Consider the following 461,373-nt stretch of genomic DNA (forward strand, 5'->3'; position numbering starts at 1 on the left):
ATAACACAAGCTTGATCATTCTGTTGAGTACTTTTATCAAAAGAAGACGCTCGCACCGTGATGACTTTTTTATCATCCAACACGGTAACCGTGGCGATCGCATTGCCCGCATAGATTGGACGCTTAAATTGGTCTGCACTCAATACAGCGCAAATATCAGAAACCTGACCAACATCCAATAATGCCGCCACTCTTGGCATAAAGTCTTTTGACTCAGAATTAGATGGAGCGACAATATGCGAATAACTTGCCGATAAATGTTGGATTAAATCGCCCATTGGCTCGGCCAATGCGTACTCATAGGAATCAGCGTCCGCGCAAAGTACTTTGCTTACGCCAGACAAATTTGCCGCGGCATCAGCGACCGATTCAACGTTTTTGCCAGCCACCAACACATGAATGTCATTGCCAATGGCTTGAGCCGCCGTCAATGCAGATAAAGTAGAAGACGACAGTAGGTTTGAATTATGTTCTGCAATTAATAAAGTTGCCACTAGATCACCTTCGCTTCGTCTTTCAATTTACTGATCAAATCATCCACCGACGCCACTTTAATCCCCGCACTGCGAGTTGCCGGTGCTTCGACTTTATCTAATCGACTATGGGCTTTTGGCGTCACGTCTAGATCTGCCATAGACAACGCCTCTAGAGGCTTTCGCTTGGCTTTCATGATATCTGGCAATTTGGCGTAACGAGGCTCATTTAGACGCAAATCCGTCGTAACAATGGCTGGTAATGTAAGAGCAACAGTCCGAAGGCCGCCATCGATTTCACGAGTAACGAGGGCTTTATCACCGTCGACAACCAACTTAGAAGCAAAGGTTCCCTGTGGGCGTCTAGTCAACGCCGCCAACATTTGCCCCATTTGATTATTGTCTGAATCAATAGATTGCTTACCCAAAATGACTAAACCAGGTTGTTCTTTTTCAACCACAGCCGCAAAGGCCTTAGCTACATTAAGTGGTTCAACGTCGCCATCAGATTCAACCAAAATGGCACGGTCAGCACCTAACGCCATGGCGTTACGAAGCTGCTCTTGGCTTTGTGTTGTTCCAACACTCATCACGATAACTTCTGACGCAACACCGGCTTCTTTAAGGCGAACCGCTTCTTCAACAGCGATTTCACAAAATGGGTTCATCGCCATTTTGACATTGGTTAAATCTACATTGGTTTGATCAGCTTTTACTCGAACCTTGACGTTGTAATCAATGACTCGTTTAACACCCACTAAATTTTTCATTTTTCCCTGCCTTACTTTTTAACTATGGCTTAACATTTTGGCTCTGATGTCATCTGGGATGGATTTGGCTTTAAGAACACCTTCAGCATTATGGCAAGCCCAAACACGTTTTTCGGTGCATTCAACCGCTAAGTCACCACCGTTAAAAAGCTGATGGCGAATCCCAAAGCTGGCACGGTCGACATCCGTAATTTCACTTTTGATAATCACTTTATCGCCGTACTTTGAAGGTTTAAAAAACTGCGAGCGAGTATCGACCATTGGGAAGCCAACCCCCTTTAGTTCATCTCGTATATGTCGAAGCGAATAACCCATGGCTTCAAACATAGCTCCCGTCGACGCATCAAAGAATGCAAAATAACGCGGGTAAAACACAATATCGGCGGGGTCGCAATCGCCCCACTCGATTTGTAATTGGCGCTCATTCTTGAACATGAAAGCACCTTTTATAAGCTGATAACCAAATCAGAAACTGGCTCCTGATATAAGATCTCGATTTGATCTTCCCGATTTGCTTGAATAGCACGTTGATTCAAAGAACCTTTATCGGTAATTTCATGGGCATTAATATCTGGTGGCGTTGCCTGCAGCAAAATACGTTGCACAACAGTTGAACTGCCCGTGCTATTTTTTGAAAACTCGACAAGTTTTTGTTTAAAGGCTTCCTTAACCGCAGAATGAGCAACAACTTCTTCGTTAGTTTCAACCAAATCATGAGGCAATATTGCCTGACAATGTGCCCAATCTGGGAAAATCAACGCGGTGATATAACCACGGTTTGTGCCACACAACACCACATCTTGTACGAATGGCGCAAATGCACTGATAAATTTGGCTCGCAGTGTTCCAGCACTCACCCAAGTTCCGCTGTCCAATTTGAAATCTTCGGAAACACGACCATCAAAACGGAAACCACGCTGCGGCGCATTTTCATCAAGATATGCAAACGCATCGCCCAGACAGTAATAGCCTTCTTCATCAAAGGCTTTTGCCGTCAATTCAGGCTGACGCCAATAACCCGGCATCACAGTTTCTGCTTTAACTCGTGCTTCTAGCTTGCCTTCATTCGGAACCAACTTAATAGACACGCCCGGCGCAGGCACACCAATCACCCCAGAAGTAGATTCTTCTACCGAAGCGAACGTTGCCGATCGCGCGGTTTCAGTACAACCAAGCCCAGTTAGCATGGGGATTTTCTTGCCAGTATATTGAATCGCCAAGGCATCCAAATCATCCCAAATATGTTGCGCCAAGCCAGCCGCGGCAAAGAAAGTAAACTGCAAACGGGCAAAAAACTTCTCGGCCAAATCCTTATCGGCTTTCAAACTTTTCACCAACAATTCAAAGCCTTTGGGTACATTGAAATACACCGTTGGCGAAATCTCAGCCAAGTTTTTTAGGGTTTTATCGAAAAGCTTTTCCGTCGGTTTGCCATCATCAAGATACAAACTACCGCCGTTATACAAAGCAATACCGATATTATGATTGCCGCCAAAGGTATGATTCCAAGGAAGCCAATCCACCATAATTGGCGGCTGATCTTGTAAGAACTGCATAACTTGATGAATCATCACTTGGTTGGCACAAATCATCCGTTGAGTATTAATAACGCCTTTAGGCATACCTGTTGTACCAGACGTAAAAAGTACCTTGGCAATGGTATCGCCATTCACTTCGGCGTTTTTTGCATCGACAGCATCGGATTCTGGAAAGTCCCAAAAGGAATCAAACGAAAGCGTTGGATTGTTAATTTTTTGTGGTGTGATGTCGCCCTTAATCACAGCAACAGGCGTATTCTGATCTTTGCAAACCGCTTGAATTGCATTTTCGTAAGGAGCAAGTTTGTCCACCACAATTAAGCCTGGCGTCAAAACATCAAAGATGTGTTGCAGCTTTGAATAGTCAGTAGCAACCAAAGAGTAAGCCGGAGACACTGGCGCATGGGCAATCCCTACATACATGCCAGCCAAAGACAGCATTAAATGCTCTAGGCTATTGCCACAAAGAAAAACGATAGGACGTTCTACGGACACAGGCTGAGTCAATAACCAAGAGGCAATTTTACGCACTCTGATGACGGCCTGCGCGTAGGTGACTTTCTGCCACTCGCCTTGATCATCACGCTCTGCAACGAACAACTGATCCGGTGTTTTGTCGGCCCAGTATTCTAATCGATCAGTCCAGCAGCGAGCATATTCATTCAACGCTTTCTGGCTGTTGATGATTTGGACACCATCGTTGCGTTTTTCCACATCAATAGGATGTGCAACGACCTTAATTGGATGAAATTCACCGTTCATTTTTTGCTCCCACTCTCATCTTTTGCCCTTTACAAGGCACTTTGATTATTTTTATGGCTAGAGTTTTAGGGAAGTGGCTTATATTTGACCACTGCCGAATTGTTATTGTTTTCTCGACTTCAGACCTATCGGCCTAGTTCAACATTCATATTCGCTGAGCCCTTGCCCAGCATTTTCCACGACCTTCAATGCAGCAATCGCCGATGGCAATCGATAAGCGGCGTAAAACTTGGTCATGGCCGTAAGATTCTGCCAATACGACTCATCGGTACACGCTTGTGTTCGCTGATAAGCCAACACATTAAATAACTGCCAAGTGCAACATAGGATGCCCATCGCCTCTAAAAATGGCACCGACACACCATGCAGAGACACCGAATTCGCATCAAGTTTCAACAAATGCGTGGTTAATAAAGACGTTACCGTATCAACGGTTTTTATTGTTTCTTTCGCCGCTGCTTTGAATGCTTCGTCGGATTCAAAAGGACGAACCAGCTGGGTTATTTCTGCTAATAACTCAGTCAGCGCTTTGCCCTGATCGCCACGCACTTTTCGAAGTAATAAATCACGCGCTTGGATGCCAGTTGTACCTTCATAAATCGTGGTAATTCGAGCATCACGCATAATTTGAGCAACGCCAGTTTCTTCGACAAAACCCATGCCGCCAAATACCTGAATGACTTGACCAGCCATGACATTGGCACGCTCGGTCGCAAAAGCTTTAAAAATCGGTGTCAGTAAGGCGACTCTGTCTTTTTTCGATTGATTGTTTTTCGAGGAGTCATCAGCCGCTTCAGTTGCATCAATTTGCGCCGCAATCTGATACCCCAAGGCGCGTAGCGCAAAGGTTTCTGAACGCATGTCTAACAACATACGTTTCACATCAGCATGTTCAACAATGGCTACTTTTCCGCCTTGGCTATTCGTACCTTGAGTTCGTTCTTGGGCATATTCCAATGCCCGTTGGTAACCTAACTCGCCTAACGCCACGCCTTGCAAACCACAACTTAAGCGAGCTTCGTTCATCAAGACGAACATTGCCATTAAGCCTTGGTTCCGTTCCCCCACCAATTCACCAACACAGTCGTCTTGATCGCCATAACTAATAGAACAAGTTGGACTGCCGTGAAGTCCCATCTTGTGTTCAATGCCAGTGCAATGCACATCGTTGAATTCGCCCAACTCACCGTCGATAGACACTCGATATTTAGGCACGATAAATAACGAAATACCGCGACTGCCTGCTGGCGCACCTGGTGTTCTGGCCAAAACTAAATGGGCAATATTGCCGGTAAGATCATGATCACCATAGGTAATGTAGATCTTCTGGCCTTTGATTTTATAAGTGCCATCTTGTTGAGGAATGGCCTTGGTATTCAATGCGCCTAAATCAGAACCAGCATTCGGTTCTGTTAGCGCCATCGCCACAGTCCACTCGCCGCTAACAATCTTTGGCAAATAACGCTGTTGGATCGATTCACTGGCGAAGTTCAATAAAATCTCAGAACCGCCTTGCGCCAAGGCTTGGAACATCACAAAGGCCAAGTTTGCCGACAACCACATTTCATTGACAGGTTGAGCGATGTACTTTGGAAGACCTTGACCGCCGAACTTCTCTGGCAACGCCAAGCCAATCCAACCCGATTCAGCAAATTGCTGATAGGCGTCTTGCCAACCATCGGGTGTGATCACTTTCCCGTCTTGAAAGCGGCAGCCCTGAACATCGCCCACCGCATTCAATGGAGCAAGAACGCCAGTGGCAAACTTGGACGCTTCTTCCATCACCGCATTGGCGAGCTCTGGATCAAAACCATCCAATGATTCGAGAGCATCTAGACCTTGTTGCTGATAGGCTTGTGCCACCAGCAACTGCATGTCTTTATATGGCGCTTGATATGTCATCATCGGCTCCGTATTACTTCGCTGCCATACGAATGGCGCCGTCAAGACGAATCACTTCGCCATTAAGCATTTCATTTTCAATAATGTGCTGAGCCAATGCAGCGAATTCATCCGGTTCGCCAAGACGCGGTGGAAATGGCACAGAATCACCCAAAGACTTTTGCACTTCTTCTGGAAGCACATCCATCATTGGTGTTTTAAATAGACCCGGCGCAATAGTCATTACGCGAATGCCAAAGCGTGCTAGTTCACGGGCAATTGGCAAGGTCATGGCACAAACACCACCTTTAGAAGCGGCATAACCTGCTTGGCCAATCTGACCATCAAACGCCGCGACAGACGCCGTGTTAATAATCACGCCGCGCTCTAAATTGGCTTCTTGTTCGTTGTGCTGCATTTTGTCAGCCACCAAACGAATCATGTTAAAAGTACCAATTAAGTTAACCGATACCGCACGTTGAAATGACGCTAAACGATGTGGGCCTTCACGGCCAACAATACGTTCTGCACCTGGAATGCCAGCGCAGTTAACCAAACCGCTAATAGGACCAAACGCTTCTACGGCTTTATCTATCGCACTTTGTACGGATTCTTCGCTAACAATATCTGTCACACAGCCTTGTACGCGCTCACCTAAGTCAGATTTAACGCGTGCTAAACCGTCTTCATTAACATCAGCCAGAGTGACTTTTGCCCCTAGACCATGTAAACGACGCGCAACCGCTTCACCAATACCCGAAGCCGAACCTGTCACCACAAAATGTTTGTCTTGAATTTGCATCTAAATACTCCTGATCCTACTGTTATTTTTATTACCAAGGGCAGATTTAGTCAGTCTTTTCCTTGTTCTTTGATAAAAAGAATCTTGGCATTTGATTCACGCCGACGCGTTGAGCTTGCGAAACAGGCACAAGTGCTTTTTATTTTAAGCACTGAATACCAAGACTCATGGTATGCACTACCATAGGCAAAGCTCTTAGCTTTTTTTACGATTCAAAAAAGCATCAATACGTGCTTTAACTTCGTCGCTGGTTTGCGTAATACCGCAAATCAATGACTCGGTGTACAAACCTTCTTGCGATGACATATTGCTAATACGGCTCAGTCCTGTGGTCATGGCCCAGTTGGAGTATTTGGAGTTTTTGCCAATGCCTTCGGCGATTTCAAAGGCTTTCGCCAAGGCTTCACCGTTGCCAACCACATAATGAGCCAAACCAATGCGTAGGCCTTCTTCTGCCCTTACATCACGACCAGTCAGCATCATTTCTGTCATGCGGCTGGCACCAATCACATTGGCCACGTTTACAGACGCACCACCGCCAACGAAGATGCCATGCTTGCCTTCAGGTAAACGATAAAAGGTATTTTCTTCGGTAACACGAACATGAGCGCAAATACCCAATTCCAAGCCGCCACCAATAACCGCACCATGCATTGCTGCGACGACTGGAATACCGGATTCACGGATATGACCAAAAACGCGGTGCCACATTTGAGAGTGTTTTACGACTTGGAAAGGTTCACGTGCTTTGTGTTCTTGTAGATCAAGGCCAGAACAGAACTCTGGGCCATTTCCAGAAAGCACAATGACATTGACGTCATCGGATAAATTCAAAAAAGCGTGTTCAATTTCCAGACACAAATTATCGTTGATGGCATTTTTTTTCTCTGGGCGATTAAGCTGCAAATGCGCCACGCCATTTTCAACAGAGAAATTGATAAATTGATACGTTGTCATGAGGTTGCCTCTATTCTTATGTTTATGCGGCTTAGCCACGCAGAACAATCAGCGGCGACTAAATAGCTTTAAAAAATAATAGTTTTATAACTAAACAAATGTCAAACTAAACTATATTAAAAAGATAAAAAAATACCCTGCGCAACAACACAGGGTATGAACTACTTATCTATCAGATACTTTAATCACCACCGCCATGCCGGTATCGCCAGCAGCACAGCCGGTGAATAAGCCATAACCGCCACCATTGATAACTAACTCTTCAATGAGCTCAATAATGGCACGCATACCCGTTGGCCCTTGAGGATGACCCCAAATTAGCGAACAACCGTAGTTGTTCATGGTCATCACATCAATGTCCATGGCTTTCGCAAAGGCGACATCGTTAACCGCAAATGGGTTATGTGTTTTGATGGCTTTCACTTGTTTGATATCAATACCCGCTACAGCAAGCGCACGTTTAGCGGCTTCTATCGGTGCTGCAGGCATAAAAGCCAAATCGTCACGTGCTTGCCCAAAACCTAATATTTCTATTTTGATCTCAGGGCGAACGGTCAGTGAAGCCACTTCTTCTGAACGACAAAGAATCGCAGAGGCATTCCCATCGGCTGGGTGAGTTTGATTGCCAAATGTAATCACACCGCCTTCATGAATCGGTTTGAGCTTTTGCAAACCTTCAAGCGTTGTTGGGAAAACGCCCTCATCACCTGTAATCACGGTATCTTCTTTTTTGAAGTTGGCCGTTGGCACAGACAAAGGCAGCGTCATGTAACGCTTTTGAAAAGCTTGATCATCTATTAATGCGTCTTGGTACTGCTCGTAACGACGATAGGTCACACGATCTAGTTCTTCACGGGTGATATCAAAACGCTTAGCAACATTTTCGCCCGTTTGCATCATCGAATGACCACCAACACAATCGTTCATCATGTTGTAGGTGACTTGATCTTCTGAAGACCCAGCAGGGCCTTTTGCATTTGGATAATAAATATGCGGGCCGTTTGAGCATCGATCAGCTGTCATCAAGAGAGAGACATTCGCCATACCGCACACAATTTCCGACGCCGCCGCAAACAAACCACGCGCACTGGTCGCACAGACCTGATTAACCGCATGACCCGCTGTGTTCACAGCACCAATGTCATACAAAGGCCAAGGCGCACCGTTAAAAGATTGATACTGGTTAATGGTCATGCCCAGTACACCAGAATCGAATACCAACGGATCGATATTACGTTTCGCCAACTCCGCTTTTGCCACATGTGAAGCAAACTTCATCGAATGCAAATGCTGCAGCGAACCTTGCCACTTGGTAAACGGTGTACTCCAGTAAGCGCCATAAGGAATTTCTACATTCTTGATTGACATAAGGTGTCCTCGCTTATTTATTCTTGTTGTTTTTTTACTGACCAGCCGCTGCCATAATGTCGCCTAAACCGCCCCATTGCTCAGCAAAGATAGCTTCTGGCATGGTTTTAAGGTCGTCAGCAATAACAGGACGAAACGCCATGACACTCAAGACGTCTTTCTCTAAATCTAAGCCCGGTGCGATTTCTGTTAGCACCATACCTTCGGCTCGCAGCTCAATGACACAACGTTCGGTGATAAAAACCACGGGCTTCTTATTCTCACGAGCGACAGCACCACTAAAAGTAATATGATCGACCGCCTCAACAAACTTCTGCACCTTGCCTTCTTGTAAAACCGTCATCTTGCCGTTTTCAAAACCAAGTTTAGCGCCGTTTACTAACGTGCCACAGAACACGACTTTTTTAGCACTCTGGGAAATATTGATAAAACCACCCGGCCCAACCACTTTAGGGCCAAACTTACTGACGTTTAAATTGCCTTCTTTGTCGGCTTGCGCCAGTCCCAAGAAAGCGATATCCAAACCGCCACCGTCATAAAAATCAAACTGAGCTTCATGCTCAATAATCGCATCAGCATTCCACGCGGCGCCAAAATCACCGCCAGAGGCAGGAATACCGCCGTACGTGCCAAGCTCTGTTGTTAGGGTGAATAAATGGGAGACTTTTTCTTCTGCGGCAATTGCGGCGACACCATCCGGCATCCCGATACCAAGGTTCACCATGGCATTGGCTTGTAGCTCCATCGCAGCACGACGAGCAATCACTTTGCGATCACTGAACGGCATTGGCGGCAAAGCATTTAACGGCACACGAGAATTGCCCGCTAAACCTGGGTTGTAAGTCGTGGTAATGGTTTGTTTGTGATCTTCGGCCGGCGCGACAGTAATGTAGTCCACCAATACGCCTGGCACTTTGACTTCTTTTGGGTGAATAGAATGACGCTCGGCAATGTATTTCACTTGCGCAATCACAATACCGCCGCTGTTTTTTGCCGCTTGAGCCATAGGCAAAATTTCCGCCAGCATGGCTTCTTCTTCAACAGAAAGGTTGCCGTCTTCATCAGCCGTTGTGGCACGAATCACCACGACATTCAGTGGGAATTTTTTATAAAGCAACCATTCTTCATCTTCAATATCGATGCGTTTAACCAGATCTTCGGTGGTTAACGATGTGACTTTACCGCCACTTACCAAAGGATCGACATAGGTTCCCATACCGATTTTGGTAATCACACCTGGTTTATTTCCCGCAATTTGACGCCACATGGTGGTCAATACACCTTGCGGCAATAAATAAGCTTCGATGGCATTATCGGTAATCATCTGAGCCATTTTCGGCGCTTGCCCTGTATGACCAGAAATCAAACGCTTCACAAGGTTAGGATGTGCCATGTGTGACATACCCGCATCTTTACCATCGCCACAACCACAATCATGGATCAAGGTTAATTGCTGTGGATGTCCTGTTTCAATAAATCGTTGCTCAACTGCCTTAGCCACCGCTTCAGCAAAGAAAGACATACCAACGGTCGACCACGCGACACTGGCGCCATCAGGAATCAAATTGGCCGCTTGCGCTAGGGAAATAACCTTACTCATTTTTTCACCCTCACATCACTTTTATAGTTGTTTATTCGATTGGGAATTGACTATGTTGTACATCACAACTATTTTTTTACAAACATTTTTAAGTGTCGTTACTTTTTTTGAATACCTTGTTTAAAAAATCTATATGGAATTTTGTTGAAAGACACAACAATTTATGTGAAAACCAACTATGATTTAAATGACAGTAGTAAAAAGTGTTCATTCCGCATAGAAATAAACATGGACGCGAACAAAGAACGAGGAAAGAAAGGCGTTTTAGGTCTTTTAAAATACAAAAACACGCTCCTATAACAATAAAACCAAGGTGAATTGAATGAAAAAAATACACAAATCAGGCTTAGCCTTAATCGCAGCCTCAATGATGTCTATCAATGCGTTTGCAGCAGAGGCGGAATATCACCTCAAGCTACATCACTTTCTGCCACCAATGTCGATGGCTCACACACAATTCTTGGAACCTTGGGCTAAAAAAGTTGAAGCCGAATCGAATGGTCGTATCAAAATAGATGTTTTCCCAGCGATGCAACTGGGCGGCAAACCTCCACAATTATTTGACCAAGTCAGAAAAGGCATTGTCGATATGTCTTGGACCGTTGCTGGCTATACGCCGGGGCGATTCCCTAAAATGACGTCGTTTGAACTTCCTTTCATTCCAAGCACCGCCAAAGCCACCAGCATGGCATTGCAGGAATACGCAGAAACAGAAATGCAAGATGAGCTAAAAGACGTTCACTTAATTGCGGCTCATACTCATGCGCCCGGCTCCTTTCATTCAAGAGAAAAAGCCATAAAAACACTAGAAGACATAGAAGGTCTAAAAGTACGAGCGCCAAACAAAGTCATGTCCGATGCGTTTAAAACAGTCGGAACCAACACGATATTTTTACCGGTGACTGAAATGCCTAGTGCCTTATCAAAAGGCGTCATCGATGTTGCGGTATTGCCTTTCGAAGTGGTTTTACCGATGAAAATTTATGAATTGGCAAAACATCACACCGAATTCAAAGGCGCTGGGCTTTATACCAACACCTTTATTTTTTCGATGAACAAAGACCTTTATAACAACATGCCCGCCGACTTGCAGAAAGTAATCGACAATAACTCTGGTATCGCCTTAGCGGGTCATATTGGCGATCTATTCGACAACTATGAAGTGTTTGCCCGTAAATATGCGGTCGACGCAGGCAACAGTTTTGATTATATCGAAGGTGAAGAACATCAACGCTGGGAAGACGCCATGGCACCGGTCACAACGCAGTGGCTCAAAGACATGAATAAAGAAGGTTATGACGCCCAACGTCTGCTTGATAAAACAAAATCTCTAATCAAGAAATACCAAGATTCATAAAACATCATATTAATGGTCGAGATTCAGCGTTCTCTTTACGAGAACGCTTTTCAACAGAGACATTGCAGCCGATACAAAAAACAACAAATCTTTTGGCACTCACCAACAGCAAAAGGCACTGGCTAGAAAGCCGTTTAATATCACTAAAAAAGCGTCTTTTTAAACAAAAAACTGTTTTAGTTTTCAATATATTATGGCGTCTTACCTTTTTTGAATACCTTTAGTAAAAATTCGATAAGGCCAATTGTTGAAAAGCACAACAATTTATGTCACAAAGGAGATAATTCTTAAGCAGCAATGGAAAAGGAATGCCAAAATAAGAATACAAACACTTAATAACAAAAAAAATTAAGGTGATAAAAATGAAAAAATTAAAACTAAAAAGCTTAGCGTTAATCGCGGGCTCTATCCTATCCTTTAATGCCATGTCTGTAGAACCTGAATACACATTCAAGCTGCATCACATGCTTCCTCCTGTTTCGAATGCGCACACCAACTTCCTACAGCCTTGGGCCGATAAAGTTGAAGCCGAGTCTAATGGCCGTATTCACATTGATATTTACCCAGCGATGCAGCTTGGCGGAAAACCACCGCAGCTTTTTGACCAAACCCGCAAAGGTATTGTCGATATCACTTGGACTGTAGGTGGTTATACGCCAGGACGTTTCCCAAAAGCGACTGTATTTGAATTGCCTTTCATGCCATTAAACGCCCGTATAACTAGTATGGCGCTACAAGAATATGCAGAAAAAGAAATGCAAGACGAACTAAAAGACGTTCATCTGCTTGCCATGCATACTCACTTCCCCGGCTCGCTTCATTCTCGTGACAAAGACATCAAGTCAATTGAAGACTTACAAGGTTTGAAGGTGCGCGCGCCAAACAAAATGATGGCGGATGCCTTTGGTATTTTGGGTGCAAACACTGTCTTTATGCCAGTTCCAAGTATGCCAAGCGCGCTTTCAAAAGGGGTAATTGATGTTGCGACGCTTCCTTTTGAAGTAGTAAAACCGCTAAAAATTGACGAGTTAGCACCTCACCATACCGAGTTCAAAGGTGATCGCGGTCTGTACACTCAGTTCTTTATCTTCTCGATGAACAATGATGCTTATAACAAGCTGCCAGCAGACCTTAAAAAGGTGATGGACAATAACTCTGGCGTGAATCTAGCGGGCTTCATCGGTGATGCGTTTGATGCTTATGAAATCGGTGCTCGTGGTGATGCCGTAAAACGTGGTAACAGCTTTAGCACAATCGAAGGTGCCGAGTACGACCGCTGGAAAGAAAAGCTAGCGCCAATTACAGCTCAATGGCTTAAAGAAATGAATGATGAGGGTTATGACGGACAACGTCTATTAGACGAAGCCAAAGACCTTATCAAAAAGTATGAAAACTTTTAAGCCACACTGCACCTAGGGTGATTTAACATGATACGTTTTACTACCGACTTACAGCGCTCTGTCCTAGGGCGCATCTCGGACATATTTGCATTAACAGGTGGGTTTATCATGTTAGTGGTAGCGGCGGTAACCGTCGCTAGCATTATAGGTCGAACCACCATTGGCCAGTCTATTGAAGGTGATTACGAAATCACTGAAATGGGCTTAGCAATGGCGATATTTCTCTTTTTACCTGCCTGCTATATTCGCAAAGGCCACGTCATTGTGGATTTATTTACCGCGAATTGTAAACCGAGCACCTTGTATATCTTAAAGCTGATCGGTGACATCGTTTTCACCGTCATTTCTTTTACGTTTGCTTATCGAATGACTTTAAGCGGATTTGAAGCAAAGGAATATTTAGAGCAAAGCATGCTACTTGAACTTCCCACTTGGTGGACTTTTATTGTTGGCGTCATTGCAATGACGCTTTGCGGCTTATGCGGCCTGTATCGCTTGTTCGCCACGCTTCGTGGAGGTAATAATGACTAATATTGAATTGGCCTTTTTAATGATGGCTGTGCTGATGGTCTTCATGAGCATCCGCATTCCGATTGCGTTGTCCATGTTGGTCTGTGGTGCATTTGGTTACGCCATGATCGGCGGTTTCCCTGCTCTATTAGAATATTTAGGCACTGCGCCGGTTTCAAAGTTCTCCAGTTATGATTTGTCGGTTGTGCCTCTTTTCCTACTAATGGGAGAGCTGGCAACACGCTCTGGTATTACGGCAGAACTCTTTAGAACTTGTAATACTTGGATTGGTCGTCAACGGGGCGGCATCGCCATGGCCGCTATTGCGGGATGTGCGGCGTTTGGTGCCATTTGCGGATCGTCTTTAGCAACCGCTTCGACCATGGGTAAAGTCGCTCTCCCTGAGATGAAGCGCCTTAATTATTCTGGCAGCCTAGCCGCTGGTGCTTTGGCCGCTGGCGGAACACTGGGGATTTTGATTCCACCGTCCATGGTGTTGATCATCTTCGCCGTATTAACCGAGCAAAACATTTCTAAAATGTTTATAGCGGCGTTTATTCCGGGGTTCTTAGCGGCTGGTGGTTATATTCTCGCCATTGCTATTTATGTGCGTATATACCCTGAAGCAGGTCCACGCGGCGAAAAAACCACTTTGGCCCAAAAAATCAAATCCACCAAAGATGTTTGGCACATTACAGGGATTTTCTTAATCGTATTAGGTGGTATTTATTTAGGCATTTTCACACCGACTGAGGCCGCGTCTGTCGGGGTTATTTTGACTGCTATCTTAGCCTTTACTCATGGCAAAATGCGCTTTGATGGTTTGTTAGTTTGTTTGATGAAAACCGCTGTGTCTTCTGCGATGATCTTTTTTATCGTGTTAGGTGCAGATTTGTTCAGTGTCTTTATCGCCCTGTCTAGGTTGCCAGATTTAGGGGTTGAGCTGATCCAAAACTCTGGTTTATCTGCTTATACCATTTTGGTTCTGATGCTATTAACTTATTTGGTTATGGGTTGTTTTTTGGATAGTTTGGCGATGATTTTGCTGACGATTCCAATCTACTTCCCAATGGTAATGGCAATGGATTTTGGCATTCCGCAAGCAGACCTAGGTATTTGGTTTGGTATTCTTGCTCTGATTGTGGTGGAAGTTGGCTTAATCACACCTCCCGTCGGTATGAACGTCTTTATCATTAAATCGTTCGATGACAGCCTCAAGCTTAAAGAATGTTTCAAAGGCGTGATTCCATTCCTGATCTCTGACTTTGTTAGGGTGGCTTTATTGATACTTTTCCCAAGTATCACACTCGGATTGGTTCACCTAATAGGTTAATCAGAATAAACTCGTATGATGACAATAGAGAAAGCACTGGCTTCACGGCCTTTGCTCTCTCGATATAAAGCTAAACTGTTTACCATTACACCAAAACAGCGTTTTATATTACAATACCCGTTTATAGGATAAAAAACTGGAACATCCATGGCTGACGATACAAAAAAAACAGACCAACCAATAGACTTTGGAATACTCAATAGCTTAATTGGTTATCGCCTACGTCGCGCTCAAATGAACTTTTTTAGTAAATTTTCGGAAGTGTGTTCAGATTTAGGAATTAGCCCCGGCTTATTTGCCATTATTGCGATTGTGGAGCGAAACCCAGGGCTGACTCAAACAGCCGTCGCCCAAGCCCTTGGTAACGATAGATCGGCAATGGTTGCCGCGGTCGATAAACTGGAACAGATGGACATTCTTGAACGCCGACCGGCTAAAAATGATCGTCGATCCTATGCATTGTTTATGACAAAAACTGGTGAAAAATTCTTCTTAACGTTAACGGAACGAGTTATGGAGCACGAACAAATCATGGCTGCTCGTTTAGAAGGTGAAAATGAATTAGATTGGCTTTTGAAAACACTAGACACCTTATCCCAAGGATAATTGTCTTCTAGTGATAATCTAAAAGCTAACGGTTACAAGTAAAAAATAGCCCGATTGTCATGCGATAATCGGGCTATTTTTTTATACTTCATTCGCTGTATTAGGGGATTTTTGCAAAGATAATAGCAAGCTCTTCTTCTAACTCAACATGCCATTCAGTCACGTTAATGGCAGATAAGCACGCTTCTATTACTGCACTGTCCTCGGATGTTTTTAGTATCTCTTCAAAGGCAGACAATCGATTGGATAGTTTCAATAATCCCATTGTTAGTGCCGCGCCTTTCAGTGTATGAAGATGCTCACGTATTTTAACCTTATCTTTCTCGTCGGTGCCTTCTTTTATCTTTTCTAATAAATCGTTTGCCTCAAGAGTAAATCCCTCGACAACACTTTTATAAAGATCAACACTGCCACCGAACCGACTTAAGATAGATTCTATGTCTTCGTATTCATCAGACTCTGCCGCTGGTTCAATCAGCTCTGTTGCCGCGACTTCTTCTCGAATCGCAATCACAGAATCACTGTCATTGGCAGACTCAAGAACCGTGTATTTAAGGATACAGGCAACCATTTGATCGATGTCTAATGGTTTCCCAATGTGATCATTCATACCGGCGTTAAAACAAGCCTGACGATCTGTTTCCGATACATTGGCGGTCATGGCAATAATGGGAAGTTTGGCGAATCTAGCATCTTTACGAATTTGCTTGGTTGCTTCCAAACCATCCACGTCAGGCATTTGCATATCCATCAATATTACATCGAACATTTCTTCTTTCCGATTTAATACCATTGCGACGCCTTCTAACCCGCTTTCAGCCACAGTGACGTTCGCGCCTTCCACTGTCAATAATTCGGTTGCCACTTGTCGATTAAAGGCATTGTCTTCCACTAGCAGCAATGAGACTCCCGCTAAGCGCCCTTCTTCACGACCATTACTGAGTTCTATTGCTATGGGTGTTTTAACATCAGACAGGGATTGATAAACCGCTTCGGATAATTTGCTCAAGGTAACCGGCTTCAATAAATAACCAGAGACAGACTCAAGTTCGCTATCTAATTGAGTGCTCATCGTACTGGTTAATAAGATTATTTTCGGCTGATTGTTAGATGAAGTAATAACTGCGTTAATGCCCGCGATACTTTTTTGCCCGTTGAAATCGACTGTTTTAGAATCTAATAAAACAATATCATAAGCATTATCTTGATCGGCAGCTTCTTGAACTAATTGGATAGCATGTTCAAGTGACTCTGCCTTTTCACTCATCCATCCAAGACTGAATGCCATGCGGGCAAAAATAACTTGCGTCGCAACATTCGTATCGACAATTAGAATACGTAGGGATTCTCTCGATACTTGATGCGGTATTTTTTCAATGTGAATATCGGCAACAGGCAAGTCAATCGTAAAATAAAAGCGGCTTCCCTCACCTAACACGCTGTCTACATGCAACGATCCACCCATCAGCTCCACAAAACGGCGACAAATAACCAGCCCTAACCCTGAGCCACCGAAACGTCGAGCGGTAGAGGATTCAGCTTGTGAAAACACATCAAAAATAGAGTCTATTTGATCTTGAGCGATACCAATCCCCGTATCTTGCACGGAAACCATAAGGCGAGAGACGTCAGCATTGTCGTCAAGCCGTTTGATTTCGAGTATCACACTGCCTTCTAAAGTGAACTTCACGGCATTGCTCACCAAGTTGATCAATATTTGCAACAGGCGCAATTTATCGCCAATAAGATAAGCAGGAATGTCTTTATCAATATCAAAAATCAGCTCGACATCTTTTCCTAGAGAACTGCCAGACAGCACAGTAGACAATTCACACAATAATTCCTCGACCTCAAAGGGCGCCTTCTCTAACTCTAACTTTCCAGCATCAACTTTGGAAAAATCTAAAATATCATTAATCAAACTTAACAGTGATTTCGCGGATATTTGCGCTTTTGAAATGTAATCATCTTGTTGAATCGTCAGATCTGTACGTTTGGCCAAATGAAGCATGCCTAAGATGGCATTCATCGGCGTTCGGATTTCATGGCTCATGTTGGCAAGGAAACTCGATTTCGAAGCACTCGCAGCGATAGCTTCATCTTTGGCTTTTCGTAGCCAATCCTCTAGCTCACGCTCTTGAGTAATATCACGATTAATACCCGTCATTTTTGTCATTTTGCCTGTCGGGCTTTTTTGTAAAGACGCTCTGGCAAAAATGTAACGAATACTGTCATCAGGTAGAATAATTCGGAACACTAAATTGTATTCATTAATCCCTTCTACCGCCTCTTTTAACGCAGTTTCAGCCATAGCTCTATCATCAGGATGAACCCGGTTATACCAATCTAGGTATTTAATACCGTCTTTTTTAACAGATGCAGGCAGGTGATATATATCAAACATTTGATCACTCCACTCAAGAGAGTCGTCTTCTATATCCCAAGTCCAAATTCCCAGTTCGGCGACTTCTGCTGCTAATAACAACTGATCTCTGGTATACATCAGCTCATGATGGCTTTTCTTTTGTTCGGAAATATCCATTGCGATGCCAAGAAAACCAATGATCTCATGATTACTATTTTTCATTGGTGTGATCACCAAGGAGACAGGACGCGTGTTGCCTTGCTTATCAACATAAGTCCATTCTTGGCTATCGTAGTTATCACTAAGCACATTAAACGCTATTATTTTCGATGGATTTTCTATGTTTTTGCCAGTTTTCTCATATATTTCGAGACGTTTCTGTTCTAACTCGGATTCAAGATGAAAATGCGCAGGTTTAATTTTGCCAACCACTTCTTCTGCAGAATACCCCAACATTCTTTCAGAACCGTTGTTAAATAGCGTAATAACGCCATTCATATCAGTCGCAATAATAGAAACCTCTGATGATGCATTTAACACTTCACTCAAGAGTAAATTAAGCTCTCTAAGTTCGGCCGTTCGCTCCTTAACTTGACTCTCTAAATTCGCATTCAGCTCTCGAATTTTAGCCTCTGCTTTCTTACGCTCAGAAATATCATGCACACTCTGAGAGACACCGATAATGCCATTATCGTTATTAAATATTGGGGAGAATGTCAGAGAAACTGGAACTTCCGTCCCTGCTTTAGTCATTCGCCGAGTCTCTATAGAAATCGATTCTTTCTTCTCTTTGACGCTAGAAAATATCGCTTTATCTTCATTTTTAAGCGAACTTGGTACCAGTAAATCTAGAACTTTGCGTCCTATAACTTCTTCTTTGGCATAGCCAAAAATAGACTCAGCACTTTTATTCCAACTCAGAATCACACCATCTAGATTCTTGCTAATAATCCCATCAGCAGAGCTTTCTACGAGCGCCGTGATTCTAGACTGATAAGCCATCACTTCACGCTGACGAGCCATATTGATTCGAACACCTCCAACAACAACAGCGCTTAGCAAGCTAATCAAACAACCAACCACTAAAAATACAAAGGGGTCAGGAAGGTGTAAGTCGGCAATAAACGCAGGAGAAACATGCAATCGACTTTGCCAATGACGACCATAAACTAGTGAGGTCTCAACCTGCTCATAGCTGGCATTTTCTATTTCACCACTATTGTAAAAAAGAATTTGATCGTCTAAATCCGTAATATCAAAAAGCTCATAATAAAATTTATTCGGATCATAATTTAAACCCGCTAACACCTCTTCCATTAATAAAGGTGCATAACTCCAGCCAAAGCCTTTTTCTATGCGCTCTTGTTGAGTTGAAGGAGTGCTACCGCCACGATAAATCGGCATCAGAATTAAAAAAGATTGCTGGGGTTTTCCTGTTGCTTGTACCAAGGTAATTGGACCGGTTAGACGAACTTCCCCTTTATATAAAGAGGAGGCCGCGGCCTCGCGGCGATTTTTCTCTGAAGCAATATCCAACCCGACAGCCTGACGATTACGCTCTACCGGTTCAATATATTGAATAACATAATGCTCGTTGAAGTTAGGATTAAGCATTTTAATGGAGAAACTCGGCCAACCATCCTGGCGAGCCATGGAAGTAAACGTATCGACATCTGACTGAGGAACTCGACGAATAAAACCAAAACCACGAGCGCCTGCGAACTCATTATCAACATCTCTCGACCGACTATATTGTTCAAAAATATCCCGTGTTATCGTATTTTCACCCGCCGTTAACACTGCGCCGCGTGCACCACGAAGGCCATACTGATAAAGCTCTATCCTGCTAGCAACTTCTTGTTTCAGCATAACCGAAGTGTCATAAGCCGCCTGATTAATTCTCTCTTCGTTAGAATTTTGAACGTTATAAGCAATAACACACGTTATCAGCGTTCCTGTCAGCAACGTAATCATCACCCAGCGGTTATAGATATGTTCAGATGAGGTCCAATTCACATTTGCCTCCAGGCAAGATTATTCTTTATAAATGCCTTACTCGTGCTATTTAGCCGATCAAATTCATTATGAAGTGTAGATGAATTAATAACTTATAACTTAATAATGTGCGATAAAAACCAGCCGGGGTTACAATTTCTTACGCACTTTACATAAGGCAAATTTTTCTTTTTAACAGCAACCCCATTGCCTTAAATCAACATATTAATCATAAAAATCACATCAACAGCCTTTTATGAGCTATACACACGTTTTTAAGTTATAACTAACATATCCATCTCTAACAAAACGACAGGATCACGTTTTATGAAAGTTGCTGTTTTTTCCTGCAAACCTTATGACAAAAGAACCCTCGCCACCTTCGCGGATGCCACCGACTTATCCATGACTTACTTTGAAAGCCGCCTAAGCATGGAAACCATCAGCTTAGTAAAAGGTTTTGATGCGATCTCTTGTTTCGTCAACGATGATGTTAACGCTGAAGTGATTCAGCATTTAAAACAACAAGGCGTCAACACCATCGCCTTGCGCTGCGCAGGATTCAATAACGTCGATCTCGATGCCGCAAAAAAACAAGGCATCAAGGTATTTCACGTGCCAGATTACAGCCCAACCTCCGTGGCCGAACACGCTGTCGCACTGATCATGACGTTAAACCGCAAAACACACCGTGCTTATCACCGAGTTAAAGAAGGCAACTTTGCGTTAGAAGGGTTAATGGGATTTAACTTAGAGGGAAAAACCGTCGGCTGCATTGGTACAGGACGAATTGGCGCGGCGTTTTGTCGCATCATGAAAGGCTTCGGCTGCAAGGTTTTATGTTATGACTTATATCCGTCACAAGAACTTATCGATCAAGGCTGCCAATACATTCCACTCGATGAGATCTACCAAAGAAGCGACATCATCAGCCTACATTGTCCTTTGAATCCCTCGACTCATCACCTCATCAACAAAGACAGCCTAGCAAAAATGAAAGACGGCGTGATGATCATCAACACCAGCCGTGGCGCATTAGTTCACGCACAAGAAGCCATTGACGCACTTTACAGCGGTAAAATCGGCAATTTAGGTCTAGATGTCTACGAGCAAGAAAACAAAATCTTCTTCGAAGACATGTCATCACACATCATCCAAGACAGCGTTTTCCAGCTTATGCTCACCTTCCCTAACGTCGTCGTGACGGGTCACCAAGGCTACTTCACCATAGAAGCGCTTAACCACATCGCTGAAACCACCGTCGACAACTTACTGCACCATCAAAGTGACAGCAGTGGTGCAAGGCAATTGGCTTGAATACTCTCACTTAGACTAGATGCGCTTGTTTAGTATGGTAGATATCATCAGCTAAACAAGCGAAAGGATAGTATTTTTGTGGTGCGACCTTTAATATTAAGGGTCAGCATAAAAGTCCGTTGAGAGACCACAAAAACAATGTCAAAAACCGACGAAAAAAGACTGCTATTAAAAATAGCCACACTCTATTACCAAGATGGTTTAAAGCAAGCAGACATCGCCAAAACACTGCGACTCTCACAATCTCAAGTGTCTCGAGCAATTACTCGATGCCTCAAAGAAGGCATAGTAAAAATCAGTGTTATCCAACCGCCTTCTGTATTTATCGGACTAGAGTCTCAAATCCAACAGCGCTTTAATGTATCCAACGTGATCGTGGTTGACATCGAAGACAACCCGAGTGATGCACAAATCAAACGCGTGATAGGTTCTTCTGCTGCTCACTATTTGGATACCTCGTTAAGAGATGGCGACCTTATTGGCATATCTTCTTGGAGTGACACCATCCGTTCGATGGTTGACCATTTGCACTCAACAAAAGCCAACGCAAAAGGCGTCATTCAAGTATTAGGCGGTGTCGGTCACAACGGTAATATTCAGGCAACTATTTTGACGCAAAATATGGCTGATATTTTGTCCTGTGACGCATTCATGTTGCCAGCACAAAGCATTGAGCGATCCTTAGAAGAAAAAAACAAACTACTTAGCACGACAGAAGTGTCGGATGTGGTTGAAATGTTCAATAAAGTAAACCTTGCCATTGTCGGCATTGGTATGTTGGAACCATCAAACTTACTGCGCAATTCAGGCAACTATTACGATACGAAAGTGTTGAAAGAACTGGCTAGCAAAGGTGCCGTAGGCGACATTTGTCTACATTACTACGATAAAGATGGTAAGCCAGTTATCAAGTTAGAAGACGATCCCGTGATTGGGATGACATTAGAACAACTCGAAGCCTGTGAACTTGTGGTGGCACTGGCGGGAGGCTTGGACAAAGTCGAAGCCATAAAAGGGGCGTTATCGGGGAATTACATTGACGTGTTAATCACAGACAGAGTCACCGCCGAAGCGATTTTGAAAGATTAATCTAAGCGACATTTCTTAACAGCCAATGCCCACCCCTGATAACGATTTAAAAAGGAATAAAACAAAACCCCAGCAAAAAGCTGGGGATATCAGCTTACTTTCCTTCAGGTCTATCCACTAGACTTAGGGTCAAGTCGCCTAATTTGTGCACTTCAAAATTATTGGCTTTGTATTCGTCGTAATCAAATGCTTCCATCTCATCCACGGCAATTTTGTGATATTCATAAAAATCTGGCCACCATTCATGATCATCACCAAATTTTGTGCTCAAGAAGGCATCAACGGCTGCCTTACCCATTTCTGGCGCGACATACCAAGCTCCCAGAGACAACACGTTAACATCGTTACCAATTACACAACGACGAGCAGCAGGAACACTTTCTACTACGCCACAACGAACACCTGGACACTTAGCCGCGGCCAAATGAACGCCCATACCAGTACCACAGAAAATAATCGCACGTTCGAACTCTTTTTCAGTGATCTTCGAGCCTGCGCGTAAACCAATGCGATGAAACATTTCCACGTCTGGATCATCAGGGTCTTTCACACCAATATCTGTAACTTCCCAGCCTTTGCTTTCCAAGTACTTAACGATAACTTCTTTAAGCGGAAAACCAGCCCAATCAGCGGCGACTAAAATCTTTTTGTCTTTTATTAATTTCATTTTTATTCTCCAAAGGACACTCTAAAGTAATAACAAATTTAGGCGATTGCTTCTTGTTTTATTATTTTCATTTAATAAACCTCTGTGTTTTTATTTTTAAATTTTTAGAATCATTTTACTAATGTCTTAACCGATAAGTTAAGATGTCAATTTTTGAGAGCTAATAGCTGCTTTGTATTGCAATTTATTCTGCATTTGATCAATGATGACAGCGATAATAATCACAAGCCCTTTTATGACCATCTGCCAAAATTCACTGACGCCCATCATGACCAAACCATCAGCCAATATACCAATAACAAAAGCCCCTATTAGCGTTCCCATTATGGTTCCGCGGCCACCCGCCAGAGACGTACCACCCAATACAACGGCCGCGATAGCGTTCATTTCAAACGCCGTCCCTGTCGCAGGATGACTAGCAACCAACTGAGAAGTCACCACAATACCAGCAACAGCAGCACACAAACCGGCGATGGTATATACCCAAATTTTAACATTATTCACTTTGATGCCCGACAGTTCAGCAGCACGTTCATTATCACCAATCGCATACACATGACGGCCAAAAGGCAATTTTTTAGCAATATATGCGATGATGGCAGCCATAATAAACATCAACCAAATTGCGATTGGCAGACCAAGAAGATACCCAGCACCAATAGCATCAAATCCTGTATTACCCAATTCAGGATTACCCTGAAGCCCAGGGAAGGTTTCACCACCAGAAAGCAACATCGCCGCCCCGCGGATAATATACATAGTCCCTAAAGTACAAATAAATGGCGCGACTTTATATCGAGTAATAATCAGTCCATTCAATGCGCCTATTAGCCCACCAATAACAATCACAATGGGTACGACAACCCAAACGCTAGGAAAAATAGCAATACCTAATGGCTCGATAATTAAACCATTAGAAATAAGATAACCAGCAACCATTCCGCAAAAACCTAATGTTGCACCAATCGATAAATCGATCCCAGCCGTTATAATGACAAAAGTAATACCTAAGGCGAGAAAAGCATTAATCGAAATATGCTTAATCATAATAATTAAGCTAGTAGGTGCTAAAAAACCATCTACGGTTAAAGAGAAAAAACCTAATATGATAAACAACGCAATAAAAGTTCTCATCTTTAAAAGAAGTAACGCAATATTACTGGTGTCGTAAAAACTACTTTTATTATTATTCATTTTTAAAATCCTTGGGCACTGGCAAAAACCAAACTTGATTCGTCTGCTTCATCTCTCAATACATTTGCGGTTATTTTCCCGTTGGACATAACCAGTATGCGATCAGAAATCGCCATAATTTCTTTTAGATCCGAAGTGGAAAATAGAATACCGATGCCTTGCTCTGACAGCTTCACCATCATTTCAAACACATCACCCTTTGCGCCCACGTCAATGCCCCGCGTTGGTTCATCTAGTAAAAGCACAGTGGGTTCTGTTAGCAAAGAGCGGCCAATAACAACCTTTTGTTGATTGCCACCACTCAAAGCTTGTATCTCAACCATAGGAGATGACACCTTGATAGAAAGTTCACTAATGGCATGGCTAACTGATTTTCTTTCTTCTAGCTCATTAATCGCAAAACGTTTTAATCGCTTCCACAAACTGGACATAGACAAGTTATTTGAAACCGAACTAATAGGAAAAATACCAGACTGTTTTCGATCTTCAGGAACCAAACCAATCCCCATTTTTATTCGCTCTGAGGTCGATGTTTTTGCATTGATATTTTGATTGTTCAAAGAAAAAATGCCGGAGTAATCTGCTTTACCAACTAGGCACTCAAACAATTCAGTTCTTCCGGCTCCCATCAAGCCATAAATACCAACAATCTCCCCAGCTCTTAATGAAAATGAAACCTCATCAACCAAACGAGATTCAGCGTCATTAATCTGAGTAATGCCTTTTGCTTCTAGCACCACATCACCAAAAGTTCGACCGGGCTTTAAGAAGTTGCTCACAGGATCGCTACCCAACATTTCCCGTACAATCCACGCCACATCAATCTCGTTAACCAAAGCGGAAGACTGAAATTTACCGTCTCTCAAAATAGTGATGTATTGACCTATTTCCATCAGCTCTTCTAAGCGATGAGAAATATAGACAATCGACACGCCCTGACTGGTCAGATCATTAATGACATCAAATAAAATCTTCACTTCTTTTTTACTTAACGCAGAAGTAGGTTCATCTAATATCAAAATATCAACATTGGTAATCAGAGATTTGGCAATTTCGACTAACTGCTTTTGACCCACTTTTAAATTGCCCACCAATTCATTCGGATCAATGTCTTGTTTTAATCGTGCCATGACCTCTTTGGATATCTGATTTTGACTCTTGGTATCTATCGGCGACAGACCTGTTTGTTTTTCGCGCCCCAAGAAAAGATTTTCAGCAACAGAAAGGTTCTCAGACAAATTTAATTCTTGATGAACCATGCCAATACCATGCTGTGCAGCAAACCTAGGGCTAGTAATATTGATGGCCTCTCCTTTCAAATAGAGTTGCCCCTCTGAAGGCTGCTGAACACCAGAAATAATTTTCATCAAGGTCGACTTGCCAGCGCCATTTTCACCAATAATGACATTTACGGCGCCTTTATAGACCTTATAAGTCACCTGATCTAACGCTTTGGTACCAGGAAATATCATGGAAATATTTTCTGCTTTTAGGATGACATTCTCATCAGCGATTTCATCAAGTACCGACATTACAAAGCCCCCTCTTTAATCTCTAAAGGAACAGCATAAGTAATCTTATTGTTGTTAATCGTCACAGCAGCAAGCACATTGACTGTTTTTCCAGCCCAACTTGCATCAGGTTGAATAATTTGGCTGATAGACTTTTTATTTAAGGCTTTCGATAATTGAGCAAATTGAATTTGGTTTTTAAATTTATCAAAAGAGATAATAGAAGCAGAATCCCGAATGGAATTGCCTTTAATAATAGAGCCTATTTGTAGCTCAATGTCGTAATCACCACTTTTTATGATCAGAGATTTTTTAATAACTGACTCATCTAAACTGCTAACAACCCCCTGAAATCTTACAAAAGACACTAAACTGGTATCTTTTTTAATGCTTGATAACTCGACGGCATTATCTCGTGCATCTTTCTTAACTAAAGGCCAAAGCTTTTCAGATATTGCCTCCGGCGTCATGTTTTTGAGCAACCCAGCCTCGGCAGCAGACATGGGAATAATAGGTTTACCATTTTCATCTAAATCAACAACGTGACAACCCGCTAAACTAATAGTCATAGCGCTCAAAAATAATATTTTAAATACAGCATTTTTAAACATTTTCTACATCCTTTGGCACTTATAATTTCCAAACGAAGAGGAAATAAAGCCAAAACTTGGCTTTATTTCCGAGTGGTCATTACTTCAATGCAAAAGTATCTAATTGATTAGCATTAGACTCGTCGATTAGCACACAATCCATAAGCTGCTTCTCTTCTAAGCCTGTAGAACCTGTTTTAATGTATTTATCTGCTTGAACAACCGCCATTTGAGCTTGTTCCCAAGCTGGCTGCAATACAGTGGCTTTTATGTTCGCCCCCGCCAGAATAGAGTCACGAACGTAGTCGCTTCCATCAAAGCCAACAACAATAACATCACTGCGGCCAGCGGCTTTTAAAGCAGCTTCGGCACCCAATGCCATAGTATCGTTCCCTGAAATTACCCCTTTAATATCAGGATGTGCTTGTAGAATAGACTCCATACGAGTGAACGCTTCTGTTTGACTCCAGTTTGCCGTTTGCTGAGCCACCATTTTAAGGCCAGTGTAGTCATCAATCACATCATGATAACCCTGAGAGCGAACTCGGGCATTGGTGTCAGACTCACGACCCAATAATTCAACATAGGAGCCTTCCGCGCCCATTAGCTCAACAAATTTCTCAGCACCTAACTGCGCACCTTGATAATTGTTCGAAACAATCTGCGAAACAGCAACGCCCGTTTTATTGATTTCTCGGTCAATAAGAAACGCTGGCACACCAGCCGCTTTGGCTTTTTCAAGCGCGCCAATGGTGACGTCAGCTCCAGCATTATCAAGGATAATAGCTTTTGCTTTTCTTGCTATCGCCGTCGAAATTAACTGATCTTGCTTATTAGCGTCATCATCATGGGACACAACAAGCGTCGTATAACCTAACGCTTCCGCTTTGGCTTTAGCGCCCATCGCTTCAGATTTAAAGAACGGATTATCATGAGAAGGCGTGATGATAGCGATCAACCCACTTGCTGAGGCAACCCCAGAGAAGGCAACAGATAAACCAAACAAAGCAGAGATAAGGATTTTCTTATTCATATTATTACCCTTTTTGAATATTTATTCAAACTTAGTTATTTATGCAATTACAGTGTAATAAACACCTCAGTAGATGTCTACATCACCAATGAAATAAATTAAAATGAAGCATTCTTTGTTTAAAAAAAGACAAAGAGGAAAATAAAAAATTAATAAAATCAAATAGATATAACGGATCAGCCATTACATCAATGATTCATATTTAATGCTTTTCATCTAACAAAGTATTAAACCGACAATCTAGATTTCTTAACCGCCAATGCCCAACCCTGATAGCGATTTTGCCAGTAGTCATATTTGTCTTTTCTAGGCGTAAATAAATGACTGTGACTTTCTAATTGGGTGAGTTCTTCCTCGTTCTTCCACCAACCAATGGCCAACCCGGCAAGATATCCTGCTCCTACAGCAGAGACTTCCGCCACTTCCCCCCGACGAATAGTAACGCCTAACAAGTCCGCTTGAGCTTGCATCAACCAATCGTTGAGCGTCGGACCACCATCTACAGACAAATATTCAATCTTTTCTGGCAGCTCTTCCGCTATCAGATTAAACACATCCGCCACTTGAAAAAGCACTGATTCAAACGCAGCGCGAGCAATATCCGCTCGCTCAGTCGCACTTTTCAAGCCACAAAACACACCTGTCGCCTCCAAATCCCAATAAGGAGCGCCAAGCCCTGACAAAGCCGGCACAAAAAATACCGAATGATCGACATCAGCTTGCGCGGCCAACTGACACATCGTCTCCATATCTTCAACACCCAACATACGTCGAGCCCAATCGATTGCCGATCCCGTATGGGTAATATTGCCTTCTAAACCATAAAACAATGCCGAATCATCCCAAGCAATGGTCGTACTGATTTCATTCCGTATCTTAGGCAATGTCGGCATCGCCGCCATTACTGAACTGCCAGTCCCATAAGTTGCCTTAACCACTCCGGTTTGATAGCCGCCATGACCGTATAAAGCAGCGTGAGAATCGCCAATTTGCGACGCAATCGGAATACCTTGCAAAAGCACACCAAATTCATGGGTCAAACCCACCACATGGGAAGAAGGCACAACGACAGGCAAAGCCGCCGCTGCAATGCCTAAACGTTCTAAAATAGTCTCGTCCCAAACTTGCTTCTCAATATTATAAAGCTGTGTTCGAGAAGCATTAGACGCATCCGTCACAAACACATTATTGGCAGTCATATTCCAAACCATCCAAGAATTCATTGTGCCTATGCAAATTTCTCCTCTCTCAGCTCGGCCATGACCATCTGGGATCTGCTGAAGAGCCATAGACACTTTCGTAGCAGGAAACATAGGATCGAGGATCAAGCCAGTTGCCTGCTGAACATATTGACTAAAAACGTCGTCCTTTCGCAGTACTTCGCAAAGCGATTCAGAACGACGACATTGCCAGCTCATAACTTGAGTTAAAGGCTTCCCGCTACTTGTTTCCCAAAGCACAACAGATTCTCGCTGATTACTGATCGCCACCGCCTCAATAACCACCTCATCAGCAACAGAATTGACCGCCAAGGCGATAGAGGCTTTCATCTTTTCAATGATCTCAAAAGGATCTTGCTCAACCAGACCCGCTGACGGATGACTAATCGACAAAGCAACAGAACCTTTACCAATAACCTCTCCGCGCTTATTCAAAAGCAGCGACTTCACATTTGTCGTACCTTCATCTATCGCTAAAATTACATTACGCATTCGATGTCTCGCTTTGCACTATTTTTCACTAACCAATTGTTGGCAAACAGCAACAATACCCATGCTATCGATAGAAAGCATTTTACGAGTATAGGGACGATCTCCTGCGGCCGCATAAGCACCATCGCCGACACCAAGACGTACCAACTTAGCCACAATGCCCTGCTCTGCCATGGTTTCTGCAATCACACTGCCCAGCCCACCATTAATATTATGTTCTTCCACACTAATAATGTGTTTCGTCTCGCCAAGCATCTGACCCAAAGTACTTTTATTAAGAGGCCGAATAGATGACACATTAACCACTGAAACGTCTATTCCTTGCTCTTTCAATGCGTCCGATGCCGCGACAGCTTCGTGAACCACAGACCCTAGCGCACAGATAACCACGTCTTTACCGCTACGAAGTAAAGATGGCTCCCCTGCAATAAACCGATAATGTTCATCATGCAATTCTGGCAAAGCTTTGCCGTCCATACGAATATACACAGGGCCTTTTTCAGCAATGGCGTATTCAATGATTTGTTTGCATTCAATAGGACAACCCGGTGCAAAAATCTTAATATTGCCAAACCCACGCATGACGCTAATGTCATCAATAGAATGATGTGTACTGGCCAATGGCCCATAGCTTGCGCCAGAGTTAAGACCAAATAACTTCACATTGGTATTGTTGTAACAAACATCGACTTTGACTTGTTCATTAGACCGTGAAATTAAAAAAGGCGCGGCGTTACAAGTCACAGCGACCTTCCCCGCGAGCGCTAAACCTGCCGCGGTACCAACCATCGCTTGCTCTGCAATCCCCACATTCACCAGACGATCAGGAAACGCCTCCACAAAAGGTTTTATTTTGGCAGTGGAAGTTGAATCAGCAACAACAGGTACAAGATCTACGCCTTTGTTTACCGCTTCTATAAAGCACTGCACCATGATATTGGCAAAATGTTCACTGTTAGACATCGCTTAGCTCCTTCAATGCAAGTTCTACTTCTTCACCTTTTGGCACTCTATGATGCCATTCAGGACGGCCAGCAATAAAAGAAACTCCAGCGCCTTTCGTAGTATTGGCAATCACCACATTGGGTTTACCTTCAGCTTTAAGGCCTTCCAATGTCTCCACCACGGAAGCAACATTATTGCCATCACATTGAGTGACAGTAAAACCAAACGCCTGCCATTTTTTATCTAGCGGGTCGGTTTTCATAATAGATTCGGTTGAGCCTGCCAACTGCAGTTTATTTTTATCATTAATTACAATAAGGTTATCCAGCTTATAATGGGCAGCTACTAACGCGGCCTCCCAGTTACTGCCTTCGGCTAACTCACCATCTCCCGTTAATACATACACCTTTCTTGGGCTAGCATCACGTTTCGCCGCCAAAGCCAATCCAACAGCAACAGGCAAACCATGACCTAAAGCCCCCGTATTTAACTCCTCTCCTGGCGTTTTCTGACGCACAGGATGACCAGGCAAATGAGAGTCGTTATGTTGATACGTCGGCAGCCATGCTTCAGGAAAATAACCCGCCTCAGCCAAACAACAGTAATAACCACCGACAGCATGACCTTTGGATTGGATATAAATATCTCGCGTATCATCTGCCAACCGATCAGGAGCGCAATTCAATATACGAAAATACAACGCAGTGATAATTTCCACCTGCGAAAGATCCGCACCAGTATGACCACCTGCTGGACTATCAGCATTGAGCCTTATTATTTTTCTTCTAATCGCTCGAGACTTATTTTCAAGCTCTTCAATGCCAAGCTGGAAAGGATTCATACATCCTCCTAATGAATATTTTTTGGATTTATTTTCAGTTATGAATATTTATTCAATTTAGGTAAAAAAACTAGCCCGAATTAGCCTATACTTTTCCGCCTATTAGTAGGCAATCATCACAAAACGAATATTTATTCACAACCGGATCTTTATCCTGACCTTTTAATTTAGTCTTGTCAATACAGCTCACCTTAAAGCTAAAATCCTTTCTTGCTGATCAACAAACCGTCACACTCATCAGGTATAATTCTTATCCCTTTAAAAAATGCAAAAAGGAATGGCAGCGTATGAACCTCGATAAAACCACTCAAGAAAGACTGATCAGCATCGTCCGTATAGCAGGCCAAGAGATTGTCATGCCTAGCTTTCGCCAGTTAAGCGCCGCCGATGTAGAAACCAAAAGCAGCTTAACGGACCTTGTCACCATTGCCGACAAAGCCAGTGAGGCGTTTATTACCGATGAAATTCAGCAAGCGTTTCCTGATTGGGAGATCGTAGGTGAAGAAGCCGTAGCCGAAGATCCATCGACTACCGATAAAATTGGTACAGCAGACACCTGCGTCATCATCGATCCAATCGATGGTACTTGGAATTACGCTCATGGCTTATCAGATTTCGGCATCATACTCGCCGTAGTAGTGAAAGGCGTAACACGTTTTGGCTTGCTGTATGACCCAGTAAACGACGACTGGATTTACGCCAACCTAGGCGAAGGCGCGTTTTTCCAACGCACTGCAATGAATGAAAAAGGCAAGAATCAAACTCCAGTTCAAGCGCTACTTGCCTTGCACATCACTGCAGAACCAAATCTAGATAAACTCGCTGGCATCATGTCGGTTAACTCTTATACCGACGAGAAAAAACAAGACTTTGCTCTCAAAGCCTCTCGCTTTGTACGCATCAACAACTTGCCCTCTTGCCCAGCATATCGACAAATCGCCCAAGGTCACTTCAACTTCAGTCTGACTTACAAAATGCTGCCTTGGGATCACGCCGCTGGCGTACTAATTCACACCGAAGCTGGCGGTATCTGCCGAACACTCGACGGCCAAGAATACAGCCCAACCATGCTAGACGGCGAAATGCTCGCCGCCCAGTCAGAACAACAATGGCAAGAGCTGGCGGAGCATTTTAGGAAATAGGCCGAACAAAAAACCGCACTTTTACTCAACGTAATCTGTGGCATAATGCCAAAACATATAGAGCAAAGAGACGACAAGGTCATGACCGAAGAAAATCTACCATCAGAACGTTGGAAACAACGATTTCAAAATTATAAAAAAGCCTTGCTGCAACTAAACGAAGCCGTAGAAGCCTACGACGAAAAATCGCCAAACATCATAAAAGAAGGCGTGCTACAGAGATTCGAATTCACTCACGAACTGGCTTGGAAAGTTTTAAAAGACTACCTTGAATACGAAGGTCATCAAAACATCACAGAATCAAGAACCGCAACAAGACTGGCGTTTAACATTGGCCTAATTGAAGATGGTCAAACATGGATGGACATGATCGAAAGTCGTAACAAAACGGTACATGCCTACGATGCGAGTATTCTTGAAACAGAATTTTCAAAGGTACGAGAAAGTTATAACGCCTGCTTCATCCAACTCAAAGAAAAACTCTCCACCCTATGATCCTTTCCCAATTCGGTATTCCAACTAGCTTACTACAAAAAATGTCTGAGACTTTTTCAAAGTATCCCGACATTGAAAAAGTAACTCTGTTTGGCTCCCGCGCCACAGGGAATTTTCGAAACGGCTCAGATATAGACCTTTCTATTTCAACACCAAAAGCAGACATCATTGCCACACTTCGCATTGAACTCGACGATTTAAACAGCCCGTATTTGATAGACTTGGTGGATGAAAACAACCTCACCAACCAAGCCTTGTTGAAACAGATTCGAGAATCAGGGGTGGTTATCTACACCTCCTAACTTTCTACGTTTACCTAAAACGCTTATCAAAAGTTGAGTGCTTCATAATCTCATAAGCGCCTGTGCGTATACTTCCTTTCGCAACAACTAAGCGGTAACTACGATTTAATCTCAGACGATACATCCCTCTTCGGCAACGCAAAGCCTTCCATTTTCGCAGCCTGGTTTCATTGGCGATTAGGCGATGTATTTCTTTCCACGCTTTCTTCTGAATATGCTTAGGTATCACGTCATACTCTTTTACTTGAATAGTCATAAATTCCTCCTCAAACCATAACTGAAGGAATAAGCTGATATCGCTGCTTAAAACCAGATACGTTAAAAGGAACCTGACTAAGTGCTTGCTCGACACCCGCAGTCAAAATCGAATCACTGACGATATAACCGCCGCCCGCATCGGAATTTTGGTAAAAACGCCCTTCGGGATTGATCATAAGATAGGTGTGTGTCATGGCATCATTGTCTTCTTCAACAATGATGCTAGATAGCGCAGCATGTCGCTGAACATAAGCTTGATATTCAACCTGAGTGATCGTCAACTGATGATCATGCACAGGTAAAACGCGTAACAGCTTCCATTTATTTGGCTTAATTTCACCCATCAAATCCAGCAAACTATCATTGCAATTTACAGCATTCACCACTGTATTCAGCTTTAAAATCCCAGTGGGATTCAACGAACGATAACGGGCGCTCATCTGCACCAATTGTTCAGCATCAATCCAACGTTGCTTGCGATCAACACGACCAATGCCCTGAGCTAAAGTATGATCCGCCGTATCGTAACTAATCCCCAACACATCTAACGAGGGTGCCAGTTCATCCAAAATATCGTTAGTAAGATAATGCCCATTGGTAATCAAAGACGTTCGAAAACCTAACCGATTCGCAAACTTAACAGCATCAAGAAAACGCTGACCGAGCAACATAGGCTCGCCGCCAGCAAAATTAAGGCGCACGTTCTGATAACCCATTTCAGCTTGTAATGGATTAGGACGTAGGAAATAGTCTGCAAGATTTTGTAGAAGGGACTCCACTTGGCCTGACAAACGATGAAGCTCGTTTTTTGCTTCTAAGTCATCCCAAGTGGCATAACAGTAGCTGCACTGATAGTTACAGCTTTCTGTCATGTGGAAATTGATTACAAGGTCTGTGTTTGCGGTATGTGTTACTGAAATAAGTGCTGTCATGTTGAACCTCCGTTTGTTGTCAACGGAAACCAGATTCAACTTGTGCACTGCACAACATAGATTTTTTTAAATCTATTTCTCTTTTCTACAAAGCAAATTAAAGCTTGAGCATAAAGTCTAAAAGATCATCCACCTCTTCCGCTTCATGGATTTTCTTATCTATCTCAGCCTTCAGCTCGGCCACACCAGAAGCATTCGCATCCAATTGATAAATCAAGGCTTTCGCCTCTAGCCATTCACCATCTAAGTATTTCATTAGAATACTATCCATAGGTTCCAGCACAGCCGCTTGAGCCAACAAAACACGAAGCAACGAGCCGTTATTGCCAAGAGTTGCCTGAGGCAAGGTTTTAAACGGATTCGGCAAACGCGCCGCCCTGAGGTCAAAATCCCCTTCAAGGCAGGAAACAAAAGCCGTTGCCTCGCTACTTGAAAGCGCAATCCCCGCCAGCGAATGCTGACGAGTAAACATGGCTTTCACTATCTCGGCACATTGCTGGCGCTTCTTAGGCTCACTGAAAATCGCCTTCACTTCTTTTGAATCAGCAAAAACAGCGCTCAACAACATGGCATTGAACAAGGTATCAAGCTCTGTTTGAGGGATAAACTTGCTCTTCTTATGAACAATTAACTCTTCTTTAAAAGTCAAAAGGTCGTTGCGCAAAAAAGAATTTGCCTTGGTTCGTAACGAGGGAACCTCCCTCAGCAGTTCCGAACCAAATAACAGTTTCAGCGCTTCTGGAATGCTGTAGTAGTTAGGTTCCACAATAAGCTGCCTTCAAAATAGAACTGGATTTCTTATATTTGAGTTGCGATTCGGTTAGGTTTGAATGAGCAATTCTTTCGGCCAATTGATACCAAGAACTTGTATAGCTGCTACAGCCATGATTGTGCTCTAAGAATTGCATAGTAGCTCCAATACAGTAGCCAGCTTTAATACCTTCGTTTAAAGAAGTGCGTTGACCTGCTAAGAGCTCGGCTTTACCACGCTTATCGTAGATTTCAATGACCTCTCGACAAGCGCTAACAAGAAGTGAACCACTATTATTAATAGGAATATCACCGCGAGCAAACGCCTGACTGCTTAACACCAAAGACAAACAAACCAATACAACACGAGTATTTATATTCATTTTAAAACCAGTCATTCAAAAATCCTTTTATTGTTTATTATCAGTATTCATGGAATCAGCGCGTGTATTACCAGTGCTGTCTGTAAAAAAATCGGTTTTGTCTTCTGTAGAATCAGCGGATGCCGGCTCAGTCTCTTGAACTTTTTCTGAATCATGCTTTTTAGCGTCTTTCGGTATCCATCCTAATTTAGGCAACGGAGTCAAAGCATAAAGAGCCACGAGGTACACAACAAAAAAGACCAAATAGATATCATCTTTTTGAAAGTCACTAACGCCAAGCTGTTCTTTTTTTGAAATTAAAACGAGAATCAAGCAACTCACCGTGAGATAAAACGCAGCGGCACCAGCCGAGATAACGACATACCTTGTTACAATCTCACTAAAAGATTCACCTACTGACCCACTTCGAACAAAAAACCGACGCAAGACAACGATGAAGAGAAAAAAGCCCAACAGCTCAAGATTATCCAACTCATTCAAACTTAGGTTTCCATCGAACGGCAGATAAAACAGAAAGTACAAGCTCACAAACCAGAGAATTACAGTAACAAAGATTATAAAAAGTGACATAAAAAAAGAAACAGTATGCCCAACCATAAGATCTATTACGTTGAGTATTTTCTTAGTTATTAACCACATAAAAATTTCGTCCTTAAAATGTATTATTCGTTATTTTTGATTAAAATTTAGCAAAACACACCTGCCTGCTCCTCCCCCTGCTAAGGGGGAGCTGGGAGGGGGTTAACTCTTCTCTATCTTTTTACTTTTTCTTCCCAACCTTCTTTGCGGCCTTGGCGAGCGCTTCGCTTTCGGCACGGGCGGTGGCGATGCGTTTGAGCAGTTGGTCGGCGGGTTCGTCGGTTGGATCTTGTGGTACGATTTCGCCGCGGAAAGCTTTGGCTAAGATGGATTGGGTGAGTTTATCGACACGCTGTTGGGCTTTTTGCACTTGTTTTTCGATGGTGTCGGCAAAGGCAAAGTATTGATCCACAAGGCGGACGATTTCGGTTTGTTCTTCTATTAAAGGAAGATTAATCGGTATCTCTCTTACCTTATTTAAATTCAAGTTAGGCTGATTTCCACCTGCAGCAGCTTTCCGTGTTTCTTCATAATTTTCTAGCAGCCTGAGCTTTACAAAAGAGGTCAACGCTACCTCTTTTTTTACAGTTATTGCCGCGCAAGCTTGATTACACGTTGCATCAAAAGTCAATTCGGTTACTTGACCTCTAGTTTTGCCTTCACCATACATAGCTAAAAGCAAAGTGCCCTTTCCAAATAGCTTCAACTTGCAATTATCGACAGCAAATTGGGAGACATATTGTTCGGCCTTATAGCAAAACAAACTGCCAGTAGCACTACTCGTTAGCCAAGGCACACTTGGGCTATCCCAATAACTAGACTCAGTTCGCTTTGGTGTTTTACCTGTTGAAACAGATGCTACATCGCCAACACAAGACTCTTGCCATGAAGATATATGATTCCCCCTCCACTCCTCGGTCAATTTCCCACTGACTGCGGCGGCGAGGACGGATTGGCGGAAGCGTTTGAGGATGGCGGGGATGCCGTCGAGGCGGGCTTTAATGGTGTCCACCTGCGCCAAAACTTGATCCAGTTTTTCGACAATGCGTTTTTGCTCGGCTAGAGGAGCTAAACTAAGTTGGAGTGTCTTAAGCTTTGTGCCATTTACATTTGGCTGACCTATACCTTCTTGCTTTTCTATAATCTGTTTCCAGTATTTTGGAGAATGAAGAAACCAAGCAACGTATTTTGGTAATATATATGACGCAACTCTTAAACGGATCAAATAAGAAGCATATACGGAGTTTTCAATTGCATTTTCAATAAGAAAAGATTTACCAACCGTTGCACCAGTTCGAGCAACAACGATATCTTCATTCGCTAAAAGGGCTTTTTCAAACCTTGAATCATAATGACAGAAAGGAACTGTTTCCCAGTCAACCTTGTTATTCTGAATATCAGTTATACGAAGCATTCTCAGATCTCCTTGGTGTGGATCTGACTTTGCTGTAACGCCGTAACTTACATCTGATGTAATTCTATCAATTGTCGTCTCAACCCACCCTTTCGGCAATTCGCTCACGCTTGGCCTCCAAATAGCTCACTTTGGCCTTTTTTATTGCCTTGCTCTGGATTCCCTTCGACGGCTTTTTCTTCCAGTCCAAAAGCTTGTTCTAGCAGTTGCTTTTGCGCTTCGGCTTCGTCGTCGGCACCGAGGGCTTGCATGAGTTGGTAAAGTTCGCTCATGGCTTCGGTCAGTTCGGCCATGGCTTCGCCGGCTAAGATGTCTGGCTCGGGGAGGTTTTCGGAGTTGCTGGCTTCTAGGTCTTTTAGCCAAGCGATGTCTAGGCTGTCGCCTTTTTGCTCGCGAATATAGTCGCGGCTGAATTTGCGCCAGCGGGCGTTGTCTTGAACTTCTTCAACCGATAAACCATCAATTTCGCCCAGCTGTTGGTAGATTCCTTCTGTGCGTGGAGATTGGCCGTTGGCGTCTTCCCCATAGGCGGCGATAAAGCCATCAAAATGGGCGTTGGTTAACATGCGGCGTTTGCCAAAGGTTTGCATATTGGTTCGCATGTCATAGACCCAGGTTTCTTGGGTGCAATCCACGTCTTGATGAGGGTTGTCTGGGGTGCCTTTTTGGAAAAACAGCACGTTGGTTTTCACGCCTGCGGCGTAGAAGATGCCCGTCGGCAAACGCAAAATCGTGTGTAAGTTGCACTTGTTCATTAGGTCGCGGCGAATGTCTGTGCCCTTGCCACCTTCGAATAACACGTTATCGGGAATCACCACGGCGGCGCGGCCACCGGGTTCCAGCGTTTCGACAATGTGTTGCATAAAACACAATTGTTTGTTGCTGGTTGAGTACACAAAAGTACGAGTAATGTTGGTGCTAGAAGCACTGCCAAACGGCGGATTAGACAAGACCAAATTGGCTTTTTGCAATTGTTCGCCATCGGCGCTTAGAGTATTGCCAAGGTGTATCGCGCCGTGTTCGTCGTCGCCTTCTATGTCGTGCAATAGGCAGTTCATCAAGGCCAAACGGCGGGTTTCTGGTACGAGCTCCACGCCAATAAAAGCACGCTTGCTTTGGTATTCGGCATCGTCGTCGCTTAGATCGTTTAAGTCGTTGGTGTGGGCTTTGATGTATTTGTCGGCTTCGATCAAGAAACCGGCGGTGCCGGCGGCTGGATCTTGGATGATCTCGCGCGGTTGCGGCTTCATCAGCTCAACAATGGCGCTAATCAAGGGACGCGGCGTGAAATATTGCCCAGCGCCGGATTTGGTTTCGTTGGCGTTTTTCTGTAACAAGCCTTCGTACATGTCGCCAAAGTCGTCACGGCCTTTGCCGGTGCCGTCGGTATCGTACCAGTCCAGTTTGTCCATGTTGTTGATCAGTTCGGTCAATTGCGCTGGCTGAGTAATGGTGGTCGAGGCATTCAAAAAAATGGCTTGCACGATGGGATGATGCGCGCCATCCAGTTTGTTCAATAGGTCTTTGTAAAAGCTATGTTGCTCTAAACCGATTTTGCTTTTCAGGTCTTGCCAACGAAATCCTTCTGGCAGTAATTCGGTTTCTTGCCCTGTTTGCTCGCACATTTTCAGGAACAATAAAGACGCCAATTCGTTGACGTAGTTTTGGTAGGACACGCCACCGTCGCGTAGGTTGTCACACAGCTTCCAGAGTTTGGCGACCAGTTCGTTGTTGTTCATATAATGTCTCTTACCGATAGGAAAACCTGCCTAGGCAGGTTTTATAGGGTGTATTCGATTTGTATGCCATTGGGTCTATTCAATTAGCCCCATAAATGCGCTGTATGATACCGATCTAGGCAAGCTCATCCCAGATATACTCGCTAAATTTATGCAGTATTTCGTCTAGCTCACCATTTAGCGCTTCTTCTAATTTGCGTTTGCCGCCATCGCGTTTGTAATTGCCGATTTTGTAAACATCGTCGTCCAATACGACCTTGTCTTTTATCGAGCTGGCGAGGCGATCCAGCCATTTGATTTGCACTGGGTTCCAGTCATTCTCGTTCTTGATCTTCTCTAGGGCGTGATCGACACGTACACCAAACGGCAAGAGTGCGTTGCCGATGGCGGCGCGACGAATGTGACCCACTAATTTGGCGGCAATGTCTTGAGTCGTTTTGCGTTTCCACGCGGCTTGCAAGGCGGATTCGTCAAAGTAGTTCGCATCAAACCATTCTTGCAGTTCTACCAAGCCTTTGCGGGTTAAATCCCGTGGCCGATTCACCACGGCGTCTAACGCTGGCAGCTTGTTAACATTGCTGGCCACCATGTGGTCGAAGGCGTCTAGGAAATCGTCGGCATTGTTGTGCTGACCATACAAAATGTCTGTGCCGATCACTTCATCTGGCACATCGGAAAAAATAGGACGATCACGCAAGGCGTTTAGGCTGCGCTTTAGGTTTTCAATTTGTTCGACAAAGTTAGGCAGTTGCGCAAAATACTGGGCGGAAATTTTCGGACCGTCGGTTAAAGCCGTTTTGGCAAAGCCAGAAAAATCGCATCGGGCGACGTTTTTCAGGCGTTCGTCTAGGCGACTGACTTGCTGATCGATATCGCGATCACGATTGCGTTGGTAGTCGGCTTGGGTAATCACTCGTTGTAATTTGGATACCAGCTGTTCATGACTGTTTTGAGCAAAAGATTTTCCGTTGGACTCTGTAAGGTCGTAGGTCTTGTCGTCGCTGATTTCGGTGACGAGTGTTTGCAAGGTCACATCAGGGCGCACTACCACGGCTTTCATGGTGTCGTAGGGTTCTAGGCTGCTGTACAGATCGACAGCGTCGAAAATACGGAAGTTGCTCTTGCCGACTTCTGGGCAGAGCCGCGTGGCGCGGCCTTTCATTTGTTCGTAAAGGATGCGACTACGGACTTTGCGCAAGAACACCAAGTTACAAATACTGCGTACGTCTATGCCTGTGGTCAGTAGGTCTACTGTCACCACGATATTGGGACGATTTTCTTTATCAAACTTGGTGATCAGCTCCTGTACCTTGTCGGCATTTTTGTCGGCGTTACCGGTGATTTTCAAAATGGCATCGTACTGAAGCGAGCCAAGTTTGGCGATAAAAGCGGTTCTGAGTGCTTCTACCACCATGTCGGCGTGGTCGTTGTTGACACAAAATATTAGGGTTTTCTGCTGACTGGTTGGATCTAGGTATTTGGTCAGTTCTTCACAGATCACTTGGTTAAACGCCGGCAAAATGATCTGGCGGTTGAAATGATCGACGTCGAAGTTTTGCTCGTCTTCTAAGGTATCTAACTTTAATTCGCCAGAAACCTCTAAACGTTTCACCAGCTCCCCTTCGGCGATCACCACGCCTTGGGTATTGAGTTTGGTGTTTATCTTGATGGGTGGATCATAGTCATTGAGGTAGCCGTCTATCACCGCGGTGCGGTAGGAATAGTTGTAAATCGGGCGGCCAAATATTTCTGTGGTATGCAGGGCTGGCGTCGCCGTTAATGCCAGTTTGAAAGCGTCGAATTGGTCGATCACACGACGATAAGACGAAATAAATTCTTGCTGGTCGCGAAAGGCTTCTTCGCCTTCGGTTTGTTCTTTGTCGAGAATATAACCGCGGTGCGCTTCGTCTATGATGATGGCGTCGTACAATCCCACAGGGATGATTTCGTCACTTTGCAAGACGCGTTTAACAAGAGATTGCACAGTCGCAACGTGAATTTTGGTGCTGTCTTCAGGGAAGCGATCCGTCATGCCTTTGATATTAAAAATGCTGGTAAAGGTTTGCCCTTGAATGCGCATTTCATCAAAAGAATTGAGCGCTTGTTTGCCCAATGAACGACGATCCACCAAGAACAAAACGCGCTTGAAGCGCTGGGATTGGATCATGCGATACATGATGGCAATGGCGGTGCGGGTTTTTCCTGTGCCGGTCGCCATGGCAAGTAAAGCGCTGCGTTGGCCTGCCGTGACAGCACGTTCAACCGCACGTACGGCGTCTTCTTGATAGTAACGTAAGCCCAGCTCGCTCATGTCTGGATGCGTAGCAAACCAGTTGTTCAATTGGCCAATGTTTTGATCCAGCTTGCTAAGCAATTCTTCTGGCCTTAGCCATTGAGGCAAGGCGTCTGGCTGGTTGCTGTCGAGTCGTGTGTCTCGATACCAAATGCCGCTTTTACTTTTTACCGCGGCGCTGTAACCACGACCATTGGCAGAAAAGCAAAAAGGAATGTTAAAACCGTTCGCATTGTATTGGTTGGTTTTTAGCTCGCTGACCTGCGCCAACATCGCATCATCGTTAACGGCGCGTTGGGCTAATTCTTTTCGATACGCCAGTAAATCAAAGGTTTTGCTGTAACGAAACGCTTCGTTTAGTTTGCTGGCGACGTCGATGTTGTAACGCTTGGCTTCCACTACGCCAACTGGGGTTAATCCTGCAAACAAAACATAATCGGCAAAGCCTTTACCTGTGTTAGAAAGCTCCGTTCCATCGGTTCCCGTTGGCCATTCGGCAATCGCCATATTGCGACCAATTTCGGGACGCGTGCCATTGCTGTATTTGAGGTTTTGGGTATCGGCATCCCAACCAGCAAGGCGCAGCTGTTCGTCTATTAAATAGCGCGTCTCTGCTTCATCTAAGTTGAGCTTGTTTTGACTCACCTGAGTCTTGGCTTGGCTGTGGAAAGCGTTACGGTCTTGCTCGGTTAAGCTGGCTAATTCATCTTCTTTGGCTTTTAGCTGAGCTTCTAAGGCGGCAATGCGTGCTTCACTTTGCGCAAGGGTTTCGGTTTGCTTACTTTGGAAAACAGAGAGTCTACCTTGTAACTCAATTAGCTTGGCTTGCTGTGCTTCGATTTCCGCTTGGCTTTTGTGTTCGTTTTGCAGAGCCGCTTTTTCGGCTTGTTCAAGCGCTTGCTTTAACAAGGTCATTTCTTGCTGAAAAGCCTGTTGAATGGCTTGCTGATCTTGCTTACTGGGTAATTGAAATAATGGCGAGGGGAAATCTTTGTCTTGGCTAATCAGTCGGTAATACCAAACCGCCAAGCGAAACGCCAAACGCAGGCACATTTCTGCGTCGTTTAAGTCGTTATGGTATTTGTGAACCGCTTGGTTACCAATGCCGCGAAGCTTATGAAACACATCAAGAATGGTGTCATCTATTTTTGTTTTGCGTTGAATTTCTTCGAGCAGTTTAAACTGGGTTTCTTGCGGTTCAATATTCAGTAGCTTACCAAGATGATTCGCCACGTATTCGCCAAAAATTCGCAGCTTCACCAAAGTGGTATTTGGATCGTCTGGATAGTTTTTCTCGGCCGCTTGGGCAATGGAGAAAAGGAAATCATTGTGGCCTTTTAGAAAAGCAAAGTTAGATTGAGTTATTGTCATTGCGTTCTAAAGTCCCTTCTTCGCTTAATGTCATCATCTTGGATTGTCAGTTTACCCTGACAATCCAAGATGCGGAATCCTTTCATTGTTATTGGGTAAATTATTACCAAGGATGCTTAGCAAAATAGCTGTCTAGATAATCAATCAAGGCGCGAACATTGGGCGATAAATGCTTTCGAGACGAATAAAGCGCATAGATAATCAGGTCTTTGGGTTTCCATTCCGGTAAGACATGGCACAAGCTGCCATCGTTAATGTAGCGATTGGCTAAATAAGTGGGTTGCAGACAAACGCCCATTCCGTTCAAGGTGGCATGCAAAAGCGCTGTGGCTTCGTTAACACTTAAACGACAGTCTACGCTGATCGATTCAAACTGATCACCTTTAGAAAGATGCCAAATATGACGTTCAAAGTTTTTATAACCCAAGCAATCGTGGTTTATTAAGTCTTGCGGATGTTTGATCTCGCCTATGATTTGACGGGCTTTCTCAAGATAAACCGGAGACGCCACCAGCACAGATTCACAAACGGCAATGGGTTTACCTATTAAGGAAGGATCTGGGTTCGAGGCGATACGCAGGGCAAGATCGATACTTTTTTCGGTTAAATCTGCGGTGCTGTCTTCTAAATCAATATCAATATGAACTTTAGGATGCTTCGCCATGAAACCCTGAATCGCTGGCATGAGTTGAGAAAAACCAAACGACATGCTGGAGGTGATTCGCACCAAGCCAGACAATTCATCACTGCTATTTACCAAGGAAGTGATGTTATCGGCTTGCTCCAACCAAAGCTCGACGTCTTTTAAACAGGCTTCGCCAGCGCTGGTCAGCGATATTTTTCGTGTTGTGCGATGCAGTAAACGAATCTTTAACCAGTCTTCCATTGCTTCTATGTAACGCGTGACCATTGGGCGCGACATATTCAAACGATCTGCGGTGCGAGAGAAGCTTCGCGACTCAGCAACATCAATAAACACTTTGGCAGCAGTGACTCTATCCATATTGAACCTAGCTATTTGAACGATTTAAGAAACAATCATGCTCGTTTTTGTGTGTTTTTCCGAGCAAAATAATTCTTTATTCTTAGCAACATATAAAATCCAATTATCCAGAAAGGTAACCATCTATGACAAGAGTTCATTATTTCTACGACCCTATTTGTGGCTGGTGTTATGCCGCGGCGTCTCTCACTGCTGTATTAGCAGAAATGCCAGAGTTTGAAGTTGTTTATCATCCGGGCGGTATGATCCCTAAACGCGCGATTGATCCGTCTTTTAGGCAGCATATTTTACAAGCAGATAAGCAAATAGCCCAAATGACAAAAGTACATTTTGGCGACAACTATATTGCCCGTGTAAAAGGGCCTGAAGACTATGTGGTGGATTCTCTTGTAACCACCCAAGCCATTATTGTTGGGGAGGAAATGGGCCTCGATAATCATACGATGCTAGCCGCTTTACAAAACGCCCATTATCAAGAGGGCAAACACCTACATGAACTGGATGTGCTCGCAGAATTAGCGGTTTCATTAGGGTTAGACAAAACCATCTGGAACGAAAAAATGGCCAAGTCCGAAACCACCTTGAATCATAAACTCGCAGAAAGTCATCAGCTCATGGGGCAAATGCAAGTTAGCGGATACCCTACGTTTATTATCGAAAAAGACAATCGTTTAATGCGTCTGCCACACAGTAATTATTATGGCAAAGCAGAAGAATGGAAAAGCTATTTGGCCGGCTTGGTTTAAGCACTCGCATTAAAAATTCCCAGTAATAATGAATAAAGACCTTTGCGCAAAGGCACGAATGAAGCTGAGTCTACTTTAAACCAAGTATTGGTGACATGACTCCTATTACTCATTGCACTGTTCAGCTCTTTTAAAAAGCATGCTTTTCGAGTGCAATGAGTAAACAAGCAATCATAGCGATCTAAGCTTGGATCTATAAGACACTCCGAATATACCAACAAACAAATGTACGTTGGGGTTTTATTTGATAGCTTTAAGAAAGCATTTGGCTTGCAAGCGGCCGTATAATTTGAGAATCGCCAAAGTAGTTTTATAACGACTAATGACGACAAGGTTATTTAGTATGCAGACGAATTTGTTCCGCCACTTCCCGCAGCACAGGTAAGTATTCTTCTATCAAAGTTTGGTGACTTACTCGGGATGCATTAGTACTGAGATTAATCGCCCCAAGCAAGGATCCATCAAAAGTGAACGCTGGAACAGCCAACGAACGTAGGCCAAGATCTAGCTCCTGATCTACCACACAGAAATTCTGTTCAGCGACTTGTGCAAGCATCTGCTCAAAAACTGATTTATCGACAATGCTATGTTGAGTATAGGCTTCAAGAGACACATTTTTGAGCCAGCCTTTTTGTTTTTCAAGTGGCAACTTCGCAACCAACATACGACCCATAGAAGTATAAGCAGCAGGCAACCGTGTCCCTGCACTTAGGGTTATCGACATCAAACGATGAGCAGCAGGCGAACGAACTACATACATGATGTCTTGTTGATCCAGCACAGCGAGAGACGAAGATTCACCTAATCGCGCGGTAATATCATGCAGATAATGCTCAACCACATTAAGATGATCGTTACTGGCATTGTAGGCGTAACTGAGCGCTAAGACTTTTGGCGTTAACATGAACTGCCGCCCTTCCCGCTTAATGTATCCGAGCGCATGCAAAGTCAGCAAAAAACGTCGGGCTTTGGCTCTGTCCATGCCTGTTTGCTCGGCCACTTCAGACAGCGTCATTTCCTTATGCTTCGGATCAAATGCCATGATGACATCCAGTCCTGATGCCAATGCACCGACATAATCTCTATGATCTGGTGACAGCTTTTCCTCATTCATACCCAGTTTACTCATTGCCATTAATAACCCCGCCATTATTTATGATTCGTTACAGGCTCGCTAGAGGGAAGAGACTTTTCAGCGCATTTTTTATCTAAATCCAGTTAAAAAAAGACAAATACAAAATTTTGGCTTGACCATTAATCTTAGATTGATTTATCTTGTTCGCATTGCAAACTTAAATTCGTATAACGAACAGGATACATTATGACGAAGTTTATGACACTAAAAGACGCTGTCGCTACCTATGTAAAAGATGGTGACACTATTGCACTTGAAGGTTTTACCCACTTAATCCCCTTCGCCGCAGGGCACGAAATCATCCGTCAGAAACGACGCAATCTGTCCCTAATTCGTATGACACCCGATCTGATTTATGACCAATTAGTCGGCGCGGGCTGTGTTCGAAAATTAACTTTTTCTTGGGGCGGAAACCCTGGCGTTGGCTCGCTTCATCGTGTTCGTGATGCTATAGAAAATGATTACCCTTGCGCGCTAGAAACGGTTGAACACAGTCATGCAGCTATGGCGAATGCATATGAAGCTGGCGCTGCAGGTTTACCATTAGCGGTTTTTCGAGGCTATGTGGGCAGTGAGTTACCTCTCGTCAACAAAGAGATTGCCTCCATAATTTGCCCTTTTACTGGCGAACAGTTGGCAGCTATTCCAGCCATTAAACCTGACGTGGGCATTATTCATGCGCAAAAAGCAGACCGCGCAGGCAATGTGCTTATCGAAGGAATTATTGGTGTTCAAAAAGAAGTTGTTCTGTCAGCCAAACGCAGCATTGTCACGGTAGAAGAAATTGTCGATAACTTGGAAGTCACGCCAAACGCTTGCGTCTTACCAGCATGGACAATTGACGCTATTGCAGTTGCACCAGAAGGCGCGAAACCTTCTTATACGCTTGGCTATTACGACAGAGACAACAACTATTACAAACAATGGGACAACATCAGTCGCGACAGAGACAGCTTCAACCAATGGTTGGAATCCCATGTGTTTGGCCAAGGAGATGTTTAATATGACAACCCATAACGATACGACTCAATATACTTCTGCTGAAATGATGACCATCACTGCAGCACGCGCCTTAACCAATAACATGACCTGCTTTGTGGGAATTGGTTTGCCTAGCGAAGCCGCTAACGTAGCGCGCTTGACTCATGCTCCTGATGTTACCTTGATCTACGAATCTGGCACCTTGCAAACCAAACCCGATGTGCTGCCGTTGTCTATTGGTGATGGCGAACTGTGTGAATCGGCTCTCACCACCGTATCTGTACCAGAAATGTTCCGTTATTGGCTACAAGGTGGCCACATCGATGTGGGCTTTTTAGGGACAGCGCAGATCGACCGTTTTGCCAATTTGAATACCACGGTTATTGCGGCTAATCATCCTGAAGGCGGCAAAAATGGCGCTCACAGTTATGCAAATCCAAGAGTCCGTTTACCGGGTGGTGGTGGTGCTCCGGAAATTTCTACCAACGCCAAAGAAGTCTTTATTACCGTTAAACATTCAAAACGTACCTTTGTAAAAGACGTGGATTTTATCACTACGATTGGTTTTGGCCGTGATGGCAAAGGCCGCGATAATTTACCAAATATCGGTCGTGGCCCAGGCGTGGTTATTACGGATTTATGTATTTTAAAACCAGACCCAGCGACCAAAGAACTGATCGTTACTAGCTTGCATCCTGGCACAACAAAAGAAGACATCATTGAAGCCACAGGTTGGGAAATTAAATTCGCCGAGGCGCTTGAGACCACACCAGTACCAAGCGAAAAAGAACTGCACGTATTACGCGAATTAAAAGCACGAACTGAAAAAGCACACAGTGCTCAGGAGGCAATATGAGCTCTGTTTACATCTGTCACCCGAAACGCTCAGCCGTTGGCCGTTATGCAGGTTCCCTTGCGGCCGTGCGCCCAGACGACATGGACGTGATCGAATTGAATGAAGCCTTTGCGGTGCAAGGGTTAGCCTGTATACAAGAATTGGGACTTTCACCGGAAGATGAACGCATTAACCCAAATGGCGGCGCGATTGCCCTTGGACATCCATTAGGTATGTCAGGCGCTCGTCTATTACAATCCGCCGCTATGCAGTTAAAACGTACTGGTGGACGCTATGCTATTTGCACCATGTGTATTGGCGTCGGACAAGGCATTGCTATGCTAATTGAGCGGAGCTAATGGGAACTCTCGCTTCGTTGCTGCAAGTCGACAAGCTAGAAGTTATCAATCAGATTAGTCATGTTCCATCGGTGGAATCACCAGATCAACTCACCAGTCTGCTTAAAAACTTTATCTCTTAGTGATCTGCTCTCAGTGATCTATGCTTCGACTTAAGGGCGTTAGGATAACGCTCTTAAGTCGAACTTATATAAAACAAATCAAAGCTGCCAAGCAAAGGTTAACGTTCCGTAGCGGGTTTGTTCAGCAAATTTTTTATCTTGATCACTGCCGTTAATAGTAAAAGGGGAATTAACCGCAAAGGATAAAGCCGATTCGCCCCATGAGTACGTCAAGCCTGAGGTAAAGACATTGCTGTTATGGTTGTAATCAATAGATCGACTGTCACGGAAAGTATTGCCGTCCGTAAAAATTTGATTAAAAGTATGGCTTGCTTTTACTCCAGCATAAACAAACCAACCCTCCTCTACAGCTGTTGGGTTAGACATTCTGTTTTCCGTCAGCAAAACTGTCGCGTAAGAATTTTCTAAATTCCGTCCATAACGAAACATGAAACCAGTGCTGACAGAGCTTTTCAATGTCCCAACACTCATGTCTACGCCACTTAAAAAGTCCATATTATCTGATTCAGATGCCCAAGATCGCCAAATACGGCTTCGGGATAATTCGAAAACAATTTCTGTCTTTAACTGTGTATCCCAACCCATTGGCTCTTGAGCATCAATAATACGATGTACTGCTTTTTGTGTTTGCTCACCTAAAGCCAAAGGCCCAACAATGCCTAATGTCGTACTGACTCGGTCAGCATGATCGCCACTATTGGCGATAAAAGTATTGTTAAAACTTAATAAGCCAGAATAGGGAAAATCATTTTCAGGCGGATTTGGAATTTCAATATCATCAGCTGTATTTATCGTCTGACCAAAGCCATAAATATTAGCAGAGCTTTTTAATGAGCCTGACGGCATACTCCACATTAATGGCTTCACCCAAAAATCGGGGCTGTGATCAGATGTTTCGCTGTCACGAACGTCATACCATGAAACATAAAGCCCATTGGTATAGCCATTGTCTTCATTGACAAAAAAATCATTATCTAACGTTGCCGACACCCAATTCGCATCCGCAAAAACTGGCGTACCCACTAATAAAGACAGACTTAAAAAGTAATGTTTCATTGAAAGCGTGCTTTTCTTTTTAAACACACCTGCATTTATATGACGATTTACCGTTTGCAAACTTGCCATTTTTCACCTACATGAACGCTTGGAATTGAGCAAATTATAAAGAGGTCTTATGGTAAAAACTGGTGCAAAAAGCATTTATAACAATTAAACCCTTAAAGGAAACTTATGGGTTGAGTTAGCTCTAATTTGACCGTTTTGTGCAAATAAAACGAAGCCTAGCGTCAATAAATAGTCAGTTCGTAAAACTAAAAAAACCACTATCAGTCGTTCACTAATAGTGGCTTTGGTTAATGCTAAAGTATAAAAATGGCAGACAATCTTAGATCAGAAAGATATCTTAAAAAATCAAAAATCCTAGTGAAATAATCACTCCAGAACCGATCAATGCCATCAAGCAATAACCCATCACATCTTTTGCGCCAAGCCCTGCAATTGCCAGCGCTGGCAATGCCCAGAATGGCTGAATCATGTTAGTCCACGCATCACCCCAAGCAATTGCCATGGCGGTTTTCGCAGCATCAACACCCAGCGCAGCACCTGCTGGCATCATGATTGGTGCTTGTACCGCCCACTGGCCACCACCAGAAGGAACAAAGAAGTTAACAATACCAGCACTTAAAAAGGTGAATAAAGGGAAAGTGGTTTCATTAGAAATAGAAACAAACGCCTGTGAAATCACGCCAGCCAACGACGCACCTGAATCACCCGTTGCTGTCATCATACCCATGATCCCAGCATAGAATGGGAACTGTAGCAGAATACCAGAACAGTTACGTGCTCCTTGAGAAACCGAGTTCAACAAACTTTTTGGCGTTCCATGAAGCAAAACAGCTGAAAACAAGAAGGTAAAATTGACTATATTCAAGTTAAGAGCAAAACCGTTATTCACAAAATAGTAAATCACATAAGCAAAGCCCATCACACCAAGAAGCAAAGACAAAACCCGACTATTTTCAAGACGTTCTGCCGGACTCATATCCGCTTTATTTGGGGTCTCGACGACTTGCTCTTTTAATAATTCAGCGTTAATCGTAACCGTGTCTTGTGGTGCTGGATGCATCAAACGATTCAATAACGGAATAGTGACAAACATAACCGCTAAAATGGTTAAGTTCATGGTTGAGAAAATTGTCTCAGAGGTTGGAATAGGACCGGTCACCGCACCATTTGTCACCTTTGAAATATTCGCACCACCTGCAATAGACAAGGGAATAGAACCTGACAAACCGCCATGCCAGAACAAAAAGCCGCTGTAAGCAGAAGCAATCAATAACCGGTAATCGACACCTTTTACACGAGCAGCAATTTCTTTGGCAAAAATAGCACCGACCACTAAGCCAAACCCCCAGTTAACCCAACACCCCATCGCGCTGATCACAGTCACCAAGATAATCGCTTGTCCTGGTGTTTTCGCAACCCCTGCCAACATAGCTAATTTACGCTTAAACGCTGGCGCACTTGCCATGGCATGGCCAGTCACAACCACCATCGCCATCTGCATCGAAAAACTAAGTAAGTTCCAAAACCCACCAGCCCAAGCGTTTACCACTTGCATTGGTCCCTGCCCAGTACTCGGCATCACCAACAAAAACACGGCGAAAGTTAAAACGATGGCAAAAATAAAAGGGTCAGGAAGGTAACGCTGCAGCAAAGTAACGAAGAATTGGCTTACTTTTTGTAAACCCGTTTGTTTTTGTTCGAGAGTATTCATCAGTTTTATCCTGTTTTTTTATATTTTTTATTGGACGAAAAAGGCAAAAAACAGAAAGAGAGACTCACTAGGAGCCACCTTTCTGTATCACTTATTACGTTTATTAATTAGATTTTTTGTACCAATTTTATTAACGAGAAACCAATATAGCAACGCCCATTCCGCCACCAATGCACAAGGTCGCCAGTCCTTTTTTAAGGTCTTGGCGCTGCATTTCGTGGAGCAAGGTAACCAAGATTCGGCAACCAGAAGCACCAATCGGATGACCCAAGGCCACCGCGCCACCGTTCACGTTCACTTTACTAGCATCCAAACCAAGCTCTTTGTTGACACACAAAGCCTGTACAGCAAAGGCTTCGTTGGCTTCGATTAGATCCAAATCAGACACTTTCCAATTGGCTTTTTTGAGTACCTTTTGCGTCGCGGCAATAGGACCTGTTCCCATGATTTCAGGATCAACCCCCGCGCTGTTCGCGGCTTCAATAACCGCTAGAATCGGCAAGCCTAAGCGTTTCGCTTCCACATCGGATGTGACGATTACCATGGCAGCGCCATCGTTCAAAGTAGACGCATTACCTGCGGTGACAGTGCCCTCTTTGGCAAACGCTGCACGCAGCTTGCCAAGAGATTCCGCGGTCGTATCAGGACGAATTTGTTCATCCGCGTCGACAATAACGGGGTCGCCTTTACGCTGAGGAATTGAGATCGGCAGAATCTCTTCAACAAATCGACCAGCAGCCTGTGCTTGCGCCGCTTTTTGTTGAGAATTTGCTGCAAAGGCGTCTTGCTCTTGGCGACTAATATCCCAACGATTGGCGATATTTTCAGCCGTTTGTCCCATGTGATAATCGTTAAACGCATCCCATAAACCATCGGTCACCATGGAATCCAATAGTTCCCAGTTGCCCATTTTTTTACCGGAGCGACTATTTGGCAATACATGCGCCGCTTGGCTCATACTTTCTTGTCCACCTGCAACGACCATGCTTGCATCACCATTCAATACAGCTTGAGCTGCAAGTTGCACCGCTTTTAAGCCAGAACCACAGACTTTATTAATCGTCATAGCCGAGACATGCTTTGGTAAGCCAGCATGAATAGCGGTTTGACGTGCAGGGTTTTGACCGCAGCCAGCAGCCAGTACTTGGCCTAAAATCACTTCTTCAATGTGATCTTTCAAAATAGGTTGTTTGGCTAACATGCCAGACAAGAGTTGAGTGCCTAATTGCACCGCACTCAACGAAGATAAAGCGCCATTAAAAGCACCGATAGGTGTTCTTGCTGCAGCAACGATGACGGCTTTCATAAAAAGCTCCTGTAGTTGTTATTTGCGATTCGTCTGATGCTCTATTACTTATAGAGCCACAAACGTCATTTCCGGCACATGATCCGGCACAATAAGTTTACCTTGGGTTTTTTCAATAATTTCTTCCACTGAAACACCCGGAGCTCTTTCTTTCAAGACAAAAGCGCCATTCTCAATTTCGAGCCAAGCCAAGTCTGTCAGGACTTTTTTGATACAGCCTTTGCCAGTCAGAGGCAAAGAACAATTAGACAGCAGCTTTGATTCACCATTTTTAGAAGCATGCGTCATGGTGACAATAATATTCTCTGCGCCGGCGACCAAATCCATCGCGCCGCCCATGCCTTTAATCAACTTATTAGGAATCATCCACGAAGCGATATTGCCGCTCACATCCACTTCGAAGGCACCCAACACGGTCAAATCCACATGACCGCCACGGATCATGGCAAAAGATTCAGCGGAGGAAAATATCGACGCGCCCTTCACTGTGGTCACCGTTTGTTTACCGGCGTTGATCATGTCCGCATCAATGGTTTCTTCGGTAGGAAACTCGCCCATACCAAGCAAACCATTTTCTGATTGCAGCATGACATCCATATTTTTCGGCACGTAATTGGCGACTAAGGTAGGAATACCGATACCAAGGTTAACGTAAAAACCGTCTTGTAATTCTTGGGCGACACGTTGCGCCATTTGCTCTCTAGTAAGTGACATAAGAAACCTCTTTTTTTATTCTGTTATTTTATTCTGCTGTCTTAACGGTTCTTTTTTCGATGCGCTTTTCGAATGTACCGAGTACGACTCGATCCACATAAATACCGGGCGTATGGATGTGGGCAGGATCTAACTCACCAATCTCGACGATTTCTTCTACTTCTACGACGGTGATTTTGCCAGCGGTTGCGGCCAAAGGATTGAAGTTCTGTGCGGTGTGGCGATAAATGACATTGCCGTAACGGTCGGCTTTCCAACCTTTAACAATGGCGAAGTCGCCGACGATGGCTTCTTCCAACAGGTATTCACGGCCATTAAATTCTTTGGTTTCTTTGCCTTCTGCGACTGGCGTACCGACACCAGTGGCGGTGTAAAAAGCTGGAATACCCGCGCCACCAGCGCGCATTTTTTCCGCCAGCGTACCTTGTGGAGTAAGTTCTACTTCCAGTTCGCCATTCAATAATTGCTTTTCAAACAGGGCATTTTCGCCCACATACGACGACACCATTTTGCGAACTTGCTTGTCTTCGAGCAGAATGCCCAAGCCAAAACCATCCACACCGCAGTTATTCGACACTACGGTCAAACCTTTTGTGCCTTTGCGTTTGATTTCAGCAATCAGGTTTTCTGGAATACCGCACAGGCCAAAACCGCCTGCAAGTACCGTCATATCATCTTCTAGCCCGATCATGGCTTCTTCATAAGAAGCGACGACTTTGTCAAAACCGGCCATATTAATTCTCCTGTCTTATTATTTTTAGATAACTTTTAACTTCCAACCAGTTTGACCCAAGGCGATAAATTAATTAAATTTGTTTTTTCTATTTATTAATAAGTTTTTCAAAACAATAATCACAAAGAAGTATTCTTAAATGAACGTAAAACAAGTAAAAGCCTTCCTAGCTGTCGCTCAGTCCATGAGCTTTGCCAGTGCTGCCACGCAATTGCACTTGTCACAGCCTGCGTTGAGCCTGTCGATTAAAAGCCTAGAAGATAATTTAGGGGGGAAATTACTGACTCGCACGACACGCCATATTGCCTTAACACCGGAAGGTGAAGCCTTAATGCCAATCGCCAGACGGTTATTAGCGCAATGGGAAAACGCCGAAGACGAAATGAAGCAACGTTTTGCCTTACAAATGGGCAAAATCACTATCGCTTCCATGCCATCTTTTGCTGCTTCGTTGCTACCAAAAGCCATTCGTAATTACCATGCTTCGTACCCAAATATTCAGGTCGCCATCGACGATGTGTTATCCGATGTGGTAGTGGAAATGGTGCGTAACAACCAAGTGGAGCTGGGAATTTCCTTCGAGCCAAGCAACCTTGTTGATTTGTCTTTCCATCCACTTTATGAAGACAGGTTCATTGCGATCTTGCCAAAAGATCACCCACTGGAAGAACAAGACACGATTTGTTGGCGGGCGCTTTTAGAATACGATTTCATTACTTTACAACGCCCTTCCAGCGTTCGTACCATGATTGAAAGTGCACTCAATGAGGCAGGGATCGAACTTAACGTTGCTTTTGATGCTCACCAACTTGCCACTGTAGGACGCATGGTCAGCGAAGGCATGGGCGTTGCCGTTGTTCCAGCGCTTTGCCAGCAACAAGCCATAGAACAAGGCGCCATTTGCAGACCAGTAATTAATCCCGAAATTCGTCGACGAGTTGGCGTCATCTGCCAGCCTAGGTCCAACCTATCCATCGCCGCTGCCGCTATGCTGGATGTGTTGATGGATACTTATGCTTGATCGCAACTAGCTTGAGACACAATAACCTTGGATAAACTATTAGACTGCCTCACCATTACCAGCAAAATCATGCACCATAATGCGTTTTTGCTCGAACAATCAACACAACACAACGATCATTTTCAATTCGGTAAACAATACGATCTTGGAAACTAAGACGAACAGAATAATAGCCCTTTAAATCTCCCACCAGTGCCTTTCCGGTCTCCGGTGAGACCGCAATTTTATGCCGCAAAATATCTTTGAGTTTGCTCTTTAACTTTGGTGAGAGCTTGGCAACATCTTTTTGTGCCTGCTTAGTGAACTCAATCTGATAGCGTTCACCACTCACAAAGGCTCTCCAAACACCTCTTCAAAGCTCACTACCTCACCCGCATTTGCTTCAAGAACAGATTGATTAAACGTCTGCTTAAAATCAGGTTGCGACAAAAGATACAGTGTTTCCTGCAAACCTTCATAATCCTCAGCTGACATAATGACGGCATTGCCTGATTTATGCTGCACTTCAATAATGTCATGTTGCTGATTCGTTTGCTTAATAAGCTCAAAAAACGTTTTTCTTGCTTCTGTTGCCGTTATTGTAATCATCATTCACCCTCCAAAAACGTACCGAATAATGTACCACTTATTCTTGTTGGAGTAAATAACAAACCGTAGGGCTGCATGAGGGAGGCACGACCGTAATCTGCCAAAACAGCATTTACGATCCCAACAAAATTTCCTGTTTGACTGTGAAACTCATCTTTTGTTGGTCACCCACCCAGAAGTTTTTCCTAAGCCGCCTGTTCGGCGGTGAACATGGACGAAATGGTGTCACGATTATGCGTGGCTTTCTAAGCCGCTGGAAACCCAAGACACGATTTCTTGGCGAGCACTTTTAGAATACGATTTCATCACTTTACAACGCCCTTCCAGCGTTCGTACCATGATTGAAAGTGCACTCAATGAGGCAGGGATCGAACTTAACCTTGCTTTTGATGCTCACCAACTTGCCACTGTAGGACGCATGGTCAGCGAAGGCATGGGCGTGGCTGTTGTCCCAGCGCTGTGTCGACAACAAGCCATAGAACAAGGCGCCATTTGCAGACCAGTAATTAATCCCGAAATTCGTCGACGAGTTGGCGTCATCTGCCAGCCTAGGTCCAACCTATCCATCGCCGCTGCCGCTATGCTGGATGTGCTGATCAACACATATGCTTAGCTACCGCTTCCAGCATCAATTGTCTTAACCAGATAATGCCCAAATCGGCATTTTGGTATTTATGCCACTGCATACTTTCACGCAATGTGGGCAAGGCAACTGGTGTTGGAAATGATTTTAAGGCCATTCCTTGCGCAATGGACTTATCAATTAAGCGCTTCTGCAAAGTAGCGATTAAGTTAGTGCCAACGATCAAGTTAGGAATGCATGAGAAACTAAACGTCCGCACATCGACCCGTCGTGAAATACCTTGTGATTCGTAAGAATGAGTTTCAAAAGACGGATTAGAGTTCGGCGGCTGCATACAAACATGACCTGACGACACAAAGGTTTTCATCGTCATTTCTCCTTTTGCTAAATCGCTTTGATCCCAAACAACACAAGCAAATTCATCAGTGATCAAGGGTTCACTGAGATGAAAATCCGAACAAAAAATATCGGGCATGATAAGTAAATCCGCTTCGCCACGATCCAGCTCTTTCTTTGGATCACTCACCTGAGGTAAGAAATTCAATTTCACTGTGCAACCTTGCGCTTGTGCCATGTCAATCACATGAGGAATCAAGGTGTGCAGCATGTAATCTGACACACAGATACGAAATTCTCGATCAGATGTGGTTGGATCAAAGCCCGGTTTGAGCATGATGGAAGCGTCTATTTTTACCAAGATGTCACGAATTGGCTGTTCCAATTGCTCAGCAAGAGGGCTCAGCATCATTTTTCGCCCCGTTTGGATTAACAACTCATCATTAAAATAGCGACGTAATCGAGATAAAGAGCTACTCATGGCGGATTGACTGAGATGTAATTCTTCGGCCGCTAGACTCACATTCTGGTTACGAATCAGAGCATCCAACGCCACTAATAAATTCAGATCAAGTTTTCGAAAATGCATTATTTTTATTCTCTTTTTTCGTTTGAACAAGTTAGTCGTGTGTGAAACACCACACTCTTTTTTTTAATCTGCCTTGTTATTATCACAATGGTCAAATCGATACCATAGATAGTTAATAGAGATATTATTCATTTAAAGAATATAATTTTTTTCTCTACCATGATTTTTATCAAGTGTGATGACTTGCTTAACCATAGGTTTTATGTGCAGCCAAGCAAGCCAATTGAACCACAATAAAAATAATAATCTGGAGTTAATATGATGAATCTACTTTTCCCCCAGTGGCAAAAAAAACGCCAGCCGTTCTATGAAACACGTCAACAATCCAGGCCAATTTTTCGATTTCACTAACGCTGATTAATGCACCAGCAAGCTAAACGAAACCGCGCCACAAAACGCTACTGTCACAGTGAACATAAAGCATCAAGCTGAGCGCTATTGAGCTTAGGCAATGTGGGTACCTCGTTTAAAAAAAGCAAAAAATATAAAAATAAAAAAAGAGAAACGTATGAAAAAAACAGCTATCGCACTATGTATTTTATCGCCTATTACTTACGTAAACGCAGGTGTTATCGACTTTCTACAAGACAGTGATCATAAGTTTAAATTACAAAATACCTATGACGACACCAGAAGTGGTCGTTACGATAAAACAGGCAATTCGGACCTATTAAATTGGGCGCAGTCCGCTACTTATGACTTTGATTCAGTGTATGTGGATGATCATTATGGCTTTAATTTAAGCTTATTAGCGGTTGAACCGATTGAGACTGGTGACTCATTCTTCGCTAAGCAATATTTTAAGGTAAATGACAAAAGAAGTGCTGAAGGGTTTAATAAAGTCACCCAGGCTTTCCTAAAGCAAAAATTTACCACGGACAACAATACCAATATCAACTTGTATGAAGGTCTTCGAGTTTTGAAGAACTTCGGCGCAGTGACGCGTGATGGAGACATTACCGATAGCGCTTACTATGGCATAACGGCTGACATAGATTCCGCAAAATGGAATGTTAAAGCTGGTTATCTAACTGCTCATACACCACCGAATGATACAGATGTTGATGACCTAGTAACAAAAGACAAAAAAGAAATAGATTTCATCTATACAATAGCGGCTGAATACAAAAACGATGGTCAATCTTTTCAATACTATATTGGGGAAGGCCAAGACTATGTAAGAAGTCAGTTCTTTGGCTACAGCAAGCAACTAACGGCTAAAAAAGTCTCCGCCAAAGTCTTTCATGCTGAAGCGCTATCTAAATACAAAGCGCAATCTGATCGTAATCGCTTCTTTGATGACAACGCCTATATTGCAGAAATAAAGACTGATTTCTTTTTACCTTCCGGTGTTTTTTCTGTTGGCTACGCTTATGTCTCAGCAGACAGAAAGAACAGCTTAGGTCGATTTGAAAACAATCTTTCAGGCAATTCAAAAGGCAACGATGACACCATTACCAACGGCGTCAGTAAAGACTTTTACAACGACCAAGAAAGCGTTATAGCTCTGAATTATTTTCATCGATACAGCCAAGAAGTGAAGTTCGCCTTGCTTGCCCGCTATGGTTTTGGCTTTGAATATAAAGGACAAGATTTATACGAATATGAATTTGGCGGCGCGGTTTTCTATACACCTAACTCTGTTCCGGGGCTTGAACTTAGCCTAGTTGGCGGACCTAACTCCTCTTTTCGTCGAGACAGAGACAACACGCCTTTCTTAGACAGTAACGGCAAAACGAATAACTTTGATGGTTCAACTGTCATAGCCAAAGCAAGCTACGAATTCTAATCCCCTTTATATTGCATGATTAAAATGAGAATAATAATGGCTAAAAAAACAATAAAATCAGTGGAGCGTTTGCTGACTATAAGCAGCGCAATTGCCCTAATAGCAGGTTGCAGCACAAATCCTCAAAGCAATATCGCCGAGGAAGCTAACACCAAACAAGCGAACTTAGTGAGCAAAATAAAACCTGAGCTCACTATTGATGGCTTAACCTTTAAAGACCTAAATCAAAATGGTCGCCTCGACCCATATGAAGATTGGCGTTTACCGACGCCGCTTCGGGTCGACAATCTAGTCAACCAAATGACGTTACAAGAAAAAGCTGGCTTAATGCTGATTGACACTCTTAACAGCGGCTGTGAAGGCTTGCCACAAGACACGGCAGAGCATTACATCAAAAGCCAGAACATGCGTCGTTTTATTTTCCGTAACGTGGTCACTAACGACACTCGATGCGGACCTGATCGAGGTATTTTTGCAGGGTCTTCACTCACGCCTGCCGAATCCACTCACTATATGAACCACATCCAAGAAATGGCGGAGGACAGCCGTTTGGGCATTCCCGTTTTACAGAAATCCAATGCGCGAAACCATTTCGATAAAGACCCCAAAGTAGGAATTAACGAAGCGGCGGGGGCCTTTACCCAATTTCCGAAAGAGCCAGGTTTAGCTGCAGCCGTTTTGGGCGAAGAAGCCCTTCACCCAGGAAAAGGTATGGAGGTGATTAAAACCTTTTCAGAGGTCACCGGAAGCGAGTGGCGCTCCATTGGATTACGCGGCATGTATGGTTACATGGCGGACCTTGGCACTGAACCTCGCTGGCACCGTTTCCACGAAACCTTTACTGAAAATGCCGACCTAGATGCGAGCATCATGACGGGACTGGTAAAAGGCTTACAAGGTGGGCCAGTCAACCCAAATACCAATATTGCGTTAACGCTTAAGCATTTTCCCGGCGGCGGACCACAGGAAATGGGACTCGATCCGCACTATTCTTTTGGTAAAAACCAAGTCTACCCTGCGGGTCAATTTGAAGAACATCTAAAGCCTTTCCAAGCTGCGATTGATGCTGGTGTCTCTTCGATTATGCCTTACTATGGCGTCCCTATTGACGTTGTCCATAATGGCGTGAAGTACGAACAATTAGGCTCATCGTTCTCCAAACAAATCGTGACCGACTTATTGCGTGGCGAACTGGGCTTTAAAGGTTACGTGAATACTGACACCGGAATCGTCGATGCCAGAGCATGGGGACTGGAAGATAAAACGGTTCCAGAGCGAGTCGCACAATCTATCCAAGCTGGAGCGGATACTATTTCAGGCTTCCACGATGCAAAAACCATTACCGACTTGGTCGATCAAAAGCTACTGACAGAAGCACGTATCAATGAGTCCGCAAAACGTCTATTAGCGCCGATGTTTGACTTAGGGTTGTTTGAGAACCCTTATGTGAATGACGGTGCTGCTGAACGCATCATTGGCAATGAGAATCATCAGAAAAAAGCCATGGACATTATGCAAAAGTCCATTGTCTTGCTACAAAATAAGACCCAAGCGGACAAAACAAAAGTGCTACCGCTTAAACAAGGTGCTCACCTTTATGTCATGGGAATGTCACCAAAAGACATTGCACCCTACGGCTATCACATCGTAAATGGCGAACCAACGGACAAGAGTGGCAAGGCTTTACCAAGACCAAGTGCAACAGGCAGTGACTATGCATTAATACGAGTTGAAGTAAAAAACGCCAGCCCGCTGTTGCGTAGTTATCGCACAAGAGATGCCGCTACAGGCAATAACCCAAAACATATCAACCCATTGACGAATAAAACATGGGGGGCAGAAGATCCATGCAACATGTTCCCACAGGTCAACCGCTTGTGTGTTGATGATATGTTTGGACTAGGATTAATATTTGGCGGCGCCGTTCCATGGGAAGTAAACAACCTTTCTTTTACTAGCATGGCGGCTTCAGAGTCGTGGAAAATATCGCCTTCTCTAGAGGAAATTCAAGCAGTCATGAAAGAAGTGGGAGCTGAAAACACCATTCTTAACATCTACTTCCGTAATCCTTATGTACTTGATGAGGAAAGTGGCTTGAAAAACGCTGGTGCTATTTTGGCTGGTTTTGGGGTCAACAATAAAGCGCTCATGGACGTCATTTCTGGACGCTTTGCACCACAAGGAAAAATGCCTTTTGCCATTCCCAACAACCTAAAAGCTGTCATTGAAAATGCGCCAGACGCACCAGGATACGCAAAAGAAGACACCTTATTTGATTACAACTTTGGCTTAACTTACTAATCAACAAATAAACCTAATCAAGGTGTTTCACTAACAGGTTAGGCATAAAATGGCGCTTTTACTAAAGCGCCATTTTTCTTTCTTTCAACTATTCGAACACTCATTTTTCCTGATTTAAAAACACAAAAGTCAAGTTGATATCATCAACAGTTCATGTGGTTATTATCAACTTAAAGTGAAGCGTTATTTTCTCTATGATTGATTCGACTGCCATGTATTAAAGGCACAATAATAAAAAGAGGTAACCAATGAAACCATCCAAAACAAGACGCATTGTCGATTTGTCCGTCACGTTAGATAACAACCCATACACAGATCCACCACCACTTTCACCTAAAATAGACTACACAGATCACCAAGCAGGCTGGCCTGAAATGGCAGGCATGTTTCCCGGCTTGAACAAAGAAGACATGCCAGGAAACGAAGCTTGGGCTGTTGAAAAAATGGTCATGAGCGCGCATAACGGAACACACATGGATGCTCCTTGGCATTACGCGTCTACCACTGACGGCGGTAAACCAGCCTACGGTATTGATGAATTGCCATTAGATTGGTGCTTGCAGCCGGGCGTGAAACTGGACTTCCGCGATTTACCCGATGGGCACATCATTACGGCCGCAGAAGTAGAAGCCGAGTTAAAACGCATTAACCACGAACTTGAGCCTTTGGATATTGTCTTGGTTAATACTCGTGCTGGTAGCATTTATGGAGAACCCGGCTATTTAGAAGCTGGCGTTGGCATGGGACGAGAAGCCACCATGTATTTGTTGGAACGTGGGGTTCGAGTGGTTGGAACCGATGCGTGGAGTTGGGATGCACCATTCAAGTACACTCGAGAAAAATTCGCTGAATCAGGTGATGCTTCTATTATATGGGAAGGCCATAAAGCTGGCCGTGATATTGGTTACGGACAAATGGAAAAACTGTCCAACTTGGAAAGCCTACCAGCCGATGGTTTTATGGTGTCTTGCTTCCCGTATAAGATCAAAAATGGTTCCGCTGGCTTTATTCGTGCCGTTGCTATTTTTGATTAATTGAACTCTTTTTTTCTTAAAAGAAATGGCGATTTATGCAGATAAATCGCCATTTCTTTAGCTTGTCGTTACTTTGATTTTTTTGTTACTTTGGCTTCACTAGATTAGCCACCACTTTTTGTTCGATCACACCAAACGGCCCTTCACTGCCATCATCAAACATCGCTTCCATTCGAACCTTATCGCCAAATTTCATAAACTGAGTTTTGATTTCACCAAGATCGATTTTTTCAATGACTCGACGCTCAGCAATGCAAGCGGAGCCCGCATCTCGAGATCTATTGGAAACCGTTCCGGAACCCAAAATACAGCCAGCGGTTAATTTTCGGCTTCGAGCAGCATGCGTAATTAACTGAGGAAACGAAAAGTTCATTTCACTGCCATGAGGCTCGCCAAAACGCTGGCCATTCCATGTGACATGCAAAGACATATTAACTCGACCATTTTTCCATGCCTCACCCAATTCGTCTGGTGTCACGGCCACAGGTGCAAAACTGGAAGACGGCTTGGCCTGCAAAAAACCAAAGCCTGAATTCATTTCACGAGGGCCAAGAGCACGTAAACTCCAATCGTTAATCTGCACAATAAGACGAATGGCTTTGGCAGCTTCTTCAACAGAAGCCGACATAGGCACTTCCGTCATCACAACGCCAAACTCACCTTCAAAATCGATGCCATCAGATTCTTTTGGCATAGGAATATCGACGGTAGGACCTTGAAAATCATCACTGGCACCTTGATACATGACAGGAATGGTTTCTGCATCGACAATGGGATCAGTATTAAACGCTTCTTCCATCAACTTGCCGTGATTTAAAAAAGCAGACGCATCCAGCCACTGAGGACTTCTTGGCAATGGCGCACAACAAAGACTAGGGTCAAAATCAAACGTTCCTTGTAGTTTGCCAGCATTAAGCTGCTCGTATAAAGCCTGTAATTCAGGCTCATATTTATGCCAATTCTGTACCACTGATAATAAATTAGGCGCAATCGCGCTAGCATCCACTGCTTTGCTCAAATCTTTTGATACCACCACTAAATGACCATCTAATGTGCCATTAGGTAAGGTTGCGAACTTCATAAGATTACTCCTTAAACGAATACGTCTGTCTTTATCTTGAGTGTCTATAACGAAAGAAAGCAGCGCTCAGAAAAATCTTCATCACACTGCCCAAGGGGGAAGTTGATTAAAAACGGGCTTAAATCGGCTGGCTTAATGCCATCAATGATTGCCCCATAATTTTCGAGTGTTCTGCTTTGTCACCATCATTGATTTCGATGTCACACAAACGCGCTGAATTCTCAACGACCATTCGGCAGCGCTCCCAGCGACGCTCATGAAAGCGTTCAAATGCTACATCGAGAGAATCGTTTGCGGCTAATTCATCTGCCAACACGATGCCACTTTCAATACCAATACCGGCACCAGATGCAAGATGTGGCGTTGTCGCTGCGACAGTATCACCTATCAACACTAAACGACCTTTGTTCCAAGGCGTTTTAACTAACAAATTAGCAAGCGGACGATAATCAATATTCGCTTCCTCTTTTAAAGCATGCGGGATCAATGCTTTTACAATTGGATTAGGGAAGTTTTCCATCAAGCCTGCAAACACTTGAGGCCAAGTAGCTTTATCAATATGCTCTTTGGTTGGACGATCTTCAGTGATAAACATATACATATGGGTTTCAGATACAGGATTCACACCCAGTTTCAGATGGCTTCCCATCCACATAGTCACTCGATTAATCTCCTCTGGGCGAGGCATAATGGCACGCCAAACTCCCTGGCCTATGTATTCAGGCTCAGGCACTTCGGGGAAAAACTCTTTACGCAATTTAGAGTGAACGCCGTCGGCACCAACCACCAAATCATAGTCTTTCGTTGTGCCATCGGTGAAAGTGACAGTCGCGCAGGTTTCAGATTGTTTAATCTCAGTATAAGTACAACCCAAACGAACATTCACCCCTGAATCAATCGTTGCATTCGACATAATTCGCGCCAATGTTGGACGAAAAATACCGCCACTACCGCCAACCTTTGAACCCACAGGGCTTGGCGTGGGTAATTCCATAATTAAAGGGCCATGAGCCAAGTGAATTTCTACGCCATCAGTCACACAACCTTGCTCAACCACTTGCTCGTACAAACCAAGGCTTTCTAATGCCCGCATAGACGCGCCATTAATGGTGATGCCGGCACCTAGCTCACACCATTCAGGGTCAATCTCAACCAGATCCACATCAATGCCATTGCGGCGCATTTTAATGGCGGCCGCCATACCAGAGAAACCACCACCCACGACCAATACTTTATTTACAGCAGCCATTTAACTACTCCTTCTTATTTTTGTTATTGCTAATAATTAGCGAATATCCGTTAGTAAAATCGATACATTTCCCGCTTGATCAACAGAAACGGGAACCGGTTTTAATCTTTTACCAAGGCAAGGGCCTTGGACACACAAACCTGTCTTTGCCTCAAATAACGCACCATGAGCATGGCAACTAATAAAGGTTTGCTGAGAATTCATGTAAGCATCTTTTCGCCACGCCATTGCCGCACCATCCACATGAGGGCACGCATTGCGCCAGCCAAACAATTGCCCTTCTTGCTTGACGATAAATAACAAATCACTTCCCGATTCATCGTCTAAAAATCCTTTCGACGCCCCCTCTTCGATATCATCAATGTGACAAAGGTCTATGTTTTCATTCAGAGTTTTATTCGGTTCGGCCATCTTGTGTTATCCATCTTTAAATCAATAGAATCGATTAACCTACTCATGACACAGACTCGGCCTGAGCAGTCAAAGAACGAGTTCGGAAGACACAGATAAAACAAAATAGGGAAATCAGGCCAAAGACCAACGCCGCAATCCCAATACCGTGGTAACCAAATAATTTCACTATCGTGCCACCGAGAATCGGACCAACCGCAGCACCAATCATCAGCATCGCTGGCGTTGCAGCCATGGCACGGCCAGATGTATCTAAGCGAGCCAATAAACCAAACACAAAGGTATGGGTGAAAATCATCAAGGAAACAAAGCAGGACGCTGACACCGCATAGAAGATAAAACCACTGCTGTTCATCATGATGTTTGACAAGATAATTTGCAGAACAGGACCTGCAAACAAGACAAACTTAGTTGAAAAACGTTTTTGAAAAATACCCGCCAACGCCGCCGCAACAATATTAATCAGAGCAAGCGCCACCAAAACCAAGGTAATAGAATCGGTATCAAAACCTCGTTCATTACCGACTCGTTCCATAAAGCTAAAGGTCATGGCCTGAGTCACGGCCATTAAACTGATGCCTACGATACCGAACCAAACACTGGAAGGAATGGCTTTTTTGGCTTTCACGCTCTCATCCGCATCCAATACGACGGAAGGAAAAGCCAACGTACACACCACAGCGGCAATGGTCATAATGCTGCCAAAAATAAGAAACAAGGCTTCACCACCTGCCGCTTTGGTAATGTTTGGTGTTGCTCCCATAAACACAAACCCCAATATGCCTAAGGTAAAACCAGCAATCGCAAATAAGCGATGAGGGTTTTCACCACGAGCAAAAGTGCCATGAGCCATGCTCAGCGCGGCACTCGCACTTAAACCCGCGACAAGATGTAACAGCGCCAATTGAAAATATTCCGCGGTTTGAGACGCTGCAAAAAAACACACTCCAGAGATTAGAAAACCAACACTCGCCACTAACCGACGATTGACCTTTTTAAAGCGAGGGGCAATTAGCACACTGGCACACACTGCACCGAACAAAAACAAGGTCACTAAACCGCCAGCCTGCTGAGTATCAAAGTGATAAGACGCCACCAAAATACCAATCCATAAAGGCAAGGCAACCAGATCCAACATCCCAGCACAGTGGGAAACCATCAAAGCAATATTGCCCTTAACACCAAAACGTTGACTCATTTTACACCTCCAACGAAAGAGGCTGGTTCTCGTCGATCCGCTAGGAAGCAATTCCCTTTTACTAAAGAAATTATCAACATATTTTGTACCATCCACTTTGTTTATTTTTATATCGTGGGGGCAGCTTAAGCCGCTTTATTGGCAACATTTAAGGGCGCTAATTATCTTCTGCAAGCACCCTAAAATGTGCTGCTCTTATGTTATTCAAGAACGATTGGCTGTCACGACTCGAGACAGCCCAAGGCTCTATTCATAATCACCGTTTTCAGTCGTATCTTTGCCCGGAGACCATTTATTTCTGTGACGCATCAGGAAGGCTTGTGACGCATCGGCTCCCATTGGAGAAACGCGAGGCTCCCAATTTTTGTCGTGCAAATCCATGTCTGCATCCATTTCGATATGACAAGCAAAAGGACTATTGAAATACCAAAACCAGTTCGATCCTAAGACATGACGACCCGGTCCCCAAAAGGCTTGATAGCCTTTTTCGATAAAACGAGAACCGTTTTGCATTACCTCAGTTGGTCCACCAAAATGGAACGTGAAATGTTCGACACCTTGCATAAATGGTGGCGCACCAATTAGGAAATGAGTGTGATGATCTAGCGTTCCCGCTGGTTGTAGGAAAGGACCCACACCGTCAAATCGATCAGTACAACGAAAGCCCAAACGCTCCACATAAAACGCCTCGGCTTTCACTGGATCTGGCACAAAATACACAATGTGAGACAAGGTACGTGGACGAATCTGCTCCGCATCAACGTTTACTGCTCGGTGGTTAACAGGTCGCTGGAAAGGCGATCCCGGCACGTTGGAAATTTCCCCCGCAAGATTGATCGCTTTGCGTGTTGTTACTTGGAAACCAATCACAAAACCTGAGTCATCCGTGGATTCGATTGAACCATCCGCTAAGGTTTTAACTTCGCGGTCTTTGCTTAACTCTTCAGTAATCGCTTGAATTGTCGCGGCATCGGCAACGCCCATGACCGTTTTTCGCATCATGCAACCATTACCAATACTGGCTGGAAGACTGCTATCTGAAGCATGAGCCAAAACTACAGCTGTGCCATCTAACGCTTCAAAACGTCCGCCAGTTTCCGTCACATCCACTGGAAATAAACCGTAGTCAGTTAAAAACGTTGAACAAGCAGCAATGTCTTCAACACCAAAAACGATGGTTTCTAAACCTATTATTTTCATTATTATTCTCCTTAAAAAGGCTTAGGCCGTATGACCATGAAGTGTTTCCGCCACCCAATCGGCGATGTATGCACCAGCGTTGGCGGAATTATCAAAACTAGAATGCTGAACACCACCTTCACGATCAGTGAAAATTTTCAGCTCTCGGTTTGGGCTGTTAACCAATTGCTCATAAGTACGGTGTGCCCATTTCAATGGAATTTGTGAGTCTTTTTCCCCATGAGTTACAAGGAATGGCACCTTGATACGATCCAACACACCATCAAGGTGAACCTTCTCAGCGATCTCCATAAACTCATCCATGTCTTTTGCTCCCCAAACCCAGCGCACATGCTCCCAATAATGAGGAACAGGGAAGCTGCCTTCTTTTTCTAGACGACGTTTTTGTACATCTCGCCAGTCATGGTTCGCACCCCAAACCACACCACAAGCAAATCTTGGTTCGAATGCCACCGCACGAGGACAGTAATAACCCCCTAGCGACACGCCTTCCATACCAATTCGTTTCGCATCAATTTCTTCACGAGTTTCTAACCAATCCACAACTCGACTAGCCCAATGTTCGCTGTCATAACGAGCCGTCAAACCTTGTAAACGAATCGCCTCACCCGTGCCTGGTTGATCGACGATCAAAGACGACACACCACGTTGCGCCAACCAACGAGGCAATCCAACGCGGTATTTCATTTCTTTTGTGGAATCCAAACCATTCACTTGTACAAGTACTGGTGCTTTGCCTTGTACGCCTTCAGCTCGAACATACAAAGCAGAAAGGTGTTTGCCTTCATATGGAATCTCAACGCGCTCGCAATTTTCATTAGCCAATTTCAACCCAAGGTTAAACACCTCTTGAAAACGTTGATATAGCGCCTCACGGCCTTCTGAACCATGGCCTTGAAGACGTTCTGCTGTTGAGTAATAAGTTGCGGCGCGACCGTATTTATCCCCTGCAGAAATAAGACGACCACGTGCTTCGTCTTCTTTTGCTAGCTCACATAATTTGTCAGCCATGCGTTCCCAGCTCTCACGGAAAGCCTTAGAGCCAGCTGCATCTTTCGCTTTAGCCGCTTCTTGCAGCGGTGCACACATTTCTTCAATTTCACCAATCCGCGCGCCCATTTCTAACGCAAGATTAATAGAAAGATCCCATGGATAATTGCTAGGGAAATAACGAAACATAAGTTCTCCAAATTGTTCTATAAAAGCCAATTGGCTGAGGTTTATTGTTTAAATATTCTTTGTAAAAACTGATATCTAAGGACAAAAATTCACGAGGTCGTCATCAACGCTCGACGGCAATAAAAATAAAAGTCGCGCCCTTTACCTAAGTCAGGCAATCACAAATACTGGGGGAGAAGCCGTCTCGAGAAACCACAACGATCTGAATGGGGTTTGGGGAAGTCATGTCGATAGATGGCAATACATCGACATATTGATACTGGATGGAATGAAATACAGGCATTGGCTCTTCCTCATTTAGTTTATTTTTATCCTTGAGAACAGAAACAATGTAAATGAGTGCAACCTTTCAGAAAAACCCTTTAAACTAAATCAACCATTCGATACCATCGAATGATCAACTAAGACCTATTCACAAAGTTGCGAGCAAAACTCATGTTAATAAAGCCGCTCCTTAAAGGTCTCGAATAATAAAAATGACCAAATTTGAGGGATCTCTCGATGCGTTTTAAGAAACTGGACCTGAATTTATTAGTCGCGCTGGATACTCTTTTAATCGAGCAAAGCATCACTAAGGGAGCAGAAAAGCTCAATATGAGCCCATCTGCTCTCAGTAATTCTCTGTCACGATTACGAGAATATTTTCAGGATGATTTGTTAACGCAGATTGGACGTAAGATGGTCATTACACCATTGGGAGAAAACTTAAAGGTTCAAGTTCGCAATGCTTTGAACAATATTGAAAGCACAATCTTGGTTCAACCCAGCTTTAATGCCCAAACCACAGACCGTATTTTCAGCTTCTTTTGTTCGGACTACACACAAACCGTGCTTGTCCCTCACGCCTTAGAAATTGTCGGCAAAGAAAAAAGCAGCGCGCGTTTTCAGTTTTTAGCACAAGTCGATAATCCTCATGCTCAGCTTGAACAAGGCAAAGCCGACTTACTTATTATTCCCTCTGATTTTATGTCCACAGAACACCCGAGCGAAGTCCTTTATGAGGAAGAGTTTGTGTGTGTCGTTTGGGCTCATAGCCAGATTGCACAAGGTGAATTAACCACAGAAAAGTACGCAGAAGCAGGCCACGTTCTAATGCGCCCAGCGGGCATAAAAAAGGACTTCTTTGAGACGACTTTTGCGCAAAAATATGGCATCAAACGTCGCCTGATCGCGACAACTTTTAGCTTTACGTCTCTTCCTGCTTTGGTTATTGGATCAGAAAACATCGCCACCATTCACGCAAGACTGGCTAAAAAAATGGCCAAAGTCTGGCCACTAAAAATTCTGCCGCTGCCTTTTGCTATTCCACCAATGCAACAATGCATGCAATGGCACCAATACCGCAACAACGATGAAGGCTTAATTTGGCTAAGAAACACACTAAAACAAGCTGCGGTTGACATGGATGATGAATGATTTTTTATAAATAAATCCTCTTCATCAACTCAACTAAATAGAGCAACACCTCGCCTTTTAACTCAGAAACATTAGCCGTCTGAGATCGGCGATAGCATATGTACGAGTTGGCGTGATTTGCCAACCCAGATCCAACCTATCCATAACCGCTGCAGCTATGCTGGATGTATTGATGGATACTTATGCTTGATAATCGTAATAGAGCACAAAATGAGGAAAACTGAGAATCTGTTGCATTTGCGTCGTTTTCAACATGCTTTTCTGTCGTTCAAGGGACTATTCTTTTTATAGCTGGTGACAAAATAACCAGTCGTGCACACAACAAAAACAACAGCAAAAAAGGATGTCCATATGCATAATCACGCAAACCGAGGTGTTATTTATCAAGGTTGGTGATTTGGTGTCTGTACCTTTTAACATTGCCTGCGGTCGTTGCCGTAACTGTAAAGAAGGCAAAACCGGTATTTGTCTAAACGATGACACGCGCTGGTGGACAAATTGGTATTCCTGGTCTGTACGTCACAGAAGATCCAGGTGCCACTGACGATGCGGCAGAACAAGGCAGTTTGAGCATGCGTTTTGGTCTAGGTTGGGCGAAATCTCATTCGCTTCATACTGGCCAATGTCCAGTGATGAAATACCATCGAGCACCACAAGGCTATGCAGACTTTGATGGCGGCGCAGCGAAGAAATTCGTTATCGATCCACACAAAATGGTAAGTTGATAAAACTGAATTACTAAACTAAAAAAGGCCTTGTCCCGCTAACACATAAAAATGACGTTAACAGGGCAAGGTCTTTTTACTCATCTTACTTTTTTGATGGAAAATATTGTTTCTTAAAAGCAGATAATACTTTCGGAAGATGATCGGGTAAATCTTCGGCAATAAGCCCTGCTCCAATCTCATTGCCGACTTCACCATGCAGCCAAACCGCAGCCGCTGCGGCATAAAAAGGCTCAACACCTTGAGCAAGCAATCCAACGATAAAGCCTGCCAATACATCTCCTGATCCACCGGTTGCCAGATCCGCTGGCGCGTTTGAATTGACAATCGCCCGACCATCAGGAGACGCAATCACGGTATCTGCGCCTTTTAACACTACGACGGCGCCGCTTAATTTGGCAGCAAGTCGAGCACGCGTTAATTTGTCGTCAGGGTGGCTTTCACTGATGTCTGGACTGTTATTAATTTCAGGGCTTTTATTAATCTTAGGAAATAAACGCGCAAACTCGCCTTCGTGGGGCGTCATCACACAAGGTCCATGAATAGCGCCAAAAAGTACTTGCGGATCATTGACGAAGGCACTGAGAGCGTCGGCATCCAATACAGTCGCACGATTGCTAGCAAGTGCCGTCATAACAATTTTGCGTGTACGAATGCTTTCGAAGCCAGCCAAACCAGCCCCCGGCCCAACTGCAATGGCATTATGACGTGGGTCTAATAACAACTCTTCAAAGTCTTCTGTTTCTTGGCTCTGTTCTAACTTCGCCACCATCACACTAGTCATCGCAGTGGCATAGACAGCCCAAGCTTTAATCGGCACAGCTAAGGTGACCAAACCCGCGCCGATTCGCATAGCACCACGAGCCGTTAAACGACTCGCTCCTGTGATGTTTTCACCACCAAACACCAACGCATGGCCGCGATGAAACTTGTGTCCATCCAACTGTGGCCAAGGATAATCTCGGTACCAAAGCTCTGGACTGTTTTCCCATGTTTGAAGATTCAACTCGTCCAGCACAGTCACAGGAATGCCAATATCAGCAACGACAAGTTCACCGCATAAACTTCGTCCGGGAAACAATAAATGCCCTGGCTTTTTACGAAAAAAAGTCACGGTTAACTCTGCAGGGGCAACCTTGCCAAGCGCAGCGCCCGTTGTGCCATCAACACCACTAGGAACATCCACCGCACAAATTGGTATTTTACGCTCAATCATGGAATCAACCATGTTGCGAGCTTTGCCTTCTAAAGGGCAAGTCAAACCCGCTCCAAACATGGCGTCGATGACCAAATCGGTTTGCTCTAATAAATCGACCGAATACGCTTCAACTTCTCCTTGCCAAGCATGAAAAAAATGCGTAGCTTCAGGCGATAGTTTTTCAACAGAACCCCAAAAGGCCAAGCGCACAGGCCAACCAGCAGCTTTTAAAAGCTTGGCGACCACAAAACCATCACCGCCATTATTCCCAGGTCCACAAAGCACTAGTACCGAACATTTTGACCAACGATTAAGTACAGCATCGGCTACCGCTTTTCCAGCCGCCGCCATCAAATCTATCGCAGGCACACCTGCCACTACAGCGGCTTTGTCTGCTCTACCCATTTCATTTGCGGTTAAAAGACATCTGTCGCTTTTATTAGGCTTATGATTCATTTGCTTTCCTTATGAACCTGAAGAGAAAAGATTCTTTAAGCTATAACATCAAACGATAGCCAATACCCGCTTCTGTTATGAGATACCGAGGCGTCGTTGGATCATCGCCAATCTTTTGCCTAATATGGCTGACAATAATACGTAGATAATGCGTATCTTGTACATGACTTAACCCCCATATTTGCTCTAGTAGCTGCTTTTGGGTAATAACACATTGTCTATGCTGAGCAAGCTTTGCTAATACGGCATATTCTTTCGGCGTAAATTCAATAATTCGGCCTTCACAACAAACTAAACGACGAGCCAAATCTATTTGCAAGTAACCATCATCAAGCAATACTGGGGTGGCATCCGGCAATCTATCCCGCAGTTGTGCCCGTATTCTGGCCAGTAGCTCTTCAACACTGAAAGGTTTAGTAACATAATCTTGGGCGCCTAAATCCAATGCTTTTATTTTATCTGGATCGCCGCTGCGTACAGATAAAACAATCACAGGCACTTTAGAAAAACTGCGCAATTCCGCCAACAATTCAAGTCCGTCGCCATCGGGCAAACCCAAATCTAACACGACTAAATCAGGCTGTTGCCTTACTGTCGCGGCTAATCCAGAAGCAACTGAATCCGCCTCAGATACATCATAACCGACACTTTTTAAGGCAATCCGCAGCATCTTGCGAATTTGATTTTCATCATCAATAACTAAAATTTGCGCTGGCAATCGCCTATTCTCCTGTTTTTATTTCAGGTAAGGGTAATTCAATAATAAACCGTGAGCCACTGCCCACACGAGCCGCATCAGCTTTGACCGTACCACCATGGGCTCCTATCATGCCACGGCAAATAGCCAGTCCCATACCAGTATTATGGCGTTTACTATCACCATCCGCGACAACGTAAAACATATCAAACACTTTTTCACGAAAGTCTTTAGCAATACCGGGACCACTGTCTTCAATTTCAATACGACACACCTGCCCCTGTTGACTAACCAATACCTGTACTGGCTCTTCCAGTTTGGTATATTTAGCGGCATTTTCTAGAATATTAAAAATACCTTGCTCCAATAACGCTGCGTGAGCATAAAGCAATGGCGCATTAGGCTGTGACTGATAATCCACTTGAACGTCTGGAAAAAAGCGTTTCAATCTCTGTTTAGCACTGCCTATAATATCGTCAATAGACACCCAATCACGCTCCAACTTCAACGTACCGTGCCCCAATCGCGTCATATCCAATAGATTCTGAATGTAGCGATCTAGCCGTCTGCTTTCCTGAACAATGGTGTCTAAAAGCTCGCTTCGATCTTCACTGGATAGCTGGCTACCCAGCACTTGTAGACTTTCTGCAGAGCCCATCATCGCCGATAAAGGGGAACGTAAGTCATGCGATACAGAAGACAATAAAGCAGAGCGTAACTGCTCCATTTCAGCTTTTAACTTAGAGCTTTCTAATTCACGGTTAAGGTGAATGCGCTGCCAAACATTGATGGCTTGCTGACTAAGAATATCTAATAGATCGGTATCATCTTGCCTTAACACCTGTTGCTCGGAGGAAAACTTCAGTATTAACACGGCGATGGTTTGCTGATTGCACAACAAGGGGAATGCCGCCCAATTACTGGCGTTTAATGTATCACTAAAACGACCTGCTCTTTGCTGATGGCGGTGACACCAATCTATCATCGCTTGGTCCAATGTCTGTAATGTCTCTGTTAAAGGAGGGCTGATGGTTTTTTCATGCTGATCGAAAGACACCACATGAGCCGTACAATGCAACGCCTGACTCACTTGCATTGCCAGTATCTCCCACAGGGCACCAGTTTGATTTACAACAGTCAATTGCTGAGCAAAATCTCGCTGCAGTTCACTGTAACGATTCGCCTCTTTTAACAGTAAAAATTGCTGTCGAATTCGTGATGCCGCCGGACCACAGACTATACCTATGACCAACATGAATAAGAGCGTGGCGATATCATCATTTTTATTAACAAAAAAAGTATAGTACGGCTCGGTTAATAGAAAATTGAAACTGAGAAATGACAGCAAAGCGGTAAAAATAGCAGGCCGAGCCCCAAATTTGAGACCACATAACACGACAAACAACACATAAACCAATACCAAATTACCGCTTTGCAGCCATGGCGTTAGACCTTGAGCAAAAAGACTAGCAACAAGTGTAAACAGGAGACCATAAACATACCCTCTTTTTTGCCCAAAAGTTGTCGATGTGTATAAAGAGACTTTCGTCGCTTGCTCTCGTTCACCGACACGCCAAACGGAAACTTCCAAAGGCAGACCACTGTTTATCAGCTGCTGATATAAGGGCTGTCGCCAAGGCTGAAACCAACGTTTATTCCCCGCACCAACCAGCACTGTATTAATACGATGCTCAGTTAAATAAGGCAAAACCGTTTCTTTAGTCGAAGGACCACGAAGAATATCCGTCTGCGCCCCCAGCTCTCTAGCCAATGCAAAAGCCGATTGCAGTCGCTTCTGCTCTGCCTGATATTGAGCTTGCCCAGTATCGACCCAGACCACTAACCAGGGTGTTTGACGCTTTTCTGCCATACGTCGACCAGCACGAATCAGATACTCATGATCGCGCCGATTTGAAATCAATACCAAAACCTTATCTTTAATCAGATAGTCGCTACTTCGGTCTTTCGCCTCCTGCTCGATTTTTAGTTGCGTATCAACATGGCTCATCACCAGCTTCATTGCCATTTCGCGAAGCGCAGTTAGGGTTTCCAATTGGAAGAATTGCTGTACGGCCTGCTCAGCATAATCAGACAAATAGACTTTCCCCTGCGACAGTCGATCTAAAAGATGATTGGGAGCCAAATCCACAAAGACCAACTCTTGGGCATGATCTATAAACTGATCCGGCACCGTTTCTTTTACTCTTATCCCACTGACTTGCAGCACTAAATCATTAAGGCTTGCGATATGCTGGATATTAAGCGTGGTATAGACATCAATACCTGCTGCTAAAAGCTCCGCAATATCCTGATATCGCCTTTTATGTCGGCTGCCTGGTACATTAGTATGGGCAAGTTCATCGACCAATATGAGCTGCGGTTTTTCTGCCAGCGCAGCGTCTAGATCAAATTCTGTTAAACACTGACCATGATACTCCAGCTCACGACGAGGCAGTATACTCAGGCCTTGCAGCAAGGCTTCAGTTTCTGTTCGTCCATGAGTTTCAATCAGCCCCACCATTACAGAAACACCTTGCTGTACACGTTCCTTAGCCGCATTAAGCATGCCACAGGTTTTGCCTACACCGGGAGCCGCCCCTAAAAAAATTTTTAGTTGACCACCTTCTTTCTTCTGCAAACCTTTCAAAAGAGCATCGGCCTTTTGGCTGCGTGAATCAATCGCCATGGTTTTTCCCTCTCAAATGCGGTGATAAACCCATTTATCATTAGATAAAAAAAAACAGTGCCTGCTATCTAATCGAAAACAGGCACCTTTTGTTATTTATTAATACAGAAAATTATTGACGTGGATACTGCGTATCCAACGCCAGATTCAACAACAATACATTTACTCTGGGTTGTCCAAATATCCCCCATTGAGGCGCTTCTATATGCTGCAGCACCAATTGCTCAAGCTGTGACGGTGTGATGCCTCTTGCTATAGCGACTGTTTTCACCTGCAGTAAAGCCGCGGCTGGAGATATATGCGGGTCTACCCCAGAACCAGAACTGGCCAACAAATCAACCGGAAGCTGTGATGAACTCACCTTAAACTCCTGAGTTAGAGCTGCGCTGGTTTGAGCTACTCGATCTCGTAATTCTGGGTTAGATGGTGCCAGATTGCTACCACCCGTTGCCATTGGGTCATTATCTGCGCTGCTAGGACGACCATGGAAGTAATAAGCGGCACTAAATGGCTGAGACACTAATGCTGAGCCTATTTGCTTACCGTTTTGCGTTACCAAACTCCCAGTTGCTTGCTGAGGGAAAAGCATACCAGCAAAACTGGTCACCGCCGTGGCATAAAAACCGCCACACAGGATTAACATAATAATTGCCAGTCCCAAGGCAGGTCGCCATATAGGTGGTTGCGAAGCCTTACTACCATAGATACTTTTCATTGTATTCATGCTTAAAATACTCCGTTCAATAATACGTCAATCAACTTAATCGCCACAAAAGGCAGAGCGATCCCCCCCAAACCAAAAATCAGCATATTATTACGCAATAACTTCTCGGCACTGATGGCTTTTATTTTTACGCCTTTTAAAGCCAATGGAATAAGTGCAGGAATAATAAGCGCATTAAAAATCAACGCGGATAATACGGCTATTTTTGGGTCCGGCAGCTGCATCACATTCAACGCGGCGATGCTTGGCATGGCAGTCGCAAATACCGCAGGCACAATAACAAAGTATTTCGCCACATCATTAGCCAACGAAAAGGTCGTCAAAGCCCCTCGTGTAATCAGCATTTGCTTACCAACAGCCACCACGGATAGTAGCTTAGTCGGATCCGAATCTAGGTCCACCATGTTGCCAGCTTCTTTCGCCGCTTGTGTACCAGAGTTCATCGCTAAGCCGACATCAGCCTGAGCTAAGGCAGGAGCGTCATTGGTTCCATCACCTACCATCGCCACCAATCGTCCTTGAGCCTGCTCTTTGCGAATCAAGTCCAGTTTGTCTTCTGGCTTAGCTTCTGCAACAAAGTCATCAACACCTGCTACCGCAGCAATAGCCCCTGCCGTTATAGGGTTATCACCTGTTACCATTACAGTACGAACTCCTAACGCTCTTAGCTCAGCAAAACGCTCTGCGACACCGGGTTTAATCACATCGGAAAGTTGAATAACACCCAAAATACCTTTTTGGCTAGCGACAACCAAAGGTGTCGCACCCTGCTGAGCCACCTTAGTCACTAACGAATCCAAACCTGAAGGCACGCTTAACCCACGATCTTGTGCCCACCCTTTAACCGCATCGGATGCCCCTTTGACCCAAATATCGCCATTTGGCTTTGCTATCGCTGACAAGCGAGTTTGCGCACTGAACGGAGTAAACTCTTCATCACCAGCTAACTGCGGGATGTCCTGTTCCAATTCACTGGCTAAACGCACCACAGATTTCCCTTCAGGTGTTGGGTCTTGCAATGAACTCCATAAGGCTCCTGCAATTAATTCGTTTTCTGTCACCCCAGATACGGTTAAAAAAGCCGTTGCTTGACGATCACCAAACGTAATAGTGCCTGTTTTATCTAACAACAAGGTATCAATATCACCTGCCACCTCGACGGCCTTACCCGACTTTGCAATGACATTGGCCGCTAACGCTCTGTTCATCCCAGCAATACCAATCGCAGGTAATAGGCCCGCAATTGTGGTTGGAATCAAACAAACGACTAACGCTATGAGCATCAGCCAATCAAGCTCGATACCAACAAAGCTTGCCATTGCCGGTAACGTAGCGACGGCAATTAAAAACACTAAAGTTAAGGCTGCTAAAAGCACAGTTAAAGCGAGTTCGTTCGGTGTTTTTTGTCGGTTTGTGCCTTCTACTAGACTGATCATTTTATCTAAAAAACTATTACCGGCTTCCGCCGTAACCTGCACGGTAATAGTCCCACTTAGTACCTTAGTACCCGCAATAACACCTGAATGATCTGTACCAGCTTCGCGTAATACTGGGGCTGACTCGCCGGTCAACGCCGACTCATTAATGGTTGCCACTCCGATAACAATTTCACCATCAGCAGGAATTAACTCCCCAGCATTGACCAACACTTTGTCACCGGCTTTAAGCTGACTGGCCGAAATTGTCTGTTCATTGAGACCATCCAGTTTCAGAGCCTTTAAATCACGACGAGTGGCTTTTAAACTGCTTGCCTGATCTCGGCCACGCGCCTCCGCAATAGCCTCTGCAAAGTTTGCAAACCAAAGGGTAAAAAACAAAATCAAACTACTGGCCAGAGCAAAACCAAAGCTCTCCCCAGCCGATATCTGCTGCCCGGTCATCACAATGGCTAACAAAGTAGCTACCCAAACCACTAGCATAACTGGATTCTTTATCGCTAATTTAGGATGTAATTTGGCAAATGCTTGCCAACTAGCTTGTGTAAAGGTCGACGTATTATTCATTTTATTCACCTGCTTATTGACCTAAAACGGCCGCTGTTTGCTGCGACAATTCAAGAGCTTCGCCAATAGGACCAAGCACCATAGATGGAAGAAAAGAAAGAAAGTTAACAATGAGAATGACGGTTACCAAAGTCACTGCAAAAGTAGGATTAAAGAGTGGCAAGGTTCCTGCACTGGTTGGAACTAAACGCTTCTTCGCCAAAGAACCTGCAATTAATAACGGAATCACCAAAGGCAAATATCTACCTAAAATCAATACCACCACACAGGATATATTCCACCATGTCGTATCATCACCAAGCCCTTCAAAACCAGAACCGTTATTAGCAAAAGCCGACGTGTATTCGTAGAAAACCTGCGCAATACCATGTAGTCCAGGATTAGAGTTACCAGTCAACACAGGGAAGGCAACCGTAATTGCAGTGAATGTCAAAATCACCGCACTTGGTAAGACTAGCAAAACACCAAGCCAGCTTATTTCACGTTTCTCTAGCTTGCGGCCAAAAATCTCCGGTGTACGGCCAATCATCAGCCCAGCTATAAACACCGCCAGCCAGACATACACCAGAAAATTCACAAAGCCACAGCCGATTCCGCCCCAGATACCATTAATTAGCATGCCTGAACGAGTCACTAAGCCTGCGATTGGATTCAACGAATCGTGCATGGCATTAACTGAGCCATTAGAAGTTTGTGTGGTAAAAGTGGCCCAAAGTGCGGACAAATCTGTGCCAATGCGAACCTCTTTTCCCTCCATATTTCCCGCTTGTTGCGCTAAACCTGTAAATGCCACATTAGGTTGTTGCTCACTGTAAACTGCGGCAGCAATAAATACTAAGCTGAGCCCGCCCATGACCGACAATGACAAGAAAGTAAAACCACGGCGTCGTAATAACCCACCCGCCATAAACACCACTGCCATTGGTATTAGTACGATAGCAATTGTTTGAATGGCATTACTGACAGGTGTTGGGTTTTCTAACGGATTACTGCTGTTTGGCCCAAACCAACCGCCACCATTAGTACCAAGCTGCTTAATAGCAACCATTGATGCCACAGGCCCAAGAGGAATGGTTTGCTCAGTCAAATTTTGCCCCTGTTCTAATACAGGTACTGTTGGACTCGCTTGATAACTTGATGGCACGCCTTGGCTTGCTAACAATACGGCAACCACCGCGGCCAAAGGCAACATCAAGCGCAAAACGACTCTTACCGTATCCTGATAATAATTGCCTAAATCTCGTTCCTCACCTTCTTTCGCCTCCTTTACGTCACGGCCCCCCATCATGCCTCGTAAAATAGCCACACACACAGCCAGCGCCATAGCAGGCGTGACAAATTGCAATGTCACAATTAAAAAACCTTGACTTAAATAGCTAAGCTGGGCCTGCCCTGAATAGTGCTGCTGATTCGTATTCGTCAAAAAGGACACAGCTGTATGTAAAGCAAGATCCCAACTCAATGGCCCAATATTATTTGGATTGAGGGGGAGTAAATGCTGAAACTGCAACAAAAAATACGCCACTATGCCAAGCACGAGATTACTCAAAAGAAAAGCAGCACCATAGCTTTTCCAGTCCATTCCTTGCGTTGCTCGAATACCTAACAATTTGAATATGCCGTTCTCAAACGGCAGAAATACCTTATCACTCCAATGTGGCCCAGCAGAAAATATCCCAGTCATGTAATGACCAAGAGGCCACGCCAGCAATAAAGCCAATGAACAAATCAGTATTATTTCCATAAGTGATACCTCAGAACTTTTCAGGTGCCAACATGGCGACAATAAGTACAGCGCTTAAAACGCCAATAAGTAACAACAGTAACCAACCCATCTCCGCTATCCTCAATTAAAAACCAGACCATTAAAGTAAAAGCCTATGGCGTAAAATATCCAGATACATAAAAGTGGAAAGCATAATTTTTTCGTAAAATTTGCTTTAGAAGACTTGGCGTCACGTGGCTAAATAAAGTGCAATGACTTAATTAATGAAGAGGAAACATATCGAGTAAGGTTTGGCATCACGAAGCTTGCTAACGGGCTCGCCGTGTTTCTATCCAACTCGCCATGCGAATAAACAGTAAAAGTTCCGATGTATCTTTTGGGTAAGAGAGTTGTTTGACGAAATAGCCTCTGATCCAAGTGCAACTGAGCATCACTCCCAAAAGCATCAGCGAAGCCCATTAGGATTAAAATCTTTAACATATTTCAACAGCGACTGAAGTTAAGCTTTACTATATTGTATTGGCTGCCACAGGTATGATGACGCTTTCTAATGCATTTTAAATTATTCTACTTATTACCGGACACTTTTATGAACGACGAGATCAACTACGAAAACAACCCGCTCCATGGCTTGGGTTTACAAGAGCTACTCACCCAACTAGTTGATTACTATGGTTTTGAGATTCTCTACGCTTACCTGAACATCAACTGTTTCAAAACTAACCCGAGCATTGAATCCAGTGTGAAATTTCTCAAGAAAACTGACTGGGCAAGGGAAAAGGTGGAAATTTTCTATCTCTATAAATTTAAAAACCTGCCACGAGTGTCATCTGAGCAGTTTGATCTGCCACCTCGAAAACGCATTATTCCAGAAGGCCAAACGCCCCGAGAACCAGCAGAATTGAGTTTCGAAGATGCCGAACGCGTAAGAGAGAAGCAGGCACTAAAAGCGGCTGAGCATGGCAAGTCAAGAAGCTATCGGAATCGTAAATAAATATGGAAAACCAGCACTTTATAACAAAGTACTGGCTTAGTTTGAAAGCAATGAGTCGTTAAACAACTTACCTTTGCGGCATATCCGCCACACTGTAACCTAAACTCACCACAGCATCTTCAGGTATAGCAGGCATGGTGTTGTTCCAATCGAGCCATTGCTGTCTCATACTAACGAGTTTTTCGGGGTGTCGTTTCGCTAAATTAGCTCGCTCACGAGCATCATCCGTTATATTAAATAAATACTCATGCTCATCAACTTTTAAGTATTTCCAATCGTCTAGTCGTAGAGCTCGCTGCCCACGATGTTTCATACGCCAATATAAGGGTCGCTCAAAACGCTCTACCTCACCTTTCAGCACTGGCATAAGTGACACTCCATCAACAGGATAATTCGGATCAAATTGACCGTTACCTGCTTCAAGTAAAGTACGAGACCAATCCATCGTCATACAATGCTGCATGCTAACGCTGCCTTTTTTCACAACCCCAGGCCAACGTACCACCCAAGGTACGCGAATCCCGCCTTCAGTTAGGTCCATCTTGCCTCCTACCAAAGGCCAATTATCAGAAAAACGTTCACCGCCATTATCACTGGTAAACACAATTAACGTGTCATCCGCTATACCATGTTTCTCTAGGGTTTCCATGATACGTCCGATACCTTCATCCATGTGGTGGATCATTTTTCTGTAGGTATGGATGTTGCCACCTTCAAGGTGAAATAAAGTAGAAAGGTTATCCGCCAAATGCGCATCGTCTCGGGTTTCCCAAGGCCAGTGAGGTGCTGTGTAGTGAATACTTAAAAAGAATGGCTGCTCAGGACTTTCTTCTACTCTGCGATTAATGAAATCTAGAGAGTGCTCTGAGATGAGGTCTGTCAAATAGCCTATCTCTTTATGCTCTTCTTCATTAATCCACAAGTCATGATCTCCATGACCACTTTTATGAGAGAAATAATCAACGCCACCCGCCATAATACCAAAAAATTCATCATAGCCTGAAGATCGCGGTCCAAAATGGGGAGGATAACCAAGATGCCATTTCCCCATTAACCCAGTATAGTAACCCGCTTTTTTAAGCTGAGATGGCAAGGTAGGGATATGTGGGGGCAAACCTAACGTAGAACTACCTATACTCTTACTATTAATAGGTTCTTCCAAAGCACCACGCAGGCGATACTGATAAGCCATCGTCATCAAAGCAAAACGAGTGGGTGAACAAACAGGAGAGTTCGCATACCCCTCCAGAAATATCATGCCCTCTTCTGCCAGCTTATCTATATTCGGTGATACCTGACCAAACTGAGCCTCACGCCCTCCGTAGCAACCTAAATCTGCGTAACCAAGATCATCAGCGACAATGTATATAATATTAGTCATTATTTTGCTCCCTTAAAACGCTGCAATATTTTTAAATCATGTCTTAAATGCCAACCCCATAAAAAGATGGCTAATAAAATGCCGATCTGGTCCCATAAAAGACCAGGAGCAAATAATAGAATTGCCGCACTCAATCGCGCCGCTACCTCATAAAAGCGCAATTTGTGAGCATGAAATCCCGTCAAAGCTGTCGCCATCAGTAAAATTCCAACCGCTAACTTTACCAATAGCCATAACCAAGGAATTAACTCGAAATTAACGCCAGAGTCAGTGACAGTGAGCAATAAAGGGTTAAAAGCAAAGGTGAATGGAATGACAAAAATCATGATGCCGACTTTAGACGCCTGAACGGAAGTTCCAATTGGCCCCCCTTTCGCAATGCTAGCTGCCGCGAAAGCGGCAATAGCAACAGGAGGAGTAATAGCCGACCCTACAGCGATAAAAAATACAAACATATGCGCTGTAAGTGGTGCCAGACCAAGCTGCTCCATGGCTGGAATGGCGATCGTTGCAACTGTGACATAAGCAGGTAAGGTTGGCATTCCCATGCCAAGAACAATGCAGCAAAGCGCTGCAAGCAGTAATGAAACCAGCAAAGAATTAGACACAATACTAGACAGCAGCACACTAAACTTGACTGGAACACCTGTGGCAGAAAGAGCAGAAATTACAATACTCACCGCTGCAATGGCCATCAGCAAACCAGCAAAAGTTCTGCCACCAACAGAAAGGCTTTGTATCAATTTTACGGGCTTAGCTCTGATATCCGGATTTATAAAACTTAGCGGAAACAAACAAGCTAATGCAGCTATAGAAGCGCCTGATGGTGATAGTCCATACAACAACAAAGCCACAATAATAATGAGAGGGATAAAAATCAGTAAAAGATTTAAGTAGTCTTGCTTATTTGCCTTATCAACGCCTTCAAACTCATCATCGGCTTTAATATCTAGACGACGAGATTCAAAGACAATCATAGCGAATAAACTGGCGTAATAGGCAATGGATGGCACTAACACAGCAATAATAACGGTCATGTAGTTGACACCAACAAAGTCCGCCATAACCAAAGCTGCAGCCCCCATTATTGGTGGCATGATTTGCCCACCGGTAGAAGCAGAAGCTTCAACGGCTCCAGCGAAATTGGCAGAAAAACCGCGACGCTTGATCATGGGAATAGTGATCACCCCGGTTCCTACCACGTTACCTACTGCGCTACCAGAAACCGTCCCAAACAAGGCAGAAGACAACACCGCCGCATGAGCTGGACCACCCGCTGTTTTTCTCATCCAATGAAAAGCAATACGGATCATCGAGTCGCCCGCACCAACACCTTCTAATAATGCGCCAAGAATGATGAAGGGAAATACTGTTGTAATAACGATTGCAAAAGTACTGCCTAAAATACCGGTATCTAGGCTATACAGAAGGTTTTGTGCCAATGTTTCATTAACATCGTGACTAACGGTTTGTAGAGGCCCTGGCCAATATTGCCCGGTTGCCATGTATAAAATCCCGATAACGCCAAGTAAAGCGACCGGAACACCCCAAATGCGCCAACAAAAAAACAATGCGCCGGCTGATGCTAAGACCGCAATCCACATTTCGCTAGAACCGAATAAGAACATGCCATCATCTAACGCACTACTAATCTGGTAAAACGACCAGCAACACCACAACATGCCGAACATGAATGCCGTACTGATAGCCGCTACCAATATATTGGTTTTTCCAAGCAGATAGCTTTCCATCATCGAAAAAGCAATGGTGACAATACACAAGGCAAAAAAAGTGGCTCTAAAAAACACCAGAGGAAATGGCCCTATACGAAAATCACCAATAGCAGGCATCACATTCGCAAGGCCATATAAGCATATTATCAAACTCAATATGACAATGACTGCCGAAACAAGTCTCAGTAAAAGACGAGAAGAAAAAAGCATAAGAAGCTCCCTTAAACAAAGAGCAAGCTCTTTGTTTAATGAAAAATTGTATAAAAAGATTATCGAAGAACTATTACGACTGAGGAGGCAATAACTCTTCTGGAATAGCAATCCCTGCTTCTCGATAATAACGCACAGCCCCAGGATGAAGAGGTGCATTAACGCCGACAAAATAATCAGTCGTTAGTAGATCATTAAAAAGGGAATTTGATTTTGCCAAAGCCAAGCGCTGCTCGACAAACTGCTTTGTCAATGTATAGGCGATATCATCAGAGAGATCTTTTTTGACGGCCATCATCATAATGGTTTGCCAAGTTAATACTGATTCCGTGTTAACCTGACCAGGATAAGTATTCGCTGGAATTTCAGCTGGCTGCATCCCCAAACCTTTTGGTGGCATCATCTTTTCGCCAGGTATTCCAAGAAGGCGAATATCATTTGAAAGGCTCAGCTCCGCTAAGGACTGAGAACCTAAGCTAAACGTACCGACAAATACATCAAACTGCCCATCCTGATAGCTTTGGGCTGCTGCTCCCCAAGGCGCTTTGATCGCTTCACAATCTCCTTCGGCAAGTCCACCAGCCGCTGCTAAACTAATAATTTGCGAGTTAGCCGCACCAGCTGGTGGTCCGATATAAACTCGCTTACCTCTCGCATCAGCCCAGCTATGAATGCCTGAGTCAGCTCGAGTAATGGCATGATAATAGCTACCCGGTAACGTAAATAAGCCCCGTACATTTTCAGATAAAGACATCGCTTTATCCGCCATCCTTGCATAAGGGCCGACACCCTTTTGCATAGCAGTGAAGGCTAATGGAGGAATAACGGCCGAGTCTAAACTCCCCTGCCCAATTTTCAAAAGCGATTTAGTTAATGTCTGATTCAGAGATAATTGAATATCAACACCCTGTTTAGACCAGTAAGGTGCCATGGCTTGAGGAAACATACCAAGAAGACTGTTAGGCGTAGCCGATTCCATACCAATTTGCTCAGCTTGAGCAACTGAAGCCATGAAGGAGCTAGCGAATATGACACTAACAGCACACAATCCATTTTTAAGAAGTTTTCTAGGGTTATACATTTTATTGTTCTCCGGCTCGATATTATTTTTTTTGTCTAGCTATGAAAACAATCTACCCCCAATTTTAGTATCCGTAAAATGTCATTTTGAGATATTGATCAATCATTAATGAATACTAAAAAAATGAGTTATTCATTAATGATTGATTGGATATCTTATTTAGCATTACAAGATTAAAAGCTTCTGTTTTATCATTTGGAGAAATGGACGTCTGATATTCATCCAAAATACTTGCTAACTAAGGGCGTCGCCCTTCACTCGTAATGGAATCATCATGCTTCAAGCCATCTTGTCGGTCTTATTTCCTTTTTCTACTTGGATACGACAGCAAACGTCTGCAACAGTAAAAAAAGATCTCATAGCCGGCATAACTGGGGCGGTGTTAGTCCTACCTCAAGGCGTTGCATACGCTTATATTGCAGGATTACCTCCTGAAGTTGGACTCTATACAGCCATTGTTTCAGCATCCGTTGCAGCTCTCTTTGGTAGCTCGTTTCATATGATTTCAGGACCTACTGCAGCTTTATCTATTGTTGTCGCCTCTGTAGTGCAGCAAATAGGCTACTCATCCGTCGCAGAGCAAATGACAATCGTGGTGACTCTTTCGTTTTTAACAGGTCTGATACAGTTTTCTTTAGGCGCTCTTCGACTTGGAGCTTTGGTCAATTTTATTTCTCATACCGTAATTATTGGCTTTACAACTGGCGCAGCTATTCTAATTGCCACCAGCCAAATAAAACATTTTTTAGGTATCAAGCTGTCGTCAAACCTATCATTCGTCGATGAGATAAGTGCGCTAATCGAACACTGTAGCGAACTGAATATCTACGCATTAGTAATTGGAATCGTCACTTTAATAACCTCACTGGTCATCAAGCTTATTAATAAAAAACTCCCAAATTTATTAATAGGTATGGTTCTTGGCAGCATCATCAGCCTATTGCTGGATGGCCAGGTTCATGGGGTTGCAATGGTACAAAGTATGCCAGGAACACTGCCACAGCTATCCTTACCGGATCTCTCACCCTCAAGTTTGCATAGCTTGTTTTCAGGTGCTTTCGCTGTGGCATTACTTGGTTTAATTGAAGCCGTATCCATTGCTCGTGCCATTTCTATTCGATCAAAACAAATTATTGATGGCAACCAAGAGTTTATTGGACAAGGCATATCAAATTTAGCAGGCGGTTTTTTCTCTTGCTACCCTAGCTCTGGCTCCTTCACACGCTCTGGCGCCAATTATGATGCCGGAGCAGTTAGTCCTTTATCCGCTGTATATGCGGCCATTATTGTTGCTATCGTAATTGCTTTAATCCCTAAAGCTACCGCCTATCTACCCCTTCCTGCTATGGCAGGAAGCGTACTGTTAATTGCTTGGAATTTAATTAATAGAAAGGAAATTATAGAGACGATTAAACTCAGTCACGCAGAAGCCATCATTCTATCTGGCACTTTTCTTTCAACGCTGTTTATACAATTAGAGCTTGCTATCTATGTTGGCATTATTTTATCTATTGGCTTTTACCTTCGCCGTACATCAAGGCCAAAAATTATTGAAGTTGCCCCCATACAAGATGCCGAAAATAGAATTATTCGAAATATTCACCGGTATTCGCTGGAAGTCTGTCCACAAATAAAAATAATCCGTATAGATGGATCACTGTATTTTGGCTCTGTGGATTATGTACAGAAAGAAATACATAAACTTATTAAAGACAATACAAAGCATCTCATCATAGTTGCCAAAGGCATCAATTTTATGGATGCTTCAGGTGTCCATTTACTCGAGTCCGAAATAACACGAATTGAAAAGTTAGGTGGCTGTGTCAGGATTTGCTCCCTAAAAGGCACCGTCTTAGATGAGATTAGGTCCATGCCAGTATTCAAATCTTTTCTATCAGCTTATCTAACCAATAATACAAAAGACGCCATCACAGGGATTCTAGAACATATCAATAAAGAAAAGTGTCGTCATTGTAGTGCGCGTATTTTCAATGAATGTGCTAGCTTTCCAGCTGATCAAATAAAATAACAATTTTAAAAAAGTCTTTATAGGTCCCAACTAATGGAATCAAAACATCTTATTTATTTATCTGTCATTCTAGAAAAGGGCTCTATTACCGCTGCCTCAGAGCATTTAAACATTGCTCAACCGACTCTAACGAGAGCCATGGCAACCCTTGAAATGCAGGCTGGAGCTCAGTTATTTACAAGAAGTCGTTTTGGTGTTTCGAGTACTCCTATTGGCGAATCTTTGGCGAGAGAAGGTCGGGCTATTACCCGCAGGCTTAGCTCAGCAAAAGAACAAGTCTCTCGATATAAGTTAGGCATCAAACACAATTTACGTATCGCAACTGGCTCATTACTTGCGATGGAGATATTGCCTGTCATTATTGAAAGAATGTTGGCTGAACAACCAGATATTGCAATGACCGTTACTTGTCTTAACCCTTCAATCGCCTTAGAAGGTCTAATGGATGATCAATTCGATATTATTATTGCTCCGCAGCCTTCAGATAAAATCACTGAAAACCTCCATCGCGAACTCATCATCGAAGATAGAATTGGTATTTTTTGTGGAGAAAGTCACCCACTCGCAAACAAGAAAAACCTTCAGATTGAGGATTTTGCCGAACTTGATTGGCTTAGTTTAGGCATTGCCTCGTATTTCGAGAAACAAACAACTGAAATGTTTACATCCTATGGTATCCACAGCACAAGAACAAAAGTTGTCTTTAGAAATGATGCCATTATGATCATGAAAATGCTGTCTACTGGTCGACATCTCGCGGCTTTACCTCACTTCCCTGTCTCTGTGATTAAAGACGCCTACTCGGTGAAAGAAATCAATTTAGAAGATGTTATGCCTATCGAAAGAAATATATATATCATGTGTTCAGATTCCTTAAAAGAACAATTTGCCTATCAGTCTTTCAACAGAATCACCCATCAGGTTTTCTCAGAACTAACACTAAATCAAAAAAGCTCCCCTATTTAAGAGTCCGGACCCTAGCGCCCCTCGGATTTTATGACTTCTCTCATAAGAGGAATGATCCTATTTTAAAAAGTCATTTGTCGTCTTTGAAATTAAATATCAAAAACTTACCCCGCAATTAAAATGCAGAATAATTCAAAGCATTACAAGTATTCACTCTGTTTTACTCTTACTTCATAACGTCGATAGACTGAAAATCTTTGATGATACGGTCTTGAATCGCCTCTGTTCGTCCGGCAACAATCATGCCTTTACGAATGGTCAGCTTATAAGGACTTCCATCTAGTATTATTCTGGCAAGTATTTTTCCATTGCCGCCATCAGCTCTCGGTGTTGCAAGATAGCAAGACACTCTTTCTCATTAAGATGATCTAGCAAGCTTTGAATGTTGTCGCTGTTGATAATCTGCCATTCGGCACATATCCATGCGCGGCAAAATTCTTTGTTTGGTTCATCTTCTGGCATTTGAGCTAAATGCCAGTAAAACAAAGCCGAATCAGATGACAAACGTTTTAAAGAAGACAAAGCACCATCAAAATCTAGCTCGCTTTGTGCTTCATCATAGCGACTTTGCATGTTAATAATTGGGTGCGGACGCTTTTCTTCTGGTGCGCGCATAAGACCCAAATAATGAATCACATTGCCACGTTTAGCACCGCCACTGATCCAAGATAATGGAATAGACAAAATTAGACCAAAGCTAATCGGCAAAGACCAATAGAACAATTCGATACTTAAGAATAAAGCACCACCAGCAAGCCCAATACCCAACAAAGTATGGCTGCAGTGCGCTCGAGCTGCCACTTTCCATGACGTTGCACCGTCATCGCGAGACTGAGGTTTCCAACCACTGTCGCGGCCTTTAAAGACGTCATAAACAACTTGGAATTGAGACAACATCAGAATAGGTGCATACAAAGCCGATAACACTGTCTCTACCAAGGTACTTAAGGTCAGTAATATCGGACCGCCAAATTGCATACAACGACGAAAGTTCAACATTGCGGACAACCAACCATACACTTTAGGTGCTAGCACCAAGGCCATGGACAAGACGAACAAAGAACGCGCTTTTTCGAAATCAAACACCGGCCATGTTGGAAACAAGGATGGATTAGCAAAATACTCAGGACGAACAAAGTACGCCTGAACCGCCAAGGCAAAACCCACCACGATCAACATCAACCAGAAAACAGCACTCAGGTATGACATGATGCCAGACATCAAATGTAAGCGAGTCGCAAAGTGAAAACCTCTAGCAAACACAAAGGCTTTGTGCTGCAAGTTACCCTGACACCAACGACGATCACGTACAATCACATCCACCAGCGACGGTGGTGCTTCTTCATACGACGCTTTCAAATCCGTATCAAAACGTACACCCCAGCCGGCACGGCGCAATAATGCTGCTTCCATAAAGTCATGGCTCATCACATGGCCACCAAAAGGCGCCTTACCTTCTAAAACAGGCAAGCCACAAGCCTCGGCAAATGCCTTGGTGCGAATAATGGCGTTATGTCCCCAAAAGTTAGAAGAATAACCATGCCACGCCGCCAAACCAGAAGCATAAATAGGACCAAAACAATGGTTGGCAAACTGCTGAATGCGGCTATATAAAGTATTGGCGCGAATAATAGTTGGCAAGGTTTGAATCAAACCCAAACCAGGTTCTGCCGCCATACGACGAGTCAGAGAAATTAAGCACTCGGCGCCCATTAGACTGTCGGCATCCAACACAATCATGCATTCATAATCGCCGCCATAACCCGTCACCCATTCAGCAATATTACCGGCTTTACGCTCAGCATTGTTGTAACGACGACGGTAATAAATAGGACAAGCCGCCGCATCGTCATTTAGCAAAGGACGAAACGCTTGCTCCTCGGCAATCCATGCATCGGCTCGGTTGGTATCACTTAGAATGAAGAACGCAAATTTGCCCGGAGCTTGTTTCATCAGGTCTTCATGCATGGCTTGGATATTGGCGCGAATACGCAAAGGATCTTCATTGTAGACAGGCAACAAAATAGCCGTAACGCCTTCTACATCTTGTTCTTTGCGAGTATAAGAAAAAGGCCACAGCTGGAAAAGCAAGCCCAGTGTTGCTTGAGAGAATGCAAAGGAAATCCAAGTAAAGTTAATACAAAACAACACCAAGAATGCCCACTGCAAACCTGCAATCGCATTGGTATTTAGCACACTGTACATTTCAGTGGCGCCGTACCAAGACAGTCCAGCCGTCGTCACTAAAACAAACAAGCGCGAAAGAAGTGTCGTAATGACAAAACTTTGCAGCCTTTTCTTACGAGCTTGGGGCACTTCATCAACGGCATGACGAGGCATATCCAAAGGGGAAGTTTGCGGTAATGCTAATTTTGTAGAGCGATCCTTTAATAACATGTTTATTCCTTAATCCAACGATACAGCCAAGTCGGTGCAACGGCGGTATCTCCTTGTTTAAGTTGAACTCTTAACTCAGCCAAATCCGTATCTTGTGGATCAAAAGAAACGTAAACACGGACACCATTTTTATGGGGGTTTTTGACGGCTATCGCTTCGAGTATTTTTCCTTTACTAATGCTGGCATCAATTGTCAGATCATCGATGTTCACATCTGGCATTTTATTGAAATCGATCACCACTTCGGGGTTGGTCTTAAACAACTTCACACCTTTAGCGCTACGAACAACACGAGGATAATCCAAAGAAACAGGCGTATCGTTAGACCAGGTCATCAAATATTGATAGGTATACGATTCACCTTTTTTAAAGCCATCTTTAGGCTGCCAATACGCAACAATATTGTCGTTGGTCTCAGAATTCGATGGAATCTCTACTAGCTCAACATGCCCGGCTCCCCAATCATTCATAGGTTTAATCCAAGCAGAAGGACGAGTGTGATAGCTGGCCTCTAAATCCTGATAGTCTTCAAACTTACGATGACGTTGGATTAAGCCAAAGCCTTTTGGTGAGGTATCGCTAAAGGCACTTACTTGTAGAGAATTAGGATTATTCAAAGGGCGCCAAAGCATCTCGTTTTTACCGGTTAAAATTTGCAAACCATCAGAGTCATGAACAGCAGGACGGTAATCCGGCACATCGGAAGCATCAAGCGAGCTGTTATACATGAACATTGACGTGAGAGGAGCAATGCCCACATGTTTCAAATCTACTCGCGGAAACAAGGTTGCCTTTACATCTATGCGAGTTGGTTTTCCTGGATAAATGCCGAATCGATAAGCCCCAGTGACACTTTTGCTGTCTAATAAAGCATGAACCACAATGGCATCTTGGCTTGAAGATGGACGTTCAATCCAAAACTGTTTGAACATTGGGAACTCTTCACCTTTTGGTTGAGCAACATCGACTGCAAGGCCGCGGGCTGATAATCCATAAGACTGCCCCTTGGATACCGCTCGGAAATAACTCGCGCCTTGAAAGACAACAAACTCGTCATTCATATCAGCTTTATTAATTGGATAATGCAAACGTAAACCTGCATATTTACCAACCTGAGAAATCAACTTACTAATCTCTGCATTGGGCGTGGTAAAAGAGTCTGACGATACGCTCAAGGGGAAAGCTCGACCATTTTCAACCACGTCGATGGAAACCAAGTCTTTAAATATAAAACCCGGAGCAAATAGCTGGACGGAAAATTTGGTTGGCGTGTTCCCCCAAACTGCTTGGTTTTGCTGAAAGTTAATTTGTCGATATGTCGAATAATTCATATCCGTCAAGGCTTGTGGCGCTTTCTCAGCAGGCTTCATTGGAGATTGAGCCATCTCTTTCGCCAAATCGATAACCGTTTGATTTGAAAAAGCATACCCTTTTGACTCTTGCTCTAATTGAACGCTTTCAGCGACAGGAGCAGAATCTGCCTTAACATCAGATTCTTCCGCTTGTGCATGCCCTATTAAAGTGACTAATAGCGACGTTAATAAAGGCAGTTTTATGAGCCAAAATGAATTGGCGCGCATATGAGGTAAAAAAGTAAATAATTTCAAAAGAAGCTCTCTCGTTGCTTAATTGGATTTAACCAATCCTCAACATAAGGATGACGTCATAAATTTGACACTTATGATATAAGTAAACTCGCGATAGATTAAGGCAGTAAAGTCGGAGGAATTCATAAGAATTAAGGAGAGATTGTGTTTAAGGAAGTTGAATATTACCCATTATCATTAAGCCTATCGTCTCAACACTCTACAGACTGTAAATATACACTTACCTGACTGATATTGAACAACATTTTAAAGAAGCTTTCGAATTAAATAGAGACAAGGTCATGTTCACAAAACTCAAGAATTACTGGGAAAACAGACAAATTAAAGCAATGGGATTTACCGCCGAACAATGGGAATCTGCCATTGTCGATTGGCCCGTTATGAACCGTTACCAAGGCGCTGAACGTGACACACTTCGTGAGATGAGTTTTCATTTCCTTGCGCGTAAAGGCATCACTCCTGGCGCTGAATTTCAATTCACTGAAGCTATGTGCCTCAAACTCGCCACCATGGCGTGTGTGCCTATTCTGCACCTCGATTTAGACTGGTACGACCACTGCAAAACCATCATCTTGTACGAAGGCGATTTTATCACCAACCATCCTTATCAAAGCGAAGATGGCGTCGTACACGCTGAAGGTCGAGGGTTAAGCGGCGAAGCGTGGCAGAGAGGCCCCTTGATTCTATCGTGGGAATCCATTCTAGAAACGGGCGATCATGCCCGTCATGGCAAAGCCAGTAATGTGGTCATTCATGAGTTTGCACATAAACTAGACATGCTTCGTGATGGCGCAAATGGCGCACCGCCGATGCACCCTGATATGAAATCCGGAGAATGGCACGACATATTCACAGAAGCCTTCCAGCATTTACAAAATGACTGGCAACATCACAAGCACTTACCTCTGGATGAATATGCCCTAACCAATCCAGCTGAGTTCTTCGCGGTGTGCAGTGAAACCTTTTTTGAAGATCCTAAAATGATGAAAAAAGAAATGCCTGATGTTTACCGACTATTGTGTCAGTTTTATCGCCAAGATCCCGCTGGTTAAAAGCTCGCAAATCCAAGATAAATGAATAATCATACAGGCCGCGATAGAATCGTTGAAAATAGTATTTAAGGTAAAGGGATAAATTCATCTTCGTCGCCAACAACTTTTGGAAAAGTCCCAGCCTGCCAGTCTCGTTTAGCCTGCTCAACGCGTTCTTTACGACTGGAAATAAAATTCCACTCAATAAAACACTTACTTATTTTTTCACCACCGATCAGGGATATTCTCAAATCCGCTGTAGCATTAATAACCACGTTATCAGCAGCAGATAGAATAACCATGGCAAATTCAGGTATCACAGTGTCTTTTATCTTCAGGCTGCCTTTCACTACATAAATGGCACGCTCTTCAGTATTCGGTAAGGTTAAACTCTGCCCTGCTTGCATGTGCGCTTCTACATACAAGGTTTCAGCATAGTTTTTACTGGTGAAGTTACTCCATAAGCTGCGCCTATAAAGACTCTAATTGGTATACTCTCAACCGTTCCAGAAGGAATATTAGCCGTAGGGTAATGATAAAAAGCAGGCTCGATTTCTTCGTCTTCTTCAGGTAAGGCCAACCACAACTGCAACCGATTACACCATAGAGTGACTCTTGTTTAATCCCTCTTTTTATGCCTTCACGAAAATGACAGCAATGTCAACACCTTTTAAGACAGCCCAAACAAGCCAAACGACCCGAAAACACCAAGAAACCTTAAAACACTACCAAAAAACGGATAACAAAGGATAAGAAATGGATAAAGTAAGGATAAACAGACACAAAAAAAGGGCTTACGAATTAACGTAAGCCCTTGATTCTATTAACAAATTAGGCGGTAGGACTAAGCAGATTCGAACTGCTGACCTCATCCATGTCAAAGTCCATATATTGCACGCCTAACAATATGATTTAAAAGAAAATAATCACGTGAAATAAATGTTTTTCCTATCAATCCTAGCCTATACAAATCAATAACTTACAAGTTTTAAGGAACAGGTATTTTACTATTTTTAAAGGATTGTCGCATCAAAATCGTGGTGTTTTTTGTCACGGTTTGTTGATTTTTAATTTTCATCAATCCCAAACGTATTTGTGTCGTATTTGCTAATAGTCTAGGCCGATACAAAATTAACGGGATGAACATTGGCTAAATTTATATGTTGTTTGGCCTGCCAAAGATCGTAGGCATCTTGCATGGCCAACCAGCTTTCAGGTGTTCTGCCAAGGGCTTTAGATAGACGCAATGCCATTTCAGGCGAGACAGCACTCTGCCCTTTCAGGACACGACTTAACGTGGACGAGGCGACATCCAATTGCTTAGCCAAAAAGCGGCAACTCAAGCCCGCTGGCTCAAGATAAACGTCGTAAATAAATTCGCCTGGATGCGGTGGGTTGTGCATATTCATTAGTGATAATCCTCATAGTTGAGAATGTAAGCATTACCATCAACAAACTCGAAAGTAATACGCCAATTCCCGTTCACGGTAATAGACCAAATCCCATCTCGATTGCCTTTTAAAGGATGCAAATTAAAACCGGGTAAATTGATATCATCAATCTCTTGGGCGGTATCGATCGCAGCAAGTTGCATACGTATTTTACGCTGATGCTTTGCTTGAATACCGGAAACGCTTCCTGTTTCGAAGTATTTCTTAAGGCCTTTGTGTTTGAATGTTTTGATCATAAAAGAAGTGTAGCGTGGTGCGCATCAACAATCAATGCAAAGCCCACACTCGGTGGGCTTTTTGTTTTTGTTACTTATGCTTTGGCATTGGCCAGTCGTCTAGGAAGGTGCGGTTGGCGTATTCTTTGATGTGGTCGACGTTGTCGTTTACCCAGTCGGGTGTGCGTAGTTGGGCGATTTGCTGTTGGTACATGCGGATGGCTTGTACCATGTCGTTTAGGTCGCTGGCGGGGACGACGACGGGGTTGCTGGAGAGTTTCATGGAAGTGACGATGTTGTTGATCAGTTGATACTTTTCTGTTTCCAGTACGGCGGTGTCGGCTGAGGTGGCGGGAAGGTGTTTTTGCTCGTGGAGTTGTTTTTCGCAGTCGATGAAGTAGCGGCGGGCTTGTTTGCCCTTCTCGTTGCGTTCGACCATAGCCAGTTCTTTTGCCATGTCTAGGGTGATGAAATACTCTTTTGTCGCGCCACGATTCCCGTTACCCCATTTTGGGTCGCGGGAAATTATTGTGTAATCTACATCCATTTCAAAGCCATATTGCTTAATGCGAGCATTTAGCCAAGTGGCAAAGTGTCTGCCAATTCCAAGGAAAGAGTGAAGTTCACGAGCGTTTACGGTATCGAGGGTTTGCTCGTTGATAGAGCGAGTGTGAAGCGGAATTAGTTGCATAGCCATGTTTGGCCTCCTACGGTCAAAAAATTGACCACACTCTGAGGTGGTATTCTCAAAGGGTGGTGAGTCTAAATCAGGATACCACTGCCGCCCGTAGGAACGACCCAGCCGAAGCTGGCCCAACAAAGACCCACCATAACAGGCGGACTCCGGCCACAAAAAAACACGCGGTGCGTGTTTTGGGCCGCTACGGTAACAAACGGGGTGGTATTCCCGACACTGGATTTTGCCAGTGCAAGGACAATGTTAGATCAAGATGCGGGTGGGGTCAATGGAGAAAGCAAATAACAATAGGGCTAAAAAGCGTTTTTATGATTTTTAGGCTTTGTTATGGGCTCGAAAATTGATTCAAATTTCCACAATTTCTTTGTATTTATTAGCACCCTTTTCTATCGAATTGGACTGATACCAATCATTTCTTACTCTTCTTAGTCTTCTTAGTCATCTCATTTTTTTGTTTTTTATATGGATTTTTAGCTATATTAGTTAAATACTTATCTAAATCCCATCCATAATAAAGAACTTCAGTCTCTTTAACTGGTGTATTCAGAACCCAATCCTCTGGCATAGTGTAGTCACCGCCGAACATCGGTGAATCCTTCCATTCTTCTGATTCTTTAATTCTTTCAAACATCTCTTCTGGGGTCCACTTAAACTCGTTGGGAACCCAGTATTCACATAAAAATTTCGCATTATCAATAACATTACTTACATTTTCGCTACCCTCACCAATATCTGTTGTAGATGCTAACGCACCAACATCTTGGCATAACGAAACAAACGATGACGTATCCTTTAATCCATATGTATGGCTCGCAGCCATAAGACCTACTAAACCCTGTTCTTCTATATCACCCTTAGTCTTTTCCCATAAAAATGCACCTGTCCCCGTATCCTGATCCTTATCAGGCTGTGTTCTCGGTTTATTATGTTCCAATTCATCTTGTATTCTATACAAACGTGTATAGCATTCGCTTACGATTCCACTGTGTATTTCTTTGAGCTCTCCTTCCGATAACACTCCTGACAATCCCTTAGTAGCTTCATCTTTCGCTTTTTCTGAAATTGCTATTTTCAACTCATCTAAACTATATCCTTTTTTTATAATATCTTCCTTCAATGCATCCCGATTCTCTTTTGACAAACATTGAATAGGAGCTTTATTTTTAGATATTTTAACCCCCTCTCTGCCTGTATCAATCTTTTTCAATGAGCTAATATGCCGATTATCCACAAACTCAAAACCTTGCTTCCCATTACTTTTCTTCTGAGCAACAGAATTAGCAATCGCCCTACTTTTATTCTCTTTTGGTTTTTCTATTTGTTCATACATATCTCAAACCTTTGTAATTGGATTTTAATTATTGTTATAGGCTTTCTTCATTGCCTATAACATGCTGGGAAAGTCTTTAGAGGACTTTATTTAGACTATCTCTTTATCAACACTGGTCTTTTAACGCCCTTTTACGCTGTTAAAAGACCAGTCTTCACCAATCAGGCGCTGTTTTGTTCAATATAGTGCTGGTCAGTTCTATACCATTAACTTTTATAGTAGTGACGGGGCTTTGGGGCGGCTTGGTGTAACTGATGACTTTATATGTGTTTCTTAGGAAGAGTTGTAGTGTGGGTATAGAAAGCCCATCTGATTGGGTGGGCTTTGGCTGTACTACTTGAAACGTTACCGCTTAAACATCGGTGATGGTGTCGTATGGCCTTTTTGAGTTTGTCTATGCTGTCGTTGACCTAGTCTGCTTGCCTGAATGAAAGGGCTGAATTTGAAAAGTCCACATATTGCTAAAGTGGCATCACATTAACTCAAACAACCTCACTCCCGACAACAGTACACCTATACCCTGCTTTGCTGTCGCCTCGTGCGGTGACTTTGTCGATGGACCAGTTGCCTTTCATTTCCGGTGGGAAGGTGTCGTTTAGGGTAAGGATGCCTTCTGCGACGAGTTTGGGGTTGCCCGTATCTAGTCAATAAGTGCGTCTAGGGTGACACTGGAGCCTTGGCGTTGGCTTTTGATGAGGTCGTCTTGGCAGGCTTGTTGGGCGGTGGTTGGGTTGTCGTAGCTTTGGCGTAGTTTTTGGGGTCGATGAAGTTTAAGGGTTATTTTTCATCTGACCCCAAATTTTTTTTACCTTAACAATACCATCTAAAAACCATTGCGGAGCGTCAGATTCGTTTGCTTCAGAAAGCAACCTATGCCTGTATTCTCTTTCCAAAACTCTTCTATGGCGGAGAGCAAAGTCATAATCAAAGTCCTCTCTATTATGGCTTCTTTCATTCAAATAGTGACGATCCATTTCTAATCGCCGCATTATTTCCATCTCTCTAATTTTCATTTTATGGAGGTTAGCGTCATACCCTTGAAATATTTTATAAAGTCTACCTTTTTTTACTGGTTTACTAAGTGAATCTCGTCCAATAAATAATGAAAAACCTTCTTGACTAGATTCTTTGGTCAACTTCCAGATTTCATTATTGCTAAAATAAAAATCAAACCTTTCAAATTCCAAGCTACCAAAAAAACTGTACTTTTCGTCAAAGAGAGCATTTATAGCTTCAAGTATTACGGTTTTACCAAGTCCATTTTCTCCAATAACTATTGTTATTCCACTTTCAATGTTAAAAGGAATTTCATGATCAAAAACTCCAAACAAAGAACGTACCGTGACTTTTACTAATTTCAATTTAACACTCCATTTGAAAGATAGTTCTATCTTTGAATTTGCAGTTTACTAGTCCGCATCCACGTTTATTTATTTACCCAAAGCACGTAACTTCGATGTAATTAACTCTTATCCCTTGATACTAAAAGACTTTCATACTAACTACCAGTACAAAGCGCACAATTTTTAATCCCCCCAAACCTCAAACCACCTCACTCGCCACAACCGAACACCGATACCCCGCTTTGCTGTCGCCTCGTGCGGTGACTTTCTCGATGTATCAGCTGTAACTAGAGCTCCCGTACCTTCCCACCAAGTGCTGTGTTGGTAACATTTATGTAAGGCATCAACTCAGACTGCACCCACACCTTTGCTCCAGTACCAGTTAGTTTAAGGTTTATTTTTTGGCCACGACTAACATAAATCGTACCTTCAGTATTCGAACTAGTGACTTTACCTCCTGAAAAAGGAGCGTCATCAGGCCCTATTAATATTTTTACTTTTGCACCAGTACCAGAAACAAGCAATGTTGGAGCATTATTCATTTTTTCAGGTAAAGTTTCTGTATGAGTCTGGATCGATTCACTTGCTGGTATGAAGGACTGAGCTGGAGAGTTGACTATATTTACAGATGAATTTCCATTGTTCACTATGTTCGTAGTAACAATATTTGAATTAACGACGTTATTTGAACCACTTATTATATTTGACGTGGTGTTTATATTACTGGGGGAATTCACTGGAAATAACCAAGCGCCTAATCCAATAGCTGTACTAGCAAGTCCAAACAAAATTGTTGTGTTTTTGATCACTCTATTCTCCATGAGCTATTTCGCTTCTGTTATTCCTTGATACTAAACACTTTCCCACATTCTTCCAACAAAAATCCATCAAACCACTTCACTAGCCACAACCGAACACCGATACCCTACTTTGCTGTCGCCTCGTGCGGTGACTTTGTCGATGAACCAGTTGCCTTTCATTTCGGGTGGAAGGTGTAGCTTCTATTGACATTAACATGATCTTGATAGAGCTTGTTATATACGACTATCCAGCGATATTGAAATCATGAATTTATTATAGATAAGGATATATAAAAAATGCTAACTATTAAAAATGAGACTCCAAATTACAAAATCAAAGAAAAGGAGTTATGGAATGCATTCATTACAGAAATAGCAATAGTATTGTTCACAGCAACAATACCATTTATTTTATTGAAACATTTCAATTCTTTAGATGAAATGACCAATTTAATTTCAAATATTACAAACAACAAACTAATATTTGACTATGCAGTAATTATAAGCCTTATCATAATGACATTTTCAATATATTACTACTTCTCAAATAGAAAAACTATTGGTAAAAAACTCCATACAAAGAAAAGAAAAAATCCTTTTTATATAGCCCTCTTCGAAACTGCATACCTAACATTATCAATTGGTAGAGCATTATCTGGAGGAACCATTTATTTTATTATACATACAATAATCACATCGAATTTTATAGAAGCAATAACACTATTTATATTATTAATAATTAGCTTATTTTTAATAACCTCAACAGCTACTATTTCAATAGCTTTCAACCATCTAAGATATTCTATTTTTCGTATGGATTAGTAAAACCTCAAACAACCTCACTAGCCACAACACTACACCGATACCCTGCTTTGCTGTCGCCTCGGGCGGTGACTTTGTCGATGGACCAGTTGCCTTTCATTTCGGGTGGGAAGGTGTCGTTTAGGGTGAGGATGCCTTCTGCGACGAGTTTGGGGTTGCCTGGTAAGTCGAGTGTGACGCTGGAGCCTTGGCGTTGGCTTTTGATGAGGTCGTCTTGGCAGGCTTGTTGGGCGGTGGTTGGGTTGTCGTAGCTTTGGCGTAGTTTTTTGTACGGTGCGGTGCCGACTTGTACGGTTTGTTCTTCCCCTGTGTTGTTGTTTGTCCAGTTGGCTTTGACGCCGGTGATGGCGCTTCGGCTGGGTCGGTCGAGTTGGCAGTTGATGAATTGGCCTTCGCTCGGTTTGTTCTGGCTCGGTACGCCGACGACGACGGGCGGGATGGCTTGCCCTGTGATGGTGTTTACTTGGCCGCGTTTGGCGAGGACGTACAGGTCGTTGACGGGTTTGGCAATGGCGTCCCGTTCCCGTGCGATGCGGGTTAAAAAGGCGCTGTCGGTTTCATCGGTTTGGTCCATGTGCTCAAGGACGACGCTTTCAAATTCTTTGGCCACGCGTGGGCTGAATCCGTGGGGCGTGACGACTTGGCGGAACAGATCGGCAAGGCTGACGTTTTCGAAGGTGCGTGTGCGGCGCTCTTTAAAGCCGGTCTTGTCTTCTACCTGAAACGGCGCGGCGGTGGCCACGATGGTGACGCTGGGCGGAAACAGCTTCGGCACGATGCGGGTGATTTTGAACTGGTCTTTGTCGATCAGGTTGTCGCCGTAGCCTTCTTGCCACGTGAGCACCGCGCCCTCTTTCGGCAAGCCTGTTTGCCCTGTGGTGTCGATGTGCAAAGTGAGTTGGTCGCTTTGTGTACCTGCGGCGTCGATGCGCTCCCACGAGGTAAGGCGGTTATTAAGCACTCTATCTAGCTGATGGCTCTTTTCCCCTGCTCCGCTCACGCGGACACGTGGTAGATAGTTGGTTTGGTTGTTTAGTCCCATATGTTGGTTACCGTCTCGGCTGCTTTGTCTGGCAAGGTGGGGATCTCGATCATCACGCCAGCGGGAAGCACTGGCCCGTAGGCTTCTAAGCCGGGGTTTTGTTCGAACAAGGCTTCTTCCGCTTGGTCGTCGTTGCGTTTTAGGGCGATCCACAGAATGTTGGAAATGGTGTCGCCGTCGCGGCTACGGATGGTTGTCATTGGCGTACTCTTCTAGCTCTAGGGTGAAGGCGAGGACGAAGGCGGTGCCGTCGTCGATGATCTTGTCTTGCTTCTCTTGCAAGCGTTTGATCGTCCATTGGCCTAAGTTATTGCCGTAGCCATCGGCCAGCACCAAAGGCGCTCGCTGGTTTTGTAAGGCGCGTAAGGCGTTGAGATTCGCCATACCATCGCCTTGAAACCACGTGCCTGTGACCGTGATATTTTCCAACTGTTGGCCCGTGTTTTGGCTCATGGGCTTTTGACCGTAACGCGCCACCGCGACCCAACCGCCGTCACTAGTGCGCTGCAAACCCTCGTATGGCGTGCCTTCGCTCAGCGAAAACACAAAACCACCGAGCGACATCATCTGACGCATGATTACTCCTTAGATAAAAATGGAAGGACAGAAACGAAAAAGCCCATCAGGGATGGGCTTGGGGGTGTTTGGTTTGTGGGCTAAGAGGCTAAGTGTTTTTCATCAGATTTCAGCGTTTGGTTAAGTGGCTAAAATTAGTGAGGTACGAACTAAGATAAGCGTTTTTAGTCCGCACTTGATTACTTTGTTATGCTTATTCTTTAATAGACAAATCAGCATCATTTTTTATTGTTTCTATATATCCATTGATCAACTTATACACGACGTTGTATAGCCCTAAAACGTATTCAGGTTCTATTTTTAATTGTTTACCATTCAAAACTCCGCCATGATGAGTAAACAAATTCCTTTGTTCTAGAAGCTTCTCTGTGTGATCAGGCTTTAAGATCGGCATACGTAAATTAAAAAAAACGAACGATAGCCGACCGATCTGAACTGGGTCATGGAGTGTTACTTTTTTAAGGCGTTCCCTTAAAATATCTTCAGTACTATCAGCTTTCAACCTTAGATAATTTCGATCTTTTTCGGTGAGCTTATCTATATTAGTTATAGCCATTTTCATATAGCTTGATTTACTACAGCACACATCAAAAAAGTCATGAATAAAACTCTCATATGAAGAAACAACACCCACTAATAAAATGCCCCAAAAAAAATTATTATCTTGTTTTTTCCCGATATAAATTGCTTGGCGCAAAGAGCTCATATTTGAATTAAATGCATTTAGCTTATCTTCTAAATCCCAAAATACATCTAACCATTCAGCTGCGTCATCCATTTTTTGATTCAGCAGTTCTATTTCTTGCATGTCCTCTTCAAGCTCTTTATCAAAAGCTTCCCAATCAAAATCATCTTCTTCCATGTATCACCTATTGTTAGATTGAACACTTAAAAACATAACGCTTTGCTCACCGACAATTGGGGACAGATGAAAAACTAATCTATTTTTCATCTGTCCCCAAACCTATATTTATTTGCGTAACACTCGGTCAATTTCGATCAGTTTTTTACTATTGTTCTTAAGGCTATCATAAAGTTCATTTAAGAGCTCCTTCGCCTGTTCCGCAATTTCTTCTCTATCAGCGGATTTGTTTGATTTCGCTAAGCTATTGATTCTATTGGTAAGCATCCGCTTTTTTCCCATAAAACTGTAATCACTTACTTCCCAGTAAATTTCCCAGTAAGAATAATTAGGGTACTTTTCGGCCACCTCGGAAATTTTTACGCCTTGCGATACTAGACCATTCATCTCTTCAAGTTCTTTTTTGTCAATTGCCATACATCCTCCTTAATAAATAATTCGTCACTTAGGGTCACGAGTTGTTGAACCTTAAAAACGCTGAAAGCAATTAAACTTATCTTTTTATCCCATGAAAAACAACAACTAAAGTCCACTTTCGCAGGCTTTAGTTGCTTGTCGCTTAGAAGTCTACAAAGTTACGTTGGGCGTAGTCTTTGACGCGGGTGATGTTGTCGTTTACCCAGTCTGGTGTTTGCAGTCGTGCTATTTGTTGTTGGTACATGCGGACGGCTTGGATTAGGTCGATGAGTTCTTTTGATGGAACGACGACGGGGTCGCTTTGTATCTGCATGGATTTGACGATGTTGTTGAGCAGTTGGTACTTGTCCTTTTCCGCTAGCGCTAGGTTGTCTGTGGTAGCGGGAAGTTGTTTTTGCTCGTTGTGCTGTTTTTCCATTTGGTTGAAGGCGTTGATGTAGGCTTCTTTGAATTGGGCCGCTTTGGTGCCAGTGAAGCCCATGGCCAAGAAGACGAAGCCGTCGCGGGTGATGCGATACATAGGGCGAGTCTTGTCTTGTTCATCTTTGTATTCGGCCAACGCAAAATTGCGTTCGCTAAATTCTGCACTGCAACCAAGGTTTTCTACTCGACGTAATACGTCTGCATGACGTTTGCCAAAGCATTTGGCGAGGTCGGTCGAAGTCGTGGTGATTTGATTATTGATGATTTGTACAACGGGTGCGTCAATGCTTGAGATAATGTTCGTAGCCATGTTTGGCCTCCTGTGTATGAAGTTGACCACCTCGTGAGGTTCGAATCTCAGTAAGGTGGTGGATCTAAATCAGGTTCGAACTACCGCCACAGGAACGGCCAACCCGAAGGTTGCCCAACAAAGACCCACCATAACAGGCAAATCTCGGCCACAAAAAAACACGCTCTGCGTGTTTTAGGCCGCTGTGTAAAACGGGGTTCGAATCCCGGCACTGGATTTTGCCAGTGCAAGTGAAATACTAGATCAAGATTGGGGGCGGGTCAATGGGGTAAATCTCAAACGCCTAAATCAGGTGCGCCGTAGACGTCACCTGGATTTTTTTGTTACACCTTTATTTGCTACATTCTCAATTTTTGTTGTTATAGATGGAACTATTCGTTCACTCATACCACTTACAAAACCAATAAAGTAAAGAGTGATGCTCAAGTTTGTCATTGTTGATAATGTTGGAAGTATGAATCCTGAAGTTACAGCCATAGTAACAAAAAAGGAAGATAGCATCCCAGCAACAATCCGATATGCACTTTCTAGTTGGTGTACCGACTTTCCAGCATGGCAATCGAAATGTTCTTTACCTGTACGCATTATGATTGATAAAAGTGCTCCTAAAGCTCCGAACACCATAACAGTTGCGTACAAATGAAAACTTGAACCCCACACATTGGAAATTAAGTTACGAAAAGGCCACGCCACAATAGAGGTAGCCAGTACTACTGATGTTATAACTCCAGCAGTTGAAAGATACCATGTTCTAGATAGCTCTCTTCCTCGCTGAGTCAAATAAATTTCTGATTGCTCCAATATTTGGTTTGCAGAGTCGTACTCTGCTGCTAAGCCCCTCGCTAACGCCTCACCTAATAGTCTTTTGAAATCTAGTTGTATTTTATCTGCAAAATGCCCATTTGGCTTACACTCGAGTAATGCGACACCGTTGAGGATTTTTGCATGTTTATCAGAATCTTTTGGTCCATTTTTGTCGTATTCATCGGAAGTTATCCAGTCTATATCTAACTGGCTATCTATAAAAACAATGAAGTTTTTAGTGTCAATAATGAGATAACTTATTTCTAATTCACCCCATCTTTTTTTGTCGTAGTCAGTAGTCATGTGTTAAACAATCGCGAATGGATAAAAATCACGGCGACGCCCTGCATTCAGGACAGGTTTCTGCGGTGCATTTTGTCTGTAGGTTTCATCCCTTGCATGCTCAAATGCAGCATTGATGTCAAGCACTCCATAGCTTCGGCCACTAGGTCGAGAGAAAACTCCAGGAGTTTTCAATAACGCTTGAGTAAATACCCCTCCTTGGCCATTATCGCCAGCTGCCTGGTTTATTTCACAGGAGTAGGTAACTATTCTTCCTTCTGCAGTTGACATTATGGCATTGTCAAAAATAGCTCTGTAATCGATGTGACTCTCATTAAAGTTTTCCATTGCAAATTTATTCATTGCAGTAGAATATTCTTTCTTTACTTCAACAATTTTCCTACATACGTCAACTACAACTAAATGTCTTTTGTTTCTAGGGTTTACTTCACTTATTGCAATCGTATCATCTTCATTTAGATACATTACAGTATCATCTATGTTACCACCGACCCTATGTTCACCGTGACCTGAACAAGTAATAAATACATAATCTTTGTCTTCGGCTTGATCGATATGTGCCTTAACGAGATATGGGGAAGGATCAATCAAAATTGTAATTTCACTTTCCTTCCAGGCACCACCCTTGTTGGAAAGCAAGTGATTTTTAATATCTCTTACATCTACATTTACCCCAGGTAACTCTGGTTTGACACTAGGAGCACCAATTAAAATCGCTTTTCTTGTAATTGTCATATTTCCCTCATTATATCGGTTTGTGGAAGTGATCTTCCAAAATATTTAGCATAAAACCATACTAAAAATAAATTTAGACTATTTAGGCCTTGTTAAGCGATTTATACAAATCGAAGCTCACTGTGAATATTATCCAGCTCAACTATCTCGCACTCTCTTGATTCTTCAGCCACAATACCTCTATGCATCTTGAGATTGGTATATGAATACCATGTATCTGGTCTTTTTCTTCCTGAAGGGCGATCTCTATCAGTGATAAATAGAATTTTATCTTCTCCTGTTTGTCTTGGGGAAATGTCAATTAACTTGCCATCCTCTTTAATTACCGAATGAAATTCAGCTTCTATAAATTCGGCTTTTTTATCTTCCCAGATCATCCATCCATACACAACTTCACAGGCTGTTTTCTTAGCCTCATCTTCGCAATTGTTAAAACAGTATGTTGCCTTATATGTAGGGGACCTGTGTGTGTAATTTAAATATTTTGGCTGCCTGACGCCAAAACCAAGCTCTTTTATAAGTGCCTTAACATTTGCATTTATCTTTTTTGGAGTTTTAGGTTTAACTGCGATTCCCATATGCTTCCTTACATTTAACATTTTTAATTTGGGGTCAGATGAAAAGCTAACTTGTATTATTCATACATTAATCCTAAATCTCTTCCTCCTCCAACACCAGAAAAACCTTACAATTCAATGACAATTCTAAAACCTAAATCCGTCAAGCTCCCATCGGCCCTTGTTGCCACCTCCATGTTGCCCATCAAGCCTTGTGCCTATGGTTTCAAGGAGGAACGATTCGTTCCTCCTTGAAAATTTATTGCTGCACACACGGCTTAGAAGCATTTATGGGGGTCTGCATTTCACCGCCCCCCATTTACCGTGGTACAAGAGACTTAAGGGAGCCCTGTTTCAGGGCCCCCCTACCGCTGTAAAAGCGACTTAGCCATTAACTCGTTCGTTTGTCGGTCAAGCTCCCATCGGCTCTTGTGGCGACGTCCATGTTGCCGATCATGCCCTGTGCAAATTCGGCTTTGAGCCTTTCTATCACTTGGTCACTGACTTGCTGGTCGTAACTTGGGTTGCCTGTTGGTGTTAGGTGAATGGTTGGCGCGAAGGTCATGCTTTTGTTGTTGTTTTGTAGCTGTTGGCTTTGCTTTGCGATGGCGTCTGGTGCGGGTTGGTCGGTTTTGTCGTCCTCAAACCATCCGCCGATTTTGCCACCGATCCACTCCCCTAATGAACCGCCGCCCATGCCGCCTGCGATGGAGCCGACGATTCCCCCAATGGCGGTGCCGATAATGGGCACGACGGAACCAATGGCGGCACCGGCTAACCCGCCAGCGGCGGCGCCACCCAAGCCCCCTGCCATGTCGCCTGCGGTCGCGCCGATTTGGGTGCTGTTGCCTTGGGATATGGCGGAGGCAAGTCCTGCGCCTTGTAGAGCGATGTCTAGCGGTCTGAACAGTTTCCCTGCGCCTTTTAGTACGCCACCTGCCATGCCACCCATTGGCAACATGGAAGATAATCCGCCTGCGGCTCCGGCTAGGTCTGCCCCTGTCATGGCAAGGTCGCCTAAACCACCCGCACTCGCTGAGCCTGAGAACATGGACAAGGCCGCGCCGCTGCCGAGTAAGCCAGCCAGTCGACCGTATTTGCCAAGACGAAAGCGTCCGCTTAGTCGGGATGGTCTTGTGGCTCTAGCTCGGCTTGATAGGTTGTCTTCGTAGTCTCTTAGTCCTGCTAATCGGTTACGGCCTCTACTGCTTCCCCTTGTTCTTCCCCCTCTTCCCCTTGTTCTTCCCCCTCTTCCACTTCTCTCTCTTCCATAGCCACCGCCTGCGCCGAGTCCGTTTAGTTTGCGGTTGAGTCGGTCTAGGGAGCGGGATGCTCGGTTGGCGCTTTGTGTGGTTTGGTCGGTGGCGTTGGTGAGTTTGGTTTTGCCAAGGTTGAAGCGATCGCGCCCGTTGCCAAGGGTGAGTTTGGCAAGTTTGAAGGCGATTAATCCGGCTCTAAACGTCGCAAAAGCCGCCGCCGCGCCCATTAAACCGCTCGTCAGGTTTGGACTGGTTTCAGCGAGGTTACTCACCCAATCAACCGCGCTCATTAGAGGCGGCAAGACGGCATCGAGAGCAGGTAAAAGTCTCTCACCTAGCACGATGACCATGTGATCGAATTTAGAACGCAGCATGGCGAGTTTGTGGCTTCGTGTGGCGGCGCGGTTGGCGTATTCGTCGTTGACGCTGTTGGCTCGGTCGGCTTGGTTGGCGACTTTGGCAAAGGCGGAAACGAGGCCGTTTTTGTCGTCGTCCAGTGTGGTGACGAGTTTGGCGACCGCGCCTTTGACTTCTTCCCCAAAGAGTTGCGAAATCACCGCGCCTCGGTCTGTGGCGTTGACATTCTGCAAACCGCGCATGACTTCCACAAGGGTGCCTTGGGCGTCTTGCTGCATCAGTTCCGCGAGTTCTTCCGCGTTAAAGCCGATGCGCCCCATGGCGTTTTGCTGTGCGCTTGTGGCGGCGTAGCCTGCGGTGAGTCGTCCGGTGATGTTTTTCAGCGCGGTAGAGGCGACTTCGTCCGTGGCACCGCCTGCAATGAGGCTGGCAGACAGGGCGGCGGTTTGGTTGTAGCTGAGGCCTGCGCCCATGGCGGTGGAGCCTTGGCGCACCATGACGGCGGCAATGTCCTTTGCCTTGGCGTTCATGTTGTTGCTTAGGTAGTTGGTGGCGTCGGCTAGGTCTAGGGCGTTCTTCTGGGTTAAGCCCATGGCCGCGCGGAATGTCGCGAGGGTGGAACCGGCTTCTTCTGCGGATACGTCCCACGCGACGCTCATTTTGGTGGCGGATTGGGCGAATTGTAAGAGCTGGTCTTTTTCGATGCCCGATTGCCCTGCAGCGGTGACGATGTCGGCGATGCCTTCTTGCTGTACGCCAAGGCGGCCAGCGAGTTTCATCATTTGGGTGCGGTATTGGGCTTCTTCTTTTTTGTCGGAAAAGTCGACGACCTTTTTGACGTCGGCAAAGGTGCTTTCGTATTCGACGGCGCGTTTACCCGCCATGATGAGCGGCGCGGTTTTCACCGCTAGGCCGACGGCTTGCCCGACGAGTTCGCCTTTTTGGGCATTACGATCGGCAATGCGCCCTTTTAGGGTTTGGATCTTTTTGAGCTTGGCTTGCTGGCGGTCTAGGGCTTGGCTGGCTTTATCGGTTTGTCGGGCGAGTTTGAGTTCTTGGGCGCCGAGTGAGTTGACTTTTAAGCCTGCGGCGCTCATGTCTCGACGCAATCCGCCTAGTTCTTTGGCTTGGTGGCCGTAGGCGGTGGTGAGTTTGTTGCTGGCTTGTTCTGCGTTTTTGAGGGCGGCTTTTTCTTTTTTGTAGCTTTGTTCAGCGGCTTTTTTGGCTTTGGTGAGTTGCTTTACTTTTTGGCTGGCGTCGACCACTTGGCGAGACTGTGCGCCGTAGGCTTGGGCGGCGTCTAGTACGGCTTTTTCGGCTTTGGCGAGTTCGGCTGTGTGTTGCTTGACGATGGCTTTTGCGTTTTGCTCGCTTTGTTTTAGGCGGTTTGTCTCTTGGGTGGCCTGTGCCATGGCCTTGCGGGTGTCGTCTAGGCGGGTGGTTAGGGTTTTGAATCGGGCGACGGTTTTTTGTTGGTCGCCTAGCGTTTTTAGGCTGTCGTTGGTTTGTTCGACTTGTTGTTCTAGTTTGCCAGCGGTTTGTATGGCGTCGTTGAACGGTTTGCTGAATTTGTTGACAGCGGACAGGGCGATGGAGATCTTTTTATCGACCACGGCTTACCCCTTGTTTATACCCAGTTTGGCGGCGGCTAGGTGGTAGCGGCGCATGGCTTCGTCGATGCGCCAGTTTAGGATTTCGGATGGTGGAACGTGGTAAACCAGCGGGATGACGTCGGTTAGAACTTCGACGTCTTTGGGCGAAAGTAATCCGCCGGTCTTTCCAAAAAATCGATAAGGCGCTCCTGTAGCTGGTTCCAATCTGGAAGGCTGAGGCGTGCTAGTTCGTCTTTGGTGAAGCCGGAACAGCTTGAGCTAATAAAGATTGTGCGTTCCCATTCGTCTTCGTGGGTGTCCATTAGGTCGGTGCCAACGGGGATTGCGTACAGGCGTTTACCCATGGCGGCGAGTGCATCGGCCACGGGTTTGGTATTGAAGCCCGGCGCGGCGATGTGCGTTGGCACTTCTTGGCAATCGCTTAAGGCTTGGATGCCTGTTCGTTGGCCTGTCGCGGGATCGACTTTGCCTATTACCTTATTTGTTGTGTCTGCAGCGTCTGTGCCCTCTTCGACGATAACGACGTACACCGGCACGGAAACAATGCGGAGCAATTCGTAACAAGTACGGTAAAGCGTGCCGCGTTCGGTGCCTGCCATGTCTAGCTTGGCGACCGCGCCCATGTTGGCAATGCGGATTGGGCTGTTTTTCGGCCACAGTGGGTCGGCGTCTGGCGCGGTGCCGACTACGCCCAAAACAACACTGCCCAGCGGCCCCATTGGTGGCGGCGCGGAGTGGGTTTCGACACTCATGCCGTTGTGTACAAAGGATGCAATTTCTGGCATTACGCCTCTCCTTTTGGTTTAGCGGTGGTGGTCGCGAGGGCGACTTTGCCACTGAGGATTAGGAAATCCGCTTCGCACGGAAGCAGCTCGACCGTGTCGCCATTTTCGTGCCAATGCTTGTGATTTGGGCATTGGTAAGGCGAGAGTACGGTGTATTTTTGCCGAGGATTAGGCGGCTGTTTCGTGGTCATGGGCTTTCTCCAGACGTAAAAAAACCGCTAATGCGGCTGGGTGTTTGTTGAGTTTTTTAACTAGAAATTGTTATTCCGTTGGTAAGGGATAGCGCTCTTTTATCTCGGCGACTTTATCGCGCCATTTTTGCTCGGCTTCGGCTGTGCCATCGTATTGCCATTCCATGTAGAGCGGATCAGATTCGGTTTTGTATGCCGCTTCGCGCTGGGCGATGGTTGAGGCAAAGCGTTCTTCGAAAGTGGGTTCTGGAGTGCATGGAGGCGTTAAAGAAACATCAGAAGGTAATTCACCAAGCTCTTCAATTTCAAATGCGCCTGATCCATATTTTTTATACGCTATTTTTCCACGGTGATCTTCCAGTGATTGCCATTCCCCCTCGACCAAAAGAACGGCGTAACCCTCTTCCACATCTGGCGGACTTTCAAACGTACATTCATCTGGTAATGTAAAATTAAATTCTGCAACAAGTTGTTGTACGCCATTTTTGTCCCAAAACGGTTTGCCGATCTGGATGTCAAAAACCTTCCAGCCGCCGTCTTTAAATAATACCGTTTCTTTTTCAGGGTCATGATTGGGCGGTGTTTCGTGGATTGCCCAATCGGGAAAATCTTTCCCAGGAACACCTAACTTATATCGCCCACCGTTTTCATCGAAAAATTCAATATGAGAGTTGTCTTCAATCTCTTCCCACGTATCGTTTACCGAATCGTATTTTCCTGTTAGACCATCTTTGGAAGGGACGTATATATTGGTCGTGCAATCTGGGCCTAATGACGTCCCTTTTACTACTTGCTCTTGCCTGTTGCCTGTTGCCTAGCCAAAAACCGTCTTCTGAAAAACATGATACTTCTATCGAGGTAGTCTTTTTTTGAAAAGTATTCATTATGCTAATCTCACTATATAATTAAATTTACGGTTTTTGATTGTATTTTCCGTTGCGCCGAAACTGGCAATCGAAACGCTATGCGAATGAGAGCCAATTGATACACTATGAGAGTGAGTGCCTCCGTAAGATGTGTAGTTTGAGAACCCACTTGGGCCTGCATATTGTCCAGATGTAAACGTAACGTTACCCGCCCCAGTTATACTCCACGATGCAGGCATATTATGTTGGTGACGGTGATTCCCCGCCGACGATGTTGTTTTAGATCCCAAATCTACGCTAGAGACAGATGAACCAGCGTGACCATGATTTTTAACCGCATCGGCTTCATACGCCAGCGCAGATTCGCCATCTTTTGCGCCGACAATTGCTAGCCCGCGCATGTCGGGAATAATGCCATCAGGATAAGCAAGCGCCAATTTTGGATACAAAATCGTGTCAAACGACTGCCCCTTCATAACAGCCCAACCATCTGGGGCTAAGTCAGTTGGCCATGGAAGAGGCACCCCAATTGGACATATTTTTGCAGACAATTTTGTCCATAAATCACTTACCACATTATGAGGATCTTCTTCCTCCACATGCGCTTTAACGGCATTATCCAAGTCTGTCGGCGTAGCAAATTGAACAGAAGGGTCAATTTTAATTTGAATGGCATCCGCGTTTCCTGGGATAAATTTAAGGCGAATGGTGTAGCTTTTGCCCTGTCCTTCTTCTAGCAGAGGTTTGTAGTCACCTGCTTGGCGAGCATAGGCATATAGATAGCCATCGGTGGTTTTAACACCCGCTTCTTTTATAAAAAATCCGCCATCACTGGCAGGTATTTCGCCTCGCGCGATCCAAACGTTTGGGTCGTTTTCATCTTTTTCTATGGTAATGGCATATTCGCGAACTTGATGTATTAGGTCGGTTCTTTCGGCTGGTGAGGCGGAATCTGGCAAAACGCCATCGCCAACCACTAACACGGCTAAATCCACTTGGGTGTTATTAAATTTTGCATCACGCTCAAGACCAAAGCCTGTTTGCGTGATATAGGTTCTAAAGTCGCTCATTTCTTGCTGGCTCCGATGTGGAAATGATTCGTAGATGTTGGGCAATGCCTGTGTGGGTTAATGCATTTGCCTCACTACCTGCGGGAACAAATGGCGTTGATGTGATAGTGACACCAATCTCGGCGGCCACGGCAATGCGTGGCGAGGCAATCGATTCACGCGCAAGATCCATAACGTATGAATCTCGCTCTGACTTCATTTCGATGAGAAGTTGGTCTATGCGAGCGTTTATTTCTGGGGTTAATACACGATCAGAAGCATAAACCCAGATTTGAAAATAATAGGGGTCGAGTTCCGAAGGCTTTTTAAACCATGGCGTAACATCCGCTCCAAATCCCATTTGTTCGAGTGCTTTAACAAACCCCGCTCTTGTGCCGCTTAGTTGTCTGTTTCGCCATGCTTGTTCTGATCGATTTCTTTTGACTTGTTCGGTGTCGGTCGAATCCCATACAGGCACTTGTCGATCGATACCGAGTGTTGCGATCGCCTCTTTTCGCGTTTTCTGTGCATTTAGTAATTCAGGGTATGGATGATCAATCGAGTACAGAGCTTCGCTAAGAGCAAGTTCTAACGCGCGTTCTAATGGGCTGCGGTTGTCGGGTAAAACACTATAGGTTTTCAGTGTTGACGGTAATTTGGACTGACTCAATGTGAGGCGCCTCATTGTATTGGCAACGCAATGGCTGAGTGGGTTGCAGTATGTCGCCTCGATGGGCGCCAGTTGTTTTTAGGAGCACGCTGTACAACATAGACAGCTCGATACTACCGCCTAGTCTGTGTTGTTGTTCAGCGTATTCTTTTACGGCTTTTTCAGCGGCGGCTTTGACCATATCGGCATCGGGACCCGTTCGGATATACAGCACGGCTTCACAAGACCAAGGCTTTATCGTGGGCGCTTTGACTGTGAGTAAATCGGTCTCTTGGGCGATGTCGTCCCGCTGCATGTATTGCTGTGTTGCGGTAATCAATTCACTTGCTGGTATGCCATTATTTGCGTGGGACAATATGAAGCAATCCACTTCCCCAGGTGCAACGCGTCGTGCTTGAGCGTCTTTTGTTTGCCCTGCCATCTCGTGCGCTTCGAATTCGTATGTCACGACAACTTTGCTTTGAGTTGGGCTTTCGACCGTAACTTTGGGACGACCGCCAAGCGTCATGGCGTTAAATCGGTAACCCGATCGCGTGCCGGTTGTGGCCAATGCGTAAGCCGCTAGGTAGTAACGTGTCAGCAAAGCCTCGTTGCTTTCGACCGTTGGCGGCACTGGGGGAAACGCGTTCGGGTCGCCTTCGTCCAAGATTTGCCGCTCTACTCCCAATTGGCTGGCGATAAGATCGACCATTTTGTCGTCGGTCGCGTACATGCCGAACATCTGCAATGCTTGGGCGTTCATTTGTCTGAATTGGCTTTGCAGTATGACGGTAAACGCCTGAGTAAATTTGGTTAACAGCTCGGCTTCGTTTTCAAAGGTTTCTGTTACGCCTGCCACGTCATCGGGTGCGTTTTCTGACAAGTACGACAGCACGCTTTTTTTAACCGTTTTGAATAGATCATCGAAATTCGGGGTGGTGATAATCTCCGGTTTAGGCAGTGGATTTTGATGGGGAAACATCTAACGGCACCTCAAATTTAATAGTCTGTCCATTCCACTTACCTTCAAAATATAGGGCGAGTCCGTTGGTTAATCGCTTGGCGACACAGCGCGACGGCACAAAGTCCGTTAGGCCGTTGATTGGTTCGTAAAAGGCGGCAATAGCAGCGGCTTGAAGACGAATAAGCATGCTGTCTGTCATGTTCGCGCCCATGTATTGACGAACCTCACTGCCAAAGTTGGGGCGTTTGGCTCGGCCTACTTTGGGCGTGGTCATGACTTGGGTAATACGGCTCACGAGTTGATCAAAGCCTTCAATTCTTCGGCCTGTTTTGCGGTCGATGCCAATCATTTAGGTCACCTGTTCTTGTTGTTAAGTGACTTTATAAGTACCTGCTGAAGAGCCACCTTCTACTGGCACTTCTGCATTTTGAGTAATGTGGTTAACGATGCCTTCAGCAAACGCCAACCACCATTCATGCCCCGCGGCTTTGCTGGCCAGCGGTTCAAAGCCTTTGGCTTTCATCGCGGCTTCTATGTCTGTGGCGAGTTGTTCAGGATTTAATGCCATATTGAAAACCTTACTTCGCAGCAGTGACGGTGGATGAACAATCAGCGTGGGGTAACCCTGTGATCATGCATTTGTGAGCACCGGTTACCACGCCAACACCTTTATTGAGCTTGATCTTGCTGCCGTCTACGGTGACTTCACCACCCGCTTTTACTTTGGCGGTTTTATCGACATTAACGACCACATCGCCTTTCACCTCGACTTTAAGAAGGTGATTTTTAGCGTGATAGGAAACGACCGAACCGTCTGGATAACATCGGACAATCTCGTTTGGATCATTGCTTGGCGCGGGGAAGTTATCGCTAAACAATCCAATCAGCGCGACGGTTTGCGTGCCGTTATTGCCTGCACCGTAGTTAAGTAATGCCGCCTGTTCGCCCTCGGATGGACATCGATAATCTGAAGTCTCGCCAGCGGCGTAGGCAAACCAACGGATGAAAGGCGTTTTAAGTTGGCCGTGCTGGACCTTAATCAAGTTGCCAGATTCGTGAACGGCAATGACACGACCAAGGCGAATAATGCTTTGCAGGCGTCGCCTTAGGTCTTCGGTTTCTTCGCTTAAGTCTTCGATTCTATCGAGATACGGTTGCAACATATCCCGAACCATGGCTTCAATCAGTTGGCGCATTAGAGGTCCCTTTATCTAATTCAGGTTGCCAAGAGGATTCACCGAGGTAGAGCTTTTGTTCCCAATTCACTACCCACGAATCAAAACCGCCACGGGTGTCTTTGCGAAAATTGCCAGGGTACGCCTCAATGCTAAATGGCCTCTCTAACACGGAACCTTTTAGCCAAATGCCCTTTTCATAAACGAACTGGGACACAGCCACGGCAAACTCTTGGAGTTCCATTTGCAGGCTTGGCACTTCTCGCCCTAGCACGCAATGTATGGCAAATTGCGCCACGACGGGATAACGGCCATCGCCTACGTCTGGCGCTTTTGGCAGCTCTTCAATATTTAGAAGACAGGCTGGAGCAAGAGATTCTAGATTCTCGCTTGGGTCATAGCTGTCGATAGTGACTTTAGGAAAACGCACTTTCAGGGCATCGATGATGGCTTGGTGTACATCGCTTAAATTGATATTTGCTAGCACTCATTTCCCCTCGACGTTCATAGCGAAGTTGATTTCTTGCTTTAGGATTTGGCGAAAGCGCGCCTCGGCTCGCACGTGATAACGCTCTATGATGGGCTGAGCAATGTCATTAATGAGGAAGTTTTCTTCTACGATGGGAAGCTCTGTCCATTGCCCATCGGCGCGTTTCGAGCGTTTGCCGCCCTTGTCATGCTTGCGTTTGAATACACCGCTGTGACCGTTTTTCATAGTGGCGATAAAGGCGCCAATAAAGTGATGCTTGCCGACTCTGACGCCAACGTCCGTTTGCTTAGGCTTACCCAAGGCCGCTACTGATATGGGCGCTAAACCAAACCACACGTTGACCGTGCGCTTGCCGTTTTTGATGTAAAAGGTTTTGTAATACCGCGCAGCCAAAACACGCTGAGGCACCGACAAGGCCACACCTAGCTCTCGTTTGGTTTGGGTTTCTAACCAGCGCGCAACTTTTTTAAGCGTCCGTGTCACGGCTTTTTGCAGCTGACGAATAGACAGCTCTAATTGTTCTTCTAGCTCGGCAACGCCGTCCCCTAGGTCTATTTGTAGGTTCATGGATTAACGCCAGTTGTGGTCTTTTTTTTGCGTCACTTTTAAGGGAAGCACGATTTCATACTCGCCCTGTTGAAACGGCAAAATCAGATAGGATACGCCGTCTATTTCGAGGCGGTCGCCCTCTTCACAGGGGCAATGGTTGGGTGATACGCAAAAGGTCGCGGTGATCACATCAACATGCAGTTGCCCTGCGGTTTTTGATTTCGATGTGGTGTTCACATCGCTTTCAATGAATGAGAACGTCCCTGTTATGGTGCCTGTAGCACCGGTTTGCGATATCCATATCGCGTCTTGCCCAAACTCTTTATCAATGTCGCTTTTGAGTTCGTCTAAGACAGCACGATGACTGAGATTCATAAGCGCCTCATAGGTCAAAAGATAAGGAGTTGGGAAAGTTAACGCTCTGTTAGTTAGAGCTGTAGATTTCGGCTAACAAAGATGGATCACGAGCGATCGGCAAGTAAATCGCGCGGGAGCGGATTTCCAAACCTTCGTCATGCTTCATTGGCTCTGTGGTGATATGACACTCACGGGCTTTGGCTGAGCTGGCATGCAGCACATCCGCTGGCGCACGCAACATACCAAACAAGCCTTTCACACCCAGCGGATAAGAAGCACCTTTTTCAGCCACTTCATCGGCTTCGTCTGAAACAAACTTGATACCACAAATGTTGATTTCACTTGGATCATCAGCAAAGGCAACCACGCGTTTTGCGTGAATTTCTTCACTGTAAAACTTTTTGATACTCTCGTGATTCAGAATGCGCTCAATCATTTCCTGACCAATGCGACACTCGACGCCCTGCAAAGTAAGATGACCATGCTTTTTCGCATTGTCCACGGTGGCTTTGCGAAGCCCTTTCAACAAGGTTGGTACGTCAGTTCCCGCTGTGCCGAGTTTCAAATCCAGCTTGCGCTCTTGCACACCCAGCACATCAAACAAGTTTACCAGCACGGTGCCTTTCTTGTTTTTCACTTTGCCTTTCAATGCAGAATACGCCGTATAAGCGGCGGTATAGCGGTGATTGTCTTTGTGCTTGCTCATCTGACTTTTGACCAAAGACGCCAGCTCTTGCGCTTTGATCTTTTTATCACGTAATGAACCAATGCGTGACAAATCACTCGGAACAATTTGTGTTTCAAACGGATAACGAATCAGACGCACTGGCACTGCGTTTTCAGCATCGTGTTCGTCGATGTTTGGGTTTTGGCCAATTTCACCTGGCATCAAGACTTGAAGCTGTTTACCAGACTTCACGATCATTACATTACGGTGCTCAACATTTTCCACCGTGAACATGCTCAATACGGCAGCATCAATGTGAACGGACGCATTAAAACCCGTTGTTAACGCGCTCAGCGAGAACGCTTCGTGATCGAATAAATCTTCCATTACTGTGACCCTTTTTTGATAACGATAAATGCTTTTTCAAGCTGTTCTGTGATGGCCGCTTTAATCGGCTCCGTCACCCCGTCTGGCCATGCAATATAAAGCGTATTGAATACCGAGTGCGCCCAGTAAACCTTGCCGCCGCCAGCATGAATGCCGTAAGCATCACTGCCGTCGTAGCCTTCCGCTTCTATATCCAGCGCCTCACCGTCTTTAGTGACGATGGCCCATTCTGGCTGATCCTTAGCGGCATCAATTTGTTTGATGCACATCTCGCCACGCTCGTGGGACCAAAGGAGTATTAACGAGTCGGAGACCTTATTTTTAATCTCTTGCATTACGCTTCCTCAATCAGTTGCAGCATTTCGTAGCTCTCGTCTTTGTGAGACTCCAAACCGCTGGTTAATGAAATTTCTTCGTCCTTTTTCGCGGCAGCTTCTTTCAAGACTTTTGCCGCGGCTTCTTCACTGGCGTTGTCTTGAATAAGCTGACCCGCCATTTCTGGTACGCCTGCCGCTTTAGCAAGATGATTAATCTTCTGCGCCAGCTCGGTATGTGCGGTCGCTTGCGCAACGGTCGATTGCTGTAACGCAACGATTTGCGCTTTAAGGTCGCTGGTTTCCGCTTCGTGAGCGGCATTGATTTCAGCGACTATTCGCTTGTGTTTTGAATCTGTCATCATGGTATGAATCTATTCCTCTGTTTTGATGCCATCAATTAGGCCGTGGGCCAGTAAATCGCGAGCACCAAACATCTTGGCTTGCAGTGCTTGAACGTGAGCCGCGTCAACGTCTCGGTTTTGAGCCACCAATTGAAAAAAGGCATCCCCCAACTGGTTCACCATGGCTTGGTGGCGTTCTCGCTCGGCCTCACTCAATGCCAAATGCGGTGACCCATCGGCCTTTGCTTCGCCTGTGGTGAAGTAGGTAATGGTCTCTTTGTCGTTATGAACTTCACGGCGACCAAAGATCACCCCAATGGAACCGGCCATGCTGTGTGGACTGGCGTACAGCTCGGTACAAGCACAGGCCAAGGCGTAATTGGCAGAGTAAGAACCACCATTGATGAAGCCGATTACTGGCTTAATGGCACCGATTTCTTTAATCAAGTTAGCCAGATCAAAGCAGCCAGACGCTTCACCACCGGGGCCGTCGAATTCCACAAAGATCTTCTTCACCGCACTGTCTTGAGCAAGCACATTGAAGCTTTGCCGCAAGTCACGATAAGACAGGATTTCATTACAATTCGCGTCTAAGCCATTGAAGCGGTGCGAGGTGGGACCAAAGACAGACAAGTGACAAAAGGTGTCGACTCGTCCGCTTTTTTCGCCGCCTAAAAACAGGCTTGGGTTCTGGTAAAACTGTTTGAGTAACTCAAAGTTGGCTTGATGAGCGTCAATCGTCATCATCATCGGGGAGTTCGTCATCAACTGCAGAAGATGCCGCATTGTCTATTCCTCTCTCTTGTTTTGCTTCTTGGCTTCGCTGTACGCCGTCTAAATGTTGATCGAGAGTCTTGCCACGACCATTTGAGACTTCTTCTAAGGAAGTGATGTGATTTTGAACTTCCAGCACCAAGGCTTTGGCGGCTTTGAGTGGGTCAATTTCTTCCCATTCTGGCCAAATCCATGTGGGGTTGAGATAGGTATAAGGGTTCTCGAAATAGTTGAGCAAACTCTCAGACGTACCAAGATGGAACGCATCGATAAACCAGCCAATAACTCTGTTGAACCCAGGGCCTAAGACGATCTCTCGTAATTGCCCAATTAGCCGACGGTGGTTGATCATGCCCGCACGAATACTGGAGTAGTTAACTTGCGTTAAATCCCCCGTTAGCATTTCGTAAGTGTTGCCCAACAGCCCCGCAATCATTCGCAATACTTGGTTATTGTGCTCTTGATAGTTGCCTGCTATCTCAGTGGGGGATGCGGTTTTGATCTCTTTCACACCATTTAAGAAGGTGACACCACCCGCATGATGAACAAGGCGTTGCGGAGGTTTTTGATGAGCTGGACCACCTGCGGTTTGGCTGATTTCGGCGTCTTTTAAGGCAAAGACTTGTTGGCCAACTCGCTTCATCCGAGATTTAATCTCGACGGTTTGGTTGTCTTGATATTGCTTGGCGAAGTCGGCCCCTGGGGAAATCCAAGGCTGTGCTGTGCTTTGCGATACATGCACCACATCACGAAGGTGGATCACATCTTCAGCGGGTATCCAGTTCACCGAGTCTTCGTCAAAGTCTGGGTGATCTCGTGGCAGTTTATAGAAGGCGTATTTCTTAACCTTGCCGTTTTTGGCGTACATGATGCCGCCACGAACGTAACTCCCCGACCCCGTTTGCTCTAAGCCAATCGCCAAACTTAACGGACTAACAACCTGTATTTGCAAAGGTATACGGTGCAAGGTGCGACGACGCACAATGAACGCGCTGCCATCCAATAACATGGTGATAACGGCTAATGCCTGAACGCCTGCAAAGTTGGTGTTTTCGTAAAAGTCACAGTAAAGCGTCCATTCTTCAAAACTCTGAATGAACGACTCACTGAACAAATTAGGATCGAAAACAGGCTTTGCGCCGCCACCAATACAGCTTGCACGAAAGCGAGACGCCCACTCGCAACAAGGGGTTATTGCGAATAAGGTGATGACTGGCGGTGATTTCTTTTAAAAGAACGTTTTCGCTTTTCTCGTTATCATGCAGCTCAGCACCTTTGAATAAGGGCGATTTAGCAACACTGGAATAACTCAAAATATCACCTCGACATCGACACTTTGCATCAGCGGGACGGCTTGCAAATCGCTGATCATTTGGCGCTCTAAAGAACGCAATTCTAACAAGCTCACTTCTGTGTATTGCATGGAAGTTCGGCCACCTTGTGGCGTGGTGTATTCGACACGAACTTTGCGCTGACCTTTCACCAAATCGGTAATGGCTTGTTGGACGATTTTTAAGTTGTCATCAGTAGAATAGATCGTCATCAGTAGTCTCCATAATCTGACGTTTCGTAGTAATCGCCGTAGTCGGTTTCGATGCTTTCTTCGGTGAGCTTGTGCGCGCTTGGATCGATCAACCCAAGCGGTTCTTGTGGTGAAGCGTCTTTGATTTCAGGCCGTAAGAAGTCGTAAAGCCACAACACATAAACCAGTAAATCCCAAGGCTCGTTGCGCTTTTGATCCGGCTTTTTGTCCCACTTCACATTGCTACCACTGCCTTTCAATTCCTCGGCGGTCAGCATTTGGAAATAGACCAAATCGAATACATCGTTTACGGGAAAGTGAATGTAGTTCTTACCCGGCATTTCGTTATTCAATCGCTCTGCCGCGCGGTTTTTCAGTTGATGAACGTTAAGGCTGCGATACTCACATCGTGCTTCGGGGTGAACCTTGTAGGTGAGTGTGAATTCTGGCTTGAATTTGGTTTTTGAATTCCCTTCCCCACGAATGGCAAAGATCCAACCTTGATACGGCGCGCAAAATTCCAGCATGGCTTTCCACGCATGGCCGTTACAGTCCATGGCCGCCGCAAACACCCCAATGGTTCGCCCATCGGATAAGGTGAATTCGGTTTCTAATTCGCGGATGAGGTTTTGTTGGGTCGAGACATCTTCAGGGTCACCATGGATTTTGCCATAGTGAATTGCCCACATTTCGCCACGCTCACCGACTGCCCAAAAGTGATAATCGAAACGGTTCTTTTGGGTATCAATCGTCGCCAAAACACAGCGCACTTGCTCAGGCAAAGATTCCATGGGCGAGTAGTATTCTCGCCGCTTATACAACTCTTCAAAGTTGTTGAGCTTGTGCGCTCGTGAAGCGTCCGAGTACTCCACGCCCACCTTCGTATTCATGAAGGTTTGCATTTTGCGCGGGTCTTTTTTCGCCTTGTCGTATTCGGCGGCGATTGATGGCAACGAGGTGTTGGGGTTGTCGTTGTAGGCCGACCAAATGTGAAATCCAGCGTCTATTTTGCCCCGCTCGTTGGTGTCGCCCGGTTCGCCACATTCACAACATAACGCCGAGCCTGTTTCGTCCCATCGTTCTGGGGTTTGATGAACGCCACAGCATGTAAATTCTCGTGTGGCGCGCCATTCGCCCGCTTCCACCATGTTGAACTTATGGTGTTCTTCAATCTTGCCACTGCAATGTGTGCAAACGAAGTGGGCGTCTTTGTAGTGCTTGGGCGAGTATCGAAAGTTCTCTAACTTTAAGCGCTGTTTGAAACCACAATGGGGACAAGGCACATACAAATAACGCTGATCGGTTTGCAAAAACTCGCGGGTGATCTTACAAGTCCCCGCCTCTTTCGGTGTGGAGCCAAGCACAATTTTGCGTTGCCCTTCACTCTCGGTACGCGTAATACCCAAATCAATTGGGTCACCTTCTTTATCGACGTTATCCGGCCAGCCCGATATCTCGTCCATGAAAAGATATTTGATCGTCACCATGCGAAAGCTACTGGCAGACGTGGCCCAAACGATTGACAAGTCACCACCGAAAAAGCTTTTCTCAGTGGTAGTGTTTTTACCGTATAGCTTGGATATCACTGGCGCGCAGTGATTAAACACCTTACCTATCTCTTTCGTCGCGAACTTTTCCGCATCGCCTTGCGTGTTCTGTACAATCATGATGTTGCCAGGATCGTTAGATACCAGCCACGCCACAGACGTGTTTATAAATATGGCGTAACCAACACGAGCACTTTTAGAAAGAACGATTTTTTCAATGTAAGGCGATTCAAGCGCCAGCAACCACGCCTTTTGAAACGACTTAGGCGGGTATATCTGAGCATCGGAGTTATAGTTTTCCTTACTCCACGGTATTAACGGTATCTTCTTCGGCGGGGACGTAATGCTTAGAATATTTTTCGAGAATGTTCTCGATAAGCGACGGTAATTCATCATTTCCAAGCTCATTCAAACTGTCAAAAGCGCCCTCAACCACTTGCTCAATAGACTTCACCTCTCTAGGTGAAAGCTTTAAGCGTTTTTGTAACTGATTAGGTACGTCTAAAAGCTGCCTTCTAAACATAGAAAGTGGGCCATTTACCAACTCTAACAAGGCGTCATAAGGCACTAATTCACCGCTTTCACGGCCATTGTGTAGATGCAGTTTTATCGCCGCCTGCTTTTCCTTCTCTTTTTTCCAATCTTCAAGGGTTTTTGACTGTTTACTGTTTCTACTGCTTCCCCCCGTTTTCCGCCCATTATTTGCTCTCAACTGCCGAACAGTTTCTGACAGATAATCCACATAAGCATGCACTGATTTTTCAATGTCGATGTCTCCAGAGTCATCGCGAACAACGGTATAGCCGTCTTTTTCATGATTCCGAATCGTCTTAACATTCACATCCAAAGCAGCGGCAAGCTGTATTTTAGTCGTCATGAATATTCACCCTCTATTCACAAGAATGATGGTCAAATGGGAACGGGTAATAGAAGCCATATTTTAAAAAATTTCTGTGACCCCGCGAGTCTTAGACCCGCAGGAAAAGGCCCCTATGGCGAGTACCTTTTCTATATAAATCAGCAACTTAAAGACAACACAAAACATTAACCAAGCAGTCAGGAATGACGTAATAACAGCCATTTTTAAGCGTTTTTCACTCAAAATACACGCTGGCTGTTTTTGTCATTAAAATCGCAGTAAAAATAGACAGTCAAAAACAGGCCAAAATCACCCTAATTTTCACGGTTTCTAGGGGTCGTTTTACGTTGAATTTTTGCGTCTTGTTCTTTGACTCTTGGAAGGCCAACTTCTGGGTCGCCAAGCTGCTCTAAAATCGAGTCAACAGTGGCAATCAAAAGCTTATTTGAGTAGCGTTTTTCCAGCCAACGAAGGCCAATAGTGATAGCTCGACTTACAAACCGTTCAACAACGATTTCCCATTTGATTTTTAAGATGGTGGCTTTCAGTGCATCAAACGCCAAACTCATGATCAAGCCTGGCAAATTACCCGTTACCAAGCCAAGCAGGCCTTTTAAAATCGTACTCATACGTATTGCTCCTTATCGATTCCGTACAGCTCAAACGGAAAGTTATTGACGAACTCATGCACCGTTCCAGCGCCATGAATTGTGTTGTAATGATCTTTCCAATATTCGCCCAAAGCCTTGATATTATTGGCCTCAGGCAATGATTGAGGCTTACGCCAGTAATGAACACGACACATGGCCACGGCGTATTTGATGTTGCTCATCAGCTCCAATTCATCAGGCACACCACACACTTCATACACGCTATCGGCTTCACCACTTAGCAAGGCACGAAGATCATCCTGCAGTGAGGATTTGTACTTAATGAAATTGCGCCATAAGTCCGCATGCGTTGCTGGCTCCATTTGGATCAAGCCAAGTGCTGGACCTGTGCCAAGCTGCTTAAGGTGCGTGGCTCGTGACTCTTGCGTGATTGTTCCCATAACCAGTTGTTCTGCGGCTTCGCTGTACATTCCAAGGTTTGAAAGCGTTGGTAACACCACATACTCACGCAATTGTTCTAGGTTTAAACTCATTGCAAGCCTCGCTTGAATCGATTGATAAATAGTTTGATCGCTTCATCACCCATCAGCCCCGCAACACCTGACATAAAGCCTGTCATTGCTGGCGGCATGTTCATCGACGTACATAGAAAGAACGTCAACATGCCCAAGAAGCCGCCAGTAAAAACCGCGATAAGCATATGAATTAATGAGAATTTTTTAGAATTCTGTTGAAAGTCACGAAGATATTTCACAGCCCCACCTAGCACACCGACCATGACGAATGCCGCTGTTTGTAGGAGCTCATCCGGTAGGAATTTCATATGGTGCGTCCAGTCCAGAAACGAAAAAGCCCCGCAAAATGCGAGGCCCAGAAATGACAAAGCCCCGCACTTGGCGAGGCTTGATAAGTTGTGTTGCCGTTAGATACAAAACTAACAGCGTGGGGATAATTTAACGCCTAACTCATAGGCTTGCAAGCCTTGCGCGCGAAAAAACAAAATGTCGTTCTCTTCTTATGAAAGCGACATTTTGCGTATAAACCCTTATAGGCATTGGGCTAGAGCAAAGCGCCTAAACAACTCAATGGCGGCATGTTGGCGGCAAATCACAGGTGTTTTTTTGATGAATATGTTTTGTTCAGGCACAAAAAAACCACCCGAAGGTGGTATTTTTAATATTACACCCCAATTTAATTAAAGATAGAAGAAGCCATCGCAGAACCGAACACATGAGGCACATTTGGCCTTATCTCCAATGTCTCATCATTCATTTGCTTTCTAAATTCAGGCTCTACTGCACATCTAAAAACATCTAAACAAACCAATTTATATTCTGAATTTCTAGATGGCCCCCCCTGCACCGAAACACCTTGAAAATTACTGAATAGCTTATTTAAAAGTTTGTGACCCGGAGATTTATAGTATTCATCTGCAATTTCTCTTAGGTCATCGGTTTCTGGATCAGAATTAAAAAGTATTTGAAAACCTGAACTTGAAAGAAATTGAGCATGCCTATCGATGATGCTTAATATATCCATTGCAGCCAACCCCATAGCTACAGCACATTGATATAGTAATGCAACATCAATGCTTGCTTTACCATTTTCAATTTTACTCCATGCACTGGCAGTTTTATTAACTCGATCAGCTAACAACGCTTGGTGCATCTTCCTTTCAAGCCTAAGCTCCTTAAGTATAATCGCACTAATTGTATTAATTGATGTCACTCTTGGTTCTTCATTATTAAGCCCAAACATAACTGCTCCTGATTATCAAAGTCGATACAAAAAAGATATCACACTTCACCAAAAAGAATCAACAAATTATCAAAAAGAATTAACACTTTCCATTCTGGAAACAATTACCTTAAAAAAATAATAACCAAACCTTGGGCAGTTCATCCCATCTGGTCGTGTAGCCTGGCAATAGATGCTCACGCTGTTTTGAACTATGCGAATTAGCATCGTTTCCGATTTTTCGACCAGAAATGAGGCGGCATGCAAGACTGCTCTCCTTCGCCAACATGGAATTCATAACTGTTCAAAGGTATATTACTCGGCTTTACTCTTGATAAATTGGGACGAGGAATGCGGAGAAAGATAGACGAGGTAGCTAAGTGGAGACCGTTTACCGATGCAGACGGCCAAGTATACGATCTTAGCCACCTAGACGCCCATGAAGCGACTTACTCCGATACCAGAAACGGGAAAAAAGAAACCTATACTTTTGTGGTTTCCTACTCATTCCACTGCTTCGCAAAAGACTACCCTCATCAAACAGAAGCGGAAAAAGCGGATCTGATGTACCACACCCTAAAAGAAAGCAGGCCGTTTTGCTTTGTTCGATATGAATTATCAAAAAAGTATTTGAGACAAATTGTTGATGCCTTTGGAGACAAGAAAACCCGCATAGGACACGCAGGTTATGGAAGCTATGCCTCTGTCACCATCAACACAGAGGAAGAAGGGCAAATCATCTATTTCGTGCCCTTTAAGATGTATCGAGAGAAAAAGCTAATGAGGATACACATTACCAGTGCTTATCCTGAGAACGTGATGCCCAAGCTGGACAAGGTGAATTTTTTCAACATTGCGAAGAATCTTAGGTTAGGGAAGCCACTTCCCAAACCCCAGAAATAACAAAACCCGCCTAAAAGCGGGTTCCGTCGAGCATTGATTCAAATTTTGAGCCTATGCCCGATATTCAGAAAGCCTTTACCGGGTTGCCCTCGACCTTTTACGGTAGCCGGATGTGTGATGTGACTCACTCTGCTGCATCCATATGACGTCTCCGTCAATAAATTAATCTTAGCGCCCCTATAAACATATTGCAACAACTTAAGAATACTAACCTTCCCCAAAGTGTCGGCCTGTGGCGTTTTTGACTCGTTCGATGATTTGGTCGAGCTCCGGTTTTGTGACCAGAAATGAGGCGAAATCTGAAAGGGTCAAAGTGAGCTGTTTATCTAACCCAATTGCCCCAGATAATTAGGAGCGGCTAACTATTCATAAACATCAATTTACGCATACTTTTTTCCATCTTAGCACTATCGAATAGATCAACGTACCCTAATAAATCCAATACCATTGATACAAGAAATACGAGACAAGTTAAAAACGTAAGCATACGTAGATATGGATTTTCCAATGTAAGAGTTGCACCAGCCAAAACTATATCTTTTTTAAATACATATGAATAACAAATATTTGCCATATAAAAATACACTAAAATTGTCCCGATAATCGCCCCCCAACCTTCCATATCAGACAAGAAAATACATACAAATAACAACACACTCATTACGACTATAAATACTCTTTTAAAGTAAAGTGTTTTCATTTATATCTTCCTTCATATTTTTTTGATTATTATAAATTGAACCAAGGGGCTTTCACCCCTTGCCCTTCCCTGTTCTAACCTTCCCCAAAGTGTCGGCCTGTGGCGTTTTTGACGCGTTCGATGGTTTGGTCGACCCATGCGGGGTTGGTTTGGATTCTGGCGAGTTGTTGTTGGTAGTTTCGGATAGTTTGGATCATGGCCATGATGTCGGTGGCGGATACGACGGCGATGCTTTCTGTTATGCCTAAGGATTTGGCGATGTCGTTGATGAGTTTGAGCTTTTCGTCGTCTTGGATAGGCGCGGGTAAGCTTTGTTGGATGGGTTCTTGCGGTTGCTCTGGTTGGGCTTGGTCGAAGGCTGTAATCACTTCTAAACTAAATTTAGGACTGATCCACATGGCGTAAGCGTACACCAGTTCTTTGCAAACATATGTTCCCGGATTCGCGCCGCCGTTAATCACTTTATGAGCACTCCTCAGATCTGAGGAGTGGCTAATCTCATCAATAAGTCCGCGAGTGTTTTCAAGACGCATGAAGTTTGCTGGTTGATGCTTTTTACTAGCACCAGAAGCTTTATAAAGATCATTAAGGGAATACAGTCCGTCGAGTGTACGGATGTTTTTAGAGAAAATAGTGATATGTGCCATCAGTGGCCTCCTTTGGTTTGGATAAACCACCCAAACAAGGTTCCAATCTTAGTAAAGGTGGTGGGTCTAAATCAGGTTGGAACTACCGCCCAAAGGTACGGCCCAGCCGAAGCTGGCCTAACAAAGACCCACCATAACAGGCGAATCTCGGCCACAAAAAAACACGCGGTGCGTGTTTTAGGCCGCTTTGGTAAAAACGAGGTTCCAATCCCGACACTGGATTTTGCCAGTGCAGGGAAATAGTAGATCAGGAAGGGTGAGAGGTCAAGATGGAGTAATAACGTATTTAAAATATATATAAGTTAAGCTAGAATCATAATATGAAAAAAATAAAGGAGGTAGGATGCCAACAATCCATTCATTCCCATATAATAGTAGTCAAATACCGCTAGTAATAAATGATGGAAAAAAGTTAAATACAACAAAAAATATATATTCTATTATAACCGGTATTAACGGTGTTGGAAAAAGCCGTTTTTTAGAAAACATGCTTATAAGCAAGAAAATAAAATCAAAAAAAATAGCAATATCAACAAGTCCATTTTCTAGATTTTCAAATAAAGAATTTAAAAAATTAAGCAACAGCCACATAATAGCAGATAGCTCATCACTAAGTAACTCTATTATAAATGGGGTCTTATACAACTTTAAAAGCAATAATAGTGCGAGCAACATATTTCCTCTACTAAGAGAGTTGAATTTTTCTCCATACATAAAATTTAATATCAAGCTAAAATTCAGCCTTGACAAAGGTCCCTTAGAAAATCATAAAAACATTAGAATAGAAAAAAAACTATACGCCAATTTAAAGGAAAAAAACTATAATTATCTTAATGAGCTTTATGAGCTTTATGACCTTTATGATCCTGATAACCTTGATGACCTTGATGAACTCGATAAACTTGATGAACTTGAAAATTTTAAAAAATCAAAAGCTCTAAAAAAACTTCCTCCAAAAAAACTGAAAAACATTTTTCACAATGCAAAAAACTTAATAGACAACATAATAAAAGATTCCAATTGTGAAGTAATAATACATGAAGGCGGACAATCAATCACCGAATTAAATAGCCAAACAACACATCAAATAAACATAAATATTATAAACTCTTTAATAACACTAATAAATTATGATCTTATAGAGCTAAGCAATCTATATTTAAGAAAAAATAAAAAAAACTTTCTTTATAATGATGCCAGTTCTGGTGAAAAATGTTTTTTAGCCATGTTAATTGGTATTGGTTCATATATTGAAAATGACTCAATAATATTAATCGATGAGCCAGAAATAAGCCTTCATCCCGAATGGCAAGAATCTTTTATACCGATGTTAATAAAAACATTTTCACACTATGAAAAATGTCACTTTATCATTGCTACACATTCACCTCAAATAGTTTCAAACCTAGAAGAAAATAATTGCTATGTTATAAAACTAAGTACTCGAGAGATTATCTGTGGGAGGGACTTAAATCATAAATCAGCCGATTATCAACTTACTGAAGTATTTGGCTCGCCTGGCCATATGAATGAGTATTTATCAAGAATATGTTTTAATCTATTAGCAAAATTGAAGACACATAAAAAATTCGAGGAAGATGATAAAACCGAATTTGAACATTTAGTATTATTAAAAGAAAAAATAAATAATGATGATCCTATCCTAGACTTGATTTTAGTATTAGAGGAGGTAGTTCAACACTATGCCTCTAATAAATAATGAGTTTGCTTTTACAGACGAAGAACTAGCTTTAATAGAGTCAATTAAAAGCCTTGATGATTACGATTATAAAAAATGGGGCTGCGAGGCACTAACCCCTATACGAATAAGAATAAGAAACTTCTATAGAGAACAACAAAACTTTATTTGTGCATATTGTAAAAAAAACATATCAACAACATCAGCTCTTAATGCACAAGTAGAACATATTGTCCCAAAAGCACTTCATATTGGTTTTGTTTTTACACCAAAGAATTTATGTGTAATTTGTGCTGATTGCAATCATATAAAAAGCGGTAAGGAAGTCGCTAATGAAGAAGAGAATACAACCAACAATGAAAATATAAGAAGATACCCAACTACTGCAAACGCCTTTAAAATAGTACATCCTCATTTTGATGAATATGATGAACATATAAAAATTGTAGCCGATCATTTTTATGTTGAAAACAACGATTCTAACAAAGGCAGGTTTACAATATATTCATGCAAGTTAAATAGAAACTTTACTAAAAAATACAATAGAAACGAAGAATCTCTTGTTGATGATTCATTAAATACAAGCTTTAAAGTATTTAATGAGGTAGCTCCTGATGAAAAAAAGATAATCGTTAATTCATTATTACAATCTTTCCTCAATTAAACTCCCCCACTCTCCCAACACTTTGCGCACCTGTTCTCTCGAATGGGTGTGCATGTAGCGTTTGTCCAGTCCGTACCTGTTTTACCTAGCGCTTTACAAATCGATATTTAATTTATACTTACTAGCAAGCATTTCAGCCTGAACGAGTTTTGGATTACAACCCTCATTTCTTGATAGATTACTAACAAGATCACTTAATTCAAGATAGTTTTCTGAAGGCATTTTTGCCCCAGCTATCACTCGACTAATCATAGTCCGATCAATGCTATGAATTCCAGCACCTTTATCTATAGCAAGCACACGATATTCAGATTCATATTTCCAATCTAGCGACTTAACCAAAAACATTTTTTTCAAAACATCAATTTCTTTTGACCCAGCAATAATAACGGGCATTTCTTCTGAATATTCGACCTCCCAACCGATTAGCTTTTGGCAAACACTCTCTAAATGAGTTTCATATGGATCATGATGTTGAATAGTAAATTCAACAACAAACCCTCTATGATTATCTGCATAATGAGACCACATCAATATATTATCCGGCTTTTTTGATAGGCTAAATATACCGACACCATCAATAAGTCCACTATGAAATGTCCCATTTTCTAATGACTTTTTCATACCGAAAAGCATTTGATTTTTTTTCTGTATTAGAGCAGCAGGAGACAAGCCTAAATCTCGCCTAGCCCCGTTAAATATTTCTTTATTTGATCTAACATATTGCATTGACTCTTCAATATCATAAGTCGCTTTGCAGTCAAAAGGATCATTAAAATCAGAATGGTGACTAAACTTCATAGTACCGTCAGAGAGTATGCACTTTGAACCATCTGAAAACGGCAAATATTTATAAACTTTCAATAGATCAGATCCCAGATTAAAAACTATTTAATAGTGTATGAAAATCTTCAATTTACCCATTGATTTTAGTAACCTTTTTATCTAAATGCGAGTTTGAATTGATCCCCCCACTCCCCCAACGCTTTCCGCATCTGTTCTCTCGAATGGGTGTGCATGTAGCGTTTGTCCAGTCCGTCCCGTTCGTGGTTGAGTAGCATTTCCCCTATTACCCAGTCGATGCCCATGTCTTGCCAGCTGTCGCGGGCGAGTTTGCGTATGTCGTGGCTGGTAAATTTGATGCCCACGTCGTCGCTGAGGCTTTGATACCAACGCTCTATGGTGCGTGTGGTAATGGGTTTGATGCCTTTCACACTGAATATATAGGTCCCACGTTTGGGCAGGCTATTGATCAGGTCCATAGCGTGTTGGGTGATGGGCAAGCGGTGCTCGGTGCCGTTTTTGGTGTTCTCTGGCGGTAGGTACCATTCCAGTTGGGTGGGCGAAAAGTGTTTCCATTCAGCAAGGCTGGTTTCGCCTTCTCGTGTGGCGTGGAGCAGTTGGGTCATGAAGAAGACGCGCCGCGCGGTGGGTTGCTTGTTGATGGCGGCGAGTAAGGCGGGTAGATCGTGGGGTTTGAGTCGCCCTGGTTGGCTGTCGGGCTGGGAGGTGGTGAAGCTGCTGAGGGTGATGTTTTTGGTAGGGTTGCTGGCAATGAGACCGAGTTCGTAGGCGCGGGTGAAGGCGGTTTTCAGGGTGCCAAGCACGCCTTTTATAGTGGATAGCGCATAGTCGCTTTGCATGGGCATGTAGAGCTGTTTGTACAGTAAAGGCTTGTCGATGTCGTTGAGTCGCACTTGGTCGAGCTGGCTCAGTAGGTGGTTGCCTATGTAGCTGGACGCGGTGGAGACGTAATTCGACGAGTAGGTTTTGTCGGCGTCGATGTGCTGCATAAACCACAATAACACCTCGCCGCCCGTTTGAAACGCGGACACAGTGAGGCTGGCTTCCCTATCGGCCAAGGCATTGGCACGAATGGCGGGGAGTTCGGCAAACAGGGTTTTGGCGGTCACGGCTGGCCATTTGGCAAGCTTGGTGCGCTGGCGCTTTTTGCCTTTGTAGACGACATCGTAAAAGGTGCCACCCGTCCGCGCCGCGTTGATGTGAAATTCAACACGGCGCGCATCGTAGAGGTAACGCTTGTCGGTTTTCAGGGCGGCTTTGATGGTGGTGTCGGTTATCTTGGTGGTGCCCTTGGTCATGCAATGGCCCTTCGCTGTTCCTCTGTCAGTCGTGCGGCCAGTTCGGTTTGCAGCTTGAGCAAGAAGCGCTTGCGCCCTTTTGCCACGTGGTTGGTAAAGTTTTCTTCGCTTGGCGTGGCATGAGCGGGGCCAAGGCGTAGTTCGGCGGCGAAGGTGGGCAAGGTGGCGGCTATTCGGGCGTTGGTGAGGGGCTTGCCTTTGATTGTCTTGCGCCCTTCTGCCAGCACCGCAGCAAACAAGCAGAGCTTTTGCATGCGTGACAGGTCACAAAAGAGCCAATCGAAGCCTTTGTCTTTCACGGATAAGGCGCGTATTTGTTTGATCATCGCGGCGTTGCTGTCACCACCGCCGCCAAAGGTGGGCGTGATACCCAGTAGAGCGGATTCACAAATTCGCCCTGTGTTGCCAACCCCAGACCAACCCGCATCGGTTGAGCTGGATATGAGGTACGTCACTTGATCGTTCACGATCCGCCATCCTAGCGCGCCTAATGTGTTGGGTTTGTCTCGGTTTAGCCAGCGCATTGTTTATTGATTCCTATATAAAACGTGTTTGGGTGGTTTGATGTTTCGTTAAATATTCTGGTAAATTAGATTCTCAACTTATATTCAAGGAATGAGACTTATGAGAACCAAAGAGCAATACCAAAGCATAAAAAAAGTACACGAGATCCAAGGCAACCTTAACTTCATAATGGATGCCTATGGCGATCACATCGCTGAACGTGAGGGTTACAATACTCACGAGGGAATCCAAGCTATCCATTTCTACTTAATCCAGAAATATCATTGGACGCTCGCTACGGTTCGCCAACTTTCTTTTGAAGATCTCGAATTTTTATTGTGCGAAGAGAAAAAGGGCTGGACCCTCCCTAAAGGTCTAAGAAACCTCTGATGCCTTCGACTCCAAACTATTGAGTCTAGCTTTCTGTAGCTGTGTTTTGGTGTATTCCAGTTGCTGTTGGGTACTCCAAAGCTCAGCTTCAAGTTGAATACGATCTTTTACGCCAAAACATTTCCATAACCAGTTTTTAAACTTATCCATCATTAACTCCTCAGTGCTTCTCGTAGTTGGTTTACTTTTTCACGGCCAAACACTCGACGACGCAATAGCTCGCTTTCGCTGATTTTCTCGCCGTATTGCTTGGGTTGAATAACGTCTCGTTTGAATCGCTCGCCACGCATCCACGCCTTACACACGTCCTTGTAAACCTTGGCAAAGGCTCGTTGGCCTGCCCCTGTGTCGCGGCGGCGTAGCTTGGAGAATCCGACTCGTCGTCCTGCTTCGTAGACCGTGTCGTGACTGGGTTTCCAGTGCGCTAGGTCGTGAGCGTTGTTGGCGGCTTCGAAGTACGCCGCGTCGGTTGCTGGGAATTCATCAAACAAATCGTACATGGTTCGCTCCTAACCGATTAACCAATCGGTGTCGTGAATGTCTGTCAAACTGTCGTTAACTTGCTGCTTGGCCACGGTGGGCGGCATCGGTCGCTGTGCGGCAAACTTCATCGAATTACGCATCCACGTTCGCCACGCGGCTACCCAATCTTTCATCGTCGAACCTCTCGCTCGGTGGTGGTCAAGAAAATTACTCGTCTCGGTTCGCCAGTCGGTAGTAATTTGGTTTTCGGTTAACCAATCGAGCATGCGCTGATCGACAAGAAATTCATCCGGAACGCCAGAAGCGCGTTTTTGTTTTTTTGGATTTGGGCGGAACGACCAAAGAATTAGGATCATTCGAAGCTTGAACGTTTGATTTCGAATCGGACAAAATATCTTGTTCTGTAATCTCTGTAGTAATCTCTGTAGTAATCTCTGTAATAGTTTGCTGGTTTTCGGCAGGCAAGTTTGCCGAATTGTCACAAACCAGTTTGCCGAAATTCGGCAAACTGGTTTGACGCTTTTCAGCAGTCTTGTTTGTTGCAGTGATTTCGCTTAGCACTTCGGCTAACTTCTCGAAATTGACCCGATAAAAGGTGCGACAAGGCACCCCCTTTTTAACGATTTCAAGAATGCCTTTCCCTTTGAGTTTTTTACGGGCTCCGTCTTGCTCATGGCGTGAAAGCCCTGTTTCTTCCGTCCACTCTTGGATGGTTTTATAGAACCATTTTTCGGAGTTAGATGTACGGCGGGACCAATAAACGGCTTGGGACAGGAACAGAGCGCCCGAGGCACCAGCTCCCAGATCCATAAACACACGCTGGAAGGCAATAGGTCGATCCAGAAGTCTCTCCAGATTCATATCCACCCCATCGTTTCAAAGTAAAACTCAACATCATCCCTTGGAAACCGATCTGTAAAATCGGTATTTTCAATAAGCCAAATGAGTTGATAAACGCTAAAACTCTGTTCCCTACAAATGTCTTGCCACCTAACCCACAGCCTATATTCAGCTAAAGTTCTATCGCCCTTGCTGCCATTACACGAACGACAAGCAGCAATGAGATTTTCTATTAAATTATCTCCACCTTTATTTTTAGAAATAATGTGTCCTACAGAAACTTGCGAAAGCGTTAATGGGCATCCGCAATAACCGCATCTGTCATTTGTTTTTTTTAAAACCACTTCTTTTTTACTCATGGCTCACACCCCCTCATCAAGAAAGTTGCGTTTAGACAGCGACTTTAGGCGTTCTATGGTGCCGTCAACGCCTTGCGGATCTGGCATACGCGCCATTTGGGCTTGATAAAGTCGCACTGAACGAATGAGGTCGATCATTTCCATGCTCGGCACAACCACAGGAGCAGAGGTAAACCCCATAGACTGAATCATGGAATTAAGCAGAAGGTACTTTTCCGCATCGTCTACGGGCAGTAAGGCGGGAGTGTGGGCTTGTTGTTCGAGTTCGTTAAAACGCTGGATGTAGGCTTCTTTGAATTGAGCGGCACGTTTGCCGGTGAAGCCCATGGCCAAGAAAGTGAAACCGTCGCGGGTAATTTGGTAGCACGGCAATTTTCGACCTGTGCTGTCTTCATATTCACTGAGCTTAAAATTCAGCTGAGTGAATTTTTCTGAGCAATCTAAGTTTTGAATTTTTTGAATGACGTTCTTGTGATCACGGCCGAAAAATTCAGCAATATCACGAGAAGAGGTTACAGGGGTGCCGTCCACCAGACGGACGTGTGGCGTGAGATTAGACATAATTGTCTCCTTGTATAGCAGTTTTTCCGCCACACAAGAGGTACTAATCTCAATAGGGTGGCAGGGCGAACGGGTTAGTACTACCGCTACAAGGAAACGGCCAGCCCGAAAGCTGCCCGAACGCCCCACCATAAATGGTGTGCTCTGGCCACAAAAAAACACGCTTTTTAAAAGAGGCGTGTTCGTGACCTCTTGTAGTTTCGGTGTACTAATCCCGACACTAGATTTTGCCAGTGCAATAGAATTATGGCCCCGATGCGCGGTGTTTGTCAAATTCGGATGAAATGGTGTTTTGTGACCTGTCACAGTGATTAACATGCTCTACCCCTTTATCTGCTTCATGCTGTGTTGCAGTACCGATTCACGAAGCTGCATCAGCGCTTCGATGGCTTCGGTGATTTCTCGCTGGCATTGCTCTTGCTCACGCATGGTCAGCTTGCCGTCTTCCATGGATTTATGGATCATCGCCAACACATCGCCGTGCTCTTTGCCGGCTTTAAGCACCGATTCCAGAATACCCAGCGGCGCGGCTTGCTTAGCCTTGATGCTTAGCTCCATGCCCATAGCGCGGTAGATAGCGTGGTTGCCCGTAATCAACTGAAGCGCCACCGACTCACGCAAAGACATCTTGTGCGTTTCCGTTTGCGGGTTTGCCTTGTTGATCAAGACTTGATGCCCTACGCCCATCAGCGGCGCGATTTGCTTCGCGGACAGCTCTGAGTTATGCACCGTGTCGTAAATGGCTTGGTCGATGTGATCCATTGTTTTCTCCTGATAAATACAAACGTGTGCAAACCTTGAAGCCACGTTTTTAATGTTTTACATTCGGTATTCCATTACTCAGCAAGCAAGGAAAGCGCATGAATATTGTGATTCTCAAAGAAATCGGTGAGAGCCTTCACGTTAGTAAAAGGCTCCCAAACATTTCTGGCCCTGTGCCCCGCTTCTTAGAAGTTCTTAACCTTCCAGAAGAGCAACTAGACCTAAAGGCTCCAGATGGATTTATTGTTGTCTCTGTTACCTACGAAATTGAGAACAACGTATTAATCCCCACCGTCGACTGTCTTCCCTTCCTCGGTGAAGAATCCATTCCTGACCTAATTAGAAAATTCAGATGCTATATCGTGGAAAAAGCACCTGAGGAATACGAGGAGGATTAGCTCCCCTCCTCAGACAGGGGCGGCGTTTCTTTAGAGCCCCTGTCTTTATTAAAAAATTCAGGCGTGATAGTGAGGTTTGTTATGTCTTTCAGGACAGCCTCAACCATTTTTTCTGTTTGAAATATTTGATCTCTGACCTTCGTATCATTTAAGCCGGAGCGTTGAAGACTTAATCCTGCGGTGTTACAGGAATCTCTTAAATGATTCAAAGCTCGCACTACACTTACAGCGCTAGGGTTAATAATGACGCGGCGTATCTCTTGCTGTTCACTCATTGTTTTCTCCTGAAATAACTAAACGTGTTCTGGTTAAAAATCGTTCGCTAAGCTGATTTGGTATAAAGCGCTGAGTCGTACTTCAACGCGCCATTGGTCAGCTTTTCGATTCGGAGGGCTTGCTTCTCTGGGATCACATCGCCCCATTGAGAGACAGAGCTTTGTGAAATTTTCAAAAACTCAGCAATCTTTGTCCCGCTACCAAAGTGATCAATCAATCGTTGTTTGAGCATGTTTCGTCCAACTCGAAATTTAAGTTTTACTAAGTTTAATATCTTAGGAAAACTTAAGTCAAAATAACTTAAGATTACTTACATATATTTTTTTAGGATTCCTTAAATGAAAACATTAGGATTACGAATACGTGAAAAGCGTAATGAGCAGAACATCACTCAATTGCAGCTATCAAAATTAGTTGGGGTTTCTCACGTCACAGTCTCCCAATGGGAAAGCGACACAACCGCGCCAAATGGGGAAAATCTATATAAGCTTGCTCAGACACTAAAAACACAAGCCAACTGGTTGATATCAGGAATTGATTCTCAACATGAAAGTAATGTCATCGCTCCGCCTTTTCAGCAGAAGATGAAAAAGCTACCTGTTATAAGCCATGTACAAGCAGGTGCTTGGACAGAAGCTATAGATTACAGAGCTCTAGGTGACGAAATTCAATGGGAAGAAGCCCCATCTTCTGTAGAGGAAAATGCTTTTTGGCTTAAAGTCATTGGTGATAGTATGACTGCTCAGAGTGGTATTAGTGTTCCTGAAGGTAGTTTGATATTGGTAAATCCCAACATACCTGCCGAAAATGGAAGCCTAGTAGTTGCCAAGCTGGAGGGTACCGATGAAGTCACTTTCAAAAAACTAGTGATAGATGCTGGCCAAAAATATCTGAAGCCACTAAATCAAAGCTATAATCCCATTGCGATTAATGGCAACTGCAGAATTGTAGGTGTAGTTACCGAGTCAAAATATAAATTTTAAGAAAGTGCCTAATTCTTAGGCAACCTAAAAAATAGAAAAGGATTTCAATGAGTATAAAAACAATCCGCCCTCAGGTTTCTGATAACTCACAAACAAGCTTCTTGCCTATTGATATCATTGACTTTTTTCCGAACGACACAGGCTCCGCCGACATGATCGGAACAGGCATAGGCAATGATTATCGGGAATATGCTATCAAGCAAGGTATAGAGCATTTGGAATACATTCCCGCCGTTGAATTATTCTGCCATGAACTGTGCCGCTTACTTATAATCCCGACCCCACGCTATGAAATAGTTCGTCTTTTTGATGGTAAGTTAGCATTTGGAAGCCAATGGGACGGAGGCGCTCTCCCTCACTCTGCCGAACCTTACATACAAACATGGATACATAAAGAATTAGATGAGAGTTTTACCAACTTTAACACCATCGGTAAGATCTATGGGCTAGACTTATTTATCAACAACATTGATAGACATTGGAACAACTACTTATTAGTTAAAAATAGGACCACTATTTCGACACTTGCTTTTGACTTCGGAAGAGCTCTATTTAACATGCCAGATAATGGTTACGATGGCTTTGACGTATTTCGAGTTAACGAAAAGCTTTTTGCTAATACAGGGCTTGGACAGCTTAGGTTTTTTGAAAAGAATTTTCATGTTCACGAAGCTGCAGAACAGACATTAAATGAGATTTCTGCTATACATAAATCAAAAATCATACCAATCCTAGATAAAATCCCTTTAGAATGGCTCTCTGAGAACATACGTCAAGACTTTCTAACTTGGTGGGGATCAGACAAGTTTAAATCACGGATAGAAGAACTTAAATCAAGAGGTCTAGCGCCATGAACACCTTTCACTACAGCCTACTAAAATGCACAGCCGATTCGAAACGTCAGGAAACGGTTAACATTGGTATTATTGTATTCAAAGGAAAAGAGCTGGATATTCGCCTACTTGAGAACTCAACCAAACTCCAATGGTTTGTAAATGGCATAGTAGAAGATTGCCTTAGCGATATAACTGAAAGATATGAGTTTTTTACAAGCCATACCGAAACAGTGGAAGATAAACATAAAACCATAAAGTCATTTGGCGGCCCAATTACAATAGGCGGCCTAGGCTATTTCATGGCAAAGAGCGAAAAATCTTACAGCCAAAAAATAAATCAACTTATGATGATGCTAGTTGAGCCACCTAGAACACAACGTCAGACGCATCGCTCCATGCTTGCTACAAATATTAAAAAATGCTTTGCAGACAAGAATCTTCTTGGAAATAAACAAGACGATATACTGAAGCACAAAGTAGTCCCTAATTATACGTTGGATGAAGCCGCTGACATCAAGGCCGAGTTCATGCTTAAAAATGGCGTTTACCACTTAACAGAAACGGTTGATTTCAATACTCAGCAAAGTTTGCCAGAAAAGCGTAGGCAGACAACAGATAAGCTATGGACATACGCTCATGCGGAAAAAGTTTTAGACAACGATGTTAAACGTTATTTTGTTTACTCAGCCAACACAGTAAATGAAAGCCGAAATCAAGGGCTTATTGACTTAGTTGTTCGTGATGATGCAGAAATATACAACTGGGAATCACTAGACGACCAGAAAAAATACATTGATATCATCGAAAAATACGCACATATGAGCCACTAAAAACGCCTTTCGATGTAAAAAAAAACCACTTCTTGTGGTTTTTTTTATTATTAAATTTAAGTTTTCCTAAATTTTGCTTGACATAACATTTAAGTTTTACTAAGTTATAACTTAAGCAAACTTAAATAAGCAAACCAAAGGATAGGAATCATGTTAATTTTAACTAGACGCATCGGCGAAGCAATCTACATTGGCGACAACATCGCAGTGATCATTTCTGGCATCAAAGGCAATATGATCCGAATTCGCACCGCCAGCCCCGAACTTCTTGTCGTCACTCGCAAAGTGAACGAACCCATCAACATTGGTAAAGATATCAGCGTCACCCCCTTAAGTGTAAAAGGCATGCAAGTTCGATTAGGTATCAAGGCTCCAAAAGATGTCAGCATCCACCGTGAAGAGATCTACGAACGCATCCAAGCCGAAAAAGCCCAACAAGCAACGGCCAACGCGTAAGGCAAGGAGATCATCATGAACACAGAGTCAATAAGCTGGAAAAGCGACCAAATCGCAGGACACGACGCCAACAGCAACCCAATTACCGTTGCCGAATTGGTCGCAGCTATCGAAGGATACGAGCTGCTTGCCTGCATCGCATCAATGTCAGACAGCATGCGTGACAACCTAGCCCGTGCCGCTGGGGAAAACTACCGTGTTAAAAGCAAAAATGAACAGCTAGAACGCACGGTGAAAGAGCTAGAAAACCAGCTCAACACCTCTTTCTCACGTATCAGCGACTTACTGGCAGAACGTGCAGAAGTAGACAACAGCAAGCTACTAGAAACCCTAGCCAAATACGCCAACCCAAAACACTGGCGCAATCCATATAACCAACACGGCGAGCTAGACACGCAACAAAGAAGCGTCTTCGCCCATGGTTACCACGGCTTTGAACTCGCCATGTCAGTGCTGAAAGACAAACAACAAGCCGCTTAAGGAGAAGGATGATGAGCCAAATCAAGCCCAAGTGGCCTCGCAAACAGCGCCTAAGCGAATACGCGAAAAACAACTTCGTTGATCCGAAAGCAGAACGAGCAAACCTATGTCGCCAATGTCGTCAAGGTGAACTTCCTGCAACAAAAGAAGGCAATATCTGGTTTATATGGGTTCTACCCGATGGATCAGCCGCTTACGGCTATTCAGAAGACAAGCCAGTACAGCAACAAGCAAAAATAGATCGTCCTAAAACAGGCAACGCCATTGCTGATGCTATTCTTTCAAACTACGTAATGGACAAAGGAATTGAGTTGAGATGAGCCCTCGCAAGAACAAGTTATGCGCCAATCTTAAAGTCATCACTCGCCCAAATGGAAGCAAGTATTATTACTATAAGATGCCTGATGGCACGATGGAATCGCTAGGTCGAGACATCCCACAAAAGGCAGCGGAAGATGCCGCTATGGCGCTTAACATTGCTCTTAACAACCAAGAATCACTCATCAACCGTATATCAAAACGCGCTGAAGAGTTACGCAACTACAACCCACAAAACCCGCCCATGCCACAAGTGATAGACGAGTTCAAAGTGACCAATCTTGATGCCGCCCTAGAACAGGGTAAACAAGGCAAAGAAACCATTGCGAGCAAAAAGTATAAACTCGACGAGTACATGGACAACTGGGGCAAAATGCGAGTCCAAGATATCCGCACCTTTGACCTTGCCAACCTTGTCAAAACAAAAACACCCCACGCCCAGGCAAAGCACGTCCCGTTATTACGGGAGCTTTTTCGTTATGCCGTCACAACAGGTTATCGAGACGACAACCCAGCCAACGAACTAAAAGCCGCCATACCAGAACCAAGACAACGCGAACGACATACCTTAAGCGGTTATATGAAAGTCAGAGATGCGGCTCCAGATTGGTTAAAACGCGCCATGGACATTGCCATGTACAGCCTTCAACGTCGAGGCGACCTAGTCGAAATACAGTTTTTAAAAGACATCGACTTAGAAAAAAGAACCATTCGTATACTGCAACGAAAAACCCGACGATATAAACACCCTGTCTTTATCGATATCACCATGGGAGACGCCTTGTGGAACTCAGTACAAGATGCAATGGCCAGCAAAACCAAATGCCCCTACCTGATCCACTGTCGCCCAGCCCGAATGGACAAACGAGACATGACAGCGAAGCCACACCCTTTTTACATCTTGCCCGATTATCTAACGAAACAGTTTCGTAAATGGCGAGACATAAGCGGCGCGTATGATCACTTGGAACCAAAAGAGCGCCCCATGTTTCATGACATACGAGCACTTGGCATCATGCTCTACCACAAAGCCGGCTATCCAAAAGATTACATTATGGCACTAGCTGGGCATGCAAAAGAAAGCACAACAGACCACTACATAGAAGGGCATGAAAAACCTAAGCCCTTACAAGTTGCCGCTGAATTAGACATTAGCAACATAGCGATAGAAGACATAGATTGGCGGCATAACGAACTTCCGCCAGAACTGGCAAAATTAATCGACGAAGAGGGCTAAACAGCCCTCTTTTTTTTGGCCTGAACGAAAAAGTCAGCACAGAAAGCTTAGTCCGCACCCACTAAGAAGCCAAAAAACACCATGAAAAGCGCTTAAAAATAACTATCGTTTGGAAATTTTTCGGAAATTTTAAGGAAATTAAAAACAAAAAAAGGGCTTACGAATTAACGTAAGCCCTTGATTTTATTACTTTATTCGGTGGTAGGACTAAGCAGATTCGAACTGCTGACCTCATCCATGTCAAGGATGCGCTCTAACCAACTGAGCTATAGTCCTAAAAAGTGTTGGCTATTATACGCAGAGGTTTGCTTTTGACAAGCCCTCGTTGATATTTTTTGAAGCCTTTGTTTTAAAACCCTTATTCACTGACTGGAACAAGCAGTTCATGACCAATCACTTCATCAATTAAGCCATAAGGCACTTTGTATTTTTTGTCTTTAAATCGAACCAGTGCGTAGTCGTAGCACATTTCAATTACGGTGCAGTTGACTATTACACCGTTATCGATGACACGGATAATATTGTAATTTCTAAGAGTGATGGCCATTCAAGGCTCCTTTTTTCTTTGAATCCAAGAGTTACGATTCACCAACGTCTTTTAGTTTTCGTTGCAGCTGACGAATCTGATCTCGATAACCAGCAGCGAGCTCGAATTTAAGCTCTTCTGAGGCTAACATCATTTCTTTTTGCAGTTGGATCATGGCTTTACGAACTTGCGCCACATCTTCCATGCTTTCCACTTGATAATCTTTTGCAGTCTCAGCCACTTTCTTGGTTTTGTTACCGCGTTTGCCAGCACCGGGGTTGTACGCCCCTTCCATGATGTCTTCGACAGATTTAGTGATGCCGACGGGTGTAATGCCATGTTCTTCGTTATGGGCTTTTTGCTTTTCACGACGACGATCGGTTTCGCTGATCGCGCGCTCCATGGATCCTGTAATACGGTCGGCGTATAAAATGGCTTTACCATTAACGTTACGAGCAGCACGACCAATGGTTTGAATAAGCGACTTTTCTGAGCGCAAGAAGCCTTCTTTATCGGCATCAAGAATCGCCACAAGACTCACTTCTGGAATATCCAAACCTTCTCGCAGTAAGTTGATACCCACTAACACATCAAACTCACCTAGACGTAAATCACGAATGATCTCCACTCGTTCTACCGTGTCGATGTCAGAATGCAAATAACGTACTCGAACACCATGATCGCTCAGGTAGTCGCTTAAATCTTCCGCCATGCGCTTGGTTAAAGTGGTCACTAAAACGCGTTCGCCAATCGGCGTTCGTAGATTAATTTCAGACAACAAATCGTCCACCTGAGTCGCCACAGGTCGAACTTCTAATATAGGATCTATCAAGCCTGTCGGGCGTACAATTTGCTCTACCACCCAGTCTTGATGCTCTGCTTCGTATTTACCCGGTGTTGCCGAGACAAAGATAGTTTGCGGTTTAATCTGTTCCCATTCTTCAAATCGCATAGGACGATTATCAAGGGCAGAAGGCAAACGAAAGCCATACTCAACAAGGTTTTCTTTACGAGATCTGTCACCTTTGTACATGGCGCCAATCTGCGACACAGTAACGTGTGATTCGTCGATAACGAGTAACGCATTAGCTGGCAGGTAATCGAATAACGTTGGTGGTGGCGAACCTTCTTCACGACCAGATAAATAACGCGAGTAGTTTTCTATGCCGTTGCAATAACCCAGTTCTTGCATCATTTCTAAATCGTATCGCGTACGCTGATCAAGGCGTTGCATTTCCACCAATTTATTAAGCGATTTAAGCTGCTCAAGACGCTGATCCAATTCCATCTTAATACGTTCAATCGCCGCTTGTACGGTTTCTTTTGGCGTCACATAGTGAGTTTTCGGGTAGATGGTCACGCGGGGAACTTTACGAATGGTTTTATTGGTTAACGGGTCGATCATCGACAAGGTTTCGACTTCATCATCAAATAGCTCGATACGAATCGCAGTGTCTTCCGAATCCGCTGGGAAGACTTCAATAACATCACCACGCACACGGAAATTACCACGCTCTAATACCAAGTCGTTGCGGCTGTATTGCAGCTCAGCCAAGCGACGCAGCACATCACGCTGATCAATGCGATCACCACGATCAAGGTGCAACATCATTTTTAAATAAGATTGCGGATCGCCCAAACCATAAATCGCCGACACCGTCGCGACAATAATAACGTCTTCCCGCTCTAACAAGGCCTTAGTCGCCGACAGTCGCATTTGCTCTATGTGTTCGTTGACTGACGCGTCTTTCTCAATGAAGGTATCAGATGCAGCCACATAAGCTTCTGGCTGGTAATAATCGTAATAGGAAACAAAATATTCCACGGCGTTATTGGGAAAGAATTCTTTAAATTCGCCATAAAGCTGTGCCGCCAAGGTTTTGTTGTGCGCCATGACAATCGTTGGGCGCTTCACTTGCGAGATGACATTGGCAATGGTGTAGGTTTTACCTGAGCCAGTTACCCCAAGTAAGGTTTGGTGAGCCAAGCCCGCTTCGACACCACGAACAAGTTTTTCAATGGCTTTAGGCTGATCGCCTGCGGGTGAATAAGATGAAACAACCTGAAACTCGTGCGACACGGATATTTTCCCTTAGCTTTACAATCGACTCAATAGATTACCAAATTTTGCCAGAGACGTCTGGTATTTCAATCACTCATAGCAACTTGATACAGGGAAACCTCTTTCAGAAAAACTAACAATATTCGGCTTTACCAATACCGCCACCACATATAACATAATGAGATATTCTTATAACAAAACCACCATACAAACATTAGCAGTAGGGAATCTGGTTTGCGTTTTTATATTCCATGATTACAAATCATCCAATCGAAATATTGTTTAAGCGAGTTACATGACTAAATTGGAAAAATACTTTCCAGCGATGGCTTGGCTAAAAGGCTATTCACGAGAAGACATACAAACGGATGCAATGGCCAGCTTTATTGCAACCATCCTATTAATTCCACAAAGTATGGGCTACGCCTTGCTAGCAGGATTACCCGCTGTCGTTGGCCTATACGCTGGTATCATCCCCTCTATTTTATATTCTCTCTTTGGCACTAGCCGCACACTCGCCGTTGGCCCGGTTGCCATCACTTCTATGATGACCGCAACGATTGCCATGCCGTTCGCATTACCAGGCAGTGAAAATTATGCCGCCGTTGCCATGATGCTGGCGTTTTTATCCGGTGTATTTTTGATTCTAATGAGCCTATTAAAAATGGGCTTTTTGTCTAACTTACTCAGTCATCCGGTTATTTCTGGTTTTATCAGTGCTTCCGCAATTTTAATTGCTGTTGGTCAATTCAAGCACTTAATTGGTGTTCAAGCCCATGGCAATAATCTAATCGAGCTGGCGCAAAGCATGATGCAGAATATGAATGGCATCAACTTGCCAACGGTAACCCTAAGCGCCATTTCAATTGCTCTTTTAATCTTACTAAAACGCTATCTAACACCTATTCTCAGTAAACTAGGCTTAGCAGACAATACCGCTAAAATGCTTGGCAAAGCAGGTCCAGTCGTTGTCGTCGTTGTAACAACCAGTTGTGTTGCTCTATTTTCTCTAGATTCCCTTGGTATTAAAATTGTTGGCAATATCAACAACAGTTTACCCACGATACCTTTCGAGCAATTTACTCTTGATGCTATGGTTGATCTGTTACCGGGTGCTGTTCTAATAAGTATTGTGGGCTTTGTTGGATCAGTCTCTGTTGCTCAATCTTTTGCGGCTAAACGCAAGCAAGATATTAATCCAAACCAAGAATTGATCGGATTAGGATTGGCAAACTTAGGCGCAGCACTCAGTGCTTCTTTCCCAGTGACGGGTGGTTTTTCAAGATCGGTAGTCAATGTTAGTGCTGGCGCCCAAACGCCAATGACGGGGATTTTAACCGGACTACTGATGCTGGTAACCTTGCTGTTTTTCACACCGCTTTTTTATTACCTTCCAACAGCGGTACTAGCAAGCAGCATTACTATTTCTATTTTGCAGCTTATCGATTTTAAAGACTTCTTAAGACTGTATCGTTTCTCTAAACAAGAAGCTCTCGGCTCGTTAGCCACCTTCTTTGTCGTGCTATTTATTGGCATGGAGACTGGAATAATCGTTGGGGTTTCCTTGTCACTATTGTTCTTTCTTTGGCATACAAGCCATCCCCATATTGCTGTAGTGGGTCGTCTTCCAGGAACTGAACACTTTCGTAATGTGAAGCGTTTTGAAGTCGAAACCGACCCAGAAATAGTCACTATTCGAATTGATGAAAACCTCTTCTTTGCCAACACTAGAGTGCTGGAAGATTATGTATTAACTCTGGTCTCTAATCATAAAGATATCAAACATCTTATTCTCATGTGCAACGCAGTCAACATGATAGATGCCAGTGCATTAGACAGTTTAGAAACCATTGATGATAGATTGAAATCCGCTGGAGTCATGCTGCATTTTTCTGAAATAAAAGGCCCAGTAATGGATAAACTAACGGGGTCGAGCCTAATAGAAAATCTGAGCGGAGAAGTCTTTTTAACCCAACACAAAGCCATGAAAGCCTTAACAATAAAACAAGCGGATATATAATCCGCTTGTTTTTAGCCACCGTTCAGATTGATACGGCAAACCAGCATTGCTAATTTGCTGAGCTATTGTCAGTTGCTTTTACTTGAAGTAAATCCCGATTACGAGTCAAAAGCACATCGCCAATGCCCTTAACTTGAGACAATTGATCAATGGACTCAAAACCACCATTCGCTTCTCTATAAGCAATAATAGCTTCCGCTTTTTTAGCACCAACACCTGACATTACCGCAGCAAACTGAGCAGCCGTTGCGGTATTTATATCCAAAGGCGTAGCAGCAAAAAGTGAGAAAGGCATAAAAGCGAGGGAGATAACAAGAAGTGAGCGAGAAACACAAACACGAAAAATACGCTTGAAATTCGTCATAGAAAAATCCTTTTCAAATTCTTTTAAAAACAAAAGATGGCATCGTGCCAATAAAAAACCACTTACCGCATCAACAAGGTTGAAACAAATAAGTGGTTTTAGAGTAAAAGCTTTTTAATCAGACTTCAAGACCCAGGTCTGGCAATTTATGCCATCACACCTAAATCTGCATTCGCCTGAGTTAATACGGCAATAGGATCAGTCGCCTGCGTAATTGGACGCCCCATCACAAGGTAATGACTGCCCGCAGCCATGGCTTCAGCTGGTGTCATAATGCGTTTCTGATCACCTTGATCAGATCCAGCCGGGCGAATACCCGGCGTGACTAAAACAAAATCTTTGCCTAAATCAGCAGACAACATACTGGACTCTTGAGCAGAACAAACCACACCGTCCATACCAGAAGATTTAGCCAAGGCAGCAAGACACTTAACATGTTGCTCAGGTGTTGCGTCGATACCGATTTCCACAAGGTCGGTTTTATCCATACTGGTCAGGACCGTTACCGCGATCAATAGAGTTTTATTATCAGGCAGCTGCTGTAATGCATTGGCAGAGGCTTCCATCATTCGACGACCACCAGAGGCATGCACGTTCACCATCCAAACGCCCGCTTTTGCTGCTACGCTCACTGCATTAGCAACCGTATTTGGAATATCATGAAATTTAAGATCAAGAAAAATCTCAAAACCCAGCTTATGCAGTTCATCCAAAATCACAGGACCAGCGGTGGTAAATAACTCTTTGCCGACTTTCACTCGACACTGCTTAGGGTCAAGTCGTTTCGCCATCTCAATAGATTGCGCCATGGTTGGGTAATCTAGGGCAACCACTATAGGGGATTGGCAGCTCATTCAGTGTCCTCTTTCTTTGTATTTCTATCTATATGTAAGTATCGCAATGCTTAAGTGGCTTTATTCACCTTCCAAGCCATGGATCGGTTTCACCACACCCCAATTTTTACAACTTGGACACTGCCAATGTAATTGATGGCCTGGAAAGCCACATTGGCGGCATTGGTATTTGTGTTTTGCTTGAACCAACTGATCAATAAGTTCAAACAAAACCACTAAATGTTGTTGGTTATATCCTTGGGAATCGGCAAGTTGCAAACTAATCAACTCTTTAAAGCCTTTAATAGTCGGGTGCTTTCTTAATTGCTCGACCAAGAACATTTCTGCGTAGTCTTTATCGGTTTCCATGTAATGCTGAACAAGCGCCATAATTAACGCTGTAGTGGGCTTTTTCTGATTCTGCTCTTGCAAGAATTTAATGTAACCGCCACTGCCCCATACTTTTTGGTAACATTCTTTTAGTTTGGGGATAATAATCGAAATGAATTCTGGGTCTTGTTCCACTGCATGCTTTAATTCTTTGATCGCATCTCGGAAACGACCTTGACTATTTAAGACATCAGCAGCGCCGATGCTCGCACGAACACAGCTAGAATCAACATCTAAAGCTTCTTTATAATGTTGAAATGCCTGCTTCCATTGCTCTTTCTTTTGTAGCTCTTGCGCCATTTCACAGTGAAAATGTGCCAACCGCTTAATTTCTTTTTTAGTAGGTGTTTCTTTTATCAACTCGGAGCCAATTTGAATGGCTTTATCCCAGCTTTGTTCAAACTCATAAAGATCTACAAGCAAGGTAAGTATTTTTGGCTGAAATTCACTTTTTCGCGATGTGGACGCCATATTAAGTAAAAGACGCCCAGCTCTATCTAACAAGCCTGCCGACATAAAGTCACTGGCTAATTCCAATTGTACCATGCGCATTTCACGCTGTGATATTTCAGGACGAGCAAGTAGATTTTGATGAATGTTAATGGCTTTTTGTATTTCGCCTTTTTTACGAAACAAATTGCCTAATGTAAGGTGAATATCGAAAGTATCAGAATTAACTTCTAGGGAATCAACAAAGGCATCAATGGCCTCGGAATGCTGATCGTTAAGTAAATGGTTGAGACCGCGAAAGTAATCCGTCGGAATGTTTTTCTTAACCTGCTTATTTTTCTTAGTCGGATTTTTGCGCCCCATTGCCCAGCCAACGAAGAGCGCGACAAAAAGAACTAAAAATAAACCAACTTCGGTCAACTCAATTACTCCTTCCCAACAGAAAGCTCTTTAGCAATAGAGGCTTTACGCAAGGCATCCACTTCATCTCGTGCTTTTTCATATTTACGAGTCAGCACCCTAATCTGGCGTTCACTACGTAAATACGCTACAGAGCTCACCAAAAGAGCCACACAAGCCCCAACGGTAAAAGATAAAATGATGTAAAGGGCGACACTCAATTCGGGACCTTGCCAAAAAACAAGATCGAGAGAAATAAGTTGCGGATTACGGATGGCAAAAAACACACCCACGGCGAGAAAGAAAACAACGAGTACAGTGTAAGTAACTCTTTTCAGCCATTTAAGCATAAAACAACCTACCAAAAATAGAATGGCGTTATTATGCCGTGATAGCTCAAAGATTTCGAGGCATAAGACGTAAATTAGTTAAGTTCGTTGATCTCATTGTCTTCAGGTAAATTGACTAACTCTCTCAACTCTTTACCTGGTTTAAAATGAGGTACATATTTCGCGCTCAACTCAACAGACTCCCCAGTTTTAGGGTTTCGGCCTATTCTAGGTGCTCGATAATGCAGAGAAAAACTACCAAAGCCTCGTATCTCAATGCGCTCACCATTTGCCAAAGAGTCAGACATATGTTCAAGCATTGCCTTGATTGCTTGCTCAACATCTTTCACAGGTAAATGAGATTGCTGATCGATTAGCAGCTCTATCAGCTCAGATTTTGTCATTACTGTCCTCGCGACTATAATTTGATCACTGTGTAAGACTAGCTAAATTCAGAAAGAAAGCAATAAGTTAACACATTATAAGGCTATTTTTACTCATTTTATTCTGTTGGAATAGCGAATATTACGAATGGATGCGTTCCACAACTAGCATAGAAGCTGTCTAGCTTTTATAATATCGCCCATATTTAACACATTGGAAGAAACAATAATGAGCTACAACAAAATCCCTGCTGGCAAAGATGCACCAAACGACATCAACGTTATCATCGAAATTCCAGCACAAGCGAACCCAGTAAAATACGAAGTTGACCATGATATGGACGCGCTTGTTGTTGATCGCTTCATGACGGCGCCTATGTTTTACCCAGCAAACTACGGTTATGTGAACAACACATTGGCTGACGACGGAGACCCAGTTGACGTTCTAGTTATCACACCTTACCCAGTTGTTCCTGGCTCTGTTATTCGTTGCCGCCCTGTTGGCGTATTGAACATGTCTGACGAAGCAGGCATGGACGCTAAATTGGTTGCTGTTCCTCACGAGAAACTAAGCAAAGAATACGGTCATATCCAAGACGTGAACGACATTCCACAATTGCTACGCGATCAAATCGAACATTTCTTCGAAAACTACAAAACCCTTGAAAAAGGCAAGTGGGTAAAAGTAGAAGGTTGGGCGAACGCAGATGAAGCGAAAAAAGCCATCGTTGAAGGCATCGAAGCTTACAACGCTCAGTAATTCGTTTGTTCTAAACGCTTTATTGTAGACATAAAAAAACCGATCCTAGGATCGGTTTTTTTGTTTAAAGCCTATGGCCTCAGTCTTGAGAGTCTAAGAAACGCTCTGCATCCAATGCCGCCATACAACCAGTACCTGCTGATGTGATTGCTTGACGATAAATATGATCAGATACATCACCCGCAGCGAAAACACCTTCGATGCTTGTTTGAGTCGCGTTACCGTGCGTGCCAGATTGCACTTTCAAATAGCCATCTTTCATTTCAAGCTGACCTTGGAAAATATCGGTATTTGGCTTGTGGCCAATCGCAACAAACAAACCAGCAACCGCTAGTTCTTTTGTCTCGCCTGTTTGGCTATTTTTGATACGAACGCCAGTTACACCAGCGCTATCACCTAACACTTCGTCTAGCTCTGAATGCCATTCGATTTTCACATTGCCGTTTTTCGCTTTTTCCATCAACTTGTCCGCTAGAATTTTTTCAGAGCGAAATTTGTCACGACGGTGAATAACAGTAACGGTTTTAGCAATGTTAGAAAGGTAAAGCGCTTCTTCTACAGCGGTATTACCACCACCGATTACAGCCACATCTTGGTTACGGTAGAAGAAACCATCACAGGTTGCGCATGCAGACACGCCTTGACCCATGAATTTTGTTTCACTTTCAAGACCCAAATACTGAGCACTTGCACCAGTAGAAATAATCAAGGCATCACAAGTATAAACACCACTGTCGCCTTCCAAACGGAATGGACGGTTTTTCAAATCGACTTTGTTGACGTGATCAAAAATAATTTCTGTTTCAAAGCGTTCAGCGTGTTTACGCATACGCTCCATCAACTCTGGACCTTGAACACCTTGATCATCACCCGGCCAGTTATCAACCTCGGTGGTCGTAGTCAACTGCCCACCCATTTGCATACCTGTAATCATCACAGGATTAAGGTTCGCACGAGCCGCATAAACAGCCGCTGTATAACCCGCTGGGCCAGAACCTAAAATCATTAATTTAGCGTGTTTCACATCGCTCATGTTATTGCTCCTGTAAATGAATGCTTACCTGACACAAAAATGGCCAGCTAAAAATATTGTGGTGAATTCTAACGAAAATCCGCAGAAACTCTTAGAGAAAAATATTAATTACTAAAATAGGGACTATCTATCAGTTTTCAAGCGTCTCACTGTTTTCAATTGTACACGCCGAACATTCAGGATCTTGAGTTAATCGCATTTCGCGCCAGCTGCCTTCAAAACCGTCAAACAGCCTCAATACGCCATGTTTGACCTTTCCACAGCCACTTGCCAGCTTCAAAGCTTCGAGCGCCTGATAGACGCCTAACAAGCCAACCACTGGCGCTATGATGCCACTTTCATTGCAACTAAGCTGTTGGTCCGACAAAGACGGATACAAGCACTCGTAACAAGGTGTTGATTGCTGATGATATAAAAAGCTCACCAGTTGCCCTTCCCAACGAATCGCAGCCGCACTGACTAATGGTTTTTTCAATGACAGACAGGCACGATTGATGGCTTGTCGAGCGGTAAAGTTATCCGTGCAGTCCAGAATAACATCCGCTTGCTCTACGGCGCTTAACAAAGCACTGCCTGCTAATTTCTGTGTAATAGTCTCTACTTTGACACCTGGATTTTTAAGCGCAATTTGCTTCGCCGCTGCGTCAACCTTGTTTAAACCAAGCTGACTTTCATCATAAAGCACTTGGCGAGGTAAATTACTGCGTTCTAATTGATCGCCATCTGCCAAAATCAAATGACCCACTCCGGAAGTTGCCAAATAGGTGGCGGCAATGTTTCCCAATCCACCCAAGCCAATGACCAATACTTTCGCTTGGGAAAGATTAAGTTGCCCTTGAATATCAAAATTAGGCAATAATAACTGACGACTATAACGATCTAACTCCGATTCGTTCATTTTCACCTTACTTTCTTTCTGATCATCCTGCCCGACTGGTCAATTCTTTGCTAAACTCGCTTAATTCTCTTACCCACGAGCACCAATATGAAGTTTCCCGGTCAACGCAAACTTAAACATTATTTTCCTGTTTCCCAACCCAAGCCCGTTTTGCCGACATCGGAAGTTCGTCCCGATAAAGACACTTACATTGTTGGTTTGGATGAAACCATTGTCGACGTGGTCGCTAATGTGTCTGATCAATTTCTAGAAACATTTAACATCCAAAAAGGCTTATCAAATCTTGTCGACGCTGACACCGCTTCCGCTATTTACAGCGAATTAACCACACAAAACAGTATCTCGGATCATTTTGCCGGCGGAACCATTGGCAATACCATACACAACTATTCTGTATTAGCCGATGACAAATCCGTGTTACTTGGTGTCATGTCAGCCAACATCACGTTAGGGTCACCAGCTTACCATTATATCTGCCATACCAGCAGCAAAGTTGATATGAATCACTTACAAGGCGTACCCGGCGATATTGGCCGCGGCATCACCTTAATCACACCAGATGGCGAACGAACGTTCGCCATCGCTCCCGGTGACATGGACGAGCTCGATGTCGACCACATCCCTGAACATATCATCGCTGGCGGCGCAGCATTAGTCACTTGCGCTTACCCATTGCGCCATCAAGGCAAACCCATTAAACCAGCTATGTTAAAAGCCTTAGAATATGCACACAATCACCAAGTCCCCACTGTTTTGACATTAGGCACCAAGCACCTAGTAGAAGAAAACAGAGACGAATTGCTGGAAATCATTAAAAAATACGTCAACGTACTGGCAATGAATGAACTAGAAGCCGAAGCGTTAACAGGCTTATCAGATCCATTACAAGCCGCTAGCGCGATTCTAGAACATGTCGACATTGTGCTACTTACTGCTGGCCCTGAGGGCATGTATTTATGCGGCCATACGGAAGATGAACTAAGGCGTGAAACCACCCATCCAATAAAATCTGGGAGTTTAGCAGACTTCAATCGCTGGGAGTTTAGTCGCCCTATGTTGCGCGAAGCCTGCAAACAGCCGGTAAAAGTCTTTTCTCATATCGACCCGTACATGGGCGGGCCAGAAAAAATTCGCAACACCAATGGTGCTGGCGATGGCGCACTATCCGCCTTACTTCATGACATTTCCGCGAATCATTTTCACAAAGAAGCGATTCCAAATTCCAGTAAGCACTTGGCGCCATTTCTGGCCTATTCTTCTTTCGCTCAAATCTGTAAATATTCCAACCGCGTAAGCTATGAAATACTCGCTCAAAACGCGTCTCGCTTATCCAGAGGATTACCAGAAAGAGAAGACAGCTTAGAAGAAGCTTATTGGGAAAGATAAGCTTCAAGACCACACTCTAGAAACTACAATATTTAGACATAAAAAAACCATGCTCAACGGCATGGTTTTTTATGTTTGTTCTAAAAAGAATTGACTGACTTAGTTCATTGCTTCAATGCCAAGCGCTTCATTGCGTTCAAACATACGATTAAGCTCAAGCAAAATAACCAATTCTTCTTCTTTCTGATAAACGCCTTGAATGAATTTCAATGCTTCGTCGTTGCCAACGCTAGGGCTTTGCTCAATCTCACCTTGGTATAAATAGAATACTTCTTGAACAGCATCAACTAACAAGCCAACCTGCTCGCCATCGTGTTCGATAATAATAATTCGAGTATCATCGGTAATAGTGCACTCAGGCAAACTAAAACGAACTCGAGTATCGACTACCGTCACGACATTACCACGTAAATTAACAATGCCTAATACATAAGAAGGCGCACCTGGAACCGGAGCGATTTCACTATAACGTAGCACTTCTTTAATCTGCATGACGTTAATACCATAAGTCTCGTCAATCAGTTTAAAAGTTAGATACTGTAACAACTCGCCTTTATTCGATTCCGATAAGGCTTTCCCATTTTCTTTAATAGGCGCTAATTCAGACATGGCTCACATCCATATTCAGTTTAATAAGAGTAATGTAGAACTCATCACAAGCTTTGTCTAGTTTAAACAAATCATGATGAGTCTACGAGCAAAGTTAAGTAACAATTAGTTGTCTTGTTGTATCCCAACTATTGTCCAATTTCCATTTGCATCAGACATGTTCTTTTCCAAATGCCAAATTTCATTGGTATCGGAAGTCTGATCACCTTCTTTGATCCAGCCTGAAAACTGTAACGAAATAGAAGCAATTGAACCAATATACTCACCACGAACAAGCTCAGCCATCAAAGAGATAACTTCAGTACGAGGTTTGTTATCGCCATAAGTCGCGCGCTCTGCAACCAACATGTTGTAAAGCTCAGGGCTCACATAATCTAGAATTTCATCAAAATTATTGTCATCCCATGCTTTTTGCAAAGTGATGTAGTGATTTTTAGCTTCAGCAACAAACGCCTGCTCATTAAAGCCTGGTGGAAGCTTGATCTCTGGTTGTGCACCGAAGCCACTGATTCCAGCCATTGGTGAAGGTTGAGAACCGTCACGAGTTGAGTTAGGCATTTCGCGGAACATACCGTTTGCACCACTTGCTTGGGCCTGTGCTGCACGGCGTTTTGGCGCGATAAAGAACTTGTAAATCAAGAAACCTATCACAGCAAATAGCAAAATATCACCGAAAGAAATGCCATCAAACGCACCACTTCCCAGCAAGGCAGCAAAAAGTCCACCAGCCAACAAACCACCTAACAAACCACCGCCTAAACCACCCAAAAATCCAGGTTTTTTAGCGCCAGCTGCAGCGTTCGTCGTGTTGCTTGTATTAGCTGCAGTGCTTTTCGGTTTAGAAACAGAAAAGCTTTTGCCAAAACTTTTACCGCCACCAAACTTTTTAGCCTGAACATCCGCACTATAACCGCCAGCGCCGATTGCCAAAACAAACGCCATTAACATGGCAAATACTGTTGTTTTCACAAAACTCTCCTTTATTTAAAGTTGACCAAACCAACGGCATTGCGTAAGTCTGAAATCAGTCCACGTGCACGAGCACGAGCTTTTTCCGCGCCTGCTTGTAAAACTTCTTCTACATGAGCGGGATTGGCAATTAACTCTAGGTACTTTTCACGTGGTTCAGATAGTTGACCATTAACCAAAGCAAAAAGTTCCTTCTTCGCTTCCCCCCATGCAATACCTTCAGCATAATTCTGACGCATTTGAGCAGTTTGTTCTGGAGTTGCGAACGCTTTATAAATGTCAAACACGGTAGAATCTTCAGGATCTTTCACTTCACCTGGTTCTAACAAGTTTGTTTTGATCTTATTAATACCTTTTTGCAGTTTCTTTTCGGTATCAAATAATGGAATCGTATTGTTGTAACTCTTACTCATTTTACGGCCGTCTAAGCCTTTAAGGATCGAGCCTTCTTCACCAACAACGGCTTCAGGTAATACAAAATGCTCACCAAATAAATGATTAAAACGACCCGCAATGTCTCGCGCCATTTCAATATGCTGAATTTGGTCACGACCAACCGGCACTTTGTGCGCATTAAACGCCAAAATATCCGCAGCCATCAACACTGGATAGCAGAACAACCCCATGGTAATACCAAAATCTGGGTCTTGGCCGTTGGCAAGGTTTTCGTCTACAGCGCCTTTATAAGCGTGAGCGCGGTTCATCAAACCTTTTGCGGTTACGCAAGTAAGTAGCCAGTTCAATTCAGCAATTTCAGGAATATCAGACTGACGGTAAAAAGTTGCTTTATCAGTATCTAAGCCACACGCTAGCCAGGTCGCCGCGATTTCTAAACGAGACTGTTTCACGCGCTCTAGATCCTGACACTTGATCAACGCATGATAGTCCGCAAGGAAGAAGTAAGATTCCGTGTTTTCTTGACGGCTCGCTTCGATCGCAGGACGAATTGCCCCCACATAGTTGCCTAGGTGTGGAGTGCCTGTGGTGGTAACACCAGTTAAAACAATTTCTTTTGCCATTGTTGCTACTCTTTCCTACTTTACATAATGTCGAAATTTGAAATTTTATAGTGCTGAAATGCCGCTTACCCTAACATAAAAAAATCACATCAAGAATCACGCAACAAGATTATTTAGCCGAAGCTTTTATTCACTTTTTAAACCTTTTAGAGATAATGGAGCCGAATACGTAGATATCAATGCCAAAGCTCACCAATAAGGCCTGAATATCGCTGAATACGCGTGCTGGTCGCTGCCCGAATCAATCCGCTCGCCCCCCACAAAGTGAACACCTTCTTCGCCCGAGTAATACCAGTGTAAAGCAATTCTTTGGTTAACACTGGCGATGGCGTCATCGGCAACAACAAGGCAACTTGGTCAAACTCAGAGCCTTGGGATTTATGTACTGTCATCGCAAAGACCACTTCGAACTCACTCAAACGACTCGGTAACAAACCAGTAAAAGAACCATCTGGCTGCATAAACCATACACGAAGGCGCTGAAACTCATCGGGCATACAAAGGCCAATATCACCGTTAAACAAACCCAATGCCGCATCGTTTCTCGTCAGCATCACCGCTTTTCCCGGATACCAAACATGGGGATCTTTTACTCGTCCACGTTGATAGAAATACTGTTCCAGTTGAGCATTCACCTTCTCGACACCAAACTCACCTTGGCGAACCGCAGTCAAAATCTGATAGCGTGAAAACACTTCGTATAGCTTGGCAATATCTAGGTTCTCACGCACCGCTTCCCAGTAATCGTCATAACCTTTGGCCAATGTCGCAATATCCGCTTTGGTTTGCCCTTCTTCTGGCGCTCGCCATTCTACATCGGCGTAATTAGATTGAAGACAACGCAATACCGCTTGGCTGTCACCTGCGTTCATGGCTTTTGCCAAGTGCCCGATGCCACTATTCGCATCAAACCGATAACTGGTGCGCAATAACATCAGCGCTCGACTTATTGGCGGAGCCGACGGGTTACCAAATTGCGCAAGGTTTTCTCCAGTCAAATTGGCAAGCCGATCAGCCCACTCTGGTTGGAAATAGACATTATCAATGCCATAAGATAAATCCCCAAGCACACTGCCCGCCTCCACAGAAGCAAGCTGGTCTTTGTCGCCTAGCAAGATCAATCGTCCGTGAGGCGGCATGGCATCGATCAATTTTGCCATCATTGGCAAATCCACCATGGACACTTCATCCACCAGCAAGACATCCAGATGCAAAGGATTGTCTTTATTATGTTTAAAACGGCTGCGACCAAATTCGCTGCCTAATAAGCGATGCAAGGTACTGGCTTGTTCTGGAATGGCAAGTTTAACCTCGTCACTTAATGGCAAATCCGCTTTGGCTTTTGATATAGATTCTGTCAATCGCGCCGCCGCCTTACCTGTTGGCGCAGCAAGTTCAATGCGCAGCACTTTGCCTTCCGCCATTGACTGAGCCACCAGCAAAGCCAATAACCTAGTTACCGTTGTCGTTTTTCCCGTTCCGGGACCACCGCTGATTACAGAGAAAGGCAAGCTCGCCGCATTGGCGACAGCGACTTTTTGCCAATCCACCTGATCAGCTTTATTAGGAAAAAGTTGCGCTAATAAACCGGCATCCACAGTAAAAGGCGCAACAGAAAATTGCCCCTTGAGATAATTCAGCACCTGCTGTTCATATTGGAAATAACGATACAAATACAAACGCGTGCCCGCCAGCACCATAGGACGTTCAGTGACATTTTCTTCTAGCGACACCAAACGGCTCGCCTGCAAAGCATCACACCAAGCAGCAACACTTTTTACACCGCTGTTTCCTAACGCCGTTCGTAACTCATCTAATTCAATGCCTTCTGGCGGCATTTGCCAAATGGTCGCTAGATCAATACAAATATGACCTGCGCCAAGGTAAGCACTGCATAACGCCCCTGCAATATGAACCGCGAGATGTTCTTCTTTGGCATGTTGCGCCAGCTGCTCAATCCACTGACGATCAATCGCTCGTAAAACCCCTTTAGATTGCCAAGCAGACAAACTAAATGACGTCGTAGCAGATGGATTTTCTTCGCGCGCTTTTTCATCAAGAGAGTCGAGCAAACCTAGCTGATTAGAAAAGTCCATATTGCACCGCCTCGTTATTTTTTGGCTTATCGCTTTCACCGCTAAACAGTTTATCTAGCGCCGTTACATGCTCAAAACTTAAACGGCTTTGAAAAATACCGGTTTGTTGTTCTGGCTGCATGCCGCGCAAGAACAAATACACCACGCCACCCACATGTTTCTCGTAATCATAATTTGGCAAACGCTGCTTCAACAATCGATGCAAGGCCAAGGTATAAAGTTGATATTGTAAATCGTATCTGTGCTCGGCAATGGCATGAATCAGCTTATCTGGCTCGTAATCCGCAAAATCATCGCCCAAATAATTCGACTTATAATCCAGCACGTAATAACAACCTTGGTATTCGAACAACAAATCAATAAAGCCTTTTAACATGCCTTTTAACGGCCGATCCTGAATCATCGGCGCAACGCGTGACACTCCATCGTGTTCGCGAGAAATCCGATCTAGCTGCAAGGCATTCATGCCCGTCACCGGAATAAAAAACTCCATCTCTTTTCGGCAAGCCGACGGCGCCAAACTGCCCAGACTCATTCCCGGCATTAGCTGGGTATTAACGATATCTGGCAGCCACTCACTCAATACGTTTTGCCATTCATCAAAACCCTGACGTTCATAAAAATCAGCCATCAGTTTATGGTGGCTGGTTTTTAATAAATCCTTAAAGCTCGGATTGCTCGACACATCATGCAGCGCTTTGCCTTCTAATGTGTCGTGCAAAAATGTCCCCGGCTTGGCACCTTTTGGAAAAGTAAAACGATTCTGCTCAGGCTCTTTTTGTTGCGATTCCAATGCCTGATCTAACACCTCTACATCATCTAGCAAAGGATCGACAAAACGCGTCATTTCATCCAAGCCTGGCACGCTTTCATCGTGGTGTTCTTTGTCTTCTACCACCAGCGAGGAATAACTTCCCACCCACCAATCTCGCTCCACACGACCCGTAAAGTGCCGCGCATGAGGCTCAGTTAATTCTACCTGCGCCATTTTGAATCTGGGTAAGCTTTGTGGTTCATCAGGCAAATCCAATAACTGCATTTGACCAGCTTGATAACGTTCGCAAAGGCGTTCGATGCTTGGGCACAAGTCACCAGCTTCCAACGGTTCGCCTTCGCCAATCAAAGCACCAACACCACTAAGATGAACATCTGACACAGCACCACGGGTTTTATTGGCACTTTTACCTACGTCCATGGTGCCAATAAAACACGCCTCTTTTGAGCGAGTTAACGCCACATAAGCCAAGCGAATTTCCGCGGCGTACAATTCTTCTTTGTGTTGCTCGGTTTGCGCTTCATCTGGATCGATAGCGATCCACAGTTGCTGCTGCGCATCGTGATATAAAGCCGATTTGTCTTGATCGCGATATGGCGTAAAGGCAAACGGCAAATAGACAATTGGATATTCCAAGCCCTTACTTTTGTGAATGGTGACAATCCGCACCAATTCTGCATCGGTTTCAAGACGAATTTTTTGCTCGTCACTGTTGCCGTTCGGGTTTTGGATCGCCAATCTGAGATAACGTAAAACGCCTTCTTTGGAATCCAGCTCAAGGGACTTTTGCTGTAACTTTTCGGTTAAATGCAGGAAGTCGGTTAAGCGACGCTCACCGCCAGTATGACTGAGCATGTTTGCCGCCAGCGATACGTTCTGCATAAACTCACGCAACATAGGCAGCAAGCCTTGCTTGTCCCAGATTTCTAGATAATCACGGAAGGCTTGTCCCCATTTTTCATACACCACGTCGTCGTGATTTAACGTATCCAGGTCTTCCAATGACCAATCAACCAAGCTGGTCGCCAAGGCCGAACGCAGTTTGCTTTCTTGCCCGTTGGATAAGATCGCCGTCAGTACGATCAATAACTCTCGTGCCTCGACCGTTTCAAACACCGAGCCTTTGTCACTCAAATACACACTGGCAATGCCGCGTTGGCGAAGCGCATCTTTCAAGGCATTGGCTTGACTAAAGTTAGTCACCAACAAGGCAACATCTTTTGGTCGTACGCCTTTGCCATCAATAAGCGCAGAGACTTGCTGCCCTTCTAGCAACAACTCATGAAGGTGCGCCGCGCAGGACTCCGCCATGGTCTGACGATACTCTTTTGCCGATACGGGTTCGTCACTGCGTTGATACAAAAACTGCAATGCGGCTTGCGTTTGGCCCTGTCGAGAAAAACCACCTGCAACGCCACGGTCTTGTACTTCAACAAAGGGAATCCCGGTGACACGAAAGGGTTCAGCTTGCGTAGTAAAAAGTCCATTCACCGACTGGATCATTGCCGCAGAAGAACGATAATTGGTTGCCAAAGAATACACACTGTCGACACGTTTTTTTGCTGCCAAATAGGTGTAAATGTCCGCGCCACGAAAGGCATAAATTGCCTGTTTTGGATCACCAATCATGATCAAACCAAGCGTATTTTGATCCACTTGCGCTGGCGCATAAATGGTGGAGAAAATTCGATATTGCACCGCATCTGTGTCTTGGAATTCGTCGATCAGAGCAATCGGATAAAGGTGGCGAATACGTTCGGCTAATTTGCCCGCTTCGTCTTTCGCTAGCGCCACATCAAGAGAAGTTAGCAAATCGGTAAAGGTCAGCGATTGCGTACTGCGTTTCCAGCGTTTCATGCGCTCTTGAGTTTGCTGCCAAAGCTGAGTTAGCAACACCGCTTTTAATCGCCCCGCATCGGGAAAGCTTTCACGCAAAGACTGCACCAAGCCAAAGAATTCGTGAGCAGGCAGGTCACCGCCTTTACTCAATCGGCTGGCGTGTTCATTGGTATCAAATTTCTCGAGACTTTTGTCTAGTTCAAAACGCGTCGAGTTCGCCCATTGCGTGATGGCTTGAATGTCTTTCGACGGATCTTTACGCCAAAAGGTACGTTTAATACCGCTGCGCTCAAGGGCGTCAATGATGTCTTGCGATTGATCAAGCCACATAGCACGAACCGCTGACATGGTTTGTTGAGCCTGACTTAGCGCACTTTCCCAATCGTAATCTGGCACGGCGATTTTGGCGTCAGGCTGGTTATTCAATAAATATAAGTCTTTCAACAAAGCATCTGGATTCGACCAAATCGGCTGAATCAAGGCCGCCTTGGTGTCGTCCATCGGATAAAACACACTGCGCCAAACGTCTTTCACCGCCATAGACAATGGCGCGAGCTCGTCGGTCTCAATGGTTTGTTGAAATAGCATGCGACTTTCAAAGGCGTTCTGGCTCAACATGCGCTGACAAAAACCATGAATGGTAAATACTGCAGCTTCGTCCATTTGCTTTTCGGCATACAGCAGCTTTTCTATGGCGCCCGCTCTTTGCTCGTCTGACATTTGCGCCATCCAATCCGCCAGAAAGACATCACTGCTTTCGCCTTGTAATAAGGCTTTTCGCGCTGCTCGAATACGATTACGAATCCGCGCTTTTAGCTCGGCGGTGGCGGCTTCCGTAAAGGTCACCACCAAAATTTGGTCGACTGTTAGCGCCTTGTCTAAATCTCCGTTATTTCCAGATAAAGCCTGTCCCGTTGGCACCAGCAAGCGCAAATACAGGTTGGCAATGGTGTAGGTTTTCCCTGTGCCTGCGCTGGCTTCGATTAGGCGTTTGCCAAACAATGGAAAGGTTAAGGCGTTTAGCGGCTCAGGAATCATGTTTAAGGCTTCTGCATTAGCAGAAGGCTCATTAACGGAAACAGACTCGGAAGAAAGACTCATTCCATCACCTCCAAATGACGATGCATGGGCAACCAAATTTGCTCACACAAGGCGACAAACTGCGCCTTTTGGCGATTTAAATCGGGGAAATAACGCTGCCAATAAGCGTCGTCTACTTCACTGCGAGTAAAGGCGCTGCTGTTGTCTTGATAAAGCTTCAGCGCTTGCTCCCAAGCGATATCCGCGTCTTCTTGCGTTTTGCTCGAACAATAACTTTTGCACCATGCATCTGCGCTTTTGGCTGGCAAGGCAATCGGCTGACACAACCCCTGCTGCAATAAAGCCAACATGCTGTTTAAATATTCTTGGGCATCGTTCGGCGGGATGATAATAAAACTGTGCTGAAGCAACTTGCCGGTTTTGGTCAGATTAATAAGATGATGTTGTTTTGGCGTACCTTGCGCGCACAAGGCTAAATGCTCGATCCATGTCTGCATTTTTTGATGAGCGGATAAATCACCAATGCGATAAGACAAACGCGTGGTCGCCGTCGGTAAATCCAACCAAGCTTGCAGCACAATACTGCCAAGAGCCAAGTTCACTTCTATCGGCTCGCATTCTTCTAGCGCATAACCTTGCAGCACAGACAAAAGCTGCTGGCATTGGCCTCGGCTCTGTTGCAAAGACAAACGCCCTAGCGCGCCATAGGGCAACGCGCCCATTAGAGACAAACGCTCGACGAACTGATCTTCATCGCCTTTTAACATGGCTTGCAGCAAGCTTTCGCGTAATTGATAACCCGCCAAGCCATCCAGTGCGAACGGCTCATCTTCTTTTTCGTCCTCTTCTTGCAGGCTCAAATAGGCTTTTAAGCGACGCTGAGTAAAGTAACGTGTCGGATGGCCAATAAAGCGCGACAGCTCATCGAGAGCAAGGTCCAACCTTGGTTGCTCTAAGCCATCAAGTGGTAAGAACTCAAGATATTCATCCTCCACAGGCACACTGAGCAGAGCAGGCAACCATTGCTCATCATAACTGTATAAGCGCTTATCAAACGCAACAGCTGATTCTTGCGAGTCGCTCTGTTGATTAAAATAGTAAGCGGCGTTAAAAGGCTGCAAAGGATGCTCGAGAATTAATCGCTCTAACAAGGCTTTCTGCGCCTCGTCTGGCGCTAATGTTTGATCGTCTTCAAACACACAACTTTGACCTATGTATTCCAACAGCTCACTCACCAAGATAGACGGATTTTTCTCACTGTTGTCTTGAATACTGCGTCCCACATAACTGATGTAGAAACAATCTCGTGCTGACATCAGCGCTTCAAGGAATAAATATTTATCGTCTTCTCGTCGACTTCGGTCGCCACTGCGATATTGCCCAACCATCAAATCAAAGCCCATGGGTGCAACGCTACGCGGATAGTCACCTTCGTTTAATCCCAACACACAAATCACTTTAAAGGGCACGGAACGCATAGGCATCAAGGTACAAAAGTTCACTCGACCTGCTAAGAAGCGCTGACCACCTTGAGACTCTTGCAACAAAGGCGATAACAACTGGCGGATCACTTGCTGATCCAATGGGGCATCAAAATGCGCTTGTTGCCATTGCAAGGCTAGAGTGTCGAGTTGCTTAGTCAGCAAAACTTGAAAAGCATCGTCTTCTTCCAACAAAAAAAAACGCTCTGCTAAATAATACAAAGTCGAAACCCAGTCTTTAGGAACAAGGGATTCCATCAACCTAGCTTGAGCGTCGTCAATGGCAACCAAGAACTCCGCCAGTTTCCCCGCCACCGAGGCCTCTAAACCTTCCACATCGCCGTAACTTAGCGTGCCTTCCCAAATATGATCATGACCCATGGCGTAACCCAATAACATGCGACGCACACCATTCAGCCATGTATGCGATTCTTGTATTGGCAGATCATGCTGTTGAGCGGTTTTACCATCCAAGCCCCAGCGAATACCCACTTCCGTCGACCATTGACGAATACGCTCTAATTCATCGGCGGTTAATTCAAAACGCGCCAACACCGCAGGCACTTCCAGCACGCTGATCAATTCGGATAAAGTAAAACGGCTTTCGCCTAAGCCGAGCAAATACAAATAGGCATCGACAATCGGATTTTCCATGCCGCCAGATTGGTCAATCAAGGCAAAGGGAATGTGTTTTCTGACTTGAGCTTGTCCGCTCTTTTTTTCAGCACCAAAGACGGCCTTCACAAACGGGCTGTAGGTGTTTACGTCGGGCAACATGACAATGACGTCTTTTGGCGTCAAGCTCGGATCGCTCTCGAACATTTGCAACAACTGATCATGCAAGACTTCCACTTCACGCAATGGGCTGTGACAACGATGCACACGAATACTTTGATCATCAGCAGTAATCGAATGGCGATACTCGGCATTGGTAATGCTAGCGTCTCGCTCTTGTTGCGAGCCGTGGTTTTCTAAGGACAGCACATCTTGCTGAATCCATTGCAGCAAACCACTCGCTTGCTCGCTCTGATAGTCTTCAAAGACTTCTAATTCGTTGTCGGCCATTTCTTGTAGCTGAGCAATGTAGTCTCGACCTAGGCGCCCCCAGCTTGCCAGTAAAGGATTGGCATCCAAATGCAATGTGTCCGTACTCAACCCAGGCTTGAGAGTTTGGCGTTTTATTTCTCGACCTAAATAATGCTTGTCGACCACATCCCCCCAGTAAAAGCGGCAAGGATTCTGCAAAAATAAATGCACATCAATCCAACCAGAAGCCGCCAACACGCGAAGAGATTCCAGCGTATTTGGTGGCAAAGAAGACACACCAAAAATAAAGATACGCTCGGGCACACCAGCTGGCCGAGAAGACGATTGCGTGGCGTCATGCAAGGCTTCAATCAAATTACCACGATGATAAAGCGATGTTCCCTGCTGGCTCACATCGGCAACCAGATCGCGCCACAAAATGGCTTGCCAAGGTTGCAGCTCAAAGATGGCTTTCAGCTTGGGGTCCTGTGCTTCGCCACCTTCCCAAGATTTGATCCAATCCGGACGGTAAACCAAATATTGGTCGTAAATATCGGCAATGCTGCTGCATAACTGGAAGCGGCAGATTTGTGTATCGTCTTCTTCCAGGTACCAACTTAATGCCTGAAATTCTGGCTCACCAAGACGAGAGTCCAGCAAACGCATTAAACGCCATACTAAAAAAGGCTTGTTAAATTCACTTTGCGCGGGAATATCATTAAGCGTCTGAGAAAAGGTTTGCCAAACAAAGGTAGAAGGCAGAGGAAACACCAAACCTGCGGCAATAGAATGGGACTCGGCCAAAAACATTTTCAACCATTGCGCCATGCCAGGGTTTTGCACCAAGATAGATTCATCATCAAACGGATTTTCTGGCGGTGAAACAGCCAAAATCTTCGCAAGCAACACGGCCAAATCCTCTAGACGGTTACTTGTGTAAAGTTGAAACATGTACGAATCCTAGGCTTCAGAAAAAGAATCAATAAAGTTAACGGGCTAAGTGACATAAACCTCAACCAATAGTTTAAGCTGTATTGTAATCAGCTTTTTAAGCTGGGAATAAGCCTAACCTTGGAAGCGATAAAAAAGAAGAACTGAATGCTTTAAATAAAACAGGGATGGAATGATAAATTGGTGGAGCCTAGCGGGATCGAACCGCTGACCTGTTCGCTGCCAGCGAACCGCTCTCCCAGCTGAGCTAAGGCCCCAAAAACAGCCGTGGATTTTATGGGCGCTTCCCCACGGTGTCAACCTTTTTACAAATCATAGGACGTATTTTTAAGGCGTCAAAACAACAAAATCAAATACTTAAAGAGTTACAATGATAAAACTATTTATGATTTGATAAATCTTTGTTTTAGCAGTACAAAGCAATAGCGCAACAAACCTTGATAATAAGAGAACAACAATGATCGAGTTTCCAACGGTATTAGATGATCTAATGATGGCTCAACAACCCATACTCAAAAGAACAAAAGAAATTTTTGGGTATGAGCTTTTATTCCGTGGAAAGGACGCTCTAAAGGCCAATATTTCTGATGGTGAAACCGCTACTAGCCAAGTATTGGTTAACTTATGCATTGGTATTACCAAACTCGAGTCTCAATTAAGAAAGCCGTTTTTTATTAACATGACAACCGATCTAATATTGTCAGACGCTTTTTTTCCTATTGATCCAGACACTGTCTATATCGAAATTCTCGAAAGCCAAAAGCTAACACCAGATTTTTTTGCCGCATTAAAAAAGTGGCGCTCTGCTGGTTACCGATTCGCCTTGGACGATTATCAGTTCAATGCTGAATATCAGGCACTCTTGCCTTGGGTATCTATCGTAAAAATAGATGTGTTGGCGACACCACCAGAACAATACACAACACAAATCGCGGAACTTAAATCCAAAGGCTTAATTTTACTCGCTGAAAAAGTCGAAAACTTAGCCATGTTTGATCTTTGCAAAAAGCTCGGCTTCGATTTATTCCAAGGTTATTTTTTACAGCGCCCTGAACTCATCAAGGGTAAGAGAATCGACTCCGCAACACATGGTGCCATTGAACTGGTCAACGCTCTGCAGAATAAAGACATTAGCATTGATGCCATCGCGAATTTAGTCACCAAAAGCCCAAAGCTGTCTTATCAGCTGCTGCGAATCCTAAATAGCCCAGTATGCGGCGTTGCCAAAACCGTTGTCTCGATAAAAGAAGCGGTCATTTTTCTGGGTTTGGTGCAATTAAAGAAATGGGCTTTGCTTATTACACTAACCTCGTCATCAAACCAGCCGAGTTCATTGCTAAAAATTCTATTAACTCGCGGACGCTGCTGCCAACTGCTGGCCGAGAGCAAAAAATCAGCCAATGCAGACTCTGCATTTATGGTTGGGCTGATGTCTGGCATAGACGCCGTGTTTAACGTCGAGAAATCGGTCGTCTTAAAACAAATCGCCTTAGACAAAACCGCCTTGGACGCCATAATGAATCAGACTGGGGAACTTGGAGCCTACTTAAAGCAAACGCTGTACTGTGAAGAGCAGAAGTGGGAAAGCATTGAGTCTATGAATCCAGCAGATCGAACGGTTTTAAATAGAGCCTTTTTAGACGCCATGCTTTGGTCTGAAGAAGTCATGCTTTCAATAAATTGAGAGCTTCGCACAACTACACTACTGTGCTCACCAATACCTAGTTAAAAGGTCTCAAATTAAATTAAATGCATTTTTTTTCGTTAAACGATTGACACCTATAGTCAAGGCCAGTATGGTCGAATTGGTAGACACGACGGATTCAAAATTAATCGCGTCTATTGAGTTTTAAGAAAAATTCATACTAAAATCAATGACTTGAAAAATAAAACTATTTATTAAAGATAAGGATTTGTAAATGAAAAATAGTATTTCTGCAATTATTCTATCTTGTTGTGTAAGCACTGCATTTGCGGCTGACGATTTCCATTTTGGAATTGAAAGTGGTTTAGTTGCATCAGAAATACATGTAGATGACGTGGCTCAATCATTAGCAAATAAAACAGGACGTACCATATATTATACGCGTGAAAGAGGAGCACCTTCGTTTCGAATTTTTGGAACATTTCCGACATCTGAAAATGTAAATATTGAAATCGGTTATCTTAATACATCCAGCACTAATGTTGATTTTAGTGCATCATTAACAACAGATACAATCAATGCAGCAGTTGAAATATCTGGCCTAGACTTCGGCATTAAATATAATCCTAAAGAAAGTTTTTACCTTAAAGCTGGTGTTCATCGTTATAAAATAGAATTTAATGTAACAGGTCAAATTGCTGGTTATACTTTCGTATCGTCATCAAAAACAGGTATTGGTCAATTTTTTGGTGCAGGTTATCAGGCAAATGAGCATTTAACGGTAGGTATTAACTTCCTAGCAAGCATTGGTGGAAATTCATATTATAGTGCTTCATATGCATACGTTGGTTATCAGTTTTAAATCTTCAAAAGTAAAACTGTATTAGTTCAAGAATTTTTACAGAAATGCGTGTCTATTTGAGTCCGCCCAGCGTCACCATATATATTAAAGTCCCCTCTGGGGCTTTAATATATATCCCGCCAAAAAACCTTATCTCTTAATTGAAAGCCTTTATAAAACACTCCATAAAGATCATTTAAACGCCTTATATACCCTCATCGCTTCGCTCTTTGGCACTTCCAGAAACGCCCGAAGGGCATATCCCTTTAATCTCTTAATGCACTTAAATAAATCTTACTTTTGTTTTTTCGTCTATTTGAAAAAATAAAAGCAAGAAAGTTAAAGTCACTCCACTCTTTTATTATTAATTCTTGTATTAAAGATCTTAGTTAAAGATCTTAATTAATAGGGGGGTATTCACTTCGCATTGGGGGGAGCATTCATTTCGCTTTAGGGGGGTAATTCAATTCGCGTCTGGGGGTATGCTCATTTCGCATTGTTTATATTTGACATTATTAAAAATTATGTTTAATTAAATATTAGAAACAAAAAAAATCGCGTACAAATTAATGTATACGATTTTTAAAAAGCTTCCGTCTCACTGGAATAATTAAAAATATATCATCAAATATTAATTTGTCAAACAATATATTGTAAAACTTATCATTCCAAAAAAGAAGTTTTTAAACTTAAATAAGGAATAATGAGCAATGAACGAATTAATATTTTTATCACTAACTAAAGAAATTATGAAACCAAAGAATGAATTACATAAATATCTATTTGATTTTGAAGACAATGTAAGATTTAAAGTATTTTTAGCAATACTTTCAATATCAACAACTATCTACAAAAAAAATAAAGTAGATCACATACAAATTTTCTCAATAGATGGGTTACTAGGTGTAAATAGCTTTTTACCCCGCTCAGGAAAATTAACATTTAATACAATTGAAGACATTATAAATTCATTAAAATCACCTTTTTTTGAAACTATTTCAGTAGATAAAAAATTAGTGAGCTTTAAGCTTTCGTATAAATACATTAGCGAAATGAATAAAAACACTGGATTTAATAAAATCGAATTGAAAAAGTTAAAGTCTTGTAGAGATATTAAAGCTACAAAGTTGGCTTTAATTATAGAAAACCACAAAAAGGGCTATTTACATCTAAATTATTTATTAGACGTTCTAAAAGTGCCAGATAAAAAACAAAGAAAAGAAAGGATAAAGCAAATAAAAAACGCTTTCAAAAGCATAAATGTAGATTTTGAGTATAAATATCCAGCCAATCAAAACGCACCAGTATTAGAAGAACACTATAAATTTTATTATTAAAATTTATAGTGCCTTTTATTTGAATTTTCATTTTTAACATTATTATTTAGATCATTATTATTTAGATCATTATTATGATCTATTTTTAACCTAAATAATCCATCTTTATCATCTAATATACTTTTTAGTGATCTATCTTTATTTAACTCATTTAGGACATAATCTGTATCATATTTATTATTTAATTTTGATAATACAAATTTTCTTTGCTCATCTATACTATTATTAGTTAATTTATTATCATAAAGATTAATTAAATTTGAATTGCTCATTTTTTCGCTTAAAACAACACTTTTAACATCATCAAGAGAGATTAAAGAATTTTCTAACTGGAAGAAGAATAAATCATCTTTATTACTCTTATAGGCAACTTTCATAGATTTTAAAGTAAGTTCTTTATTTTGTGAACTTGCACCATTCCAGCCGTTCTCCTTCGCTATTTTATAAGTCAATTCTAAATCGAAAGGATTTGAATTTGGGCTTAATGAGATTGTTTTTTTATCTTCGCTGATTTTTAAATTATAGTTATTAGGTCTTTTTTCTTCATCTTTTTTATTGTAAAAAATTGACAATGAACCATCTATATTTTTAATTTGCTTATAATTATAGTTTATATTTTTAACATCGAAATCATTACTAATACTTAATTTTTCATCATTTTTAAAGCTTGTATTAGTTAAGTATTCGAATAAATCAGCATCATTTTTTTTAATTTTGCCATAAGTCAAATATGAATTAATTTTTCCAGCAGCAAGAGAAATATCATCATTTAACGATGTAAATGTTATGCCGCCTGTTCCGTTTTCTCTTTTATTTACATAAATTTCTATCTTATTATCATTTAGTATATCAATAAATTCTTGTGTCGTTTTAGACTTCCTGTATGCATTATTAACCGTATTTTTTAACTTTGAAAAAACATCATCATCATTTAAAAGATCATCTTTTTTATCTAATATTTTTTTTTCTTCATTACTAATAACATTAATTTTCATTTCATTAAATAATTTTTTATCAACTAATTTATGATGAGTATTATTTCTTTTTTTCCAGTCTTTTTTTATTTTTCTTTGAAGGTTTGAAACTTCATTTTTATTCTCATTTATTAAACTTTCTTTATATTCATTGTCAATTTGAACTTGATCAGTAAACAAATTTTGAACTTTCTTAAAGACACTGTATTTGATAGGTTTTTCTAATTCAGTAATTTTTTCAAATATTACATTTATTTTATTATTAACTATTTTTTTATTATTTGTATGAATATTTTTATTATTATTTATATCTGAAATTAATTTATTTTCTTTTTTTTTCAAAGGATATTTAATATTGCCAAATTCGTCAATTTTACAATCATAATCAATTGCTTTATTTTTAACGATTTTTTTATTGTCATCACTCAAATTTGGGACATATATTTTCTTTTTTTTGTTATTAACGTCAGTTTTCCATACATAATTTTTAGGGTCATTTTTACCTGTGTATGTTAATTTATGTTCTTTCTCTATTTTTTGTGCTGCTGACTGTCTTTTTAAGCCTGAATTGCTTTGTCTATGGTAGTTGCCCGTTTCGTCGTGATATCCCCTGACGATGTGAAAATGAAGCTTCCCGCTGTCGATCTGCGGCCATATCATATATGGCGTTTTTTCAAAATTAGGATCGTATTTTTTAGCTGTTTTTATTGCTAATTTTAAAGCGTTAGCCATACCTAATCTTTCATCATCATCATTTGAAAATGATATTACAGAATGCTCGTATAGGTATTTTTGACGTGAATTTTTAGATAGTTGTGAATTAGCATCAACTGATAAAATAAAGTTATCTACGAGCTGGTTATATTCGTTTTCGTCGTTTATATTTGAACAATAACCACAATTAGAAGATACTGAAATTAACCTAGGATTATTAGAATTGTTTAATCCTGCTTTATTATTGCTATTGTATTTGACAACTTTTTTTAATTGTCTAATTGTCGTTGCTTCATGTTTTAAGGAAAAAATAGTCATTATTTCCCCCTGTTCGCTTGTTTTACGTGTTTTGTGAAATAATTTTTAGCTTTAATTCCCTGACTTAAAAAATCTTTGATCTTTTTAATATCATCATCATTTAATGATTTTCTTTCATTTGCTACTTTTGCAAGTTGATTTAAATTATTTCCATACTTAATAAGGTGATTTAATACTTTTAAAGAATGCCCTTCTTTATCTACATAAACACTTTTAAAGCCTTTTCCATTATTCATATAATGAATAATTAAAGCTTCCCAAGTTTTCAATCCAGAGTTTCTTTTCTGCTCGTTTAGTAAATCATAAGTTTTATCATCTACTCTTATGTGAATACTTTTTCTTCTATTTTTTTTATTTTTGTTTTCCATTTTCAATTCCTTTTTTGTTTATAATTTATCCAAGTGCAACGCGGAAAATTATGCTGTTTATTTTATATCTATCTCTCAAATTTAATTTATTAAATTTCATATTTTCGGAGAAAATCAAGTTAGTTTGGGGAACCCAAGCTTCTACTTGCAATATAATACATTTAGCATATTTGATTGATCTGTCAAATCAATATAAAAAAAGAGAAAGGAAAAAGAAAAAGGCACTTCGTGCCCTTCTGGAAATGAAATTTAGGGGTTATTTGTTATGTTTGAAAAACTCTTCAGCTTGATTATAAAAACTTAATAATTCAGCTTCTGTAGGATCTGGCGGTATATCATCATAATCTGTATAAGATACATTATTTAGAATAGCTTTTAATTCTAATTCATTGCGATTAAAATCTGTCAAACTATCTATATGCGCCTGCTGTGATAATTTATAACTATCATAATGTTTCTCTATCATCTCAACCGAACTACCAACGTATTTCGCAATTAGATAAATATCTACGCCTTGCATAAGTCTTTTTGTTATAAACGTATGGCGACAACTGTATAAAGTATAATGAGTATTTATTAAATTGTTTTCTTTCAAATAGTCTGTAAATTGTTTAAAAATGTCGCTAAGTTCTGCGATTTTATTAAAAGAAGTTTCTAAAATCAATTTATTACTGTATATAAAATTATCAATAGTGATATTCTTATCTTTCTGTGTAATTTTAGCAATGTTAACAATTGCGTTAATTGCTTTTGAACTTAAAGCAATAACACGACCATTCGAATATTTTTTCGTCTTGCCTTTGCTGATTTTCACAAGGTAATTATCATTTTCTATCAATAAATCATCTTTGTAGTAAGAATGTTTTTTCTTCTTGATATCATTAAAACGTAAATTTATAAATTCTTCGCCAGTCCTCAATCCCGTTTCTAATAATATTAGAAAATATTCATTAAGTATTTTTCTGTATTCAACAGTCTTAAAATTAGCTTTTCGTCCATTTTTTTCGATTTCGTGAAAGTTTGGTAGATGCTCTAAAATAATCTTTAAATCTTCATCATTAAAAGCGTCTCTTGCCTCAACTTTAAAAGATTTTACCTTCGGAATTATAGGAATATCATTTTTCTTAATTATTTTTTCTTCTTCTAAATATTCCAGTATCATTTTAAAACAAGTTTTATTAATATTTTTTCTCGTGACAGATAATTCTTGACTATCAAAATAATCCCTTATTTTTTTAGTTGTAAAATCAACGATTTCGACATTTTTAAAGAATGGAATGATAAAATTTGAAAAGACTGTTTTATAGTCTTTATAGATTTGTAGCTGTGTTTTTTTACTATCTAACTGAATAATTACATTATTTACAATATCTTCAATGTAAATTTTTTTATTAGCTAAAATAGCTAATCCTTGCTTATTTCGGTTTTCGAGTTCGGAACGGAGTTCCCAAGCTCTGAACTTCGCTTCGTCTTCGTCTGACACTCCTAAGCTTCGCTTAATTTCTACTCCATTCACTCGTATACGAGCGTAAAAATTATTTGAGTTTTTAACTCTATAAATAGCTAAACTCTTCGCTAAACGCTCGTATTTTGCTACCATATGGCAATCTCTTATGTAAATAGTTGTATAGTAAGTTGTATAGCAACTTTAAATAACTACATAAGACTATGATTTTCAAGGGCTTTTGTAAAGACAGTATAAGTTCAAAATCCGTTGCCTTCGGGTGTGGCGGTTCGAGTCCGCCTACTGGTACCAACATTAAAAAAGCGCTTACTTCGGTAAGCGCTTTTTTTTGCTCTCACGATCACATCAGAGTAATGCAAACCAATGCTTACTAAAAAACCACCCTGTTTTCTAGTAAGCACTCGCCAACCCAATCTCACAAATACCGATCAGTAATCCGCGTCAAAGCCATGAGTCACGTAGTCAGGCAGATCTTCTTCTTTCGGTATCGGCATCGATTTACCGAACTCATCGATTGCAACAAATTTAAACATACCTTCCGTCACCTTTTCGCGCTTACCAATACGGCCACGACGCACCCAAGCTTCCACAAGAATATTCATTGAAGTACGACCAACCGACTCAACTCTAGTATAAACACCTAAAATATCGCCGACTTTTACTGGTCGGATAAAACTCATGCCATCCAAGGCAACCGTCACTACACGAGATTGAGCGCGCTGACCCGCACATATACCAGCCGCGATGTCCATTTGCGATACCACCCAACCTCCAAAAATATCACCTGCTGGATTAGTATCTCCCGGCATAGCAACCGTCCTAGTCGTAAGACGACCTTTTGCCTTTTCTTCAAACTCTGACATAACACTCTCTCAATCAATTTTCTATGCTTACTAAAAGCAAGTGTATCTGTTTATGTAGTCAGAGGGTAACAACAAAATATTATCGCAAGCATTTAAAAAACTCATGACAACACGCATAAACGCTAAGTTATTTTGTTAACTCAGTCTCGTAATAAATAGCCGTTCCTTTCGCTTCCGTTGTCGGGAACGAGAAGCTCGAACCAATAGACGTTCCGAACCCACCTGCACTGCTGGCACTAATACCAACACCGGTTCCTAAACGTCTGAAAGACAACTGAGTCACATCGTCTAAAATAACGCCGTTCGCACCAATCTTAGCCGCTTGCTCTTTTAACTCTTGAGTGGCCTTTTCTTTTCTAGAGTCTTCCGTAAAGCCGTTATCACTAGAAGCACTCACCGTACCAATGACTTTATAATCAAACGCTGGCGCTTCTTCATATATCGTCACTTGCTCCACTTCAAGCTCTGGCATCTGCTGCCCAGTAACAACATGAGATCCAGAAGAACAACCAAACAACAACACTGGCAACGCTAAAACGGATAAGTATTTAATAGAATTAATCATGACACTACCTCACCTTAGAAGCTGGAATCATAACAGTGTTGCACAAAGAGCGTGAAAGCAGATCGATAAAAGTGTGGATTTTCGTATAAAAGCTATAAAACAAACCGAATAACCTACAAGCTAACAGACAAATTATTACCTATGATTAAAGTACCAATAACTTTATACGCGCAAAGCCAGATGAGAGGTGCAAATGAGCGAACTACTAGAGACAGACATTTCATGCCCCTACTGCGGCGAAAGCATCGAAGTCGTGATAGAAGTGCTAGATGAAAGCCAAGAATACATAGAAGACTGCCAAGTCTGCTGCCGCCCGATCACCTTCAACATCGACACCGCCTTCGACGGCTCAACCTCGGTTTCGGTTCACTCGGAAAATGAGACGTATTGACTGAAATAAATTAAAGGTTTTCGCGCTTATAGATGACCCATATGTTAGGCCTTTTTTGATTAGATTAGCATGACCAGAACTGAGCACTGTGCTGGCTAGTGATGTTGGTGTTGATGACTTGGAAGAATTTTAGTCAGCACAGGTCTGAGCTAGTACAAACGCCAAACCATCCCCCCCCCCCCCCCCCCCCTGGCAAATTCCCTGTTACCAAACCCAACAGACCTTTTAAAATCGTGCTCATATGTATTGCTCCTTATCGATTCCGTACAGCTCAAACGGAAAGTTATTGATGAACTCTTCGACAGTGCCTGCACCATGAACAGTGTTGTAATGATCTTTCCAATATTCGTCTAAAGCCTTGATATTATTGGCCTCAGGCAATGATTGAGGCTTACGCCAGTAATGAACACGACACATTGCCACGGCATATTTGATGTTGCTCATCAGCTCTAATTCATCAGGAACGCCACACACTTCATACACGCTATCGGCTTCACCACTTAGCAAGGCACGAAGATCATCCTGCAATGAGGATTTGTACTTAATGAAACTGCGCCATAAGTCCGCATGCGTTGCTGGCTCCATCTGGATCAAACCAAGTGCTGGGCCTTTGCCAAGCTGCTCTAGGTTTAAACTCATGACAAGCCTCGCTTGAATCGATTGATAAATAGTTTGATTGCTTCATCACCCATCAGCCCAGCTACGCCCGACATAAACCCCGTCATTGCTGGCGGCATATTCATCGACGCACACAGAAAGAACGTCAGCATGCCCAAGAAACCGCCAGTAAAAACCGCGATAAGCATATGAATTAATGAGAATTTTTTAGAATTCTGTTGAAAGTCACGAAGGTATTTCACAGCTCCACCTAGCACACCGACCATGACGAATGCCGCTGTTTGTAGGAGCTCATCCGGTAGGAATTTCATATGGTGCGTCCAGTCCAGAAACGAAAAAGCCCCGCAAAATGCGAGGCCCAGAAATGACAAAGCCCCGCACTTGGAGAGGCTTGATAAGTTGTGTTGCCGTTAGATACAAAACTAACAGCGTGGGGATAATTTAACGCCTAACTCATAGGCTTGCAAGCCTTGCGCGCGCAAAAACAAAATGTCGTTCTCTTCTTATGAAAGCGACATTTTGCATATAAACCCTTATAGATATTGAGCTAGAGCAAAGTGTGCTTACAATTCAATGGCGGCATGTTGGCGGTAAATGACAGGTGTTTTTTGATGAATATGTTTTGTTCAGGTCAAAAAAAACCACCCGAAGGTGGTTAAAAGATTCAATTTAATCAGAACGCTATCTAACAATCGTCTCAAGTGGCTCCATTTGGTTCTTGTATGCACCCTGATAATCTATTCTAAAACCAACCCTGTTTAACTCAGCAAGAACTTCTGCAAAAATTTTGGGATCACCTCTCTTATCTGACGTAAATTCAAGCATCGTAACCGTATCGTTTTCAGCAATCACATGACCTGCTTTTACCTGCTCTATAGCTAGATGTATTGCACCCAATTCTAAACCCAAATGGGCAACACCGTATCGCATACTTGGATCATCTACGTTAACTACCCCTCCATCTCGATATGCAATAAAGTCTGTTACAATAGCAGGGCCCAAACCAAAATTTTTTATAAATAACTTAAAATGACCCGTCTCAAAGTTGCAGTCTGTTGAAGAAGTCAACAATGGCCTAATCGATAGCTCATTATGCTCTCTACTTGCCACTGCTTGGTCTTTGGCTATTTTTACTGCATAACATGCTATAGCAACACTACAAACAGCGGTTACGACACTAGCAATATCAGTCCAATCTGATAAATCCAAAATACTTCTCCCTGAGATAAAATTTTAATAATCGTGCATATTACCAAACCTTTGGCAGTTCATCCCATCTGGTCGTGTAGGCTGGCGATAGATGTTCGTGTTTCTCAGGCAAAAATGAGTGATAGTTTCTTACGAACTCGCCAAGTGGTAGAATCGATAAGAATCAAGCATATAGAGACATAACAAGGGATGGGCAACACTCAAAACGGCTTTAACGATGTGGTTTTCACAGAAAACGGAGCAGTAAAACAATACTCGCTTTCACATCTGGAAGGCTTATCAATACACTTTGAAGAATTTGAGTTAGAAAGCAAACAAGTCGTCCCTGTTTCAATTAACGTCCGCCCGACTAACCACCTCTATACAAGGGAGTTTGATTATAGCAGCGACTCAAATACATCACCCAGGCTCCTTACTCGCTACGATCATTACGAAGGCAACTTTCAAGCGGTAAAAAAACCACCCAAAATAAGCACAGAGAAACGAATTTTTTGTGACGAAAAATACGAAGCGAACAAACGCCTTCCCGATTTCATAAAGCATGTACAAGAAAATAATCCAAAGTGAATGCTGGCGAATAGAGGTGACACACGGACTTGCCTTAGTGCTCTTATAGACGTTCAGCAAAACAACAACCAAGACCTTTACTACTTAGTGATGTTCAAACTGCACAGAGTTGATAGCAAAAGCATTAACATGTTGGTTGAAACGGCTTTTATCGTAAACGCCGATGACCACAGAGCAAAGCGGATAAAAGATGGTCAAGAAGCGGACAAAAAACCCTTTAAGGTACTGGTTAGGAACATACTGGCTAAGCGCGAGCCATTCGAGATAAGAAAGCTAACAACGAGCAGAAAGAAGAAATTTAAGGCGAAAAAGAAAGAGAAAGAGAAGAACAAAAATTAAAGCCCCATCTACCTTTCGGCAGTGGGGCTGAAAATATTCCGTGATCCCTACTCACAATTGTTAGACAATTGCTTATCTCTGTCTTGCAGAGCGCCACCATCTGAGATCTAGAAATGTAAACATCACTGAAAACAGTTTACTAGGTAGCGGGAGGTGAGGTATCTAAAGCACTAAGGCTCGCAATCCGAATCACTCACTCTTACTACATGTGACGTTACCGTCAACATAGTTATATTAATGTTTATACTAATATTAATATAATAAATTCTAGCTATGAGTTGTATCATTTTGATACATCCAACTCTAACCCTCCCCGAAGTGTCGGCCTGTGGCGTTTTTGACGCGTTCGATGGTTTGGTCGACCCATGCTGGGTTGGTTTGGATTCTGGCGAGTTGTTGTTGGTAGTTTCGGATAGTTTGAATCATGCTCATGATGTCGGTGGCGGATACGACGGCGATGCTTTCTGTTATGCCTAAGGATTTGGCGACGTCGTTAATGAGTTTGAGTTTTTCGTCGTCTTGGATCGGGGCGGGTAAGGATTGTTGCACCGATTCGGGTTCTGGCTGTTGGGCTTGGTCGAAGGCGCGGATGACTTCTAGATTGAACTTCGGACTGATCCACATGGCGTAAGCGTACACCAATTCTTTGCAAACCCAAGTGCCTTAATTTTCGCCACCTCTTACTGCTTTTGCACCGATACCCATTTCCGGGCAACGCTCAATTTCTTCTATTAACTCTTTAGTTTTTTCTATTCGAATAAAACGATTCGGTTAATGGCGCTTTTCACTGCCAGCTGCTTTAAGGGAATACAATCCGTCGAGTGTGCGGATGTCTTTTGAAGAGATAATTAAATGAGCCATCGTTGACCTCCTGTTGTCATCAATGACCACCAAAACAAAGGTCTCAATCTCAATTAAGGTGGTGGATCTAAGTTCAGGTTGCAACAACCGTCCGCAGGAACGGCCTAACCGAAGTTAGCCCAAACAAAGACCCACCATGACAGGCGGATTTCAGCCACAAAAAAACACGCGGAGCGTGTTCTAGGCCGCTGTTGTAAAACAGGGGCTCAATCCCGACACTGGATTTTGCCAGTGCGGGGAAAGTAATAGCATTACCACGAATGTATTTCAAGCATTAAGCCCTTTAATTTAATTAGTGTTATATTTTAACGGCATTAAAATTAATGCCGCTTTTGCAGCGAATAGACAATCATAAAAGGTGTATCAGATATGAATTACAAGGACGGTAGTTGGTGGGCATGTTGCGCTTTCATCATATCAATCAGCTACATACTAGGCACACTGACAGGAATACCAACATGGTCTGAAGACGATACCAAGCTATCAGTTTTTTCTAATATGGCTACTGGTATCGCAGGAATAGCTACAGCATTTGCTGCTTTTTATGCTTATAGATCCTTCCAATCATGGGAAGAAAGGACAAAAAAAACAACATAGGCTTGAACACAAAACAGCTTCAATCAAAGAACTTAGCCTTTGCTATGAAATGTGCATCTCAGACTTAACTGTTTATCTTATGGAACTCCAAGCCAGGAATAAACGTATAAGACAAACCACAATAACTGATGACAAATTTGACAAAGAAACTGAAACAGTCAAAAGGAAACTTGAGAAAGTTCATGAGAACTGGGCTAGATATAAATCTTCTCTGGATTTTACGCAGTCATTTTATAAAGATAAAATATTGCAACAGCATCAGCCACAAAGCATAGTCACACTACAAAGTGAGTTATGTGATTTAGCTTCAAATGGTGATCCTTGGAGTGATAAACTAGGCTCATATGCAAAACAAGGTGCAGATAGCATCTTAGCGCTATACGAAAACAAAAACTAAATCACATCATCCAGCTTGCCGTTAATCCAAGGTTCGACAAATTGGGTATAAAGGCTCGTAAGGTATGCGCGCCATTGCGCACTGTTGTGGGCATCTGGACCTAAAATGGTTAAAAGCAGGTACTTTTCTTCAAAGTCATCAAACGCATAAATCAGCCAATAATCGTTATCAGGATCACCCATTCGGGTAGTTCGATAATAAATTTGATCAATTCTAGGGTGCCGTTTAGCCCAAAGATTGGCTAGCTCTTGTGTTTGAGCGAGGTGTATATGGTGAACATGAGGGTGGCTTAATGATGCATCACGACCATAAAAGTCTGGCTGCTCACCATTAAGCTTGTAAGATTCAAAAGTATTTTTGTGAAGCTCCCAGTCAGGAGCCATTCTAAAAATAGAGGCTGTCTGTACAATCGCCAAGTTAAGCCTTAGCTGGTTGCAGTTGCTCTTTAGAAGTAGGAAACTTGCCGTGCTTTTGGAAGTAAGCAAACACAGCGTCACCAACGGCAGCAGCAGACTTAACGTCTTTCGCGGTCGCTTTTGGCTTTTCTTGTCTTGCTTTAGGTAAAGGCATGGTAATAAACCTCAATGAAATTATGACATCATCGTTAAAATCTTATTGTAAACCCAATTTATCATGTTAGCAAAGACCAATTATGTGCCGTTTCCTACAATATAGCGCAACCTCTATACAGATCAATCATCTACATAATTTCATAGAACGACGGCACAATAATATTTGTTAGCTTACCCCCCCCAACGCTTTGCGCATCTGTTCTCTCGAATGGGTGTGCATGTAGCGTTTGTCTAGTCCGTCCCGTTCGTGGTTGAGTAGCATTTCCCCTCTTTCCATTATAAGAAAGCCCAGTCGGTCCCTGCTCTTCTTGTCTTGCCAGTTGTCGCGGGCGAGTTTGCGTATGTCGTGGCTGGTGAATTTGATGCCCACGTCGTCACTCAGGTTTTGATACCAACGGTGTGGTGATGGGTCTGATGTCTTTCATGTTGAATATGTAGGTACCACGTTTGGGCAGGCTGTTGATGAGGTCTACAGTCTGTTGGGTGATGGGTGATGGGCAAGCGGTGCTCTTTGCCGTTTTTGGTGTTCTCAGGCGGGATGTACCATTCCAGTTGGTTGGGTGAAAAATGTTTCCATTCACTTTAGCTGGTGCAATTCTACAACTTCTTCACGATAAAGCGTTTCGCTCATTTTCGCTAGCAAAAATGAGTAGAGCTTCCAGAGGCAGGTCATAGAAAAACAAGAAAATGATTAGATTAGGTTCAAGCCGCTAAAAAACGAAAAAGAGAATGATTAAGAGAGTTTGAACTAGAAAGGAATAGCAAAAGAGGATTGGGGGCTTTGATAAATTTCAGGCATAAAAAAAGGCACCATAAATGGTGCCCGGGACCGGAATCGAACCGGTACGCTTATTCAGCGCAAGATTTTAAGTCTTGTGTGTCTACCAATTTCACCACCCGGGCATATCTGATTTTGGAGGCCGGAGTCGGAATCGAACCGGCGTTCACGGAGTTGCAGTCCGCTGCATGACCACTCTGCCATCCGGCCTTCTATCAGATACATCTTTTGTATTGGAGCGGGAAACGAGGCTCGAACTCGCGACCCCAACCTTGGCAAGGTTGTGCTCTACCACTGAGCTATTCCCGCGTCTCAAAAGACGGTGCCTATTCTATGTATTTGAGCTTTCACGTCAAGGGAAAAATCCAAATAAATAACTAACTTAGGCACTTTTTTAAAATCTGTTTAGTTTTTGTGCGACTCTTTGGACTTTAGTTCAGGCCACGCCGCTTTTAAATAAATATACATAGACCAAAGTGTTAGCAAGGCAGCAGCAATGAGTACCATCTCTCCCACATGGGCGACCACGGTGTCTGGTCGACTTCCTAGCAAGATGAAAATCGCCAGCATCTGCATGGTGGTTTTCAGTTTGCCAATATAGGAAACCGCCACGCTGGCGCGCTTGCCCATTTCTGCCATCCATTCACGTAATGCCGAAATAACGATCTCGCGGCCGACGATGACAGCGCTGGCTAACGTCAGTAATGGATTAGAGTAGCTGGCCACTAACAAGACTAAAGCAATCGATACCATCAACTTGTCGGCAACGGGATCAAAAAACGCCCCAAACGGCGTAGTTTGGTTAAGCTTTCTTGCCAAGTAGCCATCTAGCCAATCGGTAATGGCAGCCAAGGCAAAAATAATCGCGCAGGTATAATAGCGCCCTTCCCACGGTAAGTAGTAAATCACCACAAGGATTGGAATCATGAAGATCCGTACGGACGTTAATATATTGGGTATGTTCATGTTATTCCTAATTATTACGCCAAGTGTAACCACACCTAGCCAAACTTAACTTTTATGTAGATGAAGGTAAATTTCTTCCGCTTTTTTGGCGCTGATCCCTTTCACCTTTGAAATATCTTCCTGACTCGCTGAGAGTAACTCTTGGTATCCACCAAAGGCTGTCAGCAGCTCTTTGCGTCGATTTGGTCCAATACCTGGAATATCTTCCAGTACCGAGTGCCGACGCTTCTTGTCTCGTCTACGGCGATGACTCTTTATCGCAAATCTATGTGCTTCATCGCGGATATGTTGAATCAAGTGCAATGCCGCCGAATCTGGCGGCAACACGACTTCATCTTCTTTCGAACCAATGTACAAGGTTTCAAGACCCGGCTTACGGGTATCGCCTTTTGCGACACCCAATAAGAAGATATTCACCAATCCTAATTCTTTTAAAACGCTTTCAGCTTGGGTTAGCTGACCTTTACCACCGTCAATAAGCAACACATCTGGCGCTTCTAGTTCGCCACTTTTGACTCGCTTGTAACGTCGAGTCAGTGCCTGCTTCATGGCGCCGTAATCATCACCCGGTTCGACACCTTCGATGTTAAAAGAGCGATAGCGTTTTTTATCTGGTCCGTCAGACCCAAACACCACACAAGACGCCACGGTTGCTTCGCCACTAGAGTGACTGATATCAAAACATTCCATGTGCTTTGGTGGATTAGCGAAACCTAACAATTTTTGCAAAGCGGTTACACGGCTAAAGTGATTACGTTTGTCTGATAATCGCGCCTGTAAACCTTGCTCTGCATTGAGTTTTGCTAGATCAAGCCAACGCGCTCGCTGGCCTCTTACATTGCTCAGCACTTCAATTTTTTTCTGCGTGGTTTCAAAAATACCTTCCACCAGCGCATCGCCATCTTCTAGCTCGTGACTAATGATAAGCGTCTTAGGTAACTCTTGAATACCACCAAGATAAAATTGAGCGATAAAAGACGATAATAATTCGCCTTCTGTGATTTCGATGGGCATTTTTGGGTAGTAACTTTTGCTACCAACCACTTTGCCTTTGCGTATCATCATCACATGAACACACAAACCGCCAGGCTGAATAATAGAAGCGATGACATCGGCTTCTCCGGTTTGTCCATAAACGTGCTGTTGTTCTTGGATGTGTTTGAGCTGAATGATTTGATCGCGTAACTCGGCCGCTCGCTCAAACTCCATGTCTGCGGCAGCGGCGCTCATTTGCGTGGTAATTTCGGCTGTGAGTTCTTGGTCTTTGCCTTGTAGAAACATGCGCGCGTGACGAACGTCTAGCTCGTATTCTTCATCGCTAATTAAGTTCACACAAGGCCCAGAGCAACGCTTAATTTGATACTGCAGACAAGGCCGAGAGCGATTGGAATAAGTGCTGTCTTCGCACTGGCGCACTTTGAACACCTTTTGCATGGTATTCAAACTTTCTTTTACGGCACTGCCGCTTGGAAAGGGACCAAACAAAGTGCCTTTATCTGTTTTATCACCACGACGAAACAACAAAGCCGGATGAGGGTGATTCGATAACAAGATATAAGGGTAAGATTTATCGTCTCGTAGCAAAATGTTGTACGGCGGACGATGCTGCTTAATCAGCGTTTGTTCTAGAAGCAGCGCTTCCGTTTCGCTTTTGGTGACAGCAATTTCGATGGTGTGAATACGACTAACCAAGGCCATGGTTTTGGTCGTTAATCCGGTCACGCGGAAATAGCTCGCGACACGATTTTTTAGATTTTTTGCTTTTCCGACATAAAGCAACTCACCTTTTACATCGTACATGCGATAAACGCCCGGACGTGTGGTTAAGTTGCTGACAAAATGCTTCGGATCAAATTCTGAATGGCTCAAACAAACCTCGTTTTTCGCCTAGCCCATACCAAGCACATTGTAACGTACCGCTAAGTGAATCAGCTCGACATCGCTTTCAATGTTCAACTTTGTAAAAATACGAGTACGGTAAGTACTCACGGTTTTGGGGCTTACATTTAAGTGCTCGGCAATTTCGTTAGATTTTTTGCAATCCACGATCATTTGCGCCACTTGTAATTCTCTGTCTGACAACTGCCCCAATGGTGAACCTTGCCCATCGATTGAAAACTTAGACAACGCCATTTTCTGAGCAATACTCTTGGAAATATAATGCTCGCCTTTAGACACCATTTGAATGGCTTCTAAGAGCTCAGACGTATTAGTGCCTTTAGTAAGATAACCCGACGCACCCACTTCTAATAACTTCACTGGGTATAGATTGTCATCCAGCGCTGACAAGGCAATAATCTTGGTTTTTGGCAAAATACGCTTTATCTCTTTCGTTGCCCCTAAACCGCCGATTCCCGGCATATGCACGTCCATCAAAACGATATCAGGCAATAAAACTTTAGACTGAATAATGGCTTCTTCGCCACTGTGCACCACACCAACTACTTCAACGCCTTTTACATCCTGTAATACACGACTAATACCTTGGCTAACCACGTCATGGTCGTCAACAATCAATACTTTTAACATCACAACCTCACCAAAACTTTCCTACGCATCGTGTCGATTTCTATCGCACCTAGATTGAAATCGCGCCTATAGCATCCTGCTAAAAAAATTTATGTTATAGAACAAATAGAAGAAACGCACCGTTATTCTGGCAGTTTTTCTTTATACCCCATTTCTAAGAGCTTTTTTTGACTAATTTCGCGATAACGAGCTCGTACGCCAGACCCATGTGTTTTTTGGGTATAGTAAAGTAAAGGCGCGATCTGCTCTTCATCAACGGATAGGTCACTAGCAATCTTACTAGACAAATCTTTTACACTGAGTGTTTGCTTATCTTCGATCATGATCACTTTTGGAATAACTAAACGTTCACCAGCAATCACTCGATCAACAATTTTCAAATAACTTTGCTCAAATAAAGGCCAAGTCACTCGTTCTTCTTCAGACTTTAATTTGTACCAACCTGCTTCAGAGCCTGCAAAAAATACCGCATTATGACTCCATTTATATTGCAAAGGATCGGTTCGGCAAGTACAGGCTTCAAGATAGGCTGCACGTGGATCAGGTAAACCATAAGCTTTATATGCGGTATTAATCAGCTTCAAAAAGTCGGCAATGGTTGGCGGCCATGTATGCTCTTCTTTCGTGCGTTCTACAGCATAAGCCAACAATGGCTCTTGAAAACCTTTCAGTGCAATCGCCCATTCGCGCTTGGCTAACTTAACTTCATCCGTTGTACTGTAAGCCGAGGCGAATTTATGGGTATAAATGGCTTTAAAACGCGCGAACAACATATTGACCAAGATACGCGTTTGCTGCTCTGCCTCTGTTGGACCCGATTCGCGACCGGCATTACCATACCCTGGATTGCCAGAGCCATACTCACCAGTCTGTGTCGTGGATGTTGTTGAGGGCGTCGCTAACCTGTTCTCTAGAGGTTTTAGTAAATTTTGTACTGCCTGAGGTTCCTTCATATGAAGACCTATCCGATTGTTTGTATTGCCACTGACGTTTTACGTATTTAAAGAATTCGCTGTTCCAAGTTCTGACGTTTTTCCGCTGTTCTTTGATTCTCAGCAAAAACTCGGTTTGCAGAGACAAAGCAAATTCACGAGCAATGCCAGCTTGGCCAATTTGTTCTAACGTCGCTTCTTCAGGTTGCCACTGATCTGGTTGTCGAGCACGTTCTTTTTGCTCCAAATACAAATCAAAATCTGTGACACCGCGGCGATCATTCACCACTGGTGGAGATGGTGCTTCGTATAGTCGAACAGGTTGCTTCGCAGGGTAGCTTTTAGGCTGCGGTGTAAATTCTTCGGTTTTCTCCCGAGACGCTTTGTGCAACCGATCCATTTTACTCATCAAGGAATCGTCTTTAGAAGACACTTCTGCCGCTGGCTTAATGATTTGCGCTGCTTTTTGAGATGTCGCTAAATGAATCTCAAGTATTTCTTCTTGGCGCTGAAAACTCAATAGCTGGCTAATTTGTAGGTTTGCCAACAATCGCATCAACATAGGCACAGTCCAAAATGGTAGCTGAACACTCAGGCGACTCATTTCAACTCGCAGAGCATTGGAACCAACAAGATAAGCCTGCTGCTTCAAAAAGGTCAATAATACGGTTTCTTCTAACCCGATCTGGGCTGCCATTGAAAATGATATCGGTAATGAATAGTCGTTATCCAACATAAATCTCGCTTCGCACATTTAGCATGACAGTCTATCAAAAGCCGTTCCCATTAGCACGAGAACCTTAAGGTAACCTTGTTATCAATACAGAATGACACTTGCCATTTTCACTGACTATTAGACTTTAGCAATAGACAAATTTTATTCGCTAACAAAACAACTGTTTTAAGCAATTTTGACAGCATTCAAAAACACTCCTATGCTCAAATTACGGCAACGCTATTTTATTCAACTCTCTATTTACTGTGAAACAAGAACGAAAGAGTAACAACAGATTCATAAAAAAACTGTTTGAAAGAGAGTATTGGTATTGTCGGTTTCGCGAACATCACTCAGGAGGCAAGTAGTATGCACACTACCAAAATTTCTGGACACCATATCGATGTAACCCCTGCAATAAAAGACCATATTAATGAAAAACTCAGCAAAATTTCCAAGCTGACAGATCAAATAACCTCAGTCAATGTCACTTTACTTAAAGACAGTAAAAATCAAAAAGCGGAAGCGATCGTACACATTCCCGGCAAAGAAATATTTGCCGCGGCCTCCTCTGAAGACAGATTATTTCACGCGATTGATGACATGGTCGATAAATTAGCCAAGCAAATAGACAAACACAAAACCAAACAATCCAGTGCGCACCACAAACCTGTGATGACCCACTAGTTATTTAAAACCGCTTAACAGTCCCTTAATTATTTCGAAAAACACTGCAATTCTGCGGTGTTTTTCTGTATTTATTGCCTAGATAAACAATCTAGCTTGAAGTTTGGAACTTTCAGCCGCATATTAAGTCTATTGATAGTCTTAAACCTTAAAGGAGTAATCTCATGCGTTACACAGAAGCCCTTTCGACACACACGTCACAAGCGGCAAACAAAACGCTCCGCAATACTTACGGACTGTTGTCGCTTACCCTATTGTTCAGCGCCTTCACTGCGGGCATGAGCATGGCTTTTAACTTACCCCATCCTGGCCTAATTGTTACTTTATTAGGCTTTTATGGTTTGCTCTTCCTAACACACAAATTTAAAAACAGCTCAGCTGGTATTCTTTGTGTGTTTGCATTAACTGGTTTCATGGGTCTTACCCTTGGTCCAATCCTTAGCGCTTATATGAATATGGCTAACGGTGCGAGCATGATCATGAGCGCTTTAGGTATCACAGGTCTTTCCTTCCTAGGTCTGTCTGCTTATGCATTGGTTTCAAAGAAAGACTTTAGTTTCCTAAACGGATTCATTACTGTCGGTTTCTTCGTACTACTATTCGCTGTGATTGCCGGCATCTTTATTAAAATGCTCTACAAATCTTCATCTCTGCTGGTTTTGCGCTTTTCTCTGCGGCGGTTATTTTGCTGCAAACAAGCCAAATCGTTCGCGGTGGTGAAACTAACTACATCATGGCAACAGTGAACTTGTATGTGTCTCTATACAACATGTTCCTAAGCATATTGTCTCTTATTGGTATGTCTCGCGATTAATTATCCGTTACAATCAACACGAAAAGGCCGCTGACTGCGGCCTTTTTTATGTGTAAAATTTACAGCATCTTTTACTAAGGTTATTTTTGATGCTATACACTCTGCTCATCACTGGTTCCCCATACCAAAGCAAGGCTTGCCACACGGCGCTGCGCTTTATCCGTGCCGCTCTAAACAAATACCCTGACAGCATCAAGGGTGTATTTTTTTATGAGGACGCTGTGCTTATTGGCAACCAAACCGCGCAGCCACCAAGAGATGAAATCAACCTCACCAAAGCTTGGCAAGAAGTTGCAGAACAACACAAAGTCCCTTTGTATTTATGTATTGCCGCTGCCGTAAGACGCGGCATCATTACTGAAAGTGAAAGCCGTCGCTATGAATTAGAACAACACACGCTTGCAGAACACTTTCAGCTTGAAGGTTTGGGCACACTCGTTGATTTGATGAATACTACAAACAAAATCATTCAGTTTAGGTAACCTTATGAAACATACTCTTATCCACCTAAACACCAGCCCTTATTCTAGCTTAGCTTGCAAAGAAGGCTTAGATCTTGCTCTGGTTCTGGCCACCTTTGAACAGCCTGTCGATTTGTGTCTATCTGGCGCCGCTCTTGCGATTTTGACAGACAATCAACACCCAACAGCAGAGCAAGGCAAAAACCTACACAAGCTATTAGCTGGGCTAGAATTTTATGATATTGAAAACGTCTACATAGAAAAAAGCCACACTTGGCTTAAAGACAATGCGACATGGCAAGGTGTTCAGCCACTTGATGATGCCGAATGGCAGACGATGTTTTCACAATACCAACAGGTTTTCCGGTTTTAATTATGCGACTTCACCAAATAAATCAACTCGACTACCCAGCAGCATTAGAAACAACGTGGCAAAATAGCCTGCTAGCGGGCGACCAGATACTACTGATTGAAGAAGGTTTTCTAAAACTGATTCAGCAAGCCAGCACAATGCAAACTCTAATCGAAACAAAACAAGCAAAGCTTTATTATTTGCAAAGTGATGCAATAGCTTATGGTTTATCACCAAAGTTAGGCACTGCTTTGTCAGATGAAGAATGGGTCGATTTAACCTTTGCCGCCGAAGCAAACATTAGTTGGTAATCAATATGACAAACAATACAGTCGTTCTAGACGAAGAAGGCTATTTGCTTAACCTACAAGATTGGACACCAGAGCTTGCCAATCAATTAGCGAAAGACGTTGAAGTCGAGCTAAGCGATGCTCATTGGGAAATTATTTATTTATTGCGCGACTTCTATGAAGAATTTGAAGTCTCTCCTGCGATGCGACCATTGGTAAAAGCCGTATCGAAAAAACTGGGCGCAGAAAAAGGCCGCAGTATTTATTTAATGACGCTCTTCCCCGGCAGCCCGCCTAAGCTAGCTGCAAAAATTGCCGGCCTCCCAAAACCAGCAAATTGTTTGTAACGCTATAAATTTTTATCGAAACAAAAAAGCGGAGCTATTTAGGCTCCGCTTTTATTTGAACACTTTAAACAATAAAGAAATTTAGTACTTGCCGTACCACTCTAATTTCTTCTGCAAGGTCACCACCTCACCAATAATCAGTAACGCTGGGGACTTCGCTTCATTCACCACGGACACTTCATAGACATCTTGAATGGTGGACGTAAACACGCGCTGCTCACTGGTGGTACCTTTCTCAACAATTGCCACTGGCATAGATGGACTCATACCAAAGCGGATCAACGATTGGGTGATATCTTTAAGGCCTGTTAACCCCATATAAATCACAAGAGTTTGAGCAGGATGAACCAATTCTTCCCAAGGTAACTCTGTCGTGCCGTCTTTCAAATGACCTGTTAGGAATCGAACCGACTGTGCATAATCACGATGCGTTAACGGAATCCCAGCATAAGCCGCGCAACCTGCGGCAGCAGTTACACCCGGAACCACCTCAAAAGGCACGCCCTCTTCAATTAATTCCTCAAGCTCTTCACCACCACGCCCGAAGATAAAAGGATCGCCACCTTTTAAACGCACCACCATGTGGCCTTCTTTGGCCTTGGCGGCAAGCAGACTGTTAATCTCTTCTTGTGGAAGGCTGTGCAAAGACTTGGCCTTACCCACGTACATTTTTTCTGCTGACTCAGGAATGAGATCAATAATCTCTTTGCCAACCAAGCGGTCATACAGAACCACATCGGCCATTTTTAATAAACGATATGCTTTTAACGTCAACAACTCAGGATCACCTGGACCCGCACCAATAAAATAGACCTTGCCCGTCATAATTTCCAATATCCAATGATATAAAAAAGCCTCATAAAGAGGCCTTTTTATTAATAAATCACGCTTACTTACGCTTTTTTCAATACGGTCTTACCGCCCATATAAGGCACCAACACATCAGGAACTCGCACACTACCATCAGCATTTTGATAGTTTTCCAGTACAGCAACCAATGTACGGCCGACAGCCAAACCAGAACCATTCAAGGTATGTGCCAATTCTGGACGACCTGTTTCTGGGTTACGCCAGCGCGCTTGCATACGACGAGCTTGGAAGTCCCACATGTTAGAGCAAGAAGAAATCTCACGGTATTTACCTTGACCTGGCAACCACACTTCAATGTCGTACGTTTTGCGTGCAGAGAAACCTAGGTCGCCACCACACAAGATAACCGTGCGATAAGGAAGTTCTAGTTTCTGCAAAATCACTTCTGCGTGCCCAACCAATTCTTCCAGCACTTGTTCAGAAATATCTGGACGACAAACATGAACTAGCTCAACTTTTTCAAACTGATGCTGACGAATCATGCCGCGAGTATCACGACCGTAGCTGCCCGCCTCACTGCGGAAACAAGGCGTATGAGCAACAAATTTCTTATGCAAATCTGCGTCATTTAAAATTTCATCGCGCACCAAGTTCGTCACTGGCACTTCTGCCGTTGGAATCAGGTAAAGATCATTATTTCCGCTGTCTTTATCCACTGGCACTTTAAACAAATCGGCTTCGAACTTAGGCAGCTGACCCGTTCCTTTTAGGGAATGAGCGTTTACCAAGTAAGGCACATACACTTCTGTGTAACCATGCAAATCAGCATGGGTGTTGATCATAAACTGAGTCAAAGCACGGTGTAGGCGCGCCAAATCAGAACGCATAACAGCAAACCGAGAACCGGTAATTTTCACTGCGGCTTCGAAGTCCAGCATTTCCATCGCTTCACCAAGATCCACATGGTCTTTTGGCTCAAAGTCGAATTGCTTAGGTGTGCCCCAACGACGAACTTCAATGTTGTCGTCTTCTGTCTTACCTTCTGGAACAGAAGCATGAGGAAGGTTTGGAATACCTTCTAGCAAGCTTTCCAACTCTTCTTGAACTTGTGTTAGCTGTGTTTTGGCCGCTTCAAGATCATCACCTAGCGTTGCTGTTTGTGCTTTTAGCTCGGCCGCTTTGTCTTTATCGCCAGACTTCATCGCCTGACCAATTTCTTTGGACACTGAATTTCGGGCTTGTTGCAGCTGTTCCGTTTCTACTTGAATGGCTTTACGACGCTCTTCTAAGGAAGAGAAAGTCGCCACATCCAACTCGTAGCCTTTCTTTTTAAGTTGAGCCGCAATGGCTTCTGGGTCAGCGCGTAATGCTTTAATGTCTAACATCTGGGCAACAATATCCTTCAATCAGTGTGTATAAATAAATTAGGGGGTCTTCAAACAATAACAGGGATCAGAAAAAACGAGTAACCGCCATACCAGCCGCTAAACCCGCGATCCCTAAAACACAACTCAATAATAAATAGCTTACCGCACTTAGCCAAGCCTGCATGTTAATAAGAGAGACAATTTCCAACGAAAAAGTAGAAAAAGTGGTAAATGCCCCTAAAAAACCCACCATAACCAGAGGTCGATACGGTTCAAGTGATGGCATGCGCTCGCTGATCACCACAAACGCCACGCCCATCAACACACAACCTAGAACATTAATAACCATAGTCGCAAAGGGAAAGTGGTGATTCCAGTAGGTATTAATCCACTTCGTCACGCCATATCTGCTCAGCGCACCAAAAGCACCACCAACAGCAATCATAAAATACATCATTCTTCATCCCCTTGAGACTGGTACAAAGAGCCATAACGCTGCAATGGGCTTTGATTATCTAAATCAGACAACCAAGCCAGTTTGTCATTGATTTTTTTCTCTAGACCGCGATCCGTCGGCTGATAGTAACGCATATCGGCCAACTCTTCTGGCATATAATTTTCACCAGCAGCATAAGCATGCTCTTCATTGTGGGCGTAGCGATATTCATCACCGTGGCCCATACTTTTCGCCAAAGAAGTTGGCGCATTACGCAAATGGGCAGGCACTTCATAACTGGGTTGTGCGGCGACATCTGACATTGCTTGATTAAAGGCTTTATAAACTGCGTTACTCTTGGGTGCGCACGCCATGTAGACGGCTGCCTGCGCAATAGCACGATTCCCCTCACCCGGACCAACGCGCTCAAAAACATCCCAAGCGTTTAAGCCAATTTGCAAGGCTCGCGGATCCGCATTACCAATATCTTCCGATGCGATAGCCAGCAAGCGACGTGCGATGTACAAAGGATCACAGCCGCCATCCAGCATTCGCGCCATCCAGTACAAGGCACCATCAGGCGATGAACCACGAACAGATTTATGAAACGCTGAGATTTGGTCGTAAAACACATCGCCTTTACGATCAAAGCGACGAACACTACCACCTAAGACATCTTCCAGCTGCTCTTGCGTCACCTTACTTCCCGGCTCCACAAGATCGGATAATATTTCTAAGAAATTAAGGCCTCGACGAATATCACCATCAGCCGCTTGAGCCAATACAGACAAAAAGTAATCGTCTATTTGAAAGCCACTTTCTTGAGAGTAAGCTGCAATGCCTTTTTCGTGATTTTCTAAAGCTCGCACAAGAACAAGCTTTACCTCATCTACACTCGGCGTTTTCAAACGATAAACGCGTGCTCTCGACAGCAAAGCAGAATTCAATTCAAAGGCCGGGTTTTCTGTGGTTGCACCGATAAACAAAAAGGTGCCGTCTTCAATGAAGGGCAAAAAAGCGTCTTGCTGGGACTTATTAAAGCGATGCACTTCATCAACAAATAAGACCGTCTGAGTGCCGCTCATCTGACGCAGATTTTTTGCTTGATCTACCGCCGCACGAATTTCTTTAACGCCAGACATGACAGCAGATATTTCAATAAACTGTGCATCTAGAGCATGGGACAGAAGCTGAGCGAATGTGGTCTTCCCTACACCCGGAGGCCCCCACAGAATAAAAGAATGGCAATGACCTGTTTCTACCATTCTTCGTAATGGCTTCCCCGGACCAACCAAGTGCGACTGCCCGATGTAGTCATCGAGACTAGCAGGTCGCATTCTGGCTGCCAGAGGTTGATAAGCTCCTGTTGCCGCTCCTGAAAACAGATTGCCTGAAAAAAGATCCTTCATTACTGACCTTCTACAATCACATCCACGTTAGCAGGCAAATCTAATACAAAATTTTCTTTCGCTACACCTTCATGAGTTTCAACATTTTTAAACTCAATCACCGTTGTTTGCCCTAGCGCATCTAAGATACTCATTGCGCTAATCACTTTATTACGGAAAGACAGAGTCAATGTTTGAAATAAGTCTTGATCTTCTTTCGGTGCCAAACGAAATTTTTCATCACCAAGTGTTGTCACGTTATAGTGTGGGAGTACTTCTGCCGCAGGTTGACCCAATAGCGCAGCTGGAGAATTGCCTACCGCACCAGACAAAGGTTTCTTCGTCGCTTGCTCTAAATCCACATCCCAGACGGTAATATATTTGCCATCAGAAATAATACGCTGCGCAAAAGGCGTCACGCTGTCCCAAACAAATTGATTCGGTTTCGCAAGAAGAAAGATACCCTCACTTACCTGAAGCTGCTTACCTTTTTCGTCATAAGTAACCTGACGAAATTCACCTTCGATATTGCGGTTCAATTCCAATAAACTCTCTATCGAGCTGGTTGCATCAGCGGCTTGCACCATTGTTGTTTGAACAACCATTACGACCGTAAACATCACCATAGTGACTAATTTATTCAACAAAATATCTCTCCACGAAATAGTTAAAAAAGAGGCACTTTTAAACACAAGCCCTCCCCAAGTCGTCATCTTTATTCTGGGATCAAAATATCACGCTGTCCGTTGGTCCCCATTGGGCCAACTAGACCAGCAGCTTCCATTGATTCAACCAAGTTAGCCGCTCTGTTGTAACCTATTTTTAATCGCCGCTGAATAGAGGATATCGAAGCTTTACGCGTTTCAATGACAATTTTCACAGCTTCATCATAAAGCGCATCTTTATCTTCTCCACCGCCGTCAGTCATTAGGTCTTCTGGATTAACGACAACGTCTTGAATATAGTCGGGCTCACCTCGTTGTTTCCACTCTTCAACCACGGCATGCACTTCTTCATCAGAGACAAACGCGCCATGCACACGAATTGGCGTAGGCAAACCTGCAGGTAGATACAACATATCACCCATACCTAAAAGCTGATCGGCACCGCCTTGGTCAAGAATCGTTCTGGAGTCAATTTTAGAAGAAACCTGAAACGCCATACGGGTTGGAATGTTCGCTTTGATCAAGCCGGTAATAACGTCTACAGAAGGACGCTGTGTCGCCAGAATTAAGTGAATCCCTGCCGCCCTTGCCTTTTGCGCGATACGAGCAATCAGCTCTTCCACTTTTTTACCTACAATCATCATCATGTCAGCAAATTCGTCGACTATGATCACAATATAAGGCAAAGGCTCTAAATGCGGCACGGTACGAGCAACGCCATCTTCGGAGAACATCGCCATTTCAGGCTGCCATAATGGATCTTGAATTGGCTTACCCGCTTCAATAGCATCACGTACTTTTTTGTTGTAACCCGCAATGTTACGCACACCTAGTTTAGACATCAGCTTATAGCGGCGTTCCATTTCATCAACCGACCAACGCAAACCATTGGCGGCATCTTTCATATCCGTAATAACTGGCGTCAAAAGATGCGGAATGCCTTCATAGATCGACAATTCAAGCATTTTTGGGTCGACCATGATCATACGCACTTCATCTGGTGTCGACTTCAGCAACATACTTAAAATCATGGCGTTAACACCAACCGACTTACCAGACCCTGTCGTACCCGCCACCAACACATGAGGCATTTTTGCTAAATCGACAACAACAGGCTCGCCAGAAATATCATGACCAAGCGACAAGGTCAGCGGCGAAGAGGATCTATCGTAGGCTTCACAGTTTATAACCTCTGAAAAATACACCGTATCGCGAACCTGATTAGGAATCTCGATCCCGATAGTGGATTTACCAGCAATCACTTCCACCACTCGCACACTCATTACACTCAAAGAACGCGCAAGGTCTTTTGCCAAGTTGGTAATACGGGAGACTTTCACACCTGGAGCTGGCTGAATTTCGAAACGAGTAATCACTGGACCTGGGTTAACTTCAACTACATCGGCTTTAACACCAAAGTCCTGCAAGCGCTGCTCTAGCAATTCAGACAAGGCCAACAATTCATCTTCAGAATAACCACCCTTCTTAGGTTTAGGCGTGGTTAATACTGAACGGTCTGGTAACGAATAAGCCTCTATTTTTTTGTTACTGTCTACTTCATCAGAATACGGGCCACCAAGCGAATCTAGCTGCTTAGCTTCAGACAAGGTACGAAATGCAGGTTTATGGGCAGGAGGAATAGTCGAAGGCTGTTTGTCATCATTAAACAGCATGGCATCAGCTTGCTCTTTAGAAATGCTGGAATGCGTAACCTCTTGCTCATCTTCCCATTCCACAGGGTTGGCCGTTGCAGCTTGCTTGGGTTGAGCAACCTTCTCTTCCGCTGTGTCATCACTCTGAACAGACCAAGATTCTTCTATGTAGAGAGTATCGCCAAAGTTGACGTCTTTATCATCAAAGGATAAACCATCAACAGATAAATCGTCTAAACCACCAAACTCTGGCTCTTCATGACTGGTTGGCAAATCCGCAACAGATTCATCCGCTTTCGCAGATTTAGATCTTGAAAACAGCGAAGACAAACTAAACTTAGATTTTTTACTTTCCTCTGGCTGAGATTCTTCATCAATTGAGTCTTCGAATAATATATTGGCAGTAGATTGTCCTTTAGCTGCAAGTTCAACTTTCGTCGGTTCAATGAAGGCTTTTCTTCTTTTCCTAACAATGGCAGGCTCTTCTGCTTCATCAGCAATATCAATACCGTCAGCAGCGTCTGCTTTTTTACTGGCTTTTGCTTCGCGCCTATCCGACCATTTTTGACGCAGAAACATAGCAAAGGTATAGGCTCTTTCCCCCAAACGGTCCATCAGACTCAACCAATGAACTTGAGATAGCAAAGTAAAGGATAAAATAACCAAGGCCAAACTGACTAACGTTGCACCATCATAGCCAATAAAGCCATACAACAATACACCAAGACCACGCCCTAATATGCCACCGGTACCGTATTGAAGCGACGGCTCGCCGACTGTATGCAAAAAGCAAAGAACAGAACCAAAGGATAAATATAGGATGCTTCCAATAGTACAAAGCAAAGCATTATTAAGCGGCAGTAAGGAATGAGGATTGCGCCATATAATAATCGCGACCCAAAAAAACAAAGGAGGTAAGGAATAAAACAAAGAACCGAAAAAACCAGACGCTAAATCAGCAATAATGGCACCGATTGGCCCCATAGAGTTCTGAGTCGCTGCGCCGCTACCAGAATAAAACCAACCAGCATCTGCTGGATTATAGGTATAGGTCGCCAAACCAAAAAAGAATAAAAATAACAAAGCTGCAATAAACGCCGCTTGTTTGGCAAACAACTCCCAAATTGGTGATCGTACCGACTCACTCATTTCTTCTGACAAAACACGCCTTCCTATTTTATGCTAATCAAAACAAAACATACTCCATACTGCGGAGTCATAAAGTTCGCTAAGCTTACCATAAAAAAAGCCAGCCCAAAGGGCTGGCTTTCGCTTTAACTAGTAAAGATATTCTATTTTTCTAAGAAGATCTTTAGATAAAAGCCTTAGAAAGAAGCTTTAACACCTACGATTGTACGCTCTTTAGCTTTACCAACTAGATCACCAGCGTAGTTTTTCACGTAGTAAGTCAAATCACCTGTTTTATATTCACCAATGAAGTAAGTACCATCATTTTTATCTGTTTTATTGGTTGTAGTATCTTTTACACCTTCTTGATCTTTAGCGTACTGAAGAGTCAAAGTCAAAGCATCAGTCGCTGCGACAGCAACAGAAGCAGAAAGCTGCTTAACATCAGCAGTGTCCACACCTTTAGATTTGGTACCAACTTTACCTATACCGTAGTTAAGGGCAAAAGTTGCAATACCAGCATCTGCTTGAACACCAATATTTGCAGACTGAGCATCTTCTACTTTACCACCAGAGATACCTGCTTTGAATGCACCAAAGTCTTGAACATAAGATACAGCAAAACCAATTTGAGAATCTTGTGCCTTGCCAGTACTGCTGTTCGCTTTAGAAATAGCCTCGGTTGCTTCAATAGCGACTGTCAATTCTGGCGTTACAGAATAACGAATACCAGTATCATCCGTATCGTTATCCGTTAATGTACCCTTACTATCTAACTTATTCCCAGTGTTAAGATCAACACCGTCGTAGATCTCATCCATACCCATGAAAGCTTTGGTAGATACAGAGCCGTCAAAACGACCAAACTGAACAGCACCTTGCGTTACGTAGATTTTTTCCAAACCAACCTTAACAGCTTCATCAGCATCATCATTTTTTTCATCACCACCTACGGTTTTGAATTCTAGCTCTGCGTAGACAACACCAGTATCAACGTGTAGCTCTAGCTCAGCACCTTTGTTACCACTAAGGCTTGTGCCATTATCATCTTTGCCGTAAGTAACATACTCAAGACCAGCATCACCAGTGATGATTGCATCAGCAGCAAAAGTAGCAGTAGAAACAGCAGCCGCAACAGCAGATACTGCAAACACAGAAGCAAGTTTAATCGCTTTCATTCAAGATTCCCCTTTATATTATATAATATGGTCTTGTAGACCTATCGATCGATTTTCGATTTACACTTAACCAAGAAACGTTGCTAAATCAACGATTCATGTATCTTAAAACCTATCGGTTTCACTTTTATGACAGCTGTCAAAAAAGCAATTTATCCTGTAGCACCCAATACGACATCCAACTATTTTGAATTACCAATTAGGACTGTAGTGATTAAAACCAAGTTTTCCCTTATGGGTCAAGCACTCCTTGCACTTTTTTTCTTTTTTTTTCATTATGTGCTCTTTTTTGAACAAAAATCACTCAACAAGAACCCAAAACGACAATTTTTTTAAGCTATTCATGCACATTGAAGCCAATTAAGAATAACATTGTGTCAATAAGTCGCAAGCTGAATATCTTTTTTTACTCAATATTCTATTTATCGGTATATGGTTTTTTTCTTTAGCTTTTCTTTAACTTTTTTTATAAAGAATCATTCAAAGATAGTTTTTAACATTAAAAAAACTATAATCGACACATAAAATGATCTACAAAAACTAGGACAACAAATAACTCATGTCAGCAGCTGCTAACGACGAAAAACACGAGCTTATATTACTTTCAGAGTCCCCCTACGACACACCAGACCCAAGTAAGGCTTTAGAAGATCCTGAAGGTTTATCAGCTATTGGCGGCGACCTATCTTCTACTCGACTTCTTCATCTCTACAGTAAAGGTTTTTTTCCTTGGTTTAGCGATCCAGATCCTATTTTGTGGTGGCACCCAGAACAAAGATGCACACTAAATCCTGAGCATTTCCATGTTTCAAAATCGCTCAAAAAAGCGATAAAAAAAGACCGGTGGCTGTTTTCAGTCAACCAAGAGTTTGAGTCCGTAATCGGCTACTGCTCTGCACTAAGAGCTGACAAAGAAGGTACTTGGATATCCAAAGACATAAAAAATGCTTATACAAAGCTACACACATTAGGCTATGCGCATTCTATTGAAATATGGCTGGACGACAAACTCGTCGGCGGTTTTTATGGTGTCGCAATGGGCAATATGTTTTTTGGCGAATCGATGTTTTCACTGGTGCCAAACGCCTCAAAAATAGCGTTAAAAACATTCTGCGAACTCACCAAAGAGTGCAAAATAGAACTAATAGACTGCCAAGTAGAATCCGATCATTTGCTGTCTCTAGGTGCCCAAAAAATGCCAAGAGAAGATTTTTGTAGTGCTTTAAAGAAACTCATCCCAAACACAAAAAAGAATCTAGCTCTCATAAATATTGGCAAAAAACCTGAAAAACAACCGCTTTAGTCTAAAAATAGACACCACGAAAACGTAACTAGGTTTGCCTTACGCTGCGTTTTTAGGCAAAATACGCTCGATCAAAATTCAGACGTCGCTAAATATACAATCATGATTAAGTTATTTAGCGCTCAATCGACCAAGAGGAACATCTTTCCTCTTCGTCTGCAGACCTCCTTTAGGTATGGTCGGCGTCTACTAAATAATAGTAAGTTAACACCATAGGACACATATTGTGGCAAAAGAAGAAGGCTTAGAAATGGAGGGCACTATCATTGATACGTTGCCTAATACCATGTTCCGTGTCGAGTTAGAAAACGGACACGTAGTAATTGCACATATCTCTGGAAAAATGCGTAAAAATTACATCCGTATTTTGACTGGCGACAAGGTAAAAGTTGAGTTAACACCTTACGATCTTTCAAAAGGCCGTATCGTTTACCGCGCACGTTAATTTAAGCAACCCTGTATGGGCAGCTTAAATAGAAGACATAAAAAAACCGGACTAAGTCCGGTTTTTTTATGTCATAGCAATTGCATCACTTAATCAAAGATCAATGAACAACCGCCTCTTTTATCACTTCAAACTTCAACTCATCACTCTTCTCATCCAGAGCCACTTTGACATGACCGCCATCATGCAGATCACCAAAGAGGATATGATCCGCCAGAGGTTTCTTCAAATGCTCCTGAATGACTCGAGCCATCGGACGAGCGCCCATCTGACGATCATAGCCTTTATTGGCTAACCAGCCTCTGGCAGTGTCTGAGACCTCTAGCAAGACACCTTTCGGATCTAGCTGAGCCTGCAACTCTACCAAGAACTTATCCACCACATTAAAGATAATGCGCTCATCCAGTTGCTGGAACTGAATAACAGCATCTAAGCGGTTTCTAAATTCAGGCGTGAAAGTTCGATTAATAACTTCCATACCATCAGTCGAATTATCTTGACTAGAAAAGCCAATTGAACGACGAGCCAGCTCTTGAGCACCCGCATTGGATGTCATCACCAAGATCACATTACGGAAATCCGCCTTGCGTCCATTATTATCCGTCAAGGTACCATGATCCATTACTTGCAGAAGCAAGTTAAAGACCTCTGGGTGAGCTTTTTCAATCTCATCCAATAACACAACACTGTGAGGGTTCTTCGTCACGGCTTCAGTTAGCAAGCCACCTTGATCAAAACCAACATAGCCTGGTGGCGCACCAATCAAACGAGATACCGCGTGGCGCTCCATGTACTCGGACATATCAAAGCGAATTAGCTCAAGTCCCAACTGTTTAGCAAGCTGCTTGGTAACTTCTGTTTTACCCACACCCGTTGGGCCAGCCATCAAGAATGAACCAATAGGTTTTTGCTCTGCCTTCAAACCAGCACGCGATAACTTAATCGCAGCTGACAAAGCATCAATAGCATTGTCTTGACCGAAAACCACCATTTTCAGATTACGCTCAAGATTAGACAATACTTGCCTGTCATCAGAGTTAACCGCTCTCACAGGCACTCTGGCGATCTTAGAGACGATATCTTCAATGTCGGCAACAGTAATGACCGATTTACGTTTACCTTCAGGCTGCAAGCGCTGGTAAGCTCCCGCCTCATCCACAACATCAATCGCTTTATCAGGCATATGACGATCTGTCACATAGCGCTGAGCAAGCTCTGCTGCTGCTAACAAGGCTGGCTCTTCATACTTAACCTTATGATGCTCTTCAAATGCGCCAATGATGCCTTTCAATATTTGATAAGTATCATCAACACTTGGCTCGTTCACATCAATTTTTTGGAAGCGACGCGCCAACGCATGATCTTTTTCAAACACGCCACGAAATTCTTGGAATGTTGTCGAACCGATACAACGCAATCCGCCAGAACTCAATACAGGTTTAAGCAAGTTGGAAGCATCCATGACGCCACCAGAAGCCGCACCCGCACCAATGATGGTGTGAATTTCATCAATAAACAAAATAGCATTCGGTAACTTTTTAAGTTCGCCTAACAATTGTTTAAGGCGTTTTTCAAAATCGCCGCGGTATTTGGTTCCTGCCAATAAAGCACCTAAATCTAAGGAGTAAACAACACCATCCGCAATCACATCTGGCACTTGTCCATCGACAATACGTCGTGCAAGACCTTCAGCAATGGCCGTTTTACCAACACCAGACTCACCAACCAACAGAGGATTGTTTTTACGACGACGAGAAAGCGTTTGTATTACTCGCTCAACTTCGTATTCACGCCCAATCAGTTTGTCTATTTTTCCTGCTTTGGCTTCTTCATTTAGATTTGTAGCGAATTTTTGCAAGGGTGCAGTATTCGTATCTTCTGCCTCGTCATCATGATCCATATCTTGAGAAGAAGCTTCACCTGTTTTTGATATACCATGAGCCACGTAATTGACGACATCAATTCTTGCTACGCCATGGCGTTTTAGGAGATAAACTGTCTGACTTTCTTGCTCACTAAAAATAGCCACCAGCACATTCGCACCTGTGACTTCGCGTTTACCAGAAGATTGAACATGGAAAACCGCTCGTTGTAACACGCGCTGAAAACCTAACGTTGGCTGAACCTCACGTTCTTCGTCATCTTCAGGAATTAAAGGTGTTGTGCTATCAACAAATTCCTCAAGTTCCTTACTTAAGGTATCTAAATTCACACCACATGCTTTGAGGACACTTGAAGCAGCGCCATTTTCAATAAGAGCTAATAATAAATGCTCAACCGTCATGAATTCATGGCGCTTGTCACGCGCCGCTTTAAAAGCCGTATTCAGGGTTTGTTCTAGTTCTTTATCTAACATTGCTATTCCCTCACTCTGAATCAGTCGACCTTTTGTAGGTCGCACATTAAGGGGTGCTCATTTTGTTCCACGAACTGTTGTACCATTGCTACTTTAGTTTCAGCAATATCAAAAGGATAAATACCGCAAACTCCTTTCCCTTTTTGATGCACTTCTAACATTACCTGATTAGCCTTCTCCCCATCCATAGAAAAAAAACGCTGTAAAACAAATACGACAAAATCCATTGGCGTATAGTCATCATTAAATAACACAACTTGATACATAGAAGGTGGCTTTAACTCCGTCTCTTCTGGAGCAATGGCAATACTGGAATGCCCATGTTGCTCGTCATCTTCTGATACTAGTCTAATTTGTTGATCTGTAATCATCCCATGCCTCTGAGGCTACAATTTTTTACGTAATTTGCCAAATATGACGCATTACTACTTATATACGACTTTTTATGAGTAATAGATTACCACTTGGATTTTACAAATACCAAAAGGGCTTCTACGCTCTTAATTGGGGTGACCAAATGTGCAATCAATGTTTGATGATAAAATTTTAGCATTGATCCATCACAAATAATTTGCACCTATTTAGTAATCTGCGCTATCCGAGCTATGTTTTCAAACGCGCTTAGCATCATCATTACTCATTTTTGATGAGTTAGGCAAACATCGACTGAGTGGATAAGGAGTGACTCATGCATCACGGATCAGTGAAGTGGTTTAACAACGCAAAAGGCTACGGCTTTATTGTGTCGGAAGATTTTAATGAAGATTTATTTATTCATTATTCAGCGATCAATGTAGAAGGCTACAAAACGCTTAAAGCAGGCCAAACGGTAACCTTTGACGTTGAACCGGGAGAACGAGGCCTGCATGCGATTGAAATCAATCCGACAGCAGCTATACAAGAAACTAAAAAAGAAGCCAAACAAGAGGGCAATCACTCCGACGATAAAAATACTCAACCAGCATAAAACCGCTAGATCATCGCTATCCTCAAGCGAATTTGCTATCTTACTCCTCATCATGAGGAGTAAGATAAATGTCTTTTTACGCTGTTTTTATACTCCTAACCTCTTCCCAACAACACCATAATCGAACTCATGCCTTCTAACTTAATTTTATTTAATAAGCTCTTCCGAGTGCTCAGCCAATTCTCCGCAGAAGGCGATAAAACCACTCTTGCCAAATATATTGAAATACCAGAGTTTTATCCTGCTGGAAGATTAGACTTTGATTCTGAAGGTCTTTTACTTTTAACCAATCAAGGTGCTTTACAACACATCATCGCTTCACCTGATTTTAAGCTCCCCAAAACCTACTGGGTTCAGGTTGAAGGCGAGATTTCGGACGACGCTTTAGCAAAACTCAGACAAGGCGTCGAGCTAAAAGACGGACTCACCAAGCCTGCTCAAGCTGAACATATGGCAGAACCAGACGTTTGGGAAAGAGTTCCTCCAGTTCGCCATCGGGAAAATATCCCTACGAGCTGGCTATCGCTACAAATTCGAGAAGGCAAAAATCGACAAGTTCGCCGAATGACCGCCGCAGTAGGTTTCCCAACACTTAGATTAATTCGTTATGCCATTGGCCCTTATACTCTAGAAAATACAACAGTAGGCCAATGGAACTTCATAGAACCAACCGACGACTTACTAAAAGAGGTTAATCAGTTTGAAGAGCAAAGAAAGAGAAAGACTGCCTCACCTAACCGTCGCCGCCCTAGTGAGAAAGGACAACAAAGACCCCAAGGAAACAAAGTTTCTCATGGTGAAGGAATGGCAAGACGGAATACTCGTCCTAAATCAACCAGCCGGTCACATCGAAAATAACGAAAGCGCCATAGAAGCGGTCATTCGTGAAACAAAAGAAGAGTCTGGTTGGATAGTAAAACCTATCGGCTTACTTGGCATGTATGCTTTTACACCTTACGAAGGCGCTGACACCTATCATCGCCTATGTTTTTTGTGCGAAGCCGTTAGTGAAACCAACGAGCCACTCGATAAAGATATTGTTTCTAGCCACTGGTTAACTTACGAAGAAATCGTGGCACTGCCTCATCGCAGCCCATTAATTAAAGCCTGCATTGAAGATTCGCAAAACAACCCCATTATTTCCTTATCATTCTTGTCAGATCAGTACTTGTCGCCTGTGCCGAGTACTCAAAAATGAAGTACAATGCGCAATCAATTTTACTGAGGCTCTGCCTCTTCGTTTTACTAAATTAACAGTCGAGAAAAAATCGGTCATGAAAGAAAGCCACTACCTAACAGATCAACCAGCCAATCACGATAAAAAAGTCATTGTGGGCATGTCTGGCGGTGTCGACTCCTCCGTATCAGCACTTATTCTGATGCAACAGGGTTATCAGGTTGAAGGCCTATTCATGAAGAACTGGGACGAAGACGATGGCACAGAGTATTGCACAGCAAAAGACGACCTTGCTGATGCTCAAGCCGTATCGGATAAACTCGGTATAAAACTGCATACCGCTAACTTTGCATCAGAATATTGGGACAACGTCTTCGAGCATTTTTTGGCTGAATACAAAGCTGGCCGCACGCCAAACCCAGATATTTTGTGCAATAAAGAAATCAAATTCAAAGCGTTTCTAGAGTACGCCATGGCGCTAAATGCCGATTACATTGCCACTGGACATTATGTTCGCCGCGGCGAAAAAGACGGTGAACCACTATTGCTAAAAGGCTTAGATGGCAACAAAGATCAAAGCTACTTTCTATATGCGGTAGGCAAAGACGAAATTGCCAAAACACTCTTCCCTGTTGGTGAACTTGAAAAACCAGAAGTACGTCGCTTGGCTGAAGAATTTGGCCTAGTCACTCACAACAAAAAAGACAGCACCGGTATTTGTTTCATCGGCGAACGTCGCTTCAAAGATTTTTTAGAGCAATACTTACCCGCTCAACCGGGCGACATAGAAACCCTTGAAGGCGACAAAATTGCTCGCCACCACGGCTTGATGTATCACACTATTGGCCAACGCCAAGGTTTGGGTATTGGCGGTCTAGCCAAATACTCTGACGATCCATGGTATGTGGTTGAGAAAGACTTAGAACGAAATGTATTGATCGTGACACAAGGCGGTCAGCATGAATCGTTATTTAAAACGCATTTAATTGCTGACAACTTCGATTGGGTTGCGAGAGAAAAACCAGCGTTCCCTTTAACGTGCAAAGCAAAATGTCGTTATCGCCAACCAGATCAAGAATGCACCATCAATGAATTAGCCGATGGCCGCGTTGAAGTATCCTTTGTGGAACCTCAAAGAGCAGTCACTCCTGGCCAATCCGTGGTGTTTTATGTAGACGAAGTCTGTCTTGGTGGCGGCATCATTAACGTCGCCTTTAACAAGTAACTATTAAGAGAGAAAGCGTGAGTAGCAGAGAAAAAGAGCAAACCATCGCCCTGTCCGCCATTTTCCAAGCGGCAGAATTAGTGTCGATTTTAGCGAAAACAGGTCAGGTAGATAATGCCAGCTTACAACCATTATTAGAAAGCCTATTAATGGTTAACGCAGCCTCTACTGAAGATATTTACGGTGGCCAATGGGATTGTTCAACCAATCTTGCTTTAGGCAGAAAAATATCTCGCCAAGCCTTAGGCAAAGAACGCAGTAGTGTGAATCCAGACACTCTTAGATATGCACTTAGTTTAATTCATCTAGAAAACAAACTGGCTAAAACACCAGACATGCTGTCTACCATTGGGCAAAAAATAGCTCAAATCGAGCAGAAAAAAGCACACTATGAAAGCGTTTTACACGAAAACATGCTGGCGTCGATTTCAGGCATGTATCAGGACACTCTGAGTAAGTTATCCTTTCGTATTCAAGTACATGGCGACAGTCGTTTTTTACAACAGCCGCAAGTTGCTAACCAAGTAAGAGCGATTTTAATGGCTGGTATTCGCGCTGCCATGTTATGGCGACAACTTGGCGGAAAACGCTGGCATTTAATCTTTAAAAGAAAAGCATTATTGAATGCACTAGAGTCACGTAATTAATGCTTAAAAGACCCTCTGGGTCTTTTTTTATGCCTAATAAATAACCTTTTAATGGGTGATTGGCACTCAAAGTGGTTGAGCAAGAACCTCCGCGAATAATTGAAATCAATTTCCACTATATCTGAGAGCCAATATCTCTACGTTGTTTTTTTATGTAGTATATCGTACAAATTTTTAACCTGTGCGGGTTAACCTGTAAGAGCAGTTTAAATTAGGGAATGGCGGCTAAAAGTCATCTTCGATTCAATAGGCTAATGCCTGAAATGTTAGGGGAATTACATGTCAACGAAACAAACCATTTACTATACATTTACGGATGAGGCGCCAGCTCTGGCAACCGCGTCTCTACTTCCTATCTTTGGCGCTTTCGCTAAAGAAGCAGACATCGAACTAAAATTGACAGACATATCTTTGGCTAGTCGTGTTATTTCTGCTTTTGCAGACCTACTTCCGGCAGACAAGCAAGCTGAAGACGGCCTAAAATTCCTAGGTGACCTAACCGCAGACCCAGAAGCCAACATCGTTAAGCTACCTAACATCAGTGCTTCTTTGCCACAGCTTTACGCAACAATTAAAGAATTGAACGCTGAAGGTTACGGCCTTCCTGAATACCCAGAAAACCCACAAACAGACGAAGAAAAAGACGTTCAAGCCCGTTATTCTAAAGTACTTGGTAGTGCGGTAAACCCAGTGCTACGCCAAGGTAACTCTGACCGTCGCGCACCTGCAGCCGTTAAAGGTTTCGCGCGTAAAAACCCTCATTCAATGGGCAAGTGGAGCAAAACGTCTGTTTCTCACGTTGATTACATGCGTGATGGCGATTTCTACTCTTCTGAGCAGTCCACTACTATGGATTCTGCTCAAACCGTTAAAATTGAATTCGTTGCAAAAGATGGCTCTGTTGAAGTGAAAAAATCACTTCCTCTTCTAGCTGGCGAAATCATCGACAGCATGAACATCAGCACCAAAAAACTTCGTGCTTTCTTTGAGGCGACATTACAAGAAGCGAAAGAAGACAACGTCATGTGGTCTGTGCATTTAAAAGCAACCATGATGAAAGTCTCTCACCCAATCGTATTCGGTCACGCGGTAACGGTCTTCTACAAAGACGTTTTCGAAAAATACGGTGAGCTTTTCAAAGAAATCGGCGTTAACCCAAACAACGGTTTAGGCAGCGTTTACGACAAGATTCAAAGTCTTCCTGAAGCGAAGCAAGAAGAAATCAAACAAGCGATTCAAGACGTTTATAAAACTCGTCCTGAATTAGCAATGGTTGATTCAGATAAAGGTATCACTAACCTACACGTACCAAGTGATGTAATCGTTGACGCTTCTATGCCTGCGATGATCCGTAACTCTGGTAAAATGTGGGGCCGTGATGGCAAAGCACATGATGCTAAAGCCGTCATTCCAGACAGCACTTACGCTCGTATTTACCAAGAAACTATCAACTTCTGTAAAACCAATGGCGCATTCGACCCTGTAACAATGGGCACCGTGCCAAACGTTGGCCTAATGGCGCAAAAAGCAGAAGAATACGGTTCTCACGACAAAACATTCGAAATGAAAGCCGATGGCGTGATGCGCGTTGTGGATGCAAACGGCAATGTCTTGATGCAACACAATGTTGAAAAAGGCGACATCTGGCGCGCTTGCCAAACTAAGGATGCAGCAATCCGCGATTGGGTAAAACTGGGCGTGACTCGTGCTCGTCAATCTGACACGCCTGCTGTGTTTTGGTTAGAAGAAGAACGTGCACACGATAACGAGCTACGTAAGAAAGTAGAAACTTACCTAAAAGACCACGACACAAGCGGTCTAGACATTCGCATCATGTCTTACAATGAAGCGATCCGTTTCTCTATGGAACGCATTATTCGTGGTAAAGACACAATTTCAGTAACCGGTAACATCCTACGTGACTACCTGACTGACTTGTTCCCAATCTTGGAATTGGGCACGTCTGCGAAAATGCTGTCTATCGTGCCAATGCTAAACGGCGGCGGCATGTATGAAACGGGTGCAGGCGGTTCTGCTCCTAAGCACGTTCAACAGCTTGTCAACGAAAACCACCTTCGTTGGGACTCTCTAGGGGAATTCCTAGCAGTGGCGGTATCTTTCGAAGAGCTTGGCATCAAGCACAACAACGCAAAAGCAAAAGTTCTTGCGAAATGCCTAGATACAGCAACAGGCAAACTGCTAGACAACAACAAGTCTCCTTCTCGTAAAGCAGGCGAAATCGATAACCGTGGTAGCCACTTCTACCTAGCGCTTTACTGGTCTCAAGAGCTTGCTGCACAAACTGACGATGCAACATTGGCAGCGAAATTCGCGCCTCTTGCAAAACAGTTAGCGGACAACGAAGACAAGATTGTGGCTGAACTTGCGGCAGTACAAGGCAAGCCTTCTGGCTTATCTGGTTACTACCACATGGATCTTAACGAAGTAGCTAAGATCATGCGTCCTAGCACAACCTTCAATTCCGCGTTGGCAACACTATAAAGTAAAACGTTAAAGCAAGCCCAGATATTCTCCTTTGGATAGTATCTGGGCTTTTTTATGCCAATCCCTCCCGTGAATCCCTGTATTACCTCCGCTCTTTTGCCTATAATAGTTGCTCCCTGAAAACCATGTTCGAGGCGTTATCTCAATGGAATTAACTAGCTTAAATGCAATTTCCCCTATCGACGGTCGTTACGGATCGAAAACAAACGTACTACGTCGCTCCGTGAGCGAGTATGGTTTGCTGCGTATGCGAGTCATAGTCGAAGTTCGCTGGCTACAGGCTCTTGCCAAACACCCACAAATTATCGAAGTTCCAGCATTGAGCAATGAAGCCAGCGCTTTATTGGATCAGCTTGCGGATAACTTCAGTGAAGCTGATGCACAAGCCATTAAAGACATTGAGAAAACCACGAACCACGATGTCAAAGCAGTAGAATATTTCATCAAGAACAAAATGGCTGATAATGCAGAATTAGCAGCGATTTCTGAATTTGTTCACTTTGCTTGTACTTCAGAAGACATCAACAACTTATCTCATGCATTGATGTTGCGTGAAGCATTGGAACAAGGCATTACTCCAGAGCTTAAAAACGTCATTAAAGCAGTTCAAGATCTGGCGATCGAGCACGCTGAGCAATCAATGTTGTCTCGTACGCATGGCCAAACAGCATCACCAACCACTGTTGGTAAAGAAATGGCTAACGTTGCTGCACGCCTTAGCCGTCAGCTTAAGCAAATCGAAAACGTTGAATTTTTAGGCAAAATCAACGGTGCTGTCGGTAACTACAATGCTCACCTTTCGGCTTACCCTGATGTGGATTGGCAAGCACACGCTGAAGCGTTCGTTACTTCTCTAGGTTTGACTTGGAACCCTTACACAACTCAAATCGAGCCGCATGATTACATTGCAGAGCTATACGATGCCATTTGCCGCTTCAACACTATCTTGATCGATTTCGACCGCGATGTGTGGGGCTATATTTCTATGGGCTTCTTCAAGCAAAAAACCATTGCTGGCGAAATCGGTTCTTCTACCATGCCACACAAAGTTAACCCAATCGACTTCGAAAACTCCGAAGGTAACTTGGGCATTGCGAACGCGATCATGGGTCACTTGAGCGCTAAATTGCCAATTTCTCGCTGGCAGCGCGACCTAACTGACTCTACGGTTCTTCGTAACCTTGGTGTTGGTTTGGCTCACAGCTTAATCGCTTACCAAGCAACTCTAAAAGGCATCAGCAAGTTGGAAATCAACGCTGCACGTCTTGAAGCAGACCTTAACAATGCTTGGGAAGTATTGGCTGAGCCAATTCAAACCGTTATGCGTCGCTACGGCATCGAATCTCCATACGAGAAGCTAAAAGAGCTAACGCGTGGCCGCACTATCGATCAAGCGACGATTGAAGCCTTTGTCGATACGCTAGACATGCCTGAGCAAGCCAAAGCCGACTTGAAAGCGCTAACCCCAAGCACTTACATCGGTAACGCGGTTGCTCAAGCGAAAGCGATTCGCAACTAAGCCTTACTTTAACAAGTAAATAAAAGAGCCGATTTATCGGCTCTTTTTGCCTTTAAGGCTGCTAACCTTTAGCAATATCACTACTTTCTTTGTTCTTTTTAATGAGCGATTTATGACAGACCTAAATACACCGTTGGCTATTCTTGGTGGCATGACAGCCCAAACCTTTATCGACGAATATTGGCAAAAAAAGCCTTTGTTAATTCGCGGCGGTCTTGTCGATTTCACTCTACCATTGGAAGCAGATGAACTTGCCGGCATGGCAATGGAAGAAGAAATTGAATCTCGCATTGTGATCGAGAACGGATTAAGACCTTGGGAAATGCGCCAAGGCCCTTTTACCGAAGACACCTTTGCGACTCTACCTGAGAAAGAATGGACGCTATTAGTCCAAGCCGTTGATCATTGGGTACCAGAAGTTCAAGCGCTAAAAGAACAATTTGAGTTTTTGCCAAGCTGGCGCTTAGACGACGTCATGATCAGCTACGCCACAGAAGGCGGCAGTGTTGGCCCTCATTACGACCAATACGATGTGTTCTTAGTTCAAGTATCAGGTAAGCGTCGCTGGCAAGTATTATCGCCAGATGAATACCAAGATTCAGCGATCCCCAATATCAAACTACATATTTTAGACAACTTTCCCGTCAATCCAGAAATGGATTGGGAACTGGAAGCTGGTGACATCCTCTATTTACCACCTAACTTTGCCCACAATGGCCGATCACTAGACGACGAGTGCATGACCTACTCAATCGGTTTCCGTGCGCCAAGTATGCAAGATGTATTAACGGGTATTCGCGATAAACTTTGCGAAACTGAAAACGTTAAAGATCGCTTTGCTGCGCCAGAAACAGCAAGCCGTCAACATAGTGCGCACATCAGCAAAGACGATATTCAATACTTGCAAACACAACTTGCTCGTCTTATTGATCAACCTGACCAGCTTGCAGAATGGTTAGGGGAAACAATGAGTGAGAGTAAATATCCAGAATACCTTGCACCATTGAATCATGAAGAAGTAAACGAAGCATTTAGCAGTGCGACACAAGGCCAAACTTTTATTCGTCCTGGCGATGCGCGTATTTGTTACTATGTTCAACAGAGCACTGAAGACAACGGTAAGATTCGTGTGTTTTGTAATGGCGAAAATTTACTTGTAGATGCAGAGCTAACAGGCTTTGTTGAAGCTGTTTGTCATCAAATTGAGTTCGATTTTTCTGGGCTAGATTTGCAGCAAAATAATGACCTAGAGCCTCTTGTTCGTTTTCTCATTCGTCAGCAAGGTCTGATCGAATTAACTGCACCAGAAGAATAAAAGAACGCAATATTAAGTAAGGTATTCACATGAAGGTTTTAACGTCAGACTGGAATAGCAGCAAAGATCAGCTTACCTTTGTGCGCAAACAAGTCTTTATCATTGAGCAAGGTATCGACCCGAAAGACGAATGGGACGAGCTAGATGAAGACGCCGTTCACTTTGTTTCTTTTGGCACAACGGCGGTTCCTACCGGAACCTGTCGCTTAACCGATAATGGTCAAATTGGCCGATTGGCTGTTTTGCCCGCTTATCGCCATCAGGGTTATGGCGAAATGCTGTTAAACCGAGCAGTGAAAGTCGCCCGAGAAATGGGCATTCGCAAAGTGTTTTTACATGCCCAAGTTGACGTACAGACCTTCTACGAAAAACAAAACTTTCGTGGTGATGGAAAGGTTTTTTTAGAAGCTGGAAAAATGCATATCCGCATGGAAAGAGACATCTAGTTTTCTCTTAGCCGATCTATTTAATACAAAAAAAGCGAGCCATCCCGCTTGGATCGACTCGCTTTTTTGTACGCTGTCTTAATGTTTTACTTTAAGCTGTTTTAATTAAACTGTTTATTAAACAACCGCAATTAGCTCAACATCGAATTGCAAAACAGAGAAAGGTTGAATCATTGCGCCAGCACCTTGAGCACCGTAAGCCAATTCAGCAGGAATAGTAAGACGGTATTTCGCGCCTTCTTTCATCAACTGAAGACCTTCAGTCCAACCAGCAATAACGCCAGTTAGAGGGAATTCAATTGGCTCGCCACGAGCGATAGAGCTATCAAATACTTGTCCATCGATCAAACGGCCTTCGTAATGTACACGAACGGTCGCTTCACGGCTTGGAGTCGCGCCAGTACCTTCTTCAAGCACTTCAAACTGCAAACCACTTTCAGTGGTTTGTACGCCTTCTTTGGCTTTGTTTGTCGCAAGGAAGTCTTCGCCTGCTTTCACGTTCTCTTCAGACGCTGCACGACCTTTCTCTTCCATTTTTTGCTGTAGTTCAGCAAAAGCAGCTTCTAGCTCTGCGCCAGGAACACGCATTTCAGTACCGTTTAGCGCGTCTTCAATTGCAGCAAAAAGATGCGTTAGAGACAATTCACCAAGATCGCTACCGCGTAGTTGATCACCAATTTGACGACCAATGCCGTATGCGATTTTTGCTTCGTTAGAGTCGAACGACAGTTCTGACATGTTTATACTCTCTTATTCGTTTACTAAAAAATTGAACGCGTATCATAACATAGGCAAATCTCATGAGCTTGTCTTTCAAACACCTTAACGCCCTGCCCTACCCAAAAAAATCACCAGTGAAAATAAATTAATCAACCCCATAGATTTATTAAATGATATTCATTATCATCTATAAAATCGTTATTCATGCTGGAGTGCGTTATGAAAACTAAGAGCTTTGTCCCGTCACCCAAAAGATATGCCAACGATAAAAAACCAATTGATTATTGGGGAATGCTATTTATTGGCTTTATCTTCTTATCCTCAATGAGTTGCTTTTTATTTGCAAATCATAGTGATAAGCAATCTTCTAACAGCTTATCACTTACCACTCATCAAATAAGCACAAGGATAATTGACTCAGATCAGAGCAGCAAAAGCTAAAAAGATTAAGCTATAGGTACATAAAAAGAGGATCTTGCCATGTTACCTAAAATAAACACTATCGTTTATGCTTGCGATCTAGACGGTAAAACACAGGCCGCTATGGAGCTCGTTTTAAGCTTAGCCAAAACTCATGGAGCAAAAGTCATATTGATGCATGCGATAGAACCACTAAACGCCCAAGCAGCCAATATGATCAACAACTACATTACCGAAGACGTTAGAGATGCTATGCGCAAAGATGCCATCAAAGACATCAATACACGCATGGAAAGATTACTATCAGAATTCATGGAAAAATATTCAGAAGAACTTTCAAATCTAGAAACACCACCAGAAACTGTTATTGTTAACGGTATTCCATCTGAATCAATCCAACGCTTAGCAGCAGAAAAAAATGCCGACTTGATTGTAATGAATAGCCGAACACATGGCCGACTAAGCCAAATGATCATTGGCTCAACAGCAAACAAAGTTATTCATACCAGCTCAATTCCTGTGCTCGTTGTACCGATAAAATAGCGGTTGTGCCAATTAAATAACCGTTACAACTAACTAAATAATACGCAACTCTAGCCACACTTCTTCGCGTTCGATACACTTACTGTATATATAAACAGTAAGTGTATTTATGATTCTTTATATTGCCGAAAAACCAAGCCTTGCCCGAGCTATTGCTGCCGCCCTTCCCTCTCCTCAAAAAAAAGAAGAAGGCTGTATTTGGTTGCCTAATGGTGACTGTGTTAGTTGGTGCATTGGCCATTTACTCGAACAAGCTGAGCCTCATCACTATAATCCAGCGTATAAAAGTTGGAATTTAGACCACTTACCTATCATTCCAACTGACTGGCAATGGCAAGAAAAAGCCAACACCAAGAAACAGCTTAACATTTTAAAAAAACTCATTAAAAAAGCCACGGTATTGGTTCATGCTGGCGATCCAGATAGAGAAGGCCAATTGCTGGTCGATGAAGTACTTAACTACACCAAGGTTCCAGCACAGAAGCTAAAAAATACTCAGCGACTTTTGGTGAATGACTTAACACCCTCTGCGGTAAAAAAAGCGCTTAATAATTTGCGCTCAAATAATGAATTCGCTGCGTTATCACGCTCGGCACTGGGGCGCGCTCGTGCAGACTGGTTATTTGGCTTAAACCTAACGCGTGCTTATACCATCAAAGGGCGACAAGCTGGTTACCAAGGCGTTTTGTCCATTGGGCGAGTACAAACGCCAGTACTAGGACTTGTTGCCGCTCGAGACAAAGAAAGAGAAGCCTTTGTCCCAAAAGATTTTTATCAAGTATGGGCAAGCATAAAAACATCGCAAGGTGAGACGTTCCAGGCGAAATGGCTGCCCAGTGAAGCCTGCCAACCTTATATGGATGAAGAGAATCGCGTGCTCAGTTTGCCACTGGCGCAAAACGTCGCCAATCGCATTACCAATAAACCCGCGATTGTTGTTGAAGCAAATTACAAACAAAAGAAACAGCCAGCACCACTACCCTATAGTTTGTCCGCACTTCAAATTGATGCTGCAAAAGCCTTTTCTCTTTCGGCACAACAAGTGTTAGATACTTGCCAAGCGCTTTATGAACGCCATCAGATGATCACCTACCCCAGATCCGATTGTCGCTATTTGCCGACTCAACAACATAAAGATGCTCCTGCTATTATTGCTGCTCTCACTCGTTCGGGAGGTGATATGCAACAAGGCGCAGAAAACGCCGACGCATCACGAAAAAGCAAAGCGTGGAACGATAAACAAGTCACGGCTCACCATGCCATTATTCCAACCACTCAAGCCCATAAAGCGACATCACTTTCCAAAACAGAAGCGCTGGTATTTAACCTGATTGCTCGCCAATATCTCATGCAGTTTTACCCTGAATACGATTATTTGGCGTCTTACATTAAATTGGAAATTGCAGGCGGACTGTTTGAAGCAAAAGGTAACACGCCTATTTCACTTGGCTGGAAAACACTTTTACCCAATAAAAACAAAAGCAAAGACCCGGAAGATGAAAGCCAAAATGAGCTACCAAAGTTAAGTAAAAATGAAGAGCTCTGGTGTACACAAGGACAAGTTCAAGAAAAAGTCACCACACCGCCAGCCGCCTTCACTGATGCAACCTTACTAGCTGCCATGACAGGCATCAGTCGCTTTGTGACGGACAAAGACATTCGAGCCATACTAAAAGAAACCGATGGTCTAGGCACAGAAGCGACGCGAGCTAGTATTATAGAGTTACTTTTTAAACGCGGTTTTTTGATGAGACAAGGCAAGCAAATTCACGCCAGCCAAACAGGCCGCGCCTTTATAGATTGCTTACCTTCGCAACTTGTTACGCCAGATATGACGGCTAAGTGGGAATCTTCTCTTAACAGCATCAGTCTTGGCGAAGCCAGTTATCAAGAATTCATGATAAATTTAGAAGCCAACTTAAATCAGTTACTGAGTGCTTCACGAGATATGCCAACCTCAGCATTACAGAACCTGCCGCCGCCAACCAAAAACCCTTTTGCTAAACGAAAAGGCTCAACTAGAAAAAGGACAACAGGCGCAAGAAAAACAACCGGAACGAAATCTACCAGCTCAAATACAAAAAGACGCTCGAAAGCGCCTTCTTAATAAACCCATTTTTATAGACGTCAGGTCAACCGATTGCAAGCCATATACCAACACCAACCATTAATGTACCAGCAATGCGGTTCATGATACGTACATTGCCACTTTGCATCAGAATGGATTTTAGTGTCCTTCCACCTGTGGCATAAATCAGTAAACAACTAAATTCGAGCGTTAAAATGATGGCTATTAATACAGTCAATTGGCTAGCAAGTGGGCGGCTAGCGTCTAAGAAAGGAGGCAATAAAGCGACAAAAAACGCCCAGCCTTTAGGGTTAGCTATCGCCGTCACAAAACCTTGTGAAATTAAATCAAAACGTGAGGCAGGCTTAGTGCCAATGGCATCCGATTTAATCGCCATTTTGCCTTTAGATAACCACATCTGAATACCAACAAAGGCAAGATAAGCACCACCGATGTATTTCAACACCATAAATACACTTGGGTAATTCAATAGTAATGCCGCCACACCAATAGCGGATAGAATCGCCACGGTTGCAACACCAACCAACTCGCCTAACATCATCCAAAGAGCGCGTTTCACGCCAATAGTCATGCCCAATGTCATGGCTAGTGTCATACACATACCAGGTGTAATTGAGACAAAAAAGAAAGTCGGTATAAAAGCAGAAAGCAAGGCTAAGTTCACAAGAGATCCTTATCTAACATGAAGTAATTAATTCGAAAATTCTCATGACTTATTGTAAGTAGGAAGCATTAAAAACAAATGAAAAGAAATTAAAATCGTTGTTTCGTTTTAAACGTGGAGTCCTCAATAAACTTACTCCATTCGTCATCTAGTTCATCCTCATCCCCATTTGACATATTTTTAGTGATCTCTTCTTCTGATTTTTGCAAAGCAAGATCATCTTCAATTTCTTTCAGCAGTTCTTGAAGTTTGAGAATGGTAGGTTGAGCCTCAACAGACTCCTTAATGGGGGTTAATTGCGACAAAGTCTCTTTATACATCTCTACTGCCGTCTCCATCTGACCACTCAAAAATGCTTTTCGAGCAAGATGCGCATGATAATCCGAGTTAACTTTGTATTGATAAAAATTTAATAACTTACTATATCGATGGACAACATCTGCATCGATGGTTTTTTCTTTTTGAGAAACGATCAAAAATGACTTAAAAGATTCAAATAGGCGCTTTACTTCTATAACAAGAAGCTCATCATTCATTGGTTTAGCACGTCTGTTCTGTTTATTTGTTTGAAATTCGGCCATTTCTTCTGCCAAATGGCCGCGACGGCGAGTCAAGGTTGCATCAGCTTGCAATACGATAAGCTGATCATATATAGCGATCATCCGAGAAAACAACCACATCCTCATGTCTTTGGGCTGGTATTGAGGAGGCATTTCATCAAGGTAGCGACGTACTTGACGTAATTGGTTATTGAGCGTTGCCACTTTGCGCAACTTTTCCAATTGAGCCTGCTCCTTTAACTGTAGAAATATTGCAAAAGCAATAAACCCACCGATAACTAGCAAAAGTACAGTGATGGTGACGGCTGTCATATGATACGTTGTTTACCTTAGTAATGTTTATAGACGAACGACATCTGCCAGCTACCCAAAGATCAATACTATGAAATTCGAAAGCTTATTTCAATTTGAGCCCTGTCTCATCCTTTTTGCCAAACAAAACATTTTCAACATCCTGTATCATATTTTGTAGACGTAAAACCTCTCGTCTTGAGCTACTTACTGAACTGTTTTTTTCTATTACAGATAACGCCATTCGGTATTTTTCTAACGCCCGATTTTTTTTCTCATTATCCAAGTCGTCTCTTGCTTGTCGAACTAATAAATCACGATAAGCAAGAGCATGAGCATACCGTATTAATAGAACATGATGCCTTATTATTGCTCGGCTTGCTCCATTGCGTTCAGGCATGTTTTTCATTTCTTTAAGTATGTACAAAATAGCATTATGAGTGTGATCGAGATGTTCTTGGGTTGCCACTCGATCTTTACTTACTACTCTTTGGCCAGACTTCAATTCATTAAGCAATCGAGTCAAGTCAGTTTGTTTTGAAACAAACTCAGATCTATAATTCGCTCTAACAAGCTGCTCAATGACAGAAAGCAAGTGCTCAATAACAAATATTTTTGTATCCCGAGTTAGATAGCGATCAGAAACCATCTCTAATGAATAAAATAATCGATCACTTCGATTCGATAAACGAGAAAATAATTTCTCTCTTAGTTCTCTTCGATGTTTCCGCCATCGAAAAAAAGAAGGTACCGAAAAACACACAACTAACAAGAAAATAGCAGCTAATATCAACGTGCTTGATTTCATTTTTTAATAGTTACCTAATCGTGGTATTTTAAAAAATATAAGTAACATACTTTTATATAACACAGACAAGCGGATGAAAACAGAAAAAGACCAGAAGGTCTGATCTTTTTCTATATTTTTATAGTTTGGCTTATCGAGAAACTGAATAACCAAGTAGCATATAAAATAGCATGGCAGATAGTAAAGCAGAGGCTGGAACCGTGATAACCCATGCTGCTGCAATGCGTAATAACGCAGAACGCTTCACTAATTCTTTTTTTGTTGCTTTTTTCAAGCCTTTACGCTCTGCAGAAGAGATAGGAGACGATGCTTGAGCGGCTTTCAATTCTTTCAAAATCGCACGTTTTTCTTCGACATCAGCCAATTTGAAACGCTTCACAAATTCTTGCGTTTGCTGACCATTGAGGCCTGCTGATTCTGAATGCGAAATAATAGATGCCAATTTTTTCTCGTAAGATTGTTTCAGATACTCACGTAAGAAGCCAACACCAAAAATACCACCTACGGCAATGTGAGTAGAGCTAACGGGCAAACCAAGCTGAGATGCAACAATTACCGTAATCGCTGCCGCCATAGCTACACAGAAAGCGCGTGTTTTATCTAATTCTGTTATCTCAGAACCAACCGTTTTAATCAGCTTTGGTCCAAACAAAGCCAGACCAACAGCGATACCTACACCGCAAACCATCATAACCCAAAGTGGAATGGAAGCTTTGCTAGAAACAGCGCCAGTCATCAAAGCATCATTAATGGCAGCCAGTGGCCCAATCGCATTAGCAACATCATTTGCACCATGAGCAAAACTTAGCAATGCAGCAGATACAATAAGAGGCAATGTAAATAAGCTATTCACAGCATCTTTGTCGTTTTTCAATACTGAAGATGCTTTATCGACCATTGGACGAACAATAAAGTAAACAGTAAGTGCAATCGCAAAAGCGATCATTGCCGCAGTAATAAAATCTAGCTTCCAGATATGCTTAAGACCTTTAAGAATAAGATAGGTCGAAAATGCCCAAACCATGAGACCAACCAATAGCGGTACAACTTTCTTAGCGGCATCAATCATGTCGTTTTTGTAGGTAATCGAACGCTTGATATACATTAAGAATATTGCAGCGATTACACCACCCATTACTGGAGAAATTATCCAGCTAGCAACAATCGCGATCAATTTATCCCAGTTAGCAATATCCCAGCCACCAGCAGCAATACCAGCACCAAGCACACCGCCCACAATAGAGTGAGTCGTTGAAACCGGAGCACCAAGATAGGTCGCCAAATTTAGCCAAATTGCGCCAGCTAATAAGGCCGCCATCATAACCCAAATAAAAGTTTCAGTGTCGCCAATTGAATTAGGATTGATGATGCCATTTTTAATAGTACCTACTACAGTACCACCAGCAATCAAAGCACCTGCCGCTTCAAAAACAGCCGCTATCAAAATGGCGCCCGTCATACTTAAGGCTTTAGATCCTACCGCTGGCCCCACGTTATTAGCGACATCATTAGCGCCGATATTGACAGCCATGTAGGCACCAATTGCTGCAGCGATAGCTAAAATAGATAGATTAGAAACCCCAACGCCATTAGCTGAAGCATAAAAACCTGACACCAATACAAATGCTAAGGCAATCAAGACACGAATAAACTCATGACCATTCAATAAAGTGGATTCTTCTTTCGGGTTATTTGTAAGATCCATACGGGCTCTTCTTTCTATAATTAATCTATGCCAAATCCTTGCTAGTTAGAAGTTAACCTAAACTCAGCAACGGCATGCTTCCTAGCATCCCAATTAAATTTGGCTCTCAATTCATCCCGTCACACTTCTGTAAAATGTAAATTCGGCGTCATTCTACACTGGGAATCTAAAGATAAAAACCCTAAAATTTTAGAGAGATATTCGCGGAATAAAGGACAAAAAAAAGTGCCCTTGAAGGCACTGAATTGAAATATACTACAGAAATATGACAGTTTTGTTGCAACTTTAAATTGAGATAGACCTAACATTCAATCACATTCACTGCCAGACCACCTCGTGATGTTTCCTTGTACTTATCATTCATGTCTCTTCCAGTATCACGCATGGTGCGAATCACTTTGTCGAGGGACACATAATGCGTTCCATCCCCTCGAAGCGCCATACTCGCAGAGTTAATGGCTTTAATTGACGCCATGGCGTTTCGCTCTATACAAGGCACTTGTACCAGCCCACCGATAGGATCACAAGTAAGGCCTAAATTATGCTCCATACCAATTTCAGCTGCGTTCTCTATTTGTTCAGGTGTTCCACCTGTCGCTGCGGCTAATCCAGCCGCCGCCATCGCGCAAGCCGATCCGACTTCCCCCTGACAACCCACTTCAGCACCAGAAATAGAGGCATTTTCTTTGAATAACAATCCAATAGCGGCAGCGGTTAGGAAAAAGTTAATCACGCCCTCTTCACTAGAACGAGGGCAAAATTCCCAATAATAATGCAATACTGCTGGAATAATCCCAGCGGCACCGTTTGTCGGCGCCGTTACCACTCGACCACCCGCAGCATTTTCTTCATTCACCGCCAAGGCATAAAGATTGACCCAATCCATCGCACCTAGCGATGGTGTAATCATATCCATGCGCGTTTTGCTGGTTAAGTCTCTATATAGGCTCGCGGCTCTGCGTTTTACTTTTAGTCCGCCAGGTAAAATCCCTTCACCACGAATACCTTGCTGCACACATTCTCTCATTACAGACCAAATAGAAAGAATGCCTTGCTTGATTTCTTCTTCTGTACGCCAGTGTTTTTCATTTTCCATCATAATCTGCGCGATGCTTTTGTCTTGTTCTCGACAAAGCTGAATCAATGTCTCTGCGTTATGAAAAACATGAGGAAGTACGGTGGTGTCTTCAACTAATGCCACATTTCCCTGCTCATCTTCCTGAACAATGAAACCACCACCGACAGAATAAAAGGTCGCTTGATGAATCATTTGGTCTTCTGTATCAAAAGCAACCAACACCATGCCATTAGCATGAAAGTCTAATCGATCAATTCGGTGATAAATTAAGTCTGTCGTGATATCGATATGAATTGGCTGCTTAGCCAATAAGGTCAGCTGCGAAGAAGATTCTATTTGCTCAACACGAGCATTCACACCACTAGGATCAATCAAATCTGGCAATTCGCCCTCAAGCCCCATTAAAACAGCTGAGCCAGTACCGTGACCCTTTCCTGTAGCACCAAGCGAACCATACAAATCAATCTTTAAACGACTGACTTTTGATAGTAAGTGTCGATCTTGTAATTGATGGGCAAACTGATTTGCTGCCACCATAGGGCCAACGGTATGAGAACTGGAAGGACCAATCCCCACTTTAAAAAGGTCAAATAAACTGATTGCCATAGCCTTTTCCTTCTACCGACAGAATCTTTCTGTACGGCAATTAAAATACAAAACACAAGATCAATGACGAGAGAAATTATCACTTATGGGAGGAAGTTTCCAATTGGAAACAAAGATTTTTTATTATCTCGGCTAGTAAGGTTAAGAAAAAGCAATTTTCTGGCGCTTCAAGACCAATACATCAATTACTCATTACTAAAATTAACCCTTCCACATCAACCTGCTATTAAGTACCCAAAGGGATAAAAATTGCTTAACCCTGAAAAGAGCCTACGCTTAAAGACTAACCAACCCAAAAGAGGACTTATGTATGTCAGCAACAATCATTGTCGGTATGGATGGAAGTGAAGCAGGTAATCGAGCCTTATCCTACGCAAAACGGCTCGCTACACTTATTGGAAGTGAATGCGAGCTGCAAATAATCTGTGTCGTAGAATGGTCTCCCTACACTTTCCAAACCCCAGAAGAAAACTCCCTCCGTAAAAAGCAAAAACAAGTCGAAACCCAAAACGCCCAAGAACGAGTTATCGATCCAGCGCTTGCCTCTCTTAAAGAAGCCGGTATTAAGGCCTCTGGCGCAGTCAAATTTGGCAAAGCGGCCGCTATTCTTAACAACATCGCAGTAGAAAACAATGCCGAACAAATTGTCGTAGCCAGATCGACAGAACAAGGTTTAAGCGCAAGAGTATTCGGTAGTGTAACGGCCAATTTGGTCATGAGTGCGAATGTCCCTGTCACCGTTGTCAGCTAAGGAAACGTATATTATGAAAAAATTTACCTATTTATTTAGCGCGTTAAATGCCTTGGTTCTATTTGGGTTGAGCTCTTCATTAAAGGCAGCAGAAAGCATTGACGCTGTTGTTAATGAAGCGTTTGGTAACGCTACAGGTTGGTTTGTGAATTTAATTTTCGCTCCACTTCCGGGTACCAGCTTTCCATGGATCGTACTTTGGTTAGTCACAGGCGCAACCATTTTTACTGTGTACTTTGGCTTTGTTCAATTTCGTAGTATCGGGCACTCTATCGCTTTGGTAAAAGGCGACTATTCTGATCCAAACGATGCGGGTGAAGTAAGTCATTTCCAAGCACTGGCAACGGCCCTTTCTGGTACGGTTGGTCTTGGTAACATTGCTGGGGTTGCTGTGGCGGTCTCCATTGGTGGACCGGGGGCAACTTTTTGGATGATTGTCGCAGGTCTTATGGGCATGGCGTCCAAATTCACCGAGTGTACGCTTGGCGTGAAATACCGAAATGAATACAAAGATGGCAGTGTATCTGGCGGCCCAATGTATTACATTTCTAAAGGCTTTAAAGAGCGCGGCATTCCCGGTGGTAGACTGCTAGCAGGGATTTTTGCGATTTTTTGTATTTTGGGCTCTTTAGGTGGCGGCAATATGTTCCAGGCCAACCAAGCCCATGCACAGCTTACTCAAGTAATCGGCGATTACCCAGGTTGGATTACTGGTGTGATTTTTGCCGCGCTTGTTTTTGTCGTTATCGTCGGAGGCATAAAATCGATCGCTCGTGTGACTGACAAAATAGTTCCTATCATGGGCGTTTTATACGTGGGTTCTGCCATTGTTATTTTACTCGTCAATGCAGACAAAATTGGTTGGGCATTCGGACAAATTTTCGAAGGTGCATTTACCGGTTTAGGTGTTGCCGGTGGCTTAGTTGGTGCCTTGATTCAAGGCTTCAAACGAGCCGCTTTTTCTAACGAAGCAGGTGTGGGTTCTGCCGCTATTGCTCACTCAGCAGTACAAACAAACGAACCCATTACAGAAGGCTTTGTGTCTCTATTAGAGCCTTTTATCGATACGGTTGTTATTTGTACTATGACAGCACTTGTCATCATCATTACTGGACAATTGATGGTCAATCCGGAAACAGGCCTTTACATACTAAATGAAGGTGGAACCATTATGACGGCAGATGGCTCGTCTGGTGTTGCATTAACATCTGCGGCTTTTGGTTCTGCGTTTAGCTGGTTCCCTACCATATTGGCTATTGCGGTTATTCTATTTGCTTTCTCAACCATGATTAGTTGGTCTTACTACGGTTTAAAAGCTTGGACCTATTTATTCGGTGAAGGAAAAAGAGCGGAACTGACCTTCAAAATTATCTTCTGTGTCTTTGTCATTATTGGTGCCGCTGCGAGCTTAGGACCAGTTATCGATTTTTCTGATGCGGCGATTTTCGCCATGGCGGTTGCCAATATCATCGGCTTGTATTGCTTAATGCCAATTGTTAAGAAAGAGTTAAACTCTTATATGTCTCGTCTTAAATCAGGTGAAATCAAAAAACACAAACACTAATTTAAGATTGATATCTGAGATTTAAAAGTAAAAAGAGCCAAAAGACAGTTGTCTTTTGGCTCTTTCATTTCCATTCAGTGCTATATAATCCAGCACTCTACTCGTTGATCCTGATTAGAAGAAACCTAATGGATTCACGTCATAGCTGATCAACATGTTTTTCGTTTGTTGATAATGCTCTAGAGCAATTTTATGAGTTTCGCGACCGACACCTGATTTTTTGTAACCACCAAAAGCGGAATGAGCTGGATACTGGTGATAGCAGTTCATCCAAACACGACCTGCTTCTAGGTTACGTCCCATGCGATAGGCAAGATTAGTATCTCGTGTCCAAACCCCAGCACCTAAACCAAATTCACTGTCGTTTGCGATAGCAAGCGCTTCCGCTTCGTCTTTAAAGGTTGTTACACTGACAACGGGGCCAAAGATCTCTTCTTGGAAAATACGCATGTCGTTGGAACCTTTGAATAAGGTTGGCTGTACATAGAAGCCTTTATCCAAACCATCAACCGATTCAATTCCACCACCAATTAATAGTTCTGCGCCTTCGGCTTTACCAATATCGATGTAACTCATGATTTTATCAAACTGCTGTTTGGACGCCTGAGCACCAACTTGCACGTCAGTATCCAATGGGTTACCACGTTTAATGGTTTTAGTACGTTCGATAACCAATGCCATAAATTCATCATAAATGGACTCGTGAACCAAAGCACGAGACGGGCAGGTACAAACTTCCCCTTGGTTAAAGAAAGCCAACACCAAACCTTCAACACATTTACTAATAAAGGCTTCTTCATGCTGCATGACATCAGCAAAGTAGATATTTGGAGATTTACCGCCCAACTCAACCGTAGAAGGAATAATGTTCTCTGCCGCACATTTCAAAATATGCGAACCGACTGGCGTCGATCCCGTAAAGGCAATTTTGGCGATACGCTTACTAGTTGCTAACGCTTCACCGGCTTCTTTCCCATAACCATTGACGATATTCAGTACGCCTGGCGGTAATAGATCTTGAATGACTTTGATCAGTTCAAGAATAGATGCTGGCGTTTGTTCTGCGGGTTTTAGTACCACGCAGTTACCCGCTGCAAGCGCAGGCGCCAGTTTCCATGCCGCCATCAAGATTGGGAAGTTCCAAGGAATGATTTGACCAACAACACCTAGTGGCTCGTGAAAATGATATGCCACGGTATGTTCATCAAGTTCAGCCGTGCTGCCTTCTTGTGCCCGTAAACAGCCTGCGAAATAACGAAAATGATCGGCGGCTAAAGGAATGTCAGCATTTAAGGTTTCGCGAACCGCTTTACCATTGTCCCATGTTTCGGCAACAGCCAGCGCTTCTAGATTTTGCTCAATGCGATCGGCAATTTTTAGCAATATATTGGAGCGATTCGTAACAGATGTTTTTCCCCATGCTACACGTGCCGCGTGCGCTGCATCGAGAGCAAGATTGATGTCTTCTTCAGTAGAACGAGGGATTCGACAAAATACTTCGCCATTAACTGGGCTAATATTATCGAAATATTGCCCTTTCACCGGTGCGACCCATTCACCGCCGATAAAATTACCGTACTGGGCTTCAAATGTAATAAGGCTACCGTTCGTACCAGGTTGTGCGTAGATCATAAATTTCTCCATTTTTATTGTTTTTATTTAAAAAGCTCTCTACACAATCGCTACTCTGGCAACTTCGTGCAAAGCTCTCTTCAGGTTTTTAGTCTTCGTGATAGTAAGAGTAGAAAAAAAGTGGGCATAAAACTTGCCTGTGAGTCCATGAAACTTGTCTAGCGATCCATTTCTACTCTGCTTTTGTATTGACCCATGAGCAAGCAAGAGTGATGATGAGGAAAAAGAAATTGGCCACGCCACACAATAATTAAAATAAAAAGCATTAAGAAAAAAGAGGTGTGTAAATGAGTCGTTCAATCTCGACTGAGAAAACACTACAGCAACATAAACGCGCGCCCATTCAGTTGGTCGAGAACCGTGTATGTTTTGCTGGGCCGCACTCTGAATTAAGTATTTACGATACGTACGAGCAAGCACAGAAAGTCAGCTTAAAAGCCGATTCTTTGCTTTATTGCGGCATGGTGACAGGTGCAAAAGTCATGCATACCAAAGAGCATGACAACATTCCATTTTTGCCCCATGAATCTTTTATTTTGGCGCCAAAAGAAGAAGTCTTTATTGATTTTCCCGAAGCACAATTCCATAAGCCAACCACTTGCCTCACCATCGCTATTTCGCAAGAACGGGTCGCACAAACTTGTGACCGAATGAATGACATTATGGTCGAGTCCTTGCCCTCTGGCGTCACGCTGGACCCAAACCAACACTTACATACCTTGCATACGCAAGCCACACAACAAGTCATTGATAGATTGACCAGTGAGTTTCTTCGCAATGATCCAGACCGAGATTTACTTGTCGACTTTGGCGTCAGTGAACTGGTCACTCGAATAATCCGACATCATGGTCGAGACGCACTATTGCGCTTCACTCAACATTCACCCGATGCAAATGGCTTAACCTGCGTTATCCAATGGATAGAGCACAACCTCGCCCAACCATTAGATATCAACCAGCTAGCTAAGATGGCTTGCATGAGCCGCAGTCGCTTCTACGAAAGCTTTAAGCGCCAATTAGGCTGCACGCCAGTGGAATACCAACATCAACGCAGAATGAGCCGAGCTTATCAGCGCTTACAAGAGAAGTGTTCGGTAACAGAAGTCAGTTATGAATTAGGATATTTAAGCTTGAGTCACTTTAGTCGACGCTTCCATCAACATTTTGGCATATCGCCTCGTCAAGCGACTCAAACTAGACTCAATTCATAATAGTTAATGGCGCAAGAGATATTAAAAGACATGCCTTAGCTTGGCCTTACAATACAGAAAGACGCCAAGCATAAATATCAGGCTGAACATCAGAGCAAAAAATGGTACTAACTGCCCTAGCTGATACAAGGAGGCCAAAATAACGGGCCCCAATGCGGCGCCAAGACCTTGCATCGAGGCATTCATGCTGGCCAATCGGCTTTGTTGATCGTCTTTTACAAGAAGCGTTTGCGCGGTCACTATGCCTGGGAACAAGAAGCCAAAACCTGCGCCAAACAACCCCATTGCCAGCAACACGCCCACATAAGAATCTAAAAAGAGAAAGGCTAATTGCGCCAAAACACCAACGCTCACACCAGAAAAAATCAGCGTCACAACACCTAACTGAAAGCGCGGTACCAAAATCATTTGCACTAGAATACTAAAGCAAGACATGGTCATCATGGCAAAGCCTAACTGTTGTGTCGTTTGAGCTACATCAAGCTGAAATCGATCTTGAATCAAGAAGCTCATAATTTGCTGAACGCCCGTCATGGATAAAATCGACAATGAAGACATAAACAAAAATGGCATGACGGGTTGGGTAAACCAATTAATCGCCGGCGGCTTCACAAATTGACGCACATGCTTGGTATCTTTTACAAAAAACACCACCAGCAAGGCGGCTGAACCAGCCAAAAAAGAAATAATATAAAATGGTGCCGTGAGTCCTAAACTACTCAATAATGAAGCAAAAGCAGGACCTAAAATCATACCGATACTGAATGAAGCACCAATCATTGCAATGGTCGAACTGCGATGCTTAATATCCGTATGGGAAATCAAATAGGTCTGTATAGAAGGCAAAATGCCAGCAATACCAAGGGAAAAAATAATGCGTAACGCAAACACGCAAAAATAAGTTTGCTCCGCCGTCAAATGTTTTGCCAAGGCTTCTTGAAGCACAAAACCAGTCAAAGCAATTGTTATGGCATAACTACTCATGCCAATAATCACCGAACGAACACGACCAATTCGATTAATTATGCCGCCCCATAAAAAAGCCGCGACAACAAAGGTTGCTGCACCGACCGTAATCAGAGTACTAATGCGCACATCTGCCAAACCAATTTCACGGCCAATAGGCGGTAAGGAGGTAAAAATGAAAGATTGCCCAATTCCCACCGCTATTAAACAAGATAGCAACAACCAACGGGACAAACGCTCATGAAGAGAGGAATAGGTTTCGGAGTTAATCAATGTATATCCTTGATATCAAATTTAGTCTACTGACGTAGGAGACTCACTTAAAATACACAAAAGGGCTATTATCATCCTGATAAAGCAGCCTTTTAAAATAACATACTCTGTGTGAAGTTTCTGAGTCATAACGACAAGATTGATTAATAAAAAGCTGGGCAACTCGACACTTAGTATTAGACTATGCGCCTCTGAAAATTAATATCTGATACCAATACACTTTTTAATAAGGCCAACAATCAACATGCCAGCTCTTTTTAAACACCGTAATTTTGTCCATTTCTGGATCGGTCAGATAGCGTCTTCCTTTGCTTTTCAAATGCTCAGCGTTGGTATCGGCTGGCAAATGTACGATCTAACCAATAGTCCAATGGCACTTGGTCTTGTGGGACTTTGCCAGTTTCTCCCACAACTACTCCTAACCTTGGTAGTAGGACACATAGCGGATCGATACAACCGCCGATTAATCTGCGTTTTCACTCGTTTTTCCATGGCAATGACAGTCGGGATTCTTGCCTATGGAAATATGACATCGACTATTTCAGCCGACATGATTTATATCTGCGCCGCGTTTCTAGGCACAGCGAGAGCCTTTGAAATGCCCGCGAATCAAGCGATTTTACCCAATCTTATTCCTAACGAATTATTGTCTCGTGCCGTCAGTGCGATTGCCTCAGCACGAGAGATATCTGTCATAGCAGGGCCAGCGCTTGGTGGTTTAATTTATCTTTTAGGGCCAACAACGCTTTATTTATCAAGCATGGGGTGCTTCCTAATTTCGTGCGTTATCATGTTCTTTTTACATTACAATTTTACGGTTAAAACTAAGTCACCAATCAGCATGGCGCACTTATTTGGTGGCCTAACTTTTATACGCGGGAACAAAGTCATCTTAGGCTCGGTATCATTGGATATGTTCGCCGTATTATTGGGTGGTGCTACGGCTCTCCTTCCCATTGTCGCCAAAGACATTCTTCATACCGGCCCATGGGGATTAGGTTTATTACGCTGCGCACCAGCTCTTGGCGCATTGCTCATGTCGGTATATTTAGCACGTCGCCCATTGACCCACAGCGTGGGGAAAATCATGTTTTCCGCCGTAGCTATCTTTGGTGTCGCAACGATTTTATTTGGTTTGTCTGAAAACCTTATTCTGTCGATGCTTGCTTTGGTTCTACTAGGCTCGTCAGACATGATCAGCGTTGTTATTCGTTCAACATTGGTTCAATTAGAAACGCCTGACGAAATGCGTGGCAGAGTCAGTGCAGCCAATTCTGTTTTTATTGGCAGTTCAAACCAATTAGGGGAATTTGAATCTGGGGTAACCGCCGCATGGTTCGGCGTGGTTCCGGCCATTGTCATTGGCGGAGTGGGAACCATTGCCGTGGTCGGTATTTGGATGTATTTGTTCCCAACCTTGTTAAAACGTCATACATTAAACAAAGAAAATGACTAGCGCCTGTTTGCTAGGACTTTCCATAAGCGCAGACGTTACTTAAACCATTTACGTTTTTCTTTCTCTATTGTCTTCCATTTCCAATTCGGTGCTTCGCCTTTCCAGCAGTAAAAAACAATCAAAATAAACGTACTAATAGCAACAGGCACAGCCCATTTCATCAGGTCAACTTTAGGATCATTCACAAGACTTACAACGACGATAGTAATAAGGTAAAGCGCCAGCACAGTCCAACCCTGCCATGTATTTGGCTTCCCCCAACCCCAACCATTCTTTTTTGCTGGAAACCAAACTGTCTTTTTATCTGTCATACCAAAAGCCCCAAAGCCAAGTAATGCTAAATGCTGAGACACTTTGCCTTACTTTAGCTCATAAAAAAAGAGCCTATGTGGATAGGCTCTTTATTAGGATTAATACTTTGTGTTTTGACTTAGCTTTTATCTTGCAGACTCTTATCTTGCTAGGCTCTTAGCTAGCAGACTCTTATCTTGCCAGGAATTCACCACGCGTTTTGTCGCTGCGTTTAAACAAACCACCTAGGGCGGTTGTTTGAGTCGACGAGCTTGCGTCCATAACGCCTCGAGCTTTTACGCAATAATGCACAGCACTAATGCTTACCGCGACGTTGTCAGTCTCAAGCAAGGTTTGCAAGGTAACTAAAATCTGCTGAGTAAGACGTTCTTGCACCTGCGGGCGCTGAGCAAAAAAGCGCACAATACGGTTGATTTTAGATAAACCAATAATCTTCGTTTTAGGTAAATACGCGACTTTTGCTAAACCATCAATGGTCACGAAATGATGTTCACACGTACTGGTGAAGCTGATGTCGCTTACTTTTACCATTTCATCGACTTGCATTTTGTTTTCGATGACGGTGATTTTTGGAAACTGTGCGTAATCCAAGCCAGAAAATATTTCTTTCACGTACATTTTGGCGATACGGTGTGGCGTTTCAGCCAAACTGTCATCAGTCAAATCCAAACCAAGTGTTGTTACCACATCTTCAAATGCGCTTTTAATACGCTGATACTTTTCTTCGGTCGTCAAACCGTTATCAATCATCGGGGTTTCTAGGCCACTATTGATAAGTGCATCGCGTACTTTTATCGCCTCATCAGACAACACAAGGCAGTTTAAATTAGTTTGTTCAGCTGTGTTAGCTTTCATATGTTTGTCCTAAGTTACTTAACCCTGTCTCATGACATGAAGGCGTTCAAAAAAGAAGTCCCATTTGGCGAGCTAAACCAAATGCCGGCCTCCATCAAGTGACAAGGTTCGACCTGTCATATAGCGACTGTCTAGTATGTACTGTATCGCAAGCACACCTTCTTGCTCCCCTGGCTCCTTACGCAGCAAAGATTTGTTCAATGCTTTGTTCCGGTATTCTGTGCCATCGTCACTGTTAAACATCAAAAGTGACGGTGCGATTGCATTAACCTTAATTCGCGGTGCAAATCGCTTAGCAAACGAGCAAGTTAAATTCGCTAAGCCTGCTTTACTGGCTGCATAAGCAATGTGTTTATCACTGCCCTTTTCAGCCACATAATCCGTCATGTGGATAATATCCGCTTGTCCGTCTTGCTCAAAACCCGCACATAATAATGCTTCGAAAGCTAGATTTATACGATAAGGCGCAAATACGTGGACCTGCCACATTTTTTCCATTAATAGCGCCGTGTCCAAACAACCGTCTTCCGACTCCCACTCGGAAGCGTTATGAATGATGCCACCGAGTGCCGAATATTGACCTTGTATTGTAGCAATAAATTCATCCACGCCAGAGATAGATGAAAAATCCGCCTGTATACAAGCAATCCCCTGCTTTTCTAATATGGCAATATCTTCCCGTGCTCTGCGATAAGTAATAATGACTTCATACCCTTGAGCAACTAACGCTTTAGCACAAGCAAGACCTAGGCGCTGCCCTCCACCTGTAATAATAATTGGCATTTTACGCGTCATTAGTATCCGTTCCTACTGAGTTATCTTCATTAACACCATGAAAAAATACAATCAAATCAAGGTCTGCATTTTTGTTTCAGCCAAGATTAAATTCTTCAGCTAACCTTAAATACGTGTGCTTTTAAAAAAAAGATCAATCAAGTTCATCTAAAATATTTTTTTCAACGTATCTATTGAACCACTTTTCATTATCAAGTTCTAAAAATTGCGTTGCTGAATTTCACTCTACAAATTTAAAGAAGGAAATGCGATGAGTTTACTAACCGAAAGATCGACCGATAAATCATTACCAAGTGGCAGTATTCCTCAGGAAGCCTTCGATTGGTACGATGAATACGCTCATGGCGATATAGATCGCCGTACCTTTTTATCTCGCCTTGGTACGCTGAGCGTAACAGGATTGACTCTTTCCGTCGTCGCGGGAGCACTAACACCCAATTATGCGTTAGCGGAGCAAGTGTCATTTAATGACCCAGACATTACTGCTAGTTACGTCGAATACGACTCACCCAATGGACACGGCAAAGCTCGCGGCTATTTAGTCGTCCCCAAAAATGTTAACGCTGATAACAAAGCTGCAGCCGTTCTGGTTGCTCACGAAAACCGTGGCCTTAACCCATACATAGAAGATGTCGCCAGACGTTTAGCAAAAGCAGGATTTATTGCGTTTGCCCCTGATGCACTTTTCCCTTTGGGTGGCTATCCGGGCAACGACGATGAAGGCCGTGCCATGCAAAAAACATTGGATGGAAATAAAATCGAAGGTGACTTCATGGATGCAGCAACATTACTAAAAAACCATGAGCTAAGTACAGGAAAAGTAGGCATGGTCGGATTTTGTTATGGAGGATATTTGACTAACGCCTTAGCCGCCGCAATGCCAGAGACTATTCACGCTGGCGCACCTTATTACGGCACGCCGGCTAAATCCAACATAGATAAAATTAAAGCACCATTGCAACTCCATTTTGCTGAATTGGATAAACGAGTAAACGACACTTGGCCAGATTACGAGACAGCACTGAAGGCTAACAAGGTTGATTACACGGCCTATGTATATCCTCAGGCGAACCATGGTTTCCATAATGATTCGACCGCTCGCTACCAAGAGAAAAACGCGGAACTTGCATGGGAACGCACTATTAATTTTTTCAAAAAAACATTAAGCGCTTAGATTAAAAAAGAGTGATGACCTATTAATTTATGCTGTCACTCTTTTAACGCTCTTTACATTCATTGAAGATCGAGGCTTGTTGGATTGAAAATCAATCCCCCGCACATTAGGAGTTTGTTGCCATAAAGACTCACATAAATCTGACACACTAATATCATTACTAGACTGCAACAAAGCAACCACTGCACGGGCAACGTTCGGATACGATATCTGCACCACTCGACTGGTTTCTAGCCATTCTTGAATTACCTGCGAACTCAAAACGTCACTCGTTTTAGCAATACCTAAAAAATCTAATGCTATAGCATTGGAATGTTGTTCTATTTGGCCTTTTAACGGTTTTGCCAAAATACGACGACCAAGCTGCAAGGCTTCGGAATTCAATTCAAACCCCGCATTACAAAGTACAGATTCGCATTCACTTAAGTTCTTTTGGAACCCTTCTCTATCGAAAGGAAAAACTTCTACGTTCCCATACACGCCGGGCTCAATGTCTTTACAATGTAGACGGAAGCGATAATTCTGCACGCCATCCAACCAATCCAATACCGCTTCACTGTTTTCAAAAGGTAGATATACCAAGACCTGCTCAGGGTCAGCCATGTTTTTCATTTGTTGAACATGAATAAGTGGTGGAAGAATTGGATATCCAAAATGATGCCAATGAGCGCCTAGTTGCGTCGCTGCTGGAGCAAAATTGGACATAATCCATTGGGCGATAAAGTTCTTTTTATAGCGAGGAATATCGTACTTGAATGCATATTGATGACCAAACCCTATACAAGGAATGCCTTGGCGTTTGGCGGCCCATGCCACAATAGGCTCAAAATCTGTAATTACCAAATCATAACCACGAGTATCTATTGACCGAATATCTCGGTATAGCTTAAAAAATTTGGCATTCTTACAAGTTGCGTAGAGGTCTAACTGCCCGTTTCGCGCCACGAAACTCAAACCTTGAAAAGTTCGATAATCGCCAAATACAGCCATATCAAAATATTCTTCAGCTGGACGACCAGAAAAAACAAAATCAACCTCCACTCCAGCGGCGTGCATTTCCACCGCCATGGCTCTTGCACGGGTAATATGACCATTGCCCGTTCCCTGAACACCGTACAATATCTTCATACCAAAATCCCTATCGCTAACGCCGCACAAACCGTACCTAACAAAGCACCAATCACAGTATCCGTTGGAAAATGAACACCAAGAAAAATACGTGATAAACCAACATTCGCCGCCCAGAAATACAACATCACATTCATGCTTGGAAACCATTCAGACAAGCAGTAGGCCATAAAAAATGCCCCCGAAGTGTGGCCTGATGGAAACGAAAATTGATCCGAAGGAATGATAAAACTACTAAAATTATCTAGAGCATCCGCTGGGCGGTTACGCTTAAAACCACGTTTTAGAACCAGATATAAGATCCGTTCAACCAAGAATCCTACTATCAACACAAGTGTGAAAGTCACTTCTCCAGCAAACCAGAGCAAAAGCGCTAAAAGAGCATAAAGTGGGCCGTCTGCCGAAAACGAAATGGCACGGTCAATGCGAGTTAGGGTTGCTCGATGCTTACGAGCCATACACCAAGAAAAAGTCTGTACATCTACTGCGTGGATATTCTGAAGGATATTCATACGGTTCACCTCGCTGATTTTGTCTTACTCTCAACATAAACCAGTAAAATGTCCGTTCTGTGGCATTACAGTGACAACTTCATGACATACTGTCATAACGACGACAAGACAAAAAAATACCCCGCTATCGCGAGGTATTTTATGAATCTCAGTCAGTAAATTACTTCATGTGATTCATTTTATGGAATTTTTCGATCATCGCAGTCGGCTTCACTTTTTTGTTGCTGCCATTTAGTGCATAAACAACCGTTTCGCCTTTTGGACCAGAACCTATGTCTGTGTAACGTAAAGGAACTTCACCAACGGCACGCGCTTCGTTCATTTCTTGCAAAGAACCGAAAACATAAATACGACCTTCCATACGCATTTCACCATAGAAAGAATCGGCGCCTTTCAACTCACCGTCATACATTTCAACAGCGGCGATGCCAGACATTTTTTTCTTGTCTGCGTTAGTTAGACCAAAGACAATAGTTTCACCTTTTGGACCTGATCCAATGCGCACTTTACGAAAAGAAGTTTCACCAACCTGCAAAAAGTCTTCATACACACCACGATCATCAAACACATAAATACGACCTTCGTGATGAACTTCGTACAAATCATCGTTGTTTAAAGACATTGTCTCTGCAGCAGGCTTAGTATCGTGTTTTTTTACTGTTTCGCCACAAGCGGTTAACAGTGTTAGTGCAATTAAGCTGGTTGCAACAGGTAAGAATTTCAACTTCATGGTTTAGCTCCTAGGTTAGATTTATAACCACCTTAAAAGCTAAAAATGACACAATCATTACAATCTAATGACAATCCGTTCTCAATGCATCCTACAAGCTGGCAAAATCACAACCAATTGGTCAACATAATACCAATACCAAGCGACTGAGTTTGATGATTATAATCTAGCAAAGATTGCCCATAACCATTGAAGTATTGAATGTAACCACGTGATTTCCCCCATAAAGGAAAATTAAAGCCGACCTGTATCGCGCCTTTATTATCAGAGGATTTCAGGTTATTTCTTAACATTATATCGATACTGTAATCGTCGATAACATGTATTAGATTGAATTCACCATAACCATAATAATTTTCAATATTTGGGTTATCATCAACGTCTGAACTTTCAGGAATACGATACCAAGGCTTAAAGGAAAATGCGGTATCACCATGTTCAAATAAAAGATCTACATAAAACCGATTCCATGATCGAGAGAGTTCATTTGACTGACCATTGGACTGATGAACAAAGCCATAGGAAATGTAATCTGGGTTGATACCTAAAAATCCATGTTTTGGCTTGGTGATAATAAACGCCTCAGGTTCATGATTGGTATCACGAAAAGGCGCAGAGATAGTACTGTTATAAGCCTGCCAATAAGCTTGCTGAGTGTAAGCAAACCATAAACTGGTATTTCTTCCAACCACGTCGTATGCAACAGGGAACTTAAAGCTAAGCTGAAATTTAAATTCGACACTGTCTAAACTTTCAGTATTTGTTTTATCGCCCAAAAACGCACGATCATTAGGATTCGAGGTATAGGCGATAGGTAAAAAGTAATTGGGTTTAAAGGGTGTTAATACAAAAGGATTATTAACTGTCGCGGCTTCCCTATTCTCTCGCTGTTGAAGCAACCCATGATCTTCTTTCGCGCGTTTCGAGATAGATTCTGGCACGTCAGGTTCTTCTGGGGAATAAGAGGCATCTTCAGCCCCTTTCACAATAATGGCTGAGTCAGACGTATCAGAAGACGACTCATCTACATTATTTGATTCCATTTGAGCCCAAAGCAAACTCGGAAGAAGCATCATTGAGCATACAATGGCTCTCATTAATAAGACCTTTTAAGTAAACAACACTATTTTATTGGGACAGAACGACTTTTTTTGCGTAAGTATCGCGTTCCATTTCACATACTTCAACCGAAAAACTAACATCCTTTAATGAAAACTGTGTTAAAGCTTCTAGAACCAAATGAGAAAGTTGCTTTCTCTGTTCTAATGTTCGACCGGACAACATTCGTAAGATAACGTGTACGAATGCATCTTCTTTCCCTGCTGTGATGAAGCTTTTATAAGGAAAGCTACGCAATTTAATGTCTTCTTCAGTAAACAGTGTCGATGCTATACAAGCCTCTTTAACCGCTTCAAGTAGATCCACCGGTGGTACTTCTTGTTCTAAGTTTTGGCTGTATTCAACAATGCAATGCGGCATACCAGACTCCATTTTTAGAATTATTAAATGCTAAGACCTTTCACAATAAATGTGCTCATGACATCGAAAAAAGGTCTCATGTTATTTCATTAATAACCACGAACCGGATCAACTGCATGCGGAATATTGCCAGTTAATCGATACTGTTTAATGTTCGTAGCAACAATTTCACTCGCACTAATCGGGTGTGTCGGTGCGGAAATATGCGGTAACACAGTGACACTGTCATGTCGCCAGTAAGGATGGTTTTCTGGCAACGGCTCTTGGGCAAAAACATCCAAAACAGCATAAGACAACTCACCACGTTCCAGCTTACTTAGCAATGCGTCATCATCAATAATTGGTCCACGAGCAAAATTAATCAAACTTGCACCAACAGGCAAAAGAGACAAGTTCTGCTGACCCAGTAAACCTTTTGTTTCCGCAGTCAAAGGCAAAAGGCAAATCAGTATATCAGTTTGCTTCAATAAAAGAGCTAGCCCGTCTTTCCCATGAAAACATTCAACGCCTTCAATCTGCTTTGAATGGCGACTCCACCCAGCAACAGAAAAACCATTGGCAACTAAACGCTGGGCACTCACACGCCCTAATTCTCCTAATCCAAGTACGCCGATACGACGATCTTGAGCCAGCACCATAGGTTGTTGAGCCCAAGACTTTTTTACCTGCTGTTTGGCGTATGTCGGCATATCTCGATGAAGATAAAGTGTCCACGCCAATACGGCTTCCGACATAGTATTGGCTAAATTCGCATCCACCAATCGGACAATAGAAAAAGATGGCGAAGACAGTTCATGCATCATGCGCTCAACACCAGCCCAGACACTGTGAACCCACTTTAATGAAGGAAGAGATATTAAATCTTCAGGATCAGGATTGGCCACAATGGCTATATCACATTGCTGTTTTTGCTCTGCGGTTAAATCAGCAAAAGGCAAAATCACTTCATCTGGCATAGCGGCTGATAAATGCGTAATCCAGGTATTTTGTTCTGATAAGCTAGCACGGCTGATAAAAGGGATCATTTCTCATACACCTGAGCTAAGTCTTTAAATCCTTTCAATTCAATGGCATTACCACTTGGGTCTTTAAAGAACATCGTCCATTGTTCGCCTGGCAAGCCTTCAAAGCGAACACTTGGAGCAAGATCAAACGCCACATTTGCTTCGGTTAAGCGCTTGGCGGCTTTCTGCCATTCATCTAGGGGCAAAATCAAACCAAAGTGAGGCATAGGAACAAGATGATCGCCTACTCTGCCTGTATTTGTCGTCGGACTGGGTTCACCTAAATGCAAAGACAATTGATGACCGTAAAAGTCAAAATCTACCCAAGTCTCAGCACTGCGACCTTCAGTACAACCTAAAACCTGAGTATAAAAAAGGCGTGTTTCGTCCAAGGAAGTAACGTGAAAGGCGTAATGAAATAAAGCAGACATAAAGATTCCCAACAACAATGGATGACGCTTGAAAATACAGCACACAGGGAAAAAGTAAACATGAAGCCGTGATACAACGACATATAGTAAGCATTAGAAAAAGAAATGGCTGACGACCCAAAAAAACTGTACAGGCTTGAGTTACAACAACTTTTTACTACGTTTTAAGCCTAATAAATTCATGTCTTTATCTCTTCGCATTTTCATTCCATCCGTACACAAAGCTATTGCTTATCCGTTAAGAAAATTCCTAAAAATGTTTTTTTGTATCAATGCTCTGTCACTTTTTATGGTGATTTGTATCTATTTGAAAAAAGCTATATACAAGAAAATCGTAATTACTAATACTCAAAAAAATTAACGTATTAAATTTATTCGTTATTTTAAAGAACATTTAATTTTATTGACTACACTTATTATGTTGAATGATACAAACAGCTTAAGGATAAACATGTTGCGATTTCTTCTTTGTCATTGTTTTGCGTTAGTTATTGCAGGGATTCTAGTCTATGAATCTTTAATGTGGGAAGCTCTTGGGGTTCTCACGATTTTTGGTTTTATTCCACCTTTCTTATCTCGCTCGAAAAAAGACCAACCTCAATCTCCAGTACATTCTGAAGAAGAGCTAATAAAACCACAGCCAGCTGATCATGTATCTATACCTGAAGCACTTTTTAGCAGGGACTTAGTGCCTTTATTAAACGTATGTTCCGATGATCTTGGCAATGTGTTAGCAACACAAAAAAGTGCCGTCGAGTTACTAAACAATGCATTTGTAGAAACTAATTCACTCATTGAAAAACAAGCCAATTGCATTCATCACCTAGTAGAAACAGATAGCGATGATAATAAATATTACAGTGAAGTCATGCGCGATTTTGCAGCACAAACCGCGACGACCTTAGATAAATTTATAGAAAGTACGATTGAAATGTCAGCGTCGTCGATGGAGCTACTTTCAAAAGTAAATGACATTCACGATGAGATGCCTGAGATAGCAAAAGCCTTAAAAGATATTGATGATATCGCGGATCAAACTAACCTTTTGGCGCTTAATGCGGCGATAGAAGCCGCCCGAGCTGGTGAAGCTGGACGAGGGTTTGCGGTTGTGGCTGATGAGGTTCGTTCGCTATCAAATCGCTCATCTGGCTTTAGTGTGGCTATCCAATCTCGCCTAAAGAAAATCCAAGACCAAGTCTCTGATCTAACAAAATCTATGGAGAAATTAGCGACCCATGATGTTACCTACATTATGGAATCTAAAAAAACCATGAATAGCGCTTTAGAGCATATCGTTCACAAAGCTGAGGACGATGCTAACGTCACGTTGGAACTAGAAAGTCTGGCGAACTCATTAGAGTCAGCCATATTTGATGCCACCAGAGCCCTACAGTTTGACGATATTAACGGACAAAACATTACCTACACAATTGAAGTTTTGGAATTCATGGGAGAACAACTGAGATCTGTTAACGATGATTCTTCGGACAATATAGAACATGTGTTAAGGGATAAATTAGAAATAATCAAACAACGTAGCCAGCAAAAACATAACCCTGTTTCTCAGCAGAACATTGAAAGCGGCGACATTGATTTATTTTAAATAAGGAGGAGAGGTTCACATGTCAGAACTCATAGTGATTAATATGCCAGAAAGATTCGATTTCAGCACCCATGGTTGGTTCACAAAAAAGTATGAAGATGCGCTAACAGAGACAAAAAAAATCGTATTAGACTTTTCGCGTGTTTCCTATATTGACTCTTCTGCTCTAGGCATGATGGTTCTTTTACATCGCCAATTAAGCGCATCGTCTGGCCATTGCACTATTCGTAATGCAAATGGCACCGCTAAAGATATTTTAGACATGGCCAATTTTGAGAAGCTATTTGGCTATGAATAAGGCAAGTAAAGTTCTTTTATTAGAGGATAACGCTTCAACCCGATTGATTGTGTCTAAGGCACTTCAACTAAAGGGCATTGAAGTAGTCTTAACGTCGACGCTTGAAGAAGCTCGTCTGTTTTTTGATGATAACTCTATAAAACTATTTTTATTAGATATTCATTTACCAGATGGAATGTCAGATGAATTAATTCCACAAATTCGTCAACGTTACCCAATGGCGCCGATTCTGATGATAACAGCAGAATACGATAGCGCTCACATGGCACGTTTGTTTGACGCGGGTGTAAAAGACTTTATTCAGAAACCGATTATGCCACTGCTTTTATCAAATAAAGTGCAAAGCTTTCTTGATTGGTCTGAGGTGGAACAAGCCCTATTCCGAGCAAATGAAAACTACCTAAATGTCATGCAAGAAAAAGAACAAGAAGAAGCGCTCGCATTTTTTGTCTACGATCACATATTACAAACACATTCTCACTCGATTGAAGGAGTGAATGTTACAACACTTTCTAGCGGAAGATTCTGCGGCGATATTCTAATCTCGGCAAAATCGCCAAATGGCAATTTAATTATCATGTTAGGCGATGCAACAGGTCATGGTATGGCTGCTGCTATTACTATTTACCCAATGGTTGTGACCTTTAACGCCATGGTTAAAAAAGGACTATCACCAGGTGCTATTCTAAGAGAACTAAGCGAAAAGCACTCACAAACTGTACCAAGTAATCGTTTTTTTGCCTGTATTTTAATAGAAATATGCTTATCAAAAAATGCCATTAGTATCTGGAATGGCGGGATGCCAAACGTACTTACCTTCGATAAAAACAAGCAGCTGATTGATAAAATCCCAGCTAAAAATATGGCCATTGGTATTTTGCCGACCAACGATATCAGTACCAAATTTGAAACCATTCCACTTGATAGTATCGAATACATTTCATTTTTTAGTGACTGCTTAATTGAAAATAAACGATATCTAGAACAAATGCTTAGCTTTGATGATGTCTATTCTATGATTGCTGAATATCCTAATGATCCAGACTACACAATCACTCGAATGCATGCCATGGAAGCAAATTTAACCATCAGCCATGATGACATGACCTTGTGTAGTTTAAACCTAGGTGTATTAAGAAAAGAGCTCTCAGACAATCCCATAGAAAAACAAAGCCCAAAAGGAAGTTTTTCATTTTCCTTTGAACTATTTGGAGACTCACTGCTGAATGATCATTTCACTTTGAAGCTAGTAGAGCTACTTGAAAGTTATGGTTTTTCGCAATCATTTTGTCAGCGTGTATTTACCGTATTAACCGAGTTAATCGTTAACTCAGTAGATCACGGAATATTAAACATCCCATCCAACTTAAAAAAAACCGACTTTATTTCTTATCTAGATAAGAGAAACGCAGTTATTAATACCCTGAATAATAACCAAAGAGTCTCGGTGTCAATTGGCTGGGAGTCATTACAAAAAACGCTTTTATTAACCGTATCAGACTCCGGTAATGGCTATCACATTGATAAAGAAATAACCACTTCGAATGACCAAACCTATGGTCGAGGCTTAGACATTATAAATACCCTGTGTAATGGCTTTACCTATGATCAAAACACCAACACAACACTCGCAACCTTACGATACTAGGATAAATTATGAGCAAAAAACTACTTGTCGTAGATGACTCTCCTTCTGTTCGCCAAATGGTGGAAATGACCTTAAAAGGAGCTGGATACGCTGTAAAAACAGCCAACGATGGCCAAGCGGCACTGAGCCTTTGTAAAACTGAAATGTTTGATTTTGTCCTAACGGATCAAAACATGCCCAATATGGACGGTCTTACCTTGATCAAATCACTGCGTGCGATGCCTAGCTATGCTCGTGTCCCTCTGATTGTCCTAACAACGGAAGCTGGGGACACCATGAAACAGAAAGGCAAGGCTGCAGGAGCAACTGGTTGGATGGTCAAGCCATTTGACCCTAAAAAGCTACTTGAAGTCGTTGCGAAAGTGCTTCGTTAAGAGCCTCATTTTGCAAATTCATTGAGAGACAGTATGGATAATTTGAGTCAATACAATGAGGTTTTTTTCGAGGAAGCACAGGAACACCTCGAAACCATGGAAACGCTATTACTTGCCTACGATATCGATGCGCCCGATATGGAAGAGCTTAATAGTGTTTTTCGTGCCGCTCACTCCATTAAAGGTGGCAGCGACATTTTTGGTTTCAAAGCTTTGACAGGGTTAACTCATGTTATGGAAAACATGCTGGACTCTGCACGAAATAATGAGCTGATATTAACAACTGATCTCATCACAGTGTTGCTTGAAACAACGGACGTGCTTAAAAATATTCTTAGCTGCTATCGCGAAGAAACAGAGATTGATTGGGACATCATTGAAGCAAGTAAGAAAAGACTCGGAGCCACATTAAAAGAAGTGGCAGGGGCAGATGAAAAAGTCGACGCCCTTTTAGAAGCCGAAGAAGATCAAGGTTTTGGCTTTTTTGATGAGGACGAAGGTGAAAGCGAAGAGGACCAAGGCTTTGGACTTTTTGACGATGACGATGACGATGACGATGACGATGACGATGACGAGATTGACACTGAAGAAGATCAAGGCTTTGGTTTTTTTGACGATGACGATGACGAAGACCTTGCTGATAAAAAAGAGCCTGATGAAGAAAATGTTGGCTTTGGCTTTTTTGACGAAAACATCGATGACTCAGATGAAACCGACAATAAAAGCGCTTCTGTTGGAACGGATGAAAAGCTACCGCAGCGAGACAACATCGGCTATGGATTCTTTAATGAAGAGTTTCTCACAAAGCCATCAGCATCACCAAAAAATACAAGTTCATCAAATCCTGTAGCGCAAAAGCCACCAGCAACCAAGACAACAGCAAACAAAGCATCCGAAACAAAATCGGAAGCGTCTAGCATTCGCGTCGAAACCAATAAAATCGACAAGCTGGTTAACCTAGTTGGTGAGCTTGTTATTACTCAATCCATGCTGAACTTAATTGGCAGCGAAGTACAAGAAAGCATCGCAGATAAAATGCAATCAGCTTTGATCGAGCTTGAAAGAAATACCAGAGAAATTCAAGAAGCGGTAATGTCGGTTCGTATGCTGCCTATTTCTTTTGTATTTAATCGTTTCCCACGGCTTGTTCGAGATTTATCCACTAAATTAGAGAAAAAAATTAATCTCGTTATTGAAGGCGGAAATACAGAAATTGACAAAAATTTAGTAGAGAAAATCTCAGACCCTCTTCTGCATTTAATTAGAAATAGCGTTGATCATGGTATTGAAATGCCATCAAAACGCTTAGAAACCAATAAAAATGAAACCGGTATCGTTAAACTTTCAGCGGCCCAGAAAGGTGGCGAAATTGTTATTACCATAACGGACGATGGCGCTGGTCTAAATCGTGATCGAATCATCGAAAAGGCATTAGAAAAAGAAATCTCTTTACCAGAACCTTTAACAGATAGCGCCGTTTGGCAGCTGATATTTGAAGCTGGCTTTTCCACCGCAGCAGAAGTCACCGATGTCTCTGGTCGAGGCGTTGGAATGGACGTAGTACGTCGAAATATCGAGTCTTTAGGCGGACGTATCAATATTAGCTCAACGGCAGGCATGGGAACTGTTTTTACCATCAGCTTGCCTCTGACATTGGCCATCCTTGATGGTATGACAGTCGAAGCTTCAGATCAGGTATTTATCATTCCTCTCGTCAGTATTGTTGAGAGCATTCAGCCGGTTGCTGAACAGATAAAGCGTATTAAAGGAAGAGAATTACTTTGGGTTCGTGACGAATATTGGCCTCTTATTGATATTGGAAAAACATTAGGAGGAAGCACAACAGCAACCAATATGGAAACAGGTATTGTTGTTCTAGTTGAAACGTCAAAACAGAGATTTGGTTTGGTTATCGATTCCCTATTAGGTCAGCAACAAGTCGTAATTAAAAACCTAGAACGACATTACCGCCGAGTAGAAGGAATTGCAGGCGCGACCATAATGGGAGATGGAAGTGTGGCGTTGATATTAGATGTCGACTCAATAACACAATTCATTAAATCGGACTTATAAGAGGCATTTATTATGGCAATACTTCAGCAGGGGAACACGTCTTCAATGCCTGCAAAAGAATTCTTAACATTTGTATTAGGCGATGAAACCTACGCGCTTGATATTATGACAGTGAAAGAAATTCGTGGTTACGAACCAGCAACAAAAATTGCCAACGCACCTAGTTATATTAAAGGCGTTATTAACCTGCGTGGCGATATTGTGCCGATTGTTGATTTACGAATTAAATTCGATATAGGCGAAGCGACTTATAACGAATGGACCATCGTGATTATGCTAAACGTGCGTGATCGTGTTGTAGGAATTGTGGTCGATGGTGTTTCAGATGTAATGAACCTAGAAGCCGATGAAATTAAACCAGCACCTGAATTTGGTGTGGCTTTCGACAGCCGTTATCTCCATGGACTTGCTGCTTTGGAGGATCAAATGGTCATCATCGTCGATATTGAAGAACTCATATCCAGTGATGAGATAGGCGTATTCGAGAGCGCATAAGGATAAACATTATTCACAGTTGGCCTTCAAGGCTTCAAAGTAAACAAGATTCATAGGAAGGGTTATTGCCATGTTAAAAAGCCTGTTTTCAAAGCGATTAGATGATAATCAAGTGATTATTGCCAAAGACGATTGGGTAAATGCTCAAGGTCAGTTAGATGCCTTAACACGTTCTCAAGCCATTATAGAATTTGACTTACATGGCAATATTTTAATTGCCAATGACAATTTTCTTAATGCGCTTGGTTACTCTTTAGAAGAAGTTCAGGGCAAACACCATAACATTTTCGTAGATAACAAATACCGTAATAGCCGAGAATACAAAGAGTTTTGGGCAAAACTGGGTGCAGGTGAGTTTCAACGAGGCGAATTCTGTCGCTTCACAAAAGAAGGAGAGCCGATCTGGATAGAAGCAAGCTACAACCCTATTTTTGACGCCAATAACAAGCCCTTTAAAGTGGTTAAGTTTGCGACGGATATCACCGAGAAGAAACAACAAAATTCCGACTATGAGAGCCAACTAGATGCTATCTCTAAATCTCAAGCCGTCATATCTTTTGAATTGGATGGCACCATTCTGGACGCCAATGATAACTTTTTGAACACACTAGGTTATACGCTTAGTGAAGTCCAAGGCAAACACCACAGTCTGTTTGTCGATTCTGAATACAAAAAGTCCGAAGAATATCGTAATTTCTGGCGCAGCCTAGCTAAAGGTGAGCATTTTATCGGACGTTTTCCACGTATGCATAAAAACGGTAAGGTAGTTTGGATTCAGGCCAACTATAGCCCTATCCGAGACCCAAGTGGTATTCCTTATAAAGTTGTGAAATTTGCAACGGATATTACTGCTGAAGTAGAAGCCGAACAGCAGCTTCAACTTACAGTGAGCCAAGTCAACGCAGCCATTGATGCAGCCGTTAATAATGATCTAACACAGCGAGTGGCGACTGAAGATAAATCCGACATGATGCTCAGTATCTCACAAGGAGTAAATTCCCTGCTTGATACTATGACAGACATCATCATCAATATTAAAAATGCATCGGATGCCGTGTATACCGGCGCCCGTGAAATATCTAACGGTAATACAGACCTTTCTAACCGGACTGAACAGCAAGCATCTAGCTTAGAAGAAACCGCGTCTAGCATGGAAGAATTAACGGGCACCGTCCGCCAAAATGCCGACAGTGCCAAGCAAGCGAACACTCTGGCTTCGAATGCTGTGACAGTAGCAATAGATGGCGGTCACTTAATCGAAGATGTTGTGAAAACCATGGCATCGATTAATGAGTCTTCTCAAAAAATTGCCGACATTATTGGTATGATCGATGGCATTGCTTTCCAAACCAATATCCTAGCACTTAATGCTGCCGTTGAGGCCGCACGAGCCGGTGAACAAGGACGAGGCTTTGCTGTTGTCGCATCAGAAGTAAGAACCTTAGCGCAACGCTCAGCCAATGCCGCAAAAGACATTAAAGATCTCATCTCTGAATCTGCCACTAAAATAAACAATGGTAATGACCTGGTTAATAAGTCAGGCAATACTATGCGGGAAGTGGTTTCTGCCATAAAACAGGTGAATGACATTATGGCGGAGATCGCCAGTGCGTCAGCTGAACAATCATCTGGACTGGATGAAATAGGCAAAGCCGTGAGCCAAATGGATGAAATGACTCAACAAAACGCAGCACTTGTAGAAGAAGCCGCCGCTGCCTCTGAAAGCCTATTAAGCCAAGCAGATCAATTAACCAGTAATGTTAACCAGTTTCAACTTAGTGAAGGTCATCAATCTCATAACACTAAACAAATAGCCCATATCGAGAAAAAACCAACATCGTCTAAATCCCCTGCGGTAAAAAAATTACCTTTTGCATCCACTCCAGCACAAAAACCTAAGCCATTACCAAAACCTCAGCTTGAGGATGAAGATGATGGTTGGGAGGAGTTCTAAATCGTATGGAAAGGGAATTTGGATTCACACAAAGCGATTTTAATAAGGTGCGATCTATTCTTGTCGGCCTGACAGGGATAAATCTCGCCGATTCAAAAGAATCGTTAGTATACAGCCGCCTAACCCCAAGAATTCGTAAGCTGGGACTAAAAAGCACCAAAGAGTATTTAAAGTATTTAGAAGACAATCTTGATGAACAAGAAAACTTTATCAATGCTTTAACAACAAACCTAACTTCTTTCTATAGAGAGCCACATCACTTTAGTATTTTGGCGCAATACATAAATCAGGGAGAATCAGTGAAAAGGATCTGGTGCGCAGCATCAAGCACAGGGGAAGAGCCCTACTCGATCGCCATGAGCCTAGTGAAAGCCTATGGCAAGTTCGATCATGATGTTCAAATTATTGCCTCAGATATCGATAGTAAAGTTTTAGAAGCCGCGAATAAAGGAACGTATCCCATAGAAAAAGTGGAAGCACTTCCAGATAAAAAAAGCTTTTTCGTAAAAGGCAAAGGCAGTAATGTGGGTTTAGCTAAAGTCGTACCTCAGCTACGAGACATGATCGAATTTATCCGCATTAATTTGCTAGACGAAAGCATTCCCATAGAACCGAATTTAGACGTAATTTTTTGTCGTAATGTAATGATTTATTTTGATAAAGATACGCAAGCAAAAATATTAACTCGGTTATTAGCCAAACTTCGACCAGGTGGGCTTTATATTGCAGGGCATTCTGAGAATTTCTCTCATTTTTCTCATCTAATAAAACCCATTGGTCGAACAGCATACATTAAGTTGTAAGGTTGAATTATGGCATTAAAAGAATCAGTAATTGAGCACTTTTCGACACGACAATTCTTCGACAATACATTTGATATCATGTCAGTAAAAGTACTGCCGGGAGAATACTATGCAACCAAAGATGACGTCATGATTACCACGTTATTAGGATCATGTGTCTCTGTATGCTTGTATGACAATACTGCGAAAGTAGGTGGCATGAACCATTTTCTGCTACCAGACGGCGGAGATGCAAACGACCTGCTGTCTTCTGCAGGGCGTTATGGCGTCTATGCAATGGAATTATTAATTAACCATCTTATCAAGTTAGGAGCTCGCAGGGAGCACTTTAAAGCCAAGGTTTTCGGTGGTGGCAGTGTTATCAAAGGTATGACAACTCATAACATCGGCAAAAAGAACGTCGATTTCATTCAATCTTACTTACAAAATGAAGGCATTTCTGTTGAGTCCTCAGACTTGCTAGATATTTATCCAAGACGCGTTAACTTTTTTCCTTCTACTGGCCGAGTGATGATGAAAAAATTACGTCAACATCATGATACTGAAGCCATTAACTGTGAATTACGTTATAGAAAAGCGATATCTTCTGTCGGTAAAGATAACGACTCGGGCGATGTTGATTTGTTTTAATCCTTTTATGGAACACTATGCAGCCTAAAAAAATTAAAGTGCTTATTGTCGATGATTCTATTTCTATCCAAACAGTTCTGCGCGAAGTCATAGAATCAGATCCTGACATAGAAGTTGTTGGCACGGCAAAAGATGCCTTTGAAGCAAAGCAAATGGTGAATGACCTCTCCCCTGATGTCATTACTCTGGATGTAGAAATGCCCAAAGTAAGTGGGTTGCGCTTTCTTGAAGTATTAATGAAGGTAAAACCCACTCCTGTGGTGATGATATCTACACTCACCAAAGCCAATGCTGACACCACACTTCAAGCATTGGAATTGGGGGCTGTAGACTACATTGCCAAACCCCAAATAAATCAAAAAGAAATGTTCCTGCGTTATAGCAAAATGGTCATAAAAAAAATTCGAATGGCCGCGGCATGTAACATTTCAACAGGTATCAATCACCAATCAACAAATATAGAACCCGTTAGAGCCGAGTCATTTTCAACAAACAGAGTATTAGCTATAGGTGCATCCACCGGAGGAACCGAAGCCATTAACTATTTGCTCAGCAAACTACCTAGCGCTAATTTTGCCCTTCTTATTGTCCAGCACATGCCGGCTGGCTTTACCTCTACCTTTGCCAGTCGATTAGATAGAACGACAGATTTCACCGTTGTAGAAGCCCAAGGAGGAGAACTTGTTCGTCCAGGTGTTGCCTATCTTGCCCCCGGAGACTTTCACATGAAAGTCGTACGCTCGAATGATCAACTCTACACAGACGTATTTAGGGCAGAAAAGGTATCTGGTCATCGCCCTTCCGTCGACGTGTTATTCAAGTCAGTAGCAGATGAAATTGGCCGTCATGCGTTTGCCACTTTATTAACAGGGATGGGTAAAGATGGCGCGCGAGGGTTAAAGAAAATCAAAGATGCAGATGGGTTTACCGTCGTACAGGATGAAGCTTCGTGTGTGGTGTACGGTATGCCAAGAGTCGCGGTTGAAATGGACGCTGCCAGCGTTGTTACATCATTAAATAACATCAAAGAAACATTGGTAGAAAAGCTACGCTAACACCTCTTCTAAGCAGACTTTTTAATATTACACAAAGCAGATCAAATAATGGGAGGACGCTTGTAAAGCGCCACCCCAATTTTATTAAGACCAGAACAAAGAAATTACTTACTGTAACCTATCTTCCGCAGGCGCGGCGTTTTCTTGAATAGCTGCCATATTAATATATTCTGGCCGTACATTCGGCATTGGATTAGCTTCTGAAAACAATACAGAACGGCTTTGATTTTCAATGATTCGAACATGAGAGCGGTTTAGCTCCCTAGGTTCTGTTACACCGCAAGAATGGGCAATCATGCCAATACCGTGCAAAAGCTCTGCGGCGTAGTTGGCAACTCGTTCAGATTTTTCAGCCGCGACTAAGCCTTTCTGTAAATCAAGATTATGCGTCGTAATACCAGTAGGACAGGTATTTTTATTGCATTGCAGCGCTTGAATGCAGCCAAGGGAGAATAAGAAACCTCGAGCTGTCACAACAAAATCTGCCCCGGCACTCAAGGCCCAAGCCGCTTTACCGGGTACAATTAATTTTCCTGATGAAATAATCTTAATATAACGACGCAATCCATAAGATGTGATGATATTTACCACCATCGGCAAGCTTTCACGCAAATGCATACCGACATAATCCATCAAAGGTTGTGGTGCCGCACCTGTACCGCCATCAGAACTATCAATGGTGATAAAGTCAGGGCAATAATCTATACCCTTTTTATGCACCAACTCACAAAGAGTCTCAAAGAATTTCAAATCCCCAACCACCATTTTAAAACCGACCGGTTTCGAGGTGACTTGACGAATGTGGTGAACCATATTTAACAAGTCATCGATGGATTTAATATCGGTATGACCATTCGGGCTGATAGAGTCTTGACCGACGGCTATCCCACGAGTGTGAGCAATTTCTTCGGTCACTTTTGCTCCGGGTAACATACCGCCTTTACCAGGCTTGGCACCTTGGCTCATTTTAATCTCGAACATGCGCACATTTTCATGTTCCGCCAAACTGACCAGCTTTGTATCGTCCAGATGGCCTTCTAAATTTCGTACGCCATATTTGGCTGTGCCAATTTGGAATACCAGATCACAACCCCCTTCAAGGTGATAAGGCGATAACCCACCCTCTCCAGTATTCATCCAGATGCCCGCTTTACGAGCACCTTTTGACAAAGCTTGTACTGCAGGTTTAGACAAAACCCCAAAGCTCATACCAGAAATATTCACCACAGATCGAGTGCGATAAGGTTTCTTTGCGGTGTATTCACCAATGCACACTTCTTTAGGCTGAGCGGCATCTTCATCTAAGGTCGGGAAAGCACAGTTCAAAAAGAAAATGTCACCCGGCGCTTCCAAAGAGCGAGTTGAACCAAAGGCAATCGTTGTATCAACTTTTTTAGCGGCTCGGTACGCCCAAGAACGCTCAGCACGATCAAACGGACGTTCTTCCCTATCCATTGCAAAAAAATACTGGCGAAAAAACTCACCTAGATGTTCAAAGAGGTAGCGAAAACGCCCCACTACAGGATAATTTCGTCTAATAGTATGAGTAGTTTGATGAGTATCAACCCAGTACATCACCACCACAGAAACAAGAGCCAAAAACAGTAAAAAGACAAATAGCAACGCGCCCCAATGAATGGTCAATGTCGCTAATGAAGACAAAAAATCCATACTTAACCCTTAACAAGAAATAATGATAGGTAAATTGATTTTTAATATTACGCTATAAAGAAGGCTTCGGTGTGGGCGAATCATGAACAAATGCAGTAATAAATTCGTTCGGTGGCACAGGATGTCCGAAATAGTAGCCCTGATAGTAGAAGCAATCTATCTCACGCAATCGATCATAATGAGGTAAGGTTTCTACACCTTCGGCAAGAACACTAATATTAAGGGCTTTTGCCATAGCAATAACAGCATGAACAATCGCTTCATCGCTTTTGTCTGTAAGCAAATCTCGTACAAAAGATTGATCTATTTTCAGCCTATCAATCGGTAAAGATTTTAAATATTTAAGAGAGGAATAGCCGGTCCCAAAATCATCGATAGAAAGATGCACACCTAACATTTTAATCGCATTCATTTTTTCCAAACAAGACGAAAGATCGTTCAGTAGCATGTTCTCTGTGATCTCAAGATCGACACAGTTGGCTGGCACATCATGTTTTTCTAACTGTGCTTTCAACATAGGCAAAAAGCCTGCTTGTTGAAACTGAATAGGACTGACATTAATAGACATGCGCCAAGATAGCTGCCACTTACCCTCTTTCAGCCAAGTCGCAACTTGTGACAAAGCTTCATTTAAAACCCAATGACCAATTTCGACAATTAAGCCAATTTCTTCTGCGACAGGAATAAATTCAGCGGGTGAAATAAAGCCTTTTTTCTCATCTTTCCAACGAATAAGTGCTTCAGCGCCAATTAATTCATTTTTATCATTGGTCTGAGGCTGATAATACAACTCAAACAATTTAAACTCCGTCGCATGATGAAGCGCTTTTTCCATCTCAAGGCGAGCATCTGAAACCGCCTGCATCTCTGATTTATATAAGGCAAAGGTATTACGTCCAAATTCTTTTGCGCGATACAAAGCAGTATCGGCCTGCTTTAAAATGGCTTCAGCTGAACCTTCATCACCATCAAAAATGGTGGCTCCTAGGCTCGCGGTAATATGAACTTCATGATGACCCGCTTTTTTGACTTGCTGGCAAGCGTACATAATGCTCTCGGCAAAACCACTAATCGCTTTTTCAACCTTATCTTTATTGTCACCCATATGAGTCAATAGGAAGGCAAATTCGTCACCGCCCATTCTTGCAAAAACAATATTGTCACCAGTAAGCGAAGACAACTCTGTCGCAACACAACAAAGCAATTGATCGCCAATATTATGTCCCAATGAGTCATTAATGGTTTTGAACCTATCAAGATCCATAAACACCACAGCAGAGTAGCTGGAAATAGTATTCTGCTTCTTACACTTTAACGCTTCGTGAAGTTTATCAGCCAAATATTGTCGATTTGGTAGATTGGTTACAGAGTCGTAATAAGCCAAATGATGGATGTGTGCTTCTGTTTCTTTTCGTTCGGATACATCGCGGATCAGCAGTAAGGTTTCAATTCTGTCGAGCACTTTGTATTTTGCCAAACGTATCTCTACAGGCAATTCAACATTACTAATCTGATAAACCGTTTCGACAGTAGAAGACTCGCTTACTTTAAGTGAATCTAATATATTGGAAAATTCAGACCAAGAAGTAGAAGTATGTAACATATCAAGCGGCTTGCTTTGAAGATCTTCACTTTTCATCTTCAACATGTGCTCTGCGGCTTTATTAACTAAGGTAATTTTATTGTCCTCATCCAACAACAAAATACCGTCAGCGGCGTGCTCTATCATGGCCTTTGTATGGCTATCACTACGCTCTAAATCACTCAACGCTGCATTTAACTTCTTCCACAATACCGCAAAAGTAGAATGTAAGTGCCCTAGCTCATCCGACTTGTGATGTCGATAAAATGACTTAGGTAAAGGCAAATCCTTGTTATACCCAATAGTAGATAAGGATTGGGTCAAACGCATTAAGGGGCGCATCACAAGAAAGTAGAAAACAAGAGAAATCAAAGAGGCAAGTAACACGTCTTTGAAGAGGTTATAAATCAGACTGGAAAGATGTTCTTTAAATATTCTCTCAAGTAAATAATGTTTTTCAGGCAATATAAACAGATGACCCGCTTGAAACACAGGCATCTCTAAACGTAATTCTCGTTCATAATCCTTCAAATCAGATAGAAAGTAATTCGCTAATGAATCAGATACCGAAAAATGCTGCTTGGTTGAGGTTGCTTGTACAAATACTTCACCCGACTCATCACGAACTTCTATATGGGCAATGGATGGATTAAAGAGCAAGCTATCAATTTGTTGTTGAGCAAAAGCGGTATCCAAGCGAAAAACAGCTTCTGCCAACGGCTTTTCAACTAAGGTGAGTAGTACTTCGAAATTTTGGTTTATTTCTGCCTTTTGAGATCGCACTCCATCAACGAATTGAATACCACTGCTGATTAAACTTAAAACAACAGCAAGCGCTAAGGTTAAAATGGCTTGTTTAGTAAATAATGATTTGGAAAATACGACACCCATTTTTACTCACTTAAATTTTTATATCCCGCTGCCGTATTATCTTCACAGCATCCATACTCGTAAAAATCAAAAAAGAGACTAGAAATAACATCTTCTCCATCAAACAAAAAATCTAATTAATTGCATCTATCATGCACATTAGCAAGACTGACATTTTATTCAATATGAAACAAGGCGATATAAGAATTATTTATGTCTCCTATGATATAAGTCATAAGTTAAAACGGTATGAAACACAAAGAATAAAATCTCCTCTAAGTGTAGACAAAAAAAGCCAGTATGAATGTCATACTGGCTTTAGATGGGCTGAAATATTAATAAGGGAGATGATTGTTAACCTATCACTGCACCGTCTTCACGAGAAATAGCAATCACACTAGAGCGAGGTACAGACTGTCCACCATCAGGCCAATGAGAATTCCCCTCTTCGCCAGGATGCTGAACACCAATGAACATAGTGGTTCTACTAGCATTCCAAGCAGAACCAGTAATCTCAGATTCTTTTGGCCCTACTAAGAAACGACGAATCTCACCTGTTTCAGGATCACCCACTAACATCTGGTTATTACCTTGGCCCTGGAAGTCTTTTGCGTTTGAGTAATTACCGTCAGTTTGAATCCATAACAAGCCTTTAGAGTCGAATTTCAAGCCGTCTGGCGAGTTAAACATATTGTCTTGATTGACGTTTTTAGAACCCGCATTGGCATCGTCATAAACAGCAGGATTACCCGCCAAAACAAATAAGTCCCATTTGAACTCATTGTGAGTATGATCCGAGTCCATTGGCATCCAACGCACGATTTGACCAAAATTGTTTTTCACACGAGGGTTTGGACCACCAGCAGGCGTTGCATCGCCACCTGCATTTGGTTTAACGCCACGATTTTTGTTGTTCGTTAGCGAGCAATACACTTCCGCTTTATGAGGATGAGCAGCAACCCACTCTGGACGGTCCATGGTAGTAGCACCCACTTTAGAGGCGGCCATACGAGTATGAATAGAAATCTCAGCTTCAGTCATACCTGTGGTTTTAGGCGTCAATGCCAGCCATTCACCGCGGTTGTTATCATGAAACTTAGCAACGTACAAAGTACCTTCTTCCAACAAGTCACGGTTGTTCCCACCCGCTAAATATTTATGCTTAGAAATGAAGCGATATAAAAATTCACCGCGCTCATCATCACCAAGGTAAACGACAACATGACCATTAGCAGCTATCGTCAGCTCTGCGTTTTCATGTTTAAAACGACCAAGAGCAGTACGCTTTTTCGGACGAGCAGTTGGATCCAAAGGATCTATTTCAACAATATAACCAAAGCGATTTGGCTCATTTGGCTCCTTTGTCAAATTAAAACGATCATCTGACAATGCCCAGTTGTAACGGCCTTCTGTACTCATGCCATAACGTTGAAAGGCCTCTGGCATTTTGTAGTTCTTATCACCAGCAGTGAAGTAACCATTAAAATTTTCTTCACAGGTTAAATACGTGCCCCATGGCGTTTGCCCGTTGCCGCAGTTATTCCAAGTCCCTTTTGCTACCAAACCTTTAGGATCTTCTGATGTTTGTAACCATTTGTGGCCACGTGCTGGACCAGTAATATCCATTTCCGTATCAGCTGTAATACGGCGATTATAAGGAGAATCTTGAACAATGCCCCATTTACCACCACGTTGAGCGACTTCAATAATGGATACGCCGTGAGCCGCTTTATTCTTACGAACGTCATCAGCGGTTGCAGGCATGCCATCAGCACGATTAGCGTGAAGTGTTTTTTCATTGGTGTATTCGTTATTGATGGCCATGATTTGTTTGCCATCTTTAGAGAAGAAAGCCATGCCGTCATTGTGATCGCCAAATGCTAATTCTTGAGAAGACCCTGTGCCACCAGTAACAGCATCAAAAGCTGGAGCGTTGCTAAACAATGGATCCCCCCAAGAAGCAACGACTTCCCATTTGTAACCTTCTGGTACTGTCACAGTATCCAATGAATTGGCTTTTACCATACTGAATGCAAGGCGAGATTCTGTCGTTCCAGCAGCTAATGCGTTACCCGCAGCCAAGGTCGTCGACCCCATGACAAAAGCGCCGGCACCCACTGCCGCACCACCACCTAAAAAGCCACGGCGAGACACCATTTTATTTGCAACTTCTTCGAACTCTACCACTTCAGGTGCTGGACGAACCAATTCATCTAACTCATCAAAGCCTAGTTTTACATTGTTTTTAATATTCATAACACTGCCCTATTTTTTATAAAATATTAGTCGCTTAGTTACTCGATCCTTAGCAACGTGTTTAACCAGAAGGTTGAATAGAATGCCTCCCCCTGCAAAAGGAAGCTGAAATTCAATCTACTGATAAAACATTACACAGAAATGACAGTGAAACGACACGGATACTTGAAAGGCAAATAATGATAAGAAAAGAAGCAGAGAATGAAGTTTTACAAGGTAGTATTTTTTATCTAGAGACTATTTATAGATCTCTCCAGCATATCGAATTTCTAAACCCTCCCGAATGGATTTTTTTAAACCTTTCACAACCAAACCATAGGAATGATCAATCAGCCTTTCTATTTCGCCATTGGGTAAATCACCATCCAAAACAACTGAGTTCCAATGGCGCTTATTCATGTGATAAGCAGGAATGACCTCTGCAAATATATCGCGTAATTCTATTGCGTGGGCTGGATCGCATTTTAGGTTAAGCAGTTGTTTATTTTGCTTTTTAATTAACAAGGCAAACATTTTTCCTTGAACCTTAAATACACCAGTATGATTATCAAAAGGGTAATGCTCTTCTGCTTCTGGCTTAGAAAGTAAGTATTTTTTCAACGTTTCAATGTTCACCGACAGTACTCCAAAACCTTTAAAGCAGAAGAAAACAAACAAAAAAGCCGCCTTATTGTTATCCAATAAAACGGCTCGATAAATACTATATTTTGACGATTTTACCCTTGGTGAGCAAGATATTCGTCATAAGTACCTTGGAAATCAACGACTTTTTGCCCTTTGATTTCAATGACACGATTCGCCAAAGACGACACAAACGCTCTATCGTGGCTGACAAAAATCAGCGTGCCATCAAAGTCTAACAAAGCATTGTTTAAGGCTTCAATGGCTTCCATGTCCATGTGGTTAGTTGGTTCATCCATAACCAAGACGTTTAAATCCATCATCATCAACTTACCGAATAATAAGCGGTTTTTCTCGCCACCAGAACACACTCGTACTTTTTTGTTGAAGTCATCTGCGGTAAACAGCAAACGCCCCAGCATAGCTCGTACTTTTAGGTCATCATGCTTTACCGTACGCCATTTAGACATCCAATCAAACAAGGTTAAGTCGCAGTCAAAATCATCCGTGCTGTCTTGTGGACAATAACCAATCACGGCATTTTCAGCCCATTTAATTTCACCTTGCTTGGCTTCTAATTCGTTCATCAGGCAACGTAAAAACGTGGTTTTACCGGCACCGTTTTCACCGATAATAGCCAGTCTTGAACCGGCTTCTAAAATGATATTGCCGCCAGAAAATAGCAATTCATCATAGCCGTGACCAAGATCTTCTAAAATCAACGCATGGCGGTGAAGTTTCTTGTCTTGTTTGAAAGACAACGACGGTGTCATTCGGCTAGATTGCTTTACTTCTGACAATTCAATTTTTTCTAATTTCTTAGCACGTGAACTGGCTTGTTTTGCTTTAGATGCGTTGGCAGAAAAGCGGTTTACGAACGCTTGTAAGTCATCCATTTCAGCACTTTTCTTCGCGTTTTCAGTTAACAACTGCTCGCGAATCAAAGACGACGCTTCCATGAAGTATTCGTAGTTACCAGGGTAAATACGCAATTCGCCAAAATCGATGTCCGCCATGTGAGTACACACAGAGTTCAAAAAGTGACGGTCATGGGAAATAATAATCATGGTGCATTTACGTTGATTCAACACACCAGCCAACCAGTTAATGGTATGGATGTCCAAGTTGTTGGTTGGTTCGTCCAATAGCAAAATATCAGGGTTAGCAAACAGGGCCTGCGCTAATAAAACACGAAGTTTCCAACCCGGTGCAACTTGACTCATTAGGCCAAAATGAAATTCTTCTTCGATACCCGCTTCCAACAGAATATCGCCTGCGCGACTTTCCGCACTGTAGCCATCCATCTCAGCGAATTCGGCTTCTAACTCACCGGCTCGCATGCCATCTTCTTCGCTCATTTCTGGCTTAGAGTAAATCGCATCACGCTCTTGCTTCACTTTCCACAGCGCCACATCGCCCATAATCACAGCATCAACCACTGTATATTCTTCGAAAGCAAACTGATCCTGACTCAAGGTACCGACTTTTTCACCCGGCGTAATTGAAACGTTACCAGACGTTGGCGTCAGCGCCCCACTCAGAATTTTCATAAAGGTAGACTTGCCGCAACCGTTCGCGCCAATTAAGCCATAGCGATTACCGTTACCGAATTTTGCAGAGATGTTTTCAAACAATGGCGTTGCGCCAAATTGCATGGTGATATTAGCCGTGGAGATCAAAGGAAAAAGCCCTAAAACAGAGAGAAAAGAAAAACGTTCATACAGACCACAAAAGCAGGGTCAAATGACAAACACAAAGATGGGCGAATATAGAGACTTAAGGCGCTAAAGTCGAGGATTAAGTGTCGTTTTTTTGAACAAATTAGAGTAATAGCAGTGATTGTTTATTTAACGAACTCATAGTGTTCAATCACAGTGCATGATCGATACTGCCTTATAAAGTGCCTGTATCTTTTGCTGCGACAGAAGGCGCTACAGAGGTGGAAATATTTTCTTCGCCTGAATGGATTTTTGACTCGGTTACTTCTGGCTCTTCACTTTCAGGAGGCGTACTTTCAGGAGAGGGACTCGCTGGCGCGGTGCTGCTCGCCATATACGCAGAGACTTGCGACATCAGAAAGCTTAATACATCTCGACTAGCGCCATTAAGCAAATTCTTCCTAACCTTTTTTGTAATATCAAGTTGTGTGCTTGCACCTAATACAAAGCTAGCAATCAACCCTGTCGGACTAGTCGCTTTATCTAGAATATTATCCACGGCTTTTTCACGAGACAGTTTGGCGCGTTTTTCTAATACTTGAGTACGCAAATAAAGGCGATCACGCTGCTTATGCATTCGTTTAAGACCAAACATAATGGCACTCTCCTTTTTTCAGTTATGTCTCTTCCGTTGGAATAATAGCGTCCAAAGTACGGGTGAAATCCATGTTTTTTTAATGTTCGTTTCACCAAATACAGCAAAACGACAGCGCTTAAAAACGTCACTAACGTGGCGGTTAATAAAATACCGACCAGCGAAAAACCATAGCTCCACGCAATGGCGGCACTACTTGCAATAATTAATAACCAAGTGGTGAGTAATAAGAAAATCACACCACACATTAAGGCAAGAAGCTGGGCACTGGACGTCACCCATAACTTTGCTTCTAACGCTCCAAGCCCCAATACACTCTTTAACCAACTTTTATGGGAATCAATAACCTCATCAAAGTCAGATTTTTCTTGCGATGAGTCAGAGTGCTGTGGTGTTTCCATCGATAACGTTTCCATCAATACAGTTTATATGCTTATTTACGCTTGCATAAAAAACTGGCTGCCAATGCACCAGCCAGAAACGCAATACCGATGGTTTTTACAGGATGCTCTTTGGCGTATTCACCGACCGCAGAAGATACTTTTTCCGATTGAGTTTTCGCGGTTTCAGCAATTTTGTGGGCTTGTTCGCTGATCTGATGAGCCACTTCTTCAATACGTTCTTGGCTATGCTCTTTCATTTCAGCAGCGCTATCGACACCTTTATGGGCGGCTTCTGCAGCGCTGTCTACTTTTTCGTGTGCTTTTGATTGGGTCGTGCTCTTGGTTGTTGTAGCCATATCTTGATTCTCCTTTTTTAGAACTAGAATTAACTTTTCAACGCCAATGTAGCGACAAAAAAACTAAGTAAGTTATTAAACTTAATGAATATTGTAGAAAAAGTAAGAAGAGATTCTCTTATGTTAGTTATAGCTGAGAAATATAAAACACTAACTAGAAAACAGTCTTACGTTTCACTATTTACACTACGTGGTTCGCTTATAATGGTCAAATAAGCTCAAAGAAACACGCTTTATTTACTTGTTTTCTGGTTAATGTTTTAAAAATCGCTTCACTTTGTAGTCCCACATAAATAAAACCTGAAATAACCAATATCAAGTTTATGCAATTTCTTTACCTTGGCTAAAAAACAACCCCAAATAAGCAAAAAAATGTCTAAATAGATAAGCAAGCGCTTACGGTAGGATGTAGTTGACTGGTTTTGTTATACACTAACACTCCAATCGAATACATATTACGATTACCTGCCAACCATACCTTACATTTTCGGAGAGTGAATGAGAGTTGACCTAGAAGCTGGTTATCCCCAACTGGCGTCCATACCTCGTTTTCAATTAGCCACGCTTCATCGCCGTCGCCTACTATCATGGGGCATTGGTATTACCTTACTGGGCGTTATTTTCTTTTTCGGCGGATTGATCAGTGTTCTCTTTTCTCGCGATCGTATTTGGTTGCCCATTCTTATCAATATTGGCGCCTCTTTGATCTTACTAGCCGCGGCTTTTCAATCGGCTTATCGTGTCAGTGCTTGGCGAGCCGAAACCTTTTCATCCCATGAAACTACCTCGACCAACGATCAAGAGACAAACCTACATACACACGCCGATAAAGCCAATGAATTAGAAGACGAAGAAAAACAACCTAATGTCGTTTCTTTGTTCTTTTCCCGTTTCCATAAAAAGCGCATACAACCCATAAAAAATGCCATTGGTGAAGATGTCGTATGGATCATTGTTATCGCATCGATTGCGCTCATTTCACTCGATTCGGTTTGGCGTTTAGACCTTCCGTCTTTACCCACCAATAAATTCGCCTATTTAATGGCAGGGATCATTCTCTTAATTGCCTTTGTGTTATTGGTCGGAGAACGATATTTAGCTAACAACAAAGGCGAATGGCCGGAAGCTGGCAACCTCGCCATGCAAACACGCGCGACCATTATCGTGCTTGCCATCAGCGCCCTTTGCTTGGGCTACGCAAGCTCTAGTGCTGTTTGGCCTTTTCGCTTAGCCGTACTCATTGGTTTATTACCTTATCTTTTGGGAATTGAACTGATTATTCGGGCTGTTCTGTCTGTTTTCTCACCGTCACGACCAAGTCTAGAACCCAAATTAACCGCGGTTAGCTTTTTGGCCGAACTGCTGCGTTGGCCACCTAAACCCTTGCAATTACTGCAGAACAGCCTTCAACAAAATTTTGGGATTGATCTTAGACAAGTCTGGGCATTTCGTTTCATACGCCGCGCCTTTTTCCCTGTTATCGCACTAATTGCATTGACTGGCTGGAGCCTAACCTCTGTCTACGAAATTCCCATTAATGGACGAGGTATTTATGAAAAATTTGGCAAGCCAGTGGCGGTGATTTCATCAGGATTACACTTAGGACTACCTTGGCCTTTAGGTCGCGTTATTACGGTTGAAAACGGTGTCGTGCATGAACTAGCGACCACCAGCTCAGATAACGTAAAAGATGAACTAGCGCCAGCAGAAGGTCCAGCCCCCGTAGGCGCAAACAGGCTTTGGGACGCCACACATAACAGTGAAAAATCCCAGATCATTGCCAGCAGCCATAATAACAAACAGAGTTTCCAAATTGTCGATATGGACGTACGTTTTGTCTATCGTATCGGCCTGAATGACCAAGACGCACTCAAGGCAACCTACAACACAGCAGATTTAACCACGCTCATTCGCCGTACCGCAAGTCGCGTATTAGTCCATGATTTTGCAGGCAGAACCCTAGACGATTTACTCAGCGAACAACGCACCGCCCTTGCTCAAGATATAAACTCAGCCGTACAAAGGGATTTAGACAACTTGAACAGCGGCGTTGAGCTGCTTGCCACTGTCGTCGAAGCCATTCATCCACCTGCCAAAGCAGCCAACGCTTACCATAAAGTGCAAGCGGCACAAATAAAGGTTAAAGCCCTGATTGCGAGAGAAAAAGGCAAGGCTGCCGAGCTCAGCAATGACGCCCAGCAACAAGCCAGCCTCATTAAAAATCAAGCTCAAGCCAATGTGCGAGATACATTAGGACAAGCACAAGCCGCACAAATTAAATTTAATGCGGAAAACACGGCTGCGAACACGGCTGGCGAAACCTTCCTGAAAGAACAATATTACCGCTTACTTAGCGACAATATGAGCAAAGTAAATAGCCTGATTATTGACGACAAAATCGCTTCAGGCCATGCCCCAACTATCGACTTTAGAAGCTTTGTTGCCCCTGTCGATTCCACCAACAAAGCAAAGACCAATTAGGAGATTCCCTTGAATCCGTCACATCATCACCATGACCACGAATCAACTGCGGAACCGCATCTGGAACACACCGATTCTCACTCTAAAGCAGATAAGAAAAAGCTCTCTTATTTCCGACGTTTAAGCTTTGCCTTGATGTTGGTTGTATTTGCCGCCGCAGCCGCTTGCTTGGTGCAAGTTCGTTCAGGCGAAGCAGAAGTCATTACTCGATTTGGCAACCCTGTCCGTGTTTTATTAAATCCCGGTCTAGCTTGGCACTGGCCCGTGCCTTTTGAACTTTCCACACCAGTCGATTTACGTTTACGAACCACCTCCAGCGGTTTACAAGATGTCGGCACACGAGATGGTTTGCGCATCATAGTGCAAGCGTATGTGGTTTGGCAGGTCAAAGCCGATAGCGAAAACGTGCAGCGTTTTATGCGTGCGGTAAAAAACCAACCAGACGAAGCCGCACGTCAGTTACGCACTTTTGTTGGCTCTGCTTTAGAAACCAGCGCCAGCAGCTTTGACTTAGCTAACCTAGTAAATACCGACGCCAGCAAAGTACAAATCATCGACTTTGAAAACAGATTGCGCCAACAAATCGAACAGCAATTATTAGATACCTACGGCGTGCGCGTCGTTCAAGTCGGCATTGAGCGTTTGACTTTACCTGTTGTGACTTTGGCTGCCACCGTCGACAGAATGCGCGCCGAGCGTGAAACCATCGCCACCGAGCGAACCGCCGAGGGCAAACGTCAAGCCGCTGAAATCAATTCCACGGCCCAGCGTGATGCTCGAATACTAAAAGCCGATGCCACCGTAAAAGCCGCAGACATTGAAGCGCAATCTTTAGTCGATGCCGCCAACATATACGGTAAAGCCCATGCGCAAGCGCCACAGCTTTACGACCTACTGCGCTCTTTGGACACCTTGAGTAATATTATTAACCCGAATACACATTTGGTACTGCGTACAGACGCGGCGCCATTTAACGCATTGGTTGATGGGCCAGCGCTGTTTTTAAAACCCAACAAAACCTTACTTTCCGATGATAAAAAGAATGAGGCCAAGCAGCCATGATCTTGGGTAAGAAAACAGGCGAACCAATTGGTCACTGGTTTCAGGCTGGACGTTTAGCATTTATCGTCTTATACGCCATTACCTTAGTAACCGCCATTGCTTGGTTGACCAGTAATATAAGACAAATAGGCCCAGAAAACCGCGCCGTTGTACTTGAGTTTGGTGCCATCGACAGGATCCAAAACTCGGGACTGTTATTGGCTTGGCCACAGCCATTTGAACAAGTCATTATTGTTCCCGCTGCGGATCGTGTCGTCGACCGAACCGTGCAAACATTAATTCGTCCTAAAGACGTTGAACAGCGCGGCTTTAGCTACATGGCCGATGACGCCACAGCGGGCATGGGTTATCTGTTGACCGGCGATTCCGGTGTTGTACAAATTGGCGTGCATTTATTCTATAAAGTGACGGATCCCTACGCCTATGTGATGCAGGGCAAACACATAGAATACGCTCTAGACCGAATCGTTGAACGCAGCGCGGTGATTGTATCGGCTTCCCGTGATCTCGATACTATTCTCGTGGCTCGTCCTGAGTTGGTAGGTTCCAATGCCGAATCCGCCCAAAAACGCGAACAACTGCGCAACGACTTGGTTAAAACCATGAACCAAAGCCTCGCGGCGCTCGAACAATCTGCTGCCAGCTTAGGCATTCATGTTGATCGCGTGGACATCCAACCCAACCTTCCTGTGGAGGCGGTCGATGCTTTCAATGCGGTATTAACCGCCAGTCAATTAGCCAAGCAAACCATTGCCGAGGCCAATAACACGGCCGCTGAAATACGCCAAAAAGCCAATCAAGAATCGGATCGAATTCTGCAAGAAGCCAAAGCCAAGGCAAATGAAAGACTCGCCAAAGCACAAACTGACACTGCCACGATTCAAGGCTTAGCAACTAACCAAGCCGCATTGGCGGATCAAGGTTTGCTATGGCGACTTTACCGTCAGCGCATCAACACCATTCTTTCTCAGGCAGGCTCGGTCACCACCGTCAATCCTGAAGACGATTCAAGATTAATACTACAGGGCAAACAACCATGAGCGAGTCTTCTCACTCTCACCAGCATTCCCACGGCCATGATCACAGCGGCCATGATCACCATGGGCACAGCCATATTCACTTTGGTTCAGACATGCTCAGCCAAAAGGAAAAACGCACTGCGGCTCGCCAGCTTACTTTAGCGATGGTGGCCCTTGGTCTTTTGGCACTTGGGTTGTTTTGGAGCTGGAAGCTTCCAGAACAACAGGGCGTCAGCCAGCTCTTACTTGGCTTTGCTTCAATTATGGTGGCTTTTCCGGTTTTAAAATCCAGTTTATATAGCCTCAAACACCCAAGTTTACATGGCATTACTGACCAACTGATTGCTCTAGCTATGCTCGGAGCATGGGCCACAGGCGATTTATTAACCGCCGCTCTGTTGCCCATCATTATGATATTTGGGCATATTCTGGAAGAACGCAGCGTCATTGGCTCCCAAGAAGCCATTGAAGCGCTAAGCGCCCTAACGCAAAGCAAAGCCCGCAAAATGAATGCTGGCGGCACCGTCATCGAAGTAGACAACCTAACCTTAAACACTGGCGATATTGTCGAAGTTCGAGCCGGCGACCGAATTCCTGCCGATGGCGTGGTGCTTGATGGCATGGCCAGTCTTGATACTGCGCCGATTACAGGAGAATCCGTGCCACAAGAAGCAACGATAGGAACAGAAGTATTTGGTGGTGCCATCAACCTAGACGGTTTGCTGCGCATTGAAGTCACGCGCACCGGCGACGCTTCAACGTTAGGTAAAGTCATCGCGCTGATGCAACGAGCAGAACAAGCCAAACCGCCCATTACGCGTTTATTAGAACGCTATGCTGGGCAATACATGCTATTAGTGTTAATGGTTGCGGCGATCACTTGGTTCTTAACTTATGACGCCCAAGCCATGCTTGCCGTCCTTGTTGCCGCCTGCCCATGCGCGCTTGTACTTGCTGCCCCAGCCGCTTCTATTGCAGGAATTGCCGTGGCGGCACGACATGGCATTTTAATTCGCAGCTCGGCCTTTTTAGAAGAATTTACTGAGCTAAATTCCCTGATTGTCGATAAAACCGGCACGCTGACCCACGGCGCACTTAGCCTGCAAGACCTACAAGTTTCCGCCAATGTCACCACACCTAAAGCCGAGCTGTATCAGCTTGCCGCCAGTCTTGGCGCCTCCAGCAGTCATCCCGTCAGTCGCGCTTTAGCCAGCTTATGCACTCATCAAGATTATCTAGATTTAGATGACGTGCATGAACACCAAGGCTTAGGCGTTGTGGCACATTCAACTCAAGGTGAAGCGGCTTTGGGTCGACCAGAACTCTTCTCTCAATTAGGTATAAATCTCACGGACATCCCCGAACACGATGGCCCGATTGCAGGCTTGTCTCTTAATGGCAAGTTTCTCGCTTGGTTTTTACTCGCCGATACACTGCGTTCCGAAACCAAACAGGCTTTGGCGGATTTGCGTGAACTTGGTATGGGACGACAATTATTATTAACCGGCGATCGACAATCCGTCGCCGACGCTCTAGCAAAAGAAGTGGGCATCACGGAAGTTATCGCTCAAGCGCTACCTGAGGATAAATTAAAACAAGTGACCAACGAAATTCAGAAAGGCTTTAAGCCTCTTGTGGTTGGCGATGGCATTAACGATTCTTTAGCATTAAAAGCTGGCGTGGTTGGGGTTGCCATGGGCGCAGGCGGTGCCGACATAGCCTTGGCGTCATCGGATATCGTCCTCATCGGCAGTGACTTGAGACGTTTAGGAACTTGTGTACGCTTAAGTCGTCGTTGCCGTCGTACGCTTCATTTTAACGTCATCATTGGCCTTAGCTGGACAGTCGCTATTATGGCGGCCGCGGCCTTTGGCGTTTTTGGTGTTGCGGGTGCAGTGATTGCGGCGATTTTACACAACCTAAGCACTTTGTTAGTGCTAGCCAATACCGGCCGCTTACTCAGATTTGAAGAAGTTTTAGGGGAAACGAAACAGCCATCAGACAAAGCCGCTCAATAAGATAGTCTTATTTGGAAATGCGATAACCTTCTTTCATTAAGCAAAGAAGGTTATCTAGGAGATTATTTAAAACCTTTAGCCAGCTCAATAGCTTGGTGTAATACAGACCAGTTCAATAAACTTTGCTGATACTCGCCCGCTTTGCCATTCAAAGAAACACCATAAGCACTCAATCGGAACGCCAAAATAGCAAAAAAGGCATCCACTGCACCCGCTTGATCAAACATAAAAGGTCCTTTTGCCTGTGCAAAAATCACTTCAATTCGCTCAATCTCTTTTTTCAATGCTTCGTTCAATTCACCCAAGGGTGCAACATCACCAAATGTAAACGGGCATCGACCACGCAGATTCATAAAGCCAGAGTGCATTTCCATACAAAGACTTCTGGCCTGCGCTCTTTCTGATTGATTCTTTGGGTACAAAGCGCCATCAGAGCATTCGTTAAAATATTCAGCAATCGCCAAGGAATCATGCACCACCAAATCATCCACCAGCAGCGCTGGAACCAAACCTGTTGGCGAGTATTTCAATACCTCGGCTTTATAGCCCTGTTTTTCTAAGTTAATCGGAATAAGGTCTAGCCTAATATCAGCAATCTGTCCGCACATAAATGCGCGAAGCGACCAAGTTGATAAGGTTCCCACGATTAATTGCATACTGGCTTTTCCTTTCCCTATTTAATGATCATTACAGGTTACTTTAGTTTGGTCACTAAAAGCTGTTCAACTCTAACGCCTTCTAAGTCTAATACTTCAAATTTATAGCCTTCATGGATGAAAAATTCAGTACGTTTCGGCAAGCGTTTCAAGCTATAAATAATAAAGCCACCGAGTGTTTCATATTGGGTACGATCTGGAAACTCCTCAATGTCCAAACTGCGCATCACGTCATTGATTGGAGTTAAGCCTTCAATCAACCATGAATTCGCATCGCGTTGCACAATTTGCTCTTCATCATGAGGCGTTAATAAGCCGCCCATAAAGCCGCCCAACAAGTCTTTTACCGTGACAAGGCCAACAATAGTCGCGTATTCATTTACAATCACAGCAAACGCCTGCGGTGCCATTCTGAAAGCATTCAGCGCCTCAGATAGCGTTAAGGTTTCGGGTAAATAGAAGACTTCTTTATCGACTTTGTCTGGTTTTATTTGTGCCGATTCACCTTTAAGTACCAAGCGTAATATTTCTTTTGAATCAATAATGCCTTCAATTTTATCCAAACTGCCATTACAAACTAAAAAATCGTTATGCGGATGATCAATGATTTTTTGGCTAATTTCTTCGCTACTGTCATCAATATCAAAATAGATAATCTGATCACGAGGCGTCATGGTGCTAGAAATATTTCGCGTTTCTAGTTCAAATACATTACCGATCAGTTGATATTCTTGACTCTGCAAACTGCCATCTTCCGCGCCAGCATCCATCATGGCGACAATGTCTTCTGTCGTGACCACTTCTTGACGCTCAATCGGTACATTGAATAAACGTAAAATTAAATTGGTAAAACCGTTAAACAAGAAAACCACTGGCGTTAATAGAAAAGTCACCCAAAGCATCGGTGTGACCATTCGAATCGCCACGGCTTCCGGCATAATCATTGCCAAACGCTTAGGCAACAGATCAGCAAATAAGATAAACAGTGACGTTAAGCAAAGGAAGGAAAAAACAAAGCTTATTTGATCCAATAACGGGCCAGAATAAAGCAAACTAACCACTTGTTTTATATAAGGCGTAAGCGCTTGCTCACCAACGATACCACCTAAGATCGCAATCGCATTTAGAACGATTTGAATCATGGCAAAAAACGCGCCGGGCTTTTGCTGCAACTTCAGAACGGCCTGCGCTTTCAAACTCCCTTCATCGGCAAGCACTCTTAATTTAATTTTCCTTGCTGCCGCCATGCCAATTTCAGACATAGCAAACAATGCACTGGCAATGATCAGCAAGCCAATACTTAACACATCATTCATTTCTTTCTCACTTATTTCCAAACACTAGGAAGCTTATAACAGGCTATTTGCCTAAGAAGATCACTCAATCTGTGGGCATTATAGAAGGAACACGAAGTGATACAATGCTTATTTTTTATACTTTCAGAAGGGGGATTTAAGATGCAATTTTTTAGGATAAAGACATAATATAGAAAGCTAAAACAACATTAGCGCTGCCCTCTTTTTATTAACGAACAAGGTTATTCATGATTATCACACTTACCACGCCCGCCATGTTGTTTCCAGCGGTTTCATTATTGCTACTGGCTTACACCAATCGCTTTGTTACTCTTGCCTCAATCATTCGTAATTTTGATCCGAAACATGAAGACGCCAACATCACTGAACAAATCACCAATTTGCGTAAACGGATTTATTTGATACGACGCATGCAAGAAGCAGGCGTTATTAGCTTTTTCCTTTGTGTATTATCCATGATGGCGATTTACCTTGAATACCAACAAGTCGGCAGCTATATCTTCGGCGCGAGTCTTATTTGCCTGATGTATTCTCTGTATCTATCGGTCAGAGAAATCACCATTTCTTGCGATGCTTTAGAAGTACATTTGCAACATTTTAGTACCAATTTTAAAAAGCAAAATCGTAAATAATAATCGCCTCAATGCCGTAACACTTGAACATTAAAGCCTTTCAAAGACGAGGTTTCAGGGTAATGTGAAAAGTATTCAGCGAAGTTTTCATCGGTCACCTTTTTATGGGTTAGGCTGGCATGACGCAGAAAGAGTATGCCATTTTTGCGGATGGCTAAGCCTTGGTGTGAGACATTCATATTCGTGCCAATATATTGTTTTAGCGACCAATTTGGGCGAACCATACTAATAACACTACCGGAGGGGATTCGATCTAATAGGGCTTGATTAACATGTCGATCATTCCCTTGAAAGACTAGCGATAATGGCACATAAGGCAAGTACGCTGTTTCAGGTTTAAAAGCCTTGCCTTCCGAGTGCAACGTCATCAATAACGACCGACACGAGCTCGACTCAGTTGCATCACAATGCAATACATCATCACTCAAATGTTTATACCACGCAGATTTATCAATCACTGCTTCGGCCACTTTCGCCCCACCATTTGCCACATCTGGCGTAATATCCAACAGCTTATCGCGGTTATTGTGGAACCAATCCAAACTAGGAAAATGGTTACGCGTAACAAAAGAAACTTTTCCATCTTTGTAGCGCAAACGCATTAAATTCTGTTCAAATTCCGAAGCAGACGCAGACATAGCGCCAGCCAACACAGTTTCCACATAAGTTGTGCAATCAAATACATCAAAACGAGTCAATGGATCTTTGTCATACAGACCTTGCTCGCCTTCACCGACATTACCGCCAACATATTTGGCGCCCAAAAAAACCTGACTCAGAGGCGCTATTCGAGAGATATTAGACAAGGATAACGAATCAACATTGCTATTCATGGTCTTGAAGAAAGCGACTTTATTCACATCGTCAATAGAGTTAGCAGAGGCCATAAAAGATGACAAAGCCGCGACACCGACAAGGAGGATTTTTTTCATACAAATAAACAATGTCATTTTCTTTCCTATCCTACTTATGAATAAAACTTTTCATTAGACCAACAAAAAACTGCTTAAAAAACGAACACCTTAATGCTAGTATCAACATCAATTCAAAATAAAAGGCCGACCCATGCAAATCAACAATTCAACATTCCCATATGGTCAGCAAGGATTCCTGCGTAGTCAGGATAAACTAGACCAAGCAAGTCAGAAAGTTGCTGACGCATCAACTCAAACCTTAAGTCAGCCTGCTTCTTCTAAAAATACTGGCCTTTATGGCTCTCCTATTCAAGATGGCTTGATCGAAGCAAAAAGCAGTGTATTAGAAGCACAAGCTAACGCTAAAGTCATGGATGCCTCAGATAAAACCATTGGCCGATTAATCGACATTACGGTTTAAGTAATGTCGTTATCACGTCTTTATTAAGCTCCCAACGCCATCAAATCTCGCACTTCCTCAGCCGAGGTGAAGCGAACAAGACGCTCAATCTCTCGACCATTTCGCAATAAAATTAACGTCGGCCACAGCTTTACGCCAAACTGGCGGCCCAGTCTTTTGCCTTTACCATCAAATATTTTAATGTGAAACTGCTTAGGGTGCTCTTTCATTACCTCTTCAACAGCGGCTTTAGACGCCTGACAATGTCCACACCAAGGCGCACCAAATTCCAATAGAACAAGACCTTGTAGATCATTGATCTCATCAAGGCTTGGCGCTGTTTCAGCATACTCAGAATTAAAACCTATTTGTATTGCCTGCATCAAAAACCTCTTTTCAATATTTGAATAAGTCGTATCTGTGTGAGATAAAGCAATACCAAATAATAATCACAGACAAGGATAAAAACACTATGTTCAGTCACGTTATGCTAGGCGCAAACGATCTACAAGCCTCTAAAACATTTTATGATGCGACTTTTAAAACATTAGGATACGCAGAAGGATTCATCGACCCAAGGGGAAGATGCTTTTATCGAACAGACACTGGCGTGTTTGCAATAACAATACCCATCAACGGCGAAGCGGCAACTCACGGCAATGGCAGTACTATTGGCTTTACAACAGCTTCTGAAGAAGTGGTCAATGCTTGGTATGAAGCAGGCCTAGCAAATGGCGGAGTTGCTTGCGAGGATCCACCAGGAATTCGTGATGGCGGGACTTTTAAACTGTACTTGGCGTATTTACGCGATCCTTCTGGCAACAAAGTCTGTGCTCTATATCGACTTTAATGTATTCGCCTAATCATCAAGTAGCTGCGCTCCGCCGCTACTTGATGTCATCTTACCTAATGACATTAAACTCTTCCTTACACTCGTCCGAGCCCATCTCAAACTCACGACAAATCCAAGGACGATTTTCGTAAATCGTACAAAGAAAGGTATCTCTATCAACAGCCGAACACCAGCCATCGTCTAATCTCAACATAGTTTCCCCACCCCATTCATCTACCGAGATATGTTTGTCGGGAACACCAGTATCACTGATGATCATCACTTCCATACGACAACAGCACGCTTGGCAGTTAGAACAAGTCACATCGGATTGAGCTATGTTTTTTAAAGCGATAGTCATAAGTAGCTAAGCATTACCAAGAAAAGAAGATTGTGTTGATCGAGCCCAACAAGGAGTTTAGCAATATACACCTGATCTAGTTTGGAAGATATTGGTGAGAGAGAAACCGACCAAACTAGATCAGTAAATAGCTTAACTGTTAAAAACTACACCTTAAATTTAATCACCAATTCATTAAGCTCAATGGCTAATCGAGTCAATTCAGCGGTACTTGCGCTGGTTTGGTTTGCACCAACCACTGTTTGCGCAGCCAAATCACTAATGGTCGTAATATTGCCATCAACTTCCTTAGCAACATTAGACTGCTCTTCTGCAGCACTGGCAATAACATGGTTGCTATCACTAATCGCAATGATACGCGCAGTAATTTGCTCTAGTGCCTTCGCAGCCTCAGCGGCAACCGTTTGAGCTTGGCTGGTTTTTTGACTGGTACTTTCCATTGAAGACACCGCTTCATTCGCTGACAGCTGAACTTGACGAACCATGGTTTCAATTTCACCGGTAGACTCTTGAGTTCGATGAGCAAGACTTCTCACCTCATCCGCTACTACCGCAAAGCCTCGACCGGCCTCACCAGCACGAGCCGCCTCGATTGCGGCGTTTAGAGCTAACAAGTTTGTCTGTTCTGCAACGGCACGAATCACATCTAGGATCTGACCAATCGATGCAACTTGCTCAGCCAATTGGTTAATCACTTGAGTGCTGATCGTCATTTCTTTGTTCATATCAATAATAACGGCCGTTGTTTCACCGACTCGCGCTTTGCCATCAGCAGCCAATTTAGCGGAGTCAGCAGACGCTTCGGAGGTTTGTTGTGCCGTTCGAGCAACTTCATCTACCGCAGAACTCATTTGAGCAATGGCCGCAGCTGCTTGTTGGATTTCATTATTCTGTAGCATCAATCCATTCGACGAGCTTTCAGTAACAGAGTTTAACTCTTCTGCCGCTGACGCAAGCTGACTGGATGAGTCACCAATATGAACAATGGCCTCTCGTAGATTTCCCTGCATTGTTTTTAACGCATTGGTCAAACATGTTAACTCATCATCACCTTGTGCGGTAATAAGTTGAGTTAAATCGCCTTTTGCAATGACCTCTGCAGAGATAACCGCATCTTGCAATGGCTTATTAATACTTTTCGACAATACAACAGCAATCACGGCAGCTATCGCTGTCGCGGCAATAATAATAAAAATAATAAGATTAAAGCTGATGTCATACGCCTTCTTAGAGTTTACGCTAGCTTCTTCTGCAGCTTTTTGGTTAGCCGCCACAATTTCTTTCAGCAAGCCGACCATCTTATCTGCGGCTTTATTCATGTCAGGAACCAAAGCGAAGACAGCGTCTTTATTTCCTTGCACTGCAAAAGAAGCAACCTTATCTTGCAACTTATAATAATTTTCTTCTGCTTTCATAAACTCTTTAAATAAGCGTCGTTCGCTATCTAAATACACAGTCGCTTCGTATTGTTCTCGATACGCTATCACTTCCTCCTTTAACTTTTTAAGGGTGGCTACGGTCTCTTTCTTGCCATCTTCACTTGTTTCGCTCAAAAGTCTTAAGGTAAAAATCCTCACTCGCATTAAGTTACTATTCATATCACCTAGGCTGGTTACAGCAGGTAAGATTTTTGTTTCAATCATGTCTGAATTTACTCGGATATCCTTCATGGCAGTCATAGTTACTCCACCTAGACAAACCAATAAAAATACGATGATTGAAAAGGCCATCAGTAAACGTGACCTAATATTTATCTTTCTTAACATCTCTATTCCTTTTAATATTTTTTTAAAAAACCATAATGGCTAAAAACAACAAAAGCTGTATTTAAAAACCAAACTTAAAAGAGTATTAAAAACAAATACTCACTTTTCCTTGTTATTTTTATTTATAAAGAAATATTAGAATCTTTAAAAAACCAATTCTCGAATTCTATTTTGGATAAGGGTGATGAAAACAAATACCCTTGAAAAACCTGATAGCCCATAGCCGTCAAGTAAGACAACTGCAGTTGCGTCTCTACGCCTTCTGCTATCGCGACAGCGTTGATCTTTTTACTAATAGACAGGACAACTTCACTTAACTCTTCCGAGAGTTTATTTGGTAATTCACAAACAAACGCTCTATCTAGCTTTAACTGAGAAACGGGGAATTTTAGCAATCTTTTTAAATTGGAATATCCTGTGCCAAAATCATCTAATGATATATTCACACCGATGGAATGAAGATCGATAATGACATTAATAAAAGGATCAGATGACTTTATTTTTTTACTTTCCGTAACTTCAAGCACTAAGCTAGAGGGTAAAATACCATTCTGATTCAGAATAGATTGAATTTCATTTTTAAGGCTAGGATGACGAAAACTGAGGGGGGAAAAATTAACGGCAATGATGGGAACCTGAATATCTTTTTCTCGCCAAATGGCTAATTGTTTACATGCTTGCCGCAACACCCATAAATCTAACTCAGCAATCAAACCAAACTCTTCTGCCAAGGCAATAAAATCATCAGGAGCAATCCGACCTACTTTTTTATCTGTCCACCTTGCTAATACTTCAACCCCATAAAGACTGCTGTCTGATATATTTATCTGGGGTTGGTAGTTTAGCTCTAGTAAATTATTTTTCAGGTCAGTACTTAACGCTTGAGCCATTTGATAAGAATGATATCTATCGTCTAGGCTACATTCTGTTTGATCATTTTGAATTAGCAAACTGTAATATTGCCGATCAAATAATTGAAATGCTTCTACTATAACCTTTACTCTGCAAGCTTCGAAATCACTTGGCATAAATAAAAGTTTGATTTCTTTTCCTACTATCTTCTTGAATTCGCTAAGGTGAAATGTACGCTGTTCAGAATCTAACCAGAAGCAATCCAACGGAAAAATATCGTGCAGATTTGAGACAGATCGTGCATGTTCAGCGTTATCATTACACGAAACAATCAGATCATTACTGTCTAACACAACAAAGCGACCATTCGTTTCTTGTAACTCTTGCCAATCACGCCCAGTATTCAAACCATCCGTTTTCACAAAAAAATCCTTCTACTGCATGCTTCAATTAACTCAGATTATCATCACTCATTTGTCTTTTAGACACAAAAGCTCATCAATATTGCCTATATGGCAAATAGTGTCAAGTGAATTGCCTCACAGGTTTTGCCATATTGGCAAAACTAAATGGATAATATTGCCATGAATATTGGCCACGTCATCAAGGTTTTACGCATTCAGCGTAGAATGACACAAGAACAAATTGCACTGGAGGCAGATATGGCCACCAGTAATGTTTCACGCATCGAAAAAGGCCTAAGGCAACCCTCACAAAAAGTGTTACAAAAACTTGCCAAAGCATTAGATACCAAACCTTCGGTACTATATGCAGCAAGTGAGCAGCCAATAAACGACATATCTGATTTCTTAAAAAAAGAAGAGAACGAAGAAAAAAATGAAGGGGGGATTGACCGTCTACTGCTCAATCCAGATACTCATCACGTACTAAAATTGTTTAGCGAATTAACGCCAAATAATAAAGCCTTACTTATAGAACAGCTTAAAACCTTGCATCGGTGGCAAGCAAAATCTGACACTGATTACTTGAGCAAAAAATAACAAAAACAATAACTCAGCTTTCCCTAAGCCCCATAATAGAAAATTGAAAAATAGTGACTAACCGTCCCACCAAGCACAAACAGATGCCAGACTAAATGGCCGTAGCGCAACCTTGAATCAAGCACAAAGAACACCACACCCAATGTATAAAGCACACCACCTAATACCAATAACAACAAACCATTCGGTACCATGAGAGACACTAAAGGTTTAATAGCGATAAGAATAAGCCAACCCAAGACAACGTATAGTGTGGTGGATAAAGCAGGATGCGATGCCTTACCAAAGGCCTTTAGAGCAACCCCGATCAATGCTAGCGTCCAAACAGCGACTAACAAAGACCAGCCCCATACACCTTCCAAAACCCCCAAGGTAAAAGGTGTGTAAGTCCCAGCAATAAGAAGGTATACCGCCGAATGATCCAACACACAAAACAAACGTTTTGTCTTAGGCATGGTTTCAGGAATGGCGTGATACACCATAGAAGCAAGATACAATAAAATCATCGTAGCGGAAAAAACACTCACCCCGACCGCAAAACTTGCATCGGCGTAGTGAATAGCTCTCAAAATTAGAAATGGCGTACCAACGATTGCAGCCACCAATCCTAGACCATGACTGATACTATTGGCGATCTCTTCGCCTAAAGACTGATCACGATTGGGAACAGCTGTAAGAAATTTGCCCATAGTCAAATCCTCCTAAATAGACTCGTAAAAGCATGGAATAAGCTGCACTATTTAACAATGAAAGACAACGAATAAACTAAGTAAATAAAAAACAAAACCGTCTAAGCCAAACCTAACCCTGACATACTTCTGGCGCCTGATAATCAAGCTTTAATAGCTTAAAGTAGTTTTCCCCTAAGGCAATATTACGAAAGGCATTATCATCAAGATATTGCAATATGTGACTGGTTGCTTCTAACTCCTTTTGATAGACCTTAAAGGTATTATTGCGAAAAGCAACAAAGTCAGACCCCGGCAAAATTCGCTCAGAATATTGATTCATAAAGGCAATGTATTGAATCCTATTTGCCGACTTACTAAAGTAATAATCGTCTAAAATTCGCCATGAAATATCCAACATCAAGTTCGGATATTGGTCCAGTAAACGTGACAGAATAGCGATATGCTCACTAACATCCATATTCGTTTGCTCGTAAGACAACCCCAAATGAGCCCACACAATTTTATTATCTGGATAAAGTGCTAAGGCTTGCTCCATCAAAGGCAAATACAAAGTCGGTTCGGCTTTGTTACCCAAATCCGAATGAATGGTGATTGGATAATCTCTCGCCCTTAACTCCGCCATGAATCCCGCCCATTTGGTGATGTCTTTTGGCGTGGCTGGTTCGTGATGATTGAAGAATTGAGCTTGTTTTACCAAGTTCACTTCCCCCATCCAATGAAATAACCCGGGGTATTCTTTTTCATACAGATTCATCAACTCAACTGTTGGTTCAGGGTTGGACAAATCCGTAAAAGTCATCGACAAAGTAAGATGAAGGTCGTCAGGTTTGTATTCCACCATGTTGGCAGCATTGACGAAGTCATTCCGCGTAGTCGGTGAAACAGGCGTGCCAGGACATTTTAGATAATTAGAACAGCGTGAGTTAGCTGGCAACATTTGCCCAATACCATAAACATTGGCAAAACGGACTGTCGTACGAGATAAAAACGCATTCACCTCGTTAAACGGAATCGCTCGGCCGTCAAAAGGTCGATAATGCAAATGCGTGTCCACAACAGGCGTAAAAGGTTCTGTATGTCTATCGTAACAAGCAGATGAATGTTTAAAAGAATCCAGCGAACGTCTCTCTGGCGAGTTATCGGAAGAAGCACAACTTCCAATCAATAAAGAGGCAACAACAGCAAAAAGAAAATAACGACGCATGACAAATAGGTCCAGTGAATCACATTGCAAAGAAGGGACATTACAAAACATCCCTTCTTATGTGTAAACCTCTATTGAATAGTCGTCATGGTTTTATCGGACCAATAAGAAATCGGCTTATGAAAGAAATAACAAAAGCGCGCCAAATATAATCCGATACCAACCAAACGCCACAAACGTGAATGTTGCCAAAAATGCCATAAACAATTTCATAACAATAAACGCACTTAAGAAAGCGACGATAAAGCCAACCACTAAAGGCATCCACTGCTCACCAGCAAATTCCTTATAATGCGAAAGCATGTCATAACCAGAAGCAGCCATCATCACCGGCAACGCCAATAAGAACGAGAATTCTGCACTGGCCTTGCGACTCAGACCAACCAACAAAGCACCAACAATGGTCGAACCTGCACGACTCGTACCGGGAATCAGGGCAAAAATTTGTGCAAAACCGATCCACAGCGTTTGCTTGAAACTCAAATCGTCGAGGCTATCGACACTGGGAGACTTATTTTTTATAAAACGCTCTGTCAGTAGGAAAATTACCCCACCGACAATAAACATGGTCGCGACAATCGTCACAGAAAACATGTCTTTGATCTGATGACGAAACAAAAAACCAACGATAGCGACAGGCAAGAAAGCCACAAATACTTGGCACCATAAACGGAAATGCTTAAACGTAAAACGCTCTTTATAATTCGCCACCACAGCCAAGATCGCTGCTAATTGGATAATCACTTCAAACGCTTTATTCCCTTCCGTTTGCTCCATCCCCAGCCATTGGCTAACAACGATCAGATGCCCAGTGGAAGAGATCGGCAAAAATTCTGTTGCACCTTCTACTAATCCGAGAATAACACTGTGGATCAAATCCATTACAACCTACCTTTTTACTACGTTTGATGGCGAACATTTTAAAACTTCGCTAATAATATAAGTGATTCAAAATGAAAGAAATATAAAACCTTGGCGGCCTATCTTTGGATCCAGATCAAAACTCTCTGACGTCGGAAAAGCGGACTAAAGCCATCCGCTTTCAGGCATCACTCAAACGCTAAATCGAGCGATTAAGCTTTACTGGTCTCATGCATTACAAGTCTGTTACGGCCTTCTTTTTTCGCCAAATACAAAGCTTGATCTGCATAATTATAAATTTGGCTAAAGGTGGTTTGTCGTTCACCCTCATGATAATAAAGGCCAATACTCAGTGTCAGGTGAATGAGCGTGCTGTTATTGACTTTGATTTTAGTTTGCTCGACCGTTTCTCGTATATCTTCACAGATCTGTAGAACCTCTTGCTGACTTTTTTCTAAAAATAAGATACAGAACTCTTCACCACCAAGACGGGCAACCGAACTTGGAATAGAGATATTCTTGGCAAATATGTCAGCAATAACTTTAAGCACTTCGTCACCAGCAGGATGGCCATACAAATCGTTGATTTTTTTAAATAGATCCAAATCTATAATCGCTAAGCCAATTTGGCTTGGTCGAGTCAGCAAGATTTTCTGCGTTTTTTCAGTAATGAATCGACGGTTCGGCAGCTGCGTTAAATGGTCCAGATTATTCTGTATTGTTAGGACTTCTTTAATTCGATAAAGCCTAATTAATACAACTAACAGAGCCGAAAAAGCCAAGAGTATTGTGCCAATAAGCCCCCAAATTAAGTACTTCAATTGATTTTTCAAACGCCGCTCGATACTTGAAGCATCTTGTACAATATTGCGTAGCTCAGTAATTGATACCGCCATTTTTAGCTCTAACGTATCTAAAAATGGTATGAGATCGGCTTTTTTATCTGCAGAAGCCTTAACATCTTGAATACGTTTTCTGAACTCAGGTAGGGTTTGACTCACATCTTCTAGAATTTTTATGTAGGATTTATATTCAATATCATCTAATCGACTTTCCCCTATTTTTCCGCTGATGACAGGAAGCCGATAACGAATACTAAGTGCCGTCTTTTCTAATTCATTAATATCAAAAAATGGGCTGTCCGCTCTCAGATAAGCTAAAGATCGCTTCAACCGATGCACATCCTCTTGTGCCTGCATGATGTCAATGACGAGAGCGGTGAAATTGGCGGCTAATAACGGTTTAGACTGTTGCTGAAAATAGAGCACAGCTTCGATACTAAGTCCCAAGAACACAATGAAAACCAGCAAAATTCTAATTTGAATTTGCTTTATGCTAGTGCCTATCATTGGATGATAATTTCACTAATGGCCCAAATCCAAAGCGTTTTGCTTACTGTCGTGTCTTCTGACAAGCCTACCTCGGAGGGAATAATTAATAATAGTGGACCTAAATTTTCTGGAGAAATAGGCTCACCGTTTAAACGTGTTGCCATAAGATATTGATTTTTTTGCCACACATCCTTTGAGATAAAGACTTCATAACCATCTAAAGCAGAGAAGCGCAATCTCGGTACTTGGAAAAGCCCGTATTTTTTGAGTAAATCATTTAACCAGATGCCAGCAAAACGCCCTTCTGGTCCGTCATAGTGCTGCATTTCTTTTGTTTCAAATAAGCCAAAAGATTCTATATCAGCCAATGAAAGAGACGTTTCTTCGCCTGGTTTGCCTAATAACAGAATAGGTGTTGTCTCGTTGGAAGGAGTAATGTCGCTAGAATAAACCTCGACTGCAAACACTTGAATAGTGAAAAATACGCACAACACGTAAACAACACATGCACGTAAAAAAGCAAAATTTCTACCTTGGCTACTTTTTACACGTAAACCAGATTGAGCAAAGCGTCGCATGAATCTCCTTTTAAAATCTAATCATCACAACAGATGACGTCGGGAGGATTGTACTATTCATTTACACATTACTGTGTTTCATATCGTTATTTTTTGTCAGCACTTCTAAAATAAAAATGATAAAAACCAACTAATTACCCGACTACAACTCGGTTTCGGCCTTGCTCTTTCGCTTTATAAAGAGCGGCATCTGCACGATTCAGCACTTGCTCATAATGGCTGTCATCTATTTTAAACATGGCGATACCAAAGCTCGCTGTAATATACAATCCTGTACTCATCTCTTCTTTTTCAAGCTTCTCGCGTAATATCTCTGCCATGTTTTTTGCTTCCTGAACATTTGTATTAGGTAACAACACAGTAAACTCCTCGCCACCAAATCGAGCCACCATACCTTTAGCCCCAACCAAATCTGTAAGCAACTTAGCCATTTTTTTAAGTACAGTGTCTCCAACCGTATGACCGTAAACATCATTCACTTTTTTAAAGTGATCAACATCCGTCATAATCACAGCGAAAGGTTGATTCCCCTCCTGAGACATTCGATATTCATTAAGTAATGCTTCATCTAAAGCTAAACGGTTATAACTATGCGTAAGCGGGTCTTGTCGAACAATGGCTTCTAAAGATCGATTGCTGGCTTCTAATTCAGCCGTTCGATTTTGCACCTTTGTTTCTAACGTCAGGTTCATCTGCATTAACGACTGCTCTCTCTCCAATAGGGAAGACATCATTTCCTCTAATGAACGACTTAAGCTCACCACCTCACTTAGCTTGCTATTGTCTTGGAAGGTCGCTTGTCGATTTCCTTGTTGAATACTTTTTGCAGTGTGTGCCAAACGCTCTAATGGGCGGCTTAATGTACTCGCAAATTGATAAGCCAATATCATACAAAGCAAGGTCGAAAATACGCCTAAAAAGAGTAACAGTTTATGCACTTCGTTGACTGTAGACATAGCGATAGACAATGGTTGGCGCACGACAATTTGCCAACCCAAATTTGACGATTCTGGAGAATGCACCGAGACTAAACTGGTCAAATATTCTTCTTTGTCTTGCCAAATCAAAGATTTAAATTGACCATCTTTTGGCAGTGCTTTTGGCACGTTAATATCGTTAGGGAAATGGCTATCTGGGTATAAAACGTTGTGGTCATTATCGATAATAAAGATATCAATGCCTTTTCTTTTCGACGCTTCGGTCAAGGAAGACAATAAGACCTCTCGAACCCAAGCCCAATCGGCATGAGTCGCAACCACACCTTTCAACTCACCGTTTCCCCTATGACCGGAGCGGCAAAATCCACAAAACGAATTGGCGCACCATTTTTCGGCTTAGGCAGTAAATTTTCAAGCAATAATGCCTTATGAACATTACCAACAAAAGGGCCTGATCGACCATTAATAAACCAAGGTCGCTGACTAACATCTGCGCCTTTTAATATGCCGTTGCCCGATGCTAAAACGACACCATTGGCATTAGCAAAACCAATCCAAGCATAGTTTTTATAAGAGTTTTTAATCTGGTCAATCGCATGCTGTAACGCGCTTAATTCTTGGGTTTCATACAAAGAGGTGCGCATACTAAGCAAAAGAATCTCTCGCTCACGCTCCATTAGATTGGCTGACAACATATTGGAAATAGACTGGCTGATACTCACCAGAGACTCACCACTGGCGGCTGAAAGCCGAGTGGACGTAAGTTGATAAAACGAGGTCACAAGCACCAAACTTAGGGAAAGTAGCAATCCTCCAGACAAGAGAGTAATGCGTTTTCTAAAAGTATCGAAGCCTCTTAGCATAATGTGTAAACCTGTCATTAGGTGAAAAGTAAACTGCGTATTTTTTAGCATGATAACATGCCCCTACTTACACTTTATATGCATAGTTAACGATATTTAACGCATCAAAATTGACCATTTTTCGACCAAATCGCCCTACTTTAGCTCAATTCATTCACTCATCACTCAAAAAAATACTGAAATGCATTTTTTGATTTATAAGTCGAAAACAAAAAAGTGTATATTGAGGTGTATTTTTTATTTTTTAGAGACTTTCAATTTTCAGGCACTCTATGTCCAGCAGCCATTACCAACAAATACAACGTTACTTTAGTGAATTGATTGCAAATAAAGCTTTGCTAGCTGGCTCCAAGCTCCCTTCTGAAAGAGAGATAGGAGAACAATTCAAGCTGACTCGCATTACAGTGCGACAAGCCCTGCAAAACTTAGAAGCAGAAGGTCTTATCTATCGACAAAATCGTCGAGGTTGGTTTGTCACGCCACCAGCTGTGGTATATGACCCGGCCAGTTACCTCAGCTTTAACTTGTATGTTTCCGAGCAAGGTTGTCAGCCATCAACACAAAAGCTGGCTCAACAACTAGAGCCAGCAGACGCTCACATTGCGGCTCTAATGGGGATTCCTGAAAATACGCCGGTGCTGTTTTTACATCGCCGACGTTACATCGATCAACGTCCGGTATTAATCGAAAAAATGTATATTAATATTGCACTGTTACCTGGAATTGAAAACGAAGACCTAACTCAATCATTAAGTCAGCTGTTGAAAAGTAAATATCAAATCGAATATCACAATATGGATTTATTTTTTAAATCCACCTCACTTCCCGCTCATGCAGCCAATGATCTAGGAATTTCAGCCGGTCAGCCAGGCCTTCATATCGAGCGAATCAACTACTTAAGCAATGACGAAAACAACAAGCAAGTGCTTGAAATTGATTACGAATTTTGGCGACATGATGCCGTCACGATTAACATCGCTATTCGAGATTAATCATTTTCTTTTGCGTCTTTTCTCTTTTCTATCGTTAAAAAAACATCATCCTATCTGTCGCGTTGCCTAACTTTTTTGATGCGTTTTTTTATTCACTGTCACATAAATGACATTTTTGGCTGCTATTTTGCATTAACAAATCTGGTATAGACCAGATTGACGAGTTGATGCTTTTTTTGGTGCTCAGAGCCCTATCTGCTCACCAGAATATTCATCACCTCTCATTCAATACAAACGATGGAGAAGTGAAGATGACACAGAAAGCCCTTTTTAAACGTCTTGCCGCCACGGCTGGTATCGCATTAGTTTCTATTTCTGCTCATGCAGCGAAAACCGAGCTGACGGTTTACACTGCGATTGAAGCAGAAGACCTTAAAAAATATGCAGCACGCTTTAACGAAGACAACCCAGACATCAAAATCAACTGGGTGCGCGATTCTACTGGCATCATCACCGCTAAACTGTTGGCAGAAAAAGACAATCCTCAAGCCGATGTGGTTTGGGGACTTGCCGCCACCAGCCTAATGCTATTGAAAAACGATGGCATACTCGACGTTTATAAGCCAAACGGCTATGAAAAAATTTCTCCAAAATTCAAAGACTTATACAAAGAACCAGTTTGGGTCGGAATGGACGCTTGGATGGCGGCAATCTGCTTCAACACAGTAGAAGCAGGAAAATTAGGTTTACCAAAACCAACCTCTTGGCAGGATCTGACAAATCCGGTTTACAAAGATCACATCATCATGCCAAACCCTAATTCTTCTGGTACTGGTTTCCTTGACGTAAGCAGCTGGTTGCAGATGTTCGGAGAGGATAAAGGCTGGGATTATATGGACGCCTTGCACAGCAATGTTAGTCGCTACACTCACTCTGGTTCTAAACCTTGTAAATTGGCGGCGTCTGGTGAAATTCCAATCGGTATCTCTTTTGCTTTTCGTGCTGCGAAATCAAAAAAACAAGGCGCGCCATTGGACATCGTTTTTCCAACAGAAGGTCTAGGCTGGGACATGGAAGCGACGTCGATTATCAAGGGCACGAAAAAGCTTGAAGCGGCGAGAAAACTTGTCGATTGGACGATTTCTAAAAAGGCCAATGAAATGTACAGCGAAGGCTATGCCGTTGTTGCCATGCCTGGAATGGCCAAGCCTATCGAATTTTTCCCTGAGAACGCGGAGTCTTTGATGATCGATAATGACTTTGAGTGGTCTGCCAAAAACCGCGAAACGATTCTTACCCAATGGCAAGCACGCTACGACAGCAAAAGCGAAGCCAAATAAGCACATGATGATCGTAGGAAAACTCTGCTCTTTGCTACGATCCTCTTCAGTTGAACCGCATGAAAACCGCGGTTCAACTGTTTAATTTCAGAGCAAGCCCCCATCTTGATTAAACGCTCACGACTGAAAGAGGACCTATCATGTCCAACCAAACCTACTTGGAATTGCATAATATTGATCAAATGTTTGGCACACACCAAGCGCTAAAAAACGTTTCATTGAACATTGCCGAAGGAGAATTCGTCTGCTTTCTTGGGCCTTCTGGCTGTGGTAAAACCAGCTTATTACGCATTGTCGCGGGACTGGACACACCAACATCTGGGCAGATTTTTCAAGCAGGACGCGATATCACTCACGCTCCGGTGAACCACAGAGATTTTGGCATTGTCTTTCAATCTTATGCTCTGTTTCCAAATTTAAGCGTTGCCGACAATATCGCTTATGGTTTGGTCTCCCAAAAAGTATCCGCCAACGAACGGCGTGCGCGCGTAACAGAACTCTTGGCAACCGTTGGGCTATCAGGCAGCGAAGGCAAATACCCAGCGCAACTATCAGGAGGACAACAACAACGTGTCGCCTTAGCTCGCGCTCTAGCAACATCACCCGGTTTATTATTACTCGATGAACCACTATCCGCACTTGATGCCCGTGTTCGTGCGCATTTGCGACAAGAAATCAAACAACTTCAAGAGAAGCTTGGCGTAACCACAATCATGGTAACTCACGACCAAGAAGAAGCCTTAACCATGGCGGATCAAATCGTCGTGATGAATCAAGGCATAATCGAACAAATCGGCACACCACAAGACATTTATGCAAATCCGATTTCGCCTTTTGTCGCTGAGTTTGTTGGTGAAATGAACTTCTTAAGCGCTAAAGTCAGTGGCGCAGGTGAAATGCAATCAGGTAACTTAACCTTGCATTGTGATGCTCCGTCAAATCTGCCTCTTGGTCAAAACGCACAATTAGCGATTCGCCCTGAAGATGTGCGTTTTCAAGCCGACCATTCCGCTGGCAATATACTAAATGCGCAAGTACTTAACTTAGAATTTTTGGGCTCAAGAGTCCGCTCTTCATTGAAATTAGAAGATCACGCGCGGCCAATTATTGCCGATATTTCTATGAACGAAATGTCTCGCCTCAATTTAGTCCTTGGGCAAAATGTTGTTTGTCAGTTACCTCATGATCGTCTGCATATTTTTGGAGGCGTTGCCTAATGTATTCAGCAACACAACAAGCAGACACTAAAACAAAACAATCGACTCCGCCCTCTTCTCGCGGGCATTTCTCTCATCTACACAAACGCCGCAGCGTGGACGAATGGTCGTTGGGTGGCATTTTAATTATTGGCGTATTAGGTCTATTTATTTGCGTAGTTTTGCCGCTGTATTCTTTACTATCAAAAAGCGTCGAAAACAGAGAGGGAGAATTTATTGGCTTAGCCAACTTTGCGAAATTCATCGACACGCCAAGTTTGTATAGCTCAGTCAGCAACTCGTTATTTATTGCCTTGTTATCTATGGTGATCGTCACCAGCTTAGCGTTTTTAACCGCTTATGCGATCAGCCGTACACGCATTCCATTAAAAGGCTTTTTCCGGATTGTCTTAGTCTTACCAATTTTGGCACCATCTTTATTGCCAGCGATCAGCTTAGTGTATTTATTTGGTAACCAGGGTATTTTAAAAGAAGTCTTAATGGGCGAAAGCATTTATGGGCCAATTGGTATCGTCATCGGTTCATGTTTTTGGACTTTCCCTCACGCCTTAATGATCATGCTAACCGCACTGGCAAACACAGATGCACGATTGTATGAATCCGCCGAAGCGCTTGGTGCCTCGCCTATGCGTACCTTTTTCACAGTTACCTTGCCAGCCGCTAAATATGGCATTATCAGCGTTGCCTTTGTGGTGTTTACATTAGTGATCACAGATTTTGGCGTACCAAAAGTTATCGGCGGGCAATTTAATGTGCTTGCGACAGACATTTATAAACAAGTCATCGGCCAACAGAATTTCGAAATGGGCGCAGCGGTCAGTGTGATTCTATTGCTTCCGGCGATTTTAACCTTCATCACAGACCGTTGGTTACAGCGCCGCCAATCTGCATTATTAACCTCGAAAGCCGTACCTTGGACACCACCGGCACGCAACATCATAGACAAAGCGTTTTTGCTCTTGATGATAGCAGTTTCCGTGATTATTTTAGGCGTAATTGCCATGGCGGTATATGCCTCTTTAGTTACTTTCTGGCCTTACAACCTATCATTGTCGTTAAAGAATTATAACTTTGACCTAATGGATGGCGGCGGCTGGAAGTCTTATTGGAACTCAATCCAATTGGGTATTTATACGGCGGTTATCGGCACGGGTTTTATCTTTTTCCAGTCTTATTTAGTCGCCAAATTAGCCGGTTTCAAGCTGTTAAAATGGTTCTTCCATTTATTCGCAATCCTGCCATTAGCTGTGCCGGGATTGGTCTTAGGCTTGGCTTATATTTTCTTTTTCAATGCGCCAAATAATCCGCTTAATGGCATTTATGGCACCATGGCGATTCTCGTTGTGTGTACTATTAGCCATTTTTATACTGTGTGTCATCTCACGGCGACCACAGCGTTAAAGCAGATCGACCCAGAGTTTGAGTCCGTTTCAGCCTCACTCAAAGTGCCACAAATATTGACCTTCTGGCACGTGTCTTTGCCAGTTTGTATGCCAGCGGTATTAGACATCGCCAGTTACTTATTTGTGAATGCGATGACGACCGTCTCTGCAGTGGTATTTTTGTATTCTTACGATACAAACTTGGCGTCTGTCGCGGTATTGAATATGGATGACGACCGTCTCTGCAGTGGTATTTTTGTATTCTTACGATACAAACTTGGCGTCTGTCGCGGTATTGAATATGGATGACGCCGGCGATATTGCTCCTGCGGCCGCCATGGCGGTGATGATCATGCTGACTTGCATGGTTGCTCGCCTTATTCATTGGTTGCTAGGCAATGTGGTCCTCAAACATACACAGCATTGGCGCACACGCTAGGAGCAATTGATCGATGACAATCACTGCCATTGTGCTGGTTTTAATTTCCACCTTTATGCACGCTGGATGGAATTTCTTTGGTAAAAAAACAAGCCCAACACTGGGCTTTTTCTTCTTAACCATGGTGGCGGGTGCGGTATTTTTTTCACCGTTTGTTTTTTGGCAATGGGATTTGATTCGCGCGTTTAATCGCGAGATTGTAATGTTGCTATTCGCCACTGGATTATTGCAGGCACTTTATTTATGGGGCTTGGCTGAAGCCTATCGAGCAGGCGATATGTCCATCGCCTATCCTATTGCTCGCTCGTCGCCATTAATCATTGTCGCGATTTCCAGCACATTATTAGGTCAACAAAGCACAATTTCCCCACAAGCAGTCATCGGCATTGTAATGATTGTTGTCGGCTGTTTATTCATACCCTTACCCAGTTTTAGGGACTTTAAACTGGCGAACTATCAAAACCGCACCACGGCTTTTGCCCTACTGGCCGCTTTTGCGACAGCCGGCTATTCCCTTGTCGATAGCCATGCAACTGAACTAATGCGCGACTTAAGCAATGCCTCGGGAACACCATTAGCTAGCCCTTGGCAGGTGTCTTTGGTTTATGTGGCGTTGCAAAGTGCTTTCGCAGTTATTTGGATGGTCTGGTTTATTTTCTCCACACAAAAGCAACGTTTAGCCTTTCGCCAGATGTTTATCAAACAATGGCGTATTGGCTTACTAACAGGCGTACTCATGCTAGGAACGTATTCACTGGTGATTCTGAGTATGGCGTTTGTTAGTAATGTCAGCTATGTCGTCGCCTTCCGACAATTAAGTATTCCATTTGGTGTGTTGTTTGCTGTAATCGGCCTTGGAGAGTCTTTAAAGCGTCCTAAAATTGTTGGGGTTTTCATTACTTTTATTGGCCTTATTGCTGTGGCATTAGGCTAAATTTTTTATCTGTTTTACTATAAGGAACAACCATGGCACTGGCCTTTTTCGATCTTGATAACACCTTAGTTGCAGGTGATACCGCCCAAGCATTTTCTGAATATATGGTTGCTAGCGAATTGCCCACTCCAGATGATTTTCTCACCGTCAACCTAGCCTACATGGAAGACTACGATGCGGGCACACTCAAGTTAGACGACTACATGCGCTACACGTTATCGCCATTATTTAATTTGGACGAAACGCAACGCGCTGTATTCATTAGCGAATTCATTCACAACATCGTCAAAGACATGGCGCTACCTAAAGCGATAGAACTGCTGGAACAACACAAAAAAGCAGGCGACGAGCTCATTATAATATCCGCCACGGGCACACACTTAGTTGCGCCTATTGCCGCTTATCTTGGCGTAAAATATGCACTAGGCGTGGATATTGAATACAAGGATGGTTTCATAACAGGCAAACTGGTTGGCACACCAACCTTTCGTGAAGGTAAAGTTATCCGTGCTGAGCAATGGGCCAAAGAAAACGGCCACACAATGGAGGAAACCTACTTTTATAGCGACTCTCACAATGATTTGCCACTGTTAGAAAAAGCACGCTTCCCTATCGCAGTGGACCCAGATCAGATCCTAGAAAAAACCGCTAACGAGCGAAACTGGAAAGTAATAAGCTTGCGTTAGAAAATAGTCATACAGTTTATAACCAGATCGAAAATAGCGTTATTTTTGATCTGGTCTGACTTTATCAATTCGAAGGTAGCTGATTCTTTAATATATCAATATGCTTTTGCAATTCATCAATTTCATCCATCAATTCAAGGCTCAACGCCACGCCAGATAGATTCAATTCCAAGCCATTCATTAAACGTTGTGCTCGTTGCAAGCGCACAAGCGCATGGCTATTAAAATACCAAACAGAGTCCGATGACTGCTCTATTGACTCGACTGGCTCCACAATACCGTATTCGATCATTTCGACTATGATGTCAACATGCGAACCACATCTTTCACAAACCTCTTCTAGAGTAAATAACACATGCTCATGTTGCGATTCGATTACCACTATCTCTGACTTATACATCATCTACCTCTCGAATACATGGCGTGGGTTAAACTCAGACTCACACTCAGATAATTGCTGATAAAGCGCTTCAGCTTTACTGCTGTGCGATTTTGGTAAACTCACTTGTAAGGTCACGATCTGATCGCCAGAGACCTCACCTGCTTTACCAGCCAAGCCCTTGCCTTTTATGCGAAGTTTATTGCCACTGGTCGCGCCTTTAGGAATTTTTAACTTCACTTTACCGTTAAGCGTTGGCGCTTCTACACTGGTTCCCAATGCCGCTTCCCAACAAGTAATAGGCAAGGTAAGTAAGATGTTTTTTCCTTCAACGGCGAAGTAAGGGTGGGGCGCGAATTCAATTTCGAGCAACAAATCCCCTGCTTTTCCATCACCAATACCAGCCCCGCCTTGTCCTGCCAAACGAATGAGTTGTCCCTGTATAACACCAGCAGGAATCTTAACATTCAAGGTTTTGTCTCGCTGCCTTATAAAACCATTTTGATCTGGCTCGGAAACTCGCAAAGATAACTGTCGTTGACACCCCAGATGCGCCTCTTCCAAAAACAAAGCAATCTTATGATGTATATCGCGCCCTCGCTGACTAGCCGAACGCTGAAAATCATCCGTTTGACGAAAACCACCACCGCCACTTGCCCCAAAAATAGAATCAAAAAAATCACTAAAATCAGCGTTACTACTTTGATTATGGGATCTTTGGCCTGCATGAGTAGATTGCCAATCAGGTGGCGACTGGAAACCACCATCCGCTCGACGAGAACCTTGCTTACGCAATATATCGTATTCAGCGCGCTTTTCTGGGTCTTTTAAAACAGTATAGGCTTCGCCTACTTCTTTGAATTGCTGCTCAGCGTTGGCTTCTTTGCTGACATCAGGATGATATTTTCTAGCAAGCTTTCGATAGCTCGTTTTTATCGCAGAAGCATCGGCATTCTCAGCGACACCCAGAATCTGGTAATAATCTTTAAATTCCATACTGCATCACTTCCATCAGTGTATTCACTCTTCTACCATCATAGACCTTTCCGCCACGATAGCTGTTTAAATTTCATCCAAAAGTGATATAAATCTATAAAGTGAGGAAGAAAAAACTCACAGATTTCTAAAAGAGTAATATTAAAACAGGAAAATGAATATATTATTACCAGTTACAACTTAATTGAATTCACATTAATTCTAAATAACACATTAAAATTAACTATAACTCAATTAAAAAAATCTATATAAAATTTACCACATACCCATCTATTTTTTGAATATTAAGTAAGAGAGCATTAATACAAATTTCTATTGAACTATTCAAGAATTAAGAATATATTTAATTAGCTATTAAAATACCCATTAAAGTAAAAAATCATGGATGTTGAAATGAAAATTAATAAGCATATCAACTATTTAGATGACCAAAAACAAAGCCCTTTACTTTATGAAGCTATTGATTACAATTTGTTACTTGTAAATTACAAAACATTAAATGTTATTACTAACTACGAATTCGTAAATCAATTTATGCAACAAAATGGACAAAAAGGGCTTGTGATCTTTGACGTGCCTAAAAATGCAGATTTTTCTGACTTAAAAGCTTGGCCTAACTTGAAAGGTATCTTTTTTGAGTATGCTGAAGAAACACTGTTTGAACAAGGTTTTAAAGCAATTGAACAAGGTGAACTTTGGTTCCCAAGACCAGTAACGGATTGTTGGACTCGGCAAATGCTCGAAGAAGAACAACATACGACATTACGAACAAATAATTTAACACGAAAAGAAATTAAAGTATTAAAACTTCTATATTCAGGGCTAGAATCCACAGCTATTGCTGACAGTCTATTTATCAGCGAAGCGACTGTCAGAGTTCACTTACATAAAATATATCAGAAAATCGAAGTAAAAAATAAACAGCAAGCTAGGCTATGGTGTAAATCTAATTTTAATAAGCTTAGTAGTTAAGAGGGCTTATTTGAAATCTAAGAACATCAGTGTATTCTCCCGCCGCTTGATTTCTAAAATCATCCAGCCTCACCTTTAAGTCCATCAAAAAATCATTCCTTCCATTATAAGAAAACACTCGATTATAATCTTGTTTCAGATTCACTATCTCACCATCTAAACTGAGAAAGTAACCGATAGCATATTTTGTTTTATAAATACGATGCCTTAACTCTCCTTTATTATCTGAAAAAATATGCAACTTAACATCCGTGTTTGTGGTTACTTTAAAAGTTGGTAGCATATTATATTCTTTATTTGGTATTAACTCACCAAGATAGACATTACTACTACGAGCGTTATAACCAAGAATTGATAAACTCGCTCTAGCTGGCATATCTTCTTGGATTTCTACATACTTTTCATCCAATAAAGCATTATTATCACCAAACAGCTTTAAAACAAATCTGTCTGTGTATTTTCCTGCTCTAACGATTGTACCGACTGGAATAAATAAGTTTATATTAGTAGCAGAATCAATAAACGTAAATCGAGTATTTAACGGTAAGATCAACTTTTGACTATCACTTCTAATTTGATAATCAATAGATTGAAACTGTCCTTTTAGCTGAGATTGATTTTCTGTAGATAACAACATGTAAGCATTGCAGTCGTTATCATTGATGATACTTACACGAATTTCTTTTCTTGCTGGGCTTTTTTGGGATGAATAATAACTTTCAAAATCATCATAGAGATGCCTTATTTCACCAATTTTTGCATCACACTGAGCAATAACGTACTGAGGTATTATCAATAAAAAAATACTACTAACGATAAGTCTTACTTTATTAATGCACATGAATGACTCCTTTTCTTTGTAACTGTTCATTTTCAATAACATCAATCAGAAATTTAGACTGTTTTTCATTATTTAATGTAATCTCATACTGACAAGGTATAAGACCGGTTAAAGCAAATTTTCCTTTCTTGTTAGTAAAAAAATCTTTTTCACTTTTTTTACTATCAGTAGTACATACAGCGGTTCCAACCTGTAAAGCTAAAGGTTTATTTTTTTCATCAAGCAAAGTAGCAATAACTGATATATTTGCTTCCGTTCCTATTACCACTTGATGGCCGCTTCGGTAAGATGGATAAAAAGACAAAATGCCAGAGCCAATATCGTATCCAGGTGCTAAATCATCCACATCAACGCTCACTGTTGAGCGACCGTAAGAATTAATATCGCTCAATAAAATTGTCGAAAAATCTTCGTTACTTGCTCTATACTGATTATTGTATTTTCCCAAAGTTATTTTTTTGTTTTCTAAACTTGGGTGAGTTTTAACCAAAGCAAAACTATCGTATATTGGTTTTCCTATGGCCCAATCTCCATTAGCAAAGGCAATACTAGAAGAAAGATTCAAGCGACTTTGATGGTCTACAGATTGTGAATTCAGTTCCTCATAGGCACTGGAGTGATCAAAACTGGTTAAAAAACGATTAGCACTATATTGTGCATAAAGGTCAACTTTTGCTTTATCTCGATCATTCTTTTCTACCCCCGCTCGATAATTCAAGGCATCTACGTAACGACGATTACTGTCTTGTATGAATTCCAACCGTGTTCTTTTTCCACCAGATTGCTGAGAAAACCTGGCACTTTGATTGTTTGAGAATTTATACAATAAAGAAACTTTTGCTCGCCAACCCTGTTTGCCATTATTTTCTTCCCATTGCCCACCAAAGTTATATCGCCATTGACCATTATCAAGTTCGTGAGAGAAGTTCGCACCAATGGCTTTATCTACCGCTTCTCGTCCGTAGCTAGTAGACGCATTAGCAAATAAATAGGTCTGAAATTTCGGACTATTAAAATAGCTATAATTTATTTGAAAAATATGCTCTCGATGTTGAAACGTATTTTGTTGGCTAGGTCGGTAACCTAATGATAAATAATTTGGGCTGGCATGCTCATAACCTAAACTAAAATTTCTATGTTTAATACTGTGATCAGTAAAGGTACTAAATACAACGCGATAAGCATTACCTTTTAATTCATCCGCCATACTCCACGAATTTTCAAATGCAAGTTGACCCACGTTTATTGCAACAATATTTCGAAAACCAATTTGTTGTAGATATTCATCCGCTTGAGCATTAATACCTGAAGTCCAAGCAGTCGAAACACCATAATCAAGATAGCCACTGATTAGCGGCTCATCAAAACTATACTCCTTTGTCTCACTCACCTCAGAAGGGACGCCTAAAAAAATCTCGTATTTCAAATCACCTTCTGCAAATAAATTTAACCCTGTCGTTACATCAAAATTAACAACACTCACTTTTCCAACGTTATCAGTGATTCGTAACGTGATATTATTATTACCTTCACTAAGTGGAATATCATCAAGAAGATAAACACCAGAAGCCAGGTTTAATCTTTTTACTACTTGATCGTTTGAAATAACCTCGACAGTAGAGGGGGACTCTAAAGTAAAACTTCGTGAGGCACTTGGACGAACCACAATATCAGAAACAAGAGCATAGTTATGAGATATCGACATACCTAAAATACTTGAAGAAGATTGAAAATAGCTTCCTGTCGTATTTTTATCACCAACAATGAACCGCAATCCATTTTCGGGTATATCATGAACTAATCGTGTTCCTAATCTTTTTAAAATAGGAGTATTTTCGCCCCTAGTTGAATTGTACTCAGCTTCATTTTCTAAGACCCATTTATTGATATTTAATACCATTTCAGTACGAACAGCTGATTGTTTATTATTCTTAACAGTAGAAAAATCATCCTGATAAAAGTAGCTTGAATAAAGGTTCATATAACCGCTAAATCTAGAATCATCAATAAAATCCAACTCTCTAACATTAGGTTTTAGGCTTAGCGACTGTGGTTTTATTAAATTAGAGGGGATAGAAATATTCAGACTAAAATCGCTCAAATCGAAAGCTACTGTGAGCCCAAGACTCTCTATATCCTCAGTGGAAATCAATTCATTTTGAACACTTTCAGACAATGTGGTGAGATTTTCAAGAGGCAAAAGATATTTAAATGTTGGCTCAACTTCGTTCCAATTGAGTAATAAACTGTCCGTCGGAGTAACGGTTAGTGTTAATCGTCCAATAGAGCTTTTATTCACCTTGGCCTCCACACTTAATTCAATATTACGCTTTGTTGGATTGATTTTTGAATGGGCAGGCAAAGAGAAAAACACCCAAAACAACAAAAAAATCATATACCGCATTTAATTCAATAACTCTAAACGCAATTTTTCCGAATGTAGATTCCTTATTGATGATGCAAGAGGAACTCTAATAAACATCGAACTTAAAGGAGGAAAAAACACATCATAACCTTGTGATTTTAATTGGTCTTTATAGTATGTTTCTTTATTGATATCATTTTCAAATATAGCAATGTCGTAATCACTTAACCTAGAAGCGCCATCGCCACTATTGACGACCTTAGCCACAATCGAGTTTTTTTCAAGATGCGTGTCTTCGATACTTAATTTTGGCAGCATTGCTAACTGATCAATATGAATAATTAAATTTATATTGAGCAATATGGTTAACTTAGATTGCTTCTCTTCTAGTTCTTTATTTACTGACTGCTCAACCAAACTTACTTGATATGTTTTATCTGTGTTAGGAACACTCTCCCCTAGCCAGCGAAATTGGATCCGCTGACTTTTGCCTGCCTTTAAATACAATAGAGGCGGAAATACCCATAAAGGAGAATCATCTAACGGTATTAGCTTAGGTTCAGATAGGCCTAATGGATCAAACTCAACATCATAAACCTGAACTTCAAAAGCAATGTCTCTAGGAAGTTCGCTGTATACAATACTAGAAGGAATTTGTGATGTTTCAAATGGTGAAAAGGTGATCACCATTGGCGTTACTTCTACTGCATAAGCAGGAAAAATAAAAAACAACCATATAAAAACAAAGCGTTTTATAAAGCCATACATTATAACACCACTTCCAGATCACTTGTTTTAGCATTAAATTCAGAAGGTATTTTTATTAACACTTCACTACTTGAATTTGGAAGTAAAAATTTCCCATCTAAAGCACTACTTAATTTTTGACCTTCTAATATAAAAACTTGATCCTTACTTTTCACTACCCACTTCGCCTGAGAAAGACGAATAAATTTATTACCTTTATTATCTAATGACACTTTCCAAGTATTTTTATCAAACTGTTCTTTATTTTTTATCACTAATTTAGCTTTAGCATCTTTCGGTACAACATTTAACAGCGTCTTAAAACTAAGCGCCATACCAACACCAGATCCATCTAATTCACCAAGATCAACTCTCACTTGGTTTATCGCTATCCGATAAGCTTTAGATTTAGGAAGAATAGGTTCTCCGATATAGCGGATAATCACAGATTGCGTTTTTCCTTCAGGAATAATAGTCGTCAAGGGAATAATTAAAAAATCATCTTCATTCGGTCGTAACTCTTCTTGACCATTTCCATTTACCAATAAATCAAAGGCTGAAATTTCTACTGTTAAAGGCTTATCTGAATTATTCAAAACACGTATAGTTTGCTGTGATTGGCTACCTATAGGCTGTATTTCAGATACCATCGGCTGTACCTGAAATGCAAATATTGGAAGAGAAATAAAGATAAAAAGAAAAAATATAATATATTGCATAAATGTTTTTCCTAATTAAAAAAAGGCAGTATAAAACTGCCTTTTTTTATTTTTTCTTAGTTAGCAGTGATTGTTAACATTAGTTGATCTGTATAATTACCAGCAAAGGTAGGAGTTTGAGTAACAGTCATGAAAATGTTACCTGAGTTGTAACCTGCAGCCAAAGCAGCAGAACCATTTTTGCTTTGTGATGCATGTATATCATCTGCACCAGTAGTTGCATTCAAAGTGAAATCATATGGACCCGCTTTAAACTGTGCAGTATATCCAACACCAGTAGCATCTTTACCATCTACAGTTTGCATGTGGCCTTCTGAAGACGTTAGCGTTACTGTTGCGCCATCGTAGTCATTACATCTTAGGCTAGTGATCGGTAGTTGGTACTTTTCACCCATTTCAAGTTTTGCAAAATGTGCAGAACTACCAGAGGTAGTCACTTCACAAACAGAAGGGACAGAACCGCCCACATCAAGATTGCTTGCTAATGCTGCGCCAGAAGACAAAGTTGCAATTGCTGATAATACGATTAACTTTTTCATGGTGATATTCCTTCAATAATATGGATTAGATTTAAAAATTAATGACTACCAAACCCCACCAGAAATAGCAGATGGAGTCATTTCTATGCGAATTACATCCTGATAATCTCCCGCATAAATCAATGGTTCAACCAGCTCAAGTTGTAACTTCGCCATGCTTTTAAATAAAACATCTGTAACGTCAATATATTGTGTCGTTTTAAGAGTACGAGAGGAATAAGTTTCACTATTTCCTGTTTTCTCAATAGACCAAGTAACGTTATAGCTATTTATCTGAGTACTTTGCTGATGACTTAAGCCACCATTTACTGACTGCATTGATACTCGCATGGGTGAATTACAATCAATCACCAATTCCGTACTAGCGTGACCTTTTGATGAAAGAATTAAACTATTATTGAATGCTGTAAATTCACACTTTGAAGGGATATAACCGACTAAAGTCAAGCTAATGTCACTACTACAAAAAGCGTTAAATGTACAAGCAAATAATAAATACCCAACTCTTTTTCTCATCACCATTTCCTTTGGGTCATCTCGCTAACACAACCAAGATCCTAATTAAAAAAAACCGTTTAGTGAGTTTCTATTTGCTTACCAAGTCACTTTTTAATTGCTTAACTGTTTAATTACAGATCATGTAAAAGCTAAACATTTATTAATAAAGGCACTATAAATATAAACATAACGACATAAATTATTTAAAATACCTTTTAAAAATATGGCTTTATGATAGATTTCTCTTTTGTTACAAAGGTAAACTTTCAGTAAACAATCTCTTACATAAAAAACAGAAACCATCTAAAAAATAATTAAACATTACTAAAAAACAACTTAATATGAACAATACCTAAAAAATACTTACGTATATCTGACATAAATCTAATCTCATTAGCTACCCGTCCAGTTCCATTCCTTAAGGAATGGTGCGAATAAGCCTACTAAGCCTCAGCTGACTTCTTAATGCAGTAAGTCCATATTCCATAACATTTAGTTTTTCAGAAACACCGATTTGATTTTACTCAGCCCCCCTCTATCGCCGATAATCCCCACTAATGACTCACCGGCCGATGAAAGGTTTTGGTAGAGCAACTCGCATACAAAAGTGGAAACCCAATTCAATGGAAATCAAAGTTAATTTTCTCGACAATCTGAGACTTGAAGCCAAGTTTGACGATTTTACTGTTATCACCGATCAACCAATCCGCTACAAAGGTGATGGTTCTGCACCAAGTCCATTTGATTACTTTTTAGCTTCTTCTGCTTTGTGTGCGGCGTATTTTGTCAAGGTCTACTGCAAGGCTCGTGATATCTCAACGGACAACATCCGTTTGTCGCAGAACAACATTGTTGATCCAGAAGATCGCTACAATCAGATTTTCCAGATTCAAGTTGAATTACCTGACGACATGTCAGACAAAGATCGCGAAGGCATTTTGCGTTCTATTGATCGTTGTACTGTTAAAAAAGTGGTACAAACAGGGCCGGAATTTAAGATTGAAACCGTTGAAAACCTAGATGCTGATGCTAACGCCATGTTGATGGGTCAACTTGATGGTGCGACGAACACAGTGATTCTTGGTAAAGACTTACCGCTAGAACAAACCATTGCCAACATGACGGCCATGCTAGCGGACCTTGGCATGAAGATTGAGATCTCCTCATGGCGCAACATAGTACCGAACGTTTGGTCTTTGCATATTCGTGACGCAGCGTCGCCTATGTGTTTCACCAACGGTAAAGGCGCATCCAAAGAAAGCGCGCTGTGTTCCGCTCTTGGTGAGTTTATCGAACGCTTGAACAACAACTTTTTCTACAATGATCAATTTTTTGGTACTGAAATCGCCAACAGCGAGTTCGTGCATTACCCCAATGAAAAATGGTTTGCGTTAACCGAAGACGATTCCTTACCAGAAGGCATCTTAGATGATTACTGTCTGGAGATTTATAACCCAGACGATGAGCTGTTTGGTTCACACTTGATCGATACTAATTCGGGCAATAAAGCACGTGGTATCTGTACGATTCCTTATACCCGCAAATCCGATGGTGAAACGGTTTACTTTCCATCTAACCTGATCGAAAACTTGTTCTTAAGCAACGGCATGAGCGCGGGCAATAACCAGCAAGAAGCGCAAGTGCAATGTTTGTCGGAAATTCTAGAGCGTGCCGTTAAGCGCCAAATCATCGAAGATGAAATTGTCTTGCCAGATGTGCCTATGGAAGTATTGGAAAAATACCCAAGCATCCTTGCTGGCATCAAGGCATTGGAAGAACAAGGTTTTCCTATCGTAGTAAAAGACGCCTCTCTTGGCGGTCAATTCCCCGTAATGAACGTCACATTAATGAATCCGAAAACCGGCGGTGTATTTGCTTCTTTTGGTGCGCATCCAAGTCTTGAAGTGGCGTTAGAGCGCAGCTTAACCGAGCTGATGCAAGGCCGTAGCTTCGAAGGTTTAAACGATGTGCCAAAGCCGACTTTCAACAGCATGGCGGTCACAGAGCCAGAAAACTTTGTTGAGCACTTTATTGATTCAACCGGTGTGATCTCTTGGCGTTTCTTCAGCAATAAACACGACTACGACTTCTGCGAGTGGGATTTTTCAGGCACCAGTGAAGAAGAAGCCAACGCTATGTTCGGCATCTTGGAAGAGCTAGGCAAAGAAGTGTATGTGGCCGAATTAACCGATTTAGGCGCATCGGCTTGCCGTATTCTGGTACCGGATTATTCTGAAGTCTATCCAGTAGAAGACTTGGTCTGGGACAACACCAATAAGGCGTTGGATTATCGTGAAGATATCTTGAACCTACATTCTTTAAGCGATAAGCAACTGACCAATCTAGTGAATCGTTTAGAAGACAGCCAGCTTGATAACTACAAAGACATTCCTACCTTGATTGGTATTGTATTTGATGAAAATACCGTCTGGGGTCAGCTGACCATCATGGAACTGAAAATCTTAATCTATTTAGCCCTTGGTGCTCACGAAGAGGCGTTAGAACTAGTCGGTGAATTCCTACAGTTTAACGACAATACCGCCAAACGCGGTTTGTTCTATCAAGCCATGAACTGTGTATTGGAAGTAACACTAGACGAAGAGTTAGAACTGGACGACTTTATCCATAATTTCAGCCGTATGTTTGGTAAAGACGTCATTGAAAACGTCGTTGGCTCAGTCACCGGCGATGTACGTTTTTATGGCCTAACCAAAACCAGCATGCAACTTGAAGGTATCGAGCCGCATTTACGCTTGATCGAAAGCTATAAAAAACTGCATCAAGCACGTAAAGCCAACGCAGCCAAATAATCTCGTCAACTTAATGAGTTAAATGGACTTAACTCATTAATCACAATTTAAATTGTTGGATGAATGCTTAAAAAACCAGTGTAATGAACCACCACGCCCCAAGGGGCGAGGTATCGGTGTTTCATTGGATTAACACCCGAAGAGATTAAAGTACATGCCTAAATTCAGACAGCAGCTTCTTTTATGTTTGTAAATGTTGAAGCAAAAAATCCACACACAACTTCACTTTAGGAATTTGATATTTAGAACCTTGATACAAAATAAAAATACCAGAATCTGGACGATCAGTGATATTAACCGGAAAATCTGTCTCTACTTCGACCAGGTTACCAGACGCAATAAAATGATCGACCGACCAGCTAGGGGCAAGTACCAAACCTCTGTCTGCCAACACAGAATTCAAAAGCGTTTGTGCGTTATTACAAATCAAGACCGGATTTAAAGGGATTTTTTCCCAATGACCATACTTTTTTACCCACCAAGGCATCACACCACTTGCTACTCGATATTGTAATGTTGGACAGTGCTCTAAATCCTCGAAGGACAACACCTCTTTATTGTTCAATAACTGAAGCGTTCGCAACAATTTAGGGGAAGCAACCAGTTTAAAACGGTTATCGCTTAATTGCTTAGCCACCACTCGCTCATCGGGAGCAAATCCAGCTCGAACAGCAATATCTATAGGATCTTTACCCAGCACGGTTAAATTATCTGAATAATCCAAATCAAAGGTAATTAATGGGTATTCTTGTTGAAATGTTTCTAACAAAGGCGAGAGTATTTGTTCACCGTAACTCGGCAAGGCACTGATTTTAATGATGCCTTCTGGTGTGCCCATGCGTTGCATCATCAACTCGTCGGCTTCATCAAGCTTTTGTAGCCCTTCGGCGATCATTTGATAATAGAGCGAACCCAATTCAGTGAGCTCAACAATACGCGTTGATCTTTTTAGCAACTCCAATCCTAACGAGTCTTCAAGGTCTTTAATACGCCTCGAAATCGACGAAGACGGTACCGAAAACTCTTGTGCAGTTTGGCTAAGCTTTTTAATTCAGCCACACGCTTGAAGTAACTTAATGCTCTCAATTTATCCATAATAATGAAGAATACCGAATGATAAGCGCTAAATTGTCAGCCATTATTGTCTTAAAGACAATATTGATTTGCTAATCAACCTATTTTTCTCGTCACGGATTCGCTCTAACATTCCTCTCAATGAAGCGGCAACTATGCCCAAGCAATTTCAACAGATCACAAGAGGAATAACTCATGAAAGCATTAGTAATGACAAAATACGGCGATGTAAATAACAGCTTGGCCTTTCAAGAAATCGCAAAACCACAAATCAACGCTGACCAGGTTCTAATTAAAGTCCATGCAGCAAGTATTAACCCCGTCGACTATCGAATATTACGTGGTGATGCAAAAGCTCTCATGAAACTTAATTTCCCAGCCGGTATTGGTCGTGATGTCAGCGGCGTTGTCGAAGCGGTTGGTGACAATGTCACCACATTTGCTGTCGGCGATGAGATATTTTCTCGGGTTGACGAGCCGCTTGCTGGCACGCTTGCTGAATACGTGATTTCTAACGCAATTGATTCCGTCAAAAAGCCAGCGAATCTAAGCCATGAAGAAGCGGCCAGCATTCCCTTGGTTGGCATCACCGCCTATCAGTCACTGATTGAAGTGGCAAAATTAAAAGCCGGTGAAAAAGTCCTTATTCATGCTGGTTCTGGCGGTGTTGGTACGCTGGCCATTCAACTGGCTAAAAGCATCGGCGCATTTGTTGCTACAACGACAAGTACCGCCAATGTCAAACTAGTAACAAAGCTAGGCGCTGACCAAGTTATCGATTATAAGAAAAGTAATTATTTAGACCAAATAAAAGACTTCGACGTCGTATTCGATACCTTGGGTGGCGAGTACTGTTTGGACGCATTCAAAGTCATTAAAAAAGGCGGACGGGTTATATCCGTCGCGGGGGAATTTGATGCACAAATTACCAAGGAGCTCGGACTAAATTGCCTTATTCGTGGACTATTGGCATTAAAAGCGCGAAAAGTTGTTAAAGCGGCTGAGCAAAAACAAGCAACTTATCGTTTTGTCATGATGGCAGCAAATGGAAAACAACTGGCAGCCTTAGCAGATTTATTTGAAAGCAAGGTCATGACACCTGTTATCGACTCCGTTTATGACTTCGATGACAGTATTGAAGCACTTAATCATTTAGTCAAAGGACGCGCCAAAGGCAAAATCATCGTTAAGATTGCCGACTAACGCCACGGATAATAATCAACACGATAACAGCCTCAGAGTTAAGCCCGCCCATTGGGTTTATCTCTGTCTATTCTAATACAGCAATTTAATAGGTTTTTTTTGCTGGAATTGGCGGGATAAAGATTCTTTCGGTTAAAGCAAAAACAATAATCTTTTTTGAACTCCAGTCATCCTTTAAAACACAAAACACGCCCATTTGACCCAATCAATTTGAAAAACAATGCACTCACGAACTGTGTTCAACTCGAAAATGTGATCTAATTTCATTTCACCGCTATTTTTTTAAACTGCAACTTTGCGATGCCACTGATTTATATGAGTAATATTTCGATGTTCAAAAACACTATCCGCCAATCTTCCTTTGTATCCATTGGCTTTTTGTTACTGACATTAAGTGGTTGCGAATCCATTCCTTTATCTTTCGATTCTTCCGATTCGGTAAAACAATTATCAAAACAGATAAAAGAAGCCGACAACATTGAAGATGTAAAAGCCATCGCCAAACAAGCCAAGGTTACTAGGGACTTAGTAAGAGCAGATATTAAAGCGATTCAAGCACTATATGCAGAGCTTGACCAAAAAGTGAATAAAAAATGGGGCAAAGGTAATAGCGAACTCCCCGAGAAGAAAAAGTACGTAAAATACACCAACGACTACCAAGCAAGAACCATTGTCGATTTTGATAAAGGCACAGTGCGTGTCGAAACGCTAACCACAAACTCGCCTCTCGACACCTTAAAACAAGCCGTAACCACCACGTTACTCACTACCGCCGATCCAACCAAAACCGATATTTTTTCTAGCGACGCACCAGATACAGAAGGCGTACCTTTTTTGTATCCACAAGTCATGGATCATGATGGCAAGTTAGTACAATATCGTTGGCGCGCAGAGCGCTACTCTAATTATCTTGTATCAAACAAACTAAAAAAATCCAGCTCGAACGGCAAAACGGTCTATGCAGTTGAATTCAACCTTGTTGCACAGCACGAACACCTGCGCCAAGAAAAATATAGCCAATATGTGATCGCCGCGGCTAAACGCTACAACTTATCTCCAGCCCTGATCTACGGCATTATTGAAACCGAGAGTTCTTTTAACCCTTACGCCGTCAGCCCAGCGAACGCTTATGGCTTGATGCAAGTCGTACCAGCCACCGCTGGTAAAGACGTTTATAACCTAGTGAAGAAAAAACCTGGCGAGCCAAGCAAAGAAGTGCTTTTCTCTCCAGAAAATAACATCGATATTGGTAGTGCTTACCTACATATTTTACAGACCCGTTATCTCGTAAAAGTCAGCAACAAAGTCAGCCAAGAATATTCAATGATTTCTGCATACAACGGCGGCACTGGTAACGTATTAAAAACATTTGATAAAGACAGAACACGTGCGATGAACAAGATAAACCAAACATCCACGAGCAATGTGTATAAGAAACTAAGATACGACCACCCAAGAACCGAATCTCAAAATTACCTAGAGAAAGTCACCAAAGCGAAAAAGAACTATGAATAATGATGATGATTTCAAAATCAATTCACTAAGAATGATTGATAATTCTCCACTAATTAAGACTGGACCTTGGTTTAGTTTTCGATTGTTTGGATCACAATAAAGAACCATTCTGCTCCGATTATTTAACGCACTAAACAAATCATCTTTGCAATCTAAGCACTATTATAATTTTTGGGTTGCACGCTCTAGCGAATTAAAAACTAACGACAAAGATCCATCCATTCTATCTACATTTAACAAACGGCCATCATGACAACAGCTCTTAGCAAAGGCGAAGCCATGTAAATAATCAACTAGCAAACCTAACCCATCTTCCTGCGTTTTATTATCCAGTATTAAAGGTGAAATAATTTTATAGTAACGGTCATTAAATACTTGAGCTGGTCCATAAGAAGACATAGTTAATATTGTTTCTAATAAACCATTATATTCCATCAAAAGCTCAACATAGCTCATACTCAGTCGCTTCAAATCCTCTCGCCATGGAGTATTTTCTTGAGGAAGATAGATCTCGTCAACCAGTGACGTAGTCAGCGCTTCTAGCAAAGCATTCTTGTTCGCGTAGTAATAGTAGATCGCCATAGGATCAATCTCCAACTCACTGGCTAATAATCGGATACTTGGCGCCTTACCATTCCTTTTCATCAATTTTTTGGCCACTGCTAAAATGCTATCAGCATTTAACTGCTGTTGTTTCTTGCTAGGTCGACCACGCTTCTTCTCATTGACAGTCACTACATTATTCCTCTAAACTCATTTATTCTACATTGTAGAATAATTTTATAAACCTTTTCAACACAACAATAGATAGGAAATATTTCCATGGCTAACATTGTCTTTATTGCCTGCAGTTTAGATGGCTTCATAGCAGATAAACAAGGAAAGCTCGACTGGCTAGATTCTGTATCTAACCCTGACAATATCGATACCGGCTTTTTATCTATCATGGAACGAATTGATGGGCTAATAATGGGACGTAACACTCTTGATACCATAATAAGTTTTGAGTATGAGTGGCCTTATAATAAACCTGTATTCGTTTTGAGTAGCACGATGACAGAGGTACCTAAAGGCTTTGAAGACAAAGTTTTCCTTGTCAAAGGAGAGCTAAAAGCGATTGTTGCAGAACTAAAGGGAAAAGGAATAGACAACCTATACATTGATGGCGGAAAAACCATCCAAAGCTTTCTCAAAGAAGACCTAATAGACGAAATTATCATCACTCAATTCCCTATACTATTAGGTGGCGGCACGCCCCTATTCGGCATGTTAAAACAACCACTCAAATTCACATTAACAGAAAGTAAAATAATGCTAAATGAACTGCTACAAACATCCTATCAACGCGAAAGAGCAATCATGCCATAACGCTTCCTTTAAGCGACATTATTGCGATCAAACCTAGTGGCTTGTCACTTTTTGTCGCACAATACCTACTAATGGCGAAACCCTATATTACCGACAAAACCCTCGCGCCACCGCACAGGTCGCTTTGGCGTTTTTGATTTTATTCAAAACAAGTTCTGGTTCTGTGCCAGTTTCGTTTTGAGCAGCTTTTTTTACAGCCAAGAGCGCGGCGGATTCCGCGACGCCATAAACGCCGACGGTGTTTAATATGTAATCGGATTTGGTACTTAGAAGAGATTCCATTGGGGAGAGTTGTTGGGCGCTGTAGGTGTTGAAGTCCCAGTGGTATTTTGCGGCGAGAGCGATGAGGTTTGTTTCATCGGCCTTGATGTCGATGCTGTTTAGAGAGTGAATATCGTTTGGGGTTAAGCCTTTTTGATTAAGCGCATCAAGCATCAGGTTTTCAAGGAACTCCAGTGGGCAGTTGCGTTCGCAGCCCATTCCCAAGGTGTAAATAGGATTCAGGTAAGGTTTCGCCGTGGTCATCACCAGCTGTGCACCAATGGATTTTGCCACTTGAGCGCCCCACTCGTTCGCACCACCTTCATGACCAGACAAAAGCGGAATGACAAACTTACCCTCTTCGTCCAATACCAATACTGGCGGATCTTGAAACTTGTCTTGCAGCACTGGTGCGAGAGTTCGCATAACGATGCCAGTGGCGCAGATGAACACCAGCCAATCACCGTTTTTAAACGCCGTTTGCACGAACTCGGCAAAGGGTTTTGGCTTGTAGTCCACTACCGCATCGGGCCATTGATTCTGCTGTCCTTTAGACAATAACTTTTTAGCCAGACTTTCGCCTGCTGGCGTTAACGCGATAAAGCGTATCACCGCGTGCCTCGCTCACTTTTGGTCACCACAAACAAGGAAAAATACGGCCCAGCTTTGTCTTCCAAAGTCGACACATCGCGCACAATGCGTTCGTTTTCACGACCAATGTATTCAAGGTATTTCGCGTCTTGCATACGATTAGTTTTACGCAGCGCCATGAGAATACGCGGACGCGCACGCCCTGCTTTCATGATGACAACGCTATCGTGTTGCTCTAATGCCATATCTATTTGCTGTGCGGTATGACGACCACTCACCACAGCGAAGGATTCTTTCAATACGGTTAACGGATGATTCAAGGCAGACGATGCCGCGTTAATTGACGACACTCCAGGCACTACTTGGCATTGGAAATCGCCTTCTAAACGCTCTAATAAATAAGCGAAAGAGCCGAAGAATAACGGGTCGCCTTCACACAAGAAAACCACGTCTTTGCCTTGTGATAATTCATTAGCAATGGCTTTTGCGCCATTGTCATAGGCTTCATTAGCCAATGATCGATCTGTGGACATCGGCATCACAATAGCAATTTCGTTTTGCGCATGAGTCACGCCAGCAAAGGCTTCGCTGGCGATGTTTTTCGCTTGGGAACCACCTTCGTCGTTGGCAAGATAACTCACCACGCTGGCGCGCTGAATCAAACGCAAGGCTTTTAAGGTGATCAATTCTGGATCCCCTGGCCCAACGCCAACACCAATGAATCGGCCTGTTTTTTGTGAGGTTTCCGAGGCACTCATTGTGCGTTTTCCTTATGATTTGTATTGATAGCCGATGTTGAGGCCGTATATTTTCTAAAATGATAAAGCGTCACAGGCAAACTAGGACGAAATAATCGCTGTCCTGCCAATCGCTCGCCTTTGGCAATCGACACCTGCAAACTCTGTTCGTCGGCATCTTGTGCTTCATCACGCTGTTGGGCAAATTGCATGACCTGACACTTGGTTTCTTCGGTGACCGCGCTAACCATCAAGCTACCGCCAGCGGGTAATAGCTCCCAAACCTGCGTCATCAAGGCATTTAATTCGCCATCACTGCCGCCAATGAAAACTTTATTGGGTTTGCCATTATATTTCTTGCTGTCGGCAAGCAAATCCACCAGCACCTCTGGTGCACGACCAGCCACAATAGATAAATTCTGCATGACGCCAAAACCTTCTTGGTTGGCTGTTAAACAGGCTAATCTATCTGGATGATGTTCAATGGCAATAATCTGGCTGCGTGGATGCCAATAGGCCATTTCTACACTCACACCACCACAGCCAGCGCCAATATCCCAAACCGTGTCACCTTGCTGAATGTCCATGTAAGACAAAATCGCCAAACGCACTTCTCGCTTGGTAATCATGCCTTTGCCATCTCCCTTGTCCGTAACAAAAGCCGTATCAGGGATACCCACTGAGCTTGGATAAAAAGAGGCTTGCTGGCTGGTTTTCAAGACAACCACATTAAGCGGATCAAATTCTAATTCGGTTTCGAACTCATCCCCGTCAGTAAATGACTCCGCAATAAAAGCACTTACCTTTTCTTGCGGATAACCCAAGGCTTCGCAAACGGTAATCTCGCTTTGATCCAGTCCTGCTTGCACGCATTCTTCGGCAATATGTTTCGGTTGGCTGTATTGATCGGTCAGTAACACCAAGGTTTTATTCGATTGTAAATGACGACGCAAAGACGCCAATGGACGACCGTGCAAGCTCACCACTTGTACGTCTTGCAAGGACAAACCAAGACGATGACACGCCATTTGAATGCTGGAAACATTCGGATGAAACTTTAGATTTTCAAACGAAAAAGTGCGCATTAACCAAGCGCCAATGCCGTAATACAAAGGATCGCCAGACGCCAAAACCACCACTTTTTTCGCGCCTTCGGATTGCCAATTGATAAAGGCTTCTTTCAACATGCTGAGTTTGGGCAGATCTTCACGACGAGCCAGATGGGCATAGTGCGCAATAGTTTCATGCTGACGCGGAGTACCTAAGACAACATCATGCGCCGACAAGCTCGTCAAAACCGCTTGTGCCGCCTCATCCAGATGCGCTACTTGATTAACGCCCAAACCGATTACATGGATTGGCATTTGTGTGTGTTTCATAAACCTACTTCCATTCAATGCCATTAAATTAAGCTAGGTGGATTAACAAAAATAAAAAACGGATACCAAGGCTCATGGAATGCATTAATAATACTCGCCAATATTACAGCGCAACAAAGCATTACAGCTGGCCGATGTCACGGCGCTGCCCCCCATTCGACCTAGCAAGGTGATGCATTCAATACCCAGTTTCTCGTGAGCTTCCCACAGCGCGTCTTTCGATTCCGCCGCGCCGACAAAGCCCACCGGCATACCAATAATCAAAGCGGGTTTAGGGGCACCTTGTTCTATCATTTCCAATAAACGAAACAAGGCGGTTGGCGCATTACCAATTAATACCACGCTGCCAACCAGAGCTTCTTGCCATAAACTCAGCGCCGCCATAGAACGGGTTTCGCCCTTGCTTTTGGCCAACTCTGCGGTACGAGGGTCATTCAAAAAGCACAAGGGTTCCTGCGTTATCATGCGTTTGGTTACGCCTTGCTTAACCATTTCTACGTCGCACAAAATCGCGCCATTGTTGGCTAATGCCTCGCGACCCGCTTGGGTAGCATTGGCACTAAAGCGTACTTGTTCAGCCACATCTGGCAAGCCTAAACTGTGCACCACGCGCATCACTACTTGCTGCTGATCTTGGCTCAAGCCAGACAAATCAGTTAGCTCGCGGATTTGTCGAAAGCTGTCTTGCTCAATGGCTTGAGGGTTGTTTTCGTATTTTCTTTCGTATTGAGAGTCGTTCGAAAAAGTCACTGTTGGCTGTCTTTTGGTTGATTCTTACTATGGATACAAGTCTTACCCCAAGCCGCTATACAAGCTTGCAAGCAATCTTCAGTATCATGAAATTCACGTTCGGCCGCTGGCAACAATGGCCGAGCATGCAATAAAACGGGAACAGATAACTCTCTGGCGGCGACAAGTTTTGAATAGGTCGCCATACCGCCGCTGTTTTTACTAACGATCACATCAATGCCGTGATCCACTAACAATTGACGCTCGTCGTCCAAAGCAAACGGCCCAATGGCTTTTATCCAATGGACCTTGTCAGAGAGAGCAAACTTGGGTGCCACAGCGGTTCGCCATACAACACGCTCAATGCTTGGCAATTGTAAAATACCTTTTAATAACGCTTCGCTCATCTGCCCAGCACTTAATAGCGGCACACGGAAGCCATTAAGCTTAGCCAGTAAATCGCCGTCGTCTTGGTAATCCTGCCACTGATCCCCCGCTTCTTGTTGCCATGCAGGACGATGAAAACGCCAGCAGGCAATGCCCACTTCTTTGGCTGCAATAACGGCTTTGCTGCTCATGGTTTGGGCATAAGGATGAGTCACATCCAAAATCGCGCCAATTTTATGGTCTTTTAAATACCGAGCCAAACCACCAAATTGAGTGAAACCGCCCACCACCAGCTGGCAGTCTACTTTTGGTACACGAACCAACCCCGCCAAACTGTAGATGACGGTTAAACCCTCTTGATGTAACGAGTCAGCCAAGCGCCGAGCATCGGCTGTACCGCCCAATAATAAAATTTTCATGGCTCGTCTCGCTTTCTCATATCCGCATCCAACGCCTTACCGACAAATTGTCCTTTGCGATCAATCGCCCAGACTTCTAACTCTATGTGAGCTGGAATGTACTGTCGTGCAAAATCTAAAGCTTGCTGGCAAATGGCATCAGCCAGTGGCAAACCTTCCGACATGGCAAACGACAAGGCTTCCACGCTGGTATTGGCGTTTGTCATGCGCTCTTGCAGATCAGCATTGGCACCTAAACTAGCGGCCAGTTTTGCTAAAGCGCCAAGGTCGATGCTAGACGCTCGACTATTTAAATCCATATGATGCTGAGCAAGCTTGCTGATCTTACCAAAGCCTCCACAAATACTGAGTGTCTGTAATTGGGTAGAGTCGGCTTGCTCGACTTTTTTAATGTGTTTCAACACAGCACCAACAAAGTCGCCCATTTCGATCAAGGCCATATCATCCAGTTGATAATGGCTTTTTATGGCGTCTTCGCTGGCGTTGCCTGTAGTGGCAGCAATGTGGGTCAAGCCATTCGCCCGAGCCACATCGATACCTTGATGGATAGACGCGATGTAAGCCGAACAAGAAAAAGGACGCACAATGCCCGTTGTGCCGAGAACCGAGAGTCCGCCCATAATCCCCAAACGCGGATTCATGGTTTTTTGTGCGATTTGCTCGCCATTAACCACGCCGACAGACACATCAAAACCACCAAAATATTGATAAGTCTGCGCAAAGCCCTCTAAATGTTCTGTCATCATTTTTCGTGGCACTGGGTTAATCGCAGGCTCACCAACATCAAGCAGCAAACCTGTTCGCGTCACAGTGCCAACCCCTTGCGCTGCATGGAAACGCACACCTTGCTCTGGCGACAATCTCAATTCCACAAACAAGGTAGCGCCATGAGTCGCGTCTGGGTCGTCCCCAGCGTCTTTGATAGTGGCGGTTTTGATGCCACCGTCTATTTCTTGGTATTCAGTGATAGGCAAATCGACCACTTTGCCTTTGGGTAAAGTGACACTCACGCTTGAATCTTGTTTTTGGGCAAAAAGTGCTTGTGCCGCGGCGACGCAACAGGCTGTCGCGCATGTACCTGTGGTTAAACCAGTACGCAGTGGCGCGGGCGATTCAGCACTTTCGGGCCACATTCTTTTAGTTTCCTTTTCCTAAAAAAATCTTCGCGGTGACAGCAAGATTCGAAGGAAAAAATAAGTGCAAATAACTGGCGGTTAAGCCTTTCTGCTGATAAATCGCTTCGCCCGGTGCGGGATGTCGTTGACGACGGCCATAGCCGACAGGTTCAGGCGTGTTAGCACTGCGAGATCGATGGTGAGCGTGACCACGAATTTCGCCTTGTGGAATTACCGCGGTTTGCATACCTTGGCAGCCACGTTTGCCGCGCATCGCACCTTGGCCTTCCAAAATCCCCACCATGGGATAACATTTATCTTCTAAGTCGGTTAGATCATCCAAGCTATAAAGCATGCCTCCACACTCTGCCAAAATGCCTTTGCCAGTCTGGTAAAAATCTTTGATCGCTTGGCGCATCGCTGTGTTTTCTGACAAGGCTTTGCTGTGTAGCTCTGGATAGCCGCCCGGCAACCAAAGTGCATCGGCCTCGGGCAAGGTTTGATCCTTCAAGGGCGAGAAAAACACCAGATTCGCCCCTAAGCTTTTTAGCGCAATCAGGTTGGCATCGTAGATAAAACTGAACGCAGCATCTCTAGCAACCGCAATGGTTTTACCCAACAAGCTTTGCTCGATGGTTTGTTCAGCGTCTAATTGGTTTGCAGGGTAAAAAGCAACGGCTGAAGGTAATTCCAGTAAGCCCGTATCTTGGGTTTCTTTGAGCCATTCCACAGCGGCTTCGAAACGAATTTCTAGTTCATCTTTCACTTCATCTGCTTGCACCAAGCCCAAGTGGCGCTCTGGCAAGGTAATCTCTTCATCACGCTTTAACGTTGCGAGCAAAGGCAAGCTTGCAGGTAGAGCATCGCGGATCAATTCTGCATGGCGTTCGCTGCCACATCGGTTGGCAATCAATCCGGCAACTTGCACGTCATCACGGAAATTCGCCAAGCCAGTCGCTACTGCGGCGGCGGTTTGCGCCATGCCTTTGACATCCATAACAATCGCCATAGGAATACCAAATCGGGCTGCCAAATCAGCACTGGAGGGTTCACCATCAAACATGCCCATAGCGCCTTCTACCAAAATTAAATCTGCTTCTTGTGCAGCTTGGTAGAGTTTGTCTTGGCAATAATTTTCGCCCGCCATCCAGATATCAAGTTGTTCAACGGGCTGTTTGGATGCTTGCGCTAGAATTTGTGGATCAAGGTAGTCTGGACCCGTTTTAAACACGCGAACCACCTTGCCTTGATTGGTAAAATAACGTGCTAAGGCCGCAGTAATGGTGGTTTTACCCTGATTCGACGCGGGCGCCGTCAAAAATAACGCCGGACAATGAACAACGGAAATGGTCATAAAGCAGTCTCTACAAGCGAATTCAATAAAACATATTGTGCACCCAAATGCTGGGCAATATCCTGACCTCGGCCACGCTTAACCGGCGCATTTTCAGTATCGATCAATACCGTGTTGCCTAGTAAAACAAGATCCGACACATCCGCTTGAGTGCGTCCGTCAGTCAGTATGTAAGTTTGGCTGTGTAAGCCAGTCGTTGCCTTGTGTTGGTTCGCCAAATACTGGCTGGCGTTTTCCATGGCAATACGAAAAGGCGTACCGCCGCCGGCGCCTAAATCGTTTAATAAGTCGGAGATTTCCTTTGGTGCGCGAACTTTTGGCAAAATCGACGACACGCTATCTTGTCCAAAGCCTAAAATAGCAATCTGTTCTCGAGCTAAATACGCACGGTTGGCAATGTCTAAAATCACCCCTTTGGCTTGGGCAAAAACGCCTTGGCTCAAGGTTGACGCCGAGGTATCTAACAACACCAAATGCAAAACGGATTGACCGGTTTTCGCTGGCTTATGAGTGAGGTTTTTCGGTGGCCATTCTTGTGGCTGACTAACGATGCTGCGAAACCAATCAATGCCATCCGCTGATTGAAGATCAACAGATGACGCAACATCAGGACGATAACCGCCCAGTTGCTTGCCTTTGCGCTTTCCCGGCGTCACCTCATCAATACGAGTGTGAGCTGAATGTCTTTCGGTCGACTCATCATGAATAGCGACATTAATCGGTGCGCTGCTAGCAAGTACTTGTGGCGGCATACCGCCCCATTCACTTGAATCATTTTGCTCATTCGTCTGATTGTCTTGAGAGCTTTCTTGATCTTGTGGCTGATTACCTTTGTTTTGTGAAGGCGAAGATGAACGCGAACTATCAGGACGACGAGATGGCGGTGGGTTTGGTGGCTGTGACTGGTTCTGAGCTTTAGCTTGGCGCCTATGTGCCAATACTAAATCTTCCACCGTTTGAATATCGTCCAAAGCAACGACTTTTGCGCCACGCCACGCAGCATGTGTCATCGCCGCTCGAATCCAAACGATGTCACCACGCACGCCATCGATGTTTGCTAACTGGCAGCGAGTCGCCACTTCTAAACGTAATTCATCAGAACAACGCACTTGTGCCAAGGCTTGTCTTGCTAAACGAATGCTATTTTTAAGATTTCGTTGTTTGTATTTAAAGGCATCGCAAAATGCTTGAGAGTCTTGATCGTATTCGTCTCGCAGACGGACAATCTGTACGCGCTCTTCAAGACTATATTGATTAATCAACTCCACCATGAGGCCAAAGCGATCTTTTAATTGTGGACGCAATTCACCTTCGTCTGGATTCATGGTGCCAACCAATAAAAAACGCGCGGCGTGTTCATGGCTTATGCCATCACGCTCAACACGATTCACACCGCTGGCGGACACATCTAAAAGTTGGTCAACTAAATGGTCTGCCAATAAATTTACTTCATCCACATACAAGACGCCGCCATGGGCTTTACTCAATAAGCCGGGCTTAAAAGCGACTTGCTTGTCTTGCAAAACGTGCTCTAAATCCAACGCACCAAGCAACCGATCTTCGCTGGTACCAAGAGGTAGAGTGGCAAAAGGAACAGATTCTTCACCCTGTAACGCTGGCATGACGCCAGACAAACCACGCGCTAAAGTAGACTTTGCCGATCCACGCGGACCGCTGATCAAGACACCACCAATTTGCGGATTAATCGCACATAAAATCAACGCCAACTTAAGCGGCTCTTGCCCCGCCACGGCGGTAAAAGGAAAGTCACTAGAGGCTAAACGGGTCATTGAACTACCTGTTGCGGTTCGTTAAGGTCAAAAGGAAAACATAAGCCGTCTATTGTAAGCGTTTTCTCTATGATTTGTCTTGTTTGACCTTAACTAGGCAGCAGATTCCTGTCAAACCGAAAGCTTTCAGCATGGCTTGAACGAAACGCATGACTGTGGAGAAACGGTGCGGGTTATTTGTTCTCTGTCTGATACTTATCAATCAGTGTTTCTACCAAACCTAAATCAAACTGATTGATCGCCGTTTGAATGGCTTTTTGTTGATTAGAAGGCAATGACTGGCGCAAGAGCTGAAATACCTCTTCGGTGGTTTGCACATCGCCACTTTGTGCAGCGAGCAATAGTGGCTGCCAATCTTCTAGGCTTAACTGTCGTGATGGCTCTGTTGGTTCAGCAGGCTGAATTTCGCCATCAAACAATTCATGCGAATCGTTTTGTCTTGCCGTAGTTTCAATAATCGGCACAAACCTCACATCAAGATGTGCCACTAAGGCTTTGTAAATCTCTTCTATTTGATAGGGTTTGGCGATGACTTGCCAAAAACCATCGTCCAATAATGCTTGCTGTTCATGCACCAATGTCGATGCCGTTACCGCTATGACAGGAATTAATTGCTCCTGGTCTTCCTGCTGAATGAATTTTAATAAATCTATGCCGGTTTTGTTAGGCATTCGTATGTCAGTCATCACTAAGTCCGGAGAATTCGCTTTGAAGGCTTTTATGGCTTGTTCGCCATCTTCAGCCTCTATGATCTGACAACCAGCTTTTTCCAACAAAGACACCAGAATGTCTCGCGACCATTCATCATCTTCCGCCACCAAGACTCTGATGGGATTATTAAGTCTCATATTAAGCAAGGTATCTTGCTCATCACTGTCAATCGATTCGTCGTCTTCCACTTTAGACAAGGGTAAATCAACAATAATTTGTGTCCCGACACCCTCGCTACTTTTAACAGACAAAGTACCGTTCATAAGTTTGACCAAGGTCGTCGATAGGGACAAGCCTAACCCAGTCCCACCAGATGCCTCACCCGCTTTCCCCTGTACAAACGGCGTAAACAGATGCTCCATAAGTTCGGTTTCTATTCCCGGCCCTGTATCTTCAATGCTGACGTGGATACGGTCTTCTACAATTTGAACAACGGCCTTTACATAACCCTGAACGGTAAACTTCACGGCATTTCCAAGGAGGTTGGTAATTATTTGCTGGAATTTAACCGGGTCGATCCAAACAAACTGACGCTCATCAATATCGCACTCAACAATAAGATCTAGACCCTTTTCCTGCGCTTGTCCTTGAAAAAGTTTCCCTATCTGACTCACTTCGCGACAAAGGTTGGTTTTTTGCTCGTGTAGCACAAGTCGTCCAGACTCTATTCGAGCTATGTCTAAAATATCGTTAATTAGGCCTAATAAACGGTTTCCGGCACTGGCAATAGATAAAAAACGTGTTCGAGAAACGCCGGATAATTGATTATCTTCACTAATCAGTTGTGCGTAGCCAATAATGGCATTTAGCGGCGTCCGAATTTCATGACTCATATTGGCTAAAAAGTGACTCTTCGCCTGACTGGCTTGCTCTGCCGCTTCTTTGGCTTGTTCCAACTGTAGAGATACACTTTTTTGCTCGGTAATATCACTCATGATGTCGCCGACAGAGGTTGCCTTGCCGTTTTCATCGCGCAACAAAAAATAAGTCTCGTAAGTGGCAAAAGTATGACCCGCTAAACTTTTGGCCTGCAGTTCTCCTTCCCAAACGCCATGTTCTCTAACATAAGGAATCACAGTATCTTTGAGGAATTTCTGGCTAACCTCAGGGTAGAACTCAAGATAATTAAATTTTGCTACAGAGGCGTCACTGGCCTCTTCATCTACACAAAGAAGCATGCGGATTTTTTTATTAAGGTAAGTAATATCACCCTCTAAAGTAGCCATGGCAAAGCCTTGCGCGGAATTATCGGCAAAACTTTTAAACAACTTAAGCTGGTTAAACAACAGATGGTGCTCAGTAATATCACGAGCAATCCCTAAAGTGCCACGAAAGTTAATAGAAGGTTCAATCACTGGAACAAGATGAACCTCAAACAAACGCGGGTCTCCACCATTTATAGGATAACCCCATGTCTGTTCGTGGTGGGTTGTGCCAGTCTGTAAGGGGATGCCATCCATACTTTGATAATATTCACCTTTACCATCCAGATTTAAATCCAAATCACTTTTCCCTTTTATCTCTTGGGCAGTCAGTTGATTAAAATCTAAAAAAGCCTGATTGCAATCAAGATAGTTTCCTTGCTCATCTTTAGACCAGACAATGTCGGGGATATTATTTAGCAATGAGGACAAAAGAAGTTCACGGCGCCTTGATTCTTCACGAGCAACAATTAAGGCGTTTTCAGTTTCAACTAGATGTCCTATTTCCTCAAAAACCCCCGCTACACTCAAAGCCCGATAATGACTGTCTCGACGTGTAACGCTACCGCGCATTTCTATCCAGAAGCATTCATTGAGGTGGTTTTGAATTTGTATACGTATTGATTTAGACGCTAGATGTGTTTCTTGTTCGAGTAACTCGGCTTTCCAGATATTAAAAGTAATTTGATCTTCTGAAGATAAAAAAGCCAACCAATCTTCAATGCGCTTAGGCGTTTTTTGCTCTTCAAAGCCAAGTTGCATAAAGAATTCAGAGGAAGCATACAAGCGATCTGTTTCAGGAAACCATTCCCAGACACCAGCGTTGGTTGCCAAAATCGCTCTTGAATAACGACGCTGTAATGATTTAAAACGAAAAAGAAAAGCGAGTTGCACAGCAACCAAGACAAAAGCCGTTAGACAAAACAGGCCAACAAACACTTTGAGTAAAATGGGAAACTCGATATCCATGATTAATCCCTAAAGCAGCAGAAGCTGAGTTAAAGTTTTTCTGGTTTATGAAAAAAATACCCTTGTCCCCACTCAACACCAAGCAGCTTGAGCTTATCTACAATACGTTGGTTTTCGACAAACTCGGCCACAACAGGTTTATTAAGTATTTTGGCTAACTTCACAATCGAATCGACCATGCCGTAGTGGATTTCATTGACATGCATGTCTTTAATAAACATGCCATCAATCTTAATCAGGTCAAAAGGCAAGTCCATCAGATAGGCAAAAGACGAAAAGCCCGTGCCGAAGTCATCTAATGCGATGGTGCAGCCATGCTCATGAAGCAAAGCCATGAAGCGGCGTGTGTCCGCGAAATTGTTTAGTGCTTCAGTTTCAGTAATTTCAAAGCAGAATTTACGGCCATCTAATTGGTAATGTTCCAATTGCTCAATAATGAATTCAGCAAAATTCGACTGTCGCACCGACAGCGCCGACACATTTAATGCCACTTGATCAATTTCGTCCCACAAACCAGCACGCTCTGCCAGTTGTTGCATGGTATTGTTAATCACCCAGCGATCTATTTTGGAGACGATACCAAAGCGTTCTGCCGCTCGGATAAAATCGTTAGGGTAAATTAAACCGCCCGTTTCTTCGTCTTTCAGTCGAACTAGAATTTCTATTTTCTTTTTCGGTTCATCGTTCATCAATGAGCACACTTGTTGAAAATGCACTTCAAATAAATCTTTATCGAGGCCGTCAATAATACGCAGTCCCCAGTTTAAATTGCCTCTATGTTCATCATAAGCAAGGTCTTTGGCATTCCTAATAATTCTCGAATGCACGCCCGACTTTTTGCTTGAGTAGCAAATCTCATCGGCCAGCATCACCATTTGCTCAAAAGACACCATATCAAGTGTGATAGGAATGGCAACTTGCGTCACCGTCATTCGGAACTGACGCTCGTCCCAAACAAATGCAAAGCCCTTGAAACCTTGTTGGAGTAAACGAAAAAAAGACTCGACCGCCTCATCACCGCCTTGACTGATGACAATGGCAAATTTATCACCGCTTAAACGCGCACAGAAATCTCGTTGAGGGTCGGCAAGCTCACTCATCATGATCGCTAGTTGATGCAACAATTCGTCACCAGCGATACAACCACATGAATCGTTTATCAGACGAAATTCGTTCACGTCGATTAAAATAAAATACGGTATGTGTTCAGCGGTTTTAGCTTGAACGCCAGAAATGAGATGAGAAATGTGTTCGTCTAACGCGTCGCGGTTATAGAGTTGAGTAACGAAATCATGCTGAGCAAGATACTTCAGTCGATCTTGCATATAACGTCTTTCATTTACTTCTTTTCTGAGGTTTCGATTCGCTAAGTTAAGGTCTGCCGTCCGCTCACGAACCTTTTCTTCTAAAGAAGAGGTAAGCTCTCTTAACTCATTCAGCAATTGGAATTTTTCTAACTGATGCTGAACTCTGGAGCGAACTTCTTCAATTCGGATAGGCTTGCTGATGTAATCATTACCACCAGCCTCAAAGCCACGGCTGATGTCATCCGCTAATGCAGTCACAAAAATAATAGGCACATCTTTATGCTGCGGATGACATCGAATTCGACGGCAGGTTTCGAACCCGTCAATACCGCCCATCATGACATCTAGTAAAATCAAGCATGGCTGGGTTCGTTCTAGTAGCTCCAAAGCTCGTTCGCCGGAATTTGCCACAGAAATTTGGCAATCCAATGCATCCATCACTTCCTTTAAAACGCGCAAATTCTCTGGAACATCATCGACAATTAACACCGTTGGAAACTGTTTCATACCTAGCTATGCCTTTTCTATGATTTAACAATCACTTCAATAAAGTAATTAAGACGCCACAATCGAACAATTTTTAAGCAATACACTGAAATATTAACCCTGTTTCTTACTGAATATCCATCTAAGTCATCCATATAAAAATCTAGAATATAAATTGGATCAAAAATTTAAGCACAAGATAAAGTCATACTATACGACGAAGCAAAACGATGGCTTGTAGAGAATTGTAACGTCGAGTTTCCTAATGAAAGACTCTCGACCAGACACCTAGAGAAAACACTGACAAGGCTTTATAAAAACCTATTTAAGATACAGAGCACGCACCAATTCAGATCATGTCTAGTCCACTTCTAGCGCATGCTCACAAAAACTAAATGAAGGAATGTAGAAAGGTTTTTTATCTGGAATTTACGCTTTAGCATCCTGGATAACCATTTGCGCCCATTTAGGTGGACGATGGTAACGACCAACGACAGAGCTTAATAACAAGAAGGCAAGCAATGAATAACCCAAATGGCTCCAATCAAGAAACACCACTGCCGCCATCAAAACGGCAATATCCGCAACCAATGTTGTTTTACTGGCATGAATATCAAATCGGCGCTCTAAAAAAACAGATAAAATGTTTAAGCCGCCCAAAGAAGCATTATGTCGGAACAAGATGATCAATCCAAAACCGACCAACAAACCACCTAAGGCACTCGATAAAAGAGGATGCATCGATAGTACAACATATTGTTTCATCAGCTCAGAAAGTAAAGACAGCAAACTGATACTAGCAAAAGTACGCAAGGTAAAATCTCGACCTAATGTGTACCAAGCTAAAATATAAAAAGGGATATTGAGCAAGAAAAATAGCTGCCCAAAAGATAAATCGGTAACCCGCAATAGAATCATTCCAGCACCAGCCGTGCCGCTAATGAGCAATCCAGCAGAATTCAGAATGTGTAAGCCTAAAGCAACAAGTAGACAACCCTCTATGATAGAGAGCCAACGATGAGTGGTTTTCATAAAATATCCTTAACAAGAGCCGTATTAACTTTTGGTTAATAACAAAGATTTGTAAAAAACGCTTCTTGTGGAAGCGAATAACACAGACCACATTCAATTCAGTACTGAGTTTATCAGCTAAGAATGAAGCATATTTCATACCATAAAACTAAAATAAACAATCAATTGCCTGATTTTTTTCATCTCTTCTCATATTTATAACGTACATAGTGAATAGCACTACTCATCAAAACAGAAACAGAGCTACAATAGCCAAATGCGAATCACACTTAGACAATTACAAATATTTGAAGCAGTTGTGCACACAGGTTCTGTTACTGCAGCAGCAGAGATGGTCTCGATTAGCCAGCCGGCTGCAAGCCAAGCATTAAGAGAGCTAGAAGCCCTTTTGGGTCGCCCTCTTTTTCGTCGCCATGGCAAACGCTTACAAATAACACCTCAAGCTAGACACCTTCTTCCTCAGGCTCGCGCTGTTCTTAGTCAGATAGAGCAAATCGAGAGTATGGGCAGCGAAGATGAGCTCAGTGGCTCGTTGCATTTGGCCGCCAGCGTGAGTGTGGGCAATTATCTACTGCCTAAACAAATGTCTTTGTTTAAACGTCAGCATCCCAATATCCGTTTTAATTTGGATATTGGCAATACGCAAAGTGTGATTCAACAATTGCTGACAGGTAAGGCCGAAGTCGGTTTTATCGAAGGCTACTGCCAACACGCAGAATTAATGACGCAAGTCTGGCTAAAAGACGAGCTCGTGGTATTTGGTTCCGCCGAAGAAGAACGTCCTGAAAATTTATCGTGGGAAGACTTAAAAGAAGCCAGCTGGGTAATGCGTGAATCCGGCTCTGGTACTCGCAATATATTGGAACAAGCCACAGCAGCTCAAATCCCACAGCTTAATGTGGTGCTTTCCCTTGCTCACATGGAAGCAGTGAAACAAGCCGTCATTCATCAAATGGGACTTGGCTGCCTGTCACGTATGGCGATATCTCAGGAACTAAACTCTGGGCTAATACGACTTTATCAAACACCATTAGAGCTCAATCGAAACCTACTGATTGTCACACCAAAAAACACCGCACTCACCCAGAACGCTCAGCGTTTTATCGACTTATGCTGCGCCGTACCAATCCTATCAAATATCTAAAATATACTTTTTGAGACCTTTGCTAGAATATTTAGCATTTGCGGTTGAAGTTTGCGCAAAGGTCAATACAATAAATTCATACAACATATAAACTCTGCGAATAATATAAAAAGTATGAATATTAATAAAATTGATCTTAATCTTCTTATTTATCTCGATGTCTTGCTAAGAGAATGCAACGTCACACGCTCTGCCAACCAGCTAAACATCACACAGCCAGCAATGAGTAATGGCTTAAAGCGACTAAGAGACTTGCTGAGCGATCCTCTGCTCGTTCGTACCAGCGAAGGCATGAAGCCAACGGAAAAAGCCTTACGCCTGCAGCCGATCGTACGCAAAGTATTGCTTGAGCTCGAAGAAGCGCTACAACCAGAAGCCGACTTTAATGAAAGCATCAGTACTCGTGTGTTTCGTATCATGGCGAGTGACTATGCAGCTTCAACCGTTATTCCACGATTACTCAATCGTCTACGGGAATTTGCACCTGGCATTACTCTCGATATCATGACGCCGAGCGATGTCACCTTTCACGATGTTGAAGCGGGTAAAATCGATATGGCCATTAACCGTTTTGAAGAATTGCCTCAGTCCTTCCATCAAAAAAGTGTTTGGTTTGATACTTTTGTTTGCATGATGAGTTCAAAGAACCCGATCAAAGACCATTTTGACATTGATGCTTACTTACAAGCTCAGCATATTTGGGTGAGTAAAACAGGCTTCGGAGTGGGTGTCGGCATGGACCCAAATGACGTACAGAAATTAGGCTGGGTTGATGAGGCACTACAAGCTCTTGATCATAAACGCAGCATTCGAGTGTTTACCAGAAGCTACCATACCGCGATGCACTTGGCTCTTGAGCAAGATCTTATTGCAACACTTCCTAAAAAAGTCGCCATGGTCAATAAAAAGAACCCTGATTTAGTTATTCTTGATCCACCATTCGATATTCCACAAATTGAACTAAAAATGATTTGGAGTCCATTACTGCATCACGATGCCAGTCATATTTGGTTCAGAAGACAAGTCATTGATGTGGCAAACGAGCTAAAAGCCCAAGCCAAATAATAAGAACCAGAAGAAGACACAAAACTATGTTCAAGGTTTCTCATGTTCATCACGTCGCCATTATTTGCTCTGACTACTTGGTCTCAAAACGTTTTTATAGTGAGATTCTTGGCTTTCGTATAATTGCAGAGACCTACAGAAAAGAGCGTCAGTCGTATAAATTGGATATTGCCATTAACGAGCAACAACAGATTGAACTATTTTCCTTTCCATCGCCACCAGCGCGCCCTTCTCATCCTGAAGCCCAAGGTTTAAGGCATCTCGCCTTTGCAGTAGAGGATTTAGAAAGCTGTATTAAACATTTAAATCAACAAGGTGTCGCTACGGAAGACATTCGATTAGATGAGCTGACCGGCAAGCGTTTTACCTTTTTTGCTGATCCGGACGGCTTGCCTCTTGAACTTTATGAGTTATAAAAGCTTCTAAAACTATCTATTAAAACAAAAAACGCCCGCTATCTTTCAATAGCAGGCGTTGTTCGACTATAAAACGTGGGTCTTATAGAGATTTAGAGTTTTCAGCAAGGTAAGACGCAACACCTTCAGGTGAGGTATTCATACCTTTATCGCCTTTGTTCCAGCCAGCTGGACAAACTTGACCATTTTCTTCGAAGAATTGCAGAGCATCAACGACACGTACCAATTCATCCATGTTACGACCAATTGGCTCATCGTTTACGACTTGTGAACGAACAATACCTTTTTGGTCGATAACAAAAGAGGCACGCATCGCAACACCAGCTGGGTAGTAAGAATCTCCACCTTCAGACTCAATGCCGTATGCTTTTGCAATCGCATGATCCATATCGGCTGCTAGTGTGTATTCAACGGCACCGATACCACCTTGCTCAACTGGCGTATTACGCCAAGCGTTGTGGGTAAAGTGAGAATCGATAGAAACACCGATAACTTCTACGCCCATTTCACGGAATTTATCCATGCGGTGAGACATAGCGATGATTTCTGAAGGACATACGAATGTGAAATCTAGTGGATAGAAGAACACAATTGCGTATTTGCCTTTAATCGTTTCAGCAAGGTTGAAAGAATCAACGATTTGACCATCTGCCAATACGGCTGGAACTGTAAAATCTGGGGCTTTTTTACCAACTAAAATAGACATCTTTAACGTCTCCTTTTATTGCTTAATATTTAAAGGCTAATGTTTAACTCAATTATGTCACTTATATTATAAGTGACATAAAAACTTACTCTTCAGAAGAAGAACCGACTGCTTCATTAATCAAAGTCTGTAACTCACCGTTAGCAGCCATTTCAACGATAATATCGCAGCCGCCGACTAACTCACCTTTCACCCAAAGCTGCGGGAAAGTTGGCCAGTTAGCAAATTTTGGTAGCTCAGCACGAATATCAGGATTATCTAGAATATTTACAAATGCAAAACGCTCACCACAGGACATTAGCGCTTGTACCGCCTGAGATGAAAACCCACATTGTGGCGCGCGAGGGTTGCCTTTCATATACAACAAAATATCGTTACTGCTAATCTGCTCTTTAATTGTTTCGATTGTATTACTCATGTTAAAAACCTCGCTCTGCAACTGTTTTTGGTAAGAACAAACAAATTATTAATGCCCTTACTAAATTCAAGTCTATTAAATTCATTAAACTTGCATCAGTTTATTGGGTCTCGTGGTGTATTTACAACCCCAAAAAGAAGCTTTCCTTTGTACTTTCTCTTGTTAATTGCCCTTTACTCGTCTACCTGAGTGTATTAAATTGGTCGATTCCCTTTTTTAAAGACATACAAGGAGTCCTAGCGTGTCGCCTAGACATTTTCTTACTCTGAAGGATCTATCTTCTGACGAGTTAAAACAATTATTACTACGAGCCACAGAGCTTAAGAAAATCCATCACGAAGGCACTCTATTTCAACCGCTGAAAAACCGAGTTTTAGCGATGATTTTTGAAAAGTCATCTACTCGAACTCGAGTTTCTTTTGAAGCAGGCATGGCTCAATTTGGTGGCCATGCGCTATTTATTTCCTCTCGTGATACTCAGTTGGGACGTGGCGAACCCGTTGAAGACAGCGCACGCGTTATTTCAAGCATGGTCGATGCGGTAATGATCAGAACCTTTGATCACAAAACCGTCGAAACGTTTGCCAAATACTCATCCGTTCCTGTCATTAATGCTTTGACTGACGACTATCACCCATGCCAGCTGCTTGCTGATATGCAAACCTATCAGGAGCATCGCGGCTCTATCGAAGGCAAAAAAGTCGTTTGGGTTGGCGATGGTAACAACATGTGCAATTCCTACATTAACGCCGCCGCCATGCTCGACTTCCATCTAGTGGTTGCTTGCCCTGTAGGTTATGAGCCCAATGCAGAATTGGTTGCAGAACACAGTGATCGAGTGACAGTACTTCATGACGCTCATGAAGCGGCCAAAGGCGCTGATCTAATCGTTACTGACGTGTTTGCATCTATGGGTCAAGAAGACGAGCAGGAACAGCGCCTAAAAGACTTCGATGGCTTCCAAGTGAATACAGAGCTGATGGCCAAAGCGAATCAAGATGCTCTATTCATGCACTGCCTGCCGGCTCACCGTGGCGAAGAAGTTTCCGCTGACGTTATCGATCATCCAGACTGTGTCGTTTGGGATGAAGCAGAAAACCGCTTACATGCGCAAAAAGCACTACTTGAATTTTTGCTGTGCCGCTAACACAATAACAAAGCTCGTAAGGATCAATTTTTCCTACGAGCTTTTTTTTGCACCCAAGCATTGAGCTTCTAAACGTTGAAAGGACGTACCAACAGTGAATTACTATGAGCATTATTGAAGTTAGGCATTTAAAAACACTGACCGCCCTCCGAGAAACTGGCAGCTTAGTCGAAGCCGCTGAACGAGTTCACTTAACGCAATCAGCTTTATCTCATCAACTTAAAGATTTAGAAGAAAAATTAGGCTGTCCGCTTTTCATTCGAAAAACAAAACCTGTTCGTTTTACCAGTGCTGGCCTGCGCTTATTACAATTAGCCGATGACGTGCTACTCTCTTTTCGTTCTGCTCAACGTGATATTCAACGCTTTGCTGAAGGGGAAAGTGGCCGCTTACACATTGCGATTGAATGCCACAGCTGTTACGAATGGCTGATGCCAACCATTGACCATTTTCGCGAACACTGGCCTGATGTCGAGCTAGATCTTTCTACCGCTTTTGGCTTCATGCCGTTGCCAGCTCTTGCTCGTGGCGATTTGGATTTAGTCGTGACATCCGACCCGCAAGACATTCCCAATATCGAATACATTCCATTGTTTCAATATGAGTCTCAGGTTGCCTTGTCCCGACATCACGCCTTAGCAAAGAAAGAATTTCTAACACCTGAAGACTTCAAAAAAGAAACACTTATTACCTATCCGGTAGAAACAGAGCGATTGGATATCTTTAAACACTTTTTAAACCCGGCTGACGTGTCGCCTGCTAAAATTCGCCATAGCGAACTAACGCTGATGATGATGCAGTTAGTGGCAAGTGGTCGCGGTGTTTGTTGCTTGCCCAATTGGGCATTAACTGAATACACCAACAGACAATATGTGATTACAAAGTCGCTGGGCGAAGAAGGTGTTTGGTGCAAGCTCTACTTGGCAATAAGAAAGGATCAGCGTGAAAACGCCTACATGGAAGATCTTATTTCTACCGCATCAAAAACCTGCTTTAAAAATCTAAAGGGAATTCTAGCGCCTGATCTATAACACTTCGCTCAAGACCACCGCTTATATGATGTAATGAACGAAGTAATTACTCCAGCATCAGGACAGAGAGTTCTGGTGCTGATTACGCGACCAAATCAAACTAAATTTAGCCCCACCAGACTCACTAGCATCAATCAACACCGCGCCACCATGCCAAAAAGCAATACGCTGAACAATCGCCAAACCCAACCCATAGCCACCAGAAGCTCGTGTGCGACTATTATCTAATCGTTGGAACGGGATAAAAACCTTATCTCTGTCTTCAAAGGCGATACCAGGGCCATCATCCTCAATATCTAACTGCCAACGCTCTTCATCATGAGAAAATGAAATGACAATTTTACCTGCTGCATATTTTGCGGCATTTAAAATAAGGTTCTGCAACGCTCGACTCAAATGATGCTCGTCCGCTAAAACCAAATCTGTTTCATCAATGTTCGTCTCGACACTGAGATGCTGAAGCAACAAATGATTATGCTGTAAAATATCGCCAACCAACTGAGAAATGGAAAGCTCTTTAAAATTAAGAGCCAATGATCCAGCCTCTAATTTGCCATAAGTCAAAACTTCATCAACAAGTGTATTTAGTTCTTCAACATCCCCTTCAAGGGCTTCAATCGTCTTGGCAACATCATCGTCAACTTCATCTTTCATCACCTCTAACCCAAATCTCAAACGGGCAATAGGTGTTCTTAATTCATGAGAAATGGCATTTATCATTTCTCGCTGTACTTTTAACAATCGCTGAATATGAGAAGACATGGAATCAAATGAATAAGCTAACTCCTTCAAAGTGCCACTACTGTCAGGAATTCCTTTTGGTAAACCACTACGACCGCGGGCAATTTGACGCGTAATACTTTCAAAAGTCTTACGCTTAAAATCCAATGAGATAAGCTCTCGCCAAATCAGCATCAACATAATCGTGATACCAACACCGACAACCACTACCGCAATTAATCCCAAAGAAGTTGTGTCATTATTACTAATAGATAAAAAAATGACTTTTTGCGTTTCTTCATCTTTCCAAATAAAACCATATTCGGTGTCTCTACCACGAACCAAAGAAACATTCGTTAATGGGACTTCAGACTTAATAGAAGTTGGCTCTGAGGAAATGCAAGGCATACTCTCAATTAAACGAATTTTATCCGCATAACTTATTTCATTGCTTAATAAAAAAAGCCTTAATAAAGAGTCTATTTTGAACAGAGAATCACCGGATTCGGTACGCCCAGTCAAAACTGGTGCATCAGGTTTTCCAAACGTTATTTGATAACTATCATTAGGGAGTTTCAACCATTTCTTTCCAGCAATGAGAAAGGCAATGGTTGAAATAGAAGGATTATCTTTAGACTGAATAGTCCAGTTGAACTGAGATTCTGGAAGCGATTGACTAATACCAGACAGAAGCAAAGCAGAGCTTATTTCAGCATCTACATCGAGTAACTGCTCTTCTCTAGATACACCAAATCGAATCTGAGTAAACTCCAAAATAGCGTAACAACACGCTACAATGACAATACCGCCAAATATAAGGTGTCGATAAAGCCGCCACATTTCTGCTCGCATTCTACAATTACACTTCTTTTACGAACAAATAACCTTTACTCCGTATGGTTTTTATACGACGAGGGTGAATTGGATCATCACCTATTTTAGAACGTATACGAGAGATTCTGACATCTACCGAGCGATCTTGACCATCGTATTCAATGCCGCGCAATTCACCAAAAATTTCTTCTCGACTCAAAATACGACCGGCATTACTTGCTAGCAACCATAGCAAATCAAATTCAGCACTTGTCAATTCGATTTCTTCTTCAAGCAACCACGCTTCTCGACGAGAGTTATCAATTTTTAGTGGCCCAAAGATTAAATGTTGTTCTTCTTTAGAAAGATCAACCGTCAAATCAACGTCTTGTGTGCTACGGCGTAACAAAGACTGAACTCGAGCCAATAAGACTCTAGGCTTGGCAGGTTTAGACACATAATCATCCGCACCGATTTCTAAACCTAATATTTGATCCACATCATCACTACGAGCCGTCAACATCAGAATCGGGCCTTTGTAGTCGTTACGAACACTTCGACATACAGTGAAACCATCAGCCCCAGGCAACATAAGATCGAGAATAACCAAAGATGGCTGTTCCTCAATAATGCGCGAAATAGCTTTACGTCCATCAGGTTCGATCCCAACAGTAAAGCCATTTTTTTTGCAAATACTCTTGAGTAAGTAACGCCAAGCGCTCGTCGTCTTCAACAATCAAAATGCTTCTGTTGTCATCTATGCTCATGGGCAATCCTCGTCCAGTTGTTATCGTTTTAGTTTTAATGACTTAAAAATCAGTAGTTATCAAATCAACTCTTTTAAAATCAATCTACTAGAAGAGTTTGAATTTGTCTAACTCTCTCGCGGTTAACACCAAAATCTGAGTAGCCTATACGAGAAGCAGAACGGACATGGACAACACTGTCGGCTTCTGGTAGATAAAACTCAACATCGTCAATATAGCCAACTAAAGAGCTTTTCACTTCAAAGTGAACATAGCCCAAGGCGCTACTAACCAAATGTGCATTTCCTTTGCTTAACATGAATGATTCAATAGACAATTGTGTCTTCATCCGATCACCAGTATAAATTATAGGTTCAGCATAGTGCTCTACATCTTCTGGCGATGCTTGAGTCGAAACACAATTCTGCGACACTGGACAAGCCATCAATTCGCCGTCCGTTAGACCAAGCCCTTCAGGTAGCTTATTACTTATATTGACGTATATAAAAAAACCTACCAACAAGACAACAATCAATGCAATTATCCAGCGAACCATGCTTCTACAACTCCTAAGCAATTTTTATCTTAACGAAACGATCTTTTACCTGGTTTTTTAGGTTTAAACTCAGGCTTGTCATTGCTCTGCCAATCAAAGCCTTTAGGTGGCGCGCGACGAGCACCGCCAGCTGTTGCTTTGTTTTTATGGCGTTTTAACTCCAATTTCTCCTGCTGAGTCTTTGGCGTCAATTCAGACAATTTAAGGTCAACCATGGCACACAACGAGTTAACATCGGTTTCTTCCATTTCTACCCAACGTCCAACTTTCGCTTTTGAAGGCAAGAAAACAGGGCCAAAGCGAACACGTTTCAAACGGTTAACTTTTACGCCTTGAGATTCCCAAAGGCGACGAACCTCACGGTTACGACCTTCCATCAAGCAAACATAAAACCAACGGTTAATGCCTTCACCACCGCCATCAACAATGTCGGTAAACTTGGCAACGCCATCGTCTAAAATAACGCCTTTTTTCAACGCAGCTAGATTTTCATCGGTGACTTCACCCATCACACGGACAAGGTATTCACGATCAATCTCAGTGGATGGGTGCATTAATCGATTGGCCAATTCACCATCTGTGGTGAAAAGCAGCAAACCTGAGGTATTGATATCTAAACGACCAACAGCAATCCAACGCTCTCCGCGCAGTTTTGGCAGTTTATCAAACACAGTGGGGCGACCCTCAGGGTCTTTACGAGTACAGACTTCACCTTCTGGTTTGTTATAAATAATAACGCGGCGGTTTTCACCAGCCTCAGTCGCAATAATAGAATAACCATCTATTGTGATCGTATCTTTTACGCTAACGCGGTCACCTAATGTAGCAACTTCGCCATTAACCAACACACGACCTTCACGGATACGAGTTTCCATTTCACGACGTGAACCCTGACCCGCTCTTGCTAATACTTTTTGTAACTTCTCGTCCATTACGAACCTCTTAGAGGGAATGCTTCTCAGCAACCCAGTTTTAGTAATATTAATTCATCATTTTTTGCATTATAAGCCAGACACCATGGGCCTTGACAGCTGAATATTAAAGATTTTACAGAAAGGGAGCAGGATCACCTGCACCAACACGTACCACTTCAATACTATCAGCATCCATTTTAACAACTGTTGTCGGCTGTAGCCCACAAAAACCGCCATCAATGACTAAATCTAGCGCATGTTCGAGCGTATCGCGAATATCATATGGATCCGTCATTGGATCCGTTTCTCCAGGTAAAATAAGAGAAACACTCATAATAGGTTCGCCTAATTCTTCTAACAACGCAGATACTATGTTGTTATTCGGCACACGAATACCGATAGTCTTCCTTTTCGGGTGCAATAATCGTCTAGGCACTTCCGATGTAGCATTAAAAATAAAAGTATAAGGACCCGGTGTATTATTTTTCAGCAAACGATACAAGCGATTATCAAATCGCGCATAGGTTGATATCTCAGACAAATCTCGACACACCAAGGTAAAATTATGTTTATCATCTAACCGACGAATGGCACGAATTCGATCCAGTGCATTTTTATCACCCAAATGACAGCCAAGCGAATATCCACAATCTGTTGGATACGCAATAACACCACCATTTCGAATCACTTCTGCCGCTTGCTTTACCAAGCGAGCTTGCGGGTTCTCTGGATGTATCTGAAAAAATTGACTCAACCTGTTCTCCACTAAAAAATATAACAATAATATCGCAAATTAAATCAACAGAGCTTAGAAATAAGCGGTGCTATTTCCAAGCCTGCCATACTAAATCGACTTCACTTTCATGTATTTGTGTAAATTTACCAACCTGCATCCAGGGTCCAAACGGCCCATGATAATCACTTCCTACAGACGCTTTTAAATCAAACTCTCTAGATAAGCGCTCAAGCAAACGAACACTATCAGGACGTTCATTACCTGAAACAATTTCGATGCCAGTTCCGCCCCATTTTTTGAAATCGCCCAATAAACGTTTCAACTTAGTGACGGTTAAAGGATAGCGTTTAGGATGAGCCAAAACCAATTCAATATCTTGGCCAGAAAGCGCGGTTAAAACATTCTCAAGCTCTGGCCAAACATCACGCAATTTCCCTAGTTTTTTATTACCTAGATAGCGATCAAAGGCTTTATTCGTGTCTTTTACAAAGCCTTTTTCTACCAATAATGTCGCAAAATGTGGTCGACCAAGTTGACTCTCTCCAGCTAAGGCAACCGCCTCATCAAATAAGTCTGGCAAGCCTTGCTTAACCAACAAGTCAGCTATAAGTCGCGCTCGATCAAGGCGTATAGCCTGATTCTCACTCACAATAGACAATAAATCAGCGTTATCTAACGAGAAATTCAAAGCCACCATATGGAGCGGGATACCATTCCACTGCGTCGACAGTTCAACACCATGAATAAAGCTAAGCTCATGTTCGGCAGCACGACGACTCGCTTCAGCAATGCCATCTAGCGTGTCATGATCAGTAAGTGCAAATAAAGAAACACCCTGCTCTACCGCTAGATCCACAAGCTCTGTTGGCGAAAAACGACCATCTGAACGGTTAGAATGTGTATGTAAATCGACTTTCCGATAACTTGCTACTTCAGGCATAGATTGGCTGTTCTTTAAAAGGAATGGTGGTTATCATAAGGAAAGGTGTGAATAATTTTATTGAGACAAAATAACTTGCTAACACCTTCCCTTTACCAGCATACATACATTTTAGTATACATTCACTGGGTTTTTATATGAAAATACTGTTCGACTTTCTTCCTATTGTTATCTTCTTTGTTGTTTATAAAATGACTGGAAATATTATTCTCGCAACCGCCATTTTAATCCCAGCCACAATACTTCAAGTGGGCTTTACTTGGTTCAAAAACCGCACCATAGAAAAGATGCATTTAGTTTCTCTAGCATTAGTTGTATTACTAGGCGGCGCCACGGTCCTATTAGGCGACGGTGATTTTATTAAATGGAAGCCAACAATCGTAAATGGTTTGTTTGCCATTGCCTTTTTAGGTAGCCAGTTCATTGGTGATAAAAACATTATTCAACGCATGATGGGGGATAAACTAGAGTTGCCTTTCAAAGTATGGCGTACTTTAAACCTTGCATGGGTTGGCTTTTTTATTGTCTCTGGTGTCACCAACTTATACGTGGCATTCAACTATAGCGAAGAAATTTGGGTAGATTTCAAGCTGTTCGGTTTATTAGGAATGACCATTGTATTTATCATATTACAAGGCATTTACTTATCCTCGCACTTACAAAATAAGGAATAACAATGCTGTACTCAATTATTGGTGAAGATGTTGCAAACAGCCTGAGTGCTCGCCAACAAGCGCGTCCTGCTCACTTGGCTCGTCTAGAAACGCTACAAAACGAAGGTCGATTAGTGTTGGCTGGCCCAAACCCTGCCATTGATTCTGATAATCCAGGCGATGCGGGGTTTAGCGGCAGTGTTGTTATTGCTGAATTTGCTAGTCTTGAGGCCGCAAAAGCCTGGGCTGATGCCGATCCTTATGTGGACGCTGGCGTTTATGAAAACGTAACGGTTAAGCCTTTTAAGCAAGTTTTCCCGAACGCCTAAGAGAAACAACCTCTTCCTAACCCTTTTAATCTCCCCTTGAAGATAAAGGCAGGAAACAAAACAGCTCCCAACCTCCCCCTGCTAAGGGGGAGATACCATCTTTCCAATCAAGCCTTTTTTAGTCATTTAGGCTATTTGAGGCTTGTATTCGCTTTGATGCTTTACAACACCAAAACAAATTTGTACAAGCTTTCTCATGGCTGCTCCGAGTGCTTGCATGTGAGTCTTACCACGGTTTTTTAGGCGTTCATAAAGTGCTTTCACATCAGGGTTATGTTGTTTTGCGACAACGGCGGCCATATAAATTTTGGCTCTAACATTAGGCGGTCCAACCTTTGATAACATTGATCGGCCTTTTAATGTTCCTGACTCTCTAATTCTTGGAATTAGCCCTAAGTAGGCCGATACGCTTCCTGCTTTTTCAAACGGATGTGAGGACAGAACCGACAACATAAGCCTTGATACAACAGAGCCAACACCAGGAATACTTTCGAGAAGGTGTCTTTTCTTTTTCAGTGTTGGGTGATTGTCAATATGCGTATCTAACTCTTCAATCAGCCTCTCTTTCTCTTTTACTAACACAGACACAATGTTGTCTATCGATTTAATAACAACAGAAGAGCCGTCTGCTATTTCAGCTTGTTCTTTCCGATTCAATTCGCGCTGTATGTCTTTCTCTATCGACTCTATACGTTTGATCAGAGCTTTCAGCTTACGTACCTCTGGTGCTTCTGGTGTCCAGCGTTTTGGATCCATTTGATAACCGAACTTAGCTAAAAGAAGGCTATCGGCTTTATCCGTTTTGTGAGTCACGCCAAGCGCCTTGGCAAACTCTTTAGGCCTTGCTGGGTTAACAACACAAACTTGAAAACCTAGATGAAACAAATGGGTAGCAATGCCTTCATGATAAATCCCTGTCGCTTCAAAAGTGACATGAATTTGTTCAGGTTGTGCTGATGTTACTTTAATGAGCCATTGAGCAATATTTTCAAAGTCTTCCTGATTGTTTTTAAAGACTTTTGTTTTGACTTTTTCTGATAGGACGTCTCTTAGCCAAAGACAATCCAGCTTATTTTTTCCAACATCAATACCTATATAAATCATTTATCCTTATTCCCCTTGTACATGCAGCATCACTGTAGAAACAGGCGCTTGGATACCATCCAATGTTGAAGGATTAGTCTGGCAGAATAATCTCCCCCACAGCATCGAAGCGCTTAGGCTAGGAACATACTTACCAGACTAAAGTGAATTACTAGCTAAGCAATTCACTTAGAAAGATACAAGGTTGGGAGCGGGTTATTTCTTCACATCCGAATGCCCAAGATCTCGCTCAGGATCGATCACGTCGCGCATTCGTTGTTTTAGTACTTTTGCCTCAGGAAAACCGTCTTCTTTTTTCCGACACCAGATCTCCTGACCATTCACTCTCACTTTAAAAATACCACCTTGGGTTGGTATCAAGGTGACACTTTTTATATCATCATCAAATGTCGTTAACAGCTCTTGAGACAACCAAGCCGCACGCAACATCCAGCGACATAAGGTACAATATTCAATTTCTACGGCAGCAGTTCGCATTCGATTTTTTCTCCAAAATTTTCACAAGACGCCTTGGAACATCACAACATACCCAATACTATTGCTCATACATTTAATTAGGAAGTAGCACTATGCGTAAATATCTTATCACTGGTCTCGCTCTATTCACTCTTTGCTCGCAAGTAAACGCCACAGAAGTCGATATTGTAACTAATCAGGGCTCGATTCGAGTCGATCTAAACGATGAAGCCGCACCAAAATCTGTCGCTAACTTTCTACGTTACGCCGACGAAGGGTTTTACAACGGCACTATTTTCCACCGTGTTATTCGTGGTTTTATGATTCAAGGCGGCGGTTTCACTGAAGATCTGGGACGTAAAAACACACATCAAGCCGTGGCTTACGAAGGCGACAACGGGTTGGCAAATAACCGTGGCACTCTAGCGATGGCACGTACTCAAGATCCAAATAGCGCAACGTCACAATTCTTTATTAACCAAGTCGACAACGCCTTTTTGAATCATGGCGCTCGTGGCGCTGCTGGTTATACGGTTTTTGGTAAGGTTGTTGCAGGTATGGACATAGTGGATGCTATTTCTGCGGTACCGACTTCAACGGTTGGCCCTTACCAAAATGTTCCGACCGAACCTGTTATTATCGAGAGCATCACGCGTGTTAACTAGTTACCAATTAGAATCTCCTGCTCTAAGTTGGGGTGAGGACGGCGCACCTCACTCCAATCAGTTTGACGATGTCTATTTTGACAAAGAGTCAGGACTGGAAGAAACCCGTCACGTTTTTTTAAAAAATAACCAGTTAAGCGAACGCTGGGCATCGCTACAAAAAAACGCCTTTGTGATTGCCGAAACAGGTTTTGGCACCGGGCTCAACTTTTTATGCGCTTGGCAAGCTTTCTTAACGGAAGCCGCCAGCGATAAACAGTTGCACTTTATCTCGGTCGAAAAATACCCTATGACCAAAAGCATGCTGACCGATGCACTAAAAATGTGGCCATCCATAAGCCATCTCAGTCAGCAACTGATCGACACTTACCCAGAAGTTTGCCATGGCTTTCATCGTGTCGAATTAGAGCAAGGACGAATCCAATTAACACTTTGGTTTGGTGAGGCAGAAGACGGCTTCGCTGCACTAGATGCAGACGTCGATGCTTGGTTTTTGGATGGTTTTGCGCCAAGTAAAAACCCAGAAATGTGGTCAGACAATTTGTTTAAGCACATTCATCGCCTTAGCCACCAATGCACGACCTGCTCAACTTTTACCGCAGCAGGCATTGTGCGCAGAGGCTTAAAAAATGTCGGCTTTGATGTTCGTAAAGTAAAAGGTTTTGGACAAAAACGGGAAATGACGGTTGGCGAACTGAACATCACCACAGCGCCGTTATCTAAACGCATGTCTCAAGGTCAATCTTGGTTCAATCTTCGTCAAGATAATGCGCAAGAAGTCACTAAAGTTTTGGTCGTTGGCGCAGGATTAGCAGGCGCGAATACCGCTTATGCGCTCGCCAAACAAGGCATAAAAGTCGAAGTGTGGGAGCAAGGTGATTGCATTGCTGGCGGTGCGTCAGGTAATCCACAAGGCATGCTTTATCCTAAATTAGCTTCTCAGGACACACCCGTAAATCGTTTTTATCTGTCAGCTTACTTGTATGCAACTCGCCTATATTCCAGCTTAGATAAAAACAAACAATTCTGGGATGCTTGCGGATTAATACAAATCCCAAAACATGACAAAGAAGCCGGACGCTTCCAAAAACTACTCGATGAAAAGCTTTACCCAGAAGCTGTTCTTCAAGCTTCAAAAGACAGAGAAGGCAGTTTGCTTTTGCCATTGTCTGGCTGGGTCGTTCTGACAAAACTTTGCGAAACGCTTTTGTCTCATGACAATATTAAGGTTTGCTTAAACACCAAGCTTGAAAGCCTTTCTTCCATAAAGACAGCAGATACAATCACTGGCTGGCAAGCGCGATCTGGCGACCTTCAAACTGATTTTTCTCATGTGGTGTTATGTACCGCCAATGACACCAAAACCTTAGGGGTAACACCAAATACGCCGGACTACCCTATTCGCGGACAAGTCTCGTTTATTGATATTGAAAAAGCCAAAGCCGCTTGCCAATCCATTGGTGAATCAGCCGATAAAATAGACTTCGATAAGGTTCTCTGTGAATTTGGTTATGTTTCTCCTTCAATAAACGGCTTACTGCACTTTGGCTCGACATACGATCTAAAAGACCAAGATAATCAAGTAAGAGAGGAAGGTCATCAACGCAATTTAGCGATTTTAGAAAGCCTATTATTACTGCCAAAAGAAACATTTAACAGTGATGACTGCGGCGGACGAGTATCGTTCAGATGTGCCGTGCCAGATTACACGCCGATTGTAGGACCGGTTCAATCAGATGACATTTACCAGCAAGCCTACTCAACTTTAACTAAGAATGCTAAGTGGCAAAGCAATGAAATTGCAGAGCCAATCAAACAGCTCTACATCAATATCGGGCATGGTTCGCGAGGGCTTATTTCAACGCCATTGAGTGGAAGTTATATTGCCAGTTTAATTACTGGAACGCCCTCACCTTTGGAACAACAAATAAGCCATAAACTGCACCCAAGCCGCTTTATCATTCGCGACCTAAAACGCAGCCAAAACCTATAAAGCAACACAAAAACGTAAACCGATTGTCCTTTGACTCACTGCATTGAGTAAATCCTGAAAAAACTCAATGCAGTGATACTTTCGCCATTATTCCCTTATGATTCAAACAATTCACAAGCACTTGGAATAAGTTCAACAAGTCGATTTGAGGTTTGAGGTTTGAGGACGATACACGTAATGGTTAAGCTCTGGCAACAAAGCTCGTAGCTTATCGCTCAGTTGCAACAAACTTGGATTAATTGGCTCATATGGATAAACGTGATCCTGCAGGCTCAACTTATGCAATTCATCAAGTTCATCTTGCAATATGCCTTTCATCGCAAAAAAGCGATCTTTCTGATTAATATCATTGGTTTCCCAATAAGCATCGGAAAACGCGGAATTTAATTCATAAAAGATATGCAATGCATCAGCAACATTTTTTTTAGACATGTTATCTCCATCTTTATTGAGCAATCTTCATATTGCCACTTGTATTGTTTAACCCTAACCTTATAACCTACATTCTAAACGTGAATCGATATAGGTGAATACCCCTTGAGTATAACAATGCATCATGCCGTGACTTCTGACAATCTATGGTCATCTTTACAAGCGGAAGCAAAAAAGCTTGCACAAGACGAACCTATTTTAGCCAGCTATTTTAATACCACTATTTTACGCCATGAATCATTGTGTTCCGCTTTAAGCTTTTTACTCGCCAGCAAGTTAGATAGCATATCAATTCCCGCTATGGTATTACGAGAAGTATTCGAAGAAGCCATGGCAGATACTCACTCTGGCATTGTCCGATGCATCGAGCAAGATATTTTAGCGATAAAAGAAAGGGATGCCGCTTGCGATACATTTACTACACCACTGTTGTTTTTTAAAGGCTTCCACGCCTTACAAACGTATCGCGTAGCAAACTGGTTATGGAAAAACAATCGCAAGAGCTTAGCACTGTATCTGCAAGGACAAATGTCGATGGTCTTTAGTGTCGACATCCATCCAGCAGCAACAATAGGCTGTGGTGTCATGCTAGACCACGCAACAGGCCTTGTGGTTGGCGAAACCTGCGTCATTGAAGATAACGTATCTATTTTGCAATCGGTCACTCTAGGCGGCACAGGTAAAGAGCACGGCGATCGTCATCCTAAGATACGTTCAGGTGTATTAATTGGTGCCGGTGCGAAAATTCTTGGCAACATTGAAATTGGCGAAGGGGCGAAAATCGGTGCCGGTAGCGTGGTATTAGAACCTGTTGAACACCACACAACTGTTGCTGGTGTTCCTGCGAAAATTGTCGGACGCAATACGGGCGAAGAACCATCCCGAGTGATGGATCACAATATTAACCATTGTGTTCGAGATTGCGTGGAATAACGAAAATAAATTACGACCTCAAATTCAAATGAGGTCGTAATTATTTATATCACTTTTCGGAATCATCTTGATGGTTTCGCTTTCTGTATCAAACAACAAAACAGCTTCCCCACTTCGCAATGATCGCAACGCCTGCTCGCGCTTTTGCGCTACTGACAAATCATAATCACCATAATCAGTGCCATCACGCGATACAATGTCATCCAGAATGGTTTCTAAAGTGTCTGGTGCTAACGAATCATAAGGTATTAAAGTATCCAATTAGATCGCTCCATGTTGATTAAGCAAAGCGATAACTCCTGCCTCATCAATAACAGGCACATTAAGAGATTGTGCTTTGGTAAGTTTCGAACCGGCTTTTTCGCCGGCGACTAAGCAATCTGTTTTCGCAGAAACCGAGCCACTCACCTTAGCACCTAATGCTTGTAACTTGTCTTTTACTTGGTCACGACTAAATTGGCTTAATGAGCCAGTTACCACATAGGTTTTACCAGATAGTGGCAATTCATCAGCTGAAACTTGCTGTTTTTTCTCCCAGACAACGCCTGCAGCTAACAAACCTTTAATGGTGTCTCGGTTTAATTCTTGCTCAAAAAACAAATGTACATGTTGAGCCACAATAGGACCAACATCTTCCACCTCTACCAAGGCTTCCTGATCCGCAGCCATTAACTCGTCCAGCTCTGTAAAATAATTGGTTAAAGCACGAGCCGTTGCCTCACCTACTTCACGAATACCCAATGAATAGATAAAGCGATTAAATTGTGTATTCTTTGCCGTCTCGATTGACGCAAGAAGCTTCTCGACTGACTTTTGCCCCATGCGCTCCATCGACAGCAAGGTGTCTTTTTTCTCGCCTAGGGTAAAAATATCGACCGGTGTTTTAACCAGCTCTTGATCAACCAGCTGATCAATCAGCTTATCGCCAAGGCCATCAATATCCATGGCTTTACGAGAGACAAAATGTTTTAGAGATTCTTTTAGCTGCGCACCACACACCAAACCGCCAGTACAGCGAATCACAGCTTCGCCTTCGACTTGTTCCAAGTCCGAGCCACAGACTGGGCAAGCTTCTGGAAAAACAACCTCTGTCGCATCATCAGGGCGCTTATCAATCACCACTTGAACAACTTTAGGGATCACGTCGCCAGCACGGTGAACTATCACAAAATCATTCACTTTCACGCCTAAACGAGCAATCTCGTCTTTATTGTGCAAAGTGGCATTAGAAACCGTCACACCACCTACAAATACTGGCTCTAATCGAGCAACAGGGGTAATAGCGCCTGTACGACCTACTTGGAAATCAACGCCCAACACTCGAGTCATTTCTTCCTGAGCCGGAAATTTTCTGGCTATCGCCCAACGTGGCGCACGGGCAATAAAGCCCAGCTGATTCTGCAAGGCAATTTGATCCACTTTATAAACGATGCCATCGATGTCATAGGACAAATTGGCACGCTTTTCATTGAGCATTTCGTAGTAATCAATGCAACCTTGCGCACCTTCTGCTTTTGCCATCAGGTCGTTGGTACGAAAGCCCCAATCACTCAACTGCAGCAAACCTTCGTAATGGCTTTTAGGCTGATCCCAACCTTCCACATAACCAATCGAATAAGCGCACATCACCAACGGACGAGTGGCAGTAATCTTAGGATCAAGCTGACGCAAACTGCCTGCTGCCGCATTGCGAGGGTTAACAAAGGTCTTTTCACCTTGCTTAACAGCCAAGGCATTCAGCTTTTCAAAACCGTCTTTTGGCATATAGATTTCGCCACGAACTTCTAACACAGCAGGCGGCGTTTGAGTACGTAGCTTCAGTGGTACAGAATAAATCGTTTTGATATTCGAGGTAATGTCTTCACCCGACAAACCATCGCCACGAGTCACACCTCGCACCAAACGCCCATCTTCATAGCGCAAACTAATCGCTAAACCATCAAGTTTAGGTTCACAGCAATATGTCACCTGATCAGCATTAAGCAATTTACGAATACGCTGATCAAAATCAGACAAGGACTCATTGTCAAAGGCATTATCCAAAGACAACATGGGAACAGTATGGGCAACGTTAGCAAAACCGCTATCTGGCTTTTCGCCAACACGCTGGGTTGGAGAGTCCGCTTGAATCCAATCTGGGTGCTCGGCTTCTATCGCTTGAAGCTGACGATAATAACGGTCATATTCTGCATCAGGAACGATTGGCGCATCTTTTACATGATAAGCATAGCTATAATCGTTAAGCTGCTGAATCAGGTCCAGCATCTGCTGATGCGTCATGCTTGTCTCTTGGCTCATAGATAAATAAACTCAAAATTGGTTCTTATGGCAGGTCTAAAGCAACCAAGGCCCCTTAGGGCCTTAGTTCATATTACTGTTTGTTGCGCATTAACCGACGGCGCTCAAAGTCTCGTATTCGCTGACGGCAATGAGCAATAGTTTGATCACTCATGGGAGAGCGTCGCTCGTCACGCAATTCGCCACCTAAATTACGCACTAAGGTCTGAGCTGTTTCAAGCATGAAGTCGAACGCTTTCATGCTATTTTTTGGACCAGGCAAGCCCATGAAAAAGCTCACACCTGGACAATCCGTTTCGCCCATTGTGTCTAGATCGAAAGTGCCCGGTTCAATAGCATTCGCCATACTGAACTGCACTCGACCACGATCAAAGCCATCTTCATGGCGGTGGAAGATATCCATTTCGCCATAGCGCATACCGCAATTCAAAATTAATTGAAGCAGCTCCATACCAGAGAAGTTTTGCTCTTCAGGGGCAAAGATATTGATGACGATAACTTCTTCAATTTCAGCTACGCTGTTATCTTCGTAATCGTCCTCTTCTAGATCTTCGACGATTCCGTTAGGTGTGATTTGATCAATATCGATTTCAGAATAGCTACGCTCATAATCTTCATCTGCGTGACTTTCACCGCCATGACTCTCATATCCACTATCAGTGTCTATGGCAAAATCTAGATCAAGCTCATCTTGCTCATAAAAACCGTCATCAGAATAGTTTTGCTCAGACACCGCAGAATCGCCAAAGTCTCGCTCAGGCACCAAAGAAGCGAGTTCATCAAGATGCATTTCTTCACCTCGATCTAGCTCTGGACCAGAATCTACTTTATGAGGGACATCCGCTAAAGGCGCTTTCGCCGTTTTCCTAGCGTTCTCAAAGGCATTATTAATAGGATCTAGAGACGATTTGTCTCGTTCATTTGAAGAAATATTGCCATATCCAACAGCTGGGCTCTTACGTACCAGTGCATCATCTGATTCATCTAGATCAGTGAAGTCATTATCTGCTTGAGCATATTCCTGCCCTTTTTTATACCGACGAAATCCATCTATGAGGATAACGACAATAATGACGACCCCAATCAAGATTAGCCACTCACGCAAGCTAAATTCCATTACTTATTCCGAATTGCATCAATTAATGTTGCCCGTATTATCAAACGAAGCGGCCTAGGATTCAATTACAAGGCCACCTTGATTACGAAAATCTCTTTACGATTTGTAAGTAAACCACGCTTTATACCGATAATTCGACCTTTTGTCAGATCATTGTCATTAATATTTGCCAGTTTCACCACTAAATCAACTTTATCGGCTTCCGCCAAGGTCATCGTTGGCATTAAAGAATCGAGATTGGTTAACAAAATCGGCTGAGCCAAATCCTCAGGAAATACTCTTTGAATAGCAATTGGCATTTTTTGTCCCTTCACCAAAGCATAAACCAGCAAAATATCGTCTCTTTGCCACGTCAATTCACCCGCGTCCCATTCGATCTTCACCGCCAACTGATCGGTAATAATAGGCGCAACTTGCTGATAATCAATTCGACCCAATTCTCGAGCTTTACTGATTGCAGACAACAGGGCGAAACGCTCGGTTGAATGTCCGCTGTAGCGGATGGCTTCTTGCCAAGCCAACACTGCGCCTAAATAATTTTGCTGTGAAAAATGTGCCACGCCTTTTAAATCCAGTGCCGTGACTTGAGTCGGTGCGACTTGCAAAATCGTATCGACGACTTTTAACATTTTCTCTGAACTTTGACCGCCATTGGCATAAAAAAGAGCCTGGGCGTATTCAACCAACAAATTCACGCGGTTTTCAGCATTTTTTGGCAATTTTTCTAAAGCTGTCTCGAACGCAACAACCGCCTCTTGATACTTTTCAGCACTGACATAATCCGTCGCTAGATAGTACCAATCCTCTACTCTGTCATAACGCGCACTGTGATACTTTAGAAAATCAGTCACTTTCTGCGGAGTAAGCTGTTGTGTTTGCAAATCTTTTGTAAAGGCCACCTCTTTCGAATAACCAATTTGTTGGTAAAGACTCACACTGCCTAAAACCGCAACAACCACTACAGCAAGCATGACCCAACGAGCAAAGAAAATATCGTTGTGAAAAAAGCGTTTTTGTCGACCATCAATAGATTTCGTCTCAGAATCTACATCAAGTAATAACTGCGAATATTCGCTAGCAGTCAATCGTCCCGCTTCCTCTTCTTCAGCGATTTCTTTTCGGCGCACCGAAACAAAAGACGACTTTTTATGATAATCAGCATTATCGCCAATCTGATGGGTAATTGAGCCAAAAAGATACACTAGGCACAACACTATCATGGTGGCCATGACCAAATATGCGACCATCATAAATTTCGTCCTCGTCGATTATGGCTCGCCATCACCACAGCAACGAAAGCCAGAAGCCCTATTCCAAGCAAAATAAATGGGCCATACCAAAGCAAAAATGTGGCCGTTGAATGCTGCGGACGATACAAAACAAAAGAGCCGTAACGCGCCACCATGTAATCCACAATCTCCTGATCCGTTTTACCTTGATCTATCATCTGATGGACAAGCTCACGAAGGTCAACAGCAATACCAGAGCCAGAGTCTGCCAAGTTTTGATTCTGACATTTTGGGCAACGCAATTCTTCAACCAAACTTTGATAACGTGTTTTGTTCAATTCTGAACTAAACAACATTTGCTCCTGAGCAAAGGCAGACAAGGAAAAAAGCATGGCAACAGATAAAAAAATACCTCTAAAAAGCATCATTTCATATAGCCTTTTATTTCAGGCCAATTTTCGGCATTAATCACACCTTGATGCCGATAAACCACAATACCAGAACGATCTACAACAAAAGTTTCGGGGGCGCCTGTGACCCCCATATCAACGCCAAAGTTACCTATCTCATCCATCAATATGGCTTGATAAGGGTTGCCCTTTTGCTCTAACCATTGTTCCGCAAGACCCTTCTGATCTTTATAATCGATACCAACAATAAGTACACCAGAATTTGCCAGCTGCATTAAAAAAGGGTGTTCAACATGACAGGCAGGACACCAAGTGCCCCAGAAATTAATCAAGTACGGAGTCTTCGGTAAATCCTTGTGCGTATAAACCTGATCATCTTGCAATGACACTAAAGTAAACTCAGGAACTTTTTTTCCAACCAATGCCGAAGGCATATACTGGGTATCTTTGCCGAGCTGTAAATAAAACACAACGCCAAGCACAAGAAAAACCGCCAAGGGTACAAAAAATAGTAACTTTCGCATGATTATACTCCAGTTCGTTTTCGATAGCGTTTATCTAGCGCTGCCAACAAACCACCCGCCATCATCATCAAACCACCAAGCCAAATCCAACGCACAAAAGACTTCACGTAAATTCGCACACCCCAAGCAGAATCATCCAGTCTTTCGCCCAAAGAAACATAAAGGTCACGGGTAAATCCAGCATCCAGCGCCGCTTCGGTCATCACTTGCTGACGAGTTGAAAAGAAACGCTTTTCGGGGTGAAGAACAGCAACGGCTTTTCCCGCTTTATAAGCCGTAAATTGCCCTTTGCTTGCCACGTAATTTGGCCCTTTCACTTGTTCCATTTGATCAAATTGAAATTCATAGCCTGCGATAGTTGCTTTATCCCCGGGTGATAATCGCAACATAGATTCATGGCTATTGACGCTAACCAATACAATCCCCACCAAGGTAACGACCATACCAAGGTGCGCCAATAACATCCCGTAGTAATTTCTTGGCAATTGTCGAGCGCGAGGAATAATACCTTTTGTGCCAGCAGAAACTTTACTAAACCAATCAGAGAAAGATAAGCACACCACCCAAAACGCCACGGCTAAACTCAGCCAAGCGATAAAGCCAAATCCATAGCAATAAACAACTAATCCTGCCGACAAAGTAGCAACCACCACTGAGATAGAGCATGCCTTAAAAAACACATTGAATTTCGTATGGTGCCATTTAGACAAAGGGCCAACCGCCATAAACACCATCAGCAACAGAGCGATTGGAGTGAAGACGCTATTAAAGTACGGCGCGCCAACAGAGATTTTACCCAGCCCTAACGCGTCAAAGATCAAAGGATATAAGGTACCTAACAATACCGTTAACGTCAGAACCGTTAATAAAATGTTATTGAGCAGCAACCACGCCTCACGCCCTGTTGCGCCAAAAGCCACAGTAGAACGCACCTCTACCGCTCGGATGGCATACAACAGCAAACTGCCACCAACGAGCACCAAAAGCAAAGCGAGAATAAACATACCGCGCGTAGGATCGGCAGCAAAAGAATGTACCGACGTCAGCACACCAGAGCGCACCAAAAACGCTCCGAGCAAGGAAAGACTAAAGGTAAATATAGCCAGCAAGACGGTCCAGCTTTTGAATACACCGCGCTTTTCGGTGACAGCAAGGGAATGCAATAGCGCCGTTCCCGCTAACCAAGGCATAAAAGACGCGTTTTCCACTGGGTCCCAAAACCACCAGCCGCCCCAACCTAATTCATAATAAGCCCACCAACTTCCAAGTGTGATACCTAAAGTCAAAAACGCCCACGATGCAGCTGTCCAAGGTCTTGCCCAACGCGCCCAAGAAGCATTTAAGTTGCCTGTAATCAATGCCGCAACGGCAAAGGCAAACGCCACGGAGAAACCAACATAACCCATATACAAAATGGGAGGATGAACAATCAGACCAAAATCCTGCAACAGCGGATTGAGATCCCCACCATCTGCAGGTACATCTGGTAATAAGCGCGCAAAAGGCGAAGAGGTAAAAAGTAAGAAGGATAAAAAACCAAGACTAACCATACCTAACACAGATAAAACCACAGGCCCGATATCTTCCGGTAAGCTTCTTATCTTTAACGCAACGGCGGAACACCAGCCAGACAAGATCAACACCCAAAGCAACAATGACCCTTCGTGCCCGCCCCACAAGGCGCTGACTTTATACCAAACAGGCAACTGACTATTCGAGTTCTGAGCAACATACAACACAGAAAAATCATCCGTTAAAAACGATAAACTCAAGGTGACAAAGCTTACCAGCACCAAGGCCGACATAATAAACGTAAGCGGTCTGGCCGTTTCCAGCAAAAGTCGATTACCTTTCCAATAACCAATTAAAGGCACCGAAGCCAATGACAAGGCAAAAAATAACGACAATATCAGTGAAAATTGACCAATTTCAGGAAACATAAACAGCCTAAATTAATAAGTAGATTGGGCAGACTCTGCTCTCTCGCCCGTCGAACTTTGGGCATTTTTCAATGCTTCAGTGATTTCTGGTGGCATGTATTTTTCATCGTGTTTAGCCAAGACTTCAGTCGCTTCAAAAACGCCGTCATTATTTAGCTTACCCTGAGCCACAATGCCCTGACCTTCTCGAAATAAGTCAGGCAGAATTCCGCGATATTCAATAGTGACTTTGTGCTGAAAATCGGTCACATCAAACGCAACTGCCAAGGTATCCGGGTTACGTTTAACGCTGCCATTTACCACCATGCCACCCGCGCGAATATTGGCATTTTGTGGTGCTTCCCCCATGGCGATCTGGGATGGAGAAAAGAATAAATTAATATTCTGCTGCAAGGCATACATTACTAAGCCAACCGCTGCGCTCAAGATCAACACAATGGCGGTTATTACTAACAGGCGTTTTTTTCTTACTGGATGCATTAGCGAGTTTGATTCCTCAAAAAGCGTTTACGTAACCTGTCACGTGTTTTTCGGCGCGTCACTAGCGTACTCCAAACCAACCAAGCTAAAGCCAAAGCACTAAAACCATAAACCGACCAAACATAGACGCCATGGGTTCCCATCATCAAAAATTCCGAAAAGCTATTAAAGGCCATGTTCCATTACCTCTTGCTTCACCCAGCTCGATCTGTTTTCGCGATTTAATATCTCAGACTGCATTCGCCAAAGAACCAAACCAGCCACGAAGCAGTACAAACCAATCACAGAAAAGAGCAAAGGCAGCCACATTTCAGATGGCATTTCAGGCTTTTTAGTGAGTGTAAACGTCGGACCTTGATGTAAGGTTTCCAGCAATACCACCGAATACTTAATTATGGGTAAGTTAATCAATCCCAAAACACTAATCACGGCGGCGGCCTTGTTCGCTAACACCAAATCATCTAAGGAGTTTTGCAAAGCGATAATGCCCATATAGAGAAAAAACAACACCAACACAGAAGTCAGCCTTGCATCCCAAACCCACCAAGTCCCCCAAGTAGGCTTCCCCCAAATAGCGCCAGAAACCAAAGCGATTAACGCCATCACAGCACCAATTGGTGCCATTGCCTTGATAAAAATAGGCGCTATTTTCATTTGCCAGACAAGAAATACAAAACCTGCCACGCCCAATGCGAAATAACAAGATTGCGCCAGCATCGCCACTGGCACATGAATATAAATAATACGAAAGCTGTTACCCTGCTGGTAGTCAGCGGGAGCAAAAGCCAGCCCCCACACCAAGCCGATAACAAGACAAAAACAGCCGAAACAAAACAAAGGCAACGCCCAAGATTTAGACCAAGAGAAAAACCATTTAGGTGAACCTAATTTATGAAACCATGTCCAGTTCATCAATTTACACTCGCTTTAATCGCAATCGCCGTCATGAAAGGCGATATCACCAAAGACAATAAAGACATCGCCAACAACATTGCCAACAAACCAAAATAAGGCAAACCTGCTTGTGCTGCCTGTACCGCTGAGGTCGAAAAAATAATCACCGGCAAATAAAACGGCAAAATTAATAACATAACCAGCATCGCTCCCTGTCTTATCGACACAGTTAAAGCCGCACCAATTACCCCTATCAAAAACAAACTTGGCGTACCAAGAATAAGCGTCAACATGAGCACCCAAAACCCAGATTCAGATAGATACAGCATTTCCGCCAGTAAAGGCGTCAAAACCAATAATGGCAGTAAAACAATCAGCCATTGAGCAATGACTTTTAACAAAATCAACAAGGGTAAAGACAAACCACTAACCACCAACTGCTCTAGCGTGCCATCTCGATAATCTTCTTTAAACACACCTTCCAGTGCCATCAAAATAGCTAAAACAGCGGCACACCAAACAATACCAGCGGCAGCAGGAGTCAAAAACGCCGGCGAAGAATTAATGCCGATAGGAAACAAGGACACTACAATAACGAAAAATAGCAACGCATTAAAAAGGTCTTGCTTACGTCGCCATAAAATCAAAAACTCAACTTTTAGAAAAGAGGAATACGTCATGATAGCAAGGCCACATCTCGGGAAACCAATACCCTTAAATCTTGGTGAGTGGTTAAAATTACCAAACCACCGGATAAAATATGTTGTTGAATTCGCTTTTCTAACAATTCAACACCACTCGTATCCAAAGAGGCAAAAGGCTCATCCAACAGCCACAGTACTTTATTCGTGAGCCATAAACGCGCTAACGCTACACGTCGCGCTTGTCCTGCCGATAATTGCTTAACAAGAGCACCTTTGTAATCACTTAATTCCAGCAGAATTAACACTGAAAGCAAGCCCTCTGATGTTACATCAGGACAATACCAACGAAGGTTTTCTTCTACACTAAGCAGGCTTTTTACCCCAACGGAATGTCCAATATAAAGAAGATCTTGTTGTAATAGATGACGCTCGACGGTTACATCATGACCGGAATACTCGATCTTCCCTTCCAATGGCCTCAACATACCAGCAATCACTTTTAATAAAGAACTTTTGCCAGCGCCATTGTCACCCAAAATACGAACCACTTCGCCAGACTGCGCAGCAAAAGAAAGCCCTTTACACAGGTCTTTGTCTGCACGTTCAATCCAAAGGTCTGATATTGTTAAAGAAGCAGAAGATTGCAAAAGATTTATCCAATTCGGCCGATATAAAGGTCAAGATTAACATTGTTTGGCTACACTATTTAATTATATGGTTTAACCATACTAAAGAGCCCTTACATTATATGAGAACCTTTCCTAAAAGCACAAACTAGCAGGCAGACTTACATGATCTCTGACATCCAATCTACGCTTAACGCGTCTTCAGGCAAACAGAGCAATACCAGTAACAGCAAGGTATTGAACAATGTGGGGACAATCGCAAGATTAGGCAATGAGATGAAGCTAATCGAAAGCCTTAGTCTTATTAAATTTCAAGGCAGTGAACTTCTCAACTTTCAGGGAAAACCGACTCAGATTTTACATGCCACGAGCGCACAACAGCCGTTCACACTGATTAATACGGGCACACCAATTGATATAAGCGACATTAAAAATGCGCAATTAAGCAAAAGCAATCCACAACAAGCGACACTGACCATCCCGGTAAATAACCAGCTCAATAAATCCAGCATCTTGAATGCTCCTCAGGTCAAACAAGTCGATAATCTAATGTTGGCATCTCGTGTCGTAAACTTAACCGTCACGTCTGCGACGCCCTCTTCGGCAAATAACACGACTCTCCCTCAGCCCCCAACAGCAACGGTCAAAATAGGAACGGGAACCAACGCACCGGGCAGAAACCCAACGGGGTCGAGGATAACAAGTAATAACACCTTGCCTCAAAACATCGCTCAAACGGTTGCCAATACACCAGTTGCTAATGCATCAACAACACCAGCAATCACAGCTTCAGCGAATGCTCAACCCTCAAATTCCGCACCAGCAGTTATCAATCAAGTACAATCTACAACACCTGCTGCGGTCGCCCTTAACCAAACTCAAGCAACAACGGCAGCGAGCCCAACAAACCCTCAGCTCGCAACCGTCACCGATGGGCAGTCTGAATTCCCGATTCTTAGCCAGACACCATTAAAAAAAGGCGATGTGGTTCGTGTTATGGTCGATGCCAATAATAATATGCAAGTATTGCCACCGAAAACCAATACAGCACCACCGTCTGCACAAGTCGAAGCTCTAAAACAAAGTCTACCAAGACAATTATCTCTTGGAGACATGTCACAACTTGTCAATCAATTACAAAAGCTGAACGATAACACTTCAACTTTGCCGCCTCAGACACAACAAGCACTAAGACAACTCATACAAAATATTCCAGCACTGGGAAGTCTGACCACATCACCTGAGGCAATGAAACAAGCTATTCAAACCAGTGGCGTTTTTTCAGAGTCCTTACTGGCAAACAACACCACACAATTACCTGCTGATTTGAAACTCAATCTTCATCGTTTAAAAGATGTGCAAGAAAATACTGGTGCGTTGCGGCTTGGAAGCATTCCAACTGAACAAATAGCTAATGCAATTGAGCGTATTACAACCAGCCAACTGCGCCACTTTTCTGATGCAAACCAAGTGAACAACACCAATTACCCTTTACACATAGAACTGCCAATAAAAAATGGGCAAACAACCAGTTTTGTTGGAATTGAAATAAACAAAGATGCAAGTTCAACAGCAGAAGAACAAAAACAAGACAGACGCTGGCTAGTAAAGCTAAAATTTGATTTTGAAGAAACGGGAAGGTTTGATGCAAGAGCCAGCATTCAGGCAAATAAAGTCGGCATCCTCTTTGCTGCAGAAGATCCAGAAACGGTACAAAAATTACAGAGAAACCTGTCTACTTTAAAACAACAGTTAAAAGACAAAGATATTGAAGTTGAAAGATTAGACGCATTTCAGGCTAAGCTCGATAAAGAAAAAGCCAATATTGTTAAAACTCAATCATTAATTGATGTGAGGACATAATGCAAAAAGCCGTTGCTCTAAAATATGACTACAGTGCAGCACCAAAAGTGGTTGCTAAAGGAAGTGGTTTACTGGCTGAAAAGATCATGGCTGTTGCCAAAGAAAATGATGTTCTGCTTCACCAAAGTCCCGAGCTTGTCGAAATGCTCAGCACTTTGGAATTAGGCGAAGAAATACCGGAATCCTTGTATCTAGCCGTTGCAGAGGTTATCGCCTTTGCACATAAAATCAAAGATCATCAGTGGTAATCTGAATTCCTACGTGACTCTTGTTTTAACAAGCTAATCAGCTCTGCCTCAGCTCGAATAAGACCACATTTAGAAACCAAATCATCTATGGTTGCCCCCATTTCCAAAAGCTCCATAGCGCGATTGTATGAGACACCACCTTCTTTCGATAAAATCTCAGATTGCTTTTCTACAGCTAAATTCAGTTTTTTCTCAATAGCTACCAAGCGGCGACCCATTCCTATTGACCCTGAGGCAAGCACTTGTACTTGCTTTTTTTGACTCAATTCCGCTTGCGCATATTGATGCTTCATTTGTTTTAGTCGTTTCGATAATCGAAAAGCCCAAACAACAACTGCAATCAAAATCGCAAACTGAAGCATCAGAAGAAGGTTAAATAACCATTGAGATTCCATCTAGTACAACTACCTTAATTACTTATATTGACCCTACTTCAGACCACTCATCTTCTGATAATAACTTATCAAGGTCCACAAGAATCAATAGGATATCATTTTTGTGACAAACACCTTGAATGAACTTCGAGGATTCATCATTACCAACACTTGGCGATGGCTCAATCTCAGACTGACGAAGATAAACAACTTCTGACACGGCATCAACCAGAATACCAATCACATGACCTTCCACTTCAAGAATCATGATGCGCGTAGCGTCTGTAATTTCACCTGATGGCAGACCAAAACGCTGGCAAGTATCAATGACGGTAACCACCGTACCACGTAAGTGTATGATCCCCAGAACAAAACTGGGCGCCCCAGGAACAGATGCTACTTCAGTGTAACGTAGAACTTCTTTTACCTGCATTACATTTACACCATAGATTTCATTCTCTAAGCGAAATGTCACCCATTGCAACATTGGATCATCTGATTGACCTGCACTTTTCAACGCGACGCTACTACCCATATTTTTCTCCTAAAATCACGATATGATTCTAACCATTATTTGATCGAACTTTTAAATCCATTTTGTGGATCATCTAACAATTCTATAAAACCCTGTACATCTAGTATGGCACACATATGCTCAATTACCGTACCGGCTAACCAAGGCCGCTTACTTCTATCAGTGCGCCACTTTACTTGTGTTGGTTCTAAGGTAATAGCCTCTGCAACACGCTCACAAGCGACCCCCCAATCTGAGCGATCAAGCTGTATTACAAACTTAAAATTTTCTTTCATCTCGCCTTCGTAATGATTAGGCATTATCCACCGAGCTGTATCAACAGTACGAAGGTTAAACTCTCCCACATTAGCAACCCCCATAAACCAGTCGGGCTGACCAAAAATAGAGGTTAATTTATCCCCTCCACTCTGATAAATACCACCTAATTCAACTAAAGGCACCGCAAGCTTCAAGCCACCAACATAAAATAGTAAACATTCGAACCTACCTGTTGCCCATGGCAAAGGGTCTGTTCTAGAAATTTTCTTAGCGGGCTCTGGCTCTGGCTCTGGCTCTGGCTCTGGCTCTGGCTCTGGCTCTGGCTCTGGCTCTGGCTCTGGCTCTGGCTCTGGCTCTGGCTCTGGCTCTGGCTCTGGCTCTGGCTCTGGCTCTGGCTCTGGCTCTGGCTCTGGCTCTGGCTCTGGCTCTGGCTCTGGCTCTGGCTCTGGCTCTGGCTCTGGCTCTGGCTCTGGCTCTGGCTCTGGCTCTGGCTCTGGCTCTGGCTCTGGCTCTGGCTCTGGCTCTGGCTCTGGCTCTGGCTCTGGCTCTGGCTCTGGCTCTGGCTCTGGCTCTGGCTCTGGCTCTGGCTCTGGCTCTGGCTCTGGCTCTGGCTCTGGCTCTGGCTCTGGCTCTGGCTCTGGCTCTGGCTCTGGCTCTGGCTCTGGCTCTGGCTCTGGCTCTGGCTCTGGCTCTGGCTCTGGCTCTGGCTCTGGCTCTGGCTGAATAATATTGTGCTCTTCAGAATCCAATGACAAGCCATCAACTTGAGCAGATATTGCCTCTTCAAAATCTTTAAATGAAGCATCTAAAGACGAGAGTTCTTCTTCACTGAGGCCAGCCTCTGAATCGACCTGCTCAGATTCCACTAACTCTGATTCGACAAGCTCTTCATCAGGCGGCTCTGATGTTGCCTCTTGCAATAAATCATCAAGATAGCGCTGGACCGCTAATTGAGGTCCTATTAAAGCCTGCTCTTTATTCTTTGTATCTTTCATATACTGTTACTATCCCGCTGGGTTCAGCAAAGAATCCATCAGACTTGCGTAAGCCTTAATTCCTCGAGCATTTGGATCCAGTGCCGAAGGAGCAATACCCGCTGTACTGGCATCTCTTAACTTCGTGTCCACTGGAATCACAGAATGCCACACCAACTCCTCATAAGTATCTTTTAAACTGCGTAAGCTTTTATTAGATGCCTGAGTACGACGATCAAAAAGGGTTGGTACAATCAAAAATGGGACAGGACGTTTTCTTGCCCTGTTTATCATGGTCAATGTACGGACCATTCTTTCTAAGCCTTTTATCGCTAAAAACTCAGTTTGTACAGGTATCACCAATTGCTGACAAGCCGCCAACGCATTAATCATTAACACACCCAGTACAGGTGGGCTATCAATTAATACATAATCGTAGTCGTCCCATAAAATTGCTAGGGTTTTAGAAATAACTAAGCCCATACCACCTTGTGCTTGAGCATGGCGCTCCAAGGTTGCCAACGCTGTAGACGCAGGCATTAGAGATAAATTAGGATGACCTGTTTCTAATATTAACGAAGCGGGTAAATCTTCTGGAATCTTTCCAGTTGCCTGAAAAAGGCTATAAGCACTCTTTTCTATGGAGTCGGGATCAAAGCGAAAGTAACTGGTCAATGAGCCATGCGGATCAAGATCAATCATTAACACCCGATTACCAGCATCAGCTAACAACCCTGCTAAAGAAACTACTGTGGTCGTTTTGCCAACGCCGCCTTTCTGATTCGCCACTGCCCAAATGTGCACTCTGACTCCCCTGATACCCTATGCTGTTATTTTGCTTACGAATTCCTTGCAATCATATACAGTAACACGCTATTGAAACAAGTAATCATAGAGATTATCGGCCTTACGCTTACTAATTCGTAAGATTACACGACGATTTTGCTGACGAGCATAGTCATTCGTATTTCTCACTTTAGGATGTTCACTAGAAAAACCGATTGGCGCAATCATTTTTGGGTCTACACCTCTATAAACCAATTCATCCACAACCGAAGAAGAGCGTAGACTAGATAAATGCCAATTCGAAATCAAACGTCGTGAATTAACAGGCAAATCATCGGTATTACCTTCAACCAATATTACTGATGGATGCGCTTTAAGTATATTGGCAACCAAAATCAACAAGGCAACGGCTTCATTCGTTAGGTCATATTCTCCTTGCCCAAACAACAAACCAGACTTCAGCTCTAAACTCACCCAATCTGCCGATTCAGTAACGGATATCTGGCCTGATGCATGCAGTCCTGAAAATTGATTTTCGACGACTTGACTTAGTAATGAATAAACAGCAGAAGACTTGCTTTCCTCGATGGTAGGAGTTGCTGCGGGAATAGGTTTTGCATCAATCACGTCAGTGTCTTTTGGCTCACCAACAATAGGCTCACCAATATTAATAGGCTTAATTGACTTTTGCACAGCATCAAAAACGCCATGCAATGTTTCTTTCAAACGCTGCTCATCGCCTGAGTTTTTTAATGAAATAGAGTAAAGCGCGACAAAAAAAGCAAATAACAAGGTAATGAAATCAGCATAGGAGAGTATCCAACGATCTCGACCTTGCGTACTCGACTGCGATGACTTAGCTATCATTCGACGACGTTTTGATGTTCGAGGCGGAGTATCACTCATAAGTATTGAGCTCTAACTCTAATCTATACGGATGTTTACCCATAGCAATCCCACAGATACCATCAATAAGCAGTTGGTGATAAAGGAGCTCTTTATCAACATAACCGCTTAATTTCTTAGTAATAGGAAATATAACCAAGTTTGCAAAGCCTTGCCCATAAAGTGTAGAAACAAAAGCAACAGCAATGCCATGCCCCAACGCTTCTGGACTATCTAAATTTGCCATAGCTTGAATTAACCCAAGCACAGATCCCATAATACCTAAAGTAGGCGCATACCCTCCGATAGACTCAATAAACGACACACTCTTCATTCGTTTGTCATAAATACGAACAGCGTCATCATGAAGTCTATCAGCCAATAAGTCTGGATCAGTGCCATCAATAGCCATTTGCAAGGCTCTACTTGAAAAACGATTCCTCAGCGTTTCAATGTCAGACTCTAAAGCAAGCAATGACAGCCTTTTAGCTTTGTGGGCAAGATTATTTATTAATGCACGAGCAGAATTGAAATCATAAACAGGTGGGAAAAGGCTCCACTTAATTAAAACAAGAGCCCGAGTTGCTTCTTGAATACTACTTTGAATAAGTGTAGCGCCAATACTACCAACAATTACGATGATAGCAGAGGGAAGATTAAGGAGAAGAATAATCTCTCCTCCTCCTAACCAGTTAGCTAGAAATACCGAGCTGAAAGCAATTAGAAGTCCTGCTAAAGTAACAAAATCCACTAGCCGACCTCACGTGCGATACGCTCACCAATATGCTCTAAATCAATAATATCATCAGCCAAGTTTGCTTTTTCTACCGCCATTGGCATACCGTAGATTACACAAGACTCTTCACTTTGAATCCAGACTCTCGACCCTGAACTTTTCAGCATACGAGCACCTTCACGACCATCAACTCCCATACCTGTCATAACAACAGACAGCACCTTGCCTGGATAACACTTGGATGCAGAACCAAAAGTAACGTCAACAGAAGGTTTGTAATTAAGTCGCTCGTCACCATCAAGAATACGGACACAGCAACCATTCCGAGGATCAATCATCATTTGCTTTCCACCTGGAGCCAATAAAGCAACACCAGCCTGCAAACGATCACCATCTTGGGCTTCTTTAACCGTAATCTGACATATATTATTTAATCGCTCAGCAAACGCTCCGGTAAATGCTGCAGGCATATGCTGAACCAGCACTAGAGGAGCAGCAAAATCTTTAGGCAATTTACTTAATACCGCCTGTAAAGCCATAGGCCCACCAGTGGATGTTCCTATAGCAACAAGGCTAACCCGCTTTCTCATTCGCGGAATAATAACACCGCGCTCGGTAACTATCGGTTTAGGTGCTTCACGTGGTGCAAGAGCAGGAACGGGCTTTCTATCCCCAGCAAAGCGAGTTCTTGCAACCGCCAATACGCGATCCACTAATGCTCGCTTTACTACCGCATAATCACGAGATATATCCTCAAAGTTCTTCGGCATGAAGTCAACCGCACCTGCCTCTAGTGCATCTAGAGTAACCTTTGCCCCCTCATGAGTTAATGAGGAGAACATCAGCACAGGTGTAGGCTTAAGCTTCATGATGTTAACTACAGCTGCGATACCATCTAATACCGGCATCTCATAATCCATAGTAACGACATCGGGTGATAAGGATTGAACCTTATCTATTGCCTCCCTTCCGTTATTTGCAGTACCAACAACAGTTAGTCTAGGATCAGCTTCAAATATTTCGACTAAACGGCGTCGAAATAAACCTGAATCATCAACAACCAGCACCTTAACAGGCATATCACATCCCCTAAATGAAAAATATATTACCTAGACGCGTAACACTTAAGCATACTAGGAACATCCAGAATCAATGCAATACGACCATCACCAGTAATTGTCGCACCTGCCATACCGGCGGTACCTTGCAACATTTTCCCTAATGGTTTTATAACCACTTCTTCCTGACCAACTAATTGATCAACCACAAAACCAACTTCACTCATACCAACTTGAACAACAACAACATGAGCCTCAGTCGGTAAGTTATCTCGATTATTACCTTTAATCAGCCAACTTTTCAGATGGAATATTGGTAAAGTTTTACCTCTAATAACAACAACTTGTTGCCCATCAACCACGTTAGTTTTTTTCAAATTAAGATGAAAAATCTCATTAACACTCACTAAAGGGAAAGCAAATGCCTGATCTGATAAAGCCACCATTAAGGTTGGCATAATCGCGAGCGTTAATGGCACCTTAATAATAAACCGAGACCCCTGCCCAAGTACGGACTTAATCTGCAACGTACCATTTAATTGCGAAATTTTCGTTTTAACAACGTCCATTCCCACGCCACGACCAGACACATCAGTAATTTCAACTTTAGTTGAGAAACCTGGCGCAAAAATCAAATTGAAAGCTTCTTCATCTGACAATCGCTCTGCAGCATCATTGTCCATTAAGCCTTTTTCAACCGCTTTTTTGCGTAACACGTCAGGATCCATACCAGCACCATCGTCATCGATGGATAGCAGTATATGATCGCCCTCTTGTTCAGCAGAAAGAACAACATGACCAACTCTTGGCTTACCCTTTGCCTCACGAACATCAGGCGCTTCAACACCGTGATCCACTGAGTTTCTCACCAAGTGGACAAGTGGATCGGCAAGAGCTTCAACTAGGTTTTTATCCAAGTCGGTCTCTTCACCACGCAACTCTAAATTGACTTCTTTCTTCAAGTTTCGAGCCAAATCTCGAACCACCCGAGGAAACTTACCGAATACTTTTTTGATTGGCTGCATTCGGGTTTTCATTACTGCATTTTGTAAATCGCCAGTAACCACATCCAAATTTGAAACAGCCTTACCCATAGACTCATCATTACTTTGAAGACCTAATCGAACAAGACGGTTTCGAACTAATACAAGCTCACCGACCATATTCATTATGTCATCCAAGCGTTTTGTATCTACTCGAACCGTTGCTTCTTGAGTAACAGGAGTATTACCTGCTTTCTCTTTCACATTCGCTTCAGGTTCTGGCGCTTTCGGTGTAGGCTTTGGAGTTGGTTTGGGCGTTGCTTTTGGCTTAGCTGGCGCAGCTTTAGGTTCAGACTTAGCTGCAGGAGCTTCCGACTTATCTGGGCCGCCTTTAGCCTGTAAGCTATCTAAAAGAGATTCAAACTCATCTTCAGTAATTAAATCTGATTCTGCACCAACGCTAGGCGTAGCCTTATTGGCATCCGCTTTAGGTTTATCTTCTTTCTTGCTTGAAGCTGGAGTTTCACCATGAAGCTTGTCAAGTAGCTCTTCAAATTCATCTTCTGTAATTTCATCAGAAGGAACATCGCTTGAGTTAGCGCCATCCACTGGATCATCATTAATTCCAGGGGCACCGCTACCGTGAAGTTGATTCAACAATGCGTCAAACTCATCTTCTGTTATTTCATCATCAGTTCTCGGTGCGGCTGTACTACTTTTCTCAGCGTTACTATCAGATGAGGTATCTCCCAGAGCATCCAATAAAGATTCGAACTCATCATCAGAAATATCGACAGATTCATCTGCTACAGAAACGGCTTCTTCAGTTTCTTCAACATCAGTACCATCTTGCTCTTCAGCAAGGTCTTCAACTTCATCTAAATTCTCATCTTCAGCACCAGCAAGCTCTTCTGCAGTCGGCGGCTTTGCATACACAGCAAGCGCGGCAATCAGTTCTGGAGAGGCAGGCTCTGGCTCACCACCAGCACGAACAACCTCGAACATTTCGTTTACAGCATCAAGCGCCTGTAAAACAATGTCCATCAAATCAGAATCTATTTTACGCTGACCGTTCCTTAAAATATCAAAAACGTTCTCAGCATAATGACAGCAACCAACCAACGCATTTAATTGTAAAAATCCAGCACCACCTTTTACAGTATGAAAGCCACGAAAAATCGCGTTAAGCAGCTGCTTATCATCTGGATTTTGCTCTAAATCTACTAATTGTTCGGAAAGCTGCTCTAGGATTTCACCAGCTTCTACCAAAAAATCTTGTAAAATCTCTTCATCGACCTCGAAACTCATCCTCAGCTCCTTCTAGAAACCAAGACTTGATAGCAAGTCGTCTACTTCGTCTTGACTACTCAGTACTTCAGGGTTGTTTTGTTTATTAATAGCTGGGCCATGACCACGAGTGTCATCGTGTTCAGACTCTTTCTCTTGGTGTTCAATCCCCGAGATACTATCAACGCGTCCAGCAACAGCAACGAGATGCACAAGTTTTTCTTCTACATCTCGAATTAAATCATTCACTCTAGCGATCACTTGACCTGTTAGGTCTTGATATCCTTGCTCTAGGAGAATTGTGTTGAGGTTTGAATGCAAGGTTGTAGCGCTGTCATCAGCGTAAGCTAAGAAAACATCGATACGCTTATACAAGTCTCGAAACTCTTGAGGCGTTAAGTCTCTCTGAATTAAGCGACTCCAGTCTTTTCTCAGATCTCTTGCCTGACTTTGTAATTCACTAGCAACAGGCACACTACCATCCACCATATCCATGATTTTGTTAGCTGCTGAATTAGTTAATTCAATAACATAAGTCAATCGATCAGAGGCATCTGTTATCTTTGTGTTACCCAACGCATCGCTATTTCCATCAGCCACCAAGTCAAGTGAATCAACTTGAAAGTCACGAATTGCGTCATGGAGACTTCTCGTGAGATTACCAACTTCTTTATAAAAGCTATTATGTCGGGCTTCACTAAGCTCCTGTATTATTTTTACTGCCCCAATGAAATCACCAACTTCAATGTGGTTCAAAAGCTCTACAGCGCCATCCTTTACTAGGGTTTCAAAGTCCCCCAAGCCAGATCCAAGTTTCTTTGACATTAAAAGCCCCTATTTAGCAGCGTCTATGCGTTCGAATATTTTCTCAATTTTTTCTTTGAGAGCCACTGCTGTGAAAGGCTTAACAACATAGCCATTTACACCTGCTTGGGCAGCCGCAATAATCTGATCACGCTTTGCCTCAGCGGTTACCATCAATACAGGAATGCTTTTAAGTTTATCGTCAGCACGAACTGCACGAAGAAGCTCAATTCCTGTCATACCAGGCATATTCCAGTCTGTCACAAGAAAATCTATTGTCCCTGCCTGAAGAATCGGTAATGCCGTCATTCCATCATCCGCTTCAACTGTATTGGTAAATCCTAAATCCCGTAGTAAGTTTTTAATGATTCGTCTCATTGTCGAGAAATCATCAACAATTAGGATCTTCATGTTTTTATCCAATGCAACCTCCACACCCTAAAGGTAATATTCCACAACTCATAATTAATCTCGCCAATCACTTAACCGAGCTCGTAACCTCATAGCCGCTTGGCTATGAATCTGACTAACTCTTGATTCACTGACACCTAAAACAGCACCAATTTCTTTCAAGTTGAGTTCTTCATTATAATAAAGAGACAAAACTAACTTTTCTCTTTCAGGTAGATTATCAATTTCTTTTGCCAATTGATTTTGAAAACCACCTTCTTCTACTAATGAATAAGGAGCATTTTCTACTTCCGACTCAATACTGTCTAAATTATTTGCATCAGAATCTAGCATTTCTTCGTAGCTAAACAACTGAGTAGACATAGATGAGTGAATCATTTCATGATATTCATCCATGCTTATATTCATATGAGCTGCCACTTCCATATCAGACACTACTCGACCTAATGTCGCTTCTAGTTCTTTAATTGCATTAGCAACCGCTCTACCATTACGCCTGACTGACCGAGGAGCCCAATCCGTTTTGCGCACCTCATCCATAATAGAACCGCGAATACGGATACCTGCATAAGTTTCGAAACTGGCACCTTTGGTAGACTCAAAACGTTTATACGCCTCAATCAATCCCATCACGCCTGCTTGAATCAAGTCATCCACATCTACACTATCAGGTAAACGCGCCAATAGATGATAAGCAATTTTTTTTACTAAATACCCATATTGCTCAACAATCGCATCAATCGAAAGCGTCGCTTTTTTAGAGTATGTGTTATATCCGTTTTTGGTCTGCATAAAATAGTCTAAGCAACCTTTACCATTTAAGTTAGTTGCGCTAACTAACTGTACTACATAGTTTGGCGCAACGCTTTCAGTAATAACAAAATTTTACTAACTACCATACTTTAGTGACCCATAAAGTTGACTATAATGTTCTGCAGTATATACAGCCCTACTAATCAAATTATGCGCCCGAGCTGGCTCAATATCATCTGGAATTCTTTGACCATCTGCTATATATACAACAGGTAAGCCTTCTTCAATAACTACACTAATAGCTTCACCAAGTGAAGCAGATTCATCAAGTTTACTTAAAACACAACCATCTAATTGAACTTGAGAATAAACATCGACAACGGTTTTTAATACCTGTCGTTGACTTGTGCAAGGTAAAACCAACAATTTCTTTAGGCTCGCTCGTGCGCGCTTCATCATTAAAAGCTGTCGTTCAAGATTTGAATCTCTTGGATTCATACCAGCAGTATCAACAAGCACTAAAGAATAATGCGAATATTTCGCTAAAACTTCATTTAAATCTGAGTATTCATTAACTACTTCAACAGGAACATTTAGAATTCTACCAAAAGTTCTTAGCTGTTCATGAGCCGCTATACGATAAGTATCTGTTGTGATTAATACCACACCATCAGAACCATGCTTTAAAACATGCTGAGCCGCGATTTTACCGATAGTGGTCGTCTTCCCAACACCGGTAGGCCCCATAAATGCGATACATCCTTTAAGCTCTGAAGAACTTGAGCGAACAGGAATATAATCAGCCAAATGCGCAAGTAAGCGATTCCAGTCGTCTTCTCGACCTTTTAAATCAATATCATCAATAAGTCTAGATACAACAAAATCTGACAACCCCAAGCCTTTTAACTTATCACGGGCACGCACCTCAACAACACTTTCTTTAACGTCTCGACTGTCATTTTGCTGACGCTGCTCGAGCATAGCTCGTACATTTTTCAGCTCAAGTTCCATATCTCGCAACTGTTTAGCACTTTCGCTATTGCGAATGGACAAAGCTTCTTCAACAGCCGGGTCCTCTTTGTCATTTGACAAAGGAGGCATTTCAAACTGTGTGGTTGGACGTTTCTCTAAATTAGATTGTGAAGTATTTTGCGGAGGAGTCTGCTGTTTCGCTCTTTCTATACGTTCTAAATAATCCGCACTTGGATCTGCATATGATTCTGAACGAGACGAGGAGGGACGCTTTGAAGTCATACTAGAAGGCAAAGATCCATCATAATCTAGAGCGGCAACAATCTCTATTTCACCAGTAGGCAGACGCTGATTTGACAAAATGACCGCATCAGGGCCTACGGCATCACGAACCTTCCGTATCGCTTGTCGCATGTCAGGTGCTCGAAACCGCCTAATTTGCATGAATAACTTAATCCTTCTAGTTTATTTTTCTTACAAATCCATAGCTTACCCGAAAGATCACAATAAATATAGACACAATCTACCATGTTAATAGGTAGATTTTATTGACCAATAACACCCACAACAGTAATACGTTTATGATCTGGCACTTCTTGATATGAAAGCACTGACATATTCACCATACCATAACGCATAAAACGCGCCAACATAGGACGTATAGGAGCAGACACAATTAAGATCGGCGTATTCCCCATCGCCTCTTGTTGCTCTGCAGATTGGCGTAACGAAGTCTGCAATTGCTCCGCCATTTGCGGTTCTAAAATCAGCGCTTCTTCATTTTTAATACCAGACTGCTGACTTTGCTGAACCGTTTGCATCAGCATTTTTTCTAACTGAGGCTCTAGAGTTAATACAGGAATTTCTTCAACACCGTCCGCCAATGTTTGAATAATCAAACGTGACAAAGACGTTCGAACTGCCGCAGTCAAAATCATAGGATCTTGAGTTTTAGGCTGCACTCCCATAATAGACTCTGCAATTGTTCGCATATCCCTTAAAGGTACGCCTTCAATCAACAAATTCTGTAACACTTTAAGAAGAACACTTAACGGCACCGTATTTGGAACCAATTCCTCTGCCAACTTAGGATTATATTGCTTCAATAGACTCAATAGCTGCTGAACTTCATCATGACCAATCAATTCATAGGCATGCTTATGCATAATTTGATTAATATGAGTCGCGACCACAGTACTAACATCAACAACAGTATAACCATAAGTTTGCGCCTGATCCCTTTTTTTAGGATCAATCCATACAGCATCCAAACCAAACGATGGGTCTTTACCAGCAATACCATCAATGGTGCCAAACACTTGCCCAGGATCAATCGCCAAACCTTTATCAGGATGAACTTCGGCTTCTGCCAAACTCACCCCCATAAGAGTCACTCGATAAGCATTTGGCATTAAATCCAAATTATCTCGAATATGTACACTAGGCACTAAAAACCCTAGATCCTGCGACAACTTTCGACGTACCCCTTTTATTCGCGCTAACAACTCCCCACCTTGGGTTTTATCTACCAGTGGTATCAAACGGTAGCCGACCTCCAGTCCGAGCATATCAACAGGGGCAACGTCGTCCCAACTAAGATCTTTCACCTCTGCAGGAGCAGGATTATCAGATGATGCCTTACCTGTCGTCTTCGGTCCCTGTTTGACCTTTTTCTTTTTACTATATTCAAGAAAATAAGCAAGACCGCCCAAACAAGCCGCCAGCGATAGAAAAGAAAAGTGCGGCATACCTGGAACGATCCCCATAATCGTCATCACACCTGCGGCGACATACAAAGCCTTTGATGAGCTAAACATCTGACGAACAATTTGGGACCCCATATCGCCAGTTTCGTTAACACGAGTCACCATGATTGCGGCGGCGGTTGATAACATCAGAGATGGTAGTTGAGCAACCAACCCATCACCAATCGTCAATAACGAATAACGCTCAATAGCCTCTGTAAAAGAGAGACCATGCTGCGCCATACCAATAGCCAAGCCGCCAATAATGTTAATACCAAGAATAAGCAGACCAGCAACAGCATCCCCTTTTACGAATTTAGAGGCTCCATCCATAGAACCATAAAATTCAGCTTCGGAAGCAATTTCAACACGACGTTGCTTAGCCTGATCCGCATCTATCATGCCAGCATTCAGATCTGCATCAATGGCCATTTGCTTACCCGGCATAGCATCCAAGGTAAAGCGCGCACTAACTTCGGAGATACGACCAGCACCTTTTGTCACTACAGCAAAGTTGATTATCATCAAGATAGCAAAGACAACAAAACCAACAACGTAGTTACCGCCAATAACCACTTCACCAAAGGCCTGAATCACCTTACCCGCTGCATCACCACCTTCATGCCCCTTCAACAAAACCACACGAGTCGAAGCTACATTTAGCGCCAACCGCATTAAAGTTGAAACCAGCAAAACCGTAGGAAACACAGCAAAATCTAAAGGTCGCATGGAGTAAATAGCAACCAATAACACCACAATAGCTAAGGCAATATTAAAGGTAAAAAGAACATCTAATAAAAAAGCAGGGATGGGTAAAATCATCATTGCCAAAAGCGACAACAACAAAATAGGAATACCTAGATTCCCACTAAAAATATTCTGAACCTGTCCAGCAATTCGACCGCGGTCAAAATTCACACGACATCCTTCTTGGAAAAAAAACTATAAACATGATCAACTACCGTCCCACTGAAACTCATCAGGCACATCTAAATTTGGCATTGCCTCTGGTTGTGGCGCCCCCATACGAGCATTACGCAACTGGTATACATAAGCCAACAACTGAGCAACCACTTTAAACAAACCTTGAGGTATCTCATCACCAATCTCAGTATGATGATATATCGCCCTCGCTAATGCAGGCGATTGTATCACAGGGATATCGTAGTGATTGCCGACTTCACGAATTTTCAGTGCGATAAAATCACCACCTTTAGCAAGAAGCACCGGTGCAGCGCCGCCCGCTTGGTCATATTTCAGTGCCACCGAGAAATGCGTAGGGTTAGTAATAATAACGTCGGCACTTGGTACATCAGACATCATACGATTCATCGCCGCTTGACGTTGCATCTGACGGATTCGCCCTCGCACCAAAGGATCACCTTCCTGCTGTTTGTATTCGTCTTTAACTTCCTGCTTAGTCATTTTTAATTTTTCTTTATGAGACCAAACTTGAAAAGGCACATCAATGGCAGCGATCAGCGCCAAAGCAAGCGTAACAAAGACAAAAGACCAAATAACAATATCGATACCATGAGCAATCGCTAGCTGTATCGACTGAAAGGTTAGTCCAAGCGTTTCAGGTAAAAAATAATTCAGCACCACCACAGCAACAAAACCAACCAATGTCACCTTGGCAATAGATTTCAAAAGCTCCACTAAGGATTGCACCGAAAACATTCGTTTCAACCCCGATATTGGGTTCATCTTACTGAGCTTTGGCGTTAACGGCTCCCAAGAAAAATTCAAGCCACCTAGAGCAATACTCCCAACAATACCAGCCACCGCCAAAACCGACATCAGCAAAACCATTGAATCCATCATAGCCACAACAGATTCATAAAGATGGAAAACCATACGGCTTAAATCAAACAAGTCCGCACGCTCAATCACAAAGTTAAAATCAAACAACACAGCCAGATCACGCACCAACAAAGTCCCAGTTCCATAGATTGTCGCCGCCGCGACAATTAATAAAAGTGCAGAACTTAGATCTTTAGAGCGCGGAAGATTACCTTTATTTCGAGCATCCTGAAGTTTCTTACTACTGGCATTCTCCGTCTTTTCGCTACCGTCTTCATTCTCAGCCATTTAAACGAATCCCCCACGTATCTTTCATCCAGTCAATAATTTCTCCGAAAAACAACAAGTAGATATTTAAAAAATCATCCAACATAATCCAGAAAAAGAACAAAGAAAATAACATTATGATTGGAAAACCCAGTGCAAAAACGTTCAATTGCGGCGACGCTTTAGCAACCACACCAAAAGACAAGTTAATTACTAACACAGCAACCGCCAAAGGCAACACAATAAGCAAAGCTTTTTCAAACATCCACCCACCGAGCAAGACTAGCTGCCAATAACGCTGACTATCAAATCCACTGCCAATCGGCCAATAATTAAAACTCTCGGCCAAATACTCAATCATCACCAAATGACCATTAGTTCCCAGAAAAGCCAACGCCACCATCGATAAATAATACTGACCAAGTGTTGCAACAGAAATACCATTTGCAGGGTCATTAGACATAGCAAAACCCAAGCCAGCCTTCATCGCAGCCAACTGACCTGCAAGCGAAAACAACTGAAACAAGATAGTGACAACAAAGCCCAGCACAAAACCAATCACCAATTGCTCAGCAATCAGCACAATATAGGCAGGAGAAATAGGATCGTAGTTAGGGACATCAATAACAGGAGTAACAATAATGGCAACAAGAAAGGAAAACGCAATACGCACTCGTGGGCTGACTAGACGACTACCAAACAAAGGCAGTGCCATAAAAAAAGCCCCAATGCGAAAAAAAGGCAAAAGAAAACTGATCGTCAAATTTAGTAACTGATCAGGATGAAGCTCTAACATCAGCCTATTATCATAGGAATATTCATGAACAAATTGGTCGTGAAATCCATTAACTTCATCAATATCCACGGCCCCAATTGCATAATGACCAAAATAGTCACAATTAACCTAGGCAAAAAAGACAATGTTTGCTCGTTAATCTGCGTCGCCGCCTGAAACACACTCACAATCAGGCCAACGATCAAACTGGGCACCATCACAACCCCAACGATCAAAACAATTAAATAAAAGCCTTGCCCATACAAATCTAACACCACTTGAGGATTCATAGTTAAATCCCAAAACTCGCTGCCAAGGTACCCATAATCATAGACCAACCATCGACCATGACAAAAAGCATTATTTTAAAAGGCAGCGAAATAATAACAGGGGACAACATCATCATCCCCATTGCCATCAAAACACTGGCCACCACCATATCGACAATTAAAAATGGAATAAAAATCATAAAGCCAATTTGAAAAGCTGTTTTCAGTTCACTTGTCACAAACGCTGGCATTAAGATGGTAAACGGAAGTGTATCCATTGACTGAATAGTACCTTCCTTACCGGCTAACTTAACAAAAAGAGCGATATCATCCTCTCTTGTTTGAGCCAGCATAAAATCTCGTACAGGAACAGACGCAGCCTCAACAGCTTGAATTGATGTCATTTCTTCTTTTAAGTATGGCTGAAGAGCCACCTCATTCACCTTATCTAGCGTTGGTGTCATGATAAATAAAGTTAAAAATAGCGCCATACCAATCATAATTTGGTTAGAAGGTGTTTGCTGCAAACCAATTGCTTGACGCAAAATAGCCAACACCACAATAATTCGAGTAAACGCTGTCATCATCATCAGAGCCGCCGGCAATAAGGTCAGCGCCGTCATGATAAAAAGAATTTGTAGAGAAACAGAGTAATCTTGGCTACCGTCAGCGTTTGTCACCACTTTTAACGCAGGCAAACCCACTTCAGCCCATGAAAAAGCGGGAAACACTAACAATAAAAGTAAAACAAAACGAATCACGGGGCATCCCCATTATTCTTATTATCGGTAGAGTTTTCCCTATCAACCTCCTCCATCATAGAGGCAAACGACGCCGTCTTTGACGGAAAGCTCCGTAGGTGATTAATAGAATGAGCCGTCACACCAATCAGTAAACGCTCCCCTTCCACCTCAACAAGCATTAATTTCTCTTTTGCCCCCAAAGATTGAACATTAACAATCTTAATATCAGACTGACCTAACTTCATTTGAGCAAATTGAAAGCGTTTCATTAACCAAAGACAGGCAGGTATAAAAGCAATGACAAAAACTAAAGATATAACCACTTTCCAGATAGAAGAGGTAACAGAAATATCTTGCATACCAGCAGCATGCAAATAGGGAACGGCCATGCAAAGCATGGCCGTGAAGACATAACGATTAAGAAAAGAAAAAATCAATTGGCGCTACTTCAGTCGTCTAATACGCTCACTAGGACTTACAACATCCGTTAAACGGATACCGTACTTATCATTAACCACAACCACTTCACCATGAGCGATCAATGTACCATTTACAAGTACATCCAGCGGCTCACCAGCAAAACGATCAAGCTCAACAACAGACCCTTGCGTCAGCTGCATTAAGTTTCGGATTGCTATTTCCGTATTGCCCAATTCCATAGAAAGAACAACCGGAATATCCATAATCAAATCAAGATCAGAACCAACCCCACCAGCAGGCACAGAAGGATTAGAAAGAGTTTCTAGCTTAATAGGCTCAACCTTTTGCTCAGACATAGCTGCAGCCCATTCATCTTCAACCTCTTCATCATCCGTTTCACCGGCTTCAGACATTGCTGCCGCCCATTCATCGGCTAAATCTTCATCCATACCTGCTGCATCTGGATTTTGTTCTTCTGCCATGTTATCTCGCTACCTTCGTTTTAAAACTTTCTTCCATTTGCACCGAATAGCGCTCATTGCTGACGCCTAACTTACCTTTAAACGTTGGCACCCCATTCGCTCTAACTGTGACAAATTCCGGCATTTCTACTGGGATGATATCACCTGCTTTAAATTTTAATACCTCACCCAGAGAGATTTTTCGATTTGCTATATTAACAGATAAATTAACACTAATATCTTTGACATCCTGCTCAAGAGACTTACCCCAACGATCATCCTTTTCATCAACATCACTCTGAACACCCGCGTCAAGCAGCTCACGCACTGGCTCAATCATAGAGTAAGGTAAAGTAATATGTAGTTCGCCACCACCACCGTCCAATTCAATATGGAAAGTAGAAACAACAACAACCTCACTCGGACTAACAATATTCGCCATCGCAGGGTTTACTTCTGAACTAATATACTCTAACTCTAATTTTAGTACTGGAGCCCAAGCTTCCGTTAAGTCTTTAAAAACTTGCTCAAGCATCAATTGCACAATTCGAATTTCAGTCGGCGTAAACTCTCGCCCCTCAATCTTGGCATGACGACCATCACCACCGAAAAAGTTATCCACCAATTTAAATACCAGTTTCGCATCTAGTATAAAAAGAGCGGTACTTCGCAGAGGTCGAAATTTAACCAAATTTAAACTGGTTGGAACATAAAGAGTGTGAACATACTCACCAAACTTCATAACCTGAAGGCCACCAGATGAAACATCTGCGCTACGGCGAAGCATGTTGAATAAACTAATACGCGTATAACGAGCAAAACGTTCGTTTATCATTTCCAGCGTGGGCATACGCCCACGCACAATACGCTCTTGGCTAGTGATGTCATAAGACGCCACACCATTAGCATCTCGATTATCCTCTTCCGCCGGCTTTTCATCTGCACCATGTAAAAGCGCATCGATTTCGTCCTGCGATAACAGATCTTGAGCTGACATAATTTATTGCATCACAAAGTTAGTAAATAACACAGCATCAATACCTCCTTGACCAGTTTCCTGCTCAAGAATGCCATTAATTGCATCAAGGGAAGCTTTTTTTAATGCAACCTTCCCATCAGCTGTCTGCAAATCTGCAAATGACTGACTAGAAAAAAGCAAAACAAGGCTATTACGAATTAAAGGCATATGAGTGGTAACCGCATCAATCTGAGTGGCATTCTTAGACATAACAGTCATATTAAGCTGCACATAACGCTGCCTACCATCAACCATAAAATCCACGGTAAAAGCTGGATCTAGTGCAAGATAAACAGACGGCTCAAGTGCCGCTTCAGTCGAATCCGCTGAATCTCCACTAGAGCCGCTAAAAAAAAGAAAATAAGCCGCAGCACCACCCCCGACTAAAACCAAAACAAGAAGAACAATGATAATAAGCTTTTTCTTACCACCAGACTTTCCCTCTTCTGCACCGATATCCAAACCGTCTTCTTCAGCCATATTCACAAACCTTAGGTATATCAAATTCTTTATATAGAGCGATTATCACACTCTTATGTACAAACAGTCCCCTATTCTACAAAGAATCAAACATAGCACCATCAATTTCTCGTAAGTTTAAGCATAGTAATCAACACCAGATGCAGAAACATACGATAAGTTACTCGAAATCAAATCATCTTCAACATCATCACTATCGACAACAGCACCTTGAGGTACACCATTATTACGATTGTTGGCTCGATCTTGCGCGCCAGAAGTGTCCTGTTGCGAGACATCAACATCTGCTCGACTTAAGTCCATTCCTTGCTGAGCCAACATTTCTCTCAACCGTCCCATTTGCCCTTCCAGTAAGTCTCGCGCCTGAGGTGTCGCAGCAACAAAACTGATTTGAGTGTTAGAGTCACTATCGACGGATACTTTCACTGTCAAACTACCCAATTCTGGTGGATCTAAGCGAATATGCGCCGTATGCCCACCATCACGAGCAATCCAAGCAACCTTCTGACTCATCTCTCCAGCCCAGCCCGGATGTCCTGGCGGTAATGTCATCGCTAAATTTGCTGTTGAATTCGGCACAGCATTACTAGCAATAGCCGTTGCGCTCAATGCTGCAGCTCGATTCACATTATTATGCAATGAACTATTCAAACCACCTGGTGAATTATCCGCACCAATGTGCCCATCAGCTTGCGCAGACATTCGCCCTAACATTGCTTCATGCTCTTTTTTCCGAAGCTCAATTGGCTCATCAATAAAAATGCCATCTTCACCTAAAAGAGAGTCCGCAGAATCTGAACCTAAATCCTCTGACGATGAAGTCCCATCCAAAAGAGAAGAAGGCACGGTGTCTTGACGAGATTGCTTATCGGAGGCCCCAGCGATAACTCCAGCCGTTGCGACTGCCGCCTTTGTCGTATCAAGAACAGCATCGCCGCTAGGGTTTGCTGTTGCAGATTTAACACCTGCCGCTCCCATCTGAGATAACACCCAAGACAACTCATTGTCACCATCGCCCTCAAGATCCCCCTCTTCAGAAGACAATTCTTTTTCTTCGTTGGATAAATGATCGCCAGAAAGAGCCGTTAATTTAGAAGACTCACTCACCTTGCCAGCCTCACTGGAAGCACCACGCTTAAACGCATCCAACCCCGCTAGAACCGAAACACCAGCGACCTTAGAATCTGTTTTATTATCTGACAGTTCGGTAGCAATTTTACCGTCACCTACTAATTCTTTTGATGTAGGAGAAAGCTCTGCATTTTTCGATGAAACACCATCAATTTCCAAAGAGCTGGAGTTAATGGCTTTATTCTGGGATATTGCTGAAGTCTCTTCCATCACCAGAGCATTACCTTCACCCAAACCGACTATTGACGGTTCTTCTACAGGTAACGCTTCACCTTCATTCAAAGCAGTCACAGACGACTCTTCAGCAGGCAATGCTTCACCTTTATTCAAAGCAACCACCGACGACTCTTCAGCAGGTAACGCTTCGCCTTCTTGCTGCAAACCTTTGCCGCTTTGCTCAGTCGTTTTTTGCGTCGACGTATTATCATCAGAAGCAACAGGAGAGGACTCAGTCGTCGCCGAACCACTTTTATCTTTAACTGTTTCGTTATTATTTACTGAAGCAACTTTTTTATCAGCTGCTTTTGTTGAAGAAGGTGTGTTTTCCGCAGCCTTCGCCGAGTCTTTCGCAGACGAGGTCGATGCTGATGACGTATCAGCCTCAGGCCTTTTTGAGGGACGGCTTACTTCCTTTGCTTTCCTAAAATCATCCGCAAAGGCGCTACCATGACTCGGAGCAGCCTTAGCAAAAGTAGGCTTTCTAGGTGGAACACCTGAAGGTAAAGACAATATTGTATTTGAATCTGTGCGCATAATTTCCTCCAACGATAGAAAGGACTATGCAATAGAAAGGCCAACACTACTCAAGCTAGCTATCTAGACCGACTTGCCAATGATAATGTGCTGCCACAGCACTCCCCCCCTTGGAGAACTCCAACTTTGAACAAAGTTGATCCAACAAGGCTAAACCTCGATTATAAAGCAACTCTGTATTGGACATATCATAATTAATGTTCTGAAAATCAAACCCTGATCCACTGTCTTCCACATATAAGACAAGCGTCCGATTACCATCATCAGATGTTACTTTTACAGAGATTTTCACATAACCATGCTGTAAATTAGCGAGTCTCTTTTCACGCTCTTCGTAGTAAAGAGAGAAACCATCATTTGAGCTTTTTTTGTCGGAACTGAGGTTCAATACTCCATGTTCAAGCGCATTTGAATACAACTCAGAAAGAATCATAAATATCTGACTAGAGAAGCTACTTAAGCCAGGTACAGTCGTTAAAATTTGCAAAACATAAGGTAAGGGATCCGTATTACGAAGAGAATCTGCATTCAATACATATTCAAACGAAAAATCAGCTGGCGCTTCATCATGTGCATATTCCGCTGATTCCGGACACTGGTACCGTTTTAATCCGGACACCTTTTTCCCTTCATTTTCTCAGTTTCTAGTTTTACTCCATGTGTCCGGATTGCGCCAGTTTTCTCATCGATTCTCCTCCTAGTTCGATGCGGTGACTGTTGTGGATTAAACGGTCTAATAAAGCATCCGCTACCGTGGCATTGCCTATCATGTTGTACCACTCTTTCACCGGCAGTTGACTGATCATGATCGTGCTGCTTGTTTGGTAACGATCTTCTAAAAGCTCTAATAAATGGCCTGCATGATCCGCACTGAGTTTTTCCATTCCCCAGTCATCGAGTATCAGCAGCTGCTTTTTGGCGAGGGCGGCGAGTTGTTTTTGATAGGTGCCGTCTAAGCGGCCAAGGCTGAGGTCGTCCAGCAGTCGACTCAGACGCAGATAACGAACGCTATAAAGTTGCTCGCACGCCTGTGAGGCAAGAGCGCAGGCAACATAAGTTTTTCCCGCGCCCGTTGGGCCTGTGATAAGGATGTTTTGATGCTTTTGCAGATAACCGCCTGTCAGCAGTTCTCCTAATTGGAGGCGTTTCAGTCCACGCCCTTCTTTGTAGAGTAGCTGGCTGGCGCTGGCTTCTACGCGCAGTTTTGCTTGTCGCTTGAGCCGTTCGATTTTGCCTTGATTTCTGCCTAGCAGCTCACTGTCAAGGAGCAATGTGAGACGTGGCTCAAAGTCCAGTTCTCCATAGGTAGTTAATTGTTCTCGTTGTTGCTCTAACGCGGTGACGGCATGGCTCAATCGCAGCATTTTTAGTTGTTCAGTCAGGTGATTCATGTCGTTCTCCTAGTGGTAGCAGTGTGGCCCGCGAACATTGCTGTGCGGGATGTCGGGTGTCGAGTCAGAAGGAAGGGACAGCGTGCCTTCTCGATGATGGTCGAGCAGATTTCGGATAAAGCGTAGAACGGGCTTGTTTACCAGTAAGGCATCCTGACAGGCTTGCTCTAGGCGAACATCACCATGTTTGCGCGCTAGACTCAGTATGCCAAGGCAGCGACGAGTGGCTTGGGCTGGATGAGCTTTGGACTGGATTTGTTGTTTGATGACGTTTTCGGTGGCGACGCCTATCTGCTTGCTCCATCCGATCAAGCGTTCTGGTGACCACTTTTGATGTTGATGATGGCTCGGCATATGTTCCATGTGGGTACTCAGTCCATACTCTTTTCGGCTGATTGGGTGAGACGAGACAGGTTGACCTTGATGGAAGATTTGTATGATCTGCGACGTGGCTTCCAGTGTCACATGTTGACCCACAAGCTGATGCGGTACCGAGTAGTAATGTTTTGCGTACTCAATGTGGTAGTCCGGCCCCACTTTGGCGCGTTTATGTTCTGTGTAGACATATTTTTGCATCGGTAATGGTTTCAGGGCGGGCTTATCGAGGGTGTCAAAAAGGGCTTGGCGGCTCACGCCAATCTTTTGCATTGGTCGCTGATTCAGAACCTTCATCAGCTCTCGAATCGCATTATTCAGCTCTCTCAGGGTGTGGAAGGTGCGATGACGAAGACGCATCATGATCCAGCGCTCAACAATCAGAACCGCATTTTCGGCCTTGGCTTTGTCTTTGGGTTTATAGGGACGAGCCGGCATAATAGCGGTTTGATAGTGATGTGCTAACTGACGATAACTGTCGTTGAGTTTCGGCTCATAACGATCTGTTTTTGTCACGGCAGCTTTTAAGTTGTCTGGCACCAATAAAGCGGGAACGCCACCGAAGTGTTCAAACGCATTGGCGTGACACTGTAACCAATGCTCCAGCTTTTGACTTTCGCTGGCTTCAACGTAGGTGTAGTTAGACGCTCCCAGTGTGGCGACAAACACTTGTGAGTGGCGAACGTCGCCCGTTTCCGGATTGACGATCGGGATAGTCGGTCCGCAATAATCAATGAATAACTTGTCACCTGCGGTATGGAGTTGACGCATACTGCGTTTTTGTGTGGTGAGCCAACGACGGAAGTACTCGCAGAACTGGCTGTAGCCATAAGTGCGCTCTTGGTGCTCGGCAACATATTCTTCCCACAACAATTGCTTCGTCGCCCCTTTGCGCTTGAGTTCGATAAAAAAGTACGCAAAGTCCGGCATCACTTTCAGGCGATTAGCCGGTTTTTCTTGATACAGCGCTTTAGACAGATCGGTATCGGAAACGTCACTGGCAAGGGGCCAATAATAGTCACTTTGTTTGAAACGAGTCAGGACATCGGACACGGTAGAGCGGCCGATATTCAAACAAGAAGCAATCTGCCGCGTGGATAAATGGCACTCATGTTTGAGACGCAAAATCTCTTTAATATTGGTCATTGAGGTTCTCTTTCTGGTCATGATCACTTCCTGGCAACGTATTAGGGGTAACCAAGTGTAGTGAGCGATTGATTTAAAAGAGAAAACGAAGGGATTCCGGTGAATACGGACAGAGTTTACGCTAATCCGGACAGGGATTCCGGGAAAAGCCAAAAAGTGTCCGGTTTAGAGCGTAATAGGTGTCCGGATAAAAACGGAATGGGTGTCCGAGTTATATCGGAATGGGTGTCCGGATTGCTCCGGTATATGCAATCATGCCCTCTTGATAACTCATATTCAGATGAATCAATACCGATATTAGTATCCAGACGAACACTAAGACATGAAATATCATCATGAGGATTCTCCAAAATTCCCTCTCGCTCTAACTGCTGAACAAGCCAATCAACCGCTTGCTCTGCATCTATTTCACCTTGATAAAGCGGATTAAGTACAGAATGGCAAAACATTTGCTCAGACAAATCCAACGCTTCATATACGCCATCCGAAAATGCCATCAATCTATCACCAGGAACAAAAGCCATTGGGTCAATTTGACACTCAAACGCATCGGGAGAAAGCACACCTAAAGGTAAATTTTTAGAAGTAAACCGTACTGGCTTATCGGCATTTTGCGAAAAAAACAATAAATCTGGCAACCCTCCGTTCCAGACCTCAATACTTTTATTGTTCACTTTAATATCAACAAATACAGCACTACAAAACATATTCGATGGCAAAATTCCTTTTAGACGCGCATTTATCTCAGGGATAATTTGACGCATTAAAAAGCCTTTTTTTGTCCAATCAAAAAATATGTCCGCAAGCGGCAACGCACCAATCGCAGCAGAAAGACCGTGACCGGTGAAATCCCCCAGGAGAATATGCATACCACCATTTGGCTTATAAGCCGCTAAAATCACATCGCCATTAAAAGTATGGGTGCCATAATGAAAAGTTGAAAGCGAGGGGTCTTTTAGACAATTTGAGTGGGTTATATTCTCATAAACCACTTTCGCGACTTCTTGCTCATTAAGCAATTGCTCATTATACAAACTCATTGCATCACGCTGTTATTCGAGCGTTTTTTGCATCACCAAAAGCCTGACTATGGCATTTAACTTCGCAGTAATAAGTGCTGGACTGTAAGGCTTGGAAATAAAATCAATCCCGCCAATCCGCAGGCAATTTGATAGAGCGATAGGATCTGTTACACCAGAAAGGAAAATAATAGGAACAAATACATCGCCCGCAATAGGCTGAATTTCGAGGGCTGCTTCCCAGCCATCTTTATGAGGCATTTTTATGTCTAAGCACACTAACTGAATAGTGTGAGGATCAAACTTATCAATGGCATCTTGCCCATCAACAGCCGAAATAACATTATGGCCAAACTGACTCAAAATTGCTTTCAACAAGATACGATCAGAAGGGTTATCATCCGCAATCAATATGGTTAAAATTTGTTCCATACAAAACTACTCAGTAATATCAAAAAGCCGATGAAAATTAGCAATTTTAAGAATATCGATAACGGCGCTATTCGCACTAACCAACCTAATATTAGCCTTCTCTCCGCCAGCGTAATCTCTAAGCAATAACAGCATACCAAGCGCTGAACTATCCAGATAAGACACATCCGCTAGATTAACTTCATACTCTTTTACGTTTCTAACTTCTGTAAAAGCATCCTTGAACATCTTGTGGCAGCTATAATCAAAACGTCCTGTTACACGGATAGTCAGACATTCTTTTTTTATATCAAAAGAGCTTTCAACCACAACCTACTCCTCGAGTATGAGTGGAAAGCTTTAAAACTCGTCCAACTCATCGTTAGATTCTTTTATAAATACATCTTTACTACCATCTGAAATGCTGGTGGTCGTTTTAGAAATCAACCCATGGATCCGCTCGAGCATCTCATTAATAGACTCTCTAGCCCTATCTAAGCGAGCTAGGCCAACGCTGCGATCAGACCCAAGCAATGAAAGGGTAGAAGCCGCCATGGACTTCATATCTTCTATCTGATCTTGAACTTTACTAATATCGTGCTCTATATCTACGGCAAATCGACGACGAATTATTTCACTTTCACCTTCTGTTGCAGCAAGACTTGCTAGCACACCTGCCCTCACTTCATTAAGACAACGATCAACATCCCCTAACAAAAACACATCCGAAGACAAATCTTTCTCAACCAAAGCTAAGCGCTGTAAAACCAGTTCGTAACCCAATATTAACGAATCTCTAACCTGCTCAGATAGCCAGACCATATCGTTTAACTCAATCTTAAATTCTTCAAATGGGGCATCATTTATGACAACGAGATCGTTTACTGATTGCTCATTGTGATCCGTTTTTTCGTCAATTAGGGATGCTATTTGTTGTAGTTTCGTAATCTTTTCAAGGGAATGTGTTTGTACAGAGGAAGCACTCAGCGCATCGAAAAGCATAACCACTTTTCTACGTACCACCTCTAAAGATTTAGCAAAATCAGCATAAGGCGAGTCTTGTCTTGATAGGCGAATAGGCGCATTCCAGACATCCTGCTCAATCAATTTCAAGCTATGATGCAAAATATTAAACTCAGCCATTTCCGCTTTAGTCTGTATAAAAACAAGACGCTGCAGACTACTAGAATCATCCTCCAATTCAGAGGCAAAATGATGAACACTTAACCAATAGACACCATCAGATAAATTCAGCTTTAAATCTTGATCGGAAAATAGAATAGAATCGGAAATACGCTCTCCAAGTGGATCATCCAAACCAGAGTCAATACCAAACAAAGACTCAAATAACGATGTATTCCTAAACCAAAGCCGCTCAGCCCCAGCACTCAGCCATGTTATGTCACCTTGATGATTTGTAACAAAGAAAGGCTCATCCACTTTAGCCAGGGTTTTTTCAATCAGGTTAAGGTTCTCATTTTGCTGGTCAAGATCAAAATCCCGTGATGCCAACTCATTATCAATCAAATGCCCCAAGTCAGTGAGCTCATCAATTACTTTACGGGAAGGAAGCATAGACGTATGACCATGCTTACGATGATCCAGAATATGGTGCAAGCTCGAAAAACCAGAACGTAATTGACGGCCAAATCGAACCGACAACATAATCACAATAGCTGCTAAAACTAAAAAGATAGCAACCGGAAACCAGATCAATCTCTCAACAAAAAGTTGACGTTCATAATCCAAACTAACGCTAATCTGCACAAGTTCATCATCTAGTGCCTCTAAATGCTCAAATGATGAGTAAACAGCACCTCGCTCTTCACCAGTTAAAGGCAAAGAATCCAACTCTTTTAGTGAAAAAGAATCTAATAAAGCCAATGAATCGGAAACATCAACTCCAGAAGTCAATTCAAACTCACTAAGGCGACTATCCATCAAACGATACTCACTCACTAATCTCTGATGCAAATAACTAGAAGAAGGTGCTTCAGCACGGTTAGAAATCAAACGATCACCAACTAACAACCATTGTAGCCAATGCTCTTCTGCACTATGAACCACCCCCAAAAGCTCGCTCAGCTTCTCTTGATGCACATTCTGTTTTTCCAAGTTAATGCTCATCAACATATACATGCTGGTGAAAGCCAATAACAATAGAAACAACAAGGCAACAACGCCTTTTTGTAGGCCATTAATCAGCTCTTTTCTTGGTGCACCAAACGGTGAATGCTGTGTATTCATAGTCATTAATCACTTTCAAGCTAATGATGAAGATGGCCAAAAGCCAGCAACAAAGGATAAATAATTTTTCTTATTAAGAACCAAATCACCGTCTTGAAAAGAAGCAAGATGGCTTATTATATTTCCACAACCACTTATTACTTCTTCAGAAGGCAAAGAAAACTCCTTAATACCGTTACTAGCTGGCAATGTGGCAGACCAATCGCAAGAAGCAAATGATAGAACAACTGACTGCCCCATCCATTCTAGAATAACGGAAAAAGTCATCTTATCAATCGAAGAGCTTCCCTCATTGCTAAGAAGTGCTTCCGGAATCACTTTATCGTAACTTTGGTCATCATGAATTAAAAATGACACGAAACGATGCTCAACGTCTTCGAAAGACACCACTGAAGACGGTGCCTTATAAGGCAATAACGCCAATATCAAATCCGCTTCTATCCAAAATACCGTGCCACACAGCCTTCCAAAATAATAACCATTCTTAGAAGGATATGTAGATTTATTTTTTTCCGGCCAGCAATCGATCTTGGGGAGCATGCTTTTACTCAACAACCATGGCTCTAATAACGGCACATTAGTCTGATTTAACCAAATATTTTTTATCCAAGAGCGCGGAGCTGGCATTGCAGAACAAACTGCCTCAACCTCGCAAATAAAAAAGTAAGGTATTGCAAAATAAAGCTCGCCTTGTTTTACGACCAATACCTGAGTGATAGCTTCTGGCAACTGACAAAACGACGCACAATCAGAAGCAATCAAAGGCATATTTAAAAGCACTTTAGCCTTAACACCTTCAGCCGGTTTAAACCAACAAAACGCCCCCTCTAAAAAGAAATCCCCTTCATCGATCTTATATCGCCCGAAGCATTCTTGCTGATCAAAAACAAACCGTCCAAAGGAAGTATCAATCTCATACAAAAAATAGGATAAATAATCACGCCCCAAACATTTCACATAGGCCATTTTAGAATCAATATCACTTAACATGCGACCACCAAGATAAACCATTCCACCATGACGCACAGGCAAATACGCTAAATGTTCGTCTTGCTCAAAAGTCGTAACATTATTCACACTAGGTACTAGACGCCTAGATTGATCCACATAAGTAAGGTCTAACGAAAAAAGAGAACTAAACTCCTGATAAAATAATGCTTTAAACCTATCTTCAAATAATGCCAAAAGACGGTAGCGAGAATCACGTGACATAGAAACATTTTGAAAAAGAGGCAAAAAACTCAATTCACATAAAGCACGCAATGGCTCTTTCTCATTAATAGAAAGGACCTGCCATTGCAGCGAAGGAAATCTCCGCTTCAGCCAAGACAATGATTGAACACTTATCAATAAAAAACGGCCACTTAGTCGAGATCCTTTTACTGAATCCAACTGAAATGATACTCGACCAGCACTAGAAAAAGCCTCTAAATAAGCATCAACACTCATTGAACTAAGTTGAGTAGAATCTAATCGAGCCTCGTAATTTCTATACATTAGCGAGACATCTTTTTCATCAGCAATGGACATCACCACAGCCCAACAAGAACGCTCGGCAGACAAAAGGCCGTCTAACTGTTGTGAGCGATCCGAGCCAAACTGCCAAGCCAAAGCCGCTTGAAAAAGCGCATCAGTAGCGGATAAAAATGCAGAATGATAATGACTAAAATAGGGAGAACCAGAGACCAAGAGCCCATCAACTGCATTAAGAAGGGAGCTCAAACGCTGATAATAGGAAGTATTAACGATTTTAGGTCGAGAAATTTCTTGTAAGGAAAGTAGGGCGATATGAAGCTTTTCTAAACCACGACGAGGATTATAAGCATAGTCATGTAACGCTATTTCTACGTTAGAAATAGGCAAAGACAAATCAACGAATCCATTACCAAGTCGCGCCATACTTCATCCTAACAATAAGCTAAGTGGTTGTACAAAATAACACTTAAAACGCTATCGCATATTGTCCAAAAAACGGCGCATAGCGAACTCATCGCTTTGACGTTGCTCCTGCTTCGCCTCAACAACCAATTCCGCTTTATGATTTTTTTCTTTTAGCCAATCCATACTTTTGGTTTTCGAACGAGCTTGCAACCAGCGGCGCATACTCATATCTGCTTGCTGTTCTGACCGCCCTACCGCAGCCTCTTGTTGTACAATCGCCTGCTGGACACGATTCACAAAGTGCTGATAGTTGGTCGTTAAATAAGCACTCAAACCGAGTAAATTACGCTCTGATTCATATTGACCAGCGTACTCCCGCAACTCATTCAACTTTTGCTCATCATACTGCACTTTCGCTTTATCACGTGCCAGCTGTTGAGCAGCCGAATCCTCCTTACGTTTAGCAAGATCGACTAAAATCTGCATTCGATGTGATTTTTTCATGCAAGGCCCATTCAGAAACAAGCTAAATAGTAGACGTTTTTACCATTGATCGTCTACTGCCCCTTAGTCATCGCCGTAACAAGGGCCTGCAAACTCTCATCGATTGTAAAACTTTCGGTAAGCGACTGTTGTAGAAAACTACGAATTTCAGGCATTTGTATGATCGCTTGATCTAAGTCTGGATCACTGCCTCTTGCATAAGCGCCAACCGAAATAAGATCTTGATTCTGCTGAAATTTAGAATACAACTGCTTCACTCGCATCGCACCATATAAATGATCTTCACTGACAATGTGTGGCATAGCCCGAGAGATTGAGGCTTCGATATCAATAGCGGGATAGTGCCCTTCTTCTGCTAAACGTCGAGACAATACAATATGACCATCAAGAATTGCTCGGGACGCATCCGCAATAGGGTCTTGTTGGTCATCCCCTTCTGTCAGAACCGTATAAAAAGCCGTAACCGAACCACTGCCTTCACAGCCATTACCTGCGCGCTCCACCAACTGAGGAAGCTTAGAAAACACCGAAGGCGGATAGCCTTTAGTTGCTGGAGGTTCACCAACAGACAAAGCAATTTCTCGCTGTGCTTGCGCATATCGCGTCAGAGAGTCCATTAACAACAATACATTTTTACCCTGATCCCGATAATACTCCGCAATACGTGTTGCCAACATAGCAGCACGCAATCGCATTAATGCAGAATCATCGGCAGGAGACGCAACCACAACAGAACGAGAAAGACCTTCCTCACCCAAAATTTGATCAATAAATTCTTTCACTTCTCGGCCACGTTCACCGATCAAGCCAACAACCGTAATATCTGCCTCGGTAAATTTTGTCATCATACCGAGCAACATACTCTTACCCACACCACTACCAGCAAAAAGCCCCAAACGCTGACCTTTACCGACAGTCAATAAACTATTTATGGCTTTGATACCGACATCTAGAGGCTCACAAATAGGTTTTCGCTGTAATGGGTTAATCACATTTCCATGCAACGTTACCGAATCTTTCGTTTTAATCGGCCCTTTACCATCAAGAGGCTTGCCTAGCCCATTCACTACACGACCCAGTAATTCATCACCGACTGGCATTTTACTATCGCCAAGCAGCGGACGAACTCGTGCTCCAGGAGAAATACCTTCGATAGCTTCCGTTGGCATGAGATAGGTTAAATCACCAGTAAAACCGACCACTTCGGATTCCACCCAACGATCCTTTCTAACTTGAACCGAGCAACGATCACCAAGCGCCACCACACAGCCAACCGCTTCCATAGTCAAACCGACCATACGAGTCACCTTACCTTCAATTTGTGGTGCCAAGGGAACAGAGGAGACATGACTGAGTTTATTCAAACGTTCTTCGAGGGTGGACACTAGCGTTAGTCCTGATCTGAAAGGGGAAGGTCACGAAGCTCGTTGAATACAGCTTCTAAACGCTGTTCAACTCGTCCGTCTATATGAAAAAATTTAGAGTCAATAACGAAGCCTCCATTAATCAGAGAGTCGTCTGTTTCTAGCTGTATAGTTAGACGCTCTTTTACACCAAGCTCGTCTAAAATAGCGACATCAGCTGAATTAAGGCGCAGTCTTACACGTCCTTCGTATTCACCTATTTCATCAAACACTCTGGCAAGTTGTTCTTTTAAAACTTGATGTCCATCTTCAGACATCTTCGACAAACAAACATTTTCAACAATTCTTGTCATTGATTGATACAAAATAGTTTCTACAGCGGCGCGACTATTTTCTAAAGGCAACGCCATCTCTTGAACAATATTGGCTAATAAAGCTTCAAGTGTCTCGAGCTGAGACTGAGCTTCCGCTCTCGCTTGTGTTAAACCTTCCTCAACACCTATTGACCGACCTTCTTCATGACCTTTCTCGAAACCATCCACTTCACCTTTAGCGAAACCATCAGAATGGCCCTTTTTATGGCCTTCTTCCTCACCCTGAATAAAACCTTCATCGTAGGCTGCCGAACGAATTTCTTCTAACTGTGAAGCGGTTAATGGTTCATAAACTAAAGAGTCTTCATCCACCTCTTCAGTAGTCACTACAGTATTTTTCTGTATAAGAATAGCGGGGCCAGAATTAGTATTCGGTTTATTGTTTTCTAGGTGAGGAAGTTCCCAGCGTTCATAAGCGGTTAATTTACGCTCTTCTTTTTCCTGTTTTTGATCAGACATACTCTAACTAAACCATCTGCTCACCGCCGCCACCGAGAACAATTTCCCCATTATCAGCAAGGCGTCTGGCCACAGCCAGTATTTCTTTTTGAGCAACTTCAACTTCACTTACACGAACAGGCCTTTTTGCCTCTAGATCATCCTTAAGCATATCGGCAGCACGAGATGACATGTTTTTGAAGATTTTGTCCTGCATTTCTGGATCAGCTCCTTTCAACGCAAGAATCAAAGTCTCAGACTCCACTTCACGAAGGATAACCTGAATACCTCTATCATCTACTTCTAACAAGTTATCAAAAACAAACATCAAGTCTTGGATAGTATTCGCCAAATCTTCATCCACATCACGAATAGACTCCATCAGTTCCGATTCGACCGAACTATCGATAAAGTTCATGATATTGGCTGCGGTACGAATACCACCAATGGTAGTGGACTGAGTTGAATTATTACCAGAGAACTGACGCTCAAGAATGTTGTTCAATTCTTGCAAAGCGGCAGGCTGAACCGTTTCTAATGCTGCCACACGCAATACAATATCCAAACGTACTCGTTCATCAAAGTTAGCTAAGATGTCCGCGGCCTGATCTGGGTCTAAATAAGAAATAACAATGGCTTGGATCTGCGGATGCTCATAACGAATGACATCAGCGACAGCACGTGATTCCATCCACTTAAGCGTATCAAGACCTGTTGTATTCCCGCCTAGCAGAATTCGATCAATCAAGCTGCCGGCTTTTTCTTCACCAAGCGCTTCTCTTAGCATGTTACGAATATAACCATCCGCACCAAGACCTAAACCAGTTTGGTCGCCAACTAATACTAAGAAATCATCTAATACTTTTTCGACTTGATGACGCTGAATATTTGCCAACTGCGCCATGGTCTGACCGATACGCTGCACCTCTTTCGGTCCCATATGCTTTAGTATTTGCGCGGCATCAGATTCACCCAGCGACATAAGAAGTACTGCTGCTTTTTGAACCGAACTTAATTCTGCACCTTGGCCAGTATCACTCATTTGCTTTCCATTACCCATTGTTTAACGACTTGAGCAACACGCTCTGGCTCCTCTGCAATTAAACCGCGAATCGCGTTTAATTGACGGTCAATTTTTTCAGGAGAACCAGGCACCAATATGTCTTCTGCACTAACAAGTGATACTTGGTCATCTGAAATCTCATCCGTTTCGTCGGAGAAAATAGCCGCTTCCGTATCCTCTGTAACTGCAATTTTATTCTGATCACTGAGGGTTTTCAAAATTGGACGAACAACCACCAGCAACAAAATAAGCACAAATATACCAACCAATGTTGGCTGAATTAGACTCAAGAACCATGACTGTTGGTAGAATGGCAACTCTACAACTGGCTCTTCAGGTTCAGGCAAAGCAAACGGCGAATTAATAACACTGACACTATCGCCACGCGATGGATCGTAACCGACTGCATCTCTAACCAATAGGGTTAAACGCCCAAGCTCATCGTCGTTCCATGGCGTACGAACAACGGCAGAAGTATCTGGATTAAGACTAACCAAATCATCAACAACCACCGCAACTGACAATCGCCTTACCATACCTTGCTGTCGCTTGGTGTAACTAATACTTCTATCCAATTCAAAATTACGGGTCGTTTCTTCGCGAGATTGGCCATTTTTAGCCGAAGAGTTTCCACCTATTGGAGCACCATTTGCGTCTACAGCCTCAGGAATAGTCACTGCACCAGGAGGCTGATTCGTCAACGCTCCCGGAATACCACCTGTATTTGCCCCACCAGTTTTGTTTTCCTTTAAAGTCTGTTCACTTCGCAACGCCAACAAATCAGGATTGTATTGTTCGTTGGTTTTTTCAACAGCAGTGAAGTCAACGTCAGCAGACACTTCTGCTTTAAAACGTCCTTGACCAATAACTGGTCCAAGAATGTTATTCACTCGCTGTAGCAATACATCCTCTACTTTACGAGCATAATCAAACTGCTTTCCAGCCACAGACAACTCGGAATCTGCATCTTTTTCAGTCAACAAAGTACCGCGTTGATCGACAACAGTGACATCTTTGTCACTCAGCTGTGAAATACTAGAAGCCACTAAATTAACGATAGCCTCGACTTGACTCTTATCCAAACGCCTTCCAGGATAAAGTTCCAAGAATACAGAAGCAGAAGGCTTTCGAGTATCGCGAACAAAAACTGACTCTTTTGGTATCGCCAGATGAACTCTAGCACTTTTTATACTTTGTAGACTGGTAATGGTTCGACTTAATTCACCTTCCAACCCCCGCCTATAACGTGTCGTTTCAACAAATTGGGAGGTACCAAGACCTTGTTCTTGATCCATTATCTCCATGCCAACAATATTGTCAGAAACAATGCCAGAGCCAGCTAATTTAAGCCGTGCTAGATGATAAAAATCAGACTCAACAAGTAAAGCACCTGTGTTTTCATCTAATTTGAAAGGAATATTGTTAACACTGAGGATTTCTACTATTTGATCTGCATTGTAATCCGTAATACTACTTAGGACTGGCTTATATTCAGGGCCATTACTCCATAATACGACTGCCAATCCAATTGCGATGGATGCAGCCAAACCGACCATTAATGCAAGCTGACGAATCACCGTCAGCTTATTAAAGCCGGTAACTAACTCTAGGTAGAGCTTTTGCTCCGATTGTTCTGCAGGGACATTATCCATTAAAAAGCGCCAAGCGGTTTATTATGCCTAAATCGGCATATTCATGATTTTTTCATACGCGTCTACAAGTTTATTACGCACCTGAGTCATTGCTTCAAATGACACACTCGATTTTTGCAGACCAATCATAACTTGAGGTAAATCAACCCCTTCGTCACCGCGTTCATAAGATTGGGCTAATTGTGTAGATTCCTTTTGCAAAGTATTTACATTGTTAACGGCATTCTTCAGCATTTCTGCGAAATCCGCACGCTCTACGGTCTGACCTCCCTCGCTCTCACCACCTACCTTGGCAACATTAGACACAGGAGAACTCGGCGCCTGTACCTGCGACCGCATATCCCTCATTTGGGACAACACCTGATTAATGTCTGGTCGACCAGAAATCATGTTATTCACCTAAAAATCACATTTGTACGATTTAACATATCGCTAATACACAGCTTAGCATAAAGCTAATTAAAACAAGATACAAAAATCAATCAACGTCTATGCCACTTTCCCGCATTTTAGCGATTTTATAGCGCAAAGTTCTAGGACTAATGCCCAATTTATCTGCAACAACTTTACGTTTGCCGTTTGCATCGACCAATGCTTGCGCAATAATACGAAATTCATGCTGCTGAACACCCTTACCAAGAATCGAAGCGGCGCTGTCTTCATCAGCAACCGTTTCAACCACTACTGGCGTCAAACTCATCATATCAAACGCAATATGATCTTCATTAATTTGCGAATTTGGGCTCAGAATCAAAGCACGTTGAATAACATTATCAAGCTCACGAACATTACCAGGCCAAGGATGAGCCTCTAATTTGCTTTGTGCAGACGGCTTTAATACGGCGCCAGTAATTCGCATTTTTGCGGCATGTTTCGCCAGTAAATGCTGAGCAACGGGCAATATATCACCTTTACGTTCACGAATAGGCAACCAGCGTAATGGAAAAACATTGAGTCGATAATACAAATCCTCTCGAAAACCACCATCGCGAACATAATCAGCAAGATCTCGGTTGGTCGTCGCTATAATCCGAACATCCAAAGGAATAGATTTTTTGCCACCAAGACGCTCCACCTCTTGTTCCTGCAGAACTCGCAAGAGTTTAGCCTGCAAGCCAACATCCATTTCGGTAATCTCATCTAGCAACAAAGTACCGCCATTGGCTTGTTCAAACTTACCGGCTTGCGAAGACACAGCGCCGGTATAAGCGCCTTTTTCGTAACCAAACAGTATGGCTTCAAGCATGTTTTCGGGAATAGCAGCACAGTTTATAGCAACAAAAGGCGCATGTGGTCGGCTAGAATTTTGATGGATATAGTGGGCAAGCACTTCCTTACCAGTACCACTTTCACCACAAATCAATACCGTCGAATCGGTAACGGCAACACGTTTTGCCAATTCTAACAACGCAATACTAGAAGGGTCTTTCGCGATAGGCTGAGGGTTTGCAGATGGCGCTTCTTTTACCGTGTATTTTGCAATAGCATTCAAAAGCTCTTCTTCTTGAAAAGGCTTTAGCAAATAGTCAACAGCGCCGTCACGCATCGCTTCTACTGCGTGTGCGATATCGCCATAAGCCGTCATCAGCATAATAGGCAATTCTGGATAAGTATCAATAACATGGTGCAACAATCCATAGCCATCCATGCCAGGCAAATTCACATCAGAAACCACCATATCAAACAAGCTATGTTTCAATGCAACCACAGCTTCTTCAGCGCTATAAACTATTTTGCACTGGTAGCTTGCCAACATCAGCGTATCTTCTAGCGCTTCAGCAAGACCTTTATCGTCTTCAACAATTAATAACTTAACTTCGGACATGTCATACCCTTACAAGAGGAAGTGTTAAACTGGCCGTTGTGCCAGCTCCCTCAATACTGTCTATTTCAAATTGCCCATGATGAGCCCTAGCAATGGCCTTAACTACCATTAAGCCCAATCCTGTTCCATGCTGTTTTGTTGTCACAAAGCCTTCTTGAACATGCTCTAAATGCGTTTTAGACATGCCCACTCCACGATCTTTAAACGTCAGTGTCACATAGCCGTCATTATTGCGCCAATTTAGTTGAACTACCTCACCTTCTGATTGCGCATCCACCGCATTATTCAAAAGATTCAGCAAAGCACCTAATAATGTTTCTTTATTACATTGAATACAATCAGTCTCCAAAAAAGAGGCTCCTACTGCTTCAAATTGCATATTTTTTTGATTACAAATTTCTTGGCAGTGACTGGTTAATTCTTTAATAAAAGCCGCAACGCCAACCGTTTCATCTAGCTTTATCTCGCTACGGGAAAAAATCAACATATCCCGAATTTGTTTTTCAATGTTTGCCAGCCTATCCACCAGTTTATTAGCAAACGTCTGACGCATAACAGGCGCTAGATCTGGCTTTTGCAAATGACCAGCGTAGAGTGTAGCAGAAGATAAAGGTGTCCTAATTTGATGAGCCAACGCCGCGACCATTTTACCCATATTAGATAAACGTTCGTGATGACTCAGTTTTTTCTGTAGCAAATAGGCCTCCGTCAAATCTACCAGAATAACCAACTGCCCCGGTACATTTCCAAGTGACGCCGTTTCTACGCGTACTCGACGTCCACTGGCCATACTCACATCATGACCATCATCTTTTTGAGGCCGAAAACTCAGAGGTACAATCGATCCCCATGATTGACCAACTAGTGGCAAATTAAATAAGCGATCTGCTACTGGATTGGCCATCACCACAAGACCTTCTTCATTCAATAACAAGATTCCAACTGGCATGGATTCAAAAAGCTGCTGAAACTGCAATACCAAGATGCGATTTTTATCTTGCTCTTGGCGCTTATCTTGCTCGGACTTTTCCAACTGCTCGTATAATCGAACCACTTCTTGCTGAAGGTCTAAATAAGATTTTGCCAACACATCAGAAGACTCGGAAAACGCTTTAAACGCGGTTTTGAGTTCCGCTATCTCTTCATCTTTTGTCACTAAAACTCCGATTTATCAATATTATAGCGACGCATTTTTTCGATAAGCGTTGTACGTTGTATTTGTAGATTTTGCGCGGCTTTAGAGACCACACCTTGTGTAGACACCAAAGCCTGACGAATAAGAAGCGCCTCTAAGTGGCGAACATGTAAATTCAAGTTCACGCCAGACGCTTGAGGAAAAGTATGCAACTGCTTTATTTCTTTCAATACAGAGGAAAGTATTTGAGAACGCCAAGGTAACGGGCAAAACCAGACATTATAATCACCGACGACATCCATTGATTCACCAACGACATCCATTGATTCACAAAGTGAAATAACAGGAATCATCTCATCCAGCTCAAAAGATCGCACAGACTTACCAAGCACGACAAAATCTGGTAAATGAAATGCGGTTAACGAAGTACCATGCTCAATACCAATAAAGGTCAAGATACTGGAAACACTCGAAATTTCTTCGTCATCTAGACCGCATAACCAAGCTTTCACACCACCACCTCAACCTTAAAAATAAGCAACTCTTAACATGGCTCTATTATAATGCGTTGTTACCGATTACTTTCAAGCATTTACACTGTTTTTCATAATGCAATCCTTTATAGCGCTAGCAATAATTCATCAAACGTCTGCTGCGAATCAACCTCGTTTTCACACCAAGGCAACACGCCTAGCAAAGGCGCAGACAGCATACTAGTAAGGCTCGCAAGATTTTCTTCATAACAGGGCATAACCTCAACGCCAGTATTGGCAACCCAACCAGCAAGGGTCAAGCCATCACGAACAATCGCTTCAGCGGTTAAGATCGCGTGATTCAAACACCCTAGCTTCATATTGACAACCATAATTACTGGAAAACCCAGTGATTTCGCCAACCCTGATAAAAGCTCTCTGTCATTCAGAGGTACTCGCCAGCCACCAGCTCCTTCAACTAAAGCTAGGTCATGAGGTATAAGCAAAGTACCTTTAATAAAACCTTCCAACCGCGAAGCCGTTACCAAGCGCCCCTCCTTCATTGCGGCAATATGAGGCGCAATTGCTTCTTCTAAAACGACTGGATTTACTTGTTCATAGGCTAATTTAACACTGCTTGCCTGCTGAATAAGTAAGGCGTCATCATTACGCAAGTTACCATCAACTCTATCCGCTCCCGCCGCAATCGGCTTAAGCCCTATTGATTTTAGTCCAGCTCGCTTAGCGGCTTTCAGCAAACCGACGGTGACATACGTTTTACCCGCATCGGTATCAATTCCTGTTACAAAAAAACGCTTTTTCACCATTACTCCTAAATACTGATGGGCCGTTGAGCAACTACAAACGAAACTTGATAGCTCAACGGAATTCCGAATTCATTCCGCTGTTTTTCATACTCAAGCAAAAATGCCTTCCATTTACTAGGCGATATCGGCTTATCACCATCAGAAGCAATCAGACTAGCGCCTACTTTTTTCAGTGAATAAATAGCGCTTTCCGGTGAATCAAACCACATAGAAATATCTGATAACTCAGAAGATAAAAGGTTAAGCTCAGATGCTTCGACACAATCCACCAGCGCATCCAACGTCATATATTGATGAACATGTTCTTTATTATCCAAACCACGCCAAGCTTTGCTAATTTCAGGCATAGAACCTTGCGACAGTGTTGAAAAAACCACATAGCCACCAGGCTTAGTGACGCGACAAAGCTCTTTAAACAAATCTAAAGGACTAAGACACCACTGAATCGCAAGACTCGAAAACACCAAATCACACGACTTATCCTGAAGCGGCAGTCGTTCAGCATCCGCACAAACATAATGAGTGTTTTGCAAAGCAGAAAAATGCTCACTTGCTACCGCCAACATCTGTGGAGACAAGTCGAGCGCAATATTGCATTTGGGGGTTAATTTTTCAGATAAGATACCCAGCGCCTGACCTGTCCCCGTACCGAGATCAACGACAACGTCAGCCTGACTTAAAGGCAAGATCGCAAAAAGGCGATCTAGGACAATTTTTTGGAAATCCGCATAAGAATCATAAGATAGAGAAGCACGATCAAAACGCTTAGCCAGTTGTCGCTTATAGCTAAGAGCAGATATATCAGGTGTTATTAGCATCGATAAAGTTTTCTATATGACGCACACAAGCCTCTTCATCTTCAAAAAAAGGCTGATGCGCACAATTTGACAGGACAACACATTGCTGCAAAGGATTTACATCAGTTTGTTGCTCTAATGATTTACTAGAAACCAACGCATCCTTGCCGCCTAATATGTGTAAATTAGGACGATCCAAAAGCGACCATTCACGACGCACATCCAGCGATTTTAATAATCTAAGCCCACCGATTAGAGCTGGACGGTTCAACGTTTTAACCGGCAAAAAAGCCTGTAATTGCCTAACCAAAGCTCGCTCATTATCCGCACCTTTAGCCTGCAACATCACAAAACGCTTAAGCCCCTCTTCTGGTGACCGTTCAATCAAGGCGGCAAAGGCATCAAAATCTTCGACAGCCATCGCATTTTCCCAGTTATCTCGTTTAATAAAACTTGGGGAAGATGACAAGGTAATCAAACCAAGCACACAACTAGAACGACGCGCAGCAACATAGGCAGACACCATGCCGCCAAGAGACCAACCAATCCACCAAGCTTCTTTGGGTGCAACTGCAATTAACTGCTCAGACAAAGCGGCGATATCGTAATTTGGCCCTATACGGGAGCGAGAAATCCACTGCTCATCAAGAGAGATGCCTGGCAAGTTCGCCACAACAACATAAAAGCGTTGACTCAGACGCAAAGCAAAAGAACGCATCACCTCTTTTGGCATTGCCCAACCAGAGACCATAAAAATAGCTTGATTAGACGAGTTTCCAAAAGCTTCTGTTTCAATACGTGCTCGCATGCTGTCCCTCTATTACTTTGTATTTAAACGCTTTGGATTTAAACATTTTGCGTTTAAAAGTTTCGCTGTTAAAACTTTTTCGAGTGAGTCGCATAATAACACTAAATCTTCATCAGAGTGGGCGGCACTTAAGGTAATTCTTAAACGAGCGCTACCTACCGGCACAGTTGGTGGACGAATCGCGGCACACCAGATTCCAAGCACTTTTAATTGCTCGCTAATCGCAATCGCAGCCTTGCTATCACCAATCACAATCGGCTGAATAGCGGTATTTGAGGGCATTAATTCAACTGGAAGCGACTGAACCCTTTGACGAAAGTAAGCAATATGTCGAGCTAATCGATCCCGGCGTTCTTGACCTTCTGCAGACTGAATAAGCTGCAACGAAGCCAAAGTGGCTCCTGCAATCGCTGGCGACATAGCCGTGGTATAAACATAAGGGCGGGCAAATTGCGTGAAATAATCCGCATAATCATGGGACGTCGCTACAAATGCACCCGCGGTGCCAAACGCCTTACCAAAAGTGCCAACCAAAACAGGCAAACTTGTTGCGTCCAACCCCTCTAGCGCCAAACAGCCTTTGCCGTTTTCACCAAGGCATCCCAACCCATGAGCATCATCTACCATGAACATCCAATCATGTTGATTAGCCAACTGAGACAATTCCGCCAAAGGCACAATATCCCCATCCATGCTGAAAACCCCATCGGTAATTAACAAACCACCCGGAGCAGACCTAGCAAGCAACTTCTGAGCACTCGCCACGTCACCATGCAAATAGCGACGTAAAGGCGCTTGCGCCAACAAGGCACCATCTATTAAAGAAGCATGATTCAGTTTATCTTGCACCACTGGGCGATTTTTATCTGCAAGAGCAGAAATTACGCCAAGGTTCGCCATATAACCCGTACTAAATAGCATAACTCGCTCATAACCCAGCCAATCCGCCAAAGCCTCCTCTAGCGCTTGATGTGGCGCTAAATGCCCACACACCAAGTGAGACGAACCAGCGCCGACACCATAGATCTCAGCTGTATTATTCATTGCCTTAACTAACTTCGGATGATTAGCCAAACCCAAATAATCGTTCGAACAAAACGCTGTGTAATCTTGAGAATGTATTTGAGCATGCGGGATTTGGGGACTTTCTAATGTAATGGTACGGCGCATTAAGTCCTGTTGACGGCGCTCTTCAAGCGCCACCAACACCCAATCCGGCGTATTAGACGCTGGCTTCATAAAACAGCTTAGACTCTTCTTGTTTTACTGCTTGCGCTGCAATGGCTTCCGCAACCGCTGCATCTGAATGCTCTTCACGCTTCTCTGGATTAATGCCCAAATTAGCAAACAACGCCATGTCTTTATCGGCTTCTGGATTACCAGTAGTCAGCAACTTTTCCCCATAAAAAATAGAGTTCGCGCCCGCCATAAAACACAAAGCTTGAGTTTGTTCATTCATACCTTGACGACCAGCAGACAATCGGACATGAGACTTAGGCATCAAAATACGCGCTACGGCAATCGTACGAATAAATTCAAACGTATCCAGATCATCAACATTTTCTAGCGGCGTCCCTTCAACTTTAACCAGCATATTGATTGGCACACTTTCTGGATGCGGCGTCATTTGAGAAAGTTGACGCAACAGACCGACGCGATCTTTTTGCTCTTCACCCATGCCCATAATGCCGCCACAGCAAAGTTTGATACCTGAATCACGAACACGAGAGAGCGTATCCAAGCGATCTTGATAAGTACGAGTAGTAATAATGCTGTCGTAGAATTCAGCAGAGGTATCTAAATTGTGGTTGTAATAATCCAAACCCGCTTCAGATAAGCGCTTCGCTTGCTCATCATTTAACGAACCTAGTGTCACACAAGATTCTAGACCCAAAGACTTAACACCCTTGATCATCTCTAGCACATAAGGAAAATCTTTCTCGGAAGGATGTTTCCATGCCGCGCCCATGCAAAAACGGCTTGCGCCTTTTTCTTTTGCCAAAGCCGCTTCTTCTAGTACCTTTTGCACTTCCATTAACTTTTCTTTTTCAAGTTCGGTATTGTAATGACCACTTTGTGGGCAGTATTTACAATCTTCTGGACAAGCGCCGGTTTTGATCGATAAAAGCGTACTGACTTGCACTTCGTTTGGCGCAAAATTTTCTCTATGAACTGTCTGAGCTCGAAACATCAAATCCATAAAGGGTAAATCAAACAATGCTTTTATTTCCGCATGAGTCCAGTCAAAACGCGGTGCGCTCGCATTATTTGTAGACAGAGCGCTTGCGGACATATTCCCTACAGGCGTATTTGTAGACGTACTTAAAGACATAGTATCCTCGATCCAGAATAATTAATGGAGCAATACTAATGGACTGGAAGAAACTGTCAACTACAAAAATAACACAGGTTTACAAGAGTGTGTTTTTAAGTCAGTGCTATATTTGCAATGCAAAAACTCAAAACACGCTCTGCAAATCCTGCCATGAAGGCTTTCCAACCAACCTAAATCATTGCCAGCGCTGCAAACGCCCAACCCACAAAGCTAGCGTTTTGTGTGGGCAATGCCAAACCAACCGGCCTGCCTACACAATATGCATTGCCCCCTATCGATTTGAAGGCATCATAAAAACGCTAATCCATAGCATCAAATTTAATCAAGGAACTCACTACATACGACCGCTCACCTATCTGTTGAGTGAACACCTCATTGAGTCATATTCATCTGAAAGCTGGCCAGAACAAATACTCTATGTACCAAGCCACCCAAGCCGAATCAAAGAGCGCGGGTTCTGCCAAACAAAAGCTATGACCATACAATTAACAAAAAATCTCACAGAGCTTTTGGGCGAAAAGTGCCCAACCCTGCCTAAAAACAATCCACTCAAAAAAGTTAAAAACACTCAAGCTCAGCATTCGTTAAGCAGAAAAGAACGACTAAAAAGCCCTCAAAGTAGCTATCAGCTTGATGGACCTATCGCCAAACATATCGCCTTATTTGACGATGTCATGACCACCGGAAGTACGATAGAGAATTGCACCAAATTGTTATTAAAAGCTGGGGCAGAACGAGTCGATATTTGGGTCATTGCCCGAACACCGGATAAAGAATACTAGCCACAATCAGAATGATCAGCCTAGCCACAATCAGAATGATCAGCCTAGCCACAGAAGACACCTTTGTTTACTATGCCCCCAACATAGCAATGGTGAGCACCATGAAAACAGATCAAGAATACCTAGATTTAGACAAGCAGCTGCTGTGGCATCCATACACGTCTATGAGCAAGCCCAGCCCGCACTTTCTTGTCGAAAAAGCGTCCGGCTGCGAAATAACCCTTAGCGATGGTCGATCACTGATCGATGGTATGTCTTCTTGGTGGAGTGTTATTCACGGCTACAATCACCCAACTATGAATACGGCCATCCAAGAGCAATTATCACAATTTTCACATGTTATGTTTGGTGGTCTAACCCACAAACCTGCTATTGAACTCGCAGAAAAACTCATCGCTATTACACCTACAGAGTTACAACGTGTTTTCTTCTCCGACTCAGGTTCTGTTTCTGTTGAAGTGGCCTTAAAAATGGCCATTCAATATTGGAATACTCAAGGCAAACCTAACAAACAATTTTTCGTCACACCAAAAAGCGGCTACCACGGCGATACATTCGCTGCCATGTCAGTGTGTGACCCTGAAAATGGTATGCACAGTTTATTCACTGGCGCACTGACACAACAATTCTTCATCTCGCCACCACCGGCCGGCTTGAACGAACCAATAAAAACCGAATACCTTGACGAAATTCGCCAGATATTTGAAGAAAACCATCAACGCATAGCCGGTTTTATTATCGAGCCAGTTGTACAAAATGCTGGCGGCATGCGCTTTTATAATCCAGAGTATTTAAACCAGATTCGAACACTGTGTGATGAATTCGAGATCTTATTAATTTTCGATGAAATTGCCACTGGATTTGGTCGTACAGGCAAGCTTTTCGCCACAGATCACAGCAATATCTGCCCAGATATAATGTGCGCTGGCAAAGCCTTAACCGGCGGCTACATGACGCTGGCCGCCACTTTAACCAACGACAAGGTAGCACTTGGCATCAGTGACAATGGAGGCGTATTCATGCACGGGCCCACTTTCATGGGAAACCCTCTCGCCTGCTCCGCTGCCAACGCTAGCCTATCCCTTCTGAGCGAATACAATATTCCAGAAAAAATCACTCAACTAGAAAATTGGATGAAAGAAGCACTGGAGCCATGCGAACAACTTGAACAAGTAAAAGAAGTCCGCTGTCTTGGTGGCATTGGTGTTGTTGAGTTAAAAAATGCGATTAATTTACATGAAATTCAACCAAAGTTCGTTGAACTAGGCGTTTGGGTAAGACCTTTTGGTAAGCTTATTTACCTGATGCCACCTTACGTTATCAGCAAAGAGCAAATCCAGCGACTCGGCAAAGCCATTTACCAAGTAGTAAGTGAAGAGCCTTGTTAACCCACCAGATCAGAAGGTTGAATAATGAATTGTAGGTCGGCATTTATGCCGACAAAAAGCTTGCCCCCTGAATCAAGCACTGCCGGCCTAAAAGCACGACTTACAAAACATTCTTTTTTTGTGTTTAGTGTTTCATGCGCTCAGCAAGATTGCCCTGCTCATACGCTTCTTCTTCAATATGACTAATATTGATAACGATATTTTCTGCTCGCTCAATACTGTTAATGCTAAGCTCATCAACCTCTTGCATTTTATCATTTAGATCACGAGCAACACTGGCCTGCTCTTCAGATGAGACATTAATTTGCGCTGTCATCTCAACTACTTGCCTAATCGCCGACTCAATATCACTCATCTTCTGAGCAACTTTGTTTACACTATCAACACCTTCTTGCGCGACTGCGGTGCCTTTATCAATAGTATTTGTCACATCTAGAGTATTTTTCTTCAGCTCTTCGGTCATGCTGTGAATACTTTGTGTGGCATTTTGAGTTCGTATCGCCAGCGCCCTGACTTCATCCGCAACCACTGCAAAGCCTCGCCCTGCCTCCCCTGCTCGCGCCGATTCAATCGCCGCATTTAAGGCAAGCAAGTTCGTCTGCTCAGCAATACCGCTAATGGAATTAACCACTTCATTAATGCTATCACTGCGCTCGGCCAATATTGCAACAACGGCTTTTGCATCAGAAATATCTTTATATACTTGACGCATTGTGTCGCCCGTTTGTTGTGCAAGTAAACCACTCTCACGAGACAATTCACCAACAGATTCTGTCGCCTCAACAGTCACATGAATATGATCGGCCACATGAGTTACACTTGATAAAAGTTGGGAGCTAGCGGCCACCACTTCTTGGAAGGTGTTACGCTGCTTATTAAAGTTGGCCAAATTAGTTGTGACACTCGCCTTGGCTTCTGATGCTCGATTTCTAAGCTGAGCTGCCCCCTCTTTCAAACGATATCGAAATGTCTCAGCTGCGGCTTCTTGATGAATATGTGCAAACGGTATCGCCGCTTTTAAGCCAACACTTTTAGTATAGAGATATTGACCAATAGGATTATGCGCCTCAACTGGCAAAGCTGCCGCCGTTTGATTAAAAGATTGACTTTGCATCCACGACAAAACAAAACCCAATATCGCTAAGCAACTACCAACAATTTGTAGAGGAAGGGAACCCGATAAAAGACTTGTTAGACCAAGCAATATGAAAAACAACAACACAGGCCAAGTATGATTATTCAAATAGGCAAATAGCTTTGTTTTGGTAGGAACCAAACCTTTGCCAGCATTTATACGATCATAAATACCTTGGGCATGGGTTATTTCTTCACGCGTGGCTTTGCGTCTAACCGATTCATAACCAATAACTTTTTTATTATCAAGCAAAGGACTAACATGAGCGCTAACCCAATAGTGATCGCCGTTTTCACAGCGATTTTTCACTATACCCATCCAACTATTACCTTGCTTTAAGTTTGCCCACATATCAGCAAACACAGCAGGAGGAACGTCCACATGGCGAATTAAATTATGAGGCGCACCAATTAACGCTTCTCGCTCATAACCCGCCACTTCGCAAAAAACATCATTTACAAACGTAATGCGTCCTTTCACATCTGTACTGGAAACTAAGACATAGCTCTCAGGGAAATCATTTTCTTTATTTGTTACTGGCATTTTTCGCATAAACAACTCTCGTCTTTTTTATATTAGTTATTTTTATCATGTCTACTGTAATGTTACTATTTGTAAATAACTTTAAGAAAACACCACACGGATTTACTCATCATCAAAGTCTCGATAAGCATCCGGCGCTAAATCCTCAAAGCGAGTATATTTACCCACAAAGGCTAACCGACAAGTACCGATCGGACCATTACGCTGCTTACCGATAATGATTTCAGCAATACCTTTATGCGGCGTATCTTCGTGATAAACCTCATCTCGATACACAAAGAAAATAACGTCAGCATCCTGCTCGATTGCCCCAGATTCACGTAGATCTGAGTTCACTGGGCGCTTGTTGGATCGATTCTCCAAACTACGGTTAAGCTGCGAAAGCGCCACCATAGGGCATTCCATTTCTTTGGCTATGGCTTTCAGAGATCGAGAGATTTCAGAGATTTCATTGGTACGACCTTCGGTGAAGCCTGGAATCTGCATCAGCTGAAGATAATCGACCATGATCAGTGCAACACCACCATGCTCACGAGCAATACGTCGTACGCGTGATCGCATTTCTGTTGGACTAATACCACCAGTATCATCAATAAAAAGCTTGCGATCTTTTAGCATTTTTACCGCAGACATTAATTTGTCCCAATCTTCTTGAACCAACTGCCCAGAACGCATGCGCGTCTGATCGATTCGACCAAGGGAAGACAACATACGCATCATCAGTGATTCAGCGGGCATCTCCAAACTGAATACAATAACCGGCTTATCACTGATCATGGCGGCATTTTCTACCAAGTTCATCGCAAAAGTCGTTTTACCCATGGAAGGACGACCAGCAACAATAATCAAATCAGAAGGCTGCAAACCTGCCGTCATTGCATCTAGATCGGTGAAGCCAGTGCTTAACCCAGTGATTGCACCCTCTTGATGATACAACTCATCAATTTTATCTACTGTGGCACTAAGAATATCAGCCGCAATTCGCGGGCCACCTTTTTTCTCTCCACCTTCAGCGATTTGAAATATTTTTCGCTCAGCCTCATCCAATACTTCAGCTGCCGTCATACCTTCTGGATGAAAAGCTCGCGCGGAGATATCGTTCGTTGTAGAAATAAGGCGGCGCAAAATAGAACGCTCACGCACAATATCTGCATAGGAAGCGATGTTGGAGGCACTTGGAGTGGCTTCTGCGACTTCAATTAAGTACGCCATGCCGCCAATAGATTCGAGGTCACCACGCTTATCCAATCGCTCACCAATGGTAACCACATCAATAGGTTCTGATTCATCAGCCAAACGAGCAATAACCGTAAAAATCGCCTTATGCTCTGGACGATAAAAATCATCAGCAATAACAAGCTCGGAGACTTTTTCCCAAGCTTGTGGGTCTAACATCAATCCGCCAACAACTGAACGTTCAGCCTCAATGGAATACGGTGGTAATTTAATAGAAGCGACTTCAGAATCATTTAGTTGCACGCAAAACACCCATACAAATACAGAAAAAATACAGAAAGATTAGCTTATCACGCCAACAAAAAAAGGGCATCTTGCAAAGCAAGATCCCCTTCTCTTATTTAAGAAAGATTCACACCTTTCTTAAGCAATTTACCGAAGTAAATTACTCAGCGATTACTTCTAAAGTAACCGTTACAATAACTTCAGAATGAAGTTGAACGTCTACTTCGAAAGAACCTGTGTGACGAATCGCGCCTTCTGGAAGACGGATTTCAGCTTTCTCTACTGCTACTTGCGTAGAAATAGCATCAGCGATGTCACGAGTACCGATAGAACCGAAAAGCTTACCTTCATCACCAGCATTTGCAGAGATAGTGAAAGTTTTACCTTCTAGCGTTAGAGCACGAGCTTCAGCAGCCGCTTTACGCTCTGCAGCTTGCGCTTCAAGTTCAACACGACGCTCTTCAAAGCTAGCCAAGTTAGCTTTAGTAGCCATTACTGCTTTTTTGTTCGGAATCAAAAAGTTACGAGCATAGCCTGGTTTAACAACTGCAACGTCACCAATACCGCCTAGCTTGTTTACTTTGTCGAGTAGAATAACTTCCATCTCGATCACCTCTAATTAATCATTAGCTATCACTTGAGTTGGACGCTTTACCCTGTATTCTAGAACGAATATTAACAAAACTATCAATCACACAAAGCGCGACGAGTATATTTGCAAAATACACATTCAGAACGAAAAAACCTACAAGATAAAATGCGATTAGTCCAACAACCCCAATTTCTTTTTTTGCTAAAACACCATGTACTAGAGCAAGCCCCGGCAACACCAAAGCAGGTACAGCAGCTTGGGATAAAATACTAAAGGATCCGCCTAAGCTCTCCCCTATTAAAATCATTCCACCCAATACTAAACTAAACGCTACTGGCAATCTTAACTGATGAAATTCAGTACGCAATCCGCCTGGATTATAGAGCCCTGCTTGCCATTTTCTCGCCAAAAACAAAGAGAGAATAGCAATGACCACTTGGAAGATGGATATTGCCATCACCGCTTGGTTAAAAATTAAATTTCTGTCAGGAACTTCAACACCTTCCTCCGTCAAAACATTCTGAACCAACGTCACCGCCAAATTCAAAATATTTCCCATCAAAAGAGGCTGAAGCAAGGAACTAATAACCGCCAAAAAGCTGCCGACTAGCAGTACCCAACTCCATGACACCGTTGATCTAAGTAAATAACTCAACAGTATCACATCAACTAACACCATAAGTGCCGTTGCATCTCCTTGAAGTATCCACACCACAAGTGCAGGTAAACAACCCCAAGCTAATACAGATATTCCTTCTCTTATACCTTTGCGAAGTACCACCAATCCTAAGATTGCAGCAGCCAGCCAAAACATCACAGGAATCAGACCAAACACCATCACACCAATAATGGCATTCAAGCGTTTTTTCATTACCCATTTAGCTAAACCACTCATAAAAGCACTTCTTTCAGCCTATTAATTAAAGTGGCTGTCAGTGTAAGGAAGAATAGCAATGTAGCGAGCGCGTTTGATTGCAGTCGCTAGCTGACGCTGGTAACGAGCCTTAGTGCCAGTAATACGGCTAGGTACGATTTTACCAGTTTCAGTGATATAACCTTTCAGTGTGTCTAGATCTTTGTAATCGATCTCTTTAACGCCTTCTGCTGTAAAACGGCAGAACTTACGACGACGGAAAAAACGAGCCATGAGTGTCTCCTAATAAAAATAGATTAATCTTCAGATTCTTCAGATACTTCGTCAGAATTGTCGTGGTTACGCTCTTCACGCTGAGGAGCAGAACGACGATCTTCACGACCTTCAGAAGCTTTAATAGGAGATACGTCAGTTACCGCTTCTTTACGACGAATCACCAAGTTACGGATGATGGCATCGTTGTAGCGGAAAGTGTCGTTTAGTTCAGACAAAACACTGTCAGAACACTCAATGTTCATAAGAACATAGTGTGCTTTGTGAATTTTGTTAATTGGGTAAGCTAGTTGACGACGGCCCCAATCTTCAAGACGGTGAACTTGACCACCATCTTCAGTGATTAGATTAGTGTAACGCTCTACCATTGCTGGTACTTGTTCGCTTTGATCTGGGTGAACCAGAAAGACGATTTCATAATGACGCATTTAAGCTCTCCTTATGGGTTCTTAGTCTCCACGCTCCCCCTGTTAAAAAAGCTGTGAGACAAGGAGTATTGATTTACAGGGACGCGCATTATATAGCACTCGTGGACAATAAGTAAACGAAATACATGCCAAGATAAAAAAAGCCCCAATATAGCTCCACATAAGCCCAAACAATCTAGGCTTAACAAAGACAAACCCACTATTTGATAATTTATTTTACAGTTTAAATAGAAGCCCCTAGAATCAATGTAATAAAATCAAGGTCTATTAAATCTACTCATCATTAAGATACGGACATTATGAAAAAAGTATTATTAACAATCTGCCTTTTTATGCCTCTTACTGTGTTAGCTGAGACTCAACTAGGATTCATTGGCGCTAAGTCGCAATCTGTTTATAAAGCCACAGATTCCAAGTCCGTTTCTCTTCCCAATGTGTCCTATGAGGGCGAGAATTTTTTCTTAAGATTGCCAGAGATTGGCTATCGCTTTTTTCCAAGGCGTTCCTTTCAAAACGTTGCGGTTGGCTTGACTTACGAAATCTCGAAATTTGACCCTGACGATTCTCATGATGCAAACATTCGCAAGTTAGACGATAGAGACGACAGCGTCATGGCGTCATGGCGTTCGCATCCTATCGAATAGGTTTTATCAGTACTAAGTTGTCACAAGATATTAGCGGCAAACACGATGGCTATTCGGCCAAAATTTCGGCTGGAGTTCCTTTCCCAGTAGGAACATGGAGAGTCATTCCTTCCATATCTTATGAGTTTATCGACAGCAAAATGGGTAATCACATGTTTGGCGTCTCGCAACAAGAATCTACTAACACTGGCGGTGTCATTCCAGCTTATGACACAGGCTCGGTGTCCAGAATTCAATATGGCGTAAGAGGCATCTACCCAGTTTCGAAAAGCACCAACATCATGCTCGGTATTAGCCATACAAAATACGACGATGATATTCTCAAAAGCCCTATTATCGAAAACGATGAAATCACCTCTTTTCTTGCCGGTGTTCTGTTTTCTTTTTAGCCGGTCAAACACAAAGACGTCATTCAGCAGAAATAGATCTGCGGTTTTAGACCGCTTGGAATTACATCATGAGCAAACCCTCCAACAACACCCAAGCCATGCTATTTGGCCTTGGGGCTGTTCTACTGTGGTCAACGGTTGCTACTGCTTTTTCTATCTCGCTCAAACACTTTTCTCCAACGCAGCTCCTTCTGGTTGCAAACATTATCTCACTGATATTTTTAACAACACTCCTTGTACTGAAAGGCGAGTCGCCACAACTCGTTCATTTTGCCAAGCAATCATGGAAACCGTCTCTATTTTTTGGCGCGATCAACCCATTTCTTTATTACTTAATATTGCTGCAAGCCTACAACACACTTCCAGCTCAAGAAGCACAGGCTATTAATTACACTTGGGCTATCATGCTTAGCTTTATGGCGGTACCTATCCTTAAACAACGCCTTAAAACGGCTGACTACATCGCTGCTGCCGCTTGCTATTTTGGAGTGCTTTATATTTCCACCCGCGGACAAATAGGTTCATTAGAATTTTCCAATCTATCAGGTGTTGCTTTTGCATTATTAAGCACCATTATTTGGGCATTTTATTGGCTACTGAATACAAAAGACCAACGACCTAGTCTGATCGGACTCACCCTAAATTTCGCTTTTGCTTTACCGTTAATCACACTTTATGCTGGCGTAACGGGTGAGCTCAGCCACTGGGATAATAAAGGCTTATGGGGGGCAATTTATATTGGCTTATTTGAGATGGGACTGAGTTTTGTACTGTGGAATAAAGCCCTTAAATTAACGTCTAATGCCAGCCAAGTAGCGAACTTAATATTCCTTTCTCCATTGCTCTCTATCGTTTGGCTTTCACAATTTGCCGGAGAACCCATTCTAAACTCAACACTAATTGGTTTAGCCTGTATCCTGGTCGGTCTATTCATCCAAAACGCGTCAAAAAGAAAGAAATAATAAAAAACCCTAACCTCGGTTTTTCGCCATCCGAGTACTGATCAAAATACTCAAGAAGATAAGTAGCATGCCTATAATGGCATAAATATCCGGCACATGACCCCAAACAACCAAGCCCCAAAAGCCACTAAACACCACGCCAATATAACTAATAGGTGACACAATACTCGCTGGTGCATATGTATAAGCTTTATTATAAAGATACATACCAACATACAAAGTGATGGCAACCACAGCCACCAGCGGCCACACGCTCATTGGCACACTCAAGGATTCACCTTGCAATAACGTCAAAGGCAGAGACAACAAAGTCGACACTAAAAAATAGACAAATAACGTTTCTTGCCCTGACACTTGTTGAGACAACATTCGAGTCGTCACCATAGACAATGCCAAACCAATCGCTGAGGCAAATCCAACAAGATGCCAAGGATTCAAATTATTGGGGGTAGGATGAATGACAAATGCCACTCCGACAAAACCAATAATAAGCGGCAGCCAACGAGCCTTTGGAATCCGAATTTTATGCAACACCAAGACAACAAAAGGAACACACAAAGGCGCACAGGTTCTGAGCAGAGAAGCCTCTACTAAAGGAATATGATTTAGCGACCAATAATAAAAAAGGAAACCAATAAAACCACCAAAACTGCGTAAAAAGTGTATTTTCCAAACCGATAAAGGTCTTTTTTGCCAACGCCCACGCATTTGTGGCAAGAGAATTAAGGTACAAAATACACTCTGCCAAAAAACCAAGGTTGATACCGCAATCATGGTTTGCGCCTGCTTCGCCGCCAACGCGGTAAGTGACATAACAAACGCATAAGCGATTGTCATTACTATGCCTTTTTTTAATAGCTCATTATCATCAAACACTATGTCGCTCTTTCAATTTAAATAAAAATTCAAGAAACCATCACCAACAGGAATTAACAATTAACCTAATAAGACTATCTTGTCGAGTAATTAGATACTCCGCTATCAGGCACTATGTTCTTGAGTACTAGGCACACCAAGATAACGAGAAAAAAGTGGATGTGGTTCAGTTTGAGATAAAACAGATACGGGTTCGTGAGCCGTGATACAACCTTGCTCAATCAAGATAACTCGTCCGCCGACCAAGGTCGCCTCTTGAGGTAAATGAGATACCAGCAAGGTCGTCAAGCTAAGCTCTTGAGTCACGTCATTCACCAAATAAAGCATCTCTTCTCGCAAGGCAGGATCCAACGCGCTAAAAGGCTCGTCCAATAATAAGACCGGCTTATTCCTCACCAAGGCACGAGCAATGGCCACTCGCTGAGCTTGTCCGCCCGATAGCGCTTGTGGATAGCGATCTTTTTTATCAACAAGTTGTGTCTTTTCTAGCGCCCAATGTATTTTGTTTTTTTGCTCATGATTCAAAGTAAGAGAAGGAGAAATGCCAATGGCGACATTTTGCCAAACCGTAAGTTGAGGAAATAAATTATCACTTTGAAACAAGGTCGAAATAGGCCTTTCATAGGCGGGCAAAGACAACAAGGAATCTTGGTTAAAAAGTAATTCGCCACGCCCCGCAATAAATCCCCCCAATAAATGCAAAAGTGTGCTTTTCCCTTCACCACTACCGCCCAGCAAAGTAGTGACACCTGGTAAAATATCCACACAATAATGGGCGTGAAAACTTTCCCAATCATATTGAAGGTTAATTTTTAACACGTGAACTTACTCCACCAATAAAGCGCGATGAACAGTAAAACAAAATCAAACACATAGAAATTAATATCACGGCAACGCAAGCGCCCTCTTCCAACCGATAAGAACCAATTAATTGAAATAAATACAAAGGCAACGACACCAAACCTTGACTACCAAACAACGCAATCACGCCCATATCCCCCAAAGACAATAACAGCGCATAGCCAAACGCCTGTCCGATACTGGTTCTCATCAAAGGCCACTCCAAGCGCCATCGAGACCAAGATTGGACCCCTAAACTCAGATAGACATTTCGAAATCGTCGCTCTTGCTGATACATCACCGGCATCAAAGCTCGCAGTACAAAAGGCAACGCCATAACCGCATTGACCCAGACAACAATCCAGTAACTCGATTGAAGCCCCCAGCCAAGGTCCCGCAAAAACATAAACAACCCGGTCGCAATAACCAACCCCGGCACCATGAGAATCATATTACCCAAATGCTCAATTTTATTCGGCAAAAATGCCAAATACTGACGTACCATACAAAACCGCGCCAAAACGCCAAAACACCAACCAAGCAATAAACTCACAGAAGCTGCTGGCAATGCAATTTGTAAAGAAATCAATACCGCCTGCCAAAGCGCCGAAGACTGCAAAGTCGTTAAAAAAACAGGAGAGAAAATAGGATCGAAGATTGCTAAGAAAGGCGGAATAACCAATACAAATGCACAACACAATGCAAGGCAATCGGCTAATTTGGCCCATACAGAATCTTTAATGGAATAGCTGGTTACCGCCAACAAACTCACATCTTGACGAGTCACCGGAGCAATACGATATACGACGACCGCAAACAGAGTACATATAGCCACTTGCAGCAAAGCTAAAAAGCTAGCTTTATTCAGATCAAAATCAAATCGCAACGCCTGATAAATCGCTACTTCCAAGGTGCTAAATTTTGGCCCTCCACCTAAACTGAGCACCACAGCAAAGCTCGAAAAGCACAACATAAAAATCAGTACAAAGGCACCCGGTAGAACTTTTTTTACATAATGCCATTCGATTAGACAAAAGGCAGCCCAGCGAGTAAAACCAAGTTGCGAAGCCTGACGCCACTGCCCAGAGGGAATCAAGTCATACCCTTGTAACAAAAGTCGAACGGCTAATGGCATATTAAAAAACACATGGGCAAGCAAGATACCCACCAAACCATACAAGGGAATTTGCACGCCAAATAATTGGTTCAGCCATCCGGTACGACCATAGACAACGACCAAACCCAAAATCGCTACAATAGTCGGCACGACCATAGACACAGAAAACAATTGCAACAAAGCGGCTCACCCATAAAACTGACGATGGACAAGACAAGAAGCAACAGGAAGAGCAATCAGCAAACTTATACCGCTACTTAACAGCGCTTGCCACAAAGAAAAGCGCACGACACGCCATAAATAAGGCTGCTGTATATAGCCAAGCCAAGAGTGTAATTCACCATAACGCAAAAGAGCCGCCAAACTGGCAGCTCCCATTAACAAGAAAAAACCGACACCCAAAAGTGCCGGCAATAACCTTCTGGCCGTTCGATAAGAAAACAATTTAACGTCTGTTATCGAGTCGTGGCATTTAACCACTCGTCAACCCAAGCTTTACGATGTTGCACCACGTCTTTAGCTGGCAAAACCAAATTCTTAGCAGGCATTAAAGCACTATCAAAAGCCGCCGGTAATTTTTCATCTAACTTAACCACTGGCAACATCCAATTTCCCGTTGCAACCGTCGATTGGAACCCCCGCTGCAAGATAAACTGCATAAAACGCTTAGCCAAAGCTGGATGCGGTGCATCCTTCATCATCGCCGCTACTTCAATTTGTGGATAAAGCCCTTCACTTGCCATAATCGCCTGATACTTATTCTCCCCTTCTACAACAACATGGTAAGCAGGAGACGTGGTATAACTAAGCACCACATCTGCTTCGCCTTTCAAAAATAAACTATAAGCATCGGACCAGCTTTTCGTTACGGTCACCGTATGGCTAGCCAAACGCTCCCATGCATCAGCAGCGTTATCACCATAAACCGACTTCATCCATAACAACAAACCAAGCCCTGGCGTACTGGTTCTCGGATCTTGATAAATAACACGAAGGTTTTGATCACCGACAATGTCTTTTAAGCCTTTTGGCGGATTCTTCAAGGTCTCGGAATTATAAACAAAAGAAAAATGACCTTGATCAAATGGCACAAACATCTTGTCTGTCCAACCGCCCGCAATCGTGACATTCGAAGTATCTACCGAATGCTCAGCAAGCAAACCTGTCTGTTTTGCGGCTTCCATTAGATTTAGGTCTAACCCCAAAAGTACATCAGCTTGTGACGATTTACCTTCTAGCTGCGCACGAGACAAAATACCAACCGAAGAGTCCAACGCAACAAAATTCACCTCACAATCGCACTCTTGTTCAAAGTTGGCTTTTATCTTAGGACCGGGCCCCCAATCAGAGGCAAATGAATCGTAGGTATAAACATTGAGAGTGTCTTTTGCTAACGCAACAGGGGAAAGCGCTAAACCAAAACTAACCATTGAGGCAGTAAATAAGGTTGTTAACGAAAATATGTTCAAAATGTGTCGCTCCTAAATAACGTGAGCGGCGTACAGGGGAAATGGCAAGTGGCAATTTTGGGGATTACGATTTAGCTATAATCTGACTTGCTATCTCGATTCCTACGCCAGCATGATCTGGATCAGGTTCGGTGGGTTAGCAGACAATCCGCTTCTCAGCTTTAACATTTACTAAATGCTAAAGCACCCCATGAGATAATGAGCGTTTATTGTAAAGAGTCGATCAACGGAAGTCCATTTCAGCAAGTACTCTTGTAACAGCACCTTGGTTTTTTTCTGCGAAACGCAACGCCGTTTGACCAAGACGGAAACGCTGAGACGATTGCCCAGCAAGATCCAAAACCACTTTTTCCAATTGCGCTTCATCCTGACAACGAATGGCGCCATTAACCTGCAAAAGTTGCTCGGTAATATCCATAAAATTAAAGGTGTAAGGACCAATCAAAATTGTTTTGCCAAGCAACGCTGGCTCAATAGGATTATGACCACCACGTTTAATCAAGCTACCACCCACAAAAGCCATATCAGATGCTTGATAGTAATACATCAACTCTCCCATAGAGTCGCCTATAACCACATCAAAATTAGTCCATTGATCTAATGGCGTTTGACTACGAAGCCCCACTCGCTCAAAAGACTGCAAAGCCAATGCTTGTACAGCTTCAAAGCGCTCAGGATGACGGGGAACCAATATCAACAAAGCATCAGGGTATTTTTGTTGTAACACCTTATGAATGCGCAAGAGCATTTCATCTTCGCCTTGATGTGTGCTTCCACCCACCCAGACAAACCGAGAGCCTAGCTGTCCACGCCAGTTAGCTTCGAAAACCTCTGACGGCACAGCAAGATCGAATTTGATGCTTCCAGCCACCAATACCTTTTTTGCGCCCAGTGCCTCAAAGCGTGCTGCATCAGCTTGCGCATGAGCCAAAAAACAGTCAGGCAACGCAAACAACGGACGCGAAATAATCGAAAACTTCTGATAACGCTGGAAAGAGCGTTCACTCAAACGAGCATTCACTACATCTACACGTAATCCTCGTTGCTTAGTCAGTTGCAACAAGTTAGGCCAGAGTTCGGTTTCAACAACCAATAAGTGCTTGCAAGTAAGCTTTTTAAGCGCCCGTTTAACGCTTGAGCGCCAATCCATTGGCAAATATCTATGCTCTGCAAAAGGAAAAGTTTTTACCACTTGCTCAGCGCCAGTCGGCGTCATTGTGGTAATTAACAATCGCTGTGTAGGGCATTTTTCGCGCCACTGAAGCACTAACGGACGTACAGCAAGCACTTCGCCCACAGACGCACAATGAATCCACAAATCTGCTTCAACAGATGGCCAAAAGCCAAACGCTTCTTGCGCACGATAATGTTGATACGTTTTCTTAAAACGCCGGATTTTAAATAAAATTACCGGCGTAAATAAAACAAATAAAGAACGGTACAACCACATAATTAAGTAGTCGTCTCAGTAAATTGCTGGTTATGAAGCTGCGCATAAGCGCCATTCAAGGCTAACAACTCGCTATGTGAACCTCGCTCAATAATCTCACCATGATCCACCACCGCAATGATGTCGGCATTTTCAATAGTCGATAATCGATGGGCAATAGCAATAGTTGTACGATTTTCCATTAGGTTGTCTAAAGCAGACTGAATCGCTCGTTCCGATTCTGTGTCTAACGCTGAGGTCGCTTCATCTAAAATTAAGATAGGTGCATTTTTCAAAATAGCTCGTGCAATGGCGATACGCTGACGCTGACCACCAGACAACAGCACGCCATTTTCTCCAACCATGGTGTCTAAACCCTGACCAAGTTCTTGAATAAAGCCCCAAGCATTAGCCGCTTTAGCGGCTTCAATAACTTCTTCATCACTTGCTGTACGCAAATAACCATAAGCGATATTTTCACGAATCGTGCCGTTAAACAGCACAACTTGTTGATTGACCAAGGCAATATTAGAACGAAGTTCGGTCAATTTATAATCATCAATAGAAATACCATCGATACTCAAAGCACCTTTATTAATATCGTAAAAACGCGGAATCAAATTCGCCATAGTCGATTTACCACTGCCAGAGCGACCCACTAAAGCCAATGTTTTTCCCGCTGGCAAGGATAAGTTAATATTGTTCAAAGCGTATTTTTCAGATCTAGGATATTTGAATGACATAGAATCCCATTCAATATTTCCTTTAAAGCGAGTCGCAGACTTCTCGCCTTTATCAACCTCCTCTTGCAAATCTAAGAAGTCAAAAATGCTGTAAGAAGCGGCAATACCTTTTTGCAAGATGCTGTTTACTTCAGTTAGCTGACGAATAGGTTTTCCCAACATACCGGCGGCAGTCAAAAAGGCAATAAAGTCACCAGGAGACATATGTGAGCTAATTGAAGGGCTTAAAGCAAACCAAATCAAAACCGCCATCATTATGGCTAGAATAAACTGAACGATAGGCACGTTAAGTGATCTAGTCATTTCCATTTTTAGTTGAGAACGACGATTTTCACTAGCGGCGTCACGAAAACGAGCTATTTCATATTGACTACCGCCAAATATCTTAACGACTTCATGACCTTTGATGGCTTCTGATGCCACATCCGTCACGCCGCCCATCGCATCTTGAATTCGAGTGCTTAATTTACGAAAACGCTTAGACGCGTAAGAGACTAATAGGCCAATTAAAGGAACAACCAGCAGGAACAACAAAGACAATCGCCAGTTCATATAAATCATATAACCCAATAAACCAATAACCGTTAAACCTTCACGCAATAATACGCGAATTGCTTGGGTTATAGAGCCGATTACCTGCTCGGTATCATAGGTTAACTTGGCAAGTAAACGCCCTGTAGGAACAGAGTGATAATAGCTGGAAGGCAAAAGCACCAGCTTATCAAACATGCTGGTACGCAAATCAAACACCACATTGTTCGCCACTTTCGCCATAAAATAGTTGCCTAAGAAAGTACCAATACCTCTAGCGATAAAAATACCCAAAATAGCCAAGGGAATTAATAGGCGACTATCTGTAATACTTCCTACCGATACGGTGTCTACAATATGCTTTAACAATGCCGCTAAAGCCGGCTCCATCGCAGCATATATAACGTATCCAATGACACTTAAAAGCAAATACAACCAAGAGGAGCGTACGTATCCTAATAAGCGAAAGTACACTTGCATCCCAGTAGGAGACGCTTTTGGAGTAGTGCTATCGACTTCAATACTGTCTTTATCTTGCATTTATAAATTCGCTTTTTCGATAATAGCAGTGGTCGAATAGCCATCAACAAATGTCAATACTTTCACTTCACCACCATGAGCCAAAACATGATCGGCACCAACGATTGTTTCTATGGTGTAATCCCCACCTTTAACCAAAACATCCGGCGTTAAAAATTCAATAATTTCTTTTGGCGTATCTTCATCAAACCAAGTCACCCAATCAATCGCCCCCACACCTTCAAGCACAGACATGCGATGAACTAAGTTATTAATCGGACGTTTTTCACCTTTGAGGCGTTTAACTGATGCATCGGTATTAACAGCTACAATCAAACGATCTCCTAGCGCTTTCGCCTGCTTCATATAAGCAATATGACCGGGATGAAGAATATCAAAACAACCGTTAGTGAAGACGATTTTTTCACCATTCATTTGCGCCAGTTTAATTTGTTCAAGCAAATCATCCGGCGAAAGCACGCCAAAATTCGTACTGTGCGAACGTTGGAACATAATCGCTTCAAGCCGTTCAGCACTGATGGATGCCGTACCTAATTTTCCAACCACATAGCCAGCCGCTTGATTCGCGTATTCAACCGCATCAATAAAACGCTTGCTGGTCACATAAATAGCAGTGAGAACAGCTACAACGGTATCACCAGCACCAGTCACATCAAACACTTCTTTTGCCGCGGTAGCGAGTGAGAAAGGAGGTTTATCATCACTCAATAAAATCAAACCATCTTCACCACGAGTAACCAACAATGCCTTCCAACCGAATTGCTCTCGAAGGGCCTTTGCTTTCTCTTCCAATTCTTTCGTTGAACGACATTTACCCACAATCGTTTCAAACTCAAGAAGATTAGGCTTAACAAGCGTTGCCCCTTGATAAATCGAGAAATCATTGCCTTTGGGATCGACAAAGCTTGGCACGTTCGCTGCGTTGGATAGCTTTATCAGAGACTGAACGTCGGCTAGACAACCTTTTGCATAATCAGAAAAAATAACGGCGTCCGAATCTGGCAAACACTCTTCGACGACTTTTGCCAATGCCTCATTCTGAGAAAGACTGTCTTCGCGCTCTTCGAAGTCTAAACGAATCAGTTGTTGATGACGGCTCATCACGCGTAATTTAGTGATAGTTGGGAGTGTTTCAGAACGTACAAATCGACAAGTAACACCAACCTCTTCTAGGCAACGGGCCAATATATCGGCATTTTCATCGTTACCAACCACACCAACAAGCGTGACAGGCACACCTAATTTGGCTAAGCCAAGCGCGACGTTTGCGGCGCCGCCAGGACGGTCTTCAATTGCAGAAACTTTTACCACTTGAACCGGAGCTTCAGGAGAAATACGAGAGGTGCCACCATGCCAGTAGCGATCTAACATCACATCCCCAACAACAAGGATATGTTTATCTTTAAAATTCAAATACGAAGAGTTCATAGGCACATAATAATCGATTTTTAGAGTCGCTCATCTTATCATACTCCCTCGCCAAGTTGGACATACCTAAAACATACGAAATAAGGCTTTTATACAATGCTGAATTCCGCTCTATTATCTAGCCAATCGTTCTTATTTAATGAACTTTTAAACAATTGGTCTCGTTATGGTATCAACAAGGAAAAAGGTTACAGCTACGAAAGTATGAATCATGACTGGACAAGCAATAATGTTGGTCGTGTTCGTTTATTAACTCAATGCCGTCAGTTATATACTTTTAGCCATGCTTGCCAAATAAAGAACACGCCAGAATGGCAGGCCATGCTAACCCCGCTTTTCGACTTCATCACTTCTCATTATTATATCGATGAGCGCTGGATTTTCTCATTAAATGACGACCTTTCGATAAAAGACACACAATCAGATGCGTATGCTCTTGCCTTTATACTGCTTTCTTTTAGCCATTATTACAGGGCAACAAAGGATGATCGCGCTCTTTCTTATATGAAAAAAACGCATCTTTTTTTATTAGAGAAGATGCAAGCACAATCAGGCGGCTTCTATGAATCCTATCCGGTTGATAGCACACAAATCCGCCGCCAGAACCCACATATGCATTTACTAGAAGGCTATGTTGCCGCTTTTGAAACAACGCAAGATAAAGACTACAAAGAAGCCATTCAATCGTTGCTTTCTCTGGCTCTTGAGCACTTTTATCACAAGGATACTAAAACACTGCGTGAATTCTTCAGCACCGACTGGAGCCTAGATGCTAAAACAGGCCACCAAGTAGAACCTGGGCATCATTTCGAGTGGGTCTGGTTACTTTATCAAGCGAATAAAATACTCCCAAATTCTGATTATACAGATTTGGCCCAGAACTTATGGCGAGTCGCTGCACGTCACGGCCTTGCAGAAAATGGTGGTATCTACAACCAAATTGACGGCAATACTTATCAGCCTCTTGATCAAGAAAAACGTATCTGGCCGATCACCGAATATCTAAAAGCAATCACAGTCATGCCGATTGGAAAAGAGGAAAAGATAGATCGCTTAGAAAAAGCAATCAATTATGCTCAGCAACACTATTTCTTACCGAATGGTCGTTGGAATGAGTATCTTAACGAAGACAATACTCCAAAAGACTTCCCGCTTCCCGGCACTAGCAGCTATCATATTTTTCTCGGCTTAACAGAAGTGATAGCATGGGCCAAATCATACAACGGTTTTCAGGATTCTTTTTAGGTTTAACTTGTGACTCAGAAGTAAACTTAGTAGAGACAAACACTCGATTCTAGGACAAATGTATTATGTATATAGTAACTGGCGGTGCCGGATTCATTGGCAGCAATATCATCAAGGCATTAAACAATAAAGGCATTAAAAATATCCTTTTGGTTGATGACCTAACAGACGGAAAGAAATGCCTAAATCTATCTGATCTTGATATTGCAGATTATATGGACATGTACGACTTCTTAGACGCTATCAAGAATGACACATTAGGCATTAATCCCATTGCGGTTTTCCATGAAGGAGCTTGCTCAGCGACCACAGAATGGAACGGTAAATACGTCATGGACGTAAATTATCAATACTCAAAAGCGGTATTAGATTATTGCTTGAAGCATGATGCAGCATTTTCTTATGCATCTTCCGCCTCTGTTTATGGTTCAGGCCCTATTTTCCAAGAATCTCGCGAGAACGAGAAACCGCTTAACATGTACGCGTATTCCAAGTTTCAGTTCGACCAATACATTCGTGCTATTTTGCCTAAAGCGAAAAGCCAAATTGTTGGTTTCCGCTATTTCAACGTATATGGGCCTCGTGAACAGCATAAAGGCAGCATGGCTAGCGTTGCTTTTCATCTTCGCAACCAAGTACTTGCTGGAGAGAATCCAAAACTTTTTGGTGCCTACGATGGTTACGAAGCAGGCGGTCAAAGCCGTGATTTCATTTATGTTGAAGATTTAGTTAATACCAAACTTTGGTTCCTCGAAAACCCAGATAAGTCAGGTATTTTCAATTTAGGTACTGGTAAAGCCGAGCCTTTCCGTACTATTGCGGAAACTGTCATTGCTCACTACAAAAAAGGTGAGATCGAATACATTCCATTCCCAGAGCACCTAAAAGGCGCTTACCAAAGTTTCACTCAAGCTGACATCACCAAACTTCGTGAAGCTGGCTACGAAGGAAGTTTCCGTGGATTAGCGCAAGGCGTTCAAGATTATTTAGGTTGGCTCGATACAAATGGCTAAATATTTAATTGTTGGCCCATCTTGGGTTGGCGACATGGTCATGGCGCAAAGCCTCTTTATTACGCTCAAGCAGCGTGATAAAGAGGCGATTATCGATGTTATCGGCCCTAACTGGTCTTTGCCTATTTTGGCTCGAATGCCAGAAGTACGGAATGCAATCACCTTACCTACCGGCCATGGAGAATGGGGAATAAGTACCCGCCGTAAGCTAGGACGCTCCCTTCGCTCAGAACATTATGATCAAGCCATTGTTATGCCTCGTTCATGGAAGTCAGCACTGGTTCCTTTCTTTGCCAATATTCCTCACAGAGTCGGCTTTAAGGGCGAACAACGCTATATCCTGTTAAATGAACGACGCAAGTTGGATAAAAGTATTTTAAACCAAACCGTAAAACGCTTTACGTCTCTAGGGCTACCTAGCGAATTGGCTTATCCTCCAATTGAGATACCTTCTCCAGCATTGCGTGTTGACCCAGTCAATCAAAAACACCTTTATGAGCAACATAATTTATCTGATAGACCCGCAATCGCTCTTATGGCTGGCGCAGAATTTGGCCCGTCCAAGCAATGGCCTATCGCTTATTTCCATGAATTAGCCAAAAGCGCTGTTGAGGCGGGCTACCAAATCTGGATATTAGGTGGGCCAAAAGACCAAACTGATGGTGACAAAATTGTGCAAGGACTGGGTGAATTTGCCATAAATCTATGTGGAAAGACTCAATTAGTAGACGCCATTGACTTACTTTCTGCGGCTGAAAAGGTTGTTAGTAATGATTCTGGACTAATGCACATTGCCGCTGCCGTTGGAACGGAAGTTCACGGCATTTACGGCTCAACCAGTGAGTTATTTACACCACCATTGACTGAAAACAAGACCATTCATAATCTCCACCTTGAATGCTCTCCTTGCTTTAAACGCAACTGTCCCCTTGGGCATACTAACTGCCAAAAACAATTGCTTCCAGAAAGGCTAATTAACGCTTTAAACCTGTCTTCTTCGGAACCTAATCTATGACGAGCCAACCACAAAAAGCGACCTTGTCTGCTGCGCTCATTGTTAAAAACGAGTCTAAAAACTTAGAAGCATGCTTGAGCAGTTTAGCTGGCTGGGTCGACGATATCGTGATTCTTGATTCAGGCAGTAATGACAACACTCAAGAAATTGCAGAAAAATACACAAAACATTTTTATGTAAAGTCAGACTGGCAAGGTTTTGGGCTACAAAGACAAGCCGCTCAAGAATATGTCACCACAGACTATGTGTTCTGGGTTGACGCTGACGAGGTCGTTACGGAAGAATTGAAAAGCAGTATTTTAGATGCTGTGTCTCAGAATAAAGACAAAACAGCCTACAACATTAATCGAAAAAGTTGGGTATTCGGACGCTTTATTGAACATTCTGGCTGGTATCCAGATCGCGTGACTAGGCTTTATAAAGTGAACGAAGGAAATTATTCGGACGATCTAGTACACGAAAAAGTGCTTCTAGCGAAAGATGTCACACTTGAATCATTAAAGGGCGATTTAACACATTATACCTACGATGATCTTCATCACTACCTAGTCAAATCAGCGTCTTATGCAAAATTATCAGCAGATCAAAAAGAAAAACGCGGCAAAAAAACATCCCTTAGCAATGCTTCACTACACGCATTCGCCTGCTTCGTAAAAATGTATGTAATAAAACGTGGATTTCTCGATGGTAAGCAAGGGTTTCTACTTGCCGTATTATCGGCGCACTCCACTTTTGTGAAATACGCCGATCTTTGGATTCGCTCGCAAGCTAAGCGCCCCGACTAATTATCAGCAAGTTTTATAAATTTCTAACAAGGTATCAACGTGCTTTTTCTGATCAAAGAATTCGCAAGCACGTTTTCTCGCCATATTCGACAAACGATCTCTTTCATCACTACTAGAACTCAGATTGTCTATCGCATTGGCAAAAGCTTGGGGATCAAAGGGATCCACAACAACCCCCGTGTCTTCTAAAAGCTCAGGAATCGCGCCATGGCTGGAACCAACAATGGCTTTTCTTGCTGCCATGGCTTCAATGACTGTCAATCCGAATGCTTCATTGTGTGAAGGAATCACCACGACATCAACGGTCTTCAACAAGATGTCAGGCTTATTGGTGAAGCCATAAAACGTCACTTTATTCTGTAAATCGTTTTCAGTAACGTAAGACTGAAGCATCTGCACATATTCTGTAGAACCACCCGTTTCAGCAGTCAGTCCACCAACTATAATGAGATGCGCTTGACCTAGCGTTAGTTGTTTAAAGGCTTTCAATAATTCTAGATGCCCTTTGCCATTTGACAGGCGACCAACAATACCAATTAAAATAGTATCCGAAGGCAATGACAACTCAGCCTTTAAATCAAGCTCAATGTCTTCAACTTCGGTGATGTCTGTTCCGTACCACAATCTCTTTATTTTACTTTCTGGCATAGGAAGCGCTTTAACATTTCTAGCACGAGTGAAGTTACTAATTGATATAACCAAATCCACATTTCGGTAAATAAAACGATGGTAAAAATCTCTTTTTGATCGCTTTGCCCCCATGTGATCAGTATAAAGCAATTTAAAGCCACACAGTTTTTTCAATAAAACAGCCAGCGTCAAATCACTGGATTTGTGGCAGTGAACGATTTCAATCTCACGCTGCTTAATCCATTTCGCAATACTCAAAAGCTTTCGATAACCTTCACCACGACTGCCTAATGATAAAGTACTATCAAATATCTCTACCATACGTGCATTCGTTGGCGTACCGGCTTGCCCCATGCCATAAACCTTACAACCCTGAGACATCATCGTAGCCCCGACTCGCATAGGGTACATTTCCAACCCGCCAAAGCCAGTTGAAAGGCAAATATGAAGTACATTCATCTTATTAGACATTTTAAAAGCATTTCCTAGATTAGAGATTTGTATACCAAGTTTCTATTTCTTCAAACAAACTTGTTACATCAAGGTCAGCCAAAGATGCCTCTGGCCCACTCGTGGTAAAAGGTAACCAACGACCTTCTGTATTAAGCGTTTTCCAACGCAACGGTTTAGCTGAACGTTTATTGGGATAAAAGCCAATTGTCGGTACATCCATCGCACCAGCAATATGTAATGGCCCTGTTGACCCAGCAACAAACAAGTCAGCGGTTGCAATAGAACACATAAAATCAGCAATGCCGTCATTTTTATCATACAGACTAACGTAACTGACCAAACCTTGCAGTGCGTCTACTAAAGATTGAGAAACTGGCGCCTCACCTGGACCAGCCGTAATAACAAAATGAAAACAGTCGATGCTGTCTAAAAAGCAAATCAGCTTCACCCATTGCTCTTGCGTAAGCGTATTAGAAGAACCGCCTGTTACGGGATGAACAAAACACAATTTACGATCAACGGCTACACCGATATTTTCAAGTTTACTTAACTGCTTAGTTAAATTATCAGGCGTGTAGGCAAACATAGGAGCCGTTGTTTTTTGAACCGTACCGCCTAGAACCTTAATAAAGTAATGCGCAAGATCTAGGTTATATTCAAATTCAGGCTTAAGTGATTTAGAGCGACGCTGACGTAGTGTATGAGTATATAAGAATTGAACCCACTTTGTGGCTGGAGCAACACGCACAGGTATTTTAGCTTGTCGAACCACGGTGGCATTATAAGTATCGGAAAATAAACAAATCGCAGCATCAAAGGAACGCGACTTAAGCTCTGCAATTAAGGCTTTTTTATTGTCGGGATCTTTAGAATCGATAATAACGTCATCAATCCAAGCAAAAGACTGAGCAATCTCTTTTGTATAATTGGGAACTAAAGCCGTCAAAGTAGCATCCGGAAAAGCAAGCTTTATGGCACGAATCGCTGGCAAAGCAAGGACAAAGTCACCAATTTTATCGTTACGAACCACTAAGATTTTCTTCACTTCCGACATAAACTAACTTCCTAACATTAAGCTCTTGGCATTTGTCTATTAATGGCTTATTAATAGATCACTACCTTTACAAGGCTTAAAATTTTGTTATACAAAAAATGAGAGCTAAATCGGAAAAATAAATGCTCTACAAAGCGAAACCAAACACATTTTAAGTAGGTTCTTTTGCGCTTTCAATAAAAAGTGTAGGCAAAATCCAGAAGTCACACTAGTCTATTAGAAAAACAACAAGGAGTTCTATATGAAGTTTGAACTGGTCGATCGTCAAGGCTATATCCCAGATCTTAATTATGGAGAGTCAGGACAAGAGCTTTCTTGCTTTATCCCCAGTGACTACCCATTCCAGCAAATCAGCTACAATAATGGCGAAGGCGAAGCCATTATTGACAAGCACACATGGCACTTTTTCTTTACTCAAGAAGGCATTGGCATCAAATTAATGGACGGCATAGTAACACTAAAAGAAGCCGAACATCTTCTACTTGCAGTTAAATCGCACATCTGGGGGGAAACACATCAACAAGTACAAATTTTCATGGCAGGAGCAATGCCAAAGTAATCTGCCTTAGCCAAACAACTGAGCCTCAACAGGAGGCTAAGTTGTTTCAAATTAAGGCCGAAAAAACCGCGCCATCACAAAGCTGTTGCTCGTAACATCCTTTTTGACCATTGGCTCCAAGACCCAACATAAACTTGTCTTGCTTCTATACCTGCGTAATTTAAGGCCAATACATTATGGCAAGCCGTCACACCTGATCCGCAATAATACACGTAAGCATCGCTGCTATTTGATAACCAGTCTTGCCATTCCACATGCAGTTGCTCGGCAGGCTTAAAACAAGCATTTGCATCCAAATTGTCTGAAAATGGACGATTAATAGCACCTGGAATATGTCCGGCAACAGGATCCATGGTTTCGTTCTCTCCATGAAAACGATCTGAAGACCTGGCATCCACCAGTTGAAATTGATTCGTTTCAAAGTTTTCCACTATCGCTTGTTCGCTAACCGCCCAAGGGAAAGAAACCTCAATTTTGTCAAGTGTTGCTTTAGCTGTGTCCGGCGTTAATGAAACATCTCTCCCCTCTCTTAACCATTCGGGAAAACCACCATTCAAAACGCGTACATCTATGTTTTGCTGACTCAGCATCCACCAAGCACGTGCAGCAATCGCACCTCCCATATCATCGTACACAACAACTTGGGTATTAAGATCTATCCCCCAAGCTTGTAACTGTTCTGAAAAAACGGCTCCATCTGGCAAAGGATGTCGACCAGTCAATTCTGTCTCTGATGCAGCCAATTCATGATGAACATCTACAAAAATAGCGCCCGGAATATGGCTCTTCTCGTATTCCGACTTACCTTTTTCGTGATCGGTCAAATAGAATCGACAATCTAAAACAACCACGTTAGATTGCCCAAGCAATAGGGCCAGTTCATTTGTATTAATCAGTGTTTTTAATAGCACAGGCTTTCCTCAGACAATCATCAGTGGTCATAACAAGACCTTTTCTATTTTTTAAATCTACTTTGATTATTCATTTTTTGCTAATATTCGCGGCTATTATCTTACTGCCGAGTTTTCTATGTTACGTATCGACCTAATCCTTACCGAACAAGGCCTTGCTAAATCTCGCTCGCAAGCACAAACCTTTATCAGTGAAGGACGAGTCTCATACAAACAAAACGAGAAGTGGATACAAGTCACCAAACCTAGCTTAAAACTACCATCTGATATTGAGCTAAACATCACCTCAGACGAAGCCGACAAATATGTCTCTCGTGGGGCTCTAAAACTTGAAGGTGCTTTATTGCACACCCAACTAAATATCGAAGGGTTCCATGTATTAGATATCGGCCAATCTACCGGAGGCTTTAGTGATTGCGTTATTCAACATAATGCGGCGCAGGTTGTCGGAATAGAAGTGGGCCACGATCAATTAGATGCTCGTTTAAGAGACCATCAAAAGATCGTCTGCTTAGAAGGTATCAATGCTCGAAACTTGAGCGTTGAAGATCTAAAGGGACACTTTCCAGAAAACGGCTTTGACCTTGTCGTTATGGATGTTTCTTTTATATCACAGACTAAGATTTTGCCACGGCTTCCGAGTTTACTGAGAAAAACCGGACACCTGATCACATTAGTAAAACCTCAATTTGAAGTCGGAAAAGAATTCATTGGCAAAGGTGGAATAGTAAAAGATAAACAACGAGTGGATCAGCTTGAACAAGACATCAAAGCCTTTGTCACAGCATTGGGATTCGAGGTGAAAAGCTACATTGAAAGCCCAATCAAAGGCGGAGATGGTAATCAGGAATTTTTACTTTGGGCCATTAAGATAGAAGCCTAAGGCAAAAAACTTTAAATTATTTCATCGTAATTGTGGTTATTAGTTGGCAAGATCTCACGAGCCTCTTTCTCTTCCAGCTCGGTAATGTAGTTTCTAGCCATATAAAACCCCAAACAACCAAAGATAACTGACCCAACGGCTTGTCCGAAAAGTATCCCCTCTGCCCCCATAAAAAGAGAAAAAACCGTAATCAAAGGCCATGTACCTAATGTCGCACGACCAAAATTTAACAAGGTTGAATTAAGCGGCTTACCAAGGTTATTGAAAACGGCAATCGCAATAAACAACAAACTCTGAAAGAAAAAGCTAAAAGACACAAAGGTAGCAAAAAACCGAATCAGATCCGCACTGCCTTGCGAGGCATGGAACACTGATACAAGCCAATCTTGCATTTGATAAAGACAAAAACACAATACTAAGCAATAACCTAGGGCATAAACCACGGCACTGCTGATCGCACTGTGCATTCTATCAAAACGCCCTGCGCCATAGTTTTGTCCTAATATAGGCCCAACAGCGCCAGACAAAGCAAATACACCACCAAATATAACAGGGATAATCCGCCCAATTACCGCAACCGCAGCAACCGCATCATCCCCAAACGACGAAGTGTGTTCCATAACAATGGCGTTTGCCAAAGGCGATGACATATTCGTTAACATGGCAGGAATGGCAATTACTGAAATAGACTTAACGTCTACAAAGAAGTCCATTAGGTCAAACTCACCCAACATCTTATGAATATGAACCACGCCATAATAGGACACAGCAACCATAGAAAAACGTGCAATCAAAGAAGCAATCGCAGCACCTTGTACACCCAAGCCAAAAGCAAAAATAAAAATAGGATCTAATAAGGCATTAACTAAACCGCCAACCAATGTGGCGTACATAGCACGACGAGCATCGCCCAATGCTCGCATAATGCCAGAGCCAATCATGCCGATCATTACCGCTGGCATACCTATGACTAAAATCTGCAAATATCCGGTTGCCAAGTCAAGCGTTCGCCCTGTAGCACCAATATACAAAAGAATATGAGGAATATTAGGCCAAATAAGCCAAACCACACCGGTCGAAAAGAAAATACCAAATGCCAACACATTAACGGCACGACGTTTAGCTAATTCAATATGCCCTTCGCCAACCGCTCTTGATACCAATGCTGTCGCCGCAATAGACACAGCAATGCTTAATGAAATAGTAAAAAACATAACGGTGCTGGCAAACCCTACCGCTGCCACGGCTTCTTTTTCGCCTAACATAGAGAGGAAAAGCATGTCGACCAAATCAACCAAGAACATGCACATCAGACCAAATGCGCCAGTGGCAGACATACTAACAACATGTTTAAAGGTTGAACCTTCTGTAAGCTTTGCCGGAGCAGGCATTTCTTTCCCCTGAAAATGACGCATCTACAACTATGCGACAAAAAAAACGAGACAAAAAGTTCGTCATTAAATAAAAAAACCGGACAAGCAAGCACTTGTCCGGCTGGTCATTTTCTCATGTATGACGATTTGAGAAAATGCTTACATTGCAGATAACCTAATGAAGATCGTTATTTGATCGATTAAAAACGATTTTTTCAACGTCGACAAAGCGTTCAGCAAAGTGTACCGTCATTCCCTCTTTTACTGATTCAGGCAACTCTTCAAAATCACGACGATTCGGCTCAGGTAAAATCACTTCACTAATTTTACTACGCTTGGCGGCAATGATTTTTTCACGAATACCGCCAACAGCCAAAACCTGACCGGTAAGCGTCAACTCACCTGTCATTGCCAACCCACGACGAACCGGCTCCCCTTTCGCTAATGACAACAAGGCCGTTGCCATGGAAATACCGGCGCTTGGTCCATCTTTTGGCGTTGCCCCTTCTGGCACATGCAAATGCACTAAACTTTTATCAAAGAATTCTGGGTGTTTCTGATAACTCTTTGCATGAGAGAAAACATAGGAATACGCAATTTCAGCAGATTCCTTCATTACGTCACCAAGCTTACCCGTGAGTTTCAAGCCCCGCGTCAGTTCATGGACTTTATTGGCTTCAATCGGCAAAGTCGCCCCGCCCATAGAAGTCCAAGCCAAGCCAGTCACCACACCAACGCCTTGTAATGTTTTCTCAGGTCGGAAATAAGGCATCCCCAATAAGGTCTCTACGTCTTTCACGCCAACACTGATATGCTTTTTTTCACCCGTCATTAATTCTACAACACTTTTGCGCAAGATCTTTTGCAGCAATTTGTCTAAGCCACGCACCCCAGCCTCACGAGCATAATGCTCGATGATGTGACGCAACGCAGCATCAGTGATATTTAATTGCTTCTTCAATAACTTGTTTTTCTTAAGCAATTTTGGCCATAAGTGCTGTTTAGCAATCGCCAGTTTTTCATCACCGATGTAACCGGATAATCGAATAACATCCATTCGATCTAACAAAGGCGCTGGAATAGTATCCAACTGGTTTGCGGTACAAATAAACAAAGCCTTAGATAAATCGATGCGCATATCTAAATAGTGATCGAGGAACTCAACATTTTGCTCAGGATCAAGCGCTTCCAACAAAGAAGACGCTGGATCACCTTGGAAAGAAGAGCCAATTTTATCGATCTCATCCAACATGATAACGGGGTTTTCGACTTCAACGTCTTTTAACGCTTGCACAAATTTACCCGGCAAAGCACCAATATAGGTACGTCGATGACCTTTAATTTCGGCTTCATCGCGCATACCACCAAGACTAAAACGATAAAACTTACGATTCAAAGACTCAGCAATCGATTTACCAATTGACGTTTTACCGACACCTGGTGGGCCGACCAACAATAGAATACTACCGCCCATTTCGCCGCGGTGTGCACCCAAAGCTAAGAATTCAACAATGCGGTCTTTTATGTCGCCAAGACCTGCATGATGAGATTCCAGAACCTCACGCGCTAATTTGATATCTAAGTTATCTTTCGAATGAACGCCCCACGGCAAAGACGTCGCCCAATCCAAATAATTACGAGTTACGCCATACTCAGGGGAGCCTGTTTCTAGAATGCTGAGTTTGTGTAGCTCTTCTTGGATCTTATCGTTCACTGCTTTGGGCAAGATTTTACCGTCTAAGCGAGATTCAAATGTTTCGACATCAGAAGTGCGGTCATCTTTTGAAATACCCAGCTCTTTCTGGATGATTTTCAATTGCTCTTTTAGGAAAAAGTCTCGCTGATGCTTACTTATTTTATCGTTCACTTCGGCGCTAATTTCATTCTGCAAGCGCGCAATTTCAAGCTCTTTTCGTAGCAAGGTAAGCGCCAAATGCATACGAGCATTCACTGGAATGGTCGCCAAAACATCGTATAAATCTTCTGCGTCAGCGGAAGTAATGGACGCAGCGAAGTCAGCCAACAAGCCCGATTCATTAAATGAGAATCGACCTAGATACTGTCTTAGATCTTCGCTAAACAAAGGGTTTAAGCGAATCAGTTGTTTAATCGCATCCAAAATAGCAATGGAATAAGCTTTCGACTCGTCATCATTGGATTTCACATCATTAAGGTAACGAACGCGAGCGAGGTAAGGCGCTTCTTCACTTAGCCATTCGATCACCTCAAAACGTTTTACACCTTGAGCTAGAAAGGTCAATTTATCATTTTGCTTCTCGGCTTTATGTACTCTAGCAACACAGCCAATAGAGCGAAACCCATCTACGGAAGGCGCTTTTTTGGTTTTTTTGTCCGCATAAACCAAACCTACGACCGCTTGAGGATGCTCTGCGATTCGCTCTAAAGTATCTTCCCACTGCTCAGCATCCACCATGACAGGCTGAACCTGCGCGGGGAAAAATGGACGACTTGAAATAGGTAAAATAAACAATGTCTCAGGCAAAACATCATCAGGAAGGGCAAGACCTCTAGGATCACTAATGACAACGCCTTCTTCTTCCGTTACGTCAACTTGGTCTTCTTGTGCATCTAAGTATTGCTCGTCATCACTCATAATAAACTTCTCAATAAATCTGTATTTTTGTAAAAAATGACGCCAGATATGTCTATGGCTATTTTTTATAAGCTTTTGCTATGGATAGATCTTATGTAATGACGATATTGCCGAAAACAATACCATAAGCCATTTTCCCAAATGCTTACTCACTTCAATAAACAAACTAACCCATAGGACAGGATTAGTTATTTGGCCTATTCCGACTTAGTGTTATTATAAGAGTCATAATAAAGATCGAACTCGCTCAATTTCATACTCTCGACCCAGAGTTACAAAAAAGGAAAGGCTAATGACCCGCGATGAACTCCTTAAGGCTTACAACGATATATTTGTGATCAAACACCCTTTTGTTAAACACAAATTAACCAGTCTTCGCGATAAAAACACCAGCACCCGTGAATTTCGTATGTTAGTAGAAGAGCTAGGTACACTAATTGGCTACGAAGCAACTCGCGATCTAGAAACAACCGATGTTGAAATTGAAACACCATTAGAAAAAGCTATGTGCCCGGTGCTAAAGGGTAAGAAGCTTTGTATTGTTACTATAATGAGAGCGGGTAATGGGCTGGCTGAGGGCGTCCTAAAATTGTCGCCTAGCGCACGAGTTGGGCACGTTGGCTTGTATCGTGATCCAGAAACAAAACAACCTGTGAAATACTACTTAAAAATGCCTCATTCCGTGAATGAGCGTACGATCATTGTCGTTGACCCTATGCTAGCAACAGGTAACTCTGCGATTATGGCCATCGATAAAATGAAAGAAATGGGCGCAACAGATATTCGCTTTATCTGCCTATTTGCGGCTCCAGAAGGCATCGAAGCATTCAAAGCTGCGCATCCTGATGTCGCTATGTACATTGGCTCGATTGACCGTGGTCTTGATGAGCACGCCTACATCCGTCCAGGTGTTGGCGATGCTGGCGATCGTATTTACGGCACGCGCTAATCATTAAAAAGCAAATAGAAAGCCGCCTTTTAACTCAATAAAAGGCGGCTTTTTTTATTACTCAAAAGAGAGAAATAAATTATAAACGCTAACTCTTAAGAGCCAAAAACGCACCAGCGCTTGCCATGATTCCGCCCGCTGTCCTATTCAATGTTTTCATCGAACGCTCAGACTTCATGAAACGTCGTGCCTGAGAAGCTCCTATAGAAATTGCTGTCAAACCCAGCAACAATGCCACAAAAGTAAGAAACGACGCCAACACAATATCCGTCGCACTCAAAACAGTTAAATCCATAAAAGTCGGCAAAAAAGCGACATAAAAAAGTATCACTTTAGGATTTGAAGCGGAAATCATAAAGCCTTGAATAAAACTCGCCATCTCGTTCTTTGCTTCTTGTAAGTTATCACCCGAAGACACAGTAGAAACTGGCGATATCCACATTTTCCATCCCAAATAAATAAGATAAGCGGCGCCTGCATAACGTATAACAAGAAACACTTCTTCCCAAGCTGATGCAATTGCTGCCAAGCCGTAACAAGCCATCACCAAATAGACGATATCACTCATTACCATACCAAGACTTAGGGAAAAACTCGCTCGCGCGCCTCTAGAAATACTTCTAGCTAAAATAGCAAAAACGCCAGGGCCAGGAGTAATACCAAAAATAAAAATAGCGAGAAAAAACGTAATTCCACTTTCTAATGTCATAGCCAGCTCTCCATCAATTTACAACTATTGCTCAACACCACAACCCGCTAACACCATGCGAGTAATAAACTGTTTAGCTTCTTCATAATCGCTTTCTTCTAACTCGTCTTTCTGCAACAGAATTTTCACTTGTGCATCAAAATCTGCATAAGTCTGAGTCATCGCCCAAATGCTAATAAAAAGATGCTCGGTGGAAACGGGATTCATCAAACCTTTATCAACCCAAACCTGAATCGTCGCTTTTTCGCGACTTAATTCAGTAACAAATAGGTTTCTAAGATAGTCTAAGACAAAAACCTCCTCTCCAATCAACGCCATCGCAAAGATCTTAGAGGCACTTTTATTGCTACGAGATTGATCTATTTTTTCGCTAATATAACGCGTCAGATTTTGCTTAGGTCCTTCTTCAACATTAAATTCGCTGACGGAGTCTAACCAAAGGCGAAGAATGCGCTCTAACACTGCTTCTAGAAGGTCTTTTTTAGAACGATAGTAATAATGAACATTGGCCTTGGGTAAACCCGCTTCATCGGCGATCATCTGAGTTGTGGTTTTAGCCAAACCTTGTCGAGCAAAGACACGTTCCGATGTTTCTAAAATAAGGGTTTGGTTTTGAGCACGGATATGCGCTTTCAACTGATCTTTTGGTCGTTTAACTTCACTCAAGGATTGGCCTCGCTGATCAAAATACTACTAAAGGGGGAATGTTTGTTATATCGACTTACCGTCCTGTGCGATACGCCTGAAGAATAACATTCTTTACATTAGGCACGAAGCCTTAAGAAAAAATTGCAAAAAAAAGGGAGCCGAAGCTCCCCATTTCCCCTCGTAGCAGAGACCTTAATGACTATAGGCATTCGTCATTAGGCTAACTGCTACACCACGTTGGCACTGTGATCGAGACGTAAAAATATGAATTACGTACCTCAATGTTCTTGCTCGGTGGTCATAACATAATATGTACCACCACGGTTACTGACCCAGCAAACCGAAAAAACCCTACTGCCTTCTAATAAGCGAATACGATCTTTTATGTAATCTAAAAACAGATTATAGACAGCTGATTTTACAGTGCAATAGGTGAGAGTAAAATAATTGATCGATCGGTCAGTTTTTTTAGGATTTATATACTTTTAGGAGGCGGCGATTTAGAAACACGGTTCCGCCCCTTCTTTTTAGACTGATACAAGGCTTCATCCGCCCTCTTTAAGACAGAGTCCGGAGATTCACCAACAATCGCATAGGCAACACCGAGACTGGCAGTCACATTCACCGCTGTGTCTTGTTTCTTTTTGGGATCAAATACTTCTACCAAGGCCTCTTCGATGCTTTCTCGAATCAACTCTAAAACATCCTCAACCTCAGTAAGACGCTTACCTCGAAATACTATGGTGAATTCTTCACCACCGAAACGGAACGCTTTCCCGGGGCTAGAAAACTGTTTCAGCTGAGAGGCAACACTTTTCAGGACTTTATCGCCCATATCGTGTCCATAGGTGTCATTAAATTTTTTAAAATGATCAACATCGACCATGGCTATCGCATAGTGCTTAGACAAACCAACAAGCTGCTCATTCAACGCACGTCTACCAGGCAACTTGGTCATATCATCTAAATAAGCCATTCGATGACTTTCCATCAGCAAAAACCAAATCCATAGTAAAAACTGTGCCGACAGCAAAGCATTAAACTGCATATCAGAAGAAACAAAATGACTAATAACCAACAAACTGACAATACTAATCAGTCCACTTGCCCGAAAAGTATCACCACTAAACCACCAAGCAACACCCAATGCCGACGCACTCAAAAATAAAACACTCCACAATAGAACAGTAGACCAGCTAACACTGGCGGTAAAAAATGCATGATCCAAAAAGGCAAAAGACACCCAGTTTCGCTCAATGGCGTAACACCAACAAACCAGCATCAAAACAAATGAAATACGATTAACCGCAAAGCGATTAAAAAAGCCTCGTTCTGGTATAAATCCCAGCAAAGCAATGCAGAAACAAGAAACGACTAAGTATGCAGTCAATGATGCTTCCTGGTCAGAGTCGCCATATAGCTTTGGAATCAACAACAGCAAAACAAGAATCAACACTCGACCTTTATTAAAATGCCAAGCGAGTAAAATAGCGACACAGGCAAAAATAAGAGGAAGTAACGGCAGTAGACTGAACCACAAAGGTGGTAACAGACCAACATACAAACTAGCATAAACACTCACTAGTAAAATAACGCACGGAACAAACAATGAACTTAAACGTTCAGACATAAAATTATTAAACCCATCGAATCATTCGATTAAATACGACCAATATATTGCCCCGAAAACGATTCAATTTCATTAATAATAATGTGGAACTTAAATTAGAGGAAAAAACAATGGGATTACTTGTAGACGGCCAGTGGGTTGATCAGTGGTATGACACCGAAGCGAGCAAAGGAAAGTTTGTTCGCAGCGAGTCCGAGTTCAGAAACTGGATCTACCCAAAAAGCGAATACCAAGCAAACAACCCAAGTCATTTTCCAGCCCAAGCAGGACGTTATCACCTGTATGTTTCGCTTGCCTGCCCGTGGGCGCACCGCGCTTTGATTTTTATTAAATTAAAGCAATTAGAAGACATCATTAGTATTAGTTGCGTCCATCCAGACATGCTCGAAAATGGTTGGAAATTCAAACAAGACGATAACTTCAGAGATCCTAATATTGATATCGGTGATCCACTACACCAATTTGATTTTGCTTATCAACTTTATACAAAAGCAAAGCCAGATTACAGCGGTAGAGTGACCGTGCCTATTCTATGGGACAAAGAACGTCAAACCATAGTCTCAAACGAGTCATCTGAAATCATTCGTATCTTTAACCACGCCTTCAATGAGATGACTGCCAATCATCTAAATTTCTATCCAAACGACAAAGCAGAAGACATTGATCAAATTAATGAACGTATTTACCACACAGTTAACAATGGCGTTTACAAATGTGGTTTTGCGACAACCCAAGATGCATATGAAGAAGCACTAGAGCCTCTTTTTGATACTTTGAATTTCTTAGAAGAAAAATTATCAAGCAGTACTTATTTACTAGGAGAAGAACAAACAGAGGCAGACTGGCGCCTTTTTACCACGCTCATTCGCTTTGATGCCGTCTACTTTGGACACTTTAAATGTAATATAAAACGCATTTTAGATTACCCAAATCTAAACGTTTTTCTAAAACGCCTATACGATGTTCCAAGTATTGACAACACAGTAAACTTACAACACATCAAACGTCATTATTATTACAGCCACAAAACAATCAACCCAACTCAAGTGGTTCCAGTGGGACCCGCTAAATTATTTCCTTAAACATCAATTAACTAAAAATGAAATTAAGGCAAATTCAAGAAGCCTGAGTTAAAGTCTATTAAAGTGAGCCATTTTTAAGGATAATGGGCTCACTTTTTTATCTGCGTCCCCTTCAGTTAGCCATTACGTCATCTGTTATGCTGGCTGAAAAATATAAATATTTGAGACTTGTGGTTATTTATGGAAAAGAAAATACTCTGGATTATCTCTTTTGCACTAATATTTATTTTGTGGATTAAAGCAGGCCCATTTAAAAATGATCTAGACGATTCACAGAGCGAGCCACCTGAAGCAAGCTCTCCATACGAAGAATCTGGTGAAGCAACATCTGATGAAAAAAACTATTTTAAATCACATCCCATTCAAATGGTCAGCCCTGATTTTGCTGCGATTACCGATGTAAAAGAACGTAAAAAAGCTTTCTTCGATTATTTAACGCCTTTTATAAATGAAAAAAACAGCCTTATTTTAAAAGACCGAGAGCGTCTAAATGCGCTACTTAAAAGCAATAAAAAGCTATCAGCAAAAAATAAAAAATGGATTTCTTCTCTTCGCCAAAATCATAAACTCAAGCACCTTGAGAACTATTCAAAAGACGATATAAAAGCATTACTGAACCGACTCGATATCATCCCGGCGTCCCTTGTTTTAGCGCAAGCAGCAAATGAATCTGCATGGGGTACATCTCGCTTTGCCACCAAGGGCAACAATTACTTTGGTCAGTGGTGTTTTAGGAAGGGTTGCGGCTTAGTACCAGAATCAAGAGACGAAGATGCGGACCATGAAGTGCGGAAATTTAATGATGCTCGTGAATCTGTTTTTGCTTATATCGATAACTTAAATACCAACGCCGCTTACAAAAAACTCAGAGCATCTCGGGCACAGCTGCGAGAAAATAAAGAAATAGTGACAGGCCTTGTCCTTGTCCATGGTTTGGAAAACTACTCTGAACGAGGCCAAGCCTATGTGGAAGAAATTGAAAGCTTAATCAATTACAACAAGCTATGGCGTTTCAATCGCATTCAGCAAAAACCAGCCCCTCAATAAAGTAACTGCAATATTTCAAGCTTAAACCGAACTAAAATGTCATAAAATGCAATTTATTGTTACGGAATTACTTTATGCGGGGTGGCTAAGCGCCCCCCCCCTTCATTACAATAACGTAATATTTCACCCACTCATCAAACGAGGAAATTCAATTGGCCCGTTTACCTGTTATTGTTGGCTTTGGCGGAATCAATTCGGCTGGTCGTACCTCTTCACATCAAGCATATCGCCGAATTGTCTTTGATCTTCTTCCAAGCACAATCCAGCAGGATGTTTTACTCGATCTTGCCACTATTACCAACATGGCCGAACATAAAAATGGTCTTTGGTATACAAATGGTGGGGAAGCGTTAGATGCCGCAGCACTTGTTGATAGCATTGGAGAATCTCTTCTTGCACGCACCTTGATTCGTCGTATTCACCCTAGTTTATTTGATGTTGATCACGTAGTTTTACACAAGTCTACAACGCTACAATCCAGTCAAAGCGAAGAAAAGCTAAGCTTCACTATCAAGACACGCTCTCTTCCAAATGATCGTCCTACAAACTGGCAAGTAACAGAGCTTTCCGACACCCTAAGCGAAGTTATTGTTGACGGTAATTTAGAAACCTTTATTAAAGACACACGCTCACTTTCTGTAAAAGCAGCCGGACAACTACCTACTGGCTTTGATCCATCTAAGCTATACCAAAGCCGAAACCATCCTCGTGGTTTACAGATGACGGTCTATGGCGCATCAGATGCAGTTAAGAGCAGTGGTATTGATTGGGAAACCATTCGCAGCAAAGTCGCTCCAGACCAAATGGCCGTTTACGCTGCCAATTCAATTGGTCAAATGGATGACCTAGGCTTTGGTGGCATGCTCAAATCTGCTCTAATGGGTAAACGCACAACATCAAAACACTTGCCTCTTGGCTATGCTCAAATGCCAGCGGACTTTGTAAACGCTTATATTCTAGGTAGTGTCGGTAGCGTCGGAACGGCAATTGGCGCCTGTGCAACGTATTTTTTCAATTTAGAAAAAGCCATCGATGGAATAAAAACAGGCAAGTTTCGAGTAGCCATGGTTGGTGGCAGCGATGCTCCGATCACACCTGAAATTATTGAAGGTTTCAGAACAATGGGCGCCTTAGCGGAAGATACAGCTCTGCTAGCTCTTGATCAGATTACCAACCAAGAAGAACCAGACCATACTCGCAGCTGTCGACCATTTGCCCAGAACTGTGGTTTCACCATTGGAGAATCTAGCCAATGGACACTATTAATGGACGATGAGCTTGCCATTGAATTAGGCGCAGAAATATTCGGTTCTATTCCAGCAGTATTTTCACATGCGGATGGACATAAGAAATCTATTTCAGCACCAGGCATTGGCAATTATTTGACCATGAGCAAAGCCATGGCTTACCTACAAAACATCATAGGCAATGACGGCTTAACTCAGCGTACTTTTATTCAAGCGCATGGCACAAGTACACCGCAAAACCGCATCACTGAGTCTCATGTATTGAGCAAAGCGGCGACAAGCTTTGGCGCAACAGAAATCCCCGTTGTAGCAATGAAAGCTTTCCTTGGCCACTCTCAAGGCACGGCTGGTGGTGACCAACTTCACTTATCTTTAGGTGTCTGGAAGGATGGCATTTTGCCTGGGATAACAACATCACACGAGGTTGCTGATGATGTTTATCAAGATGGCCTAAAATTCCAACTCAGACATGAAGCCTATGGAAAAGACTATTTTGATGCGGCGCTATTAAACTCAAAAGGTTTCGGCGGAAACAATGCGACAGCCGTTTTGCTCTCTCCAATGCAGACTATGAAAATGCTAGATAAGCGCTACAGTGCAGAACAAATGAGCAGTTACCAAGCGAAAAACGCTGATGTTGCTGCGGCTGCAGAAGAATACAACCAATCCGCTATTCGTGGCGAAACGCTTCCTATTTATAAGTTTGGCTTTAACGTATTAGGCGGCGAAGAACTCAGCATCACAGATCAGGAAATCCGTTTACCTGGCTATGAAATGCCAGTAAATCTAAATATCGAAAATGAGTTTAGCGACTTAAAATAACGTAAAACCTCATACCTAGAAGACTGGCCAATACATCATTAGAATTTTGTATTGGCCAGTTTTTCTTGTAAAAAATCCAGTAATAATCGCGTCTTTCTAGACATTAGTTTTCGTTGTGGATAGATAGCATAAAAGCATATTTCATAGCCTTTATACTGCGGCAATAAGTTGATCAGCTCACCTGATTCAATATATTTTGCTACCAGAAAGTCAGGCTGATAAATTATCCCTAAACCAGCTAATGCAAAGCGCGTCAAAGCCCCACCATTATTCGCAGTGAAAGTCCCTGACGTTGATACCGTTCGAAAAACACCTTCCTCATCCAGCAACGACCAACGATTTGGCACCAGCGCATTGCTGTACAAAAGACAAGAATGTCCTTCTAAATCTTCTATACGATCAAGCTCACCATACTTTGAAATGTAATCTGGTGACGCACAAACAAATCCTCTGGAATAACACAAGGGCCGCGCCACAAACTGATCTCCACCTAAATCACCACCTCTAATAGCGATATCCACACCAGATTCAGTCATATCAATACGTTTATCGCTAAAGTCGACATCCAATTCAATTTGAGGATACAAGCGACTAAAGTTATCCAGCAAAGGAACAATATGTGATAAACCAAAGTCCATTGGCACACTTATCTTCAATAGCCCTTTTGGTTTTTGTGTCAAATCACCAATTTCACTTTCCGCTTCTTCAATCGCATCAAGTATCGCAATACAATGCTGATAATACTTACGACCAGCATGAGTAATACTGATATTACGAGTATTACGCTGTAACAGCTTAGTGCCTAACTCTTCCTCAATGGAATTTATATAACGTGTCACCATTGGACGAGAAATCCCCAAAGAGTCACTGGCCAATTTAAAGCTCTCAGCTTCATAAACACGGCAAAACACCTTCATCGCCTGCAGCTTATCCATTCACTCACCTAAAAAATAAAAAGTTCCCCCATTATCATTTCTTTTTAGTGAATATTGAATTGTTTTTTGGGGGGATTATTTATTTAAAAAAACAACCTACACTGCTCACATCTTTAAACCTTATAACGGAGCATTAGAATGAAAGTAATAACTATCAGTGCATTAGTACTCGCATCAAGCTTAACCATGGCAGCGGATTACAAAATTGATCCAGCCCATTCAGGCGTTGCATTTAAAATCGGACATTTGGGCGTTAGTACAACCGTAGGTCGCTTTAATGAATTCGAAGGTGATTTTACATATGCAGAAGACGGCAAGTCAGGTAGTGCATCTCTAACAATCAAAGCGGATAGTATTGATACCAATCACGATGCTCGTGACAAACACCTTCGCAGCCCTGATTTTTTAGATGTTAAGCAGTTCCCAACATTGACCTTTAAAAGCACTAAATTTGAGGGAAACACTTTAGTTGGCAATCTAACGATACATGGTGTAACAAAACCAGTTAGCTTTGATGTTAAAAAAATTGGTGAAGGAAATGATCCTTGGGGCGGCTACCGCGCAGGTTTTGAAGCAAAAACTGTCATTCAGCGTAGCGACTTTGGTGTGACTTACTTTATTCCTGGTGTGACAGATACAACAGAAATTGAAGTTTACGTGGAAGGCATTCGCCAATAATCAATTTATAAAAAAGCACCAAGGAAAGCGATCATGTACGAAGAAGCCAGTAACTCTACTATTTTAATGCTATTACATACGGCAGTTTACCCCTTTCTCGCCGCACTAATAGTCAGCATGGTTGCTGGCAAACTGTTACGTGCCTCGTCTTATCTTGGCTATCTTGGTGGCTTTATTGTCGGACTCAGCTTGATTCATTCAGGCTTGAGTTTCCCGCCTAAACAAGCAATAGATTATTACAACATAACCGTACTAATCGGCATTGCCTCAATGCTGAGCTTGACGCTAATAAAGAGTTTGGCACTAAGAAATGCAGTAAGCATTGTATTATTCGGACTGTCGTTCTACTTTTTACTTAATCCTGTACTAATACATTCAGGGCTCATCATCAGCCTTAGCTGGGCAGTTGGTTGTGCGATTCTCACACTGATCTACCAACTTCTTTCTCAAGATAAAGTACAAAAAACAGTACCACTCAAAACAAGTAATGAGCGAAACATCTCACCACTACTTTTGCCAATAGGATTAATGATTGTTGCTGGCGCAGCGGCCCCCGTTATATCGATTGGAGGAAGCTTACTAATAGGACAATTATTAGGGGCATTAGGAGCAGCGTTATTTGGTTATGTTGTTATTAGTTATTTCACAAAAACAACTCTCAGTTACGCTAGCATTCCAGCCGCCCTAATACTTGGAGGTCTGATTACACAAAGTCATGTTCTGGCAGACATTCCGTTAAATGTCATGCTAATGCTTGCTGCTAGTTGCTTTGTAACACCAATAGCAGTTGCGCTAGGTAAAAAATTAAGCAATAAACAAAGCATCTTTGTCATTATCGGCCAAATCATTGTTAGCGTTTTAATCAGCGGATTAAGCTTATGGCTAGTTTGGCCAGAAAGTAGCTTATATTGATCTAATCTTTGAAGATTGATCTAGAGGAACGCCATAGTGGCAATATAATTGCCGCTATGGCGCAGTTAGCTGCGCCAAGTGACAATACATACAAAGCATCTGACTCACTAATATTTAAATGTATGAGTATAAAAACAGAGTTAGGTAGAACACTAAATAACCATATTGCAATAACTAAAAAGAAGCGCCCAAATCCAGATAATCCTTTTACTCGAACTAAAAGCCAAGCAGTAAAAAACAAATACACAAAAATAGATAACGCGAACAAGAAAGCCATCCCAACGGAGGCATGTTTAACAACATCTTCTAAAGCCGAACGCCCTAAAAATGAAGCTGGTGTTGACGCATACCAAACAATACTCAAAACTATTTGGAGGATAAAAACCAACACTACCGCTTTATGATTTATTTTGTACACATCATCTCCTATTCTGCCTATTTATCCTCAACTAAAAGCCAATTATTAACTAGCTTGGTACAACTCTTTAACCAAACTTCTTAGTTTTGACCGCCATGGACGCTGTTTTATGCCAAAGTGGTTAAATATCTTTCGACAAGACAACGATTGTCGTTGCATTGCAGAGGTTTCCTGCACTTCTGGGAATGAGTCACCAATTGCCTCAACCTCAACCTGTGCTTTTGGGTCAAACTGACTAGAAGTTGCCAGAATCGCCTCAACCAATCGTATCCAACTAATTTCTTCAGCACAGCAATAATGGTAAATACCTTTATTTTGGCCACCATAATGCCCTTGATTCACCATCGACAAAATGACTCGAACCAAATCTGATACAGGGGTCGGACTACCAATTAAGTCATCTTTATAAGCAAGATTAACGCCATCTTGGATTAAGCCAAGTGTTCTACAAACAAAGTCATCGCCTTTACCGCTAAATAACCAACCAGTACGCAAGACAATATTTTCAGCATTACTAAGTACAATGGACTCGGCTTCAATCAATGCCTTGGCGTAGGGCTCAAGACTGTCTGGGACATCAGCTTCAGCATAGGGAGCATCTTTGCTCCCAGAAAAAACTCTAGCGCTGCTAATCATAATTAATGGAGCATTTGCCTCACCACTCAAATACCGTAAAGTAGATTGGAATTTCCCATAATCACTTTGCAACGCGTAACGCAAACTTAACGCATCAATAATTACGTCAAACTGCATTGCATCTAACTCAGCTCTTCTTGCGATATCTAACAAAAGCGACTCTTCTGGACACAGCCATTCGAATTCAGCTTTTCCTTTAGAAAGCTGCAATAAAGACGAACCCACTTCTGTGCCACTTCCCAAAAGAAGAATACGAATAGGGGCATTAATATCTTTTGTAATATTCAAAGTAAGTCCTCGTTCCACCTAGGAAAAGCCCTCAATAGATTATCATATGTCTGCTGTGCAATCAGCTCTACTCCCTCTTCCCTTATCGACGCAACGCACTGCGCAATAAGCGGAATAGAAAGCGGGGTATTATTTTGGCCTTGAAAGCCATAAAGCGGCATATCAGGTGAATCGGTTTCAAGAACAAACGCGCTATTACTGAGCGACGCCAATACTCGATGAGCTTTTTTTGCTCTTGGATAAGTCACTGTTCCACCAATCCCCAGCACAAACCCAAGATCTAAAAAACGTTTAGCCTGTTCAAGACTGCCATTAAAAGCATGAACAACGCCACCGTCTTTAAAACCAACTTCCCGCAAGCACTTAAGCACTAAATCATAACTTTTTCTGGCATGTAAAATAACAGGTAATTTCAATGACTTAGCGACACTTAACTGACGAGAAAAAAAAGGTATTTGCACACTCATATCAACCGCATTAGGCCAGCAATCCAACCCTATTTCACCAACGGCAACCACTCGCTGCGTGTCACATTGCTCCCCAAGAAAATCGATTTGATCTAACGAAGCTTCTGCCAAAAAATAGGGATGTAAGCCATAAGCAGCTCGCCATTCTGGATAACGCTTAATTAATGCTTCCAACTTTGACCAACTAGCAAAAGTAGTCCCAGGCACTAAAAAACCAGTCACCTCATTTTCCAGACAACGCGACATTAACGAATCGCGCTGCTCGTCAAACACATCAAAATCTAAATGACAATGGCTATCAATAAACATACACGAAAGATTACATTATTTAGACACTAAGTGTTAGCGCATAAATCACTAAAAACAAAAAAGCCGCGCTAAATGCGCGGCTTTTGAAAGATACTATAAAATATTGTTAAAGCGATGGACCTGCTTTAACAATAGCATCAGATACAGTATCGAACTTCTTAAAGTTCTCAACAAACTGATTAATCAGATTTTTTGCTTGCGCTTCATAAGCCGCCTGATCAGACCAAGTTTTACGAGGGTTCAATAGAACACTATCAACACCAGGAACCTGAGTAGGAACATCTAGGTTAACATCAGCCAAATGCTCAGTTTCTGCATCAGCCAACACGCCAGATTGAATCGCCGAAATTACCGCACGAGTTGTTGGGATGCTAAAGCGTTTGCCGCCTTGACCATGGGCACCGCCAGTCCAACCAGTATTTACTAGATAAACTTTGCTGCCAAACTCTTCAATACGCTTAATCAACAGATCCGCATACACATCAGCAGAACGAGGGAAGAAAGGCGCACCGAAACAAGTAGAGAAGGTTGATTTAATACCCGTACCTGCACCCATTTCCGTTGAACCAACTAGCGCAGTGTAACCACTCAAAAAGTGATAAGCCGCTGCTTCTTTCGTCAGAATAGAAACGGGAGGAAGAACCCCCGTCAAATCACACGTTAAAAAGATAATAGCATTTGGTTCGCCAGCACGGTTTCCAGCTGCACGCTTTTCAATATGCTCACGAGGATAACCAGCACGGCCATTCTGAGTCAAAGACGTATCAGCGTAATCCGCAACACGTGTTTCAGGATCCAAAACGACGTTTTCAACGATAGTGCCAAATTTAATCGCATCCCAAATGATTGGTTCATTCTTTTGAGAAAGATCGATCGTTTTTGCATAACAACCACCTTCAATGTTGAAAACTGTGTCTTTGCCCCAGCCGTGCTCATCATCACCTATCAAAAAGCGCTCAGGATCAGCAGACAAGGTTGTTTTACCCGTACCAGACAAGCCAAAAAACAATGTCACATCATCTTCTGTACCGACGTTAGCAGCGCAGTGCATAGGCAATACATCATAAGCAGGCAATAAATAGTTCTGCACAGAGAACATGGCTTTTTTCATTTCGCCAGCGTAACGCATACCCGCGATAAGCACTTTGCGCTCAGCAAAGTTTAGAATCACACAACCATCTGAATTGGTACCATCACGATCAGGTTCACAAACAAAATCTGGCGCATTAAGAATCTGCCATTCACCTTTACTTGATGGATTGTAGACATCAGGACGAATAAACAGGTTGCGACCGAACAACTGATGCCAAGCGGTTTCAGTACGCATAATCACTGGTAAATAATATTCATCTCCCGCACCGACATGAATGTTAGATACAAACGACTCTTTACCATCAAGGTACGCTGCCACTCGATCCCAAAGCGGTGCAAATTTCGCTTCTGGAAATGGGCGGTTTACCGGTCCCCAATGAATGCTATCCTTACTGGACGCTTCTTCTACGATGAAACGATCCATAGGAGAACGACCGGTACGAGCGCCCGTTTCAACAACAAGCGCGCCGTTATCGGCAAGAACCCCTTCGCCATTTTGCAGGGCTTTTTCAACCAACTGCGGCGTAGTTAAATCTGTATGAATACTAGTTACGTCTGATGCGGAGTTCATGTTACTAAATCCTCTGAACTAAAAAGATTGTCTGGTCATTTTTGTTATTATGCGAAAGTTTTTTTCTGTGAAAAGTATAGTAACAAAACAATCTAAGAAAAAATATTGTTATAACAATATGTTATTTTATTACCATATTGAAACTTTCCGATAACGTATAACCAATTGAAAAATATAAACTTTCGTAAATTCAGTGCAATAAAACTAGCATTAATACCTAATCAGAACTTATCAACACTAATTTTTATGTAGTTTTCTTTCTTTTTTGTAGGCTTTCTACTAAATAGAAACTTACTGCCAACCCTAAAAACAACAAACTAACAACTATTACATATCAGCAACTTTTCAAAGGAAAGCCACCTAAAATGTAAGGATTCTATTAAAAAACATCAAAAAAACACAATTATTTGAATTTTTCTTACCTCTAATATGTCCTGAATCACGACGCTTCATGGTAAGATTCTTTCTTAAATTCCCCCCCAATTGTTCAAAAGGTTAATCGATACTTATGTTAAAAACGAATCAGAACTGCAATATTGGATTTGTCGGCCTGGGTGTCATGGGTAAAAACTTGGCCTTAAATTTAGCTGACCATGGCTACCGAGTTGCAGGTTTTGATCTTGACGCACATAAAGTACAAGACGTTTTAGACACCGAAGCGGCAGAACGCCCAGATCCATCAGCTGAAGCACGTATCATCGGCTGTTCAAGTATGGAAGACATGCTTGCAAACCTAGTCAAACCTCGTGTGATCGTTGTTTTAGTTCCAGCTGGAAGCCCTGTAGATGCGGTATGCAATAGCCTAATTGAAGCTGGCCTAGAAGCAGACGATATCGTAGTTGACTGCGGAAACAGCCAATGGACAGATACCATTCGCCGCGAAGCGGACTACAAAGAAAAATTCAAATTCTTTGGTACAGCGGTTTCTGGTGGTGAAGTGGGTGCTCGCTTTGGTCCATCTCTTATGCCTGGTGGCGATGCTGATTCTTGGAAATACCTACAACCGATGTGGGAAGCCGTTGCCGCTAAAGTAGACGAAAACGGTAAACCTATCGTTAGCAACACACCTGGCAAGCCAATTACTGAAGGCGAACCTTGTACCGCTTACCTTGGGCCAAATGGCGCAGGTCATTATGTAAAAATGGTTCATAACGGTATTGAATATGCTGACATGCAGCTTATTTGTGAAGCTTATCACCTACTACGTTCTTTACTTGGTTACGAACCGGAAGAAATTGGTAAGTTATTTGAAAAATGGAACCAAGGCGTTTTAAACAGCTATCTTGTTGAAATTTCAGCCGACATTCTTCAACAATATGACCACAAAACAGGCGCTCCATTAGTTGATATGATTTTAGACAGCGCAGGCCAGAAAGGCACAGGTCGCTGGACATCTATCAGTGCAACACAAATGGGCGTTCCAGCCGGCATCATCAGCGAATCCGTTTATGCTCGTGCACTGAGCACACTGACAGGCGAGCGAGAACTTGCTGCAAGCAAACTTATTGCTGATGTAGAAAGTGGCGAGATTGAAGCCGAAGAAGTAGAGAAAGCGATCGAAGAAGCGCTTTACTGTGCAAAAATCTGTGCTTACGCTCAAGGCTTCCAACTCATGCGTGCGGCTGAAAAAGAATATGACTGGAAATTTAACTTCAGTGATATCGCTAAAATCTGGCGCGGTGGCTGCATCATTCGAGCTTCTTTCCTACAGAAGATCGCCGATGCCTTTGTTGAAAACCCAGAGCTTGAAAACCTATTGCTAAGCGATTATTTCGCTGACGCCATGGCAAATAAGCAAGCAGGTCTTCGTAAAGCCGTTGTTCTTGCTGCTCAATCAGGTATTCCAACGCCATCTTTCTTCTCAGCATTAGCTTACTTTGACGGTTACCGTTCTGAAGTTTTGCCTGCCAACTTGTTACAAGCGCAGCGCGATTACTTTGGTGCTCACACGTATGAACGCGTGGACGCAGAGCCAGGTCAGAAATTCCATACTTACTGGCAAGAAGAAGGTCGACCTGAGCGTAAAGCTTAAGACCAACTTCTAGCCCATAAAAAACGCTGACTTAGCAATAAGCCAGCGTTTTTTTGTTTCAGCTTAAGGTGCTGGATTCTGTTTCAACAAAGTATTGTCAAGCGCAGTCGTCATGACTTCATTTTCTTTTCCATTGAAGTCAACATCCCTCTCAGCATACCCAACTCCTGCTGATCCAATCGCGAACGCTGAAACAAACGACGAAAACGCGTCATCACTTGCATCGGCATGTCAGGATCAAGAAACTCTGTCTGAACTAAAACTTTCTCTAAATGCTCAAGCAAGTAATCAATTTGCTCAACATTGGCCGCTGGCACATCCCATTTACTCGCCACCACAGGCGTATCTTTCATCAATAGCGTCTTCATGCGTAGCTCATACGCTATTACTTGCACTGCTGCCCCCAAATTCAATGAACTAAATGTCTCAACAGAGGGAATATGCACATGATAATTACAGCGCTGTAGCTCTTCGTTAGTGAGCCCTCTGTCTTCACGACCAAACACAAATGCTGTAACCAAGCCTTCATCAAACACTAAGTCTGCCGCTTGTCTTGGATCAACCAAAGGCCAAGGAATATTGCGTTCACGAGCACTAGTACCAATTACCAGCTGACAATCAGCCAAGGCTTCTTCTAAGGTATCCACAACAACGGCATTATCTAAAATATCTGTCGCACCAGAAGCACGACTTACCGCTTCGTCACTAGGATATTGCTTAGGTGCAACAAGATACAGATCTGCTAACCCCATGTTTTTCATTGCACGAGCAGCCCCCCCGATGTTGCCAGGATGCGATGTATTAACCAGGACAATTCTTACTTTATTTTGCATTTTATGAGGTACCAATAATAGCCGTCGGACAATGACGCGTATCTTAACAGATATTTATCATAAAGCCGCAAGCCGATCAGTTTTTAACCAAAACTTCACTAGTAAAAAGCGCACTGTTACGATAGAATTCGCGCTCTTATTTAGGCACTCGGTTTTATCACCTCTGTTAAGCAATTGATAAAACGGAGACCGCTCGCTCTTTAACACTTTATTTGGCAACTTATCGTCTAATCGACGATATGTGCATTTTAATGACGGAATAATTGACGGTAAATTATGCAACCTAGAATCAATGTCGCACTTAAAGCAGCTCGTGCCGCTGCAGAATATATAGTTCACTCGCAAGAGAAATTACTTTTTGACAAAGAACAAGGCCAGTCCGCTGAACAGGTTTATCAAACTGTATGCTCTGGCGCAGAACGCAGCATTGTTTACCACTTAGAAAAAGCCTACCCAGCTGACACCATCACGACTCGCCTTCAAGGCACAGTACAAAATGGCAATGAAGGTGAATGGATCGTTGATGCAATTCAAGGACAGCATTTATTCTCACGAGGCCTAACAGGCAACGTCATTACGATGAGCTACCTAGTTGCCGGTAAAGTGGAGCACGCTCTTGTGCTAAACCCTCACACCAAAGACGAGTTTTACGCGAGTAAAGGTCGTGGTGCTTACCTGAACAACTCTCGAATCCGTAGCAGCGCTGCGCGTACATTAGAAAACGTGACTGTCGCAGCACAATTTCCTGCGACTGATCGCCTGACATCTTATTTATCTGGTCAATTTGCTGTGCTATCTGAGATTGCAGAGCAAGGCGCTCGCGCTGTTATGCAGGATTGTCCTGCATTGATGCTTGCGAACGTTGCCGCTGGCCGTCTGGATGCAGCTTGGGGGATTAAACTTCAAGAGTGGGAAATGCAAGCGCCGCTATTTATTGCGAAAGAAGCTGGTTGTTTGTTCGCTGGTTTTGATGGCTCACCAAGCCTAGAGAAAGGCGATGTACTTTGCGCTGCGCCACGTTTGTTTAAAGTATTGTTGCCAACACTTAACAAACACCTAAACTAAGACTTAACTTTGATTTAAGAATATAGACACAAAAAAGGCTCTTTCAGTGATGAAAAGAGCCTTTTTTATTTATCACATACTTTCAATAATTAATGCTTATGATGACTGTGTTCATGATGATGGTGATGTAAATCTTCTTCATCATGATGGTGGCTGTCACTAGAGCCGTCTTCGCCTGGGTAGTACAAACCTATGTCCTGACGAATCTCATCTAGCGTTGCAATCAATTCTAAACTGTTCTGCCAACTATGATTAGGACTTTGAATCAACCCCTCTTCAAGACAGCGGTTCACTTCATCCACTTCAAACTGGTAGCCATTTCCCGGGAAATCAAACTCAACAGCGCGCTCTTTATTATCCGCACTGACAACACGACAGGACTTGGCTTTGAACCATTCAGAATCGATTTCAATGTAACCTTTAGAACCAGATAGCATGGCACGATTCGGGTTACATGAAATTAAAGACGCATCCAAAGAAGCAAGCTGCCCACCTTCCCAACCCAATAGAATTTGTTCAAATAGATCCACATCTGTGTCGCCAATTACGGCTTGGTTCTGCACAAAATCCGGCTTACCGAAAAATAATTGTGCTAAGAACACCGGATAAATACCAATATCCAATAAAGCGCCGCCGCCAAGCTCAAGATTCATCAATCGATGATTAGGATCAGTAGGTCCAACAAAATTAAAACTGGCTTGAATGCTGTTAAGATCACCAATTTCACCCTCTTCAACCCACTCAACCACTTGCTCTATAACAGGATTAAAGCGCGTCCACATAGCTTCCATAACAAACACGTTATGTTCTAAGGCTAAATCGTAAAGCTCCTTAGATTGCGCCTCATTGATAGTGAAAGGCTTTTCACACAATACCGCTTTACCCGCCAAAATACAGGCTTTGGTCAGGTCGTAGTGATACACGTGAGGTGTTGCAATGTAGATAACATCCACTTCATGACTATTAATCAATGAAAAGTAATCAATGAATGCCAATTCGATATCAAACTCGGCTGCAAAAGCATCCGCCGACACCTTATCACGAGAAGCAACCGCACGAAGTTCGCCCGCTTTGACATGACAAAAATCACTGGCAAATAAATGCGCGATTTGACCTGTACCAATAATACCCCAGCGTACCTTCTTCATAGGATTCTCCCCATAGACTTAATCAAAGCATTAACGCCCACAACACCTCTTATACATACTTAGGCATCGAACACCGCGACATTAAAAAACGCAGTAAGTTTGACGCTAAAGAAGATTATAGTCCACTGGCATTTTCAAGCTGTTGAATATATTCATTTAATTCTTGAACCTGTGCCTCTAACTCAAGCACTCTTGCTTCCAGTTGCTGCGTATATTCATCATTTTTATTAGAGGTCACCGCACTGCCAGAATCGGTATTTAGCGGTCGTTCCGTTTCGGAACAGAAACATTCTTGATAGCGCTGTTCGCGCTTACCCGGTTCTCTTGGTAATTGACAAACATAAGGGCCGCCAGTTTTCGTCTGCAGCGACTGCAAAGCCAATTCAACCTCATCGCGGGACTGGAAGCTATGCAGACGACCACTGCGTGAGCGAAGCTCTCCTGGTGTTTGCGCCCCACGTACAAACATCAGGCAGATAATCGCGGTTTCCGCTGGCGACAATTGCAAATCGGAAAATTCCGTATTACAAAATCGGTGCTGATATTTACTGACTCGACTATGAGATGCATTGATTTCAGTCACTAAGCCACGAGCCACCAAAGCATCTACCGCGTCTTGAACTTCAAGCTCTGACAACTGAGTCACAGGCTCACGATTGGACTTTTGATTACAGGCATTAACGAGGGCATTTAAACTAAGAGGATATTGATCTGGTGTGGTTATCTCTTTTTCCATAAGACAACCAATAACACGCATTTCGATAAAATTTACTTCGTGATAACTCATAGTTTTTCCTAACTGCTATTTTTCTATTCGTCTTTAACGATGCTTTTTAAAAAAGGCAAAAGGCATCACCAATACTTCCTTTAACGATCTTGGTTGATACGTCACCGTATCAGGCAGTCCTATTTTTAAATATTCATCTCCTTTTAACGCATCATTTCTTTTGCTCTTAAAAAGCGCATCCCAAATACTCAGGAAAAAACCGTAATTACTGTTCGCTTCAAGGCTCACTCTTGAATGATGTATGCGATGCATGTCTGGAGTGACCAACAGTTTCTTAACCCATGCTTCGATATTAACAGGCAATCTTGCATTCGTGTGGTTAAACATGGCAGATGCATTCAATAAAATATCAAATGCCAACACAGCCTCCACAGGAATACCCAATAACCAAACAGCTAAGGCCTTAATAAAAAGGGATAATACAATTTCAATAGGATGAAAACGTACCGCAGAACTCACATCTAATTCAGGATCAGAATGATGAACGCGGTGAATACGCCATAAGAAGGGAACATGATGAAATAGTCGATGCTGCCAATAAATTAAACAATCTAGTAACAAAACACTCAGCAAAAAAACCGCCCAGAAAGGTAAGTCTAATAGCCAAAACAGACCAAAATTCTGGTTAAACAAAGCGACGATAGACAGTAATAACGGCTGGATTACTCGAACGCTAATCGCCCCGATGACTAACAAAGAAAGATTGTGACGCCAACGTTGCCGCCACTGCAAAAGCGCCCCTCTGGGCCAATGCCATTGCCAAAAAATCAGCGAGCTAAAGACCAGAATAAAAACACCTATACGAACAGTGAAATCTATCATTTAGCAAACAGCCTAGATTAAAAAAAACTTATATATCAAAGAATAAAATGTATATTTATTATTGAACCAGCTCAGGTGATTCTCTATGGTTCAGTAAAAAATGGACTTTAATTTGTCCAAGAAGCTCCAAAAACACATTCAGATTAATGTCATCTAAACGATGAATAATCAGGCAATCATCACCAAATTGCGCATGAGGCAAACGGTTTGCAAAGGAATGTAATACACTCAAATCGGAAAAATACACGCACAAATGATCCTCGCGCGCTGCAACACCATAAAGCCAACGGGTGTTATGCTGAAAATAAGGAATACCTAAGTCACTGACCAACTCAGCTTCAGGCGCAATTAATGCCATCATTTGAATTATTTCCAACAAGTCTTCTCGCATAGCGAGAGGAGCTTGAAGGACATAATGACTAACAAAATCATTCGATGCTAACGTCAACATAAGAGCTGCTCCTGTAAATACACTTTAAACAGAGCCCGATCTCACTGACTTAATCGATTTCAAAACGAAAAATCACATAAATTTATGCTTTATTAACGCCTCTTCAATACGAGTCATCGCTTGGTCGAGAATAGATTGGGGACAACCAAAGTTTAGGCGAACATAGTTAGGATTGCCAAAATCTTTACCATCAGAAACACCCACACCAGCATCCACAAAGAATTGATAAGGATTAGCAAGTGATAAAGCAGAAGCGTCAATCCATGCAAGATAAGTAGACTCTAAATGCACCATTGTCAGTGGTGTTGCCGCAATCCTTTCGGCTAATAAATCTCGATTACTTTTTAAATATGCCAATAGGTCTCCATGCCACTCTCGACCCTCTTCATAAGCAGCTGTTGCGGCAACCAAACCAAGCATATTAGGCGATGGAATTAAACCCGCCCTCTCTTTATTAAACGCTTGGCGCAGCTGAGCGTTTTCAATTACCGCGAAAGCATAACCTAAACCAGCAATGTTAAAGGTTTTACTTGGCGCCATTAAAGTAATCGTGCGATTCGCAGCGTCTTTATTCAAACTGGCAAAAGGCACATGAGGTAAATCATCCAAGATCAAATCGCAGTGAATTTCATCACTCACCACAACCAAATCATATTTTTTAGCAAGGGCATGAATACTTAATAACTCGGCCCTGGTATAAACCGTGCCACCTGGATTATGCGGATTACATAACAGAATCATCTTACTTTTTGGATTGGCGCAAGCGGCTTCAAATTGCACCATATCAGGAACCCATCTACCATTCTGAATAGTCATATCCACATTTAGTAAGCCACGCCCAGACAACTCCGGAGCCTTTGTTAAATGGTAATAAACAGGGCCAGGAACGACTATGCCATCCCCTTCATTTGAGAAGGCGCGAACGCTTAAATATAGAGCGCAAACCAGTCCGGGCAAATGCACCAAATGAGCGACAGAAATATCCCAATCATAGCGAGATAATAGGTGTGATTGAATTGCTTTCACCAAAGCTTTTGGCGTATGAGCATAACCATAAACACCTTTGTTAACTCTTTGATTTAAAGCCTCTTTAATGCAATCTGGCGAATCAAAATCCATGTCCGCCACCCACATAGGAATCACATTATCAGGAAATTTAGACCACTTATCGCTGCTCATATCTGATCGATCTATCAGAGTATCAAATACCGAAAAAGAGACATCCATTACATCACACTCCAATCTTTGATTTGGCTTTATAATTAACTCAACTTTGACCGAAAACTCCAGCCATAATAGCAGCTAAAGAAAATGAAAAAAGGCGAGGTTAAGATAGCGGCTTAAGTAAGATATAAGCAAAAAAATCCTCATTTCTTATCTTAAACCGACACAATAGCTCTCAAAAAAGACTAAAAAAAATTTAAATAGCCATTTAACCCTTTAAAATCATACAGTTAAATTACTTAGAGAACTAAGTTTTCTAATTGTCAAGGGTTGACCTAAATTGCACAATCAGCCTAGTATAGTTTTCATTAAACGACTGTTTAATAAAAAAGGATCCAGAATGCCAAAAGTTGGAATGCCTGAAATACGTAAACCTCAGCTCATCGAGGCCGCAATAAAAGCAATAGACAAATACGGTTTTGCGGGGGCAACAGTCAGTGTTATTGGTAAAAAAGCAGGCGTTTCTCCAGCCATCATCAACCACTACTTTGGTGGCAAAAATGGCTTGTATGAAGCGACAATGAGAAGCCTGATTAGTGAGTTTTTTGACGGTTTGTCCAAAGAAGTCATCAAAACGAAAGATAAATCAGCTAAACATAAAGTAATGGCCATCGTAAAAGCCAGTTTTAGCCAATCTCAAACACATCCCCAAGTTGTCAAAGCTTGGATGGGGTTTTGGGCATCAGCCATGCACACACCCTCTTTGTATCGATTACAAAATGTCTACTCTAAGCGCTTACAAACAGCGCTTGTGTGTGTACTAAAAGAAGAATTTGAGATTAAAAAAGCCCGTAGCATCGCGCTTACTGTCGCAGCACTTATCGACGGTATGTGGCTACGAGGTTCATTGGCTGGCGGCATTAACAAACAAGAGTCAGCGCAGCAAATACAAGATTACTTGGATCTCGTGTTTCAGGATCGAACCTAAACACAGCATTAACATCATAAATATTATTTTCGGTAGCCAATAAAACACGCTGCCAACATTTTAGGAGTTCACGTTCAGTGCCAGCACTCGGTACTGTATTCGCTCATTGATTTTGAGTTCAATAGAAAGAGGGTAAGGGTATGCTAAATAAGACAAAAAAGACCGCAATCGCCATTAGTATGGCAAGTGTTTCGGGACTAACTATGGCAGCAGATTGTTCAACAGTTCGCTTTTCAGATGTGGGTTGGACGGATATCACCGCCACTACCGCAGTAACCAGTGAAATCGTCGAAGGTCTAGGTTACGAAACCAAAACACAATTGTTATCTGTTCCTGTTACTTACACGTCGCTAGCAAATGGCGATATCGATGTCTTTCTAGGCAACTGGATGCCAACCATGCAGGCAGACATCGAACCTTACCTAAAAGCAGGTACTGTTGAAGACCTTGGCGCAAATCTAGTCGGTGCAAAATACACACTGGCCGTCAGCAAAGACGCTTTTGATGCCGGTGTAACAGACTTTTCAGACATCGCAAAACACCGCAAAGAATTTGCTGGCCGTATTTACGGTATCGAACCTGGCAACGACGGCAACCGCATTATCCAAGACATGATTGATAAGAATGCCTTTGATCTGGGCAATTTCCAATTAGTTGAATCCAGCGAAGCTGGTATGTTGTCTCAAGTTAGCCGAAATACCCGCCGCAACAAATGGATTGCTTTCCTAGGTTGGGCACCACACCCAATGAACGCCAACTTTAAAATGGAATACCTTTCTGGCGGCGATGATTACTTCGGGCCTAACTACGGCGGTGCCGATGTACACACCAACGTTCGTAAAGGCTACATCCAAGCATGCCCTAACGTTGGCAAGCTCATCACCAACCTAAAATTCTCTTTGCCGATGGAAAACCAAATCATGGGCGCCATTCTTGATGAAGGCAAAAAACCTAACATTGCAGCAAAAGAATGGCTAAAAGCGAACCCTCAAGTTCTTGATGCTTGGCTTAAAGGTGTAACCACTCAATCTGGTGATAACGGCCTAAGCGCTGTGAAATCACATCTAGGTCTGTAATACATCACTTGCACATCACCGCTCCCTTAACGACACACCGTTAAGGGAGCGTCATTGAACTATCGGGAGAACACATATATGAATTGGCTGACGGATAATAAAATCCCTCTTGGCGCTTGGATGGAAAACTTTGTCGATTGGCTGGTTACTGCGGCTTCCGGTTTTTTTGATCTAGTCTCTACAACATTAGAAACCATGATAGTCACAATGGTCGACGCGATTGATTCCATTCATCCGTTTACTGTTATTGCCATTATTTTAGTGGGCGTTTGGTTTCTTCATCGCAGCATTGGCTTACTTGTTTTTATCACTTTGTCCCTATTACTGATTATTAATATGGGTTACTGGGTGGAAACTATCCAAACCCTAGTGCTGGTCGTCTCTGCAACTGCGATAAGTGTTTTAATCGGTGTGCCTATTGGGATTGCGGCCGCTCATCGGCCTTGGCTATACACCATGCTGCGTCCGATTCTGGATTTAATGCAGACCATTCCAACCTTTGTTTATCTTATTCCAACTCTTATTTTATTTGGCTTGGGCTATGTGCCGGGCTTGATATCGACCATTATTTTCGCCATTGCCGCACCAATTCGCTTGACTTATCTAGGGGTTAGCAAGGTGCCCAGTGAACTGATCGAAGCGGGCTTAGCCTTCGGTTGTACAAAATCAAAACTGCTCTACAAAGTTGAACTGCCAGCAGCCATGCCAAATATCATGGCCGGCGTAACACAATGTATTATGTTGTCTTTATCCATGGTGGTTGTCGCGGCTTTAGTCGGGGCAGATGGCTTAGGGAAGCCGGTTATCAGAGCATTGAATACGGTAAACATTTCCCAAGGGTTCGAAGCAGGTGTTGCCATTGTATTGGTTGCCATCATGTTAGACCGTATTTGTAAGTCGCCATCATCTAAGAACGCGGGGTAATTTATGTCTGTTGTAACAATTGAAAACGTCGACATTGTCTTCGGTGACAATAAAGCAAAAACACTCCCTCTTATGGACAAAGGTCACACTCGTGATCAAATCCTTGGTATGACTGGCGACGTAGTTGGTGTGCAGAACGCCAACATTGACGTCAACGAAGGTGAAATTTGCGTCTTGATGGGACTGTCTGGATCAGGCAAATCGACCCTACTGCGCGCCGTCAACGGTTTGAATAAAATTGCCCGTGGTCGCTGCCTTGTCAGAGACGGCGACAAAATGGTCGATATGGCAAAATGTGACGATACGACTCTGCGCCACATGCGTACTCGTCGCGTCTCTATGGTATTTCAAAGCTTTGCCTTAATGCCTTGGCTAACCGTACTCGAAAACGTTGCTTTTGGTTTAGAAATGCAAGGCATGCCGAAAGCTGAACGTCTTAAAAAGGCACGCGAGCAGCTAAAAATGGTCAGCCTAGAAAAATGGGCGGATAAAAAACCAGATGAATTGTCTGGCGGTATGCGCCAACGCGTTGGACTAGCTAGAGCTTTCGTAATGGACACAGACGTGTTGCTAATGGACGAACCTTTCTCTGCGCTCGATCCATTAATCCGTTCACAACTTCAAGATGAGTTGATCGAGCTGCAAAGACGCTTAAATAAGACCATTATTTTCGTTAGTCACGATTTGGATGAAGCACTGAAGATCGGCACCAAGATTGCCATCATGGAATCCGCTAGAATCATTCAGGAAGACGCTCCTGAGCAAATCGTCCTAAATCCAGCTACTGAGTACGTAGAGAAGTTCGTTGCCCACACCAACCCTCTGAACGTACTTCGCGGCAGCTCGCTAATGACACCATTGGCTGAATTGGCAGTGCAAGGTGATAAAATTGTCATCAATGATGACGTTCGGATGACCCTAGAAAATGGCAAATTGGCTTCTGTTCAAGGACCAAAAGGTGACATCCCAACCGCCCGTTGGACACCAGAAACCATCATTGCCAACGTACCAGATAACACCGTTTTCATTGTGCCTGCTAACATTGCCATGCGCGATGCGGTAGAGCTCCGCTATCACTCCAACCACTTCATGGTATTGGAAGAAGCTGGGCAATGCATCGGTATCCTCAACGACCATAATTTTTACCACGCCCTACTTGGTAAACACTTTGGACGCGAAGAAGCCGCGGCTTAGCGATTTTCTCTAGATCAGATAGAAAGATAAACCCAATTTGAAATGCAGATAAATAAAAAGGCCAGATGTTTAATGCATCTGGCCTTTCTTGTTTTGACTCTGCTCTCACACCTAAATCATCAAACGTTCAGCAGTAAGTGTTCTCGTTCCCAAGAGCTGATAACACGGTTGAAGGTTTCAAATTCACTGCGTTTTACCCCCATGTAGGCTTTGACAAAATGATCGCCCATAATATCGCAAAGCGGTTGGCATTCTTCCAAAAGGCGCAAGCCTTCTTCAAGAGTACGAGCGATTTCAACTTCCTCTGATGGTGGATTTTTACCTTCCACAGGTTCCGTAGGATGCAGCTTCTCTTTAATACCAAGATAACCACAGGCCAATGTCGCGGCGATACCCAAGTATGGATTGCAGTCAGCGCCTGGAAAACGGTTTTCAATACGTGTCGCTTCTGGTGGAGAAAACGGAATTCTTAGTCCCGCAGTACGGTTATCAAACCCCCACTGCATGTTGATTGGCGCCGCCATATCTGGAGAGAAACGACGATAAGAATTGACGTTTGGGGCAAAAAAGCTGATCGCACTTGGCGTATATTTTTGCAGTCCGCCCAAGTAGTTATAAAACAGTTCACTCGGGCTGCCGTTGTCATCAAACAAGTTTTTACCTGTTTTGCTGTCCACCAAACTCTGATGAATATGCATCGCACTGCCCGGTTCATGTTGCATGGGCTTGGCCATAAACGTCGCGTACATACCATGCTTCATAGCCGCTTCACGCAAAGTACGTTTAAAGACAAACACCTGATCGGCCAAATCTAACGGATCGCCATGGATAAAATTGATCTCCATCTGCGCTGCACCAGACTCATGGATCAAGGTATCCACATCCAAACCCTGTGCTTCACAATAGCTGTAAAGCGTATCAATCACCGGGTTGAACTCATTCACAGCGTCGATACTGTAAGAACGACGTGAGGTTTCGCGCTTTCCCGAGCGCCCTACTGCGGGTTTTAATTCATAATCTGGATCGGTATTCGGATCGATCAGATAAAACTCTACTTCTGGTGCGATAACTGGCGTGATGCCTTCTTTCGCATACAGAGCAAGAATATTTCGTAAAATCGTTCGGCTAGATAAAGGATGGAGTTGACCGCTTTTATCGTAACAATCATTGATGATTTGCGCCGTCGGCTCATCTGCCCAAGGCACTAATCGAAAGGTGTTCGGATCAGGATGAAGCTCCATATCTCGGTCGCTTGCATCCACCAGCTCGTAGTGATTGTCAGCCCAATCACCGGTGACACTTTGCACGAGAATCGTTTCTGGAATACGCCCAAACAGTTCTGCCAAGAATTTATAGGTTGGATAAAATTTCCCCCGAGCATTGCCCGTCATGTCTGCCAACGTTGACTCGACTTCCGTTATTGAATGTTCTTTCAAAAAAGCTTCAAACTCTGTCATAACCCACCTTGTGCCAACGAATTTCTTTATTAAAACGGCTAAAAAATGCCTATTGCGGATACAGTCTATTTGTTTACTATGATCGCTAAATTAGCTGATAATTTGGCTTTGAACATATTTTAGTTGATCGACTAAAGCAACCGCTTTTGCCAGAATAGGGCAAAATAAAACCATCACCTAATTCGATACCAACCTTTCGTTGCTATCTGTTTTCAAAGGACTCACCAAGTGAATACTCACGAAGCATCCTACTACGCTGCAACAGCGAATATACAGACAGATTACCCAAGCCTAACAGGCGAAGCAGAAACCGATATCTGTATTATTGGTGGTGGTTTTACCGGCGTTTCCGCCGCACTGCATCTAGCCGAGGCTGGCTTTAAGGTAAGTTTAGTCGAAGCCAATAAAATTGGCTGGGGAGCGTCTGGTCGTAATGGTGGTCAGATTTGCCAAGGCCACAACATGGGCCACGAAGACATGATAAAGCAAGTCGGCAAAGACACCGCCGATTTGCTATGGCAAAGCTCGGTGGACTCGGTTGCTTTAGTGAAAGAACTTGTTAAGCGCTACAACATGGATTGCGACTTAACTGCTGGCGTTTTGCATGTTGCTAGTAAGCGTCGTCACGGCGATGAAATCAAAAAATCCGTGGAATACAAACACGACAAATTAAACTACAAAGAAGTCGACTATCTAACCGCTGACGAGGTCGCTACAAAACTCGGTACGGATCGTTATTTTGGTGGCGAGTTTTATCGAGAAGGCGCACACATTCATCCGCTCAATTTCGTCTTAGGCATGGCGCAAGCGGCAACCGCTCATGGCGCGACGCTTTACGAAAATTCAGCTGTTATCTCTTATAAAACCGGTGAGAGACCAGAAGTTATTACCGAAAAAGGTAAGATACGTTGCCGTTACCTGCTATTCGCTTGCAATGGTTATTTGGGCAAACTCAATAGCGCAGCGGCGAAAAAAATCATGCCGATTAATAACTTCATCATTGCCACCGAACCCTTAAGTGATGAACAGGCAAATCGCATCAATGCTGAACGAGTCGCAGTGGCGGATTCTAAATTTGTGGTGAATTATTTCCGCCTGTCTGCCGACCAACGTTTGCTTTGGGGCGGCGGTGAGAATTACAGCCAGCATTTCCCCAAAGACATCGCGAGCTTTGTGAAAAAGCACATGATAGAGGTTTATCCAGAATTGACTTCTCACAAAATTGATTACGCTTGGGGCGGCACTTTAGCCATCACGCTAAACCGTATGCCACACATTGCACGACAAAAACACAATGTCTTCGTTGCACAAGGTTATTCTGGTCATGGCGTGGCGCTGGCAACTTACGCTGGCGCTATTTTTGCCAAAGCCGTACAAGGTTCTCTAGAAGGCATAGACGCCTTTGAGCGTTTACCGATAAAAGACTTCCCCGGCGGTACATTATTGCGTTGTCCGGGGTTAGTGGCGGGGATGTTGTATTACTCTATGTTGGATCGATTACCCTAACAAAATACAAAAACTGTTTCACAAATGGTCTTTTTTCTAAGGCTCTTTTTTCTAGGCTCCTTGTTTTAAGAACAATCCAATCCACGACATCATCTGATTAGAATGAATGTCGCTACTTTCAAGAGAGCTTAAAGCCGTCTTGGCTTGTTCTTGGGTAAGTTGCTTACCATCGTATAAATCGACCAAGGCTTTTTCATACACTTTGGAAAACTCAGGATGCCCCTGAAAAGTTAAAATATGATCTTCATAAAGCAAGCCTGCATTTTCACAAAATTCTGAACGTAAAATCACTCGCGCACGCGTTGGTTTTTCAACCACCTGATCCTGATGGAAAGCACACAGAGCAAGCTCTTTTGCTTCAGGAAGCACTGGCAAAGATCCACACACATCATATTGATGAATGCCTACGCCCCAGCCGCCTTGGAATTTTTCAACGCGTCCGCCCAATGCACGAGCAATGACTTGATGGCCAAAACATATGCCGACTAAAGGACGCTGTAACTGATCGATATCTTTGATCAAAGTGCACAAACGCAGAATCCAAGGCTCATCAGAATACGCATCGGCTTTCGATCCGGTAATCAACCAAGCATCACATTCTTCAGCACTATTTGGGAACTCATCTAAACGCACATCATATGTAACAAAAGAAAAATCCTGTTGTAATTTCCCTAACTGTTCGGCAAACATATTAGCGTAGGTTGGGAACTCACCAAGCAGAGAGTCGGGAGTAATGCCCGCCGCAAGAATACCTATTTTCATCCATACATCCTTAAAAAGGCGTTACTAATTCACATCGTTCACCGATGCTGACTGTGAAACATCATAACCATAGTCAACAATCAGGTCTGTATAAAATTTTGACTTTAATAAGGAAAGCGAAAGCTAACTTCTACTCTCCAAAATTAAACACCAAAGGTATCTCGGAAACGATAATAAAGAGAGCCAAGCACTGTATAAGGAACGCGTAATAAACGCCCGCCGGGGAATGGATATTGTGGCATACTGGCAAACACATCAAATCTTGAAGAGTCTCCTTCAATCGCGTCCGCCAAAATTTCTCCCATTAAATGGGCATTAGTTACGCCATGGCCGGAGTAGCCTTGCGAATAATATAAATTATCGCCGATTTTACCGACTTGAGGCATGCGCATCATGGTCAACAAGAAGTTACCTTGCCACGCAAAGTCGATCTTAACGTCTTTCAGCATTGGGTAAGTTTTGAGCATTTTTGGACCAATGACAGACTCGATTTTCGCAGGTTCGCGAGCACCATACGTAGTTCCTCCGCCATAAATTAAACGCCCATCGCCAGATAAACGGTAATAATCCAGCATATAATTACCATCTTCCACACAATGATCTGTTGGTAACAATTGCTTTTGTAAAGATTCAGGCAAAGGTTCAGTGGCAATAATTTGCGTACCACAAGGCATGGCTTTCTTTTCCACGTCAGGAATCAAACCAAACATGTAGGCATTACCGGCTACCACCACGGTATCCGCCACAATAGCGCCTTCTGCTGTGATAATTTTCGCTGGCTTACCTTTTTCAATACGAATGACTTTAGAGTCTTCATAAATAACGCCACCCAAGGATTCAAACGCTCGAGCTTCACCTAACACCAAATTTAATGGTTGAATATGACCACCACGAGGATCTAACAAACCGCCCGCGTAACGCTCTGTACCAATATGATCTTGAATCGTTGACGCCGTTAGCAAAGTAAGCTCATCATGTCCGTTGGCTTCCCAAAGGGCTTTTTTCGCTTTCAGTGCTTCAAACTGTCTTGGGTTACAGGCGGCAAAGACATTGCCAGATTTTAAGTCACATTCGATGTTATATTTAGCCACACGATGACGGATCAACGCTTGACCAGAAAACGCCATCGCGGCCATTTTCTCACCGATGTCTTGACCGTAACTGTTAGTAATGTAATCAATATCTCGGTTAAAGCTATTGACGATCTGCCCACCATTGCGGCCTGATGCACCAAAACCTATCTTCTTCTCTTCCAGTACCACTACCTTTTTGCCTTTTTCAACTAAGCTCAAGGCAGTAGAAATACCAGTAAAACCAGCACCGATGACACAGACATCAAAACGCTGCTCACCGTTTAGCTTAGGTCGCATCGATTTATCATTGGCGGAATCCGCATAATACGAATTCACATGAGTTGGCGTTAGCATAAACGAAGTACTCCTTTAAAAAGCCAAGAATAGATCCACTCCAGTGGTAAATCATTCCTCCGCTGTTTTGATGTTTAAACAAATAAAATAACGGTATTGTCACGCACGGCAATTGTTAAAAGTGTCTCTATTAAATTAGACGAGTAACATAACAAACACCATATCCCTTAATAGGTATGTCACTTGCCTGTGAAATAATAAAAGTGAAAAATAGAGTTGGTCTGAATAAGACACTCTACATTAATGATTACATGGTTTCGTTTACAGAAATTCAATGGGTAAAATGGCTCGGGGAATCTGTCACTTTTTTACTATATTTTTATGGGATGATTAGTCATTGCAATCAGAAAATCATTCGGTATAGTCTGCCGAAATAATGATCAACCAGATCATGATAAATTTTATGTTTACTATAGAAATCCCAAAAGGACACTAAATGTTAAAGCAAACCCTGTTTCCGATCTGGAGTCTGCTCATAGGTATTGCCGTTCTCACCATGGCAAGTGCCTTGCAAAGCTCACTGATCGGTATTCGAGCCTCTATCGAGGAGTTCAATACGACGGCGACAGGTTTGATTATGTCCGCCTATTATCTTGGCTTTATTCTTGGCTCCCTTTTGGTGCCAAACTGGGTCAAGAATGTGGGTCACATTCGGGTGTTTGCCGCGGTTGCGTCTTTGGCTTCTATTACTATTTTGATGCAATCCGTTGTGGTGAATCCATGGTTCTGGATGTTAATGCGGATGGGCACAGGCTTGTGTTATGCGGGCCTATTTATTGTGACTGAAAGTTGGCTAAACGACATCGCAACCAACAAAACTCGCGGCCGTTTATTTTCGATTTATATTATCGAAATTTGGGCCAGCCAAACCATCAGTCAGTTCTTATTGAACCTCTCGTCTCCTAGTGGTTACGGCTTGTTCATTTTGACTTCGGTATTAATTTCCTTGGCTGTTGTGCCTTTGTTGTTGGTTCGGACACCATCACCAACTATCAACGTGCCGGAAAAGCTCAACATTCTTGGTTTGATCAAAACCGCACCACTTGGTGTCACGGGTGTCACCATCGCTGGGGCAACCTCGGGGGCGTTGTTGGGGCTTGGCGCACTCTATGCAAAAAGCATCGGCTTGAACATTGCCGAAATTTCGATCTTCATCGGCGCAAGCTATGTGGGCGGAATGTTACTGCAATGGCCAATAGGTAAACTTTCTGACCGTCAAGACCGACGAGTCACTATACTTTGGGTCGGTGTTGTTGGCGCACTTGCTGCTTTTATTGTGCCTCTTGGAGGCACGATGAATAACCAAATATTGATGATGATTGGCATGTTTGCTGTGGGTGCGTTTACCTTCCCAATGTACTCGCTGGCCTCTTCTCATATGAATGACCAATTACGCCCAGAGCAGATCCTTTCTGCCAGTAGTGGCATGATATTGCTGAACGGTATTGGTGGTATGTTAGGACCACTCATAGCGGCAGCACTGATGGATACGCTGCGTATTGAAGCTCTATTCTGGTTTGTTGCCGGACTCAATATAACCGTGGCATTGGTTGCCTTGTACAGAATCAAGCATCAACCTGCGATGGTCATCGAAGAGCAAGGGGATCAAATTCCAGTTGCGCTTACCGTCTCTTCTGTCGCGACCGCAGAAATGCTTGTCGAGGCTGACTCTTCTACTCCAGTAGAAGAGAAGAGCCACGAAGTGGAGATCAAACTTTAACCAGTTAAGCTCTCGAAATAACTAATGCACAAAAACAACCACACAACGCTTGCTCTATTAAGACAAGGGTTGTGTGGCGATTTTCAACGCAATACTCCAAATCAAGATCGCGTTAATACGGTTAAACCAACGCCAGAACACGGCTTTTTCTAACCACTTGGCGCAGAGTTTTCCCACCAGAGCCAAAGACAAAAACCACAGCACAGACGCACACACACCACCAAAAACAAACTCCCATTTCGCCCCTTGCCATTGGTTTGCCAAGCTGCCCATTAAGATCATGGTATCCAGGTAAAAATGCGGATTAAGCCAAGTTACCGCAAAGCCCATCATTACCAGTGGCCATAAAGCAAGACGCTTACTGTATTCCTGCAAAATCAAATGCTCTTCTTGAAAAGACGCCCGCCATTTCCCCAAGGCAAACCACACCAAGAAAGCCACGCCCGCCCAACGAGACACAGACAACAGCCAATCATGACTTTGTAAGATTAACCCTAAGCCGAAAGCGCCAAGCGCAATCGAAATGGCGTCACTCAAAATAAACAACAAGGCAATCGGAAACGCATAATGTCGTTTCAGCGCTTGCTCTAATAAAAAACTGTTCTGCGCGCCAACGGCGACAATCAAACCGCCGCCCGTAATCGCCCCACTCAAAAATGCCAACACTAGCGCCTCCAATTTACCTATTGCCTAAAAAGTTTCGTCTAAAAAGTATCTTGTAAAAAGTGGCTTGATCTTACGCAAGGCAGGCATTAAATTAAAATTAATTAAACTAAAGTTATATTAGATAAAATTATGATGGATTATAAAACGCTCACCAGCCTTCACGCTGTTCTTAAGTTCCAAAGCTTTGACAAAGCAGCAGAGTATCTACATCTAACGCAATCTGCCGTCTCACAAAACATCAAACGCTTGGAGCAAGAATGCGGCCGCCCTTTACTTATTCGCGCAAGGCCTGTGGTTGCCACACCACTTGGTGAACAAGTGCTCGCGCATTTCAACAAGGTCATCATGTTAGAAGAAGGCCTGAAAGAAGCGATTCAAGGCAATCAGGCGACTCAACCAATTAGCATTGCGGTGAACAATGATGTGCTCGCCACTTGGTTTACCGAGGTGGTCAGTCAGTTTTCTGCAACAGATAAAACTAAGCTACATATTAAAGCCGCCGACCAAGCCAAAACTCGCGCTCTATTGCAAACCGGTGAAGTGGTCGCTTGTATTAGTCAAATTGGTACGCCAGTGTCTGGTGGGGATTCAATATTTCTTGGCAATATGTATTACGAACTGGTTGCAACACCAAGTTTTATTGAAGAGCATTTAAAAGGTGACCTTAGCGCTGAAGCTGTTCTAAAATCCCCCTCTTTGATTTATGACGAACATGATGAACTTTGGGCGCGTTATCAGAATGAATGCTTAAATGTAAAAACCGATATTAGCCACAGCCATTGGTACCCATCCTCCCATGGTTTTGTTGAACTGGTAATGGGTGGCACAGTCTGTGCTTTAGTACCTAGTATTCAAATTAAACAGAAAATAAAAAGCAAGAAACTGGTATCCTTGCTGCCAAACAAGCGGCTGGCCTTGCCTCTTTATTGGCATTGGTACAAACTCAATTCACCTGTACTGGATCGGTTAACCAAGGTAATAAAAAGTGTCACACGAGATGCTCTATAATGAATGCATCGCCGAAACAGGCTGGCTATCTTGTATTTCTTAGACAGCCACTTAACAAAGCACAAAGCCATTTTTAAGGAAAATTTATGATTCGCAAATGTTTATTCCCTGTTGCTGGTTATGGCACACGTTTTTTGCCTGCCACAAAATCCATGCCGAAAGAAATGCTTCCTATTGTAAACAAGCCTTTAGTGCAATATGGCGTAGAAGAAGCGGTTAAAGCAGGCTTGGACAACGTTACTTTCGTAACGGGTCGTGGTAAACGCGCCATTGCCGACCATTTCGACATCAGCTACGAACTTGAACACCAAATCGCTGGCACCAATAAAGAAAAATACCTAGATGAGATCCGTTACCTAATCGATAACGTTAACTTCTCTTTTACACGTCAAAACAACATGTTAGGTCTAGGCCATGCAATTTTAACGGGCGAGCCACTTATCGGTGATGAAGCCTTCGGTGTGGTACTGGCAGACGACCTTTGCTTTGGCGAAGACGACGGCGTGATGGCACAAATGGTTAAACTCTATAACCAATTCCGTTGCACCATTGTTGCTATTGAAGAAGTACCAGAAGACGAAGTGCACAAATACGGTGTCATAAAAGGCGAATCCATGATGGAAGGCCTGTATCGAGTAACAGACATGGTGGAAAAACCCGCCAAAGAAGACGCGCCATCGAATCTTGCTATCATCGGTCGTTACATTCTAACGCCAGATATTTTTGACAAAATCCGCAACACACCTGCTGGCCGTAACGGCGAAGTTCAAATCACCGACGCTATCTTACAACAAGCAAAAGAAGGCTGTGTATTGGCTTATAAATTCAAAGGCAAACGCTTTGACTGTGGTAGCGTAGACGGCTTCGTTGAAGCGACTAACTTCTGCTATAAAAATGTCTATAAAGATCCTACTGATGCATAATTTTCGCTACAGCTAAAAATCGCACTAAAATAGAGCAAATGCAGAAACAAAAAACCAGTACTCTTAAAGTACTGGTTTTTTTATGACTGGTAAAACAACCTAACAATGAATAAAACCTAAGAAGCCGAGCGCTTTCTCACCCAAACCACAATGCCTTTTTGTAGCAAGATAAAAAACAGTAACAAACCGCCAACCGCCAGTTTTGTCCACCAGCTGTTCAACGAGCCATCAAATGTGATTAAGGTTTGGATAATGCCTTGGATCATTCCCCCCAAAAAAGTACCAAACACATAACCCACGCCGCCTGTTAGTAAGGTTCCCCCAATAACAACCGCCGCGATAGCATCTAACTCCACTCCAACCGCTGCTAATGGATACGCCGAACCTGTATATATCGCAAAGATCACCCCAGACATAGCGCTGTAAAAACCGCTCAAAGCATATATTTTAATGATGGTCTTTTTCACTGGCACACCCAACAAGGCGGCAGAATGACTGTCTCCGCCCAAAGCATACACGCTCATCCCAAAACGCGTTCTACGAGCAATTAAGATCCCCAACGCGAGCAATACCAACATCGCCATGGCAATAAAGGTCAAACCACCACGTCCTGGCAAAGGCACATAAATATCGTATAACCCAGCAATAAAAGGATGATCAATCGGCACAGCATCTAGGTTGATCAAATACGCCAAACCACGAAACAAAAACATCCCTGCCAAGGTCACGATAAACGCCTGAATCTCAAAAAACGCAATAATGACGCCCATTGCGGCACCAAAGGCCACACCGACAACCAAGGCAATGCCAATAGCAAACAAAGGATGCATGCCCGTATTGGAAATCAGATACGCCATCAGCACGCCGATAAAGGCAATCATTGATCCAACCGATAAATCGATACCACCAGACAAGATCACAAATGTCATACCGATTGCAGTGATGATCAAAAACGCGTTATCAGTTAATAAATTTGAAAACACCAAGGAGTCACGAAAGCCTTGGTATTGGTACATGCCAAAACCGTACAGCATGATGAAAACCAGCAAAGTTGCCAATATCGGCAAATTACGTTCGTTAATCATGGTTTTGCGCTCCCTTTATCGGTACTACTTTTACCTACATTCTTATTCTTCGAGAAGAAGCCTGACAACCATTGACGTGTTTTAGGCGATTGAATCAACAATACCGCAAGGATAATGGTCGCTTTCACCACTAAATTATATTGAGCAGGCAAACCACTGGTCAGAATCGCCGTGGTTAAGGTTTGAATAATCAGCACACCAACAATCGTCAGTAGCAAATAAATACGCCCGCCAGCTAACGATGCGCCGGCTAAAACCACCGCTAAGATAGCATCCAGTTCTAACCACAATCCGGCGTTATTGGCATCCGCACCACGAATATCCGCCGCGAGAATAATACCGCTCATCGCCGCACAAAAGCCGGAAAACACATAGGCCGACAACACCAGCAAGCGTGCTTCAATACCCACTAAACGACTGGCTCGCACGTTGGCACCAACCGCTTCAATAAACAAACCCAGCGCGGTTTTTCGCATCACCAATACCGTCAGTACAATCATGCCTATCGCAATCCATACACGAATAGGAAACGCCAAGAAATAGCCATTACCAATGGCATCCAACACATCAGAATGGAAGGTGACAATTTGTCCTTCGGTGATCATCTGAGCAATACCGCGACCTGCCACCATCAAAATTAACGTAGCAACAATTGGCTGGATGTTAAACACCGACACCAATATGCCATTCCACAAGCCACAGACGACGCCAGCGCCGAGTGCACATAAAACAACCAACCACACTGGGAAGTCTGTATTCACCGTCAATACAGCCGTCACCGCACCAGAAATGGCAATCACAGCGCCAACCGACAAATCAATACCACGCGTACCGATCACCACCGCCATACCCAATGCCACCAAAGCCGTTGGCGTGGCGCGATGTAGAATATCCAACAGACTACCAAACAGATGCCCATCGACTATTTTAATACTCAGAAAGCCCGGTGTTATTGATGCCGTGACCAAGATGATCAGTACCAGCGACAACAAGGGCGCGAGTGTTTTTTGATGTTTATGCAGAAAATTATTCTTTTTCATAGGAACGACTACTTTGAATACTGGCTTATAAAAGAGATTAATCGAGAGATTTCCAATGGCGTTTTAGCTCGCAATCGTGCGCAATATCGCTTGCTCTGAAACCTCATCACCATGAAGCTCCGAAACTTTATGATGATCTTTCATCACCACCACTCGATGAGCAAACATAACCAATTCTTCCAGCTCAGAAGACGCCACTAATAACCCCATGCCTTGTTCACAAAGCTCTTTAATGATCTGGATAATTTCATGGTGAGCACCGATATCAATACCGCGCGTTGGCTCGTCTAAAATCAGCAAGGCAGGATGCGTAATCAACCAACGAGCCAGAATGACTTTCTGTTGATTGCCACCGCTTAACTCGCCGATAGGCTTGTCCATATCAGGCGTTTTGATCGCCAAACGCTTAATCATTTCTTCCACTAGGTTTTGCTGCTCAGCCATGGAAATCGGCGACCACCAACCTTTACTCGCCTGCAACGCAAGGATCATGTTTTCCCTAAAGCTCAATTCCGCCACGATGCCGTCTTGCTTGCGATCTTCTGGGCAATAACCCATGCCAACCTGAATAGCATGACGCAAAGAAGACTTAGTCAGTGAATGCTTACCAAGCATGACATCGCCTTGATCCGGCTTCACCGAGCCATAAGCCAATTCACAAAGCTCAGTACGACCAGAGCCCAACAAGCCCGCCACACCGACAATTTCCCCTGCGGCAATATTCAAATTCAGCGGCTGAAGATAGCGCTGCTTGCCGACATTATTTAACTGTAGAAGCTCAGTGCGCTCTCGTTTAATCGAATGGTCATGAGCGGTTGGAGCTAGGTCTTCCAGAGATTTACCCACCATGTGACTGACCAAATCGGAACGCGTCAGCTCAGCAGTTTTAAAGGTACCAATGCATTCGCCATTGCGTAACACAGTGATGCTATCGGTAATGCTGTAAACCTGATCTAGAAAATGCGTCACAAAGATGATGCCTAAGCCTTCCGCTTTCAAACGCTTCATCAGATCAAACAATTGCTTGATCTCATCACTGTCTAAACTGGCGGTCGGCTCATCTAAGATAAGCATTTTGGCTTGCGTACTTAACGCACGCGCAATCGCTACCAACTGCTGAATCGCAATCGAATAAGTGTCTAGCTGGCGCAATGGATCTATGTTTAAACCGACTTGCGCTAATAATTCTCTGGCGCGGATTTCAGCTTTCTTCCAGCTAATCAGGCCAAAGGTTTTTTCTTGATGCTGTAATGTCAGGTTTTCCATCACAGACATTGTAGGAATAAGGTTAACTTCTTGATAGACCGTACTGATACCTAACCGCTGCGCATGACCGCTATCAGACGCATTGATCAAGCTGCCGTCTAATAGAATCTCACCGCCGTCTCGCGGATAAACACCTGTCAAAACTTTAATCAGAGTGGATTTACCAGCACCGTTTTCGCCAAGCAAAGCGCGAATCTCACCTTGTTGAATCTGCAAAGACACATCATTAAGGGCTTGAACGCCGGTAAAAGATTTAGAGAGATTTTTGATTTCGAGTAAAGGACGAACTGCGCTTTGCGCGGCTTCAGCTACCGAGGTTTCTTTGACAAGCAAGGTTTCTTTGACAAAATCTGACATGATCCGTCGTCTCCATTTTCACGAACATAAATTAATAATCCACACCTAGAAGCGTCTTGCTCCTAGGTGTGTCGCACTATTATTTACGCTTCGCGTATTCCGCAGCCGCCGTATCAGGAAGATACAAAGGACCGTTTGCTTTGATCCATTTGTCGACTTTTTTGCCTTTCTGAGACGCTAGAATCGCATCAAATGCTGGGCCACCAAGATGAGGATTCAACTCGATAGTCGCATTCGCTTCGCCGTCAGCCATGGCTTTGAAGATATCTGGCACCGCATCGATAGAAACCACTAAAATGTCTTTGGTTGGTTTCACGCCAGCTTCTTTCATTGCCAAGATAGCACCCAATGCCATGTCGTCATTGTGAGCAAACAAGGCGCAGATATTCTTCGCGCCGCCTTCGGCTTTCAAGAAACTCTCCATGACTTCTTTACCACCAGCACGCGTAAAGGAACCAGACTGAGAACGGATAATGGTCATATTCGGGAAGTTACCGATGACAGCGTCAAACCCTGTCTTACGATCAATCGCCGCAGAGGAACTAACCGAACCTTGTAGCTCAACAATGTTACAACGGCCATTGGTTTTCGCCGCCAACCAAGATGCCGCTAACGCGCCTTCTTCTTTAAAATCAGACGCCACTTTTGTTAAGTACAAGCTTGAATCAGCCGCCACACCACGGTCAATCAACACAACAGGAATTTTAGCCCGTTGCGCTTCTTTCAATACTTGATCCCAACCCGTTTCAACCACAGGAGCCAGTAAAATACCGTCAACGCCTTGCGCGATAAACGAACGCACAGCTTTAATTTGGTTTTCTTGCTTTTGTTGCGCATCAGAGAATTTTAGATCATAGCCGCGGCGTTCCGCCTCAGCTTTAATGGATTCGGTTTCAGACGTTCGCCAGC

At 42.9% G+C, this 461,373-nt stretch carries 455 protein-coding genes, 5 tRNA genes, 8 pseudogenes and 1 riboswitch (2 of these 469 only partly in view); of the genes and pseudogenes, 143 read left to right on the plus strand and 325 right to left on the minus strand.

Going from position 1 to position 461,373, the window contains the following annotated elements:
- The 9 genes and pseudogenes from ACO05V_RS16955 to ACO05V_RS16995 all read right to left on the minus strand — a co-directional run.
- Window positions 1-494, minus strand: partial view of an electron transfer flavoprotein subunit alpha/FixB family protein gene (locus tag ACO05V_RS16955; protein WP_421854189.1) — the 5' portion only. Its footprint begins 439 nt before the window's first position; only the first 494 of its 933 coding nucleotides appear in the window; it begins with the start codon at window positions 492-494; its stop codon lies off the left edge, out of view.
- Window positions 494-1,243, minus strand: a complete 750-nt coding sequence (locus ACO05V_RS16960) for an electron transfer flavoprotein subunit beta/FixA family protein (protein WP_421854192.1) — start codon at window positions 1,241-1,243, stop codon at window positions 494-496. Before ACO05V_RS16960 ends, ACO05V_RS16955 begins: the two co-directional genes overlap by 1 nt.
- A gap of 96 nt (window positions 1,244-1,339) precedes the next feature.
- Window positions 1,340-1,678, minus strand: a pseudogene (locus tag ACO05V_RS16965) (acyl-CoA thioesterase); the annotation flags it as partial.
- An 11-nt stretch (window positions 1,679-1,689) separates the two neighbouring features.
- Window positions 1,690-3,543, minus strand: a complete 1,854-nt coding sequence (locus ACO05V_RS16970; RefSeq protein WP_421854195.1) for a feruloyl-CoA synthase — start codon at window positions 3,541-3,543, stop codon at window positions 1,690-1,692.
- Between the two features lie 138 nt (window positions 3,544-3,681).
- Complete coding sequence (locus ACO05V_RS16975) at window positions 3,682-5,448, minus strand: acyl-CoA dehydrogenase (RefSeq protein WP_421854198.1); 1,767 nt, start codon at window positions 5,446-5,448, stop codon at window positions 3,682-3,684.
- 10 nt (window positions 5,449-5,458) lie between these two features.
- Window positions 5,459-6,226: a 3-hydroxyacyl-CoA dehydrogenase gene (locus ACO05V_RS16980; RefSeq protein WP_421854201.1), complete on the minus strand. Its 768-nt coding sequence runs from the start codon at window positions 6,224-6,226 to the stop codon at window positions 5,459-5,461.
- 195 nt (window positions 6,227-6,421) lie between these two features.
- A complete protein-coding gene (locus ACO05V_RS16985; protein WP_421854204.1) occupies window positions 6,422-7,183 on the minus strand; it encodes a crotonase/enoyl-CoA hydratase family protein in 762 nt (253 codons plus the stop codon).
- 165 nt (window positions 7,184-7,348) lie between these two features.
- Complete coding sequence (locus ACO05V_RS16990) at window positions 7,349-8,551, minus strand: thiolase family protein (protein WP_421854207.1); 1,203 nt, start codon at window positions 8,549-8,551, stop codon at window positions 7,349-7,351.
- 34 nt (window positions 8,552-8,585) lie between these two features.
- Window positions 8,586-10,151, minus strand: a complete 1,566-nt coding sequence (locus tag ACO05V_RS16995; protein ID WP_421854210.1) for an acyl CoA:acetate/3-ketoacid CoA transferase — start codon at window positions 10,149-10,151, stop codon at window positions 8,586-8,588.
- A 322-nt stretch (window positions 10,152-10,473) separates the two neighbouring features.
- On the opposite strand from ACO05V_RS16995, the gene ACO05V_RS17000 reads away from it, so the two are divergent.
- From ACO05V_RS17000 to ACO05V_RS17020, 5 genes are all read left to right on the plus strand, one after another.
- Window positions 10,474-11,508 carry a TRAP transporter substrate-binding protein gene (locus ACO05V_RS17000; protein ID WP_421854213.1) on the plus strand — a complete coding sequence of 345 codons (1,035 nt, stop codon included), beginning with the start codon at window positions 10,474-10,476 and terminating at the stop codon, window positions 11,506-11,508.
- Between the two features lie 362 nt (window positions 11,509-11,870).
- The gene (locus ACO05V_RS17005; RefSeq protein WP_421854216.1) at window positions 11,871-12,908 is read left to right on the plus strand and encodes a TRAP transporter substrate-binding protein; all 1,038 of its coding nucleotides are present in this window, start codon (window positions 11,871-11,873) and stop codon (window positions 12,906-12,908) included.
- A gap of 27 nt (window positions 12,909-12,935) precedes the next feature.
- Window positions 12,936-13,439, plus strand: coding sequence for a TRAP transporter small permease (locus ACO05V_RS17010; RefSeq protein ID WP_421854219.1), 504 nt, complete (start codon window positions 12,936-12,938; stop codon window positions 13,437-13,439).
- Window positions 13,432-14,751, plus strand: coding sequence for a TRAP transporter large permease (locus tag ACO05V_RS17015; RefSeq protein ID WP_421854222.1), 1,320 nt, complete (start codon window positions 13,432-13,434; stop codon window positions 14,749-14,751). The genes ACO05V_RS17010 and ACO05V_RS17015 overlap by 8 nt, the downstream gene beginning before the upstream one ends.
- A gap of 147 nt (window positions 14,752-14,898) precedes the next feature.
- Window positions 14,899-15,357: a MarR family winged helix-turn-helix transcriptional regulator gene (locus ACO05V_RS17020; protein WP_421854225.1), complete on the plus strand. Its 459-nt coding sequence runs from the start codon at window positions 14,899-14,901 to the stop codon at window positions 15,355-15,357.
- 100 nt (window positions 15,358-15,457) lie between these two features.
- Here the strand turns inward: ACO05V_RS17020 and ACO05V_RS17025 are convergent, their stop codons facing one another.
- Window positions 15,458-19,738: a CHASE domain-containing protein gene (locus tag ACO05V_RS17025; RefSeq protein WP_421854228.1), complete on the minus strand. Its 4,281-nt coding sequence runs from the start codon at window positions 19,736-19,738 to the stop codon at window positions 15,458-15,460.
- A gap of 306 nt (window positions 19,739-20,044) precedes the next feature.
- Here ACO05V_RS17025 and ACO05V_RS17030 point away from each other — a divergent pair, with 306 nt between their 5' ends.
- Together ACO05V_RS17030 and ACO05V_RS17035 are read left to right on the plus strand one after the other, a co-directional pair.
- On the plus strand, window positions 20,045-21,034 hold the full coding sequence (locus ACO05V_RS17030) for a 2-hydroxyacid dehydrogenase (RefSeq protein ID WP_421854231.1): 990 nt from the start codon (window positions 20,045-20,047) through the stop codon (window positions 21,032-21,034).
- Window positions 21,035-21,172: 138 nt separating this feature from the next.
- A complete protein-coding gene (locus ACO05V_RS17035; protein ID WP_421854234.1) occupies window positions 21,173-22,123 on the plus strand; it encodes a sugar-binding transcriptional regulator in 951 nt (316 codons plus the stop codon).
- Between the two features lie 94 nt (window positions 22,124-22,217).
- Here ACO05V_RS17035 and ACO05V_RS17040 read toward each other — a convergent pair whose 3' ends face one another.
- The 8 genes from ACO05V_RS17040 to ACO05V_RS17075 form a co-directional block, all read right to left on the minus strand.
- On the minus strand, window positions 22,218-22,790 hold the full coding sequence (locus tag ACO05V_RS17040) for an RpiB/LacA/LacB family sugar-phosphate isomerase (protein WP_421854237.1): 573 nt from the start codon (window positions 22,788-22,790) through the stop codon (window positions 22,218-22,220).
- 138 nt (window positions 22,791-22,928) lie between these two features.
- Entirely contained in the window at window positions 22,929-23,984 is a 1,056-nt protein-coding gene (locus ACO05V_RS17045) for an ABC transporter permease (protein ID WP_421854240.1), read from the minus strand.
- 2 nt (window positions 23,985-23,986) lie between these two features.
- Window positions 23,987-25,516, minus strand: coding sequence for a sugar ABC transporter ATP-binding protein (locus ACO05V_RS17050; RefSeq protein WP_421854244.1), 1,530 nt, complete (start codon window positions 25,514-25,516; stop codon window positions 23,987-23,989).
- Window positions 25,516-26,106, minus strand: coding sequence for a DUF2291 family protein (locus ACO05V_RS17055; RefSeq protein ID WP_421854247.1), 591 nt, complete (start codon window positions 26,104-26,106; stop codon window positions 25,516-25,518). The genes ACO05V_RS17050 and ACO05V_RS17055 overlap by 1 nt, the downstream gene beginning before the upstream one ends.
- 79 nt (window positions 26,107-26,185) lie before the next feature.
- Complete coding sequence (locus tag ACO05V_RS17060; RefSeq protein ID WP_100187525.1) at window positions 26,186-27,118, minus strand: D-ribose ABC transporter substrate-binding protein; 933 nt, start codon at window positions 27,116-27,118, stop codon at window positions 26,186-26,188.
- A gap of 227 nt (window positions 27,119-27,345) precedes the next feature.
- Complete coding sequence (locus tag ACO05V_RS17065) at window positions 27,346-28,830, minus strand: FGGY family carbohydrate kinase (RefSeq protein ID WP_421854250.1); 1,485 nt, start codon at window positions 28,828-28,830, stop codon at window positions 27,346-27,348.
- A gap of 18 nt (window positions 28,831-28,848) precedes the next feature.
- Complete coding sequence (locus ACO05V_RS17070; protein ID WP_421854253.1) at window positions 28,849-29,793, minus strand: transketolase family protein; 945 nt, start codon at window positions 29,791-29,793, stop codon at window positions 28,849-28,851.
- Window positions 29,786-30,616 carry a transketolase gene (locus ACO05V_RS17075; protein ID WP_421854256.1) on the minus strand — a complete coding sequence of 277 codons (831 nt, stop codon included), beginning with the start codon at window positions 30,614-30,616 and terminating at the stop codon, window positions 29,786-29,788. The genes ACO05V_RS17070 and ACO05V_RS17075 overlap by 8 nt, the downstream gene beginning before the upstream one ends.
- Before the next feature lie 287 nt (window positions 30,617-30,903).
- Between ACO05V_RS17075 and ACO05V_RS17080 the strand changes: the two genes are divergently transcribed.
- The 3 genes from ACO05V_RS17080 (at window position 30,904) to ACO05V_RS17090 (ending at window position 32,555) form a co-directional block, all read left to right on the plus strand.
- Window positions 30,904-31,758 (plus strand): inositol monophosphatase family protein, encoded by an 855-nt coding sequence (locus tag ACO05V_RS17080; protein WP_421854260.1) that lies wholly within the window; start codon window positions 30,904-30,906, stop codon window positions 31,756-31,758.
- Window positions 31,759-31,839: 81 nt separating this feature from the next.
- Window positions 31,840-32,253, plus strand: coding sequence for a nucleotidyltransferase substrate binding protein (locus ACO05V_RS17085; RefSeq protein WP_421854263.1), 414 nt, complete (start codon window positions 31,840-31,842; stop codon window positions 32,251-32,253).
- Window positions 32,250-32,555 carry a nucleotidyltransferase domain-containing protein gene (locus ACO05V_RS17090; RefSeq protein ID WP_421854266.1) on the plus strand — a complete coding sequence of 102 codons (306 nt, stop codon included), beginning with the start codon at window positions 32,250-32,252 and terminating at the stop codon, window positions 32,553-32,555. The genes ACO05V_RS17085 and ACO05V_RS17090 overlap by 4 nt, the downstream gene beginning before the upstream one ends.
- Window positions 32,556-32,565: 10 nt before the next feature.
- Here the strand turns inward: ACO05V_RS17090 and ACO05V_RS17095 are convergent, their stop codons facing one another.
- The 9 genes from ACO05V_RS17095 to ACO05V_RS17135 form a co-directional block, all read right to left on the minus strand.
- Window positions 32,566-32,811 carry a hypothetical protein gene (locus ACO05V_RS17095; RefSeq protein WP_421854269.1) on the minus strand — a complete coding sequence of 82 codons (246 nt, stop codon included), beginning with the start codon at window positions 32,809-32,811 and terminating at the stop codon, window positions 32,566-32,568.
- A gap of 10 nt (window positions 32,812-32,821) precedes the next feature.
- Window positions 32,822-33,745, minus strand: coding sequence for a viperin family antiviral radical SAM protein (locus tag ACO05V_RS17100; RefSeq protein WP_421854273.1), 924 nt, complete (start codon window positions 33,743-33,745; stop codon window positions 32,822-32,824).
- Between the two features lie 97 nt (window positions 33,746-33,842).
- Window positions 33,843-34,511, minus strand: a complete 669-nt coding sequence (locus tag ACO05V_RS17105; RefSeq protein ID WP_421854276.1) for a hypothetical protein — start codon at window positions 34,509-34,511, stop codon at window positions 33,843-33,845.
- The gene (locus ACO05V_RS17110) at window positions 34,501-34,893 is read right to left on the minus strand and encodes a hypothetical protein (protein WP_114411885.1); all 393 of its coding nucleotides are present in this window, start codon (window positions 34,891-34,893) and stop codon (window positions 34,501-34,503) included. Before ACO05V_RS17110 ends, ACO05V_RS17105 begins: the two co-directional genes overlap by 11 nt.
- Window positions 34,894-34,905: 12 nt before the next feature.
- Window positions 34,906-35,517 (minus strand): hypothetical protein, encoded by a 612-nt coding sequence (locus ACO05V_RS17115; protein WP_421854279.1) that lies wholly within the window; start codon window positions 35,515-35,517, stop codon window positions 34,906-34,908.
- A gap of 121 nt (window positions 35,518-35,638) precedes the next feature.
- On the minus strand, window positions 35,639-36,979 hold the full coding sequence (locus ACO05V_RS17120; RefSeq protein ID WP_421854282.1) for a restriction endonuclease subunit S: 1,341 nt from the start codon (window positions 36,977-36,979) through the stop codon (window positions 35,639-35,641).
- Window positions 36,976-38,610, minus strand: a complete 1,635-nt coding sequence (locus ACO05V_RS17125; RefSeq protein WP_421854285.1) for an N-6 DNA methylase — start codon at window positions 38,608-38,610, stop codon at window positions 36,976-36,978. Before ACO05V_RS17125 ends, ACO05V_RS17120 begins: the two co-directional genes overlap by 4 nt.
- Window positions 38,611-38,725: 115 nt before the next feature.
- Entirely contained in the window at window positions 38,726-42,274 is a 3,549-nt protein-coding gene (gene hsdR / locus ACO05V_RS17130) for a type I restriction-modification system endonuclease (RefSeq protein WP_421854288.1), read from the minus strand.
- Between the two features lie 103 nt (window positions 42,275-42,377).
- Window positions 42,378-43,277 (minus strand): LysR family transcriptional regulator, encoded by a 900-nt coding sequence (locus tag ACO05V_RS17135; protein ID WP_421854291.1) that lies wholly within the window; start codon window positions 43,275-43,277, stop codon window positions 42,378-42,380.
- Between the two features lie 125 nt (window positions 43,278-43,402).
- On the opposite strand from ACO05V_RS17135, the gene ACO05V_RS17140 reads away from it, so the two are divergent.
- The gene (locus ACO05V_RS17140) at window positions 43,403-44,023 is read left to right on the plus strand and encodes a DsbA family protein (protein ID WP_421854294.1); all 621 of its coding nucleotides are present in this window, start codon (window positions 43,403-43,405) and stop codon (window positions 44,021-44,023) included.
- A 334-nt stretch (window positions 44,024-44,357) separates the two neighbouring features.
- Here ACO05V_RS17140 and ACO05V_RS17145 read toward each other — a convergent pair whose 3' ends face one another.
- Window positions 44,358-45,158 (minus strand): IclR family transcriptional regulator domain-containing protein, encoded by an 801-nt coding sequence (locus ACO05V_RS17145; protein ID WP_421854297.1) that lies wholly within the window; start codon window positions 45,156-45,158, stop codon window positions 44,358-44,360.
- A gap of 186 nt (window positions 45,159-45,344) precedes the next feature.
- Here ACO05V_RS17145 and ACO05V_RS17150 point away from each other — a divergent pair, with 186 nt between their 5' ends.
- The 4 genes and pseudogenes from ACO05V_RS17150 to ACO05V_RS17165 all read left to right on the plus strand — a co-directional run bounded on the left by ACO05V_RS17150 (window position 45,345) and on the right by ACO05V_RS17165 (window position 47,455).
- Window positions 45,345-46,160 (plus strand): CoA transferase subunit A, encoded by an 816-nt coding sequence (locus ACO05V_RS17150; protein ID WP_421854300.1) that lies wholly within the window; start codon window positions 45,345-45,347, stop codon window positions 46,158-46,160.
- Window position 46,161: 1 nt separating this feature from the next.
- Complete coding sequence (locus ACO05V_RS17155) at window positions 46,162-46,995, plus strand: CoA-transferase subunit beta (RefSeq protein WP_421854303.1); 834 nt, start codon at window positions 46,162-46,164, stop codon at window positions 46,993-46,995.
- Window positions 46,996-47,069: 74 nt separating this feature from the next.
- Window positions 47,070-47,333, plus strand: a pseudogene (locus ACO05V_RS17160) (3-oxoadipyl-CoA thiolase); the annotation flags it as partial.
- Window positions 47,333-47,455, plus strand: coding sequence for a hypothetical protein (locus ACO05V_RS17165; RefSeq protein ID WP_421854306.1), 123 nt, complete (start codon window positions 47,333-47,335; stop codon window positions 47,453-47,455). The pseudogene ACO05V_RS17160 and the gene ACO05V_RS17165, both read left to right, overlap by 1 nt.
- A gap of 78 nt (window positions 47,456-47,533) precedes the next feature.
- On the opposite strand, the gene ACO05V_RS17170 is transcribed toward ACO05V_RS17165, so the two are convergent.
- The 5 genes from ACO05V_RS17170 to ACO05V_RS17190 form a co-directional block, all read right to left on the minus strand.
- Window positions 47,534-48,580: a lipid A deacylase LpxR family protein gene (locus ACO05V_RS17170; protein ID WP_421854309.1), complete on the minus strand. Its 1,047-nt coding sequence runs from the start codon at window positions 48,578-48,580 to the stop codon at window positions 47,534-47,536.
- Window positions 48,581-48,857: 277 nt separating this feature from the next.
- Window positions 48,858-50,231, minus strand: coding sequence for a short-chain fatty acid transporter (locus ACO05V_RS17175; protein ID WP_421854312.1), 1,374 nt, complete (start codon window positions 50,229-50,231; stop codon window positions 48,858-48,860).
- 130 nt (window positions 50,232-50,361) lie between these two features.
- The gene (locus ACO05V_RS17180; RefSeq protein WP_421854315.1) at window positions 50,362-51,537 is read right to left on the minus strand and encodes an acetyl-CoA C-acetyltransferase; all 1,176 of its coding nucleotides are present in this window, start codon (window positions 51,535-51,537) and stop codon (window positions 50,362-50,364) included.
- A gap of 48 nt (window positions 51,538-51,585) precedes the next feature.
- Window positions 51,586-52,251 carry a CoA transferase subunit B gene (locus ACO05V_RS17185; RefSeq protein ID WP_421854318.1) on the minus strand — a complete coding sequence of 222 codons (666 nt, stop codon included), beginning with the start codon at window positions 52,249-52,251 and terminating at the stop codon, window positions 51,586-51,588.
- 28 nt (window positions 52,252-52,279) lie between these two features.
- Complete coding sequence (locus ACO05V_RS17190; protein ID WP_421854321.1) at window positions 52,280-52,984, minus strand: CoA transferase subunit A; 705 nt, start codon at window positions 52,982-52,984, stop codon at window positions 52,280-52,282.
- Between the two features lie 139 nt (window positions 52,985-53,123).
- Here ACO05V_RS17190 and ACO05V_RS17195 point away from each other — a divergent pair, with 139 nt between their 5' ends.
- Window positions 53,124-54,005, plus strand: a complete 882-nt coding sequence (locus ACO05V_RS17195; RefSeq protein WP_421854324.1) for a LysR substrate-binding domain-containing protein — start codon at window positions 53,124-53,126, stop codon at window positions 54,003-54,005.
- Between the two features lie 67 nt (window positions 54,006-54,072).
- On the opposite strand, the gene ACO05V_RS17200 is transcribed toward ACO05V_RS17195, so the two are convergent.
- Window positions 54,073-54,336, minus strand: coding sequence for a type II toxin-antitoxin system RelE/ParE family toxin (locus ACO05V_RS17200; RefSeq protein WP_421854327.1), 264 nt, complete (start codon window positions 54,334-54,336; stop codon window positions 54,073-54,075).
- Window positions 54,333-54,596: a type II toxin-antitoxin system Phd/YefM family antitoxin gene (locus ACO05V_RS17205; RefSeq protein WP_198666635.1), complete on the minus strand. Its 264-nt coding sequence runs from the start codon at window positions 54,594-54,596 to the stop codon at window positions 54,333-54,335. Before ACO05V_RS17205 ends, ACO05V_RS17200 begins: the two co-directional genes overlap by 4 nt.
- Window positions 54,597-54,897: 301 nt before the next feature.
- Here ACO05V_RS17205 and ACO05V_RS17210 point away from each other — a divergent pair, with 301 nt between their 5' ends.
- Window positions 54,898-55,206, plus strand: a complete 309-nt coding sequence (locus tag ACO05V_RS17210; RefSeq protein WP_421857005.1) for a LysR substrate-binding domain-containing protein — start codon at window positions 54,898-54,900, stop codon at window positions 55,204-55,206.
- On the opposite strand, the gene ACO05V_RS17215 is transcribed toward ACO05V_RS17210, so the two are convergent.
- The gene (locus tag ACO05V_RS17215) at window positions 55,190-56,101 is read right to left on the minus strand and encodes a LysR family transcriptional regulator (RefSeq protein ID WP_421854330.1); all 912 of its coding nucleotides are present in this window, start codon (window positions 56,099-56,101) and stop codon (window positions 55,190-55,192) included. The two genes, ACO05V_RS17210 and ACO05V_RS17215, sit on opposite strands and share 17 nt — an antisense overlap.
- A gap of 508 nt (window positions 56,102-56,609) precedes the next feature.
- Here ACO05V_RS17215 and ACO05V_RS17220 point away from each other — a divergent pair.
- From ACO05V_RS17220 to ACO05V_RS17230, 3 genes are all read left to right on the plus strand, one after another.
- Window positions 56,610-57,890 carry a hypothetical protein gene (locus ACO05V_RS17220; protein ID WP_421854333.1) on the plus strand — a complete coding sequence of 427 codons (1,281 nt, stop codon included), beginning with the start codon at window positions 56,610-56,612 and terminating at the stop codon, window positions 57,888-57,890.
- Window positions 57,891-57,926: 36 nt separating this feature from the next.
- Complete coding sequence (locus ACO05V_RS17225) at window positions 57,927-60,191, plus strand: glycoside hydrolase family 3 N-terminal domain-containing protein (protein ID WP_421854336.1); 2,265 nt, start codon at window positions 57,927-57,929, stop codon at window positions 60,189-60,191.
- A gap of 248 nt (window positions 60,192-60,439) precedes the next feature.
- A complete protein-coding gene (locus ACO05V_RS17230) occupies window positions 60,440-61,225 on the plus strand; it encodes a cyclase family protein (protein WP_421854339.1) in 786 nt (261 codons plus the stop codon).
- A gap of 85 nt (window positions 61,226-61,310) precedes the next feature.
- Here ACO05V_RS17230 and ACO05V_RS17235 read toward each other — a convergent pair whose 3' ends face one another.
- The 7 genes from ACO05V_RS17235 to ACO05V_RS17265 form a co-directional block, all read right to left on the minus strand.
- On the minus strand, window positions 61,311-62,306 hold the full coding sequence (locus ACO05V_RS17235) for a fumarylacetoacetate hydrolase family protein (RefSeq protein WP_421854342.1): 996 nt from the start codon (window positions 62,304-62,306) through the stop codon (window positions 61,311-61,313).
- Between the two features lie 118 nt (window positions 62,307-62,424).
- Window positions 62,425-63,555: an FAD-dependent oxidoreductase gene (locus ACO05V_RS17240; protein WP_421854345.1), complete on the minus strand. Its 1,131-nt coding sequence runs from the start codon at window positions 63,553-63,555 to the stop codon at window positions 62,425-62,427.
- Window positions 63,556-63,591: 36 nt separating this feature from the next.
- Complete coding sequence (locus ACO05V_RS17245; RefSeq protein ID WP_421854348.1) at window positions 63,592-63,966, minus strand: Rieske (2Fe-2S) protein; 375 nt, start codon at window positions 63,964-63,966, stop codon at window positions 63,592-63,594.
- 43 nt (window positions 63,967-64,009) lie between these two features.
- Window positions 64,010-65,164, minus strand: a complete 1,155-nt coding sequence (locus ACO05V_RS17250; RefSeq protein WP_421854351.1) for an MFS transporter — start codon at window positions 65,162-65,164, stop codon at window positions 64,010-64,012.
- A gap of 246 nt (window positions 65,165-65,410) precedes the next feature.
- Window positions 65,411-66,364 carry a VOC family protein gene (locus ACO05V_RS17255; protein ID WP_421854354.1) on the minus strand — a complete coding sequence of 318 codons (954 nt, stop codon included), beginning with the start codon at window positions 66,362-66,364 and terminating at the stop codon, window positions 65,411-65,413.
- 21 nt (window positions 66,365-66,385) lie between these two features.
- Window positions 66,386-67,543, minus strand: coding sequence for an alpha/beta hydrolase family protein (locus tag ACO05V_RS17260; protein WP_421854357.1), 1,158 nt, complete (start codon window positions 67,541-67,543; stop codon window positions 66,386-66,388).
- 145 nt (window positions 67,544-67,688) lie between these two features.
- Window positions 67,689-67,826 (minus strand): hypothetical protein, encoded by a 138-nt coding sequence (locus tag ACO05V_RS17265; RefSeq protein WP_421854360.1) that lies wholly within the window; start codon window positions 67,824-67,826, stop codon window positions 67,689-67,691.
- Window positions 67,827-68,044: 218 nt separating this feature from the next.
- Here ACO05V_RS17265 and ACO05V_RS17270 point away from each other — a divergent pair, with 218 nt between their 5' ends.
- Window positions 68,045-68,959: a LysR family transcriptional regulator gene (locus tag ACO05V_RS17270; RefSeq protein WP_421854363.1), complete on the plus strand. Its 915-nt coding sequence runs from the start codon at window positions 68,045-68,047 to the stop codon at window positions 68,957-68,959.
- Between the two features lie 476 nt (window positions 68,960-69,435).
- Window positions 69,436-69,684, plus strand: a pseudogene (locus ACO05V_RS17275) (formaldehyde dehydrogenase, glutathione-independent); the annotation flags it as partial.
- An 85-nt stretch (window positions 69,685-69,769) separates the two neighbouring features.
- On the opposite strand, the gene ACO05V_RS17280 reads toward ACO05V_RS17275, so the two are convergent.
- From ACO05V_RS17280 to kdpA, 6 genes are all read right to left on the minus strand, one after another.
- Window positions 69,770-71,338 carry an NAD(P)H-hydrate dehydratase gene (locus tag ACO05V_RS17280; RefSeq protein WP_421854366.1) on the minus strand — a complete coding sequence of 523 codons (1,569 nt, stop codon included), beginning with the start codon at window positions 71,336-71,338 and terminating at the stop codon, window positions 69,770-69,772.
- A gap of 40 nt (window positions 71,339-71,378) precedes the next feature.
- Window positions 71,379-72,056 (minus strand): response regulator, encoded by a 678-nt coding sequence (locus ACO05V_RS17285; RefSeq protein WP_421854369.1) that lies wholly within the window; start codon window positions 72,054-72,056, stop codon window positions 71,379-71,381.
- A 4-nt stretch (window positions 72,057-72,060) separates the two neighbouring features.
- On the minus strand, window positions 72,061-74,721 hold the full coding sequence (locus ACO05V_RS17290; protein WP_421854372.1) for a DUF4118 domain-containing protein: 2,661 nt from the start codon (window positions 74,719-74,721) through the stop codon (window positions 72,061-72,063).
- Between the two features lie 112 nt (window positions 74,722-74,833).
- A complete protein-coding gene (gene kdpC, locus ACO05V_RS17295; RefSeq protein ID WP_421854375.1) occupies window positions 74,834-75,445 on the minus strand; it encodes a potassium-transporting ATPase subunit KdpC in 612 nt (203 codons plus the stop codon).
- Window positions 75,446-75,447: 2 nt separating this feature from the next.
- On the minus strand, window positions 75,448-77,448 hold the full coding sequence (gene kdpB / locus ACO05V_RS17300; RefSeq protein ID WP_421854378.1) for a potassium-transporting ATPase subunit KdpB: 2,001 nt from the start codon (window positions 77,446-77,448) through the stop codon (window positions 75,448-75,450).
- Between the two features lie 13 nt (window positions 77,449-77,461).
- The gene (kdpA, locus tag ACO05V_RS17305) at window positions 77,462-79,192 is read right to left on the minus strand and encodes a potassium-transporting ATPase subunit KdpA (RefSeq protein WP_421854381.1); all 1,731 of its coding nucleotides are present in this window, start codon (window positions 79,190-79,192) and stop codon (window positions 77,462-77,464) included.
- Window positions 79,193-79,763: 571 nt separating this feature from the next.
- Between kdpA and ACO05V_RS17310 the strand changes: the two genes are divergently transcribed.
- Complete coding sequence (locus ACO05V_RS17310) at window positions 79,764-80,168, plus strand: VF530 family DNA-binding protein (RefSeq protein ID WP_421854384.1); 405 nt, start codon at window positions 79,764-79,766, stop codon at window positions 80,166-80,168.
- 67 nt (window positions 80,169-80,235) lie between these two features.
- Here the strand turns inward: ACO05V_RS17310 and ACO05V_RS17315 are convergent, their stop codons facing one another.
- From ACO05V_RS17315 to ACO05V_RS17325, 3 genes are all read right to left on the minus strand, one after another.
- Window positions 80,236-81,549, minus strand: coding sequence for a sulfatase (locus tag ACO05V_RS17315; protein WP_421854387.1), 1,314 nt, complete (start codon window positions 81,547-81,549; stop codon window positions 80,236-80,238).
- Complete coding sequence (locus ACO05V_RS17320; protein WP_421854390.1) at window positions 81,549-83,492, minus strand: TRAP transporter permease; 1,944 nt, start codon at window positions 83,490-83,492, stop codon at window positions 81,549-81,551. Before ACO05V_RS17320 ends, ACO05V_RS17315 begins: the two co-directional genes overlap by 1 nt.
- A gap of 73 nt (window positions 83,493-83,565) precedes the next feature.
- A complete protein-coding gene (locus tag ACO05V_RS17325) occupies window positions 83,566-84,504 on the minus strand; it encodes a TAXI family TRAP transporter solute-binding subunit (RefSeq protein WP_421854393.1) in 939 nt (312 codons plus the stop codon).
- A 343-nt stretch (window positions 84,505-84,847) separates the two neighbouring features.
- Between ACO05V_RS17325 and ACO05V_RS17330 the strand changes: the two genes are divergently transcribed.
- Together ACO05V_RS17330 and ACO05V_RS17335 are read left to right on the plus strand one after the other, a co-directional pair.
- Window positions 84,848-86,602 (plus strand): SulP family inorganic anion transporter, encoded by a 1,755-nt coding sequence (locus ACO05V_RS17330; protein WP_421854396.1) that lies wholly within the window; start codon window positions 84,848-84,850, stop codon window positions 86,600-86,602.
- A 33-nt stretch (window positions 86,603-86,635) separates the two neighbouring features.
- Complete coding sequence (locus tag ACO05V_RS17335; RefSeq protein WP_421854399.1) at window positions 86,636-87,568, plus strand: LysR substrate-binding domain-containing protein; 933 nt, start codon at window positions 86,636-86,638, stop codon at window positions 87,566-87,568.
- A 285-nt stretch (window positions 87,569-87,853) separates the two neighbouring features.
- On the opposite strand, the gene mdoH is transcribed toward ACO05V_RS17335, so the two are convergent.
- Both mdoH and ACO05V_RS17345 read right to left on the minus strand, forming a co-directional pair.
- Window positions 87,854-89,965 (minus strand): glucans biosynthesis glucosyltransferase MdoH, encoded by a 2,112-nt coding sequence (gene mdoH / locus ACO05V_RS17340; RefSeq protein ID WP_421854402.1) that lies wholly within the window; start codon window positions 89,963-89,965, stop codon window positions 87,854-87,856.
- Between the two features lie 2 nt (window positions 89,966-89,967).
- Window positions 89,968-91,572, minus strand: coding sequence for a glucan biosynthesis protein G (locus ACO05V_RS17345; protein WP_421854405.1), 1,605 nt, complete (start codon window positions 91,570-91,572; stop codon window positions 89,968-89,970).
- A 281-nt stretch (window positions 91,573-91,853) separates the two neighbouring features.
- Here ACO05V_RS17345 and ACO05V_RS17350 point away from each other — a divergent pair, with 281 nt between their 5' ends.
- The gene (locus ACO05V_RS17350) at window positions 91,854-92,624 is read left to right on the plus strand and encodes a zinc-dependent peptidase (protein ID WP_421854408.1); all 771 of its coding nucleotides are present in this window, start codon (window positions 91,854-91,856) and stop codon (window positions 92,622-92,624) included.
- Between the two features lie 65 nt (window positions 92,625-92,689).
- Here the strand turns inward: ACO05V_RS17350 and ACO05V_RS17355 are convergent, their stop codons facing one another.
- The 7 genes from ACO05V_RS17355 to ACO05V_RS17385 all read right to left on the minus strand — a co-directional run bounded on the left by ACO05V_RS17355 (window position 92,690) and on the right by ACO05V_RS17385 (window position 98,448).
- On the minus strand, window positions 92,690-93,010 hold the full coding sequence (locus ACO05V_RS17355) for a pirin-like C-terminal cupin domain-containing protein (RefSeq protein WP_421854411.1): 321 nt from the start codon (window positions 93,008-93,010) through the stop codon (window positions 92,690-92,692).
- Between the two features lie 708 nt (window positions 93,011-93,718).
- Entirely contained in the window at window positions 93,719-94,012 is a 294-nt protein-coding gene (locus tag ACO05V_RS17360; protein WP_421854414.1) for a HigA family addiction module antitoxin, read from the minus strand.
- On the minus strand, window positions 94,012-94,290 hold the full coding sequence (locus tag ACO05V_RS17365; protein WP_421854424.1) for a type II toxin-antitoxin system RelE/ParE family toxin: 279 nt from the start codon (window positions 94,288-94,290) through the stop codon (window positions 94,012-94,014). Before ACO05V_RS17365 ends, ACO05V_RS17360 begins: the two co-directional genes overlap by 1 nt.
- Window positions 94,291-94,360: 70 nt before the next feature.
- Window positions 94,361-94,966, minus strand: coding sequence for an antA/AntB antirepressor family protein (locus ACO05V_RS17370; RefSeq protein ID WP_421854430.1), 606 nt, complete (start codon window positions 94,964-94,966; stop codon window positions 94,361-94,363).
- Between the two features lie 409 nt (window positions 94,967-95,375).
- Complete coding sequence (locus ACO05V_RS17375) at window positions 95,376-96,296, minus strand: hypothetical protein (RefSeq protein WP_421854433.1); 921 nt, start codon at window positions 96,294-96,296, stop codon at window positions 95,376-95,378.
- A 770-nt stretch (window positions 96,297-97,066) separates the two neighbouring features.
- Entirely contained in the window at window positions 97,067-97,657 is a 591-nt protein-coding gene (locus ACO05V_RS17380) for an AAA family ATPase (protein ID WP_421854436.1), read from the minus strand.
- A 269-nt stretch (window positions 97,658-97,926) separates the two neighbouring features.
- Window positions 97,927-98,448 (minus strand): hypothetical protein, encoded by a 522-nt coding sequence (locus tag ACO05V_RS17385; protein ID WP_421854439.1) that lies wholly within the window; start codon window positions 98,446-98,448, stop codon window positions 97,927-97,929.
- Window positions 98,449-98,736: 288 nt separating this feature from the next.
- Here ACO05V_RS17385 and ACO05V_RS17390 point away from each other — a divergent pair, with 288 nt between their 5' ends.
- A complete protein-coding gene (locus ACO05V_RS17390; protein ID WP_421854442.1) occupies window positions 98,737-99,261 on the plus strand; it encodes a hypothetical protein in 525 nt (174 codons plus the stop codon).
- Window positions 99,262-99,268: 7 nt separating this feature from the next.
- Here the strand turns inward: ACO05V_RS17390 and ACO05V_RS17395 are convergent, their stop codons facing one another.
- The 36 genes from ACO05V_RS17395 to ACO05V_RS17570 all read right to left on the minus strand — a co-directional run bounded on the left by ACO05V_RS17395 (window position 99,269) and on the right by ACO05V_RS17570 (window position 124,654).
- Window positions 99,269-100,303, minus strand: coding sequence for a phage late control D family protein (locus ACO05V_RS17395; RefSeq protein WP_421854445.1), 1,035 nt, complete (start codon window positions 100,301-100,303; stop codon window positions 99,269-99,271).
- On the minus strand, window positions 100,294-100,503 hold the full coding sequence (locus tag ACO05V_RS17400; protein WP_392384221.1) for a tail protein X: 210 nt from the start codon (window positions 100,501-100,503) through the stop codon (window positions 100,294-100,296). Before ACO05V_RS17400 ends, ACO05V_RS17395 begins: the two co-directional genes overlap by 10 nt.
- Window positions 100,487-100,870 carry a phage tail protein gene (locus ACO05V_RS17405; RefSeq protein ID WP_254682340.1) on the minus strand — a complete coding sequence of 128 codons (384 nt, stop codon included), beginning with the start codon at window positions 100,868-100,870 and terminating at the stop codon, window positions 100,487-100,489. Before ACO05V_RS17405 ends, ACO05V_RS17400 begins: the two co-directional genes overlap by 17 nt.
- Before the next feature lie 202 nt (window positions 100,871-101,072).
- Entirely contained in the window at window positions 101,073-101,741 is a 669-nt protein-coding gene (locus ACO05V_RS17410; protein ID WP_421854449.1) for a hypothetical protein, read from the minus strand.
- Between the two features lie 108 nt (window positions 101,742-101,849).
- On the minus strand, window positions 101,850-102,158 hold the full coding sequence (locus ACO05V_RS17415) for a hypothetical protein (protein WP_421854452.1): 309 nt from the start codon (window positions 102,156-102,158) through the stop codon (window positions 101,850-101,852).
- A 142-nt stretch (window positions 102,159-102,300) separates the two neighbouring features.
- Window positions 102,301-102,891 carry a Rha family transcriptional regulator gene (locus tag ACO05V_RS17420; protein WP_421854455.1) on the minus strand — a complete coding sequence of 197 codons (591 nt, stop codon included), beginning with the start codon at window positions 102,889-102,891 and terminating at the stop codon, window positions 102,301-102,303.
- Between the two features lie 306 nt (window positions 102,892-103,197).
- Window positions 103,198-103,998, minus strand: coding sequence for a hypothetical protein (locus ACO05V_RS17425; protein ID WP_421854458.1), 801 nt, complete (start codon window positions 103,996-103,998; stop codon window positions 103,198-103,200).
- Window positions 103,999-104,001: 3 nt separating this feature from the next.
- Entirely contained in the window at window positions 104,002-104,733 is a 732-nt protein-coding gene (locus ACO05V_RS17430) for a caspase family protein (protein WP_421854461.1), read from the minus strand.
- A 101-nt stretch (window positions 104,734-104,834) separates the two neighbouring features.
- A complete protein-coding gene (locus ACO05V_RS17435) occupies window positions 104,835-105,311 on the minus strand; it encodes a hypothetical protein (RefSeq protein WP_421854464.1) in 477 nt (158 codons plus the stop codon).
- 370 nt (window positions 105,312-105,681) lie between these two features.
- Window positions 105,682-108,519 (minus strand): phage tail tape measure protein, encoded by a 2,838-nt coding sequence (locus ACO05V_RS17440; RefSeq protein ID WP_421854467.1) that lies wholly within the window; start codon window positions 108,517-108,519, stop codon window positions 105,682-105,684.
- 122 nt (window positions 108,520-108,641) lie between these two features.
- Entirely contained in the window at window positions 108,642-109,304 is a 663-nt protein-coding gene (locus ACO05V_RS17445; protein ID WP_421854470.1) for a hypothetical protein, read from the minus strand.
- Window positions 109,304-109,495, minus strand: a complete 192-nt coding sequence (locus tag ACO05V_RS17450; protein ID WP_421854473.1) for a hypothetical protein — start codon at window positions 109,493-109,495, stop codon at window positions 109,304-109,306. The genes ACO05V_RS17445 and ACO05V_RS17450 overlap by 1 nt, the downstream gene beginning before the upstream one ends.
- Before the next feature lie 70 nt (window positions 109,496-109,565).
- Window positions 109,566-109,904 (minus strand): hypothetical protein, encoded by a 339-nt coding sequence (locus tag ACO05V_RS17455; RefSeq protein WP_421854476.1) that lies wholly within the window; start codon window positions 109,902-109,904, stop codon window positions 109,566-109,568.
- A 474-nt stretch (window positions 109,905-110,378) separates the two neighbouring features.
- Window positions 110,379-111,431 (minus strand): phage tail protein, encoded by a 1,053-nt coding sequence (locus ACO05V_RS17460; protein ID WP_421854479.1) that lies wholly within the window; start codon window positions 111,429-111,431, stop codon window positions 110,379-110,381.
- Window positions 111,418-112,080, minus strand: coding sequence for a phage tail protein I (locus tag ACO05V_RS17465; RefSeq protein ID WP_421854482.1), 663 nt, complete (start codon window positions 112,078-112,080; stop codon window positions 111,418-111,420). Before ACO05V_RS17465 ends, ACO05V_RS17460 begins: the two co-directional genes overlap by 14 nt.
- Window positions 112,040-113,041, minus strand: a complete 1,002-nt coding sequence (locus ACO05V_RS17470) for a baseplate J/gp47 family protein (protein ID WP_421854484.1) — start codon at window positions 113,039-113,041, stop codon at window positions 112,040-112,042. The genes ACO05V_RS17465 and ACO05V_RS17470 overlap by 41 nt, the downstream gene beginning before the upstream one ends.
- Window positions 113,013-113,372: a hypothetical protein gene (locus tag ACO05V_RS17475; RefSeq protein WP_421854487.1), complete on the minus strand. Its 360-nt coding sequence runs from the start codon at window positions 113,370-113,372 to the stop codon at window positions 113,013-113,015. Before ACO05V_RS17475 ends, ACO05V_RS17470 begins: the two co-directional genes overlap by 29 nt.
- 21 nt (window positions 113,373-113,393) lie before the next feature.
- Window positions 113,394-113,591 (minus strand): hypothetical protein, encoded by a 198-nt coding sequence (locus ACO05V_RS17480; RefSeq protein ID WP_421854490.1) that lies wholly within the window; start codon window positions 113,589-113,591, stop codon window positions 113,394-113,396.
- 10 nt (window positions 113,592-113,601) lie between these two features.
- Entirely contained in the window at window positions 113,602-114,219 is a 618-nt protein-coding gene (locus ACO05V_RS17485) for a phage baseplate assembly protein V (protein WP_421854493.1), read from the minus strand.
- Window positions 114,203-114,685, minus strand: a complete 483-nt coding sequence (locus ACO05V_RS17490) for a hypothetical protein (RefSeq protein WP_421854496.1) — start codon at window positions 114,683-114,685, stop codon at window positions 114,203-114,205. The genes ACO05V_RS17485 and ACO05V_RS17490 overlap by 17 nt, the downstream gene beginning before the upstream one ends.
- The gene (locus ACO05V_RS17495) at window positions 114,686-115,255 is read right to left on the minus strand and encodes a phage tail protein (RefSeq protein WP_421854499.1); all 570 of its coding nucleotides are present in this window, start codon (window positions 115,253-115,255) and stop codon (window positions 114,686-114,688) included.
- A gap of 3 nt (window positions 115,256-115,258) precedes the next feature.
- Window positions 115,259-115,612, minus strand: a complete 354-nt coding sequence (locus tag ACO05V_RS17500) for a hypothetical protein (protein WP_421854502.1) — start codon at window positions 115,610-115,612, stop codon at window positions 115,259-115,261.
- A 49-nt stretch (window positions 115,613-115,661) separates the two neighbouring features.
- Window positions 115,662-116,648: a major capsid protein gene (locus ACO05V_RS17505; RefSeq protein WP_421854505.1), complete on the minus strand. Its 987-nt coding sequence runs from the start codon at window positions 116,646-116,648 to the stop codon at window positions 115,662-115,664.
- Window positions 116,648-116,917, minus strand: coding sequence for a hypothetical protein (locus ACO05V_RS17510; RefSeq protein ID WP_157808010.1), 270 nt, complete (start codon window positions 116,915-116,917; stop codon window positions 116,648-116,650). The genes ACO05V_RS17505 and ACO05V_RS17510 overlap by 1 nt, the downstream gene beginning before the upstream one ends.
- Window positions 116,918-116,982: 65 nt before the next feature.
- Window positions 116,983-117,327, minus strand: coding sequence for a hypothetical protein (locus ACO05V_RS17515; protein WP_421854508.1), 345 nt, complete (start codon window positions 117,325-117,327; stop codon window positions 116,983-116,985).
- A 9-nt stretch (window positions 117,328-117,336) separates the two neighbouring features.
- A complete protein-coding gene (locus ACO05V_RS17520) occupies window positions 117,337-118,092 on the minus strand; it encodes a S49 family peptidase (RefSeq protein ID WP_421854511.1) in 756 nt (251 codons plus the stop codon).
- Entirely contained in the window at window positions 118,040-119,194 is a 1,155-nt protein-coding gene (locus ACO05V_RS17525; RefSeq protein ID WP_421854514.1) for a phage portal protein, read from the minus strand. Before ACO05V_RS17525 ends, ACO05V_RS17520 begins: the two co-directional genes overlap by 53 nt.
- Before the next feature lies 1 nt (window position 119,195).
- Window positions 119,196-119,393, minus strand: a complete 198-nt coding sequence (locus ACO05V_RS17530; protein ID WP_421854516.1) for a hypothetical protein — start codon at window positions 119,391-119,393, stop codon at window positions 119,196-119,198.
- The gene (locus ACO05V_RS17535; RefSeq protein ID WP_421854519.1) at window positions 119,390-119,623 is read right to left on the minus strand and encodes a hypothetical protein; all 234 of its coding nucleotides are present in this window, start codon (window positions 119,621-119,623) and stop codon (window positions 119,390-119,392) included. The genes ACO05V_RS17530 and ACO05V_RS17535 overlap by 4 nt, the downstream gene beginning before the upstream one ends.
- The gene (locus tag ACO05V_RS17540; protein WP_421854522.1) at window positions 119,623-121,392 is read right to left on the minus strand and encodes a terminase gpA endonuclease subunit; all 1,770 of its coding nucleotides are present in this window, start codon (window positions 121,390-121,392) and stop codon (window positions 119,623-119,625) included. Before ACO05V_RS17540 ends, ACO05V_RS17535 begins: the two co-directional genes overlap by 1 nt.
- A 58-nt stretch (window positions 121,393-121,450) precedes the next feature.
- Window positions 121,451-122,026 (minus strand): hypothetical protein, encoded by a 576-nt coding sequence (locus tag ACO05V_RS17545; RefSeq protein ID WP_421854525.1) that lies wholly within the window; start codon window positions 122,024-122,026, stop codon window positions 121,451-121,453.
- Window positions 122,027-122,322: 296 nt separating this feature from the next.
- Window positions 122,323-122,637 carry a hypothetical protein gene (locus ACO05V_RS17550; RefSeq protein ID WP_421854528.1) on the minus strand — a complete coding sequence of 105 codons (315 nt, stop codon included), beginning with the start codon at window positions 122,635-122,637 and terminating at the stop codon, window positions 122,323-122,325.
- Window positions 122,634-123,152 carry a hypothetical protein gene (locus ACO05V_RS17555; protein ID WP_421854531.1) on the minus strand — a complete coding sequence of 173 codons (519 nt, stop codon included), beginning with the start codon at window positions 123,150-123,152 and terminating at the stop codon, window positions 122,634-122,636. Before ACO05V_RS17555 ends, ACO05V_RS17550 begins: the two co-directional genes overlap by 4 nt.
- Window positions 123,149-123,442, minus strand: a complete 294-nt coding sequence (locus tag ACO05V_RS17560; protein ID WP_100637260.1) for a phage holin family protein — start codon at window positions 123,440-123,442, stop codon at window positions 123,149-123,151. The genes ACO05V_RS17555 and ACO05V_RS17560 overlap by 4 nt, the downstream gene beginning before the upstream one ends.
- A gap of 368 nt (window positions 123,443-123,810) precedes the next feature.
- The gene (locus ACO05V_RS17565) at window positions 123,811-124,377 is read right to left on the minus strand and encodes a helix-turn-helix domain-containing protein (protein WP_421854534.1); all 567 of its coding nucleotides are present in this window, start codon (window positions 124,375-124,377) and stop codon (window positions 123,811-123,813) included.
- Window positions 124,378-124,486: 109 nt separating this feature from the next.
- Window positions 124,487-124,654, minus strand: a complete 168-nt coding sequence (locus ACO05V_RS17570) for a DUF4113 domain-containing protein (RefSeq protein ID WP_421854537.1) — start codon at window positions 124,652-124,654, stop codon at window positions 124,487-124,489.
- A gap of 53 nt (window positions 124,655-124,707) precedes the next feature.
- Between ACO05V_RS17570 and ACO05V_RS17575 the strand changes: the two genes are divergently transcribed.
- Entirely contained in the window at window positions 124,708-125,259 is a 552-nt protein-coding gene (locus ACO05V_RS17575) for a hypothetical protein (protein ID WP_421854540.1), read from the plus strand.
- Window positions 125,260-125,617: 358 nt separating this feature from the next.
- Here ACO05V_RS17575 and ACO05V_RS17580 read toward each other — a convergent pair whose 3' ends face one another.
- Together ACO05V_RS17580 and ACO05V_RS17585 are read right to left on the minus strand one after the other, a co-directional pair.
- Window positions 125,618-125,959 carry a hypothetical protein gene (locus tag ACO05V_RS17580; protein ID WP_421854542.1) on the minus strand — a complete coding sequence of 114 codons (342 nt, stop codon included), beginning with the start codon at window positions 125,957-125,959 and terminating at the stop codon, window positions 125,618-125,620.
- Between the two features lie 74 nt (window positions 125,960-126,033).
- Window positions 126,034-126,606: a KilA-N domain-containing protein gene (locus ACO05V_RS17585; protein WP_421854545.1), complete on the minus strand. Its 573-nt coding sequence runs from the start codon at window positions 126,604-126,606 to the stop codon at window positions 126,034-126,036.
- Between the two features lie 343 nt (window positions 126,607-126,949).
- On the opposite strand from ACO05V_RS17585, the gene ACO05V_RS17590 reads away from it, so the two are divergent.
- Both ACO05V_RS17590 and ACO05V_RS17595 read left to right on the plus strand, forming a co-directional pair.
- Complete coding sequence (locus tag ACO05V_RS17590; RefSeq protein WP_421854548.1) at window positions 126,950-128,326, plus strand: AAA family ATPase; 1,377 nt, start codon at window positions 126,950-126,952, stop codon at window positions 128,324-128,326.
- Window positions 128,310-128,969, plus strand: a complete 660-nt coding sequence (locus ACO05V_RS17595) for an HNH endonuclease (protein WP_421854551.1) — start codon at window positions 128,310-128,312, stop codon at window positions 128,967-128,969. Before ACO05V_RS17590 ends, ACO05V_RS17595 begins: the two co-directional genes overlap by 17 nt.
- A gap of 93 nt (window positions 128,970-129,062) precedes the next feature.
- Here the strand turns inward: ACO05V_RS17595 and ACO05V_RS17600 are convergent, their stop codons facing one another.
- From ACO05V_RS17600 to ACO05V_RS17610, 3 genes are all read right to left on the minus strand, one after another.
- A complete protein-coding gene (locus ACO05V_RS17600) occupies window positions 129,063-129,833 on the minus strand; it encodes a DUF2971 domain-containing protein (protein ID WP_421854554.1) in 771 nt (256 codons plus the stop codon).
- A 77-nt stretch (window positions 129,834-129,910) separates the two neighbouring features.
- Complete coding sequence (locus tag ACO05V_RS17605) at window positions 129,911-131,071, minus strand: tyrosine-type recombinase/integrase (RefSeq protein WP_421854557.1); 1,161 nt, start codon at window positions 131,069-131,071, stop codon at window positions 129,911-129,913.
- Window positions 131,068-131,538: a hypothetical protein gene (locus ACO05V_RS17610; protein WP_421854560.1), complete on the minus strand. Its 471-nt coding sequence runs from the start codon at window positions 131,536-131,538 to the stop codon at window positions 131,068-131,070. Before ACO05V_RS17610 ends, ACO05V_RS17605 begins: the two co-directional genes overlap by 4 nt.
- A gap of 157 nt (window positions 131,539-131,695) precedes the next feature.
- Here ACO05V_RS17610 and ACO05V_RS17615 point away from each other — a divergent pair, with 157 nt between their 5' ends.
- Window positions 131,696-131,965 carry a hypothetical protein gene (locus ACO05V_RS17615; protein ID WP_421854563.1) on the plus strand — a complete coding sequence of 90 codons (270 nt, stop codon included), beginning with the start codon at window positions 131,696-131,698 and terminating at the stop codon, window positions 131,963-131,965.
- Here ACO05V_RS17615 and ACO05V_RS17620 read toward each other — a convergent pair.
- The 7 genes from ACO05V_RS17620 to ACO05V_RS17650 form a co-directional block, all read right to left on the minus strand.
- Window positions 131,951-132,115 carry a hypothetical protein gene (locus tag ACO05V_RS17620; RefSeq protein WP_421854567.1) on the minus strand — a complete coding sequence of 55 codons (165 nt, stop codon included), beginning with the start codon at window positions 132,113-132,115 and terminating at the stop codon, window positions 131,951-131,953. The two genes, ACO05V_RS17615 and ACO05V_RS17620, sit on opposite strands and share 15 nt — an antisense overlap.
- Window positions 132,116-132,117: 2 nt before the next feature.
- Complete coding sequence (locus ACO05V_RS17625; RefSeq protein ID WP_421854570.1) at window positions 132,118-132,465, minus strand: hypothetical protein; 348 nt, start codon at window positions 132,463-132,465, stop codon at window positions 132,118-132,120.
- A 9-nt stretch (window positions 132,466-132,474) separates the two neighbouring features.
- The gene (locus ACO05V_RS17630) at window positions 132,475-132,804 is read right to left on the minus strand and encodes a hypothetical protein (protein ID WP_421854573.1); all 330 of its coding nucleotides are present in this window, start codon (window positions 132,802-132,804) and stop codon (window positions 132,475-132,477) included.
- Complete coding sequence (locus ACO05V_RS17635; protein WP_421854576.1) at window positions 132,734-133,309, minus strand: hypothetical protein; 576 nt, start codon at window positions 133,307-133,309, stop codon at window positions 132,734-132,736. Before ACO05V_RS17635 ends, ACO05V_RS17630 begins: the two co-directional genes overlap by 71 nt.
- A complete protein-coding gene (locus ACO05V_RS17640) occupies window positions 133,306-133,647 on the minus strand; it encodes an HNH endonuclease (RefSeq protein WP_421854579.1) in 342 nt (113 codons plus the stop codon). Before ACO05V_RS17640 ends, ACO05V_RS17635 begins: the two co-directional genes overlap by 4 nt.
- Window positions 133,648-133,650: 3 nt before the next feature.
- On the minus strand, window positions 133,651-134,208 hold the full coding sequence (locus ACO05V_RS17645; RefSeq protein WP_421854582.1) for a Rha family transcriptional regulator: 558 nt from the start codon (window positions 134,206-134,208) through the stop codon (window positions 133,651-133,653).
- A 321-nt stretch (window positions 134,209-134,529) separates the two neighbouring features.
- Window positions 134,530-135,015, minus strand: a complete 486-nt coding sequence (locus ACO05V_RS17650; RefSeq protein ID WP_421854585.1) for a phage regulatory CII family protein — start codon at window positions 135,013-135,015, stop codon at window positions 134,530-134,532.
- Window positions 135,016-135,068: 53 nt separating this feature from the next.
- Between ACO05V_RS17650 and ACO05V_RS17655 the strand changes: the two genes are divergently transcribed.
- Entirely contained in the window at window positions 135,069-135,368 is a 300-nt protein-coding gene (locus ACO05V_RS17655; RefSeq protein WP_421854587.1) for a hypothetical protein, read from the plus strand.
- On the opposite strand, the gene ACO05V_RS17660 is transcribed toward ACO05V_RS17655, so the two are convergent.
- On the minus strand, window positions 135,365-135,643 hold the full coding sequence (locus ACO05V_RS17660) for a hypothetical protein (protein WP_421854589.1): 279 nt from the start codon (window positions 135,641-135,643) through the stop codon (window positions 135,365-135,367). The genes ACO05V_RS17655 and ACO05V_RS17660 overlap by 4 nt on opposite strands.
- Window positions 135,644-135,690: 47 nt before the next feature.
- Entirely contained in the window at window positions 135,691-135,876 is a 186-nt protein-coding gene (locus ACO05V_RS17665) for a Cro/CI family transcriptional regulator (protein ID WP_421854592.1), read from the minus strand.
- A 106-nt stretch (window positions 135,877-135,982) separates the two neighbouring features.
- Between ACO05V_RS17665 and ACO05V_RS17670 the strand changes: the two genes are divergently transcribed.
- The 8 genes and pseudogenes from ACO05V_RS17670 (at window position 135,983) to ACO05V_RS17705 (ending at window position 140,784) form a co-directional block, all read left to right on the plus strand.
- Window positions 135,983-136,627 (plus strand): LexA family protein, encoded by a 645-nt coding sequence (locus ACO05V_RS17670; protein WP_421854595.1) that lies wholly within the window; start codon window positions 135,983-135,985, stop codon window positions 136,625-136,627.
- Between the two features lie 47 nt (window positions 136,628-136,674).
- Window positions 136,675-137,481, plus strand: coding sequence for a hypothetical protein (locus ACO05V_RS17675; RefSeq protein WP_421854598.1), 807 nt, complete (start codon window positions 136,675-136,677; stop codon window positions 137,479-137,481).
- Window positions 137,478-138,293 carry a DUF3037 domain-containing protein gene (locus tag ACO05V_RS17680; RefSeq protein ID WP_421854601.1) on the plus strand — a complete coding sequence of 272 codons (816 nt, stop codon included), beginning with the start codon at window positions 137,478-137,480 and terminating at the stop codon, window positions 138,291-138,293. Before ACO05V_RS17675 ends, ACO05V_RS17680 begins: the two co-directional genes overlap by 4 nt.
- A gap of 150 nt (window positions 138,294-138,443) precedes the next feature.
- A pseudogene (locus ACO05V_RS17685) lies at window positions 138,444-138,536 on the plus strand (carbon storage regulator); the annotation flags it as partial.
- Window positions 138,528-138,749 (plus strand): carbon storage regulator CsrA, encoded by a 222-nt coding sequence (gene csrA / locus ACO05V_RS17690; protein ID WP_421857008.1) that lies wholly within the window; start codon window positions 138,528-138,530, stop codon window positions 138,747-138,749. The pseudogene ACO05V_RS17685 and the gene csrA, both read left to right, overlap by 9 nt.
- 15 nt (window positions 138,750-138,764) lie before the next feature.
- Complete coding sequence (locus ACO05V_RS17695; RefSeq protein WP_421854604.1) at window positions 138,765-139,229, plus strand: hypothetical protein; 465 nt, start codon at window positions 138,765-138,767, stop codon at window positions 139,227-139,229.
- Window positions 139,230-139,237: 8 nt separating this feature from the next.
- Entirely contained in the window at window positions 139,238-139,549 is a 312-nt protein-coding gene (locus tag ACO05V_RS17700) for a hypothetical protein (protein ID WP_421854607.1), read from the plus strand.
- The gene (locus ACO05V_RS17705; RefSeq protein ID WP_421854610.1) at window positions 139,546-140,784 is read left to right on the plus strand and encodes a tyrosine-type recombinase/integrase; all 1,239 of its coding nucleotides are present in this window, start codon (window positions 139,546-139,548) and stop codon (window positions 140,782-140,784) included. The genes ACO05V_RS17700 and ACO05V_RS17705 overlap by 4 nt, the downstream gene beginning before the upstream one ends.
- 199 nt (window positions 140,785-140,983) lie before the next feature.
- Here the strand turns inward: ACO05V_RS17705 and ACO05V_RS17710 are convergent.
- From ACO05V_RS17710 to uvrB, 3 genes are all read right to left on the minus strand, one after another.
- Window positions 140,984-141,060, minus strand: a tRNA-Val gene (locus tag ACO05V_RS17710).
- A gap of 82 nt (window positions 141,061-141,142) precedes the next feature.
- A complete protein-coding gene (locus ACO05V_RS17715) occupies window positions 141,143-141,331 on the minus strand; it encodes a hypothetical protein (RefSeq protein ID WP_072841210.1) in 189 nt (62 codons plus the stop codon).
- A 31-nt stretch (window positions 141,332-141,362) separates the two neighbouring features.
- Window positions 141,363-143,390, minus strand: a complete 2,028-nt coding sequence (uvrB, locus tag ACO05V_RS17720; protein ID WP_421854613.1) for an excinuclease ABC subunit UvrB — start codon at window positions 143,388-143,390, stop codon at window positions 141,363-141,365.
- A gap of 277 nt (window positions 143,391-143,667) precedes the next feature.
- Here uvrB and ACO05V_RS17725 point away from each other — a divergent pair, with 277 nt between their 5' ends.
- A complete protein-coding gene (locus ACO05V_RS17725; protein WP_421854616.1) occupies window positions 143,668-145,392 on the plus strand; it encodes a SulP family inorganic anion transporter in 1,725 nt (574 codons plus the stop codon).
- 49 nt (window positions 145,393-145,441) lie between these two features.
- Here ACO05V_RS17725 and ACO05V_RS17730 read toward each other — a convergent pair whose 3' ends face one another.
- The 5 genes from ACO05V_RS17730 to ihfB form a co-directional block, all read right to left on the minus strand.
- Entirely contained in the window at window positions 145,442-145,756 is a 315-nt protein-coding gene (locus ACO05V_RS17730) for a ComEA family DNA-binding protein (protein ID WP_421854619.1), read from the minus strand.
- A gap of 146 nt (window positions 145,757-145,902) precedes the next feature.
- Entirely contained in the window at window positions 145,903-146,610 is a 708-nt protein-coding gene (gene pyrF / locus ACO05V_RS17735; RefSeq protein ID WP_421854622.1) for an orotidine-5'-phosphate decarboxylase, read from the minus strand.
- Window positions 146,611-146,670: 60 nt separating this feature from the next.
- The gene (gene lapB, locus ACO05V_RS17740) at window positions 146,671-147,849 is read right to left on the minus strand and encodes a lipopolysaccharide assembly protein LapB (RefSeq protein WP_421854625.1); all 1,179 of its coding nucleotides are present in this window, start codon (window positions 147,847-147,849) and stop codon (window positions 146,671-146,673) included.
- Between the two features lie 5 nt (window positions 147,850-147,854).
- Window positions 147,855-148,178 carry a LapA family protein gene (locus ACO05V_RS17745; protein WP_421854628.1) on the minus strand — a complete coding sequence of 108 codons (324 nt, stop codon included), beginning with the start codon at window positions 148,176-148,178 and terminating at the stop codon, window positions 147,855-147,857.
- 74 nt (window positions 148,179-148,252) lie between these two features.
- Window positions 148,253-148,561 carry an integration host factor subunit beta gene (ihfB, locus tag ACO05V_RS17750; protein ID WP_072841203.1) on the minus strand — a complete coding sequence of 103 codons (309 nt, stop codon included), beginning with the start codon at window positions 148,559-148,561 and terminating at the stop codon, window positions 148,253-148,255.
- A 208-nt stretch (window positions 148,562-148,769) separates the two neighbouring features.
- Here ihfB and ppa point away from each other — a divergent pair, with 208 nt between their 5' ends.
- Window positions 148,770-149,300, plus strand: coding sequence for an inorganic diphosphatase (ppa, locus tag ACO05V_RS17755; RefSeq protein ID WP_421854631.1), 531 nt, complete (start codon window positions 148,770-148,772; stop codon window positions 149,298-149,300).
- Window positions 149,301-149,379: 79 nt separating this feature from the next.
- Here ppa and trxB read toward each other — a convergent pair whose 3' ends face one another.
- Together trxB and ACO05V_RS17765 are read right to left on the minus strand one after the other, a co-directional pair.
- On the minus strand, window positions 149,380-150,333 hold the full coding sequence (trxB, locus tag ACO05V_RS17760) for a thioredoxin-disulfide reductase (RefSeq protein WP_421854634.1): 954 nt from the start codon (window positions 150,331-150,333) through the stop codon (window positions 149,380-149,382).
- A gap of 130 nt (window positions 150,334-150,463) precedes the next feature.
- Entirely contained in the window at window positions 150,464-151,231 is a 768-nt protein-coding gene (locus ACO05V_RS17765) for a HesA/MoeB/ThiF family protein (protein ID WP_421857010.1), read from the minus strand.
- Between the two features lie 87 nt (window positions 151,232-151,318).
- Between ACO05V_RS17765 and ACO05V_RS17770 the strand changes: the two genes are divergently transcribed.
- Window positions 151,319-152,617: an inosine/guanosine kinase gene (locus ACO05V_RS17770; RefSeq protein ID WP_421854637.1), complete on the plus strand. Its 1,299-nt coding sequence runs from the start codon at window positions 151,319-151,321 to the stop codon at window positions 152,615-152,617.
- 99 nt (window positions 152,618-152,716) lie between these two features.
- Here the strand turns inward: ACO05V_RS17770 and ACO05V_RS17775 are convergent, their stop codons facing one another.
- The 7 genes from ACO05V_RS17775 to ACO05V_RS17805 all read right to left on the minus strand — a co-directional run bounded on the left by ACO05V_RS17775 (window position 152,717) and on the right by ACO05V_RS17805 (window position 164,680).
- Window positions 152,717-153,226 carry a chemotaxis protein CheW gene (locus tag ACO05V_RS17775; RefSeq protein WP_421854640.1) on the minus strand — a complete coding sequence of 170 codons (510 nt, stop codon included), beginning with the start codon at window positions 153,224-153,226 and terminating at the stop codon, window positions 152,717-152,719.
- A 105-nt stretch (window positions 153,227-153,331) separates the two neighbouring features.
- Window positions 153,332-154,195 (minus strand): Tim44 domain-containing protein, encoded by an 864-nt coding sequence (locus tag ACO05V_RS17780; RefSeq protein ID WP_421854643.1) that lies wholly within the window; start codon window positions 154,193-154,195, stop codon window positions 153,332-153,334.
- 11 nt (window positions 154,196-154,206) lie between these two features.
- Window positions 154,207-155,214, minus strand: coding sequence for a tryptophan--tRNA ligase (locus ACO05V_RS17785; protein ID WP_421854646.1), 1,008 nt, complete (start codon window positions 155,212-155,214; stop codon window positions 154,207-154,209).
- A gap of 176 nt (window positions 155,215-155,390) precedes the next feature.
- Window positions 155,391-157,310, minus strand: coding sequence for an exodeoxyribonuclease V subunit alpha (recD, locus tag ACO05V_RS17790; RefSeq protein WP_421854649.1), 1,920 nt, complete (start codon window positions 157,308-157,310; stop codon window positions 155,391-155,393).
- Window positions 157,297-161,025 (minus strand): exodeoxyribonuclease V subunit beta, encoded by a 3,729-nt coding sequence (gene recB / locus ACO05V_RS17795; RefSeq protein WP_421854652.1) that lies wholly within the window; start codon window positions 161,023-161,025, stop codon window positions 157,297-157,299. The genes recD and recB overlap by 14 nt, the downstream gene beginning before the upstream one ends.
- Window positions 161,022-164,423 (minus strand): exodeoxyribonuclease V subunit gamma, encoded by a 3,402-nt coding sequence (recC, locus tag ACO05V_RS17800; RefSeq protein ID WP_421854656.1) that lies wholly within the window; start codon window positions 164,421-164,423, stop codon window positions 161,022-161,024. Before recC ends, recB begins: the two co-directional genes overlap by 4 nt.
- Before the next feature lie 181 nt (window positions 164,424-164,604).
- A tRNA-Ala gene (locus ACO05V_RS17805) sits at window positions 164,605-164,680 on the minus strand.
- A gap of 200 nt (window positions 164,681-164,880) precedes the next feature.
- Here ACO05V_RS17805 and ACO05V_RS17810 point away from each other — a divergent pair.
- The 3 genes from ACO05V_RS17810 to ACO05V_RS17820 all read left to right on the plus strand — a co-directional run bounded on the left by ACO05V_RS17810 (window position 164,881) and on the right by ACO05V_RS17820 (window position 168,246).
- Window positions 164,881-166,107, plus strand: coding sequence for an EAL and HDOD domain-containing protein (locus ACO05V_RS17810; RefSeq protein WP_421854659.1), 1,227 nt, complete (start codon window positions 164,881-164,883; stop codon window positions 166,105-166,107).
- Window positions 166,108-166,342: 235 nt separating this feature from the next.
- Window positions 166,343-166,930, plus strand: coding sequence for a hypothetical protein (locus ACO05V_RS17815; protein WP_421854662.1), 588 nt, complete (start codon window positions 166,343-166,345; stop codon window positions 166,928-166,930).
- Between the two features lie 689 nt (window positions 166,931-167,619).
- Complete coding sequence (locus tag ACO05V_RS17820; protein WP_421854665.1) at window positions 167,620-168,246, plus strand: hypothetical protein; 627 nt, start codon at window positions 167,620-167,622, stop codon at window positions 168,244-168,246.
- On the opposite strand, the gene ACO05V_RS17825 is transcribed toward ACO05V_RS17820, so the two are convergent.
- From ACO05V_RS17825 to ACO05V_RS17845, 5 genes are all read right to left on the minus strand, one after another.
- Window positions 168,243-170,252 (minus strand): hypothetical protein, encoded by a 2,010-nt coding sequence (locus tag ACO05V_RS17825; protein ID WP_421854668.1) that lies wholly within the window; start codon window positions 170,250-170,252, stop codon window positions 168,243-168,245. The two genes, ACO05V_RS17820 and ACO05V_RS17825, sit on opposite strands and share 4 nt — an antisense overlap.
- Window positions 170,252-170,620, minus strand: coding sequence for a plasmid mobilization relaxosome protein MobC (mobC, locus tag ACO05V_RS17830; protein ID WP_100185579.1), 369 nt, complete (start codon window positions 170,618-170,620; stop codon window positions 170,252-170,254). The genes ACO05V_RS17825 and mobC overlap by 1 nt, the downstream gene beginning before the upstream one ends.
- 256 nt (window positions 170,621-170,876) lie before the next feature.
- Window positions 170,877-172,220: a tyrosine-type recombinase/integrase gene (locus ACO05V_RS17835; RefSeq protein ID WP_421854672.1), complete on the minus strand. Its 1,344-nt coding sequence runs from the start codon at window positions 172,218-172,220 to the stop codon at window positions 170,877-170,879.
- 293 nt (window positions 172,221-172,513) lie between these two features.
- Window positions 172,514-172,948, minus strand: coding sequence for an acyl-CoA thioesterase (locus ACO05V_RS17840; protein WP_421854675.1), 435 nt, complete (start codon window positions 172,946-172,948; stop codon window positions 172,514-172,516).
- Between the two features lie 127 nt (window positions 172,949-173,075).
- Entirely contained in the window at window positions 173,076-173,513 is a 438-nt protein-coding gene (locus ACO05V_RS17845; protein WP_421854678.1) for a hypothetical protein, read from the minus strand.
- Between the two features lie 193 nt (window positions 173,514-173,706).
- On the opposite strand from ACO05V_RS17845, the gene ACO05V_RS17850 reads away from it, so the two are divergent.
- Window positions 173,707-173,904, plus strand: coding sequence for a CPXCG motif-containing cysteine-rich protein (locus ACO05V_RS17850; protein ID WP_072841189.1), 198 nt, complete (start codon window positions 173,707-173,709; stop codon window positions 173,902-173,904).
- 237 nt (window positions 173,905-174,141) lie between these two features.
- Here the strand turns inward: ACO05V_RS17850 and ACO05V_RS17855 are convergent, their stop codons facing one another.
- The 4 genes from ACO05V_RS17855 to ACO05V_RS17870 all read right to left on the minus strand — a co-directional run bounded on the left by ACO05V_RS17855 (window position 174,142) and on the right by ACO05V_RS17870 (window position 175,843).
- Window positions 174,142-174,543 (minus strand): hypothetical protein, encoded by a 402-nt coding sequence (locus ACO05V_RS17855; RefSeq protein ID WP_421854681.1) that lies wholly within the window; start codon window positions 174,541-174,543, stop codon window positions 174,142-174,144.
- Window positions 174,540-174,833 carry a phage holin family protein gene (locus ACO05V_RS17860; RefSeq protein WP_421854683.1) on the minus strand — a complete coding sequence of 98 codons (294 nt, stop codon included), beginning with the start codon at window positions 174,831-174,833 and terminating at the stop codon, window positions 174,540-174,542. Before ACO05V_RS17860 ends, ACO05V_RS17855 begins: the two co-directional genes overlap by 4 nt.
- A gap of 370 nt (window positions 174,834-175,203) precedes the next feature.
- Entirely contained in the window at window positions 175,204-175,731 is a 528-nt protein-coding gene (locus ACO05V_RS17865) for a hypothetical protein (protein ID WP_421854686.1), read from the minus strand.
- Window positions 175,732-175,771: 40 nt separating this feature from the next.
- Window positions 175,772-175,843, minus strand: a complete 72-nt coding sequence (locus ACO05V_RS17870) for a DUF4113 domain-containing protein (protein WP_421857012.1) — start codon at window positions 175,841-175,843, stop codon at window positions 175,772-175,774.
- Between the two features lie 77 nt (window positions 175,844-175,920).
- On the opposite strand from ACO05V_RS17870, the gene ACO05V_RS17875 reads away from it, so the two are divergent.
- Together ACO05V_RS17875 and ACO05V_RS17880 are read left to right on the plus strand one after the other, a co-directional pair.
- Window positions 175,921-176,298, plus strand: coding sequence for a hypothetical protein (locus ACO05V_RS17875; RefSeq protein ID WP_421854689.1), 378 nt, complete (start codon window positions 175,921-175,923; stop codon window positions 176,296-176,298).
- Window positions 176,299-176,637, plus strand: coding sequence for a hypothetical protein (locus ACO05V_RS17880; RefSeq protein WP_421854692.1), 339 nt, complete (start codon window positions 176,299-176,301; stop codon window positions 176,635-176,637).
- Window positions 176,638-176,940: 303 nt separating this feature from the next.
- Here the strand turns inward: ACO05V_RS17880 and ACO05V_RS17885 are convergent.
- Window positions 176,941-177,288 (minus strand): annotated as a pseudogene (locus tag ACO05V_RS17885) (KilA-N domain-containing protein); the annotation flags it as partial.
- A 754-nt stretch (window positions 177,289-178,042) separates the two neighbouring features.
- Between ACO05V_RS17885 and ACO05V_RS17890 the strand changes: the two are divergent.
- Entirely contained in the window at window positions 178,043-178,492 is a 450-nt protein-coding gene (locus tag ACO05V_RS17890; RefSeq protein WP_421854695.1) for a hypothetical protein, read from the plus strand.
- On the opposite strand, the gene ACO05V_RS17895 is transcribed toward ACO05V_RS17890, so the two are convergent.
- The 10 genes from ACO05V_RS17895 to ACO05V_RS17940 all read right to left on the minus strand — a co-directional run bounded on the left by ACO05V_RS17895 (window position 178,489) and on the right by ACO05V_RS17940 (window position 185,005).
- Window positions 178,489-178,908: a type II toxin-antitoxin system YafO family toxin gene (locus ACO05V_RS17895; RefSeq protein ID WP_421854698.1), complete on the minus strand. Its 420-nt coding sequence runs from the start codon at window positions 178,906-178,908 to the stop codon at window positions 178,489-178,491. The genes ACO05V_RS17890 and ACO05V_RS17895 overlap by 4 nt on opposite strands.
- A 1-nt stretch (window position 178,909) precedes the next feature.
- A complete protein-coding gene (locus ACO05V_RS17900) occupies window positions 178,910-179,062 on the minus strand; it encodes a hypothetical protein (protein WP_157789907.1) in 153 nt (50 codons plus the stop codon).
- Between the two features lie 819 nt (window positions 179,063-179,881).
- Window positions 179,882-179,967 (minus strand) — tRNA-Leu (locus ACO05V_RS17905).
- A gap of 11 nt (window positions 179,968-179,978) precedes the next feature.
- Window positions 179,979-180,052, minus strand: a tRNA-Cys gene (locus tag ACO05V_RS17910).
- A 24-nt stretch (window positions 180,053-180,076) separates the two neighbouring features.
- Window positions 180,077-180,151: transfer RNA gene (locus ACO05V_RS17915), tRNA-Gly, on the minus strand.
- A 96-nt stretch (window positions 180,152-180,247) separates the two neighbouring features.
- On the minus strand, window positions 180,248-180,808 hold the full coding sequence (pgsA, locus tag ACO05V_RS17920; RefSeq protein ID WP_421854702.1) for a CDP-diacylglycerol--glycerol-3-phosphate 3-phosphatidyltransferase: 561 nt from the start codon (window positions 180,806-180,808) through the stop codon (window positions 180,248-180,250).
- A 45-nt stretch (window positions 180,809-180,853) separates the two neighbouring features.
- Complete coding sequence (uvrC, locus tag ACO05V_RS17925; protein ID WP_421854705.1) at window positions 180,854-182,677, minus strand: excinuclease ABC subunit UvrC; 1,824 nt, start codon at window positions 182,675-182,677, stop codon at window positions 180,854-180,856.
- A gap of 18 nt (window positions 182,678-182,695) precedes the next feature.
- Window positions 182,696-183,337: a response regulator gene (locus ACO05V_RS17930; RefSeq protein WP_421857015.1), complete on the minus strand. Its 642-nt coding sequence runs from the start codon at window positions 183,335-183,337 to the stop codon at window positions 182,696-182,698.
- A gap of 122 nt (window positions 183,338-183,459) precedes the next feature.
- Window positions 183,460-184,290 (minus strand): replication protein P, encoded by an 831-nt coding sequence (locus tag ACO05V_RS17935; protein WP_421854708.1) that lies wholly within the window; start codon window positions 184,288-184,290, stop codon window positions 183,460-183,462.
- The gene (locus tag ACO05V_RS17940) at window positions 184,199-185,005 is read right to left on the minus strand and encodes a DnaT-like ssDNA-binding domain-containing protein (RefSeq protein WP_421854711.1); all 807 of its coding nucleotides are present in this window, start codon (window positions 185,003-185,005) and stop codon (window positions 184,199-184,201) included. The genes ACO05V_RS17935 and ACO05V_RS17940 overlap by 92 nt, the downstream gene beginning before the upstream one ends.
- A gap of 348 nt (window positions 185,006-185,353) precedes the next feature.
- Between ACO05V_RS17940 and hpf the strand changes: the two genes are divergently transcribed.
- The 6 genes and pseudogenes from hpf (at window position 185,354) to ACO05V_RS17970 (ending at window position 187,935) form a co-directional block, all read left to right on the plus strand.
- The gene (gene hpf, locus ACO05V_RS17945; protein WP_421854714.1) at window positions 185,354-185,671 is read left to right on the plus strand and encodes a ribosome hibernation-promoting factor, HPF/YfiA family; all 318 of its coding nucleotides are present in this window, start codon (window positions 185,354-185,356) and stop codon (window positions 185,669-185,671) included.
- Window positions 185,672-185,835: 164 nt separating this feature from the next.
- Window positions 185,836-186,485 (plus strand): annotated as a pseudogene (locus tag ACO05V_RS17950) (Bax inhibitor-1/YccA family protein).
- Window positions 186,486-186,574: 89 nt separating this feature from the next.
- A complete protein-coding gene (gene tusD, locus ACO05V_RS17955; RefSeq protein WP_421854717.1) occupies window positions 186,575-186,967 on the plus strand; it encodes a sulfurtransferase complex subunit TusD in 393 nt (130 codons plus the stop codon).
- 4 nt (window positions 186,968-186,971) lie between these two features.
- Window positions 186,972-187,319 (plus strand): DsrE family protein, encoded by a 348-nt coding sequence (locus ACO05V_RS17960; protein ID WP_421854720.1) that lies wholly within the window; start codon window positions 186,972-186,974, stop codon window positions 187,317-187,319.
- 2 nt (window positions 187,320-187,321) lie between these two features.
- Window positions 187,322-187,609, plus strand: coding sequence for a DsrH/TusB family sulfur metabolism protein (locus ACO05V_RS17965; RefSeq protein WP_421854723.1), 288 nt, complete (start codon window positions 187,322-187,324; stop codon window positions 187,607-187,609).
- A gap of 5 nt (window positions 187,610-187,614) precedes the next feature.
- Complete coding sequence (locus tag ACO05V_RS17970; RefSeq protein WP_421854726.1) at window positions 187,615-187,935, plus strand: TusE/DsrC/DsvC family sulfur relay protein; 321 nt, start codon at window positions 187,615-187,617, stop codon at window positions 187,933-187,935.
- Between the two features lie 81 nt (window positions 187,936-188,016).
- On the opposite strand, the gene cobA is transcribed toward ACO05V_RS17970, so the two are convergent.
- The 7 genes from cobA to ACO05V_RS18005 all read right to left on the minus strand — a co-directional run bounded on the left by cobA (window position 188,017) and on the right by ACO05V_RS18005 (window position 196,559).
- Window positions 188,017-188,760 carry a uroporphyrinogen-III C-methyltransferase gene (gene cobA / locus ACO05V_RS17975; RefSeq protein ID WP_421854729.1) on the minus strand — a complete coding sequence of 248 codons (744 nt, stop codon included), beginning with the start codon at window positions 188,758-188,760 and terminating at the stop codon, window positions 188,017-188,019.
- 68 nt (window positions 188,761-188,828) lie between these two features.
- The gene (gene serS / locus ACO05V_RS17980) at window positions 188,829-190,130 is read right to left on the minus strand and encodes a serine--tRNA ligase (protein ID WP_421854732.1); all 1,302 of its coding nucleotides are present in this window, start codon (window positions 190,128-190,130) and stop codon (window positions 188,829-188,831) included.
- Window positions 190,131-190,197: 67 nt separating this feature from the next.
- Window positions 190,198-190,569, minus strand: coding sequence for a fluoride efflux transporter CrcB (crcB, locus tag ACO05V_RS17985; protein WP_421854735.1), 372 nt, complete (start codon window positions 190,567-190,569; stop codon window positions 190,198-190,200).
- Entirely contained in the window at window positions 190,566-191,957 is a 1,392-nt protein-coding gene (locus ACO05V_RS17990; RefSeq protein WP_421854738.1) for a replication-associated recombination protein A, read from the minus strand. The genes crcB and ACO05V_RS17990 overlap by 4 nt, the downstream gene beginning before the upstream one ends.
- Window positions 191,957-192,583, minus strand: coding sequence for an outer membrane lipoprotein chaperone LolA (gene lolA / locus ACO05V_RS17995; protein ID WP_421854741.1), 627 nt, complete (start codon window positions 192,581-192,583; stop codon window positions 191,957-191,959). Before lolA ends, ACO05V_RS17990 begins: the two co-directional genes overlap by 1 nt.
- A gap of 68 nt (window positions 192,584-192,651) precedes the next feature.
- Window positions 192,652-195,414, minus strand: coding sequence for a DNA translocase FtsK (locus ACO05V_RS18000; RefSeq protein ID WP_421854744.1), 2,763 nt, complete (start codon window positions 195,412-195,414; stop codon window positions 192,652-192,654).
- Window positions 195,415-195,578: 164 nt separating this feature from the next.
- Window positions 195,579-196,559: a hypothetical protein gene (locus ACO05V_RS18005; protein ID WP_421854747.1), complete on the minus strand. Its 981-nt coding sequence runs from the start codon at window positions 196,557-196,559 to the stop codon at window positions 195,579-195,581.
- Window positions 196,560-197,118: 559 nt separating this feature from the next.
- On the opposite strand from ACO05V_RS18005, the gene aat reads away from it, so the two are divergent.
- Window positions 197,119-197,862: a leucyl/phenylalanyl-tRNA--protein transferase gene (aat, locus tag ACO05V_RS18010; protein WP_421854750.1), complete on the plus strand. Its 744-nt coding sequence runs from the start codon at window positions 197,119-197,121 to the stop codon at window positions 197,860-197,862.
- 226 nt (window positions 197,863-198,088) lie between these two features.
- Window positions 198,089-198,307, plus strand: coding sequence for a translation initiation factor IF-1 (gene infA, locus ACO05V_RS18015; RefSeq protein WP_012070936.1), 219 nt, complete (start codon window positions 198,089-198,091; stop codon window positions 198,305-198,307).
- Between the two features lie 100 nt (window positions 198,308-198,407).
- Here the strand turns inward: infA and clpA are convergent, their stop codons facing one another.
- Both clpA and clpS read right to left on the minus strand, forming a co-directional pair.
- On the minus strand, window positions 198,408-200,663 hold the full coding sequence (clpA, locus tag ACO05V_RS18020) for an ATP-dependent Clp protease ATP-binding subunit ClpA (protein WP_421854754.1): 2,256 nt from the start codon (window positions 200,661-200,663) through the stop codon (window positions 198,408-198,410).
- A gap of 20 nt (window positions 200,664-200,683) precedes the next feature.
- Window positions 200,684-201,034, minus strand: a complete 351-nt coding sequence (gene clpS / locus ACO05V_RS18025; protein WP_012070938.1) for an ATP-dependent Clp protease adapter ClpS — start codon at window positions 201,032-201,034, stop codon at window positions 200,684-200,686.
- Window positions 201,035-201,351: 317 nt separating this feature from the next.
- On the opposite strand from clpS, the gene ACO05V_RS18030 reads away from it, so the two are divergent.
- From ACO05V_RS18030 to ACO05V_RS18070, 9 genes are all read left to right on the plus strand, one after another.
- Window positions 201,352-201,630: a cold shock domain-containing protein gene (locus tag ACO05V_RS18030; RefSeq protein WP_421854757.1), complete on the plus strand. Its 279-nt coding sequence runs from the start codon at window positions 201,352-201,354 to the stop codon at window positions 201,628-201,630.
- A gap of 129 nt (window positions 201,631-201,759) precedes the next feature.
- Complete coding sequence (locus ACO05V_RS18035) at window positions 201,760-202,488, plus strand: pseudouridine synthase (protein ID WP_421854760.1); 729 nt, start codon at window positions 201,760-201,762, stop codon at window positions 202,486-202,488.
- Window positions 202,382-202,828, plus strand: a complete 447-nt coding sequence (locus ACO05V_RS18040) for an NUDIX hydrolase (protein WP_421854763.1) — start codon at window positions 202,382-202,384, stop codon at window positions 202,826-202,828. The genes ACO05V_RS18035 and ACO05V_RS18040 overlap by 107 nt, the downstream gene beginning before the upstream one ends.
- A 76-nt stretch (window positions 202,829-202,904) precedes the next feature.
- Window positions 202,905-204,032: a tRNA 2-thiouridine(34) synthase MnmA gene (gene mnmA, locus ACO05V_RS18045; protein ID WP_421854766.1), complete on the plus strand. Its 1,128-nt coding sequence runs from the start codon at window positions 202,905-202,907 to the stop codon at window positions 204,030-204,032.
- Window positions 204,033-204,049: 17 nt separating this feature from the next.
- Complete coding sequence (gene hflD / locus ACO05V_RS18050; RefSeq protein ID WP_421854768.1) at window positions 204,050-204,679, plus strand: high frequency lysogenization protein HflD; 630 nt, start codon at window positions 204,050-204,052, stop codon at window positions 204,677-204,679.
- A 279-nt stretch (window positions 204,680-204,958) separates the two neighbouring features.
- The gene (locus ACO05V_RS18055) at window positions 204,959-207,181 is read left to right on the plus strand and encodes an NADP-dependent isocitrate dehydrogenase (RefSeq protein WP_421854771.1); all 2,223 of its coding nucleotides are present in this window, start codon (window positions 204,959-204,961) and stop codon (window positions 207,179-207,181) included.
- A 148-nt stretch (window positions 207,182-207,329) separates the two neighbouring features.
- Window positions 207,330-208,703 carry an adenylosuccinate lyase gene (purB, locus tag ACO05V_RS18060; protein WP_421854774.1) on the plus strand — a complete coding sequence of 458 codons (1,374 nt, stop codon included), beginning with the start codon at window positions 207,330-207,332 and terminating at the stop codon, window positions 208,701-208,703.
- A 112-nt stretch (window positions 208,704-208,815) separates the two neighbouring features.
- Window positions 208,816-210,018: a JmjC domain-containing protein gene (locus ACO05V_RS18065; RefSeq protein ID WP_421854777.1), complete on the plus strand. Its 1,203-nt coding sequence runs from the start codon at window positions 208,816-208,818 to the stop codon at window positions 210,016-210,018.
- A 29-nt stretch (window positions 210,019-210,047) separates the two neighbouring features.
- Window positions 210,048-210,464: a GNAT family N-acetyltransferase gene (locus tag ACO05V_RS18070; RefSeq protein ID WP_421854780.1), complete on the plus strand. Its 417-nt coding sequence runs from the start codon at window positions 210,048-210,050 to the stop codon at window positions 210,462-210,464.
- 117 nt (window positions 210,465-210,581) lie between these two features.
- Here ACO05V_RS18070 and ACO05V_RS18075 read toward each other — a convergent pair whose 3' ends face one another.
- Complete coding sequence (locus ACO05V_RS18075) at window positions 210,582-211,202, minus strand: FKBP-type peptidyl-prolyl cis-trans isomerase (protein ID WP_421854783.1); 621 nt, start codon at window positions 211,200-211,202, stop codon at window positions 210,582-210,584.
- Between the two features lie 462 nt (window positions 211,203-211,664).
- On the opposite strand from ACO05V_RS18075, the gene ACO05V_RS18080 reads away from it, so the two are divergent.
- Both ACO05V_RS18080 and ACO05V_RS18085 read left to right on the plus strand, forming a co-directional pair.
- Window positions 211,665-212,147 (plus strand): universal stress protein, encoded by a 483-nt coding sequence (locus ACO05V_RS18080; RefSeq protein WP_421854786.1) that lies wholly within the window; start codon window positions 211,665-211,667, stop codon window positions 212,145-212,147.
- Window positions 212,148-212,256: 109 nt separating this feature from the next.
- Window positions 212,257-214,254: a DNA topoisomerase III gene (locus ACO05V_RS18085; RefSeq protein ID WP_421854789.1), complete on the plus strand. Its 1,998-nt coding sequence runs from the start codon at window positions 212,257-212,259 to the stop codon at window positions 214,252-214,254.
- A 25-nt stretch (window positions 214,255-214,279) separates the two neighbouring features.
- Here ACO05V_RS18085 and ACO05V_RS18090 read toward each other — a convergent pair whose 3' ends face one another.
- The 5 genes from ACO05V_RS18090 to ACO05V_RS18110 form a co-directional block, all read right to left on the minus strand.
- Window positions 214,280-214,900 (minus strand): LysE family translocator, encoded by a 621-nt coding sequence (locus ACO05V_RS18090; RefSeq protein WP_421854792.1) that lies wholly within the window; start codon window positions 214,898-214,900, stop codon window positions 214,280-214,282.
- An 89-nt stretch (window positions 214,901-214,989) separates the two neighbouring features.
- Window positions 214,990-215,772, minus strand: a complete 783-nt coding sequence (locus tag ACO05V_RS18095) for a hypothetical protein (RefSeq protein WP_421854795.1) — start codon at window positions 215,770-215,772, stop codon at window positions 214,990-214,992.
- Window positions 215,773-215,857: 85 nt separating this feature from the next.
- Complete coding sequence (locus tag ACO05V_RS18100) at window positions 215,858-216,559, minus strand: hypothetical protein (protein ID WP_421854798.1); 702 nt, start codon at window positions 216,557-216,559, stop codon at window positions 215,858-215,860.
- 130 nt (window positions 216,560-216,689) lie between these two features.
- Window positions 216,690-218,264, minus strand: a complete 1,575-nt coding sequence (locus ACO05V_RS18105) for an inorganic phosphate transporter (RefSeq protein ID WP_421854801.1) — start codon at window positions 218,262-218,264, stop codon at window positions 216,690-216,692.
- Between the two features lie 301 nt (window positions 218,265-218,565).
- On the minus strand, window positions 218,566-219,948 hold the full coding sequence (locus tag ACO05V_RS18110) for an L-serine ammonia-lyase (RefSeq protein ID WP_421854804.1): 1,383 nt from the start codon (window positions 219,946-219,948) through the stop codon (window positions 218,566-218,568).
- Window positions 219,949-220,258: 310 nt separating this feature from the next.
- Between ACO05V_RS18110 and ACO05V_RS18115 the strand changes: the two genes are divergently transcribed.
- The gene (locus ACO05V_RS18115; RefSeq protein ID WP_421854807.1) at window positions 220,259-220,699 is read left to right on the plus strand and encodes a universal stress protein; all 441 of its coding nucleotides are present in this window, start codon (window positions 220,259-220,261) and stop codon (window positions 220,697-220,699) included.
- Window positions 220,700-220,712: 13 nt separating this feature from the next.
- On the plus strand, window positions 220,713-222,263 hold the full coding sequence (locus ACO05V_RS18120) for an alanine/glycine:cation symporter family protein (protein ID WP_421854810.1): 1,551 nt from the start codon (window positions 220,713-220,715) through the stop codon (window positions 222,261-222,263).
- Window positions 222,264-222,377: 114 nt separating this feature from the next.
- Here the strand turns inward: ACO05V_RS18120 and ACO05V_RS18125 are convergent, their stop codons facing one another.
- Complete coding sequence (locus ACO05V_RS18125; RefSeq protein WP_421854813.1) at window positions 222,378-223,895, minus strand: aldehyde dehydrogenase family protein; 1,518 nt, start codon at window positions 223,893-223,895, stop codon at window positions 222,378-222,380.
- A gap of 287 nt (window positions 223,896-224,182) precedes the next feature.
- Between ACO05V_RS18125 and ACO05V_RS18130 the strand changes: the two genes are divergently transcribed.
- Complete coding sequence (locus ACO05V_RS18130; RefSeq protein WP_421854816.1) at window positions 224,183-225,106, plus strand: AraC family transcriptional regulator; 924 nt, start codon at window positions 224,183-224,185, stop codon at window positions 225,104-225,106.
- Window positions 225,107-225,127: 21 nt separating this feature from the next.
- Here the strand turns inward: ACO05V_RS18130 and ACO05V_RS18135 are convergent, their stop codons facing one another.
- Window positions 225,128-226,345, minus strand: a complete 1,218-nt coding sequence (locus ACO05V_RS18135) for an MFS transporter (protein WP_421854819.1) — start codon at window positions 226,343-226,345, stop codon at window positions 225,128-225,130.
- A gap of 244 nt (window positions 226,346-226,589) precedes the next feature.
- Between ACO05V_RS18135 and ACO05V_RS18140 the strand changes: the two genes are divergently transcribed.
- Window positions 226,590-227,801 (plus strand): MFS transporter, encoded by a 1,212-nt coding sequence (locus tag ACO05V_RS18140; protein WP_421854822.1) that lies wholly within the window; start codon window positions 226,590-226,592, stop codon window positions 227,799-227,801.
- Window positions 227,802-227,836: 35 nt separating this feature from the next.
- On the opposite strand, the gene ACO05V_RS18145 is transcribed toward ACO05V_RS18140, so the two are convergent.
- The 3 genes from ACO05V_RS18145 to folM all read right to left on the minus strand — a co-directional run bounded on the left by ACO05V_RS18145 (window position 227,837) and on the right by folM (window position 229,763).
- The gene (locus ACO05V_RS18145; RefSeq protein ID WP_421854825.1) at window positions 227,837-228,154 is read right to left on the minus strand and encodes a hypothetical protein; all 318 of its coding nucleotides are present in this window, start codon (window positions 228,152-228,154) and stop codon (window positions 227,837-227,839) included.
- 130 nt (window positions 228,155-228,284) lie between these two features.
- Window positions 228,285-228,968 (minus strand): GTP cyclohydrolase I FolE, encoded by a 684-nt coding sequence (gene folE, locus ACO05V_RS18150; RefSeq protein ID WP_421854828.1) that lies wholly within the window; start codon window positions 228,966-228,968, stop codon window positions 228,285-228,287.
- A 72-nt stretch (window positions 228,969-229,040) separates the two neighbouring features.
- Window positions 229,041-229,763: a dihydromonapterin reductase gene (gene folM, locus ACO05V_RS18155; RefSeq protein WP_421854831.1), complete on the minus strand. Its 723-nt coding sequence runs from the start codon at window positions 229,761-229,763 to the stop codon at window positions 229,041-229,043.
- Between the two features lie 250 nt (window positions 229,764-230,013).
- Here folM and ACO05V_RS18160 point away from each other — a divergent pair, with 250 nt between their 5' ends.
- Entirely contained in the window at window positions 230,014-230,937 is a 924-nt protein-coding gene (locus tag ACO05V_RS18160) for a dienelactone hydrolase family protein (RefSeq protein ID WP_421854834.1), read from the plus strand.
- 27 nt (window positions 230,938-230,964) lie between these two features.
- On the opposite strand, the gene ACO05V_RS18165 is transcribed toward ACO05V_RS18160, so the two are convergent.
- The 7 genes from ACO05V_RS18165 to ACO05V_RS18195 all read right to left on the minus strand — a co-directional run bounded on the left by ACO05V_RS18165 (window position 230,965) and on the right by ACO05V_RS18195 (window position 236,221).
- The gene (locus ACO05V_RS18165) at window positions 230,965-232,065 is read right to left on the minus strand and encodes an MJ1255/VC2487 family glycosyltransferase (RefSeq protein WP_421854837.1); all 1,101 of its coding nucleotides are present in this window, start codon (window positions 232,063-232,065) and stop codon (window positions 230,965-230,967) included.
- Window positions 232,062-232,577, minus strand: coding sequence for a phosphatase PAP2 family protein (locus ACO05V_RS18170; protein ID WP_421854841.1), 516 nt, complete (start codon window positions 232,575-232,577; stop codon window positions 232,062-232,064). The genes ACO05V_RS18165 and ACO05V_RS18170 overlap by 4 nt, the downstream gene beginning before the upstream one ends.
- Window positions 232,578-232,737: 160 nt before the next feature.
- Window positions 232,738-233,307: a hypothetical protein gene (locus ACO05V_RS18175; protein WP_421854844.1), complete on the minus strand. Its 570-nt coding sequence runs from the start codon at window positions 233,305-233,307 to the stop codon at window positions 232,738-232,740.
- A 107-nt stretch (window positions 233,308-233,414) separates the two neighbouring features.
- On the minus strand, window positions 233,415-234,404 hold the full coding sequence (locus ACO05V_RS18180; protein ID WP_421854846.1) for a phospholipase A: 990 nt from the start codon (window positions 234,402-234,404) through the stop codon (window positions 233,415-233,417).
- A gap of 31 nt (window positions 234,405-234,435) precedes the next feature.
- The gene (locus tag ACO05V_RS18185) at window positions 234,436-234,786 is read right to left on the minus strand and encodes a 5-carboxymethyl-2-hydroxymuconate Delta-isomerase (protein ID WP_421854849.1); all 351 of its coding nucleotides are present in this window, start codon (window positions 234,784-234,786) and stop codon (window positions 234,436-234,438) included.
- 89 nt (window positions 234,787-234,875) lie between these two features.
- Complete coding sequence (locus tag ACO05V_RS18190) at window positions 234,876-235,811, minus strand: 2-hydroxyacid dehydrogenase (protein ID WP_421854852.1); 936 nt, start codon at window positions 235,809-235,811, stop codon at window positions 234,876-234,878.
- Entirely contained in the window at window positions 235,808-236,221 is a 414-nt protein-coding gene (locus tag ACO05V_RS18195) for a VOC family protein (RefSeq protein ID WP_421854855.1), read from the minus strand. Before ACO05V_RS18195 ends, ACO05V_RS18190 begins: the two co-directional genes overlap by 4 nt.
- A gap of 451 nt (window positions 236,222-236,672) precedes the next feature.
- On the opposite strand from ACO05V_RS18195, the gene ACO05V_RS18200 reads away from it, so the two are divergent.
- From ACO05V_RS18200 to ACO05V_RS18245, 10 genes are all read left to right on the plus strand, one after another.
- A complete protein-coding gene (locus ACO05V_RS18200) occupies window positions 236,673-237,824 on the plus strand; it encodes a methyl-accepting chemotaxis protein (protein ID WP_421854858.1) in 1,152 nt (383 codons plus the stop codon).
- 19 nt (window positions 237,825-237,843) lie between these two features.
- Window positions 237,844-238,122 carry an STAS domain-containing protein gene (locus ACO05V_RS18205; RefSeq protein WP_421854861.1) on the plus strand — a complete coding sequence of 93 codons (279 nt, stop codon included), beginning with the start codon at window positions 237,844-237,846 and terminating at the stop codon, window positions 238,120-238,122.
- Window positions 238,115-239,770 carry a SpoIIE family protein phosphatase gene (locus ACO05V_RS18210; protein ID WP_421854864.1) on the plus strand — a complete coding sequence of 552 codons (1,656 nt, stop codon included), beginning with the start codon at window positions 238,115-238,117 and terminating at the stop codon, window positions 239,768-239,770. The genes ACO05V_RS18205 and ACO05V_RS18210 overlap by 8 nt, the downstream gene beginning before the upstream one ends.
- Before the next feature lie 8 nt (window positions 239,771-239,778).
- Entirely contained in the window at window positions 239,779-240,144 is a 366-nt protein-coding gene (locus tag ACO05V_RS18215) for a response regulator (RefSeq protein ID WP_421854867.1), read from the plus strand.
- Between the two features lie 33 nt (window positions 240,145-240,177).
- Window positions 240,178-242,217, plus strand: a complete 2,040-nt coding sequence (locus ACO05V_RS18220; RefSeq protein WP_421854870.1) for a chemotaxis protein CheA — start codon at window positions 240,178-240,180, stop codon at window positions 242,215-242,217.
- Between the two features lie 12 nt (window positions 242,218-242,229).
- Entirely contained in the window at window positions 242,230-242,712 is a 483-nt protein-coding gene (locus ACO05V_RS18225) for a chemotaxis protein CheW (protein WP_421854873.1), read from the plus strand.
- Window positions 242,713-242,782: 70 nt separating this feature from the next.
- On the plus strand, window positions 242,783-244,666 hold the full coding sequence (locus ACO05V_RS18230; RefSeq protein ID WP_421854876.1) for a methyl-accepting chemotaxis protein: 1,884 nt from the start codon (window positions 242,783-242,785) through the stop codon (window positions 244,664-244,666).
- Between the two features lie 5 nt (window positions 244,667-244,671).
- Window positions 244,672-245,469, plus strand: coding sequence for a CheR family methyltransferase (locus ACO05V_RS18235; protein ID WP_421854879.1), 798 nt, complete (start codon window positions 244,672-244,674; stop codon window positions 245,467-245,469).
- A gap of 9 nt (window positions 245,470-245,478) precedes the next feature.
- The gene (cheD, locus tag ACO05V_RS18240) at window positions 245,479-246,099 is read left to right on the plus strand and encodes a chemoreceptor glutamine deamidase CheD (RefSeq protein ID WP_421854882.1); all 621 of its coding nucleotides are present in this window, start codon (window positions 245,479-245,481) and stop codon (window positions 246,097-246,099) included.
- A 17-nt stretch (window positions 246,100-246,116) separates the two neighbouring features.
- The gene (locus tag ACO05V_RS18245; RefSeq protein WP_421854885.1) at window positions 246,117-247,154 is read left to right on the plus strand and encodes a protein-glutamate methylesterase/protein-glutamine glutaminase; all 1,038 of its coding nucleotides are present in this window, start codon (window positions 246,117-246,119) and stop codon (window positions 247,152-247,154) included.
- Between the two features lie 108 nt (window positions 247,155-247,262).
- Here the strand turns inward: ACO05V_RS18245 and ACO05V_RS18250 are convergent, their stop codons facing one another.
- The 8 genes from ACO05V_RS18250 to ACO05V_RS18285 all read right to left on the minus strand — a co-directional run bounded on the left by ACO05V_RS18250 (window position 247,263) and on the right by ACO05V_RS18285 (window position 257,206).
- Complete coding sequence (locus ACO05V_RS18250; RefSeq protein ID WP_421854888.1) at window positions 247,263-248,825, minus strand: FMN-binding glutamate synthase family protein; 1,563 nt, start codon at window positions 248,823-248,825, stop codon at window positions 247,263-247,265.
- Window positions 248,826-248,877: 52 nt separating this feature from the next.
- Complete coding sequence (locus tag ACO05V_RS18255) at window positions 248,878-251,298, minus strand: EAL domain-containing protein (protein ID WP_421854891.1); 2,421 nt, start codon at window positions 251,296-251,298, stop codon at window positions 248,878-248,880.
- Window positions 251,299-251,631: 333 nt separating this feature from the next.
- Window positions 251,632-253,533, minus strand: coding sequence for a PhoX family protein (locus ACO05V_RS18260; RefSeq protein WP_421854894.1), 1,902 nt, complete (start codon window positions 253,531-253,533; stop codon window positions 251,632-251,634).
- A gap of 237 nt (window positions 253,534-253,770) precedes the next feature.
- Window positions 253,771-254,190 (minus strand): MmcQ/YjbR family DNA-binding protein, encoded by a 420-nt coding sequence (locus ACO05V_RS18265; RefSeq protein ID WP_421854897.1) that lies wholly within the window; start codon window positions 254,188-254,190, stop codon window positions 253,771-253,773.
- Between the two features lie 59 nt (window positions 254,191-254,249).
- Window positions 254,250-255,833, minus strand: a complete 1,584-nt coding sequence (locus ACO05V_RS18270; protein ID WP_421854900.1) for an ABC-F family ATPase — start codon at window positions 255,831-255,833, stop codon at window positions 254,250-254,252.
- Window positions 255,834-256,047: 214 nt separating this feature from the next.
- The gene (locus tag ACO05V_RS18275) at window positions 256,048-256,467 is read right to left on the minus strand and encodes a hypothetical protein (protein WP_421854903.1); all 420 of its coding nucleotides are present in this window, start codon (window positions 256,465-256,467) and stop codon (window positions 256,048-256,050) included.
- The gene (locus ACO05V_RS18280; RefSeq protein ID WP_421854906.1) at window positions 256,404-256,868 is read right to left on the minus strand and encodes a hypothetical protein; all 465 of its coding nucleotides are present in this window, start codon (window positions 256,866-256,868) and stop codon (window positions 256,404-256,406) included. The genes ACO05V_RS18275 and ACO05V_RS18280 overlap by 64 nt, the downstream gene beginning before the upstream one ends.
- A gap of 32 nt (window positions 256,869-256,900) precedes the next feature.
- Window positions 256,901-257,206 carry a hypothetical protein gene (locus tag ACO05V_RS18285; RefSeq protein WP_421854909.1) on the minus strand — a complete coding sequence of 102 codons (306 nt, stop codon included), beginning with the start codon at window positions 257,204-257,206 and terminating at the stop codon, window positions 256,901-256,903.
- A 498-nt stretch (window positions 257,207-257,704) separates the two neighbouring features.
- Here ACO05V_RS18285 and hflK (ACO05V_RS18290) point away from each other — a divergent pair, with 498 nt between their 5' ends.
- Genes hflK (ACO05V_RS18290) through ACO05V_RS18305 form a run of 4 tightly spaced genes read left to right on the plus strand, consistent with a single transcriptional unit; the run spans window position 257,705 to window position 263,786 of the window.
- Window positions 257,705-259,687, plus strand: coding sequence for a protease modulator HflK (hflK, locus tag ACO05V_RS18290; RefSeq protein ID WP_421854912.1), 1,983 nt, complete (start codon window positions 257,705-257,707; stop codon window positions 259,685-259,687).
- A 9-nt stretch (window positions 259,688-259,696) separates the two neighbouring features.
- Complete coding sequence (gene hflC / locus ACO05V_RS18295; protein ID WP_421854915.1) at window positions 259,697-260,749, plus strand: protease modulator HflC; 1,053 nt, start codon at window positions 259,697-259,699, stop codon at window positions 260,747-260,749.
- Complete coding sequence (hflK, locus tag ACO05V_RS18300; protein WP_421854918.1) at window positions 260,746-261,789, plus strand: protease modulator HflK; 1,044 nt, start codon at window positions 260,746-260,748, stop codon at window positions 261,787-261,789. The genes hflC and hflK (ACO05V_RS18300) overlap by 4 nt, the downstream gene beginning before the upstream one ends.
- Window positions 261,786-263,786 carry a cation-translocating P-type ATPase gene (locus ACO05V_RS18305; RefSeq protein WP_421854921.1) on the plus strand — a complete coding sequence of 667 codons (2,001 nt, stop codon included), beginning with the start codon at window positions 261,786-261,788 and terminating at the stop codon, window positions 263,784-263,786. The genes hflK (ACO05V_RS18300) and ACO05V_RS18305 overlap by 4 nt, the downstream gene beginning before the upstream one ends.
- Before the next feature lie 62 nt (window positions 263,787-263,848).
- Here the strand turns inward: ACO05V_RS18305 and ACO05V_RS18310 are convergent, their stop codons facing one another.
- Both ACO05V_RS18310 and ACO05V_RS18315 read right to left on the minus strand, forming a co-directional pair.
- The gene (locus ACO05V_RS18310; RefSeq protein ID WP_421854924.1) at window positions 263,849-264,442 is read right to left on the minus strand and encodes a glutathione S-transferase N-terminal domain-containing protein; all 594 of its coding nucleotides are present in this window, start codon (window positions 264,440-264,442) and stop codon (window positions 263,849-263,851) included.
- Window positions 264,443-264,480: 38 nt separating this feature from the next.
- Window positions 264,481-265,758 (minus strand): hemolysin family protein, encoded by a 1,278-nt coding sequence (locus tag ACO05V_RS18315; RefSeq protein WP_421854927.1) that lies wholly within the window; start codon window positions 265,756-265,758, stop codon window positions 264,481-264,483.
- A gap of 227 nt (window positions 265,759-265,985) precedes the next feature.
- Between ACO05V_RS18315 and ACO05V_RS18320 the strand changes: the two genes are divergently transcribed.
- Entirely contained in the window at window positions 265,986-266,390 is a 405-nt protein-coding gene (locus ACO05V_RS18320; protein ID WP_421854930.1) for a DUF2721 domain-containing protein, read from the plus strand.
- Between the two features lie 8 nt (window positions 266,391-266,398).
- Here ACO05V_RS18320 and ACO05V_RS18325 read toward each other — a convergent pair whose 3' ends face one another.
- The gene (locus ACO05V_RS18325) at window positions 266,399-267,340 is read right to left on the minus strand and encodes an N-acetylmuramoyl-L-alanine amidase-like domain-containing protein (RefSeq protein ID WP_421854933.1); all 942 of its coding nucleotides are present in this window, start codon (window positions 267,338-267,340) and stop codon (window positions 266,399-266,401) included.
- A 115-nt stretch (window positions 267,341-267,455) separates the two neighbouring features.
- Here ACO05V_RS18325 and ACO05V_RS18330 point away from each other — a divergent pair, with 115 nt between their 5' ends.
- Window positions 267,456-267,725 (plus strand): hypothetical protein, encoded by a 270-nt coding sequence (locus ACO05V_RS18330; protein WP_421854937.1) that lies wholly within the window; start codon window positions 267,456-267,458, stop codon window positions 267,723-267,725.
- A 23-nt stretch (window positions 267,726-267,748) separates the two neighbouring features.
- Here ACO05V_RS18330 and ACO05V_RS18335 read toward each other — a convergent pair whose 3' ends face one another.
- Window positions 267,749-268,087 carry a thioredoxin family protein gene (locus ACO05V_RS18335; RefSeq protein WP_421854940.1) on the minus strand — a complete coding sequence of 113 codons (339 nt, stop codon included), beginning with the start codon at window positions 268,085-268,087 and terminating at the stop codon, window positions 267,749-267,751.
- A gap of 89 nt (window positions 268,088-268,176) precedes the next feature.
- On the opposite strand from ACO05V_RS18335, the gene ACO05V_RS18340 reads away from it, so the two are divergent.
- Window positions 268,177-268,554, plus strand: a complete 378-nt coding sequence (locus ACO05V_RS18340) for a VOC family protein (protein ID WP_421854943.1) — start codon at window positions 268,177-268,179, stop codon at window positions 268,552-268,554.
- A 52-nt stretch (window positions 268,555-268,606) separates the two neighbouring features.
- Here the strand turns inward: ACO05V_RS18340 and ACO05V_RS18345 are convergent, their stop codons facing one another.
- From ACO05V_RS18345 to ACO05V_RS18355, 3 genes are all read right to left on the minus strand, one after another.
- On the minus strand, window positions 268,607-268,897 hold the full coding sequence (locus tag ACO05V_RS18345) for a YkgJ family cysteine cluster protein (RefSeq protein ID WP_421854946.1): 291 nt from the start codon (window positions 268,895-268,897) through the stop codon (window positions 268,607-268,609).
- Window positions 268,898-269,043: 146 nt separating this feature from the next.
- Entirely contained in the window at window positions 269,044-270,663 is a 1,620-nt protein-coding gene (locus ACO05V_RS18350) for a methyl-accepting chemotaxis protein (RefSeq protein WP_421854949.1), read from the minus strand.
- A gap of 122 nt (window positions 270,664-270,785) precedes the next feature.
- Window positions 270,786-271,937, minus strand: coding sequence for an EAL domain-containing protein (locus ACO05V_RS18355; protein ID WP_421854952.1), 1,152 nt, complete (start codon window positions 271,935-271,937; stop codon window positions 270,786-270,788).
- Window positions 271,938-272,084: 147 nt separating this feature from the next.
- On the opposite strand from ACO05V_RS18355, the gene ACO05V_RS18360 reads away from it, so the two are divergent.
- Window positions 272,085-272,516 (plus strand): helix-turn-helix domain-containing protein, encoded by a 432-nt coding sequence (locus tag ACO05V_RS18360; RefSeq protein WP_421854955.1) that lies wholly within the window; start codon window positions 272,085-272,087, stop codon window positions 272,514-272,516.
- Between the two features lie 23 nt (window positions 272,517-272,539).
- Here the strand turns inward: ACO05V_RS18360 and trhA are convergent, their stop codons facing one another.
- The 7 genes from trhA to ACO05V_RS18395 all read right to left on the minus strand — a co-directional run bounded on the left by trhA (window position 272,540) and on the right by ACO05V_RS18395 (window position 279,034).
- Complete coding sequence (gene trhA / locus ACO05V_RS18365; protein WP_421854958.1) at window positions 272,540-273,205, minus strand: PAQR family membrane homeostasis protein TrhA; 666 nt, start codon at window positions 273,203-273,205, stop codon at window positions 272,540-272,542.
- Window positions 273,206-273,317: 112 nt separating this feature from the next.
- Window positions 273,318-274,412 carry an amidohydrolase family protein gene (locus ACO05V_RS18370; protein ID WP_421854961.1) on the minus strand — a complete coding sequence of 365 codons (1,095 nt, stop codon included), beginning with the start codon at window positions 274,410-274,412 and terminating at the stop codon, window positions 273,318-273,320.
- 117 nt (window positions 274,413-274,529) lie between these two features.
- A complete protein-coding gene (locus ACO05V_RS18375; protein ID WP_421854964.1) occupies window positions 274,530-275,294 on the minus strand; it encodes an undecaprenyl-diphosphate phosphatase in 765 nt (254 codons plus the stop codon).
- Window positions 275,295-275,485: 191 nt separating this feature from the next.
- Window positions 275,486-276,568 (minus strand): GGDEF domain-containing protein, encoded by a 1,083-nt coding sequence (locus ACO05V_RS18380; protein WP_421854967.1) that lies wholly within the window; start codon window positions 276,566-276,568, stop codon window positions 275,486-275,488.
- A gap of 50 nt (window positions 276,569-276,618) precedes the next feature.
- Window positions 276,619-277,182: a molybdopterin-dependent oxidoreductase gene (locus ACO05V_RS18385; RefSeq protein WP_421854970.1), complete on the minus strand. Its 564-nt coding sequence runs from the start codon at window positions 277,180-277,182 to the stop codon at window positions 276,619-276,621.
- Between the two features lie 134 nt (window positions 277,183-277,316).
- Window positions 277,317-278,441 (minus strand): GGDEF domain-containing protein, encoded by a 1,125-nt coding sequence (locus ACO05V_RS18390; RefSeq protein WP_421857018.1) that lies wholly within the window; start codon window positions 278,439-278,441, stop codon window positions 277,317-277,319.
- Between the two features lie 5 nt (window positions 278,442-278,446).
- Window positions 278,447-279,034, minus strand: a complete 588-nt coding sequence (locus ACO05V_RS18395) for a hypothetical protein (RefSeq protein WP_421854973.1) — start codon at window positions 279,032-279,034, stop codon at window positions 278,447-278,449.
- 221 nt (window positions 279,035-279,255) lie between these two features.
- On the opposite strand from ACO05V_RS18395, the gene ACO05V_RS18400 reads away from it, so the two are divergent.
- From ACO05V_RS18400 to ACO05V_RS18425, 6 genes and pseudogenes are all read left to right on the plus strand, one after another.
- A complete protein-coding gene (locus ACO05V_RS18400; protein ID WP_421854976.1) occupies window positions 279,256-279,975 on the plus strand; it encodes a UTRA domain-containing protein in 720 nt (239 codons plus the stop codon).
- 251 nt (window positions 279,976-280,226) lie between these two features.
- The gene (locus ACO05V_RS18405; RefSeq protein WP_421854979.1) at window positions 280,227-281,255 is read left to right on the plus strand and encodes a putative 2-aminoethylphosphonate ABC transporter substrate-binding protein; all 1,029 of its coding nucleotides are present in this window, start codon (window positions 280,227-280,229) and stop codon (window positions 281,253-281,255) included.
- 140 nt (window positions 281,256-281,395) lie between these two features.
- Entirely contained in the window at window positions 281,396-282,472 is a 1,077-nt protein-coding gene (locus tag ACO05V_RS18410; protein ID WP_421854982.1) for a putative 2-aminoethylphosphonate ABC transporter ATP-binding protein, read from the plus strand.
- Window positions 282,472-284,293, plus strand: a pseudogene (locus tag ACO05V_RS18415) (putative 2-aminoethylphosphonate ABC transporter permease subunit). The gene ACO05V_RS18410 and the pseudogene ACO05V_RS18415 overlap by 1 nt, the downstream one beginning before the upstream one ends.
- Before the next feature lie 13 nt (window positions 284,294-284,306).
- A complete protein-coding gene (locus tag ACO05V_RS18420; protein WP_421854985.1) occupies window positions 284,307-285,227 on the plus strand; it encodes an EamA family transporter in 921 nt (306 codons plus the stop codon).
- 32 nt (window positions 285,228-285,259) lie between these two features.
- Entirely contained in the window at window positions 285,260-285,913 is a 654-nt protein-coding gene (locus ACO05V_RS18425; protein WP_421854988.1) for an HAD family hydrolase, read from the plus strand.
- A 64-nt stretch (window positions 285,914-285,977) separates the two neighbouring features.
- Here the strand turns inward: ACO05V_RS18425 and ACO05V_RS18430 are convergent, their stop codons facing one another.
- Complete coding sequence (locus tag ACO05V_RS18430; RefSeq protein WP_421854991.1) at window positions 285,978-286,316, minus strand: chaperone modulator CbpM; 339 nt, start codon at window positions 286,314-286,316, stop codon at window positions 285,978-285,980.
- Window positions 286,317-287,288, minus strand: a complete 972-nt coding sequence (locus ACO05V_RS18435; RefSeq protein WP_421854994.1) for a DnaJ C-terminal domain-containing protein — start codon at window positions 287,286-287,288, stop codon at window positions 286,317-286,319.
- A gap of 393 nt (window positions 287,289-287,681) precedes the next feature.
- Here ACO05V_RS18435 and ACO05V_RS18440 point away from each other — a divergent pair, with 393 nt between their 5' ends.
- Complete coding sequence (locus tag ACO05V_RS18440) at window positions 287,682-288,260, plus strand: LuxR C-terminal-related transcriptional regulator (RefSeq protein WP_421854997.1); 579 nt, start codon at window positions 287,682-287,684, stop codon at window positions 288,258-288,260.
- On the opposite strand, the gene ACO05V_RS18445 is transcribed toward ACO05V_RS18440, so the two are convergent.
- The 6 genes from ACO05V_RS18445 to ACO05V_RS18470 are packed head-to-tail and all read right to left on the minus strand — an operon-like array spanning window position 288,250 to window position 293,987.
- On the minus strand, window positions 288,250-289,101 hold the full coding sequence (locus ACO05V_RS18445; protein WP_421855000.1) for a hypothetical protein: 852 nt from the start codon (window positions 289,099-289,101) through the stop codon (window positions 288,250-288,252). The genes ACO05V_RS18440 and ACO05V_RS18445 overlap by 11 nt on opposite strands.
- Window positions 289,091-291,505 carry a fimbria/pilus outer membrane usher protein gene (locus ACO05V_RS18450; RefSeq protein WP_421855003.1) on the minus strand — a complete coding sequence of 805 codons (2,415 nt, stop codon included), beginning with the start codon at window positions 291,503-291,505 and terminating at the stop codon, window positions 289,091-289,093. Before ACO05V_RS18450 ends, ACO05V_RS18445 begins: the two co-directional genes overlap by 11 nt.
- A complete protein-coding gene (locus tag ACO05V_RS18455) occupies window positions 291,506-292,234 on the minus strand; it encodes a hypothetical protein (protein ID WP_421855006.1) in 729 nt (242 codons plus the stop codon).
- Window positions 292,234-292,932, minus strand: coding sequence for a molecular chaperone (locus ACO05V_RS18460; RefSeq protein ID WP_421855009.1), 699 nt, complete (start codon window positions 292,930-292,932; stop codon window positions 292,234-292,236). Before ACO05V_RS18460 ends, ACO05V_RS18455 begins: the two co-directional genes overlap by 1 nt.
- 56 nt (window positions 292,933-292,988) lie before the next feature.
- Complete coding sequence (locus tag ACO05V_RS18465) at window positions 292,989-293,471, minus strand: hypothetical protein (protein WP_421855012.1); 483 nt, start codon at window positions 293,469-293,471, stop codon at window positions 292,989-292,991.
- A gap of 45 nt (window positions 293,472-293,516) precedes the next feature.
- A complete protein-coding gene (locus ACO05V_RS18470) occupies window positions 293,517-293,987 on the minus strand; it encodes a hypothetical protein (protein ID WP_421855015.1) in 471 nt (156 codons plus the stop codon).
- Between the two features lie 605 nt (window positions 293,988-294,592).
- On the opposite strand from ACO05V_RS18470, the gene ACO05V_RS18475 reads away from it, so the two are divergent.
- Complete coding sequence (locus ACO05V_RS18475) at window positions 294,593-296,779, plus strand: OsmC domain/YcaO domain-containing protein (RefSeq protein WP_421855018.1); 2,187 nt, start codon at window positions 294,593-294,595, stop codon at window positions 296,777-296,779.
- Window positions 296,780-296,960: 181 nt separating this feature from the next.
- Here the strand turns inward: ACO05V_RS18475 and ACO05V_RS18480 are convergent, their stop codons facing one another.
- The gene (locus ACO05V_RS18480) at window positions 296,961-297,830 is read right to left on the minus strand and encodes a LysR substrate-binding domain-containing protein (RefSeq protein WP_421857021.1); all 870 of its coding nucleotides are present in this window, start codon (window positions 297,828-297,830) and stop codon (window positions 296,961-296,963) included.
- A 218-nt stretch (window positions 297,831-298,048) separates the two neighbouring features.
- Here ACO05V_RS18480 and ACO05V_RS18485 point away from each other — a divergent pair, with 218 nt between their 5' ends.
- Entirely contained in the window at window positions 298,049-299,056 is a 1,008-nt protein-coding gene (locus ACO05V_RS18485) for an NADP-dependent oxidoreductase (RefSeq protein ID WP_421855021.1), read from the plus strand.
- 330 nt (window positions 299,057-299,386) lie between these two features.
- Window positions 299,387-300,571, plus strand: a complete 1,185-nt coding sequence (locus ACO05V_RS18490; protein WP_421855024.1) for a murein transglycosylase domain-containing protein — start codon at window positions 299,387-299,389, stop codon at window positions 300,569-300,571.
- A 162-nt stretch (window positions 300,572-300,733) separates the two neighbouring features.
- Here ACO05V_RS18490 and ACO05V_RS18495 read toward each other — a convergent pair whose 3' ends face one another.
- Window positions 300,734-301,306 (minus strand): TetR/AcrR family transcriptional regulator, encoded by a 573-nt coding sequence (locus tag ACO05V_RS18495; RefSeq protein WP_421855027.1) that lies wholly within the window; start codon window positions 301,304-301,306, stop codon window positions 300,734-300,736.
- Between the two features lie 87 nt (window positions 301,307-301,393).
- On the opposite strand from ACO05V_RS18495, the gene ACO05V_RS18500 reads away from it, so the two are divergent.
- Window positions 301,394-301,939, plus strand: coding sequence for a dihydrofolate reductase family protein (locus tag ACO05V_RS18500; RefSeq protein WP_421855030.1), 546 nt, complete (start codon window positions 301,394-301,396; stop codon window positions 301,937-301,939).
- Between the two features lie 87 nt (window positions 301,940-302,026).
- Here ACO05V_RS18500 and ACO05V_RS18505 read toward each other — a convergent pair whose 3' ends face one another.
- The 11 genes from ACO05V_RS18505 to ACO05V_RS18555 all read right to left on the minus strand — a co-directional run bounded on the left by ACO05V_RS18505 (window position 302,027) and on the right by ACO05V_RS18555 (window position 316,408).
- Window positions 302,027-302,812: a cobalamin biosynthesis protein gene (locus tag ACO05V_RS18505; protein ID WP_421855033.1), complete on the minus strand. Its 786-nt coding sequence runs from the start codon at window positions 302,810-302,812 to the stop codon at window positions 302,027-302,029.
- The gene (gene cobI / locus ACO05V_RS18510; RefSeq protein WP_421855036.1) at window positions 302,809-303,549 is read right to left on the minus strand and encodes a precorrin-2 C(20)-methyltransferase; all 741 of its coding nucleotides are present in this window, start codon (window positions 303,547-303,549) and stop codon (window positions 302,809-302,811) included. Before cobI ends, ACO05V_RS18505 begins: the two co-directional genes overlap by 4 nt.
- Entirely contained in the window at window positions 303,546-304,907 is a 1,362-nt protein-coding gene (gene cbiE, locus ACO05V_RS18515; protein ID WP_421855039.1) for a precorrin-6y C5,15-methyltransferase (decarboxylating) subunit CbiE, read from the minus strand. Before cbiE ends, cobI begins: the two co-directional genes overlap by 4 nt.
- Before the next feature lie 84 nt (window positions 304,908-304,991).
- Window positions 304,992-305,657: a precorrin-8X methylmutase gene (locus ACO05V_RS18520; protein WP_421855042.1), complete on the minus strand. Its 666-nt coding sequence runs from the start codon at window positions 305,655-305,657 to the stop codon at window positions 304,992-304,994.
- A complete protein-coding gene (locus tag ACO05V_RS18525) occupies window positions 305,654-306,442 on the minus strand; it encodes a precorrin-6A/cobalt-precorrin-6A reductase (RefSeq protein WP_421855045.1) in 789 nt (262 codons plus the stop codon). The genes ACO05V_RS18520 and ACO05V_RS18525 overlap by 4 nt, the downstream gene beginning before the upstream one ends.
- Window positions 306,439-307,575 (minus strand): cobalt-precorrin-5B (C(1))-methyltransferase, encoded by a 1,137-nt coding sequence (locus tag ACO05V_RS18530; protein WP_421855048.1) that lies wholly within the window; start codon window positions 307,573-307,575, stop codon window positions 306,439-306,441. Before ACO05V_RS18530 ends, ACO05V_RS18525 begins: the two co-directional genes overlap by 4 nt.
- 4 nt (window positions 307,576-307,579) lie before the next feature.
- Window positions 307,580-308,911 carry a cobyrinate a,c-diamide synthase gene (locus ACO05V_RS18535; RefSeq protein ID WP_421855051.1) on the minus strand — a complete coding sequence of 444 codons (1,332 nt, stop codon included), beginning with the start codon at window positions 308,909-308,911 and terminating at the stop codon, window positions 307,580-307,582.
- The gene (locus tag ACO05V_RS18540) at window positions 308,908-310,701 is read right to left on the minus strand and encodes an ATP-binding protein (protein ID WP_421855054.1); all 1,794 of its coding nucleotides are present in this window, start codon (window positions 310,699-310,701) and stop codon (window positions 308,908-308,910) included. The genes ACO05V_RS18535 and ACO05V_RS18540 overlap by 4 nt, the downstream gene beginning before the upstream one ends.
- Before the next feature lie 173 nt (window positions 310,702-310,874).
- Window positions 310,875-313,583 (minus strand): ATP-binding protein, encoded by a 2,709-nt coding sequence (locus ACO05V_RS18545; RefSeq protein WP_421855057.1) that lies wholly within the window; start codon window positions 313,581-313,583, stop codon window positions 310,875-310,877.
- Between the two features lie 29 nt (window positions 313,584-313,612).
- Window positions 313,613-315,397 (minus strand): EAL domain-containing protein, encoded by a 1,785-nt coding sequence (locus ACO05V_RS18550; protein WP_421855060.1) that lies wholly within the window; start codon window positions 315,395-315,397, stop codon window positions 313,613-313,615.
- Window positions 315,398-315,805: 408 nt separating this feature from the next.
- Complete coding sequence (locus ACO05V_RS18555; protein WP_421855063.1) at window positions 315,806-316,408, minus strand: YitT family protein; 603 nt, start codon at window positions 316,406-316,408, stop codon at window positions 315,806-315,808.
- Window positions 316,409-316,664: 256 nt separating this feature from the next.
- On the opposite strand from ACO05V_RS18555, the gene ACO05V_RS18560 reads away from it, so the two are divergent.
- The 3 genes from ACO05V_RS18560 (at window position 316,665) to ACO05V_RS18570 (ending at window position 319,033) form a co-directional block, all read left to right on the plus strand.
- A complete protein-coding gene (locus tag ACO05V_RS18560) occupies window positions 316,665-317,552 on the plus strand; it encodes a LysR substrate-binding domain-containing protein (RefSeq protein WP_421855066.1) in 888 nt (295 codons plus the stop codon).
- Window positions 317,553-317,666: 114 nt separating this feature from the next.
- The gene (locus ACO05V_RS18565; RefSeq protein ID WP_212916116.1) at window positions 317,667-318,617 is read left to right on the plus strand and encodes a LysR family transcriptional regulator; all 951 of its coding nucleotides are present in this window, start codon (window positions 317,667-317,669) and stop codon (window positions 318,615-318,617) included.
- Between the two features lie 26 nt (window positions 318,618-318,643).
- The gene (locus ACO05V_RS18570) at window positions 318,644-319,033 is read left to right on the plus strand and encodes a VOC family protein (protein ID WP_421855069.1); all 390 of its coding nucleotides are present in this window, start codon (window positions 318,644-318,646) and stop codon (window positions 319,031-319,033) included.
- A gap of 82 nt (window positions 319,034-319,115) precedes the next feature.
- Here ACO05V_RS18570 and ACO05V_RS18575 read toward each other — a convergent pair whose 3' ends face one another.
- The gene (locus ACO05V_RS18575; protein ID WP_212916118.1) at window positions 319,116-319,739 is read right to left on the minus strand and encodes a peroxiredoxin; all 624 of its coding nucleotides are present in this window, start codon (window positions 319,737-319,739) and stop codon (window positions 319,116-319,118) included.
- 85 nt (window positions 319,740-319,824) lie between these two features.
- Window positions 319,825-320,157: a Grx4 family monothiol glutaredoxin gene (grxD, locus tag ACO05V_RS18580; RefSeq protein ID WP_072841300.1), complete on the minus strand. Its 333-nt coding sequence runs from the start codon at window positions 320,155-320,157 to the stop codon at window positions 319,825-319,827.
- A 241-nt stretch (window positions 320,158-320,398) separates the two neighbouring features.
- Between grxD and argF the strand changes: the two genes are divergently transcribed.
- Window positions 320,399-321,304, plus strand: a complete 906-nt coding sequence (gene argF, locus ACO05V_RS18585; protein ID WP_421855073.1) for an ornithine carbamoyltransferase — start codon at window positions 320,399-320,401, stop codon at window positions 321,302-321,304.
- Window positions 321,305-321,414: 110 nt separating this feature from the next.
- Window positions 321,415-322,335 carry a LysR family transcriptional regulator gene (locus tag ACO05V_RS18590; protein ID WP_421857024.1) on the plus strand — a complete coding sequence of 307 codons (921 nt, stop codon included), beginning with the start codon at window positions 321,415-321,417 and terminating at the stop codon, window positions 322,333-322,335.
- Between the two features lie 57 nt (window positions 322,336-322,392).
- On the opposite strand, the gene ACO05V_RS18595 is transcribed toward ACO05V_RS18590, so the two are convergent.
- The 6 genes and pseudogenes from ACO05V_RS18595 to ACO05V_RS18620 form a co-directional block, all read right to left on the minus strand.
- Entirely contained in the window at window positions 322,393-323,907 is a 1,515-nt protein-coding gene (locus tag ACO05V_RS18595; protein WP_421855076.1) for an ATP-binding protein, read from the minus strand.
- A 7-nt stretch (window positions 323,908-323,914) separates the two neighbouring features.
- Window positions 323,915-324,635, minus strand: a pseudogene (locus ACO05V_RS18600) (winged helix-turn-helix domain-containing protein).
- A gap of 79 nt (window positions 324,636-324,714) precedes the next feature.
- Complete coding sequence (locus ACO05V_RS18605; protein ID WP_421855079.1) at window positions 324,715-325,170, minus strand: DUF1499 domain-containing protein; 456 nt, start codon at window positions 325,168-325,170, stop codon at window positions 324,715-324,717.
- A 29-nt stretch (window positions 325,171-325,199) separates the two neighbouring features.
- Window positions 325,200-326,102, minus strand: a complete 903-nt coding sequence (rluB, locus tag ACO05V_RS18610) for a 23S rRNA pseudouridine(2605) synthase RluB (protein WP_421855082.1) — start codon at window positions 326,100-326,102, stop codon at window positions 325,200-325,202.
- 115 nt (window positions 326,103-326,217) lie between these two features.
- Window positions 326,218-326,838, minus strand: coding sequence for an L-threonylcarbamoyladenylate synthase (locus ACO05V_RS18615; protein ID WP_421855085.1), 621 nt, complete (start codon window positions 326,836-326,838; stop codon window positions 326,218-326,220).
- 70 nt (window positions 326,839-326,908) lie between these two features.
- Window positions 326,909-327,760, minus strand: a complete 852-nt coding sequence (locus tag ACO05V_RS18620; RefSeq protein WP_421855088.1) for a PHP domain-containing protein — start codon at window positions 327,758-327,760, stop codon at window positions 326,909-326,911.
- 137 nt (window positions 327,761-327,897) lie between these two features.
- On the opposite strand from ACO05V_RS18620, the gene ACO05V_RS18625 reads away from it, so the two are divergent.
- On the plus strand, window positions 327,898-328,434 hold the full coding sequence (locus ACO05V_RS18625) for a septation protein A (RefSeq protein ID WP_421855091.1): 537 nt from the start codon (window positions 327,898-327,900) through the stop codon (window positions 328,432-328,434).
- 2 nt (window positions 328,435-328,436) lie between these two features.
- Entirely contained in the window at window positions 328,437-328,742 is a 306-nt protein-coding gene (locus tag ACO05V_RS18630) for a YciI family protein (RefSeq protein WP_421855094.1), read from the plus strand.
- 126 nt (window positions 328,743-328,868) lie between these two features.
- Here ACO05V_RS18630 and ACO05V_RS18635 read toward each other — a convergent pair whose 3' ends face one another.
- Together ACO05V_RS18635 and ACO05V_RS18640 are read right to left on the minus strand one after the other, a co-directional pair.
- Complete coding sequence (locus tag ACO05V_RS18635; RefSeq protein WP_421855097.1) at window positions 328,869-329,846, minus strand: IS110 family transposase; 978 nt, start codon at window positions 329,844-329,846, stop codon at window positions 328,869-328,871.
- Between the two features lie 195 nt (window positions 329,847-330,041).
- Window positions 330,042-330,323 (minus strand): SelT/SelW/SelH family protein, encoded by a 282-nt coding sequence (locus tag ACO05V_RS18640; protein WP_219702206.1) that lies wholly within the window; start codon window positions 330,321-330,323, stop codon window positions 330,042-330,044.
- Window positions 330,324-330,415: 92 nt separating this feature from the next.
- Here ACO05V_RS18640 and ACO05V_RS18645 point away from each other — a divergent pair, with 92 nt between their 5' ends.
- Window positions 330,416-330,967, plus strand: coding sequence for a peptidylprolyl isomerase (locus ACO05V_RS18645; RefSeq protein WP_421855100.1), 552 nt, complete (start codon window positions 330,416-330,418; stop codon window positions 330,965-330,967).
- Window positions 330,957-332,960: a bifunctional tRNA (5-methylaminomethyl-2-thiouridine)(34)-methyltransferase MnmD/FAD-dependent 5-carboxymethylaminomethyl-2-thiouridine(34) oxidoreductase MnmC gene (gene mnmC, locus ACO05V_RS18650; RefSeq protein ID WP_421855103.1), complete on the plus strand. Its 2,004-nt coding sequence runs from the start codon at window positions 330,957-330,959 to the stop codon at window positions 332,958-332,960. Before ACO05V_RS18645 ends, mnmC begins: the two co-directional genes overlap by 11 nt.
- 132 nt (window positions 332,961-333,092) lie before the next feature.
- Here mnmC and ACO05V_RS18655 read toward each other — a convergent pair whose 3' ends face one another.
- Window positions 333,093-333,392 (minus strand): hypothetical protein, encoded by a 300-nt coding sequence (locus tag ACO05V_RS18655; RefSeq protein ID WP_421855106.1) that lies wholly within the window; start codon window positions 333,390-333,392, stop codon window positions 333,093-333,095.
- 117 nt (window positions 333,393-333,509) lie between these two features.
- Between ACO05V_RS18655 and cysE the strand changes: the two genes are divergently transcribed.
- On the plus strand, window positions 333,510-334,325 hold the full coding sequence (cysE, locus tag ACO05V_RS18660) for a serine O-acetyltransferase (protein ID WP_421857027.1): 816 nt from the start codon (window positions 333,510-333,512) through the stop codon (window positions 334,323-334,325).
- A 24-nt stretch (window positions 334,326-334,349) separates the two neighbouring features.
- Here the strand turns inward: cysE and ACO05V_RS18665 are convergent, their stop codons facing one another.
- The 12 genes from ACO05V_RS18665 to ccmA form a co-directional block, all read right to left on the minus strand.
- Window positions 334,350-334,586: a YheU family protein gene (locus ACO05V_RS18665; RefSeq protein WP_421855109.1), complete on the minus strand. Its 237-nt coding sequence runs from the start codon at window positions 334,584-334,586 to the stop codon at window positions 334,350-334,352.
- Window positions 334,587-336,605: an NAD-dependent DNA ligase LigA gene (gene ligA / locus ACO05V_RS18670; RefSeq protein ID WP_421855112.1), complete on the minus strand. Its 2,019-nt coding sequence runs from the start codon at window positions 336,603-336,605 to the stop codon at window positions 334,587-334,589.
- A gap of 91 nt (window positions 336,606-336,696) precedes the next feature.
- On the minus strand, window positions 336,697-337,740 hold the full coding sequence (gene zipA, locus ACO05V_RS18675) for a cell division protein ZipA (RefSeq protein WP_421855115.1): 1,044 nt from the start codon (window positions 337,738-337,740) through the stop codon (window positions 336,697-336,699).
- Window positions 337,741-337,805: 65 nt separating this feature from the next.
- Window positions 337,806-338,990, minus strand: a complete 1,185-nt coding sequence (locus tag ACO05V_RS18680; protein WP_421855118.1) for a tetratricopeptide repeat protein — start codon at window positions 338,988-338,990, stop codon at window positions 337,806-337,808.
- A complete protein-coding gene (locus tag ACO05V_RS18685; RefSeq protein ID WP_421855121.1) occupies window positions 338,987-339,397 on the minus strand; it encodes a cytochrome c-type biogenesis protein in 411 nt (136 codons plus the stop codon). Before ACO05V_RS18685 ends, ACO05V_RS18680 begins: the two co-directional genes overlap by 4 nt.
- On the minus strand, window positions 339,394-339,903 hold the full coding sequence (locus ACO05V_RS18690) for a DsbE family thiol:disulfide interchange protein (RefSeq protein WP_421855124.1): 510 nt from the start codon (window positions 339,901-339,903) through the stop codon (window positions 339,394-339,396). Before ACO05V_RS18690 ends, ACO05V_RS18685 begins: the two co-directional genes overlap by 4 nt.
- A 2-nt stretch (window positions 339,904-339,905) precedes the next feature.
- The gene (locus ACO05V_RS18695) at window positions 339,906-341,843 is read right to left on the minus strand and encodes a heme lyase CcmF/NrfE family subunit (RefSeq protein WP_421855127.1); all 1,938 of its coding nucleotides are present in this window, start codon (window positions 341,841-341,843) and stop codon (window positions 339,906-339,908) included.
- Window positions 341,844-341,855: 12 nt separating this feature from the next.
- Complete coding sequence (gene ccmE, locus ACO05V_RS18700) at window positions 341,856-342,323, minus strand: cytochrome c maturation protein CcmE (RefSeq protein ID WP_421855130.1); 468 nt, start codon at window positions 342,321-342,323, stop codon at window positions 341,856-341,858.
- Window positions 342,323-342,499 (minus strand): heme exporter protein CcmD, encoded by a 177-nt coding sequence (gene ccmD / locus ACO05V_RS18705; protein ID WP_421855140.1) that lies wholly within the window; start codon window positions 342,497-342,499, stop codon window positions 342,323-342,325. Before ccmD ends, ccmE begins: the two co-directional genes overlap by 1 nt.
- Complete coding sequence (locus ACO05V_RS18710) at window positions 342,489-343,235, minus strand: heme ABC transporter permease (RefSeq protein WP_421855143.1); 747 nt, start codon at window positions 343,233-343,235, stop codon at window positions 342,489-342,491. The genes ccmD and ACO05V_RS18710 overlap by 11 nt, the downstream gene beginning before the upstream one ends.
- On the minus strand, window positions 343,235-343,897 hold the full coding sequence (gene ccmB / locus ACO05V_RS18715; protein ID WP_421855146.1) for a heme exporter protein CcmB: 663 nt from the start codon (window positions 343,895-343,897) through the stop codon (window positions 343,235-343,237). Before ccmB ends, ACO05V_RS18710 begins: the two co-directional genes overlap by 1 nt.
- Complete coding sequence (gene ccmA, locus ACO05V_RS18720) at window positions 343,894-344,508, minus strand: cytochrome c biogenesis heme-transporting ATPase CcmA (protein ID WP_421855149.1); 615 nt, start codon at window positions 344,506-344,508, stop codon at window positions 343,894-343,896. The genes ccmB and ccmA overlap by 4 nt, the downstream gene beginning before the upstream one ends.
- 144 nt (window positions 344,509-344,652) lie before the next feature.
- On the opposite strand from ccmA, the gene ACO05V_RS18725 reads away from it, so the two are divergent.
- Together ACO05V_RS18725 and ACO05V_RS18730 are read left to right on the plus strand one after the other, a co-directional pair.
- Entirely contained in the window at window positions 344,653-346,350 is a 1,698-nt protein-coding gene (locus ACO05V_RS18725; protein WP_421855152.1) for a flagellar hook-length control protein FliK, read from the plus strand.
- Window positions 346,350-346,598, plus strand: coding sequence for an EscU/YscU/HrcU family type III secretion system export apparatus switch protein (locus ACO05V_RS18730; RefSeq protein ID WP_421855155.1), 249 nt, complete (start codon window positions 346,350-346,352; stop codon window positions 346,596-346,598). Before ACO05V_RS18725 ends, ACO05V_RS18730 begins: the two co-directional genes overlap by 1 nt.
- Here ACO05V_RS18730 and ACO05V_RS18735 read toward each other — a convergent pair.
- The 44 genes from ACO05V_RS18735 to bioB form a co-directional block, all read right to left on the minus strand.
- Window positions 346,589-346,993, minus strand: coding sequence for a DUF2802 domain-containing protein (locus ACO05V_RS18735; protein WP_421855158.1), 405 nt, complete (start codon window positions 346,991-346,993; stop codon window positions 346,589-346,591). The genes ACO05V_RS18730 and ACO05V_RS18735 overlap by 10 nt on opposite strands.
- A gap of 22 nt (window positions 346,994-347,015) precedes the next feature.
- On the minus strand, window positions 347,016-347,507 hold the full coding sequence (locus ACO05V_RS18740) for a chemotaxis protein CheW (RefSeq protein ID WP_421855161.1): 492 nt from the start codon (window positions 347,505-347,507) through the stop codon (window positions 347,016-347,018).
- A gap of 35 nt (window positions 347,508-347,542) precedes the next feature.
- The gene (locus ACO05V_RS18745; RefSeq protein ID WP_421855164.1) at window positions 347,543-348,760 is read right to left on the minus strand and encodes a chemotaxis protein CheW; all 1,218 of its coding nucleotides are present in this window, start codon (window positions 348,758-348,760) and stop codon (window positions 347,543-347,545) included.
- A gap of 9 nt (window positions 348,761-348,769) precedes the next feature.
- On the minus strand, window positions 348,770-349,543 hold the full coding sequence (locus tag ACO05V_RS18750; protein WP_421855167.1) for a ParA family protein: 774 nt from the start codon (window positions 349,541-349,543) through the stop codon (window positions 348,770-348,772).
- A 69-nt stretch (window positions 349,544-349,612) separates the two neighbouring features.
- A complete protein-coding gene (locus tag ACO05V_RS18755; RefSeq protein WP_421855170.1) occupies window positions 349,613-350,431 on the minus strand; it encodes an OmpA family protein in 819 nt (272 codons plus the stop codon).
- On the minus strand, window positions 350,424-351,161 hold the full coding sequence (locus ACO05V_RS18760) for a flagellar motor protein (RefSeq protein ID WP_421855173.1): 738 nt from the start codon (window positions 351,159-351,161) through the stop codon (window positions 350,424-350,426). Before ACO05V_RS18760 ends, ACO05V_RS18755 begins: the two co-directional genes overlap by 8 nt.
- Complete coding sequence (locus ACO05V_RS18765; RefSeq protein WP_421855176.1) at window positions 351,161-352,225, minus strand: protein-glutamate methylesterase/protein-glutamine glutaminase; 1,065 nt, start codon at window positions 352,223-352,225, stop codon at window positions 351,161-351,163. Before ACO05V_RS18765 ends, ACO05V_RS18760 begins: the two co-directional genes overlap by 1 nt.
- Window positions 352,226-352,251: 26 nt before the next feature.
- Window positions 352,252-354,495, minus strand: a complete 2,244-nt coding sequence (locus ACO05V_RS18770) for a chemotaxis protein CheW (protein ID WP_421855179.1) — start codon at window positions 354,493-354,495, stop codon at window positions 352,252-352,254.
- A 12-nt stretch (window positions 354,496-354,507) separates the two neighbouring features.
- Complete coding sequence (locus ACO05V_RS18775; RefSeq protein ID WP_421855182.1) at window positions 354,508-355,299, minus strand: protein phosphatase CheZ; 792 nt, start codon at window positions 355,297-355,299, stop codon at window positions 354,508-354,510.
- Window positions 355,300-355,308: 9 nt separating this feature from the next.
- Window positions 355,309-355,701: a chemotaxis response regulator CheY gene (gene cheY, locus ACO05V_RS18780; RefSeq protein ID WP_421855185.1), complete on the minus strand. Its 393-nt coding sequence runs from the start codon at window positions 355,699-355,701 to the stop codon at window positions 355,309-355,311.
- Between the two features lie 42 nt (window positions 355,702-355,743).
- Window positions 355,744-356,481: an RNA polymerase sigma factor FliA gene (locus ACO05V_RS18785; RefSeq protein WP_421855188.1), complete on the minus strand. Its 738-nt coding sequence runs from the start codon at window positions 356,479-356,481 to the stop codon at window positions 355,744-355,746.
- A gap of 96 nt (window positions 356,482-356,577) precedes the next feature.
- Window positions 356,578-357,858 (minus strand): flagellar biosynthesis protein FlhF, encoded by a 1,281-nt coding sequence (gene flhF, locus ACO05V_RS18790; RefSeq protein ID WP_421855192.1) that lies wholly within the window; start codon window positions 357,856-357,858, stop codon window positions 356,578-356,580.
- Window positions 357,859-357,959: 101 nt separating this feature from the next.
- Entirely contained in the window at window positions 357,960-360,077 is a 2,118-nt protein-coding gene (gene flhA, locus ACO05V_RS18795; protein ID WP_421855196.1) for a flagellar biosynthesis protein FlhA, read from the minus strand.
- Between the two features lie 36 nt (window positions 360,078-360,113).
- Window positions 360,114-361,250 carry a flagellar biosynthesis protein FlhB gene (gene flhB, locus ACO05V_RS18800; RefSeq protein ID WP_421855199.1) on the minus strand — a complete coding sequence of 379 codons (1,137 nt, stop codon included), beginning with the start codon at window positions 361,248-361,250 and terminating at the stop codon, window positions 360,114-360,116.
- Window positions 361,243-362,025, minus strand: a complete 783-nt coding sequence (gene fliR / locus ACO05V_RS18805; protein ID WP_421855202.1) for a flagellar biosynthetic protein FliR — start codon at window positions 362,023-362,025, stop codon at window positions 361,243-361,245. The genes flhB and fliR overlap by 8 nt, the downstream gene beginning before the upstream one ends.
- Window positions 362,025-362,294: a flagellar biosynthesis protein FliQ gene (fliQ, locus tag ACO05V_RS18810; protein ID WP_421855206.1), complete on the minus strand. Its 270-nt coding sequence runs from the start codon at window positions 362,292-362,294 to the stop codon at window positions 362,025-362,027. The genes fliR and fliQ overlap by 1 nt, the downstream gene beginning before the upstream one ends.
- Before the next feature lie 2 nt (window positions 362,295-362,296).
- The gene (gene fliP, locus ACO05V_RS18815) at window positions 362,297-363,034 is read right to left on the minus strand and encodes a flagellar type III secretion system pore protein FliP (protein WP_421855209.1); all 738 of its coding nucleotides are present in this window, start codon (window positions 363,032-363,034) and stop codon (window positions 362,297-362,299) included.
- Window positions 363,031-363,453, minus strand: coding sequence for a flagellar biosynthetic protein FliO (gene fliO / locus ACO05V_RS18820; protein WP_421855212.1), 423 nt, complete (start codon window positions 363,451-363,453; stop codon window positions 363,031-363,033). The genes fliP and fliO overlap by 4 nt, the downstream gene beginning before the upstream one ends.
- A gap of 6 nt (window positions 363,454-363,459) precedes the next feature.
- Entirely contained in the window at window positions 363,460-363,918 is a 459-nt protein-coding gene (gene fliN, locus ACO05V_RS18825; protein WP_421855215.1) for a flagellar motor switch protein FliN, read from the minus strand.
- Window position 363,919: 1 nt separating this feature from the next.
- Complete coding sequence (fliM, locus tag ACO05V_RS18830; protein WP_421855218.1) at window positions 363,920-364,894, minus strand: flagellar motor switch protein FliM; 975 nt, start codon at window positions 364,892-364,894, stop codon at window positions 363,920-363,922.
- A 3-nt stretch (window positions 364,895-364,897) separates the two neighbouring features.
- On the minus strand, window positions 364,898-365,395 hold the full coding sequence (locus ACO05V_RS18835) for a flagellar basal body-associated FliL family protein (RefSeq protein WP_421855221.1): 498 nt from the start codon (window positions 365,393-365,395) through the stop codon (window positions 364,898-364,900).
- Window positions 365,396-365,512: 117 nt separating this feature from the next.
- The gene (locus ACO05V_RS18840; RefSeq protein ID WP_421855225.1) at window positions 365,513-367,279 is read right to left on the minus strand and encodes a flagellar hook-length control protein FliK; all 1,767 of its coding nucleotides are present in this window, start codon (window positions 367,277-367,279) and stop codon (window positions 365,513-365,515) included.
- Between the two features lie 55 nt (window positions 367,280-367,334).
- A complete protein-coding gene (locus ACO05V_RS18845) occupies window positions 367,335-367,898 on the minus strand; it encodes a hypothetical protein (protein WP_421855228.1) in 564 nt (187 codons plus the stop codon).
- Window positions 367,899-367,929: 31 nt separating this feature from the next.
- On the minus strand, window positions 367,930-368,670 hold the full coding sequence (gene istB, locus ACO05V_RS18850) for an IS21-like element helper ATPase IstB (RefSeq protein ID WP_421846544.1): 741 nt from the start codon (window positions 368,668-368,670) through the stop codon (window positions 367,930-367,932).
- A gap of 9 nt (window positions 368,671-368,679) precedes the next feature.
- Entirely contained in the window at window positions 368,680-370,212 is a 1,533-nt protein-coding gene (gene istA / locus ACO05V_RS18855) for an IS21 family transposase (RefSeq protein ID WP_421846542.1), read from the minus strand.
- A gap of 95 nt (window positions 370,213-370,307) precedes the next feature.
- A complete protein-coding gene (locus tag ACO05V_RS18860) occupies window positions 370,308-371,231 on the minus strand; it encodes a PP2C family protein-serine/threonine phosphatase (protein WP_421855231.1) in 924 nt (307 codons plus the stop codon).
- 12 nt (window positions 371,232-371,243) lie between these two features.
- The gene (locus ACO05V_RS18865; RefSeq protein WP_421855234.1) at window positions 371,244-371,642 is read right to left on the minus strand and encodes a response regulator; all 399 of its coding nucleotides are present in this window, start codon (window positions 371,640-371,642) and stop codon (window positions 371,244-371,246) included.
- A gap of 6 nt (window positions 371,643-371,648) precedes the next feature.
- A complete protein-coding gene (locus ACO05V_RS18870) occupies window positions 371,649-371,951 on the minus strand; it encodes an STAS domain-containing protein (protein WP_421855237.1) in 303 nt (100 codons plus the stop codon).
- Between the two features lie 30 nt (window positions 371,952-371,981).
- A complete protein-coding gene (locus ACO05V_RS18875; RefSeq protein ID WP_421855239.1) occupies window positions 371,982-373,874 on the minus strand; it encodes a hypothetical protein in 1,893 nt (630 codons plus the stop codon).
- Between the two features lie 9 nt (window positions 373,875-373,883).
- Window positions 373,884-375,767, minus strand: coding sequence for a hypothetical protein (locus ACO05V_RS18880; protein ID WP_421855242.1), 1,884 nt, complete (start codon window positions 375,765-375,767; stop codon window positions 373,884-373,886).
- A 51-nt stretch (window positions 375,768-375,818) separates the two neighbouring features.
- Complete coding sequence (gene fliJ, locus ACO05V_RS18885; protein WP_072841254.1) at window positions 375,819-376,253, minus strand: flagellar export protein FliJ; 435 nt, start codon at window positions 376,251-376,253, stop codon at window positions 375,819-375,821.
- 53 nt (window positions 376,254-376,306) lie between these two features.
- The gene (fliI, locus tag ACO05V_RS18890; protein WP_421855245.1) at window positions 376,307-377,638 is read right to left on the minus strand and encodes a flagellar protein export ATPase FliI; all 1,332 of its coding nucleotides are present in this window, start codon (window positions 377,636-377,638) and stop codon (window positions 376,307-376,309) included.
- Window positions 377,639-377,643: 5 nt separating this feature from the next.
- On the minus strand, window positions 377,644-378,450 hold the full coding sequence (locus ACO05V_RS18895; RefSeq protein WP_421855248.1) for a FliH/SctL family protein: 807 nt from the start codon (window positions 378,448-378,450) through the stop codon (window positions 377,644-377,646).
- 7 nt (window positions 378,451-378,457) lie between these two features.
- Complete coding sequence (gene fliG / locus ACO05V_RS18900) at window positions 378,458-379,471, minus strand: flagellar motor switch protein FliG (RefSeq protein ID WP_421855251.1); 1,014 nt, start codon at window positions 379,469-379,471, stop codon at window positions 378,458-378,460.
- Window positions 379,468-381,144 (minus strand): flagellar basal-body MS-ring/collar protein FliF, encoded by a 1,677-nt coding sequence (gene fliF / locus ACO05V_RS18905; RefSeq protein ID WP_421855254.1) that lies wholly within the window; start codon window positions 381,142-381,144, stop codon window positions 379,468-379,470. The genes fliG and fliF overlap by 4 nt, the downstream gene beginning before the upstream one ends.
- A gap of 27 nt (window positions 381,145-381,171) precedes the next feature.
- Window positions 381,172-381,534: a flagellar hook-basal body complex protein FliE gene (fliE, locus tag ACO05V_RS18910; protein ID WP_421855257.1), complete on the minus strand. Its 363-nt coding sequence runs from the start codon at window positions 381,532-381,534 to the stop codon at window positions 381,172-381,174.
- A gap of 88 nt (window positions 381,535-381,622) precedes the next feature.
- Window positions 381,623-382,969 (minus strand): sigma-54-dependent transcriptional regulator, encoded by a 1,347-nt coding sequence (locus tag ACO05V_RS18915; protein WP_421855260.1) that lies wholly within the window; start codon window positions 382,967-382,969, stop codon window positions 381,623-381,625.
- A gap of 1 nt (window position 382,970) precedes the next feature.
- Window positions 382,971-384,125, minus strand: coding sequence for a sensor histidine kinase (locus ACO05V_RS18920; protein ID WP_421855263.1), 1,155 nt, complete (start codon window positions 384,123-384,125; stop codon window positions 382,971-382,973).
- Window positions 384,125-384,616 carry a helix-turn-helix domain-containing protein gene (locus tag ACO05V_RS18925; protein WP_421855266.1) on the minus strand — a complete coding sequence of 164 codons (492 nt, stop codon included), beginning with the start codon at window positions 384,614-384,616 and terminating at the stop codon, window positions 384,125-384,127. Before ACO05V_RS18925 ends, ACO05V_RS18920 begins: the two co-directional genes overlap by 1 nt.
- A 107-nt stretch (window positions 384,617-384,723) precedes the next feature.
- Window positions 384,724-385,401, minus strand: a complete 678-nt coding sequence (bioD, locus tag ACO05V_RS18930; protein ID WP_421855269.1) for a dethiobiotin synthase — start codon at window positions 385,399-385,401, stop codon at window positions 384,724-384,726.
- 8 nt (window positions 385,402-385,409) lie between these two features.
- Window positions 385,410-386,222 carry a malonyl-ACP O-methyltransferase BioC gene (bioC, locus tag ACO05V_RS18935; RefSeq protein WP_421855272.1) on the minus strand — a complete coding sequence of 271 codons (813 nt, stop codon included), beginning with the start codon at window positions 386,220-386,222 and terminating at the stop codon, window positions 385,410-385,412.
- Window positions 386,206-387,009, minus strand: coding sequence for an alpha/beta fold hydrolase (locus tag ACO05V_RS18940; RefSeq protein ID WP_421855275.1), 804 nt, complete (start codon window positions 387,007-387,009; stop codon window positions 386,206-386,208). The genes bioC and ACO05V_RS18940 overlap by 17 nt, the downstream gene beginning before the upstream one ends.
- A 12-nt stretch (window positions 387,010-387,021) precedes the next feature.
- Window positions 387,022-388,248, minus strand: coding sequence for an 8-amino-7-oxononanoate synthase (gene bioF / locus ACO05V_RS18945; RefSeq protein WP_421855279.1), 1,227 nt, complete (start codon window positions 388,246-388,248; stop codon window positions 387,022-387,024).
- Window positions 388,232-389,302, minus strand: coding sequence for a biotin synthase BioB (bioB, locus tag ACO05V_RS18950; RefSeq protein ID WP_421857030.1), 1,071 nt, complete (start codon window positions 389,300-389,302; stop codon window positions 388,232-388,234). Before bioB ends, bioF begins: the two co-directional genes overlap by 17 nt.
- A gap of 77 nt (window positions 389,303-389,379) precedes the next feature.
- Between bioB and ACO05V_RS18955 the strand changes: the two genes are divergently transcribed.
- Together ACO05V_RS18955 and bioA are read left to right on the plus strand one after the other, a co-directional pair.
- Complete coding sequence (locus ACO05V_RS18955) at window positions 389,380-390,126, plus strand: ComF family protein (RefSeq protein ID WP_421855282.1); 747 nt, start codon at window positions 389,380-389,382, stop codon at window positions 390,124-390,126.
- Between the two features lie 101 nt (window positions 390,127-390,227).
- Window positions 390,228-391,514, plus strand: a complete 1,287-nt coding sequence (gene bioA / locus ACO05V_RS18960) for an adenosylmethionine--8-amino-7-oxononanoate transaminase (RefSeq protein WP_421855285.1) — start codon at window positions 390,228-390,230, stop codon at window positions 391,512-391,514.
- Window positions 391,515-391,638: 124 nt separating this feature from the next.
- Here bioA and ACO05V_RS18965 read toward each other — a convergent pair whose 3' ends face one another.
- The 6 genes from ACO05V_RS18965 to rpsF form a co-directional block, all read right to left on the minus strand.
- Window positions 391,639-393,201 (minus strand): methyl-accepting chemotaxis protein, encoded by a 1,563-nt coding sequence (locus ACO05V_RS18965; RefSeq protein WP_421855288.1) that lies wholly within the window; start codon window positions 393,199-393,201, stop codon window positions 391,639-391,641.
- Between the two features lie 93 nt (window positions 393,202-393,294).
- Window positions 393,295-394,671: a replicative DNA helicase gene (gene dnaB / locus ACO05V_RS18970; RefSeq protein WP_421855291.1), complete on the minus strand. Its 1,377-nt coding sequence runs from the start codon at window positions 394,669-394,671 to the stop codon at window positions 393,295-393,297.
- Window positions 394,672-394,813: 142 nt separating this feature from the next.
- Window positions 394,814-395,257 carry a 50S ribosomal protein L9 gene (gene rplI, locus ACO05V_RS18975; protein ID WP_421855294.1) on the minus strand — a complete coding sequence of 148 codons (444 nt, stop codon included), beginning with the start codon at window positions 395,255-395,257 and terminating at the stop codon, window positions 394,814-394,816.
- A 22-nt stretch (window positions 395,258-395,279) separates the two neighbouring features.
- On the minus strand, window positions 395,280-396,140 hold the full coding sequence (locus ACO05V_RS18980; protein ID WP_421855297.1) for a hypothetical protein: 861 nt from the start codon (window positions 396,138-396,140) through the stop codon (window positions 395,280-395,282).
- A gap of 21 nt (window positions 396,141-396,161) precedes the next feature.
- A complete protein-coding gene (gene rpsR, locus ACO05V_RS18985) occupies window positions 396,162-396,392 on the minus strand; it encodes a 30S ribosomal protein S18 (RefSeq protein WP_012071134.1) in 231 nt (76 codons plus the stop codon).
- 23 nt (window positions 396,393-396,415) lie between these two features.
- Window positions 396,416-396,820, minus strand: a complete 405-nt coding sequence (gene rpsF / locus ACO05V_RS18990; RefSeq protein WP_012071135.1) for a 30S ribosomal protein S6 — start codon at window positions 396,818-396,820, stop codon at window positions 396,416-396,418.
- A gap of 299 nt (window positions 396,821-397,119) precedes the next feature.
- Between rpsF and ACO05V_RS18995 the strand changes: the two genes are divergently transcribed.
- From ACO05V_RS18995 to ACO05V_RS19005, 3 genes are all read left to right on the plus strand, one after another.
- Window positions 397,120-397,464: a MipA/OmpV family protein gene (locus ACO05V_RS18995; RefSeq protein WP_421855301.1), complete on the plus strand. Its 345-nt coding sequence runs from the start codon at window positions 397,120-397,122 to the stop codon at window positions 397,462-397,464.
- Complete coding sequence (locus ACO05V_RS19000; RefSeq protein WP_421855304.1) at window positions 397,440-397,853, plus strand: MipA/OmpV family protein; 414 nt, start codon at window positions 397,440-397,442, stop codon at window positions 397,851-397,853. Before ACO05V_RS18995 ends, ACO05V_RS19000 begins: the two co-directional genes overlap by 25 nt.
- A 68-nt stretch (window positions 397,854-397,921) precedes the next feature.
- Complete coding sequence (locus ACO05V_RS19005; RefSeq protein WP_421855307.1) at window positions 397,922-398,815, plus strand: DMT family transporter; 894 nt, start codon at window positions 397,922-397,924, stop codon at window positions 398,813-398,815.
- Window positions 398,816-398,824: 9 nt separating this feature from the next.
- Here ACO05V_RS19005 and ACO05V_RS19010 read toward each other — a convergent pair whose 3' ends face one another.
- The 8 genes from ACO05V_RS19010 to hldE form a co-directional block, all read right to left on the minus strand.
- On the minus strand, window positions 398,825-399,691 hold the full coding sequence (locus ACO05V_RS19010) for a DMT family transporter (RefSeq protein WP_421855310.1): 867 nt from the start codon (window positions 399,689-399,691) through the stop codon (window positions 398,825-398,827).
- A gap of 105 nt (window positions 399,692-399,796) precedes the next feature.
- A complete protein-coding gene (locus ACO05V_RS19015; protein WP_421855313.1) occupies window positions 399,797-400,510 on the minus strand; it encodes an ATP-binding cassette domain-containing protein in 714 nt (237 codons plus the stop codon).
- Window positions 400,497-401,828 (minus strand): ABC transporter permease subunit, encoded by a 1,332-nt coding sequence (locus ACO05V_RS19020; RefSeq protein ID WP_421855316.1) that lies wholly within the window; start codon window positions 401,826-401,828, stop codon window positions 400,497-400,499. The genes ACO05V_RS19015 and ACO05V_RS19020 overlap by 14 nt, the downstream gene beginning before the upstream one ends.
- 6 nt (window positions 401,829-401,834) lie before the next feature.
- Window positions 401,835-402,062 (minus strand): hypothetical protein, encoded by a 228-nt coding sequence (locus ACO05V_RS19025; RefSeq protein WP_421855319.1) that lies wholly within the window; start codon window positions 402,060-402,062, stop codon window positions 401,835-401,837.
- A gap of 41 nt (window positions 402,063-402,103) precedes the next feature.
- Window positions 402,104-403,117 (minus strand): thiamine ABC transporter substrate binding subunit, encoded by a 1,014-nt coding sequence (gene thiB, locus ACO05V_RS19030; protein WP_421855322.1) that lies wholly within the window; start codon window positions 403,115-403,117, stop codon window positions 402,104-402,106.
- Between the two features lie 81 nt (window positions 403,118-403,198).
- Window positions 403,199-403,318: riboswitch (TPP riboswitch) on the minus strand.
- A 22-nt stretch (window positions 403,319-403,340) separates the two neighbouring features.
- Window positions 403,341-404,567 carry a 3-deoxy-D-manno-octulosonic acid transferase gene (locus ACO05V_RS19035; RefSeq protein WP_421855325.1) on the minus strand — a complete coding sequence of 409 codons (1,227 nt, stop codon included), beginning with the start codon at window positions 404,565-404,567 and terminating at the stop codon, window positions 403,341-403,343.
- Window positions 404,568-404,569: 2 nt separating this feature from the next.
- Window positions 404,570-406,360, minus strand: a complete 1,791-nt coding sequence (gene msbA / locus ACO05V_RS19040) for a lipid A export permease/ATP-binding protein MsbA (RefSeq protein ID WP_421855328.1) — start codon at window positions 406,358-406,360, stop codon at window positions 404,570-404,572.
- Entirely contained in the window at window positions 406,361-407,788 is a 1,428-nt protein-coding gene (gene hldE / locus ACO05V_RS19045; protein WP_421855331.1) for a bifunctional D-glycero-beta-D-manno-heptose-7-phosphate kinase/D-glycero-beta-D-manno-heptose 1-phosphate adenylyltransferase HldE, read from the minus strand.
- A 96-nt stretch (window positions 407,789-407,884) separates the two neighbouring features.
- On the opposite strand from hldE, the gene ACO05V_RS19050 reads away from it, so the two are divergent.
- From ACO05V_RS19050 to ACO05V_RS19065, 4 genes are all read left to right on the plus strand, one after another.
- Window positions 407,885-409,033: an AGE family epimerase/isomerase gene (locus ACO05V_RS19050; RefSeq protein ID WP_421855334.1), complete on the plus strand. Its 1,149-nt coding sequence runs from the start codon at window positions 407,885-407,887 to the stop codon at window positions 409,031-409,033.
- A gap of 65 nt (window positions 409,034-409,098) precedes the next feature.
- Window positions 409,099-410,046: an ADP-glyceromanno-heptose 6-epimerase gene (rfaD, locus tag ACO05V_RS19055; RefSeq protein WP_421855337.1), complete on the plus strand. Its 948-nt coding sequence runs from the start codon at window positions 409,099-409,101 to the stop codon at window positions 410,044-410,046.
- Window positions 410,039-411,061, plus strand: coding sequence for a lipopolysaccharide heptosyltransferase II (gene waaF, locus ACO05V_RS19060; RefSeq protein WP_421855340.1), 1,023 nt, complete (start codon window positions 410,039-410,041; stop codon window positions 411,059-411,061). The genes rfaD and waaF overlap by 8 nt, the downstream gene beginning before the upstream one ends.
- A complete protein-coding gene (locus tag ACO05V_RS19065) occupies window positions 411,058-411,846 on the plus strand; it encodes a glycosyltransferase family 2 protein (protein WP_421855343.1) in 789 nt (262 codons plus the stop codon). The genes waaF and ACO05V_RS19065 overlap by 4 nt, the downstream gene beginning before the upstream one ends.
- A 3-nt stretch (window positions 411,847-411,849) precedes the next feature.
- On the opposite strand, the gene ACO05V_RS19070 is transcribed toward ACO05V_RS19065, so the two are convergent.
- The gene (locus ACO05V_RS19070; RefSeq protein ID WP_421855346.1) at window positions 411,850-412,947 is read right to left on the minus strand and encodes a glycosyltransferase family 4 protein; all 1,098 of its coding nucleotides are present in this window, start codon (window positions 412,945-412,947) and stop codon (window positions 411,850-411,852) included.
- A 19-nt stretch (window positions 412,948-412,966) separates the two neighbouring features.
- Complete coding sequence (locus tag ACO05V_RS19075) at window positions 412,967-413,983, minus strand: glycosyltransferase family 9 protein (protein WP_421855349.1); 1,017 nt, start codon at window positions 413,981-413,983, stop codon at window positions 412,967-412,969.
- Window positions 413,984-414,224: 241 nt separating this feature from the next.
- Here ACO05V_RS19075 and ACO05V_RS19080 point away from each other — a divergent pair, with 241 nt between their 5' ends.
- The gene (locus tag ACO05V_RS19080) at window positions 414,225-414,542 is read left to right on the plus strand and encodes a hypothetical protein (RefSeq protein ID WP_421855351.1); all 318 of its coding nucleotides are present in this window, start codon (window positions 414,225-414,227) and stop codon (window positions 414,540-414,542) included.
- A 74-nt stretch (window positions 414,543-414,616) separates the two neighbouring features.
- Here the strand turns inward: ACO05V_RS19080 and ACO05V_RS19085 are convergent, their stop codons facing one another.
- Complete coding sequence (locus ACO05V_RS19085; protein WP_421855354.1) at window positions 414,617-415,453, minus strand: sulfurtransferase; 837 nt, start codon at window positions 415,451-415,453, stop codon at window positions 414,617-414,619.
- 118 nt (window positions 415,454-415,571) lie between these two features.
- On the opposite strand from ACO05V_RS19085, the gene ACO05V_RS19090 reads away from it, so the two are divergent.
- Window positions 415,572-416,336, plus strand: a complete 765-nt coding sequence (locus tag ACO05V_RS19090; protein ID WP_421855357.1) for a TlyA family RNA methyltransferase — start codon at window positions 415,572-415,574, stop codon at window positions 416,334-416,336.
- Between the two features lie 11 nt (window positions 416,337-416,347).
- Here the strand turns inward: ACO05V_RS19090 and ACO05V_RS19095 are convergent, their stop codons facing one another.
- Window positions 416,348-417,727 (minus strand): MATE family efflux transporter, encoded by a 1,380-nt coding sequence (locus ACO05V_RS19095; RefSeq protein WP_421855360.1) that lies wholly within the window; start codon window positions 417,725-417,727, stop codon window positions 416,348-416,350.
- Window positions 417,728-417,884: 157 nt separating this feature from the next.
- The gene (gene lon, locus ACO05V_RS19100; RefSeq protein ID WP_421855363.1) at window positions 417,885-420,323 is read right to left on the minus strand and encodes an endopeptidase La; all 2,439 of its coding nucleotides are present in this window, start codon (window positions 420,321-420,323) and stop codon (window positions 417,885-417,887) included.
- Between the two features lie 292 nt (window positions 420,324-420,615).
- Here lon and upp point away from each other — a divergent pair, with 292 nt between their 5' ends.
- Complete coding sequence (gene upp, locus ACO05V_RS19105) at window positions 420,616-421,272, plus strand: uracil phosphoribosyltransferase (RefSeq protein ID WP_421855366.1); 657 nt, start codon at window positions 420,616-420,618, stop codon at window positions 421,270-421,272.
- An 88-nt stretch (window positions 421,273-421,360) separates the two neighbouring features.
- On the opposite strand, the gene ACO05V_RS19110 is transcribed toward upp, so the two are convergent.
- The 3 genes from ACO05V_RS19110 to ACO05V_RS19120 form a co-directional block, all read right to left on the minus strand.
- Window positions 421,361-421,981 carry a LysE family translocator gene (locus ACO05V_RS19110; protein WP_421855369.1) on the minus strand — a complete coding sequence of 207 codons (621 nt, stop codon included), beginning with the start codon at window positions 421,979-421,981 and terminating at the stop codon, window positions 421,361-421,363.
- 24 nt (window positions 421,982-422,005) lie between these two features.
- Window positions 422,006-422,647 carry a TetR/AcrR family transcriptional regulator gene (locus ACO05V_RS19115; protein WP_421855372.1) on the minus strand — a complete coding sequence of 214 codons (642 nt, stop codon included), beginning with the start codon at window positions 422,645-422,647 and terminating at the stop codon, window positions 422,006-422,008.
- A gap of 457 nt (window positions 422,648-423,104) precedes the next feature.
- Window positions 423,105-424,259 (minus strand): GGDEF domain-containing protein, encoded by a 1,155-nt coding sequence (locus tag ACO05V_RS19120; RefSeq protein WP_421855375.1) that lies wholly within the window; start codon window positions 424,257-424,259, stop codon window positions 423,105-423,107.
- A 110-nt stretch (window positions 424,260-424,369) separates the two neighbouring features.
- Here ACO05V_RS19120 and ACO05V_RS19125 point away from each other — a divergent pair, with 110 nt between their 5' ends.
- From ACO05V_RS19125 to ACO05V_RS19135, 3 genes are all read left to right on the plus strand, one after another.
- Complete coding sequence (locus ACO05V_RS19125; RefSeq protein ID WP_421855378.1) at window positions 424,370-425,341, plus strand: glutathione S-transferase family protein; 972 nt, start codon at window positions 424,370-424,372, stop codon at window positions 425,339-425,341.
- 180 nt (window positions 425,342-425,521) lie between these two features.
- Window positions 425,522-426,388: a glucosaminidase domain-containing protein gene (locus ACO05V_RS19130; protein ID WP_421855381.1), complete on the plus strand. Its 867-nt coding sequence runs from the start codon at window positions 425,522-425,524 to the stop codon at window positions 426,386-426,388.
- A gap of 152 nt (window positions 426,389-426,540) precedes the next feature.
- Window positions 426,541-428,457 carry a beta-ketoacyl synthase gene (locus tag ACO05V_RS19135; RefSeq protein ID WP_421855384.1) on the plus strand — a complete coding sequence of 639 codons (1,917 nt, stop codon included), beginning with the start codon at window positions 426,541-426,543 and terminating at the stop codon, window positions 428,455-428,457.
- Between the two features lie 38 nt (window positions 428,458-428,495).
- On the opposite strand, the gene ACO05V_RS19140 is transcribed toward ACO05V_RS19135, so the two are convergent.
- Window positions 428,496-429,392: a LysR family transcriptional regulator gene (locus ACO05V_RS19140; RefSeq protein ID WP_421855387.1), complete on the minus strand. Its 897-nt coding sequence runs from the start codon at window positions 429,390-429,392 to the stop codon at window positions 428,496-428,498.
- 138 nt (window positions 429,393-429,530) lie between these two features.
- Between ACO05V_RS19140 and ACO05V_RS19145 the strand changes: the two genes are divergently transcribed.
- From ACO05V_RS19145 to ACO05V_RS19155, 3 genes are read left to right on the plus strand one after another with little or no spacing between them, the layout of a single operon-like run.
- Window positions 429,531-430,070 carry a YceI family protein gene (locus ACO05V_RS19145; protein WP_421855390.1) on the plus strand — a complete coding sequence of 180 codons (540 nt, stop codon included), beginning with the start codon at window positions 429,531-429,533 and terminating at the stop codon, window positions 430,068-430,070.
- Window positions 430,071-430,103: 33 nt separating this feature from the next.
- Window positions 430,104-430,982, plus strand: coding sequence for a hypothetical protein (locus tag ACO05V_RS19150; RefSeq protein WP_421855393.1), 879 nt, complete (start codon window positions 430,104-430,106; stop codon window positions 430,980-430,982).
- A gap of 8 nt (window positions 430,983-430,990) precedes the next feature.
- Window positions 430,991-431,386: a hypothetical protein gene (locus ACO05V_RS19155; protein WP_421855396.1), complete on the plus strand. Its 396-nt coding sequence runs from the start codon at window positions 430,991-430,993 to the stop codon at window positions 431,384-431,386.
- 59 nt (window positions 431,387-431,445) lie between these two features.
- On the opposite strand, the gene ACO05V_RS19160 is transcribed toward ACO05V_RS19155, so the two are convergent.
- The 3 genes from ACO05V_RS19160 to ACO05V_RS19170 all read right to left on the minus strand — a co-directional run bounded on the left by ACO05V_RS19160 (window position 431,446) and on the right by ACO05V_RS19170 (window position 434,763).
- Window positions 431,446-432,324, minus strand: a complete 879-nt coding sequence (locus ACO05V_RS19160) for an SDR family oxidoreductase (protein WP_421855399.1) — start codon at window positions 432,322-432,324, stop codon at window positions 431,446-431,448.
- Window positions 432,321-433,100: a TatD family hydrolase gene (locus ACO05V_RS19165; protein ID WP_421855402.1), complete on the minus strand. Its 780-nt coding sequence runs from the start codon at window positions 433,098-433,100 to the stop codon at window positions 432,321-432,323. The genes ACO05V_RS19160 and ACO05V_RS19165 overlap by 4 nt, the downstream gene beginning before the upstream one ends.
- A gap of 106 nt (window positions 433,101-433,206) precedes the next feature.
- Window positions 433,207-434,763: a phosphoenolpyruvate carboxykinase gene (locus tag ACO05V_RS19170; RefSeq protein ID WP_421855405.1), complete on the minus strand. Its 1,557-nt coding sequence runs from the start codon at window positions 434,761-434,763 to the stop codon at window positions 433,207-433,209.
- Between the two features lie 508 nt (window positions 434,764-435,271).
- On the opposite strand from ACO05V_RS19170, the gene gndA reads away from it, so the two are divergent.
- Window positions 435,272-436,795: an NADP-dependent phosphogluconate dehydrogenase gene (gene gndA / locus ACO05V_RS19175; protein WP_421855408.1), complete on the plus strand. Its 1,524-nt coding sequence runs from the start codon at window positions 435,272-435,274 to the stop codon at window positions 436,793-436,795.
- 110 nt (window positions 436,796-436,905) lie between these two features.
- On the opposite strand, the gene ACO05V_RS19180 is transcribed toward gndA, so the two are convergent.
- Window positions 436,906-437,628 (minus strand): RNA methyltransferase, encoded by a 723-nt coding sequence (locus ACO05V_RS19180; protein WP_421855411.1) that lies wholly within the window; start codon window positions 437,626-437,628, stop codon window positions 436,906-436,908.
- Window positions 437,629-437,904: 276 nt separating this feature from the next.
- Here ACO05V_RS19180 and ACO05V_RS19185 point away from each other — a divergent pair, with 276 nt between their 5' ends.
- Window positions 437,905-438,693, plus strand: coding sequence for an inositol monophosphatase family protein (locus tag ACO05V_RS19185; RefSeq protein ID WP_421855414.1), 789 nt, complete (start codon window positions 437,905-437,907; stop codon window positions 438,691-438,693).
- Window positions 438,694-438,782: 89 nt separating this feature from the next.
- Here ACO05V_RS19185 and ACO05V_RS19190 read toward each other — a convergent pair whose 3' ends face one another.
- From ACO05V_RS19190 to ACO05V_RS19210, 5 genes are all read right to left on the minus strand, one after another.
- Entirely contained in the window at window positions 438,783-439,841 is a 1,059-nt protein-coding gene (locus tag ACO05V_RS19190; protein WP_421855417.1) for a Gfo/Idh/MocA family protein, read from the minus strand.
- Window positions 439,842-439,956: 115 nt separating this feature from the next.
- Window positions 439,957-440,628 carry a YceH family protein gene (locus ACO05V_RS19195; protein WP_421855420.1) on the minus strand — a complete coding sequence of 224 codons (672 nt, stop codon included), beginning with the start codon at window positions 440,626-440,628 and terminating at the stop codon, window positions 439,957-439,959.
- A 33-nt stretch (window positions 440,629-440,661) separates the two neighbouring features.
- The gene (locus ACO05V_RS19200) at window positions 440,662-441,450 is read right to left on the minus strand and encodes a sterol desaturase family protein (RefSeq protein WP_421855423.1); all 789 of its coding nucleotides are present in this window, start codon (window positions 441,448-441,450) and stop codon (window positions 440,662-440,664) included.
- Window positions 441,451-441,508: 58 nt separating this feature from the next.
- Window positions 441,509-441,901: a DUF1801 domain-containing protein gene (locus ACO05V_RS19205; RefSeq protein WP_421855426.1), complete on the minus strand. Its 393-nt coding sequence runs from the start codon at window positions 441,899-441,901 to the stop codon at window positions 441,509-441,511.
- A 72-nt stretch (window positions 441,902-441,973) separates the two neighbouring features.
- Complete coding sequence (locus ACO05V_RS19210) at window positions 441,974-443,128, minus strand: MalY/PatB family protein (RefSeq protein ID WP_421855429.1); 1,155 nt, start codon at window positions 443,126-443,128, stop codon at window positions 441,974-441,976.
- Between the two features lie 337 nt (window positions 443,129-443,465).
- Here ACO05V_RS19210 and betI point away from each other — a divergent pair, with 337 nt between their 5' ends.
- From betI to choV, 4 genes are all read left to right on the plus strand, one after another.
- Window positions 443,466-444,053 (plus strand): transcriptional regulator BetI, encoded by a 588-nt coding sequence (betI, locus tag ACO05V_RS19215; protein ID WP_421855432.1) that lies wholly within the window; start codon window positions 443,466-443,468, stop codon window positions 444,051-444,053.
- Window positions 444,054-444,193: 140 nt separating this feature from the next.
- Window positions 444,194-445,129 carry a choline ABC transporter substrate-binding protein gene (locus ACO05V_RS19220; protein WP_421855434.1) on the plus strand — a complete coding sequence of 312 codons (936 nt, stop codon included), beginning with the start codon at window positions 444,194-444,196 and terminating at the stop codon, window positions 445,127-445,129.
- Between the two features lie 78 nt (window positions 445,130-445,207).
- On the plus strand, window positions 445,208-446,053 hold the full coding sequence (gene choW / locus ACO05V_RS19225; RefSeq protein ID WP_421855437.1) for a choline ABC transporter permease subunit: 846 nt from the start codon (window positions 445,208-445,210) through the stop codon (window positions 446,051-446,053).
- A gap of 3 nt (window positions 446,054-446,056) precedes the next feature.
- A complete protein-coding gene (choV, locus tag ACO05V_RS19230) occupies window positions 446,057-447,247 on the plus strand; it encodes a choline ABC transporter ATP-binding protein (RefSeq protein ID WP_421855440.1) in 1,191 nt (396 codons plus the stop codon).
- A 119-nt stretch (window positions 447,248-447,366) separates the two neighbouring features.
- On the opposite strand, the gene ACO05V_RS19235 is transcribed toward choV, so the two are convergent.
- Window positions 447,367-448,704 carry a glutamine synthetase family protein gene (locus ACO05V_RS19235; protein ID WP_421855443.1) on the minus strand — a complete coding sequence of 446 codons (1,338 nt, stop codon included), beginning with the start codon at window positions 448,702-448,704 and terminating at the stop codon, window positions 447,367-447,369.
- Window positions 448,705-448,932: 228 nt separating this feature from the next.
- On the opposite strand from ACO05V_RS19235, the gene ACO05V_RS19240 reads away from it, so the two are divergent.
- Window positions 448,933-450,210, plus strand: a complete 1,278-nt coding sequence (locus tag ACO05V_RS19240; protein ID WP_421855446.1) for an NAD(P)/FAD-dependent oxidoreductase — start codon at window positions 448,933-448,935, stop codon at window positions 450,208-450,210.
- A gap of 51 nt (window positions 450,211-450,261) precedes the next feature.
- On the opposite strand, the gene ACO05V_RS19245 is transcribed toward ACO05V_RS19240, so the two are convergent.
- Together ACO05V_RS19245 and ACO05V_RS19250 are read right to left on the minus strand one after the other, a co-directional pair.
- Window positions 450,262-450,972 carry a glutamine amidotransferase-related protein gene (locus tag ACO05V_RS19245; protein ID WP_421855449.1) on the minus strand — a complete coding sequence of 237 codons (711 nt, stop codon included), beginning with the start codon at window positions 450,970-450,972 and terminating at the stop codon, window positions 450,262-450,264.
- Between the two features lie 143 nt (window positions 450,973-451,115).
- Window positions 451,116-452,399 (minus strand): NAD(P)/FAD-dependent oxidoreductase, encoded by a 1,284-nt coding sequence (locus ACO05V_RS19250; RefSeq protein WP_421855452.1) that lies wholly within the window; start codon window positions 452,397-452,399, stop codon window positions 451,116-451,118.
- A gap of 436 nt (window positions 452,400-452,835) precedes the next feature.
- Between ACO05V_RS19250 and ACO05V_RS19255 the strand changes: the two genes are divergently transcribed.
- Entirely contained in the window at window positions 452,836-454,119 is a 1,284-nt protein-coding gene (locus ACO05V_RS19255) for an MFS transporter (protein ID WP_421855454.1), read from the plus strand.
- Between the two features lie 57 nt (window positions 454,120-454,176).
- On the opposite strand, the gene ACO05V_RS19260 is transcribed toward ACO05V_RS19255, so the two are convergent.
- Window positions 454,177-454,785: a LysE/ArgO family amino acid transporter gene (locus ACO05V_RS19260; RefSeq protein ID WP_421855457.1), complete on the minus strand. Its 609-nt coding sequence runs from the start codon at window positions 454,783-454,785 to the stop codon at window positions 454,177-454,179.
- Between the two features lie 129 nt (window positions 454,786-454,914).
- On the opposite strand from ACO05V_RS19260, the gene ACO05V_RS19265 reads away from it, so the two are divergent.
- Window positions 454,915-455,793 carry an ArgP/LysG family DNA-binding transcriptional regulator gene (locus ACO05V_RS19265; protein WP_421855460.1) on the plus strand — a complete coding sequence of 293 codons (879 nt, stop codon included), beginning with the start codon at window positions 454,915-454,917 and terminating at the stop codon, window positions 455,791-455,793.
- Between the two features lie 86 nt (window positions 455,794-455,879).
- Window positions 455,880-456,716, plus strand: coding sequence for a UTP--glucose-1-phosphate uridylyltransferase GalU (galU, locus tag ACO05V_RS19270; RefSeq protein ID WP_421855463.1), 837 nt, complete (start codon window positions 455,880-455,882; stop codon window positions 456,714-456,716).
- 116 nt (window positions 456,717-456,832) lie between these two features.
- Here the strand turns inward: galU and yjfF are convergent, their stop codons facing one another.
- From yjfF to ACO05V_RS19290, 4 genes are all read right to left on the minus strand, one after another.
- On the minus strand, window positions 456,833-457,801 hold the full coding sequence (gene yjfF, locus ACO05V_RS19275) for a galactofuranose ABC transporter, permease protein YjfF (RefSeq protein ID WP_421855466.1): 969 nt from the start codon (window positions 457,799-457,801) through the stop codon (window positions 456,833-456,835).
- A complete protein-coding gene (locus ACO05V_RS19280; protein ID WP_421855469.1) occupies window positions 457,798-458,841 on the minus strand; it encodes an ABC transporter permease in 1,044 nt (347 codons plus the stop codon). Before ACO05V_RS19280 ends, yjfF begins: the two co-directional genes overlap by 4 nt.
- Before the next feature lie 63 nt (window positions 458,842-458,904).
- Window positions 458,905-460,464 carry a sugar ABC transporter ATP-binding protein gene (locus tag ACO05V_RS19285; protein WP_421855472.1) on the minus strand — a complete coding sequence of 520 codons (1,560 nt, stop codon included), beginning with the start codon at window positions 460,462-460,464 and terminating at the stop codon, window positions 458,905-458,907.
- A 79-nt stretch (window positions 460,465-460,543) separates the two neighbouring features.
- On the minus strand, window positions 460,544-461,373 hold the 3' portion of the coding sequence (locus ACO05V_RS19290; protein ID WP_421855475.1) for an ABC transporter substrate-binding protein. Its footprint extends 157 nt past the window's final position; the window shows 830 of its 987 coding nt (coding positions 158-987); its start codon lies off the right edge, out of view; its stop codon occupies window positions 460,544-460,546.

Source organism: Marinomonas sp. (assembly GCF_965225885.1).
Classification (GTDB): domain Bacteria; phylum Pseudomonadota; class Gammaproteobacteria; order Pseudomonadales; family Marinomonadaceae; genus Marinomonas.

What these genes read in the sequence shown, in the direction of transcription:
- ACO05V_RS16960 (WP_421854192.1), bottom strand. Translation starts at nt 1,243, where the DNA reads ATGAAAAATTTAGTGGGTGTTAAACGAGTCATTGATTACAACGTCAAG.
- ACO05V_RS16970 (WP_421854195.1), bottom strand. Translation starts at nt 3,543, where the DNA reads ATGAACGGTGAATTTCATCCAATTAAGGTCGTTGCACATCCTATTGAT.
- ACO05V_RS16975 (WP_421854198.1), bottom strand. Translation starts at nt 5,448, where the DNA reads ATGATGACATATCAAGCGCCATATAAAGACATGCAGTTGCTGGTGGCA.
- ACO05V_RS16980 (WP_421854201.1), bottom strand. Translation starts at nt 6,226, where the DNA reads ATGCAAATTCAAGACAAACATTTTGTGGTGACAGGTTCGGCTTCGGGT.
- ACO05V_RS16985 (WP_421854204.1), bottom strand. Translation starts at nt 7,183, where the DNA reads ATGACAACGTATCAATTTATCAATTTCTCTGTTGAAAATGGCGTGGCG.
- ACO05V_RS16990 (WP_421854207.1), bottom strand. Translation starts at nt 8,551, where the DNA reads ATGTCAATCAAGAATGTAGAAATTCCTTATGGCGCTTACTGGAGTACA.
- ACO05V_RS16995 (WP_421854210.1), bottom strand. Translation starts at nt 10,151, where the DNA reads ATGAGTAAGGTTATTTCCCTAGCGCAAGCGGCCAATTTGATTCCTGAT.
- ACO05V_RS17000 (WP_421854213.1), top strand. Translation starts at nt 10,474, where the DNA reads ATGAAAAAAATACACAAATCAGGCTTAGCCTTAATCGCAGCCTCAATG.
- ACO05V_RS17005 (WP_421854216.1), top strand. Translation starts at nt 11,871, where the DNA reads ATGAAAAAATTAAAACTAAAAAGCTTAGCGTTAATCGCGGGCTCTATC.
- ACO05V_RS17010 (WP_421854219.1), top strand. Translation starts at nt 12,936, where the DNA reads ATGATACGTTTTACTACCGACTTACAGCGCTCTGTCCTAGGGCGCATC.
- ACO05V_RS17015 (WP_421854222.1), top strand. Translation starts at nt 13,432, where the DNA reads ATGACTAATATTGAATTGGCCTTTTTAATGATGGCTGTGCTGATGGTC.
- ACO05V_RS17020 (WP_421854225.1), top strand. Translation starts at nt 14,899, where the DNA reads ATGGCTGACGATACAAAAAAAACAGACCAACCAATAGACTTTGGAATA.
- ACO05V_RS17030 (WP_421854231.1), top strand. Translation starts at nt 20,045, where the DNA reads ATGAAAGTTGCTGTTTTTTCCTGCAAACCTTATGACAAAAGAACCCTC.
- ACO05V_RS17035 (WP_421854234.1), top strand. Translation starts at nt 21,173, where the DNA reads ATGTCAAAAACCGACGAAAAAAGACTGCTATTAAAAATAGCCACACTC.
- ACO05V_RS17040 (WP_421854237.1), bottom strand. Translation starts at nt 22,790, where the DNA reads ATGAAATTAATAAAAGACAAAAAGATTTTAGTCGCCGCTGATTGGGCT.
- ACO05V_RS17045 (WP_421854240.1), bottom strand. Translation starts at nt 23,984, where the DNA reads ATGAATAATAATAAAAGTAGTTTTTACGACACCAGTAATATTGCGTTA.
- ACO05V_RS17050 (WP_421854244.1), bottom strand. Translation starts at nt 25,516, where the DNA reads ATGTCGGTACTTGATGAAATCGCTGATGAGAATGTCATCCTAAAAGCA.
- ACO05V_RS17055 (WP_421854247.1), bottom strand. Translation starts at nt 26,106, where the DNA reads ATGTTTAAAAATGCTGTATTTAAAATATTATTTTTGAGCGCTATGACT.
- ACO05V_RS17060 (WP_100187525.1), bottom strand. Translation starts at nt 27,118, where the DNA reads ATGAATAAGAAAATCCTTATCTCTGCTTTGTTTGGTTTATCTGTTGCC.
- ACO05V_RS17065 (WP_421854250.1), bottom strand. Translation starts at nt 28,830, where the DNA reads ATGCGTAATGTAATTTTAGCGATAGATGAAGGTACGACAAATGTGAAG.
- ACO05V_RS17070 (WP_421854253.1), bottom strand. Translation starts at nt 29,793, where the DNA reads ATGTCTAACAGTGAACATTTTGCCAATATCATGGTGCAGTGCTTTATA.
- ACO05V_RS17075 (WP_421854256.1), bottom strand. Translation starts at nt 30,616, where the DNA reads ATGAATCCTTTCCAGCTTGGCATTGAAGAGCTTGAAAATAAGTCTCGA.
- ACO05V_RS17080 (WP_421854260.1), top strand. Translation starts at nt 30,904, where the DNA reads ATGAACCTCGATAAAACCACTCAAGAAAGACTGATCAGCATCGTCCGT.
- ACO05V_RS17085 (WP_421854263.1), top strand. Translation starts at nt 31,840, where the DNA reads ATGACCGAAGAAAATCTACCATCAGAACGTTGGAAACAACGATTTCAA.
- ACO05V_RS17090 (WP_421854266.1), top strand. Translation starts at nt 32,250, where the DNA reads ATGATCCTTTCCCAATTCGGTATTCCAACTAGCTTACTACAAAAAATG.
- ACO05V_RS17095 (WP_421854269.1), bottom strand. Translation starts at nt 32,811, where the DNA reads ATGACTATTCAAGTAAAAGAGTATGACGTGATACCTAAGCATATTCAG.
- ACO05V_RS17100 (WP_421854273.1), bottom strand. Translation starts at nt 33,745, where the DNA reads ATGACAGCACTTATTTCAGTAACACATACCGCAAACACAGACCTTGTA.
- ACO05V_RS17110 (WP_114411885.1), bottom strand. Translation starts at nt 34,893, where the DNA reads ATGACTGGTTTTAAAATGAATATAAATACTCGTGTTGTATTGGTTTGT.
- ACO05V_RS17115 (WP_421854279.1), bottom strand. Translation starts at nt 35,517, where the DNA reads ATGTGGTTAATAACTAAGAAAATACTCAACGTAATAGATCTTATGGTT.
- ACO05V_RS17125 (WP_421854285.1), bottom strand. Translation starts at nt 38,610, where the DNA reads ATGAACAACAACGAACTGGTCGCCAAACTCTGGAAGCTGTGTGACAAC.
- hsdR (WP_421854288.1), bottom strand. Translation starts at nt 42,274, where the DNA reads ATGACAATAACTCAATCTAACTTTGCTTTTCTAAAAGGCCACAATGAT.
- ACO05V_RS17135 (WP_421854291.1), bottom strand. Translation starts at nt 43,277, where the DNA reads ATGGATAGAGTCACTGCTGCCAAAGTGTTTATTGATGTTGCTGAGTCG.
- ACO05V_RS17140 (WP_421854294.1), top strand. Translation starts at nt 43,403, where the DNA reads ATGACAAGAGTTCATTATTTCTACGACCCTATTTGTGGCTGGTGTTAT.
- ACO05V_RS17145 (WP_421854297.1), bottom strand. Translation starts at nt 45,158, where the DNA reads ATGGCAATGAGTAAACTGGGTATGAATGAGGAAAAGCTGTCACCAGAT.
- ACO05V_RS17150 (WP_421854300.1), top strand. Translation starts at nt 45,345, where the DNA reads ATGACGAAGTTTATGACACTAAAAGACGCTGTCGCTACCTATGTAAAA.
- ACO05V_RS17155 (WP_421854303.1), top strand. Translation starts at nt 46,162, where the DNA reads ATGACAACCCATAACGATACGACTCAATATACTTCTGCTGAAATGATG.
- ACO05V_RS17165 (WP_421854306.1), top strand. Translation starts at nt 47,333, where the DNA reads ATGGGAACTCTCGCTTCGTTGCTGCAAGTCGACAAGCTAGAAGTTATC.
- ACO05V_RS17170 (WP_421854309.1), bottom strand. Translation starts at nt 48,580, where the DNA reads ATGGCAAGTTTGCAAACGGTAAATCGTCATATAAATGCAGGTGTGTTT.
- ACO05V_RS17175 (WP_421854312.1), bottom strand. Translation starts at nt 50,231, where the DNA reads ATGAATACTCTCGAACAAAAACAAACGGGTTTACAAAAAGTAAGCCAA.
- ACO05V_RS17180 (WP_421854315.1), bottom strand. Translation starts at nt 51,537, where the DNA reads ATGAAAGCCGTCATCGTTGCTGCAGCAAGAACACCTATCGGTGCTTTT.
- ACO05V_RS17185 (WP_421854318.1), bottom strand. Translation starts at nt 52,251, where the DNA reads ATGTCACTTACTAGAGAGCAAATGGCGCAACGTGTCGCCCAAGAATTA.
- ACO05V_RS17190 (WP_421854321.1), bottom strand. Translation starts at nt 52,984, where the DNA reads ATGGCCGGTTTTGACAAAGTCGTCGCTTCTTATGAAGAAGCCATGATC.
- ACO05V_RS17195 (WP_421854324.1), top strand. Translation starts at nt 53,124, where the DNA reads ATGAACGTAAAACAAGTAAAAGCCTTCCTAGCTGTCGCTCAGTCCATG.
- ACO05V_RS17205 (WP_198666635.1), bottom strand. Translation starts at nt 54,596, where the DNA reads ATGATGATTACAATAACGGCAACAGAAGCAAGAAAAACGTTTTTTGAG.
- ACO05V_RS17215 (WP_421854330.1), bottom strand. Translation starts at nt 56,101, where the DNA reads ATGCATTTTCGAAAACTTGATCTGAATTTATTAGTGGCGTTGGATGCT.
- ACO05V_RS17220 (WP_421854333.1), top strand. Translation starts at nt 56,610, where the DNA reads ATGAAAAAAACAGCTATCGCACTATGTATTTTATCGCCTATTACTTAC.
- ACO05V_RS17225 (WP_421854336.1), top strand. Translation starts at nt 57,927, where the DNA reads ATGGCTAAAAAAACAATAAAATCAGTGGAGCGTTTGCTGACTATAAGC.
- ACO05V_RS17230 (WP_421854339.1), top strand. Translation starts at nt 60,440, where the DNA reads ATGAAACCATCCAAAACAAGACGCATTGTCGATTTGTCCGTCACGTTA.
- ACO05V_RS17235 (WP_421854342.1), bottom strand. Translation starts at nt 62,306, where the DNA reads ATGAAGTTCGCAACCTTACCTAATGGCACATTAGATGGTCATTTAGTG.
- ACO05V_RS17240 (WP_421854345.1), bottom strand. Translation starts at nt 63,555, where the DNA reads ATGGCTGCTGTAAATAAAGTATTGGTCGTGGGTGGTGGTTTCTCTGGT.
- ACO05V_RS17245 (WP_421854348.1), bottom strand. Translation starts at nt 63,966, where the DNA reads ATGGCCGAACCGAATAAAACTCTGAATGAAAACATAGACCTTTGTCAC.
- ACO05V_RS17250 (WP_421854351.1), bottom strand. Translation starts at nt 65,164, where the DNA reads ATGAGTCAACGTTTTGGTGTTAAGGGCAATATTGCTTTGATGGTTTCC.
- ACO05V_RS17255 (WP_421854354.1), bottom strand. Translation starts at nt 66,364, where the DNA reads ATGAAAATAATAGGTTTAGAAACCATCGTTTTTGGTGTTGAAGACATT.
- ACO05V_RS17260 (WP_421854357.1), bottom strand. Translation starts at nt 67,543, where the DNA reads ATGTTTCGTTATTTCCCTAGCAATTATCCATGGGATCTTTCTATTAAT.
- ACO05V_RS17265 (WP_421854360.1), bottom strand. Translation starts at nt 67,826, where the DNA reads ATGCCTGTATTTCATTCCATCCAGTATCAATATGTCGATGTATTGCCA.
- ACO05V_RS17270 (WP_421854363.1), top strand. Translation starts at nt 68,045, where the DNA reads ATGCGTTTTAAGAAACTGGACCTGAATTTATTAGTCGCGCTGGATACT.
- ACO05V_RS17280 (WP_421854366.1), bottom strand. Translation starts at nt 71,338, where the DNA reads ATGAATCATAAGCCTAATAAAAGCGACAGATGTCTTTTAACCGCAAAT.
- ACO05V_RS17290 (WP_421854372.1), bottom strand. Translation starts at nt 74,721, where the DNA reads ATGGCGATTGATTCACGCAGCCAAAAGGCCGATGCTCTTTTGAAAGGT.
- kdpC (WP_421854375.1), bottom strand. Translation starts at nt 75,445, where the DNA reads ATGAATACAATGAAAAGTATCTATGGTAGTAAGGCTTCGCAACCACCT.
- kdpB (WP_421854378.1), bottom strand. Translation starts at nt 77,448, where the DNA reads ATGAATAATACGTCGACCTTTACACAAGCTAGTTGGCAAGCATTTGCC.
- kdpA (WP_421854381.1), bottom strand. Translation starts at nt 79,192, where the DNA reads ATGGAAATAATACTGATTTGTTCATTGGCTTTATTGCTGGCGTGGCCT.
- ACO05V_RS17310 (WP_421854384.1), top strand. Translation starts at nt 79,764, where the DNA reads ATGAACGACGAGATCAACTACGAAAACAACCCGCTCCATGGCTTGGGT.
- ACO05V_RS17315 (WP_421854387.1), bottom strand. Translation starts at nt 81,549, where the DNA reads ATGACTAATATTATATACATTGTCGCTGATGATCTTGGTTACGCAGAT.
- ACO05V_RS17320 (WP_421854390.1), bottom strand. Translation starts at nt 83,492, where the DNA reads ATGCTTTTTTCTTCTCGTCTTTTACTGAGACTTGTTTCGGCAGTCATT.
- ACO05V_RS17325 (WP_421854393.1), bottom strand. Translation starts at nt 84,504, where the DNA reads ATGGCTTCAGTTGCTCAAGCTGAGCAAATTGGTATGGAATCGGCTACG.
- ACO05V_RS17330 (WP_421854396.1), top strand. Translation starts at nt 84,848, where the DNA reads ATGCTTCAAGCCATCTTGTCGGTCTTATTTCCTTTTTCTACTTGGATA.
- ACO05V_RS17335 (WP_421854399.1), top strand. Translation starts at nt 86,636, where the DNA reads ATGGAATCAAAACATCTTATTTATTTATCTGTCATTCTAGAAAAGGGC.
- mdoH (WP_421854402.1), bottom strand. Translation starts at nt 89,965, where the DNA reads ATGTTATTAAAGGATCGCTCTACAAAATTAGCATTACCGCAAACTTCC.
- ACO05V_RS17350 (WP_421854408.1), top strand. Translation starts at nt 91,854, where the DNA reads ATGTTCACAAAACTCAAGAATTACTGGGAAAACAGACAAATTAAAGCA.
- ACO05V_RS17355 (WP_421854411.1), bottom strand. Translation starts at nt 93,010, where the DNA reads ATGCAAGCAGGGCAGAGTTTAACCTTACCGAATACTGAAGAGCGTGCC.
- ACO05V_RS17360 (WP_421854414.1), bottom strand. Translation starts at nt 94,012, where the DNA reads ATGAATATGCACAACCCACCGCATCCAGGCGAATTTATTTACGACGTT.
- ACO05V_RS17365 (WP_421854424.1), bottom strand. Translation starts at nt 94,290, where the DNA reads ATGATCAAAACATTCAAACACAAAGGCCTTAAGAAATACTTCGAAACA.
- ACO05V_RS17370 (WP_421854430.1), bottom strand. Translation starts at nt 94,966, where the DNA reads ATGGCTATGCAACTAATTCCGCTTCACACTCGCTCTATCAACGAGCAA.
- ACO05V_RS17375 (WP_421854433.1), bottom strand. Translation starts at nt 96,296, where the DNA reads ATGTATGAACAAATAGAAAAACCAAAAGAGAATAAAAGTAGGGCGATT.
- ACO05V_RS17390 (WP_421854442.1), top strand. Translation starts at nt 98,737, where the DNA reads ATGCTAACTATTAAAAATGAGACTCCAAATTACAAAATCAAAGAAAAG.
- ACO05V_RS17395 (WP_421854445.1), bottom strand. Translation starts at nt 100,303, where the DNA reads ATGGGACTAAACAACCAAACCAACTATCTACCACGTGTCCGCGTGAGC.
- ACO05V_RS17400 (WP_392384221.1), bottom strand. Translation starts at nt 100,503, where the DNA reads ATGACAACCATCCGTAGCCGCGACGGCGACACCATTTCCAACATTCTG.
- ACO05V_RS17405 (WP_254682340.1), bottom strand. Translation starts at nt 100,870, where the DNA reads ATGATGTCGCTCGGTGGTTTTGTGTTTTCGCTGAGCGAAGGCACGCCA.
- ACO05V_RS17410 (WP_421854449.1), bottom strand. Translation starts at nt 101,741, where the DNA reads ATGGAAGAAGATGATTTTGATTGGGAAGCTTTTGATAAAGAGCTTGAA.
- ACO05V_RS17415 (WP_421854452.1), bottom strand. Translation starts at nt 102,158, where the DNA reads ATGGCAATTGACAAAAAAGAACTTGAAGAGATGAATGGTCTAGTATCG.
- ACO05V_RS17420 (WP_421854455.1), bottom strand. Translation starts at nt 102,891, where the DNA reads ATGGCTACGAACATTATCTCAAGCATTGACGCACCCGTTGTACAAATC.
- ACO05V_RS17425 (WP_421854458.1), bottom strand. Translation starts at nt 103,998, where the DNA reads ATGACTACTGACTACGACAAAAAAAGATGGGGTGAATTAGAAATAAGT.
- ACO05V_RS17430 (WP_421854461.1), bottom strand. Translation starts at nt 104,733, where the DNA reads ATGACAATTACAAGAAAAGCGATTTTAATTGGTGCTCCTAGTGTCAAA.
- ACO05V_RS17435 (WP_421854464.1), bottom strand. Translation starts at nt 105,311, where the DNA reads ATGGGAATCGCAGTTAAACCTAAAACTCCAAAAAAGATAAATGCAAAT.
- ACO05V_RS17445 (WP_421854470.1), bottom strand. Translation starts at nt 109,304, where the DNA reads ATGCCAGAAATTGCATCCTTTGTACACAACGGCATGAGTGTCGAAACC.
- ACO05V_RS17450 (WP_421854473.1), bottom strand. Translation starts at nt 109,495, where the DNA reads ATGACCACGAAACAGCCGCCTAATCCTCGGCAAAAATACACCGTACTC.
- ACO05V_RS17460 (WP_421854479.1), bottom strand. Translation starts at nt 111,431, where the DNA reads ATGAGCGACTTTAGAACCTATATCACGCAAACAGGCTTTGGTCTTGAG.
- ACO05V_RS17470 (WP_421854484.1), bottom strand. Translation starts at nt 113,041, where the DNA reads ATGTTTCCCCATCAAAATCCACTGCCTAAACCGGAGATTATCACCACC.
- ACO05V_RS17475 (WP_421854487.1), bottom strand. Translation starts at nt 113,372, where the DNA reads ATGATTGGCATCGACCGCAAAACAGGCCGAAGAATTGAAGGCTTTGAT.
- ACO05V_RS17480 (WP_421854490.1), bottom strand. Translation starts at nt 113,591, where the DNA reads ATGGCATTAAATCCTGAACAACTCGCCACAGACATAGAAGCCGCGATG.
- ACO05V_RS17485 (WP_421854493.1), bottom strand. Translation starts at nt 114,219, where the DNA reads ATGCGCCAACTGATTGAAGCCATGGTTCGGGATATGTTGCAACCGTAT.
- ACO05V_RS17495 (WP_421854499.1), bottom strand. Translation starts at nt 115,255, where the DNA reads ATGAACCTACAAATAGACCTAGGGGACGGCGTTGCCGAGCTAGAAGAA.
- ACO05V_RS17500 (WP_421854502.1), bottom strand. Translation starts at nt 115,612, where the DNA reads ATGAATCTCAGTCATCGTGCTGTCTTAGACGAACTCAAAAGCGACATT.
- ACO05V_RS17505 (WP_421854505.1), bottom strand. Translation starts at nt 116,648, where the DNA reads ATGGAAGATTTATTCGATCACGAAGCGTTCTCGCTGAGCGCGTTAACA.
- ACO05V_RS17510 (WP_157808010.1), bottom strand. Translation starts at nt 116,917, where the DNA reads ATGTGCATCAAACAAATTGATGCCGCTAAGGATCAGCCAGAATGGGCC.
- ACO05V_RS17515 (WP_421854508.1), bottom strand. Translation starts at nt 117,327, where the DNA reads ATGATGACAGATTCAAAACACAAGCGAATAGTCGCTGAAATCAATGCC.
- ACO05V_RS17520 (WP_421854511.1), bottom strand. Translation starts at nt 118,092, where the DNA reads ATGCGGCATCTTCTGCAGTTGATGACGAACTCCCCGATGATGATGACG.
- ACO05V_RS17535 (WP_421854519.1), bottom strand. Translation starts at nt 119,623, where the DNA reads ATGACGATCTATTCTACTGATGACAACTTAAAAATCGTCCAACAAGCC.
- ACO05V_RS17545 (WP_421854525.1), bottom strand. Translation starts at nt 122,026, where the DNA reads ATGACGACTAAAATACAGCTTGCCGCTGCTTTGGATGTGAATGTTAAG.
- ACO05V_RS17550 (WP_421854528.1), bottom strand. Translation starts at nt 122,637, where the DNA reads ATGAGTACGATTTTAAAAGGCCTGCTTGGCTTGGTAACGGGTAATTTG.
- ACO05V_RS17555 (WP_421854531.1), bottom strand. Translation starts at nt 123,152, where the DNA reads ATGAGTTTAAACCTAGAACAATTGCGTGAGTATGTGGTGTTACCAACG.
- ACO05V_RS17560 (WP_100637260.1), bottom strand. Translation starts at nt 123,442, where the DNA reads ATGAAATTCCTACCGGATGAGCTCCTACAAACAGCGGCATTCGTCATG.
- ACO05V_RS17565 (WP_421854534.1), bottom strand. Translation starts at nt 124,377, where the DNA reads ATGTTTGGGCTTAATAATGAAGAACCAAGAGTGACATCAATTAATACA.
- ACO05V_RS17570 (WP_421854537.1), bottom strand. Translation starts at nt 124,654, where the DNA reads ATGAATTCCATGTTGGCGAAGGAGAGCAGTCTTGCATGCCGCCTCATT.
- ACO05V_RS17575 (WP_421854540.1), top strand. Translation starts at nt 124,708, where the DNA reads ATGCGGAGAAAGATAGACGAGGTAGCTAAGTGGAGACCGTTTACCGAT.
- ACO05V_RS17580 (WP_421854542.1), bottom strand. Translation starts at nt 125,959, where the DNA reads ATGAAAACACTTTACTTTAAAAGAGTATTTATAGTCGTAATGAGTGTG.
- ACO05V_RS17585 (WP_421854545.1), bottom strand. Translation starts at nt 126,606, where the DNA reads ATGGCACATATCACTATTTTCTCTAAAAACATCCGTACACTCGACGGA.
- ACO05V_RS17590 (WP_421854548.1), top strand. Translation starts at nt 126,950, where the DNA reads ATGCCAACAATCCATTCATTCCCATATAATAGTAGTCAAATACCGCTA.
- ACO05V_RS17595 (WP_421854551.1), top strand. Translation starts at nt 128,310, where the DNA reads ATGCCTCTAATAAATAATGAGTTTGCTTTTACAGACGAAGAACTAGCT.
- ACO05V_RS17605 (WP_421854557.1), bottom strand. Translation starts at nt 131,071, where the DNA reads ATGACCAAGGGCACCACCAAGATAACCGACACCACCATCAAAGCCGCC.
- ACO05V_RS17615 (WP_421854563.1), top strand. Translation starts at nt 131,696, where the DNA reads ATGAGAACCAAAGAGCAATACCAAAGCATAAAAAAAGTACACGAGATC.
- ACO05V_RS17620 (WP_421854567.1), bottom strand. Translation starts at nt 132,115, where the DNA reads ATGGATAAGTTTAAAAACTGGTTATGGAAATGTTTTGGCGTAAAAGAT.
- ACO05V_RS17625 (WP_421854570.1), bottom strand. Translation starts at nt 132,465, where the DNA reads ATGTACGATTTGTTTGATGAATTCCCAGCAACCGACGCGGCGTACTTC.
- ACO05V_RS17630 (WP_421854573.1), bottom strand. Translation starts at nt 132,804, where the DNA reads ATGATCCTAATTCTTTGGTCGTTCCGCCCAAATCCAAAAAAACAAAAA.
- ACO05V_RS17635 (WP_421854576.1), bottom strand. Translation starts at nt 133,309, where the DNA reads ATGAATCTGGAGAGACTTCTGGATCGACCTATTGCCTTCCAGCGTGTG.
- ACO05V_RS17640 (WP_421854579.1), bottom strand. Translation starts at nt 133,647, where the DNA reads ATGAGTAAAAAAGAAGTGGTTTTAAAAAAAACAAATGACAGATGCGGT.
- ACO05V_RS17645 (WP_421854582.1), bottom strand. Translation starts at nt 134,208, where the DNA reads ATGTCTAATCTCACGCCACACGTCCGTCTGGTGGACGGCACCCCTGTA.
- ACO05V_RS17655 (WP_421854587.1), top strand. Translation starts at nt 135,069, where the DNA reads ATGAATATTGTGATTCTCAAAGAAATCGGTGAGAGCCTTCACGTTAGT.
- ACO05V_RS17660 (WP_421854589.1), bottom strand. Translation starts at nt 135,643, where the DNA reads ATGAGTGAACAGCAAGAGATACGCCGCGTCATTATTAACCCTAGCGCT.
- ACO05V_RS17665 (WP_421854592.1), bottom strand. Translation starts at nt 135,876, where the DNA reads ATGCTCAAACAACGATTGATTGATCACTTTGGTAGCGGGACAAAGATT.
- ACO05V_RS17670 (WP_421854595.1), top strand. Translation starts at nt 135,983, where the DNA reads ATGAAAACATTAGGATTACGAATACGTGAAAAGCGTAATGAGCAGAAC.
- ACO05V_RS17675 (WP_421854598.1), top strand. Translation starts at nt 136,675, where the DNA reads ATGAGTATAAAAACAATCCGCCCTCAGGTTTCTGATAACTCACAAACA.
- ACO05V_RS17680 (WP_421854601.1), top strand. Translation starts at nt 137,478, where the DNA reads ATGAACACCTTTCACTACAGCCTACTAAAATGCACAGCCGATTCGAAA.
- csrA (WP_421857008.1), top strand. Translation starts at nt 138,528, where the DNA reads ATGATCCGAATTCGCACCGCCAGCCCCGAACTTCTTGTCGTCACTCGC.
- ACO05V_RS17695 (WP_421854604.1), top strand. Translation starts at nt 138,765, where the DNA reads ATGAACACAGAGTCAATAAGCTGGAAAAGCGACCAAATCGCAGGACAC.
- ACO05V_RS17700 (WP_421854607.1), top strand. Translation starts at nt 139,238, where the DNA reads ATGATGAGCCAAATCAAGCCCAAGTGGCCTCGCAAACAGCGCCTAAGC.
- ACO05V_RS17705 (WP_421854610.1), top strand. Translation starts at nt 139,546, where the DNA reads ATGAGCCCTCGCAAGAACAAGTTATGCGCCAATCTTAAAGTCATCACT.
- ACO05V_RS17715 (WP_072841210.1), bottom strand. Translation starts at nt 141,331, where the DNA reads ATGGCCATCACTCTTAGAAATTACAATATTATCCGTGTCATCGATAAC.
- ACO05V_RS17725 (WP_421854616.1), top strand. Translation starts at nt 143,668, where the DNA reads ATGACTAAATTGGAAAAATACTTTCCAGCGATGGCTTGGCTAAAAGGC.
- ACO05V_RS17730 (WP_421854619.1), bottom strand. Translation starts at nt 145,756, where the DNA reads ATGACGAATTTCAAGCGTATTTTTCGTGTTTGTGTTTCTCGCTCACTT.
- pyrF (WP_421854622.1), bottom strand. Translation starts at nt 146,610, where the DNA reads ATGAGCTGCCAATCCCCTATAGTGGTTGCCCTAGATTACCCAACCATG.
- ACO05V_RS17745 (WP_421854628.1), bottom strand. Translation starts at nt 148,178, where the DNA reads ATGCTTAAATGGCTGAAAAGAGTTACTTACACTGTACTCGTTGTTTTC.
- ihfB (WP_072841203.1), bottom strand. Translation starts at nt 148,561, where the DNA reads ATGACAAAATCTGAGCTGATAGAGCTGCTAATCGATCAGCAATCTCAT.
- ppa (WP_421854631.1), top strand. Translation starts at nt 148,770, where the DNA reads ATGAGCTACAACAAAATCCCTGCTGGCAAAGATGCACCAAACGACATC.
- trxB (WP_421854634.1), bottom strand. Translation starts at nt 150,333, where the DNA reads ATGAGCGATGTGAAACACGCTAAATTAATGATTTTAGGTTCTGGCCCA.
- ACO05V_RS17765 (WP_421857010.1), bottom strand. Translation starts at nt 151,231, where the DNA reads ATGAACGAATCGGAGTTAGATCGTTATAGTCGTCAGTTATTATTGCCT.
- ACO05V_RS17770 (WP_421854637.1), top strand. Translation starts at nt 151,319, where the DNA reads ATGAAGTTTCCCGGTCAACGCAAACTTAAACATTATTTTCCTGTTTCC.
- ACO05V_RS17775 (WP_421854640.1), bottom strand. Translation starts at nt 153,226, where the DNA reads ATGTCTGAATTAGCGCCTATTAAAGAAAATGGGAAAGCCTTATCGGAA.
- ACO05V_RS17785 (WP_421854646.1), bottom strand. Translation starts at nt 155,214, where the DNA reads ATGGCAAAAGAAATTGTTTTAACTGGTGTTACCACCACAGGCACTCCA.
- recD (WP_421854649.1), bottom strand. Translation starts at nt 157,310, where the DNA reads ATGGACTTTTCTAATCAGCTAGGTTTGCTCGACTCTCTTGATGAAAAA.
- recB (WP_421854652.1), bottom strand. Translation starts at nt 161,025, where the DNA reads ATGAGTCTTTCTTCCGAGTCTGTTTCCGTTAATGAGCCTTCTGCTAAT.
- recC (WP_421854656.1), bottom strand. Translation starts at nt 164,423, where the DNA reads ATGTTTCAACTTTACACAAGTAACCGTCTAGAGGATTTGGCCGTGTTG.
- ACO05V_RS17810 (WP_421854659.1), top strand. Translation starts at nt 164,881, where the DNA reads ATGATCGAGTTTCCAACGGTATTAGATGATCTAATGATGGCTCAACAA.
- ACO05V_RS17815 (WP_421854662.1), top strand. Translation starts at nt 166,343, where the DNA reads ATGAAAAATAGTATTTCTGCAATTATTCTATCTTGTTGTGTAAGCACT.
- ACO05V_RS17820 (WP_421854665.1), top strand. Translation starts at nt 167,620, where the DNA reads ATGAACGAATTAATATTTTTATCACTAACTAAAGAAATTATGAAACCA.
- ACO05V_RS17825 (WP_421854668.1), bottom strand. Translation starts at nt 170,252, where the DNA reads ATGACTATTTTTTCCTTAAAACATGAAGCAACGACAATTAGACAATTA.
- mobC (WP_100185579.1), bottom strand. Translation starts at nt 170,620, where the DNA reads ATGGAAAACAAAAATAAAAAAAATAGAAGAAAAAGTATTCACATAAGA.
- ACO05V_RS17835 (WP_421854672.1), bottom strand. Translation starts at nt 172,220, where the DNA reads ATGGTAGCAAAATACGAGCGTTTAGCGAAGAGTTTAGCTATTTATAGA.
- ACO05V_RS17840 (WP_421854675.1), bottom strand. Translation starts at nt 172,948, where the DNA reads ATGTCAGAGTTTGAAGAAAAGGCAAAAGGTCGTCTTACGACTAGGACG.
- ACO05V_RS17845 (WP_421854678.1), bottom strand. Translation starts at nt 173,513, where the DNA reads ATGATTAATTCTATTAAATACTTATCCGTTTTAGCGTTGCCAGTGTTG.
- ACO05V_RS17850 (WP_072841189.1), top strand. Translation starts at nt 173,707, where the DNA reads ATGAGCGAACTACTAGAGACAGACATTTCATGCCCCTACTGCGGCGAA.
- ACO05V_RS17855 (WP_421854681.1), bottom strand. Translation starts at nt 174,543, where the DNA reads ATGAGTTTAAACCTAGAGCAGCTTGGCAAAGGCCCAGCACTTGGTTTG.
- ACO05V_RS17860 (WP_421854683.1), bottom strand. Translation starts at nt 174,833, where the DNA reads ATGAAATTCCTACCGGATGAGCTCCTACAAACAGCGGCATTCGTCATG.
- ACO05V_RS17875 (WP_421854689.1), top strand. Translation starts at nt 175,921, where the DNA reads ATGGGCAACACTCAAAACGGCTTTAACGATGTGGTTTTCACAGAAAAC.
- ACO05V_RS17880 (WP_421854692.1), top strand. Translation starts at nt 176,299, where the DNA reads ATGCTGGCGAATAGAGGTGACACACGGACTTGCCTTAGTGCTCTTATA.
- ACO05V_RS17890 (WP_421854695.1), top strand. Translation starts at nt 178,043, where the DNA reads ATGCTTATAGATCCTTCCAATCATGGGAAGAAAGGACAAAAAAAACAA.
- ACO05V_RS17900 (WP_157789907.1), bottom strand. Translation starts at nt 179,062, where the DNA reads ATGCCTTTACCTAAAGCAAGACAAGAAAAGCCAAAAGCGACCGCGAAA.
- pgsA (WP_421854702.1), bottom strand. Translation starts at nt 180,808, where the DNA reads ATGAACATACCCAATATATTAACGTCCGTACGGATCTTCATGATTCCA.
- ACO05V_RS17930 (WP_421857015.1), bottom strand. Translation starts at nt 183,337, where the DNA reads ATGTTAAAAGTATTGATTGTTGACGACCATGACGTGGTTAGCCAAGGT.
- ACO05V_RS17935 (WP_421854708.1), bottom strand. Translation starts at nt 184,290, where the DNA reads ATGAAGGAACCTCAGGCAGTACAAAATTTACTAAAACCTCTAGAGAAC.
- ACO05V_RS17940 (WP_421854711.1), bottom strand. Translation starts at nt 185,005, where the DNA reads ATGTTGGATAACGACTATTCATTACCGATATCATTTTCAATGGCAGCC.
- hpf (WP_421854714.1), top strand. Translation starts at nt 185,354, where the DNA reads ATGCACACTACCAAAATTTCTGGACACCATATCGATGTAACCCCTGCA.
- tusD (WP_421854717.1), top strand. Translation starts at nt 186,575, where the DNA reads ATGCTATACACTCTGCTCATCACTGGTTCCCCATACCAAAGCAAGGCT.
- ACO05V_RS17960 (WP_421854720.1), top strand. Translation starts at nt 186,972, where the DNA reads ATGAAACATACTCTTATCCACCTAAACACCAGCCCTTATTCTAGCTTA.
- ACO05V_RS17965 (WP_421854723.1), top strand. Translation starts at nt 187,322, where the DNA reads ATGCGACTTCACCAAATAAATCAACTCGACTACCCAGCAGCATTAGAA.
- ACO05V_RS17970 (WP_421854726.1), top strand. Translation starts at nt 187,615, where the DNA reads ATGACAAACAATACAGTCGTTCTAGACGAAGAAGGCTATTTGCTTAAC.
- cobA (WP_421854729.1), bottom strand. Translation starts at nt 188,760, where the DNA reads ATGACGGGCAAGGTCTATTTTATTGGTGCGGGTCCAGGTGATCCTGAG.
- serS (WP_421854732.1), bottom strand. Translation starts at nt 190,130, where the DNA reads ATGTTAGACATTAAAGCATTACGCGCTGACCCAGAAGCCATTGCGGCT.
- crcB (WP_421854735.1), bottom strand. Translation starts at nt 190,569, where the DNA reads ATGATGTATTTTATGATTGCTGTTGGTGGTGCTTTTGGTGCGCTGAGC.
- ACO05V_RS17990 (WP_421854738.1), bottom strand. Translation starts at nt 191,957, where the DNA reads ATGAAGGATCTTTTTTCAGGCAATCTGTTTTCAGGAGCGGCAACAGGA.
- ACO05V_RS18005 (WP_421854747.1), bottom strand. Translation starts at nt 196,559, where the DNA reads ATGAAAGCGATTAAACTTGCTTCTGTGTTTGCAGTATCTGCTGTTGCG.
- aat (WP_421854750.1), top strand. Translation starts at nt 197,119, where the DNA reads ATGTCAGCAGCTGCTAACGACGAAAAACACGAGCTTATATTACTTTCA.
- clpA (WP_421854754.1), bottom strand. Translation starts at nt 200,663, where the DNA reads ATGTTAGATAAAGAACTAGAACAAACCCTGAATACGGCTTTTAAAGCG.
- clpS (WP_012070938.1), bottom strand. Translation starts at nt 201,034, where the DNA reads ATGATTACAGATCAACAAATTAGACTAGTATCAGAAGATGACGAGCAA.
- ACO05V_RS18030 (WP_421854757.1), top strand. Translation starts at nt 201,352, where the DNA reads ATGCATCACGGATCAGTGAAGTGGTTTAACAACGCAAAAGGCTACGGC.
- ACO05V_RS18035 (WP_421854760.1), top strand. Translation starts at nt 201,760, where the DNA reads ATGCCTTCTAACTTAATTTTATTTAATAAGCTCTTCCGAGTGCTCAGC.
- mnmA (WP_421854766.1), top strand. Translation starts at nt 202,905, where the DNA reads ATGAAAGAAAGCCACTACCTAACAGATCAACCAGCCAATCACGATAAA.
- ACO05V_RS18055 (WP_421854771.1), top strand. Translation starts at nt 204,959, where the DNA reads ATGTCAACGAAACAAACCATTTACTATACATTTACGGATGAGGCGCCA.
- purB (WP_421854774.1), top strand. Translation starts at nt 207,330, where the DNA reads ATGGAATTAACTAGCTTAAATGCAATTTCCCCTATCGACGGTCGTTAC.
- ACO05V_RS18065 (WP_421854777.1), top strand. Translation starts at nt 208,816, where the DNA reads ATGACAGACCTAAATACACCGTTGGCTATTCTTGGTGGCATGACAGCC.
- ACO05V_RS18070 (WP_421854780.1), top strand. Translation starts at nt 210,048, where the DNA reads ATGAAGGTTTTAACGTCAGACTGGAATAGCAGCAAAGATCAGCTTACC.
- ACO05V_RS18075 (WP_421854783.1), bottom strand. Translation starts at nt 211,202, where the DNA reads ATGTCAGAACTGTCGTTCGACTCTAACGAAGCAAAAATCGCATACGGC.
- ACO05V_RS18080 (WP_421854786.1), top strand. Translation starts at nt 211,665, where the DNA reads ATGTTACCTAAAATAAACACTATCGTTTATGCTTGCGATCTAGACGGT.
- ACO05V_RS18085 (WP_421854789.1), top strand. Translation starts at nt 212,257, where the DNA reads ATGATTCTTTATATTGCCGAAAAACCAAGCCTTGCCCGAGCTATTGCT.
- ACO05V_RS18095 (WP_421854795.1), bottom strand. Translation starts at nt 215,772, where the DNA reads ATGACAGCCGTCACCATCACTGTACTTTTGCTAGTTATCGGTGGGTTT.
- ACO05V_RS18100 (WP_421854798.1), bottom strand. Translation starts at nt 216,559, where the DNA reads ATGAAATCAAGCACGTTGATATTAGCTGCTATTTTCTTGTTAGTTGTG.
- ACO05V_RS18105 (WP_421854801.1), bottom strand. Translation starts at nt 218,264, where the DNA reads ATGGATCTTACAAATAACCCGAAAGAAGAATCCACTTTATTGAATGGT.
- ACO05V_RS18110 (WP_421854804.1), bottom strand. Translation starts at nt 219,948, where the DNA reads ATGGCAATCAGTTTATTTGACCTTTTTAAAGTGGGGATTGGTCCTTCC.
- ACO05V_RS18115 (WP_421854807.1), top strand. Translation starts at nt 220,259, where the DNA reads ATGTCAGCAACAATCATTGTCGGTATGGATGGAAGTGAAGCAGGTAAT.
- ACO05V_RS18120 (WP_421854810.1), top strand. Translation starts at nt 220,713, where the DNA reads ATGAAAAAATTTACCTATTTATTTAGCGCGTTAAATGCCTTGGTTCTA.
- ACO05V_RS18125 (WP_421854813.1), bottom strand. Translation starts at nt 223,895, where the DNA reads ATGATCTACGCACAACCTGGTACGAACGGTAGCCTTATTACATTTGAA.
- ACO05V_RS18130 (WP_421854816.1), top strand. Translation starts at nt 224,183, where the DNA reads ATGAGTCGTTCAATCTCGACTGAGAAAACACTACAGCAACATAAACGC.
- ACO05V_RS18140 (WP_421854822.1), top strand. Translation starts at nt 226,590, where the DNA reads ATGCCAGCTCTTTTTAAACACCGTAATTTTGTCCATTTCTGGATCGGT.
- folE (WP_421854828.1), bottom strand. Translation starts at nt 228,968, where the DNA reads ATGAAAGCTAACACAGCTGAACAAACTAATTTAAACTGCCTTGTGTTG.
- folM (WP_421854831.1), bottom strand. Translation starts at nt 229,763, where the DNA reads ATGACGCGTAAAATGCCAATTATTATTACAGGTGGAGGGCAGCGCCTA.
- ACO05V_RS18160 (WP_421854834.1), top strand. Translation starts at nt 230,014, where the DNA reads ATGAGTTTACTAACCGAAAGATCGACCGATAAATCATTACCAAGTGGC.
- ACO05V_RS18165 (WP_421854837.1), bottom strand. Translation starts at nt 232,065, where the DNA reads ATGAAGATATTGTACGGTGTTCAGGGAACGGGCAATGGTCATATTACC.
- ACO05V_RS18170 (WP_421854841.1), bottom strand. Translation starts at nt 232,577, where the DNA reads ATGAATATCCTTCAGAATATCCACGCAGTAGATGTACAGACTTTTTCT.
- ACO05V_RS18175 (WP_421854844.1), bottom strand. Translation starts at nt 233,307, where the DNA reads ATGAAGTTGAAATTCTTACCTGTTGCAACCAGCTTAATTGCACTAACA.
- ACO05V_RS18180 (WP_421854846.1), bottom strand. Translation starts at nt 234,404, where the DNA reads ATGAGAGCCATTGTATGCTCAATGATGCTTCTTCCGAGTTTGCTTTGG.
- ACO05V_RS18185 (WP_421854849.1), bottom strand. Translation starts at nt 234,786, where the DNA reads ATGCCGCATTGCATTGTTGAATACAGCCAAAACTTAGAACAAGAAGTA.
- ACO05V_RS18190 (WP_421854852.1), bottom strand. Translation starts at nt 235,811, where the DNA reads ATGATCCCTTTTATCAGCCGTGCTAGCTTATCAGAACAAAATACCTGG.
- ACO05V_RS18195 (WP_421854855.1), bottom strand. Translation starts at nt 236,221, where the DNA reads ATGTCTGCTTTATTTCATTACGCCTTTCACGTTACTTCCTTGGACGAA.
- ACO05V_RS18200 (WP_421854858.1), top strand. Translation starts at nt 236,673, where the DNA reads ATGTTGCGATTTCTTCTTTGTCATTGTTTTGCGTTAGTTATTGCAGGG.
- ACO05V_RS18205 (WP_421854861.1), top strand. Translation starts at nt 237,844, where the DNA reads ATGTCAGAACTCATAGTGATTAATATGCCAGAAAGATTCGATTTCAGC.
- ACO05V_RS18210 (WP_421854864.1), top strand. Translation starts at nt 238,115, where the DNA reads ATGAATAAGGCAAGTAAAGTTCTTTTATTAGAGGATAACGCTTCAACC.
- ACO05V_RS18215 (WP_421854867.1), top strand. Translation starts at nt 239,779, where the DNA reads ATGAGCAAAAAACTACTTGTCGTAGATGACTCTCCTTCTGTTCGCCAA.
- ACO05V_RS18220 (WP_421854870.1), top strand. Translation starts at nt 240,178, where the DNA reads ATGGATAATTTGAGTCAATACAATGAGGTTTTTTTCGAGGAAGCACAG.
- ACO05V_RS18225 (WP_421854873.1), top strand. Translation starts at nt 242,230, where the DNA reads ATGGCAATACTTCAGCAGGGGAACACGTCTTCAATGCCTGCAAAAGAA.
- ACO05V_RS18230 (WP_421854876.1), top strand. Translation starts at nt 242,783, where the DNA reads ATGTTAAAAAGCCTGTTTTCAAAGCGATTAGATGATAATCAAGTGATT.
- ACO05V_RS18235 (WP_421854879.1), top strand. Translation starts at nt 244,672, where the DNA reads ATGGAAAGGGAATTTGGATTCACACAAAGCGATTTTAATAAGGTGCGA.
- cheD (WP_421854882.1), top strand. Translation starts at nt 245,479, where the DNA reads ATGGCATTAAAAGAATCAGTAATTGAGCACTTTTCGACACGACAATTC.
- ACO05V_RS18245 (WP_421854885.1), top strand. Translation starts at nt 246,117, where the DNA reads ATGCAGCCTAAAAAAATTAAAGTGCTTATTGTCGATGATTCTATTTCT.
- ACO05V_RS18250 (WP_421854888.1), bottom strand. Translation starts at nt 248,825, where the DNA reads ATGGATTTTTTGTCTTCATTAGCGACATTGACCATTCATTGGGGCGCG.
- ACO05V_RS18255 (WP_421854891.1), bottom strand. Translation starts at nt 251,298, where the DNA reads ATGGGTGTCGTATTTTCCAAATCATTATTTACTAAACAAGCCATTTTA.
- ACO05V_RS18260 (WP_421854894.1), bottom strand. Translation starts at nt 253,533, where the DNA reads ATGAATATTAAAAACAATGTAAAACTAGGCTTTGATGAGTTAGATGAA.
- ACO05V_RS18275 (WP_421854903.1), bottom strand. Translation starts at nt 256,467, where the DNA reads ATGTTTGGTCTTAAACGAATGCATAAGCAGCGTGATCGCCTTTATTTG.
- ACO05V_RS18280 (WP_421854906.1), bottom strand. Translation starts at nt 256,868, where the DNA reads ATGGAAACACCACAGCACTCTGACTCATCGCAAGAAAAATCTGACTTT.
- ACO05V_RS18285 (WP_421854909.1), bottom strand. Translation starts at nt 257,206, where the DNA reads ATGGCTACAACAACCAAGAGCACGACCCAATCAAAAGCACACGAAAAA.
- hflK (WP_421854912.1), top strand. Translation starts at nt 257,705, where the DNA reads ATGAGAGTTGACCTAGAAGCTGGTTATCCCCAACTGGCGTCCATACCT.
- hflK (WP_421854918.1), top strand. Translation starts at nt 260,746, where the DNA reads ATGATCTTGGGTAAGAAAACAGGCGAACCAATTGGTCACTGGTTTCAG.
- ACO05V_RS18305 (WP_421854921.1), top strand. Translation starts at nt 261,786, where the DNA reads ATGAGCGAGTCTTCTCACTCTCACCAGCATTCCCACGGCCATGATCAC.
- ACO05V_RS18310 (WP_421854924.1), bottom strand. Translation starts at nt 264,442, where the DNA reads ATGCAATTAATCGTGGGAACCTTATCAACTTGGTCGCTTCGCGCATTT.
- ACO05V_RS18315 (WP_421854927.1), bottom strand. Translation starts at nt 265,758, where the DNA reads ATGAATGATGTGTTAAGTATTGGCTTGCTGATCATTGCCAGTGCATTG.
- ACO05V_RS18320 (WP_421854930.1), top strand. Translation starts at nt 265,986, where the DNA reads ATGATTATCACACTTACCACGCCCGCCATGTTGTTTCCAGCGGTTTCA.
- ACO05V_RS18325 (WP_421854933.1), bottom strand. Translation starts at nt 267,340, where the DNA reads ATGACATTGTTTATTTGTATGAAAAAAATCCTCCTTGTCGGTGTCGCG.
- ACO05V_RS18330 (WP_421854937.1), top strand. Translation starts at nt 267,456, where the DNA reads ATGCAAATCAACAATTCAACATTCCCATATGGTCAGCAAGGATTCCTG.
- ACO05V_RS18335 (WP_421854940.1), bottom strand. Translation starts at nt 268,087, where the DNA reads ATGCAGGCAATACAAATAGGTTTTAATTCTGAGTATGCTGAAACAGCG.
- ACO05V_RS18340 (WP_421854943.1), top strand. Translation starts at nt 268,177, where the DNA reads ATGTTCAGTCACGTTATGCTAGGCGCAAACGATCTACAAGCCTCTAAA.
- ACO05V_RS18345 (WP_421854946.1), bottom strand. Translation starts at nt 268,897, where the DNA reads ATGACTATCGCTTTAAAAAACATAGCTCAATCCGATGTGACTTGTTCT.
- ACO05V_RS18350 (WP_421854949.1), bottom strand. Translation starts at nt 270,663, where the DNA reads ATGTTAAGAAAGATAAATATTAGGTCACGTTTACTGATGGCCTTTTCA.
- ACO05V_RS18360 (WP_421854955.1), top strand. Translation starts at nt 272,085, where the DNA reads ATGGATAATATTGCCATGAATATTGGCCACGTCATCAAGGTTTTACGC.
- trhA (WP_421854958.1), bottom strand. Translation starts at nt 273,205, where the DNA reads ATGGGCAAATTTCTTACAGCTGTTCCCAATCGTGATCAGTCTTTAGGC.
- ACO05V_RS18370 (WP_421854961.1), bottom strand. Translation starts at nt 274,412, where the DNA reads ATGCGTCGTTATTTTCTTTTTGCTGTTGTTGCCTCTTTATTGATTGGA.
- ACO05V_RS18375 (WP_421854964.1), bottom strand. Translation starts at nt 275,294, where the DNA reads ATGGATTTGATCCACAGTGTTATTCTCGGATTAGTAGAAGGTGCAACA.
- ACO05V_RS18385 (WP_421854970.1), bottom strand. Translation starts at nt 277,182, where the DNA reads ATGCGACGCTTTGCTCAATCTGGTTTACGTGTAAAAAGTAGCCAAGGT.
- ACO05V_RS18395 (WP_421854973.1), bottom strand. Translation starts at nt 279,034, where the DNA reads ATGCTAAAAAATACGCAGTTTACTTTTCACCTAATGACAGGTTTACAC.
- ACO05V_RS18400 (WP_421854976.1), top strand. Translation starts at nt 279,256, where the DNA reads ATGTCCAGCAGCCATTACCAACAAATACAACGTTACTTTAGTGAATTG.
- ACO05V_RS18405 (WP_421854979.1), top strand. Translation starts at nt 280,227, where the DNA reads ATGACACAGAAAGCCCTTTTTAAACGTCTTGCCGCCACGGCTGGTATC.
- ACO05V_RS18410 (WP_421854982.1), top strand. Translation starts at nt 281,396, where the DNA reads ATGTCCAACCAAACCTACTTGGAATTGCATAATATTGATCAAATGTTT.
- ACO05V_RS18420 (WP_421854985.1), top strand. Translation starts at nt 284,307, where the DNA reads ATGACAATCACTGCCATTGTGCTGGTTTTAATTTCCACCTTTATGCAC.
- ACO05V_RS18425 (WP_421854988.1), top strand. Translation starts at nt 285,260, where the DNA reads ATGGCACTGGCCTTTTTCGATCTTGATAACACCTTAGTTGCAGGTGAT.
- ACO05V_RS18430 (WP_421854991.1), bottom strand. Translation starts at nt 286,316, where the DNA reads ATGATGTATAAGTCAGAGATAGTGGTAATCGAATCGCAACATGAGCAT.
- ACO05V_RS18435 (WP_421854994.1), bottom strand. Translation starts at nt 287,288, where the DNA reads ATGGAATTTAAAGATTATTACCAGATTCTGGGTGTCGCTGAGAATGCC.
- ACO05V_RS18440 (WP_421854997.1), top strand. Translation starts at nt 287,682, where the DNA reads ATGAAAATTAATAAGCATATCAACTATTTAGATGACCAAAAACAAAGC.
- ACO05V_RS18445 (WP_421855000.1), bottom strand. Translation starts at nt 289,101, where the DNA reads ATGTGCATTAATAAAGTAAGACTTATCGTTAGTAGTATTTTTTTATTG.
- ACO05V_RS18450 (WP_421855003.1), bottom strand. Translation starts at nt 291,505, where the DNA reads ATGCGGTATATGATTTTTTTGTTGTTTTGGGTGTTTTTCTCTTTGCCT.
- ACO05V_RS18455 (WP_421855006.1), bottom strand. Translation starts at nt 292,234, where the DNA reads ATGTATGGCTTTATAAAACGCTTTGTTTTTATATGGTTGTTTTTTATT.
- ACO05V_RS18460 (WP_421855009.1), bottom strand. Translation starts at nt 292,932, where the DNA reads ATGCAATATATTATATTTTTTCTTTTTATCTTTATTTCTCTTCCAATA.
- ACO05V_RS18465 (WP_421855012.1), bottom strand. Translation starts at nt 293,471, where the DNA reads ATGAAAAAGTTAATCGTATTATCAGCAATTGCAACTTTGTCTTCTGGC.
- ACO05V_RS18470 (WP_421855015.1), bottom strand. Translation starts at nt 293,987, where the DNA reads ATGAGAAAAAGAGTTGGGTATTTATTATTTGCTTGTACATTTAACGCT.
- ACO05V_RS18475 (WP_421855018.1), top strand. Translation starts at nt 294,593, where the DNA reads ATGGAAATCAAAGTTAATTTTCTCGACAATCTGAGACTTGAAGCCAAG.
- ACO05V_RS18485 (WP_421855021.1), top strand. Translation starts at nt 298,049, where the DNA reads ATGAAAGCATTAGTAATGACAAAATACGGCGATGTAAATAACAGCTTG.
- ACO05V_RS18490 (WP_421855024.1), top strand. Translation starts at nt 299,387, where the DNA reads ATGTTCAAAAACACTATCCGCCAATCTTCCTTTGTATCCATTGGCTTT.
- ACO05V_RS18500 (WP_421855030.1), top strand. Translation starts at nt 301,394, where the DNA reads ATGGCTAACATTGTCTTTATTGCCTGCAGTTTAGATGGCTTCATAGCA.
- cobI (WP_421855036.1), bottom strand. Translation starts at nt 303,549, where the DNA reads ATGAGTGCCTCGGAAACCTCACAAAAAACAGGCCGATTCATTGGTGTT.
- cbiE (WP_421855039.1), bottom strand. Translation starts at nt 304,907, where the DNA reads ATGAAACACACACAAATGCCAATCCATGTAATCGGTTTGGGCGTTAAT.
- ACO05V_RS18525 (WP_421855045.1), bottom strand. Translation starts at nt 306,442, where the DNA reads ATGAAAATTTTATTATTGGGCGGTACAGCCGATGCTCGGCGCTTGGCT.
- ACO05V_RS18530 (WP_421855048.1), bottom strand. Translation starts at nt 307,575, where the DNA reads ATGTGGCCCGAAAGTGCTGAATCGCCCGCGCCACTGCGTACTGGTTTA.
- ACO05V_RS18535 (WP_421855051.1), bottom strand. Translation starts at nt 308,911, where the DNA reads ATGACCATTTCCGTTGTTCATTGTCCGGCGTTATTTTTGACGGCGCCC.
- ACO05V_RS18540 (WP_421855054.1), bottom strand. Translation starts at nt 310,701, where the DNA reads ATGACCCGTTTAGCCTCTAGTGACTTTCCTTTTACCGCCGTGGCGGGG.
- ACO05V_RS18545 (WP_421855057.1), bottom strand. Translation starts at nt 313,583, where the DNA reads ATGGATATCGAGTTTCCCATTTTACTCAAAGTGTTTGTTGGCCTGTTT.
- ACO05V_RS18550 (WP_421855060.1), bottom strand. Translation starts at nt 315,397, where the DNA reads ATGAAACAGTTTCCAACGGTGTTAATTGTCGATGATGTTCCAGAGAAT.
- ACO05V_RS18555 (WP_421855063.1), bottom strand. Translation starts at nt 316,408, where the DNA reads ATGAAAACCACTCATCGTTGGCTCTCTATCATAGAGGGTTGTCTACTT.
- ACO05V_RS18560 (WP_421855066.1), top strand. Translation starts at nt 316,665, where the DNA reads ATGCGAATCACACTTAGACAATTACAAATATTTGAAGCAGTTGTGCAC.
- ACO05V_RS18565 (WP_212916116.1), top strand. Translation starts at nt 317,667, where the DNA reads ATGAATATTAATAAAATTGATCTTAATCTTCTTATTTATCTCGATGTC.
- ACO05V_RS18570 (WP_421855069.1), top strand. Translation starts at nt 318,644, where the DNA reads ATGTTCAAGGTTTCTCATGTTCATCACGTCGCCATTATTTGCTCTGAC.
- ACO05V_RS18575 (WP_212916118.1), bottom strand. Translation starts at nt 319,739, where the DNA reads ATGTCTATTTTAGTTGGTAAAAAAGCCCCAGATTTTACAGTTCCAGCC.
- grxD (WP_072841300.1), bottom strand. Translation starts at nt 320,157, where the DNA reads ATGAGTAATACAATCGAAACAATTAAAGAGCAGATTAGCAGTAACGAT.
- ACO05V_RS18595 (WP_421855076.1), bottom strand. Translation starts at nt 323,907, where the DNA reads ATGCGAGCAGAAATGTGGCGGCTTTATCGACACCTTATATTTGGCGGT.
- ACO05V_RS18605 (WP_421855079.1), bottom strand. Translation starts at nt 325,170, where the DNA reads ATGGTTCGCTGGATAATTGCATTGATTGTTGTCTTGTTGGTAGGTTTT.
- rluB (WP_421855082.1), bottom strand. Translation starts at nt 326,102, where the DNA reads ATGGACGAGAAGTTACAAAAAGTATTAGCAAGAGCGGGTCAGGGTTCA.
- ACO05V_RS18620 (WP_421855088.1), bottom strand. Translation starts at nt 327,760, where the DNA reads ATGCCTGAAGTAGCAAGTTATCGGAAAGTCGATTTACATACACATTCT.
- ACO05V_RS18625 (WP_421855091.1), top strand. Translation starts at nt 327,898, where the DNA reads ATGAAAATACTGTTCGACTTTCTTCCTATTGTTATCTTCTTTGTTGTT.
- ACO05V_RS18630 (WP_421855094.1), top strand. Translation starts at nt 328,437, where the DNA reads ATGCTGTACTCAATTATTGGTGAAGATGTTGCAAACAGCCTGAGTGCT.
- ACO05V_RS18635 (WP_421855097.1), bottom strand. Translation starts at nt 329,846, where the DNA reads ATGATTTATATAGGTATTGATGTTGGAAAAAATAAGCTGGATTGTCTT.
- ACO05V_RS18640 (WP_219702206.1), bottom strand. Translation starts at nt 330,323, where the DNA reads ATGCGAACTGCTGCCGTAGAAATTGAATATTGTACCTTATGTCGCTGG.
- ACO05V_RS18645 (WP_421855100.1), top strand. Translation starts at nt 330,416, where the DNA reads ATGCGTAAATATCTTATCACTGGTCTCGCTCTATTCACTCTTTGCTCG.
- ACO05V_RS18655 (WP_421855106.1), bottom strand. Translation starts at nt 333,392, where the DNA reads ATGTCTAAAAAAAATGTTGCTGATGCATTGCATATCTTTTATGAATTA.
- cysE (WP_421857027.1), top strand. Translation starts at nt 333,510, where the DNA reads ATGCATCATGCCGTGACTTCTGACAATCTATGGTCATCTTTACAAGCG.
- ligA (WP_421855112.1), bottom strand. Translation starts at nt 336,605, where the DNA reads ATGACGCATCAGCAGATGCTGGACCTGATTCAGCAGCTTAACGATTAT.
- zipA (WP_421855115.1), bottom strand. Translation starts at nt 337,740, where the DNA reads ATGGAATTTAGCTTGCGTGAGTGGCTAATCTTGATTGGGGTCGTCATT.
- ACO05V_RS18680 (WP_421855118.1), bottom strand. Translation starts at nt 338,990, where the DNA reads ATGATGGTCGCATATTTGGTCATGGCCACCATGATAGTGTTGTGCCTA.
- ACO05V_RS18685 (WP_421855121.1), bottom strand. Translation starts at nt 339,397, where the DNA reads ATGATGCTTTTTAGAGGTATTTTTTTATCTGTTGCCATGCTTTTTTCC.
- ACO05V_RS18690 (WP_421855124.1), bottom strand. Translation starts at nt 339,903, where the DNA reads ATGCGAAAGTTACTATTTTTTGTACCCTTGGCGGTTTTTCTTGTGCTT.
- ACO05V_RS18695 (WP_421855127.1), bottom strand. Translation starts at nt 341,843, where the DNA reads ATGTTTCCTGAAATTGGTCAATTTTCACTGATATTGTCGTTATTTTTT.
- ccmE (WP_421855130.1), bottom strand. Translation starts at nt 342,323, where the DNA reads ATGCATCCAGTAAGAAAAAAACGCCTGTTAGTAATAACCGCCATTGTG.
- ccmD (WP_421855140.1), bottom strand. Translation starts at nt 342,499, where the DNA reads ATGGCCTTTAATAGCTTTTCGGAATTTTTGATGATGGGAACCCATGGC.
- ACO05V_RS18710 (WP_421855143.1), bottom strand. Translation starts at nt 343,235, where the DNA reads ATGAACTGGACATGGTTTCATAAATTAGGTTCACCTAAATGGTTTTTC.
- ccmB (WP_421855146.1), bottom strand. Translation starts at nt 343,897, where the DNA reads ATGACGTATTCCTCTTTTCTAAAAGTTGAGTTTTTGATTTTATGGCGA.
- ACO05V_RS18725 (WP_421855152.1), top strand. Translation starts at nt 344,653, where the DNA reads ATGATCTCTGACATCCAATCTACGCTTAACGCGTCTTCAGGCAAACAG.
- ACO05V_RS18730 (WP_421855155.1), top strand. Translation starts at nt 346,350, where the DNA reads ATGCAAAAAGCCGTTGCTCTAAAATATGACTACAGTGCAGCACCAAAA.
- ACO05V_RS18735 (WP_421855158.1), bottom strand. Translation starts at nt 346,993, where the DNA reads ATGGAATCTCAATGGTTATTTAACCTTCTTCTGATGCTTCAGTTTGCG.
- ACO05V_RS18740 (WP_421855161.1), bottom strand. Translation starts at nt 347,507, where the DNA reads ATGGGTAGTAGCGTCGCGTTGAAAAGTGCAGGTCAATCAGATGATCCA.
- ACO05V_RS18745 (WP_421855164.1), bottom strand. Translation starts at nt 348,760, where the DNA reads ATGAAAGATACAAAGAATAAAGAGCAGGCTTTAATAGGACCTCAATTA.
- ACO05V_RS18755 (WP_421855170.1), bottom strand. Translation starts at nt 350,431, where the DNA reads ATGAGTGATACTCCGCCTCGAACATCAAAACGTCGTCGAATGATAGCT.
- ACO05V_RS18765 (WP_421855176.1), bottom strand. Translation starts at nt 352,225, where the DNA reads ATGCCTGTTAAGGTGCTGGTTGTTGATGATTCAGGTTTATTTCGACGC.
- ACO05V_RS18770 (WP_421855179.1), bottom strand. Translation starts at nt 354,495, where the DNA reads ATGAGTTTCGAGGTCGATGAAGAGATTTTACAAGATTTTTTGGTAGAA.
- ACO05V_RS18775 (WP_421855182.1), bottom strand. Translation starts at nt 355,299, where the DNA reads ATGTCAAAGAAACTTGGATCTGGCTTGGGGGACTTTGAAACCCTAGTA.
- ACO05V_RS18785 (WP_421855188.1), bottom strand. Translation starts at nt 356,481, where the DNA reads ATGCAGACCAAAAACGGATATAACACATACTCTAAAAAAGCGACGCTT.
- flhF (WP_421855192.1), bottom strand. Translation starts at nt 357,858, where the DNA reads ATGCAAATTAGGCGGTTTCGAGCACCTGACATGCGACAAGCGATACGG.
- flhB (WP_421855199.1), bottom strand. Translation starts at nt 361,250, where the DNA reads ATGGCTGAGAATGAAGACGGTAGCGAAAAGACGGAGAATGCCAGTAGT.
- fliR (WP_421855202.1), bottom strand. Translation starts at nt 362,025, where the DNA reads ATGTTAGAGCTTCATCCTGATCAGTTACTAAATTTGACGATCAGTTTT.
- fliQ (WP_421855206.1), bottom strand. Translation starts at nt 362,294, where the DNA reads ATGAATCCTCAAGTGGTGTTAGATTTGTATGGGCAAGGCTTTTATTTA.
- fliN (WP_421855215.1), bottom strand. Translation starts at nt 363,918, where the DNA reads ATGGCAGAAGAACAAAATCCAGATGCAGCAGGTATGGATGAAGATTTA.
- fliM (WP_421855218.1), bottom strand. Translation starts at nt 364,894, where the DNA reads ATGTCAGCTCAAGATCTGTTATCGCAGGACGAAATCGATGCGCTTTTA.
- ACO05V_RS18835 (WP_421855221.1), bottom strand. Translation starts at nt 365,395, where the DNA reads ATGGCTGAAGAAGACGGTTTGGATATCGGTGCAGAAGAGGGAAAGTCT.
- ACO05V_RS18840 (WP_421855225.1), bottom strand. Translation starts at nt 367,279, where the DNA reads ATGCGCACAGATTCAAATACAATATTGTCTTTACCTTCAGGTGTTCCA.
- istB (WP_421846544.1), bottom strand. Translation starts at nt 368,670, where the DNA reads ATGAATCACCTGACTGAACAACTAAAAATGCTGCGATTGAGCCATGCC.
- istA (WP_421846542.1), bottom strand. Translation starts at nt 370,212, where the DNA reads ATGACCAGAAAGAGAACCTCAATGACCAATATTAAAGAGATTTTGCGT.
- ACO05V_RS18860 (WP_421855231.1), bottom strand. Translation starts at nt 371,231, where the DNA reads ATGAGTTTGTATAATGAGCAATTGCTTAATGAGCAAGAAGTCGCGAAA.
- ACO05V_RS18865 (WP_421855234.1), bottom strand. Translation starts at nt 371,642, where the DNA reads ATGGAACAAATTTTAACCATATTGATTGCGGATGATAACCCTTCTGAT.
- ACO05V_RS18875 (WP_421855239.1), bottom strand. Translation starts at nt 373,874, where the DNA reads ATGACTATGAATACACAGCATTCACCGTTTGGTGCACCAAGAAAAGAG.
- ACO05V_RS18880 (WP_421855242.1), bottom strand. Translation starts at nt 375,767, where the DNA reads ATGGCGCGACTTGGTAATGGATTCGTTGATTTGTCTTTGCCTATTTCT.
- fliJ (WP_072841254.1), bottom strand. Translation starts at nt 376,253, where the DNA reads ATGAAAAAATCACATCGAATGCAGATTTTAGTCGATCTTGCTAAACGT.
- ACO05V_RS18895 (WP_421855248.1), bottom strand. Translation starts at nt 378,450, where the DNA reads ATGTCTGATCAAAAACAGGAAAAAGAAGAGCGTAAATTAACCGCTTAT.
- fliG (WP_421855251.1), bottom strand. Translation starts at nt 379,471, where the DNA reads ATGAGTGATACTGGCCAAGGTGCAGAATTAAGTTCGGTTCAAAAAGCA.
- fliF (WP_421855254.1), bottom strand. Translation starts at nt 381,144, where the DNA reads ATGGATAATGTCCCTGCAGAACAATCGGAGCAAAAGCTCTACCTAGAG.
- fliE (WP_421855257.1), bottom strand. Translation starts at nt 381,534, where the DNA reads ATGATTTCTGGTCGACCAGACATTAATCAGGTGTTGTCCCAAATGAGG.
- ACO05V_RS18915 (WP_421855260.1), bottom strand. Translation starts at nt 382,969, where the DNA reads ATGTCCGAAGTTAAGTTATTAATTGTTGAAGACGATAAAGGTCTTGCT.
- bioC (WP_421855272.1), bottom strand. Translation starts at nt 386,222, where the DNA reads ATGCTAATAACACCTGATATATCTGCTCTTAGCTATAAGCGACAACTG.
- ACO05V_RS18940 (WP_421855275.1), bottom strand. Translation starts at nt 387,009, where the DNA reads ATGCGAGCACGTATTGAAACAGAAGCTTTTGGAAACTCGTCTAATCAA.
- bioF (WP_421855279.1), bottom strand. Translation starts at nt 388,248, where the DNA reads ATGAAGCCAGCGTCTAATACGCCGGATTGGGTGTTGGTGGCGCTTGAA.
- bioB (WP_421857030.1), bottom strand. Translation starts at nt 389,302, where the DNA reads ATGTCCGCAAGCGCTCTGTCTACAAATAATGCGAGCGCACCGCGTTTT.
- ACO05V_RS18955 (WP_421855282.1), top strand. Translation starts at nt 389,380, where the DNA reads ATGGACTGGAAGAAACTGTCAACTACAAAAATAACACAGGTTTACAAG.
- bioA (WP_421855285.1), top strand. Translation starts at nt 390,228, where the DNA reads ATGAAAACAGATCAAGAATACCTAGATTTAGACAAGCAGCTGCTGTGG.
- ACO05V_RS18965 (WP_421855288.1), bottom strand. Translation starts at nt 393,201, where the DNA reads ATGCGAAAAATGCCAGTAACAAATAAAGAAAATGATTTCCCTGAGAGC.
- rplI (WP_421855294.1), bottom strand. Translation starts at nt 395,257, where the DNA reads ATGGAAGTTATTCTACTCGACAAAGTAAACAAGCTAGGCGGTATTGGT.
- ACO05V_RS18980 (WP_421855297.1), bottom strand. Translation starts at nt 396,140, where the DNA reads ATGAGTGGTTTAGCTAAATGGGTAATGAAAAAACGCTTGAATGCCATT.
- rpsR (WP_012071134.1), bottom strand. Translation starts at nt 396,392, where the DNA reads ATGGCTCGTTTTTTCCGTCGTCGTAAGTTCTGCCGTTTTACAGCAGAA.
- rpsF (WP_012071135.1), bottom strand. Translation starts at nt 396,820, where the DNA reads ATGCGTCATTATGAAATCGTCTTTCTGGTTCACCCAGATCAAAGCGAA.
- ACO05V_RS18995 (WP_421855301.1), top strand. Translation starts at nt 397,120, where the DNA reads ATGAAAAAAGTATTATTAACAATCTGCCTTTTTATGCCTCTTACTGTG.
- ACO05V_RS19000 (WP_421855304.1), top strand. Translation starts at nt 397,440, where the DNA reads ATGGCGTTCGCATCCTATCGAATAGGTTTTATCAGTACTAAGTTGTCA.
- ACO05V_RS19005 (WP_421855307.1), top strand. Translation starts at nt 397,922, where the DNA reads ATGAGCAAACCCTCCAACAACACCCAAGCCATGCTATTTGGCCTTGGG.
- ACO05V_RS19035 (WP_421855325.1), bottom strand. Translation starts at nt 404,567, where the DNA reads ATGTGGTTGTACCGTTCTTTATTTGTTTTATTTACGCCGGTAATTTTA.
- msbA (WP_421855328.1), bottom strand. Translation starts at nt 406,360, where the DNA reads ATGCAAGATAAAGACAGTATTGAAGTCGATAGCACTACTCCAAAAGCG.
- hldE (WP_421855331.1), bottom strand. Translation starts at nt 407,788, where the DNA reads ATGAACTCTTCGTATTTGAATTTTAAAGATAAACATATCCTTGTTGTT.
- ACO05V_RS19050 (WP_421855334.1), top strand. Translation starts at nt 407,885, where the DNA reads ATGCTGAATTCCGCTCTATTATCTAGCCAATCGTTCTTATTTAATGAA.
- rfaD (WP_421855337.1), top strand. Translation starts at nt 409,099, where the DNA reads ATGTATATAGTAACTGGCGGTGCCGGATTCATTGGCAGCAATATCATC.
- waaF (WP_421855340.1), top strand. Translation starts at nt 410,039, where the DNA reads ATGGCTAAATATTTAATTGTTGGCCCATCTTGGGTTGGCGACATGGTC.
- ACO05V_RS19065 (WP_421855343.1), top strand. Translation starts at nt 411,058, where the DNA reads ATGACGAGCCAACCACAAAAAGCGACCTTGTCTGCTGCGCTCATTGTT.
- ACO05V_RS19070 (WP_421855346.1), bottom strand. Translation starts at nt 412,947, where the DNA reads ATGTCTAATAAGATGAATGTACTTCATATTTGCCTTTCAACTGGCTTT.
- ACO05V_RS19075 (WP_421855349.1), bottom strand. Translation starts at nt 413,983, where the DNA reads ATGTCGGAAGTGAAGAAAATCTTAGTGGTTCGTAACGATAAAATTGGT.
- ACO05V_RS19080 (WP_421855351.1), top strand. Translation starts at nt 414,225, where the DNA reads ATGAAGTTTGAACTGGTCGATCGTCAAGGCTATATCCCAGATCTTAAT.
- ACO05V_RS19090 (WP_421855357.1), top strand. Translation starts at nt 415,572, where the DNA reads ATGTTACGTATCGACCTAATCCTTACCGAACAAGGCCTTGCTAAATCT.
- ACO05V_RS19095 (WP_421855360.1), bottom strand. Translation starts at nt 417,727, where the DNA reads ATGCCTGCTCCGGCAAAGCTTACAGAAGGTTCAACCTTTAAACATGTT.
- lon (WP_421855363.1), bottom strand. Translation starts at nt 420,323, where the DNA reads ATGAGTGATGACGAGCAATACTTAGATGCACAAGAAGACCAAGTTGAC.
- upp (WP_421855366.1), top strand. Translation starts at nt 420,616, where the DNA reads ATGACCCGCGATGAACTCCTTAAGGCTTACAACGATATATTTGTGATC.
- ACO05V_RS19110 (WP_421855369.1), bottom strand. Translation starts at nt 421,981, where the DNA reads ATGACATTAGAAAGTGGAATTACGTTTTTTCTCGCTATTTTTATTTTT.
- ACO05V_RS19120 (WP_421855375.1), bottom strand. Translation starts at nt 424,259, where the DNA reads ATGTCTGAACGTTTAAGTTCATTGTTTGTTCCGTGCGTTATTTTACTA.
- ACO05V_RS19125 (WP_421855378.1), top strand. Translation starts at nt 424,370, where the DNA reads ATGGGATTACTTGTAGACGGCCAGTGGGTTGATCAGTGGTATGACACC.
- ACO05V_RS19130 (WP_421855381.1), top strand. Translation starts at nt 425,522, where the DNA reads ATGGAAAAGAAAATACTCTGGATTATCTCTTTTGCACTAATATTTATT.
- ACO05V_RS19140 (WP_421855387.1), bottom strand. Translation starts at nt 429,392, where the DNA reads ATGGATAAGCTGCAGGCGATGAAGGTGTTTTGCCGTGTTTATGAAGCT.
- ACO05V_RS19145 (WP_421855390.1), top strand. Translation starts at nt 429,531, where the DNA reads ATGAAAGTAATAACTATCAGTGCATTAGTACTCGCATCAAGCTTAACC.
- ACO05V_RS19150 (WP_421855393.1), top strand. Translation starts at nt 430,104, where the DNA reads ATGTACGAAGAAGCCAGTAACTCTACTATTTTAATGCTATTACATACG.
- ACO05V_RS19165 (WP_421855402.1), bottom strand. Translation starts at nt 433,100, where the DNA reads ATGTTTATTGATAGCCATTGTCATTTAGATTTTGATGTGTTTGACGAG.
- ACO05V_RS19170 (WP_421855405.1), bottom strand. Translation starts at nt 434,763, where the DNA reads ATGAACTCCGCATCAGACGTAACTAGTATTCATACAGATTTAACTACG.
- gndA (WP_421855408.1), top strand. Translation starts at nt 435,272, where the DNA reads ATGTTAAAAACGAATCAGAACTGCAATATTGGATTTGTCGGCCTGGGT.
- ACO05V_RS19180 (WP_421855411.1), bottom strand. Translation starts at nt 437,628, where the DNA reads ATGCAAAATAAAGTAAGAATTGTCCTGGTTAATACATCGCATCCTGGC.
- ACO05V_RS19185 (WP_421855414.1), top strand. Translation starts at nt 437,905, where the DNA reads ATGCAACCTAGAATCAATGTCGCACTTAAAGCAGCTCGTGCCGCTGCA.
- ACO05V_RS19190 (WP_421855417.1), bottom strand. Translation starts at nt 439,841, where the DNA reads ATGAAGAAGGTACGCTGGGGTATTATTGGTACAGGTCAAATCGCGCAT.
- ACO05V_RS19195 (WP_421855420.1), bottom strand. Translation starts at nt 440,628, where the DNA reads ATGAGTTATCACGAAGTAAATTTTATCGAAATGCGTGTTATTGGTTGT.
- ACO05V_RS19200 (WP_421855423.1), bottom strand. Translation starts at nt 441,450, where the DNA reads ATGATAGATTTCACTGTTCGTATAGGTGTTTTTATTCTGGTCTTTAGC.
- ACO05V_RS19205 (WP_421855426.1), bottom strand. Translation starts at nt 441,901, where the DNA reads ATGTTGACGTTAGCATCGAATGATTTTGTTAGTCATTATGTCCTTCAA.
- ACO05V_RS19210 (WP_421855429.1), bottom strand. Translation starts at nt 443,128, where the DNA reads ATGGATGTCTCTTTTTCGGTATTTGATACTCTGATAGATCGATCAGAT.
- betI (WP_421855432.1), top strand. Translation starts at nt 443,466, where the DNA reads ATGCCAAAAGTTGGAATGCCTGAAATACGTAAACCTCAGCTCATCGAG.
- ACO05V_RS19220 (WP_421855434.1), top strand. Translation starts at nt 444,194, where the DNA reads ATGCTAAATAAGACAAAAAAGACCGCAATCGCCATTAGTATGGCAAGT.
- choW (WP_421855437.1), top strand. Translation starts at nt 445,208, where the DNA reads ATGAATTGGCTGACGGATAATAAAATCCCTCTTGGCGCTTGGATGGAA.
- choV (WP_421855440.1), top strand. Translation starts at nt 446,057, where the DNA reads ATGTCTGTTGTAACAATTGAAAACGTCGACATTGTCTTCGGTGACAAT.
- ACO05V_RS19235 (WP_421855443.1), bottom strand. Translation starts at nt 448,704, where the DNA reads ATGACAGAGTTTGAAGCTTTTTTGAAAGAACATTCAATAACGGAAGTC.
- ACO05V_RS19245 (WP_421855449.1), bottom strand. Translation starts at nt 450,972, where the DNA reads ATGAAAATAGGTATTCTTGCGGCGGGCATTACTCCCGACTCTCTGCTT.
- ACO05V_RS19250 (WP_421855452.1), bottom strand. Translation starts at nt 452,399, where the DNA reads ATGCTAACGCCAACTCATGTGAATTCGTATTATGCGGATTCCGCCAAT.
- ACO05V_RS19255 (WP_421855454.1), top strand. Translation starts at nt 452,836, where the DNA reads ATGTTAAAGCAAACCCTGTTTCCGATCTGGAGTCTGCTCATAGGTATT.
- ACO05V_RS19265 (WP_421855460.1), top strand. Translation starts at nt 454,915, where the DNA reads ATGATGGATTATAAAACGCTCACCAGCCTTCACGCTGTTCTTAAGTTC.
- galU (WP_421855463.1), top strand. Translation starts at nt 455,880, where the DNA reads ATGATTCGCAAATGTTTATTCCCTGTTGCTGGTTATGGCACACGTTTT.
- yjfF (WP_421855466.1), bottom strand. Translation starts at nt 457,801, where the DNA reads ATGATTAACGAACGTAATTTGCCGATATTGGCAACTTTGCTGGTTTTC.
- ACO05V_RS19280 (WP_421855469.1), bottom strand. Translation starts at nt 458,841, where the DNA reads ATGAAAAAGAATAATTTTCTGCATAAACATCAAAAAACACTCGCGCCC.
- ACO05V_RS19285 (WP_421855472.1), bottom strand. Translation starts at nt 460,464, where the DNA reads ATGTCAGATTTTGTCAAAGAAACCTTGCTTGTCAAAGAAACCTCGGTA.